This is a genomic window from Rhodococcus sp. RD6.2 (assembly GCF_001040705.1).
GTDB lineage: Bacteria > Actinomycetota > Actinomycetes > Mycobacteriales > Mycobacteriaceae > Rhodococcus_G.
The window spans coordinates 57,672-519,044 of sequence record NZ_CVQP01000001.1 but is presented as its reverse complement, the minus strand read 5'-3'; the positions used below and the strand labels follow the sequence as shown (position 1 = coordinate 519,044).

The window sequence follows — 461,373 nt, the reverse complement described above, 5'->3', positions numbered from 1 at the left end:
TGCTCGGCAACCGGATCACCGCCGCCACCGCCAAGTGACCACGCCCGATTCCCAGGCGGCTGCCCGGCCGTCGGCGCAGACGTCGAACTCCGCCGAGAACCCCTGGCCGGTCCGGTCGGTCTCGACAAAGGTGGCGGCGTGGATCGACCGGCTCGGCAGCATCTGGGTCGAGGGCCAGATCACCCAGATCAACGTCCGTCCCGGTACCCGAACCGCGTTCCTCGTCCTGCGTGACCCGTCGGCCGACATGTCGTTGTCGGTGACCTGTTCGCCGAACCTGATCCGTGACAGCCCGGTTCCGCTGACCGAGGGCAGCCGGGTCGTGATGTTCGGCAAGCTGTCGTTCTACACCGGCCGCGGATCCGTCTCGCTACGAGTCACCGAGATCCGCCCGGTGGGGATCGGCGAACTGCTCGCGCGAATCGAACGTCTTCGCGGACTTCTCGCCGCCGAAGGACTGTTCGATCCGCGGCTCAAGCGTCCGCTGCCGTTCCTGCCGCGTACCGTCGGGCTGGTCACCGGCAGGGCGAGCGCCGCGGAGCGCGACGTGCTCAGCGTCGCCGGGAAGCGTTGGCCCGCAGTGCAATTCGAGATCCGAAACACTGCGGTCCAGGGTTCGACCGCGACCGCGCAGATCGTTGCGGCGCTCGCGGAATTGGACGCCGACCCCCACGTCGAGGTCATCGTCCTGGCCCGCGGCGGCGGCAGCGTCGAAGACCTCCTTCCGTTCTCCGACGAGACACTGTGCCGGGCGATCGCGGCCTGCACGACCCCGGTCGTCAGCGCCATCGGTCACGAACCGGACAGCCCGCTCTGCGATCTCGTCGCCGATGTCCGGGCCGCGACTCCCACCGACGCCGCGAAAAGGGTCGTGCCCGACGCTGTCGCCGAGCAGGCACTGGTCGCCGAGTTCCGGGCCCGCGGAGCGGCCGCACTGCGGAACTGGGTGGCGCGGGAGGCACGGTCCCTGGCGGACCTGCGGAGCCGACCCGTTCTGGCCGACCCGTTGGCCACTGTGGACCGGCGGGCCGAGGACGTCACGAGACTGCGGGATGCGGCACGACGCGACATCCACCGCGTCGTCGACGTCCAGCGAACCACCCTGGAACACCTGTCGGCGCGGTTGACCACACTGGGACCGGCCGCCACCCTCGCCCGCGGCTACGCCGTCGTGCAGCGGATGGTCCCGGGTTCCGACCCGGAGGTGTTGCGGTCGGTGGACGACGCCCCGCCGGGAACGCAGGTGCGGGTGCGGGTCGCGGACGGCGCACTCGTCGCGGCGGTCATGGGCAAGGACAAGTCAGGAGAGCAGAAGTGAACGAACCGGTATCCGAACTCGGATACGAAGCGGCGCGCGACCAGCTGGCCGAGGTGGTCAAGCTCCTCGAACAGGGCGGGCTCGACCTCGACCACTCGCTGTCGTTGTGGGAACGGGGCGAGGCCCTTGCCAAGCGCTGCGAAGAGCACCTCGCGGGTGCGCGGGCCCGGGTCGAGAAGGCACTCGCCCACGCCGACGACGAGGACTGAGCGAACTCACTCGATCGGCTCGGCCTGCCCGATCGCGGTCGCGAGGGTGGTGAACTCCTCGGTGGAACCACTGCCGGTGACGAGGACCCGCACGTCTCCCAGGTCGGTGACCCAGATCGGCTCGCTGCCCTCCTCGTCGTACTGAACCCAGGAATTGCCCTCGTAGAGATCGGCCCCCGTCGACGCGCGCGGACCGCCGGCAACCCACGGGACCAACGTTTCCTCGGTCGCCGACGACTGGCTGAGCTGCAGGTAGCGGCCGGCGTCGGTGATGTAGCCGACGGTGCTGACGTCGCCGCCGTCGTCGCCGGGCGCGGTCCCACGACTGCCGGAGTTCGGCTGCCAGTTCTCGGGCACCGCCGGATTGCGGATCGGGAAGTCCAACTCTGCCGCATCGAAGGTCAGTGCCGCCTCGATGTCGAACTGGGGAACCGGACCCGCGGTCGGGCCGTCCGGACTGAACGAACACGACCTGGCGATTCCCGCGATGATCACGATGAAAAGCACGAGGGGAATCAACGACCAGATGATGTCGCGATGGTCCTGAAGATAACGGGGTTTGTCGCCGGCCACGATTCCCAGTATCCCAGTGCCGTCGACAGCGCCGACGCCCGGACCCGAGGTGAGTGCGCCGTCACACCCGAAAACATCGACGACGGGACCGCAGGCGTGAGCGGCTTCACCACGCGGACCGGTTGCATATCCTCGCAGGTGAGGATGCGACAATCACCCCGGCGAGATTCGTCTCTCCCCATCGACACATCCCACGGCGACTGCGGGTCGCCAGCGAGGAGGCACCGCCCATGACGGCCAGCACGAGTCACCGCGAAGCACCGGATCGCAACCTCGCCCTCGAATTGGTGCGTGTCACCGAGGCGGCCGCCATGGCCGCAGGCCGCTGGGTCGGCCGCGGCGACAAGGAGGGCGGCGACGGGGCTGCGGTCGACGCGATGCGCCACATGGTCAGCTCGGTCTCGATGCAGGGCGTCGTGGTCATCGGCGAGGGCGAGAAGGACGAAGCCCCGATGCTGTACAACGGCGAGGAGGTCGGCAACGGCGACGGTCCCCTCTGCGACGTCGCGGTCGATCCGATCGACGGCACCACGCTGATGAGCAAGGGCGCTCCCGGCTCGATCGCGGTGCTCGCGGTCGCCGAGCGCGGCGCCATGTTCGATCCGTCGGCCGTGTTCTACATGGACAAGATCGCCGTCGGCCCCGAGGCCGCGGACGTCATCGACCTCGGCGCCGGTGTCGCCGAGAACATCCGCCGCGTCGCGAAGGCGAAGAACCGCGCGGTGTCCGACACCACCGTCACGATCCTCGACCGGCCGCGGCACGCGGACATCATCCGTGAGATCCGCGAGACGGGTGCCCGTATCCGGCTGATCTCGGACGGCGACGTCGCGGGCGCGATCGCGACGGCCCGCCCCGAGTCAGGTGTCGACATGCTGCTCGGCATCGGCGGCACGCCCGAGGGCATCATCGCCGCGGCGGCGCTGCGCTGCATGGGCGGCGCGCTGCACGGCAAGCTCGCCCCCAAGGACGACGAAGAGCGCCAGAAGGCCATCGACGCCGGACACGACCTGGACCGCATCCTGACCACCGAGGAACTGGTCACGGGCGACAACATCTTCTTCTGCGCGACCGGCGTCACCGACGGCGACCTGCTCCAGGGTGTGCGCTACTACGGCGGCGGCGCGACGACGCAGTCGATCGTCATGCGCAGCAAGTCCGGGACCGTCCGCATGATCGAGGCGTACCACCGCCTGGAGAAGCTGCACGAGTTCTCGTCCATCAACTTCGACGGTGTCGACGGAGCCCAGCGCCCGCTGCCCTGAGACATGCGGCTCACCGCCCGTGCGTCCTTTCGCCCCGCCACCGGGCCGAAAGGACGCACGGGCGTTGTGGCTTCTGCGGTGGCAAGCTGAGTGCATGACCGAGAACAGCGAGCAGCAGTTCCGCATCGAGCACGACACGATGGGTGAGGTCCGGGTTCCGGTCGACGCCCTGTGGCGTGCGCAAACCCAGCGTGCCGTCGAGAACTTCCCGATCTCCGGTCGCGGCCTCGAACGGGCACAGATCCGCGCCCTCGGGCTTCTGAAAGCGGCATGCGCCCAGGTGAACCGGGATCTTGGCCTCCTCGACGCCGAGAAGGCCGACGCGATCGTCGCGGCCGCCACCGAGATAGCGGACGGCCGCCACGACGACCAGTTCCCGATCGACGTCTTCCAGACCGGGTCGGGCACGAGTTCGAACATGAACGCCAACGAGGTCATCGCGTCGATCGCGCAGGCGAACGGGGTCACCGTGCACCCCAACGACCACGTCAACATGTCGCAGTCGTCGAACGACACCTTCCCCACCGCGACGCATGTCGCGGCCACCGAGGCGGCGGTGAAGGATCTCGTCCCTGCGCTCGACCATCTGCGCCTGGCCCTGCTGGACAAGGCCACCGAATGGCGGACGGTCGTCAAGTCCGGACGCACCCACCTCATGGACGCCGTCCCGGTCACGCTCGGTCAGGAGTTCGGCGGCTACTCCCACCAGGTGGAGGCGGGCGTCGAACGTGTCATGGCCACCCTCCCCCGGCTCGGCGAGCTGGCAATCGGCGGGACCGCGGTCGGCACCGGACTGAACGCACCGGACGGGTTCGGACCGAAAGTTGTTGCTCGCCTTGTGGATTCGACTGGAATCGATGCACTTTCCGCGGCCCGCAACAGCTTCGAGGCACAGGCGGCGCGGGACGGTCTCGTCGAGTTGTCCGGCGCACTGCGCACGGTCGCGGTGTCGCTGACGAAGATCGCGAACGACATCCGGTGGATGGGGTCGGGGCCCCTGACCGGCCTCGGTGAACTCCACCTTCCGGACCTCCAGCCCGGCAGCTCGATCATGCCCGGCAAGGTGAATCCCGTTCTCCCCGAGGCCGTCACCCAGGTCGCGGCGCAGGTCATCGGCAACGACGCCACCGTTGCATGGGGCGGGGCCGCGGGCGCCTTCGAGCTGAACGTCTACATCCCGGTGATGGCACGCAACGTGCTCGAGTCGATCCGACTACTGGCGAACGTGACGCGCCTGTTCGCCGACCGCTGCGTCTCCGGCCTGGTCGCGAACGTCGAGCACCTGCGCACCCTGGCCGAGTCGTCCCCGTCGATCGTGACGCCGCTGAACTCTGCGATCGGATACGAGGAAGCCGCGGCCGTCGCGAAGGAAGCCCTCAAGGAGCGCAAGACGATTCGCCAGACCGTCGTGGATCGGGGCCTGATCGGCGACGCCCTGTCCGAGGAGGAACTCGACCGCCGGCTCGACGTGCTGGCGATGGCGAAGGTCGACGAATAGGGCGCCTGGTCGACTGGACCGTGCGTGCTGCTCTCAGCGGTCTGCACGTGGCTCAGGCTCCTTGCCACTCAGGGGACGTGCCCTAGTCGTGGCAGGCGTCCACGGGAACCCGAACGGCTGGGGGCGGCGTCGGCTCCGCCGCCTCCTGCCGCACTCGGGCGTCGACCATGTCGGCACCGCTGAGCACGCCGGACAGGCCGCGGTTTCCCCTGGTGAACGGCACCGATGCCACCACGACCCACAGCCACAGCACTGCCGCGAGCGGGTCCACGAGCACCAGCACCGCTCCCATCCCGGTGACGGTCAGCGCCCGCGCGGTCCTGGCCCCGACCGTCGGCTCGGTCGGCCACTGCGGCCGCAACCACACCACCCGCTGCCCCAGCGAGGCACCGGACCCGATCAGGCCGGGCCCGACGACCGCCGCGATCGCCGACAGCCGCGATCGCCCGGGCCGCGCCGGCATCGACGGAAATACCCACGACCTGCGCTCCCGCCTGGACCACGACGGCCGCCGTGACGAAGACGCCCACGAAGGCGGTCACGTCGACGGCCATGCCGACCCAGCGGCGCCAGACCGTGACCGGGCGCGGCACCGGCCGGCCCGCCGCGAGCAGGCCGCGGCTCGGCACGAGCTGCGGGGCGAGCCCGGCCAGCACCACCCCGACCACCGCGCCCGCCGAGTTGAGGAGCAGGTCGTTCACGTCCGCCACCCGGTAAGCGCAGGGGAACACGCCCCACACGCCGGTGTACTGGGTCAGCTCGATCAGCCCCGAGACGGCGACGGCTGCGGCGATCGTCGCGGCGCGGGAGCGCTCGAACAGCACCAGCCCGAACACCCCGAACGGCACGAACAGCGCCACATTGAGCACCACCTGCATGACCGCGGGACTCGTCAGCACCCCGACCGCGCTCATCCCGGCGGTGTCGCGGCGTATGTCGGAGACGAAGGCGAACGCGCGCAGCACCGGCTCGGTGACCGCGTACAGGTCGCACCACCGCGGGGTCAGCGACGGCAGCGGGAACATGGTGAAGGCGACGACCGCCGCGGCGTAGATCAGGGCCGCGACCACCACCGTCAGCCGGGCCGCCGACACCCGACCGTACTTGCGGTACTGCCAGACCATCAGCGGCAGCGCCAGCACCGCGGCAGCGGCCAGCCCGACGAGCACCGAATACACCACTTGCTCACGCATGCCTCCACTCCATCAGCGCACGGGTCGCGAGACATCCACTCGCCGGACGAAATCCGCGCGGGGCCGGGTCATACCCGGGGATGACCCCGACTCGGAGGCACTGCCATTCGCGAACGGCGAGTTGGGCGCCGTGATCTCGTGCGTGGGTGGATGTTCGCGCCCCATCACCAGGCGAGCGCGAACGAACCAGGCCTGTGCGCGAGTTCGGTGGCCGGCGCCACCGAACTCGCGCACAGTCGCGAAGCGCCTACGGGCTGTAGGCCCAGACGGAGACCCAGTCGACCAGCAGGTTTCCGTCGCTGCTTCCGTTGCCGTTCGTCTCCGTCTGCAATTGCCACCGCATCGGGGTGGACGGCACCCATGCCGTGCTGTCCAGGACCACGCGATCGTCGAGCAGGTAGCGAATCCGGCCGGGTGACCACTCGACGGTGTAGGTGTGCCACTCGGTGAACCGGGCGCCGATGTCCGTCGCGACGTCCTGGCATCCGCCCACACACGAACCCGCACCCGAGTAGTGGTGGAAGCCGCCCGCCGTCCCCGCGAGGCCCCCTTCGGGGAAGTCGAACTCGCCGTCCACCGGCCAGCGCTCGGACTGCGGCCACAGCAGCCAGGCGACGTAGTACTCATTCAGATTCGGTTTGTCCACCTTGAACCGCGCCGAATAGCGCCCGTACGTCTGGTACTGACTCTGTCCGTCGATCAATGGCGACGGATTGGCGCCGGCCGGCTGCCCGTCGACCTGGTGCAAATGGAAATTGAGAACGCCGTTGTCGACACTGAGAACACGATCCGGCCGATAGGGTCTTTTCTGATATGTGTCGAGATAGCAGCTCGGATAGGTGCGCCATTTCTGGCCTTCCGCGCCGGTGTAGACGATCCGATCCGGCTCGCAGGCGTTGGCCCAGGACCCGACCGGCGCGGTGGCCGTGAAGTCGTCGACGAAGATCTGACGCCAGCCCGGCAGGTTTCCGCGCGGGGCCGCGACCCCGGACGGCGACGCGGGCGCAGGGGCCGTGGTCGTGGGGGCGACCGTGGTCGTCGGGGGTACTGCCGCGTACGCCCACCGCTGGGCGGCGCTGCCGCTGCACCTCTGGACTACGACGGGGTTCTCGTTCGCCTCGCGCCCGCCCTTGTTCTCGATACACAGGCCGCTGGCCTGGGATATCACCGTTCCGTCCGCCCGTGCCGTCCACCGCTGTGCAACCGTTCCCGCGCAGCCGCCGGTGGTGAGGACGGTGCCGGCCCTGTTCGATCTCGCGGTCAGGCATCTGCCCTGCACCCGAATGGTGCCGTCGGCCTCGGCGCTCCAACTCTGACTGGGCATGCCGTTGCACTGGTACACCTGCACGGGATTGCCCTCGAAGGTGACGCCCCACTTGTTGTCCAGACACAGCCCACCCTGCGTCCTCACCGGACCGACGGTGGCTGCCGACGCGTGGGGGACGACGTCCCGGGGCGCCGCCACGACAGCCAATGCGACTGCCGCGACGACGAATACCGCACCGACTTCTCGAATGACGTCTCGCTGTAGGGGTTTTCTGCGCACACGAAAACGAACCATTTGGTACCTCGTTCTCGACAATGAGGGAAGAGGGTTCGCATGCGACAACCGAAAAACGAATTCGAAAATGAAGCTAGCACGCGGTTTTCCGGTATTCGCGGCGAAACACGTGCCCAGGAACGGAAATCCGCCAACCGCAGGTCGAACCCGAGTCACCCCGAGTACGACCTGCCCACACCGCGAACGGCGGCCAGCGCTTAGACTCCCGAACCATCACGTTTTGTTAGGGAAGGCATACCTTTGCGAGTGGTGGTCACCGGCGGTGCCGGATTCATCGGATCGACGCTCGTCGACCGACTGCGGGGCGACGGCCATCGCGTCCTCGTCGTGGACGACCTCAGTCGCGGCCGCGAGGACAACCTCACGGACGCCCTCGCCACGGGCGCGGTCGACCTGCAGACACTCGACGTCTGCCGGGACGACCTCACGCCGACCTTCGAGCTTTTCGGACCTGAGGTCGTGTTCCACCTGGCCGCGCAGATCGACGTCCGGAACAGCGTCACGGACCCGATGCACGACGCGGAGGTCAACATCCTCGGCACCATCCGCGTCGCGACGGCGGCGGCCGCGGCCGGAGCACGCAAGATCGTCTTCACCTCGTCCGGCGGGTCCATCTACGGCACCCCGGAGGAGCTGCCCGTCTCGGAGGCGACACCGGTCCGGCCGATGTCGCCGTACGCGTGTGGGAAGGTCGCGGGCGAGAACTACCTGGAGAGCTTTCGCCTCCTCCGTGGCCTGGACTGTTCGCACATCGCCCCGGCCAACGTGTACGGTCCCCGCCAGGATCCACATGGAGAGGCAGGCGTGGTCGCAATCTTCGCTCGCGAGATGCTGGCCGACCGGCCGACGACGCTGTTCGGCGATGGCGGCAACACCCGCGACTACGTCTTCGTCGACGATGTCGTCACCGCATTCGTCGCCGCATCGGGCACCGCTGGGTCGGGCATGCGCTTCAACATCGGGACGGGCACAGAGACGAGCGATATGGAACTGAATCGCCTTGTCGCCGAGGCCACGGGCGCGACCGCTGCGCCGATCTGGAAGCCCGAACGGCCCGGCGACGTGCGCCGTTCCGCACTCGACGCAGGACGTGCCCGCCGGGTCCTCGGCTGGCAGCCTGCCGTGGGCCTCGACGCGGGGGTCGCGCGCACCGTCGAGTACTTCCGTCGGTTCGAGTCGACCCTGCCGGCCGCTGGATGAGGTTCGCGTGACCGACCGCTCCACCGTCCGCGTCGCACATCTGGACGTGATGCACAGCCACGCCCGCGCCACCACGATCGTCGGCCCAGTCGACCTGCCGCCCGCCGACGTCGTCGCGGACCGCCTCGCTGCGATGACGGCTGCCGGGCCCGAAGCCCGCCTGGGGCTGCGACCGTCGACGCGAACGAACCGCTGGGCGTTCGACCCGGTGGCGAACCGGCCGGCCGTCACGACGATGGACGCGCCGGCGTCGCCGATGGATCTCCTCGACATCGACGTCGACTCGACCGGCGCGGCGGAGACGCGGCCGACGAGTGTCGTGCTGGCAGGCGACTACCTGCGCACCGACCACAATCACGGCCTCGGGGAGGTCGCGTTCACCCTGCTGTTGCACGGCGTGGTGCTGGGCACGATCGACCCGTCGGATCCGAACGTGTGGCGTCCTGCTCGGCGCCGAGGCACTGGGATCACGACCGCGGCGCTGCGCACCTTCGGGTCGGACCCGCGGCGACTCTGGGCGCTGCGGAGTTCTCTGTCACGCGCGGACGCAGCCGTCACTCGCAGACCGCCCGATGTGCCCGATCCCGTTGCGGCGCAGCAACCGTGGACACCCGATCGCACCGCTGTCTTCTCACCGATGCCGCCGGAGACGGTGGCGCGGCTGCGTGCCTGGCGCGACAACGACGCTCCGGGGACGTCGATGTTCGCTGTGGTCGCCGCGGCGCTGCATCGCGGACTCCGGTCCGCCGGACTGGACGTCGACGATGTGGCGACGGTGACGCTCGACGTCCGCAGGTACCTGGCGGCCGGACATGTCCCACTCGCCAACTTCGTGTCCGGACTGGAGTTCGACCTGGGCCCGCATCCGACTCCGCGGAGGATCCACGGAATGGTCGCCGCCGCGACGGCGGCGGGGCGACCGGTGGCAAATGTGGCACTCAATTCCGCGCGTACCCGGGTCGGCCTGCTCACCGGCAGGCCGACTGCTCCGGCGACCCGACCGCGCGTGCCTCGCGCTCGACTGCTGTTCTCGAGCCTCGGGAAGGTCCCGCGGCAGGGCGCGATCCCCTGGCGTGGGACGGCGGATCCGTTCTACATCGTTCACAACGACCCGACCGGTCCGGAGGGAATCACGGTGTCCTGGGGAATGATCGACGGCAGCATGTTCACCGCTGCCTCGTTTCACGGAAACGTGTTCGACCGCGCACAGGTGCAGCGCGGGCTCGATTCGGCGACCTCGGACCCCCTCCAGCTATTGCGGTGACCCGGTTCCCCGAACACCCGCCCGGCACCGTAGGATAGGCAAGCCTTCCCTATCCTGGGCCTGGCTGCACCTTGACGATCCCGGAGTTTCGCCTTGGCCTCGACGACCCGCCCCGACCCCGGGGTCGCCATCATCATCTGCTGCTACGCGCTCGACCGTCTCGGCATGCTGATCACGGGCATCGACGCGGCCCGCGACCAGCTCCGTGACGGCGACGAGCTGATCGTCGTCGTCGACCACAATGCGGAACTCGAGCGCGAACTCCGGACCCGGTTCCGCGACTCAGTCACCCTCGTCGCCAACGCGCACGACCGTGGACTGTCCGGCGCCCGCAACACCGGCGTCGCCGCCGCGACCGCGGAGATCGTGGTCTTCCTCGACGACGACGCCGCACTGCGGCCGGGCGCACTCGACGCGGCGCGGGCGTCATTCGCCGACAGCTCCGTCGTTGCGGTCGGCGGTGCGGTCGTCGCGAACTGGGCATCCGGTCGGCCGCCCGCGTGGTTCCCCGAGGAATTCGGGTGGGTCGTCGGCTGCGACTACCGCGGACTACCCGCCGACGGCGCCGAGATTCGCAACCCCATCGGTGCGGCCATGGCCGTACGCCGGGCCGAACTCCAGAAAGTCGGCGGCTTCTCCGACCGCCTCGGCCGGGTGGGTACCGTTCCCGCCGGGTGCGAGGAGACCCTGATGGGTATCGAACTGCGGCAACACTTTCCCGGGTCCCGAATCGTGCGGGTCACCGGGTTCGCCGTCGACCACGTCGTGCCGGACACCCGAGCAACACTGCGGTACTTCACGAGCCGCTGCCGACACGAGGGTCGATCCAAGGCCGTGCTGTCGGGCATGGTCGGCGCCGACGCGGGACTGGCCGCCGAACGCAGTTTCGTGGTGCGCACCCTGACAACCGGTGCGTTGCGCAATCTCGGACAGACGGTCACCGGGCAAGGCCTGGCCGCGCTGAGCCGGTTGGCGGTACTCGTGCTCGGGCTCCTGGTGACGGCGGGCGCGACCGCGGTCGGTGCCGTCCGCTTGCGCGCACGACGACCTGAATCCCCCACGCAGGCACCGGAGCTGGCTGCATCCGATACCGCGATCAGCGAGGACGAACTCGTGACGGTGGTGATCCCCACCGTCGGACGCGCGTCTCTCGTCGACACCGTCCACTCGATCCTCGCGCAGGACCACGGCAACATCGAACTGCTCGTGGTCGACAACCGTCCGCATCGCGGTGACGCCGCGCGCATCGTCGCAGGCATCGACGACCCCCGCATCCGGGTGCTCGACCAGCCGGTTCCCGGAGTGTCCGCGGCCCGCAATCTCGGGCACCGCGCCGCCGCCGGGCGCATCGTGGCGTTCACCGACGACGATGCGCTCGCCGACCCCACCTGGCTCTCCAGGGCGGTCGCCAGCTTCCGCGCGGATCCGGTCGGCATGGTCGGCGTGGTGACGGGCCGGGTCCTGGGAACCGAAACCACGAACCGGGTCCAGGAGTGGTTCGAGGAGGCGAAGGTCTTCGACAAGGGTGAGATTCCGACCGTGTGGACGCTGCACCCACACGCGATCGAGCCGGAACTCGGAGAGTTCGGTCCCCGCGGTCCGTTCTTCCCCTACACCGCGGGAGAATGCGGTTCGGGCAACAACATGGTGTTCCGGTCGTCCGCACTCGCCTCCATCGGCGGGTTCGACGAACGGCTCGGCACCGGTACCCCGACGCGGGGCGGCGAGGACCTCGACGCCTTCCGGTCCGCCATCCTGCGCGGCTGGTCGATTGCGTACAACCCGAATGCCGTTGTCCGCCATTACCACCGCGACAACATGGCCGAGCTTCGGGCGCAGAGCTACGGCTACGGCACCGGCATGGCGGCAGGCCTGACCAAATTCGTCGTCTCGGGTAACCCGGCGCCGATCCTGACGCGACTGCCCCGCGGCATCCACATGCTGCTGTCCCCGAACTCGACGAAGAACGCGGACTTCCCCAGCGACTGGCCCCTTCGGCTTCGCGCACTCGAGGCGTGGGGATATGTGACGGGCCCCGCGCTGTTCGTCCGCAGTCACCTCGTCACACGCCGATCGGGGGCGCGCCGATGACCGCCGACACCGCCGCCCCACAGGTGACGGGAACCTCGTCGCCCACCACGGCATTCGGGTGGAATCCGCGATCCGCGCTGCTTCTCGGCGGCGCCGTGTCGGCGGCAATGCTGGCACTGAACCTGCTCGTCGCGATCGGCGCATCGGACCTGATTCCGGAGCCGCTACGGCTCCTCGTCACACTCGCGGGTGCCGTCCTCGTGCCGGGCCTGCCCGTGGTCGTCGCGTTGCGGATCCCCGGTCGCGCGCTGTCCGCGTCACTGATCGTCTCCGTCTCGCTGGCCACCGTCATCCTTGCGGCGCAGTTCACGATCGTCGCGGAGTGGTGGAGCCCGCTGACGGTCCAGACCCTGGTCGCCATCGGATCACTCGTCGGCTGCGTGGTTGCCGAGCGGACGCTGCCGCGGCACTACACCGTCCCTCGCGGCGCGCTGCAGTATCTGCGCACCGTCAGTCGGGCCCGCGCACTCGCACTCGGGGCGCTCCTGGTCAGCGTGGCGCTGTTCGTTTTTGCCGCAAGGCAACTCGACTTTCTCGGTTCCGGGCACTACGGGATCATCACGCAGGTCGGAGTGGCGTTCTGGCTCGGATTCGCAGTCCTGTCCGCCACGATCGTCCACACGCTGACACGCAGCCATGTCGACCATGTGGTGATGGCGGCGTCGACTGTGGTCCTGCTCGCGTACACGACGATGCTGGTACCGGTCGCCAGCGGCGAGACCTCGGTTCCCACTGCCTTCGTGCACCGCGGGTTCATCACGAGCATCGCCGAATCCGGACACCTCCCGAACGGGATCGACGCGCGCTTCAGCTGGGCCGGATTCTTCTCGGCGGGCGCGCATCTGGTGACGGTGGCCGACGTGCAGGACGTCACCGTTCTCCTCGCGTGGTCGACGCTGTTCATGGGCGCGCTCCTCGCGTTCCCGCTGTACGCGATCGCCATCTCCGTCACCGGCCGGGCCCGACTCGCGTGGCTGTCGGTCGTGCTGTACCAACTGTTCAACTGGTATCAGCAGGACTATTTCGCTCCGCAGGCCGTCGCGCTGGTCTTCTACACGACGATCGTCGCAACGCTGCTGTGGCAGCTGCGACGCGCACCGCTCCCCCGGATCGAGCCCGGCTTCCTCCGGTTCGTTCTCGATGCGCCGCGTCGGACCCCCGGCCTGGTCCCCGGATTCGGCACCTCACGCACGCTCGCGATCGGCGCCGTGCTCCTGCTGTTGATCGTCGCGAACGTGGTGTCCCACCAGATCACACCGATCCTGGTCGTCATCGCCCTTGCCTTCTTCTCACTCTTCGGCGTCACCAGGTACCGAACGCTGTGGCTCGCCGCGGGACTCGTTTTCGCGGCCTGGTTCAGCTACGGCGCCACCGACTTCTGGTTCGGTCACCTGCAGTCGATCTTCGCCGAGATCGGGCAGGTGGGCTCGTCCGTGAACCGTGGCGTCGGCCAACGACTCTCCGGCGACCCGACCTATCAGCAGATGCAGTATCTGCGGATGGGCGCGTCGGGTCTGTTCGTGGCCGTCGCCTTCGTCGGCTGGCTCTTCGCTCGTGGACGCCGAACCTGGCTCGTGGCGGGCGCCATGTGCGGGGCACCGTTCGCCCTGGTCCTGCTGCAGAGCTACGGCGGCGAGATGATCATTCGTTGCTTCGTTCTCGCGTCCCCGGTACTCGCTCCGTTCGCGGCCGTTGCGGTCGCTCACGCGGTTCGGGCGGTACGGAAGCGCGCCGGCTCCCGGGCCGCCACTCCGGCCGGGGGCTGGGTGCCGGTCGTCGCGGGAGCGCTTGCGCTGGTGGCGCTGGGCGCGCTGCTGACCACGAACCGTGGCCTGAACACCTCGTTCGAGGCGTCGACGCGCGAACAGGTCGTCGTGTCCGACGAGTTCGTCGCCGCAGTCCCGGCCGGATCGACCGTCATGGCGTGGTCATACGCGCCGCACACCAACGGTGTCCGCCGCACCCTCGACTCCCGTGGGCCCAAGTTCTCGTTCATCGACAGCGACGAGTGCATGCGGGATCTCTCGACCTGTGCACTCGAACGCAGCCCGTCCTACCTCTACACGACCAGTCAGGGCACCGGCATGCTGCGACTGCAGTACGGCCTGTCCCCGGAGTATCTCGATGCCCAGGTGAGCGAGCTCGTCGCGTCCGGACGGTACGTGCCGATGGTCGACGGCGACAGCATCACCATCCTCCGCCGCTTCGATTCCGCCGCCATCGAATTCGAGACATCATGAGTAACCTGACCGTCCTGTTCTTCGTCCTGTCCGCCGTCCTGCTGCTCGTCAGTGTCGCCCTGCGCGAACGCGATGTGCCGGACACCGGCGCCATCGGCAGGAAGCCGTCCGCGCACATCGTCTCCGTCGCCCTCGCGGTGTGCGTGGCGACCGCGGCAGCCATGACCTTCGTTCGACTGATCGCCCTCGCCGGATGACGCGTCGCCCCCTGCGCGCACGCCGGACTGCGCGCGCCCTGGCCGCGGCGCTCGCCGCGGCCGCCTGCACGTCCTGCACGATCCCGACGAACAACCCGACCGGCCGACTGGGCGCCGCTCCCGCATCGGACGTCTGCGGTGAGAGTGAGATTCCCGGCGAGATCCCCGTTCCCGTCGGTGATCTGCCGGGGTGGACGCAGATCTTCACCGACGACTTCGACCGGTGCGAACTCGGCAGCAAGTGGAGTTCCTACAGCGGGCAGCCCGGTGGAAACCCGAACAGCTGGTGGGACGGGTCGATGGTCGAGGTGGCAGGCGGCGCACTCACGCTGAAGTCCGAACGCACGGCCGACGGGTGGGTCACCGGTGGGGTCTCCAACTATCCCGTGACGCAGGAGTACGGGCGGTGGGAGATCCGGATGCGCGCCGACCGCAGCGACGACATCTCGTATCACATGCTCCTGTGGCCGCAGCGCGAGAAGTGGCCACCGGAGATCGACTTCGCAGAGTCCGCGAGCGGGGAGCGCACGCAGATGGACGCGTTCGTGCACTGGGTCGACGCGAGTGGGGAGAACAGGAAATCCCATGGTTTCGTCACCGGCGACTTCTCGGACTGGCACACCGTCGGGGTCGAGTGGGGGCCGGGAATCATCCGCTATCTGCTCGACGGTGCGGTGTGGGCCGAGGTCCGTTCGGACGTCATGGTTCCGGACCAGCCGATGTGGCTAGGGCTGCAGGCCGAGGCCGGCGCCTGCGAGCGTCGTGCGGACTGGGGTATCACACCGTGCTCCGAGACGAGCCCGTTGCGTCCGGACAGTGTGGACGTGGAGATCGACTGGGTGGCGGTGTACGCGCCGGAGAAGTCACAGCTGGACGCGATGAGCAACCGCACGATCGCGCCGGCGCCGAATGCCGTTCAGATGACAGAGGCCGGCTGAACGCCCCGCGGTTCACTTCCGAGTGCACGTACTGCCCTGGTCAGCGGAACGATGAGCACCACTGCCGACACCGCCTCCGCGACGATGTAGGCCCAGCCCATCGCAGCCAGACCATGATCGTCGATGAGGGCGATGCTCAAGCCGAGGACCAGCGCCGCGTTGACGACCTGGACCACGATCGCCAGCCGTAGCCGCCGACGCACGCGGGCGACGGCGTTGTAGGCGAATCCCACTATCGCGGGGATCAGCGCGATCGCGGCGAGCCTGAGGAGCGGAGTTCCGGTGTCCGCGTAGTCGTCTCCGACGATGCGGAGCAGTACCGGCGCCACGACAGCGAACAGGACCACGCCCCCTGCCGTGACCACCGCGAGAACGATCAGGAATCGTCGGGTCAGCGCCTGGACCTGGTCGGGGTCGGCTGCGACGCCCGCAACGTACGGCCCCATCAGGACGGTCATCAGCACGAGGACGGCCGACACGAGCGACCATGCGATGGCGAAGTAGGCGTTGTGGTCGGCGCCCATCTCGGCGACCACGATCAGCGGAAGCATCAGGGGCGCGAGCGATCCCACAACATAGATCCCGTAGGAGCCGGCGAGGAAGGACCCCATCTCACGCCGATCCGGCAAGTGCGAGGGCGCTCCTGCGATCTCGGGACGACGCAGCCGCTGCGCGACCGCGACTCCGAGAACGGCTGCTCCGATCAGCGCGGGAATCGTCCAGCTCCAGATGACGGCGAGCCGGGACGCGGTGAATGCGAGGGCGATCGCGGCAACCAGTTTGACGACGGCATGCGTGACGTTCTTCGTAGCGGCCCAACCCGCTTCGCGCAGGCCGACCGAGGTGTGGTCGAGGAGCGCGAACGCCGAGAACACCAGCACGATCAGCGGGAAGGACGCCGCTTCGAGTGGACCGTCGAACATCTCGTCCGTCGGCCCCCACAGCAGGAACAGCGCGCCGAGGAAGAGCCCGCCGCAACCACCCACCAGGAAGCCGGAACGCACCAGCGCCGAGGCACGGCCTCCCGCGAGTGGCAGGAACCGCTCGAACAGCGCGCCGAGGCTGATGTTCCCGAACGCCGAGAGCATCGTGGCGGTGGTGATCACCGCCGATGCGGCCCCCACTTCTCGTGCGGGGTAGTGACGCCCGAGAAGCGCCCAGTATCCGAGACCGAGAACGCCGGTCAGCGCGGCGGACACCGTGAGCGCGAGACTGTTTCGCTCGAGACTCTTGGCCTGGATTCCCGAACCGGCCGTGCGCGTGCTCGGCGCGGCCCCTGTGGTCACGTCGTCAGTTCACGCACATCGGCGCGGGCCGATGCCTTGCGGATGTCCTTCGTGGCACGCCAGTGGTTCCATTCCTGCCCGATGGTGCGCAGCACGCGCATGCCGTCGCTGTAGGCGTTGAGGTTGCTACGCCCGTGCAGTCGCGGCCCCTCGAAGCTGCCGACCTCGACGATGTTGAGCCCACTGGTCGCGAGTCGAACGTTGATGACGGTCTCGATCTCGAAGCCGTCGCCCCACTGCGCACGCTGGTACTCGATCGGCGGCAGCTCGATCAGCGGAACGTGCTTGCGCCAGAACGCGTTGTAGCCGTAGCACAGGTCGGAGAACTGGGTCCGGAAGACCAGGTTCACCAGGCCGTTGAGTCCCTTGTTCCCGACGTTGCGCAGCGCGGTGATGTCGGAACTGCCACCGCGGCCTACGAAGCGACTTCCCTTGGCGAGGTCGGCGCCGCCGACGAGCGCCTCCACGAACAGCGGGATCTCGGCGGGATCGGTCGATCCGTCGGCGTCGATCATCACGATGATGTCGCAGGTCGCGGCGGCGAAGCCGCAGGCGAGGGCGTTGCCCTTGCCGCCTCGGGTCTGGGTGACGAAGGTGGCGGCAGGCCACAGCGAGCGCGCCACCGCGACGGTGTCGTCCACGGAATTGCCGTCCACGAACACGATTTCGTCGATGCCGTCCGGCATCCGAGAGGCGACGAAGGGGAGGTTCTTCGCCTCGTTCATGGCGGGGATGATGACCGAAACTGTGGGCCTGCCGCCACGACCGGCATTGCCGTCGGCGGGGGGTACGACGGTCGGGACTGCGGGGGTTCCCGGGCCGTCCGTCGGTGTTGGGATGCTCACGTCGATGGCTCCAATTTGTTCACATCAGGGCCGAATCGCACGAAAACCGGCTGCGCCGTTACTCGTTGGTCGATCGGGGGTCCCGCAGTTCGTCGAACCGCGAGTTATACAGTAGAAGGTAGGCAAGCCTAAGCAAAGCGCGTGGGCGCCCCCTGTGAGGACTGTCACACCGACGAAGGGAACCCTCGTGCACACCCAGGTAGCGATCATCGGAGCCGGACCCGCGGGCCTGACGCTCTCCCGAATGCTTCATCTCCAGGGTGTTTCCTCGATCGTGCTGGAGAACCGCGATCGGGAGTACATCGAGACCCGAACCCGGGCCGGCGTCCTCGAGCAGCCCACCGTCGCACTGATGCACGAACTCGGCGTAGGCGACCGCCTCAGCACGGAAGGCATGTCGCACAACGGCTTCTACCTCCGATTCGACCGCGCCACCCATCACCTCGACTTCCATCGCCTGGGCGGCGGCCACGCCACGGTGTACGCCCAACAGGAACTGGTCAAGGATCTGGTCGCAAATCGCCTGTCCACGGGCGGATCACTCCTCTTCGACGCCGAGGTGACCGCGATCGAGACAACCGCCGACGGTGCGCGCATCCTCGTCGACCACGCGGGCACACCCCTCGAGATCACCGCCGACTTCGTCGCGGGCTGCGACGGCTTCCACGGTGTCAGTCGTGCGCACATCCCGGCCGGTCGACTGCGCGAGCACAGTCGCACCTACCCGGTGGCGTGGCTCGGCATCCTGGCCCGGACCGCGCCGACGACCCCCGAGGGCATGTACTGCGCCCACGAGAACGGACTCTCGGTCCACAGCATGCGCGGACCGCGCATCACTCGCCAGTACCTGCAGGTTCCCGCGGACACCGACCTCGACGACTGGTCGGACGAGCGCATCTGGGACGAGCTGGCACTGCGCAGTGCGAGCGACGACCACCCCGAACTCGAACGCGGCGAGATCTTCGACCGGTCGGTGGCACCGTTGCGTTCGTATGTGTGCGAGACGATGCAGGACGGACGGCTCTTCCTGCTCGGCGATGCCGCACACATCGTGCCGCCGACCGGAGCGAAGGGCCTCAACCTGGCGGTCTCGGATGCAAGCACCCTCTCGCATGCACTCGGCGCGTACTTCGCCGCGGGCGATCGCTCGTTCCTCGACGCCTACTCCGAGACGTGCCTGCCGAGAATCTGGAAGGCACAACAGTTCTCGTGGACCCTCACCACGACCCTGCATGCACTGAGCGACGACCCCATGGACTGGCAACTGCGCCGCGCCCGCCTCGGCCGATGGGTGGAGTCCGAGGCCGAACAGGCCGCCCTCGGCGAGGTGTACCTGGGCCTGCCGTTCCCGACTCGATGGAACTTCACCGGGTGAGGCACTCGACGGCCCGCCCCGACGGTGTGGCGCAGATGCAGTCACCCCCCCTATGATCCAGCACGTAGCTTTGTGTAGCCTACCCTAATACTGCGGGACGCCAGCGCGTTCGACCCCGCATGCGCGACGTTCCGATTGGAGTCCGGCCGATGTTGAGTTTCCCCACGACCACACGCGCTCGAGCCATGAGCGGCAAGGGACTTCGACTCTCCCGCATCTCGGATCACGGCACCGGCCGGACCTTCATCGTGCCGATGGACCACTCCGTCACCACCGGCCCCCTCGGCGCCGCCGACCACGCCGACGCCACCGTCCGGACGCTCGCGGACGCGGGCGCCAACGCCGTGATCCTGCACCGAGGCCGCGTCCGCCACGTCGATCCCACAGTCTTCGCGCGCACCGGACTGATCGTCCACCTCTCCGCAGGCACCAACCGCAGCATGGACCTCAACGCGAAGATCCTGGTCACGAGCGTCGAAGACGCCCTGCGGATCGGCGCGGACGCCGTCAGCATCCACGTCAACGTCGGATCACCCACCGAACGCGAACAGCTCGCGGACTTCGGCGCTGTGTCCCGGGAGTGCGAACTGCTCGGCATGCCACTGCTCGCGATGATGTACGCCCGAGGACCACTGCGCGCCGACCTGCCGTCGGACTCCGGCGAACTCGCCCACCTCGCCGCCATCGCGACCGACCTCGGCGCCGACATCGTCAAGCTCGACTACTGCGGAGACCCGGACGAGATGCGGCGAGTCGTCGAGTCCTGCCCGATCCCGATCTGCGTCGCAGGCGGACCGAGCACACGCGATGGCGACGACCACGCGATCGCGCTCGGCGCGGAGATCCTCACGTCCGGTGTGGCCGGATTGAGTTTCGGCCGCAACGTGTTCGAGGCACGAGACCCGTTCGCAGTCGCATCCGCTCTGGCGCGGCTCGTCCATTCCCCTGCCCCCGCCATCGAGCTCGAAAGCGCCTGACGGCGCCCGATTCACCTCGCGTCATACATGAAGGGAACCCGTCCGAACATGGACAGCACCATCGTCACCGACCAGATCGTCCCCACCGCAGGCGCGGGCGCCGATTCCCGTCGCACCCCCGTCAGCCGCGAGGGTCACTTCGCATGGCTCGACGTGCGTGCGGTGGACGAGGATCTGCTGCCCGCCGTCGTGCAGGCGGCACTGCATCACCGCATCGACGGCATCCTGTCCGACGATGTCGCCACGTTCGAGGGCCTGCCGCCGACGGTGCGCCGCATCCTCGCCGTCGACGCACCCGTCGCGGAGGACTTCCCCTACGACGCCGTCGACCTCGTGATCCTGTCGAATCGCGGCGACGTGCACTCGAAGCACATCGGCCACACCCCGGATCGCGGGGTGCACGTGGTGGTCTCGGATGCCCCCACCCTTCAGGAGGCCTGCGAGGTGGTCCGTGAGGTTCCCTGGACCTTGCTGACCTTCACCGATCCCACCAAGATTCCGCTGGAGATCGTCATCGCGGCCGCCGAGAACTCGGGCGGCCGGACGATCACCACCGTCAACGACGTCGAGGACGCCGAAATCGTCAAGCTGGTGCTCGAGCACGGCTCCGACGGACTGCTGCTCGCACCGCGTACCGCGGACGACGTCGTCAAGCTGGCCCGGATCGTCGACCACAAGCTCGAGGGCATGGAGCTCTCCGAGCTCGTCGTCACGAAGGTCGAGCACATCGGCATGGGCGATCGCGCCTGCATCGACACCTGCTCGCTGCTCGAGCTGGACGAGGGCTGCCTGATCGGTTCCTTCTCCACAGGAATGTTCCTGTCCTGCAGCGAGACCCATCCGTTGCCGTACATGCCGACCCGTCCGTTCCGGTGGAACGCAGGCGCCGTGCACTCCTACGTGCTCGGTCCCGACAACCGGACCCGCTACGTCAGTGAACTGCAGGCGGGCTTCCCGATCCTCGCGGTCCGCACCGACGGCAGCGTCCGGGAGGTCCGCATCGGGCGCGTCAAGATCGAGAAGCGCCCGCTGATCTCGATCACCGCCGTCGCCCCCAATGGCAAGAACGTGAATGTCATCGCGCAGGACGACTGGCACGTGCGCCTCCTCGGCCCCGGCGGCTCGGTCAACAACGTCACCGAACTCACCCCCGGCGACGTCCTGCTCGGCTACGTCCCCACCGAGGCCCGCCACGTCGGACTGCCGATCACCGAGTTCTGCGACGAGCGCTGACCAACCATGCCCAGCACGCCCGACATCCTGTGGTACATCGGGGCGAACGACGGTGAGGTGCCGTGGGATCCGCGGCACCGCTTCGAGCCGTCCTTCGCCGCGCTGCGCGAGCAGGCCCGTACGTTGGACCGCCTCGGCTTCCACGGCGCCCTGACCACGGCGCGGGAGGCGATCTCGCTGGTGGCCGACACCGAACGGCTCCGGTTCGTGGTCCCCGAGTACCCGGGCGTGAAGCCGCCGGTGCTGCTGGCCGAGGAGGCACAGGTCTTCGACCAGTACTCCGGTGGCCGACTGATCTACAACCAGGTGAACGGCGCCGACCCGGTGCTCGCCCGCTACGGCAGCTTCCACTCCAAGGCCGAGCGATACGCGGTGTCGGAGGAGTACTGGAAGCTGGTCAGGCGGCTCTACCTCGACGAGACCGACGGCTACGAGGGCACGTATTTCGGCTACGGACCGCGCTACAAGCCCGCGATCGCCGGCCCGCGCCAGCCCGGTGGCGTCCCGGTCTGGGGCACGGGCGCGTCCCCCGAGGGCATCGCGCACGCCGCGCAGGTGCTCGACGCGTACCTGATGTTCATGAGCCCCGAATCGGCGATGGACGCACTGTTCACCAAGGTCCGCAAGGCATCTGCCGATGCCGGCCGCGAGATGAGGTTCGGCGTGCTCGCCAGCGTCGTCGTCCGCGAGACCGAGGACGCGGCGTGGGAACGCTTCGAATGGCAGCTGTCCCAGACGTCACCGGAGTCGGTGCTCGCGACGGCCGACCGCAATCTCACCAGCTTCGGCTTCCCACCACTCACAGATCTGATGTCGGAGGATCGTCAGGTGCAGGCCCGGATCGACGCGCTGCGCGCCGGCCGACTGCCCACCCGTGCCGAACTCGAGTACGCGCCCAACATGGCCGCCGGGCTGACCACGTGGACCGGCGCGGAGCCGCCGTTCGACGTGGCAGGCAAGGGCACGGGCAACTATCTGGTCGGCAGTGCGGACCAGGTTGCGGACCGCATCCTCCGCATGAGCGAGAATCTGGGCATCGACATCTGGATCCTGTCGGGGTGGCCACTGATCGACGAGGCGAAGTACGTCGCGGACCTGCTGTTCCCGCGTCTCGGTGTCACCGCGACACCCGACGTGTGAGGTTGCCGTGCCCGATTCCGCAGTGACGCCCCAGCACCCGGCGACGCCCCAGCTCGCACCGCCGCGCGGCCACGAGCCGTTTCCCGTTCCGTGGATGTCGATCCGCGACCGATTCGACGTGGTCGCGGACTGGCTGCCCGAACAGACCGCGGTCGTGTGCCAGGGCGAGCACATCACGTACTCCGAGTTGCGGGAGCGTGCGATCGGCGGGGCGCGGGCACTCGTCAAGTCACGCAAGGGTGTCCGCCGCCCGATCGCGATCGACACCGAGTGCACACTCGACTGCGTCGTCGCGATCGTGACGGTGCTGGTGTCCGGGTACCCACTCGTACTGCTCGACTCGCAACTGCCCGAGCAGCGCCGTACCGACATCCTCACCCGCAGCCACGCGGCGCGCGTCCGACCGTCCGAACTGGCCGCGCTGCCGCCCTCGCCCGACACGCCACTGCACTCGGGAGCCCCGACCGACACTGCCGTGCTGCTCTTCACGTCGGGATCGACCGGGAAGCCGAAAGCGGTGCGGCAGGGACAGCGTCTCTGGCTGAACCAGGCCGCCGATTTCCACACGACGCTCGGAACGGGCGCATCGGATCGAGTGGGGATGGCGCTGCCCATCAGCTTCGGCGGCGGACTCGACGTCGTGATGACCTCGCTGCTCAACGGCGCCACACTGCACTTTCTCGATCCGCGCGAGGTGGGCATCGATGCCGTGCCGCATTGGATTTCGAGTGAGCAGCTGACCACCCTGCACGCCACCCCGTCGCTGCTGCGAGCCGTGATGACGGCGTGCGCGGACACGCCGTCCCTGTCGGGCCTCCGCCTCGTCACCACCTGTGGGGAGGCCGTGCACGGCGCCGACGTGACCCGGTTGCGGGCACTGCTCGGCCCGGATGCCTCGTACTGCAACCTGTCCGGGTCGTCGGAGACCGGCAACCTCGCGTTCAACGCGTTCCCGCCCGGTCGCCCCGTTCCGGACGGTGTGTTGCCCGTGGGGGTGGTCGCCGCGAACAAGACCGTCCGCCTGCTCGGGCCGGACGACGCACCGGTCGGCCCGGGCGAGGTCGGCCAGATCGTCGTCGAGTCCGACTACCTCGCGGAGGGGTATTTCGTGGACGGGTTCGGGCCCGGTCCCCTCGACGACCGCTTCGGTACCACGGACCGTGGCGCTCGTTCCTTCCGCATGGGCGATCTGGGCCGCTTCGACGACGACGGATTCCTGCACCTGGTGGGACGCGGCGACGACGCCGTCAAGATCCGCGGGTATCTCGTCGAGCCGTCGGAGGTCGAGTCGGCATTGCGCAAGATTCCTGCCGTCGAGGACGCCGTCGTCGTCGCCAGGAAGTTGGACAACGGTTCCACGACGCTCGTCGGGTACGCGGCTCTCGCCCAGGGCGATCGGGCGCCGTCGGTGGCCGATCTCCGATGTGAGCTGCGGAGCCTGTTGCCGGACTGGATGGTTCCCACGAACATCGTCCTGATGCCGACCCTGCCCCGAAACGAGCGGGGCAAGGTGGACCGCACGGCACTGCCGGATCCCACGCCCCGGCCTCCGGTGGTCCTGCCGCGCAGCGACACCGAGACGACCGTCGCCGCGTTGTGGTCCCAGATCCTCGGAGTCGACCCGATCGGCAGGGACGACGACTTCGTCTCGCTCGGCGGGGATTCGCTGCAGACCCAGCAGATGCTCACCCAGGTCGAGGAACGTTTCGCCGTCCAGTTCTCGTCGGCGACGCTGGCCGGGTTCCCGACCCTTCGGCAGTTCTCGGCGCATCTCGACGGCACGAACTCGGGCGCAGTCGCCGCCACCTCGGTGCTCGTTCCGCTTCACCCGGACGGCATCGGCAGACCCGTGTTCGCGTTCGCCGGTGCGGGATCGACCGCGTTGGCGCTCCTGCCTCTGGCCCGCGAGCTGAGCAGGCCCGTCCACGGACTGCAGGCCCACGGCCTCGAGAGCCGGGGACTTCCGGACTGGACGGTTGCGGCGGCCGCGCGCCGATTCCTCCGGGAGATCCGCCGAGTCCAGCCGCACGGGCCGTACGCCTTCGTCGGCCATTCGCTCGGCGGCGTCATCGCCATGGAGGTCGCCCGACTGCTCGAAGCGGACGGGCACCACGTCCAGATCGTGATCTGCCTCGACACGATCCTCGGCGGGCCACTGTCGGAGGGCGGACCGGACCTGCCTCGCACCGCGGGCACCCGGCCCGCGGTCGACGGACCGGCGCCCAGCCGCGGCGCCCTGTGGCGCACCCGTTTCCGGCTCCTGACGGCGGGCATCGTGCCCCGTCCCGCCCAGAAGCAGTGGGACCTCTTCCACGAGCTGGGCAGGCGGGTGGCGCTACTGCACAAGCTCCAGCCGTGGCACGGACGGGTCGCGGTCGTGATGGCCGAGGACAACCCCGACGAGCCGTCGTGGTGGTCGATCATCGCGCCGAACGTCGTGTCGGTGGACCGGGTGTCGGGCGATCACGTCGGGATGCTGCGCGCACCCCATGTCGCGCGGACCGCAGCACTGGTCCGTACCGCCCTGGGGGACAAAACATGACGGACCGGCACGCGGTGCTGGTCCTCGCACATCACCAGCCACACGTGCTGGCGTCACTGCTCGAGTCGCTGCGCCACCCGGCGATCGACGTGTACGTCCACGTGGACGCGAAGTCGGACCTGACGCCCTTCCTCGCAGCGGCCCCGGAACGGGACGGACTGACGTACCTCCACCAACGACGCACCGTGTCCTGGGGCGGATTCAGCATTGTCGAGTCGACACTGGATCTCATTGCCGCAGCACAGGGTTCGGGGCACAACTACGCACGTTTCTCCCTGCTTTCGGGCGCCGACCTGCTGATCGCCCCGCTCGACGACGTGCTCGCTGCCTGGTCGACGGACACCGAGTTCCTGCGCGTCGACCATCGGCTCACGGGGCCGGGTTCGCAGCGCGGCCACGTCGTCGCGCGCCGGCACTTCGCGGACCGTTCCGGCCCCGTGTGGGCCCACCTGTCCGGGCGGCTGCCCCGACGGGTCGACGACACGATCCCACTGGTGCAGGGCTCGATGTGGTGGTCGCTCACTCCGGCCGCGATCGCGGAGGTCACCGGATTCCTCGCCGCGCACCCACAGTGGCTGCGATTCCACCGGCACACCCTGTGCCCCGACGAAGTCGTCTTCCAGTCGATCGTCGCGGCCTCGCCGCTCGCCGACCGCATCGCCCAGCATGTCGACCGCGAGCCCGACATCGCCGCCTACCTCGCGCATCCAGTGCACGGAATGCACCACATCGACTGGTCGGACCGTCAGGCCGTCAACCCCCGCACGTTCACCGCCACCGACGAGGCCGAGTTGCGTCGCTCCCCCGCGCTGTTCGCCCGCAAGGTCGACGACACGGGGCAGGCACTCATCGACGCATTCCGTTCAACCGAACCGGTGACGCCGTGATCCGCGTGCCGAAGCGTCTCGCCACGGCGAGCCTCGAATCCAATGCCGCGGCACTGATGGTGTCATCGGTCGCGACGGGTGCCCTCGGATTGGTGTACTGGGCTGTCGCGGAACGCTTCTTCGACACGTCGGAGGTGGGCCGAGCGTCCGCGGTGATCAGCACGGCGACCATGCTGGCGTCGGTGTCGTGCCTGTCCCTCGGCGGTGCGTACCAGCGGTTCCTGCCGCTGGCGGGGCGTTCCTCCACCCGGCTGATCGTGGGCGGCCTGACCCTGACCTCCACTGTTGCGCTGCTGCTCGGCACCCTGTTCCTGGCGGTGAATCCGTCGAACTCACGACTGTTCACGTCCACGACCGAGCTCGTGCTGTTCCCGCTGATCGTGGTGGCCTTCGCCGTGTACGCCCTGTCCGATCCGATCCTGACCGGCCTACGGCTCGCGAAAGCCGTGGCAGTCAAGAACATTGCGCTGTCGGTGCTGAAGATCGTGCCCATCGTCGTGCTGGCGGGGACGGGTTCGGCGCTGGCGCTGACGGGTTCGTGGGCGGTGCTGGCGTTCGTCGTCACCGCGGCGGCGGTCGTCCACATGCTGCGCACCGGGGTCCGTGGCCGCGAGAACACCGAGCCGCAGCTGCCGCCGACGCGGGAACTGTGGGCGTTCCAGGGTGTGTACTTCACGATGACGCTCGTCGTCACCGTGACGCCGCTGGTGCTTCCGCTGATCGTGGTCGCGCAGCTCGGCACCGAGCAGAACGCGTACTTCAACCTGGCGTGGACGATGTGCTCGGCGGTCGGCCTGCTCCGCAGCTCCGTCGGTTCGGCATTCATCGTCGAGGCGTCGGCACCGGACGCCGACCGGGCCGCCCTGCTCCGCCGCCTGGTGAAGATGCTCGGCGCGGTGGCCGTAGTCTCCGCTGCCGGGTTGGCGATCGGCGGGCCGCTGGTCCTGTACGTGGTGAGCCCGGACTACTTCCACGCCGCGGCCGGATTGGTGGTGGTGATGGCGGTGGAGTCGCTCGTCGGCACCGTCGTCATCCTGTACTTCCTCCTCGCCCAGATCCTGCGCCGGCTCCGGCTGATGTTGGCGATCCAGGTGGTCATCGTCGCCACCACCCTCACGGTGGCGCTTCTCCTCGTCCCCCGGGTCGGCCTGATCGGTGTCGGCCTCGGAGCGCTCACCGCGCAGATGGTTGCGCTCATGGTGCTGGCGTATCCGCTGCGCCGCGCGATCGCGGACCTGACTGCGCCGCGCACGGACGCGGGCACACCGGAGGCCGACACGCGCGAGCCTGCCGTCACCGGCTGAGCGCACCCGGGACCTGATGCACCTTCTCGAGGTGGGAGAAACAGGAATCGACGCCACTCTTGGTCGCATCAGTGCTGGTAGCAGGACGATTCGGACATTTCAGTCGACCTCGATATCGGCTCGGGTTACGTGCGCCGCAAGTGCTAGGTTCCCAGTAACAAAGGTTCGCCTAGCCTGACTCGGGTCCGGGCGACTCCGATCTCGGAATCGAGGGTTGCTGTGCTTGTACTCGCCGCCGACGCCACGGCGCCGGGGATCGCGACCCAACTGTTCGGCAGCGGCCTGATCGGCCTTCGAGAAGGCCTCGAAACCGGGATCGTCGTGATGATCCTCGTGGCGTTCCTGGTCAAGTCCGAGCGCCGCGACGCCCTGAAGTGGGTGTGGCTCGGCGTCGGTACCGCGATCGCGATGGTGGCCGTGATCTTCGGTGCCATCCACTTCGGTACCTCGACCGTCACCGGAACCGCAGCAGAGCTGATCAGCGGCATCGCTTCCCTCGTGGCGGTCGCGATCGTCACCGCGATGGTGCTGTGGATGCGTACCGCCGCGGCCACCATCTCGAGCGATCTGAAGGACAGTCTCGGCAAGGCACTCGCGATCGGCCCGCTGGCGGTCGCGGCGATGGCGTTCTTCGCGGTCGGCCGCGAGGGCGTCGAAACCGCTCTGCTCCTCGTCGGCTACGCCGAGAACGCGGGAAACAGCGTCTGGCCGCTGATCGGACTCCTGCTCGGCATCGCGGTCGCGGCGGTCCTGACGGTGCTGCTGTACTTCGGCGCGGTCCGGATCAACTTCGCGAAGTTCTTCAAGTACACCGGAGCGTTCCTCGTGGTCGTTGCCGCGGGAATCCTGGCCTACGGCGTCCGGGCTCTGCAGATCGCCGGGTGGCTGCCCGGCGGAACCAACTTCGCCTTCGACGCATCCTCCTGGTTCGACACGTCCAGCTGGTACGGAACGGTGCTGCAGGGGATCTTCAACTTCCGCCCCGACCCGACGGTCCTTCAGGTCGTCGCGTGGGTTGCCTACATCGCCATCGTGCTCCCGCTGTTCCTGCGTCCGGTCAGGAAGCCGACGGCGGCGCCGACGGCGGCCACCGAAACCTCCGACCTTCCCGCATAACCCGAAAGGCACCCTCCTGTGCGTCGATCCACTCCCGCTCTCGCCCTCCTGGCTCTGACGCCACTCGCGCTCGCCGCGTGCACGTCGAAGTCGGATTCCAGCGCGGACGCCATCGCTGTCACCGCCACCGACACCACCTGCGACGTCGCCTCGAGCACCGCGGAAACGGGCAACACCACCTTCTCGATCACCAACAACGGGTCGAAGGTCACCGAGTTCTACGTCTTCGGCGCGGGTGATCGCGTCATGGGTGAGGTCGAGAACGTCGGCCCCGGCCTGACCCGCCAGCTCATCGTCAACCTGACCGAGCCGGGGACGTACCACACCGCCTGCAAGCCGGGCATGGTCGGCGAGGGCATCCGAACGGAGTTCACCGTCACGGGCGAGGCCAAGGCCGCGACCGACGAGTCGGGCCAGCTCGCCGAGGCTGCCGCGGGCTACAAGCGGTACGTGAACAGCCAGGTGACCGCGCTGCAGGAGACGGCCGGAAACTTCGTCGCGGCGATCAAGGCCGGCGACGTCGAGGCTGCGAAGGCCCAGTTCCCGACCACCCGCACCTACTACGAGCGCATCGAGCCGATCGCCGAGTCGTTCCCCGACGACCTCGATCCTCGACTCGACCTGCGCGAGGTCGACGTCGAGCCCGGCTGGAACTGGACCGGCTTCCACCGCCTCGAGAAGGACCTCTGGGTCTCCGGGCTCCAGCCGGACACCAATGCGATGGCCGATCAGCTGATCGCGGACCTGCAGGAACTGGCCGACGGCATCGCCGCCGAGGACTTCGTCGTCGATCCGATCCAGGTCGCGGGCGGTGCACAGACCCTTCTCGACGAGGTCTCCCGGACGAAGATCACCGGCGAAGAGGACATCTTCAGCCACACCGACCTGTACGACTTCCAGGCCAACGTGGACGGGTCGCAGGCCGCGATTGCCTCGCTCCGCCCGATCATCGACGAGCGGAACCCCGAGCTGGGGCAGCGCATCGACCAGCGGTTCGCCGATCTCGATGCGGCTCTCGCGCAGTTCCGTGCCGGCGACGGCTTCGTCTCCTACGACACGGTCACCGAGCCGCAGCGGCAGGAACTGTCGCACAAGATCGACGCATTGTCCGCCGAAGTGAGCCAGGTGCAAGGTGTCGTCGCAGGAGACTGATCCGCAGGTGCCCCCCACACCGCCGTCCGGGAAGATCTCCCGCCGAGCGCTTTTCGGCACTGTCGGTGTCGGGGTCGTCGCCGCGGGAGCGGGTGTCGCCGTCGGGCGCCTCACCTCTCCCGAGGACACCTCCGCGCACGGAGACGTCGTCGAGTTCCGGGGCGTCCACCAGGCAGGCATCGTCACCCCCGCTCAGGACCGGATGCACTTCGTCGCCTTCGACGTGATCACCGACTCCCGGGACGAACTGGTCGAACTGCTCAAGACGTGGACGACGATGGCCGAGCGGATGACCGTGGGCGAGGAAGCAGCGCCCGACGGCGCGCTCGGGGCGGGCACCTACACGCCGCCGAGCGACACCGGCGAAGCCCTGGATCTGGAGGCCGGCCAGCTGACGCTCACCATCGGCTTCGGCCCCTCGCTGTTCGAGAAGGACGGGGTCGACCGCTTCGGCATCGCCGACAAGCGACCGGCCGCGCTCGTCGAACTGCCCAAGTTCACCGGTGATGCGCTCGAACCCGCCCGCAGCGGCGGCGACATCTGCATCCAGGCGTGCGCGAACGACCCCCAGGTGGCGGTGCACGCGGTCCGCAACCTCGCGCGGGTCGGGTTCGGGGTGGTCGCGGTCCGCTGGTCGCAGCTCGGCTTCGGGCGGACGTCGTCGACGTCGACGAGCCAGACGACGCCGCGAAACCTCTTCGGGTTCAGGGATGGAACCCGCAACATCAAGGCCGAGGAGGACGACGCCGTCAACCGGTTCGTCTGGGTGGACCCCGCCGACGATCAGGTGTGGATGGGCGGCGGCTCCTATCTCGTCGCCCGCCGCATCCGCATGCTGATCGAGTCGTGGGACCGCACGGTTCTGCACGAGCAGGAGCGGGTCATCGGACGCAGCAAGGGCACCGGAGCGCCGCTGGGACAGGACGAGGAGTTCGACGAACTCGATCTCGATTCCAAAGGCCCCGACGGCCACCTCGTCGACGTCGACGCACACGTGCGTCTGGCGTCGAGGGAGGAACTCGGCGGCATCGAGATCCTGCGGCGCGGATACAACTTCACGGACGGATCGGACGGGTTCGGGCACCTCGACGCCGGACTGTTCTTCATCGCGTACTGCCGCGACCCGCAGAAGCAGTTCGTGCCGATGCAGCAGAACCTGGCGCGGAACGACGCGATGAACGAGTACATCAAGCACGTCGGGTCGGCGGTGTTCGCCGTGCCGCCGGGCGTCGAGGACGGAACCTACTGGGGCTCGACCCTGTTCGGCGGAAGCAGAGAGTCCGCGGGGAACCCCTAGAGGCCTGCCCCTCACCACGAAAAACGGAGTGCGTCACCAGGTGACGCACTCCGTTCACGTTCTGTCCGCCGCGCGGACGAGCATCAGCTTCCGAAGATACCGAGCACGCTGCCGAGCAGGCCCTTCACGAACGCGCCCGGGTCACTCGATCCACCGGTCGACGGCGCGCCACCGGTGACGGTGACGCGCACCGAGGCGATCGGGTCCTGGTAGTCGGTGTCGCCCTCTTCCTTGCACTTCGTGCGCACCTGGTACTCGCCCTCCGGGAACACCGCGGACGTGCCGACACCGGACGCGTTGGTCAGGACCTGGCCCGCGACCATCGTGTCGCCGACGACGAGGTAGCTCTGGCCGACCTTCGTGGTCGAGTCCAGGACGGTGGCGTCGGCACGGTACACGGTGCCCTCGCACTTGACGAACGGCTTGGTGGTGTTCAGACCGGTGATCGAAGTGGTGATGGTGCCCGCGCCTGCGTTCGCTTGGACCGTCGCACCACCCGTGATCGCCGCCGACCCGATGGCCGGGTTGACGACGAGGGCGAGCGCCGAGAGGCCCGCGAGGGTTCCGGCCGCGGCCAGGCGGTGCGTGGTGCGAGTAGCCATGAAGTGTGTCCCTTCGATTGTCGCCGCGCCGACCGCCCCGAACGAGGCCGGCCGGTCCGCGAGGAGCAGCGCGCGGCATCCGTGATGCGTCGTCGTGACGCCGAGTCGATCATGGCAGGGCAATACTTAGGGGACCCTGAGCAGCGGTCGGGTCCGGGCCCTGTCAGTAGGCTGACCGACCATGACCACCACCTGCACGAGGTCACTGTCATGAGTTCGTCGGGCCGAGAACTGTCTCGCCGCGCGTTCGTCGGAGGAGTGTGCGCGGCCGGATGCCTCGCGGTCGCCGGCTGCGCCGGATCGTCCGAATCGGAGCCGAAGCGGTCGGGACCACTCCAGGTCCCGGTCGGAGACGTTCCCGTCGGCGGTGGCGTGGTCCTACGGGCCGATCAGGTGGTGGTGACGCAGCCCGAACCCGGTGTCTTCCATGCCTTCTCGGCCGTGTGCACCCACGACGGATGCCTGGTGTCCAGTATCGACAAGGGTCTGATCGTGTGCCGCTGCCACGGCAGCGCATTCTCCGTGGACGACGGTTCGGTGGTCCGCAGCCCAGCCCAGAAACCGCTGCCGACGCGCGTCGTCCAGCAGACCGGCGACACCCTCACGATCACCACCTGACTTCCGTCCTACGCGCGGGCCACCGCCTCGACCACCTTGCGTCCGGTGAAGCGGAGCGTCTCGAGTCCCGGCGCGCGGAGGACGGCCGACACCGCAGGTCCGGCGACCGCGGCGAACGCCTTCACCGCGGCGACCGGCCGCGGGCCCTCCGGCCTCGGCAACCACAGCAGGGCTTCGAGTGCATCGTCGGACAGTGGCCTGCTGCCGACGGCGTGCGCATGCTCGCGAGCGATGCGCAGGTGCGCCTGCCGCTGCTCGACTGAATACAGTGCACTGACCTGCGATTCGTGTATGCGGTACAGGTACCCGACCATCGGCAGGTTACCGAGCCGACCGTGCTCGGACAGTTCCGTCCACATCCGGTAGTCCTCCGCGTGGGCGAACTCGGTCCGGAAACGCAGCCCGGCGCGCTCGAGCGCCGACGCCCGGATCATGACCGACGCACCGCAGTGCGGGCTCGCCAGCAGCATCCGCTGCCTGCACGCCGCGTCGCCGACCGGCATCCGGACGCGTCCGGTGAGCGCGCCGAACAGTACGTAGTCAGTTCCGCAGACGATCAGCTCCGGATCGGCACGCATGGCGCGGATCTGGGCCGAGAGCCTGCCTGCGGGCATCGGGTCGTCGGCGTCCATTCGCGCGACGAACTCACCTCGGGCCTCGTCGAGTCCGCGGTTGAGGGCACCGACGAGGCCGGTGTTGTCCTGCCGCACGACTCGCAGTCGTGGATCGTCCACCGATGCGAGCAGGGCCGGGGTCTCGTCGGTGGATCCGTCGTCGACGACGAGCAGTTCGAAGTCCCGGAAGTCCTGCGCGAGGATCGACCCGATCGACTCACGCAGATACGGTGCGGCGTTGTAGGCGGGCACCAGGACGGTGACCGTGGGCGCGTTCATCGGTACCTCAGGATGGTCGAGTAGAGGCCGGGCGTGACGCCGACCATCGCGGCGAACACCGCCTCTCGGCGGTGTCCGGTGCGCAGGAGCGGGATCACATCGCGCATCGACACCCGGCTCCGGACGCGGGAGATCGCCTCGTCGTACAGGTCCGGACGGGACGCGGCCGCATGGTCGGCGCGCATCGCGACGTGTGCAACGGAGCGCAGGATCTCGCGGTACCGGAAGCCACGCATCTCGGACGCCCAGCGGTCGCCGAGACCCGCCTCGGACACGGCGATGTCGACGTCGCGTTCCACCGTGAACAGGTCGAAGGTGCGCCGGTTCAGCGAGGTGCTGATCGACCCCTCGCGGTACAGGTAGCGGTACAGCGGCTCGTCCACCAACGCGATCCGGTTGGACTCCAACGACATCCGCATCAGCGGCGCCATGTCCTCGTAGCCCTGGTCCTCGTCCCACGGACGGTCACCCAGCAGCTCGCGGCGGAAGAGCTTCGTGCAGGCATATGCCTTGGCCAGCCCGGTGACGAGCAGGTGCGCGAACACCTTCCCGGACACCACGATCGCCTCGTACGGCGCCTCGTCGATCTGCAGGACGCGTCCATGCTCGTCGACGCGCTGGGTGCGGGTGCACGCGAAGTCCGCGGACCCGTCCTCGAGAGCACCCGCGAGCAGTTCGACGAACCGCGGATCGGCTTCGTCGTCGCTGTCGAGGAACCAGATCAGATCGCCCGTGGCGGCCGAGAGCCCGGAGTTTCGGGCGCGGCCGAGCCCACGGTTGCGCTCGTGCACGACGCTGCGGAAGTCCACTCCACGCTCGCGCAGGAACCCCTCGGCGACGGCCATCGACTCGTCCCCGCCCCGGTCGTCGACGAGGACGATCTCGTCGACCGGACGAGTCTGGGCGAGCACCGACGCCAGGCATCCCTCGACGTACGGGAGGCAGCGGTACACGGGCACCACCACGGACACGCGGTTCACTGCGCTTCCTCGGTCTGCGTGAACTGCGGTGTGACAGTGGCGAAGATGCCGTAGTGGTCCGAGCCGGGCAGGTGCACGCGCTCGTACTCCCCCACGACCGCGTTCTTGAGCACGACGCGGTCGATCGCGATCACCGGCGGATACCAGCGATCCGCCGGATAGGTGGGCACCAGCCCCGCGCCCGCTTGCTCCCCGGCGTCGACGAAACCGTCGGTGAGGAGGTCGCGGTACCGGCTGTGCGAGTAGGTCGAGTTGAAGTCGCCGCTCACGACGACGGGATCGCCGTCGGCGGCCCGCTCGTGCAGCAGGTCGCGCAGCTTCTCCACCTCTGCCGCCCACATCCAGGACGGCGACGGGTACGGCGGCATCGGGTGCACGGCGGCGAGGGTCACGGTGCGGCCGCCACCCACATCCAGCGTGGTGACCAGGTTGGCCATCGAGAAGTCCCCGAGGCGCGCGGGGTCACGCAGCGGGAACCTGCTGTAGATGCCCGTGCCGCCCCCGCCGGATCCGTGGGGCACCAGGTACGTCTCGGGCAGGAGATCGTCGAGGCCAGAATCCCGAAGTCGGATCACAGCCGAATCCGTGAGTTCCTCCACCGTCAGGACGTCGACGGCCCGGGACCGCACCAACTCGACGAGGGCGTCCGTGTCCGCCTCGCCGAGTCGAATGTTGGCCTGCAGCACGCGGATCTCGTTGTCCCCCGCGACCACGTCCGGGGCGTCGCGCACGTACAGCGGCGCCTGCATCGACACGCCCGCGAGGACCACGACGACGGCGACCGCGAGCGTTCGCCACGCGCGCACGCACGCCAACGACACCAGACCGACGACCCCGACGACGAGCAGCAACGGCACGAACGACGCCAGGATGATCAGCGCGTTGCTCTCGGGCCCGACGACGTGCGCCACCGCCGCGAACGCCGCAACCGCGACCGCCGCGACCCCACACACGTACACCGCGCGGCGCACGGCGCCCCCCGGTGTCATCGGCGTCGCTCAGCTCGCAGGAGCGTCAACCCTCGTTGTTCAACTCGCACCCAGAACCTCGAACCACGCCCCGAGTTCCGGATCCGACGCCAGGTCGACGAAGTCGACGCTCACCCCTTCCGAGCGCCACCGCTCGACGAGCGACATCAACCGAACGGAGTCGAGGCCGAGATCGAGGAGATTCGCATCCTCGGTGAACTCGTCGACGGGCAGATCGAGCAGGGCCGCCAGGTCGGCCCGCATGCGGTCACGGGTCAGGGTCGAACTCATCGGTGGTGCCTTTCGAAATCGGTGACGTGTCGCGGCAGGGAACCCCAGGTCACGCCGACACGGCGGTGTCCTCGTCGAGCGTGGTTGTGGCGGTGGCGCGACGGAGCGTGCCGAGCACGACCAGTAGGACGAGCGCGACACCGCACAGGGTTGCGCTGTAGGCGACGATGGCGGCGGACGGCGCCACCAACCCGCCGACCGCACCCGCGACGAGCGCGCCGACGGACGCGCCCGCAACTTCCTGCGCCGCCCACAGTCCGTTCACCCGGCCCAGCATGTGCTCGGGTGTGTGGGTCTGGATCAGCGAGTAGCGCAGGACTTCCTGCACGGACGTGATCGCACCCGCGACGATCAGCAGGAGCATCGCCACGACCAGGACGCCCGCGAGCCCGACGACGGCCTGCGCGGCGAACCCCGCGGCTAGTGCGATCAGCAGGACGAGTCCCGGTCGGGTGAGCCTGCCCAGCCATCCACTGGTCACCGTCGCGATCACGGCGCCGACCGCGGTGGCGGCGTACAGGAGGCCGGCGGCGCGGGAGTCGTTGCCGAACCGCTCGTCGACGAACCCGGGGACGAGCACGAGCAGTCCGCTGCCGAGCATGGCGACGACGCCGGCGATCATGACACCGCCGATCACCCGATGCCCCGCGATGAACGCCAGCACGGAGACCTCCTCGGCGGGAAGCGGTTCCGTGGGGTCGTCGGATCCTCCGGCGGCGCGACCGGTTGGGGCGGGAAGCGGCGGCAACCCGGCGAGCAGCGCGATGGTGATCGCGGTACCGATCGCGGCAACCCAGTAGTTCCAGGACACGGAGAACGCGGCGATGACGACACCGCCGAGTGCCGGGGACACGACCGCGCCTGCCCGGGCGCTGAGCACGTTCAGGGCACCGACCCCGACCAACTGCTCGTGCGGAACGAGGGTCGGCACCACGGCGAACAGTGCGGCGATGCTGATGGATCCGATCAATCCGTTGATCAGCGACAGCACCAGGATCGCGATCCAGGACGGGTCGGCGAGCATCGCGTTGACCGCGAGCCCGACGAAGGTGATCCCGGACACGGTGCGCGCGAACAGGATCAGCTTCTTGCGGTCGTAGCGGTCGGCGAGGATGCCGCCCACCAGCATGCCGCCCATCGACGCGGCGCCCTCCACGGCGGCGACGAGACCGACCAGGAAGGACGACCCGGTGAGGGCGTACATCTGGATCGGAACGCCGACCATCAGCAATCCGATGCCGAAGATCGAGATGGTGCGGGCGATGAACACCCGCCGGAACGCTGCGCTCTCGCGCAGCGGCCGTACGTCGAGGAAGACGCCGCTCTCACTCATGTCAGCCCGCGTTGCTCTTGGCGACGGCGTCGACGATCAACGGCATCACCTGGTCGGTGGCCCAGGCGAGGGAGATCGCGGACGGGAAGCCGATGGCGTTCGGCAGTCCGGTGTTGCGGGCGAGGGACACCACGGCGCCCTTCTGCACGGCGGGCAGCGCGTTCCAGGCCTCGAACTTCGTCAGGTAGCCCATGTCGCCGGTCGGCGACACGACGAACTCGACGTCTGCGTTCATGTTGCCGATGTTCTCGTAGGAGAGGATGCCGCGGCCGTCGGCGTCGACGGGCAGGGACGTGGCGTACGGGCTCAGGACCAGGCCGAGCGAGGTGAGGAACTGGCCGATGCCACGCTCGTCGGAGGCGAGCACCGACAGCTGGCCACCCGTGTCACCGATGACCGCGTTGTACACCTTGCCCGCGATGGACGGGTTGGCGTCCTTCGCGGCCTGCAGGTTCTTCTCGGCGTCGGCGATCACCGACTCGGCCTTGTCGGGGATACCGAGAGCGGCCGCGACCTTGCGGGTCGAGTTCTGCCACGGCTCACCGTTGGCCTTGGTGTCGAAGTGGACGACCGGGGCCTGCGTGTTCAGCTGGTCGAAGTTGGACTGGTCGAGTCCCCAGAAGCCGGTGGAGACGATGATGTCGGGCTGCAGCACGGCGAGCTTCTCGGCGATCGAGTCGGCGCCGGTGTCCATGTCGAGGGTCTCGACGCTCTGGCCTCCCAACGCCTCCTTCTGCCAGGGCCAGATGCCGGTTCCGCCGGTGGCGGCGCGGTTCTGGGCGTCCACCGGGAAGGCGATCGGGGTGACACCGAGGGAGAGCAGGATGTCGGCGTCCTGCGGGGACAGCGGCACCGCGCGGGTCGGCTGCGCCTCGACGGTCGATTCGCCGAACTTGCCGGACACCGTCACCGGGAACTGCCCCACATCGGCGCTCGCCGACGCTCCGGCGGTGGTGTCGGTGCTGTCGGAGTCCGAGCCGCATGCGGCCACACCCACCATCACGGTCGCGGCGGCGACAGCGGCACCGATCCGTCTGGTCCATCGAGTGTTCATCTGTTCCCTTTCGTGCGGTTGAGGTGTGTCCCCGTGCGGTTGACGTGTGTCACGGACGAATTCCGGCGTCGTCGACGGCAGCGGCGAGATCACCGAGCGACCCGACTGCGAACACCTGCGCGCCGTCGACCTCGACGCCAAGGGCTCGAAGCCGGCTCAGCAATGCCATCACGCCGATACTGTCGCAGCCGAGTGCGAACAGGTCGTCGTCGAGTCCGACGCGATCGAGCCCGAACTGCTCGGCGACGGCCCCGCACAGCAGGGTCTCCGTTGCCGTGGTCGGCGCCCGGTACTCCCCTGCCGCTCGGAACTCCGGTCGCGGCAGGGCATCCCGATCGAGCTTGCCGTTCGGGAGCGTCGGCAGGGCGTCCAGGACGACGATCGCCGCGGGCACCATGTAGTCGGGCAGCACCGTCCGGATGCGGCGACGCAACGCGTCCGCGTCAACGGTTCCGGATGCAGCCACCACATAGCCCACCAGGTGAACGCCGCCGCCGGTGCCGCGGGCCTGCACGACCGCGTCGGCGACCGCGGTGTCGGCAAGCAGCGCCGCAGCGACCTCGGCGGGTTCGATGCGGTGACCACGCACCTTCACCTGGTCGTCGGACCGGCCGCGGTACTGGATCTGTCCGTCGCGGTTCCAGCGGGCCCGGTCCCCGGTGCGGTAGATGCGGGCGCCGGGCGCACCGAACGGGTCGGCGACGAAACGCTCCGCCGTTCTTCCCGGTTCGCCGCCGTAGCCGCGGGCGAGTCCGTCGCCCGCCAGGTACAGCTCGCCTTCGACACCGACCGGCGTCGGCCGCAGCCATTCGTCGAGGACGAATGCCCTGGTGTTGCCGACCGGGCGGCCGGTGACGGGGAGGTCGCTGTCGGAGGTGCGTGCCACGAGCGCGTCGACTGTGCTCTCGCTCGGCCCGTACAGGTTGTACGACTCGGTGCCGTCCTGCGCCCGCAGCCGTGCCCACAGGGGCGCCGCGACGGCCTCGCCGCCAAACCCGAGCGACGCGGGCACCCGGCCACCCTCGAGGAGTCCGGCGTCGATCAGTTGCGCGAGATGCGACGGCGTGACCTCGACGAAGTCCCATTCCTGGGTCTGCGCCTGGAGCACCATCTTTCGCGGATCGCGCTGGGTCTCCTCGTCGACCAGGCACAGCGCGTGCCCGTCGAGGAGCCAGAGCTGCGGCTGCCAGGACGCGTCGAAGGCGAAGGACCAGGCGTGACCGACCCGGAGGCGGTGCCTGCCCGCGCGTCGCTGCGTCGGCCGGTACAGGTCGGCGCGGTGACTGTGGAACAACGTCACCAGGCCCCGGTGCACCGCGACGACCGCCTTGGGGACACCGGTCGAGCCGGAGGTGTGGACCACGTACGCCGGGTGCTCGGGGCGCAGCGGGGCGACCCGGTCCCGGTCACCGACCGGGGCCGGGCTCAACTCCGTCAGGCGTGCCGTGACGGCCGGGTCGTCGAGTAGGACGACCGTGGCCTCGGTTGCCGGAAGCCGGTCGGCGAGGGCGCTGGTGGTGAGCACCAGCGCAGGCGTCGTCGTCGCGAACACGGCAGCCGTCCGGGCTGCGGGCGCGTGCGGGTCGCAGGCCACGTAGGCGCCGCCCGAGGCCAGTACCGCGAGGATCGACGTGATCGCGTCCGCGGTCCGCGGAAGCATCAGCGCCACCGGGACTTCCGGACCGACACCTTCGGCGATCAGCAGCCGGGCGACACGGTTGACGCGCGCCGCGAGGTCGCCGAACGTCCATTCCGTGTCCCCGTCGATCAGGGCGGGCTCGTCGCGGTACCGCTGCGCCGCGTCCGCGAACAGGGTCGGGACGGTCGTGTCGGGCACGTCGATCGGGTTGACGTTCCAGCTCCGTGTCAGATTCCGGCGATCCGCGGCGGGGATCGCATCCAGCGCCGACAGCCGGAGATCCGCGGGACCGGTCGCGATCTCGCGCAGCACCGTGGACAGTCCGGCGGCGAGCCGCTCGACCGTCTCGCGGTCGAACAGGTCGGAGCTGTACTCGATCATGCCGACGATGGTGTCGGTGCCCGCGTACTCGACGAAGTCGAAGGACAGGTCGAACTTCGCCGTCGTCGCCTCGATCGGCTCCGGCGTCATGCCCGCCACTCCCCCGAAGCCGTCGGTCGGGCTCGGCTCGGTGAGGTAGACGACCATCGTCTGGAACAGCGGATGCACCGATCGCGACCGGGCTCCCGCACCGGGACTGCTCGGGAACTCGGCGGGGTTGCGTGCGGCGTCGACGACCTGCTCGAACGGCAGGTCCTGGTTCTCGAAGGCGGCGAGGTCGCTGTCCCGGACCCGTGCCAGCAGGTCCGCGACGGTCGGGTCACCGGACAGGTCGGTGCGCAGCACCAGCGTGTTGAGGAAGAACCCGACGAGGTCCTCGAGCTGACGCTCCCCGCGTCCCGACACCGGTGTGCCGATCGGGATGTCCACGCCCGCACCGGACTTGTGCAGGAGAACGGCGACCGCGGTCTGCACGAGCATGAACATGCTGACGCCCTGTGCACGGGCGACCACGCGCATCCCGGCGACCACGTCGGCATCCACACCGAGGTACACGGCGCCACCGCGGTAGCTGAACCGGGCAGGCCGGGTGCGGTCGGTGGGCAGTGACAGTTCCTCCGGCAGGCCTGCGAGCGTCTCGCGCCAGTACCCCGCCTGCCGGGCCGCGAGGCTGCCGGAGTCGGACGGGTCCCCGAGCAGTTCCCGCTGCCACAACGTGAAGTCCGCGTACTGCACCGGCAGCGGCGTCCACTGCGGCGCCCGACCCGCCTGACGCAGGGCGTACGCGCCGAGGAGGTCGGTGAGCAGCGCACGGGTGGACCACTCGTCGGTGGCGATGTGATGGATCACCAGGACGACGACGGTGTCGGCGTCGGTCTCGAGCACCGTGACGCGCACCGGCGCCTCCGCCGCGAGGTCGAAGCGGTACCTGGCCGCGTCCGCCGTGGCCGCGGCGACGTCGTCGGGTCGCACGGCGCGGCGGTCGAGGTTCACCTCGACCCCGTCGGCGGGCAGGATCACCTGCTGCGGTGCACCGTCCACCTCGGGGAACACCGTGCGCAGCACTTCGTGACGAATCATCAGGTCCCGCACCGCTTCCGCGAGCGCGACGACGTCGACCGAGCCGTGGACGCGCCACGAGATCGGCACGTTGTACGCGCCGCCTTCTGCCCCCAGCCGATCCAGGATCCACATGCGCTGTTGCGCGAAGGACAGGGGCACCGCCCCGGGGCGGTCACCCGCGACGAGGTCGGGACGCGAGGCCCCCTGCGCTCGTAGTGCCAGCGGCGCGAGCCTGGCCACCGTCGGCGCCTCGAAGATGCTCCGCACCGCGACCTCGACACCGAGATCGGCGCGCAGCGCGTTGACGAGACGGATCGCGGTGAGCGAGTGCCCGCCGAGCGCGAAGAAGTCGTCGTCGATTCCGACGGACTCGACGCCGAGGGCTCCGGCGAACGCCGCACACAGTCGGGCCTCGAATTCGTCGCGGGGGCCCCGGGACTCCGTCGATGCACCGAAGTCGGGTCGCGGGAGCGCCTTCCGGTCGAGCTTGCCGTTGAAGTTGACGGGCACGGAGTCGATCGGAATGACGACGGCGGGAATCAGGTGGTCGGGGACCACGCCGGCGAGCCCGGATCGCACCGAGGCTGGATCGACCGGGGACGCTCCGACGACGTACCCAACGAGGACCGGCTCGCCCTCGGCGTTGCGTGCCACCGACGCAACGGCGCGGGACACCGACGGCAGCGCTTCGAGCGCCGACTCGACCTCACCGAGTTCGATACGCAGGCCTCGGATCTTCACCTGATCGTCGATGCGGCCGAGGAACTCGAGTTCGGGGGCCGACTCCGATCCGGAACATCCCCCGTCGCTGGGCTCGCCTCCGCCCCACCGCACCAGGTCGCCGGTGCGGTAGAGCCGCGCCCCGGCGTCGCCGTTCGGATCCGCGACGAAGCGCTGCGCGGTCAGTCCGGGCTTGCCGAGATAGCCGTCCGCCACCTGGACGCCGCCAAGGTACAGCTCGCCCGGCACCCCACCCGGGACCGGTCGCAATCGTGAATCGAACACGTAGAGGGCGACATTGGCTCCGGGTCCGCCGATGGGCGTGGCACCGGCGGCATCGGCGACCCGTGCCGTCAGGTCTGCGGCGAGGGTGACCTCGACGGCCGCTTCCGTCGGTCCGTACAGGTTCTCGATCGAGGCACCGGGAACGGCGGCGGCGAACCTGGCGACGGTCCGGAACTGCAGCGCCTCTCCGGAGCACACCACCCGGCGAAGGCGCGGAAGCTCGACCGTGTCGAGTGCGAGAACCTCCTCCAGCATCGACGGCACGAAGTGCGCGACGGTCACCTCTCCGACGCGGAGCAGTGTTTGCACAGCGATCGGGTCGCGGTGGTCGTCCGGTCCGGCGACGACCACGGCAGCGCCGTTGACGTGGGGCCAGAACAGTTCCCACACCGAGACGTCGAAGGTCGCGGGCGTCTTGAGTGCCACGCGGTCGTCGGCGGTCACCGGGATCCGGTCCTGCACCCAGTTCAGCCGGTTGACTACCGCACGGTGCGCGACCACGACACCCTTCGGGTTTCCCGTGGAACCGGAGGTGTAGATGACGTAGATCGGGTGTGCGGGCGTGAGCGACGCTCCCCGGTCTGCGTCCGTCACGGGCTGCGACGACTGCGCGGTCAGACGGTCCCGGACGGTCTGCGCATCCAGGTCCGTGCGCGGCACGTCGCCGGGCAGCGTCGTCGCCGTCGTGGATAGCACGCGGACGGGGCGGGCGTCGCCGAACAGGTACTCGATGCGCGCGGGCGGGAGTCCGGTGTCGATCGGCAGGTAGGCGGCACCGGACTTCACGACGGCGTGGATCGCGACGAGCTGGTCCACCGACCGGGGCACCGCCACCGCGACGAGGTCACCGGGGCCGGCCCCGTCCTCGATCAGCATGCGCGCCAGCGCGTTCGAGCGTCCGTCGAGCTCGGCGTACGTCAGGGTGTCCGCACCCGCCATGATGGCCGTGGCGGTCGGGGCCAGTACCGCACGCCGCGAGAGCATCTCGGCGACGGTGACGTCCTCGTACCGCGCGACGGGGCCGACGCCGACCGCGAGCTGCCGGGACCGCTCCCCCTCGTCGAGCAACGGGAGGTCACCGATCCGCGCCGACGGATCGGCGGCGACCTCGGCGGCGGCGCGGGTGAGCGACCCGAGGACGGTCTCGACCGCAGTCTGGTCGAAGATGTCGGCGGCGTACTCGGCGACGACGGTCACGTCCCCGGTGTCCGGAGCCTCGACGAAGGTGATGTTCAGGTCGAACTTCGCGCGGATGTTGGTCAACTGCTCCCAGCGGGTGGGCACGCCGAGCAGGTCGGGCAGCACCGCAGGACGCTGCAGGTAGCTGACCATCACCTGGAACAGCGGGTTGCGGCCCTCGACACGGGTGGGCGCCAACTCCTCGACGAGGCGCTGGAACGGCACGTCCTGGTGGGACATCGCCGCGAGGTCGGCTTCGCGAACCCGGTCCACGAGGTCCCCGAACGTCGGGTCGCCGGACAGGTCGGTGCGCAGGACTACCGTGCCGACGAAGAACCCGACCAGGTCGTCGAGGGCACTGTCGGATCGGCCGGACACCGGGCTGCCGACCACCACGTCGTCGCCGGCTCCGAGCCGGGACAGCACCGCGGTGGTGAGGGCGTGCAGCACCATGAACATGGTGCCGCCGCGGGCATCCGCGACCTCCCGCAGTCGCGCGGCCACGCCGGCGCCGATCACGGTCTGCGCGTTGCCCGCGCGGTACGTCGGTGTCACGGGCCGGGGGCGGGTGGCGGGAAGCGGCATCTCCTCCGGCAGGCCCGCGAGCGCGCCCCGCCAGTAGTCGAGTTGTCCGTCGATTCCCTTCTCGCCGAGAATGTCCCGCTGCCACAGCGCGTAGTCGGCGTACTGCACGGGCAGCGGCGTCCACTCCGGCTCGCGTCCGGCCACTCGGGACAGGTAGGCCCGCGTCAGGTCGCCCAGCAGGGGCGCGTCGGACCACTCGTCGGTCGCGATGTGGTGCAGCACCACCACCACGACGTGCCGGTCGGGCGCCTCCCGCAGCAGGCTGACGCGCAGTGGCACGTCGGTGCGCAGGTCGAAGTTCGCCATCAGTCGCTCGACGACCCGGGTCTCGGTGGTCCCGGCGTCGGTGTCGAGGACCTCGAGTTCGCCGCCCGTGGGCAGGATCACCTGGTAGGCCTCACCGTCCGCGGATTCGACCACGGTGCGCAGACTTTCGTGCCTGCCGGTGACGTCCCGGACGGCCGCGGCGAGGGCGTCGGCGTCGACGGGTCCGTCGAGGCGTGCGACGTGCGCGTAGTGGTAGCCAAGGGAATCGTCGGTCATCTCGGCGAGCAGCCACAGTCGTTCCTGCGCCGCGGACAGCGGGATCCGGTCGGGACGCGGAAGCGCGACGATCGCGGGCAGCGCACTCGCCGCCGACGGCAGCAGCCGCGCCAGCTCGGCCGGGGTCCGGGCGTCGAACAGGTCGCGGATCGTGAGCTGCACGTCGAACGCGGCGCGCACACGGCTGACGACCCGCATCGCGATCATCGAGTGACCGCCGAGTTCGAAGAAGTCGTCGTCGGCGCCGACGGCGTCGAGTCCGAGCAGGTCCGCGAACAGCTCGCACAGCACCCGCTCGGCTTCGGTGGCCGGTGCGCGGCTGCCCGCGCTCGCCCGCATCTCGGGCTCGGGCAAGGCCTTCGCATCGAGCTTGCCGTTGACGGTCATGGGGATCGCGTCGATGGTCTGCAAGCTGGACGGCACCATGTAGTCGGGCAGCTGCGCCCGCAGGTGGTCCAGAACGGCAACGACCTGGTCGCCCCCCGCGGTGTCGGCCGGGACCAGATACGCGGCAAGGCGTTTCATGCCGGGCACCAGCGGATCGTCGACGGCGATCACGGCGGCCGACGCCGCGGCCGGGTGCGCCTCGATGACGGATTCGATCTCGTGCAGCTCGACGCGGTAGCCGCGGATCTTGACCTGGTCGTCGATGCGGCCGAGGTAGTCGATGTTGCCGTCGGCGCGGGCACGGACGAAGTCGCCGGTGCGGTACATCCGCGTCCCGGGCTCGAACGGGTTCGCGACGAAGCGGTCGGCGGTGATGTCGACCCGGCCGAGGTACCCGCGCGCCAGGCCCGCGCCCGCGATGTACAGCTCGCCCGCGACACCGTCGACCACGGGTCGCAGCCACGGGTCGAGGATGTGCCCGCGGGTCGCCCGGATCGGCGTGCCGACGGTCGGGGTGTCGCTGTCGTCGGTGCCTGCGCCGAGGGTGTTGATGGTGTACTCGGTGGGCCCGTACAGGTTGTAGCCGAGGGTTCCGTCGGTGTCCCGCAGCCGGTTCCACACCGAGTCCGGGACCGCTTCGCCACCGAGGAGCACCAGGGGCGGCCGGTGCGCTGCGGTGCCGTCCGGCCCCGGACCCTCGTCGAGGAGCCCCTCCGCGAACAGTGCGGTCGCATAGGTGGGGGTGACGTTGACGACGTCGATGGCCATGCGGTCGCAGTACTGCACCAGCGCCTGCGCGTCGCGGCGCAGATCCTCGTCGCAGATGTGTACCTCGTGGCCCTCGACGAGCCAGAGCAGCTCCTCCCACGACATGTCGAACGCGAAGGACACGGTGTGCGCCACCCGCATCCGGCGTCCACCCGCCGCGGCGACGATCGGGTCGAAGATCTCGTCCTGGTGGTTGCGCTGCATGTTGGTCAGGCCCCGATAGGGCGTGACGACGCCCTTCGGCTTGCCCGTCGATCCGGATGTGTAGATCACGTAGGCGGGATGGTCGAGCCGGTCCACGGACCCGGGCGCGAACACTCCGAGAGCCGAGTCGTCGAGCGGCGACGAGTCCCAGTCGTGGGGTTCGTCGAGCCGGATCGACCGCTGCGGATCGAGATCCAGTCGCGCTTCGACCGCGGACGTGGTCACGGCGAGCACGGGCCGCGCGTCGTCCAGGATCACCTTGAGACGCTCGTCGGGCTGATCGAGTTCGAGCGGCAGGTAGGCGGCGCCCACACGCAGGACGGCGAACAGCGCGACGACCATGTCGACGGTACGCGGAAGCCCCAGCGCCACCACGGTTTCGGGCCCGGATCCGCGCTCGATCAGGTGGCGGGCGAGACCGTCGACGCGGGCCGCGAGGTCGCCGTACGTGACGCGCTCCTCGCCGAACACGAGCGCGATCTCGTCGGGGATCTCCGCGGCCTTCACGACGAGCATCTCGGCGATGGTCACGTCCTCCACCGCGGGGAGCGGCTGCGACCACTGCTCGCGGGCGGCCGCCAGTTCGGTGACGCTGCGCGCGGGGACCTGGCCCACCAACCGGTCGGCATCCCGAGCGATGGTGCCCAGCAGGTCCACGAACCGGTCGTGGAGGCCGTGGGCGCGGTCCGCCGCGACGAGATCGGCGCGGTAGTCGACCTTGACGTGCAGTTCCTCGCCCGGCGAGACGACCACGGCGAGGGGGTAGTGGGTGTGGTCGAGGCTGTCCTCCCCGACGATGTCGTGCTTCGCGGACTGCGCGGCCATCTCGGCTGCGTTCTTGAAGTTCTGCAGCACGAACAGGGTGTCGAACAGCTGGGTGTGGCCGGTGGCCCGCTGGATCTCGCCGAGCCCGAGGTACTCGTGTTCCATCCGCTCGACGTACTCGTCCTGCATGCGACGCAGCAGCGCTCCGACGGTCTCGGTCGGGTCGAGCGTCACTCGCACGGGCACCGTGTTGAGGAACATGCCGAGAACGCGGTCGAGGCCGACGATCTCGGTCGGCCGTCCCGCGACGGTGGAGCCGAACACCACGTCGGTGCGGCCGGACTCGGCGGACAGCAGCAGACCCATCGCCGCGTTCATCAACGCGTTCAACGTGACACCACTGGTCCGGGCTCGCTCGCGCAGTGCGGAGGTGAGCTCGGTGCCGACGTACGACTCGATACGTGTCGGCACGACGGGGACGCCGCCCTTGGTGGGCCCGGCGACGAGGGTGGGGGTCTCGAAACCGGCGTACGCGTCGCGCCAGGCGAGCGCCGCGGCCGCGGGGTCGCGGTCGGCGAGCCAGGACAGGTAGTCGGTGAAGCCTGCCTCGGGTGCGGCGACCGGGTCGCCCGCGTAGCGGGCGAGCAGCTGGTCGACGAACAGGGCACCGGACCAGCCGTCCCACAGGATGAACTCGCGATTGACCACGAGCCGGTCCACACCGCCACCGAGGTGCAGCAGCAGCATCCGCCACAGCGGCGGCGACGTGAGGTCGAACGGCTTGGCGCGATCGGCCGCCATCACTTCCTGGGCGCGGGCCTCCTGATCACCCTCGGGGAGCTCGGACAGGTCGATTTCCAGGAACGGGACCTCGAGTCCGCTGCCGATGAACTGCACCGGATCGGCCAGCCCGTCGTTGGTGAAACCGGCTCGCACCGTGGGGTTCTCGTCCAGCAGGGCGGCGGCCGCGGTGCGCAGCCGCACGATGTCGACGCGGTGCCCGAAGTCGAGGGAGAACTGGGCGGTGTAGATGTCACGGGAGTCGTCGAACACGGACTGGAAGAACAGCCCACGCTGGAGCGGGGAGAGCGGCCAGATGTCCTCGACCACCACCGGAGCGACGGCTTCGACGCGGTCGATCTCGTCCTGGGTCAGGTCGATGTGCCGGAGGTCGGACGGCGTCAGCCGCGCCGACCCGGACGCGGCGCCCGTGAGTTCCACCAGGTCGGCAAGCGCCCGCTGCCACAGCGCCGCGATCGCGCCCAGACCCTCGTCCCCCAGCCCGTGATCGGACTCGAAGCGCACCGTCGCGCCGCCGTGTCCGTCGGGTCGGACACACACGTCGAGGGCGCGACTCCCGATGCGGTCGCCGCCGGCTCGGACCGACACCTGCGGAGCCGGAAGCCCGGCGAGCGCGGGTCCTGCCTGCACGTTCGCGTACCGCAGCATCGGGAACCCGATTCCGCCCGCGGATCGGATTCGTTCCTTCGCGGAACGCAGCACGGATAGCGGGTCGGTGCCGAGGAGCAGCCGGGCGGGTGCCGACCAGTCCAGCGGGCCGACGGTGCGATCGAGCACACCTCCGTCCGATCCGTCCCACCCGGCGCGGCCGTCTCGCCACAAATCGACGACGAGTTCGGCTGCGGTGGCGTCGTTCTCGCGCCAGCGCGCGACGGCGAGCGCCGTCGCTGCGGCCCACACGTCACCGAGCTCGCCCTTGACGAGCGCAGGAACGGCGGCGGTCGTGGCGGCGTACTCGCTCGGCGACAGCGTCACCTCGATGGCGGCGGCAGGGCCCACCGGGTCCACACCGACACCGGGGGTGGCGAGTTCGGCGCCGGGTGCGAGCACCGACATCCACGTCACCAGCTCGGCGAGGCGGGCGGGCTGCGCGGCTTCGGCGGTGAACTGCTGGGCGTGCGCCTTGAGGGAGACGGGCACGGCGGGCAGCGACACGTCACGGCCACGACTCACCGCGCGCAGTGCGGTTGTGAAGTCCTCGGCGACGACCTGCCAGGACCGCTCGTCGACGAGGCCTGCGGGGGCGAGCAGGATCAGTTCCCCGGCTCCCCCGGTGGCCCACACCACGCTGAGCACACGCCCCGTCGCGGGGTCGGGCGACACCCCGTCCAGCGCGGCGAGTTCCGCGACGTCCGCACCGGATTCGACGGCCTGGACGTGCACCAGCGAGGACGCGTCGACGGTGTCGGGGACGGCGAGGAGCCACAGGATCGGGGCGGGCGCGGTCAGCGTGGCCCGGAGGGCGTGGTGGTGGGTGACGACGGCGTCGACGGCGTCGACGAGGTGAGCTCGTGTCAGACCGTCGGGAGCGGGAACTCGCAGGCTGCGGAGGGTGGCGTCGACGGGCAGTTGCGCGTCGCGGCGCGCGGCGAGCGCGGGCGGGACCGCGAGCGGTCCGCTACCGTCCTCGTCGTGGATCCGATGCGGATCCACCACGGTCGGCGCCGTGGCGGGCAGGGACCACACCGTCTCGTCCGTGTCGGCGAGGAACGCGTCGACGAAGTCGGCGAGGTCGTCGGCGATCTCGGCGCAGCGGTCCGCGTTGTCGGGGTGGCTGCGCAGCCCGATCTCGATCGGCTGCCCGGTCTTGTGGAGCAGCACGATGAACTCGAGTTCGCCGACCGGTCCCGACGCGAGCATGTGCGCATCCGACTCGCGGCCGATCAGCACGCGGGACGCGGACGAGGGCATGATGTTGATGCCGATCGCGGGTGGCCGCCAGTTCGGGTCACGGGCGGTGAGTTCCTGGCCGATCGCCTCGCCCCGGAACCGGCCGTGCTTGAGCAGCGTCCACATCTTCCTGTCGGCGGCGCCTGCCACGTCGGCGATGCGGGCGTCCGCGCCGACGTCGAAGCGCATCGGCAGCACGCTTGCGACCATGCCCGGCACCATCCGCAGTTCGCGGGTTCCGCGGGCGGTGGTCGGCAGGGCGAAAACGAGGTCGGTGGTCGCGGTGGCGCGCGCGATGTAGCTGCCGAGCAGGCCGATCATGAGGATCGGCAGCCGCAGTCCGTTCTCCTTGCCGTACGCCTCCAGGCGGCCCCGCTGATCCGCGTCGAGCGTGACGGTGGTGTGGGTGACGCCGGGAGCGGGTGGGTGATCGACGGGGATCAACCTCGGGACGGCAGGCAGGTCGGCGAGTTCGGTGAGCCAGTGGTCGCGGTCGGCCGCGATCTGCTCGCCACCGGTGTACTCGATGTCGGCGGCGACGAATCGGGCGAGTGACCATTCGGCCGACATGTCGGGAGCGTTGCCGTCCGCGTAGGCGCGCATCGCTTTCGTCAGGACCAGTGAGAAGCCGTAGCCGTCGTTCACGATGTGGTGATACTGCTGGTAGAGGCGCACCTTCTCGGCGCCGACGAGGTGCACCGCGAACGTGAACAGCAGGTCGGTGGCGAGGTCGACGCGGGCGCGCATCTTCTCGCGCATCCACTCCAGTGACGCGGCCTCGGGGTCGGGTTCGCCACGGAAGTCGAGGACGGGGATCTCGTAGTCGCGATCCCCGCGGAGGGTCTGCACGAGTTCGCCCGACGCGTCGACGTCGACGTTGACGTGCAGGGTCTCGGCCTGGTCGAGCACCGCCCTGCACGCCGCCACCATCCGGTCGACGTCCACGTCGCCGACGGTCTCGGTGTACATGCCGGTGTTGTACAGGTGACCGACCGGATCGAGCTGGTGACCGAAGTAGATGCTGCGCTGAGCAGCCGTCACCGGGAACGCCAACTGCACTGTGTTTCACTCCACGTCTCGGCCGCGCCGGGCGTCACGACCGGCTAGTTCTGGTTAGCCTAACCAAACTGCCCTGCGGTACTCAATCCCGCCGCATCGAACTGGGTCAACGCCCCGGCGACACCTTCCGCGATCGCACGTGCGTCCGCGGCCAGAACCTGCACCGCATCGTGCTCCACCCGGACCCGCGCGACACCGCCGCCGAACACGACGGTCACGTCGATCGGCCTCGGATCGACCACCGCCTGCTCCGGATCGCTCACGTCCGCAACGCGCACACTCACCTCGGGCCGGGCCAACGCCGCGAACACCGGCGCCGTCTGCGCTCCCAGGTAGCGGAGCATGCCGTAGCCCAGCGCCGACGGCGCCGCGGCGAGCGCCGCACGAGCCGTGTCGAGGTCACCGTCACCGACCCGCACCGGAACCCCGACCTCGAACGGTCCGACCGTGCGGGTGCCGTCGGGATCGCCGTCCACACCGCCCTGCGCGTCACGGCGAACCTCGACGACGAGGTCCGCAACGCTGCCGCGCCAGTGCGCCAGGGCCTCCGCGACCGCCGCCACGACGACGACCTCGCGTTCCATGCCATGGCCGCCGAACACCGCGTCGGCCGTGACGCTCCCGCGATCCGGCACGAGCGCGGGCAGCGCGGGCACCCCGACCCGAAGCGAGCCACCCGGCGCCAGCACCTGCGACCAATGCGTCAGTTCCGCCATCAGGGCAGGGTCCTGGGCGCGGTCGTTGAGTCGGTGCGCGAGCCCGTACGCGGTCGCGGCGGGACGCGTCGCTTTCCCGCCCCTCAGCAGTGCCCGCAGGTCGTCGGCGAGCACCGCCAGCGACCTGCTGTCCGCGGCGAACGGGTGCACCGCGACGACGAGTGCGCCCGGATGTTCGCCCCCGTCGATCCAGGTCGCGGCCACCACGAGACCGGCCTCGGGTTCGAGCGACGCGATGGCGCTGCACTCCGCATCGGAACACTGTTGCGCCAGTGCGCCGTTCGACTCGGTGCGCGACACCGGAACCGAGGACGCGGCGTGGGACTCCAGCGACCACAGCACCGACGCCACCCGCGTCAATCCCAGCCGTAGTGCATCGTGCGTCGCGACGAGCGTGTCGACCGCCGCCTGCATCTGCTCGAGGGTTGCGCCCGGCTCGGTCTCGACCGTCACGGCGGCACCGATCCCGGCGGGCTCCCGGCCCGACTCACGGGCCCGGTGCACCAGCGCGGTCAGCGGCAACGCACCCGATTCCGTGGGGTCCACCGGACCCGCATCGGAGTCCGCACCGGCATCAGCGAACTCGGCGACGCGCGCGAGTGCCGCCGGGGTACGCCACTGGAAGATCTCCCGCGGACCGAAGGTGATCCCACGGCGCGCAGCGGCATTGACCACCTGAATGGAGATGATGCTGTCGCCCCCGAGGAGGAAGAAGTCGTCATCGGCACCCACCTCGTCGACGCGCAACGCCTCCGCGTAGAGCTCGCACAGCGCCGCCTCTCGCGGTCCGTCCGGTGCCCGCCGCGTCGCCTCCGCCGGAGGAGCCGGTTCCGGCAACGCCTTTCGGTCCAGCTTTCCGTTGGCCGACAGCGGGAACGCACCCAGCACCACGACGGCGGTCGGCAGCATGTGCTCCGGCAGGGTCTGCGCCGCGAAGGCGAGCAGCTCCGGGGTCGCGATCGTCTGCCCCGGAGCGGGGACGACATAGGCGTCGATGCGTCCCGCGCGGACCAGCGCCGCGGACTGCGCGACATCGGGGTGCCCCGCCAGGACGGACTCGATCTCGCCGAGCTCGACGCGCTGACCGCGCAGCTTGACCTGACCGTCCGCGCGGCCGAGATAGTCGAGTGCGAGGCCCGGATCGGAACCCGAGCCCGTGCTGCGCCACCGCACGAGATCGCCGGTGCGGTAGAGCCGCTCGCCCGGAGCGCCGTACGGATCGGCCACGAACCGGTCCGCGGTCAATGCCGGGCGACCGTGGTAGCCGCGCGCCAGCTGGACGCCGCCGAGGTACAGCTCGCCGGTCACCCCCGGCGCCACCCGCCGCAGCCGCTCGTCGAGGACGAGCACCCGCGTGTTCCACACCGGCGAACCGATGGGCACCGACCCGGAGCCGTCGCCGACCCACTCGGCAACCGGCGTCGCGGTCACGTCGACCGCCGCCTCGGTGGGCCCGTACAGGTTGAACAGGGGCGCGTCCACCAGGGAGTGGAACCGGTCGCGGTGCTCCGTGGTCAGTGCCTCACCACTGCACAGGACTCGCGCCAGCGCCGGTCTCGCGCCGGCCGAGCCCGCATCGGCGAGTCCGTCGAGGAACGCCGCGAGCATCGACGGCACGAAGTGCGCCGTGGTGACGCCTCGTCGCGCGATGACCTCCCGCAGGTACTGCGGATCGCGATGACCGTCCGGACGCGCCACCACCAGCGTGGCACCGGTGATCAGGGGCCAGAAGAACTCCCACACCGACACGTCGAACCCGGACGGCGTCTTCTGCAACACGCGGTCGGCTGCTGTCAGTCCGTACTCGGCCTGCATCCAGGCCAGGCGGTTGACGATGGCGCGGTGGCTGACGACCACGCCCTTCGGGCGCCCGGTCGACCCGGAGGTGTAAAGCAGGTACGCGGCCGAATCGGGGAGGACGGGCACCGCCGAGGCCGGTTCCGCCGACGCGTCGAGAACAGCCCCGTCGGAATCGATCTCCATGACCCGAGCATCGGTGTCGATGCGCGCCACATCGGGACCGAGCAGGACCAGCGCCGGTCGCGCGTCGGCGACCATGTAGGACAACCGGTCCGCGGGATAGCTGTCGTCGAGCGGCAGGTATCCCGCTCCGGCCCGGTGGATCGCGAGCAGGGCGACCACGAGCGCCGCACTGCGTCGCACCGAGACGGCGACCACGCCGCCCGCTGCTCCCTTCAGGTGCGAGGCCAGCGCCGAGGCGGCCCGGTCGAGCTGCCCGTAGGTCCACTCCTGTCCGGTGTCGTCGACGACCAGGGCGAGCGCGTCGGGAGTCGCGGCGGCCTGGCCGGCGAACAGCTCGGGCAGGGTCGACTCCTCGACGCCCACGGTGCGTCCCGGCTCCGCGGCGGCGAGCGCAGCCCGGTCGGCGTAGGTCAACAGGTCGAGGCTCGACAGTGCCGACTCCGGGTGCGCCGCGATCTGTTCGAGCAACAGCGTCAGCCTGTCCGCGAACGACTGGACGGTCGCGTGGTCGAACAGGTCGCTTGCATACTCGATGCGGCCGCGGACTCCCCCGTCGTCCGCGGCGGCGAGCTCGAAGGTCAGGTCGAACTTCGACGTGCCCGTTTCCACGAACACCGGCGCCACGTCCAGTCCGGTCATCGTCACCGGGTCGATCGGGTCGCGGTACTGCACGAGCACCTGGAACAGGGGCTGACGCGACAGCGAGCGCGCCGGGGCCATCCGCTCGACCAGCACCTCGAACGGAACATCCTGGTGCGCATAGGCGTCCAGGTCCGCGTCGCGGACGCGGCGCAGCAGCTGCGCGAACGTGGGATCGCCACTCAGGTCGGTCCGCAGGACCAGCGTGTTGACGAAGAATCCGACCACCCGCTCCAATGCGACGTCGGCGCGGCCCGCGACCGGCGAGCCGACGACGATGTCGTCGCCGGCACCGAGTTCACGCAGCAACACCGCGACCGCGGCATGGGTGAGCATGAACATCGTGGCGCCGGAGTCCGCGGCGACCGCGGCCAGGGACCGTGCGATGTCGGAGTCGAGGGTGAACCCGACCGCCGATCCGCGGTAGCCGGCGACGGCGGGACGGGGCCGGTCCCGGGGCAGGGTCAGTTCCTCGGGTTGGCCTGCGAGGACCGCCGTCCAGTGGTCGAGCTGGGTTGCCACCGGGGAGCCGGCCTCCGTCGGATCGCCCAACACCTGCGGCTGCCACACACTGAAGTCGCGGTACTGCACCGGAAGCTGCTGCGGCAAAGCCACATCCGATCCCGAGAGGTGCGAGTACGCGGCCGCGAGGTCCGCGATCAGGGGGCGCGCCGACCATTCGTCGGCGGCGATGTGGTGCACCAGCAGCATCAGATGTGCGTCGTCGGGAGCGGTCCGCAGCAGCACGGCGCGCAGCGGCAGTTCGGCTGTGATGTCGAAGGCGTACGTGGTCGCGTCGACCAGCCGCGCATCGAGGTCGGCGGCGTCGACGTCGTCGACCGCGAGAGGAATCTCGCACTCGTCGATGTCGAGGACACGCTGGTACCCGATGTGTCCGTCGCCGGAGGCGAACACCGTGCGCAGGCTCTCGTGCACGGCGAGCAGATGCGCGAGGGCTCCGCGCAGGGCGTCCGCGTCGACCCTGCCGCGCAGCCGCATCGTGAACGGAATGTTGTAGGTGGGGCCGGCTCCTTCGAGTTGGAACAGGAACCACAGCCGACCCTGCGCCGCCGACATCGGAACGAGGTCGGCGTGTTCACCGCGCACCAGTGGAATTCGGGTGCTCGGCGCGGTCGCCGCGGCGGCCAGCCGCGCGGGCGTCCGCAGATCGAAGATCTCCCGGATGCCCACCTCTCGACCCAGCCGGGCCCGGATGGCGAAGGAGAGCCGCGTCGCGAGCAGTGAGTTGCCGCCGAGCGCGAAGAAATCCTCGTCGGGACCGACCGAACTCAGACCGAGGAGCTCCGCGACGGCGTCGCAGACGTCGCGCTCGGCGTCTGTGGCCGGTTCGCGGCGCGCCACGTCCCGGGACGGTGCGGGCAGCGCGTCACGGTCCACCTTCCCGTTGGGCAACGTCGGGAACTCGCCGAGCACCACGAACGCGGCGGGAATCATGTAGTCCGGCAGGCGGTCCCGCAGGTGCATCCGGAGGTCGTCGCCTGCGAGGTTCGCATCACCTGCCACGTAGCCGACGAGCTGGTCCGCACCGGATGCGCCCGCCCGAACCATCACCACTGCCCGTTCGACGTCGGGGTGCGCGGCCAGCGCCGCTTCCACCTCGCCCGGCTCGATGCGGAACCCGTGCAGGCTCATCTGGCTGTCGGCGCGGGAGACGAACGCGAGTTCGCCGGTGCGGGTGCGCCGGACGAGGTCGCCGGTGCGGAACAGGCGACCGCCCCCGAACGGGTTCGCGACGAACCGGGCGACGGTGAGCCCCGGCCTGCCGAGGTAGCCACGCGCGAGTTGCACTCCGCCCACGTGGAGTTCGCCGACCACACCGTCCGGGACGGGCTGCAGGCGGGTGTCGAGGACGTACTCCGTGACACCGGGAACGGCCGCGCCGATCAGTACCTGTGGGCCGTCCGCGGCCCACACGTTGACGTCGCCCGCGACCTCGGAGGAACCGTACGAGTTGTAGACCGACACTCGGGCGTTCACGTCGCCGGTGAGTGCGTCGATCACCCGAGGTTCGAGGGGTTCGCCGCTGAGGAACCAGGTGGGTACGTGGGCTCCCGCTTCGACGAGCGCGGCGGCCAGGCTGGGCACCGCGGTCACCTGGGTGACGCCGTGTGCCGCGACGAGGGCGGCCATCGCACCGGGATCCTTCGCGGCCGCGTCGTCGGCGAGGACCAGGCGCGTTCCCGAGAGCAGGCCTGCGAGCAGTTCGGTGGAACCGTCGATGAAGCTGAGCGACGACTTCGCGAGGCGAACGTCACCGGCGACGGGAAGATCGCGCTGCCACAGTATCCGATTCGTCAGTGCAGCAACGGTTCCCGGGACACCCTTCGGCACGCCCGTGGAACCCGAGGTGTACACCACGTACGCGAGGTTCGCTCCGTGCAGGGAGGTGATCCGCTCGGTGTCGTCGATCTCGGCGATCGACCGCTCGGCGGCGTCGGCTTCGAGGTCCGCGATCGTGACCACCGGCGACGTCGACACCAGCGGCGACACCGCCGCGGCGGCCTCCGCGTCGGTGAGAACCAGTGTGGGAACGGCGTCGGTGAGCATGTGCTCGATCCGAGTGGCCGGGTAGGACGGGTCCACCGGCAGGTACGCAGCGCCCGCCGCGATCACCGCACGCAGCGCGACCACCGTCGCGGCGGTGCGCGTCGCGGCGACCGCAACGATGGTGTCCGGTCCGACGCCGCGGTCGATGAGCCCACGTGCCAGCCGGTTCACGCGGGCCGAGAGGTCGGCGTAGGTGAACTCGGCGGCATCCGCGACCAACGCGACGCGGTCCGCGAACTCGCGGTCGGCCGCGGCGAGCACGTCCGGCAGCAATTGCATCGACACCGACGGCGTCGCCGGCCCCGACAGCGCGTCCCGCTCGGCGGGAAGCAGCACGTCCACCGCGTGCACGGCGGGGTCGCCGGAACCGGCGACCGCGTCGAGAACCGCGGTGAGTCGCTGCGCGATCGCTTCGACGGTGTCGCGGTCGAACAGGTCGAGCGCGTACTCGACCCGGACGTCGAGACCCTCCGGCAGTTCGACGAATTCGAAGGTGAGGTCGAACTTCGCGGTCCCCGTGGACAGGTACGACGGTTCGACATCGAGGCCCGCGAACGGCGGAGCGACATGCGGCGTGCGGTGCTGCACGAGGGTCTGGAACAGCGGGTGACGCGACAGCGACCGCGTCACTCCGGCCGCGTCCACGACGTCCTCGAACTGTGCGTCCTGATGCGCGAACGCGTCGAGGTCGGTGCGACGCACCCGGTCGAGGACTTCGGTGACGGTCGGGTCGCCGGACAGGTCGACGCGAAGCGCGAGGGTGTCGACGAACAGACCGACGACATCCTCGACACCAGCAGCGCCGCGGCCCGCGACGGGTGCGCCGAGCACGATGTCGTCTCCCCCACCGAGCCGCGCGAGCAGGAGCGCGACGGCAGCCTGCACCGTCATGAACATCGAGGTTCCAGTGCCGGCGGCGCGGGCGCGCAGTCCGTCGATCACGTCCGCACCCAGGTGGAGCCAGACGTCCGCGCCGCGCTGGGTCGAGGTGGCGGGCCGGGTGCGGTCACGCGGCAGCGCCAGCTCCTCGGGCACCCCCGCGAGCTCTCTGCGCCAGAAGCCCAGCGCAGCAGCCGGTTCCGGATTTCCGGCCTGCCAGGCGGCATAGTCGGCGTACTGGATGCGCCCGGCGTCGTCCGGCAGGTCGCCACCCGAATACGCCGTCGCCAGGTCCCGTAGCAGCGGACCCGCCGACCACTCGTCGCCGGCAAGGTGGTGGATCACCAGCAGCAGGACGGCGGCTTCGGGAGCGGTGCGCAGCAGATGCGCGCGAATCGGGATCTCGGTGGTGAGGTCGAACGGCGCACGGGCCGCGTCTCGCAGCACCGACTCCAGTTCTGTCTCGGTGACATCGGCAACGACGGTCGGCACCACCGTGGCCGGGGGCAGGATGCGGGCGACACCGACCCCTGCGGAATCCACGACGACCGAACGCAACACCTCGTGTCGCGCGACGACCGCGGCGAGTGCGCGATGCAGTGCGTCCACGTCGACGGTGCCCGAGATCCGCAGGACGAAGGGGACGTTGTAGGTCGCGGACGGACCGTGTGCCCGGTGCAGGAACCACAGTCGCTGCTGGGCCGCCGACAGCGGCATCTCCTCCGTGCGGGGCACGGGCGTCACAGCGGGAAGCGCCGGGGTCGCCGAGTCGACGACGGCCGCGAGACCGGCGACGGTCGGGGCGTCGAACACCTCGCGCAGCGACAGGCTCACACCGAGGGTGCCCGCGATCCTCGCCAGCAGTCGCGTCGCCGACAGCGACGTTCCGCCGAGTGTGAAGAAGTCGGCGTCGACACCCGGATCGCCGAGTCCGAGCAGTTCCGCGAACATCGCCGCCACAGCACGCTCGGAAGCCGTCCGCGCGCTCCGGCCCGTGTCGATGGCACCGAAATCGGGTTCCGGCAACGCCTTCCGGTCGATCTTGAGGTTCGGGGTGAGCGGGAACTCGTCCAGCACGACGAGCGCCGAGGGAACCATGTACTCCGGCAACGCAGCGGCGAGATGCGCCCGCAACGCGTCGGTGTCAACACTCGCGCCGTCGGCGGGCGTCACGTAGGCAGCGAGATGCAGCGCGCCCGTCGCGTCCGGCCGCGCCACCGCGACGGCCGCGGACACGGCGTCGAGCCCTGCCGCGACGGTCTCGATCTCGCCGAGTTCGATCCGATGCCCCCGCACCTTCACCTGGTCGTCGCCGCGGCCGAGGTACTCGAGAGCCCCGTCCCTGCTCCAGCGCACCAGGTCGCCGGTGCGGTAGAGGCGACCGCGACCGGCCGGGTCGGCGACGAACCGGGAGGCGGTGAGGTCCGGTCGGCCCCGGTATCCGCGGGCCAGTTGCGGCCCGGCGATGTACAACTCGCCGACGACGCCCGCCGGGACGGGTTGCAGGAACCGGTCGAGGACGACGGCGGCGGTTCCGGGGAAGGGCGAGCCGATGGAGCCGGACCATTCCCGGTCCGCGGGGACCGGCGCGGACGTGCACCACACCGTCGCCTCGGTCGGGCCGTACATGTTGGTGACGGTCCGCGCGCGAGCCGAGAGCCCCGCGGCGACCGGCATCGGCAGCGCCTCGCCGCCGACCAGGACCGCAACGGACGTCAGGTCCACCGCGGGATGTTCGAGCACCGCACCCCACAGCGACGGCGTCGCCTGCATCGCGGTGACGGATTCCGCCGCGATCAGGTGTGCGAGCGCGGAGGGATCGCGGGCGGAGTCCTCGTCGGCGAGCACGACCGCGCCGCCCACACTCAGCGGGACGAACAGTTCGAGCACGGCGATGTCGAAGGACAGGGTCGTCACCGCGAGAAGTCGTGTTGTGGAATCGATTCCGGCGAGGTCGGCGGCGGTGTCGACGAAGCGCGACAGTGCTCGACGGTCGAGGACGACGCCCTTCGGGTTTCCCGTGGAACCGGACGTGTAGATCACGTAGGCGGTGTTCTCCGGTGCTGCGGCAGCACGCCCGGAGGGCGCCGTCTCGGCGGATTCCACCCAGGACGCGAGCCCGCCGGTGACCGTCGCGACGACGGTCCCCGTGGGGACCGCCACCCGATCGGTGAATCCCGCGGTCGTCAGCAGGATCGCGGGACGCGCATCGGCGAGCATGTAGTCGAGCCGCGACGTCGGGAACTGCGGATCGAGCGGCACGTAGCCGGCACCGGTGCGCAGCACCGCGAGCAGGGCGACCACGACGTCGGCGGTGCGGGGCAGCGCCAGCGCAACCAGGGATTCCCGCACCGCTCCCCTGGCCGTCAGCTCGGCGGCGAGCGTGTCGACTCGGTCGGCGAGTTCCCGGTAGGTGAGCCGATCGTCGCCCGCGACGAGCGCGAGCGCATCGGGACGCGCCGCGACCTGCTCGTCGAATCGGGCCAGGACGTCGCGGCTGTCGTCGACGGCGACCGTGCCCGCCCACTCGGCCAGTTCTCGTTCCGACTCGACGTCGAGCAGCTGCACCCGAGCCAGCGCAGGCCCGTCGACGGTCGCAGCGTCGACCAGTCGCGTGAGTCCCGCGACGAGCCGATCGAGGTCGGCGTCGGTGTAGCGGTCGGCGTCGGCGTCGATCTGGATCTCGAGCGCACGAGTGTCGTCGAGGCGGCGCACCACGAAGGCGATGTCCCGGACCGGCCCGCGCGCCAGGGAGTGCACGGTCGCGGTGGCACCGGTGAAGCGCAGCGTGTCGCCGAACGGCTTGATGTTGACGGTCGGGCCGACCGGACCCGCCGCGGCAGCCGGGAGCCGGAGGGCGCGATGAATGTCCTCCGCGCGGCGCCGGGCGTGGAGGGCGGTGCGGGCGACGGCGGCCCGGACGGAGTCGGTCAGCGCCGCGATGCCTGCGCCCGGGTCGACGGACACGCGGAGCGGGACCACGTTCACCGCGGTCGTCAGCACCTTGGCCGCCGCGGTCCCCAGCCGGTTCATCGCCGGGAACCCCAGCGTCACATCGAGTTCCCCGGTGACCCGCGCCAGATACCCGGCGATGACGGCGGTCACCGCGTCGGCCCAGCCGCCGCCCGCGGCCCGGCCAACGGCGTCCAGGCGGTCGGCAGCCCCGGCATCGACGGTGACGGTCCGGCCGCGCAGCTCCCGCGCCACCGCCGACGCGGACGGCGGTGGCGTGAGCGCGGGACTGATCGAGTCCGGCGCGCCTCGCAGTTCCGCGACCCAGAAGTCGCGGTCCGCTTCGGCGACAGCGGATTCGGCATACTCGTCGCCCGCGGCGATCACCTTCGTGACGGGGTCGAACCGCGGTGCGGGCGGCTCGGCGCCTGCGGCGAGCGCGTTGTACACGGCGGCGATCCGGCGACCGAGCAGGCTGTATCCGTAGACGTCGAGAAGTACGTGATGGGCCCGGTGGAACAGCGCCAGGTGATCGGGTCCGAGCACGTGAACCGTCGCGCGGTAGCCCGGCTGCGCGGTGAGGTCGATCGGCTGCCTCAGCTGTGCCCGCATCTCGCCGAGCGCCACCTCGATGCCCGCGGACGTGACGACCGGCGTGGACGGCACCACCGCGCCGCCGGGAACCTGGACGACCTCCCCGTCGACGACGTCGATGCGCGTCCGCAACTCCGGAGACTGGGCCACCACCAGGTCGACGGCGCACGCGAGGGTCGCGGCGTCGACCGGGCCGACGATGTCGATGCACTGGCCGGTGACGAAGGCCGGATTCTCCGGATCGAGCTGCTGAGCGAACCACATCCCCGCCTGCGCGGCCGACAGGGCGTGCTTCATGCTCGACTCCACCGACGACTCCTCATCACACTCGACGCGCCCGCCTGTCCGCACACACGGCAGGCCAAAATAGTTAGGTTAGCCTATTCTATAGAGGCGTTGAGGCGTGCCGGTCGCTGGTACCCGCCCCCGGCTCAGTGGAGGATGCGATCGAGGAAGTCCCCGACCTCGGGCGCCGACTGCGCGAGACCGTCGACATGACCGGCGCCCGGGAGCCGGAGGGTCAACTGCTCGCCCGAGAGCGCGAGCTCGGCGGCGAACCACAGGGCCAGCGGCGGTGGCACCACCCGGTCCTGCGTGCCCTGAACCATCATCAACGGCTTGTCGAATCCCGTTGTCGGAACACCCAAGTACTCGGTGACCGCCTGCGGTAAGGGCGTTCCCGCCAGCGGCCGGGAGAACAGGTCACCGACGGGGGTCTGGTTCGCGCGGGGCTTGAACTGCGCGAGCGGCGTGCCGTCGGCGGCGTCGACGAGTTCGCGGCCGCGTGGGGTGAGATAGCTGTCGACGTCGAGGTCGGGCCTGGCCTGGCGCAGTCCCGCCGCGATGTACGTCAGATAGAGCGTGACACCGTCCAGCTTCACATCGGGAAAGTCCGGACCGGCGAGACCGACGAGCCGGTCGAGATTCGTCGGTGCCCCGCTGGCGAACGTGCCCCGGAAGTCCAGGTCCGGCGCGAGCACCTCCGCTCGTACGGTCGTCGCGAGCGCCGCGTGACCACCCTGCGACTGGCCGGCCACCGCCCAGCGCCGCGACGCGCTCGGGAAGAGTTCCCGGGCAGCGCGGACCGAGTCGACGATGTTGTTCGCGACGATGTCGGCGTTCAGGTACGGATGCGGACCCGGCGTGCCGAGTCCCGCGTAGTCGGTCGCGACGACCATCAATCCGCGACGCAGCCAGTCCTCGAACAGCGAGCGGTACAGGGGGTACACCACTCCGGACCGGGTGGGCGCGTCCTGATCGGCCATACCGACGGTGCCGTGCGCCCACGCCACGATCGGCCACCCTCCCTCGGGCGCGACCCCCTCCGGCACCAGCACCTGCCCAGTGGACAGTCCGTCCGCTCCCGCGGTTCGGTACGTGAAGGTGAGGTTGTCGGATGCCCCCTCGACATGGAGGAAGGCGTCCGCAGCATTGCTCGCGACGACGATGCCCGCGTCACCGACGTTCCCGGGCTGCGCATGAGCCGCCCCGCCGCCCGAGGCGGCAACGAGGGCGACTGCGGCGATTCCCGCGAACAATCCACTGACACGGCGCATTCGGTCGAGACCTTCCGTTGAGGTGGTGACGCTTTCGGGAGTCGACCCTAGTTTCTCCGGCACCCGATGTGGGGTGTGCCGATCGGCGGAGCCGGAGTCCCGCCACCACCCGCCGACCGTGCATCCTGCGGTGCCCCGGCACAGGACGGACGACACCCGTGAAGTTAGGATGACCTATCCCAGTTCTGGAAAGGACCAAGCGTATGCCGGTGACCACGCCGTCCCAGCGGCTCGACCTCCCCATCGTCCTGCGTGAGCTCCGGGTCATCCGCACCACCGAGGTAACCCCGCGGATGCGCCGGATCACCGTCGGTGGCGACCAGCTCGGCGCATTCCGCACCGGAGAATTCGACGTCACCCCGTTCCGAACCGAGGGCGCCGACGACTACGTGAAGGTGTTCCTGCCCGAGGAGGGCGAAACCGAGCCGGTCCTGCCCGAGCAGCACGACGGCCACCTGCACTGGCCGCGCAAGCCCGCACCCGTCGCCCGCGCGTACACGGTGCGCCGATTCGATGCCGTCACCGGCGAACTCGATCTGGACTTCGTCGTACACGGCCACGGCGTCGGGGGGAACTGGGCGCGTGACGCGAAGCCGGGCGACGTCCTGCACCTGGCCGGACCGAAGGTGTCGACCATTCCCCCGGTCGGGGCGGAATGGTGGCTGCTCGCAGGCGACGAGACGGCATTGCCCGCCATCGGCCGATACGTCGAGACCCACGACGACCCAGCGACGCTGCACGCGGTCGTCCTGGTCGACGGACCCGCCGAGGAACAGTCCGATCTGGCCGGGGTGACGTGGGTGCATCGGCAGGCCGGGGTGTCCGACGCCCAGGCCCTCGCGGACGCGGTGCGTCGTGTCGTCCCGCAGGCAGGAGACGGGTGGATGTGGATCGCGGGCGAGGCCGCGATCGTGCGGGAACTGCGCGCGGTGGCCAAGGAACGAGGCATCCCGAAGGCCCAACTCGACGCGTCCGGCTACTGGCGGGTCCCGGTCACCGGCGCCCTTGGACGCGTCCGCGCCCTGCGCGATCAGGCGGTGGAGTCGATGGAGCACCGCCGTCGCGAGCACCACTGACGGCCACCCGGTGACGGGTGGCCATCACGGTCAGCGGCTGGCGAACTGGTCCGTTGCGCCGGGCACCGGCTCGGCGGGGTCGATCCCGAGCTCGACGATCGTGTTGCTCGCATCGACGTGCACCACCCGCGGAACGAAGTCCGCGGCCTCACGGGTGTCGACATGCCGGTAGGCCATGATGATCACCAGATCACCGGGAGAGATCAGATGCGCTGCGGCACCGTTGATTCCGATCACTCCGGTGCCCCGAGCCCCGGCGATGGCATAGGTCTCGAGGCGGGCGCCGTTGTCGATGTCGACGATGTGCACCTGCTCGCCTTCGAGCAGATCCGCGGCGTCCATCAGGTCTTCGTCGATGGTCACCGATCCGACGTAGTGCAGGTCGGCCTGCGTGACAGTGGCACGGTGGATCTTCCCGGAGAGCATGATGCGATTCACGGTCAGTAGGTTAGCCTAAGCGAAGTAGAGTGCGACAGGGGTTGGCCCTCAGGACCACCCCGGCGAGGACACAGAATGACAACCGGCACGGCCACGAACGCGGCCACACCGCACGAGCCTTCCGGGCCCGCAGAGCCCCACTTCATCCTGTCCAGACCCCACGGCACGGTGACCGCCCGCGGTGTCACCCACGCGATCACCGATCCCGCGCACGCCGTCGCCCGACTGCGAGCAGGCGCGCCGATCGTCGGGGCACTTCCCTTCGATGTCCGCGAACCGGCCGCACTGACCGTCCCCGGGCGACTCGACGTCACCACCACGCCACTGCCGGTCCCCTCCCGCCCTGCCGTGCCCACCGTCACCGTCCGCAGGCACGTGCCCTCACCGGCCGAGCACACCCGCCGCGTCGCCGACACCGTTACGCGTCTGCGCGAAACATCGCTGCGCAAGGTCGTTCTCGCTCGCGCGCTCGAACTGGACGCCGCCGAGCCACTCGATCATCGCGCGATCCTGGACCGCCTCGTGGCCGCCGATCCGTCCGGGAACGGCTACTCCGTCGACCTCGGCCCGGCCGGAGACGACCACCGCGGTGTGCGACTCGTCGGCTCGAGCCCCGAGGTGCTGATCCGTCGACAGGGCACCACCGTCACCTGCCATCCCCTCGCCGGCTCCGCACCCCGCGACCCCGACCCCGACCGTGACGCCGCCCTCGGGCGCGCGCTCGCCGCGTCGACGAAGGACCTCACCGAGCACGCCTACGTCATCGAGTCACTCACGCAATCGCTTGCACCGCTGTGCACCGACATCGTCGTTCCCGACGGACCCGTGCTCACGACGACGCCGCAACTGTGGCACCTGGGCACTCCGCTGCGCGCGACCCTGCGCGATCCCGCCGTCACCGCGCTGGAGCTCGCCCTCGCCGTGCACCCGACGCCGGCCGTCTGCGGAACCCCGACCGACGAGGCGATGCGAACGATCCTCGAACTCGAGGGCAGCCGCGGCTTCTACGCGGGCGCTGTCGGCTGGTCCGACGCGTCCGGTGACGGCGAGTGGATGGTCACCCTTCGCGGCGCGCAGATCGCCGCAGACGGACTCCACGTCGTCGCACACGCGGGCGGCGGCATCGTCGCGGCGTCCGATCCGGAGACCGAACTCGACGAGACCACAACGAAATTCGGGACGATCATGGCCGCGCTGGGCGTTACCGCCTGACCGCGTACGGCAGGAGACTCACGCCGTTGTGTTCGCCTCCGCCGACGGGTCCGGCACGGTGGTGGTCGCGTCGATCGCCGCGACCACGTCTGCGGTCGTGGACACCACACCGGCACGCTTGGCGACGTAGTTCAACGCCATCAGGTGCTCGTCTCGGGTGAAGTCCGCGGTGGCGTCCACGAGCAGGAACGGCGCGACGTCGCTCATGAACGCCTCGGTCGCGCTGAGCATGCAGCCCATGTGCGCGTAGACGCCCGTGACGATCAGCTGGTCGCGGCCGAAGTGCCCGAGCAGCTGACGCAGATCGGTGCGCTGGAACGCCGAGTACCGCCACTTGGTGACCTGGATGTCCGATCCACGCGGGGCGAGTTCCTCAACGACCTCGGTGTCGCGGCCGGTCGTCATGCCGACACCCCAGAAGTCGGCGAGGATCCCGCGCCGCGACGGGTGCTGATCGCCCGGCTGCATCGTGTAGATGACCGGAATCCCGGCCCGCGTGCAGGCGTCACGGATGGCGGCGATGTTCGCGATCACCGAGGTGATCGGCTCGGTCCCCGGCTCGTACGCGTCGATGAAGTACTTCTGCATGTCGTGGATCAACAGTGCGCACCGAGACGAGTCCAAGGCCCAGTCGACACGGTCGGCGGGTACCTCGTCGCGGCTCGGCAGGTCGTACGGCGCGATGGGCGGGATGGCCATCCGGTGACTCCTTGTCGTCGTTGGGTGCGTGAGTTCTGATGTGGCGGTTCACATGTCGAGCGTTGCTCCGCCGTCGACCCGGAGGTCGTGCAGCGTGACGTGGCGGGCGGCGTCCGAGCACAGGAACAGCACGGTCTGCGCGATGTCCTCCGGCCGGGCGATGCGGCCTAGTGGGATGCCGAGCCGGAACGATGCCGCGTCACCCGCGATCACTGCCGGCGACTCGTCGTCACCCGACCACATTCCGCGCAGCATCGGGGTGTCCGTGGAGCCAGGCGACACCACGTTGCACCGGATGCCGTGCGGCGCGAGTTCCAACCCGAGGCTGCGCAGGTAGGCCGTCGCGGCCGCCTTCGACGCGCCGTAGGCGGCCATCGACGTCCGCGGGGTCGCGGCCGCGTTCGACGACACCCCCACGATCACCCCGGGCTGCGCGCCGGCCCTCACGGCCGCGATGAGGCGCCGCGCCGCCTCACCGGCGACGTTGCGGGTTCCGGTGGCGTTGACGGCCATGCAGGCGTCCCAATCGTCGCCCAGGTCCATTCCGGAGCCGGTGCGCAGGACGCCCGCGGCATGGACGAGGATCGCGATCGGCCCGACGGCCGCCTCGGTGGCGTCATAGGCGGCCACGACGGCGTCGATGTCGGTGACGTCGACGGCGAGCGCCTCGCCCGCATGCAGGTCGGCGTCCGCCTCACCGGCGAGGTCCCATCGCGCGACGGTGGCACCCACCGACTCGAGCAGCCGCGCGACGGCGGCACCGATGCCGCCCGCGGCACCGGTCACGAGTACGGAACGCCCGGTCACACCCTCCACAGCCATAAGCGTAGGCTACCCTTACGGATTTGGTGGTGACGCCGCAGGGCACACCCGAAGCGAAAGGGATGCGGTGCCCGAGCAGTCGAACGGACCTGTCGAGTTCACCCGGTGGCCGGAGACCGACGCAGCGCGCTACCGAAGCGAAGGCATCTGGGCGGGAACGACGTTCGACCGTATCCTGCGCGACACGGCGACCCGGCGCGCGGACACCGTCGCCGTGATCGACGCCGACACCTCGTGGACCTACGCCGAGCTCGATGCCCGAGTCCGCACCCTCGCCGCCGGGCTCCTCGATCTCGGCATCGAACCGCGGCAACGCGTGATGGTCCAGCTGCCGAACCGGGCCGAGTACGTCGCCACCGTCTTCGCACTGTTCCGCATCGACGCGCTACCGGTGTTCTGCCTGCCCGCGCACCGCTCCGCGGAGCTGACCGCGCTGGCCGCGGCCTCCGAGTCGGTCGCCATCGTCGTGGCACACCATCACGAGGGATTCGACCACGCCGCGCTCGCCGCCGACGTCGCAACGGCCGTGCCCTCGCTGCGCACGATCGTCTGCATCCCCGACGCGGGCGCCGTGGCCCCCGAGGGCACGGTCGCGTTCGATACGGTTCGCGGCCAGGACCGCGAGTTCCCCACAGCCGATCCCGGCGAGGTCGCGTTCCTGCAGCTCTCCGGCGGCAGCACCGGCGTACCCAAGCTCATTCCCCGCACGCACGACGACTACCTCTACAGCGTGGTCCGCAGCAACGAGGTGTGCGGCGTCACCGAGGAGACCGTCTACATGGCGACTCTTCCTGTGTCCCACAACTTTCCCATGAGCTCCCCGGGAATCCTCGGAGCCGTCGTCGCGGGTGGCACCATCGCGCTGACACCCTCCCCGGCCCCGTCGACCGCCTTCGCGATGATCGAACGAGCCGGCGTCACGATGACCGGGCTCGTGCCGCCCCTGGCCCGGTTGTGGACGGAATCCGCCGAGCGCGGACAACCCCACGACATCTCCACCCTCGCCACCGTCCAGGTCGGCGGGGCACGCTGCCCCGACGAGCTCGCCACCCGCATCGGCCCCGCACTCGGCGCCCGCCTGCAGCAGGTGTTCGGCATGGCCGAGGGCCTCGTCTGCTACACCCACCTCGACGACTCCGACGAGGTCGTCACCACCACCCAGGGGCGGCCGATGTCGCCGCTGGACCGGATCCGAGTCGTCGACGACAACGACGTCGACGTCCCGGCGGGCAGCGAGGGATCACTGATGACCCACGGCCCCTACACAATTCGCGGCTACTACCGGAATGCGGACGCCAATGCCCGCTCGTTCACCGACGACGGCTGGTACCGGACCGGCGACATCGTGCGCGTCGACGCGCGCGGCAACATCACCGTCTGCGGGCGCGCCGTCGACCGGATCAACCGGGGCGGCGAGAAGGTGTCCGCCGAGGAGGTCGAGGAACATCTCCTCGCTCATCCCTCGATCCGGGACGCGGTGGTCGTGGCGATCGCCGACGAGTACCTCGGCGAACGCACCTGCGCGTTCGTCCTCGCCGCAGACGAGGACAATCCACCCAGGACGAGCCAGATCCGGGCCTTCGTCCGGGACCGCGGCCTGGCCGCATGGAAGATCCCCGACAAGGTGCAGGTTCTGGACGCGTTCCCCGAAACCGGCGTCGGCAAGACCAGCCGCAAGGAGTTGCGCAGAGCGCTGACGGGTCGCTGACCGCCCGAGCCGGGTGGTGGTCGGTCAGCGCTCGATGGCAATGACCGCGCCGGGCTGCAACCACCGGATCAGCCACACCAGCGCCGCCTCGTCGATGGCGACGCACCCGAGAGTGGGCTCACCGTTGGTGACGTGAAGGAAGAACGCGCCGCCGTCGCCGGGCACCCGCGCCTTGTTGACGCCCATCGTCACCGCGTAGCGGTACTCGGGGATCTGCAGCTGTTCGGCGGCGTCCTCGTCGAACGCACACGATCCCGGCTCGCAGACCTGGTGGGTGTTGAACGTGGGGCTGTTCGGGTCGCCGTCCCACCAGTCGTCCGCTCCGACGGTCCGATAGGGCAGTCCACCACCGGGCGAGGGTGCGGTGCCGAACGCCTCGTCCAGGCTGAACACCCCGGTCGGGGTGGCCGGAACGCCGTCGCGGGCCTTCTCGGTGAAACCCGACTCGCCCACCAGAGCGGGAAGCGACGGGGACACGCGGTGCCAGCCGACCGGCGAACGCTGCCAGGCCTCGAGGGTCGCACCGGAACCGCTGGTGCCGTTGACGGCAACGACCTGGGTTGCGGCTCCGACCTCGCCGGCGAACCACGGCCCCTGAGCTGCGGCGAACGGCGCGCACAGCAGGGCGAGTACCGTCGCCACAACGGTCGAAAATATGACTGACATCACATTCCGCACACCACATCGTGACCGGTCGCGGCCCCGGGGTCAAACGCTGGCAGGATCGGCCCAACTCTGACCGCCCTACCCACGGAGGATCCATGACCTCGACCGACCTCGACGCAACCGCTTCCATCGCGGTGGTCGAACGCTTCCTGACCGCGCTCGCGCACTCCGACGTCGACGCCGCAGTGGCCCTCACCACCGACGACCTGGTGTGGCACAACGTGGGGGTGCCCCCGCTGCGTGGCGCCCGCGCCATTCGCACACTCCGCGGACTTGCACTCCCCTGGATGCGCTTCGACGTGATCCTGCACAACGTGGCCTCGGACGGGAGCGTGGTCCTGACCGAACGCACCGACCTGCTCGCCCTCGGCCCGGTCACCCTCGAGTTCTGGGTGTGCGGCACGTTCGAACTGCGCGACGGCAAGGTCGCCGTCTGGCGCGACTACTTCAGTATGCGGGACATGCTGCGCGGCTTGGCCGTTGGCGTCGGACGCCTGGTTCTCGGTCGTCGCGGCGGCCGCTCGTCCGGCTACCTGGGTGCGTGATGGACGGCGGCAATCGACGCGAACGAACGGGAGTGTGACATGGGCGTCTGGGGCTCGGGGAACTTCGACAGCGACACGGTCGCGGACGGGCTGGGAGAGCTGACCGGCAGGATTCTCGACGACATCACCACCGAGTTCGAGGACGACTCGAACCTGGAGCCGGACGAGTGGGGCGGGAACATGGTGCCTGCCTGGCTCGAGATCCTCACCGATATCGCCGAGACACAGCGAGTCGGTGTGACCTTTCCCTCGACGACCGTGCTGACCGACTGGCGGGACCGATACCTGCGCGTGTGGGACGGATACATCGACGGACTCGAGCCGGACCCTGACCACAAGGTCGCGCGCCGGTCCGTGCTCGTCCACACCTTCGACAGGGCCCTTGCCGTCGCCGCCGAACGGCAACAAGAGTAGGTGGGAACCCTTCGGATCATCAGCGGCGAAACCCTGGTTCGCGCACGTGATCCGAGATACGAAATGGGGTCATGAGCGCAGAACCGCGACGTGTGAGTCTCAACGCCTTCATCTACCCGACCGGACACCACGAGGCGGCCTGGCGGCACCCCGACAGCCGGCCGGAGAGCATCTACGACGTCCGCTACTTCCAGGACATCGGGCGCACCGCCGAGGCCGCGAAACTCGACGGCGTGTTCTTCGCCGACGGACCCGCCCTGCGCACCGACGTGCGCCACAACGTCACCTACGGACTCGAACCGATCACCCTGCTCACGGCCATCGCGTCGGTCACCACCCACCTCGGACTGATCGCGACCGCCTCGACCACCTACTACGAGCCCTACAACCTCGCGCGCCTGTTCTCCTCGCTCGATCACATCTCGGGAGGGCGGGCCGGCTGGAACATCGTCACCACCGGAACCGACAAGGCGGCAGCCAACTTCGGGCTCGACGCCCACCCCGACCACGCCGAGCGGTACGCACGAGCACACGAGTTCGTGGAGGCAGTCGTGAAGCTGTGGGACAGCTGGGAGGACGACGCACTGGTCGTCGACAAGCAGACCGGCGTGTACGCGGACCCGTCGAAGATCCACACGATCGACTACGCGGGCAACCACGTCAAGGTCCAGGGACCGTTCGGCGCGGCCCGGTCACCGCAGGGACACCCGGTGCTCGTCCAGGCCGGATCGTCCAACGACGGTCGCGCGTTCGCGGGCCGTCACGCGGAGGCGATCTTCACTGCCCACCAGCGCCTTTCGGACGCCCAGGTGTTCTACAAGGACATCAAGAACCGGGCGGCCGAGGTCGGCCGCAACCTGGATCACGTCAAGGTACTCCCCGGAATCAGCCCGTTCATCGGGGACACCGAGGAGGCGGCGAAGGCGCTCGAACGCGAGTTCAACGAACTCACCGTTCCCGAGTACGGCCTGGAGCAGCTCGAATCGCTCACGGGGAAGAGCGTGCGTCACATCGGACTCGACGAGCGGATTCCGCTCGAGGCCTTCTCCGGCGCCGGCGACGTCGCCGACAACTCGGCAAGCCGACTCCAGGTCCTGGCGGGGATCGTGGAGCGGGAACAGCCCACCGTGCGGCAGTTGCTGCACCGGCTGGCCGGTGCCCGTGGCCATCGCGTCGTCGCGGGCACCGCGGAACAGGTCGCGGACACCATCGAAGAATGGTTCACCCAGGGTGCCGCGGACGGGTTCAACGTCATGCCCCCGCAGTATCCGCAGGGGCTGGAGGTCTTCGCGACGCAGGTCGTGCCGATCCTGCAGGAGCGGGGGCTCTTCCGCACCGAGTACGAGGGTGTGACGCTGCGCGACCACTACGGTCTGCCTCGTCCCGTCAGTCAGTACGCGACGGTCTGAACCGCGAAAACACGTTCGGCAGGATCGGCCCCGCACAGCGAGGCCGATCCTGCCGAACTGCGTGCTATGCGGTGGGGCCGAACTCCTCGAGCATCTCCGTCACGAGAGCCGCGATCGGCGAACGCTCGCTACGGGTCAGCGTGATGTGCGCGAAAAGCGGGTGCCCCTTGAGTTTTTCGATCACCGCCGCGACACCGTCGTGCCGACCGACGCGCAGGTTGTCACGCTGGGCGACGTCATGGGTCAGCACGACACGCGACCCGCTGCCGAGTCGCGAGAGAACGGTCAGCAGCACGTTCCGTTCCAGGGACTGCGCCTCGTCCACGATCACGAACGAGTCGTGCAGCGAGCGACCGCGAATGTGAGTGAGCGGCAGCACTTCCAGCATCCCGCGGTTGATGACCTCGTCCATCACCTCGGGGCTGGCCAGACCGTCGAGGGTGTCGAACACGGCCTGCGCCCACGGCCCCATCTTCTCGCTCTCACTGCCCGGCAGATAGCCGAGCTCCTGCCCGCCGACCGCGTAGAGCGGCCGGAACACGACCACCTTGCGATGGGTGCGGCGCTCGAGCACCGCCTCGAGGCCCGCGGTGAGCGCGAGCGCCGACTTGCCGGTACCCGCCTTGCCGCCGAGCGAGACGATCCCGACGCTCTCGTCGAGGAGCAGGTCGAGGGCGACCCGCTGTTCGGCGGAGCGGCCGTGCAACCCGAACGCCTCCCGCTCCCCCCGCACCAACTGCACCCGCTTGTCGGGGGTGACTCGCCCCAGCGCGCTGGATCGGCCCCCCAGAAGTCGGATTCCCGTGTGACACGGAAGTTCCCGCGCCTCGTCGAGGTCGATCATGCCGTCGGCGAAGAGTCGGTCGATCTGCTCCGACGCGACATCGAGTTCCGTCATCCCGGTCCACCCGGACGTCACGACGTCCTGCGCGTGGTATTCGTCGGCGGGCAGTCCGACCGCGCCCGCCTTGACGCGAAGCGGGATGTCCTTGCTCACGAGGACCACGTCGTAGTCCTCGGCAGCCAGGTTGAGTGCGCACGCGAGAATGCGGGAATCGTTCGAATCGGTGCGGAAGCCCACGGGGAGCACGGCGGGGTCGGTATGGTTCAGCTCGACCTGCAGTGTGCCGCCCTCCGTGCCGATCGGCACCGGTTGATCGAGCCTGCCGTGTTCGAGTCTGAGGTCGTCCAACATCCGAAGCGCCTCTCGCGCAAACCATCCCAGCTCATGGTGGTGGCGCTTGCCCTCCAGTTCACTGATCACCACCAGTGGCAGAACAACCGAATGCTCGGCGAACCGGGTGACGGCCCACGGATCCGAGAGCAGAACGGAGGTGTCGAGGACGTAGGTGCGGACGGAGCGGTTTGCGGTCACGGTGGCTCCTACGCTGACGCGGCGCCCGCGCAAGCGGCGGTTCGCTGGGCCGATCGGTCCGGGTGGGGCGAAACCCACAGGGACCGGGCGCCGGTCCCCTCGCACTGCGCGAAGTCAGTCACGACTCGAACCTCCCGGACGGGCAACTTCCCCTGTCACCCGTTGGCCTGAACGCTACGTCCACTCCGCCCCACCGTGCGCGACCAACACGGTGAACGTTGGGTAAACCGACAACCCGGCCGAAGCAGCGAAATGGCCCGCCCCCATGCGGGTGCGGGCCATCTCGCGTGGTCGGGTCAGACGTTCTTGGAGAGCAGGCCCCAGTTCTCGAGCCCGTCGTAGAGCGGGAAGTCGAGGGCCAGCTTCGACACGCGTGCGCGGAGTGCGGGAACGTCGGCGTCGGTGCCGTTCGCGAGCGCCGTCGCGATGATGTCGGCGACCTCGGTGAACTCGGCCTCGCCGAATCCGCGGGTGGCGAGCGCGGGGGTGCCGATGCGCAGGCCGGACGGGTTCATCGGCGGACGGGGGTCGAACGGAACGGCGTTGCGGTTGACGGTGATTCCGATCTCGTGGAGCAGATCTTCACCCTGCTGACCGTCGAGCGCGGAGTTGCGCAGGTCGACCAGGACCAGGTGCACGTCGGTGCCGCCGGTGAGGACGGAGATTCCGTTGCCCGCGACATCGGATCCGCCGAGGCGCTCGGCGAGGATCTTCGATCCGGCGAGGGTGCGCTCCTGGCGCTCCTTGAACTCCGGGGTGCCCGCAATCTTCATGGCGACGGCCTTCGCGGCGATCGCGTGCATCAGCGGCCCGCCCTGCTGGCCGGGGAACACGGCGGAGTTCAGCTTCTTCGCCCACTCCTGCTTGGCGAGGATCATGCCGGAGCGCGGACCGCCGAGGGTCTTGTGGACGGTGGTGGACACGACGTCGGCGTGCGGAACCGGCGACGGGTGCAGGCCCGCGGCGACGAGACCGGCGAAGTGCGCCATGTCGACCCACAGCTTCGCGCCGATCTCGTCGGCGATCGACCGGAACGCGGCGAAGTCGAGGTGACGCGGGTAGGCGGACCAGCCGGCGATGAGCACCTGGGGACGCTCGGCGAGGGCGATCTCACGGACCTTGTCCATGTCGACGACGTGGGTGTCCTCCCGGACGCCGTAGGACGCGACCTCGTACAGCTTGCCGGAGAAGTTCAGCTTCATGCCGTGCGTGAGGTGCCCGCCGTGCGCGAGGTCCATGCCCATCAGCTTCTCGCCCGGGTTCATCAGCGCCATCAGCACCGCGGCGTTGGCCTGGGCGCCGGCGTGGGGCTGCACGTTCGCGAAGTCCGCGCCAAAGACGGCCTTGGCGCGTTCCTTGGCGAGGTTCTCGACGACGTCGACGTGCTCGCAGCCGCCGTAGTAGCGACGCCCGGGGTACCCCTCGGCGTACTTGTTGGTCAGGACGCTGCCCTGAGCCTGCAGGACGGCGCGCGGAACGAAGTTCTCCGACGCGATCATCTCGAGGGTGTCGCGCTGACGGGCCAGTTCGCCGTTCATTGCCGCGGCAACCTCGGGGTCGAGTTCGGCGAGCGAGGCATTGTTGACGTCGGTGCTGGGCACAGCGGTCATCGAGGGATCTCCAAGTGGAAGGCCGGGCAGGGGCAGCTCCATTCTAGGGCCAGGTCACCGGCACCCTGCCGCGGGTTCCCTGGAACGATGCCGCCGCCGTCCCGATCGCCGGGACAACGCCGCCGCAAGCGGCGGCGGACGCGCTTGGCTGTCCACCACGACGGAGTCCGCCACACCACCGGGAGCCACCGATGACCCTCGACGACCTGATCGCAGAACGCACGATCACCCGCGCCCTGACCCTGATCGCCCGGGCCATGGACGATCGCGACTGGGCGGCCCTCGACGACCTCACCGTCCCGGACATGACAGCGAACCTCGGCACCGGGGAACTGGGAAGCCGCGCCGAACTGGTTGCGAGCATCCGTTCGTTCCTCGACGCCTGCGGTCCGACGCAGCACCTGCTCGGCAACGTCGTCGTCGATGTCGACGGCGACACCGCCACCAGCCGCGCATACGTCTCCGACCTGCACCTCGGCACCGGTGACCGGTCGGGCGTCACGTTCCAGACCCTCGGCGACTACCACGACAGCTGGGTCCGGCACGGCGAGGCGTGGTTGCTGACGCGCCGCGTCAAGCACAACCGCGGGCACGTCGGCTCGTTCACTGCCCTCGGACCGGGCCCCGAGGGCTGGTCACCCCGCGACTGACCGCACCGTCGCACCCTTCGGCATCGGCCGGGTCGGCGAGGTTGAACAGGCTGTTCCGGCCGGGTTCGATCGGTACGGCGAGCGCATGCCGGCGTGAGCTCCAGCGGGCGAAACCGCCGGTACGACGCAATGCCGCCGCCACCCGGCGCGTGTCGTGATGCCAGCACTCCACCACGTCGTCGTGCGACTCCAGCCGGATCAGTCCGTCGCGCCGCACCGAGGCCAGCACGTCGACGGAGTCCCCGTTCTCCCAGCTCTTGCGTGCGTGAATGAAGTGCACCCGATGTCCCGGTCCGTAGCTGGTGCAGTGGCGGTCGACGACCGGGTTGTCGTGGGACAGGTGGCTCATGGGATCTCCCGAGTTCCTCGGGCCGCCCGGAAATCCGGGGGCGCTCGTGCCGACACCGGGTGGTGCCAGCCACTTCGTCACCCGAGCCACCCGCGAGCGTGGGGTTGGCGGCCGTCCAGTCGGGGCTTGGCGACGGCACTCGTGAAGCAGCACCCAGTGTAGGCGACGACCGACCGGGTCGGCGACGCCCGGGATCAGCGACGACCGGGATCAGCGCAGTGCGGACGGAATGAGGGGCTCGTCGAGGAGGCGCCCGAACAGGTCCGCACGTTCGATGCCGTCGCCCGCGCGGCCGAGCCAGGAGTCGAGCAACCGGTAGCCCTCGACGTACGTCGACGTGTAAGCACGCCAGAGCGGCGACGACAGGAACCGCAGCGACTGCCTGGACCGCTCCGGCGACGTCAGGTTCCACGTCTGCAGGAACTCCGCAACCTCGTCGTGGGAGCGTCCGCGGTCGTGCAGCAGCAGTGCCGCGTCCTGACGCACCCCGAGTAGTCCGGCCGACGCCGTCGACAGTGCCTCGGCGCGCTGACCGTCGAAGCGGAGACCGAGATCGGCATAGATCTCCTCCGCCCACTTCCCCCAGCCCTGCCCTGGGGTCGCTCCGCCGGCTCCGCCGCACTGCCCTGGGGTCGCTCCGCCGGCTCCGCCGCACTGCCCTGGGGTCGCTCCGCGGGCTCCGCCGCCCTGCCCTGGGGTCGCTCCGCGGGCTCCGCTCCCGGGCCCCACGATCGCACCCAGCGCATGATCCGCAAGGCCCTCCGCCATCAGGCACTGCGGGGTGTTGACCAGGAAAATCGTGTGCTCGATCTCGCCCGCGTCGACGAGGCCCGCCTCCTTGCGGCAGTGCTCGGTGTGATGACCCGGGTACGACTCGTGCGCGATCAGGTGTGGCAGGTGCGCCATGTGCTGCTTGAGGTCCGAGTTGATCGCGACCTTCGACCGGTAGTCGCCGAGGTAGTAGTTGAAACCCGACCAGGGCTTGTCACCGACCACTTCGTACTCGACGCGCTCGGTCTCGGGCAGCGGGTAGCGGGCGCGCACCAGGTCGCGAAGCGCCGACGAGAACGCGTCGACGCACTCCGCGAGGCGCTCGGGCGGAATCTCGTCTGCCGCGCGGTGCGCCTGCAACCGTTGCGCCAGCGGCGTGCTGCCGTCCCCTGGGAGCACCTCGTCCATCGCGCGATGCGCCGCACGGTAGTCGTCGACGGACCCCGGCTCGATCCGGACGTCGAAGTAGGCGTGCACCTCGTCGACGAAGCCGATCTCCTCGCCCGCGAACTTGCGTGCCGAGCATTCGAGGGCGCGCAGGTGCACATCCAGGAACTCGGCGCGACCCGCCGCGATCTCGACGTTGGACAGTTCGGACCGCAACTCCGCGGCACGACGGGCCAGCTGACGCGGCTCGGGGGGCGGCGCGTTCTCCACCCGCCGACGCAATTCGGGGTCGCCGGTGAAGGCGTCGACGAACCCGTCCTCGATTCGGTCGAAACCGAGCCCGAGCAGCAGATACTCGCGTACGAAGGTGGTGGCGTCCATACCTGTGCACCCTAGTGGCCGGACCCGACGCAGCATCGGACTGTGTGGGCGAGCACAATCCACCTATGCAGATCGAGGCGATGCAGATCGAGGCCGGGGCGCGCGAATGGCGAGGGTGAGCGAAAGCAGCCCGTACGTCGAGTTCGACCGGAAGCAGTGGAGGACACTGCGCAAGGCGACGCCGCTCGTGCTCACGGAGGAAGAACTCCAGGGCATGCGGGGCCTCGGCGAGCAGATCGATCTCGACGAGGTCGCCGAGGTGTACCTGCCGCTGTCGCGACTGATCCACCTGCAGGTCGCCGCACGGCAGCGCCTGTTCGCCGCGACCGCGACCTTCCTCGGGGAGAAGCACCCGGATCGTCAGGTGCCGTTCGTGATCGGTGTCGCGGGTTCCGTCGCCGTCGGTAAGTCCACGACCGCGCGTGTCCTCCAGGCGCTGCTCGCGCGGTGGGAACACCACCCGCGCGTCGACCTGGTGACGACCGACGGCTTCCTGTACTCGACCGCGGAGTTGACGCGCCGCGGCATCATGCACCGCAAGGGCTTTCCGGAAAGCTACGACCGTCGCAAGCTGCTCCGCTTCGTCACCGAGGTGAAGTCCGGCGCCGAAGAGGTTGCGGCACCGGTCTATTCACACCGGTCCTACGATGTCATCCCCGGCCAGTACCACCTGATCCGACAGCCCGACATCCTGATCCTCGAAGGCCTCAACGTCCTGCAGACGGGGCCTCGGCTCATGGTCTCCGACCTGTTCGACTTCTCGATCTACGTCGACGCGAAGGTCGAGGACATCGAGCGCTGGTACATCAAACGCTTCCTGGCACTGCGCAAGACGTCGTTCGCGGACCCGCAGGCCCACTTCCACCACTACTCGAACCTCTCGGACGAGCACGCCACGATCGCCGCCGAGGACATCTGGAATTCGATCAACCGCCCGAACCTGGTGGAGAACATCCTGCCGACTCGTCCGCGCGCAACCCTGGTGCTGCGCAAGGACGCCGACCACTCCATCAACCGACTGCGGCTGCGCAAGCTCTGAGGCAGCTCCGCCGCATGTGCGCGAGAGTGTGGTGGTCCCGGCCGCCCGGCTCACGCACATGGCGGATCAGCGCCTACGTGCCGAAACGGCGGTGCCGTGCCGCGTAGTCGCGCAGGGCACGGAGGAAGTCGACCCGCCGGAACTCCGGCCAGTACGCCTCCGTGAACCAGATCTCCGAGTACGCGCTCTGCCACAGCAGGAACCCGGACAACCGCTGCTCACCGGACGTGCGGATCACCAGATCCGGATCGGGTTGCCCGGACGTGTAGAGATGCCCGTCGATCGCCTCGACGGTGATCGCGTCGACCAGTTCGGGACCGTCCACGCCTTCGGCCTGCTTCTGCCGCACCAACGAGCGGACCGCGTCGGCGATCTCCTGGCGCCCGCCGTACCCGACCGCGACGTTGACGTGCGTGCCGGTGCGGCCCGCAGTGCTGTCGGCGGCTTCGCGCAGTCGGCGGGCGGAGTCCTCGGGCAGGAGATCGAGGGTGCCGACGATCTTCACGGACCAATTCTGATCAGGCCCGGAGATCTCCTCGACGACGTCGGTGATGATCTCGATGAGGGTGTCGAGTTCCTCGGGGTCGCGGCGCAGGTTCTCGGTGGAGAGCAGATAGATCGTCGCCATCTCGATGCCGGTCTCGTCACACCAGGTCAGCAGCTCGGCGATCTTGAGCGCACCCATCCGGTGACCGTGCGCGACGTCGGTGAACCCGTTCTCCCGCGCCCAGCGGCGGTTGCCGTCGCACATGACGGCGACGTGCCGGGGTCGCTGCATACCGTCGAGCTGCCCGGTGAGGCGCCGCTCGTAGAGGCTGTACAGCAGGTCGGAGGGCTTCACCTGGACATCACCACGGGAGGTCACATTACGCCCGGCCCTTGCCTCCGCGTCGCGCACCGGTGTTCTCGTGAGGAGCGTGACATTCGACGGCCCTGTCGGCCGACTTCGTGCGGGGTACAGTGGCCGGGATTCATAACCTACGGTTCCGTAGGTTATGGGCTTCGAGCGCTGGGAGAAGACCCCATGACCGTCCTGGACCAACCCCTCGCCCCGGTGAAACCCCGACTCCGTGGCTGGATCCACGCATGGGCGTTCGCGGTGGCCGTCGTGGCGGGCGTCGTACTCGTCGCGGCCGCGTTCACCGTGTCCACCCGCGCCGGTGTCGCCACCGCCGTCTACGCCACCACCGTGTGCGGCGTGTTCGGGGTCAGCGCCGCCTATCACCGCATCCACTGGCCGACGACCCGGTCGCGTACGTGGATGAAGCGCGCCGACCACTCGATGATCTTCCTGTTCATCGCGGGTAGCTACACCCCCTTCGCGACGTTGGCGCTCCCGGCGGGCACCGGCGGAACGCTCCTGGCTGTGGTGTGGTCCGGCGCCCTCGCCGGAGTCGCGTTGAAGATGTTGTGGCCCACCGCTCCCCGATGGGTCGGGGTTCCCCTGTACCTCCTGCTCGGATGGGCGATCGTGCCCGTCGCGGGCGACCTGGTCGAGCAGGTCGGCTGGCTCCCCCTGATCCTGTTGGCGGTTGGCGGTGTGCTCTACAGCCTCGGCGCGGTCCTCTACGCCACGAAATGGCCGAACCCGTGGCCCGACACCTTCGGGCACCACGAGTTCTTCCACGCAGGCACGGTCGTGGCCGCACTCTGTCACTACATCGCGGTGTGGCTGGTGCTTTTCGCCTGACGGTGCCGATCGACGCGGTCGACGAGCGCCGTGAGATGTTCACGAAGCTCGTCCACCGATACAGGAACCACCTCGACGACATCGCGGGTACGGACGATCAGGTAGCGGCCGTCCTCGACGTCGATCCACTGGAACACGCCACCGTCGTCGGTCGGGCGCCAGTCGACCGCGGGCCCGGGATGGACGCCGACCTCTCCGATGCCGTCGCGGCGTCGCGAGAGGAATCCCCGCACGTCGTCGGAGGTGCCGCGCTCGGAGACGGGCCGCATCACCGTGTTCCCGGTGTCCGGTCGGGCGACGAGCCGACGGCCCGCGCCGCGCGCGGCCGCCGGCACTGCCGAAGCGACCGTGGCAGCGACCCGGGTTCGCGGCACCACCGCGATTCGCACGTCGCCACCGCTTTCGGTGTCGGGCCCGGTCATCTGGGTGACGACAACGGCGGCGGCACCCCGAATGCCTGCGTGCACGCGGGTCATCGACGTCGGTCCTGCGCCCGCGAAACCGCACACCTCGACGCGGAGATCCGGTTCCAGTAGGACGGACAGCGCCGACTGCAACTCCCTGTCGATTTGCCGAACAAGAATGTGCGTTGCTTCCTGCCGCTGTCGCCGATCCTCGTCGACGGTCTCCGCGGCACTGCGGTAGGCCATCGGATACGGCAGTCGGTCACGTCCACAGAGGCGCCACAGGACATCGAATTCCAGTGCCGTGAAACGCCAACACTCGACACCCGCGACAGTCCCCCGCACCACATGCCCCCGCCCCCCGACAACAGTCCGCTCACCCTACTCAGACGCAACCGAGTCCCGATCGGTTCCCGCCTGTGTACGACGGATCGAATCCCGCAACCGACACCCTCGTGGCAGCGACGATGCACCCGTCACACCTGCAGAAACCACCTACAGTGAGCTGTATGGACGATCCAGTGGCAGACGCCCTCGGACAGCTGGCCGCCGAACGCGAGGGTGTGGTCCTGCAGATCCTGGAACTCGAAGGCAATCTCGACCGGGCCAAGCGCCGGGTCGCGGAGATCGACGGCGAAACTGCGTCACTGGAGCGCGTCCGCGACGAGTTGAAGCGTCGCCATCCCGAACCTCCGGGATAGGTGGCGACGCCACACAGGGGACGACCGAAAGCCGATCCCCCGCGCCGGCGCACTACCGGGCGAGCGCCTCGACCAGCGCATCGACATCGGTGACAGGCCGGTCGCACACGACCCCGCGGCACACGTACGCCGCGGACTCGCCGTCGACCAGCGGCCGATCCGCAAGCAGCGGAACCGAATCGGGCGTTCCGCCGACGACGACCACACCACCGGGCGCATGCCTGCGTGCCGCGTCGAGCAGATCCGACGCACCGTCCGTCGCGACAGCCACCTGGATCGGGCCACGAACAGCGGCCTCGGCGACCGCGAGCCAGTGCCCCGCGGAGCGTGGAACACGCTGGAGCAGAACAGTTCCCCGGTCGATCGTCGCGGAGGCCGCGGCGCCGTAGCGCCCTGCCGTGTCGGGCGCGGACAGCACTGATGCGAGGAGCAGCGCCTCCGCCATCGACGACGCGCCGGACGGGGTCGCCCCGTCGACGGGGTCGCGGGGCCGGGCGATCAGCGCCTCCGCGTCGTCCGCGGTGTCGAACCAGGATCCCGGCTCGGTGTCGTCCGAGAAGTGGTCGAGCGCCACGTCGAGAATCTGCTGTGCATTCGCCAGCCACTCGGCACCACCGGTCACCTGGTGCAGGGTGAGCAGTCCTGTCGCGAGCGCGGCGTGGTCGTCGAGAACTGCCGCCGCATCGCCGACGACCGACCCGAGCGATGCACGCCGGAGCCGTCCGTCCACCAGGTGCTCGTCCAGCAGCGAGCGAGCGCAGTGCTGCGCTGCATCGAGCCACTGCGTGCGCCCCAGTCCCGCACCGGCTTCGGCGAGCGCAGTGATCGCCAACCCGTTCCACGCGGTGACGACCTTGTCGTCGCGGGCGGGCTGCGGTCGCCTCGAGCGTGCGTCGAGCAGGGTTCGGCGCACCGATTCCCAGCGCACGGCATCGTCGGGATCGGCGGGCAGTTGCAGCACCGACGTCCCGGCTTCGAACGTTCCGACGGAACTGACCGCCAGCAGGCCGGCAGCCCACACCCCGTCCTCGAAGCCGAGCACCTCGATCAGCTGATCCGGGGTCCATGCGTACGTCAATCCCTCGACGCCGTCGGTGTCCGCATCGAGGGCGGACGCGAAACAGCCTGTCTCGGTGCGCAGGTCACGGAGCATGAACTCCGCTGTCTGCTCGGTGACACGCAAGGCCAGGTCCGAGCCGGTGCGACGGGCCAGGTGTGCATAGAAACGCAGCAGCTGGGCGTTGTCGTAGAGCATCTTCTCGAAATGGGGCACGATCCAGTCGGCATCGACCGAGTAGCGGGCGAAGCCTCCACCCAGCTGGTCGAACAGCCCGCCGCGCGCCATCGCCTCCGCGGTCCGGGTCACGGACTCGAGGACCATCGCCGAGCCGGTCCGCTCGTGACTGCGGAGCATCCCTTCCAGCAGCGCGGACGGCGGGAACTTCGGCGCCCCACCGAACCCGCCTCGCTCGACGTCCTCGTCGGAACGGATCGAGGCCACCGCCGCGTCGAGGAGCGCACCGTCGAGCGCCACGGCTCCCGCAGGAAGGGCACCGCCGGCGCGCCGCAGCTCCGCCGTGATCGACTCCGACGCCTTGAGCACGTCGTCACGGCGCGTCCGCCAGGTGTCGTCGATCGCCTCGAGCAGCTGCGTGAAGGACGGCATTCCGCCCCGCGGCGCAGGCGGAAAGTACGTGCCGCAATAGAACGGTTCGCCGTCCGGGGTGAGGAAGCAGGTCATCGGCCACCCGCCCTGCCCCGTCATCGCGACCGTCGCGTTCATGTAGATCGCGTCCAGATCGGGGCGTTCCTCACGGTCCACCTTGATGCACACGAAGTGTTCGTTCATCACGGCGGCGGTCGCCTCGTCCTCGAACGACTCGTGCGCCATCACGTGACACCAGTGGCAGGCCGCGTAACCGATGGACAACAGCACCGGCACGTCGCGTTCGCGCGCCCACTCCAATGCCTCGGTGCCCCACTGCTGCCAGTGCACGGGGTTGTCCGCGTGCTGGCGCAGGTACGGACTGGTCGCGTCGCCGAGGGTGTTGCGGGACAGCGCGCCCACGACTAACTCGACGTCTGTGTCGGCGGAGTGGACGGCTTCGCCGCAGACGTGTCGGACTCGTCCTGCGTCAGCGCCCCACCACGGTCGGTGCCCTCGTCTGCTGCCTGATCGGCTTCGGGATGCTCGGGCTCGAAGGTGTCCGGCAGCTTCCGCAGCTGCTTGTTCATCGACCGGATCAGGAACACTGTCCCGATCAGCAGAACGACGATGATCAGCAATCCGACCGGGGATGCCTTGCCGAACTCGGGTCCCGTCGGTGTGCCCTGGGTCTGCGCCAGCCACCCGACTGCCGCGCCTGCCAGATTCACTTCTCCTCCTCCTGATGTCCCGCGCCGACACCGACGTGATCGATCCCGGCGAACAGGTCCGTCTCGGGGATCGCGGTGGTCACACGGGTCTTGGCCAACTCGAACTCCTCGGTCGGCCAGATCTTCTGCTGAATGTCACGAGGGACCGCGAAGAACGACCCATTCGGGTCGATCTGCGTCGCGTGAGCGCGCAGGGCGTCGTCCCGCTGCGCGAAGTGGTCGCCACAGGTGATCTGCGTGGTGACGCGGGCCATGAGGTCGCCCTGCTCCGTCTTCCACTTCTTCAGCCAGTCCGCCATCGGGAATTCCTCGCCGCGACGGTCGTACTCCTCCTGGAACAGCTGCAGACGCTTCCGGATGAATCCGTGCGAGTAGTACAGCTTGAGCACCTCCCACGGCTCCCCCGCGTCGGGGAACCGATCGGGGTCGGCGGCAGCCTCGAACGCCTCCACCGACACCTCGTGGCAGCGAATGTGGTCGGGGTGCGGGTAGCCGCCGTTCTCGTCGTAGGTCGTCATCACGTGCGGACGGAACTCGCGGACCACCCGAACCAGCGCCTCGGCGGACTCCTCGAGCGGAACCAGCGCGAAGCATCCCTCCGGCAGCGGCGGCTTGGGGTCGCCCTCCGGCAGTCCGGAGTCGACGAACCCGAGCCACATCTGCTGGACGCCGAGGATGCGGGCGGCCTCCGCCATCTCCTCCTTGCGGACCTCGCTGATGCGGTCACGGATGCCCGGCACGTCCATCGCCGGGTTGAGGATGTCGCCGCGCTCGCCGCCGGTGAGGGTGACCACCAGCACCTCGTTGCCCTCGGCCGAGTAGCGGGCCATCGTCGCCGCGCCCTTGCTGGACTCGTCGTCGGGATGGGCGTGCACGGCCATGAGACGCAATCCGCTCACAGTCTTCCTTCACCTCAGCTTCGCTGGAACCTACGTGTGACTGTCGTCCACCCTGCCGCACCGACCGGGCGGGGGGCGTCCGTGTCCTTCCCCTATAGTTCCACCCGACACCTCCAGCGTCACCGTGACCCTGCTCGGATCACCGCCAGGAGGGCGCCCAGCCGGGCACCACGAGCTCGCCCGGACCGTTGCACGAGAGTCGAGCGAATGACCGAGACGATCCCCTCCGACCGCTACCCGATGCCGCAGGGCAGTGTCCGCGGGTCCCGGATCACCGCAATCGTCCTCACGATCGGCGTCATCCTCCTCGGCCTGGCCGTCGCATGGCTCGCGTACAACAAGTTCGAGGCGAAGGACATCAAGTCCGAGGTGCTGCAGTACTCCATCGTCGACGATTCGACGATCGCGCTGAGCTTCACCGTCACCCGCGAAGAACCGTCGGAAGCTGCCGTGTGCATCGTGCGATCCAGGTCACGGGACGGCTCCGAAACCGGTCGACGTGAGGTCGTCGTGCAACCGTCCGAACACGAAACCGTCCAGATCGACACCCAGATCACGACCACGCAACCGCCGGCCATCGCCGACATCTACGGCTGTGGCTCCACGATCCCGGCGTATCTCACCGTCGACTGACATTTCGGCGCGCCACGCCATGGCCGCGACCTGGACCTTCACGGGAAAATCCCAGCTCGTGCTAGACTCGCCCGATACACGGTTCCGCGTTGGAGCCGTGTATTGCTGCATTTGCATCTGGACGCGTGTGAGTACGCGCACCCGGACGCAAGCGGCCCGCTGCACACACGCGGCCGGGCGCGCGCTCACCGAGCGGTGAGCCGACCGGGGGATTCGCCATCCGGGGGACAACGCGCGTGGCCGCAGCCGACCACCGGAATCGGTGGTCCGTCCAGGGGACCGTGAGGGTTCCGACTACGAGGAGTGATCGAGCATGACCGAGACCCAGGTGACCTGGCTGACCCAGGAGTCCCACGACCGGCTCAAGAGCGAACTCGACCAGCTCATTGCCAACCGTCCGGTCATCGCGGCCGAGATCAACGAGCGCCGCGAAGAGGGTGACCTCAAGGAGAACGGCGGCTACCACGCCGCCCGCGAGGAGCAGGGCCAGCAGGAGTCGCGCATCCGACAGCTGCAGGAGCTGCTGAACAGCGCGAAGGTCGGCGAGGCCCCCACGCAGTCCGGCGTCGCCCTGCCCGGCTCGGTCGTCAAGGTGTACTACGACGGTGACGAATCCGACACCGAGACGTTCCTCATCGCCACCCGCGAAGAGGGCGCCCGCGGCAACAAGCTCGAGGTCTACTCGCCCAGCTCCCCGCTCGGCGGCGCACTCCTCGACGCCAAGGTCGGCGAGACCCGCGAGTACTTCCTGCCCAACGGCAAGACCATGAAGGTCACCCTGATCAGCGCAGAGCCGTACCACGCCTGATCCCCGCATACGCGACGAAACCCCGGTCCGACGCACGGACCGGGGTTTCGCGTATCCGGGCGGACCACACGATTGCCGGTCGGTGGGGCAGCCGCCCCCTGCCAGGCTGCCCCACCGACCTCGGTGAGCCGCGCACACCCGACCCCCCGAGCGTGTGCACTTCGACCCACATCAAGTCAGACGCGACGAACGCCGCGAAGGTTCCCACCAATTTCGGGGAAATTACTCGCCACCGACGACCCTCCCGCTGAGCACGTCGATCACGTCCTCGGGCTCGACCTCGTCAGCTGCGAGGACGGCGAGCACGGCCTCACGCCGGTCTGCGGCGACCGGTTCGTACCCGCCGAGGATCTGCGTCCGCTCCCCGGCGGGGACGACGCGGGCACAGACGAGCGACCCGACCTCGAGCGCCTCGTCGACGGCAACGTCGGCCGTCTCGTTCGTCACGAGGTCACGCAGGGTGACCGTGCTGTCCGCTGATGCGAGAACCTCATGCAGCGAGCGCCGGACCTCGAGCCAGCGCCCCGCGAGTTCGAGTTCGTCCGCAGGCAGCAGCGCCCCGCGACGCAGGACGAACAGCCCGAACAGTCCCCCCTCGAACAGCCCGACGTCGAGCACCAGCGGCTCCGCGAACGCCCGCGCCACGGACTCCTCGTCGTCCACGTCCTCCGCTCGCAGGTCGGCGAGCGCGAGCACCAGATCGAACAGGGTCGTCGACTGCGCGAACATCGCGGCCTTCTCGTACAGCCAGTGCGCGCGGTCGTCGAGGGTGGTGTCGGACTTGCCGAGGTGACACACCTTGTACTTGCGTCCCGACCCGCACCAGCACTTGTCGTTGCGTCCGAGCCCGGGGTGCTCGTGCGGCGCGAAACGCTGCAGCACCGCGTAGAGGTGTTCCTCCTCGCCTCCCTCGATGCGGCCGAGCAGTGACAGTGCGCGGGTGGCGTCACCGCGGTCGGACGCGAACCCGGCGAGTTCGAGCAGCGCGGGCGTCCACTCCTCGTCCAGGGCGACGGCCTCTTCCAGGTGCCGTTCGGCTTCGCGCACATCGCCCAGCAGGTCCGCCGCCATACCGGCGAGCCAGTGTCCGGATGCCCGCGACCGGCGCGGACCCTTCTCCGCGACCGCCAGCGCCGACAGGTACACGGCGGGCAGGTGGTCGTCGTCGAAACCGCTGACCACGTCCAGCGCGGCCGCGGAAGCCGACGGATCCTCCAGACCTCCAAAGGATTCCGGGTCGGACATGACCCTCTCGCGCGTCGCGACGAGATCCATGTCGCCCTCGCGGACGGCACCGACGAGGTCGACGAACGAGATCACGGCATCGACCTCGTCGGGATGCAGCTCCGCCTGCCGCGCCACCAGCGCGATGTGCCGAGCGAGATGGTGCGCGGCCACGTCGAACCCGCTGGCTGCGATGTAGTCGCCCTCACACACGTAGCCCGCGGACGAGATCAGTTCGCCGAGCGGAACCGTCGGCGTCGTGCACAGCCCGGGGTCGTCGGCGAGGAGCTGCCAACTGACGGTCTCGGAGTTGTCCGCGTTGTCCTCGCCGACAGTCCGCCCGAGGGCCTCGGTCAGATCGGCCGACACGAGGTCACCGACGACGCGTTCGACCTCCACGTCGCCGCCGCGTACCCGGACACCGATCACGTCACCGACCGAATACCCTTGCAGCGCAGCAGCTCCGAACAGCAGTCCGGCACCGTCCGGGAAGTCCTCGTACTCGAGCCCCAACTCTTCGAGGGCATCGCCGTCGTACTCCTCGAACAGCACCCGATCGTCGTCGGCGGCCATCGCGAGCAACACCACCGGCAGCAGGTCCGGTTCCGCATACAGCAGCCCGGAGCGAATCTCCGCCTCGGACAGTCGGTGCGTGAACACCCGGCCCTCGAGCAGGGCGTCCAGCGCGACGGTGCGGCCGTCGACGAGCCGTCCGAGCACGGGTTCGTCGAGCAGGTCCACGAACGGCAGCATCTCGTCGACCGAACCGTTGCCCGCATCGACGAGCAGTTCCGCCCAGTCCTCGGAGGTCAGAGGTCCGTGCGCGCGCAACACGTCCAACGCGGCGTCGACGAGCGGGTTCCGGGATTCAGGCTGCGAAGTCACCTCGTGATCGTAGGCGCCCCGCAGCGTCGATCACCGCCTCGACGCCAGGAAGTCACGCACCAACGCAGCGGGGACGCGTCCCCGATCGGACACGTCGATCCCCCGCTCGCCCGCCCAGCTGCGCACCTGCGCCGGAGACCTAGACGATCCGGCGGGCCTTCATGCCGTCGAAGACGGGCCCGACACGAACGACGTCGCCGGTCTGCGGTGCGTGCACCATCTGACCGTTGCCGATGTAGATCGCGACGTGGCCGGGGCCGCCGGACTGCCAGTTACCGAACAGCAGATCTCCGGGGCGAGCATCCGCCATGGCGATCTCGGTACCGATGTTCCATTGCGTCTCGGATGTCCGCGGGAGCACGAGGGTGTCACCGGTCGCGGTGTACATCGCGTACGAGGTGAGACCGGAGCAGTCGAACCCGCCGCCGGACGGGCCGTTGATGTTGCCGCCACCCCACACGTACGGCAGTCCCAGGAAGCCGAGTGCGGCCTCGACGACCTTGCTGCCGATGCTGCCGTCCGTCCCGGACAGCGGCGCGAGGATCGCCGCGAACACCGGCTCGGAGTCGCGGATCTTCTTCACGTACGGCTTGGTCTGGTGTTCGTAGTCGTAGGCGCCGTTCGGCATGCCGCCCGCGCGCCGGACCGCCTCGACTCCGGCGTTGTAGCCGGCGATCGTCAGGTCGAGGGTGTCTCCGGTGACGACGCCCTGCTTCTTCCACTCGTCGATCTGCCCGTACATGCTGCACAGCAGGTTGCCGGACGCCATCACCGGGTCGGCGACACCGAGGACGTCGACCTTGCCGTCGCCATCCGCGTCCTTGCCCCACTTCTCCCAGGTCCCGGGCATGAACTGGCCCGGCCCCTTCGCGCCGGTACGCGACACGGGTGCGGTCGGACCGTAACGGAAGCCGTTCTCGGCGTTGTACAGGGCTGCGAGGACGGGAGCCTTGATGCCGTCGCAGATCGCGCCCGCCTTGTTGAACCAGGGCACGAACACGGCGATCGACCCGATCGGCGCGATGTTGCCGCCCGGGAACGCCGCGTCGAGCGAGGTGACGGCCCGGGACAGATCGCCACCGAATGGGACATCGGCGACGTCATCGGCCCGGTCGTACGCCTGAGGGGGCGTGACGGGCACCGGCGCCGGTTCCGGGGCAGGTTCCGGCGCGGGTGGAGGCGGAGGAGGCGCGGGGAGGTACGGGTCGACGGCGTCGACCGCGGCCTTCGATGCGTCCGCAACGGCCTGCTGGGCCTGGTCCTGCATCTGTTCGGGCAGCAGGCCGATCACGTCGTTCACCTGCTGGCTCACCGCGGGTGATGTTGCTTCGAACGATTGGATTGCTTGTGTTGCTTGCTCTTTGACCGGTGCGGGCAGATCGGACCCCTGTACCAATCCACCCAGTGCCGTGGCAACGGCAACGATGACCGCTGTTGGGTCAACCGCCATGCGCATCCTCCTACGTCGACCGCGATGCGTCTGACGCCCGCCGCCCCCTGTGTGACTCGCATCACCGTATGACGGTTAACGCCAAAGTGCTCGCCTTTCCGGCGAACTCTTAGACAGCCTTCAGGTTGCGCGCAACTCGCGGTACCGCTAAGGCACCGTAGGCACGGTCGGGACGAAGTCGAGACGCGACGCGCCGCCCGCGCACCGTTTCAGCCAATGAACCGACGCGCGGACGACGTAGGGGAACTAGCCCAGCGCCTGCTCGATGTCGGCGAGCAGATCCGCCGCATCCTCGATGCCGACGGACAGCCGGACCAGGTTCTCGGGAACCTCGAGTTCCGATCCCGCGGTCGACGCATGGGTCATCGCACCCGGATGCTCGATCAGCGACTCCACGCCACCCAGCGACTCCGCGAGCGTGAAGATCTTCGTGCGTGAGCAGAAGTCGAGCGCGGCCTGCTTGCCCCCCTTGAGGCGCACCGACACCATGCCGCCGAACCGGCGCATCTGCCTCGACGCGACCGCGTGACCGGGATGCGAAGCGAGACCCGGGTAGATCACCTTCTCGACCGCGGCGTGACCGGTCAGCAGGTCGACGATCTTCTCGGCATTGTCGCTGTGCCGCTCCATCCGCAGCGCGAGCGTCTTGATGCCGCGCATCGTCAGGTATGCGTCGAACGGCCCGGGCACCGCGCCGGCGCCGTTCTGCAGGAACGCGAACTTGGTGTCGAGTTCCTCGTCGCTGGTCACCAGCGCGCCACCGACCACGTCGGAGTGCCCACCCAGGTATTTCGTCGTCGAATGCAGTGCGACGTCGGCGCCGAGCGCCAGCGGCTGCTGCAGATACGGCGACGCGAACGTGTTGTCCACGACGATCTTCGCGCCCGCATCGTGCGCGACCGCGGACAGCGCCTCGATGTCACCGATGTTCAGCAGCGGGTTCGTCGGCGTCTCCACCCACACCAGCTTGGTGGTCGGGCGGATCGCTGCGCGAACGGCGTCGACGTCGCCCATCGGCGCGGGCGTGTGCTCGACACCCCACTCCGAGAACACCTTGTCGATGAGCCGGAAGGTGCCGCCGTACGCGTCGTTCGGGATGACGAGGTGGTCGCCGGGGCGCAGCACGGACCGCAGCAGGCAGTCGGTGGCCGCCATGCCGGACGAGAAGGCACGCCCGAACGTGCCGCCCTCGATCGCGGCGAGATTGGCCTCGAGGGGACGCCGGGTGGGATTGCCGGTGCGGGCGTACTCGAAGCCGTTGCGCATGCCGCCGACGCCGTCCTGCGCGAACGTGGAGCTGGCGTAGATCGGCACGTTGACCGCGCCGGTCTGCGGATCCGGTTCGTAGCCCGCGTGGATGGCCCTGGTGGAAAAGCCGCTGAAGGTGCCCTGGTCAGTCATACCGATCAGCGTAGCGACCGGCTCACGACCTCATCGGGTCAGTGCGCGACCGCCGAACCGACGGCCTCCAGGACCTCGACGAGCTTCTCCTGAGACAGGTCTGCGGCGTCACCCGCGCTGGCGCTCACCATCAATCCCGGCATCACCAGTGCCAGATGCCCGATGCCGAGCGGGTCGGAAATGTACCCGTCCAGACCCGTTGCCACCGCCGACTCGATCATTTCCCCCGGCTTCGTGTCGGCGAGGTTCTCGCGCTGCCGGACGATCGCCTCGGCGGACAGCGGCAGCTTGCCGATCAACACCGCGACGTGATCGTCGGAGAACTCTCCACCCTTGAGGAAGAAGCAGGTCGACTGATCGCCGGTCGCCGGCGTCTGCGGCGACCGATCGAGGGTGTAGCCCCGGACGACACCGGTGACGGCCGAGTCGATGGCGTCACACGTCGGAACCGTCGCGGATCCGTTTCGGTCAGCCGCCTGACTCGGCCGCGCCGCGGCGCTCGTCGCACTCGGCTTCGGGTACCCACTCGATTTCGGGAACGTGCTCGGGCGCGCGGACGCAGTCTCGCCATCCTGCGCCACCGCCGTGCCCGTCACCGTCGACGCGCACGCCGACGCCGTCACAACCACCGCCGCCAGACATGCGACAGCCCCCGCTGCTCTCCCCCACTGCATGGCGGCCAGGGTACGACAGCGGAAACCGCCGCGCGCATCAGCCTCCGGCGCTGAGGAACCCGAGCAGATCCTGACGAGTGATGACCCCGACGGGCTTGCCGTCGTCGACGACCATCAGCGCGTCGGTGTCGCCGAGCGCCTTCGTCGCGGCGCTGACCGGTTCGCCCGAACCGATGAGCGGGAACGCCGCACTCATGTGCTTGGACACCGGGTCGGCGAGCTGCGCGCGGCCCTCGAACACCGCTGAGAGGAGCTCGCGTTCGGTGACGCTGCCCGCGACCTCGCCCGCCATGACCGGCGGCTCGGCGCCGACGACGGGCATCTGGGAGACACCGTATTCGCGCAGGATCTCGATGGCGTCGCGCAGCGTCTCCGTCGGGTGCGTGTGCACCAGGTCGGGGAGCTCGCCCGACTTGCCCCGCAGCACGTCCCCGACAGTCGGCTCAGCGGCCTTGCTGCCGTCGAGGGGGGTGCGCAGGAAGCCGTACGACGCCATCCACTTGTCGTTGAAGATCTTCGAGAGGTAGCCGCGACCACCGTCGGGGAGCAGCACCACGACCACCGCGTCCGGGTCGCGCTCCGCGACCCGGAGAGCCGCGACGACGGCCATGCCGCAGGAGCCGCCGACCAGCAGCCCCTCCTCGCGGGCGAGGCGTCGCGTCATGTCGAACGAGTCGGCGTCGGAGACGGCGATGATCTCGTCCGGGATGGACGGGTCGTAGGCGCTGGGCCAGAAGTCCTCGCCCACGCCCTCGACGAGGTAGGGGCGTCCGGTGCCGCCGGAGTACACCGATCCCTCGGGGTCGGCGCCGATGACCTTCACCTTTCCGCCCGAGACCTCCTTGAGGTAGCGGCCGGTGCCGGTGATCGTGCCGCCGGTACCGACGCCTGCGACGAAGTGCGTGACCTTGCCTTCCGTGTCACGCCAGATCTCGGGGCCGGTCGTCTCGTAGTGGCTGTCCGGGCCGCCGGGGTTGGAGTACTGGTCCGGCTTCCAGGCGCCCGGGATCTCTTTCACCAAACGGTCGGAGACGTTGTAGTAGCTGTCCGGGTGTTCCGGCGCGACAGCGGTCGGGCAGACGACGACCTCGGCGCCGTAGGCCTTCAGGACGTTGCGCTTGTCCTCGCTGACCTTGTCGGGGCATACGAAAACACACTTGTACCCGCGCTGCTGGGCGACGAGCGCGAGACCGATACCGGTGTTGCCGGACGTCGGTTCGACGATCGTGCCGCCGGGCTTCAGCTGACCGGATGCCTCGGCCGCGTCGACCATCTTGACGGCGATGCGGTCCTTCGAGCTGCCACCCGGGTTCAGGTACTCGATCTTCGCCGCAACCAGGCCGGAGCCTGATGCAACCACCGAGTTCAGCTTCACCAGGGGCGTGTTTCCGATGAGGTCGACGACGTGATCCGCGATGCGCATACCCCCATCGTCCCAGAGCCCACGTCGTCGGCAACACCTGGTTCCGATGGCCCGGCGACGGGTACGGATTCCGACTAGATTCGTCGGTGTCAGCTGCCACCTCGACCGGAAGGCGAGCGATGGGTACCACCAGGTGGCGAACGGCCGCGAAGGCCGGTGCAGCGGCGGCCGTCGCGGGGTCGTCCGCAGGCACGGCGTCGTGGTTTGCCTACACCTATCTGATGGGACAGGCGGGTGCCGCACGCGGGGTGATCGGCCGCAATGTGGCCAAACCACCGGAGGCGGACGGCATCCACGTCGCGGGCGCCGACGCGCCCGTTCCGTGGCGTCGCGGAGTCCCGTTCGACCTGCACCTGATGATCTTCGGCGACTCCACGGCTGCGGGCGTCGGCTGCGCCTCCGCAGATGAGGTGCCCGGCGTTCGGCTTGCACGCGGACTGGCCGAGGAGACCGGGAAGCGAATCAGGCTCAGCACCAAGGCAATCGGCGGTGCCACGTCGAAGGGGCTGGCGGGCCAGGTCGACGCGATGTTCGTGGCGGGTCCGCCGCCCGATGCGGCGGTGATCCTGATCGGCGCCAACGACGTCACCGCGAAGAACGGGATCTACCCGTCGGCACGGCGGCTCGGTGCCGCAGTCGCCCGGCTCCGCAGCGCGGGCGCCGTTGTGGTCGTCGGGACGTGCCCCGACCTGGGTGTGGTGACGGCGATCCCCCAACCCCTGCGGACCGTGGTCCGCGAATGGGGGCATCTGCTCGCCCGTGCCCAGACCTCGGCCGTGCTGTCGTCGGGCGGGCACCCGGTCCCCCTTGCCGATCTGCTCGCCCCCGAATTCCTCGCCGCCCCGGACACGATGTTCTCCCCCGACCAGTTCCACCCGTCGGCGGCCGGGTACGAGCTGGCGGCCCGGCAACTGCTGCCCGTACTCGCGGCCGCACTCGGCGAGTGGGACGGTGGCCCACTCCCGACACTTCCCACCGTGTCAGCGGTGGCCGAGTCCAGTCGCCTCACGTCGCGGATCAGCAGCGCCACAGCGCTGTTCCGGCGCAATCGGGACGGCGAACCGGCCGCCCACGACACCCCCGCGGGACGTACCGCGGAGAAGATGGCACCGCTGCGCCCGGGTGGATGAGCGACCGCATGCCGAGACCTGCGGCATCCCCACGTAACGTCACACCGGACCCCCGCTGTCACCTCTCACACACAGACAGCTCACAGAACGAAGGAGTACTCATGCCCGAGGCAGTCATCGTCTCCGCCGTGCGCTCGCCGATCGGCCGCGCAGGCAAGGGATCGCTCAAGGACATTCGCCCCGACGACCTGGCCGCCCAGATGGTCGCCGCAGCGCTCGCGAAGATCCCCGAGCTTGATCCCACCGAGATCGACGACCTGATGATGGGCTGTGGCCAGCCCGGCGGCCAGTCCGGCTACAACATCGCCAAGGTCGTCGCCACCACTCTCGGCTATGACTTCCTCCCCGGCGTGACGGTCAACCGTTACTGCTCCTCCTCGCTGCAGACCACCCGGATGGCCATGCACGCCATCCGCGCGGGCGAGGGCGACGTGTTCATCTCCGCGGGCGTCGAGTCCGTCTCGTCCTTCGCCACCGGCACCGCCGACGGCTGGCCGAACACCAAGAACGCCCTGTACGCCGACGCGCAGGCCCGCACCGAGCTGGCCGCACAGGGTGGCGTCGCGTGGCAGGACCCCCGCGAGGACGGCCTGACCCCCGACATCTACATCTCGATGGGCCAGACCGCGGAGAACGTCGCCTCGCTGACCGGCATCAGCCGCGAGGACCAGGACCACTGGGGCGTTCGCAGCCAGAACCGCGCGGAGGAGGCCATCAACCGCGGCTTCTTCGCCAACGAGATCACCCCGGTGACCCTCGCCGACGGCACCGTCGTGTCCACCGACGACGGCCCGCGCGCAGGCACCAGCTACGACAAGATCAGCCAGCTCAAGCCGGTCTTCCGTCCCGACGGCACCGTCACCGCCGGCAACGCCTGCCCGCTCAACGACGGCGCGGCCGCGCTCGTCATCATGAGCGACACCAAGGCGAAGGCCCTCGGCCTGACCCCGCTGGCGCGCGTCGTCGCCACCGCCGCGAGCGGCCTGTCTCCCGAGATCATGGGCCTGGGCCCGATCGAGGCCGTCAAGAAGGCCCTCGGCTACGCGAAGATGACCACCTCGGACATCGACCTGTACGAGATCAACGAGGCGTTCGCGGTGCAGGTGCTCGGCTCCGCCCGCGCGCTCGACCTCGACGAGGACAAGATCAACGTCTCCGGCGGCGCGATCGCCCTGGGTCACCCGTTCGGCATGACCGGCGCCCGCATCACCAACACGCTGATCAACAACCTGCGTGAGCAGGACAAGACCTTCGGCGTCGAGACCATGTGCGTCGGCGGCGGCCAGGGCATGGCGATGGTGCTGGAGCGTTTGAGCTGATCCAGCGCCTGAGCTGATCGTCTCCGTCGAACGGGCGGTTACCGGGCAGGCCACTCGGCCGATGCTCAGGTGACCGCCCGTTCGGCGATCATGCGCCCTATCGGCAGCGCCGATGTCGCGGCAGGCGAGGGCGCGTTGACGACGTGCACCATCCGATCCGTCGAGCGGATCAGGAAGTCGTGCACGAAGGTGCCGTCGCGGAGCACCGCCTGCGCGCGAATACCGGCGTGCCGGTCCTTCAGGTCGTCGAGTTCGAGTGACGGACAGTACTTCCGGCATTCGTCGAGGTAGCCGCGCTTGAAGATGGCGTTCCGCATCTCCCGCACCCCGGTGCGGACGTTGGCAGCTGCCACCCTGCGCAGCCCCGGGAACCGCAGCATCTCCGCGACGTCCCTGCGATCGAAGCCGAACGGCTCGTACTTCTCCCGCGCGAACCCGAGGACCGCGTTCGGCCCGACGGTGATGTCACCGCCGATGGTCGGGCTCAGGTGGACGCCGAGGAACGGCAGGTCGGGGTCGGGGATCGGGTAGATCAGGTGCCGCACGATCGAGGACTTCTCCGGTCGCAGCCGGTAGTACTCGCCGCGGAACGGCATGATCTGGAAGTCGACGGGCAGGCCGGCGAGCCGCGCGATCCGGTCGGCCTGCAGTCCGGCACAGGCGATCAGGGTGCGCGCCCGGACCGTGGTGTCGGGCGTCGTGACGGTGACACAGTCGTCGCGCTCGTCGACGCCGACGGCCTCCGAGCCGGTCCGCACCTCCGCGCCCACCTCCGTGATGTCCTGCGCGAGTGCCCGGCACACGAGCCGGTAGTCGACGATCCCGGTGTCCTTGACGAGCAGTGCGCCGACGCCGGACACGAGCGGTTCGCGGTCGCGGAGTTCGGCGGCACCCAGGCGTTCGTGGTCGATGCCGTTGATCCGGGCGCGATCGGTGAGCTTCTCCATCCGCGCGAGTTCGACGTCGTCGGTCGCGACGAGAAGCTTTCCGGTGACCCGATACTCGATCCCGTGCTCGTCGGCGAACCGTTTCGTCGCGGCGGCGCCCTGCTTGCAGAGGTCCGCCTTGAGGCTGCCCGGCTCGTAGTAGATGCCGGCGTGGATAACGCCGCTGTTGTGCCCGGTCTGATGCGCGGCGACGTCGGCTTCCTTCTCCAGCACGATCACCGTCGCACCCGGCTGCCGGTCGAGGATCGCTCGCGCCGTCGCCAGTCCGACGATGCCTGCCCCGATCACGCAATAGTCGTAGACCACGGCACGATGATGCCGCACCGAACGCCGAACGGGCGGTTACCGGAGCATCGCCCGAGGGCGCTGCACGGTAACCGCCCGTTCGGCGGAGTGCTGCTAGTCGTTGTTGAAGTAGCTCAGCAGTCGCAGGATCTCGACGTAGAGCCAGACCAGGGTGACGGTGAGGCCGAGGGCGACGCCCCACGCGGCCTTCTCCGGCGCCTGGGCGCGGATCAACTGGTCGGCGGCGTCGAAGTCCAGCAGGAAGCTGAACGCCGCGATACCGATGCAGACGAGGCTGAAGATGATCGCGAGGCCGCCACCGTCGCGGAGGCCGAGGCCGCCGTCGATGAAGAAGCTTGCGATCAGGTTGCCCAGCGAGAGCACGACGACACCGATGAGGGCGCCGATGATCATCCGGGTCAGGCGCGGGGTGACGCGGATCGCTCCGGTCTTGTAGACGACGAGCATGCCGAAGAACACGCCGAACGTGCCGAGGACGGCCTGCACGATCAGGGTCTCGGCGCTGACGCCCTGGATGTCGAACGTCATCAGGAACGACAGTGCACCGAGGAACACACCCTCCGCTGCCGCGTAGGCGAGCACGATCGCCGGGTTGTCCATCTTGTTGCCGAAGCTGGCGATCATCACGAGGACGAAGCCGATGAGTCCGCCTGCGATGACGAACGGTGCGGCGAGGTCGACGTTCTGGTTGACCAGGATGTACGAGACGATCGCCGTGACCGACAGGATTCCGAGCGTGATACCGGTCTTGGTGACGACGTCGTCGATCGTCATGGCCCGCGGTGCGGGTCCGGTGGTGTAGGGCTCGGCCTGCGTGTACTGCGGCTGACCGAACTGCTGGGTCATCTGCCCGGCGCCTGCCGCGGCAGAACCGAACGAGGCGTATCCGCCCTCCTGCTTGGGGAGGTTGCGGAACACCGGGTTGCTGGTGGTGCGCACCGTGCGTGTCCCTTCTTTCGTGGCCTGTGGCCGGTCGAGCCGACGGCCCGACTGGTGGGTTTCCCCGCCTTCTTGAACTTCCAACGAACGCCGTCCATACCGAGTTCCCCCGGTCGGACAATTCGGACTCTACCGGGTGGACCTCCACGCCAGCACTGTCACCAGCAGGTCACCGCAAGCGGCACGCGCGTATTGTGCCCGAGTTGCCCGAAGCGCGCCCGGCAGTCCTCAGCCGCGGGCGATCGAGCGAGTCACGGTGAACTTCGGGTTCCGGCCGACCTGTTCGGTGTCGCCGACCGTTGCCCGCAGGTCGGCGCGGTAGCCGAGATGCGAGTTGTACACCGTCCAGAGTTCTCCGCCCGGGCGCAGCACCCGTCCGGCGGCCCGGAACATCGACTCGGCGGCGCCGGTATGGACCGCCGCCCCGACGTGGAACGGCGGATTGCACACGATCAGGTCGACGCTGTCCGATGCGAGGCCGGACATCGCGTCGTCTCGCAGGACGGCGACCCGGTCGGCCACCCCGTTCGCGGCTGCGGTCGCCGACGCGGAGGCTACGGCTGCAGCCGACTGGTCAGTGGCGATCACCTCGACGTCCGGCCGGAGCCGCGCGAGGGAGACCGCGAGGATCCCGGTACCGCACCCCAGGTCGACGGCCGTGCGGGCACCGGGATCGGTGCGGGGCAGGAAGTCGAGGAGGTAGCGGGTGCCGATGTCGAGGGTGGCGCCTGCGAAGGCGGCGCCGTGGGCGACGACGTCGAGGTCCAGTTCCGCGAGGTGTTCGCGGTGGGGAAAACTCGGCGGCACGGGGGTGGGTTTCGCGGCGACGAGCACGCGCGACTTCTGCCTGCCCCGCGTGGCGTGGACATCAGCGAAGCACGTCGCGAGGACGTCGTTGAAGGCGTGGGTCAGGTACTTGTCTCGTCCACCCGCATACACGACGACCGACGGGTCCGCGTACCGCGCAACGGTTTCCGCGATCTCCGTCAGCGCCGCGAGGCTGCGCGGCAGTTGCACGAGCACCACCGTCGCTCCGGACAGCAGGCTCTCCCCGAGCGGACACTGCCGGTAAGTCCCTGCCAGCGCCGCCCTTTCGGCGTTGCCCGACAGCGCACGCTCGCCGGTGAGCGGATCCTGATGCGCCCGAACGTCACTCGCTCCGAAACCCGCGACCGCACCGAGGGTCAGGGCACCGTAATGGTCCCCGATCACCGCGACCTGTCCGGGCCCGGCGACGGTCAGCGCGGCGGCCGCCTCGTCGAGGACGAGGCGGTCGGCGCCGTCGACGGCGTACAGGTTGGGCGCCTCGACGTCGGGGTGGCGTCGCAGGGTGGCGAAGAGTTCCTCGGGGACCGGCACGCGTCCAGTCTGTCAGGTGGACTGCCGCGTCAGCGGGACACCCACGTGACGACGGAGTCGAGTTCGGCGCGGGTGGTACGAAACGCGTTCGCAGGGTGCGTGAGGTCCGGGTATCCGAATGAGATGGCGCAGAGCACGTCACGGTCGTCGGGGATCTCGAAGAAGTCCCGGACGTACGGCGCACACCCGGCGAGCGCGGCCTGCGGGACCGTCGCGACACCGAGGCTCTGCGCGGCGAGCAGGAAGGTGTTGACGTACAGACCGCAGTCGACGGCCGCATAGGTGCCGAGGGCCGCGTCGGTGGTGACGACGGCGACGTGCGGAGCGCCGAAGAGATCGAAGTTCTTCATCGTCTGCTCGGCGGAGGCCTGCCGGTCACCTGCGATACCGAGACTCGAGTAGAGCTGCATCGCGGTTTCCTTGCGCCGGTCCCGGTACACCCCGTGGTAGCCGGTCGGGAACGCGATGTCGGGGGCCTGTGGGACCGTCCGGATCGCGTCCGCGAGACCGACACGGAACCGCTCGGTGGCCTCGCCATCGGTGACCGCAACCTGCCACGGCTGGGTGTTGCACCACGACGGGGTGCGCTGCGCCATGGTGAGGATCTCGACGATCACGTCCTCGGGGACCTGGTCCGGGAGGAATGCCCGGCAACTGAACCGGGAGGAGAGCAGTGCGGCGAGCGTCGACGGCGCGACGGTGGTGTCGGTCACGAGATCAGATCCTAAGAAGATGCGGGTACGGCGCCGGAGCCGGAGGTACCCCTATACGTTCCGCCCGTTGTTGCCCCACGTCACGGACACGCCGTTGTCGCGCAGCCATGCGGAGGGGTCGGTCTTGTTGCCCTGCGGGTCCCACACCTCGAAGTGCAGGTGCGGTCCGGTGGACTGGCCACGGTTTCCGACGGTGGCGATCTGCTCGCCCGCGGACACCTTCTGTCCGACGCTGACCCGGTAGTCGTTGATGTGCCCGTAGACGGTGATGCTGCGATCCTCGTGCATGACGCGGACCCACAGGCCGAAGCCGGAGGCCTCACCGGCGGAGATGACGGTGCCGTCCTCGGCGGCCAGCACCGGCGTGCCGATCGGCGCGGCGATGTCGATACCGCCGTGGTGTGCGCCCCACCGGGACCCGTAGTCGGAGGTCAACGTTCCGTTCACCGGCTGCACGGTGCGTGCAGGCAGCGGGTTGGTGGAGCCGGTCGGCTGGTTCTCGAGCCACTGCTTGGCGGTGGCGAAGCCGGGAATCGCGTCGGCGGCGAAGTCGGGGACCTCCACTGTGGCCGGGACCTCGACGCCGACGGACTTCAGTCCGGCGGTGACGTCGGCGGGCAGTGCCGCGACGTCGATCGTGGCGGCAGACGCCGTGGCGGTGGCGAACTGGGCCCCGCCGACGAAGATCGCACCGGTGGCAGCGGCCAGGGTGGCCGCCTTGACCCCCGTTCCGTGACCTTGTGCCGGAGCCCGGTGTCGGCCACGTGCCGCGTCGGGATCGACGACGGCGAACGCGAGGGTTCGCGCTCCTGAACTGCGATGATCTGCCACGGTCGGTATCCCATCCGTTGTCTTCGGTCGGCGGCGCGCAGGTGGCTGCGCGCCGTTTGTCCGCGCCGAACATAACAAGATGGTCTCGACCCCGTCCACCGAACGGCCGGTCGATCTCGTTTCGATCACCTGCGGTCGGGGGCAGGTCGGCTCAGGAACCCCAGGTAGGAACGACTCCCCGCTGTCCGAGCCACGCATTCGGATCCATTCGGCTACCCGCCGCATCCCACACTTCGAAATGCAGGTGCGGTCCGGTGGACTGCCCGCGGTTGCCGACGGTCGCGATCTGCTGGCCCGCGGCGACGCGCTGACCCACGTGAACCGAGTAGGTCTCGATGTGGCCGTACACAGCGATCGTGCCGTCGTCGTGGCGGACACGGACCCACTGCCCGAAACCGGACGCAGGGCCCGCCGAGATGACCTCGCCGTCGGCCGCGGACTGGATCGGGGTTCCGATGGGGGCGGCGATGTCGATGCCGCCGTGGTGGGTACCCCAACGGGCACCGTATCGAGAGCTCAGGGTTCCGGACACCGGCTGGACCGTCCGCGGCCCGACACTGCCCGTGTTGAACTGCGCGAGGAATCCGTTGGCCAAGCCCGCAAGGCCAGCGTCGGGTACGTCGACGACGGGCGCCGCGGTGCCCGCGGGAAGGACGCCGGCCGGGATACGAACGGGTTCAGCGGCGGCGGTGCCCGCACCGAGCTGAATGCCCGCGACGGCGATCGCGCCGGTCACGGCGGCGGTTGCGGCGAGCTTGGCGCGGCGGGTGAGCGAGTGAGAACGAGTAACCGTCCTGTGGGTGTCGGCCACAGTTGTTTCCTTCAATCTTCTTCGTTGACTCGGCCGCACCCCCTCGGCGGTGCGGCCGCGGACCCTTACCCGAATGAAGGTAACGAGGCGATCTCGACACGTCGATCGTGACCAAATATTTATCAAACTTTGATCTTGATGTGCCTATCGCCGGAAACGCCATGCCCAGCACGTTCGTGTGGATTCGTACGGTGCACAGTGAGCTCGGTCACGTTTGCGCAGCTCAGAGGCATTTTGGCCCGAACCCGACCGCTCGAACCCGCCCGCATACGTACCCGAGTTGTCGAAACAGGCACCCCACCACGTAGATGTACGGGTCTGGTGAGCGGATGGCGTCCACGACACTGAACCCGAACCGCTCCGATCCACGACTTGGTGAGGCACAGATGACCGGAATCCTCGAAGAACTCTCGACAGAAGTCACCGACGAGTCGGCACCACTGCTCCTCAAGCGCTGCGCGGCGTGCGGGCACCTGCGCGCCCCCGTGGTGTCCCACTGCTCGGCCTGCCGCAGTGACCTCTTCGACCAGGTGCCTGCATCCGGCTTCGGCGTGATCGTGTCGTCGAAGGCCGTGGTCCGAACCTCGAACGAGGGCGGCTGGCGAGAGATGCCCGACAACGTCGCGATCGTCGCGACCGACGAGGGCCCGTGGCTGTACTCCCACATCGACGGCGACCTCCCCGCGCACACCGATCGCCGGGTTCGGGTCGCCCATGTCGCCCGGTCGGGCAGCAATCGACTGCCCGTGTTCACCATCCGCGACTGATCAGGAGGCGGCGCGGCCCCATTCGTCGAGTTGCTCGACCGCCGCGTCGACGAGCGCGACCGCCTCGCCCGTGTTGACGCGGGCGAGGAGCATCGCGCCTATCGAGACCGCCGTCAGCATGCGTGCGCGACGCTCCACAACGGCGCGCGCACTCGTCGGGTCGAGGGCGCGCAGCGCGTGCTCGAGCGCCGCGGCCAGTTCCGCCCGGTAAGCGTCGACGGCTGCGCGCTGGATCTCGTCGTGTGCCGCGAATCCCGCCGCACTGTTGAGTAGCAGGCAGCCGTTGGCGCTGAGCTCGTCGGGAATGTTCGACAGTTCGGCAGCAAGACCGCGGTAGTAATGCGCCGCCGCGTCGGAGGCCGTCGGCTCGTCGACGAGGACACGCATCCTGGGGCGGACGATGCGCTGGAGGTAGTCCTGGACCGCGGCATCGAACAGACCGCGCTTGCTTCCGAATGCGTTGTAGAGGCTCGATCGGTTCAACCCGGTAGCCTGCTCAAGGTCGGGCACCGACGTTGCCTCGAACCCCTTGTCCCAGAATATGTTCCGCGCGGCCAACACGACGGATTCGGTGTCGAACTCCTGCACCCGCGGCATGACAGACCTCACTCCCAGTTGTGAAACGACCGGTTCAGTATATATTGAAACGGTCAGTTCAGAATGAGAGGAGCGACCATGGTGACCGCAGGTCTGATCTTCGCCGCACTGGCGGCGGCGCTGCACGTGTACATCTTCGTGCTCGAATCGCTGCGCTGGACCGCGCCGCGCACCCGCGCGACGTTCGGGACGTCACAGGAGGAAGCGGTCGCCACGAAGGAGCTCGCGTTCAACCAGGGCTTCTACAACCTCTTCCTGGCGATCGTCACCGCGATCGGCGTCGTTGCCGTCGCGATCGACGAGGTCCCGGTCGGAGCCGCACTCACCTTCGCAGGCACCGGTTCGATGCTCGCCGCAGCCCTCGTCCTGCTCATCTCCTCACCCGGCAAAGCCCGCGCGGCGATCACCCAGGGCGTTCTGCCTCTCCTCGCCGTCGCACTCCTCGCACTCGGGCTGGCACTGTAAACACCGCACCACGAAAGAAGTACAGCTGTGCCCACCAGCACCCAGATCCAGTTGATCAGCCGCCCCGTCGGCTGGCCCACGCTCGACGACTTCCGCACAGTTGTCGTCGAGCTCCCGGACCTCGCCCCCAACCAGGTGCGTGTCGCCAACGAGTTCCTGTCCGTCGACCCGTACATGCGCGGCCGCATGAACGAGGGCGAGTCCTACATTCCGGCGTTCGAGCTCGGCGAGACGATGACCGGCGGCGCCGTGGGACGCGTCGTCGAGTCCACCTCTCCCGCGCACCCCGTCGGTGCCGTCGTCGTGCACGACCTCGGGTGGCGTGACATCGCGCAGGGTGACGCGGATGCCTTCCGGCGGGTGGAGGAGGTTCCGGGAGTTCCGAATTCGGCGTACCTGGGAATCCTCGGGCTGACCGGGCTCACCGCGTACGTCGGCCTCAAGTACGTCGCCCACCTACAGCCCGGTGAAACGGTGTTCGTCTCCGGTGCGGCTGGAGCCGTCGGGTCCGCCGTGGGACAGATCGCCCGACTCGAAGGCGCGTCCCGCGTCATCGGCTCTGCGGGGTCCCCTGACAAGGTCGCACTGCTCACCGACAGGTACGGGTACGACGCCGCGGTGGACTACAAGCAGGCCCCCATCCGCGAGCAACTCGCGGACATCGCGGGCGATGGTGTCGACGTCTACTTCGACAACGTCGGTGGGGATCACCTCGAGGCCGCGATCGACGTGATGAAGACGGGCGGGCGGGCCGCCCTCTGCGGCGCCATCGCCGGCTACAACACGACGGACACCGTCCCCGGACCTGACAACCTGGTCAAGATCATCTCCCGCGGACTGACCTTGCAGGGATTCACCCTGGGCAACTACACGCACCATTTCCCGGAGTTTGCCGCGAAAATGGGGCCGTGGCTCGCCTCGGGCGAGGTGGTCCACGACGAGACCGTCGTCGACGGCATCGACAACGCCGTGGACGCCTTCCTTCAGCTGATGCGCGGCGCCAACGTCGGCAAGATGCTCGTTCGCATCTGACAAGCGTCACTCGAGACAGTTCGGGCGCTCGGCCGGTTCACCCGGCCGAGCGCCCGAGAGTCTTTGTCAGGCGAGAGCCTTGGCCTTCAACTGGTCGAACTCGGCCTGGTCGATCGTGCCCGAGTCGAGCAGCGCCTTCGCCGATGCGATCGACTCTGCCGGGTTGCCCGAGGCCGCAACCTGCTTGATGTACGCGTCTGCAGCCTTCTGCGCGTCGGCGTGCGCAGCCAACGCACGCTCGGTCATGCCGCGGCCACGGAAGATCAGGTACGCGAACGCCGTCAGGTACGGCAACACGATGAGGAAGAAGATCCAGACGGCCTTCCACAGACCACTGAGCTTGTGGTCCCGGAACAGGTCGCCGATGATCTGGAACAGGATGATCAGGTACGCCACGAAGGCGAAGATCAGCAGGGTGTACCAGAGGAAATCCCAGAACGAGTCGAGCATGAGTTGCAACCACTTTCACGAGAAGGAGGACCCGCCCCCGATCCCGGGGACGGGGCAACGCACTACGAGGTGACACGCAACAACCCACGAAATCCGCATCCACCCCGAACCAGCGGTTCAGACCGCTGCGCAAGCTTCGCACATTGTGTTTGCCAATGTATTGCCAACGTTGCTCCGAACCGTGCGTGTGTGTCGTCACACCGGCACAGGAGCCCTCGCCTGGCGACCCGTCGGTGAATAATCGGCCGCATGGTCGACAACACGGGCACACGAGGAGATTCCGGCCAAGCGGCGCCCGAGCGGCAACGCTTCCGCCGGCTCGCGCAGGCCGCACTCAACGCCGACCTCACGGTGAGTCAGGTCGACACCATCCTCACCGACCTCGACGGCGCTCTCACCGGCATCGACGCCACCATGGGCGACATGAACGCGACCATCACGACACTCGACGGGGCGTTGAACCGGTTCGTGGAGTCCCTCGACAACGTCGACGCCATCGCGGAACGCATGGTCGCCGTCGTTGCGCGCCTCGAAACGGTCGTCGACCGGGTGGAGCGGCTCGTCGGAGTCGCCGAGATCGCGTTGAAACCGATCGGGATGATCGAGAGCGCAGGACGCGGGGTCGCCGACTTCATCGGGCTGCGCAGGTAGTCACCCGTACAGCAACGGTCTTCCGACTCGGTGGAACCGAGCACCTCCCGTCTGCGTCAAACCTCGTGAGCTCCGTTCCAAGGCGGGGCCGACGCATTCGCATCCAGCACCATCGAGGTGTGACGCGGAACGGCAGAGGGGATTTGCTGTGGGGGAACCGCTCGATGTCGACACCGACGCGTTGCGTTTGCTCGCTGCGTCGTTGACCAGCGAGGCCGATCGGATCTCGGACGTCGACCCTTCCACCGCGATCACCGCCGCCACCGCTGCGATGCAAGAATCCTCGATCGCAGCATCGGCAGCCCGTGCCGGGCACTCGCTGCTCCTGTCCTACAGCGCCACCGCCGAGCGCCTGCGCGACATGGCGTCGACAGCGGAAGGCAATGCGCGCGAATACGACGCCGCCGACGAGGCTTTCCGCCGCAACCTCGACGCCCCTCCCGGGGACGTCTAGATGGTCGCAGTGTCACGACTCCGCACATGGCAACCGGAGCTCCTCGACGCCGCGGCCACCGCGATCGTCGAATCGAACCGCACCTTCGGCGAGTCCGCGGACGCGGCCAGGGACCACGTCGCCAACACCGTGTGGCGCGGCACCGCAGGCAGGGCCGCGGGGGCACGCTCCGAAACGGAACACGACGAGGCCCGCCGCATCCGCGCAGCGGTGACCGCGCAGGCCGACGCGCTGACGAACGCCGCGGCCTCGATCGGCGCAGCCAGAACCACGGCCATCGGCATCGCCGACGAGGCACTCGCCTCCGGATTCGCTGTCGCCGACGATGGGCGGGTGACTGCGCCACCGCTGGTCACCGGCAACCCGGTCGCAGACCTACTCCTCCAAGCACAACTGGACGAACAGGCATCCGGTTTCCAGGCGCGGCTGATACCCGCCCTCGCCACGGTCGACGAACTCGACGCCAGAGCAGGCGCCGCCCTCGACGCCGCGACCGCCGAACTCGGCGATACCGGCGACAGCAGGGTGGGGACCGTTGCCGCAGGCGACCTGCCCGCACCGCCGGGCTCCGATGCGTCCGCGAGGGAGAACAAGCAGTATTGGGACTCGCTCACCGAGGAACAACGGCGTGGGATCGTCGACGAACATCCGGACTGGGTCGGCAACCGTGACGGCATTCCCTCGGCGGTGCGCCACGAGGCGAACGTCAGCCGATTCGACGACGAACGCGCCCGCCTCGAAGCCGAACGCGATCGCCACCGGGCCAACCTCGACGACAACGTCTTCGGCGGCACCTTCACGAACGAGGACGCCGCACTCTGGTACACCGAACAGAAACTCCGCGACCTCGACGAACTCGAGAACATCGTCGCCGACAACCCCGACGGCCGGCTGATGCTCCTCGACCTGCAGTCGGGTGAACGCGGCATGGCCGCCTTCGCCGTGGGCGATCCCGATACCGCCGACCACATCTCCGTCACCACCCCCGGACTGAACACCACGATCGACGGGTCCCTCGGCAGCATGGTCGACGAGACCACGGAACTTCGATCCGAAGCGAAGGATCAACTCATCCGCGCCGGGCGCGGCGACGAGACCGTCGCAGGCATCGCGTGGTTGGGATACGAACCACCGCAGGCGACCAGCGGCCCCTCGAACCCGGTCTCGGACGGCCTTCGCGGCTACGGCGACGTCGTCCAGACCGACCGGGCGAACGCGGGCGCCCCCAAGCTCGCATCCTTCTACGACGGCCTCGATGTCGCATCGACGCAACCTGACCCGCACCTCACCGCCCTCGGGCACTCCTACGGGTCCCTCACCACCGGCCTCGCCCTCCACGACCCCGGACCCGGGCAGCCCGTCGACGACGCCGTGTTCTACGGATCACCCGGCATCAATGCTGACGACGAATCCGACCTCGGCCTCCCCGATGGCCACGGCTACGTGATGGAAGCCGACGGCGACATCCTGATCCCCGAGGCAGGCAAGGGACACCTGTTCGGACCGGATCCCAGCACCTCCGACTTCGAACAACTCTCCACCGACGCGGGCACCAGCCCGGACGGCGTCGCCCGCGACGGCGTCGGCTCCCACAGCGAATATCCACAACTCGGCGACAACAAGGAGCTCCGAATGTCCGGATACAACATGGCCTCGATCGTGGCCGGACTCCCCGACCAGGTGGTGTACCGATGACCCGACGCGCCCTGCCACTGCTCGCCGCGCTCGCCGCCACCCTGACACTTCTGACCACCGCATGCGGAGACCTCATGGGCAACCCCTACAACCACACCGACGACGAGATCGCCGCAGCCGCAGCACAACTCCCCGCCCTTCCTACGCTCGAGGAGACCGAAGCCGAACTCACCGCCGTCGTCGTACAGATCGCCGACGCCGCGACGGCGATCGCACCGGAGCTGCGCTGGGAATGGCAGGACGAACGATCCCAGGGTGGATGTGGTGGCGCCTTTGCCAAGACCGACGGCCTCAAGATCTATCTGCAGAAACTCGTCACTCCCGTTCCGATCTCCGATGCGGCCTGGCCTCGCGTCCTTCAGTCCGCCCGTGACATCGCCGCTCCGCTCGGGATCACCGATCTCACCGTCCGCGTCGACAAGCCCGGCGACCACGACGTGGTCCTCACCAGTGACAGCGGCGATCGCATCATGCTCGGCTCCAAGGTGAACGCTCTCATCAGCGCCCACACCGGCTGCCGCCTGCCCGCCGCCCGCACGGACCCGACCCCGTAGCGATTCGCCTGCCGCCCGACGACTCCGAAAGCCACACATGACGACCAACGCGCCGTTCGCCGACCTCGCCGCGAAAGCACGACGCGTCCACGACGCGGTGACACTCGTCCGCGGACGCGCCCGGTCCGCCGACGGGCACGTCACCATCGAAGTCGACGCCGCCGGCCACATCACCGCGCTGACCATCACCGACTCCGCCCTCTCCGCCAACGGGGCGGCAGCACTGGCAGCGGCCGTCACCGACACCCACCGCGAAGCATGCGCCGAAGCCGCACACGAGGCACAAGCTCTTCGCGACGAACTCACGTCAGATCCGTTGGTGTCCAAGGTCATCGGAGAACTGGGCGCTGAAGCCACGACCGTGACCCGACCACCAGCAGAACCCGCACACGAGGACGAGGACTACTACCGAAGCGGGTTTCTCCACAGGGCCTGACCACACACGCACGTCCGGCAAGCGCACCGACCTGCGTCAACCTGGTGCCCCCCGGCCGGGCTCGAACCGACACTTGGCGGATTTTAGGTCCGCCCGTGGGGCGAAGCGAAGCGAGCCGACCAGCGCGTTTACGAAGGCGAGCGAAGCGGGCGACAGGGCGACAAAGCACGAGTAGTGACAAGTGTGTGACAACTCGTGCGCGCGGCGATTCAGGCCGACCGACGTCCGGCGAATCGCGAATCAGGTTGGTGGACAGCCGGTGCGCGCTGTGTCACGATCACCGCACCACAACAGAAAAGGACCCCGGCGAGCGCGCCAACGCTCCCGGGGCATGGCCGAACTAGTCAAGGAGTTCGACGTGTCAGAGAATACCCACATCTCGGGTGGGATTCAGCGCGGACCTCGTCGCGCGGATCACTTCACCGTACTCTCCAACGCAGTCCTCAACGACGCCCGTCTGAGCTTCCGCGCTCGCGGCATCTTGATGTGGCTGCTCTCGAAGCCTGCCGACTGGCGCACCCGCTCCGAATCCCTTGCTGCGCAGTCCCCCACCGAGGGCCACGACGCGGTCCGCACCGCCATGCGTGAGCTCGAGGAGCACGGCTACCTCGTCCGCGAGAAGGTCCAGGACGAGCGCGGGCGGTGGCACACCCTGTAGACGATCTTCGAGGAGCCGATCACCTCTGCCGATCCGGGGCCTGAGATTCCGCCTCGCGGTCGTGCCGACGTCGGTCGGTCCGGCGCTTTCACAAAGGATCGATCACGAAGGACTGAGACCAACAACAACCCCGCGCCCCGAGCACGCCGCCCGCGGCAGTGCACGACGAACCCTGCGACGTCGTTGTCGGAGAAGGTCCAGGAGATCCAGACCGCTGACGCGGCGAAGCTCGCCGACCTCGAGGCCGCCACCCTCGTCGCGGGCCTGCCCGCCAGCTACGCCCGCACGAAGGCAGCGCAGCGCGGCGAGATCCTCGCGAGGATCGACCTGCACGAGATCCCCGCGCTCGTCGACGCAGCGAAGCGCGCGCACCGGCCCGAGAACCCGACGATGCACGTGCACGGCTGGCTGCGTCTCTGGGAGGCGATGCCGTTGCCGCGCACCACCCGCCCCGCTGTGGCGCTGTGCGGCGAGTGTGTCGAGGGCTTGATCGAGGACGCCGAGACGGGCCTGCCTGTCCGACGGTGCTCCTGCCGCGCCGCGGCGGTAGCGCAGTGACGCACCTGCAGCTCGCCGTCGCCTACCGCGCCCGCTTCCCGCGCACCTCGCCCGAGTACGCCGCCGTCGGCGGACTGATCGACGCACTCATCGAGCACGCCACGTTCGACTACGCCACCCAGCATGGCGAAGGGGTGGCTCCTCGCCATCGACGGCCTCGCGGTCGTCGCGACGGCCGCCGTGATGCGACTGCGCTCGTCGCGTCGGTACGCATGGACACTGCTCGTTGCGTCAACCGTCGTGTCGATTGTCGCGGGCGCCGCGGCGCACCTCCTCCCGCCGGGCCCGCTCCCCGGCTGGGCTGGCGCAGTCGTCCCGCCGCTGTGCCTGCTCGTCGCACTGCACCTCGCCGTGCAACTCCACCGCGACACCACCGCCACGGCGCCAGCTGACGCCGCCGAGACGCCCGACGAAGGACGCGACGCTGAGACGCCAGCCCTCACCCTTGTTGTCTCACCTGAGCCGGTGTCGCACGGCGAATCTGGCGGCCAGGACCGACACACTGAGACGCAGGACGACAACGTCAGCGACGGACTCTTTGATGTCGTCGCACCGTCCACCTCGATTCCACAGGCGTCGTCTCGCGAGGAAAGCGACACAGGGCGCGACACCTGCTCGCCACCACGAGCATGTCGCTGCGCGACATCGCACGCGCGAGCGGGCTGTCGAAGGACGCGGTGCACCGCCTCGTCGGACCCGGCGGTCGCGACAGTCTCGTCGCAGCCCACGAATCGGCTCCGCTCGGCACGGTCAGCGCGACAGCATGACGCAGACCGGTCGCGTCCGCCGTTCGAATGACAGCGGCGAACGCGACCGGTAGGTCTGGTTGAATCCGCACATGAAACGGACCATCGCGACCAGTGCCGCAGCCATCGCGCTGCTGGCGGCGACCGCCTGCAGCAACGGCGACTCAAGTGACGTCGCGCCAACCATGACAGATCGCGAGTACACGTACGCGGTGGCATACGAGGTCTACGGCAAGAGCATGGCCGCGGCCGACGCGGCAGCAGATCAACCAGAGACAGTCGAAGCGACTGTCGCGGTGGCTGCCGCGGACTGCGGTGTGGTTCAAGGATTCGCAAAGTCGACCAGCGGGCCGTCAGTGACATCGTCAGGCGCCGCCGTGACAGCTGCGGACACCCTCGACCCGCTTGTAGCCAAGCAGGCTCAGGAATCCGGGCGAACCGAACAGCAAGTCCGGGCTCGGTATCTACTGAGCGCGCGATTCAAGTGCCCCGAGTACACCGCGATGCTCGAAGCCTACGACCGGGTCTCCCAAGCGCTGGGCAAGTAGGGAGTTGGGCCCAGGGGCCGACTCCGTGCGCACCTCGCAGCGGTCGGAGGCTGACGCGCCGGGCCGCGTCCGTCGCGTGAATGACAACGATGGACGCACGTCTGCGGTCTGGTTGAATCCGAACACCGGAAGGAGCACGCCATGAAGGGCATCGCGCCATGGATCCTCGGGTTCATCGCCCTCGGACTGATCCTCACCTACTGGAAGCTGCTGGTCGGCCTCGCCCTGTTCGCGCTGATCGTGTGGGGCAGCTACGTCGGCAGCATCGCCTGGTGGCAGAAGCGTCAGGACCGACTCAACGGCGAGAAGGCCGAACGGGTGCACCTCGCCGCGCGCGCAGACCACCAGCATCAGCAGTACCTCGCCGGTGAGGACCGCGGCCTGTACGGGGAGTTCAAGCCGGCGTCGCTGGACTGAGCTTGGCCGCATAACGCCCGTCGGCGCGGTAGGTAGCGCCTACGGCCACCGTTCGGCGTGTAGCTGCGCACTTGCTATTTGTTGGCCTACGATCAGCCGTGCTGCCTGCAGACCCCAAGCTCTTCGCAGGCGGCGGCCCGCCGGCTACTCCTCAGGCCTGGCGGGCCTTCTGCGTTCACTACTTGCCTAATATTTGCTGCGTCGGGGTTGTCTGATTCAATCCATGAGTGGATCGACACCGCTACCTAGCAGCAGCCGCATGGGCGGCAACCATCGCGGCGACGCTTGTCGCTGTCTCCGCCACTGGCATGGACGTCCTGGCGAGCATCGTGGTGTGGGGCACCGCCGCTGTAGGTGGGGTATTGGCGACCCTTGCCACGAGACGTCGAAGCGAGACGGAAACAAGCGCGGCAGCTACTCAGTTGCCTGGATAGTTACTCACAGCCTGTGAATCAATCGTCAGCCCGGTGCACGAAACCTGGCGAGCAGGTATCTCCCCTTGCATTCGACGGGCTTCGAGCCCCCGCTCGGTCGTAACGCGTACGGCGCACAAGGCCACGGCAGCAACGACTTCCGCAACTCGCAGGCAAAAGGCGTCCAGCCAGCAGCGTCACCCTCCACTGCACCAAGCGCCTGGTTGGTTTGGTACTCGCGAGTCACATGAGGCGGAAGCTATGTTCGCTGGCGCGTCGCCCTCTCTCCCGGGAGGGCGGCGTAGGCCCGCCGGCCTCCTCTGCCGGCGGGCCACCCTTCAACTTGGGAGACTCGAATGCGACTTCCGCTGTGGATCGGCGGCCCGATCGTGATCGGGCTCGCGGCTGCCGACGCCGCCATCGAACTGCAGGCCCGCACCATCAGGGTGCTCACCCGAGCCACGATCAGGGCGATGGATGACGACGTCGCTGTTGGTGGCGCTCTGGTGCCCACCGGTCCCGCTGCGGCTGAGCTCCGGAGCACGGCGGCCGGTAAGTAAGGCGCCGCACTCGCGGCAGTAGTGCGTCCGGTGCCCGTCGATACCTCGAGTGGCGATGCTGAATACCCGTTGAGGTCTCGGACGGAAACGCAGTCTCAGGAGCTGGACTGCATGGTCGTGAGGCTAGCGCCCGCACGGCTACTGAAGAGGTGGGTCCGGAGGAGGTCGAGTCCTCCGGACCCACCGCTCAGTTTCATCTGGCCCATGGAGCTCGATGAAGCGAGAATCCAACCCACCCGCACGTTCTCGGGGCATTCGCCATCTGTTTGTCGGCGCCAACGCCTTCAACGCCTTGACCTGTGCCCCCGGTCGGACTCGAACCGACACTTGGCGGATTTTAAGTCCGCTGCCTCTGCCAATTGGGCTACGGGGGCTTTCCTCCCGACGGTCGTCGGAAACGACTCTAGGGGCCGTCAGAGGATCGACAGGGCGATCCCGTCGAGGATGTCGTGTTCGCTGACGATCAGTTCGGTGATGCCTGCGCGCCGGGCCAGTTCCACTCCGAGGACGTCGGCCACGATGGCGCCGCCGCCGATGACGTCGACCCGTCCCGGGTGGATGACGGTGATCTCGGCGCGCTGGTCGTGTGTCTTGTTCAGCAGCGAATCGTTGACCTCGTGCAGCCGCTCCAACGACATCCGCGACAGGTGCACCTGCTCGGCGTCGTACTCGGGTAGTTCGAGGGACACCGCGGCGAGGGTGGTCATGGTGCCCGCGACCCCGACCCAGGTGTGTGCCTGTTCGACGGGCACACGGTCGAACGCCTCACCGAGTTTCTCCGCGGCGACCGCGCGGGCCTCCTCGACCTGGTCGGCAGTCGGCGGGTCGTCGTGCAGGCAGCGTTCGGTGAGCCGCACACAGCCGATGTTCGTCGAGTACGCCGCGTGGACGCCGGTCGAGTCGCCGAGGACGAGTTCCGTGGATCCGCCACCGAGATCGACGACCACGAAAGGCCCTGCCGCGGAATCGAGTTCGCCGACGGCGCCGGCAAAAGACAGCCGGGCCTCCTCGTCGCCGGTGATGACCTCGGCTTCGGCACCGGGGATCACCGCACCGAGGACCTCGCGGGTCATCGCGAAGAAGTCCTCGCGGTTGGCGGCGTCGCGGGTGGCGGACGTCGCGACCATGCGGACCTTCGTTGCACCCGTTTCGCGGATCATCCCCGCGTACTCCTCGAGCGCAACCCGGGTGCGTTCGATGGCCTCGGGCGCGAACCGACCGTTGGCGTCGACCCCCTGCCCGAGGCGGTTGACCCGCATCTCCCGCACGACGTCGGTCAGCGCACCGTTCTCGGCGTCGGCGACGAGCAGTCGAATCGAGTTGGTGCCGCAGTCGATGGCGGCGACGCGCGTCATTCGGTGTCCCCGGCCGCCTCGGGCGCGACGTACGCGGGCCAGTCGACGGGGATCGCCGTGCCGCGCAGGCCGTGGTCGGCCGCGAGAGCGATGGACTCGTCGCCGAGCAGATTGACACCCGGACCCTTCGCCAGCGAGTGCGCCATCAGGACGTGCAGGCACTTGACGCGGTCCGGCATCCCTCCCCCGGTGAAATCCGTTCCGAGGGACTCGATCTCGTTACGTTCGGCGAGGTACGACTCGTGCGCGCTGCGGTAGTTCGCGGCGAGTTCCGGGTCACGGGTGAGACGTTCGGTCATCTCCCGCATCACTCCCGCCGACTCCTGCCTGCTGGCCTCGGCGGTCAGCCGCGGGTCCGTCAGGTAGTACAGAGTCGGGAACGGGGTGCCGTCGGGCAGTCGCGGTGCCGTCTTGACGACGCCGGGGGTGCCGTCCGGTGCGCGGTACGCGATCGCGAGGACACCGCGCGGTTCGCGACCCAACTGAGCTGCCACCGCGTCCAGGTCGGCCTGTGGAATCTCGTGCTCGCTCACCGGGGGGTTCCTCCTTGATCGTCCGGAATGGTCATCGTCCCCGCGTCGTCCGGTGCGGGCGGAACCGTCGGTGCGAGCGCAGGCGCCTTGGTGGGCGTCGGCTGCGGCTCAGCGATCGGTCGCCACAGGTCGGTGTACCAAGGGTCGTTGTCGTGCTTGGGTTTTGTCAGGTCCTCGACCGGCGGCGCAGTCGCCCCCGGGAGCTGGACCTGATACGGGGTCTCCCCTGGCATCACGTACTGCAGGCGCTCACGCGCCTGCGCCCGCACATGGGCCGGGTCGTCCGCCTGCTCGTTCTCCCGAGTGAGCCGCGCGACGTCCTCTTCGAGTTGTGCGCGCTGCTCGGCCACCTGCTCTGCTTCGTTGCGCTGGCTGAGATAGGTACGCAGCGGCATCGCCAAAGTCAGGACCACCGCACACAGCACCATCGCGAGTACGACGGCACGAGCGGTGGACAACCCGAGGATGGTGCGTTCGGGTCCGGTCTGGGCTCTGCCGCGGCGATTCCCCCGGGCACCGACGGGCTTCTCCGTCGGCGACGGTGCCGTGTCCGAGGCGCCCTCGGCCCTGTTGCCGGGCGAGGCAGGTCCCGCCGGTCGGGTCCGCGTCGATCGACGCGGACCCGACCCGTCACGGGCGCGACGGGGGTCGCGGCCGACCGGGCTCCCGCTCGGTCGGGACCTGCCGCGCTGGCTCATGATCTGCTACGACCGGTCAGGCGCCGAACCGCGGGAAGGCGATCTCGCCTGCGTAGCGGGCGGCGTCACCGAGCGACTCCTCGATGCGCAGGAGCTGGTTGTACTTCGCAACACGCTCGGACCGAGCCGGGGCGCCGGTCTTGATCTGGCCGCTGCCGACGGCGACGGCGAGGTCGGCGATGGTGGTGTCCTCGGTCTCGCCGGACCGGTGGCTCATCATCGTCTTGTAGCCGTTGCGGTGCGCGAGATCGACGGCGTCGAGGGTCTCGGTCAGCGTGCCGATCTGGTTCACCTTCACCAGCAGCGCGTTCGCGGCACCCTTGACGATGCCGTCCTCGAGACGCTCCGGGTTGGTGACGAACAGGTCGTCACCGACGAGCTGGACCTTGTCGCCGATCGCTTCGGTGAGCGCGACCCAGCCGTCCCAGTCGTTCTCGTCGAGCGGATCCTCGATGGACACGAGCGGGTACGCGCCGACGAGCTCGGCGTAGAACGCCGACATCTGCTCGGCGGACCTGGTCTCACGCTCGAACGCGTAGCCGGTGCCTGCGGTGTAGAACTCGGTGGCCGCGACGTCGAGAGCCAGCGCGACGTCCTGGCCGGGCTTGAGGCCCACTTTCTCGATGGCCTCGAGGATGAGGTCGAGCGCGACCTTCGTGCCCGCGAGGTCGGGAGCGAAGCCACCCTCGTCGCCGAGACCGGTCGACAGGCCCTTGGCCTTGAGGACCGACTTGAGGGAGTGGTAGACCTCGGCGCCCCAGCGCAGGGACTCCTTGAACGTCGGCGCACCGATCGGCGCGATCATGAACTCCTGGACGTCGACGCCACTGTCCGCGTGCGCGCCGCCGTTGATGATGTTCATCATCGGGACCGGCAGGATGTGCGCGTTCGGGCCGCCGACGTAGCGGAACAGGTCCAGTCCGGACGACTCCGCTGCCGCCTTCGCGACCGCGAGGGACGCACCGAGCAGGGCGTTCGCGCCGAGACGGGACTTGTCGGGGGTGCCGTCCTCGTCGAGGAGAGCCTGGTCGACGGTGCGCTGCTCGGAGGCGTCGAGACCGATGATCGCGGGAGCGATGTCCCCGAGAACAGCCTCGACGGCCTTCTGGACACCCTTGCCCAGGTAACGCTCGTCGCCGTCACGCAGCTCCACAGCCTCGTGCTCGCCGGTCGACGCGCCCGACGGCACCGCGGCGCGTGCGAAGGTGCCGTCGTCCAGCAGCACCTCGACCTCGACCGTCGGATTTCCTCGGGAGTCGAGGATCTCGCGGGCTCCGACCTGCTCAATGATGGCCACGGATGGTTCTCCTTATCGGCGGCTGTACTCGTTCTGGGCGACGCCACCCGACGCGGTCACGTCGAGCGTTGGCATTTCGCAACATAGTGCCAGGTCCGAGGGTAACCAACCCAACCGGCTGTGACGCCGCCGCACACGCCGGGCAGGGAAGTCAGGGCATGCTCCGCACGGCATAGGTGTTGGCCCGGTCTCGGACGTCGACGAGGTACTCCCCGGACAGGTTGTAGGCCATCAGCGCCTGCCGCCAGCCTGCCTCCGCGGTGAGGTCGCCGCCGCGGGCACACAGGTAGCGCGCGGCGGTGAGGGCTGCGTCGTCGATGCTGTCGGCGTCGACGACACCGTCACCGTTGGCATCGACTCCCCACCTGCGCCAGGTTTCGGGAATGAACTGCAGCGGCCCCATCGCACGGTCGTGGACGGCGTCACCGTCGAGGACGCCGCCGTCGGTGTCCGGGATCTCGGCGACTCCGGGGCCGCCGTCGAGTGGGATGCCCCGGATCGGCGGGGTGACCGTGCCGTCGGCGGCGAGGGACGCCCCGCGGTGGGTGCCGTGCCTGCTCTCGACGCCCGCGATGCCGGCGATGGTCGTCCAGGTGATTCCGCAGTCGGGCCGGGACTGCGCCATCACCGCGGCCGCATAGCCGTATGCCTCGAGCGCGGTGGTCGAGACGCGGGTCTGGTCGGACACCGCTGCCGCCCACTCGGAGAGCTGGTCCGCGGTGCGGCCCGGTGCGTCGACGTCGATCGGCGGCAACGCGATTCCGGGGAGCGGCGGGATGTTCTGTGGGATCGGCTCCGGGACGTCCCGGACGCACCCGGCCAAGACGATGCCGAGCAGGAGTGCCGCACCGGCTCGCAGTGTCACGATTCGTCGGCTCACCGTGCCCATCATCCATGGACGGTGACCACAAAGGCGGTCCCGGCTGTTCAGGGCGATTCGACTGCTCAGTACGCGCCCTCGGCGCGGAACACGGCGGCGGCGGTCTTCCAGAGGATCATCAGGTCGAGGGTCATCGACCAGTTCTCGACGTACCGGAGGTCCATGCGCACCGATTCCTCCCACGAGAGATCGCTGCGGCCGCTGACCTGCCAGAGTCCCGTCAGTCCGGGTTTGACGAGCATCCGGCGCCGGACGCCGCCGTCGTCGTACTTCTCGACCTCGGCGATCAGCGGCGGCCGAGGGCCGACGAGCGACATGTGCCCGGCCACCACGTTGAACAGCTGCGGCAGCTCGTCGATGGAGTAGCGCCGGATGAAGTGGCCCACCCGGGTGACCCGCGGATCATCCTTGATCTTGAACAGGACACCCGCACCCTCGTCGGCGGACGACAACGCGGCCAGCCGGGTATCGGCGTCGCGCACCATGCTGCGGAACTTGATCATCTCGAAGGTGGTGCCTGCCCGTCCGACCCGCGTCTGACGGTAGAACGCGGGCCCCGGACTGGTCAGTCGAATCGCACCGCCGACCGCCAGCAGAAGTGGCAGCATCGCGATCAGCAACCCGAGCGCGAGAACCCGGTCGAGGACGGACTTGACCACCCACGCCGGTCCGGTGAACCGCGGCGCACTCAACTGGAGCAACGGTGTACCCGCCACCGGGCTGATGTGCAGCCGGGGCCCGACGATGTCCATGAGGGCGGGAGCGATGAGGAGGTCCGCCCCGGTGCCCTCGAGGTCCCAGGCGAGGCGCTGGGTCCGCGCCGGTGTCCAGCCGATCGACGGGAGCAGCGCCACCGCGGCGAAACCACGCAGCGCGACGATCCCGACAACGTCACGCTCGGTGCCGACGACAGGCACTCCGTCGATCTCCAGTGGCAGTTCCTGGGCCGGGTCGGAGCGAGAGAGGCAGATCGCTTCGACGTTCCAGCCCGTGTTGGTGGCCGCCCGGGTCCGGTGGATCAGCTCCCGCACCGACGCCTCGTCACCGGCCGCGACCACCGACCGCAGATACGCCCCTGACCTGCGGCGACGATGAAGCCATGTGCGCAGCAACTTGCGCCCGGCCAGGGACGCCGCCGCCGCGAGCGGCAGGGTCCCGAACACCCACGAATGCCCGCCTGCCATTGCGGCCGCGTAGCCGGCCACCGCCATCACGGCAATCACCGTCACGTAAGCCGACGCGACGCGACGGAACTCCTCGGGACCGCAACCCAGGATCCTCGGGTCCCAGGCGTGGTTGAGCGCGAGGGAAAGCAGTGCACAAATCGGAACGGCCAGCGCAACAGCAAGATTGGCGGGATGTTCGAGTACCTCCGGGTCGTGGTAGAAGACCGAGACGAACAGGTCGGCGGCCAGCAGGCTGAGGACGTCGACCCCGAGCGCCATCAGTCCGTAGCGGGACTCCCAACCCGGCCGCGGCGGGGGCGGCAACGGCAGCGGTAGCCGCCAGGCCCCGAACGGACGGGCGACTTCTGCGAAAGGCCGTCCACACACCGGACACACCAGAGCTGACGTGTCTCGCGTGTCTGCCTCGGCGCCCGCAACCGCGCTGCATTCGCACATCCGGAATATACCGCCCGATGATCGTCATTGACTCAACAAACCATCGCTAAAACATACTCCAAGTTGGTTATTCTACTCAAGCAATGTCGCCACCCTGTTTCAGGCCTGTGGACTAGACGTTGAGACGACGGGGTGTGCGCAGAGCCGGGTCCACCGGAATCCATCCGGCACGGAGCAACTCGCCGCAGCGCTCCACTGTCACTGGTGGACTGAGCAGGAAACCCTGGGCCCGGTTGCAGCCCAATCCGAGCAGTACCTCCGCAGCCGTGTCGTTCTCCACCCCCTCGGCAACCAGATCGAGGTCGAACGACCTGGCCAATCCCACGATGGACTTGACGATCGCAAGATCACCCGGAGAGTTGCCGAGGTCACGAACGAACTCGCGGTCGATCTTCAGCACGTCGAACCGCAGCTGTTTGAGTTGGGCCAGGGAGCTGTACCCCGTCCCGAAGTCGTCGATCGCCACCCGGACCCCGAGATCGGCCAGCCCCTGAAGTGCGACGCGGGTTCGGTCCAGGTCGCCGACCACTGCATTCTCGGTGATCTCGAGGCACAACCGATCACCGCGGACGGCGTGCTCGTCGAGGATCCGCGAGACGACCTCGAGGAACTCGAGACCCACCAGTTGCGCCGGTGACACGTTCACTCTCAGCGTGATGTCGAGGCCGGGAGTCGCCGCGCGCCACCGGGCATAGTCACTGCACGCCCGACGCAACACCCACGCACCCAGCTCACTCGCAAGATTCGTCGACTCGGCGACCGGGATGAACGACTGCGGCAACAGCAGTCCCAGCGCGGGGTGGACCCACCGCGCCAGCGCTTCGACCGCAAGGATCCGACCGGTCCGCAGATCGACCTCCGGCTGGTACAGGAGATGGAGCCGGTCTTCGTCGATCGACGACCGGAGGCTCAGTTCGACAATGCTCCGAACCTCGACCTCGGCGCGCATGCTCTCCGTGAACGCCGCTATAGCGTTGCCGCCCTGCGCCTTCGCCGCGATGACAGCCTGATCCGCCTGCCACAGCAGATCCACCGCCGTGCAGTCACCGGGCGTGCCGACCGCAATGCCGACACTCACACTTCGACTGAAGGACACGTTGCCGAGTATCACCGGCTCGTTGACGACCTCACTGATCCGTTCCGCTTCGCGGCACGCCGTGCCCACGTCCGCCTCCCCACCGAGAACGACAACGAACTCGTCCCCGCCGAGCCGTGCCACCAGGTCACCCGATGCACGCGAGTCCGCCAGACGGGAACCGATCTCGACGATGAACCGGTCGCCGGCGGTGTGCCCGAGGAAGTCGTTGAGAGTCTTGAGCCGATCCAGGTCGAGGAACATCAGGGCCACTGGACCCCGCTCGCCGGACGCCATCCGGCGCACGAGATGCTCGAGCAGCGAGCGGCGGTTGGCCAACCCGGTCAGCGCGTCGTTGTGCGCCCAGTAGAGCAGGAGGCTCTCGGCACGGACCCGTTCCTGTACCTGGGTGAGGAGGGCTGCAATGGCCTTGAGCACGTTGATCTCCGCAGAACTCCAATCCCGGTCCCCGAAACGAACGAAGCCGAGGGTCCCGGTTGTCACGTCGCCGGACAGCAGGGGTATCGCCGCCAGCGTCACCGCAGGTACACCCGATCCGGCAGTCACCCGATCCTGATAGCCGGTGGCGTCCCCTCCGGGCCGGACGATGCCGACCTCCTTGAGGTGCTCGGCCCTGGCGAATTCCGGATCGGCATCCTCGAAGTAGACGACCGCGAGGGGATCCGGATCAGGCACGTTCGTTCGGTGCGGCCACTCGGCCACGAGGATCGTGGCACGGACGTCGTGGTCGTTCCGCCGTAGGAAGCACGCGTCCAATTCGAAGTAGTCGACCAGGTCGTGCAGGACCTCCTCGGCACTGTCCACCCAGGTAAGGGCGGTGGTCGCGGTCAGACGCGAGGCGACGCCGGTGACGAGTTCCTCGAGTGTGTGCGCTGACATGGCGTGCCCCTCAGGACGTGAGTACCGGAGGATCGGTGGTCGGTGGTCGGCGACGGCTCCGGACCGACGCGGACGCGCAATGGCTCAGACGCAACACCAGCGCGAGGGCCTCGCTCCCACCGACTTGGAACAACTCGCGCCATGTGCCGCTCCCCACGGCGAGTTCCGCCTTGTATGCGGGGGCCAACGCCGCCAGTTCATCCTGCTCCAATCCGTAGAGGAACACCGGCGAAATCGGCTGTACCGCCATGCCGTGGTCCTCGGCCGTGATCCACACGGACTCCACCGCAGACCCGCCCCGAACGAAATCCGCCGGCTCCGTTCCGTTCACCACGACGGCCACCAATGCGCTGCTGGACCTGATCCGGTCACGGCTTGCGGCGCCCAGCGACTGTCCCAGCCCCCAGGCGGCCAGTGCATCCATCGCGTCGGCTCGGCACAGTACCCGCAAGGCCGAGAGATCCGCGTCGTCAAGTTCGAGCGATCGCACGTCTATGCCGGTTTCCAGGCGATCCACACCCGGCCAACGCAATTCACCGATCATTTCGGCGTGCAGGCGCGGATCGAGGAACCGGATCCGCTCGGCAGCGGCGAATACCATCGCTGCCGAGTCGATGGCAGACCGCTCGGTGACGATCGTCAGCCGCACACCTTCGGCTCTGGCGGCTCCTGCCAGCGCCTCACGTGCCGCAACCGGAAGCGGGCGGGGCGAGCCCGCCCTCCGATTGGTCCCTCGCCGAATCATTCCGTCGAACCGGTGGGCCAGCACCGGGTCCGTGCCGGAGCCGAACGCCATGGTCGCGACCAGCGCGGGCGTGGTGACGTCACCGAACAGGTCGACCCGTCCGAGGAGGCCCTGGGTGGCGGCGGCGACTCGGGCGTTGAAGAGCGCAGCGCCGATGGCCACGTGACTCCCGCGGTACCGCACATCCATCGCCGTCGTCCGGTCGGGGTCGAGATACAGCCGCAACTCGTCCGGCGTGGTCACCATTCGCCACGGCTGGGCATTGCCTCCGGACGGGGCAAGGCACGCGGCCCGCGCGACTGCGGCCCTCCCGTCAGTGGGCGGGGTCTCGGCAGGTGGCTCCAGGCCTGCGTGCCCGCCGGGCTCGGTGAGCGGCGCGCGCACGTCGTCGAGTCGTTCGTCGAGATCGATCCGGACCCGGCCCGAAGGAAGGGGACGCCCCAGACCGATCCGGCGGACGGCCGCGGCCACGCTGGCACCGCCGAGGAGGACGTCGCCGCCGAGCTGCGGCCAGGTGGAGATCGTGCTGCCGACCTCGACGAGGGACGCAACCATTCTGGTCGACAGATCAGCGGCGCCGAGAATGCGCAGGATGTGCGGGATCTTGTCACGCGCCGACAGCCTGGAGAGCTCCGCGCCGTCGCGTTCACCGAGCAGGCCGTGGAACAGTGCGCGATCCGGCTCCAGGTCGTACCGCTCGACATCGATCAGGCCCCGGTCACTGGTCTCCATCAGGACCGGCAGCCGACGTCGACGAGCCTCCTCCCGCACCGCCACCTTCACATCCAACGAATCGCATTCCTCGATGACGAGGTCGAGGCCTTCGAGGAAGGCACCGACGGTCTCCGCAGTGACACCGTCGCGCCAGACCGACACCTGCAGATACGGGTCGATCTCCGCAATCCGGCGCGCCGCCGCAATCGCCTTGTTCAGGCCCAGGTCGAACACTGTGGCCGGCACGCGGTTCAGATTGGACAATTCGAGGACGTCGAAGTCCGCGAGACGAATCGCTCCGACGGAGGACTCCAAGGTGAGGGCGAGGGCGACAGCGTGCCCGACGCTGAGCCCGACGATTCCAACCTGCAGCTCGGCCAGGCGCCGCTGCTCTTCGTCGGTGATCTTGTTCCTGTTCCGGTCCAGCCGCAACAACCGGTAGCCGGTCGGGCCGAGGATCCGTACCACTGCGCGGCGCCATGGGTAGTAGGCCCACCGCGCCGACTCTCGCAGAACCGACGGGTGCGGCGCCGGGACGAGTGCGCCCAGCGCAGCGCGCTGGGCCACGAGCTCGTCGTGACATCGCACCCCGACACCCTCCCGAATCGCCGCGATCTGCGGGGCGTCAGTAGGCGATTCCTCATCGAGAAGTGTTGCCGTGTAGTCATTGTCATGCACTGGCATCACGACCCTCGACGGCCTGACGCACCTGCCCCGACCGCCCCGGTTCGTTCTCCGCCCACAGGCGGGCGAACTGCTGCGCAACCGCTCGGATGCGGCGATCGTCGCGGTCCCACCACATCATCCGCGTCCGGTAGCGGTCGTCCGGGTATGCGGCCGGAGGAATCCTTGTGGCCACCACGCCGCCCGACGAGGCCCACAGATCCAGGACGTGGTCGGCGGCCGACGCCATCAGGAACTGGACGTCGAGCAATTCGAGTGCGCAGACGCCGACGGAGGCCAATGACTGGGTGAGTGCCCGCCGATTCGGCGCCCGATCGCGAACCCAGGCGGCCTTCATCTCCACCACACCGAACGGAATTCGGTCGGCGATCATCTCACGCGCAGCCGCCTCACCAACCTGGTTCGACCACTCCTCCATCACGTGGGATTGTTCCGGACGGTCGTACGGTCCCTGCGCCCGCAACCCGCCGTTGACGGTGCCATCCGCCGCAACCGCGACGAAGAACAGCGTGGTCGTACTCCCGTCACGGATCCGTTCGTACTCCAGAGCGTCGACCACACCGTGCTTCGAGTAACTCTCGAAGGCACCGGCGAGATATTCCGACCACAATCCGGGTTCCTCGTCCGGTCGTGCCGCGACGAATCGGCATTCCGATCTCGGATCCCACACACTCGTCTCTTCGAATATCTTCTCGGCCCCCCGGATTGCACAGGAAAGTGCACGGGCCATCACTGCCTCCAATTTCGGAGTGTTCGAGTTTCGGATTCGTACGGAAACCCGACCATCCGCGGAGCGTGCGCCTAGGTCAGCGAGATGAAGAGTTCGAACCCGTTCGGCGCGCGGGTGATCTCGATTTCCTCGGCGAAGGCACGGTCGATCATCCCTTCCTTTGCTGCGACCTCCACCTGGTTCCACACATCGGTCATCGGATCATCGACGGGTCCGTCCGGAACGAATCGCGCGAAGTAGCCGGCCGGGACCCGCACCATGACGTCGCCTTCGGCGAGGTGTTCCGCACCCTCGCACCGGTACCCGACAACCGCGATCGAATCGCCCTCCGCGTTCGGGGTGTACACCGTCACGATTTCCGCGACGCCCCGTTCACACATGCGTTCACGGGTGAATTCCATCAGCCCGCCCAACCGCTCCCCCGATGCCGGCTCCACATCCGGCAGGACCAATCCTCCGATGTCGACCACCCCGAGTTTGACGATCTCAAAGCTCATGACCGGATCTCCGAGGACTGGTCGTCGACCGCAATGTAGAGATCGATCCGGTACGCGTGCGGGTAGCACTCGTAAGCGCTGGTAGCGACCCGGTGGATCTGCCCCGCGTCCTCCGCCTCCCGAACCTGCTGCCACAGGTTGCTCACCACGTCGGGAAATTCGCCGGTCGACACGAACCGCGCGTAGCGCCCGCCAGGAACCCGCGCCATCACATGGCCACGCATCACGTCCTTGATCGACTCGCACCGGTAACCCACGACCTGGGTGTAGAAGGAACCGGCCTCTGCGGAATGATCCGTGTAGATAGAGGCGAGCGGGCCTGGGGGATTCTGTTTGAGCACCGCGGACCAGGCTCGCTCGAGGTTCGGATCGCGCAGCATCCCCAACGGACGCTTGGGACTTCGCACCGGGAGTCCCCCCACGAACGTCTGGCCGAGTTCGACGAACTCAATCTCCCCGGATCGCAATTCCACCACGCTCCCTCCCCGGAACGGGCTTCCCATTGCTCGCGACGACACCCGATCCGGTCACAGCAGATCCACCATAACCGCGAATTCGCGGCGTTGGGGAGACATGTCCAGATGGCGAAATTCCTATTCCCACCAGACCATTCGAATGCAAACTCGAAGACTAAGAAATCGGATATAAACCGACCTGAAGTACTTATAGACCCTTGAAAGCGTGTGCGGAGTGTGGTTAGTTGGACGCAGTCCAACTCTCAACGGTCCGGACGAGGAGAAGACGACCAATGCGGTGCAGACTGTGTGACTCGGACCGCCTCCTGAGCGTCCTCGACCTCGGTGCGACACCACCGTGCGAGCGATTCCTCACCCTCGCGCAGCTGGACACCCCGGAACCCACCTATCCCCTGCACCTCCGCTTGTGCGAGGACTGCATGCTGCTCCAGATCCCCGCACTGATCAGCCCGGAAGACACGTTCACCGAGTACGCGTACTTCGCGTCGTACTCTGACAGCTGGGTCGAACACGCCCAGCGATTCGTCGAAGAGTCCGTCCGTCGCCTCGGACTCGACACCCACTCCCGGGTCGTGGAGGTCGCGAGCAACGACGGCTACCTGCTCCAGCACGTCGTCCGCGCCGGCATCCCCTGCCTCGGAATCGAGCCGTCGGTCAACGTCGGCACTGCCGCCCGTGAGCGCGGCGTGCCCACCTACACCGACTTCCTCGACCCGACGACCGCGGCAACCGTGCGGAGTGAGTTCGGGACGGCCGACCTGGTCGTCGCCAACAACGTATACGCCCACGTTCCGGATCTGATCGGATTCACCCAGGCCCTGCGCACTCTCATGGCCGACACCGGATGGCTGACCATCGAGGTCCACCACGCGTTGAATCTCGTGACACTCGGCCAGTTCGACACGATCTACCACGAGCATTTCCAGTACTACACGGTGCTGTCCGCGGCGCGAGCCCTTTCCACCGCCGGCCTGGCAGTCGTCGACGTCGAGTCGCTGCCCACGCACGGCGGATCCCTCCGGATCTGGGCGCAGCCCGAATCCGCCGCGGGTCCGGCCAGCCAGCGCGTTCGCGACGTGCTTGCGATCGAGAAGCGTGCCGGACTCCACGACGTCGACGGGTATCTTCGGCTCGCCGAACAGGCCCGGTCGGTCCGCCACCAGCTGTTGCGTTTCCTCCTCGACCGTCGGGCGGAGGGCCGCTCGGTTGTCGGTTACGGTGCACCCGGCAAGGGCAACACCCTCCTGAACTACTGCGGCATTCGACCCGACCTCCTCGAGTACACGGTGGACCGGAACCCGTACAAGCACGGGCGGTTCACCCCGGGCACCCGAATCCCGATCCGCGAACCGGAACGGATCTCCAGGGATCGACCCGACGTGGTGCTCGGGCTGCCGTGGAACCTCGAGCCGGAACTCACCGAGCAACTCGACTACATCAAGGACTGGGGCGGCGAACTGGTGTTCCCGCTCCCCCGACTGCACAAGGCCGCGGCGTGATCGCCCGGGTCGGCACCAGAGAGGGGCGGACACCATGAAAGTCGTGCTGTTCTGCGGCGGATACGGGATGCGCATGAGAAGCACTCGTGACGACGAGATACCCAAGCCGATGCAGATGGTGGGTCCCAGACCGTTGTTGTGGCACATCATGCGCTACTACGCTCATTTCGGACACACCGAGTTCATCCTCTGCCTCGGATACGGGGCCGCCAAGATCAAGGACTACTTCCTCGACTACCACGAGGAGCAGTCCAACGATTTCGTGCTCCACGGCAACCGGGTCGAGTTGCTGCACACCGACATCAGCGACTGGTCGATCACCTTCGCCGACACCGGACTCGAGTCGTCGATCGGTGAGCGACTGCGCCGGGTACGCCGGTATCTGAACGGGGACAGGTGCTTCCTCGCCAACTACGCGGATGTCCTCACCGACGCCCCACTCGACCTCGTGATCGATCGATTCCACCAGTCGGGCGCGGTCGCCTCGCTCCTCGTGGTGCCGCCGCAGTCGTCGTTCCACTGCGTCGACGTGGCCGAGAACGGTGAGATCAAGCAGTTGACACCGATCGGCCAGTTCCCGATCTGGGAGAACGGCGGCTACTTCGTGCTCACCCAGGAGATCTTCGACTTCCTTCCCCCCGGAGGCGATCTCGTCGCGGACGTTTGCGGCGCCCTCGCGGGTGAGGGCCGCCTGTTCGGGTACCGGCACGAGGGTTTCTGGAAGCCCGCCGACACATTCAAGGAGCGGGCCGAGTTGGACGCCGGTTTCGCCCGCGGCGAGCATCCGTGGATGCTCTGGGCCGACACGGAAGCGATGCCGGTCCCATGATCGGACTCCGGGCACGCGTCGACGAGGTCGCCGCCCTCGGCGCGCACTGCGACGACATCGCCATCGGCGCGGGCGGCACCCTGCTCACCCTCGCCACCGCACGCCCGGGACTGCGGGTACGCGCCCTCGTACTCTCGGGAACCGACACCGGGCGTGAGATCGAGGAACGACACGCGCTCGCCGCGCTGTGCCCGGACGCCGATCTCGAGGTGACGGTGCTCGACGTGCCCGACGGGCACGCGCCCGCGTACTGGGACCCGATCAAGAATGCGCTCGCGGCGTTTCGCAGCACCGTCGCACCCGATGTGGTGTTCGCCCCCCAGCACGACGACGCGCACCAGGACCACCGACTGCTCGCCGAACTGGTTCCGACAGTGTTCCGAGATCACCTGGTACTCGGCTACGAGGTCCTCAAATGGGAGACCGACACCCCACGCCCCACGGTGTTTCACCCGATCACGAGCAAGGTCGCCGAGGAGAAGGCCCGGATCCTGCTCAAGCACTATCCCTCCCAGACGGACCACGACTGGTTCGACGAGCGCGCGTTTCTCGGCCTCTCACGACTGCGTGGAGTGCAGTGCCACCACCCGTACGCCGAGGCCTTCGTGATCGAAAAAGCGACTCTGACGTTCCAGGGGGTGTGACATGCGAGTCCTCGTAACCGGTCACCAGGGCTATCTCGGGACGGTCATGGTGCCGGTGCTCCGCGCCGCCGGGCACCACGTCGTCGGGCTCGACACCGGACTGTTCGCCGACTGCGTCCTCGGTCCGGCACCCGACGACCCTCCGACGATCGCCGTCGACCTTCGCGACGTGGCGGCCAACCAGCTGACCGGGTTCGATGCCGTCATCCATCTCGCAGCACTGTCGAACGATCCGCTCGGCTCACTCGACCCGGAAATCACCTACGACATCAATCACCACGCCTCGGTTCGGTTGGCCAGAATTGCGAAAGATGCAGGGGTAAAACGATTCCTGTACGCATCCACCTGTTCCGTGTACGGCGCGGCCGGCGACGAACTCGTCACCGAGCAGGCCTCGCTTCGCCCGCTGACTCCGTACGCCGAGAGCAAGGTCCGGGTCGAGGACGATGTGGCATCCCTCGCCGACTCCGGATTCTCACCGGTGTTCCTGCGCAACGCCACCGCCTTCGGTTTCTCGCCGCGACTGCGCGCCGACATCGTGCTCAACAACCTGGTGGGTCTCGCACTGCTGACCGGCGAGGTCCGCGTGCTGTCCGACGGCACGCCGTGGCGACCGCTCGTCCACGCTCGCGACATCGCCGCCGCCTTCGCGTGCGCACTCGACGCGCCGGTCGATCGGATCCACTGCTCCGCATTCAATGTCGGCACAGAAGAAAACAACCTCACCGTCGCAGAGATCGCCTCGGCCGTTGCCGAGGTGGTGCCGGGTTCGACCGTCACCATCACCGGAGAGTCCGGCGCGGACGCCCGTTCGTACCGAGTCGACTTCTCCTCCATCCGAACCGGGTTGGGTGGATTCGAGGCGAAGTGGACAATTGCCGACGGAGCCGTCGAGTTGTACCGGCAGTACCGCCGGTGGGGGCTGAGCGCGGTCGACTTCGATTCCAGGTTCACGCGGCTCACTCGGCTCGAGCGCCTGCGTTGGGACGGACGAGTCGACGACTCCCTGCGTCCACGGCCGATCGGCGTGCGAAATGCATGACCGCGGACCTTCAGAGGCGACTCACGAGGTCACCCCACGACCCGGCGTCGGCGTCACGCGCGCTGATCGCCGTCACCGGCAGCGGCCACGCGATACGGAGGTCCGGATCGTCGTGCGCCACAGCGATGTCCTCGGTCGGGTCGTGTTCCCGATCGATCCGATAGCAGACGTCGGCAACCGGGCTGATCGCCTGGAATCCGTGGAGGAACCCGGGCGGGACGTAGAGGGAGACGAAGTCGACGTCGTCGAGAGTGAAGGCCCGATGGACTCCGAAGGTCGGAGATCCGGGGCGAATGTCGACCAGCACATCGTGCACAGCACCGTGTGCACACCGAACCAACTTCGCCTCGCCGCGCCCCCGACGACCGTGCATACCCCGGATGACACCGAGCAGCGACCGGGACTGGGAGTCCTGGACGAAGTCTGCACCGCGGATCCCCACAAGCTCCGCGTCCCGGGCGTCGAACGTCCGAGTGAAGAGCCCGCGATCATCTCTGAAGGGCTCGGGCCGGAACACGAGAACATCTGCCAAGTCGGTGGCTTCGACGCGCATGGACTCATCCTCCACCGTTCCGGTCCCGGATTCCGCCGATTCGATCGACCCCGCGGTCGATGATGCGTTGCCGGGGCTGCGGATGCCATGACACCGACCGGGTCCTCGACCTCGGCCACGTCCCGGCGGCGGATCATTTTCCACTGGCCTCGACGCCGGTTTCACCCGACGAGGCCGGCCATCCGCTCGCGATGGAACTGTGTCGTGATTGCGGCCTGGCTCAGCTCGCCGAGGACGACACGACGGCCCAGGAGCCACGCGGAATCGAACCACAGGCACTGAGGGACCAAGCCGACGAAGCGGTTCGAATCCTCGATGGACAGGGTTGGCTGGTCGGCCACACCGTTGTCGAGTTCGGGAGCCCTCACGGCGGCAGCTGGCTCCCACTGCTCACCGACCGCGGCTTGCGCGCCCCTGGGCGTGGCACACCCGGCGACGTGGTCATCGACTGTTTCGGAATCATGCACGAGGCCGATCAGCACGGCGCATTCGAGGAGCGTGCCGCCGCGGTGGCGCCCGACGGCACGCTTCTCATCCAATTCCATTCGCTGCACACGATCGTGCGGCAAGAGCAGTGGAACGCCCTTCGGCACAAGCACTTCGCGTACTACTCCCTGACCGCACTGATCCGACTTCTGGCACAGGTCGGGATGCACGTCGTGGCCGCATGGGAGTTTCCGCTGTACGGCGGCACCGTCCTGGTCGTGGCCACCCGCTCGCCCGTCGAGGGCACATCGTCAACCGTCCGACGGATTCTGCGCACCGAAAGCGCCTTCCGGATCGACAGCATGACAGTCGTTGCGCAGCTTCAGGAGTCAGCGGACAGGCAGGCACGATCGCTGCGCGCCTGGCTCGAATCAGCGGCCGACGCCGGCGTGCGCGTGCATGCCTACGGCGCCTCGTCACGGGCGGTCGCACTCCTGCACCACGCCGACATCGACCGGCGCCTGATCGCTGCGGTCGCGGACGCGTCCGAGGCCAAACAGGGCCGACGCATGCCCGGCACGGATATCCCCGTCGTCTCGCCGGCGGAGCTGGTCGCAGCGCAGCCCGACCGAGTCCTGCTGACGCTGCCCGACCTCTTCCCGGAGGTCCGGCAGGCGCTTCCCGACCTGGAAGGCCGGTGGGTGCTCGACTGGGCGGACGACAGCCACCCGCGCCACCCACCGGACAATCACCCGCACCACCCACACGGACAGTCACCCGCACCACCCACCCGTGTTCAGCAGCCCGGATCGAGCGCGGCCCGCACGTAACCCGCCGACTGATACACGTACTGCCAGGCGATCCGAGGCAGCGTTCGACCGCCGGGATACGCCGCCATGACGAGGTCACCGGGGAAGCACCGCTCCACGATGAACCGTGCCCGCGACACGTGCGCGATGTTCGTGACGACGATGACGCTGTGCCAGCCGCGGGCACGTGCCAGTCGACCGAGCTCCTCCGCCTCGCCCCGGGTGGTGGCCGGTTGCGGAGCGAAACAGTCGACGGCGAAGGTGTCCTGCGTGCGGCACTGCTCGGCGATCCAGTCGTCCTCCCCCGCCGACGGATCCGACAGGACGACCGAGTCCGACAGGCCGCGCCGCGCCAGATCCAGCCCGTACGCGTACCGCTCGTAGCCCGGACCTCCGAGCACGAAGATCGCATCGACGGGCCGGAGGGCGTCGACACGCGGGTGGACGTACACCGGGACCCCGGCACCGACGACACCGGCCGCCAGCAGCACCAACACGAAGGCACACGGCAGCAGCCACCGCCGCCGGACCGTCCCCGCCTCCCGAACCATCTACGCGCCCCTCATCAGCCCGGCTCCAACCCCGGAGCGGAGGGCGCGGGCGGCGTCGCCGATCCGGGCCGCCGTCGCGGGGGCGATCACTCTCAGGGACAGCAGGTAGACGGCGAGCAGGCCGAGACTCTCCGCCGTGATCACGAACAGTCCGATCAGTGTCGACCGCTGATCGGCGTGCCCGACGAAGTGCTCCACCGGCACGATCACCAGCACGCCGACCAACGCGGCGACGAGCGGGGGAACCAGCACCCTCAGCATCTCCCGGCCCGACACACGGACGATGGGCCCGGCCGCGACGAGGCCGGTGACGCCGACGAGGATCGCCGACACGGACGCGGCGGTGCCGACGCCGGTCAGGCCGAACGGCAACAGCACGAGCAGCAGCGGAATGCCGGTCAGCAGCCCCACGCCGGTCATCCAGTTAAGCCGGCCCGACCGGCCCGCGCCCTTCAGCGCTTCGGAACTGACGGCGGTCATCGCGACCCCGAGCCCGAGGCCGGCCATCGCCGCCGCGGCCATCCCAGCGGAGCGCCATGGCTCGCCGAGGAGCAGGACCACCGCGGGTGTGCCGAGCGCCGCCATCACCGCGGCCGTCGGAGCCGCCGCCAGCCAGATCCAGGTCAGTGCCCGGACGAAGGCATCCCGCAAACGACGACTGTCGGACGCGATCCGGGAGAACGCCGGAAGCAGCACGTACGAACCGATCTGGACGACGGCCATGCCGGGGAGCAGGGCGATTCGCCGACCGAACCGGTAGCCGCCGAGCGCACTCTCGTCGAGCTCGCGACCGACGAGCGTCAACCCGACGGCCTCCTGCAGGCGGCCGGCCACCCCGTCCAGCAACAGCGGGAAGGAGAAGACCGCCATCTCCCGCCACAGCCCGACCGAGAACCGGCCGTGCCACGGAACCCAGTGCGCCAACCACCAACTCGCGACGATCCACACCACCAGCGAGAGGTAGGAACCGATCACCATGGACCACACCCCGAGGCCGAGCGCCGCAGGGACGATCGCGCCGACGGCGTAGGCGAGCCCGACCGCCGGGTCGACGACGACCCTGCGAGTGAATTGGAAACGCCTCTGCATCAATGCGTCCGGCACGGTCGTGACGGACATCAGCAGCATGCTTCCCGACATCACCGCGGCCACCGCCGCGACCTGGGTGTTGTGAAAGACGCGACCGAGGAGCGGGGCCGCGGCCAGCATGAGCAGCCCCATGCCGAGACCGGCGGCGGCGGACGCCCAGAACACGGTGACGGCGGCGTCCTCGACGTCGCGTCCGCGTTGAATCAGTGCCTGCGCGAGGGTGCCGTGGGTCAGGACCGCGAGCAGGGACGTCAATACCGTGCCCGCGGTGAACACGCCGACGGCCTGCGGGTCGAGCAGCCGCGCCAGAACGAGCGTCTGCACGAAGGCGATGATCTGCACGATCATGAGCCCGGACGCGGACAGCACGGCACCGCGCCGCAGGAGGGAGCCGAGCGGTCCGACGGGCCGCTCGTCGCTGTCGGGGGCGTGGTCGATCCTCACCGACGGCCGGCCCCGATCCCCTCGGCCACCACCCGATCCTCGCCGCGCCCGTGGTCCGGGGCCCCGGGGGACCGGACGAGGTCCACCACAGTGTGACGGGGCGTGGCCCGCGCGAGCGCCGCGACGACCGCGGGTTCGGCAGACCCGGCGATCAGGACGTCCGACTCGGCGAGGACGAGTTCCACGTCGTCGGTGAGGATCTCGCCGATGTGTGGCAGCAGTTCCTCCAGGTAGGCACGGTTGGCGCCGACCAGTCGCGACAGCGCGACGTGAGCATCGTAGATGCGCACGTCGTACCCTTTGCCGAGCAGCCGCTCCGCCAGCTCGACCATCGGGCTCTCCCGCAGGTCGTCGGTGCCGGACTTGAACGAGAGTCCGAAGATACCGATCCTGCGCCGCCTCGTCGCGATCACCGCGTCCAGCGCCCGGCGCAGATGTGTCTCGTTGGAGACCAGGACGTTCGCCAGGACCGGAACCTCGACGTCGTGCACCCGGGCCGTGTGCATCAGCGCCCGGATGTCCTTCGGGAGGCACGATCCGCCGAACGCGAAGCCCGGGCGCAGGTACGCGGTGCTGATGTTGAGCTTCGTGTCGGAGAGGAAGACGTCCATGACGGCGTGGGAGTCGACCCCCAGCGCCGCACATATCGCACCGATCTCGTTGCCGAAGTCCACCTTCAGTGCATGGAAGCTGTTGTCGACGTACTTGATCATCTCGGCGACCTCGACGGGCACCCGGAATCGCGGACCGCCCAGGCCCTCGTACAGATTCTCGACAGCGGCGGCGGCTCGCCCGTCGGACGCGCCGACCACGACCTTCGGCGGGTCGAAGAAGTCCGTCACGCTGCTGCCCTCCCGGAGGAACTCCGGGTTGACGCAGACTCCGAAATCCACTCCCACACGCTTGCCCGATACTCTTTCCAGGCGCGGAATCAGCTGTTCTGCACAGGTTCCCGGGATCATGGTGCTCCGATAGGCGACGGTGTGGTAGTCGTCCTTGACCGCGAGCGCGGCGCCGAGCTCGTCGGTCACCCGCTCGAGGTGGAGCGTCGACAGCCCACCGCCCGGTGCCGACGGAGTGCCGACGCAGACCAGGGTGACGTCCGTGCCGAGCACGGCGGCCCCGGCGTCGCCGACGGTGAGCAGTCCCGCGCGCACACCCTCGGCGACGAGATCCCCGATTCTCTCCTCGACAACCGGGGACTCTCCCCGCCGCAGGAACGCGGTCTTCGCCGGGTTCACGTCCACCCCGACGACGCGATGCCCCAACGCCGCCAGGCAGGCCACCGACACACAGCCGACGTACCCGAGACCGAACACGCTCACCGATGATCGGCGGGAGCCGATCGCGCCACCCGAATCGGTATCTGCCATCAGACTCACATCACTCCCAGACCGAGGGGCTGAAAAGTAAACCAATACTAAACTGTGTGGTCATTCAAATGCTTCCTTACATACTCTATCCCCGTTTTGGAGTTTCGAGAGACTTCCACCGCAGATCTCGTCGGATTCGCATCCGCTCGACGGTCGTCACCGCCAGGTCTCGCCCGTGACCTCTCCGAACCACGCGACCACCCGCGCCAGGCCGTGAGCGAGGTCGACCTGGGGCCGGTATCCGAGCGATGACAGGCGCCGGATGTCCACCACGAGCTTCTCCGGATCACCGGGGCGATTCACCCCGCTGTACTCGAACGTCGGACTGAGCGCGGTGATCTCGCAGAGCAGCCGCGCCAATTCGTCAATGCTGCACTGGGTTCCCGCGCCGACGTTGTACGCCTCCCCGCGGAGCGCACCGCAGGCCGCGACCATCATTGCCGATCGGGCTGCATCGGTGACGTACAGGAAGTCACGTACCTGAGTCCCGTCGCCGTGTATGAACAGGCGCTCGCGATCTCGGCTCATCTTGCTCAACAAGTCGAAGACCACCTGCTTGCGCTGCCGCGGCCCGTACGCGGAGAAGAACCGAAGAGAAGCGAGGTTCAGCCCGTACAGCCGGCTGTACACCGCCAGATAGCGTTCCGCGGCCAGCTTCCCGACGCCATACGGCGAGATGGGCACCGTCGGGTCCTCTTCGGTGATCGGACTGCGCAGCGCGTTTCCGTATACGGCCGCCGAGGAGGCGAAGACCATGCGGCCGGGCCAGCCCGTCCCCCGCAGCGCGTCGAGCAGACGGAACGTCGTCGCGAAGTTCAACTCACAGTCGTACGAAGGTGATTCGACCGACGGTGGCACGTATGCGTTCGCGGCCAGATGGAACAGGACGTCGCAGGGATGCGCGGTGAGGTAGTCGGCCCAGTCGACGGTGCGGACGTCCCGTTCGTCCAGTGCGACACGGTCGGCGACGGCCGCGAGGTTCGCCGGCGAACCGGAGGCCAGGTTGTCGAGGACAGTAACCTGCGCGCCCGCCCCGGCGAGCAGTTCGACCAGATGTGACCCGATGAACCCGGCACCCCCCGTCACCAGGACGGGCCTGCCGCGCCAGTCGAACGGCCGCGCTGCGCCGGTCACCACGATTCCCCCTGCGTACTGCGGCTCCCAGCCAGGGCCTGCCGGTACGCTTCGACGGTCCGGTCGGCGACGGCACCCGGCTCGAACCGATCGAGCGCGGCCGCGTGACCGGACTCGCCCATCCTCGAGCAGAGGTCCTGATCGGTCAGCAGCACGATCATGCGCTGCGCCAGCGCCGCCACGTCCCCCGGCTCCACCACGAAACCGCTGTCACCGTCACGCACCATCTCCGCGACGCCTCCGACGCGGGACGCGACAACCGGTGTGCTCGCGGCCATCGCCTGAGCGATGATCGTCGGTGCTGTTTCCTCCCACGAGAACAACACGACGGCCCGTGCCCGCGCCAGCTCGTGGCGCATCCGCTCGTCGTCCACCAGACCGGTGACGTCGACGGAGCCGGACACCCCCAGCCGGCGGGCGAGCTCCAAGACCTCGCGCGCGTAGTCGCGGTCCGGATGCGGCCCCATCAGGGTCAGGCGCGCCGCGGGAACCGCCCGACGGGCGAGCGCGAACGCCCGCAACATGCCCTCCGGGTTCTTACGCGGCGACAGCACCCCGGCGAACAGCAGTCTCGGCTCGGTCGGCCCAGACGCAGCCAGGTCGAAGAACTCGCGCGCGATCGGGTTGGGGATCCCGACACAGACCCCGCGGATCAGTCCCGCGAGTTCCCGCCGGTCGTACCCCGAGATGGAGATGACCACCCGGGCCCGGCGCAGCACCCGCGTGACCATGCGAGTGACGGGCCGCGTGCGGAGCCGGTCTCGAAACCGATGTCGAGCAGCGAGGCGGATCTCCACATGGGGGAGCCCGTGCACGGTCACCACGCTGCACGGGCCGCACCTGACCGCGACGTCGCCGAACCAGCCGATCTCCTGACCGTGCACGACGTCCGGCGCCAGCCGCGCGGCCAGTCGACGCGCCCTCCGCACGTCGAGGAACGAACCGGTGACGGTCCGCAGTCGTTTCTGCCCACGCAAGTGGTAGATCTCGACGGAGTCACCGTCGCTGCGGTAGGCCGCCGGGCCGCCGTCGTTGCGGAAGCACAGGACGGTCACACGGTCGACGGCCGAGTGCGCGCCCAACGCCGGTACGAGCGTGCTCGTCACCGATTCGATGCCGCCGACGACGACACCGGCCTCGCGGGGGTACGCCCCGATCATCAGCACACGAATCCCCATGACGTCTCCTCACCGCCGCCTGGCGCCGCCCGCTGAGCCGCGTACGCCCCGAATCCGGACGAAACGTGTTCTCTTCCATCTCTTCTCGTAGCGACGCATGGTGCGACCCACCCATGCGGACACCCGGGCCTTGACGGGGTGCATCCGCCGCAGACCGGCCGGGCACAGCCACACCCCAACGAAGACCGCGATCGCCCGAACCGTCGGGTGGCACCGCACTGCCACCGATGCCTCCGCCCGCGCGGTCGTGACGTCGGCACCCAGCAAAGCGGACCGTGCCCGGCCGAGCGCCTGTGTGTAGCGCAGCCGACGCAGCATCCCCGCCCACACCTGCGCGAGATCGACGCGGCCCGCCTCCTCCGCCACCGCGACGAACGAATGCTGCAACCGTTGTTCGAACGCCGCGACGGTCGACGGATCGTGCGACAGCGAGTCACCACGCACCCGGCACCGCGCCAGCCGGTCCGGGAGGAGTCGCACGTTCCCTCCCCCGGCGACGAGACGTAACCACAACACCACGTCGGGTTCCACACCGATCATCCCCGGCCGGTACCCGCGGTGAGCGGCCCACGCCTCGCGACGGATTGCGCCGCAGTAGAAGGGCACTCCCTCACGGAACATCTCGTCGAGGGTCACTCGCCGCGCCGGGTCCGGCCGGCGCCTGCGTCCGATCGAGTCGAAATAGCCCAGTGCCCGCTGCCCGTCGTCCGGATCGGGGAACAACTCGGCGTCGCAGCCCACCGCGTCGACACCGGGATCACCGTCGACGATCGCACCGATCCGCGCGCAGAACTCCGGCGCCACGAGGTCGTCGCTGTCGAGCACGCAGAAGTAGCGGCCTCGGGCATGCAGCGCTGCGGTCGACACGCCACCGCCGTAGCCGGCATTGTCCTGGCGTACCAAGGTGATCCGCGGATCTCGCGCCGCGTCCTCCACGATTCGTGCGATCTCGTCCGAACGACCGTTGTCCACAACGATCAATTCCCAGTCCCCCCTGGTCTGGTCGAGGACCGACCCGATCGACTCGCCGACATACCGTTCGGTGCGCCAGGCGGTGGTGAGGAAGCTGATCAGCGGTCGAGCATCGCTACGGGACATGCCTCACCCACCGATCCGCTCGGCGACGACCGCCCCGCCGCGCACGCAGTCGACAGTGACGCGGTGGCCGAAACCCGACTCCGACCAGCTCGCGACGAGCGACCCCGAATCGGACCACTCGATCCGCGCGGCGGTGACCGGGCGCGCAGCCGTGTCCCCGAGCGGGCGCAACAGTGTGAGGACGGCGACGGGCAGGCGCGCGGCACACTCCACCCCGACGAGCCACGACGGCGTCCAGCTCTCGAGCCGGTCCGACCACCAGCCGAGCCGCGACCGGTCGTCGCCGCACAGCTGCTGTGTGGTGAACGGCGCCGTCGCCGCGTACTCGACCTGCAGGACGGGAACCGCGCCCCGCGCCGCGGTGTGACCGCACCCGGTGACCGTCGCCGCCAGCGACGGGTGCAGCGGCCAGCCGACCCGGACCCGGTGCCGGGCCCGGCCGCGGATCAGGTCGACCACCGCGATCGTGCCGCCGTCACCCGGGGCGACGAGCCATCTGCGGTGGCGGACCGAATCGTCGAGACGGCGGTACCCGTCGTGCTCGGCGTCGACGATCCCGCGACCGAGATCCACCGCATGCACGGTGACGCGGGCATGCCGCGTCCACAGGAACGCACCACCCATGACGGACTGGTCGGAGTCGTCGACACAGACCGTCGGATGCGCAGCGGTGCCGCGGTGCGCCGAACGCTGGGCCGGGTCGCCGTAGTAGCTGCCAGTCCCGGGGTCGCCGATCAGCTCACGCCCGCCCGAAGCGAGCGTCACCGCCAGCGCGTCGGCGTGGCCGTGCGCAGCGGTCGTGAGGTATCCCAGCGGCCCGACGTCCATCGTCACCCGGCGCGCACCGGCACGGAGCACCACGAGGCCTCCGTCGCGGGCGTAGAAACCCGGCGCCGAGTGGCCGGCCGGCGGTCGGCGACCGGCCACACGGGCCTGCGCATCGGAGTCCGCGAGCGCGGCACCCAGCCAGGCCGACGACAGCGTGGCGCGACCGGCCCATCGCGCCTCGGGGCTGCCAGTGACGGCCGCGACGATTCCGAGGTGGTCACGCACCGTGCGTTCTGATTCCGCACCGAGCCGCAGGACGAACGACCCGTCGTCGTCGCCGTAGCGTGGTTGTGGGTCTCCGGCACCGACGACTGCCGCGAGGAACTGGGCGCTGCGGTCGATCGCCGCCGTGATCGGCGCGGGCACCGGGCGACGCCGGAGCGCGGTGACGGCAGCGACCAGCGTGAGCGCCTCCGCGGTGAAGATGTGATAGCAGACCGACTGTTCGGCGCCCATGCCGTCCGGCAGGATCTGCAGGTCCGCCTCGACCGACAAGGTGTGGATGGCCCGCTCGCACAGCGTGTCCGCGGCCCGAAGTTCGGGAAGCAGCGCCGTGACACACACGACCCCGGTCAGCTCGCCGATCACGTGATTGTTGGCGGAGGTGAACCGCGAACGGCCCCGCCAGCAGTAGCGGGCACTGGTGTCGAGCATCTCGACCACCCGCCGAAATCGGGCCGGGGACAGCGCCTTGCAGTCCCGCAGCCCCTGCAGGGCGACCGCGACGGAGACCGCCCGGAGACCGGACTCGAAAGCGCCCCGCCAGGCGATGCCGACACCGACGGGGTTCTGCTCGATCCAGGAGTCCAGATGCGCGAAGGCCGCTTCGGCGTACCGCTCGTCACCGGTGAACAGCCATGCCTGAGCCAGCCACGGCACATGCTGCAGGCGGTTCAGTTCCCAGATCCACTTCGGGTCTGCGGAGGCGGTGCGGTGGTCTATCCGGGTGGCCGCGATCGCCGGCCAGCGGCGACCGGTCAGCGGGTCGAGACTCCAGTCGATCGGGCTACCCAGGTGGGCCACCGGGTATCCGAAGTAGCGGACCTCACCCGCCAGGATGCGATCGGCCCGGTCCACCACGGCAGCCACCCCGTCCGGACACTGCGCGCCGATTCTCTCGGCACGCACCCGATCCAGCAGCACCGGGCGGCCGTCCCCCGCTCTGAAGCGCTGCAGGACGCCATCCCAGTCCTGCACGCCGGCATCGGGCCCACGGTCGCGCGCCCACCCGGCCACCCGGTCCGCCCTGACGAGGTCCCGCCCGGCCCGGCCGACACGCCAGACGATCTCGCGCGGAGTCATCGCGAGGGCTCGCCTCAGATACCAGTCCGTCCGGGTCACCCGCGTCCAGCTCCCTCCATCTCGTCGAATACCTGTCGGTAGAACCCGAGCAGCGCCCGCCGGGACTCCGTCCAGGAGAGTCCCTGCTCCACCCGGGCGCGGCCCGCCTGTCCCATCCGGGACCGCCGCTCCGGATCGTCGAGCAGTTCGTCGACCGCTGCAGCGAAGGCCGCCTCGTCGTTGGGTGCGGCGTACAGGGCCGCGTCGCCGGCCGACACCCGTGCCTCGACGAGGTCGAACGACACCACGGGACGTGCCATCGCCATGTACTCGACGACCTTGTTCATGGTGGAGACGTCGTTGAGCGGGTTGAGCGGGTCCGGGGACAGACACACGTCGGCGGTCGACAGGCACCGGACGACGTACTCGTCGGGCACCCGGCCCGGGAACTCGACCATGTCGGCGAGCCCGAGCTGTTCGCTCAGTGCCACCAGATCGTCGAAGGCGTCACCGGCGCCCATGAAGATCGCGTGCACGTCCTCGCGTCCGAGATCCGCCCGCAGTCGCTGCAGCGCGCGCAGAGCATGGTCGACACCGTCCTGCGGGCCCATCACCCCGAGATAGGCCACCAGGTACGGCTTTCCGCGACGCAATCCGGGATCGGCCGGACTGCGCACGAACCGGTTCAGGTCTGGCGCGCTGCGCACCACCGTCACCCGGTCCGGGGGCACACGGCCCCGGCCGATCGCCACGCGCCGATAGCTCTCGTTCGTGGCGATGACTGCGTCGGCCGCCGCGAAGGTCAGCCGCTCCAGCAGCAGGCTGAGCCGGTACAGCAGCATCCCGCGGCCGGCGAACCTCGACAGGAACAGCTCGGGAACCAGGTCGTGGTGGTCGAACACGAAACGCGTACCCCACGGCCGCAGTGCGAGCGCGATCAGGAACAGCAGGTCGGGAGGGTTGCACGCCTGGACGACGTCGACCCTCCCCTGTCGACGCACGCGGACCGCCAGTCGCAGTGAATGCCACAGCGCCAGGCCGTATTCGCGCAGGTATCCGGCGGGACCCCCGGCCGCTGCGCGCAGCGGGTATCGCAGGATGTGGACACCGTCGATCCACTCCTCGAAGGAGCCGTCCTGCGCGGTTCCGACGGGACAGATGACGGTGACTCGATACCCGGCGTCGACGAGCGCGCAGCTCTCCTGCCACACCCGCCTGTCGAACGGCACCGACAGATTCTCGACGAGTATCACGATGTGCCGATTCATCCACCGCCCCTCCCTGACTCGGCGACCAGTTCCGCAATCGCCTGCTCCGTCTGCGCGACACTGCGGTCCAGACCGAACAGTGACTCCGCCCGCGCACGCGCGGCTCCCCCCATCCGCTTCGCGGTGAGCGGGTCGGTCAGCAACGACACGACCTGCCCGGCAAGAGCTTCTGGGTCTCTGGTGGGAACCAGGTGGCCGGTGCGGCCGTCCGCCACCAGTTCCGGTACCCCGCCGACAGAGGTGCACACGGCGGGCCGGCCCGCCGCCATGGCCTCGAGCAGCGCGATCGGCAGGCACTCGACCGTCGCCGAGCTGAGTACGAAGACGTCGATCGCGCGCAGTACCCGGGCCACGTCGTCGCGGCTGCCGGTGAAGCGCACGTTCGGCCCCAGCCCGAGATCGGTGGTCAGCTGTTCGAGTCGTGGCCGCATCGGACCGTCGCCGACGATCAGGAACACGGTCGCGGGGATGCGATCGACCACCAGCCGCGCGGCCCGCAGCAGTGTCACGTGGTCCTTCTCCGGCCGCAGAGCCGCGAGCGTCCCGACCACCGGCGCGCTCGCATCGACTCCGAGCTCCGTCGCAGCGGTGCGGTCCGACGTCGCCGCGAAGGACGGCACGTCGACGCCGTTGTGGATGATCCGGATTCGCTCCGGCGGATATCGAAGGTCCGCGACCAGATACGGAAGCTGCGCCGCTGCCACCCCGAAGTACCGGTCGGTCCAGCGGCCGAGTACGCGGTCCGTCCACGCGCGGACGCGACCGCGGGGCGGGATGTCACCGATGTTGTGTACCCACATCACCACGCACGGCACGCCGGTGAGTCGGGCAGCGACCCGGCCGAGCACCTCCGCGCTGTATCCGCGCACGATGACGACATCGGGCCGCCACCGATGCATTTGCCCGATCAACAGCCACAGCGCCCGGCCCGCCTGACGCTTGGTGCAGTGCAGGGCGATCGCCGGGACACCGGCAGCGACCAGCGTGCCGAACAGTTTCCCCTCCTGGCCGATACACACTATGGCGGGCTCGAATCGCCGCGAATCCATCCGGGGTGCCAGCGTCGTCACATGCCGCTCCGCACCCCCGATCCGCAGGTCGGGAACCACGAAGAGCACTCGCACCGGCCCGTTCACCGCTGCACCTCCCGGTAGAGAGAGTCGATGCTGCGCCACACCACGTCGACGTCGAATGTGCGGGCGAACCGTTCCCGCGCTGCGTCGCCCAATCCGGCACGGGTGCGCTCGTCCTCGACAACCTTGCGGAGGGCGGTACTGAGCGCGTCCACGTCGTCGGCTGGCACCAGCACACCGCAACCGTCGCCGATCATGTCGGGGATGCCACCGACCGGTGCGGCCACGACACACATGCCGCGGGCCATCGCCTCGAGAATCGCCATCGGCTGCCCTTCGGTGCGCGAGGGAAGCACCAGGACCTGCGCATCGTCGAGCAACGCCGCCACCTCGCGCGCCGACAGCCACGGCCGGACGTCGACGGATGCACCGAGCCCGTGGTCGTCCACCCACCGGCGGGCCCGGTCGACCTCCCCGTCCCCCGCGACGGTCAGCACCGCCGCGCGAGCCGGCGCGGCGTCCGCGCGCATGCGTTCCCACGCAGCAAGCAACCGGAAGGTGCCCTTGCGTTCTCCCATCCTGCCGAGAAACACCACCCGCACCGGCTCACCGGGGCCGGGTTGCCGGACCCGATCTGCGGATCGGAGAGCGTTGGGAACAACCACGATTCGTGCCCCCGGAGCGATGCGGCGCAGCTGGAGCGACCACCCGTCGCCGAGCGCGACCACCGCCCGTGCACGACGCAGCGTCCCCCGGATCACCCACCGGACCGGTCGCGGAGACCCGTCGTGGAAGGCCACGAAGTCGGAGCCGTGCATGTGCATGACGACCGGGACCCGGGCCAGCCAGGAGGTCCAGAGCAGAATCGCCTTCCTGACGAAGCTCGCTCCCGCACTCGAGTGCAGATGGACGACGTCCGGCCGGTGCCTGATCAGTTCGACGACGAACCGGATCGCCCCCACGGCGAAGGTCTCGACCTTCGCAACGGCCGAACCGTCCCGGTGCGTGGTGACATGGTGAATGTGCCAGGTGTGCCACAGCGGGGTGTCCTGCATCGTCCGCACGTACGTTGCCACCCCGCCGCGGGTGGCGGGACTGGTCGAAGCCCAGAGCGCACGGCGCACAGTCGTCACCCCGTCTGCTGCGGATCGGGGACGGGCACCGCGTCGTCCGCCTGCTCGAGGCAGGGTCGCCGAGACCGCTGAGCTCGGCCCACCACGACCCCGACGAACAGAAACACCACCGCGCCCGGGAAGTCGATGAACCGCATGTCCACGGTGAACCCGGTCACGATCAGAAGGGCGAAGGCAATGATCGCCACGACCGCCAACGGTTTGCCGCACAGGTCGTCGATCGGCAACGTGCGGTAGGCATCGACCAACCGGTAGAGCGTGGCGCCGAGTACCGCGATCCACAACACGAGGCCGGTCAACCCCAGCTCGCTCAGGATTCCGAGTTCGTTCTGGTGCGCGACGATTCCATAACCTCGCACCCACGGCACATCGGGCGCCCATTGCTGGTGGTGGTAGGTGTTGACCGCCTGGAACCGCGCTATTCCCCACCCCGTCAGGGGCTCGTGTCGAGCAGCCCACAGCGCGGTCTGCGCGGCATTGAGGCGGTCCTCGACTTCGCCCACCGACCCAACTCCACCAGCGGCACGGTCGTTACTCGAGAACACCGACCAATTGAGGAGCACCGTCCCGGCGACGAGACCGCTCGACACCACGAACCCTGTCCGGAATCCCTTGGCGAGAACGACACCGAGCACCAGCACCACCGCGCCCCCGAGCCAGGCCGCCCTCGTGTGCGTCAGGTAGATGCCTGCACCGCAGCCCACGGCGACCGCGAGGAGCACGATTCGCCGCCACGGAGGCTGACGACGTTCGGCGATCAACAGCATGGTCACGGCGAAGCCGAGCGTCAGCACGAACCCGTTGACCACCGGCTGATTGAAGACACCGACGGCCCGTGTGGGCCAGTTGGGAGACTCCACGATGTAACGCGGCCACACGAGTCCGCTCGGGCCCGTGAACTGCAGCACGCTCACGAGAGCGGAGTAGCCGGCGAGCGCCACGATCACCCAGAGCAGGAGACGCGCCGCCGATCTGGCCTCGAAGGTGAACCGGCCGACGACGTACATGGAGAACGGGATCAGCGTTCCCGACAGGATGAACCGCCACACCGAGTAGGACGATCCCGTCAGCGGTGCTACCGCGGGGTAGGCGTGCGGTGCGATCATCGAATACACGTTCCACAGCAGGTACAACCCCATCAACCACTCGAGCGCCCCGACGCCACGGAGACGGTCGTCACTGCGCCGCATCCACAGCGCGGTCGAGGCGACCATTGCGGCGAACGCGACCAGGAAGACGTCGACCGGGAGGATCGGGGGAAGCGCGACGCGGAGAAACGTGGCGACGAGCAGGACGACGGCAGCGAACACCGGACTGCGCAGTGCCAGCAGCCCGATCACCGCACACGCCGCACCCAGAACGACGAGATGTGCGAAGTTCCCGCCGACGACGCGGCGCACGACTGCCGACGCGACCACTGCAACGGGAACCGATGCCCCGATCACCAGAGCCGGCAGGACCCGGGACGGTCGGCCCGGGTCACGTTCGTCGGGCGGTCGGCGCACCTGCACGCGCTCTCGCGGCGTCGTCATGGCCGTCCTTCAGCCGTGATCGTCGCCGGAACCCGGGGCGGCCGCGTCCACCGCCGACGCGCCGGGTGACCGGCGCTCACCCTCGTTGTGGGACCCTGCCGGATGCGCCGGGGTCGACTTCCGGGTCCGGCGCGTCCCGCTCGTCGTCGATCGAGGGCGCCGGCTGCGCGATTCCTCCACCAGGACCGCGCCGAGAACGGTGGCACCGGAGTCGGTCAGTGACCGGGTCGCCTCCTTCGTTTCGTCGGCCCGTGCAACGTTCTTCCGCAGGACCAGAATCACGCGATCCGATGCCGCGCACAGCAGGTTCGCCTCCGCCGAGTCGGTGGCCCGGGGGCTCTCGACGATCACGAGGTCGGCCAGTGCACGCAACTCCCGAAGAACCCGCTCGATCTTCGCGTGGGTCAGAACGTCGGGAAGCGCCGTCCGCGGTGTCCCGTAGGGCAGCAGTGTCACATTCGGAAGGCCGTCCTCCAGCAGTGCGGTCGCGACCGCGAGGCGATCGTCGAGGATCAGGTCCGCGAATCCGATGCGGTGTGACTCACCGGCTTCCCCGGCGTCGGACGCCCGGGCCTGCACGACGATCACCCGCTCGCCCCGCAACGCCGCGGCCTCGGCCAGGTCCCGGACCAGGATGTCCGCTGCGCCACCGCTGGCGGGGGCGGTGACAGCGACCACCGCGGGCCGAGGGAGGTCCGCTCTGCTGATCGTGTTGACAATCTGTCGAACTCCGTTCTCGTGCAGCCGGGTTCGTGAGTCCGATCCGCCGTGGGGTATCTCTGCGAGCGGTTCGATCCCGGCCTTCTCCCGGACGTCGTCGGCTGTCGCGAGCCGGGTGGACAGGGCGGCGACTCCGAGAGCGGCGAGCACCCCGAGCACCAGACCACCCGCTGTCGCGGCGAGCAGGTCGAAGGCGGTCTTCGGCGAACTCGCCACCACCCCTGCCTCGGCCTGCAGGTCCTGGAGCATGTTGGTGGTGTCGTACTGCGTGGTGTTGATCCGGTCCTGGAGTGCGGTGACAGCCGGGTCCGGCACGTTCCCCGGTTCCCGGGACCGCATGGCGTCGAGTTGTTCTGTCAGTGCCTTGACCGCTTCCTGATTGCCGGAGCTGCGTACGGCGTTGACGTCCTCACGAAGCGCCGCCGCCATCAGCGCTGCCGCCGACTGTGCATCGCCCGAATCGGGCGCGGTTGCTTCGATGATCAAGATCGGACTGGCAGCCGCGGCCCGAGCCTGGAAGGTGGCGTCCGCCGGGATGTTCGGGTCGGTGGCGCGCAGCCGCTGTTGCGTGGCCGGGTCGTTGAAGTAGGCGACGTATCCGCCGACCAGCACCGCATCCTGCTCGGGGTAGCGACCCGGCGAGGACACGATCATCGCCGACTTCCCGACGTAGGTGTTGCCAGCCCCGAGAGTGGAGACCAGGGCGCCCAGTACGGCGACCAGAGTGACGGCGAGGACCAACCACCATCGCTGTCGCACCTGCTCGATCCGGCGCTTCAGGGGCATGCCCTCCTCCTTCCGCGATTCGCCTCTCGGCTGCTCCGTCATGCCTTGAAGGCACTCACCTCGGGTCGGTCCGCCTCGACGAGTCGAAAAACCCTCTCGTAGCCCGCTCGACTCGCGGCAACCTGATCGCGCGCGCTCGCCCGCAGACCGTCACGAAGTCGGGGGGCCGCGTTCCACAACTCGGTGATCGCTCCCGCGAGAGCCGATTCCAGATCAGTACTGTCGACCCTGACGACCCGCATTCCGCCCTCGAAGAGCTGCGCGAGCCCGTGAAGCTTGTCGTCGTACAACCGTGATCCGGATAAGCCGACCACCGGAATACCTTGCGACAGCGCGAAAACAGCGGCATGATAGGCGCCGGTCACCACCAGCCGGCAACGTGACACCTGTACCGCGACATCGTGCGCGGTACCGAATCGTGGGACCGGTTCACGAGAGCGCGCGAACCCGTGCACCATCGGAAGCGTGGATCGGCGATCCTCCGCATCCTCCTCGGAGATGATCAGCGGCACCAGGGCTGCGTTCACCGAACCGGCGAAGTCCCGCACCGCCCGACCGACCGTGTCCGGCACCCCTTCTGCGACACCGGTATACGAGGCGACCCGCAGACAGACACCGATATCCGATCCGATCTCCTTTCCTGACAGTCGATATCCGAACTCGACGGCATCGTCACCTGTCACCAGCACCTTGTCCGAACCGACACCGAGCCGCTCCAGCAGCCCGACGCTCCTGCGGCGTTCCCGCACGCCGATGAAGCCGATCCGGGGAAGCACCTCGCCTGCCCTCGCCAGCAACGCCGGATCGTCCAGCGGACCGATCCCCTGCCCCACCATGGCTGTCGGGATACCCAGGGAATCGGCATGTTCCAGAAGATTCAACGTCCGGTACGCCTGGTAGGGGTCACCGTCCGTCAGATAGCCCCCACCCAGCGCCAGGACCAACGACGCACTCTGCACCGCGATCGGCACCCGGGTCGTGGGAGGCGTCGCGTCGGCCGCTGCGGTCGCGCCGCGGGCCTCCCGACGGCCGCTGTGCACACGTGCCCGAACCGCAGCACGAACGTCGTGCACGTGCCGACGCGGTCGTACCGTCACCCCGTGCCATCCCGCAGCCACGGGCCCGACGAGGCGCGGGCCTGCGACTTCCGGCACACGCAGCCTGTGTTCACGCGCCCACGATCCCGCCCGACCGGAGATCGGCTCCGCGGTCGGGAGGAGCGCCCGCAGCAGGGCGGGCCGGTAGGTCGGGATGCCGACACGCGCATGCGGCCAGCGGGCCCGCAGGCGCTCGACGGTCACGTCCATCATCGCGAGGTCGCCGCGGTTGTTCAACCAGTACTCGGCGTTCTCGACCAGAACCCGTACATCGGCGTGCGAGGCAGTGCCGGAACCGTTGTTCGCCATTGTGAACCCATCACGAGAGCCCGCCGGACATCGGCGACTCGTCACGCACGATCTGGTGCGAGCCGAATCAGCCAGTCCCGCCACCGGTCGGCCGCGAGGCCCGACTCCACTTGGAAAGATACCGCATCGCCACCGGTCCCGATCGCGGTTTTCCGCCCTGTCGGCCGAGTTCGCACGGCGTCGCCACATCATTCGACCCCGACTCCGCTGTCCACGCACGCAGGTCGACGTATGCTGACGGCACCAGTGGCTGCCGACAAACTCCACGGAAGACTCCCATGCCATCACCACCTGGGGATCCGATCTTTGCCCGCTCCAACGAGATTCAAGCACGGCTACACGAGTTGATTCCCGGAGGAGCGCATACCTACGCGCGCGGATCCGACCAGTACCCGGAACAGATGGCTCCGGTGCTCGAGCACGGTCACGGCTGCCACGTCTGGGACGTCGACGGTAACGAATACGTCGAGTACGGCATGGGGCTCCGGTCCGTCACCCTGGGCCACGGGTACCGACCCGTCGTCGACGCAGTGTCGCAAACCATCCGAGACGGAGTGAACTTCAGCCGCCCGACGATCATGGAGTTGCGAGCCGCCGAGGAGTTCCTTCGACTGGTCCCCGGCGCCGACATGGTGAAGTTCGCCAAGAACGGCTCCGACACCACCACCGCCGCGGTCCGACTGGCCCGCGCCGCTACGGGCCGTAGACGTGTCGCGGTATGCGACCAGCCGTTCTTCTCCGTCGACGATTGGTTCATCGGCGCAACACCGATGCGCAGCGGAATTCCGCTCCAGAGCTCGACTCTCACCGTGCGGTTCAGGTTCAACGACATCGGATCACTGGCCACCGTTCTGGGCGAGGGTGATGTCGCGTGCGTGATCCTGGAGGCCGCGACCACCACCGCGGAGCCCGAACCCGGCTTTCTCGAGGCGGTCCGGGACCTCTGCGACCAGCACGGAACGGTCCTGATCTTCGACGAGACGATCACCGGTTTCCGGTGGTCGGAGCATGGCGCGCAATTTCTTTACGGCGTACGGCCCGATCTGTCCTGCTGGGGCAAGGCCATGGGTAACGGCTTCCCGATCGCGGCACTCGCCGGCCGTCGAGAGCTGATGGAACTGGGAGGACTACGCACCGACCGGGAACGAGTGTTCCTGCTGTCCACCACCTTCGGTCCCGAATCCGGCTCGCTGGCAGCCTTTCTCGCGGTCGTGCGGGCCTACGAGACCGAAGACCCGATCGGGCGGATGGAGCGCGCCGGCCAACTGCTGGCCGCCGGTGTCACGGCCGCAGCCGTGGACGCGGATGTCGGCGAGTACCTGCGAGTCGTCGGGCGGCCCTCGTGCGCGGTGTTCGTCACCTGCGGCCCCGACGGACAGCCGTCGCAGGCGTACCGCACCCTGTTCCTCCAAGAACTGCTCAGACGCGGCATCCTCGGCCAGTCGTTCGTGATCTCGGCCGCCCACGCAGACTCCGACATCGCACGGACGATCGACGCCGTCCGCGATGCGCTCACGGTGTACCGCCGCGCCATCGACAGGGGTTCGGTCGAGGGCCTGCTGTCCGGACGCCCGGTTGCCCCCACGATCCGGCGGTTCACCGAACCGCGCCGAATCCTCGATCGATCGTGACCCCCCACGCGCATACCCGCGCGCCACAGCACCGGTGTGCCCTTCAGATGCGGTGGCCGATCGACCGACTGACCAGTTCGCGGTGCCACACCTCCAGGGACAGCAGGGTCCAGATGCGTACTTGCTCATTGCGCGCGCCCGACGCGTGGTCCGTCAGCAACCGGCGTATCCCGGTCCGGTCGAAGTGTGTGCCGACGAACGACGACGAGTCCGTGAGCAGATCGAACGCCATGTCGGCGAGCCCGCCGCGAAACCACACGTCCATCGGCACGGTGAAGCCCACTTTCCGACGGTCGACCACCTCCGGATCGACGTAGCGCCGGGCCACCTCCTTGACGACCCACTTCATGGTCGTCCCGCGAACCTTGACGTCGCTGGGCAGACCGAACGCCAGCTCGACCACCCGATGATCGAGGAACGGCGGGCGCAGTTCCAGCGACGCCGCCATCGACATCCGGTCACCCCGCTCCAGCAGGTTGTCCGCGAGATAGGTGTGGATGTCGGCGTAGAGCATTCGGCGCAGCGGGTCGCCCCGACCGTCTCGGTAGGGCGCCGGAGCCGACCGCGCGGCCGGACGACCGAGCAGTCGCTCGCGCTCGCTGGAGGTGAAGGGCGCGAACCAGCCCCGCATCCGTTCCGCGTACGTCGGTTCCGACAGCGCACGCACCGCGACGCCCAAGCGTGCGCCTCCCGGGGGCAGTGACCGTTCGATTCGCCGCAGCAGCGCGCCCGGCAGGACACCTGCCCACTTCGTTGCCCTGGCGTGACGGTATTTTGGGTAGCCGCCGAACAATTCGTCGCTCCCCTCGCCGGACAGGACAACCTTCACCTCCCGCCGCGCGAGAGCTGCCAGCCGGAACACCGCGACGTCGGCGGGCTCCGACAGGGGCCCGTCCCGGTGCCAACTCAGTCTCGACCAGGTGTCCAGAAAATCGTCGGGCGTCACCATCACCTCGTGGTGCTCGCTTCCGATTGCCCGCGCAACCCTGCGAGACCAGGGGGTCTCGTCTCTCGGATTGTCGGCGAACCCGGCCGCGAACGTGTGCATCCTGCCGCCGGAGTGCTCGCGTGCGGCCATCGCGGCGATCAGGCTGCTGTCGACACCACCCGAGAGGTAGCAGCCCACCGGCACATGTGCGACCAGCGCATCGTGCACCGCGTCCGTGAGTGTGTTGTCGAGAAGTCGTACGGCCTCGTCCGGTGCCACGATGCGCCGCGGTGCGTGGTTCTCCACATCCCAGTATCGACTCACCCGGACGGTGCCGTCGGCGCGCACGACCAGTCGGTGCCCCGCCGGCACCTTGCGCACTCGCTCGATGAACGTGTGCGGCGACGGCACGGTCCGGTGCGCGAGGTAGTCGTGCATGCTCGCCTCGTCGACCCTGGGCACACCCGTCACCGGGAACAACGCCTTGATCTCGGACGCAAACGCGAACACACGGTCATCGAGGTAGTAGTACAAAGGCAGGATGCCGAGGCGGTCCCGCACCACGTGTGTCTCGTCTGTCCGCGAATCGTGGAGGGCGTAGGCGAACTGTCCGCGAAGTTGTGTCACCCCACCCGCCCCGTACCGATCGTGAAGCGCGAGGAGAACCTCGGTGTCGCCGCGAGTGCGGAACGGATAGCGCAGACTCGCCCTCAGTTGCCTGTAGTTCAGGATCTCGCCGTTGAACACGAGGTGAGTACGTCCGTCGGAGCCTGCCATCGGCTGCGCAGACCCCGCGAGATCGATGATGGACAACCTCGTGTGGGCGAGCCCGACCGACCCCACCGACCAGGTTCCGCAAGCATCAGGGCCCCGGTGGTGCAGGCAACGTGACATCTCGGCGAGCAGTCGAGGTTCGATCGGTACACCGTCGAACCGTCGCACGCCCGCTATCCCGCACATCGGGTTCCCTCTGCCGTCCCCGGGTTCCACGTCCGAGCCGAGCCGAGCCGAACCCGGTTCCGATCGAAGCACAACCAGCGTAGCGTGAAACCACGGATGCGGCCGCACGTCCATGGAGGCCGAACTTGAACCGGAAGGGAATCGAGCCGGAGAAGCGCGTCGCGACGCGGTGCGCCAAATACCTGCGCCCGCTTGCAATGTCGTCTGCCGTTGCGGTGGCCATCCTGGTGTCTCTCGCCCCGTCGACCGCCGAGCCGAGCGCACTTTTCACCGGCGACTACGAGACGGGGAACCTCGATCAGTGGGAGATCTGCCAGTCGGTGGCGGTCAACGAGTCGTGTCGCGACTACGGCGGCTCGCACTACAGCCTTCAAGTCCAGAGCGAGGTCCGACGCCAAGGCATGTTCGCCGCACGCTTCGAGGTCCGCGACGGCGATGTGCCCACCACCGTCCCCGGTGGTGAGCGGGCCGAGGTGCAGGGCCCACCGGAGACCGGAGGCAACGAGGGCGACGACCGGTGGTACCAGTGGAGCACCGAGTTCAGCACGACTTTCCCCACCGATCACGCCAGCCAGGGTTGGGGACTGGTGGCGCAGTGGCACAGCGACGTCGACGGTTCGCCGCCGATCGGGATGTACGTCGACGTGGGCGACGGACAGTGGGGACTCCGGATCAACGCCCAGACGGCTCCGGGCCAGTTCATCGAGGACTATGCTCCGTGGACGACCGGGCTCGCGCAGGGCACCTGGCAGGACATCAAGGTCCACATCAAGTGGTCGACCGATGACCGGATCGGGTTCGTCGAACTGTGGCACGACGGAGTCCAGCAGACATTCACCGGGTCACCATGCCCCGGGCAAACCCGATGCTATGCGCGCACTTTGGTGCCGGGCGCCGGCCCCACCTATTTCAAGCAAGGCTACTACCGAGACCGCAACGTCACTGGAGCGGGAGTCGTGTACCACGACGGATTCACCGTCGCACGAACGGAATCGACTCTCGGAGGACTGTAGGCACCGCCGGTCGCCGTCAGCCCTCGCGCCAGACCCGATGCCAGTCACCGGACCCCATGTTCGCAACATCGGAACCTGCTGCCCGGCTGCGTGTTTCCGCCCTCCTGATCCGGGCGGCGAACGCCATCACGGCCTTGCGAAGGGAGTCCTCCGGGTTGTCACCCACGACGATCCGGACGACGCGAAGCTCGTCGGGAATCAACTCCACGGGAAAACCGGCCTTCGTCGCCCTCTCGATCACCTTCTCCGCCAACGCAAGCGCAGGCTGCGCCATGGCAATACCGTCCAGACAGGAGGCGCGCGCCTTCTCGGCCGCCTTCGCGACCTCCCAGGCCCGTTCCTGCTCGGCGACGTCGATCGGTCCGGTGTGGCCGTTGGTGAGGTGCGGGCTTCGCAGGGCGAGCTTGTCGACCAGGCCGCGCGCCACGTCGTCGACGGTGAACGGGTCGGTGGCCGACTCCTGCGCGATCCGGGAATGGAAGAGCACCTGCAGCAGCAGATCGCCGAGCTCCTCGCGCAGGCCGACCGGGTCGCCCTCCTCGATCGCGTCGAGCAGCTCGTACGTCTCCTCGAGGAGATACCGGCGCAGCGAGTCGTGCGTCTGGGTGACCTCCCAGCCTCCGTACGACCACAGTCGGTCCATCACCTCGGCGGCCTCGACGAGCCCGTCGCCGAGGCGACCCTCCTCTGTGTTCACGCGGGCGCCCCGACCGCCACCGACACGTCCACGGCCCCTGCGGCCTTGCCGTCCATTGCCAGCAGGAAGTCGGCGATGTACTGCAGCAACTGGACGTCACGCACCCGGTCGGAGCCGACACCGCCGGTGCGCGGCAGGGGCATCTGGATCATCCCGGTGGTCGCCCGGTACTGCGCGGCCGAGTACATCCGCTTGAGCCGCAGCTGTTTCGAGTCGGGCAGTTGCATCGGGGAGATCTTCAGTTGGGTGCCGGTGACGGCGACTTCCTCGATCCCGTAGGCACGGCACAGGAGCCGGAGCTTGGCGACCGACACCAGCCGGCCGACCTCCTCGGGCAGCGGACCGTAACGGTCGACGAGTTCCTCTACGACGGCGGTGATCTCGTCGTCGCCTCCGGCGGCGGCGAGCTTGCGGTACGCCTCGAGCCGGAGTCGATCGCTGGTGACGTAGTCGGGCGGGATGTGAGCGTCGACGGGCAGGTCGATCCGCACCTCCTTCGGCGCCTCGTCGGTGGTGATCGGCCTGCCGTCCGCCACGGCGCGGTACGCCTCGACGGCCTCACCGACGAGCCGCACGTACAGGTCGAAGCCGACGCCTGCGACGTGCCCGGACTGCTCCGCGCCCAACACGTTTCCGGCACCGCGGATCTCGAGGTCCTTCATCGCGACGGCCATGCCCGCGCCGAGGTCGGAGTTCTGCGAGATGGTCGCGAGCCGGTCGTACGCGGTTTCGGTGAGCGGCTTCTCCGGCGGGTACAGGAAGTAGGCGTAGCCGCGTTCGCGGCTGCGTCCGACACGACCGCGGAGCTGGTGCAGCTGGGACAGCCCGAGCGAGTCGGCGCGTTCCACGAGGAGTGTGTTCGCGTTGGAGATGTCGAGTCCGGTCTCGATGATGGTGGTACAGACGAGGACGTCGAACTCTCGTTCCCAGAAGCCCTGGACGGTCTTCTCCAGGGTCTCCTCGTTCATCTGACCGTGCGCGACCACGACGCGCGCCTCGGGCACCAGTTCACGAATTCGTTTGGCGGCCTTGTCGATCGAGCTCACCCGGTTGTGCACGTAGAACACCTGGCCGTCGCGCAGCAGTTCGCGACGAATGGCGGCGGCGACCTGCTTGTCGGCGTACGCGCCGACGTAGGTGAGGATCGGGTGCCGCTCCTCGGGCGGGGTCAGGATCGTCGACATCTCCCGGATGCCTGCCATGCTCATCTCCAGGGTGCGGGGAATCGGCGTGGCGGACATCGTGAGCACGTCGACGTGGGTGCGCAGAGCCTTGATGTGTTCCTTGTGTTCGACGCCGAAACGCTGCTCCTCGTCGACGATCACCAGGCCGAGGTCCTTCCAGCGCACACCGGTCTGCAGCAGCCGGTGGGTGCCGACGACGACGTCGATCTCACCGTCGGCGAGCTGCGCGATGATCTCCTTCGACTCGGCCGGATCGGTGAAGCGGGACAACCCCCGCACCTTCACCGGGAAGGACGCCATTCGTTCGGAGAAGGTCTGCAGATGCTGCTGCGCCAGCAGCGTGGTCGGGACGAGGACCGCGACCTGCTTACCGTCCTGGACTGCCTTGAACGCGGCGCGCACCGCGACCTCGGTCTTGCCGTAACCGACGTCGCCGATGACGACGCGGTCCATCGGGACCGGCTTCTCCATGTCGGCCTTGACCTCGTCGATCACGGTCAACTGGTCCTGCGTCTCGGTGAACGCGAACGCGTCCTCCATCTCCTTCTGCCACGGGGTGTCGGGGCCAAAGGCATGCCCCGGTGCGGCCTGCCGCGCCGCGTACAGCTGGACGAGCTCACCCGCGATCTCGCGAACCGCCTTGCGCGCCTTGCGTTTCGTGTTCTGCCAGTCCGATCCGCCGAGCTTGCTCAGTGCGGGCAGCTCACCGCCGACGTAGCGGGACAACTGGTCGAGGGACTCCATCGGCACGAACAGTCGATCACCCGGGTGGCCACGCTTGCTCGCCGCGTACTCGATGACGAGGTATTCGCGCCGGGCGCCGCCGACGGTCCGCTCGACCATCTCGACGAACCGGCCGATGCCGTGCTGATCGTGGACGACCATGTCGCCCGCGGTCAGCGCCAGCGGGTCGACCTGGTTGCGCCGCTTGGCGGGCAGGCGTTTCCCGTCCCCCGCCGCGGCGACGCGGTTGCCGGTCAGATCCGATTCGGACACCACGACGAGCCCGGCTTCCGGGCGGTGGGCGGGGAGGACGAGTCCGTTCTGCAGGCTGCCGCACAGCACCGAGACCTGACCGCGCGCCGGTTCGGCACCGGATGCCAGCATCACGGCGGGAACCTCGGCCTCCCACAAGCGTTCGATGACGCGCTGCGCGGTGCCCGCGCCTGCCACCACGACCGCAGCCCGTCCACCGGTGGTCACGTGAGCTCGCAGCATCACGAACAGTTCGGCGAGCAGCTCGTCGGACCCGCGGACCTCGGGCGCGGGCGTCACGTCGAGCACGAGCTCGTCGGCGCTCCCCGAGGCGAGGGGGCTGACCGTCCACCACGGCCGGTCCTGCGCGACCGCGGTCTCGTGCACCTGCCGCAGGGTCCGGTACGCCGACGCGGCGAGGTCGACCCCCGACACACCGACGCCGGAAGTGTCCAGGGTGGAGGTGTCGAGCGGGGCGGCGGCACCGATGGACGCCGCCGTCCACGACGCCTCGAGGAACTCCTGCCCGGTGCGGACCAGGTCGGTGGCGCGCGTCCGGATCTTCTCGGGGTCGCAGAGCAGCACATGGGCGCCCTCGGGCAGCACCTCGGTGAGGAGCACCAGCTCACCGCTCTGCAACACCGGGAGCAGTGCCTCCATGCCGTCGACGGGGATACCGGCGGACAACTTGTCGAGCATCTCGACGAGAGCCGCGTCGGCCTGGTTGTCGCGGGCGAGGGCGGCGGCGCGGTCGCGGACCCGTTCGGTCAGCATCAGCTCACGACACGGCGGAGCGATCAGGGTGGTGGCCGTCAGCTCCGGAATCGAGCGCTGGTCGGCGACCGAGAACGGCCGCAGTTCGGTGACCTCGTCCCCCCAGAACTCGACGCGCACCGGGTGATCTGCGGTCGGCGAGAAGACGTCGAGGATGCCGCCGCGGACCGCGAACTCGCCACGCTTGCCGACCATGTCGACGCGGGTGTACGCCATCTCGACGAGCCGCGTGATCAGCTCGTCGAACGGGACCTCGGTGCCGACCCGCAGCGTCACCGGCTCGATGTCGCCGAGGCCGGGCGCCATCGGCTGCACCAGCGACCGGACCGTCGTGACAACGACCCGCAGCGGCGGGCCGTAGTCGGCGTTGTCCGGGTGAGCGAGGCGACGGAGCACCTCGAGCCGCCGGCCGACGGTGTCGGCGCCGGGCGAGAGCCGCTCGTGCGGCAACGTCTCCCACGACGGGAACTGGGCGACGGCGTCCCCGAGCATCTCCCGCAGTTCCGTCGTCAGGTCGTCGGCCTCGCGTCCGGTCGCGGTGACCAGGAGCAGCTGACTGTGTTCGGAAATCGCCGTCGCGAGGAACGGCCGGACCGGATTGGGCGCGACGATCGCGAGCTCGCTGCGACCCAGCGCATCGCGGACACCGTCGAACGCCGGGTTCGCGAGCGCGATGCGGGCGATGCCTGAGAGCGGGAGATGCGCCTGCCCGGAACCCGGGTTGGCTGTGGACAGCGTCGATGGCATGTGGATGTGACCGCCCCTGAATCGCCGAACGAGGAGTGGCCGCCGTCCAGGACGGCCACGTCGATTCTAGGCCGGGTGTCCGACAGCCCCGATCCCGGCCGCTGCCGGTGGCGGCCTCGTGTCACCGCCGCGAGCGGCGTCGTGTCACCGCCGCGAGCGGCGCACGGCGAACTGCCGGAAGTAGTCGACCTTCGACGGGTCGACCAGGGCCGGAAGCATGAAGTGCCAGGCTCGCTCCAGCCGGGCGGGAAGTTCGTCGAGTGTTCCGGTGGCGTGCGCGACGACGCGGACCCCGAACAATGTCTCGAACACGAAGGTGCCGATGTCGACGGGATCGGCGTCAGCACCCAGGTCGCCTTCGGCCTGGCCCCGCTGGGTCAGGGCTATCTGGCGTTCCCGCCACGTGTCGACGACGTTCTTCCCGGTGCCTCGGTGGTCGCCGATCTCGTGGTGGAGCCGGAACATCGCTCCGACGATCGGATCCTCGGAGGCGATGTCGGTCACCAGGTAGGACAGCCCGATCATGACCTCGAGTGCCGGGTCACGCAGGTCGGTCAGCGGGGCGCACGCGACCTCCATGCGCCGGACTCCCTCGTCGATGACGCCGCGAGCGAGGTCTTCCTTCGATGCGAAGTGGAAGTACAGCGACCCTTTGGTGACACCGGACTTGTCGATGATGACGCCGAGGTTCGCGGCGGCATAGCCGTCCCGCGCGAAGATTTCCGCCGCCGCCGACAGCACCGCGTTCCGGGTCGCCTCGGCACGTTCCTGCCTGACCATGACCGCCTCTGGTGACCACGCCGCAGAGCATCCTGCTCCACGTCAGATGTGGACGAAACCTAACACGTGTCCGGAATTCCCGCCGTATTCGAACCTGGGACCTGGATCGGCATCGGTCCGGGACCGAAGAATGCAGCCGAGTCAGTAGTGGCGCACCTGAAGGGTCCGCGCCATCGAGGTCAGCAACTGCGGCAGTCGAACCAACGCCCGCTGTTCGAGGATCTGCTGGTCCATCGGCTTCGCGAGGGTGTCGCGCCACAGCTGCGGCCGGGTCTCCTTCAGGTTCCGGTACTTCGGCAGCATCTGCTCGGTGATGTACGCCCAGCGGGCGCCGCGATCCGACCAGTTGAAGGCGGGCAGCGGCGTCTGGAGGCGCCAGCGGGGTCCCGATTCCACGACCCCGGTGACGTCGCCCGCGGTCAGGGTCAGCGGACTCGCCTCCCGAGGGGGAACCACGCCCGGGATCGCGGGATCGGCGGCGAGGGTGCTCAGATACGTGAGTGCACGCCCGACCGCGCCGCGGTTCTCCCTGGCCAGGTCCCACTGGTCGCCGATCGACTGGTACTGCTCGCGGTGGAGCAGACGCGTGTTGCCCTCGACCACCCTGTCGGGATCACCGGTTGCGAGGTCCTGCCACGCCCGGTAGGCGTCGTCGTCGATCAGACCGGCCGCCCGGTACTCGTCGATCGCGCCCATCCCGCCGGCGAGGAACGCCTCGTGCTGCGGGATCAGGTCCATGAAGATGTGCTTGCTCATCGCGATCACCCGCACCTGGAAGTCCGCGATGTCGGCGGCGGTGATCGTCCGGCCCACCTCGAGGAGGGCCTGCAGGTCGTCGGGCAGGTGCGTGGTGGCCGGTGCCGCGGCGTCGTCGAGGGTGCCGACGATCCCCGCGACGACATCGGTGACGCCCCGCACCCCGAGCACGACGCGCCCGAGGTCGACGTCCATGATCCCGGCCGCGAAGGACGGTCCGGCCATGCCGCCCTGCCCGGTCCAGAGGAAGTTCGGGTTCTCGACCTGCAGCCGGTCGTAGTACCGGAACGTGTTCGCCAGGTTGTGCTCGTTCGCCGCCAGTCCGCGATTCGGGTCCCAGTCGGTCAGGTCGAGGCCTGCCTTGGTGGTGGCGGTCGTCAACCAGAACTGCTGCAGCAGTGCGGCGTAGCGAACCGGGGCGACGCCGGCCGCCCGTGCGCGGTCGAGTTCCACGCGTAGGACGTTCGGATCGGTGGGCAGGTCAGGGTTCACCCCGCCGCCCCGCTCGGCGTTCTCGTTGGTCCGCGGCAGGTCCAGCACGTCCGGATGTGCCGCCGTCGCAGTCCCGCCGAACCCGAGGACCATCGTCGTGACGACGGCAACGGCCGCCAGCATCCGTCTCACCGTCTCACCGGCCTGCCTCCTCGAATCGACCGACGAACCAGTCGACGTTCTGCATGCCGAGCAGTTCGGTGCCGACGCGGTACGGGTTCGTCAGGACGTCGGAGACGCCGCAGACACTGGGGGCGACGGTGACCTCGGTCCCACCGGCGCGATAGGCCGCGACGAGGCCCTCGACGTCGGAGTACGGCACGAGGAAGTCGTCGCGGCACGACGTCATCAGGACCGGCGCCTTCGGTGCCTTTTGCCCCATCCGATTCTCCGCGTATGCCCGGGCGAAGGCCGGGTTGTCGGCGGGTCGGCCATGCACGTACAGGGCGTTCAACGGAACGAAGGGCATATAGAGGTAGTTCTGCTGGCAGGTGCTGTTGAAGGCGTCCGCAACGAGTTTGCCGAGCGGCGTCAGTTCCCGGTCGAGGTCGATCTCCGGGTATTTCACCGCATAGCCGAGAGAGTTCGCGAACACGAAACCGGCACCGATGCCGCCGTCCGCCCTCCGTTCGAAGGTGGCGCTGTCGATGACCATCGCCTGCAGAACCGTTCCGACGACATTCAGTTCCGGTGCATACGCGTCCTGCTTCTCGGCCGCGAATCCGGCTGCAACGCCGCCACCCGCGATGCCGTACAACCCGATCGGGGTGTCGGCAGCGAATCCACCCTCGGGGAGGGCGAGGGCCGCGCGCAGTCCGTCGAGGGTCGCGGCACCGGAGAAGTTGCCGATCGAGAAGCCGTTGGGTGCGGTGTCGCCGTCGTTGGCGGTGTCGCTCATCATCACCGCCCAGCCGTGGCCGAACATCTGCGCGACCGGTCCGAGAGCGGAGAACAGGGACGGGTCGGCCTGGTTGCCTCCGGTCCACTGCGTGCTCGGCATGCAGTTCGGTCCGAGGCTGTCGTTGGCTTCCGCGTAGCCGATCAACTTGCGCTCGCCGGGCGGCGTGCCGTCCTCCGGGATGAGGAGGATGCCGGTGCTCACGGTCGCGGACCCGTCGAAGTCCGAGGTCACGTACATCAGTTGCCAAGCGGACACATGCCCTGGTTGCACGCCGTACACCTGCACCGTCGCAGGCCGGGCGCGAAGCAAGGTTCCGGGTGCGGCGTTGCCGATCGGTGGGGCGTCGTACCAGGGATCGTCGCTCGCGAGCCGCGGATACCACTGAGACGGTGGAGAGATGGAGGCGTCGGCGAACGTGCTCAGCACGAACGACCCGAAGACCTTGTCGAGTGGGACCGGGTCGGCGGCGGAGGCCGTGCCTGCCGGAAGTACGAGCACCATCGCGGCCAAGGCCGCGCCGAGGATCGATACCGCGCCGGTCCTACGTGTCGTGGTCACGATGCATGTGTCGACAGAGCACAGCTAACCGTTACGGGTGTGACACCTGGTGTTCACTCGCCCAGCTGCGGGTCGGCCTCGAGGTTCGTCAGTCCGTTCCAGCACAGGTTCACCAGGTGAGCGGCCACGACCTCCTTGGACGGGGTGCGCTCGTCCAGCCACCAGGTGGCCGTGGTGGCGACCATGCCGACGAGGGCCTGCGCGTAGAGCGTCGCGAGGCCGGCGTCGAACCCGCGCCGGGAGAAGTCGCCCGCGAGGATGTGTCCGACCTGGGAGACCGCCTCGTTGAGCAGACTCGAGTAGGTCCCCTCCTCGGCAGTCACCGGCGAGTCACGGACCAGGATGCGGAAACCCTCGGTGCGTTCCTCGACATAGGTGAGCAGTGCCAATGCGGCGCGCTCGACCCGCACCCGCGACCGGTTCTGCCGGAGGGAGTTGGTCACCATCTCGAGAAGTACCGACATCTCACGGTCCACGACGACCGCGTACAGGCCTTCCTTGCCGCCGAAGTGCTCGTAGACGACCGGCTTGGAGACGTTCGCCCGCGCCGAGATCTCCTCGACGGACGCCGCGTCGTAGCCGCGCTCGGCGAACACGCTGCGACCGATCTCGATGAGCTGCTCGCGGCGCTGCGTTCCGGTCATCCGGGTCCGGACCGGTTTGTCGGGCGAAGCCTGCGGAGGGCGGGACATGCCGACCAGCGTATCGGCCCACCTCGCCGGCAGGCGCGAGGCGTCGACCCCGTTTCGGGCGAGGCGGTTGGCACCCGAGCGGGTACTCGTGAGAGGATCGCGGGCGCACAGCGGACCACCGGAGCCGGGTTTCGATCCCTGGATGTCCTGCAAATCCGCAGGCAATCCGCCGTAGTGTAATGGCAGCACCTCTGATTTTGGTTCAGATAGTTCAGGTTCGAGTCCTGGCGGCGGAGCAAGCGGCAGATCACCATGTTCGATTCGAGGAGCTCCATGCCAACCGAGACCGCCGTGATCGTCCTCGCCGCCGGAGCGGGGACCCGGATGCGGTCCAAGACCCCCAAGGTGCTGCACCCCCTCGCCGGCCGGTCGATGCTCGCCCATGCCCTGCATGCGGCCGCGGAACTCGACCCCACCCACCTCGTGGTCGTCGTCGGCCACGAACGGGAGTCCGTCGGTGCAGCCGCTCTGGAAACTGCGTCCGGGCTCGATCGCGAGATCACCATCGCGGTCCAGGAGGAACAGAACGGGACCGGGCACGCCGTCGACTGCGGTCTGAGCGCGCTACCCACGGACTTCTCCGGGACCGTCGTCGTCACCTCCGCCGATGTCCCCCTGCTCGACGGCCACACCCTGCACGGACTGCTCGACGAACATCGCGCCGAGCCCACGCACGCAGGTGCGACCGTCCTGACGTTCGTACCTGCGGACCCCAACGGGTACGGCCGCATCGTGCGCGACGCCGACGGCGAGGTGGCGGAAATCGTCGAACATGCCGACGCCACCCCGGAACAGGTCGCGATCACGGAGGTCAACTCCGGCGTGTACGCGTTCGATGCGCAGGTTCTCCGGAACGCCTTGTCGCAGCTCGATTCGAGCAACGCCCAGCGTGAGTTCTATCTCACCGACGTGGTCAAGCTGGCCCGACAGTCGGGCCGGGACGTCTACGCCGCCCAGCTGTCCGACCCGGGCAAGGTTGCAGGCGCGAACGACCGCGTGCAGCTGTCCGAACTGGCGCGGGACCTGAACCGGCGGATCGTCGAGGCCCACATGCGTGCAGGCGTCACCGTCGTCGATCCGTCCTCGACGTGGATCGACGTAGACGTGACGATCGGGCGCGACGCGACGATCCGGCCGGGCGTACAGCTGCACGGCGCGACGTCGATCGGCGAGGACGCGGTCATCGGACCCGACACCACGCTCACCGACGTCACGGTCGGGGCGGGCGCTTCGGTGATCCGCACGCACGGCGACAGCTCTGTGATCGGCGCGGGCGCCACGGTCGGCCCGTTCACGTACCTGCGGCCCGGAACGGTGCTCGGCGAATCCGGAAAGCTCGGCGCGTTCGTCGAGGTGAAGAATTCCGACATCGGAGATCACACGAAGGTGCCGCATCTCACGTACGTCGGGGACGCGAGCATCGGTTCGCACACCAACATCGGGGCATCGAGCGTCTTCGTCAACTACGACGGCGTGAACAAGACCCGTACCGTGGTGGGGTCGCATGTGCGGACAGGGTCGGACACGATGTTCGTCGCCCCGGTCCGCGTGGGCGACGGCGCGTACACGGGCGCAGGCACCGTCCTGCGTGAGGACGTTCCGCCGGGGGCGCTAGCCGTCTCCGGAGGGAAACAGCGGAACATCGAAGGTTGGGTCGAGCGCAACAGGCCCGGGACGGCAGCCGCCGACGCGGCGGCATCAGCACAGCAGCACTACGAGAACTCAAGCAAGGACGGCGAAAAGCAGTGACCGCGAATTGGACCGACAACCAGAAGAACCTCATGCTCTTCTCCGGTCGCGCGCACCCGGAGCTGGCGGAGCAGGTCGCCAAGGAACTCGACATCCGGGTCACGCCGCAGACGGCGACCGACTTCGCGAACGGCGAGATCTTCGTCCGGTTCGAGGAGTCGGTGCGCGGCTCCGACGCGTTCGTGCTGCAGAGCCATCCGGCCCCGCTGAACACGTGGGTGATGGAGCAATTGATCATGATCGACGCGCTCAAGCGGGGCTCCGCCAAGCGCATCACCGCGGTCCTGCCGTTCTACCCGTACGCCCGCCAGGACAAGAAGCACCGCGGGCGTGAGCCCATCTCTGCGCGTCTGATCGCGGACCTCCTCAAGACCGCGGGCGCGGACCGCATCATCACCGTCGACCTGCACACCGATCAGATCCAGGGCTTCTTCGACGGGCCGGTCGACCACATGCACGCCCTCGGTCAGCTCGCCGGTTACGTGCGGGAGAACTACGGCACCGAGAACATCTGTGTCGTCTCCCCCGACGCCGGCCGCGTCAAGGTCGCCGAGAAATGGGCCGATGAACTCGACGGCGCACCGCTGGCGTTCGTGCACAAGACCCGCGACCCGCTGGTCCCGAACCAGGTGAAGTCGAACCGCGTCGTCGGTGACGTCAACGGCAGGACCTGTGTCCTGATCGACGACATGATCGACACCGGCGGCACCATCGCGGGCGCCGTGAAGGTCCTCAAGGACTCCGGTGCGGGCGACGTCATCATCGCGACCACGCACGGCGTGTTCTCCGACCCGGCCGCCGAGCGCCTCGCGAACTGCGGCGCGAAGGAGGTCATCGCGACCAACACACTGCCGATCCCCGAAGAGAAGCGTTTCCCGACGCTGACCGTCTTGTCGATCGCGCCGCTGCTCGCGCGCACGATCAAGGAGGTCTTCGAGAACGGCTCGGTGACCTCTCTCTTCAACGGCAGCGCGTAGCGCTTCGCGCCTGTGCGTGAGTTCGGCAACTCCAGCTGCCGAACTCACGCACAGGCGTAGAATTTTTGGGGTGTTCACCGGATTCCCCGTCACCGCGCTCGACTTCTACGAGGATCTCGAGTCGGACAACAGCAAGTCCTTCTGGGCCGCCCACAAGCCTGTCTACGACGAGTCGGTGCGTGCGCCGATGATCGCGCTCCTGGACGAACTGGAGCCGGAATTCGGTCCCGGTAAGGTCTTTCGCCCCCACCGCGATGTCCGCTTCTCGAAAGACAAGGCGCCCTACAAGACTCATCAGGGCGGATTCGTGGAAACGACCCCCGGCGCCGGTTTCTACGTCCAGGTGGACGCGCGTGGACTCTTCGTCGCGGGTGGCCACTACGCGCACTCCCCCGACCGCCTGGCGCGCTACCGCGCCGCCGTCGATGCCGAACTGCGCGGCAGCCAACTGGTGTCCGTCGTCGCCGGCCTCGAGGCGGCCGGGTTCGACATCGGCGGCGAGCAACTCAAGACCGCTCCCCGCGGGTTCGGCACCGACCATCCGCGGATCGAACTTCTGCGCCACAAGTCGCTGACCGCAGGCCGGTTGTTCACTTCTCCCGACTGGATCGACAGTCCTCGCACACTGACCGAGGTGCGCGATGCGTGGGTGGCGATGCGCCCGCTCGTCGACTGGTTTTCCGACGTCCTCGGGTGATCGGAACCTCTTGCGCGGCAAGAGGTTGCTGCTCACACACCCAACCCAAAGGAAATCGAGCATGAGATTCGTCACGACCGAACCTGGAACTCCAGGAAAGTACGGAGCCGGTGTGTCGTGCCGGGAACGTCTGCCCTATTGTCATGCGTCGTGATTGACGCGCAGACTCTCGATGCTCCGGCCGACACCACGAACACGCAGACGGACCGGCCGACATCGCGACGAGCCTGGGTTCCCGGGGCGTGCGTCTGGTGCGGCGACGACAATGCAGTCGACATGTACCGCAACGAACCGCGGTGCGGCACCTGCCGCGAGAACGAAGAGGTCATCGAGGGCGCACGCCGGTTCCTCGGGATGTACGGTCTCCGTCCGCTCGGCGGCACCCTCCAGTCCGATGACGAGGAAGAGCGCGAGTGGCGTGTCAATGCCCGCGACGCCCGGCAGACGCTGAACCAGATCAAGCTGGCGACCCCGCCCGATCCGGCGCTCGTGCGCAAGGCACTGCGGCCGCGCGCCGCGGCCGTTGTCGCCGAGTCCGCTTCCGCCGCTCCGCGTCCCGCTGCGACCACCGCCACCCGCACCAGCCGCAGCGCGGCGTCCGCGCCCGCCGCATCGCCGGTGCGCTCCGAGGCCGTCGATCTCGACGAGATCCAGTCGCGGGCACTGGCGTTGCTCGACCAGATGACTCAGGTCGACGCCCAGCTCGCGCAGGTCGCGGACCAGGCCGGCCTCGCGGCCCGCGCCCGCCGCAGTGACCTGGAGAAGCAGAAGGCGACGATCATGCGCACCCTGGGGGCGCTCGAGAAGGCCCGCCTCAGCGCCCAGCGGTAGCACCAGATCGGACCAGCGGTAGCACCGGATCAACACAGCGGTAGCGCCGGATCAACACAGCGGCGGCACCGGGTCTGGGGCACCATGGAGTGGTGACCATCGAGATCCGTGACGCCCGCGACGAGGACCTGCCCGGCATCCTCGAGATCCACAACGAGGCGGTCCGGAACACGACCGCCATCTGGGACGAGGAGACCGTCGACGTCGACGATCGCCGCGCCTGGCTCCACGACCGCCGTACCCAGGGCTTCCCGGTCCTCGTCGCGGTGGCCGGGGGCAGGGTCGCCGGGCATGCCTCGTACGGTGTGTGGCGGGCCAAGAGCGGCTACCGCCACACCGTCGAGAACTCCGTGTACGTGCACCCCGACCACCACGGTCGGGGTATCGCGACGGCGTTGATGACCGAGTTGATCTCCCGGGCCCGTGCGGGCCGCGTCCACGTCATGGTTGCGAGCATCGAGTCCGGCAACACCGTGTCCATTGCCCTGCACGAGCGCTTCGGCTTCCGGGTGGTCGGCGTCATGTCCGAGGTCGGCACCAAGTTCGGGCAGTGGCTGGACATGACGTACATGCAACTGACCCTCTGACCCGAACGGTCACCGGCGGACGCGGCCGCGATCGAACTCCATCCCACCCCACACGCCGGACTGCCCGGTCGAGACTGCGAAGTGCGTGCACTGCAGTCGGATCGGGCAACCGTTGCACACGTCGCGAGCGTGAGTGAAGTCGTCCGACGGGAACGGGAACCACCTTTCCGGGTTCGGATCGTCGCGGCAGGCCGCGTCCCGCCAGCGAGTCGGGTCGTCCACGAAGGTCGACGTCGTCATGTCCGGTCTCCTCTCCGGTTCTGCGCTCAGATCGCGGCGAGCCGCCGCCAGATCCGATGCTGGGCCTTCTCGATGTGGTTGGGCACCTTCGGTTCCCACAGCAGGGCCATCCCGGCTTCTTGAGGTGTCCGGTCGGCCTTCCGTTGGTTGCACGGCCGGCAGCACGCGACGAGGTTGGCCCAGCTGTTCGTGCCGCCTCGACTGCGGGGCACCACGTGGTCGATAGTGGTCGCGGCCTGGTCGGCGCAGTACGCACAACTGTGCCGGTCCCGCCGGAACACTCCCGCGTACGTGGCCCGACTGGTGTCGGTGACCGTCGCGGTGTGCGGCACGTAGACGTACTCGAACAGCCGGATCGTGACCGGCAGCGGGATCTCGAGGTGTTGCGCCCGAATCGGAACCCGCGGTTCGTGGTCCGCGACGGATTCGGCGGCGCCGATCGCCACGAGGGTGACGGCACGTTCCGCTGGGACCTCGCACAGCGCCTGGAAGGTCGCGTTGAGGACCAGCACGCGACTGCGCTGCCAGTTCCTGCTGTGGACGGTGACAGGTGGAGTGCGCATCGGATTCCTCGTTCTCGGGTGCGTGGTGGCGCCGAGAACCGTGCGGAACGAGGCGCGTCAGGTGGTGAGTGGGTGAATCGACCGGGAGCCGGCGTAGCGGTGTCCCCACGTCGAGCTCGGCAGCAGCGTCATGTGGGCGAGCTGGGATCGCGCAGGTTCCTGGAGGGAAGCAGGCCGGAGCTTCGACCACGAGATGACGGTTGTCGGTACCTGTGCTCGCATCGGCTGACTCCTCTCCTGGTTCGGGTGTGCGATCGGGACGCTCATGGTGACACCGACAGCCGGGTCGGTGCACCCGAATTACCGCGCGACTCGTGCTCGCCCCCGCTGCCGATGGTGATGCCACTCGACGCACACGAGGCGAGCGCGGCACCGGCGCGACGACGAACGTCACGGAAATCAACCGGTTCTGATCCGAAGGGGACGACACAAGCGCTACTAGCGAGTACGGTCCCACTGACCGAGATCAGCGACAATCGCGGATCAAAAGTCCGGTACCGCACCGTAATTCAAGTAACCGTAACTTTCGTTCAACCCTTCCACGCTGGCCTTTCTCATATATTGATACGCATAGTTGTGAAGTCTTTCGCTTGTGGTACGAATATTCCTGTCGCTGAGACATGCGTCACCATCCCCCACGAAAACAGGAGACCTCACAATGGGTTCGACCGCAGATGATCTGAAGACCGCCGCAGACCTCCAGAAGGTCATCACGGCCGCGGGTGGCGTCATCGTCGGCGTCGGCGCCGCAGTCGGCCTCGGCCTCGCGCTGATGCCGTTCCTCGCTGCCTGATTCGGCGCGGTCTCGGACCGGCCCCGTCACCGACCCTCAGTCGGCGACGGGGCCGGTCCGGATTCCGGCGGTCTCGAGATCACGGCGACCTCACTCGCCGTGATCTCTCACCGCACCACGGCGTACCGGAAATACAGGACCTTTCCGACGGTGCGGTTCTCGAGGAGATCGAGGTCCACCCTGCGCTCGTCGCGCGCGAAGAACGGGATACCGCCGCCGACGAGCACCGGGAAGACCCGGATCTTGTACTCGTCGATCAGGCTCGCCGCGCCCGCGGCGAGGCCCGCGCCACCGATCGCGATCTCGCCGTCCCCCGGCTCGGCTCGCAGCCGCTCGATCTCCTCGACGAGGCCTCCGGGCAGCAGGCGGGCATTGCCCTGCACCTCCGTCAAGGTCGTGGAGAAGACCACTTTGGGAAGGGCGTTCCACAGCACGGTCCATTCCCGCTCGGCGCCGCTCAGTGTCGGATCCTGGTCGGCAGTCTCCCAGTACAGCATCGTCTCGTACAGGCGTCGCCCCATCAGGTGCACGTCGACGTCGTGGATCTCGTCCATGGAGAGCTGGAAGACGTCGTCGTCGAAGCCCGGCCAGTCGAATCCGCCGTCCGGTCCGACGATGAAGCCGTCCAGCGACATGCTCATCGAATAGGTCACCTTGCGCATCGGATGCCCTCCCCTTTCGTGTTCACTCGCGTCCCGTCCGGTCGGCGAGGATGAGTGCGAACCGGTCCAGCGGATCCGTCCACACCCGGTCGCTGCCGAAACCCGCTGCGGCAAGCTCCTTGCAGATTCCCTCGACCCGGAACTTCGCGGAGATCTCCGTCCGCATCTGCTCCCCCTCGTCGAACACGACGTCCAGGTCGATCGCAGGCACACGCACCGTCATCGGCCGCAGCGCCTGCACTCGCATCTCGATCCACTCGTTGCGCGAATCCCACAGTGCCACATGACGGAATCCCGACAGGTCGAAGTTCGCCCCCAGCCGCGTGTTCAACACGTTGAGCACGTTGAGGTTGAACTGCGCCGTCACACCCGCGGCGTCGTCGTAGGCGGGAACCATCACCTCCGGATCGGTCACCAGCCCGACTCCGAGCAACAACTGCTCCCCGTCCTCGAGTACCTCCGCGACCGAGGACAGGAACTCCGCGCGCTCGTCCGGGACGAGGTTCCCCAACGTTCCGCCGAGAAACGCGATCATCCTGCGACCCCCGCGAGGCAGGTTGTGCAGGGTGTCGGTGAAGTCACTGACGATGCCGTGCACGACCAGGCGCGGATACCTGCGGGCCAGGTCGTGCACCGACGAATCCAACGCCGCCACCGACACGTCCTGCGGGACGTAGCGTTCGAGCGACCCGTGCGCGGTCATGGCGTCCAGCAGGAGCTTCGTCTTCTCCGACGACCCGGACCCCAGTTCGACGAGGATCTGCGCCGACGTCGCCTCCGCCACGTGCTCGGCGCTCGCCCGCAGGAGCTCCCGTTCGGTGCGCGTCGGGTAGTACTCGGGGAGCCGGGTGATCTCCTCGAACAGCTCGCTGCCGTGCGCATCGTAGAACCACTTGGGGGGAAGCGATTTCGGCACCGCCGTCAGGCCGAGCCGGGCGTCCACCCGTAGACTCTCGTCCAGATCCTCCGGCGCCAAGTGAATCTCGATCGTCGGCTCGGTCATGCCCGTCCCTCCCGGTACGCGTTCCGTGTCGGCAATTCGGTGATGTCCAGGTGGCCGGGTCGCGCCTCGACCGCATGCCCGTCCGGCACCGGAACCCAGCCGTCCCGGTCGTCGACGGGCTCGGACGCGACCAGCGCGCTCGCCTCGTCGACCCGCACCGACAGCGCATGATCGACCGCGGTCGCCCACACGGTGGTCCCGTCACCGAGCATCATGTTCAGTCGCGACCGCGGCGCGGCATCGAGCACCTCGGTGACCACGTCGCGCAGTACCACGCCGGGCGGCGAGACCCCCAGCCTGCGCCGCACCAAGGTCCACAACAGCGCCGAATCGGTCAGGGCAGGCATCGTCAGCAGTTCCACCGCGGGCAACCACTCGGCCAGTGCCGCAACCGAACCGGGCCACCCGTCGATCCGGCCGTTGTGACTGAACGCCCATCGCCCATCCGTGAACGGCGCACAGGCCTCTGCCGTGATCGGCATCCCCTCCGTCGCGGACCGAACCGCCCCCATGACGCCCGTCGACCGGACCTGGGTGAGGACACCGACAACCGCCGGGTCGGCCCAGATCGGGCGGGCGTTCCGGTACGCGGTGGCACCCTCGCCACCTTCCGGCCACCACGCGACTCCGAAACCGTCGGCGTTGATCGTGCCACCACCGCGCATGTCGGCCGGCGCCCACGACTGCGTAACCAGGTTGTGTGGGCCGTCGGTCACCACACTCGCCACGGACCGCGGCGGACCCACGTACGCGAGGTGCCTACACATCCGACTCCACGTCCCGCGCGCAGCGGAATCCCGCAAAGATCTGCCTACGGATCGGGTGATCCCAGTTCCGGAACGTCCCGCGGCACGCCACCGGGTCCGTCCCGAACGACCCGCCACGGAGGACCTTGTAGTCACCGCCGTGGAACACCTCCGAGTACTCCCGGTAGGGGAATGCCGAAAAGCCAGGGTAGGGAAGGAAATCGGAGGAGGTCCACTCCCACACGTCCCCGATGAGCTGATGGACACCGAGCGGCGACGCCCCGACGGGGTATGCCCCGACCTCGGCCGGCTCCAGGTGACGCTGGCCCAGGTTCGCACGTTCCGGAGTCGGTTCCTCGTCCCCCCACGGGAATCGCCGCGACCGGCCCGACACCGGATCCCATCGCGCGGCACGTTCCCACTCCGTCTCCGTCGGCAAGCGGCGTCCGGCCCACCGCGCGTACGCCTGCGCCTCGAACCAGCTGACGTGCACCACCGGCTGGTGTTCACGCATCGGCTCCATCGTCCCGAACGCCCGCCGCCACCACGCGCCCGCGCCGTCGTCCACCCAGAACTGCGGCGCGTCGAGTTCGGCGGCGACGCGGTGCGCCCAACCGCGTTCGCTCCACAGCTCGGGCCTGCGGTACCCGCCGTCGGCCATGAACTCCAGGTACCGCCCGTTCGTGACCGGCGCCGCGTCGATCGCGAACGCCCGCACGGTGACGCGGTGTGCGGGGCGTTCGTTGTCGAGGGCCCACGGATCGGTGGAGGTGCCCATCTCGAACTCGCCGCCGGGCACGACGACCTCACCGCGAGGAACCGCCGCCGTCCGCGGGGCGGCCTGAGCCGCCAGAACGGCCGAGCCGCGACGGAGCTGGTGGGTGGCCAGCATGGTCTCGTCGTGCTGCTGCTCGTGCTGGGCGATCATCGCGAACGCGAACCCGTCCTCCTCGAGCCTGCGGCCCCGCAGCGGCGACCGGTCGAGCACGTCCCAGGACTTGTCGCGGACCTGATCGACGTACTGCCGCGCCTCGGACGGATTCAGCAGTGGCAGTGACGGTCTCGTTGCGCGAGGGTGAGCGAAGGCATCGTACAGTTCGTCGATGTCGCGGCGTACCGGTTCGCGTCCCCCGATGTCGCGGACCAGCCACAGTTCTTCCTGGTTCCCGATATGCGCGAGATCCCACACGAGCGGGCTCATCAGCGGCGAATGCTGGGTCGTGAGGTCGACGTCGTCCACGCAGTCGGTCAGTGCACGGCTGCGGTCCCGCGCCCGGGTCAGTTCTGCGACCAGTCGGGTGCGGACGTCCTCGGGTGTGGTCATCGGTCGGCCACCTTCGTCACGATGCTGTCTCCTCGGTCACGGTGCCGACACCCCTGTCACGGTGCGTCCACGGCGACATCGCTCCGCCGCGGCGGCCAGGTCGGGCGCGAACGTCGCCGAGCGGGACGCGGCCAGTTCCAGGAGATCGACGGCAGCGGTACGTAATTCGGGTTCGATCAGTCCCAGTTCGGCGGCGCAGCGCCATCGGTCCGCGGTCGGTGCTGCGATCGCGGTTGCCTCCTCGACGGTCACCGGATCGCCGACCAGCGCGGAAAGCGCGGCCACCGGGATTCGCCACCCGTCACCCGGCTGTGCGTCGAGGTAGCGCACCTCGAAATGCCCGGCCGCCCGCACGGGAGGGAACAACGTCGTGAGGTGATAGTTCAGATCCGACACGTTCGGACTCCGACCGATCACCGAATCCAGCTCACCGGCAACCCAATCCGAGAATCTGGCGTCACCGGGAACCGACCAGTCGTCGGCGCTGTCCCCGCAGCCGCCGCGCACACACAGCAGCGGAGCGTCGACTGCCCAGCTCGCGTAGTCGCGGATCGGGTCGGACAGTCGCGGCGGGTCGGTGCGTCCGGGGTCGAGTTCGAACCAGGTGCGCATCCGCTGCGAGGCCCACCGACCACCGGGAACCCCGCGGAGCCGCGGTGAGCAGGCGAACGCCGCCAGCAGGGCCGGGCCGATCGCGTAGAGCGCACGCCAACGGGCCGAGACCTCGGCTGCGTCGGCACCTGCGTCGACACTGATCTGGGTGGCGGTCGTGTTGCACATCATCAACCGCCCGAACGGACCGATCCGGTCGAAGCGGTGCTGCATCGCGCGGTATCGGGGAGCGGGGAGGATGCGATCCGCGATTCGATCGGGGTCCGCCGCCCCCGATCGCATCGCGATGCCCGCGCCGGCGAGCAGGTGCTCCAGCCGGGTGGAGTCGGAGGCGAGCGCCGCGCACAATTCCTCGGCAGAGGACATCGGGGCGCTGGAGAGTTCGATCTGACCGCCCGGCTCGAGGGTGACGACACTGCCACCGGGAAGTGCCCGCGCGGGGGAATCGGCGACGATCGAGGTCGGAGCATGCGGTCCGAGAGCAGCGGCAAAATCGGTGGGTCGGGGACGCGCACCGTCACGAGCAGCCGTCAACCATTCCAGTTCGGCACCGATCAGCCGCGGCGGGCCGAGTTTGAAACAGACCCCACCGACGTACGCCTCCGCCGCGGCCCTGGTGGTCAGCCGCGCGGACCCCGTTCGTGTTGCCATGGTCATCGCCGTGCTCCGATCCTCGGACGGCATGTACGGATCACAGAACGTGACCGAGGGTAGACCGGAATCGCGGTCGCTGTCATCACCCGCACAGCGAGCCGCACGGGTAGCGTCGACCGCAGACGTCGACCGATTCTGGAGGCCCGATGCTCGATCTAGGCCGCGTCCGCGCCGACACACCCGGGTGCGCGGGACGCGTGTTCCTGGACAGCGCCGGATCGTCCCTCCCGCCGAATCCCGTTCTCGACGAAATGATCGGTCACCTGCGGCGCGAGGCGGAGATCGGCGGCTACCGGGCGGCAGCGGAACGCGCCGACGACCTCGCCGACGTCAAGGGGTCGCTCGCGCAATTGCTCGGCGCCCAGCCCGCCGACCTGGCACTCGTGGAGAGCGCCTCACGGGCATGGGCCGACTTCTTCTACTCCGTTCCGCTCGCGTCCGGCGACCGCATCCTCATCACCGAGGTGGAGTACGCCAGCAACGCGATAGCGGCGTTCCAGCGCGCCCGATCGAGCGGTGCGAGCGTCGAGGTGGTGCCGTCGACCCCGATCGGCGAGATCGACCTCGACGCCCTGCACCGAATGCTCGACGAGCGGGTCCGCCTGGTCTCGCTGGTCCACGCCCCGACCAACGGCGGCCTCATCAATCCGGTCCGAGAAGTCGTCGACCTCGCCCACGGCGTCGGTGCACTGGTGCTGCTCGACGCCTGCCAGTCCGTCGGTCAGGTGCCGGTCGACGTCCGTGAACTCGGCGTGGACGCCCTGTCGGCGACGGGACGCAAGTGGCTCCGAGGACCTCGCGGCACCGGCTTCCTGTACCTGCGCCCCGAGCTCGCACGGAGCATGGAACCCGCGGCCCTCGACCTGCACGGAGCGCAGTGGGCGGAGGAGACCGGGTACCGGCTCGCACCCGACGCATCCCGGTTCGAGTTCTGGGAGTGTTCGGTCGCAGGCAGGCTCGGTCTCGGTGCCGCGATCCGATACCTGCTCGACCTCGGCATCGACGAGGTGGCGTCGGCGGTCTCGGCGCGAGCGGAATTCGCCCGCACCGAGCTCGCCGCGCTCCCCGGTGTCACCGTCCGCGACCTCGGTGGCCACCGCAGCGGCATCGTCTCGTTCACCGTCGAGGGTGTCGACCCCAATTCCGCCCGGGAGGTGCTGGCGGACAGCGACGTCACCGTCACCGTGAGCGGTCGCGGATCAACCTGGGTCGACATGACGCGTCGCGGACTCGACGGTGTCCTACGCGCGTCGCCGCACTACTTCAACACCTTCGAGGATCTGGACCGTCTGGTCGCCGCCGTCGCGGAACTGTGAACGGGTCTCGCCGGACCCGCTCGCGCCGCATCGGCACCCGGGCCCACTCCGCGAGCCCCTCCCATCTCGACGGGAGGGGCTTGCGAAGCGAACGACTCAGCTCAGGTGGTGCACCTCCTGCATCCCGTACACCGGAGTCGAGATGCCCTCGTACCGAGCCTTGAGCTGCAGAGCCAGGTACAGCGAGTAGTGCCGCGACTGATGCAGGTTGCCGCCGTGGAACCACAGCGCCTCCTGCTGGGTCGGCTTCCACATGTTGCGCTGCTCGCCCTCCCACGGCCCGGGATCCTTCGTGGTGTCCGAGCCCAGACCCCAGCACTTGCCGACCCGATCGGCGATCTCCTGCCCCATCAGGTCCGCGGCCCACCCGTTCATCGACCCGTACCCGGTTGCGTAGACCACGACGTCGGCCTCGAGTTCGGTGCCGTCGTCGAGGATCACCGAGTTCTCGGTGAGCTCACGAATGTTCCCGTGTGCCAGAGCGATGTCACCGTTCGCGACGAGTTCGGCGGCGCCGACATCGATGTAGTAGCCCGATCCGCGGCGCAGGTACTTCATGAACAGCCCCGAACCGTCGTCACCGAAGTCGTGCTGGAACCCGACACTTTCCAGCCTGTCGTAGAAGTCGGCGTCGCGGGCGCGGATCTTCTCGTAGATCGGGATCTGGAACTCGTGCATGATCCGGTACGGCAGCGATGCGAACGTGAGATCCGCTTTGTGTGTTGTCATTCCGGCTTCGAGTGCCCGCTCGGAGTACAGGTCGCCGAGGCCGAGGTCCATGAGCGAATCCGACTTCACGATGTGCGTCGACGAGCGCTGCACCATCGTCACGTCAGCGCCGTGCTCCCACAGCGCGCCGCAGATGTCGTGGGCGGAATTGTTCGCGCCGATCACCACGGCCTTCTTGCCCGCGTAGGCGTCGGGACCGGGATGCGCGCTGGAGTGGTGCTGATCGCCTCGGAACTTCTCCATGCCGGGGAACGACGGGACGTTCGCCTTGCCCGACATGCCGGTGGCGAGCACCAGTTGCCTGGGGCGCAACGTGATCGGCTCTCCGTCGCGGACCACCTCGACGGTCCACGTGCCGAGCTTCTCGTCGTAGGACGCGGACGTGCATGTCGTCTTCGACCAGTACGGCACCTCCATCACCTTCGTGTACATCTCCAGCCAGTCGCCGATCTTGTCCTTCGGCGCGAACACCGGCCAGTTGTCGGGAAAAGGCATGTACGGCAGATGGTCGTACCAGACCGGGTCGTGCAGGCACAGCGACTTGTAGCGGCCCCGCCACTGGTCACCGGGGCGGTCGTGCTTGTCGAGCACCAGGGCGGGCACTCCGAGCTGACGCATCCGCGCACCCAGCGCGATGCCACCCTGCCCGCCGCCGACGATCACCACGTACGGCTGCGCCGAGTACCCCAGTTCACGCTCCTCGAGGTCCCGCTGCTCCGACCAGGTGACGCGGTTCGGATCCGCGCCGTGCTCGGCGCCCATCGGGCGGCGCGTGCCCTTCCCCTCCTCGTGTCCCTTGAGTTCCTGCAGCGTGGTCAGCAGGGTCCACGCGCGGTCGCGACCGTCCTCGTCTCCACGCAGCCGCAGGTGACCCTCGCCGCGCCCGGTTGCCGTCTCGAACGCGACCCAGGCGGAGACCACACCGTCCGCCTCGGTGGGTTCCTCGGTGGCGCGGAAGCCGGAGGGATCGGTGTCGTCGAGACGCTCGCCGAGCATGTCCGCGACGCCGTCACGACCCTCGACCGTCTTGAGGTTCCAGGTGAACGAGACGAGGTCGCGCCAGAAGCCGTCGACGGCGAACAGGCCGGCCGCAGCATCGACGTCCCGGGTCGCGAGCGCGGCCTCGAATTCCGTCAGCCAGGCGTCGACCCGTTCCCTCGGCGATCCGGTGGCGGAGCGAGCCGCGGGGTCGAGTGTCTGTGTCATGGCGCCAATCCCTTCGTTGTCGTGTGACACAGAGCACACTCTCGGTAGATACGCGCGACAAGCGTTGCAGCGCGTTGCACGACACCCGCACCACTCATCGCGTGTGACACCCGACACATCGCGGACATATGCTCGCGGGACCAGCGAGCAGAGGCGGAGACCGTGGGCGATGTCCGTGCCACCGGATACGGGGCCATCGAGCCGGGCACCGACCTGTCCCGGCACGCCCGCGACCTCGTCCGGATGCACGACGCCCTGATCGGCGGCGGACGCTCGCCGATCAGGCCCCGCGCCGTCGTGCAGCGGTCGTGGGCTCGGGTCCTGCAGTCCGGACTCGCCCCCGACGGCACCAATGCACGGGCGTTGCTCGCCGTCGACGAGATCGAACGACGCCGCAGGCGGTCCGCGCTGGCCGACGTGATCGTCGATCTCGACCAGGTGATCTCCGCTGTCGCCGACGCCTCGCACCTGCTGATGGTGGTGACCGACGAGGACGGCGTCATCCTGTGGCGCTCGGGCTCCGCACGCGTGCGCGCCCGGGCGGACTCGCTCGGATTCCGCGAAGGCGCCACCTGGACCGAGGACGTCGTCGGAACCAACGCCATCGGCACCGCGATTGCGGAAGGCTCCCCGGTGCAACTCTTTTCGGGTGAGCACTTCGAGCAGACGCAGCATCCCTGGTATTGCACGGCCGCCCCCGTCCACGACCCCCGCACCGGCGAGCTTCTCGGCGTCGTCGACGTCAGCGGACCGGCGCTCACCCTGCACCCCACCGTCACCGCACTCGTCGAGACCGCCGTCCGGCTCGCGCAGGCCCAACTGTGGCGGCACCACGAGTCGCGGCTCGAACGCCTTCGCCTGACCGCCGCACCGATGCTGGCGTCCAGCACCGGTCCGATCCTCCTGGTCGACGACAACGGCTGGGTCGCGCACGCCTCCGGCGTCGCGGCCACCAAGCGCGTCGCGGCACCGCGGGACGACCGGACGCTGACGGTGCCGGGACTCGGCCCGTGCTCACCGGAACGGGTCGCAGGAGGCTGGGTGATCCGCCCCCATGACCAGGGCGCTCGGATCGAGATGCGACTGGACCTGTCAGGGTCGCCGGTCGTCGTGGTGTCCGGCGCCGACAACTCCTGGCGCGCTCCCCTGTCGGGTCGGCACGCAGAGATCCTGCTCCTGCTGCACCGCGCGGGGCCGCGCGGCCTGTCCGTCGCCGACCTGAGTTCCGGCCTCTACGGCGACCCCGATCACGCCGTCGCGATTCGGGCCGAGATCTCCCGTCTGCGGCGCATCCTCGGTTCCGTGATCGACGGCAGGCCGTACCGGCTCGCCGAGTCCGTCCACCTGGACGTGGACCTCGGTGACACCGACCTGCTCGCCGAATGCGCGTTCGTCCGACGGTCCACGAGCCCGGCTGTCCGCGCCCTCGCCTGCGATTAGCCGTGGACGCCGCGTTCCGGTAGGCTGTCCTGCGTTGTCTCGGCGAGGGCGAACCCACTGATACGGGTTCACCGTGATCGACGCGGCCACGGTTACTCCAGCGAGCATTGCTCCGGGGCCGTGCGCGTCCGTCGCCCCCCGTAGAGCCGACACCAAAGCAATCACCGAGTACCCGTAAACACTGATGTGAGCCGTAGGAGCTGTTTCCCCATGTCGACCGACGTCAACAATCTCAACGCCGCCGTCCGCACCGAGTTCGGCAAGGGTGCCGCCCGCCGCGCCCGCCGCGACGGCAACGTGCCCGCCGTTCTGTACGGCCACGGAACCGACCCGCAGCACCTGAGCGTCAACGCCCGTGAGTTCGCCGCGATCCTCCGCGCCCACGGCACCAACGTCGTCATCAACCTCAACATCGACGGCACCGAGCAGCTCGCGCTGACGAAGTCCGTCGTCGTGCACCCGATCCGTCGCCACATCGAGCACGCCGATCTGCTCGTCGTGAAGAAGGGCGAGAAGGTCACCATCGAGGTTCCCGTCGTCCTCACCGGCGATGCAGGATCGGGCACCCTGGTGACCCAGGACGTCACCACCGTCAAGGTCGAGGCCGACGCCCTGAACATCCCCGAGCAGGTCGAGATCTCCATCGAGGGCGCCGAGGCCGGCACCCAGATCCTCGCCGGCAGCGTCACCCTGCCCTCCGGCGTCACGCTGCAGGACGACGCCGAGCTGCTGCTCGTCAACATCGTCGAGGCGCCGTCCGCCGAGTCGCTCGAGGGCGCGGGCGAAGAGGCCGCCGAGGCCCCCGAGGCAGCCGAGGGCGAAGAGGCCTGATCCGCTTCCGCGGACCACATCAGTTGACGTCGACGACGCGTCGCCCCACCGCGGGCGGCGCGTCGTCGCGCTTCGTCAGGACAGGACAACCACGTTGAGCGACTCGAACGACACCGCACTCGTCGTCGGCCTCGGCAATCCCGGACCGCAGTACGAGAAGACCCGGCACAACGTCGGATTCATGGTCGTCGACGCCCTCGCCGCCCGCGAACGGGCACGGTTCAGCGTGCACAAGAAGTCCGGCGCCGATGCCGTCACCATCCGACTCGCCGGACGTCAGGTGATTCTCGCGAAGCCGCGGACGTACATGAACCTGTCCGGCAAACCCGTTGCCGCACTTGCTCGATTCTTTTCCGTCGACCCCGGCAACCTCGTCGTGGTGCACGACGAGCTCGACCTCGACTACGGCACCCTCCGTCTGAAGATGGGCGGCGGCGAAGGCGGCCACAACGGTTTGCGTTCCATCTCGCAGGCCCTCGGCACGAAGGACTACCTGCGCACCAGGGTCGGCATCGGCCGCCCGCCGGGCCGTATGGATCCCGCCGACTACGTGCTCAAGCCGTTCTCGACGGTGGAACGCAAGGAGCTCGACCTCGTGTGCGAGGAGGCGGCGGATGCGGTCGAACTGCTGCTGCGCGTCGGCCTGGAGGCAGCTCAGAACCAGCTGCACTGAGTCACCGGGAATGGGCTCCCGGCACTCTCAGCCACGCAGCTTGCGTCGCAACAACTTCCCGGTCGCGGACCGAGGAAGGGCTCCGACCAATTCGACCTCTCGCGGATACTTGTAGGCCGCCAAACGCTCACGGCAGTGGTCGACCAGTTCGGCTTCGGTGGCCGTACTTCCAGGTCGCGTCACCACGAATGCCTTGGCCGACTCGCCCCGGTAGTCGTCGGGGATACCGACGACCGCGGCCTCCACGACGTCGGGATGCTCGGCGAGCACGAGTTCGACCTCGTGCGGCCAGATCTTGTAGCCGGCCGCGTTGATGACGTCGTTGCTTCGGTCGACGACGTAGAACCAGCCGTCGGCGTCCATGAATCCGATGTCACCGGTACGCAGCTCACCACCGGTCAGCGCCGCAGCGGTCGCCTCCGGGTCGTCCCAGTAGGAGCCGATGACCTGTGGGCCGCTAGTCACCAGCTCGCCGATCTCGCCGACGGGGAGGTCGCGGCCGACATCATCGACAACCCGGACCATGGTGTTCGACACCGGCACGCCAACCGACAGCACTCCGGTCTCCGCGTCGACAGGTGCGCGCACCTCCGGCGGCACGATGTGCGTCGGCGAAGTCGTCTCGGTCTGGCCGTAGACGTTGCGAATGTAGCCACCGAGCGCAACCTCGAGCCGGTCCGCGACCCCGGGATCGACCGGCGCACCGCCGGAGTAGCGCAACCGGAGCGGCGCGATCTCGGCGGGGGTGATGTCGGATTCGTCAGCGAGCGCGATATAGGCGGTGACGGCTGCCACGGCGAACGCGGGGCGATGCTCGCGGATCGCGTCGGCGATCACCCCCGGATGGATGCGATGGGTCAACACGACAGGCGATTTCGACAGCATTGCCAGCGTGACCGCGCCCACGAGACCGGTTACGTGGAACACCGGCGCCAGTGCCAGGATCGGCTCGCCGGGGAGGACTCCCGGCCAGTCGCGGTACAGCTGAGTGCTGAAGGTCAGGTTCGCGTGACTGATCCGCGCACCCTTCGGGAACCCCGTCGTTCCCGACGTGCCCAGCAGAACGGCTGCATCGCCGGGACCGACCGGACGCCGTCGAACCACCGGGCCGTCATACCCTGCGATCAGCGCGGCGAGATCTATCGTGTCGGGCGGCCGGAGCCGCTCGACCCCCGCGAACACCCGCACGTCGGTGCGGGACTGGCCGTCCAACCCGGACACGGTCACCACCACCGGCACGGCGAGACCCGGATCCGCTGCCAGGACGGGACGGGCCACCTCGACGTACAGGTCGTCGAGCGCCAACAGTGCCGACGGACGATATCGGCGCAGGAACCACTCGAACTCGTCGGCCTTGCTCATCGGGCTGATCGCGGCCGGAACACCGCCGACCTTCCAGGCAGCGACCAACCCGATCACGAACGCCGGATCGTTCTGCACGTACAGCGCGCACCGGTCCCCGGGCACGAATCCACGCGACGCGAGCAACGCGGCGAGCGCATCCGATGCCCGATCCAGTTCGGCCCACGAGAGCACGCCGTCGAAGTACCGCACCGCAGGGTCGTCCGGGGCCGCCACGACCGCGGCGTCGAACATGTCCATCGCTGTACCGAATTCCACACGCATGTGTGCCGGCCGATCGCCGTAATGCGCGAGCCACGGCCGCTCGTCGTACGCGCTCACCCGACCTCCATTCCGCTGCTCGCCCGACCGGGCGGGCATCACCGGTCGCTGGTCCACAGCGCGGGCCAACCCACGCTACCGTGTTCAGTATGGCTGAACAGAACTCGACCGGGCCCGCCGTCCGTCAGGCCCGGCAGCAGTCCGGGATGTCCCTGCGCGCCCTCGCCTCGGCGATCGACGTCAGCGTCGGGACAATGAGTGCGATCGAGAACGGGAAGGTGGCGCTGACAATCGACCGGCTGCATGCGATCGCCCGACACCTCGACGTCCCGCCCGCCCGCCTGCTCAGCCCCCCGCCCGACCGCGCACCTGTCGACACACCGGCGGCATCCGGGGACACGGACTGGCGCCGCTTCTTCGAACTCGACCTCGACCCGGCCCTCCGGGCAGCGGTCGAGGTGTTCACCGATCTCGGATACCACGGCGCGACGATGCGCCTGGTCGCGACCGCCGCCGACAGCAGCGTGGCAGGCATCTACCACTATCACCGCAGCAAGCAGCACCTTCTGGCCACCTTGATGACGCGGACGATGGAGGACATCGAGTGGCGTGTCGCGGCCGCGGACGCCGAAGGTGACCGGCCTGCCGAGAGGTTCGCCCTCATGGTCGAGGCGCTGGCACTGGGTCACACCGTCCGCCGGGACCTCGCCTTCATCACCGCCACCGAGATGCGGAGTCTCGAGGAGCCCGACCGCCGAACCGTTGCCGACGCGCGCCGGCGCCTGCAGGCACGGCTCGACGCGGCGGCGGTGGCTGCGGCCGCCGACGGAACCTTCACGACACCCGACCCGCGCGGCACGGCGCGAGCCGTGACGACCATGTGCATGGCCCTGACCTACTGGTTCTCCCCCACCGGGCCGCTCAGCCCGGACGAGGTCGCCCGGGACTACGCCGGCCACGCACTGGCGATGATGCAGGTTCAGTCTCGCTGAACATCGAGAATGACTGACCCCCAGGCACTTTCGCCTTCGCTGCACACTTGACGGCCGCGTCGATTCCTGTGATGCTGATCTCACTGAACCGTCCGAACGATCGCTCGGACCGTTCAATTTCAGTCAGATCAACTCATTGGAGAGCCGATGACCACGCCCGATCTCACCGAATTGCTCGCAGACTCCCCGTCCAACTGGGGCAAGTGGGGCACCGACGACGAGGTCGGCAGCCTCAACTACCTGACGCCCGAACAGGTCCTCGGCGGCGTCGGCCTGATCAGGAAGGGCGCCCTGTTCACCCTCCAGCGCCTCATCGGCGACCCGGCAGGCGACCCGGTGTGGCCCGGCCGCAGCCCGGCGACCCGCGAGATGATCCTCGACGAATCCCACTGGGACGAGGGCGGCGACGGACCCGCCTTCCCCGGCGGCCTGCACTACGCCGACGACAAGATCAACGCGTTCCTGCAGGGCAGCACGCAGTACGACGCGCTCGGTCACGTCTGGTACGACGGCCAGATCTACAACGGCTACGACGCCCGCACCACCGTCGGCGGCCTGGACAAGGCCAGCGTCGAGCCGATCGCCCAGCGCGGTGTCGCCGGACGTGCGGTGCTGCTCGACATGGCTCGCTTCCGGGACGTGAACCACCTGGCGGCGGGCGAGACTTTCGACCACACCGACCTCGAGAAGTGCGCTGCCGCACAGGGAATCGAGATCAAGCCGCGTGACATCCTGCTGATCCGCACCAACCACCTCGCGCTGTTCTTCCAGGACTCGGAGGGCTTCTACGGCGACTTCTGCGAGCCCGGCCTGGTCTACTCGCCCGAGCTGGTGCAGTGGTTCCAGAACATGGAGATCCCGAACCTCGTCACCGACACCATCGCCAACGAGATCACCACCGACCCGCACAACGGCGTCGCGCTCGTGCTGCACAACGCACTCATGCGCAACCTGGGTATCGCGTTCACCGAGATCTGCGACCTGGAGAAGCTCGCCGAGGACTGCGCCACCGACGGCGTGTACGAGTTCTTCTACGTCGCGGCGCCGTTGAAGATCCACCGCGCCAGCGGTTCCCCGGTGAACCCGGTGGTGATCAAGTGAGCTACACCGACCGGCCGTGGTTGGCCCTCTACCCGGAGGGCACCCCCTCCGACATCGAGGCCGAACACGCCACCGCACTCGAGGTCTTCGACGCGGCGGTGGCGTCGGACCCTGCTCGCCCGTTCCTGCACTACTTCGACGCGACACTGACCTTCGCTGACGTCGACCGGGCTGCGAATGCGCTCGCCGCCGCGTTGGTCGCGGACGGCTTCGCCGCCGGTGAGCGACTCGCGGTGTACACGCAGAACAACCCCTCGTACGTGATCGGGCTGGTCGCGGCCTGGAAGGCGGGCGGGGTCGCGGTCGCGATCAACCCCATGAACCGCCGGCGGGAACTGACGTACATGCTCGTCGATTCCGGCGCGATAGCTCTGCTCACCCTCGACGACCTGTACCGCGACGTCGCCGCCGAGGTGATCGGTACCGGGAAGACGTCGGTGCGGACGGTGGTCACGACGTCGGCGCTCGACTTCCAGACCCGGAACGATCCGCGCCTGTTCGACGGGGCCGAACGGCACCGCGCCGAGGAAGCCCTCGACCTCGCCGAGATCATCGCGGCCTACGACGGCACCCCGCCGCCCGCGCCGACGCTCACCTCCGACGACGTCGCGGTCCTCACCTACACCTCGGGGACGACCGGAGAACCCAAGGGCGCCATGAACACCCACGGCAACCTGACGTTCAACGCGCAGACCTACCGGGACTGGACGGGCCTGACCGCCGGCGAGGGCGTGCTCGGCATCGCCCCGCTGTTCCACATCACCGGGCTCGTCGGACACGTCATGGTGGCGATGCTGGCGCGGGCACCGCTGACGCTCACCCACCGGTTCGCTCCGGACGTGGCGCTCGACGCGATCCGCGAATGGAAGCCGGTGTTCACCGTCGCGGCGATCACCGCGTACAACGCCCTCTCCACTGCACCCGGCGCCACACCGGAGGACTTCCAGAGCCTGCGCGTGCTGTACTCGGGCGGCGCCCCGATCGCGCCCGCGATGGCGGATCGACTCGAGAAGGTGTTCGGCGCCTACATCCACAACATCTACGGCCTCACCGAGACGTCGTCGCCGTCCCACGGTGTCCCGCTCGGGGTCCGCGCCCCCGTCGACCCGACCTCGGGTGCCCTGTCCGTCGGTGTCCCCGTCTTCAACACCGTCGTGCGGGTCGTCGGCGAGGACGGCGAGGACGTCCCGGTCGGCGGGGTCGGCGAGTTCGTCACCTCCGGGCCCCAGGTGGTGAAGGGGTACTGGAACAAGCCCGACAAGACCGCCGAGTCGATCCCGGACGGCGAGCTGAAGACCGGCGACGTCGGGTTCATGGACGCCGACGGCTGGTACTACGTCGTCGACCGCAAGAAGGACATGATCAACGCCTCGGGCTACAAGGTGTGGCCACGGGAGGTCGAGGACGTGCTCTACGCCCATCCCGCCGTGCGAGAGGCGGCCGTTGTCGGTGTGCCCGACGAATACCGCGGCGAGACGGTCAAGGCGTATGTCTCCCTCCAGCCCGGCGCGTCAGTGGAACCCGACGAGATCGTCGCGTACTGCAAGGAACAGATGGCCGCCTACAAGTATCCGCGTCAGGTGGAGTTCGTCGGCGAACTGCCGAAGACCGTCACCGGAAAGATCCTGCGACGGGAACTGCGGGACGTGCGCTGATCCTGGTGCGGCAGGTGTGGGGTGCGCTCTGACAGGCGCACCCCACACCGTTCCCGGACTTCGGCCGAGCCCGGTGTCCGCGTCATCCTCGCGCAGGGACGACACCGTGACGCGCCAGTGCGGCAAGGAACCCGTCGTGGTCGTCCAGGTGGATGACGTGCCCGGAGTCGGGAACGACGTCGACGACGAAGCCACGTGCGGCCAGTGCGTCCGCGAACGGCGACGGAATCAGTCTGCTCGGGTCCGCGAGCACCAGCACGGAGGGAACGACCGGGGCGTCGACCGGAGCGGACGTGAAGGCGCCGAGGTGGTCGACGATCGTCGGGTCCCACGCCGTGAGCGCGCCGAGCTTGTGGCGCCTGCTGGTGTCGTCCCAGCGCGGATGCTCACGTTCGAGGTCGTCGATTCGCCACGCCTTCTGCGCTCGGAAACCCTCTGCCACAATCGGATCCGAGGATACAACGAACGCGGGGTCCTCGTACACGGCGATACCGGGACGCAGCTCCGCGACCGCATGGGCGAGAACGAGTCCGCCGAGCGAGTGGCCGATCGCAAGCGCCGGATTACGCGGCACGGACGCGACGACGGACGACGCGAGCGCCTCGGCGCTGTAGGCGGCGAGAGGTTCGCTCTTCCCGTGTCCGGGGAGGTCGACGGCGACGACTCGGTATCCGTTGTCCGCAAGGGCCGGGCCCACTCTCCACCACGAGTCGCTCGAGTTGCCGAGTCCGTGGATCAGGACGGCCACCCGGTCGCCGGCGCCCCACTCCTGTACGTGCAGTGCCATGCCGACGCTCACCTTTCTCTCGACTCGATGTGACCGATCACGGCCACGGGTCACTGCGACCTCAGCCAACGGAACCTGCTGCGGTGAAACACGATCGGTTCCACGTCGGACTGTAGCCGCACCTCGTTGACGTGGAGGATCACGATCGCGTGATCACCGGCCGGAACCTGCTGCGAGACCGACGTGTCCAGCCACACCGATGCCCCACCCACGAACACCGCGCCGCCGTCGGTCGTCTCGGTGGACAGACCCTCGAATCGGTTTCCCGTCTTGGCGGCGAGGCTCCGAGCGGCGCCATCGTGCGACTCACCCAGCACACTGATGCCGATGTGCGCGGCACTTTCGAGCCGCGGCCACGTGGTCGACGTGTTCTGCACGCAGAATGCAACCAGCGGCGGGTCGAGCGACACCGGAACGAACGTGCTCGCGGCAAGCCCGACGCGCTCCCCGTCGACCTCCGCGCACACCGCGACGACGCCACTGGGGACATGTCCGAAGACCTCGCGCAGTGAGGCCTGGTCCAGCGAGGCGAAGGTGGTGCTCATGGGATCTCCGTTCGGGTCGACGCGGCGGTGACGCACATCGAGCACCCACCATAGAACGAGATCGACAGGGAGTCGAATCTGGTTGCGGCACAGCACCTGTCAACCGTCAGTACTTCGAATCAGGACGAGTCAATCCCTTCCCCCGACGGGCAGTCCGGCGTAGCGTTCCGGACCCCTGACCGCCGGGCGGCACCGCGTGCATGCAATCGGAGTTGTCGTGCTCGGCGACACCGGACACATGATCGCGTAGTCGACTACTCGTGTGCCGCGCCCCGGCGGTCCGGACGATGAATTCCTCCCCCGAGACTCGGGAACCCCCGAGAACCGGGACACCCTTTCCGAGGAAGGACTCGTCATGAAACTCATCGCACCACTCGTGATCGGGGCGGTCCTCGTACTGCCCCAGGTTGGAGCCGCTTCGGGCGCGGCCCAGAACTGGGCTTCCGACGCTCCCGCGATCTGGCTGACGACATATCGGCAGTCCATCGTCTGCGACGGCGGCGTCTGCGCCCCGGTGGGCGACGGCGTCGCCCGGGTGAGGATCAACGGGGACCACTTCACCGTCGGCAGTCCCGTCGATCTCACGGTCAGGCGGTCGGACGGCACGATCTCCACCTTCACCACGACGGCTCGGAACCTACCGGGATTCGTCGCCGGCGCGTTCAGCTACGAGTCTCCGGAACCCGGAGACTGCGACGGCACAGCCGACGCCTCCGTCCGAGCACGCGACGTCGGGTCCAACCGATGGTCTGCGGAGGTTCCCGTCAGCGACGCCTGCTCCACCGCGTAGCGACCGGTTCGCACTCAGTCGCCGCCCACGAGGATCGCCGAATGGGTGCGCCGGAGCTTGCCCGACGAGGTCTTCGGGATGCTGCCCGGCCCGAGGACGGCGACGGTGCGGGGCCGGACCCCGACCTCGGAGACCACCGCGTGCACCACGTCGTGTTCTATTCGCCGCACCTCGCCGGGGTCGTCGATCGCGTTGGTCTCGACGGCGACGGCGAACGATTCCCGCTTCTGCCCCGCGTCCAGGCGCACCGCGACCGCGTTGCCCGGGCGCACGCCCCGCACGGTCAGGGCGGCCCGCTCGATGTCGGTCGGGTACACATTGCGGCCACCCATGATGATGACGTCCTTGACGCGTCCACAGACCACCACGAGCCCGTCCCCCGTGAAGTAGCCGACGTCGCCGGTGTCTAGCCAGCCGTCCGCGTCCTGCGCGGCCCTCGGCCCCTCGGCAGTGAGGTAGCCGGGAGTGACGGACGGTCCGCGGACCTCGAGTACGCCGACGCAGCGGGCGGGCAGCTCGTGGCGGTCCTCGTCGACGACCCGACCCTCGAGATCGGAGACGAGCTTGCCGAGGGTGACCATCTTGCGGGCATTGCTGCGCGTCGACGGCACCGCGTGGTGCATCGCGCCGAGCAGGTCCGGATCCACCAGGTCGAGCACCATGCCCTGTCCCGGCGACGGCAGCGACACCGCGAGCGTCACCTCCGCCATCCCGTACGTGGGCGCGAGCGCCGCCGGGTCGAGGCCGAACCGTTCGCCCGCAGCGGCCAGCGCGAGCACGGTGTCGGCGTCGACGGGTTCCGCCCCGTTGAGCAGGCAGCGCACCGACGACAGGTCGACTGCGCCGTCCGGCGCCTGAGCGAGTCGGCGTGCCAGCATCGAGTACGCGAAATTCGGTGCGGCACTGATCGTTCCTCGATACTTGCTCATCAGGTCCGCCCACAGCAGTGGCGCACGGAGGAAGTCGAGCGGGGTGACGCTGACGATCTCGGCACCGAACTGCATCGGGAGTGTCAGAAAACCGACCATGCCCATGTCGTGGAACAGCGGCAGCCAACTGATCATCACGTCGCTCTGCGCGTCGAACTTGATCCGGTCCAGCATCGCGTTCGCGTTCGTGTAGAAGTTCGCGTGCGTGATCCGTACCGCCTTCGGTGATCCGGTAGACCCGGACGTCAACTGCTGCAACGCGATATCGGATTCCGCCGCGTCCAGCGGATCGACGGGGTGGGCGCCGCGGAGGCCGTCGACCGTGACGACGGGAATGCCGTGCGCGGCGAGCACCGGCTCCGCCGCTTCGAAGGGCGATCCGAGGACGACGGCGTGGGCGCCGATCATCCGCACGACGACCTCGGTGTCGTGGGCCCACACCTCGAGGTCGGTGCGCGGGGTCGGCTGATGCAACATGGTCACCGCAGCACGGCGCATCCAGACCGCCTGACAGGTCGGCGCGATGTCGACGGATTCACCGGCGAGCACCGCGACCGAATCACCCGCCCCCACGCCCGCCGCACCGAGCCCACCTGCGATGTGCCGCGCGGCGGCGTGGATCTGCCCCCAGGTCCGACGCGAAGGGCTGTCCGGCTCGCCGATGACGAGGCCTGCGCTGCTGGTCGCGGCGGTCTCGTACATCTCGTCGGTGAATCTGCTCATGGCGTGACTCCTCACCGGGTCGCTACAAGGTATTTCCCCTAGACACCACCGTTGTGTTACACGTCACATTCCCGGTGTGGGTTCACGCTGCCCCGAACGCCCACGACCGACATGGCGAATCGGGCCACCACAGGGCGGGTAACCTGGACTACCGGCCGTTCGCCACGGCACCCCCGTGCGCGACCCGACTCCGTCAAGCAAAGGAAACTCCCCGGTGACCACCGAGCCCGCGTCGACGACACCTGCACCCGAGTCCGAGGCCGTCGCCGGATCCGAGGCCGCGACGACTGCCACCGGCACGATCGACCGGTCCGCGCGCGCACTGTCCGCCGAGGCGGGCCGCCGCCGCACCTTCGCCGTCATCTCGCACCCCGACGCGGGCAAGTCGACGCTCACCGAGGCCCTCGCCCTGCACGCGAAGATGATCGCCGAGGCGGGCGCCGTCCACGGCAAGGCCGGCCGCAAGTCGACCGTCTCCGACTGGATGGAGATGGAGAAGGCCCGCGGCATCTCGGTCAGCTCCACTGCACTGCAGTTCAACTACAAGTCCCCCGAGACGGACCCCGACGAGGAACCGAACGTCGTCAACCTCGTCGACACCCCCGGCCACTCCGACTTCTCCGAGGACACCTACCGGGTGCTCACGGCGGTCGACGCCGCCGTCATGCTGATCGACGCGGCCAAGGGTCTCGAACCGCAGACGCTGAAGCTGTTCCAGGTGTGCCGGCACCGCGGCATCCCGGTCGTCACCGTCATCAACAAGTGGGACCGCCCCGGCCAGTCCCCTCTCGAACTGCTCGACGAGATCCAGGAGCGCATCGGCCTCACGCCGACGCCGCTGTACTGGCCCGTCGGCATCGCAGGCGACTTCCGCGGGCTGCTGCGCCGCGGCGAAGAGGGTGCTCCCCGCGAGTACATCCGATTCACCCGCACCGCGGGTGGCGCGAAGATCGCCCCCGAGGAGATCCTCGACGCCGACGCTGCCGCGACTCGGGACGGCAGCGAGTGGGACACCGCCGTCGAGGAGAGTGAGCTGCTGTCGGCGTCCGGCCAGGACCACGATCAGGAACTGTTCATCGCCGGACAGACGTCGCCGGTGATCTTCGCGTCCGCGATGCTCAACTTCGGCGTTCGGCAGATCCTCGACACCCTCGTCGAACTGGCGCCCGCTCCGGGCCCCCGCGCCGACCTCGCGGGCAAGGAGCGGGAGGTCACCGACCCGTTCAGTGCGGTCGTGTTCAAGGTGCAGGCGGGCATGGACACCGCGCACCGTGACCGGCTCGCGTTCATGCGCGTCGTCTCCGGGGTGTTCGAGCGCGGCATGGTCGTCACCCATGCGCAGACCGGCAAGCCGTTCGCGACCAAGTACGCACAGACGGTGTTCGGCCGCGAGCGTTCCACTGTCGACAGCGCCTACCCGGGCGACGTCGTCGGTCTCGTCAACGCGACCGCACTCGCCCCCGGGCACACCCTGTTCACCGACAAGAAGGTCGAGTTCCCGCCGATCCCGTCGTTCGCGCCGGAACACTTCTCGACGCTGCGCGCCGAGAGTGCGGGCAAGTACAAGCAGTTCCGCCGCGCCGTCGACCAGCTCGATTCCGAGGGCGTCGTGCAGATCCTGCGCAACGACATCCGCGGCGACGCGTCCCCGGTGATGGCGGCCGTCGGTCCCATGCAGTTCGAGGTCGTCGCGGCCCGGATGAAGGCGGAGTTCAACGTCGAGGCGCGAATGGAGGGTCTGCCGTACCAGCTGGCGCGGCGCACCGACGCCGAGTCCGCCGTCGAGCTCGGCCGCCAGCGCGGAGTCGAGGTCTTCACCCGCTCCGACGGCGTCCTCCTCGCCCTCGTCAGCGACAAGTGGCGTCTGCAGTACATCCAGAAGGAACTCCCCGAGCTCACGCTCGAGCCGCTCGTCGCGACCGCCGACTGACTCCGTGAACCCGCTGCTCACCCTGTTCGATGCGGAGCTGCACGTAGGCGGGGCCACGATCCTGTGGCGCGAGATCCTCGGCAACACATTCGGTATCGCGTCGGCAATCGGCGGGATGAAGCGCGTGGTGTGGGCGTGGCCGGTCGGCATCGCCGGAAATGCGTTGCTGTTCACCGTGTTCATGGGCGCGTTGTTCCACACGCCGCAGGAACTGAACCTGTACGGCCAGGCCGGCCGCCAGCTGATGTTCATCACCGTGAGCGTGTACGGCTGGACTCAATGGCTGCGCTCGCGGCACGAGTCGGGCCAGGCCGTCCTCCCGCGGTGGGCGCCGCCGCGGGACCGGCTACTGCTGCTCCTCGCGATGGCCGTCGGCACCGTGGCGTTCGCGCAGATCTTCGGACGTCTGGGGTCGTACGGACCGTGGGCCGAGGCGTGGATCTTCATGGGCTCGATGCTGGCCACCTACGGCATGGCACGCGGCTGGACCGAGTTCTGGCTGATCTGGATCGGCGTCGACGTTGTCGGGGTGCCACTGCTGCTCAAGGCCGGGTACTACCCGTCCGCGATCCTGTACCTGGTGTACGCCGGGTTCGTGGTGTGGGGCTTCGCGGTGTGGCTGCGGATCCAGCGCCGGACGACACCGATGCGGGTCTAATGAACCCCTAATGATTCGCTAACTGGCGCCGAGTTTTTCGTCCATAACTTGGGTCCCGTCGAAGCCACCGGGGCTGCGACACGACCCAAGGAGTTCCCATGCGCAAGTCCCTCGATGCCGGCACCTTCCGCACCCGAGCAGGGATCGTCGCGGCCGCCGCGGTTGCCACCGCCGCGGTGGCGCTCCCCGGCGTCGCGTGGGCCGACAACGCCATCCCTCAGGGCGGCCCCGTCGTCGTCCGGGGGGCCGCGCCCGTCGGCGAGGCGTCCGGGCCCGCGGTCCTCGGTGCCGCGCTGGACGCGGCGACCTGTGCGGGGTTGCCCACCGATCTGATCCCGGCGGAACTGCAGAAGTTGATCGCGGAGGGCACCGCGGTGCCGGCTGTCGAGTCCACGCCCGCCATTCCCGTCGACGAGGTGGAGGTTCTGACCGAGGAAGAGGTGCAGCGGATGATCGCCGACGGCACCATCACCCTCGCCGTCCCCGCCGACGAGGTGACCGCTGAGGCACCGCAGATGCTGACGATCCAGATGGACGAGAACGCCCCGGCCGGCACCCTGGCCGTGACCCGCGTCTGCTAGGACACCCTGCGCATCCTGGCACCATGGATCGGGTGACCGACACCGCTCGAATCCTCGTCGTGGACGACGACGCCAAGGTCCTGGCCTCGCTGGAGCGGGGGCTCCGTCTGTCCGGGTTTCACACCGACACAGCGACGGACGGCGCCTCCGCCCTGCGGGCCGTGTCCGCCGAATGCCCCGCCGCGATCGTCCTGGACGTGAACATGCCTGGCCTCGACGGCGTTGGCGTGGTCACCGCGCTGCGGGCAATGGGCAACGACGTACCGATCTGCGTGCTCAGCGCCCGCAGCTCGGTGGGCGACCGGATCGCGGGACTCGAGGCCGGCGCGGACGACTACCTGACCAAGCCGTTCGAGCTCGGCGAACTGGTCGCCAGGCTCCGGGCGCTGCTGCGGCGGGCGCCCCGGGCCGCCGCGCCCGCAGGCACCGTCGCGATCGGGGCCCTGGAGGTGGACCTGCCGGGACGGCGCGCCCACGTCGCGGGCCGCAGGCTGGACCTCACCAAGCGCGAGTTCGACCTGCTCGGCGCGCTGGCCGAGAACGCGGGCGTCGTGCTCAGCCGCCCCCAGCTGCTGCGGCTGGTGTGGGGCTACGACTTCGACGCCGACACCAACGTGGTGGACGTCTTCGTCACCTATCTACGCAAGAAGCTGGAGGCGAACTCGATGCCGCGAGTCCTGCACACCGTCCGAGGAGTCGGATTCGTCCTGCGGGCCCAGCCATGAGGCGGTCATTGTCGCTGCGGGCGCGGGTCGCCATCGTGTCGGCGTTGTCGGCGGCCGTCGTCATCGTCGCGATCGGCGCCGCCATCGCGGTGTTCCTGAGAGTGAACGGGTCCGAGCAGATCGACCGGACCCTCGACTCCGTGACGTTGGCTTTCCCGGCCGAATTGGCCCCGGCCGACACGGCCATGGCACCGGTGCTCCCGCTGCCCTCGGTCGTGGCCGATGGGTCCACGGACCCCGTTGAGGCCCTGGCGACCGAGGATGCGACTCGAACGGAGTTGATGGCAGGCACTGCGGTCCGCGTCCGCGACGTCGCGGTACCTGGAGAATCGGGAGCCGTCCTGGCGTTGACCGTCCCGGAGGACCCGCTGACCCAGGCCATCCGGCAGCAGCAGGTGGCTGTGGCCATCGCAGCCGTGGTGGCGATCGCGGCGGCGGGCGGCCTCGGCTGGTTGCTGGCCGGCCGGGCCGTGCGGCCGCTGCGGCTGCTCGCCAACGCCACCCACGAGATCGGGGACGATCCCGGCGCACCGCGCCCGAACGTGCGCGGGGCGAGGGAGGCCGAGGACCTGTCGGAAGCGATGGGCCACATGCTCGACCGGATCGCGATGGCACAGCGGCGGACCGAGGAGGCGTTGGGGTCGGCCAGGGACTTCGCGGCGGTGTCCGCACACGAGCTGCGGACCCCGCTGACCTCGATGCGCACCGACCTGGAAGTGCTCGCGACAATGCGGCTCACCGGTGAGCAGCGCACCGAGATCCTCGACGATCTGCTCGACACCCAGCGACAGGTCGAGACCACCCTCACCGGCCTCGAGCGGCTCGCCCTCGGAGAGCTGGCGGACGCCTCCGATCACGAGGACGTCGACCTCGTCGACCTCGTGGACCGCTGCGTCCAGGAATCCGCACGTACCCACCGGGACGTCGACATCGACTTCGCGGCGCCGGAGCGCGCGGTGGTGATCTGCGGCGTTCCCACCGGTCTGCGACTCGTCCTCGACAACGCCATCACCAACGCGGTCCGGCACGGTGGCGCACACCGGATCCAGGTCACCATCGGCTGCGATCCGGGCGGCGAGGTCGTCCTCACCGTGGACGACGACGGGAGCGGTGTTCCCGAGGCCGAACGCGTCGTGGTTTTCGATCGGTTCGTGCGTGGCAGAGGCGCTGGTGCCGACGGCTCCGGACTCGGGCTCGCACTGGTGACGCAACAGGCCGCGCTGCACGGCGGGACCGTCGAACTCGAGGACAGCCCGCTGGGCGGCGCGAGGCTGGCGCTCCGACTGCCGCCGGGCGCGGAGCTTGGCAGGTCTCCCGAACTCTAGATGCCTGCGCGGCGAACGAGGGAGTTCGCGACTCCCGGTGCCACCGCGCCGAGGTATCGCAGCAACTCGGCGTACGCCGGTGCGATCTCGACCGGACGCGTCCGCACCGCGTCCACCAGCCAGCCCGCCGCCTGCTCCGCCGTCAACGCGGGCATCCGGTCGTAGTCCTGCGTCGGCGCGATCATCGGTGTCCGGATCAACGGAAAGTGGACGGTCGTCACCGCGACACCGCTGCCGTCGACCTCCGCGCCGAGGTCACGGCCGAATGCACTGATCGCCGCCTTCGACGCGTGGTAAGCCCCGAACCGCGGCATCACGCCACCCGGAACGCCCCAAGTCGCGACGTTGACGACATGGCCGTGTCCGCGATCGAGCATCCCGGGCAACAGCGCCAATGTCAGCCGCACGGGACCGAAGTAGTTGAGCGCCATCGTCCGCTCGTAGTCGTGGAACCGGTCGAGCGATTCGGTGACGGTGCGGCGGATCGACCGACCGGCATTGTTGACCAGCACATCGACGGGTCCGAGATCGGAGTTCACCCGCGCCGCCAGCGCCTCGACGTCGTCCTGGGTCGTCAGGTCGCAGGGCACGCTGTGCGCGACGCCGCCTGCCGCCGCGATCCGGTCCCGCACTACGGCCAGGTCGTCGGCTCCCCGCGCCACCAGGATCACGGCCGCGCCGCGCTCCGCGAACGCGGTCGCAGCAGCTTCGCCGACGCCGGACGAGGCGCCGGTGACGAGGATCGTCCGCCCGGCGATGCGGTCGGGTCCGGGACGCACACGGGCCGTCAGCGAACGAACGGAAGGCAGCGGGTTGAGCAGTGCACCGATCATGCGACGAGTGTGCGCCTGCCGGCGCGGTTCCACGTGAAGCTCGACGAGATGGACATGCTCGGCGGGGCGCTCACTCGGTGACCGCCTGCCGCGGCGGCACCGAATTCATCGCCATCGCCCACCGGTTCGAGGTCAACTGCAGGCTCGGCAGGTCGGACAACGCGATCACCAACTCGAACGTCCGCTCGTAGCCGGTGTGCGCGATCCGCCACTCCCCGGTCTCGTTGCGGGCATACCGATCGTGATAGAAAGCCGCGCCGCGCAACATCATTCCGTCCTCGGGGATGATCACGACGTCCTGCAGGAACCACGTCCCGGTCGCGACGTCCCCCGTGACGTCGATCTCCGGCTGCGCGCACAGGTGCTCGGACAACACGTGCGGCCCAAGCGTGATCTCCATGAACGAGACCAGCGCATCACGATCCTCGAACCGGAGGTGCTCGCCATAGGTGGCGGTGGCGTCCGGCAGCAGGGTCTCCCGGAACAGCGCCCAGTCCTTCGTGTCCAGGGCGCGCGAATAGCGGTGCTTGAGCCTGGTGATCTCGGCTAGAGCCTCCAGATCCATGACGCACGCCTTTCATGACGGGACCATGAACGACAAGAACGACTTGAGCCGAAGCCTAGTCGCCTTGCGGCGTACTCGGGGGGTGAACACTCGGGCATGCCCGAACGACGCCGCCGCCCGTGTCGTTCAGTCGAGTTCCGCCGCGAGCTCCATCCACCGCTCTTCTGCGGACTCCTTCTCCGCCACGACCGCCCGCAGTTCGGTGTCGAGCTTCTGCAGTTCCGCGACGTCGGTCGACGCGGCAGCCAACGCCTCGTGCAGTGTGTTCTCCCGCTCGGACAGCTTCGCCACCTGACGTTCGATGCGGCTCAGCTCCTTCCGCGCGGCGCGCTCGGCAGCACCGTCGCGGACCACCGCCGGCCCCTCGGTCGACGGCGACGCGACCCGCACCGGCGCGGGGCCGGGTGCGGCGGCTGTGGCCACTGCCGCGCGGCGCCGAAGATACTCCTCGATTCCGCCGGGGAGGTTCGTCAGCTTGCCGTCCCCGAACAGCGCCCAGGTGCTGTCACAGATGCGTTCGATCAGGTAGCGGTCGTGGGAGATGACCACCATCGTGCCTGCCCAGCCGTCGAGAATGTCCTCGAGTTGCTGCAAGGTGTCGATGTCGAGATCGTTGGTCGGCTCGTCGAGCAGCAGCACGTTCGGCTCGCTCATCAGGACACGCGTCAGCTGCAGCCGTCGCCGCTCGCCACCGGAGAGGTCGCCGACGGGCGTCCGCTGACGCGCAGGCGTGAACCCGAGCCGCTCGGCCAGCTGCCCCGCGGAAATCTCCTTGTCACCCAGCATGATTCGCTCGGCAACGTCCTTGACGGCCTCGAGCACCCGCATGTCGACGGGCAGATCGTCGAGTTCCTGACGCAGCCACCCGATCTTGACGGTCTGCCCCTGGATCCGCTTGCCCGACGCCGGCTGCAGTTCGCCTGCGAGCGTGCGCAGCAGCGTCGTCTTGCCGGAGCCGTTGACGCCGACCAGACCGACACGCTCGCCCGGCGCGAGTCGCCACGTCAGGTCGTGGACCAGCTCGCGGCCGTCCGGAGTTGCCAGCGTCGCGTCCTCGAGTTCGATGACGACGCGGCCGAGCCTGCTCTTGGCGAATGACGCCAGCGCGACGGCGTCCCGCGGGGGCGGAACGTTCGCGATCAGCGCCTCCGCTGCCTCGACGCGATACTTGGGCTTCGAGGTGCGGGCCTGCGGTCCGCGCCGCAGCCACGCCAGTTCCTTCCGGGCCAGGTTCCGGCGACGTTCCTCCGCGGCGTCGGCCTGCCGGGCCCGCTCGGCGCGCGCGAAGATCCAGTCGTTGTAGCCGCCCTCGTAGGTCTCGACCTTGCCGCCGACGACCTCCCAGGTCCGCGACGCGACGGTGTCGAGGAACCAGCGGTCGTGGGTGACGACGACGAGCGCGCTGCGACGCGTCAACAGGTGTTCGGCGAGCCACTGCACGCCCTCGACGTCGAGGTGGTTGGTCGGCTCGTCGAGCACCAGCAGGTCGAGGTCTCGCACGAGGGCCGCGGCCAACGCGACCCGGCGTCGCTCGCCGCCGGAGAGCCCCTCCACGGACCGGTCGAGACCGAGCGAATCGATGCCGATCCCGGCCAGGATCGACCGGATCCGGGCGTCACCTGCCCATTCGTGCTCCGCGAGTCCGAGTGGCGCGAGGACGACGTCCGCGACGCTCGCCCCCTCGGGCAACACACCGCGCTGGGTGACGACGGCCATCCGCAGTCCGCCGACCCGGCTGACCCGGCCGGAATCGGGCTCCTCGACACCGGCCAGCACCTCGAGCATCGTGGTCTTGCCGCCGCCGTTGAGGCCGACGACACCGATGCGCTCGCCCTCCTGCACGCCGAGGGACACGGAGTCGAGCAACGGCTTGACGCCATACGACTTCGAGACCTGCTCCAGGTTGATCAGATTGGCCATCAGAATTCCGTTCCGGGGTGTTCGTTGTCGTCGCCGAGGACGCGGGCGCCCGGGACCGGCCCCTGCGCGACGCGGATGGTCCGGCACACGCCTGCTCCGGCAAGTTCGGCGCCGACCTCGACGGCCGTGCCCTCGTCGGCGCACAGGAAGGCACAGGTGGGTCCCGATCCGGAGACGATGCCTGCGAGGGCTCCGGCGGTGACGCCCGCGCGCAGCGTGCGTCGCAGCTCGGGTTTGAGGGACAGCGCCGCGGGCTGCAGATCGTTCCCGAGCAAGGGTGCCAGGGCGGCGGCGTCGCCGGACGCGAGCGCCTGCATCAGGTCGTCCGGTCCGCCGATGCGGGGCGGGTTGCCCTCGGCGCGCAACCGATCGAGCTCACGGAACACCGTCGGGGTGCTCAATCCCCCCTTCGCGAGGGCGAGGACCCAATGAAAACTGTTGCGGGACAGGACGGGAAGCAGCTTCTCGCCGCGGCCGGTTCCCAACGCCGTCAGGCCGTGCAGGGTGAACGGCACGTCGCTACCCAGCTCGGCACCGAGCTCGAACAGTTCGGCCCGCCCCAACCCGAGGTGCCAGAGCTCGTTCAGTCCGACCAACGTGGCGGCGGCATCAGCGCTGCCGCCTGCCATACCGCCTGCAACCGGGACGCCCTTGACGATGGTGATGGCGACGTCGGCAGACCGGCCCGCACGCGCGGCCAGCAGTTCCGCGGCCCGCCACACCAGGTTCGACCGGTCCGTCGGCACCGACTCGGCGTCCACTCCCTGCACGCGCACGGACAGGGTGTCGGATTCGGTGAGGTGCACGTCGTCGCTGAGGGAGAGCGCCTGGAACACCGAGGTCAGCTCGTGATAGCCGTCCTCGCGCAGGTCGCCGACACCCAGGTGGAGGTTCACCTTGGACGGTGCCCGGACGATCACCGGGCGAGGAACGACTGACAGCACATCGAGACAGCCTAGTGGAGGCGTCGGGCCGCCCGCCCCCTCGCACCCGCCCTCAGGCGACTGTCATCGAGTCCGACTGCAGCACAGCCCTTCTCGCCTACTCAGATCAGGAAGCCCGCGACAGCCACGGCGAGGACCGTTCCGAGGGCGATGAGCAGGGCAAGCGGAACCGAACCGCTGACGACCACCGTGGGCATCGCCGCCGCGACCGCGGACGTCAACGCGATGACGGTGGCGGACCGCATCCGTAGTGCGTCGGCGTTCTCGGGCAGCCGGTGCCGACCGTGGTGGGCGGTCACAGTCCGACCGCCCGTTCGAGCAGGGCGAGTTCGTCGTCGAGATGGGTGACCATGGGAGCGAGGTCGGGAAGGCTCCGGCAGGCGGTGAGCCCGAACGAGATCTCCTCGTCGGTGCTGGTGCAGGTGATGTTGAGTGCCTGTCCGTCGACGGGGATGGACAGTGGATACAGGGCGGTCATGCGAGCTCCGTTCCAGTAGAGGGGGACATCCGGTCCCGGCACATTCGAGATCATCACGTTCGCCGGCCGGATCGGGAGGCTCCGGCCGAGCAGCATTCCCAGTGCGAGCGGCGCGACCCCGAGCGCGCTCATCGCCCTGATCTGGGTGGCGCTGCGGGTGCGCATGGTCTCCTTTCCCTCACGCATCGACGACCTGACGGCAGCGAGGCGATCTGCGGCCTCGGCATGATGGGTGCCGAGATTACAAGTGAGAACACCGATTTCGTTTCCACCCTCGGATCGACCCTCGCTCCGGAGGGACACCGGCACCAGCGCCAACAGCGGGTCCCCCGGCAGTGCGTCGGCCCCCGCCAGGAAGGTGCGCAGCGCCCCCGACGACATCGCGAGCACCACGTCGTTGACGGTCGCGTCCGCGCATTTGGCAACCAGCCGCAGTCGCTCGAGGGACCACGACCCGGCCGCGAACCGTCGCGCGCCACCGATCGGCACGTTCAGCAGCGACGAGGGCGCGGCCAGGGTCAGCGCGCCGCCGCGGCCGTGCAGCGCGCGGTCGACGGTGTCGACCAGCGCCGGCACCAGCCCGGCGACCTCGCCGACCGATTCCCGGACGACACGGACCGCCGCCTCGGCGAAGTCCACGGTGCCCGTCACCGGCGAGGCCACCTCCAGCCGGGGCGCACCCGGTTCCCACGGAGCGCGCAGGTTGCGGGCGTCCGCGTCGGTGCTGAGCGCCCGCCGCAGCATCCGCATCACCGAGATTCCGTCCGCGAGTGCGTGATGGACCTTCATGTACACCGCGAAACGACCGTCGGCGAGTCCCTCGATGAGGTGCATCTCCCACAACGGCCGGCTCCGGTCGAGTAGACCCGCGTGCAGGCGGGAAACCAGTGCCATGAGCTCGCGCATACCGCCGGGCTGCGGGAGTGCGTCGTGCTGGACATGATGGGCCAGGTCCACGTCAGTGACGGTCTCCCACCCCCACTGCCCGAGCGTGCCCAGCGATCGCCGCGCCCGGCGACGCAGCTGGGGTGCGACCCAGTCGCGCGCGAGCGCGGTGTCGAGCATGTCGCGGATGTCGCTCGCGTCGCCGCCCTCCGGCGGCTCGAACAGCACGAGGCCGCCCACATGCATCGGGCACTCGCGCGACTCACCGATCAGGAACATCGAGTCGGTCGGCGACATCGGAAGGAGCATGTTCAGGCGTCCCATCTCGGGTGATGTATGTCACCAAAGATCACAAGTAAATGTGATAATGGTCACGATTTCGTTGTGACCTAGGTTTTGTACCGCATTAGGACACCCAGCACCACATGGGCAAACGTCCAGATAGCGTCACTATCCGGTAACGAAACCCCCACCCCGGCTGTGCCGCGGCCCACCCGGCGCCCCACGCACGGCGCCCACCAGCACCGACTCGACGCATCTCGCCTCGGTCGGTACCACGCGTCACAGGCAGCCGTGCGGGAGAAATTCATCTCCGGAAAGTACCTACTCGCGAGTACGCGAAAAGCTACTCGAAAGTAGCCATCGAAACCGGACGGAATGTCACGAACAGCGGTCCAATTTCGTTGCAGCAAAACGATGTTGAGCGACCCTGTAACGACATGACACCACCGCCGAAATAATGCATGCTGGCATTCCGGTAGCGCCGATCACGCGCCGGAGGTCGGCCGGGAAATCCCGGCCGAAACGGTCATCGTCGACCCCTCCGTCCGCACGGCGCCCGGCATCCGGCGACCATCCCCGACACCCGGGGCAGTGGAGGTCGCAGGCAGTCGAGGGCCCCGGCTCGCACATGTTCGACGCGGCTGCCGCCTGTCCGCACCGAGTGCCCTCGGCGCACGGGGCGGACAACACAAGTGAGAAATCGATGCACGAGGGAATGGTGGCCAACCAGATGTTCAGACGAATCGCAGTCGTCAACCGGGGCGAGGCGGCAGTGCGCCTGATCCGCGCCGTCCGGGAACTCAACGCCGAGAACTCCTCGGGCGAAGCGTCCGGCAACTCTGCTTCCAACCACGACATCACCGTCATCGCCCTGCACACCGAGGCCGAACGACGCGCCATGTTCGTCAGGCAGGCCGACGAAGGCGTCACGCTGCGCCCGTCCACCACTGCCGCAACCCCCTACCTCGACCACGTCGAACTCGAGCGCGCACTCCTCGAGGCCCGCGCCGACGCCGTGTGGGTCGGCTGGGGCTTCGTCGCCGAGGACCCCGGCTTCGCCGACGTCTGCGCCCGACTCGGCATCACGTTCATCGGCCCGTCCGCGGACGCCATGCGTCTTCTCGGCGACAAGGTCGAGGCCAAGCTGCTCGCCGAGAAGGTCGGCGTCCCCGTCGCACCGTGGTCCGGCGGCCCCGTCACGACCCGTGCCGACGCCCGGCGTCATGCCCAGGCCATCGGCTACCCGCTGATCATCAAGGCCCGCTCCGGCGGCGGCGGCCGCGGCATCCGCAAGGTGTACTCCGAGGACGAGCTCGAACTCGCTCTCGAGCGCACCCAGGGCGAGGCCGAGCGCTCCTTCGGCGACCCCGTCGTGTTCATCGAGCGCCTCGTCACCGAGGCACGCCACGTCGAGGTCCAGGTCATCGCCGACGCACACGGCAACGTGTGGGCACCCGGCGTCCGTGACTGCTCGATCCAGCGCAAGAACCAGAAGGTCATCGAGGAGTCCGCGTCCCCGCTGCTCACGGCCGATCAGTCCGCCGAGCTTCGGAAGGTGTCCGCGGAACTCGTCAAGGCCGCCGGCTACTGCGGCGCCGCGACCGTCGAGTACCTGTACCAGCCGTCGCAGCAGGTGTTCACGTTCCTCGAGGTCAACACCCGTCTCCAGGTCGAGCACCCGATCACCGAGTTCACCACCGGCCTCGACCTGGTCAAGCTGCAGATCCACGTCGCGGGCGGCAACCCCCTCGTCGGTGACTGCCCGACGGAGTTCGGCCACGCCGTCGAGGCCCGTCTGAACGCCGAGGACGCCGACAACGGCTTCGCCCCGGCGCCCGGCACCGTGCAGCTCCTCAAGTTCCCGCTCGGTTCCGGCCTCCGCGTCGACACGGGCATCGCCCAGGGCGACGTCATCCCGCCCGACTACGACTCGATGGTCGCGAAGGTGATCGCCTGGGGCCGAGACCGGTCCGAGGCCTTCGCACGACTGCGCACCGCACTCCGGGAAACCACGGTCGTCCTCGACGGCGGCACCACCACGAAGTCCTTCCTCCTCGATCTGCTCGACCGCGACGAGGTCGTCAGCGCATCCGCCGACACCGGATGGCTCGACCGCACGGGCGCGGGCACCGACAACGGCCCGACCCCCGCGGCCGCGATCGCGCTGCTCGCCACGGCCATCGGCGTCTACGACGCCGAGGAGGCCCGCGAGCGGTCCGCGTTCCTCACCTCCGCGCGCGGTGGACGCCCCCGCACCAAGAAGGCACTCGGCCGCAGCGTGGAGCTCAGCTACCAGGGCCAGGCGTACCAGTTCGAGGTCGGCCAGGTCGGCCCGCACCGCTACCTCGTCGACGGTGACAGCGGTGAGGTCGAGGTCGACGTCGATCGGCTCGGCGAGTTCGAGCGCAGGCTCACCGTCGGCGGCCGCCGCTCCCACGTCGTCTCCGTGACCGGTCCCGCGCACCACCTGGTCGAGGTCGACGGCGTCAGCCACCAGATCAGCCAGGACGAGGCCGGCGTGGTCCGCGCTCCGTCGCCCGCCGTTGTCGTCGCGCTGCCCGTCGCCGTCGGCGACGAGGTCGAGGCGGGTGACCCCCTTGTCGTCCTCGAGGCGATGAAGATGGAAACCGCCATCCGCGCTCCCTACGCGGGCACCGTCCGTGAGGTCCTGGCGATCGTGAACGGCCAGGTCGACGCGGGTGCTCCGCTGCTGCGCGTCGATCAGGTCTCCGAGGAGACGGTGACCGCGACGGCTCCGCGCGTCGAGTTCGCGATGCCCGAGACCCACGACAGCGACGACCTCACCGAGGCACTCGCGCGGCTCGATTCGCTCACCGCGATGATCACCGGCTTCGACGTCGACGACACCCGTGCGGTGGCGCTGCTCGCCGAGTACGAGTCCCTGCGCGACCGCCTGCCCGAGTCCGACCCCACCCTGGTGCGGGCCGAACTGGCACTGCTGACCACGTTCGCGGACCTGTGCGAACTGTCCCGGAACCGGCCGGCCGGTGTCGACACCGAGGATCGGGTGCACTCCCCGCGCGAGCACTTCCACTCGTTCCTCCGCTCGCTCGACGTCGAACTCGAAGGACTCCCGGAGTCGTTCCGCGCGCGGCTGTCCCGCTCGCTCCTGCACTACGACATCGTCGAGCTCGACCGCACCCCGGAGCTCGAGGAAGCCGTGTTCCGGCTGTTCGTCGCGTTGCAGCGCCTCGAGCACCAGGTGCCGGTCGTCGCCGGACTCCTGTCGCACTGGCTGCGCGAGTTCCCGATCGGGGACGCGCTGTCCGCCGAGGTGGGCGAGGTGCTCGACCGTCTGGTCGTCGCCACCCAGCTGCGCTACCCGCTGATCGGTGACATGGCCCGCGGCCTGCACTTCCGGATCTTCGACGAGCCCGTCGTGCGACGTGCCCGCGAGCAGATCTACGACGGCGTCCGGGGCAGCCTGCAGTACCTGACCGAGCGGCCCGGTGCCACCGACCGTGCCGCGCGGATCGATGCCATGGTCGACACCCCCGAACCGCTCGTCGGACTCCTCGCGGAGCCCTGGTCCGCTCCGGCCGACCTTCTCGAGGTCGTCACGCGGCAGTACTACAAGATCCGCGGACTGTCGGACGTCAAGTCCGTCGATGGACACGGACTTCCCTGCGTCACAGGAATTTTCGAGCTCTCCGGCGAACACCTGAACCTGGTGTCGGTGGTGGCCGAGAAGTCGCGCCTGTCCGATGCACTCGCCGTGGCGGATTCGGTGGCCGGACCCGCGCCGGTCAACCTCGTCGCAGATCTGTACCTGACCTGGCCGGATGCGCCCGCGGACGACGATGTGCTCGCCGACACGCTGCGCTCGGAACTGCTGGCGCACAACGGATCCGCTCAGTGGCGACGGGTCACGGTGACCGTCACGGTGCCGGGTGCGATGACCACCCAGCGCCAGGTCACGTTCCGTCCCGCGGCGGACGGCGGCCTTGCCGAGGACCGCATCATCCGCGGCATGCACCCGCTGACCGCACAGCGCCTCGACATGTGGCGCCTGAAGAACTTCGACGGCACCCGACTCCCCGCGCCCGCCGACACGTACGTGTATCACCTCGCGGCCAAGGACAACCCGTCCGACGAGCGCCTGATCGCGATGGCCCAGGTTCGCGACCTCACCTTGCAGTTCGACGAGGCGGGCGAGATCGAAGCGGCACCCGCCATCGAACGGGCCGTCGCGTCCTGCCTCGCCGGCATTCGTAACGCCCAGGCCGCACGCGGACGCAAGCGTCTCGACAACAACCGCGTCGTGCTCTACGTGTGGCCGCGCCTCGACATCGCCGTGGACCGGATCGCGTCGATCGCGGGCCACGTCGCACCGTTGACCGTGGGTGCGGGCATCGAGCAGATCACCCTGATCTGCCGAATCCAGGAGGCGCCCAACGCAACCCCGCGCCAGGTCGCGATCCGGTTCTCGTACCGGTCCGGCGCGGGTCTGCAGGTCGCGGTCACCGAGCCGCCGACGCAGCCCCTCAAGCCGCTCGACGAGTACACGCAGAAGGTGCAGCGCTCGAAGGCCCGCGGGACCGTCTACCCCTACGAGCTGATCCCGGCGCTCAGCGCGGGCGGCAGCTTCGTCGAGTACGACCTCGACGACACCGGAGCCCTGCTTCCCGTCGACCGGCCGTACGGGCGCAACAAGGCGGGCATCATCGTCGGCGTCGTCAAGACCGCCACCGAGCGCCATCCCGAGGGCATGACCCGCGTGGCACTGTTCGGCGACCCGACGCGGGCGCTCGGCACCGTCGCCGAGGCCGAATGCTCCCGCATCGTCGCCGCCATCGACCTCGCCGAATCCCTCGGTGTGCCGGTCGAATGGTTCGCCCTCTCCTCCGGCGCCACCATCTCCATGGAGTCCGGCACCGAGAACATGGACTGGGTGTCCCGCGGCCTCCGCCGGATCATCACGTTCACCCAGAACGGCGGCGAGATCAACGTGATCGTCGCGGGTATCAACGTCGGCGCGCAGCCGTACTGGAACGCCGAAGCGACCATGCTCATGCACACCAAGGGCATCCTCGTGATGACCCCGGAGTCGGCGATGGTGCTCACCGGAAAGCAGTCGCTCGACTACTCCGGCGGCGTCTCCGCCGAGGACAACTTCGGCATCGGCGGCTACGACCGCGTCATGGGCCCCAACGGCCAGGCCCAGTACTGGGCACCCGACCTGACGGCTGCGATCGGCGTCCTGTTCGCGCACTACGAGCACTCGTACCTCGCGGCCGGGGAACGCTTCCCGCGCAAGGCCGAGTCGACCGACCCGATCGACCGCGACGTGCGCTGCTTCCCGCACGTTCATCCGTCCAGCGAGTTCACCACGGTCGGCGAGATCTTCTCCGCGGAGACCAACCCGGACCGCAAGAAGCCGTTCGACATTCGCACCGTGATGCACGCCGTCGTCGACCAGGACCACGCCGTCCTCGAACGCTGGGCGGACATGGCGGACGCCGACACCTCGGTGGTGTTCGACGCGCACCTCGGAGGCAATGCCGTCACCGTCGTCGGCATCGAGTCCCGCGCCATCGCCCGCAAGGGCTGGTTCCCGACCGACGGCCCCGACCAGTGGACGTCGGGCACCCTGTTCCCGCGCTCGTCGAAGAAGACGGCCCGCGCGATCAACGCAGCGTCCGGCAACCGTCCGGTCGTGGTGCTGGCGAACCTGTCCGGCTTCGACGGCTCCCCGGAGTCGCTACGGAACCTGCAGCTCGAGTACGGCGCCGAGATCGGCCGGGCCATCGTCAACTTCGACGGCCCGATCGTGTTCGTCGTCATCTCCCGCTACCACGGCGGCGCGTTCGTCGTGTTCTCCGGAGCGCTGAACGAGAACATGGAGGTGCTGGCGGTCGAGGGATCGTTCGCGTCCGTCCTTGGTGGCGCGCCCGCCGCGGCCGTCGTCTTCACCAGGGACGTCAACGCCCGCACCGCTGCGGACCCCGAGGTCAAGGAACTCGAGGCCAAGCTCGCCGCCACCGACGACGATGCCAAGCGCGCCGAACTGCGCGTCGAGCTCGCCACCACGAAGACCGCGGTCCGCAACGCCAAGCTCGGCGAGGTGGCCGCGGAATTCGAGGCGATCCACAACATCGAGCGCGCCAAGGAGGTCGGATCCGTGCACGACATCGTGCCGGCCGCAGACCTGCGCCCGCGTCTCGTCTCCGCCGTCGAGCGCGGCATGGGCAAGGTCCTGAACTCCCAGTAGTCACCGACCACCAACAGCAGTGGGCGCCGCCGGACATGGTCCGGAGGCGCCCACTGCCGTTAGGTCACCGGCACGACGTCACCCAATCGGGCCGGGCGGAAAGATGCAGTAGTTCTCGCCCGACTGGAGATACCGCACGGCAGCGCAGACGGAGATGAACACCGGACCGACCACATCGACGACCGGGGCCACGATCGTGCTGAGTGCTTTCACCGGATCGGCCCCTTCCAGGAGCACCGACCCCGCCTCGGACCCCGCGCTGGGGGTCTCGGTCCAGTCGAGCGAGCCTGCCATGGCCGAACCACCACCGCCCACCAGTGCGCCTCCCAGGGCAGTGGCGACGACGACCGTCGACAGCGTGCGACGGGCTGAACGTGACGACATGAAATACCCCCGTGATCGACAGCGACGGTGCAGCACCGATCGACCATCGACCGGCACAACCAGACAACACCGCCCCGACGGCATGCTACGCAGCCGCCCCCGAGTTCGGGTGCAACTTCGAACAACCTGTGCCGCAACAGCATTCGCTTAACACTGCTCAAATCCGACACCGGCGAGCCCACCACGGGATCGCCAACGCGAAATTTCTTCGATTCACGCCTTGCGGAAGGTACCCCCCGGGGGTATGTTCATCCGTGTCGATACCCCTACCCCGTATATGCATAAGGAGTCCGCAATGACCACCACCGCCACCTACACCGTCACCGGGATGACCTGCGGCCACTGCGCGACGTCGGTCCGCGAAGAGGTCGGCAAGCTCGACGGGGTCACCGACATCGCGGTCGACGTCCCCACCGGCCTCGTGACGATCACGAGCACCGCCCCCGTCGACGAAGGCGCGGTCCGATCCGCCGTCGACGAGGCCGGCTACACCGTCCAGTCATGAACACCGCCACAAAGTTGACCGCCTACACCGGGGGGCTCGCCGCGATCTTCGCGGCGGCCCTCGGTGTCGGGGCGGCCGTCGGGAGCCCGATCGACATGTCCACCACCACACACGAGACCCACGCCGCAACGTCGACGGAATCCGCGACACCCGCGGGCCTCCAGATCTCCGACCAGGGCTACACCCTGACCGAGATCACCGCCCCTGCCGCCGCGGACACACCCGGCACGCTCGACTTCAGGATCACCGAACCGTCCGGCGCTGCGGTCACCGAGTTCACCGAGCAGCACGACAAGGCGCTGCACCTCATCGTCGTCCGTACCGACACCACCGAGTTCCGGCACGTCCACCCGACGATGTCCTCCGACGGGACCTGGTCGATCGACTGGTCCTGGCCGACCGGTGGCACCTACCGGGTGTTCGCGGACTTCCAGCCGTCCGGCGGACCCGCCCTCACTCTGGGACGCAACGTCGACGTCGCGGGCGACTACTCCCCCGTCCCGACTCCGTCGCCGTCGCGGGTCGCCGAGGTCGACGGGTACCGCGTCGAGTTGGCCGGGGACCTGTCCACGTCCGGCGGTCCCCTCACCCTCACGGTGAGCCGCGGCGGACAGCCGGTGACCGACCTGCAGCCCTACCTCGGCGCCTACGGCCACCTGGTCGCGCTGCGCACCGGCGACCTCGCCTACCTGCACGTGCACCCGCAGGGCGAACCCGGCGACGGCGTCACCGCACCCGGCCCCGACATCGTGTTCCACGCTCAGGCCCCGAGTTCGGGGACCTACCGACTGTTCCTTGACTTCCGGCACGAGAACACGGTCCGCACAGCAGAATTCACCCTCATCGCCGACGAAGCCGCCCCCACCACCACCGCACCCGTCGAGCCTGCCGGCCACGGGCACTGACAGATCACACGAGAGGAGTCACGATGAACCCCGTCGCACAGGCGCCGACCACGGGACAGGTCGAACTGCTGATCGGTGGCATGACGTGCGCGTCGTGCGCAAACCGCATCGAGCGCAAGCTCAACAAGCTCGACGGGGTCACCGCCACCGTCAACTACGCCACCGAGAAGGCTCGGGTCGACTACACCGGCGACGTCACCGCCGACGACCTCGTCGACGCCGTCGAGCAGGCCGGCTACACGGCGACGCTTCCCACACCCGCGGCCCCGTCGCCGGAGGCCGACGCCCCGGCCGAGGAGGACCCGACCGCCGCGCTGCGCCGACGACTGCTCGTCTCGCTCGTCCTCAGCGTGCCGGTGATCGCAATGGCGATGGTGCCGGCTCTGCAGTTCACCAACTGGCAGTGGCTCTCACTCACCCTGGCCGCACCGGTCGTGGTGTGGGGCGCGCTGCCGTTCCACAAGGCCGCATGGACCAACCTGCGGCATGGCACCGCCACGATGGACACGCTGGTGTCCATCGGCACCCTCGCCGCACTCGGCTGGTCCTTGTACGCCCTGTTCTGGGGTACCGCAGGGGTCGCCGGGATGACGCACCCCTTCGAGCTGACCATCTCGCGCTCCGACGGCGCGGGCAACATCTACCTCGAAGCCGCCGCCGGGGTCACCACCTTCATCCTCGCCGGCCGCTATTTCGAGGCCCGCGCCAAGCGCCGCTCCGGGGCCGCCCTGCGCGCACTGCTGGAAATGGGCGCCAAGGAGGTGTCAGTGCTGCGCGGCGGCGGCGAACAGCGCATCCCCGTCGACCAACTCGCCGTCGGAGACGAGTTCATCGTTCGTCCCGGAGAGAAGATCGCGACCGACGGCGTCGTCACCGACGGCTCGTCCGCCGTCGACGCGTCGATGCTCACCGGCGAGTCGGTGCCCGTCGAGGTCGGTCCGGGCGACGCTGTAGTCGGCGCAACCGTGAACGTGGGCGGCCGGATCGTGGTGCGCGCCAGCCGGATCGGATCGGACACCCAGCTCGCCCAGATGGCGCGGCTCGTCGAGGACGCGCAGACCGGCAAGGCCAAGGCGCAGCGTCTCGCCGACCGGATCTCCGGGATCTTCGTCCCCATCGTGATCGCGCTGTCGGTGGCGACGCTCGGCTACTGGATCGGCACCGGGGGTTCCGTGGCCGCGGCGTTCACCGCGGCCGTCGCGGTCCTGATCATCGCCTGCCCCTGCGCCCTAGGCCTCGCCACGCCCACGGCCCTGATGGTCGGCACCGGCCGCGGCGCGCAGCTCGGCATCCTCATCAAGGGCCCCGAGGTCCTCGAATCGACCCGCCGCATCGACACCATCGTCCTCGACAAGACCGGTACCGTCACCACCGGAACCATGACCCTGCAGGGCGTCCATGCGGCGCAGGGCGAGTCGACCGACGAGGTGCTCCGGCTCGCGGGCGCACTAGAGGACTCCTCCGAGCATCCGATCGCGAAGGCGATCGCGACCGCAGCATCCGGGGTCGGGCCCCTGCCCGCCGTCGAGGAGTTCGCCAACATCGAGGGCCTCGGCGTACAGGGAGTCGTCGACGGACACGCGGTGATCGTCGGACGGGCACGCCTGCTGGCCGACTGGGCGCAGCCACTCACCCCCGAACTCGACAGCGCCATGCGTGTGGCCGAATCCGAGGGCAGGACCGCGGTCGCGGTCGGCTGGGACGGCCAGGCACGCGGCGTGCTCGTCGTGGCGGATGCCGTCAAGCCCACCTCCGCGGAGGCCATCACCCAACTGAAGGCACTCGGTCTGACGCCGATCATGCTGACCGGCGACAACGCGGCCGCTGCCCGCACGGTGGCCGATGAGGTCGGCATCGACGAGGTGATCGCCGAGGTGCTGCCGCAGGACAAGGTCGCGGTCGTCGAGCGACTGCAGGCGGAGGGAAAGGTGGTCGCGATGGTCGGGGACGGCGTCAACGACGCGGCAGCACTGGCGCAGGCGGACCTCGGCCTGTCGATGGGCACCGGAACCGACGTGGCCATCGAGGCCAGCGACCTGACATTGGTGCGCGGAGATCTGCGGGCCGCGGCGGATGCGATTCGCCTGTCGCGGAAGACCCTGCGCACCATCAAGGGAAATCTGTTCTGGGCGTTCGCCTACAACGTCGCCGCCCTGCCGCTGGCCGCAGCCGGCCTGCTCAACCCGATGCTCGCCGGCGCCGCGATGGCGTTCTCATCCGTTTTCGTGGTCAGCAACAGCCTTCGGCTCCGCCGATTCAGGTAGGCGCCCGCGTCACCTGTGCGCCTTTCCGGTAGTTCAGCTACCGGAAAGGCGCACAAGCATTTACGCCTGGCTCCCGAGATTGTCGATCGCCGTCGACCCGCCCACCAGGATCACCATGATCGTCAGCATCGGATTGTCGATCGCGATCTCGGCGAGGTCACTCCCTACATCCACCGAGCCGACCGGGGCGTAGAGCAGGTTCCCGAGCACCGCGCTCCCGGTCTCGATCGGATCTTGCGCCGATGCGGTGCCCGCGCCGGCAGCGAGAGCACCGGTCAACAGCGTCGCCGCAGCCGCTGTTGACGCGACACGACGCCTGATGGATCGAGCCATACCATCCCCAATCACCGTAGGAACCGACCCCGCGGGATGCGGTCGTCGGCCGCGCTGTGCCAGCGCTCGCCGGACCCTACCCGCAGCGTGCACCCGGCGTGGCGGGTTCAATCGGCTTTCACCGCAGCATGATCGGTGGGTTGCCACCACCGCGTCACTTCGCAAACAGTGCTGCGGCCTTGGGTGACAGTCGAGCCTCGCCTCTGCGACGGAACAGCTCGGCGGGCCGACCGGCACCGGTGGCCACCAACTCGTCGGTCGGCTCGAGCGCCGCGATCACGTGCCGCCGGAACGAGTCCTTCTGCAGTCTTTCCAACCCGAAGACCACACGGTAGAGCTCGTTGAGCTGGAGTACCGTGAACTGCTCCCCCAGAAGACGATCCGGATCCACCCGCTCCGCGTAGCGGTCCCGCAGGTCCTTGACGGCGAGCCGCACCATGTCTGCGTGATCGAAGAGCAGGCCCTCGGTGGTGTAACCGTCCGTCACCGGAACCAGTGCGGCATCGACGGGTAGGGCCGACGCCGGCAGCACAGCGGTGTGCGCCATCGAAATTACCCAACCGCGGTCGTCGCGCTGCGGGTCGTCGAACATTGCCAGCTGCCGGAATCCGGTACCGGTCAGCCCCGCCTTGTCGCGCAGCGCCCGCTCCGCGGCGTCGGCCAGGCGCTCCCCCGAGTGCAGAAACGTTCCCGGCAGGGCTCGGCCCCCGAGCTTCTCGTGCTCGACCACCAGAACCCGGAGTGCACCATCGCGGTACGTCAGAACCGCGACATCGACAGCGACCGACGGGCGGTCGTAGTCCGAGAAGGTCTTGCCCGTCGAGTCCCCGCTGCGAGTCACCCGGGCATTTTAGCTCAGTCGCGATCTATTCATGCCCGAAGCCGGCCATGCCCCAGCGAATCCGTGCGTCGCAGCAGGCCAACGCAGGGCGATAGCCGCACTCCAACCTGCCCTACGACAAGGGTTCGCAATAGGGAGGAATCGATACTGGCGAACTGCCACAGAAGTCTCCGAGTCCCAACACATCTCGCAATGCCGATCCCACATCCGACCAACCCTGGACGATGACGCTCTCCAGCCAGAACGCATCGGCCACTGAGCCCACCGATTCGAAGGATTCGAAGGATCCGACGAGCTTCGGCGACTCCGCACCCGAGGATCCGGCGGCCGACGCGCTTCCGGCGCCGGCTGCGAGACCACCGGCCAATACGGCCGCGGTGACAACAGCAGACGCGATACGACGTCCCATGAAACGAGACATGACGAAACCCCTTCGACAGTGACACCCGGCAGCGCTTCTCATTCACTTGCCGGTGGCGTCGACCCGACGCAGAACGTGACCGTACGGCAGCAGACCGAACCCGGAGGTGAATTCGCATCTCTCACCGGAGGCTCCGGACCGGCTGATGCGACGTCGCCGCTCCGATCCGCCCTACGAGTCGGATGAGGAGCAGCCTGGCACAACTGCCGGCCCTGCGCATTCGAGACCCAACTCGTCCGCCAGGGCCGCCCAGAGAATAATCACGGGAGCCGCTACCTGTACCGCCGGATTCCCTGCCAGTGCAAGCCAATCGGCGGGTGTGTATGAGGCCAACACATCGCCAATCGAGCCCACCCCGTCGTCGGATGAGTTGCCCGTCGCGTCATCCAACGATGATCCGCTCTGGAGGAAAGAACGCTATACCCTTGCAGCACTTGATGATTCGTCTAACAGTGACGAACCGAGGCAACCAGTCGACGTTAGCCAATCACACGAACGTGGCCGCGTCGAGGACCTTGCCGCGGACGGAGGGTTCGATACGCTCGGTGATCTCGCACGTCTGAATCATCGCGCGACGGGTCAGTGATCCCAACACACCCCAATACAAGGCTCAACCGATCCGAAAACAACTAGAAGCGCCTCGGCGACGTTCGAGCAAGAGGAGATCACACAGTCCGTGGATCCTCCGGATCGGTCGATCGAATCGGCGGCGGCGGTGCCCGGGCCAGCGACAAGGCAGCCCGCCAGACCGACCGAGACGAGAACCGTGGCCGCGAGACGTCGCAGCGCGGGACGAGACATGGACGGACTCCGTTCAGTTGTGACCGATGTGTCGCGCGCCGACGCACACCCCAGGCCAAGCACGCTGCGCGTCAGGCTACTGACAACCAAAGCTGGACGTACATGGTTCCGAAAATGGTGCAGAAACCAGGTCCTGGTGGCGATCCCCACGGAGTGGACCACTTCCGAGATCGCGAACGACTCGCGCTGACCGAGTCAACCGCCGAGAAACGCGGCCGCCGCGTTCTCGCGAAGATGGGGCCCGCGAACACATCCCGGTGATCTTCGCCTACGACGCGGGGGCGGTCACGCCGCGGCACTGAGCTCTCAGGAGGACGGGTCGACGTTCGCCAACCTCACGAACGCGGCGGCGTCGAGGACCTCACCGCGGGCGGAGGGTTCGACACCGGCGGCGACCAAGCGACGCTCGGCCTCGGCGGGCGAGCCCGCCCAGGTCGCCAATGCGGCGCGCAGGGTCTTGCGGCGCTGCGCGAATGCGGCATCAACGACCGCGAACACCCGCTTGCGATGCTCGGCGTCCAGCGACCACGGCGCATCCTCGTACCGATCGATGCGCACCAGACCGGACTCGATCTTCGGCTCCGGCCAGAACACCTGCCGCCCAACGGAACCCGCGCGTCGAACCCGTCCGAAGAAGCACGCCTTCACACTGGGGACGCCGTAGATCTTGTTGCCGGGCTGCGCGGCGAGCCGATCCGCGACCTCTGCCTGCACCATCACCAACGCGGTGCGGAGCGACGGGAACTCGGCGAACAGGTGCAGCAGCACCGGCACCGCGACGTTGTACGGCAGGTTCGCGACCAGTGCAGTCGGCTGGGCGGGCACCTGCGACGGCATCACCCGCATGGCGTCCTCGAGGACCACGTCCAGTCTGCTCGACAGCTCCGGGGCACGTTCGGCGACAGTCGTGGGCAGCCGGGCCGCCAACTTCGGGTCGATCTCGACGGCGACGACCTTCTCGACCACGTCGAGGAGCGCCAAAGTCAGCGAGCCGAGACCGGGGCCCACCTCGAGAACGACGTCGTCGCGGGTGACACCGGACACCGCCACGATCTTGCGGACGGTGTTTCCGTCGTGGACGAAGTTCTGACCGAGCTGCTTGGTCGGCCTGATGTCGAACTCGGCCGCCAGTGCCCGCACCTCGGCTGGACCGAGCAGTGCCGCCTGTCCCCGCGGAGCGGATTCGGGCAGGTCGGAAGGGGCGGCGGATTCGTCTGACACCTGGTGAATCTAGCGCAGCGCGGTCAGCGCATGCCTAGTCGGCTCGTGCAGGACGGCCACGCACCCCAGCCCTGCGTCTGCTGCGTCTTCGACGCGATCGCGATCTGCTCCTCGCGGGTCGCGAGGTCCGCGCGGGGCGCGTACTTGAGTCCGCCCTGGCGTTCCCAGGTGCTCTGGTCGAACTGCACGCCGCCGTAGTAGCCGTTGCCGGAATTGATGTTCCAGTTGCCGGTTGCCTCGCACTGCGCGAGCGCATCCCAGGTCGCGCCATTGGTCACCGGCGGCACCTCGGTGCCGGGCTTCGCACCGACGCGCACGGTCTTCGGCGTCGCAGGCGTGGTCACCGTCTCGGAGAGTTCGGCGCGACCGGTCTCGACGCCGTTGACGGTGGTCACCGCAAAGGTCACGTCCCGCACGCCCGGCGTGCCCGGGTGCTCCTCGATGGTGCGGCTCATGTTCATGGTCGGATCCTCGATCCGCTCCTCGGGCGGTGCGACCGGAAGCGTCTCGACCTTGTTCTCCGTGCGAACCCGGGTGACCGTCACATCCAGCCCCTCGGTGACCGGGGTGTCGGCGGCGGGCTCGACGGTGTCCTGCTCCTCGAGCGGTGCACCCTTGGCCGCGAGCAGTTCACCGACGGTCGGGGCAGCGAGCCGCACATCGACGGGGGCGCTGCCACCGTCGGACAGGCGAACCACCTTGGGATTGATGACCTCGAGGTCAGCGCCCTCGAGCGGCAAACGCTCCGAGCGGGAGGCCGAGACGTGAACGTCCCCCGCGAGCCGTTCCTGCGAGAGCGCCTCGTTGACGGTCAGTGCGGTGGTCCACAGGGTCCGAGGCGTTCCGTCGACGGTCAGCGTCAACTCACGCGCCCGGCGCAACACAACTGTGTCGCCATCGGACACCGAGCTGCCACCGGCAGGGGCGACGACGTCGTGCTCACCGATCGAGTAGCCCGCGTCTTCGAGGACGGCATCGACGTCGGTGGACATCGTGTTGAGCGCGACGGTCTCGCCGTCGACGTCGACGAGAACGGTCTTGTGCCTGCTCACCGCCATTGCTCCGCCCGCGATCAGGGTCAGCAGCAGTGCGCCGACCACGAGTCGCAGCAGGGGTGAACTGGCGTTGTTGATTCGAGTGAGAGGTGACACGAGAACGTCCTGAGCTATGGGTTACCGGGATGTGATCCCGGACTTGAGCGATCACGGTACGGTAACGAATAGGCAGAGCTCCGGCAACCACACGGGGTGTGACCAGCAGAAATGGGACGAGGCTCACTAACGTCGTCAAGCGTCACGACCGGGTACGACGAGCACGAAAGCTGGGTTGCATGAGCATGCCGAGGATCAGTTGGCGCGGCGGGCACGGCCGCACACGATCAGCCGTCGTCATCACCCTGACCGGGGTACTCGCACTGCTCGGCGCCTTGGTCGGCACGGGCTCCGCCGCGGCGCAGTCCGATCGCACGTATGTCATCGCCACCGACGTCACGTTCGCCCCGTTCGAGTTCCAGAACGAGCAGGGCGACTTCGTCGGAATCGACATGGACCTGCTCGCGGCCATCGCCGAGGACCAGGGTTTCGACTACCAGGTCAAACCGCTCGGATTCAACGCCGCCGTGCAGGCACTGCAGTCACGGCAGGTCGACGGCGTCATCGCGGGCATGTCGATCACCGACGAACGCAAACTCGTCTTCGACTTCTCCGACCCGTACTTCGAGTCCGGGGTGCAGATGGCGGTGTCGACGGACAACGACGACATCACCTCCTACGAGGATCTGCGGGGCCAGCGGGTCGCGGTCAAGACCGGCACCGAGGGTGCGGCGTTCGCGGACTCGATCAAGAACCAGTACGGCTTCACCACCGTCACCTTCGACGATTCCGCCAGCATGTACGACGACGTCAAAACCGGGAACTCCGTCGCCGTCTTCGACGACTACCCCGTCCTGCTGTACGGCATCGCTCAGGGCAACGGCCTGAAGACCGTCACGGAGAAAGAGGCAGGCGCCTCGTATGGCTTCGCCGTGTCGAAGGGCCAGAACGCCGAGTTGCTCAGCATGTTCAACGCCGGCCTCGCGAACGTGAAGGCTAGCGGCCAGTACGACCAGATCATCGACACCTACCTCGGCGAAGGCGCCCAGACAGCACAGGGCGACAACACGTTCTTCTCCCTGCTGCGCGACAGCTTCCCGCTGCTCATGGAAGGACTCTGGCTCACCATCGTCCTGACCGTGGTGTCGTTGGCGATCGCGGTGGTCCTCGGGTTGATCTTCGGCTTCTTCCGGGTCTCTACCAGTCGCATCCTGCGCGGCATCGGCGTCACCTATGTCGACATCTTCCGCGGCACCCCGCTGATCGTGCAGGCGTTCTTCATCTACTTCGGCATTCCCGCGGCCCTGGACTTCAAGATGCCCGCCATGACCGCGGGCATCATCACCCTGAGCCTGAACGCGGGCGCGTACATCACCGAGATCATCCGGGGCGGCATCCTGTCCGTCGACAAGGGGCAGATGGAAGCGGCGCGCAGCCTTGGCATGGGATACCTGCCCGCCATGCGCAAAGTCGTCCTGCCACAAGCTTTCCGGACGATGATGCCGTCCTTCGTCAACCAGACCGTCATCACATTGAAGGACACGTCGATCCTGTCCGTGATCGGCATCGCCGAACTCACCCAGACAGGGAAGATCATCATCGCCAGGAACTTCGAGTCCTTCAACATGTGGCTGATCGTCGGCATCTTCTACTTCGTCATCATCATGGCCCTGACCAAACTGTCCGACCGGCTCGAGAAGAGGATCAATCAGTGAGCGACACCGTCACCGCACCCAAGATCCGGGTCGCCGGGCTGAAGAAGTCGTACGGGGACAACGAGGTGCTCAAGGGCATCGACATCGACATCGCGGCGGGCGAGGTCGTCTGCGTGATCGGGCCGTCCGGCTCCGGCAAGAGCACCTTCCTGCGCTGCCTGAACCGGCTCGAGGACATCACCGGCGGATCCGTCGTCGTCGACGGTGTCGACCTCACCGAGAAGAAGGTCGACATCGACAAGGTGCGCCAGCACATCGGGATGGTGTTCCAGCACTTCAATCTGTTCCCCCACATGACGGCGCTCGAGAACGTCATGCTCGCGCCGGTGCAGACGAAGCGGGCCACCAAGGAGGAGGCACGGGAGAACGGCATCCGGTTGCTCGGGCAGGTCGGGCTCGCGGAGAAGAAGGACGCCAAACCCGCCAGCCTGTCCGGTGGCCAGAAGCAGCGCGTCGCGATCGCTCGCGCCCTCGCGATGAACCCCGACGTCATGCTGTTCGACGAGGCCACCAGCGCCCTCGACCCCGAGATGGTCGGTGAGGTGCTGCAGGTGCTGCGTGATCTCGCCGCCCAGGGGATGACGATGGTCGTCGTCACCCACGAGATGGGCTTCGCCCGCGAGGTGTCCGACCGCGTCATCTTCATGGCGGACGGTTACATCGTCGAGGAGGGCACCCCAGAGGAGGTGTTCGGCAACCCGCAGCAGCCCCGCACCCAGGACTTCCTGCGGAAGGTGCTCTAGCCGGTCAGGCCCTCGTCGACCGGATCGACCGACTCCCGTGCGGCAAGTTCCCTGGTCACCGTCGGCTCGACCTGCACGCCGTGAGTGAAGAACCGGTGTATCGCCCTGGTGGGCGCTCGGCGGACGGTCAGAGGCGGTAGACGCGTTCGGCGTTGGCGGTCGCGGTGGCGGCGAGCTCGAACGGGTCCTGTCCGCGGGTCTCGGCGAGGGACCGGACCGTGTACGGGAGGCAGTACGGCTCGTTGGGGGCGCCGCGGAACGGGTGCGGCGTCAGATACGGTGCGTCCGTCTCCACCAGGAGCTGGCCATCCGGCACCAGCTTTGCCGCCTCGTGCAGCTCACGGGCGTTGCGGAAGCTGACGGTTCCCGAGAAGCTGAGTACGTACCCGGCCTCGACGCAGGCCAGCGCCATCGTCGCGTCCGACGAGAAGCAGTGGAAGATCACCGTCTCCGGCGCGCCCTCGTCGAGCAGCACGGTCAACAGGTCGTGGTCGGCCTCACGGTTGTGGATCATCAGCGGCTTGCGGAGCCGCTTCGCGAGGTCGATGTGCCAGCGGAAGCCCTCGACCTGATCCTCGACGGACGCACAGCCCTCGAGCTTGCCGGGCCAGTAGTAGTCGAGGCCGGTCTCCCCCACCGCGACGGTGCGCGGGTCGGCAGCGAGGCGTTCGATCTCGGCCTTCGTCGTGTCGTCGAGGACGTTCGCGCGGGTGGGGTGGATCGCGACGGCGGCGTACACCCGCGGGTCCCAGTGCGCGGCGTCGACGGCGAAACGGGCTGCGGCGAGGTCGTCGGCGACCGTCACGACGCGCCCGACACCGGCCTTCTCCGCGCGATCGACAATCGCAGCGACCGAGGTCGCGTCGTGCGCACCGCACGAATCGAGGTGCGTGTGAGCGTCCACGAGCGGAGAGAGGGGCTCGGGCAGGTCCGGGGCCGGACGATCCTTGGGCACACCGATACGATAGGCCCACCATGACTGCACCCAGCCGGCCCCCGTTCTTCATGACCACCGCGATCGCGTACCCCAACGGCGCCCCGCACATCGGGCACGCCTACGAGTACATCGCCTCGGACGCCCTCGCGCGCTTCAAGCGGCTGGACGGGTTCGACGTGTTCTTCATGACGGGGACGGACGAGCACGGCCTGAAGATGCAGCAGACCGCGGCGAAGGAAGGCATCGACGTCCGCGAACTCGCAGCCAGGAACTCGGACGTGTTCCAGGCCATGGACAAGGTGCTGAACATCTCCTACGACCGGTTCATCCGGACGACCGACGCCGACCACGAACTGGCGTGCAAGGCGATCTGGGAGCGCATGGTCGCGTCCGGGGACATCTACCTCGACACCTACGCGGGCTGGTACTCCGTCCGCGACGAGGCCTACTACACCGAGGCCGAGACGACGCTGCAGGAGGATGGCAGCCGCATTTCCACCGACACCGGCACCCCGGTGGAGTGGACCGAGGAGTCCACCTACTTCTTCAAGCTGTCCGAATATCAGGACAAGCTGCTCGCCCTCTACGAGGAGCACCCCGAGTTCATCGCGCCCGCGACTCGCCGCAACGAGATCGTCAGCTTCGTCTCCGGCGGCCTCAAGGACCTGTCGGTGTCGCGCACCACCTTCGACTGGGGCGTGCCCGTTCCGGGCGACCCCTCGCACGTCATGTACGTCTGGGTGGATGCGCTCACGAACTACCTCACCGGCGTCGGGTTCCCCGACACCGACTCCGAGGCGTACGGCAAGTTCTGGCCGGCGAACCTGCACATCATCGGCAAGGACATCAGCCGCTTCCACACCGTGTACTGGCCCGCGTTCCTCATGTCGGCGGGCCTGGAGTTGCCGAAGCGGGTGTTCGTCCACGGCTTCCTCTACAACAAGGGCGAGAAGATGTCGAAGTCGGTCGGCAACGTCGTCGACCCACTCGAGATGGTCGAGGAGTACGGCCTCGACGCCGTCCGGTACTTCCTGCTCCGAGAGATCTCCTTCGGCCAGGACGGCAGCTACAGCCACGAGGCCATCGTCGCCCGGATGAACGCGGATCTGTCGAACGAACTCGGCAACCTGGCCCAGCGGTCGCTGTCGATGGTCGCGAAGAACTGCAACGGTGCGGTGCCGACTCCCGGCGAGTTCACCGACGCCGACGTCGCGCTGCTCACACAGGCCGACGCGCTGCTCGAGAAGGTGCGCGCCGAGTTCGACGTCCAGGCCGTCCACCTCGGACTCGAGGCGATCTGGCACGTCCTTGCAGAGACGAACCGCTACTTCAGCGCCCAGGAGCCGTGGGTGCTGCGCAAGACCGACACCGCGCGAATGGAGACGGTCCTCTACGTGACGCTCGAGGTCGTGCGGATCGTCGGCATCCTCGTACAGCCTGTGATGCCGGACGCCGCGGACAAGATCCTCTCGATCCTCGGCCAGCGGCCCGAGTCGCGGCAGTTCGCCGACATCGCGACACGGATCGTGGCGGGCACAGCCCTCCCCGCACCGGCTCCGGTGTTCCCCCGGTACGTCGAGCCGGAAGAAGCCTGACGACCGGGGACCACTGAAAACGGCCCCGCCTGGGCCGACGGAACCTGTCGTACCCCTGGGGCACACTGCCCACATGGGGAGAAATCGAACAGACATTCGAGATGAGCGCTCCGGCGACGACGACGCGTCCCTGCTGCGTCACGCCTACGAGATCGGCTGGCAACCGGGCGACGTCCTGCACGTCGCCCGGCGGGGCCTCGCCGCGGTCGAGCTGGCATCGATCGCCCTCCTGATCCAGCGGGAGGCCCACCGGAGCGGCGCCTGGGCGCGGGCGCCGCTGCACTGGGTCGATCAGCTCAAGGCGATCGCGGACGCCTATCCGCGGCGACACGACGAGCCACACCTGGCGCCGACAGCGGCCCGACTGCTCGGCCAGCTGACACCGCTGCGCCGCTTGTGCCCACCACCGTCGCAGTGGCCCGACATGCGCTCCGACGACGCGGTCGCGGGAACGGACGCGAAGGTGCTGGGACGGATCCGCGGACTGCTCGCCAAGGCCGAGAGCACCGAGTTCACCGAGGAGGCCGAAACCCTCACGGCCAAGGCCCAGGAACTGATGACCCGGCACTCCGTGACAACGGCACTGCTCGACGCCTCCGCACCCGAGCACACGGTCCCGGTGCACGCCAGGAGAATTCACCTCGACCGGCCCTACAGCAAGCAGAAGGGCCTCCTGCTCACCACGGTGGGCGATGCCAATCACGTCCGCACGCTGTTCAATCCGGTGGATGCGATCGCGACCGTGGTCGGGACCCCGGCCGATCTCGAACAGGTCGATCTCCTGTTCACCTCGCTGCTCGTCCAGGCCACCCGCGCGATGCACACCGCAGGCTCGAACGGCGCGAGTTCGGCCGCCTTCCGGCGCGCCTTCCTCTACGGCTTCGCGGTACGGATCGGCCAACGCCTCACCGAGGCCGAGAAGTCCGCCACCGCCGAGGCGGTGATCGAAGCGGGTGTCACGTTCGGGGACCTGCTTCCCCTGCTCGCCCGCCGATCCGATGCGGTGCAGACCGAGGTCGACCGACTGTTCGGACCGGCGCTGCGCTCGTGGGGGTTCACGGTCAGTGATCGCGCCGGAATCGCGGCCGGACGAAGCGCAGCCGACGCCGCACATCTTGCGCCCGACCGACGGGCCGTGACTGGCTGACGGGACGCGGACGTGCTGCTGGGCACGCTCGCACCTGCCGTTTTCGTCCTCGCGCCCCGCCGTGAAACCCTTTCCCGGTGCGAGTCGAACGGTTGGGTGGGGGCGGAACCCCGGCGGCGGTGCTTCGCGCCCTGGCACGGGTCAGCACCAATCGGGGCGTCCCACTGCCCGCCGCGCTGATCGGCGACTGGTTCGGGTCGCGTGCGGTGATCGCTCCCAGCGTCACCACGGGGCCGGTTACCCCCGGCGCCGCCTTCGACATCACACCGTGGGCGACCCGCGACGCCACCGACGACGCAGATGCCACCGCACCGGTCGTCGGGGGCGGATGGATCGGCTTCCGGAGCTACCCCGACCTACCCACGTCCGGCCGGACGCCGGCGTTACCGGAGTCCGCGGGCGGCTGGACCGACTCCGTCCTGCGCCTCGATGCCGACAACTGTTGGTGGTACGAGTCGCTCACCAACACGTCGTGCCCCGAGCACTGGGTGACCGCCGTGACCGCACCCGACGCGGACCGCGCACCGTGGCACGTCGAATGGACCCCGCCGGACCGCGCGGCGCACCGCGCAGGCGTCCGGCAGTGCCTCGACGCGATCGCGGAGGGCGAGGTGTACCAGGCGTGCGTGTGTGGACAGTTCACCGGCGCCTTCGACGGCGACCCACTGCACTTCTTCGCCGACGCGGCGGACGCAACGCAACCGGCGCGCGCCGCGTTCGTTCACGGTGAATGGGGTGCGGTCGCGTCCCTGTCACCCGAGTTGTTTCTCGCTCGGCACGGAAACCAGGTGACGTCCAGCCCGATCAAGGGAACGCTGTCGATCGACGCCGACCCGAACGAACTCCGCGCCTCCGTCAAGGACGTCGCCGAGAACGTGATGATCGTCGACCTGGTCCGCAACGACCTCGGGCATCTCGCCGTCCCGGGGACGGTGACGGTCACCGATCTGCTCGGCGTGCACCCCGCCCCCGGCGTGTGGCACCTCGTGTCCACGGTCACCGCAACCGTGCCGCCGGAAACGGGGACACCCGCACTCTTCGACGCCAGCTTCCCGCCGGCATCGGTCACCGGATGCCCGAAACATCGAGCCCGACAACTCCTTTCGATGTGGGAGCCCAACCCGCGCGGGGTGTACTGCGGAACCGTCGGATTCGCCTCACCTCTGGCCGGCACCGAACTGAACGTCGCGATCCGCACCGTCGAGTTCGACTCACGGGGCAACGCGACACTCGGTGTCGGCGGCGGAATCACCATCGACTCCGATCCCGACGCCGAATGGCAGGAGTGCCTCGACAAGGCGTCGAGCATCCTGGCTCTGCGGAGTGCACCGAGGCACTGACGTCCCCGATGGGCGAACCGGGCACCGACTACTCCGAACACTCCCCCCGAGCCGACCCGGTCAGCTCGTAGTCGGCTTCCTGCTGGGCGCTGAGCGGCGACGACGACGAACAGATCCGGGCGATGATCGCATCGACGTCGAGACGCGACGCCCGCAGCACTCCGTCACCGTCCGCGGCCACCACGGTGTTCGAGTTCGGCAGGAACTCGACCTGCTGCCGTCCGGACCCGTCGACGAGAATCGGGCCGCCGACCTCACGCATGTCAGCGGGGTCGGCGACGTCCCACAGCCGGACCGTCCCGTCGTCGCTCCCCGACGCGACGTACCGGCCCGTCGAGTCGAAGGAGACCGAATAGACGGTGCCGCTGTGGCCACGCAGCTCCGGCACGCGCACCGTCATCGATCCGTCCTCGGCCCGATCCCACAGCACGACCGTCTGATCGTCGGTCCCGGTCGCGAGCGTCCGGCCGTCCGAAGAGAACGACAGGGAGTTGATGCCGGAACTTCCACCTGCGCCGACCGTCAATACCTCCGGCTCGGACGGATCGGTGACCCGCCACGCGAACAGTCCACCGTCGGCGTCCACGGCGACCAACGACGAACCGTCGGGACTGAACACAGCCGACCGCACGAGGTTGGTCGGCCCGTCGAGTCGCCCACCCCACGGCACAGGGTTCGCCGGATCGGCCAGGTTCCACAGCCGCACACTGGAGTCGTCGTCGCCCGCGGCGAGCGTGCGACTGTCCGGCCCGAACGCCAGCTCCCAGGTGAATCGGGTGTCGGTCAGGATCGGCGGACCCAGGGCGACGGGACGTTCCGGGTTCCGGACGTCCCAGATCTGCACCTGCCCACCCGTCGTGGGCGCCGTCGCCATCAACGTTCCGTCCGGAGCCAACTCGACCACATGTGCACCGCCGAAGGGGCGGGGCAACTCCACCGATCCCGACAGTTCGGTACGCCCGTTGGAGTCCACTCGCCAGAGCCGGATCACCGAGTCGTACCCGCCTGTCGCCATCAACTTTCCGTCGCGGCTGATCGACGGGAGCGTGAGCGCGGCATCCGACGCCGCGACCGCGGTGTGCGGCAGCGTCCACGCCCGGACGCGCGAATCCTGACCGCCGGTGAACACCGTCGCCCCGTCCGGAGACAGCGCCAACGCGGGTACACCTCCACCGTTTCCCGTCATCGGCGGCTGCAGCTGCCGCATGGTGCCGCGTCCCGCACCCACCGACCACCGCTTGACCGACCCATCCCAGGACGCGCTGACGAGCGTGGCGCCGTCGGGTGCGAATGCGATCGTCCAGATCGCGCCGGTGTGCGCCTGGACGGGGGCGCCGACCTCCCGCACCGCGCGCACGTCCGTGGTGTCGAACAACCGGATGATGCCGTCGTCGCTGCTCGCCGCCAAACTACGTCCGTCCGGTGCGAACGCAACGGAATGCACGACGTCGCCGAACTCGGCGGGAACGGGCGGCAGCGGAACCGGCGCACTGCGGTTCGACACGTCCCACAACCGGACACTGCGATCGTCGCTCGATGTCGCCATCACGGCCGAATCGCCACGGAACGAGACGGTCCGGACACCCGCAGGATGCGCGTTCAGGACCGTCGCCGGATACGGGCCGGGCGCAGGGGTTGCCGCCAGTGCACTCGACGTGTCGAACAGGGTAACGGTGCCGTCGTCGTTCGGCACGGCCAGCGTCCGACCGTCGGGGCTGAAGCGGATGTTGTGCACCGCCTCGGTGCCCACTCGGGCGTCGTCGAGCAGCAGTCGCGGCGCGGCCGGGTTCGTGACATCCCACATGTGCACGGTGCCGTCACCGGCCCCCGCGGCCAGCACCGCCCCCGACGGGGAGAACGACACCGACGCCATGTACTTCTCCGACCCGATGAGCGGGGGTCCGACCGGCGTCGGCTCCGCACCGCCACCGAGCTGCCACAGCCGTACCGTGCGATCGTCGCTGGCCGATGCCATCAACGTGCCACTGCTGTTGACCGCCACCCCGTACACCGGTCCGGTGTGACCTTCCAGGGCCCGGCCGATCGGCGTCGCCTCGGTCGCGATCAATCTCGAGTAGGCGTCCTCGGAATCCGGTCGCATCTGCCACGCTGCCAGGGAAAGCCGCGCCGACGTCGTGGGGTCGGTCGTCCGCAGGGAATCAGCGAGCGCGATGACCTGCCGGAACTGGGCGGCAGTGCTCTCGGACTCGGCGCGGTTCTTCGCCGACCACGCCGTCGACACCGCTACCAGTGCGACCACCGTCGACAGCACGAGAGCCGCCATCACCGTGCGCGCAACCCAGGTGCTTCGGCGTGCATGACGCGTCGACGCCGCGAGGAACTGCGACGCCGACGGCGTCAGCGACGTCGCGACCAGACCGGAACCGCCGCCCCTCGCTGCGCTGTACCCGACGCCGGCGTATCCCTCGGCGGCGAACTGCGATGCCTCGTTCACGATGTCGAGGCGGCCCCGCTGGTACAGGAGGCTGGAGTCGCGACCGGAGTCTTCCCACCGCGCCGCGTCCTCCTCGATCTGCTGCCGCAGCGCCGAATAGGACCGGTTCTCCTGGATCCAGGCCTTCAATCGCGGCCAAGCCTCGATCACGGCATCGTGGATCAACTCGACGCTGTCGGCGTCGGCGACGAGGACACGCGCTGCAATGAAACGATCGACGACCTGCTGGACCTCGGTGGGCTGATCGGTCAGTGCGAGCAGTTCCGGGCGGGTGCGCCGCATCTTGACGTCGGCTCCGGTCTGCGTCACGTACACCAGGTGCACCATGATCGCCCGAGCCAATGCCTGGCCTCGCTCGTCGAGGCCCTCCCAGGTGCGCTCCGCGGTCGCGGTCACCGATCCGCGGACACCACCGGTCGCCCGATAGCCCGCCACGGTCAACTGGCCGCCGCGTCGGCGCTCCCACATCGTGTCGAGTAGGTGCGACAGCAGGGGCAGTACGGTACTGCCACCGTCGTCTGCGGTGAGAACCCCAAGGTCGTGCAGGATCAGATCGACCAGTCCGGACTCGAGTTTGAGTCCGATCATCTGGGCGGGCCGGGTGATGACCTCGACCATGTCGGCTCGTGTCAGCGGCGACACCGCGCGGCTGCGCCGCTCGAGGGCGTCGGCGAGAACCGGATGAGCCAACGCCTGCGCGTAGAAGTCCGATCGCATCGTCGCGACGACGACCGGGGCCGCATCGGGCGTCTCGTCGGCCGCCAACGCCGATGCGGCGTCATCCAGCAGCTCGAGGAATCGGTCGCGGGCGTGCGCGTCGTCGCACTGGGTGAACAGTTCCTCGATCTGATCGACGATCACGACGAGCTGGGAGACGCCGAGGCGGATCGTCGCCGCACGGACCGCGCGCCGCACGTCCTCTCGTCCGAAGCCGGCGGGTAGGTCACCGAACTCGGGAATCGCGGCGGCGAGCGCTCGCACCGGGTCGGGCCCCGGGGTGACGACGATCGCGGTCACGGTCGCGGTGTCGGACGCCGGATCGGATCGCAACTGCCCGGTACCGAGGAGTTCGGGGACGAGGCCGGCCTGGACGAGCGACGACTTCCCGACGCCGGATGCGCCGGTGACGATGGCGATGCCGTGTCCCTGTGCGGCGGTCACCACGTCGACGAGACGCTGCAGGGTTTCCGTGCGCCCGAAGAACAGGCGCGCGTCCTCGGCCCGATACGGCTCGAGACCGCGGTAGGGCCGGACCCCGGACATCGGGGCGGCGGCGGGCTTGTCGGACTCGACGCTGCCGCGGGCGGCGCCACCGCCGTCGCGGGCACTCTCCCACCACGTGTGCCACTGCTTGAGCGAATACAACCCCGGCGACGGCGGCTGGCTTCCGTGTAGCGACTGGGCCGTGCGGACGAGGGAAACGAGTACCGGTCTCAGGGAGTCGAAGCTCGCGGGCACCCGCTTACCGGAGCGCCAGTCACTGAGGCGCTGGATCGACACCGGCTTCTCCGCGCCGATCGCGCGGCCGAGTGCGGCTGCCTCGGACACCACCGTCTTCAGGGGAGGCCCGCCCGCTGTTGCGAACAGCAGGCGCAACTGGTCGGCGAAATGCAACCTCGCGTCGTGCTCGTCGGTCATCCTGCTGCCCGTCTCCACCTGTTCCCAGCCGCGGAAAATCCGCTGCGGAATAGTTCCTCACCACATGTGAACTGGGAGAATACCGGACTGATGACACAGACCTATTGGTCAGGTTCGATCGGGGCGGCACAGTTGTGAGCACCGCAGGCAACGCCCTGCGTACGTCGCAGCACCGGCGGGGACTAAGAGTTCGAGGGGTAGTTCCCGCCGGGCAGCGCACATCCATGGTCGTGACGTGAGGAGTCGACGGTGAGTCGAATCGCCATCAGGATCGTTCGGAGTGTTCCGCCGACCCTGTCCGCCGCACTCGTCATCGCGGCATCCGTCGCGCTGATCGTCATCCTCGCGGGCATTCCCACCTGACCCTGCCGCACTCGGTTTGTCAGGATCTGCGCGCCGCGAGTACCGCTTCGTACACCTCACGCTTCGACACGCCCGCGGTCGCCACATCGGCGCACGCATCCTTGAGCCTCGCGCCGTCGGCGACCAACTGCTCGACGACGGCCACCAGATCCTCGGGCCGGGCGGCCACCGGACGGGCACCCTCGAGGACGACCGTGATCTCGCCCCGTACACCGTCGGCGGCCCACTCCGCCAACTCGGCGAGCGTTCCCCGTCGGACCTCTTCGTAGGTCTTCGTCAGCTCCCGGCACACGGCCCCCCGGCGTTCTCCACCCAGGACATCCACCGCATCCTCGAGGCAGTCCGCCAACCGGTGCGGGGCCTCGAAGAACACACAGGCCCTCGACTCGGTGCGCAGTGTCTCCAGCCATGCCCGACGCGGGCCCTGCTTGCGAGGCGGAAATCCGTCGAAACAGAACCGCTCGACCGGGACACCGGACAGCGCCAATGCCGTCGTCACCGCGGACGGGCCGGGCAGACACGTCACCGGCAGGTCCCGCTCGACGCAGGCCGCGACGAGCCGGTATCCGGGATCGCTCACCGACGGCATGCCGGCGTCGGTCACCAGCAGCACGGTGCGACCCTCGGCCACGTCCTCGACGAGCGCGGGCAGCCGGGTCGTCTCGACCTGGTCGTAGAAGCTGACGACACGGCCCGTGATGGTGACGCCGAGCGCCGACGCCAGGTGCCGGGTGCGGCGGGTGTCCTCGGCAGCGACGACGTCCGCCGTCCCGAGTGCGGACCGCAACCGTTCCGAGGCATCGCCGACATCACCCATCGGGGTCGCAGCCAGGACGAGACAACCGTTCATGTCCGACAGCCTACGATCGTTCGGTGACCCAGTTGACCGACGAGCGCTGGGCGGCGGACGACCGGGTGCTGATCAGCCCGGGGCCCGCCGCGCCGGTACCGGATCCGCCGCCCGCCGATCGGCTTCGCGGCTGGGTGGTCACGCTGTTCCTCACCGCGGTCGCCGCGATCACCCGGTTCACGATGCTCGGCTACCCGACCGATGCGGGTACGCCCGTCTTCGACGAGAAGCACTACGCGCCGCAGGGCTGGCAGGTGCTCACCGGAGGCGGCGTCGAGGACAACCCGGGATACGGATTGGTCGTCCATCCGCCGGTCGGCAAGCAGCTGATCGCGCTCGGCGAGGCTGTGTTCGGATACAACGGCTGGGGCTGGCGGTTCGCGGCGGCCGTGGCGGGCACGATTCTCGTGCTGCTGGTGATCCGCATCGTGCGGAGGATGACGCGATCGACACTCGTCGGGGCGATCGCGGGCATCCTGATGATCGCGGACGGCGTCATGTTCGTCTCGTCGCGGATCGGGATGCTCGACATCTTCATGGCACTGTTCGTGGTCGCCGCGTTCGGCTGTCTCGTCGTCGACCGCGACCAGGTGCGGGCGCGGATGGCGGTGGCATTCGCGGAGGGCCGGATCGGAGTCTCCGAATACGGACCTCGGCTCGGGGTGCGGTGGTGGCGTTTCGGCGCAGGCGTCATGCTCGGGCTCGCGTGCGGCACGAAGTGGTCGGGCATGTACTTCATCGCGTTCTTCGGGCTGATGTGTGTCGCCTTCGACGTCGCGGCGCGCCGGTACCACGGGGTGCGCCGACCGTGGGTCGGCACCGCGCTGCGTGACATCGGTCCGGGGTTGTACGCACTCGTCCTGGTCCCGCTCGGCGTCTACCTGGCGAGCTACTGGGCATGGTTTGCCTCGGAGACCGGGGTGAACCGGCACGCGGTCGGCGACGAGGTGGGGTTCGGCGGCAGCTTCTCGTTCGTCCCGGACGCGCTACGTTCGCTCTGGTACTACAGCGGCAACGTCCTCGAGTTCCACTCCGGACTGACCAATTCTGCCGGGAACCATCACCCGTGGGAGTCGAAGCCGTGGACGTGGCCGATGGGACTGCGGCCGATGCTGTACTACTTCGCCGAGGGCGACCAGGTCTCGGGTTGCGGCGCGCAGAGCTGCGTGAAGGCGATCATGCTGATCGGCACGCCTGCGATGTGGTGGCTGGCGTTGCCGATGTTGGCGTGGGCGCTGTGGCGGTCGGTTGTCGGGCGCGACTGGCGGTACGCCGCGGTGCTCGTCGGCTACGCGGCCGCCTGGCTGCCGTGGTTCGTCACGATGGATCGGCAGATGTACTACTTCTACGCGGTCGCCCTCGCGCCGTTCCTGGTGATGGGTCTGGCGTTGGTGTGCGGCGAGGTGATCGGCTCGGCTCGGGGGCGGTTGGGTGCGACGCGCGCGGCGACCGACGAACGTCGCGGAACCGGACTGCTGGCCGTCGCCCTGTACCTGGGGTTGGTCGTCGCGAACTTCGTCTGGTTGTGGCCGATCCTGACAGCGCTGCCGATCACTCCGGAAATGTGGCAGCAGCAGCTGTGGCTACCGAGCTGGCGGTGACCCTACTCGGACACGGGTTGGTGGCGTTTGCGCAGCGGCAGCGGGAGTCTGCGTCTTTCCGGTGGGCGCAGAATCATCGGGTCGTGGCAGAGGTCCCGGTACAGCGAGATACACAGGCCGATCATCACCACGACGAACGGCGCCGCCGCGATGATCGTCATCGTCTGCAGCGCGTTCAGAGCGTCCTCCCCGCCCGTCCACAACATCAACGCGGCGACACCACCGGTCAACATTCCCCAGAACACGACGACCCAGCGGGACGGTGCCAGGGTTCCGCGTTGGGACAGCGTTCCCATCACCATCGAGGCCGCATCGGCACCGGAGACGAAGAAGATCGCGACGAGCAGCATCACCAGCACCGCCGAGATCCCGAACAACGGGAGATTCTCGAGCATCCCGAACAGCTGCGACTCCGAGGAGCCGCGCGCAGCCAGGTCGATGCCTTCACGTTGTTCGTCGATGCCCGCGCCGCCGAAGATGCAGAACCAGAACAGGCTTACCGTGCTCGGAACCACGATTACACCGATCACGAACTCTCGGATGGTGCGCCCACGACTGATGCGGGCGAGGAACATCCCGACGAACGGGGTCCAGGAAATCCACCAGGCCCAGTAGAAGATCGTCCACGACGACAGCCATTCGGCGGTCTCCGGATTACTGGACGCGGCGGTGCGCGCGGACATTTCCGCGAGCTCGCTCACGTAGGCACCGATGGTTGTGGGCACCAGGTTGAGAATCAGGACCGTGGGTCCGAGCACGAACACGAACACCGCGAGCAGCAGCGCGAGCACCATGTTGATGTTCGACAACCACTGAATCCCCTTGGAGACACCGGAAACCGCGGACGCGACGAATGCCAGGGTGAGCACCGCGACGATCGCGACGAGCAGCATCACGCCCGCCTCTTCGAGCCATCCGACAACCTCGATGCCGGAGCCGATCTGCAGTGCCCCGAGACCCAGCGAGGCGGCCGTGCCGAACATCGTCGCGAAGATGGCGAGGATGTCGATGACCTTGCCGATCGGTCCCTCTGCACGTCGTCCGAGGAGCGCGATGAACGCCGAACTGAAAAGCTGCTTGCGTCCCCGCCGGTAGGTGCCGTACGCGATGGCGAGCCCGACGACGGCGTACGTGGACCAGGGATGCAGGCTCCAGTGGAACATCGTGGTCGCCATGGCGGTGCCGATGCCGCCATCGGTGCCGGGTGGAGGCGTCACGAAGTGGGCGAGAGGTTCGGCGACACCGAAGAACATCAGTCCGATGCCCATACCCGCGCTGAACATCATCGCGATCCAACTGACGGTGCGGAATTCGGGCTTCTCACCGTCCTTGCCGAGCGGAATGCGGCCGAACCGACTGAACGCCAGCCACAGCGAGAAGATGACGAACCCGCTGGCCGCGAGGATGAACAGCCAGCCGATGTTGACGACGAGCCAGTCGAGCACTGCGGTGGTGACACTGTTGAGGCTGTCGGAGCTGACGAGACCCCAGATCAGGATCGCGGCGACGACGGCGGCCGTGACCCCGAAAACGATGCGGTCCGTTCGCGGACCGGCACCGCGGGTACCACCCGGATCTCCGTCGTCCGGGCCGAAATCCTGCGCCCCCTCGCCGGGATTCTGGGCCTCGGGACCCGAGTTCCGCGGCGGAGGGTCGGTCTTCGCAACCATGAATGTCTACGTTGCGTGGCCTGGGGCACAAATGCAAGCCGACGCGACGCCGGGCGTGGCGTCGCGTCGGCCGGTTCGCGTCGCTAGGCGACGCTTGGCGTGCTCGACCTGCCGCGGAACAGGGCGTCGACGCTGAGCCGTCCGGCACCGGTCGCAGCGATCAACAGCGACGAGACACCGAGCGCGAGAACCAGTTCGTAGCCGCCCTCGGACACGAAGATCCCCTTGTCGACGTGGACGATGAAGAACGCGCCGAGCATGTCGAGGAACAGCAGGATGCCGAAAATCGGCGTCGCGACGCCGGCAATGAGGGCGAATCCGCCGACGAGTTCGATGGTCGCGGCGGCGATCGCCGACAGGTCGGGCAGTGGGGCGCCCATCCCGTCGAACGCCTTCTGCGTCGCGTCGATGCCGTTGGTGAAGAACTTCTGCCAGCCGTGGGCGACGAAGATGATGCCGATGCCGATGCGGGCGATCAGGAGGGCCAGGTCGCGGAAAGCGCTGGATTTCATGAGTGTTGTCGTCCTTTGCGATTCGGGGCGCGGGTCGGCGTTCCGATTGCGGAACACGCCCACTGTCGCACGATTTAAGTTGAAGCGTCAACCAAGCGGGTGTGATGCGACCGCCTGGCGTACCCCACCCACGACCCGACGACGACAGCGATCACCAGCAGTCGAACCAGATTCACGGCCTCGACCGGATAGACGACACCTGTCAGGTAATGGGCGATGAAACCCGCGGAAGGCAACGCCGACCGGCCTCCCGACAGCCTCGCCCAGTTCTCGAGCCACGTCAGCGGGCACTCGTATCCCACCAGCACCGAGCCGACACCCCACACGACGGCGATCACGTGCAGCGGGAGTGTGCGGGGCCAGCGCCACGCCAGGAAGCCACCGAACACCAGGTATCCGATGAACGCGAAGTGCAACGCGACCGCGAGCACCTCGACGACGCGGTAGAGCATCACCACCTCCGTCACGCGCACACTGCTCCGCGACGTTCCCACCCCGAGTTCGAGCGTAGCCCCTACGCCCCCCGGATCGCCGCCTCGACCAGCGACCGGGCCACATCGTCGGACAGACCGAGGCCGCGCACGGTCGCGACGTAGTCCGTGGCCGCACGCGCCGCGACACCGGCCGACGCGTCACCCATCGATGCAACGAAGGATCCGAGCCGGCCGCGGGTCTCGATCGCCCCGAGCGCCTCGAGTTCCCGGTACGACTTCGCGACCGTGTTCGCCGCCAACCCCAACTGTTCGGCGAGCGCCCGCACGGTCGGCAGCTTCGTGCCCGCGATCAACCGACCGTCCCGCACTTGGTCGAGGACCTGCAGCTTCACCTGCTCGAACGGTGCCGTCGACGACTCCGGATCGATGTCGATGCGCATGTCGCGAGGCTAGCCCTGCGGAGCGCCGACGGCACGCCGACCCGCACTAGTCAGGACAATCGGTCCAACCCGTCGAACCACGCCGACTCCTCGTACAGCTTGCGACTACGCCAGCCGTCCTCGGTTCGAACCAATTCGTGGTTGTACCAGCCCCCGCAGAAGAACTGCTTCGCCGGAGCACCGTCCTGCGCCTCGGCGAGAATCATCGGGTTGAAGAACATCGCCCGGACGCTCGCCTCGTCCCCGGCCAGGTCGACCGAGATGTTGGAGACGAAGTGCTGCGTGCGGGCGAAGAGGTCGAGCATCGGGGTGAGTTGGGTGACGACCTCCTCGAGAGACCCGGCGGGCCCGCCCGTCGTCGAGTAGTCGATCGCCGCGTCGGGAGTGAACACCGTTCGGTACAACACCCAGTCCTTGGTGTCGACGGCATGCGCGTAGCGCGTCAGCAGGTCCGTGATCTCGATGCGGTCGGCGATCGTCCGAAGGTCCATCACGACATGAAACCGCACCGGCGTCGCCGTTGTCCCGGAATCCGGCGGCCGGGGCAGAATGTCCGTCATGGCAACCACTTCCCCCGCGACCAGGGCGACGATCTACCACAACCAGCGCTGCTCGACGTCCCGCAAGGTGCTCGCGTTGATCGAGGAGGCGGGCATCGTCCCGACGATCGTCAAGTACCTCGACACCCCGCCGTCGCGGGACGGACTGCGCAAGCTCCTCGACGACGCGGGGCTCGAACCGAGCCAGGCGATCCGCACCAAGGAAGCCGTGTACAAGGAGCTCGGCCTCGCAGACGCGAGCGAGGACGAACTGATCGACGCGATGGTCGAGAATCCGATCCTCATCGAGCGCCCGCTGGTCGTCACCGACCGCGGCACCGTCCTCGCCCGCCCCGTCGAGAAGGTCACCTCGATCCTCTAGACGCCTCTCGCGTGTGCGCCTTGTCGATAGCTCCACCTACCAAGAGGCGCACGAGCGGTGCGCCGCCTACTCCCGCCAGATCGGGCAGGACATGCAGCGCGGGCCACCTCGACCGGAACCGAGTTCGGAGCCCGCAATGCGCAGGACCTCGATGCCCGAGGCCTCCAGCCGGGCATTGGTTTCGACGTTGCGTTCGTAGGCGACGACGACACCGGGCGCGAGCGCGAGAGTGTTGTTGCCGTCGTCCCACTGCTCGCGCTCGGCGGTGACGTGGTCGAGCCCGGTGTCGATGACCCGAAGCTTGTCGATACCCATCGCCGCTGCCGCCGCATCGAGAAAGGGTTCGGCGCCGCGGATCGTGACCCCATCGCCCTCGAACCGCAGCGTGAAGGACGAAAGCGTGTCCGCCACAGCCGGATACATGACAATAGCGTCGACGTCGACCATGGTGCACACGGTGTCCAGGTGCATCGAGGCCCGACGTTGCTCGATGGGGACGACGAGCACCGTATGCGCGAGTCCGTCCTCGAACACGCTCCGCGCCAACGCTTCCGCCCCTGCCGGCGTGGTCCGCTCCCCCACCCCGACCGCGATCACGCCCGGCGCGAGCAGCAGCACATCACCCCCTTCGACCGGCGCAGTGTGCGACTCGTACGCGCGTCGCACACCGAGGAATCGTGGATGGTGCGCGTAGATCAGATCCGTCAACGACGCCTCCCGGACCCTGGCCGGCAGGGCAAGCGCGGTGATCGCGACCCGGTCGGCGATCCAGAACGACGAGTCCCGGGTGAACAGGAGATTCGGGAGCGGCTCGATGACGAAGTCGCCGCCGTGGTGCATCCGCCGCACCAATGACGACCCACTGGGTCCGATCGGCAGTTCGTCGAACGTCATTCCTGCGGTCAACACCGTGGACAGCGCCGCCGGGTCGACGGTGCGCAGGTGCGCCGCGAGCTCCTGCGCCAACGGGTGCCCGAGTCGACGTGGGTCGACGGCCGCCGCGATGCCCTGGATGCGGGCCGCTCCACTGACCGTCAGCGCCTCCGTCAACACGTCAGACAGCAGGAGCACCTCCACACCACGTGACCGCAGCAGGTCCGCGAACGCGTCGTGCTCGTCCTGCGCTCGATCGACCCAGGGCAGTCCGTCGAAGAGCAGTTGGTCGTTGTTGCGCGGCGTCAGACGCTTGAGCTCGTCTCCGGGCCGGTGCAGCAGCACCGTCCGCAGACGCCCCACTTCGGAATCGACCCTGGGGGCCGGGTTCTCGCTCGTCATGAGTAGACGGTAGTGCGCACCGCCGGCGTCGGCGACTCATCGGCGACACGTGGCGCGCGGGTTCGTCAGCGGATCAGCCCCCGGTCGCGTGCCACCGCGACCGCGGCGGTGCGGCTGTCGACGGACAGTTTCGAGAACACGTGCACCAGGTGCGATTTCACGGTCGCCTCGGTGACGAACAGTTCCCGTGCGATCGCCCGGTTCGACATTCCACGGGCGACGAGTGTGACGATCTCGATCTCGCGGGCGCTGAGGTCCTCGTGCGGTGCCCGGATGCGGCGATAGAGCCGCTGCGCCACACCGGGATCGAGCACGGTCTCGCCCCGCGCCGCGGCCCGGATCGCGTCGATCAGCTTTTCCGGATCACTGTCCTTGAGCAGGTACCCCGACGCCCCCGCCTCGACGGCACGGAGAATGTCGGCGTCGGTGTCATAGGTGGTGAGGACGACGACTTTCGGTGGCCGCTCCCCCGCGATGATCGCGCCCGTCGCCTCCGCGCCGTCCATTCCCGACCCCAGGCGCAGGTCCATCAGGACGACGTCGGGGTGCTGGGTGCGGATCACGTCCAGCGCCTCCTCCCCCGACGACGCCTCACCGACGACCTCCAGACCGTCGACCGACGACAGCAGGGCCCGCATCCCGGCACGCACGACGGGATGGTCGTCCACCAGGACGATCCGCAGAGCCCCGCCTGCGCCCGGTGCCGTCACGACGGCACCGGCAGGGTCGCGGCCAGAGCGGTCCCGTCGCCCGGCGCCGATTCGACCACCAGCGACCCGCCCAGCGAGTCGAGGCGCTCGCGCATCGACCGGATCCCGAACGACCGCCCTCGCGGCGCGTCGGGGTCGAAGCCGACTCCGTCGTCGACGACGTCGAGACGCACCTCGTCCTCGGCGTAGCTCAACGTGACCCGGACGCGTTCTGCCGCGGAGTGCAGTCGGACGTTCGCCAGCGCGCCCTGCGCCACCCGTAGCAGCGCGACGTCGTACTCCATCGGCACCGGGACAGGTGCTCCGTCGACGACGACGGTGGCATCGATGCCGGTGTGGTCGCGCAACTGCGCGGTCACCCGGTCGAGTGCGGACACCAGCGACGCGCCGTCCATGACGGCGGGCGTCAACGCCCCGACGACTCTTCTGGCCTCGTCGAGGCCGCCACTTGCCGTCTCCTCGATCTGGCCGAGCACCGCAACCGGGTCACCGCGCTGTCCGGCGCGAGCGAGCAGCACGATCGACGAGAACCCCTGCGCCAGGGTGTCGTGGATGTCCCTGGCCAGCCGCGCCCGCTCCTCGGCCGCACCGGCCTCACGCTGAAGCGCCGCGAGTTCGTCCTGGGCACTGAGCAGTTCGTTGTGCGCGATCGACAGTTCCTCGTAGAGCTTGCCGCGCTGCCGCGCGTTCTCGAGCAACTGCTGGTAGACCAGCGCCATCCCCGCCGACGCCGCCGCACCGAAGATCGGGCCGAGAACCGAGGCCACCGGATTCGACGCGCCGTGCCACAGGGAGCCGCCGATCGCGGCCGCCGTGATCCCCACCGTCGCGGCCAGAGCGGCCCGGGTGGACAACAGGTGGAAACACAGGAAGTACAGGGGGAACGCCACCCACACGAACGACGGGTCGAGCGCCACCAGGAGCAGCCAACCGGCCACCAGGATCGCGAGCCAGAACCGACCCCACGACGAATCCCCGGTAGGGTCCGCCTTCCTGGCGAACCACATTCCCGAGCCGTACCACCCGAGCAGCGCGACAGCCACCGCAGTCGTCACGACCGGTGACGACCCGTCCGCCACCACCCGGGCGACGCCGAGGCCGAGCAGCAGGACGAACAGTGCATGCGCGCCTACCGTCATGACGCGCAGCATGGGAGCGGACGTGGGCTGCATTTCGTCCACGCTAACACTCGGGTGCACCCTGATCCGCCTCCGACCTGCGGGTTCCAACTTTCGATTGATCGCCGAACCCACCCGTTGCGCGATGCCAACCTCCTCGCCTGAGAAGAGGCTGGAGTCATGTTCCTCGCACTGCGTGACCTCCGATTCGCCAAAGGCCGCTTCGCACTGACCGTCGCCGCCGGATTTCTCGTCTCGTTGATGGTGGTCCTGCTGTCAGGCCTGACCGCCGGACTCGGCCACGAGTCGATCTCCGCGGTCCAGAGCATCGGCGCCGACCACTACGCGTTCGAGGACTCCGGGCAGGACCGGCCGCTGTCGTTCTCCGACTCCCGCGTCACCGAAACGCAGCACGACGAACTCGCCGCGCAGCCCGGTGTCGACGAAGTCGCAGTCGTCGGGGTCGCCCCGGCTCGGGTAGCGGTCGGCGGGTACGAAGCCGCTGTCAGCGCATTCGGGGTCGACGGTACGTCCTTCGCGGCACCGGTCCCGTTGTCGCCCGGCCAGGTCGCGATGAACCGCACCTTCGCCGAGGACAACGGGGTGACCTCAGGCGAGCAGGTCGACATCGGGGGTCACACCGTCACGGTGACCGCCCTCGTCGACGACTCGTCTCACAGTCATCAGCCCGTGGTCTGGCTGGATCTCGGCGACTGGCAGGCACTTCCGACCGCGGCGGGCAGCTACGGCACCGTCCTGGCACTGAAGACGTCGACTGGCTTCGACGCGGGCGCGGCAGCGACCGCCTCCGGCACCTCGATCACCGATGAGTCCGGCGCGTTCGGCGCGATCGGCGGCTACAGCTCCGAACGCGGATCACTGCTGCTGATCCAGGCCATGCTGGTGGCGGTCGGCTCTCTGGTGGTGGGCATGTTCTTCACCGTGTGGACGATTCAACGCGGGCAGGATCTCGCGGTCCTCAAGGCGATCGGCGCGTCCACCGGATACCTGATCCGGGACGCCCTCGGCCAGGCACTCGCGGTCCTCACTCTGGGCACCGCCCTCGGTACGGCCGCCGCCGTCGGGTTGGGATCCCTTGCTGCCCAGTCCGTTCCATTCAGCCTGACGGTGGCCGGCGTCGCACTCCCCTTCGTCGCCCTTATCGCACTCGGCATGGTTGGCGCCGCTGCTGCCCTCACCCGGATCGTCACCGTCGATCCACTCACCGCGCTCAGCGCGGCGCGCTGACACCCGCGCCTCACTCGGAGAACCAGGAGAACAACCATGGGAATCACCCTTCGCGACGTCGTGTTGACGTATCCCGACGGCGACGACCGGATCCGAGCACTCGACGATGTCGACTTCACCGCCGAACGCGGTCGACTGAGCGCCGTGACCGGACCGTCCGGCTCAGGCAAGTCGAGTCTGCTCGCCGTCGCGGGCCTGCTGACCGTCCCGGACTCGGGCCGTGTCGAACTGGACGGCGACGACCTCACCGGGGCATCCCGCGCCGAGCGGACGGCACTACGACGCGAACGGCTCGGATTCGTATTCCAGCAGTCGAACCTGCTGCCGTCACTGACCGCAACGGAACAACTGCTCGCCATCACCCATCTGCGCGGACGTCGCATCCGCGCCGACCGGGACCGGGCGCGCGGTCTGCTGACCGAACTGGGTCTCGGCACGCACCTCGACCGGCGTCCACACCAACTGTCCGGCGGGCAGCGGCAGCGGGTCGCGATTGCCCGCGGTCTGATGAACGAACCGTCGGTGTTGCTGGTCGACGAACCGACGTCCGCGCTCGACGAGGACCGGAGCAGGCAGGTCGTGGCGCTGCTCGCCGACCTGGCCCACGACCGGAACGTCGCCGTCGTGATGGTCACGCACGACCTCGGCACATTGGATCTCGTCGACGAGGTCCACGAGATGCACAGCGGACGGCTGACTTCCGGATCCCGCGTCAACGTATCCGAGTGAACGAAAACGGCGCCCCGTCCCGAAACCGGGACGGGGCGCCGTGACGCGAGCGTTCGCGACTACTGGCCGAACAGGCTGCCCATGTCGACGCTTCCGCCGCCGCCACCGGGGTTGGGCACCGGCTCGTCGGTGACGGTGACCGTCGTCGTGGACTCGGAACCGAGGAAGCCGGGTCCACCGCTGTAGACGGCGCGGACGTCGAAGATTCCGCTGGCGTTGAAGACGTAGCTCTGCTGCGCCAAACCGTTCTTGACGTTCACGGGGTTACCGAGGGGCTCGGCGCCGCTGAAGAACTGCACCGTTCCGGTGGTGGCCGCGGGCGCCACCGTCGCGCGCAGGAACACGTAGACACCCTTCTGCGCCAAGGTCGGGATGTTCAGCGTCAGCGTGGTCGCCACGTCGGTCGCGCCCGGCTCGCTGACCTTGATCGTCTGAGCCGCGGACGTCGATGCGTTGAACCCGGGCGCGCCGTTGAACACGGCGGTGAGCACCTTGTCACCGACGACGTTGAAGTTCTGCACCACGCTTGCCTTGCCCGTGGCGGGGTCGACATCGGCGGTGCCGAGGACCGTCGCACCGTTCTTGAAGGTGACGGTTCCGGCGCCCGGAGAGGGCTCGACCTGGGCTTCGAGAACGACGTCCGTGTTGATCAGCGAGGTCGCCGGAACGATGAGCGTCGTCTGCGTGCTCTGGTTGCCCGCTTCGATGGTCACGGTCTGGGCAGCAGAGACGGACTCCAGCGCATACCCGGTGCCGAGGAACTTCGCGGTGATGTCGAACGTGCCTGCGTCGACGTTCGACGGGGTCCAGTCGAAGGTCGCCGCACCGGTGGCGTTCAGCGTTCCGGTGCCGACCTCGTCCACGCCGCGGTAGAACTTGACCAGGTCACCGGCGCGACCGCCGAGAACGTTCGCGGTCAGCGTCGACTTGATGCCGCCCTTGAGCGCGCCGACCGGCTTGAGCTCGGTGGTGGTGACGTTCTTCGCGACGTTGAGGGCGGGGCCCTGTCCGCGGAACTCGCCAGCGGTGGTGCCGCCGTACGCAACGCCGGTGTTCTGGGCGGCCTCACGGACGCAGTTGGCTCCGACGGAGTACTGGAACTCGAAGGTCTGGGTGGCAGTGGCGTCCCAGGAACCCGCCACACGGACCAGGCCCGCGCCGATGCTGGACACCGGGACGGGCAAGCCGTTGACCTTGGCGGTGTTCTGCAGGTAGGTCAGGCAGGTGGGTCGGACGTCCTCGACCCAGCTGACGGTGCTGCCCGCACCGGTGATCGTGGTGGTGGCGGTGAGGATCTCGCCCTCGTTGGGCGTCACGTTGCTCACCGTGCGGGTGAGCGCGTCGCCACCGTTGGTCCACGAGATGGTTCCCGGTGCGGCCGACGCGACGCCGGTGGACACCACCGCCACGAATCCCGCGGCAACCCCGACCGCGCTCGCAAGGGCGACCGCCCTGCGTCCAGACATCCCCGACATGCCATTCCTTCCGAATGCGGCCCCCACGAAAGGCCCCAGTGGTGTGGTCACGAACCGCCGATAGAGGCGGATCGGATTGAGATCGGGGTGCAGTAGATCACGGTTCGATCACTTGCAGAGCCAGTTTCGGCGAACTGGTCGAACGTTCGTCCAGACGTCAGGAAACGGTCGCCGCAGAGCGTGTCAGCGCAGATATTTCGAGAACTGGCGGTTCGCCTGACGCATCACGAACTCGTAGGGCCACGCGAACTTCCGGGCCCACCAGTATCCGAATCGGATGTCCGGCGAGGTGTAGACGAGGAACCGTTCCTTCTCGATTCCCCGCACGATGCACTGCGCGACCTTCTCCGGGGTCACGGCGCGCCTCTCGAACAGGTGGACGGCCTTCTGAACCTTCGGGTCGTTCCGGTCGACACCGGCGATCTCGACCGTCCCGACCAACGGAGTCTGGACCGCTCCGGGAACCACGAGAGAGACACCGATCCCGTGCTGCTCCAGGTCGAACCGCAGCACCTCCGACACGCCGCGCAGCCCGAACTTACTTGCGCTGTACGCCGCGTGCCACGGCAGTGCCAGCAATCCGGCGGCCGAGGACACATTCACCAGGTGCCCACCCCGGCCCGCACGAACCATGGGCGGCACGAAGTTCTCGATGACGTGGATCGGGCCCATCAGGTTGACGTCGACCATCGACTTCCAGTGCCGGTGCTCGAGATTCTCGACAGTCCCCCACGCGGAGATCCCGGCGACGTTCATCACGACGTCGAGTGAACCGTGGTCGCCGTGGACCTGCACCGCCCACTCGGTGACGGCGTCGTAGTCAGCGATGTCGAGGGCACGAGATTCCACAATGTCACCGCCGCGCGCGGTGATGGTCGCGACGGTCTCGGCAAGGCCCACTTCGTTGATGTCGGTGAGGAACAGTTGTGCGCCCTCGGCCGCGCAGGCCAGCGCGGTGGCGCGACCGATTCCACTTCCGGCACCGGTGATCAGACACTTCTTGCCGCCGAGATTCCTCACGAGACCCCCTGCCGTCCGTACGCGGGTGCGCACTCGATTCACGGCGGGAGTCTACGGCGGCAGCGGTGACGCGACCGCCCACCAGCGCACGGCGAGCCGATATAGGCCGCCGTCGCCCGGTCGCGCACGACCTACAGTCGCGTGGCCATCTCGTCCTGGTAGCCGCGGATGGTTCGCTCGATCTCCTCGGCCGCGGCCGCATCCTCGTGGCCACGGGCGTAGTCGGCGCGCTCCCGCAACTTCCGGATCGCCCTGCGCAACTCGTCATCCGACATTCTGTGATCCATATCACTCAGTGTGCTCCGATTCGGGCGCACGGCCAACCGCCCAGAATGCCGGACGCCGCGGGGCTATCCTGGTAGGTGACGTGGGTCACATCGCTGCCCTGGGTGGCCCCGGTCCGCCAGTCAAGGAGGATCCACGATGAGCCTCGACACCCTCTGCGCCGCATTCCAGGACACCGTCGCCCGCCATCCTGACAAGATCGCACTGCGCACCCCCGCCGACAGTGTGGCCATCACCTGGCACGAGTACGGCGAGCGCGTTCGATCCATCGCCGCCGGGCTCGCCAATCTCGGTGTCCGACACGGCGACACGGTCGGGATCATGCTGACGAACCGCCCCGAGTTCAACCTCGTCGACACCGCGGCTCTGCACGCGGGAGCCACCCCGTTCTCGGTGTACAACACCCTCGCCGCCGAGCAGTTACGGCACGTACTGACCAACGCGCGCAACCGGGTCATGGTGTGCGAGAGCCAGTTCCTTCCGGCGATCCGCGAGGCGATCCCAGGAACCTCGGTCGAACACGTCGTCTGCGTCGACGGAGCCTCTGACGGAGCCGTCGACCTCGCCGACCTCGAGGCGAATCCCGACCCGGCCTTCGACTTCGACGCGAGTTGGCGGGACGTGCGCCCCGACGACCTCGTCACGATCATCTACACGTCCGGCACGACGGGGCCTCCCAAGGGCGTGGAGCTCACCCACTCGAACATTTTCGCCTACCGCGACGCCGCCGTCGACCTCGCGCACCCCACGTCCGACGATCGAGGCGTGTCGTACCTGCCCGATGCACACATCGCGAACCGGGCCGTCGCCCACTACCTCCCGATCTTCTTTGCGGCGGAGATCACGACCCTCGCTGACATGAAGCAGGCGACAACCGTGCTGCCACAGGTTCACCCCACGCTCTTCCTCGCCGTCCCCCAGGTCTGGTACAAGGTGAAGGCCGGGATCGAAGCTGCGATCGACGCCGAGAGTGGGACCAAGGAGAAGCTGGCTCGCTGGGCCGTCGACGTGGGAATGCGCGTCGCCCGAATGCGGTCGGCGGGCGTCCCCGTTCCGCACCGGCTGGAACTGCAGCACGCAGCCGCGGACCGTCTGGTCCTTGCCTCGATCCGCCGCAAGCTCGGCATGGACGAGGTCCGCATCGCCTTCACCGGCGCCGCGCCGATCTCACCCGACGTGCTGACCTTCATCCTCGGCCTCGGCATACCGTGTTGCGAGGTGTGGGGTATGTCGGAAACGACCGCCATGGGAACCGCGAACCGGCCCGGGTCGATCCGCATCGGGTCGGTCGGCGAGGCGGTGACCGGCATGACACTCAAGCTCGCCGACGACGGCGAACTGCTCGTCTCCGGGCCCGGCGTCATGCGGGGCTACCGCGGCGAGCCGGAGAAGACCGCCGACACACTCGACGCCGACGGCTGGCTGCACACCGGCGACATCGCGACCATCGACGCCGACGGCTACGTGACGATCGTCGACCGCAAGAAGGAACTGATCGTCACCACCGGCGGCAAGAACATCTCCCCGGCGGCCATCGAGGACGCACTGCACGCGGCGAGCCCGCTGATCGCAGGCGCCGTCGCGATCGGAGACGCCCGCCCCTACGTGACGGCGCTCCTCACCCTCGATCAGGACGTCGCGGCCGCCTTCGCGGGATCCGGCCGCTCCCCGGGTGAACTCACGGACAGCCCCGAGGTGCGAGCGGAGATCGACCGCGCCGTCGCCGCCGCGAACAGCCAGCTGTCACACGTCGAACAGGTCAAGAAGTTCGCGCTGCTCCCCGACGTCTGGGAACCCGGCGGCGAGGAGTTCACGCCGACGTTGAAACTGCGCCGCAAGCCGATCGCGGACAAGTACGCACCGCAGATCGAGGATCTGTACGCGGGCTGACGACACCCACTACCGGAAACGACGGATCCCCGTCACCGCATGCGGTGACGGGGATCCGTTGACCGGGTCTAGCTGGAGCCGAACAACGAGCTGCCGTTGCCGCCGTCACCGCCGCCGGGGGCGGCCGCGACCTGGACGGACTCCGAGTCGGCGGACGCATTCACGTTGCCCGCGCCCGAGTACTCGGCCTTGATGACGCGCTGACCGGCAGTCGCCGGAGTCCACGCGAGGCCGGCATTGCCGTTGGCATCCACCTGGGCGGTACCGATGACCGTGTCGCCGTCCTTGAACGTGACCGAGCCACCCGCGTTTCCGGGCGAAACCTGAGCCGAGAGCATGTTCGATGCGCCAACCGTCGGGTTGCCACCGATGGCGAGCGCCGTGGTCGACGAGACGTTGCCTGCCGGCGCCTCGGCCACGGTGATGGTCGCGTTCGCAGTCGAAGCGGTCACACCGGCCCGGCCGGAGAAGGCCGCGCTGATCGCGTGGGCGCCCGACGTGGACGGCACCCAGGTGTAGGTGGCCTCACCGTTCGCGGGGACCGGAACCTCGGCGAGCACCGCGGCGCCGTCCTTGAACGTGACCGTGCCGCCGGCACCGGCCGGGGAGACCGTCGCCTTCAGCACCGAGGGGCGTCCGACCTGTGCATTGCCGACCGGCGCGAGCACGGTCGACGAGTTGGCGTCCGCGTCGGTGATCTGCACGCTCTGCGCACCCGACTCGGAGGCGTTCGCCTTCGCCGTGGCGGGGAACTTCGCGACCAGGGTGTGCGAGCCGCGGTTGCCCGGGGTCCACGAGTAGGTCGCGACACCGTTGTTCAGCGCGCCCGAACCGATCTTGGTGCCACCGTCGTAGAAGTCGACGGTGTCACCGTTGGCGCCGCCGGTGACGGTGGCCGACAGGGTCACGGCCTGCCCGACCTGAGCACCCGTCACCGCGGCGAGGGTGGTGGTCGAGGCGTTCTTGCCGACCGTGATCGCCGGGCCCTTGTTGTCGTAGGTTCCCGAACCGAGCGAGCCGCTGTAGTGCATGCCCGACTGCAGCGCAGTGTCCCGAGCGCAATCCGGCCCGACCTTGTAGGAGAACTCGAACGTGTGGGACTTCGGGTCGATGTTCGGGTACACCGTCCAGCTGCCGGCGACCTTCGCGAAGTCCGCCCCCTGGCTGTCCAGACCACGCGGCGAGCCGTCGACCTTCGCGGACCCCTCGACGTACGTCAGGCAGGGCGCATGCACGTCCTTGACGCCGTAGAGAATCTCGAGCGTGGTCCATGCCTTGCGCTCGAACTTGGTGGAGACCGTGACCACGTCTCCCTCAGCGGGCGTCGTGTTGCTCACTGTCCGGGTGAAGTGGCTGTTCCCGTCCCACCAGTCGACCGTCCCGGACGCCGCTTGGGCGACACCCGATCCGGTGACCACGGCGAAGCCTGCCGCGATCGCAAAAGCGCTGACCCCGCCAACCACGCGGCGAATGCTGTGTTCTGACATGCATTTCCTCCACAGCGGCCCGAAAACACTGGGGTTGTTCGATCCGCCGTACTCGTGTTCTCGGTGCGCCAGTTACCTCGGCATGTCGCCTCGCGGGCACAAAGTCGCAGAGGATTAGACCACATCAGACATCAGGTCAAGAGCGTTTTCGCGACGAAAGATGGACGGACGTCCAATTCGACTAGATGCTAAGCAATCAGTCAGCAACACGCAGTCGGGCCACGTCGCACAAATGCACAGAGGGCGCTCCCGCCGATCGCGGGAGCGCCCTCTGTGTCGAACTGGTGGAGCTGAGGGGAATCGAACCCCTGACCTCTTCGATGCGAACGAAGCGCGCTACCAACTGCGCCACAGCCCCAGTCCTCACACCCCTTCAAGGAGTGCTCGGCAACTCTAACAGGCACATCCTGGAACAGGAAAATCGGCTGGTCGCAGGAGCTTTTCGGGCTATTGACCGACGACGCGGCGCACTTCGTCGGTGCCGTCACCCTCGTCGAAATGGATGTCGTGGTGAGCCAGGTGGTCGAAGACGGGATCCTCGTCGTCGATCTCGAGAACCACCGCGCCCGGCCGGCGCAGCCGCGACGGCACGAGACGCAGTTCGGCATCGTCGCGGGACTCCACACCGAGCCGAGACCGGCTCAGCCGAGCCAGGCGCCGGTGCCGGATCTCGTGCTCGATCTGCACCTGTCGACGCAGGTACGCGAGGTACCCTCCGAGCGTCGCCACCACGGCGGCACACAACCACCACATGGTCGACGAGATGATCAACGCGAGCGCTGCGGCCATGATCGCGGCGAGCACGAGGCCGAGGACCGTCCGCTGCCGAAACCCGTACCGCGCAGCGCGAGCGATCGCGTCCGCCTCGGGATCGAAGCCGCCGCGTCCGCGGCGATAGGTCGCACGTTCACGCGACTTCGGAGCCGCCTCGTGCTCCTCGCGGTCGCGCACGTCGTAGTCGTCGTATTCGTCGTACTCGCCGTGCGTGTCGACTTCGTCGTAGCCCTGGTCGTGGTCCGCGTCCGTTCTGGCTTGCGATTCCATCCAGTCCTCCGCATGCATCGGCCGATTCGGATCCGGGCTCCAGTGCGGGTCGCTCCGGTGCCCGGTCGCCGGGCCGCGGCGATGTTGCCGCGCGTGCTGATCACGGTCGAGGACTCTGGTCGCCAGCGCCGCGTCCGTGGTTTGCCGGATTCGCGGACGACGCTTGGCCTGCATCGGAAGCAGCACGAACAGCCACATCGCGACCAGCGCGACAACCACCAGTGAGTTCGGCATGTCGGCGACCTCCCTCCCTGTCGTCTGCCAGCGCAGCACTCACCTGCGTATTTGACCCGGTAGGCCTACTCAGGCTAGTTGTCTCGACTCGCTGTTCCCCGCAGACGCGCCGACTCACCTTTCCCACATGCCACATTAGTCACTACTGCCGCATCGATGCACGCTCGGTAGCGGAAATGTAACCAGGGCCTCAGCCCCACGCGGCGCGACCGGCACGCACCAGCCGATCGGCGGCCGTGGCCTCGAGTTCCTCGGCGGTGAGGCCGACCAGCAGGTGGTCACGGAACCGCCCGTCGACGTCGAGATACCGCTCGAGCAGACCTTCCTCCCGGAAACCGACGTGCTGCAGCACCGCCCGGCTCGCGAGGTTCTCGGGGCGCACCGTCGCCTCGATCCGGTGCAGCCCGACGGGCCCGAAGCCGTGATCGAGCCCGAGCGCGAGCGCGGCCGTCGCGACACCCCGACCACCGTCCGCCTGCGACACCCAGTACCCGATCCACGCAGATCGAAGCGCACCGCGCACCACGTTTCCGATCGTCAACTGACCGCAGAACCTGCCGTCCAGCTCGATCACCATCGGCAGCATCCGCCCCCGACGTGCCTCCGCCCTCAGTGACGAACACAGCCCTGGCCAGTTTCCGATGTGATGCCGCGCATCCCACGGTCCCTCGCCCGTGGGCTCCCAGGGGCGCAGGTGATCCTCGTCGCGGATTCGCAGCCTGCTCCAGGTCGCGGCGTCCCGCAGCCGGATCGGGCGCAACGTCACCCGACCGGCAGGCACCACCAGTGGACCCAGGCGTGCCGGCCAACCCGGGTGCACCGTGTAGCGGCGCAGCGACGACGTACTCACGCGGTCAGCCCCGCTGGGCGAGGAACGCGACGTCGACGCGGTCACCCGTGCGGATGTCCGTCACTTCCGGGTCCACCAGGACCAGGCAGTTCGCCTCGGCAAGTGTCGCCAGCAGATGGGACGAGGATCCGGGCGCCCCGCCAAGTGCCTGAACGAGGTACTCCCCGGTCGACTCGTCGCGCATCAACTGCCCGCGGAGGAAACCCTTGCGGTCCTCGATCGAGGTGATCGGCGCGACGGTCCGCGCCGAGACGATTCGACGCATCGGTTGCCTACGGCCGAGCGCGATCCGGATCAGCGGCCTCACCATCACCTCGAACACGACGAGGGCACTGACCGGATTCGACGGCAGAAGGAAGGTCGGAACCTCGTCCCGGCCGAGCTGACCGAAGCCCTGCACCGACCCCGGATGCATGGCGACCCGCTCGACCTCCAGGTCACCGAGCTCGCGCAGCGCTTCGCGGACCTGGTCGGACGCTCCCCCGCCGACGGCACCGGCGATGACCACGATCTCCGAGCGAATCAGCTGCCCCTCGACGACCTCACGCAGGCGTCGCAGGTCCGTGCCCGCGATGCCGACCCGGTTCACGTCGGCGCCCGCGTCCCGGGCCGCGGCGGCGAGCGCATAGGAGTTCACGTCGTACACCTGACCCGGTCCGGGCGTGCGGTCCACGTCGACGAGTTCGCCGCCGACGCTGATCACCGACAGGCGTGGACGCGGATGCACCAGCACCTTGTCGCGGCCGACCGCGGCGAGCAGGCCGACCTGCGCCGCTCCGATGATGGTGCCCGCGCGGACGGCGACATCGCCCGGCTGGACGTCGTCGCCGACGCGACGGACGTAGTCGCCGGAGCGAACGGAGCTCAGCACCCGGACACGGTTGCGTCCCCCGTCGGTGCGATCGAGGGGCAGGACGGCGTCGGCGAGAGTCGGCATGGGAGCGCCTGTGTCGACTCGGACGGCCTGACGAGGCTGCAACCGGGTGGCCTGACGCGACCCCGCTGCGACCTCACCGACCACCGGAAGCACGACGTCGACGGGCGCGCCGTCGTCACCGACCTGGCGGCCACCCGCACCCGCGACGTCGACACTGCGGACGGCGTAACCGTCGATCGCGGCCTGATCGAAACCGGGAAGTGGACGCTCGGTGACCACCTCCTCCGCGCAGAGCAGGCCCTGGGCCTCGGAGATCGCGACCCGGACAGGTCTGGGGGCGACGGCGGCAGCGGTCACCCTGGCCTGCTGCTCCTCAACCGAGCGCATGTGGATGCTGCCTCCCGACCCCACTTACCGCTCCGTCTGCTCGAGTCTCTCGACGAGCCACTCACGCAGGGACGGACCGTACTCTTCACTGGCAAGCGCAAAGTCAACCGCAGCACGCAGGTAGCCGCCGGGATTTCCGAGGTCGTGTCTCCCACCCCGATGCACCACCACGTGCACGGGATGGCCCTCCGCGATCAACAGCGCGATCGCATCGGTCAACTGCAACTCGCCACCCGCGCCGGGTTCGATGCGGCGCAACGCGTCGAACACCGCCCGGTCCAGCAGGTACCGACCCGCCGCCGCGAACGTCGACGGTGCCTCCTCGACCTTCGGCTTCTCCACCATCCCGACGACCTTGAGGACGTCCGGGTTCACCGTGTCCGGCACTTCCTCGACGTCGAACACGCCGTAGGCGCTGACCTGGTCCTTCGGCACGTCGATCGCGCACAGGACGCTGCCACCACGCTTGGCACGCACCCGCGCCATCGTCTCCAGGACACCCCGCGGCATCACGAGGTCGTCCGGCAGCAGCACCGCGATCGCGTCCTCGTCGCTGTCGAGGACCGCCTCCGCGCACGCCACCGCATGCCCGAGACCACGCGGCTCGTCCTGCACCACCGACTCGACCTTCAGCAGGCCCTGCGCCTTCCGAACCTTCTCCAGCAAGTGCGACTTGCCGCTCGCCTCGAGCTTGCTCTCCAGGACGAGGTCCTCGACGAAATGCGCGACCACGCCGTCCTTGCCCTCGGACGTGACGATCACCAGTCGCGTCGCCCCCGAATCCGCGGCCTCCCCGGCCACCAGCTCGATACCCGGCGTGTCGACAACGGGCAGCAGTTCCTTCGGCACGGTCTTCGTCGCGGGAAGGAACCGGGTACCCAGTCCTGCCGCGGGGACCACCGCCGTGCGGAATGCCCTGTTGTCGTTGGAACCGGTGTCTGTCATGGGCCACACCCTAGCCGCCCTGCCGGTGAGACCGAGATTCTAGGGTTGCCGGTATGAGCAGAACGGCAGGGGGCCGATGACGTCGCGGACCAAGTCCCAGTGGCGCACCGCGATCCTCGCGTCGCGGCGGAAGACGGACGCCGACACCCGGGCGGTCGAGGCGGACGCCCTCGCAGCGGCCGCACGCGAGATCGGCATGACGCTGGGCGCGGACGCCACCGTGTGCGCGTACGTTCCGGTGGGCCGTGAGCCCGGGTCGGTGGCCATGCTCGACGCGCTCGCAGGGGTGGTCGGGCGGGTGTTGCTTCCGGTCGCCCGTGAGCCCGGGCCGCTGGAGTGGGCGCCGTACCGGGGGGCTGATTCGCTGGTATCGGCCCCGTTCGGGTTGAAGGAGCCGGAGCCGCCGTTCCTGCCTCCCGACGTCGTCGCGGAGGCCGCACTGCTACTGGTCCCGGCATTGGCCGTGGACCGCCGCGGTGTGCGTCTGGGCCGGGGAGCCGGGTTCTACGACCGCACCCTCGCATTGGCGTCGGGGCCTCGACTGGTGGCGGTGGTGCGCGACGCCGAATTCGTCGACGAACTGCCCGAGGACCCCCACGATGTCCGGATGCGTGAGGTGCTCACTCCCCGCGGTGGCCTGCGCACCCTGGAATAGCAGGCAAATTGGCAGCGTTGGCACTCTTGACTGTAAAGTGCCAGTGCCTGTCGTATCACCTACCCAGGCCTCGAGTACCCGTGCGGAGGAACCTGCAGTGCCCACCTACTCCTATGCCTGCACCGAATGCGACAACCGTTTCGACATCGTGCAGTCGTTCACGGACGACACCCTGACCGTCTGCTCCGAATGCAACGGGAAGCTGCGCAAGCTGTTCAACTCGGTGGGCATCGTGTTCAAGGGCAGCGGCTTCTACCGCACCGACAACCGCGGCGGCGGCAGCAGTACCGCCAGCGAACCCGCCGCGAAGTCCTCCGACTCCTCGTCCTCGACGAAGTCGGAATCGTCCGCTCCCGCGAGCACGCCCGCGCCCGCTGCCAGCTGAAACAGCGTTGTCCACAGCCCCCTGATTCATCCACAGGGCAGGCCTGCACGACCCGTCGAGTGACGATGCCGTCCCTAACGTGAGGGCATGGCACGTGATGTCGGGCGCCTCCGCGACGCCCTCTCCCCGACCACGCTCGACCGCGTCTCCCGGCTGACCCGGCCCGACTGGAGCCGCACGACGACCGGTCGCCGGATCGCTGCGGCGGCACTCGCCGTGATCGCGTTGGTACTGGCGATCCGCGGCGACCAGGGAAACGATCGGGTCGATGTCGTGACGGTCGCGCGCGACGTCCCTCCCGGCACCGTCCTCGGCGAGGCGGATCTTCGGCTGATCCCACTCCCTGTCGATGCCGTTCCCGACGGTGCAGTGCACAGCACGGAGGGCGTGATCGGGCACACCCTCGCCGGTCCCGCCCGTTCGGGTGAGACGCTGACGGACGTCCGCCTGCTGGGTTCCCGACTGGCGGAAGCCGCCGCCGGACCGGACGCCCGCGTCGTGCCCCTGCGAATCGACGATGCCCAGGTGGCCGGGCTCCTGCGCGCAGGCGATGTCGTGGACATCCTCACCGCCGATGCGGAGGGATCGGGGACGCCGCGAGTGCTCGCCACGAACGCCACGGTGGTGCTCGCCGCGGCCCGCGACAGCGGACGGGCGGCGTCCGATCCCGCGGTGCTCGTGGCATTACCAGAGGTGAGCGCTACTGCGGTGGCCGCCGCGACCATGACGGGGACGATCACGGTGACGCTGCACTGAGCGTGTCGAAGGGCGCGACCCGATCGTTTTTTTGGCATCCTGAGTGTCCGGCACACCCGCCAGCCGATCGAGCGAAACGAGGACCGGGCCATGCTCAAGGGCTTCAAGGATTTCCTGCTGAAGGGCAACGTGATCGACCTGGCCGTTGCGGTCGTCGTCGGCGCCGCCTTCACGGCGATCGTCACCGCCTTCAGTGACAACATCATCGATCCCCTGGTCGCGGCCGCCGGCGGTTCCGACGAGATGGGCTTCGGCTTCCAGATCACCGACAACCCCGAGACGTTCGTCAACATCGGAGCGGTCATCACCGCGGGCATCAACTTCGTCATCATTGCCGCGGTCGTGTACTTCGTGCTGATCATGCCGTACAACCACGCGAAGGAACGGTTCGGCGGACCGAAGAAGGGCCCCGAAGCCACCGAGACCGAACTCCTCGCGGAGATCCGCGACCTGCTCGCCGACCGGTCCGCATCGCAGGACTGACTGCGCCCGATTCAGCCGTGGTGCGGCGGAACCTGACGTCGCAGCCAGTCGTCCGAGGAGGAGTCGCGGGCGTCCTCGGGGGACCGCTCGTCGCCGGTCGTCTCCGGTAGTACGTCACCGAATATGCGCGCCAGCCGGGCCCGAGTCTTCGGGTCCCGGCTGGGGTGTGCGCGTGGCGCGTCGTCGGTGATGGTCACTCCTCGATACGGGACACCTCACCGATCACCTGACTGGCGAGCGGTGTCAAGGTGGCCATGCCGTCGCGCACCGCAGCGCGGGACGATGCCAGATTCACCACCAGGGTACTTCCCGAGACGCCCGCGACCCCGCGCGAGAGTCCCGCATCGAGCGATCCTGCGGCAAGGCCCGACGAGCGCAGCGCCTCGCTGATTCCGGGGATCTCGCGGTCCAGGACCGCGGCAGTCGCGTCGGGGGTGACGTCGCGCGGCGACACACCCGTTCCGCCGACCGAGATCACGAGATCGACGCCACCGATGACGGCGGTGTTGAGGGCGTTACGGATCTCCACCTCGTCGGCAGAGACGGCGACGACGGCGTCGACGAGAAAGCCTGCCTCGTTGAGCAGTTCGGTGACGAGCGGTCCCGTCGAGTCCACTTCGTCTCCGTGCGCGGTGCGGTCGTCGACGATCACCACGAGTGCGCGGCCGGCCAGCGGGGCTTCGATGTCCATGGTCCCTACGGTAGTGGTACCGCCGGGGCCCGGTCCGGTGTGGAGGCGAAACGACACCGGGCGTGGCGGCATCAGCGACCACCCTGAGTGGGAGCCGTCCCGAGGGTGACCTCGACGGTCGCGCCGTTCTTGCCGTTGGCGTCGGTGTAGGTGACCTCGACCTTGTCGCCTGGTGCGTGCGAGCGGATCGCGGCGATCAGCGAGTCGCCACTGTCGACGACCCGGTCGTCGACCCGGGTGATGACCGAGCCCTTCGGAATGCCCGCCTTGTCGGCAGGCCCGCCTGCCGTCACGTCCATGACGCCTGCGCCGTGCGAGGTGTCCCGGGACGACACGGAGACACCGATGATCGCCTGGGTCGCCTTGCCGGTCTTGACGAGTTCGTTCGCGATGCGGCTTGCCTGGTCGACCGGAATGGCGAAGCCGAGCCCGATCGAACCGCCCTGCTGGCCTCCCGCCGCCTCACCGCCGAGTGTTGCGATGGCGGTGTTGATGCCGATCAACTTGCCGTCCATGTTCACCAGGGCGCCACCGGAGTTGCCGGGGTTGATGGCGGCGTCGGTCTGGATGGCGTCGATGACGGTGTTCTGGTTGCCGGACTCGCCGCTCGTCGACACCGGCCGGTTGAGCGCGGACACGATTCCGCTCGTGACGGTGCCCGCGAGACCGAGCGGGGATCCGATGGCCACGACGGGCTGACCGACCTGTACGTCTGCGGACGTGCCCAGCTCGATCGGCGTGAGGTCGGTGCGGCCCTCGACCTTGATGACGGCGATGTCGGACATCGGGTCGGCGCCGACGAGGGTCGCGGACGCCGTCGTTCCGTCCGAGAACGCAACGGTGATCTTGCCGTTGGCGCCCGCTCCGGCCGCCACGTGATTGTTCGTCAGGATCAGCCCGTCGGACGACAGGACGACACCCGATCCCTCACCTTCGGCCTGCGCGCCCGCCACCTGGATCTGCACGACGCTGGGCAGCACCTTCTGGGCTACTGCCTGCACGGTGCCCGCCGGGGCGTTCGCGGTCTGCGTTGCGTTGGTGCGCGGGGCGTCGAGCGCGTTCGTGACGGCTCCGGAGGACGAGCCGCTCTGCGTCCAGGCTCCGACGGCGCCGCCGATTCCGCCGCTGACGAGTGCGAGCGCCACCGCGCCCGCGACGATCGCCGTGCGCGCCGGCTTCGGCTTCGTGGCGGTCGCGGTCGCGTACTGGCCCGGAGCCTGATGGGTTGCGCGAGGGTCGGTCGGTTGCTGCGCGTCGTGCGACGAGTAACCGGCGTACGGCGCCTGACCGTAGGTCGACTGCTGGTAGGTCGGGTACTGGGCCGTCGGCTGGTCACCCGTCGGGTACTGCGCCGTCGGCTGATCCGCCGGGTACTGCGCACCGGGCTGGTTCGGGGTCGCCGACTGCTGTGGCTGCGGGTTTGCCGGCTGGTTCGGCGCCCAGGGCGAACCAGCCGGTCCGGCCTCGCCACCCTGTCCTGCGCCGCGCCCGTCGCTGTAATCGTCGGTCATGCGTGTGATCCGTTCTCCCCTGCGCACCAGGTCGGTGCGCTGTAGTCCTTCTCGTTACCCCCAAGCCTGCCTGTCCGGACTTAGAGAGTCCTGAGACGCGGCTTTCAGTTTGCCGAGATCCTGCTGTCGACCTCGTCGTCCGCAGGTGCCGTCGCCGAGCCCGGCAACACGATCGTGAGCAGTGCCCCTCCGCGCGCGGATGCACCCGCGGTGACGGTGCCTCCGTGCTTCACGACGACCTGACGGACGATCGCCAGTCCGAGCCCGGAACCGGGCATCGAGCGCGCCTCCGTGGAACGGTAGAAACGCTCGAACACCAGATCCCGGTCCTCCTCGGGGATTCCGGGTCCCGCATCGTCGACGACGAGGGCCAGATGTCCCGCGTCGAGTTGACGCATCCGCACCCGGACCTGCTCGCCGGGTGGACTCCACTTGGCCGCATTGTCGAGGACGTTCAGGACGGCCCTGGCCAGCCCCGCTCCGTCCCCGTGGACGAACCAGGGCACGGTCTCTGCGTCGAAGTCCACCTCGTTGCGGCGCCTGCGCACCCGTTCGAGTGACCGTTCGACGGTGTCCGCCAGGTCGATTCGCTCGTGCACCGTCTCCGGCGCGTCCTCGCGCGCGAGGTCGACGAGGTCGCCGACGAGGGTCGAGAGCTCCTCGATCTGAGCGATGACGTCGGCGCGCAGCTCCGCCATGTCCTCGTCGGGGATGTGCGGCGCACCGGGCCTGCCCGCCGCCATCAGCAACTCCGTGTTCGTCCGCAGCGACGTCAACGGCGTGCGCAGTTCGTGCCCCGCGTCCGCGACGAGACGCGACTGCCTGTCACGGGATTCGGCGAGTGCGCGGAGCATCGTGTTGAACGAGACCGTCAGCCGGGCGAGTTCGTCGTTCCCCGTCACCGGGATCGGGCTCAGTTCGTCGGTACGCGCGATCCGTTCGGTCGCGGCGGTGAGCCTGCTGATGGGCCGTAACCCGGTGCGCCCCACGGCCATCCCGGCGAGCGCAGCCAACGCCACGCCGCACCCGCCGACGATGAACAGCACCCAGGCGAGCCGCTCGAGCACCTCCTCCGTCGGTTCCAGCCGCTGCGCGATGACCAGTGTCGAACCGAGGTTCGTGCGTTGCGCGAACACGCGCTGCCCGGCGAGCGTCCGCAGTGTCGACTCGTGTTCGCCACGCGCGACGGACATCTCGGCATCGCCGATCGGCGTGTTCGACCCCGGCGGCATGTAGACCGTCAGGTCCGGGAACACCAGGGCGACACTGATGTCGTTGGAGTACACCGTCGCCAGCGAGATCGTCCGGATGTCGAGGGCGTCGAAGTTGTTGGCGATCAGCGTCGTCGATCTGTTGCGCAACTGGGAGTCGACGTCGTTGTAGAGGGCACGCGAGACGACGGCGTACGCGGCGATCGCCATGACGGCGACCGCGATCGCCACCACCGATGCCGCGAGCAACGTGACCCGCCACCGCAAGGACACGGATCGGGTCAGCGGCATCGGGGGACGCATCTCGGGAATCGTGCTGGGCGACGACGGGTCGGAGGGCGAACGTCCGAACGGAGCAACCATCACGGAGGAGTCTCCCGCAGCACGTAACCGACACCGCGGACGGTGTGGATCAGGCGGGGCTCGCCGTCGGCCTCGGTCTTGCGCCGCAGGTACCCGACGTACACCTCGAGGGCGTTGCCGGAGGTTGGGAAGTCGTAGCCCCACACCTCCTCGAGGATGCGGCTGCGCGAGAGCACCCGCCTCGGGTTCGACATCAGCATCTCCAGCAGGGAGAACTCGGTGCGGGTCAGGCTGATCGACCGGCCCTTCCTGGTGACCTCCCGGGTGACCGGGTCGAGGGTCAGGTCCTCGAACGCGAGGACCTCGGAGTCGGCATCGGGGTCGGGAACCGCGCGGCGGAGCAACGCCCGGAGCCGGGCCAGCAGTTCCTCGAGCGCGAACGGCTTCGGCAGGTAGTCGTCGGCGCCCGCGTCGAGTCCCGCGACCCGTTCGGACACGGAGTCGCGGGCGGTGAGCACCAGGATCGGCAGGTCCTCGCCCGCACTGCGCAACCGGCGGCACACCTCGAGGCCGTCCAGTCGCGGCATCATGACATCGAGGACGACGGCGTCGGGCCGGGACTCGGCCACCTTCTCCAGTGCGTTCAACCCGTCGACGGCGAGGTCGACGGTGTATCCGTTGAAGGTGAGTGAACGGCGGAGGGACTCCCGCACGGCTCGGTCGTCGTCGACCACCAGGATGCGCATCCTCATAGTTTCCCCCCAGCGACTGAGATCGTGCTGAGAGGTCGCTTAACCGTGTCGGTCAGTCCACGTGCCGCGGGCCCGGCAGGTTCCACTTGCGCCACAGTGCGAGCAGTCGGAGCAGCGACGCCGATGCCGTCCCGACCACGAGTCCGACGTTCGAGCCGAGGCCCGCCGCCGCGCACGCCACGACGACGCTCGACCCGATCAGCGCGGGAATCGCGTACAGGTCGCGGTGCAGGAGCAGGGGCACCTCGTTGACGAGGATGTCGCGAAGCACGCCGCCGCCGATCGCGGCGGTCGCGCCGATCAGCATTGCGGCCTGGTTGCTCGCGCCGACGTCGAGCGCGATCGTCGCACCACTGCTCGCGAACAGGCCCATGCCGAGGGCGTCGAGGGCGAGGATCTCGCGGCGCAGTCGACGGATCGCGGCGTGGGCGTAGAAGACCACCACCGACGTCACGAGTGCGGTGGTGAAGTACTTCCAGGTGGTCAGCGAGGTCGGCGGGGTGATGCCGAGCAGGACGTCGCGCAGCACACCGCCGCCGATGGCGGTGAACACCCCGATCAGGCTCACTCCGAAGAGGTCGAGCCGTTTGGTGACGCCGACCAGCGCGCCGGACGCCGCGAACGCGACCACGCCGACCAGTTCGAGCACCGTCAGCAGCACTGCTCACCTCCATGGACCGCCATGATCGGTTCGGTCGACCGGATCGAGTGAATGATCCATTCGCGCCGCGGAGTCGCGGCGGAGGCAGGCGTCAGCGGTCGACCGTGTCGCCGTTTCGGGTGGCGTCGAACGCCGCGGCGCGGGCCATCTGCACCGGACGTCGCCGGATGACCGCCCACACGACGCCGAGGATCACGAACCAGACCGGCGTCACCAGCAGCGCCTGCAGGGTGTCGGACTTCTGTGTGAACGCCCAGACCAGGAACCCGAAGAACGCCAGCACGACGTAGCACATCGCGACGCCGCCGGGCATCGGGAAGGTGGACTGCTCGTGCAGGTCGGGGCGCCTGCGCCGGTAGACGATGTAGCTGATCAGGATCATCGACCAGACGAACATGAAGCACAGTGACGAGATGGTCGTGACGATGGTGAACGCCTCGATGAGCGAGTCGCCGACGACGACCATCACCACACCGGACAGGAGGAACACGCCGGACAGGTAGAGGGCGTTGGCAGGCACCCGCCGCTTCGTCAGCCGCGCGAACGCGCCGGGTGCGTCGCCGTCCTGGGCGAGGCCGTAGACCATGCGTGACGTCGAGTAGATACCGGAGTTCGCCGACGACGCCGCCGAGGTGAGCACGACGAAGTTGACCACCGATGCGGCGATGCCGATGCCGGCGAGCGCGAACATCGCCACGAACGGGCTGCGGTCACCGCTGATCTCGCGCCACGGGGTGACGGACATGATCACGGCCAGCGCGACGACGTAGAACAGCATCACGCGGATCGGGATCGAGTTGATCGCCTTGGGCAGGTTCTTCTGTGGATCCTTGGTCTCCGCGGCGGCGGTGCCGACCAGTTCGATTCCGACGAAAGCGAAGGTGGCGATCTGGAATCCGGCGACGAAGCCCATCGGTCCGGTGGGGAAGAATCCGCCGTCGTTCCACAGGTTCGCGAATGCGGATTCGGATCCGTTGGGCGCGACGAAGTGGGTGAAGACCATGGCGAGCCCGACGACGATGAGCGTGACGATGGCGACGATCTTGATGAGAGCGAACCAGAACTCGGTTTCACCGAAGGCCTTCACCGTCGGGAGGTTGAGCGCGATCAGGAGTACGACGGCGGCGAGCGCCGGGATCCACAGGGGCAGCGAACCCCACCAGTAGGACACGTAGCCGGAGATCGCGATGACGTCGGCGATGCCGGTGACGATCCAGCAGAACCAGTACGTCCAGCCGGTGAAGAAGCCGGCCCACGGTCCGAGGTAGTCGCCTGCGAAGTCGGCGAAGGACCGGTACCCGGTGTTCGACAGCAGCAGTTCGCCCATCGCCCGCATGACGAAGAACAGCATCGTGCCGATGATCATGTAGACGAACAGCACCGAGGGCCCGGCCAGGGAGATGGTCTTGCCCGAGCCCATGAACAGGCCGGTGCCGATGGCACCGCCGATCGCCATGAGCTGGATGTGCCGGTTGGTCAGCTGCCGGGACAGGCCGGGTTCTCGATCCTGGGCCGCGACGATCTGGGTGTCTTCGGACACTGGGTTCTCCTCGCCCACGGCAGGGCCGTGGTCTACGCATCGGACGTCGGTGGACGTCGGGACCGAGCGCGCCGATGGGCGCAAGGCGATCGTTATTCTAGCGAACGAGCAGGTCGCGCCCGGTCCCGACGTCGCAGATCACCGTCCCGTCGGGTCGTAGAGGCCCCGCTCGACCGCCCTGACCAGGCGTCTCGGAACCCGATGTGTGACACCCCCGACAGTCACGTCGACCAGGTCGGGGACCGTCGCCTTCCACTGTGACCGTCGACTGCGGGTGTTCGAGCGCGACATTCGGCGCTTCGGGACTGCCATGGCGTGTTCCTTCCTTCTCTGCTGGTCAGCGGCCCTGCGGACGCCGCGTTCCGTAGCGGCGTTCGAACTTCTCGACGCGTCCCGCGGTGTCGACGACCCTGGACGCGCCCGTCCAGAACGGGTGCGAGTCGGCGGTCACGTCGACGACCACCAGCGGATACGTGTTGCCGTCGTCCCACACGACCGACTGGCTGCTGGTGACGGTCGACCGGGTCAGGAACTGGTTTCCGGTGCCGCCGTCCCGGAAGACGACGGGGTGGTACGGGGGATGAATCGACTTCTTCACGATCGGTCCTCTCGGTAGGTCTCCAGGTATTCGGATGGGAGGTCCTGCTCACCGCAGGGGTCTTCGTGCCATTCGGCGAAGGGGTCGGACCATGCGCGCCAGGCCGCGACGTCCTGGAGTTCGTCGTCCGTGACCAGCGCCCACTGCAGCGCGCGGTCGATCTCGGTGGGGTCTGCGCCGCAGGCCAACACGACGAGCGAGGTGTGGCGGTCGCCGTGGCGCTCGTCCCAGGAAAGTGCGGCGAGCGCACGCCGCGTCGCCGATTCCGTTTCCTGTTCGTCGGGTGTCATCGCCGCCAGCCACCGACCGGCCCGTCCGATACGCAGCCCTCCCCCCGCCGACTCGAGCCACAGCACGTTGCCGGGTTGGGTGGCCACCCACAGTCGCCCTCGTGCCGTGACGACTCCGTCCAGGAGCGTGTCGACGGCACTGTGCAGGCGTTCCGGGTGGAAGGGCCGCGTGGCGACGAACTCGACAAGGGTGACGCCGCAGTCGGACGAGAGCGGCGGCTGCCCGCGGAGCAGTGATGCGTGCACGTCGGAGGCGGACCCGCGGCGGGCGTCAGCCGGGACGCGGGCCAACAGGCCGCCCGCGTCGGGGGGAAGGTCGTCGCCGATCCAGTCGATCGGGGCGGTGGGCGCGAGGCGCGTCAGCGCAGCGTGCAGCCTGGCCTGGCTCCAGCCATCGGGTCCCCTTCCTGCGACGACGATGGCGTCGGCGATCGCGACCTGACCGACGACGACCTGGGCGACGGTGCGCTCGTCGTCCGCGACCACGGCGAGGCCACGCTCGGCGAGGTCGTCGTCGCCGGTGGCGTCGTCGAGCCAGGTGGCGGCGTCGACGCAGGTGAGGACCGCCTCGATCCGCACGTCCCGGGAGGCCGGTCCGTCGAGCTGCCCGACCACGCCCGCGACCACGACCTGCTCGACGGCGAGGCACACCACCTCGGGCTCGAGGGTGCGATCGAGCAGCAGTGCGATACGGCGGACGGAGTCGCGGCGGTGCAGTCGTCGCAGCAGTGGCAGCAGGTCCTCCCGGAGGGTGCAGCTCACGCAGCCGTGGGCGAGCTCGAGGACGGTCGTGTCGACGCGGCGGTCGGGGTGGGTGATCGTGCGCCGGACCACACCTTCACCGAGGTGACCGAGGTCGTGGTGCACGAGGACCGTGCCCTCCGTCAGGAGGGTGTCCGCGATGCGTGCGGTGTGGTGCCAGCCCGAGACGAGGACGACTGGTGTCCGGGTCACTGCCGCTCCTTTCGATAACGATTGTCATTTACCGAACGTGGACGCTACAGTGCGATCACTCGTTTGTCGAAAACCGTTTTCACTTTCACAATGATGAGGAGGTCCCATGCCCGCCCACTGCCAGGTCACAGGACGCGCCCCCGGATTCGGGAAGTCCGTCTCGCATTCCCACGTCCGGACGAGCCGCCGCTGGAATCCGAACATCCAGCGCAAGGCGTACTACCTGCCCAGCGAGAGACGACGAATCACGCTCACCGTCTCGACGAAGGGCATCAAGACCATCGACCGGGACGGCATCGAGGCCGTCGTCGCCCGAATCCGCGCTCGGGGGGTACGCATCTGATGGCGAGGAGCACCGACATCCGGCCGATCGTGAAGCTCAAGTCCACCGCGGGAACCGGATACACCTACGTCACCCGCAAGAACCGCCGTAACGACCCGGACCGCCTGGTCCTGCGCAAGTACGACCCGGTCGTCCGACGACACGTCGACTTCCGCGAAGAGAAGTAGGCACCGGGATGGCAAAGAAGTCGAAGATCGCCCGCAACCAGCAGCGAGCAGCGGTGGTGGCGCGGTACGCCGAGCGCCGCGCGGCCCTCAAGGAGATCGTCCGACGACCGTCGAGCACCGACGACGAGCGGGCCGCGGCCCAACAGGCCTTGCAGCGTCTGCCGCGTGACGCGAGTCCGGTACGATTGCGTAATCGTGACGCTGCGGACGGTCGTCCGCGCGGTCACCTGCGAAAATTCGGGCTGTCCCGCGTGCGCGTGCGCGAGTTGGCTCATCGTGGGGAGCTGCCCGGCGTGCGCAAGTCCAGCTGGTAGAACTCGAGAGGGAAGCAATGGCAGTCAAGAGGGGCCCGTCCAAGAAGTCCCGCGGCGCCGACACCGGCCGCAAGCCCAAGAAGAACCCGCTTTTCGCGGCGAAGATCGAGCACGTCGACTACAAGGACGTCAACCTGCTCCGCACCTTCATCTCGGACCGCGGCAAGATCCGCAGCCGTCGCGTCACCGGCCTGACCCCGCAGCAGCAGCGTCAGGTTGCCGTCGCGGTGAAGAACGCCCGCGAGATGGCCCTGCTGCCGTTCACCAGCCGGTAGTCGGAGTTTCCGAAAGGCCGCACAGTCCACGACTGTGCGGCCTTTCGCATTTCCGGGGCCGCTTGCGTCCGGGCGGTCAGCTGGAGACGACGCCGACCATCGCGGGCGCCATCACGTCCTGCAACCGATCCCACGGCGCGGTCACCTCGACCAACCCGACGGCATGCGGGCCCACCTGATAGTCGGAGAAGTGGATCTCCATCCCCTCCGGCGTGGCCAGCCAGTTCGAGAAGTTCTGCCGTGTGGGCTCGATGCCCGATCGCTCGAACTCGGCCCCCGCCGCCGTCCCGGGCAGCAGGCGCGCCGACTCCTCGGACAGCCGATCCAGACCCGCCTGCAAGTCGGGGAACAGAGTGTTCAGAGTGATCGGCCGACCGTTGTCCGTGTCGACGACGACCGTCGCGACCAACGGAGTCGGGTGCGCCCCCGGCGGGTCGGCGTTCCACGACGTGACCAGGAGTCCGCTCAGCACCCGCGACCCGATGTGCGCGACACCGGACTCGGTGCGGGAATCGAGGGTGAACCGCTCCCCCGACGCCCCGTCGATCTGGTCCTGGAGGGCCGCACGCATCGACTCGTTGAACTCCGCCGCGACCGCGGGATCCCCGCCCTCGACCTGCGGCACCGTCACGTCGTAACGGACCCGTCCGGTGTCGCCCGTGACCTGGGTGGAGGTCGCGGAGTAGCCGGCTTCGGGGTCCTCCCGGACGGTAGGCGACACCGACATCACACGTGCAGTCGTGGTGACGTCGGGCGTCGAGGCAGCGTCGTCGGGGTCGTCCGAGCAGGCACTCCCGCCGACGAGAACTGCCGCCGCCAACGGCACGGCGAGGATCCGGAAAATCGACATCCGCCCATCCTGGCGAGCGGCGCCGACGCGGACAAGGCGACGCGCGGGGTGAACGGCCTACGTCGACTTCGGATTCTCGCCGCGCGTAACCGTTGACCGGCGGGCGACGCGCCACGATAGTCACCGCTGACCTTCCTCGGCGCACGTGGTCGAGGCGATGACGTCGCGAGGTGCCATGTCGGCTTCGGAAAGCCAGTCACGTTCGGGTTCACGCGCAGTCGAGCGCGCTGTTGCCGTGCTCGGCTGTTTCGACGACGGCGCGACCGAATTGACGGTCAGTTCGCTGGCTGCGCGGACGGGACTGCCGGTGAGTAGCGCGCACCGTATCGCGCAAGCACTCGTGCGCGGCGGACTGCTCGAACGCGCACCCGACGGATACCGCATCGGATCGGGCTTGATCGCCCTGGCCGTGCCGCCGCTGGTCCGGCTCGGGGCGGACGCGTGTGCGCCGCAGTTGTACGCGCTGGCCGCGGGCATCGGCATCACCGCGAGCCTCGCCGTCGTTCGCGGCGACGACGCGTTGACGGTGTTCTCGGCGCGTCCACCGGATCGGTTCTGCGACATTCAGATTCCGCGCGCGCGGCAATCCGTCGACACGAGCGTGATGGGCCGGGCGGTGCTCGCGTTCGAGCAGCTCGGGGGAAGGCGGCCGAGCCGGGAGTCGGCTGTGGACCTGGATCGAATCCGTCGACAGGGGTTCGCCGTCGATGTCGACGTTTGCGACCCGACGGTGCTCGCCGTCGCGGTGCCGGTGTTCGACAACGGCAATCGGCCGTGGGGCGCGGTCGGAGTGCAAGCGCGACGGCGCCGCCTGAACGAGCCGACACTGCGGAGGATCGTGCCTGCGATGCAGCACACCGCAGCCCTCATCGCGCGGTACACCGAATCGCCCGCCGTCCGCGTCGAGATAGATTCACGCTGAGTGTTTTTCGCATGGTGGAAACACCCTTTCCCCGAATGCCGACCGAGTACATCGTGGGTGTCGACGGCCGAATGGAGGCCGAGAACCACACAGCCCGAGGGGATTTCCACATGACCATTGCACCGGAACTGTCCACCGCCACCGATCTGCAGGTCCGTCCCGTCGCCGGACACATCGGCGCCGACGTCACGGGAATCGACATCCGGGAGCCGCTCTCGGACCACGACGCCGAGAAGATCCGCCGGAAGCTGCACAAGTACAAGGTGCTGTTCTTCCACGACCAGCACATCGACCACGCCCAGCAGATCGAGTTCTCGCGGATCTTCGGGACGGTCACGCCGTCGCACCCCTACGACGACGAGGCGCCGGAGGGCTTCCCCGAGATCCTCGCCGTCGACAGCGCCAAGTACGAGCGGCGCTTCGGACGCAAGAAGTACAGCTACGACAGTCAATGGCACACCGACGTGACCGCCGCCGTCAATCCGCCCGCCGTGACGCTGCTGCGCGCCCACGAGGTGCCGGAACGTGGGGGCGACACCAGTTGGACGAACCTCGTCGCCGCCTACGAGGGCCTGCCGGAGCCGCTACAGCAGTTCGTCCTGGGGCTACGTGCCGAGCACCGCTTCGGCGGACGCAGGCCGCTGTGGGGTGCGGACAGCGAGTACGGCCGGAAGGTGCAGGAGAACCCGTTCGTCACCGAGCATCCGGTGGTCCGGGTGCATCCGGTGACCGGTGAGAAGGCGCTCTTCGTTCAGCCCGGCTTCACCGCGCGCATCGTCGGCCTGTCGCCGTCGCAGAGCGACCGCGTGCTCGACCTGTTGTTCGAGGAGGTCACCAACCCGGCGTACACGGTTCGGTTCCGTTGGCGTCCCGGCACTCTGGCGGTGTGGGACAACCGCGCGACGGCGCACCTCGCACCGACCGACCTCGATCATCTCGACGTCACGCGGGTGCTGTACCGCACCACCATCGAGGGCGAGGTTCCGGTCGGCCCGGACGGCCGCGAGTCGGTGTCACTCTCCGGTGCCGCGTTCCGCGGGGAGAAGTGAACCCGACGGCAGGCGCACCCGCGCGGTAGCGAGCAGTTCACCGGGCCCCGCCGGACCGATACCCGGTCCCCCGGGGCCCGGTGCATGCGCTGCGGTCGTTAGGTCGGCTACCCACTAGACTCGTCGGGGTTGTTCGCCCTAGGAGGTCCCGGTGTCTGGTGTACTCGCCGGCTTCACCGTCATCTTCGTGGTCATCGCGATCGGCTATGCGCTGGGCCGGTCGAGAGTCCTCGGCGAGCACGGTGAGTTCGTGCTCAGCCGTCTGGTCTTCTTCGTCGCGACACCGGCGCTCCTGTTCGACACCCTGGCGAAATCGGACCTGTCGGTCATCTTCTCCCCCACCCTCGCGGTCGCCTCGGCGACGGCGTTCGCCATCGGCATCGCGTACTTCGTCATCACCCGCACCGTCATGAGCAGGCCCGTACCCGAGGCGACCATCGGAGCCCTCGCCTCGTCCTACGTGAACTCCGCCAACCTCGGCATCCCGATCGCGGTGTTCGTGCTCGGGGACGCCTCGTTCGTGGCGCCGCTGCTGCTGTTCCAGATCGTCGTCTACTCGCCGATCGCCCTGACGATGCTGGACCTGACCACCGGCACCCGCAGCGGGTCGTGGGTGGAGACGGTGACGACGCCGTTCAAGAATCCGATCGTGCTCGCGGGCGTCGCGGGACTCGCAGTGTCGATCTCCGGGTGGGTGCCACCGACGGCGCTGACCGAACCGTTCCGCCTCGTCGGCGGCGCGTCCGTGCCCGGCGCCCTGCTCGCCTTCGGCATCTCGCTGTACGGCGTGCGCGTACTGCAGCGCGGCCTGGCTCCGCGCAGGGAGATCGCCCTGGCATCGGTGCTGAAGATCGTCGTCCAGCCGGTTCTCGCGTACCTGATGGGACGTTTCGCGCTCGGACTCGAGGGGCACGACCTGTTCGCCGTCGTCGTGGTCTCCGCGCTGCCGACCGCGCAGAACGTCTTCGTCTATGCCAGCCGGTACGGCCGAGGCGTCGTCCTCGCCCGCGACACCGCCCTGGTCACGACACTCGCGTCCATTCCCGCGATCGGCCTCGTCGCAGCACTGTTGGCCTGACGGACGCGTCCCTCACCTGCTGTCGCGTTTTGCCTGACGCTTCGCACCTGCGGCGATGTCCGAGGCCTCCCGCTTCTTGCGCCCGGCCGACTTCTGCTTCGACTTGGCCTTCCCACCAGGGATGCGGGCGGCCGCCGGGTCGTCGGCACCGGCCCCGGCGAACGACGGTGCGTCCGACCGGGCAGCATCGAGCCGCGCCTGTTTCAACGCCGCCGCATTCTGTTTGGCGACGGTGCCGAGCCGCCGACTGACCCGGGCGAGCGCAGTCTCGAGCGCCTCGACCCGAGCGGCATTGCCGCGAGTCGTGCGGCGAGCAGCCCCCCGCGCTGCCTTGTCGCTGACGGCAGCAGCCGCCTCGCGTCGATACACGGTCATGTGCTTGTTCCGCGCATTTCGAACCCGGGCGTGCAGGTCGATCAGTTCGTCTTCGTCGAGCTCACGAAGCCGGTCCCGCTTCGTTTGCCGGTAAAGGCGGAAGTCTTTCTCCGACAGCGATTTCAGCAGCTTCTTCATGGACGCTTCCCGTCTCTCGGCGCTGACTTCCCCTCAGCCTATGACGCGACCACCGTCGCCGCACGGCACGGCACGCAGGTCATCGGCGCCGCAGCCGCATGAAATTGCTGACCACCGCCGCCCCGAGGCCATCGAGGTCCGGCGCGACGACGCGGCCGCCTACGCGCTGCGCCATCCGATCCACCACCCGCGCCAGACCGGGATCGTCACCGAGCCGGAAGATCGTCACCTGTGCGCCGAGCTTCGCCAGATGGTCGAGCTCACGGACCGTCAGCCCCAGCGTCTTCGGATGCGGCGGGTAGTCGAAGAACGCGCGGCCGTCCGGCTCCAGATGCGCCGTCGGCTCGCCGTCGGTGACGATCAGGACCACCGGTTGCGCGTTGGGGTTGCGACGCAGGTGCCGTCCCGCGAGGAGCAGCGCGTGATGCAGGTTCGTGCCCTGGTCCCAGGCGCCGTCGAGTCCGGCGAGTTCCTCCGGAGTGACGGTCCTGGCCTGCCTGCCGAACGCGATCAGCTGGAGGTCGTCGCCGCGGAACCGGGTGCGCACCAGATGGTTCAACGCCAACGCGGTCCGCTTCATCGGAACCCAGCGACCGTCCATCACCATCGAGAACGAGGTGTCGACGAGCAGGGCCACCGCGGCGCGGGTCCGCTGCTCGGTCTCGGCGATCTCGACGTCGGTCACCTGCAATCGCACCGGCACGTTCGGCCTGCCCGACGACGCCTCCCGCAGCACCGCGTTCGTCACCGTCCTGGTCACGTCCCACGGCTCGGTGTCGCCGAACTCCCACTGCCTGCTGGCACCCGTCGGTTCGCCCATCGCGCCGGCCCGCCGGGTGTCGCGGGCACCGCCGCGCCCCGAGAGCCGCTTCGCCACGTCCTGCAGCGCCGACTGCCCGAGCTTGCGCATTGCCTTCGGCGAGAGCCGCCACTGCCCGTCCGCTCCCCGGTCGAGGAAACCCTGCTGCTGCAGCGCCTTCTCCAGGTCCGCGAGTGTGCGGGCGTCGGCGGCGGCCTCGGGGCCCAGTTGGCGCAGCAGGGCCTCCGGATCGATGTCGTCGAGCTGCGCACCCGCGTACTCCTGCGACAATTGCTCGCCGAGCTGCTCGAGTTCGGCGATGTCCGCGAGCGCCGACGTGCCCTCGCCGAGCCCCATCCCGTCGTCGCCACGGAACCGGGAACTGCCGTTCCAGTCCTCGCCGGGACGAGCCGAGCGCAGATTCGAATCCAGCCGGTCCAGCTGCTGCATCAGACTCGGACTTCCGAATGCCTGCTGCGCCAGGGCATCCAGCTCGGCGCGTTGCTCGGGGGTCAGCGAGTTCCGGAGTCGCTGCGCCGCCGCCGCCCGCCTGGCCAGCGTGTCGATCAGCTCTTCGACGTCCCGCGGGTTCTCGGGGAAGAACTCGCCGTGCTCGGCCATGAACCGCTCGAAGTCCTCCGGCGTGTCCTCGCCGCGAGAGTGCTTGTCCAGCAGTTCGTTCAGATCGGTGAGCATGGCGTCGACGCGTTGCCGGTCTTCGTCGGTCGCGTTCTCGAGTGCCTGCTTCATGCCTTCGAACCGCTGATCGAGCATCTCCCGACCCAGCAGGTCCCGGATCTTCTCGTAGTCCTCGCGTGCCTGCGCATCCCGCCACTGGTACTCGGACAGGTCCTGGACGGCCCGCGCCGTCGACGGCGGCAGTTCCGCCAACTGCATCTCAGCGAACCGGGCCTCGTCGTCGAGGGAACGCGCCAACTCCTTGCGCTCGGCGAGAACCGCGCGATCGAGCAACTCTCGCACCTCGTCGAGGGTTCCGCCGAGGTTGTTGTGGTTCAACATTTCCCGGCGACGACGGTTCGCCTGCGCGGCCAGCCGGTCCAGCCCTCGCATCGACGACGTCCCGCGGCGCAGCAGTTCCCGCAACGCCCGCCGCGGCGAGGAGCCCTCGAGGACGTCGTTGCCGATCGCCTCCAGCGCCTCGCGCAGATCCACCGGCGGGGCCAGTGGATCCGGTCCCCCGTGATAGCGGCCGTAGCGCTGGTACATCAGCTGTACACCAACTGCCCGTCGTCGTCCGCGTCCTTGGCGATCCGCCGCGCCAAATACATTCCCTCGAGCGCCAACTCGACCGCCGCCGCCCGCGCGCCCAGCGTCTGCGCACCGAGACGCTGCGCGAGTTCGTCGACGACGTCGAGATCGGGCAGCTCCCCGAGCAGGTCCTTCGCGGTCACGCGGTCTCCCGTCACCACCGGTGTTCCGTCCTCGATCACCGCGACCAACGGCGCGAAGTCGATGCCGCCGAGCAGGTCGCGCACGGTGTCGGCGGTGGCCCGCCGCAGCAGGTGCTCGAGAACCTCGATCTCCCGGCCCTCCTCGCCGGACTCGAACTCGATCTTGCCGCGCAGGACGTCGATGACACTGCCGAGATCCACGACGCGCGCGGCCGGCTCGGACTCACCGAGGATCGTCCCGCGATGCAGTGCCGCCGCGCCCACCGTCTCCGCCGCGGCGACTGCGAATCGCGCCGACACACCGGAACGCTGGTCGACGGACGGCGACTCGCGGAGCAGCCGCGTGAACCGGGCCAGGATCTCCAGCAGATGCGGGGGCACCTCGGCGCGCAGCTGCGCCTCCTGCTCGACGACGGCTACCTCGTCCTCGATCGCGAGCGGGTAGTGGGTGCGGATCTCGGCGCCGAACCTGTCCTTGAGCGGAGTGATGATGCGACCGCGGTTCGTGTAGTCCTCCGGGTTCGCGCTCGCCACCAGCAGCACGTCCAGCGGTAGCCGCAGCGTGTAGCCGCGCACCTGGATGTCGCGTTCCTCCATCACGTTCAGCAGCGACACCTGAATACGCTCGGCGAGGTCCGGCAGTTCGTTGACCGCGACGATCCCGCGGTGGGCGCGCGGCACCAGACCGAAGTGGATGGTCTCCGGGTCGCCGAGACTGCGACCCTCCGCGACCTTGACCGGATCGACGTCGCCAACCAGGTCGGCGACCGAGGTGTCGGGGGTCGCGAGCTTCTCCGAGTACCGCTCGTCGCGGTGCCGCCACTCGATGGGCAGGTCGTCGCCCAGTTCGGCGGCCCGTCGGATCGACGCGGGGGTGATCGGTTCGTACGGGTGCTCGCCGAGCTCGGAGCCTGCGATCACGGGCGTCCACTCGTCGAGGAGCAGCGGCAGCGTCCGCAACAGCCGCGTCTTGCCCTGACCACGCTCACCGAGCAGCACGACGTCGTGGCCGGCAATGAGGGCCCGTTCGAGCTGCGGAAGCACGGTGTCCTCGAAACCGACGATCCCCGGCCAGGGGTCACGGCCGTCGCGCAGGGCGGCGAGCAGGTTGTCTCGGAGCTCGTCCTTGACGGGACGCTGGACGTGGCCGGTCGCGCGCAGTGCGCCCACCGTCGCGACGGTGGGGCGCGGGGACCGGGTATCGGGTGTGGGCGCAGTCACCACTCCACGCTACGAGGGTTCGGTCGATTCGGCATCCGTGTCGGGTGATTCGAGACGACGTGGTTCGTACACTCCACTCATGGACACCTGGGTGCTGTCGCTGTTCCTCGGCCTCGGCCTCGCGGCGGCAACGGGACTGCGTACGTTCCTGCCGTTGCTGATGCTCAGCGCCGCCGCGCACTTCGGGCTGTTCGGCATCTCTCTCGGCGAGTCGTTCGCCTGGGTCGGGTCGACGGCGGCGCTCGTGACGCTGGCCGTCGCGACCGCGGTCGAACTGCTCGCCGACCTCGTCCCGGTCGTCGACAACCTGCTCGGCGCGATAGGCACCGTCACCCGGCCGATCGCCGCCGCCATCGCCGCGGGCGCCGTGTTCACCGGACTCGACCCGTCCGCCGCAGTGATCGCGGGAATCATCGTCGGCGCCCCGACCGCGCTCGCGTTCAGCACCGCCCAAACCGGGACGCGGGCGGTGAGCACCGCGTCGACGGCCGGTCTCGCGAACCCGGTGGTGTCGGTGGTCGAGGACGTCGTCTCGTTCGTGCTCGTCCTGATCGCGTTCGTCCTGCCCCTGCTGGTTCCGGTCGCGCTCGCGTTCCTCCTGTGGTTCGCGTGGAAGGGCGTGCGTCGACTGCGGCGGCCGCGTCCCGTCACCGGCTGAGGCAGCGCACCTGACAGACTGGCAAGCATGGCGGATTCCGAGATCACCTTCAGCAGCGGCGACGTCACGGTTCACGGCACCCTCCGGCTTCCGGACGGCGTGACGCAGCCGGTGCCCGCGGCGCTGCTGCTCGCCGGCAGCGGCCCCACCGACCGCAACGGCGACAGCGCGGTGCTTCCCGGTCCGATCGGCACCCTGCGGTTCCTCGCCGACACCCTCTCCGAAGCAGGCATCGCCAGCCTGCGTTACGACAAACTCGGCAGTGGTGTGACCGGACTCGGACCGTACGACGTGGACGACGTTGCCGGGCTTGGCTTCTCGGTGTTCGTCGACGCCGCGGCCGACGCCCTGCGCAACCTCGGCGCCCAACCCGACATCGACGCCGACCGGCTGCTCGTGATCGGCCACAGCGAGGGCGCGCTGGTCGCCATGGCGCTCGCGGTCCGCGACGACACTCCCGCACTGATCGGTCTCGGTCTGCTCGAACCGCTCGCAGTCCGGCTGCTCGACCTGCTGACCCGGCAGATCACCGGCCAGGTCGACGCCGCCGTCGCGGGCGGTCAGCTGCCGCTGGATCTGGCCGATCAGCTGCGCACCGGTCTCGCCGACGCGGTCGAATCGCTGCGCACCGACGGCACGGTGCCGGACGACCTGCCCGAGCCGCTGCGTCTGGCCGGGCTGGTGTCCGTCAACGCGAAGACCCTGGCCGAGGAGGATGCACTCGATCCGCGCGCCCTGGCCGCGCAGTTGCCTGCCGGGCTCCCGGTCCTGACCAGTTGTTCGGCCCGCGACATCCAGGTGGACTGCGACGACGTCGACGCCCTCGACATCGCGTTGGCGGCGACCGCGGTGACACCGGTCCGGATGACGACCGCGAACCACGTGCTCAAGGAGATCGGGCAGCGCCCGTCGACCGGCGCCGACTACATCGAGGACCTGCCGTTCTCGCACGAGTTCAGCGCCGCGTTCGACGCCTGGCTGGCCGCCCTCCCCCGCTGACCCAGCACCCGGTCGCGGGGGGCAACGCGGCGGCGTGTGCCCCTCGCGCCGATCCCCGGCGTGGAAACCGAGGTGCGCGCGACCCCGACGATGCTGTAGCGTCCTCGGCTAACAAGTCGCCGAGCGAGAAAGGAACCGCACGAAATGTTCGCGCACGCCGTAGTCGTACCCGCAGCAGCCATGTGGCAGTTCCACATTTTCGCCAAGCGCATACGCCGAGAATCGTCCTGACGACGCAGATCGACTTCTCGGCACCCACGGCCATCCGGCCGGGGTGCCTTTTCTTTTTCCCGGACGTTTTCCCGAACCGTCGTCATCACGAAACCTGCCGAACACACGACGCCGACACACTCGTCGTGCAGGCACCGAGCCAAGGAGCTCCGACATGAAACTTCGATTCAACCAGTTGTCCCAGACGCGGCCACTCGCCGAGTTGCCCGCGGACCTGACCGGTCACGCGATCACACTCGACCTCTCGCACACCGACGCCGATCAGCGCGCCGCCGCCACCGACCTGGCCCGCGAACTGCTCGACCGCGGTGCTGCGCGCATCGTCATCTCCGGTTCCGCCGCCTGACCCTCGCGCGAGCGTTCGTCCTCCCCGCCGAGAAACGACGGAAGGTGCACACTCGACGCGAAGCCGAGGGTGCACCTCCCGGAGGTACTGATCGTCAGTGCGCGAAGTGGCGCGCCCCGGTCAGGTACATCGTGACGCCTGCCTCACGTGCCGCCTCGATCACCTCGTTGTCGCGAACCGATCCGCCCGGCTGCACGACCGCCTTGACGCCCGCCGTCGCGAGAACCTGGAAGCCGTCGGGGAACGGGAAGAACGCGTCGGACGCCGCGACCGACCCGACCACGCGCTCACCGGCCCGGTTCACCGCGAGGTGCGCGGAGTCGACCCGGTTGACCTGACCCATACCGACACCGACCGAGGCGCCGTCCGAGGCCAGCAGGATCGCGTTCGACTTGACCGAACGGCAAGCCCGCCAAGCGAATTCGAGGTCCTTGAGGGTCTGCTCGTCCGCCGGCTCCCCGACCGCGAGGGTCCAGTTCGCGGGGTTGTCGCCCTCGGCGTCGAGAACGTCGCGTTCCTGCAGCAGCGCACCGCCCGAGATGGGACGCAGTTCGATGCCGGTCTCCGTCGGCGCGACGGCCTCGAGCACGCGCACGTTCTTCTTGCGCGCGAGAACCTCGACGGCACCGGCCGCGTACGACGGCGCGATGATGACCTCGGTGAAGATCTCCGCGACCTGCTCCGCCATCTCGACGGTGATCTCGCGGTTCGCGGCGATGACGCCACCGAATGCGCTGACCGGATCGCACGCGTGGGCCTTGCGGTGCGCCTCGGCGATGTCCGCGCCGACCGCGATACCGCACGGGTTGGCGTGCTTGATGATCGCGACGGCGGGCTCGGCGAAGTCGTACGCGGCACGCCAGGCGGCGTCACCGTCGGTGTAGTTGTTGTACGACATCTCCTTGCCGTGCAGCTGCTTCGCCTGTGCGAGGCCCGCGGGCGCGGCCGGGTTCACGTACAGGGCAGCCGCCTGGTGCGGGTTCTCCCCGTAGCGGAGCACCGCGGAACGGTCCCAGCTGGCACCGGCCCACTCCGGGAACTGCACGTCGCTCTCGACGAGAGTGGACGTCATCCACGACGCGACCGCGACGTCGTACGACGCGGTGTGCTGGAACGCCTGCGCGGCGAGCGCGGTGCGCTCGGCGAGGGTGAACCCGCCTGCCGCGACAGCGGCGAGCACGTTGGTGTACTTCGCGGGGTCGACGACGACGGCGACCGACGGGTGGTTCTTCGCGGCGGCACGCACCATCGACGGGCCGCCGATGTCGATCTGCTCGACGCACTCGTCGGGCGAGGCGCCCGAGGCGACGGTCTGCGTGAACGGGTACAGGTTCACCACGACCAGCTGGAACGCCTCGATGCCGAGCTCCTCGAGCTGGGCGAGGTGGTCGGGCTTGCGGGTGTCGGCGAGGACGCCGGCGTGCACGCGCGGGTGCAGCGTCTTGACGCGACCCTCGAGGCATTCCGGGAATCCGGTCAGCGACTCGACGGGCGTCACGGGGATGCCCGCCTCGGCGATCTTCGCGGCGGTCGATCCGGTGGAGACCAGTTCGACACCGGCCTCGTGCAGGCCGGTGGCGAGTTCCACCAGACCGGTCTTGTCGTACACGCTCACCAGTGCGCGGCGCAGTGCCTTACGTTCGGTCACTTCGGGATCACGGCCTTTCGTCCATCGGATACAACTCCTCGGGTGGCGACGGCGGCGAGAACTTCCACCAGCAGTCGCCGTTCCACTGTCTTGATGCGCTCGTGCAGCGTCGCCTCGTCGTCGTCGTCGAGGACGGCGACCGGTTCCTGCGCGAGCACGGGCCCGGTGTCGACGCCCGCGTCGACGAGGTGCACGGTCGACCCCGTGACCTTGACGCCGTAGGCGAGGGCGTCCCGGACGGCGTGCGCGCCGGGGAACGACGGCAGCAGCGCGGGGTGGGTGTTGACGATGCGGCCGCCGAATCGCGTCATGAACTCCGGTCCGAGGATCTTCATGAAGCCGGCGGACACGATCAGGTCGGGGTCGTGGGCGGCGACGGCTGCGGTCAGCGCACCGTCCCACGCGGCGCGGTCGGGGTGGGCGCCCAACGCCACGGTGAAGGCGGGAATCCCGGCGGACTCGGCATGCTCGATCGCGGCGCAGTCGCGGTCGACACCGACGGCGACGATCCGTGCCGGGTAGTCGTTCACGGCAGCGGCGATCAGGGACTGCAGGAGGCTTCCGGTACCGGAAGCGAGGACCACTACCCGGGCCGGGCTGTTTGTGGCGGGCCGGAACACGTGCGGGGCAGTCAGCGCTCTACTCCTCGTAGGCATCGGCCGGGCGACTCCGACCGGGGGACCTTCGGCGCCGCCGAGCTGGACACACCTTCGGCGCCACCGACGGCAGCAGCAGTCGGCACGCGACAAGACTAGTCGCTGCTGGTCCGACGACCGTCGGGCAGGTCGGGCTGACCTGTCGACTCCGTGACCTGCGCCACTGCGTCGTCCCCCGCGTCTGCGTCGTCGACGATCTCGGCATCGACGACGACAGCGGTGGGTTCGGCGTCGCCACCGGGCAGAGCCTTGGCTCCGTCGTCGAGCAGTTCTGCGTCGATCACGGTCGACGCGTCACCGCGTTCGGTTCGCGGGGGCGAGTTCGGACCCGAGGGCAGGGCCGGGCTCGCCGTTGCAGCAGCGGAAGCCGCCGCGGGCGCACGCCGCGGCTCCCCGGCCGCGGCAGGTGGCGTCCGCCACCGGGACAGCGCCGCCGCGGCGGAGCCGAAGACCGCGAGCCACCCGAAGGTGGCCCCGACGAACGTGAGCAGGTCGATGCCGACCGAGCCGAACGAGCCGATCGCGCCGCCCGACACGAAACCGAGCAGCGCGAAGACGAGAGCGACTCCGGCCGACCCCACGAGCGCCGTCTGCACAGCCGACAGTGGCGAGGGGGCGCGGCGTGCGCATTCGCGGCCGAACATGATGCCGATCGCGGCGGGTACCACCAGTCCGACGAGCCAGCCGTCGCCGCCTGCCTGTTCGGGCAGCGCGCCGAGGACGGGCAGCGCGGGCACCGGTCCGCCGACGACGTCGAAGAGGCTGACGGACGCCGATCCGACGTGAATCGCGGATCCGACCAGCACCGCCGTGGCCCCGACAACGACATTCGGCAGGTACAGGATCGACAGGACGGTCAATCCGAGTCCGCCCATGAATCCGTCGCCTGCCTCGACGAGCATTCCCACTGTCGACCACGAGGCGAGCAGCGACGCCACGGTGATCGCGGCGCCCGTGGCGAGCAGGGCCATACCCGACCGCGTTGCGGGCCTGGCGGCCGCGAGGACCCAGTCCGGCACGCCGAGCAGGGTGACGACGGGACGCCACAGGCGCACGCCGATTCCGATACCCGCACCGATCAGGTGAACGGCGATCACCCAGACCAGCGCAGCGAGGGTGTTCGGTGAGGACAGCGGGATGACGGACGACGCGTCGGCCACGACGGCGAGCGCGATCGCGGTCACGACAACCGGGCCCGCGACCGCGGCACCGAGCACCCACCAGCACTCGTGGCGGGGCGTCGACGCGGTGACGACACGGGAGCAGCCGCGGGCGACCGCCGCGACCATCACCAATGTCGGCAGCAATGGCAGCACGCCCAGGGAGGCTCCACCGATGGTGAGCGGAACCTGATGCAGCGCAAGCCATCCCGCAGCGATGGCGCCGCTGGTTCCGGTCAGGTCACTGTTGGCTGCGACGAGAGTGAGAACCATGCACGTCGCGATGACGACCAAGGCGAGCAGCGCAGGACGCAACGCGACATTGAGCAGCGCGCGCACCTGCTCCGGGGTGGGGCTCGGCCGGCTTCGGCTGGGCATCCGGCCTTCCGGCGTACGCGTGGTGCGCCGCCCTCCGTCCGAGCGCGCGCCGCCGCGGCTGAGCACGGAGTTCATCGCCGCGGCATCAGTCGTCGGACTTCTCGGGCTTGTCGACGCCGAATGCCTGCGTCGGTGCGGCGGGCGTGGATCCGGTGGCCGAATCCGGCGTGGCCGAGGGCGGCGTCGCGCCCTGAGCATGCTGCGACTGCCCGTACTGCTGAGGCTCGCCGTACTGCTGAGGCTCGCCGTACTGCGGGGCCTGCCCGTACTGCTGGGGCTGGCCGTACTGCGGCGCCTGTCCGGGCTGGGGAGCCTGTCCGAACTGAGGGGCCTGCCCGAACTGCTGCGGAGGCGCGTACGGCTGCTGCGGGGCCGAGTAGGGGTTGGGAGCCGCATATCCGGCCTGCGGCTGACCGTAACCGGTCTGGCCTGCCTGCGGCGGTGCCTGACCGTAACCGGGCGCGTATCCGGGCTGCGCGCCATATCCCGGCGCCCCGAACGGCTGCGTCTGATAGCCGGCGCTGCGCGGGGTGGGCGGCTGGACGATACCGACCGTGAACAGCAGCAGCGCGACGGCGAGAGCCGCCTGCACGAAGGCGATGACAAGGCCGAGGATGCCTCCCCACGCCAGGCTGACACCGTCGGACAGGTTGAACACGAAGAAGAGTCCGACGACGAATCCGACGAGCGAAGTCACCGCCGCAGCCGCCGGCTGGGACTGCCCCGGCAGCAGCGACACGCCGGCGAGCAGGCCGCCGATCAGCAGCAGTGCGAGCCCGATGACGGGGTAGCCGCCCTCGAAGGAGTTCTGGGAGACGGCGGCGGCACTGAAGGCGGTGACCTTCATGTACGGCGCAAATCCGAAGAGGAAGCCCGCGATGCCGAGAACGAGGACGGCGATCGAGAACAGGTACGGCAACGGCTTGGAGGTCAGGCTCCCGCCGCCGGGTGCCGAAGCGGACGGCGGCTGACCCGGGCCCGCTTGGCCCGAGGACGGGTAACCGGGTCCGGTGGGCGGGTACGTCATCTCGGCTCCTCGATGTGTGGGCGCTGAATTCGGCGTCTGCGCCGCCGCAGGGCTGTTCGTCACACGGGCGGTGCCTCACAACGCTAGCGCACGCCGCCGCGCCGAGCCGGTGGCGCGTGGTGCTGGAGTGGCGCCACTGTCTCGGACGCGCAAACGCCGACGGGCACCTGCAATTGCAGGTGCCCGTCGGCGTCGAGTGGGTGTGTTACGCGCCCACGGTGAGGGTCTGGAGGATCTCACGCGCGAGAGCCGCGGTCTCGGACGGCGTCTTGCCGACCTTGACGCCGGCTGCCTCGAGTGCATCCTTCTTCGCCTGCGCGGTGCCCGAGGAACCGGAGACGATGGCGCCTGCGTGGCCCATGGTCTTGCCCTCGGGGGCGGTGAAGCCCGCGACGTAGCCGACGACCGGCTTGGTGACGTTGGCCTTGATGTAATCGGCCGCACGCTCCTCGGCGTCGCCGCCGATCTCGCCGATCATGACGATGAGCTTGGTCTCCGGGTCGTTCTCGAACGCCTCGATGGCGTCGATGTGCGTGGTGCCGATGACCGGGTCGCCGCCGATGCCGATGGCGGTCGAGAAGCCGTACTCGCGCAGCTCGAACATCATCTGGTAGGTCAGGGTGCCGGACTTCGAGACCAGGCCGACGGGGCCCTTGCCCGCGATGTTGGCCGGGGTGATGCCGACCAGCGCCTCGCCGGGGGTGATGATGCCGGGGCAGTTGGGGCCGATGATCCGGGTCTTGTTGCCCTTCTCGACGTTGTAGGCCCACGCGTACGCGGAGTCCTGCACCGGGATGCCCTCGGTGATGACCACGAGGAGCGGGATCTCGGCGTCGATGGCCTCGACGATGGCGTCCTTGGAGAACGCCGGGGGAACGAACGCGATGGACACGTCCGCGCCGGTCTTCTCCATCGCCTCGGCGACGGAAGCGAAGACGGGCAGCTCGACGGGGTTGCCGTCCTTGTCCGTGTGCGAAACGGTGGTGCCGGCCTTGCGGGCGTTGACGCCGCCGACGACCTGGGTGCCGGCCTTGAGCATCAGTGCGGTGTGCTTGGTGCCCTCGCCGCCGGTGATGCCCTGGACGATGACCTTGGAGTCCTTGGTCAGGAAGATAGCCATTGTTCTGTGTCCCTTACTTCGCTGCGAACGCGAGTTCGGCGGCCTTGTCGGCGGCCTCGTCCATGGTGGCGACGACCGTGACCAGCGGGTGGTTGGCCTCGGCGAGAATGCGGCGACCCTCCTCGACGTTGTTGCCGTCGAGACGGACGACGAGCGGCTTGTTGGCCTCGTCACCCAGGGTCTCCAGGGCGCCGACGATGCCGTTGGCGACCGCGTCACAGGCGGTGATGCCGCCGAAGACGTTGACGAACACGCTCTTGACCTGGACGTCGTTCAGGATGACGTCGAGACCGGCGGCCATGACGGCTGCGGAGGCGCCGCCACCGATGTCGAGGAAGTTGGCGGGCTTGACGCCGCCGTGCTTCTCACCTGCGTAGGCGACGACGTCGAGGGTCGACATGACCAGGCCCGCGCCGTTGCCGATGATGCCGACCTCGCCGTCGAGCTTGACGTAGTTGAGGTCGTTCTCCTTGGCCTTGAGCTCGAGCGGATCGGTCGCGTCCTTGTCCTCGAACTCGGCGTGGCCGGCCTGACGGAAGTCGGCGTTCGCGTCCAGGGTGACCTTGCCGTCGAGGGCGAGGATCTGGTCGTCGGGCGTACGGACGAGCGGGTTGACCTCGACGAGGAGAGCGTCTTCCTTGATGAAGACCTCCCACAGCTTCTGGATCGTGTTGGCCGCGGCGTCGAGCACCTCTGCGGGCAGCTTTCCTGCCTCGGCGATGCTGCGCGCGAACGCGAGGTCGACACCCTTGACGGCGTCAACGGGGATCTTCGCGAGGGCGTCGGGGTTCTCCTCGGCGGTGACCTCGATCTCGACGCCACCCTCGACCGAGCACATGGCCAGGTAGGTGCGGTTGGTGCGGTCGAGCAGGAAGGAGATGTAGTACTCCTCGGCGATGTCACTCGCCTCTGCGACCAGCAGCTTCTTGACGACGTGGCCCTTGATGTCGAGGCCGAGGATCGCCTCGGCGTTCGCCTGCGCGGCGTCCGCGTCGGGCGAGTACTTGACGCCACCGGCCTTGCCGCGGCCGCCGACCTTGACCTGCGCCTTGACCATCACGGGCTTGCCGATTTCCTCGGCGATCTCGCGGGCTCCGGCGACAGTGTCGGTAACACGGCCGGCCGACGTCGGCACATCGTGCTTGGCGAAGAGTTCCTTCGCCTGGTATTCGAAGAGATCCATCTGCTCACCGTCTCGTCTGCGTTGACGCCCGCTCGAGGGGTAGGAGCGGGTCCGTCCGGGACAATATCTAGTTGATTCCGTGACGCAGCCCTCGCCTTGGTGCTATGTGGCATATGTCACGGAGTCCGATGTGGCGCGCTGCAGGTCACGGCCGTCTAGGCCGAACCGCCACGACGGCGGTCGCCACGAACAGCACCACACCCATGATCGCAGCCCAGGTTCCCGGTCCGATAGCCGCCTCGGCGATCCGACTGTTGGTCAAGGGCCACCCAGTCAGGTATACGCCCATCGACAATGCGGCCCCAACCGCCCCCACCCCTGCGCGCGCCGGGCGGGCCCGTGCCGCTGTCAGGACGGTGACCACGAGAGTCACCACCAGTACTCCCTTGCCCCACGTGTCCCATCCCCACGGCCAGTCGGTCACCGCGTCGGGCGCGTAGCCGGGGCCGGTATAGAGGGGAAGGGCCAGCGCGATCGTCGAGACGACGACCGCGGGAACCCCGACCAGGAGGACCCCACGCCGCCACGGGGTTCCGACGGAATGATCTACCGCGTCACGTTCGACGGAACCCGCATGCCAGCACAGCGCTCCCGTCGCGACGGCCCCGAGCGCGGACGCTCCGAGCAGGACGGTTCCGGCGCCGATACCGACACCGGGGACGTCGATGGCGACGACGACAGCCTGCAACACCGCAGCTACGGCGGCGAACTGAGCGGCCCACACGACAGCGACGGCAGGCCGGATGACGGGCGCGAATCCGGGAAGCAGCAGTGCCGTCGAGGAGACGAGCAGGATCGCGCCTGCGACGAGTGCAACTCGGGCGACGAGGACGTGGGGACGGTCGACGCCGTCCGGCACCGTCAACACGGGAAGCAGCGACCCGACCACGGCGAGCGCGCCCGACACGACGCCTGCCGCTCCTGCGACAGCGTGCCGGCGCGCCTGACGAGCGCGGTGGGCCATTGCGCGGGAGGTGCTCGACACCCGGACATCGGTGGCGGACCGGGCACGAACCCGAGCCGCCGCAGGCATGGTCGCCCCCGCTGCGATCAGCACGAGCGCGGCGAGCGTGCACACCACCGATCCGGCCGCGACGGACACTCCGCCGCCGGCCGCGACACCCGCCGCAACACGAGAACCGAACAGTCCGAGTGCGCCGAGTCCGGCACCGACGACCGCGGCCGCAGCGACGTCGGTCGACTCCGAGGCGAGGGCGGCCGCCACCACGACCAGGACGGCAAGCACCACGAGCGCGACACCGATCGCCGTCGGAGCGTTCGAGCCGAGCAGCGGATGCACGACCAGCACGGGGTCGGTGGTTGCCCAGGGCACGCCGAACGATCCTGCGCCGAGCAGCAGCGCGGCACCGACCGCGACGACGCCCGACAGGGGCCCGATGCGGCGGGCGACGGGCGCACCGTCGAGCGCGGGATCCGCGCCGAGCCCGTATCCGTCGACCTGTGCGGCGCTGGTGACGGCGACGAGTCCGAGGATCCCCGCGACGACTGCGAGGGCATGGCCGACCAGGAGGGCGATGGCGCCCGCGCCCGCATGCAGGTGCGCTGCGGTCAGCGGCCGGAACAGGTCGAGGCGGTTGGCGTCGATCGGGTCGCTCCACAGGGCGGCGTCGAGCACGACGATTCCGAGGGTGACGCCGCCCGAGCCCGCGAGCAGGGCACCGGCCGCGGCGACTGCGCCTCGGGCGAGCGCGACAACGGCGAGAAGTGGTGGAAGGAGAGCGCAGGCGAGCGCCACCGCGGCGGCGGCGCCCACTGCAGGCCCTGTGTTCGGACCGACCACACCGAGAACGGGCGCCGCGACCAGCAGCACCGCGCCGAGGAGAGCTGCGGCGGTGGCGGCGACGGCAGGCCGGGTGGGATTCGGCGCCGGGTCGCTGCCGGAGGTCGGTGCGAGGACCGGACGCGATGTGGTGGACACGGCGCCCGACGCTAGCGGGGAACTCCTCGAGTGGCGGACGACGAGACGACCTCGGGATTCGTCCGTGATGCATTTGTGATGCATCTCACATTGTTGGGTCACGTGTACGCAGAGGTTGCGGCTGTTGCGGCCGTTTCGTTACCGTCGCTGAGGCAAAGTCACAGACGGGTCACGAATGGAGGACGGCAGGTTGTCCAGACACCGCGCGCCCTCCACAACCCACAGTTACGGCACCGTCCCAGTACCGGACTTCTCCTATGCCGACAACATCGCAGCTCAGACCGTCATGCCGCAGCAGGCCCCGACGCCGGACCCGAGTAGACGCAGGGACTGGATGGCGGGAGACGACGCGAGCACGTATTCACATCCGCAGTACTCGGCTCCGCGTTACACCGGGTCATCACGTCTCGAGACCCACGGCTCCATGAACTACCGCACCACGACGCCTCACCCCAGTACCGAGCATGACGAGGTCGACGACGGACCCACCGCGATCGTCCCGGCTCTGCACGAGTTCCCCCCGCTCACGAACAGCACGGACCGACCCGCGTCCGATCATGCGAATGTCGCAGCTCCCGCTCGCCGCGGTGGAGCGCACCGCATCCCCACTCCGCCCACCGCCCTCAAGGGCCGCGCCGCAGTCGTGGCCGTCGCCGCAGGCGCAGTCGTCGCCGCAGGGCAGGCCGCGGGCGACGGACCGGAAGCCTCTCCCGACTTCACGCTCGCCGCCGCTGACGACGCCTCCACCATCGCGTCGACCGCTGAGCCGCAGGCCGCACAATTCGCCGCCGACACCGCGAGCTCGTCGCAGGCGCCGCAGGTGCTCAACGTCGCCGATCCCGCCGACCTGAGCCAGTTCTCCAACCTCCTCGCGAAGGGCGAGCGACTCGGTGCCGAGCGCGCCGCCCGCGACCTCGCCGCCCGTCGCCCACTGTTCGCACTCCCCGCGCTCGGCGCCTACACCTCCGGCTATGGCGCCCGATGGGGCGAGCTGCATGCAGGTGTCGACATCGCCAACGCCATCGGAACCCCGATCTACGCCGTTGCCGACGGCGTCGTCATCGACTCCGGCCCGGCCTCCGGCTTCGGCATGTGGGTACGCCTGCAGCACGCCGACGGCACAGTCACCGTCTACGGACACATCGACTCGTCCCTGGTGTCGGTCGGCCAGCAGGTCATGGCGGGCGACCAGATCGCACGCATGGGCAACCGCGGTTTCTCCACCGGCCCGCACCTGCACTTCGAGGTGCATCTCGGTGGCTACAACAAGATCGACCCGCTCCCCTGGCTCGCCACCCGCGGCATCAGCCTCGGCGTCGAGCGCGACTGAACTCCGCGCACCACACCCACACATCATCGAGGGCCGTCTTCCCCGCTCGGGGAGGCGGCCCGAGTCGTCGGCGCCCATCCTGACAACTACTAACGATTTGGCGACCACGCCCGTTCACCGAGCGATTCCGGGCCGACGCGACTAGCGTCGGCGACGACGAAGCGCACAACGACGGTTTACTGATCGACGACCGAACGACCATGCGATTACGGTGCTGTGTCCGCGAAGGATGTGCCCGTCTCGTTGACCCTGCGCCGCCATCCGAGTCGTCGCGCTGTACAGCTCACCGGCGATCAACGGCACGAGGAGGCATCATGGCGCCCGCGGATCCCTCGAAGACCACAGCAACCCGAGCACCCGTAGGCAAGATCAGCATCTTCGCGCTCGCGATCATGAACATCGTTGCCGTGGTGAGCCTCCGAGGCCTGCCCGCGGAGGCCGAGTACGGCCTCTCATCGATCTTCTACTACCTGTTCGCGGCGCTCTTCTTCCTCGTCCCCGTCTCCCTCGTCGCGGCAGAGCTGGCCACCGGCTGGCCGGAAAAAGGTGGCGTATTCCGTTGGGTAGGTGAGGCTTTCGGAGCCAAATGGGCGTTTCTCGCGATGTTCATGCTGTTCGTGGAGGTCAGCGTCTGGTTCCCCACCGCCCTCACATTCGCGGCCGTCTCACTGGCCTACACCGACCGAGATCTGAGCTTCGCCGAGCAGCTGTCGTCGAACAAGATCTTCGTTCTCGTCATCGTGCTCGCGGTGTACTGGCTGGCGACATTCATCGCCTTTCGGGGCGTGAACTCCTTTGCCCGCGTCGCCAAATGGGGCGGCATTGTCGGCACCATCGTCCCTGCCGCGATCCTGATCGTGCTCGGCTTCTCGTACGTCCTCGCAGGCAACAAGTCGCATGTCGACCTGGAGTGGGGAGAGCTGATCCCCAACTTCAACAACTTCAGCAACGTTGTCCTGGCCGCGAGCATCTTCCTCTTCTACGCGGGTATGGAAATGAATGCGATTCACGTCAAGGATGTCAAGAACCCGACGAGAAACTATCCGATCGCGGTGGGCATCGCGGCGCTCGGCACCGTGGTCATCTTCGTCCTGGGCACGCTCGCCATCGCTTTCGTCGTCCCCCGGACCGACATCAACCTGACCCAGTCCCTGCTCACCGCGTACGTCGACATGTTCAGGTGGGCCGGGATCTCCTGGGCGGCACCGATCATGGCCGCAGCCCTCGCAATCGGCGTACTCGCGGGCGTCGTCACCTGGGTGGCGGGACCGTCCTCCGGCCTGCTGCAGGTCGCGAAGGCCGGATACCTGCCCCGGTTCTTCCAGGCGACCAACAGGCACGGCATGGCGACACACATCATGCTCATCCAGGCTCTCGCGGTCACGATGCTCTCGATCCTGTTCGTGGTGCTGCCCTCCGTGCAGGCGGCCTACCAGATCCTCAGCCAGCTCACCGTGATCCTCTACCTAGTGATGTACCTGCTGATGTTCGCGGCAGCGATCTACCTCCGGTTCAGTCAGCCGAACCGGCCTCGCCCGTACCGGATCCCCGGCGGAGTCGCCGGCATGTGGATCGTGGCCGGCGCCGGGTTCACCGGCGCACTGCTTGCCTTCGTATTCAGCTTCATCCCCCCCGATCAGATCGCCGTCGGCAGCCCGGTCGTGTTCGTGGTGATCCTGCTGGCACTCACCGCCTTCTTCGTGTCCCTGCCGTTCTTCATCTACCGCGCGCGCAAGCCACACTGGGTGGACCCGGGCAACGACTTCGCCCCGTTCACGTGGCAGGCGGAGGGCAGCCATCCGGGGGTGGTCAGCACCTCGGCGACCGACACCAGCACGGCCGTCACGGGGGAGACCGCGTGAGCCCCGCCGTCGCGCCCGCGGCCGTCGAGACCGCCGTCGCCGACGCCCACCGGGACTGCGTCGGGGTGACCGGCGGCAAGAACGCGAGCTACATTCCGTACCTCGCCTCCGTGGACCCGTCACTGTTCGGCGTCGCTGTGGCCACCGTGGACGGTCAGGTGTTCGAGGCAGGCGACAGCAGGTTCGAGTTCGCGCTGGAGTCGATCTCCAAGGTGTTCACCATGGCCGTCGCGCTGGAGGACCTCGGCGCGGAAGAGTTCCACCGCAGGATCGGCGCGGATCCGACCGGGTTGCCGTTCAACTCGGTGATGGCGCTCGAACTCAACGACGACATGCCCCTGACACCGCTGGTGAACGCGGGCGCGATGTCGGCAACCAGCGCGGTGCAGGCCGACGACAAGGAGCACCGCTGGCGACGGATCCTCGGCGCGCAGTCCAGGTTCGCCGGTCGGCAGATCACCCTGAGCGACGCGGTCAACACCTCCGAGCAGACCACCAACACGCACAATCGGGCGATCGCGTGGCTGCTGCAGTGCGGCGGGGCGATGTACTCGGATCCGATGGAGGCCTGCGAGATCTACACGCGGCAGTGCTCCACCCTGGTCAACACCGTCGACCTGGCGGTGATGGGGGCGACACTTGCCGCGGGCGGAGTCAACCCGGTCACCGGCGACCGGGTGGTCAGCGCCGTGAACGTGCCACACATGCTCGCGGAGATGACCATGGAGGGTCTGTACACCCGCTCGGGCGACTGGGCCTACACCGTCGGTCTTCCCGGAAAGAGCGGCGTCGGCGGTGGACTGATCGCGGTCTCACCGGGAAAGCTCGCCATCGCAGGATTCTCGCCGCCGCTCGATTCCGCAGGCAACAGCGTGCGCGCTCAGGCGGCTGTCGGCAAGGTCGCGACGGCACTGAAACTGGGCCTGTTCCGGGTCCCGGGCCTGCCCTGAATTCCGACGGACGGCCGCTCACTCCACGGCAACCGCCTCCACGATCGTGCGCCGCGACGCCCGCACGGCCGGCGCGACCGCGCCCACCATCGCGAGAGCTGTTGCGACACAGGTGGACACGAGCAGCGTCGGTCCGGTGGCGAAGGCCACGTCGACTCCGAGCACGCTGCTCATCGCGAACGACGTCACGTATTGACTCGCAGCCCCGAACGCCGCTCCGAGCACCCCGCCGACGACGCCGATCGCCGCCGCCTCCGCGAGTACCGACCGGGAGACGAAACGACGTGACGCCCCCATCGCGCGCAGCACACCGAGTTCCCGACGGCGTTCGAGCACCGACAGCGTGAGGGTGTTCAGCAGTGCAACGGCAGCGACGCCGACGACGATCCAGGCCATCGCGGCGACCAGCACCGTCCCTCCGCGCACCGACTCGGCAACGGCCCGGACGCTCTCGGCGCCCGAGTACACGTTGATGCCCTCCGGGAGCGCGGCGCGCAGCGCGCCCATGACGGTCTCGGGGTCGGCGCCCGGCTCGAACAGGACACCGAGGATCGTCGCTCCCGGCCGCTCGAACCACGCGCGCAGCTGCGTCATGCTCAGCGCCACGACACCTCCTGACGCGGCGAAGAACGGGACGACCTGCAACACCTCGACCGAGTGCACGCCGGTCGGGGTGGGGAGGTCGACGACGTCGCCCGCGTCGACGTCGAGGGCCGCGGCGACGTCGCGGGACACGGCGACCCCCTCGCCGTCGATCAGGCGCTCGCGCGTCTCGTCCGTCAGCGCATCCGCGGGCGGTGCGGTACTGCCCGGTGCAAGTCCGGTGAGCATGACCCTGCTGTCCCCGACGGTCGTGTACGCCATCTGCCCCTCACCGACCCCCGCGACGCCCGGGGTCGCCGCGACCGCGGCCTCCACGGACGACGGGAGGATCGGTGCGGTGGGGAACACGCCGGGATCGGCGCTGCCGACGTACGCGTCGACCTCTCCGAGTGACGCGAAACTCGCTGTTGCCGAGTCGATCACGTTGGTGTTGGAGCCGGTCGTCGACATGGTCATCGACACTCCGACGACGACGGTCATCAGGGTCGTCCAGACGCGAAGGGGTGCACGTTCGAGCGTGGTGGCAGCCAGGACGCCGGGCGTACCCAGCGTCCGGGCGACCGAGGCCGTCGCGCGCACCAGATAGGGGCCCGCCGCGAAGCACAGCAGGACCTGCGCTGCGGACGTCAACGCGATGGCGGTGACCGCGACCCGTCCCGTTGCCTGGGTCGCGACACCGACCGCGCAGGCCGCCACGAACACCCCGGCGACGAGTGCGAGGACACGCGTGCTCCGCGTGGCGGTGTCGATGCTGGACGCCCCGACCGGGACCAGCGCCTCCACGGGGGCGACGGCGTACACCTGCCGTGCCGCCAGCGCGGCAGCGGCGACCGCCGCCAACAGACAGGCCGCGACGGCGGCCGGGATCGCGTACGGCGGCAGTATGTACTCGATGTCGGCTTCGACCCCCTGCAACAGTGCGGGTGGAATCCGTCCGATGACGGCGCGGCCGACGAGCACCCCCGCGGCGGCGCCGACCACACCGCCGACGATCCCCAGGACCGCCGCCTCGCCGAGGAGGTCGGCCACGATCACCCGGCGACGCCCGCCGATCGCGCGCAGCAGCGAGATCGTCGGGCGGCGTGAGGCGACGGCCATGCTGGTCACGTTGTAGACGAGGAAGGCCGCGACCACCAGTGCACCGGACGCGGCGGACAGCGTCAGCGCCTGCATCAGTGAGATGCCGCCGCTGGACTGGAGCGCCCGCAGGTTCGGCGTCGCGACGAGGGCTCGGCCGCCGATCGCGGCGTCGATGTCGTCGCGCACTCGCGCGGTGTCGGCGCCGGGGTCGGTGGCGACGAGGACGGAGTCGATCCGTCCGGGTCTGCCGGTGAGATTCTGGGCAGTGGTCAGTGGCGCGACGACGAACCGCCCACCGGACAGGTCGCGGGCGTCGCCGCCGAGTACCGCGGCGACCGTCGCCGTTCCCGCACCCAGATCAACCGAATCCCCTACTGCCAGTCCGGTGTCCGGGCCGACCGCGACACCGTTCGGAGTCGTCGCCAACGCCACGGCCACCGGCGCAACCAGCCGACCCAGATCGCTGCCGAGCGAGGCGCCACGCGGGTCGGCTCCGAGAACCAGCAGACGGTCGGGGCCTGCCTGCATCCGGAGCATCGGCGCCGCCACGGCGACCGACGGAACGGCGGCGACCAACCCGGCCAGGCCCTCGTCGAAGCCACTGTCCGTGACGCCGGAGACCTCCAGGTCCGCCGCGCCACCGACCCCGTCGACGAGCCGCTCGGCAGACCCGGTGACCGACCCGGAGATGCCGAAGACGGCGACCAGCAGGCACGCGGCGACCGCGACGACCCCTGCCGAGGTGACGGTGCGTCCGGGATGGACCCGCAGTTCACGCAGGTTCAGGGCGCGGATTCGGGACAGTCCGGAGCCGATCATCCACCGCTCCCGACACGGACCGTGGCCGGCCGGTCCGATCCGACCCGACCGTCTCGAATGGTGACGACGCGGTCGGTCGACTCCGCCGCGTCCAGGTTGTGGGTCACCATCACCACGGTGCGGTCGCGTCCGGGTTCGTGTGCGACGTCGGCGAGCAGCTCCATGACGGCAGCACCGGTGACGGAGTCGAGGTTGCCGGTCGGTTCGTCGGCGAGGATCAGAGTGGGATCCATGATCAGTGCGCGGGCGAGGGCGACGCGCTGCATCTGGCCGCCCGACATCTCCGACGGCCGGTGGTCGGCGCGGTCCCCCAACCCGACCCGGTCGAGGAGCGCGATCGCGTCGGCCTTCGCCCGGCCGAGCCGGACACCGGCGAGCAGTCTCGGCACGGCGACGTTCTCCCACGCCGACATCGTCGGGATCAGGTTGAAGAACTGGAAGACGAAGCCGACGCGGCGAAGCCGGAAATCCGACTGCTGACCGTCGTCGAGGGTCCCGATCTCCTTACCCTGGAACCTGATCGAGCCGGAGTCCGGGCTGTCGAGCGCTCCGAGCAGATGCAGCAGGGTGCTCTTGCCCGCACCCGACGGTCCGACGACGGAGACGAACTCCCCTGCGCCGAGCGTCAGGGACACGCCGTCCAATGCCCGGACGAGGCCGCCGCCGATGCGGTATTCGCGGACCACGTCGGACAGTTCGACCGTCACCTCTCGCGGGCCGGTCACGCCGACGCTGCCGAGACACCGGTCGCCATGGCGTCGACCATCCCCTGCTCGCCACGCTGTTCTCGGCGCAGCGCGGCGGAGATGGTCGCGCCCTCGTCCAGCACGGCGCGGAGCACCGGCTGCTCGGACGCCAACCGCAGCCACGCCTGCTGTGGCGTCGACCCGTCCTCCAGCGCCTGGTCGAGGAGCGCCGCCAGGTGGCCGCTCCAGCGGTGCTGCAGCGCCAGCAGGATTTCGTCGGGCGACCGGAAATGCTCACGAGCGCTCGGTATCTCGCCGAGCCTGCGCACGATCGTCGGGTCCATCGCGGCCCGGGTCAGGACGTCCTCGAGCACTCGGCGACGTTCTCGGAATTCGGTCCAGGACATCTCTCGGCCCCCTAGCCGTGGTGACGTGACTGCATCGTGGAACCAAACCTAGGAAAACCGACGCGTCCCGTCGCCGTGCCGGAGTCGGGATCTCGTCTCCTACCGCAGTAGGAGATGCAGGTCCGGTCATGGGTGGATGCGCCGCCGCCTACCCCCGTTTACGCTGACCCTGTGCCGGTAACGGAGTTCTTCCGCCAGCGGCTGGCGGCGAGCGGATACGACTATCCCGTCGGGGTGCCCGTCTTCGAGCACGTCGCGACGTGCGTCATTGCCGTCGTCGCGGTCGCGCAGCGGGACGCGTTCGTCCCGCCTGGCTGGCCGCTTCTGCTCGGGGTGATCGCCTCGGTCGCCCCGATGATCGCCGACATGGTCCGCACCGGCGCACTGGTCCCGCGGCCGGTGCTGGCCGCGGTCGTGATCGCGGCGACGTCGCTGCTGATGCTGGATCCTCCTGCGACCCAGTTCGACTTCGCCCCGCTCCTGCTGGTGATGATGGTGGGCGAGGTCGCGGCGACGTCCGGCCTCGCGGTGAGCCTGACGACCCTGGCCGCGTCCCTGGCGGTGCCGCTGGCCTTCGCCGCACTGGGGCCGCTCGGTGGCGCCGCCTGGCTGTACGCCCTGATCATCGCGCTCGGCTGGATCATCGGCAGGCTCATGCAGGTCCAGCTGCGCCTCCTGCACCAGGAGCGGGCGGCCCGGGCCACTGCGGCGGAGCAGTCCGCGACGGAGGAGCGGCAGCGGATCGCGCGCGAAGTCCACGACGTGATCGCGCACTCGCTGAGCATCACCCTGCTCCACACGACGGCGGCGCGGCGCGCGCTCGAACAGGACCGCGACGTCGACGAGGCCGTCGACGCGCTCACCGACGCCGAACGGCTCGGCAGGCAGGCGATGGCGGACATCCGCCGGACGGTGGGACTGCTCGGTTCCGGACCGTCCGCGCACCGACCGGAGCCCGGCATCGCCGACGTCCCGGAGCTGATCGACGACTTCCGCCGGGTCGGCCTGCCCGTCGACTTCGAGATGACCGGTGACCTCGATTCCGTGAGCCCGGCGACCGGTCTCGGCGTCTACCGGATCTCGCAGGAGTCGCTGGCGAATGTCGTCAAGCATTCGCCTGGAACGGCAGCAGCGGTCCGGGTTGCGATCGCGCCGGATGCCGTCACCGTCGAGGTCCGCAACCGCCTGGCCACGACTCCGGGGCGCACGAAGGGGCCACCGGGGACGGGACTGCGGGGCATGCGCGAGCGCGCCGCGTTGCTCGGCGGCGACCTCCGGGCGGGCCCCGACCGTGACGGCTGGTCGGTGCGAGCCCGGGTTCCGTTGCCGGGCGGATCGTGTCGGCCGGCGTTCCTGCGCATCCTCCCGGGTATGTCGTGACGGCGCCCGACGTGCGGGTACTGCTCGTCGACGACCAGGAGCTGGTGCGGTCGGGACTGCGCCGGATCTTGCGCCGCAAGGATGGCTTCTCGATCGTCGCCGAGTGTTCCGACGGCGACGAGGTGCCCACAGCCGTCGACGAGCACCGCCCCGACGTGGTGCTGATGGATCTGCGGATGAAGCGGGTCGACGGGATCACCGCAACGCGCAACCTGGCGTCCCGGGGCGACCATCCGCCCGTGTTGGTGCTCACGACCTTCGACGACGACGAACTACTCTCGGGGTCGCTGCGTGCCGGGGCGGCGGGTTTCGTCCTGAAGGACTCGGCTGCCGAGGACCTGATTCGCGCGGTCCGCACCGTGGCGGCCGGAGGATCGTGCCTCGACCCGGCGGTGACGGGACGCGTGCTCACCGCCTACCGGTCCGCGGCGACCCCCCGGCGCGAGGCACCGGGCGAGTTGACCGCGCGGGAGGCCGACGTGCTCGTCCGGATCGCCCGCGGTCTCACGAACCGTGAGATCGCACTCGACCTGGGGATTTCCGAGGTGACGGTGAAGTCGCACGTCGGCCACATCTTCGTCAAACTCGACCTGCGCGACCGCGCCGCCGCCATCGTGTACGCGTTCGACCACGGCATCGTGACCCCCGGCGCTCCCACACCCTGAGGGTGGGTCGTCAGAGCTTGACCCGACGGCAAGCCGTCAGAGTTTGACCATCGGTACGCCGCCGATGAGCATCAGGCGCACCTTGCCCGCGGACCCGAAGTCCACGGTCACCGTTGCCGTCGGGCCTGCGCCCTTCGTCTCCAGGACGGTGCCGAGGCCGTACTTGTCGTGACTGACCCGGTCGCCGACCGCGAGCACGAGGTGGTTGTTGCGCGGCCGTGCTGCGCCGAAACTCGGTGCCGCTTCTGCCTTCTCCCGGCCCCCGTAGCCGCCGCCACCGAAACCACCGCCGCCGCCGTAGCCGCCGCCGTAGCCCTGTCCGCCGCGGAACCGGCCGCCGCCGATCGCACCGCCCATACCCGGTCCGGGGTCCTCCCGACGCCAGTCGATGAGGTGCTGCGGAATCTCCTGCAGGAATCGTGATTCCGGATTGGTGATCGGCTGCCCCCACGCTGAGCGGAGCACGGCACGCGAGACGTACAGCCGCTGCCGTGCCCGGGTGATGCCGACGTACGCGAGGCGTCGCTCCTCGGACAACTCCGCGGGATCGCCGAGGGCCCGCATGTGCGGGAACTGACCGTCCTCCCAGCCGGTGACGAAGACGACGGGGAATTCGAGGCCCTTCGCGGTGTGCAGCGTCATCATCGTGACCACGCCGTCGCCGTTGTCGGGAAGTTGGTCGGAGTCCGCGACCAGCGACACCCGTTCGAGGAACGCGGCCAGCGAACCCGGATCGGGTTCGCCGTCACCGAGCGCGGGATCGTCCTCGCCCGCCGCCGCGAGCGCCCCTTCGAGTGCCTCGTCGATCTCGGACTCGATACCGGCGGCGTTCCGGGCGTCGGAGCTGAATTCGCGTGCGACGCTGACCAGTTCGTTGAGGTTGTCGAGCCGGGCGCCGTCCTGCGGGTCGCTGCTGGCCTCGAGCTCCGCCCGGTAGCGGGTCTTGTCGAGTACCGACTCGACGACGTCACCGATGTCGATCAGTCCGGCGTCGTCGGGCTGCATGCCGTCCCGGATCTCGTCCATCATCTCGACGAACGCGACGATCGCCTTCTGCGAGCGGGTGTTCAGCAGCGGAACGGTGCCCGCGGCGGCGTCACGCAGGGCCGCGGCGAAACCGATGCCCCGCCGCTCGGCGTGCACGGACACGCACGCCTCCGCGCGGTCACCGATGCCGCGGCGCGGGGTGTTGAGGATGCGGCGCAGGCTGACCGTGTCGTCGGGGTTCTCCAGCACCCGCAGGTACGCGACGACGTCACGTACCTCCTTGCGCTCGTAGAACCGGACCCCGCCGACCACTTTGTACGGCAACCCGAGGCGGATGAACACCTCTTCCAGCGCGCGGGAGGAGTTGTTCGTCCGGTAGAAGACGGCGACGTCCCCGAACTTCGCGTCCCCGGCGTCGACGAGCCGGTCGATCTCGGACGCCACGAACGACGCCTCGTCGTGCTCGTTGTCGGCGACGTACCCGATGATCAGTTCGCCCTCGCCGGAGTCCGTCCACAGTTTCTTGTCGCGGCGTCCGGTGTTGCGGGAGATGACGGCGTTGGCGGCCGTCAGGATGTTCTGGGTGGAGCGGTAGTTCTGTTCGAGGAGGATCGTCCGCGCCTGCGGGTAGTCGCGCTCGAACTCCTCGATGTTGCGGATGGTCGCACCGCGGAACGCGTAGATCGACTGGTCCGCGTCACCGACGACACACAGCTCCGATGGCGGCACATGGCCTGCTCCCTCCTCTCCGACGAGGGTGCGCACGAGCACGTACTGGGCGTGGTTGGTGTCCTGGTATTCGTCGACGAGGACGTGCCGGAAGCGGCGCCGGTAGTACTCGGCGACCTGCGGGTGCCGCTGCAGGACCGCGACGGTCTCGCCGATCAGGTCGTCGAAGTCGAGGGCGTTCGCTGCCCGCAGTCGCGCCTGATAGTGCCCGTACACCCGCGCGACCAGCCGAACCACCTCGTTGGTGTCGCGGTCGGCGTCCTCGGCCGCCTGCTCCGGGCCGATCAGCTCGTTCTTCAGGTTCGAGATGTGCGTGGCCAGCAGCCGAGCCGAGTACTTCTTCTGGTCGATCTCGAGGTCCTTCGAGATCATCGTCAGCAGCCGGCGCGAGTCGTCCGCGTCGTAGATGGTGAAGTTCGAGTTCAGGCCGGGCAGCAACGCCGCCTGCATGCGCAGGATTCGCACACACGTCGAGTGGAACGTCGCCACCCACATGTTCCCGCCGCGCGGACCGACCAGCTGGGAGACGCGTTCACGCATCTCCGCGGCCGCCTTGTTCGTGAACGTGATCGCCAGGATCTGACTCGGCGTGGCATCTCGTTCGGCGAGCAGGTAGGCGATGCGGCGGGTTAGGACGGCGGTCTTGCCCGACCCGGCGCCCGCCACGATCAGCAGCGGCGACCCCGTGTGGACGACAGCCTCCCGCTGTTGCGGGTTCAGTCCGTCGAGGAGATCCGCGGTGGATGTGCGGTGGCCGGCCTGGGCTGCAGCGGAGAATGTGTTCATTGCCCGTCCACGCTACCGCCGGGCGCCGACATCGGGGTCCGCCGCCCGCACCCCAACCGGGCGCACCCCCTCACGCATGGCAAAATGGGGCCATGCTCAGCGCCTTCGATCGCCACCACTGGCGATTTTTCTACGGGTACCGGACTCCGGTGCCCGTGGCCTGAACACCCCCACGAGCCCCGCGGTCCGCTAAAGCGATCCGGGGCTTTTTCGTGAAACGCCTGGATCGGGTAACGACCGGCGGGGCCGACGACGATCCAGTGTGTGACACGAGGAGAAAACATGAACGCGGCGAACGACGCAGGTTCGAACGGCGACGTCCCCACCACCGAGATCCCGACCACCGAGGCCGAGATCGACGCACTCCGCAAGGAGATCGACCGGCTCGACGCCGAGATCCTCGCGGCGATCAAGCGCCGCAGCGAGGTGTCACAGATCATCGGCCGCACCCGCATGGCGTCCGGCGGCCCCCGCCTCGTGCACAGCCGGGAGATGAAGGTCCTCGAGCGTTTCGGCGAGCTCGGCCAGGAGGGTCATACCCTCGCGATGCTGCTGCTGCGCCTCGGCCGCGGCCCGCTCGGTCGCTGAGCCGGGACCGGCAGACCCACAATCCGGGCGGAGCCGGTGGATCTACTTTGCCGCGGCCTCGAGTGCCCCTCGGCGTCCCGGCCTACCCTTTCCCACCGACAACGGCTGCACCGACGACGTGTCGTCGTGACTTCGTTCGGGTGATCGGCGTCCGAGGGGACCGAGGAACCCGAGGTGGCCGCATTCCCTGGCACAGCCCCTCCGGCCGCCCGATCAGGTGCTGATACCGTCGTCGGTGTTCTGACACGGGGTGCTCCGCGAACGCGGGGCTGAGATGAGACCCGAGAACCTGTCCAGGTAATGCTGACGAAGGGATGTCATGGTTTTGCGCGCGCCTGTCACCGAATCGGGAGGCTTCACCGAGTACCTCTGGGATCGGACGAAGACCCTGCGGGTCGCGATCGACGACCTCGAGTTTCTGCGCCGTCTCGGCGACGGCACGCTGCCGCTCGAGGTGTTCCGCACCTACGTCGAGCAGGATTCGCTGTACCTCGCCGGATACTCGAAGGCCTTGGCCATCCTCGCGTCGAAGTCGCCTGACCCGCAGACCGCGGCGTTCTGGGCGAACTCGTCCGCGGCTGCGGCCACCGTGGAAACGGCCCTGCACGCGGATCTGCTCGACGGGGGCCTGCTGCCGCCGCGCGCCGGTGAGCCGGAACCGTCGCAGGCGTGCCTCGGCTACGTGTCGTACCTGATCGCAACCGCGGCCACGCAGCCGTACGCGGTCGGCGCGGCGGCGGCGCTGCCGTGTTTCTGGATCTACGCCGACGTGGGACGTGGTCTGGCCGCGAGCGCCGCGGAGGTGCTCGCGGCAGATCCGGGGCACCCGTACGCCCAGTGGGTCACGACCTATGACGCCGAGGAGTTCCAGCAGTCCGCGGCGACCGCGCGGTCGCTGGTCGACGCCGCGGCCGAGGTCGCCGGCGAGGCGGAGCGGGAGGCGATGGTCACCGCGTTCACTGTCGCGACGCGGTACGAGCTCCTGTTCTGGGACACCGCCCTGAACACCCAGCCCTGGCCGGCGTCGTGAGCGGCCGCATGAGGCGCGCCCTCACCGGGATTGCCGCCGCCGCACTGGCTTTGACGACGCTGACCGCCTGCGGTCAGGACAGCGGGTCCGACGAGACCATCCGGTTTGCGCTGGACTGGACGCCGAACACCAACCACACCGGGTTCTTCGTGGCGCAGCAGCGCGGCTACTTCGCCGACGCGGGTCTCGACGTCGAGGTACTGCCGTACAACAACACGTCCGTCGACACCGTCGTCGACGCAGGCAACGCCGAATTCGGTATCAGTACCCATAATTCGTCGACGTTCTCCCGTGCGTCCGGTGCGCACACACTGTCCGTGCTCGCACCGTTGCAGCACTGGGCTACGGGGATCGGCGTGAAGGCGGACCGCACCGACATCACCCGCCCGAAGGATCTGGACGGCAAGACCTACGCCGGCTTCGGTGATCCCGGCGAGGAGGAAGCCCTCCAGCAGGTGATCCGGAACGACGGCGGCACAGGCGAGTTCACGTCCGTCACGCTCGGAACGTCGGCGTACGAGGCCGTCTACTCCGGCAAGGCGGACTTCACGGTCTCGTACCTCGCGTGGGAGGGCATCGAGGCGGAGCACCACGGCACACCGATGACGTACTTCCGCTACACCGACTACGGTTTCCCGGACGCCTACGCCATCGTCGTCGATGCCAACGAGGACTGGCTGGGCGCCAACCCGGAACGGGCGGCGAAGTTCGTGCAGGCACTTCAGCGCGGCTACCAGTTCGCCGCGGACAATCCGGACCAGGCGGCGCAGGACCTCATCAACGCCAACCCCGGCGCCTTCAACGACGAGGCGCTGGTGGTCGAGAGCCAGCGGATGCTCGCCGCCGAGTTCATGAAGGACGCCGACGGCAAAGTGGGCACCCAGACCGCGGAGCAGTGGGCCGCGAACTCCGGCTTCCTCTACCGAAGCGGGCTCCTCACCGGCCCCGACGGCGCAGCGTTGACCGAGGAACCCGACTGGTCGGCGTACTTCACCAATGACTACCTCACCGGCCCGTAGCGGCTCCCTGCGCGGTTCCCCGCTCCGCTGGGCGGTGCCGTCCGTCGTCATGGTCGCGGTACTCGTCGCGGTGTGGCAGATCTACGTGGACGTCAGCGGGATCCGCCCACAACTGCTGCCGTCTCCACTGCGAGTCCTCCAGCAGGGGTGGTCGCACCGGAACGAGATCGGCGTCCACGCCGCGGCGACCCTTCAGGTGACGCTGATCGGTTTCGCGGTGTCGCTCACGCTGGCCTGGGCGCTCGCGATCGTGGTCGACTTCTCCCCCTGGCTGCGGCGCGCCTTCGTGCCGCTGTTCGTCGTGTCCCAGACACTGCCGATCATCGCGATCGCACCGCTGATGATCATCTGGTTCGGATTCGGACTGCTGCCGAAGGTCCTCGTCATCGCACTCGTCACCTTCTTCCCCATGGCGATCGGTCTGATCGAGGGGTTCGCCGCCACCGACCGCGACGCGGGCGCTCTGCTGCGGAGCATGGGCGCGTCACGCGCACAGGTGTTCCGCTACGCGCGACTGCCCTCCGCGCTCCCCCGCTTCTTCACCGCACTCCGGATCGGCATCACGTACGCCGTCGTCGGCGCCGTGTTCGCCGAATACGTCGGCGCCAGCGAGGGACTCGGCATCTACATGAGCCTGCAGAAGAACTCGTTCCGCACCGACCTCGTCCTCGCGGCGGTCCTCGTGACCGCACTCGTCAGCATCACGCTGTACCTGCTGACCTTCGCGATCGAGCGTCTGGTCGCGCCGTGGGGACGCACGAGCGTAGAGGGGTCGACGTGACCGGCACCCACGACAACCGCCTCGTCGTCGACGCGCTCACGAAGTCGTTCCCGCAGCCCGGACGCAATCGCCCCGACCTACCGGTGCTCGGCGGTGTGTCGTTCACCGCGGAGCCGGGCGAGTTCGTCTCCGTCATCGGCCCCAGCGGATGCGGCAAGAGCACCGTCTTCGCGATGCTCGCCGGGCTCGACCACCCCGACTCCGGCAGCGTCCGGGTCGGCGCCGACACCGCCGGGCACTGCGCCTACATGCCGCAGAAGGACCTGTTGTTCCCCTGGCGCACCGTGCTCGACAACACGGTCCTGGGACTTCAGGTGCAGGGAGTGCCGAAGGCACAGGCCCGCGAGCGTGCTCGCGCACTGTTCCCGGTGTTCGGACTGTCCGGTTTCGAGGACGCGCGCCCGGCCGAGTTGTCGGGCGGCATGCGCCAACGCGCGGCCCTGCTGCGCACCGTCGTGCAGGATCGCGAGCTATTGCTCCTGGACGAGCCGTTCGGTGCCCTCGACGCGCTGACCCGCACCGAGATGCAGACGTGGCTGCAGGAGGTGTGGCAGCGATACCGCTGGATGGTGCTGATGATCACCCACGACATCCGCGAAGCCGTCTACCTGTCCGACCGAGTGGTCGTGCTGTCGGCTCGGCCCGCGACCGTGCGGCACGAGGTGCGCGTCGACCTGCCCCGGCCGAGGGAACTGTCCATGATGACGTCTCCCGAGTTCGTCGCTCTGGAAGCAGAACTGGTCTCGGTCCTGCACGAGGAGGCGCGGCGAGCCCTCGACGAACAGCGTCGTGGACGCTGACGCCGCCGTCGGCCAGAATCTGCGTTCGGCATTCTCCACCGACCTCACCGTCGCACAGTGGACGAGAGTACGTCCGTGGGCGGCTCTCGGATCGACTGAAAGTCGGAGCGGGTTTTGTCATCGTCGGGGCAACCTTGAGCCGGTCGTCGCTGACGCGCCCGTGGACGGCACACCGGTCATCCGCAGCGTCGGCAAGGTGTAGAGGTGCGATAGGTTCGTGCCATGGCACGGGACTTCGCCGGATCGGTGCGGGGAATCACCCTTCAGCAGTTGCGGTACTTCGTGGAGGTGGCCGCCGAAGGATCCATCAGTGCCGCGGCGGACCTCCTTTACGTTGCGCAACCGACCCTGTCGGCCGCGCTGAAAGACCTCGAAAGTCGCGTGGGGCGTACGCTCTTCGTTCGCTCGACCCGTGGGGTGACGCTCACCGAAGACGGGGCTGAGTTTCTCGGCTATGCGCGCCAGGTGGTCGAGCAAGCGGAACTCCTGGAACAGCGGTATCTCGGCCGCGGGCCCTCACGCCGGCTCCTGGCCGTGTCAACTCAGCACTACTCGTTCGTCGTCGACGCCTTCGCCCGCATGGTGAAAGCGTCAGAAGCCGCGGAGTATTCGTTCAGTCTTCGAGAGACCCGCACGTGGGACATCATCGAGGACGTTCGCATGCTGCGAAGCGAACTCGGTGTGCTCTATCGCAACGAGTTCAACGCAAACGTGATCAACAAGCTGATTCGCGAAGCGGGGTTGGTCTTCACGCCGCTGTTCCTGGCGTCGCCGCACATCTTCATCGCCCGCACGAACCCCCTCGCAGGGCGAAAGAGTGTGACGCTGAAGGATCTCGAAGACTTGCCCCGGCTCACATTCGACCAGGGCGTGAACAACTCCTTCTACCTCGCCGAAGAGATCCTCTCCACCCGGTCGTCGAAGCAGGACATTCGGGTGAGCGACCGAGCGACCATCTTCAACCTCATGATCGGTCTGGGCGGGTACACCATCTCTACGGGCATCGTCTCGGACGATCTCGATCCGTCCATCGTCGCTGTGCCGCTCGACGTGGACGAGCGCATCGAGATCGGTTGGATCGGTCATGCCTCGGTGTCCTTGACCGCGCAGGCTCAGCGATTCGTGGCGGAGATGCGCGACGTCGTTTCGGAGTTCGGAGTCGATCTGCTGACATAGGCGGAAGCTATGCCCAGCCATCGAATTTGGTAATTAGCCTATGTCTGCGGGGCTACTTACACTGACTTCCACGCCACTTCGGATAGTCGCCTCCCAGGTGTTCTCGGCCTGAAAGTTCGGCCCTGGACCATCGGGTATTCGGTTGAAGTGCTGCGAAATCTCAGGCAGTGAACCGTGCAATGACGCGCTTGTCGCTGCTCTCACCGCACATGATTGGGGCAACGGGTCAGCATGACGAACGAATGTGTTTTCAGCATCGACACTACGCGCTTCAACGAGGACTACACCCCGTCGACCAACTCGCGCAGCACGACGAACTTCGCGAATCTCGCACGCGGCGAGAATCGTCGGCAGAATCTGCGCAACGCTGTGACGATGATGAACACCCGTGTCAACGAGTTGGTGCACTGGGACAATCCGCGTGGTGACCGCTACGCACTCCAACTCGACATCGTCTCGGTTGACCTGCATCTCGCGTCGGTCGGGGATGACGCGGCGTTTCCGGTGATCGAGGTGCTCGACGTCGGCATCGTCGACACCACCACGGGCGCCCGCACGGAGGGCATCGTCGGAAACAACTTCTCCTCGTACATTCGCGACTACGATTTCAGTGTTCGACTCCCGGGGCATCAAGCGACGGGAATCCCCAGCGACTTCGGCGATCTGCACGGGCAGGTCTTTCAGCGTTTCGTCGAATCGGACGAGTATCGCGAACGCTTCTCGCAGCCACCGGTCATCTGCATCAGTGTTTCGACGTCCAGGACGTACCACCGGCTCACGAATTTCCACCCGATTCTCGGGGCGGAGTACGTGGCGGATGAGAAGTCGCTCACCGATCAGTACTTCGGGAAGATGGGGCTCAGGGTTCGGTACTTCATGCCTCAGGGGTCCGTCGCTCCGTTGGCCTTCTACCACCGCGGTGACTTGCTCAACGACTATTCGTTCCTCGCTCTCGCGGGAACGATCGCGACGATGGAGACGTTTCAGAAGATCTATCGTCCCGAGATCTACAACGCGAACGCTGCGGCGTCGGAGGTGTACCAGCCGAGTCTCGACAATGGCAACTATTCACTTCCGCAAGTGAGCTACGACCGTGTCGAGCGCACCCACCTCGCGACCACACAGGGAAAGTTCACCGAGGTGAACCTCATGAAACCGTATGGCGCTGTTCTTGAACAGTGGGCTACCAAGCAATCCGCCTGACCGTTCGAGACCGAAAGGTTCCAGAGATGAACGCACTCCTGCCCACCTCCATCGTCGGTAGCCTGCCCAAGCCCTCGTGGCTTTCGGAGCCGGAGAAGCTCTGGTCGCCGTGGAAGTTGCGAGACGACGAACTGCGCGAAGGGAAACTCGACGCCCAGACACTCGCGGCACACGATCAGCGTCGTGCCGGGCTCGACATCATCAGTGACGGTGAACAGACGCGTCAGCACTTCGTGACCACGTTCATCGAGCACCTCAGTGGTGTCGACTTCGACCGGCGCGAGACCGTGCGCATTCGCGACCGCTACGACGCGAGCGTCCCCACGGTTGTCGGCGCGGTGAGCCGCGAGAAGTCTGTGTTCGCAGCCGATGCGGCTCGTCTTCGAGCAGCGACGGACCAGCCGATCAAATGGGCCCTGCCCGGCCCCATGACGATGATCGACACGCTCTACGACGACCACTACAAGAGTCGCGAAAAGCTCGCATGGGAGTTCGCAACCATCCTGAACCAAGAAGCAAAGGACTTGGAAGCAGTCGGCGTCGACATCATCCAGATCGACGAGCCCGCGTTCAACGTGTTCTTCGACGAACTGAAGGACTGGGGCGTAGCGGCGCTCGAGCGTGCGACCGAAGGGCTGAGCTGCGAGACTGCCGTTCACATCTGCTACGGCTACGGCATCAAGGCCAACACCGACTGGAAGGCAACGCTCGGGGCCGAGTGGCGCCAATACGAAGAGTCCTTTCCACTGCTGCAACAGTCGTCGATCGACATCGTGTCGCTGGAGAGTCACAATTCGCGGGTACCTGTCGACCTGATCGAATTGCTTCGAGGCAAGAAGGTCATGCTAGGAGCGATCGATGTGGCGAGCGACGCCATCGAGACGTCCGAAGAGGTCGCCGCAACCCTTCGTCGCGCCCTCCCGTTCGTTGACGCGGACAAGCTCTACCCGAGTACCAATTGCGGTATGGCGCCACTCAATCGACGCGTCGCACGAGACAAGATGGTCGCGCTCGCCGCTGGGGCCGAACTTCTGCGCAGTGAGTTGTCCTAGCGACTCCGACACTGCCTGCGCTTCATCACCCTGAACTTCGCGCGGGGGACCCGTGAGGTGCTCACCGATCCCGGGTACGCCGCCAAATGACATGCCGGAGAGGGGCCGGCATTGGCCAGCCGACCACGGCTTCGCCGAGTGGTGTGGCCCCCTCGAACCACGAGGCCGCTGAGACGAGGCTCAGACCATGCCGTGCCTCGCATCCAGACCGAGTGCGAGAATCACAGTCGAACAGCTCTGCTTCCCAATATGTTTCATCGACCACTCGGTCCGCGGGCCCCCAGTTCCGGGGATCCTGCCGAACTGGCGCCGACAGAGCGGCAGATGGGTTCTACAACGACATGACCGACATCCGTCACTGTGTGCGCATCACGAAGCCGCGTTTCACGCAGGACCGCAGCGAGTTCGTCGGTAGTGACACCGACCTCCCTGTGCCAGGCGGGACAGACGTCGGTGTGCTGGAACAGACGCAGGATCAACGCCGCAACTCCATGCGACGGGGCCGAGCGCACAACGGCGTGCGCGATCAGATTCCTACGGTCCCTCACGGTGAGCGCCGACCTGGTCCACAGGTGGTCGTCGATGTATCTCGCGGCCGCAGTGATCACCTCGACCAGAGGGTCGCTCGATCCTGCATCGACGCGCCGCCCGGCGCTCAGGCGCCCACCGCGCGCTGAGGCACGCCGGTGTACTCGCTGAGCGGCCGGATGAGCGCGTTCGACTCACCCTGTTCGATGATGTGGGCCGTCCATCCGGTGATGCGGCTCATCACGAAGATCGGAGTGAACACCTCGATGTCGAAGCCCATCAGGTAGTAGGCCGGGCCCGTGGGGAAGTCGAGGTTCGGCTTGATTCCGGTGGCGTCGTTCATGGTGCGCTCGAGGATCTCGTACATCTCGACCCACTTGTCTCCGCCGGTGTGCTCGGCGACGTCGAGGAACGCCTTGCGCATCGTCGGAACGCGGGAGTCACCGCTGCGGTAGACGCGGTGACCGAAGCCCATCACCTTCTCCTTGCGGGCAAGCTTGCCGTGCATCCACTCCTCGGCGTTCTCGGGCTCGCCGATCTCGATCATGTCGTGCATGACCGCCTCGTTCGCGCCACCGTGCAGTGGGCCCTTGAGGGTGCCGATGGCTGCCGTGACGGCGCTGTAGATGTCCGAGAGGGTGGACGTGACGACGCGCGCCGCGAACGTGGACGCGTTGAAGCTGTGCTCCGCGTACAGGATCAGCGAGACCTCGAAGGCCTTGACGATCTCCTTGTCCGGCACCTTCCCGAAGCACATGTTGAGGAAGTTCTCGGCGAAGCCCAGGTGGCTGTGCGGCGCGACGGGCTCGAGGCCGTGGCGGCGGCGATGGTCGGCCGCGACGATGGTCGGCAGCACCGCCATCATGCGAAGCGACTTGGCCCGCAATGCCTTCGGGTCGTTGTCCCATTCCTCCGGGTCCTCGGCACCGAGGTAGCTGATGGCCGTCCGGACCACGTCCATCGGATGGCAGTTCTCCGGCAGCTTCGCCACGAGCTGCAGCAGCGACCGGTCGGCGCGACGGTTGGCCCGCTCACGCTGGACGAACTGCTCGAGCTGGGCGTCGGTGGGGAGCTCGCCGTTCCAGAGCAGGTAGGCGACCTGCTCGAAGCTGCAGTGCTCGGCGAGGTCCTGCACCGCGTAGCCGCGGTAGGTCAGCGAGTTGGTCTCGGGTACCACCTTCGAGATGGCGGTGGTGTCGACGACAACGCCGGCCAGACCCTTGTAGATCGTGGGGGTTGCGGTCTCGGTCATTACTGGCTCCTGCTGAGGGTGAAGTTGAAGACTCCGGAATCGAATTCGTTGTAGCGCTCGTACTCGAGCAGTTCGTACAGCCGCGATCGGGTCTGCATCTGATCGACGAGACCTTCCTGCGTGCCCTTCGCGTGGATTTCGCGCAGCCCGGCTTCGATCGCCCCCATCGCGAGACGGAGGGTGGTGACCGGGTAGATCACGGCGTTGTAGCCGATGTTCTGCAGCGTCTGTGCCGGAATGAGCTGCGACTTGCCGAATTCCGTCATGTTCGCGAGCAGCGGGATGTCCACAGCAGCGCGGAACTTCTCGAAGTCGGCCTCGGTGTGCAACGCCTCCGTGAAGATCATGTCGGCGCCGGCGTCGGCGTACGCCTTCGCCCGTTCGATGGCCGCGTCGATGCCCCTCTTGCCGGAGGCGGTCGTGTCGCTGATCCCAGCGGCGTCGGTGCGAGCGCAGATCACGAAGTTCGGGTCGCGACGCGCAGTCACGGCGGCCCGCAGCCGACGCACCATCTCGTCGGTCGGCACGATCGCCTTGCCGTCGAGATGGCCGCACCGCTTCGGGTTGACCTGATCCTCGAGATGCAGACCCGCGATGCCCGCGTCCTCGAAGGCGAGGACGGTGCGGGCCGCGGACATCGGCTCACCGAATCCGGTGTCGGCGTCGACCAGGACGGGAAGGTCGGTGACGCCGGCGATCTGGGCGCTGTGCGCCGTGACCTCGGTGAGGGTGGTGAGTCCGATGTCGGGCAGACCGAGGCCGGCGGAGAAGGCGCCGCCGGAGACGTAGACGCCCTCGAAGCCGATCTCCTGGATGAGCTTCGCCGTCAGCGGGTTGATCGCGCCCGGCAGCCGGGTGATGCCCTCCGACGTCAGGCTCGCACGGAAGGCGGCGCGCTTCTCGGCTCCGGAGGTCGCGGCGGCGATGAGTCCGGTCATCAGAAGAGGCCCTTGGGCGAGCGCGGCGAGCGGCCGAGCACCTCGTCCGAGACGGTGAAGGTGAGCTGGTTCAGCTCGCCGGCCTTCAGCTCGGGGGTGCGCTGCGCGGCATCGAGGAAGCGGTCCTGCTCGGCCGGTGCGATGACGCCCTCGGCGAGGGTGCGGAACTTCGCGATGTACTGGTCGCGGGCGAACGGGCGAGCGCCGAGCGGGTGCGCGTCGGCGACGGCGAGTTCGTCGACGATGACCTCACCACTCTTGAGGGTGACCTCGGCGCGGGCACCGAAGGCCTTCTCGTTCGGGTCGGTGGAGTGGTAGCGACGGGTCCACTCCGGGTCCTCGGCGGTGGAGATCTTCTGCCACAGCTCGATGGTGTCGGGACGCTGCGCCCGATCCGGAGCGTAGGACCGCTCGTGGTGCCAGGTGCCGTCCTGCAGCGCGACCGCGAAGATGTACATGATCGAGTGGTCGAGGGTCTCGCGCGACGCCTTGGGGTCGAACTTCTGCGGATCGTTCGAGCCGGTGCCGATCACGTAGTGGGTGTGGTGGCTGGTGTGCAGGACGATCGACGCGATCTGGCTCAGGTCGCCGACCCGCTCGCGCAGGCGGAACGCCAGGTCGATCGGGGCCTGGCTCTGGTACTCGGCCGAGTGCTCCTTGGTGTAGGTGTCGAGGATGCCGCGCTTCGCCTCGCCCGGGCCGGGCAGCGGCACGTTGTACTCCGCCTTCGGGCCGCCGAGCAGCCACGCGATGACGCCGTCCTCGCCCTCCCAGATCGGGGACGGGGCGCCCTCGCCGCGCATCGCGCGGTCCACGGCCTCGACGGCCATCTTGCCGGCGAACGCCGGGGCGTATGCCTTCCAGCTGGAGATCTCGCCCTTGCGCGACTGACGGGTCGCGGTGGTGGTGTGCAGCGCCTGACCGATCGCCTGGTAGACGGTCTCGGTGTCGAGTCCGAGCAGGGTGCCGATACCTGCGGCCGCGGAGGGGCCGAGGTGCGCGACGTGGTCGATCTTGTGCTCGTGCAGGCAGATGGCGCGGACCAGGTCGACCTGGATCTCGTAGCCGGTGGCGAGGCCGCGGATCAGGTCGTTGCCGGTGCGGCCGGCGTGCTGAGCGACGGCGAGGATCGACGGGATGTTGTCGCCCGGGTGCGAGTACTCGGCGGCAAGGAAGGTGTCGTGGAAGTCGAGCTCACGCACCGCGACACCGTTGGCCCACGCCGCCCATTCCGGCGAGAACGTGCCATCGACACCGAACACAGTCGATCCGTGCGACTCCGACGATGACCGGCTGTACGGATGCGACTGCGCCTGCGCCCGCGCGTTGGCGACCGGGCGGCGGGTCACGGACGCCGCGGCGACGGCGGCGTTGTCGATGATCCGGTTGACGATCATCTCGGCGACGTCCGCGGACACCTCGACGGGATCGGTCGCGACCTCGGCGATCTTCCACGCGAGGTGCTCACTGCGCGGGAAGTCCTCGGCGGAGCGGTAGGTGCGAACGGGATGCGTCTTCAAGATGATGTCCTCCGATTGTGTCGGCGCCTGGTACTGGAACTCGGCCGGGAAGCGACCGATCGACGCGGCGATGTTCGCAGCGTATGGAGGACGCGACGCGACGGGAAGAGACTGAACCTGCGTAATTCGGTGGTGTGTGTCGGCGAATTCTGCGAATGCTGCGAACCCGCCCGATCCGCCCCCACACACTGTGCAGAACAGGCGAGTTCGCAGATCCGGGGTCTCCTCCGACGATCCGAGACCTCTAGAATCGACGGTGCAGTTGGTTCGCCGCCTCGACCGCGAGGAGTCCCGAAGGTCGCGGCGGCGTCGAAGTGCCCGAGGGCACGAGAGGGAATCCGGTGTGAGTCCGGAACTGTCCCGCAGCGGTATGCAGGAACGACCGCCGTCACCAGCACTGGACGCGAGTCCGGGAAGCGACGGCCAGTAGGTTCGCCTCACACGCGAGCGCCTGTGAGTCCGAAGACCTGCCCGCTGCGCCGGGTACGCCGTGCCCGGCGGTGTGCCGCCTCGTGGACTGGGTGTGCGTGCCCGATCCAGGTGTCGTCGTGCCCGCGTACCGGGTGGGGCGATGGGCCTGGTCGGACGTGCGCATTCGCGGGCGGCTTCTGGACTCGACCCCGAAGGATCGCAGGATGCAGAAGATCTACGGCGGACCACGGCTGCGACGACTGCGAGAGGAGCGCGGGCTGACCCAGCTGGAACTGGCCCGGACGCTCGACCTCTCGGCGAGTTACGTCAACCAGTTGGAGAACGACCAGCGTCCGCTGACAGTGCCGGTCCTGCTGAAACTGAACGCGACCTTCGATCTCGATCCGCAGTTCTTCGCGGCCGACCAGGACGCGAGGCTGGCGGCAGATCTCCATGACGTCCTCCGCGCGATCGGCGCGGCGGCGCCCAGCCCGGCGATGGTGGACGAACTGGTCGCCAGGATGCCGGAGATCGGAACAGCGCTCGTCGGAGTCCACCGCCGACTGCTGGCAGCGACCGAACGGCTGGAGCAGTACAGCGTCCATCTGTCCGCGCCGTCGGAGGCGACCTCGGAGCCTTCGATGCCGATGCCGTTCGAGGAAGTTCGAGACTTCTTCTACGACAGGCACAATCACATCGCCGAACTCGACGACGCCGCCGAGCGATTGTTCACGGAGAGCGGCCTACGGCCCGGCTCTCTGGACAACCAGCTGACGGCACTCCTCGAATCGGAACACGACATCGTCGTCCGGTTGCGCACCGATCCGCCCGACCGGCCGGGACCGAAACGCTCGTACGACGAGGCGAACCGCATCCTTACCCTGTCCCGGCACCTGACACCCGGACAGCGGGCGTTCCAGATCGCAACCCAGCTCGCCTTCCTCACCCAGTCGGCCACGATCGACGCGCTCGTCGAGTCCGCCACCGGTCTCGGAGAGGGCTCCCGAGAGCTGGCGAAGATCGGACTCGCAAACTACTTCGCCGGGGCACTGCTGTTGCCGTACAACTCGTTCCTGGACGCGACGGAACGCCTGCACTACGACATCGAGATGCTGGCACTGCAGTTCGAGGTCGGCTTCGAAACGGTGTGCCACCGGCTCTCGACCATGCAGCGCCCGACCCGGCGCGGCATCCCGTTCTTCTTCGTCCGCACCGACCGCGCCGGGAACATATCGAAGCGACAGTCCGCCACCGCGTTCCACTTCTCCCGAATCGGTGGTAGCTGCCCGTTGTGGGTGGTGCACGACGCGTTCGGGACGCCCGGGCGGATTCTCACTCAGGTCGCGCAGATGCCCGACGGCCGGACGTACCTGTGGATCGCCCGCACCACCGACGACGACCCCCGTCCCTACGGAACGGCTCAACGTAGCTTCGCGATCGGGCTGGGCTGCGACATCACCCACGCAGACCGGCTCGTGTACTCCCGTGGCCTGCGACTCGACGAGCAGATGTCACCGGATCCGATCGGCGCCGGCTGCAAGATCTGCGAGCGCACCGACTGTGCGCAGCGGGCGTTCCCCCAGATCGGGCGGCCCGTTCGGGTCGACCTGAATCTCAGCGCACGCCAGCCTTATCCGTCGTAGGCACTGCGTGCCTGTGGGCGCTCTCAGCAGCCGGGGCCACCGAGAGCGCGCACGAGCAGCGGAGCCGCCTCAGTCGCGGGTGGTCAGGAGCGCGAACACGCGCCGCACCTCGTCGATGGTCGGATCGGGCAGGTGGTCGCGGGCGTGCAGGAAGCCGACACCCGCGTAGACGAGGACGCCGCTGCGCAGGCGCGCCTCCTCGGCGTCGAACCCGAGGTCGAGGAGGGTGCTCTGCACGACGTCGAACACCTGGTTGTCGAGTCGTGCAACGGAATCCGCGACCTGACTATCGGAACGCGCCCAGTCGCGGACCGCGACCTCGACCGCCCAGCCGCGCTGCGACATGAGCTGCGCCGCCATCGCCTCGAGTCGTTGGTCGCCGGGAATCGAGGTCGTCTCCTTGAGCGCCAGGAGGGTCTCGTTCTGGATGGCGCACCAGCGATCCGCGACGGCCTTCATCAGATGGTCGATGTCGGGAAAGTGCCAGTAGAAGCTGCCCTTGGTGACGCCCAACTCCTCGCACAGGCGGGTGATCTTCACGCCCGTCACACCCTCGCGGACGAGGAGGTCGAAGGCGGCCTCGATCCAGTCGTCCACGGACAGCCTCGGAGCCCGCTGCCGCGTTCCGGCACCCGAACCACGGGCCGTGCGAGCGCTCTGGGACGCGTCTCTCCTCGCCGTCATGACGCTCTCCTCGCCTTCGCAGAAGTGACCTGTACCAGCATCATTCCAGACGCTTGACCATACCATACGGTGTGGTACGGTCACCGCCGTTGCCGAGGACTGGAGATGCACCGTGACCGAGCGATCCATGGACAGGCGGACGCTGCTGCGCGCACTCGGCGTGGGCGGCGCGGCGACCGCGGGCATGGGCTGGTCGGCCACCGTGGGATTCGGGGCCGGACAGGGATTCGCGCGGGAGCCCGTGCGGGTCACGAGCATCGACAACCCACTCCTCTTTCACTCCCCTCCGATGGCGCCGTTCCGGTCCACCGTCGAACGCCCAGCGACCGTCTCGGGCACCCGGCTGTCCATGTCGGCGGTCAATGCACGCCATCGCTTCCACCCCGACCACGCGGCGGCGGACACCTTCGCGTACCACTTCGGCAACGCGGCACCGACCTACCTGGGACCGACGATCGAGGCGTATGCCGACGAGACCACCACGCTGACCGTGACCAACCGCCTCACCTCGCATCCGTTCGCCCGGGACATCGACACGACCCTGCACGGCGCGGACGAGGCCTACCGGACCACGCCCCCGATCGTGGTGCACCTGCACGGCGGCGAGACGCCCCCCGACAGCGACGGCCACGCGGAACAACTCGTCCATCGGAACGAATCGATTACATACCGATTTCCGAATCGGCAGCAGGCGGGGCACTTCTGGTACCACGATCATGCGATGGGGATCACCCGAGCGAACGTGTACGCCGGGCTGGCGGGCACCTACCTGTTGCGTGACCGCTTCGACACCGGCACCCCCGACAACCCCCTCGGTCTGCCGGCCGGCGAGTTCGAGATGCCACTGATCCTGCAGGAGAAGATCTTCGGCGAGGACGGTGCGATGAGCCTGCGGTCCACCCCGGTGGTGCCGGAAGGATCGTGGGAGGGTGGCGCGGTCGGGGACGTCGGTCTCGTCAACGGCGCCGTGTGGCCGGACATCCCGGTCGCGCGGGGCCTGTACCGGTTCCGGGCGATCAACGCCACCTCCTACAGCGTGTGGAACCTGCACTTCAGCAACCACATGCAGTTCTGGGTCGTCGGCAACGACGGCGGACTGCTCGACGCCCCCGTCCCGACCAACGCCATCCGGATGTCACCGGGTGAGCGCTACGACCTGCTCGTCGACTTCTCCAGCGTCGACGGTTCGGTCCTGCTGTGCAACGACGAGGCCCCGCCGTTCCAGGCGGCCATGCTCGGCGCGGTCGCCATGCCGCTGTTCTGCCGATTCACGGTCGGCTCCGCCCGCGGATTCACCGGCCCCGTCCCGACGACGCTGCGGGCGGGCGGGCGCACCCCCGACCCCCTGCCCCCGCTGCCGACCCCGACCCGGACACGCACCGTGTCGGTGAGCCAGCCCTACGCCCTGCGGGTTCCGCCCGCATACATGGCGTTGAACAATCTCCGCTACACGGACCCGGACATCGAGATGCCGAAAGCGGGGACGGTGGAGCGGTGGGACATCGTCAACGTCACCGACGATCCGCATCCGATCCACCTGCACCTGGTGATGTTCCGCATCCTCGGCAGGCAGCCGCTGCGGACGGTGGAACTGCAGGCCACACACATCCAGCCGCCGCTCGGGGTGAAGTGGACACCCGATCCTGAGCCCTTCCTCGCCGGCCCCCTGCTGCCGCCCGCACCGTGGGAGGCCGGCTGGAAGGACACCGTGCGCGCGGACCGCGGCACCGTCACCCGGATCCTCGTCCGTTTCCCCACCGCCGACGAACTCGGGTTCGATCCCGACGCCCCGTTCCAGCGCCCTTCGGTCCCACCGTCGGTGGCCGCCCGGACCTCCCACGGCCACGCCACCGGAGCCGCGACCGATCTGCAGGGCTACATGTGGCACTGTCACATCCTCGACCACGAGGACCACGAGATGATGCTGCGGTACCGGGTGGTCTCGTGAGCGCGCCCGTCGCATCGCGAGCCTTTCGCGGTGCCGTCGGCACGGTCGGTGAGTTCTACGCACTGACCCTGGACACCGTTGCGGCGTTGCGACGCAGACCGTTCCAGTGGGCGGAGTTCCTCGACCAGTGCTGGGCCACGATCCGCGTCGCCCTGCTGCCGACGATCGTGATGTCGATTCCCTTCACCGTTCTCGTCGTGTTCACCCTGAACTCACTGCTCGGCGAGATCGGCGCGAGCGACCTGTCGGGGGCGGGCGCCGGACTGGGAACGATCACCCAGATCGGCCCGCTGGTGACGGTTCTCGTCGTCGCGGGTGCCGCGGCAACAGCGATCACCGCGGATCTCGGATCACGGTCCATCCGTGAGGAGATCGATGCGATGGAGGTGCTCGGCATCGATCCGGTGCACCGACTGGTGGTGCCGCGGGTGCTCGCCGCGACGGTGGTCGCGACGCTGCTCAACGGTGCGGTCTGCGCGATCGGACTCGTCGGCGGATTCTTCTTCTCGGTGTATCTGCAGGACGTGAATCCGGGCGCCTACGTTCAGGGCCTGACCCTGTTGGTCGGGCTGCCGGAACTTCTTCTCTCGCAGGCGAAGGCCGCCGTCTTCGGTGCCGTCGCGGGGTTGATCGCGTGCTACCGGGGACTGTCGGTGACCGGCGGGCCGAAGAGCGTCGGTCAGGCCGTCAACGAGACGGTCGTTTTCGCGTTCATCGCACTGTTCCTGGTGAACATGCTGCTGACGTCGATCGGACTTGCTCTCGCTGCTGCCTGACGACGTCCGATCTAGTCCCGGCGCGATAGCGATGCAGGAGATCTGGAGGAGGGTTACATGGCGAGTGTCCTGACCGGACGCGCGGCGCACGGCATCACGCGCGGCTACCGATCGACCCTGCGCGCGGTCGACGAGTTCGGACGTCGCGCCCTCTTCTTCGGCTCCGCGATCGCGTCGACCGGGAAGGCGCTGCGCAGATATCGCGCCGAGACGCTGCGTTCGATCGCCGAGGTCGGGCTGGGGACCGGACTGCTCGCCGCGGTCGGCGGCAGCGTCGTCATCATCGGCTTCATCACCCTGTTCGCGGGCGCGACGGTCGCGGTGCAGGGCCACAGCTCACTCGGCGACATCGGGATCGAGTCCCTCACCGGATTCCTGTCCGCCTATCTGAACGTTCGGGTCGTGTGCCCCGTGACCGTCGGAATCGGCTTGGCCGCGACGATCGGCGCGGGCACCACCGCGCAGCTCGGTGCCATGCGGATCAGCGAGGAGATCGACGCACTGGAGGTGATGGCGATCCGGTCCGTCCCCTACCTCGTCGGTACCCGACTACTTGCCGGGATGGCCACCGTCATTCCGCTGTACGCGGTCGCGCTGGTCACCTCCTTCGTGGCGAGCAGACTGACCACGGTCCTGGTCCTCGGGCAGTCCAGTGGGGTGTACGACCACTATTTCTCGACGTTCCTCGTCCCGTCCGACCTCCTCTGGTCGTTCGTGCAGGTGATCGCGATGGCGTTCGTGGTCATGCTGATCCACACGTACTACGGCTACAACGCGACGGGAGGTCCGGCAGGTGTCGGAATCGCAACCGGCCGCGCAGTTCGTCTGTCGCTGATCGCCGTGGTGACCGTGACGCTCGCCGTCGCGTTGGCCCTGTACGGCAGCGCCCGAGCCGTCCACCTCGCCGCATGATCGCCACAAGGGTCGCCGCGTTCGTGATGGCCGCGCTGCTGGCCGGGCTGGCCATGTTGACGTACCTGGCGTACTCGGGGCAGTTGAGCGGGAACGTCATTCGGGTCAGGGTCGAGGCGGACCGCGCCGGCCTGCTGCTGCAGACCGGGTCGTTGGTGAAGTACCACGGCGTCGAGGTCGGCCGAGTGGCCGACGTCGCGAGCGACAACGATCTGGCGGTGATTCACGTGGAACTGTCCGAGGACGCCGCGGGCGGCGTGCCCTCCGATGTGGGCGCCGCCATCGCCGCGACCACCGTGTTCGGCTCCAAACAGGTGACGCTCACTGATCCACCGGCGCCCGCGGCAACCATGACACCGATCGCCGACGGGACGGTCATCCCCGCGACTTCGGTGTCCACCGAGACCAATTCGATCCTCGACCGACTCAATCGAATCCTGACGGTCGTGCAGCCGGATCAGCTCCAGGCAACGCTCACCGCGACGGCGACCGCGCTGCGAGGGCAGGGCGAGTCGATCGGGCACGCCCTCGACGATCTCGACGTGGTGCTCGGCGCGCTCGAACCGACACTGGGTGCGCTCTCCGCCGACCTGAGATCGGGTGCGCCGGTCGCCGAGACACTCGGCGCCGCGACACCCGAACTCCTCGCCGCGGCCCGGTCACTGACCACCACCGCCGACACTGTGGTGGCGCAGCGGGATTCACTGGACGCCCTACTCGTCGCGGCGACCGGTCTCGCCGACGTCGGGACTCCCGTGCTGTCGGACAACACCGCTGCGCTCACCGAGTCCCTGTCGCGGCTCCGTCCCACAACGGAACTGTTCGAGGAGTATTCACCGGGACTGACCTGCTTCATCCAGGGTGCCGACGTCGCCCGGATCGCGGCCGAGAAGATCTCCGGCGGCAACAGACGAACGATGCTCCTCAACAGCACCATCGTGTGGGGCGTCGACGCCTACACCTATCCGGATGACCTCCCCGAGGTCCGTGCCACCGGAGGGCCGCGCTGCGGCGCGCTGCCCGAATTGACGATGGCGGACGTGCCCGCGCCGTACGTCGCGGCGGACACCGGTGCGGACGTCTTCGCCCACAATCGGGCATCGCCGACGATCGACCCGGACACTCTCTTCGCCATTCTCATGCCGCCACCGACGTCGCAGCCGCCGGTAGGTGGGCGATGAAGGGCCGCACCGTGGGTGTCGCCCTGTTCACCGTGGTGATGCTCGCGGTGACGGCGGGGCTGGTGATCGTGTTCGGCGAGTTCCGGTTCCAGCCGACGACGGGGTACCGGGCGCTGTTCACCGATGCGTCGGGCCTGCACTCGGGTGATGCCGTCCGCATCTCCGGTGTCGAGTCGGGACGTGTCGGAGACGTCTCGATCACCCCGGAGGGAACCGCCCTCGTGGAGTTCACGGTGGACAGTTCCGTACCGCTCACCGACGACACTGCCGCCGCCGTCCGCTACCAGAACCTCGTCGGCGACCGGTATCTCGACGTCGACCCCGGAACGAGCGGGCTGCTGCTGAGCGACGACGCGACCCTCCCCCTCGACCGGACGTCCCCGGCCCTCGACCTCGACGAACTGCTCGGCGGATTCAAGCCGCTGTTCGGGGTGCTGGCACCCAAGGAGGTCAATGCCCTGTCCGCGGAGCTGATCGCGCTTCTGCAGGGTCAGGACGCAACCGTCGAATCCGTGCTCGCGCGCACCGCCTCGATCGCCGCGACGCTCGCGGACCGGGACGTGGTGATCGGCCGGGTGATCGACAACCTCGACGCCACCGTCGCGACCCTCGCCGATCGTCGCGACACCCTCGCCGTCGCGCTCGATCGCGCCGCGGACCTGTCCCGCGGTCTCGCCGAGGAACGGCAGACGTGGGGCAACGCGCTCGACCACATCGACACGGCCGCCGCGGACGTCGCCGCCCTGTTCGAGGAGGCCCGGACCCCGTTGCAGGGGACCGTCACCGAACTCGGCCGCACGGCAGCGCAACTCGACAGCGGCCGCGGCACGCTCGACAGCGTGCTGAGCCGGCTGCCGGAGACGTATGCGGCGCTGAGCAGGCTCGGGGTGTACGGCAACTTCTTCAACTACTACCTCTGCGCGTTGAAGGTGAAGTTCACGGGCCCTGACGGCGCGGACGTCACCACTCCCCTGTTCGGGCAGCCGACGGGAAGGTGCGCCCCCAGATGATGGAACGCTACTCACGCCGAAACGTGTTCCGGCTCGGCATCGTCGGCACCGTGGTGGTTCTCGCGGTCGTCCTCGCGGCGCTGCAGGTACGGTCGTTGCCGTTCGTCTCCTCGGCCGCGGGCTACCGCGCCCTGTTCCTCGACGCGGGCGGCCTCCAGGTGGGGGCGACGGTCCGCGTCGCCGGTGTCGATGCCGGATACGTCACGGGGATCGACATCGACGGCGCCGCCGTCGCCGTGTCGTTCACCGTGGACGCTCCGATTCGGCTCGGCGAACGCACCCGCGTCGACATAGCCACCGCAACGGTTCTCGGCGCACGGAATCTTCGCGTCACGCCGGCCGGTGACGGGCAGCTGCGGCCCGGCACCACGATCGGAACCGACTCGACCACCTCGCCGTACCAGCTGACCGAGGCACTCGGCGATCTCACGGACCGATCGGAACGCATCGACTCCGAGCAGCTCGCCGAGTCGATGCGGGTGCTCACGTCCACGCTGCGCCGCGTCCCCGACGACGTGGCGGCAGCGGTGGACGGCGTGGGACGTCTGTCGGCGGTGATCGCGGAGCGGGACGACTCCCTGCGCGATCTCCTCGGCTCGGCAGAGACCGTCACGGCCCTGCTCGCCGAACGCAGCGGGCAGATCGACGGCCTGCTGACCGACGCGAACTCGGTGCTCGGTGAGTTGCAGGATCGCCGGGCGGTTCTCGACGCGCTGTTCGACAACGTCACCGCTCTGTCGCGACACCTGGACGGCGTGGTCACCGACAACGAGGCCCAGCTCGCGCCGACGTTGGCCTCCCTGCAGTCGGTCCTGACGGTGGTGCAGTCCAATCGGGATTCGATCACGTCCGCCATCGACCGGCTCGGTCCGTACATCACCGAGCTCGGCGAGGCAGTGTCGAGCGGCCCGTTCTTCAACTCGTACATCCAGAACCTGATCCCCGGTCAGATCATCGCCCCGTTCGTCCGCGCGGCGCTCGGCATGGGGCCTGCCCCCGGCGACAACAGCACCGTCAATCCCCTCTCCGCCCTGAACGGAACACCCCCGTGAACGGAGTGCCTGTGCGCAAGTCCAGCACCGACGACCCCGGTCGCCGCGTCCGCCGAACGTGGCTCGTGATCGGTGCCGGCCTCGCGGCGCTGCTCGCGATCTCCTATGCCGTCGTGCCACGCGTGACGTCGATCGTCGTGGAGGCCGAGTTCACCAGCACGACCGGCCTGTATCCCGGCGACGACGTCCGGGTCATGGGTGTCACCGTCGGCCGGGTGGAGTCCATCGAGCCCGGACCGGAGGCCAATCGGGTACGGATGCGGGTCGAACGCTCGCAACCGATCCCCGCCGACGCGGACGCGATCATCGTTTCGCAGAGCCTCGTCGCGGCCCGCTTCGTGCAGCTCGCCCCCGCCTATACCGGAGGCGACACCCTCTCCGACGGGGCACTGATCTCGCTCTCGCACACCGCGGTACCGGTCGAGTGGGACCAGATGACCGAGCAGTTGGACCGGCTCGCCGCGGCACTGGGGCCGGAGGACACGGGTCCGGACGGCGAGAACGCCGGACCTGCAGGCGAACTCGTCGATGCGCTCGACGCCACCCTCGACGGACAGGGGGACGACCTGCACTCCACCCTGATCCAGCTTTCCGATGCCATGCGAATCCTCTCCGACGGCCGTACCGACCTGTTCGCGACGGTCCGCAACCTACAGGTCTTCGTCGCGGCCCTCGCACGTAGCGACCAGCAGATCGTGGAGTTCAACACCAGGATGGCCACCGTGTCGGAGGTCCTCGATTCCAACACCGATACCATCGGGTCGGCGATCACCACCCTCGACACCGCGGTCGGGGAGGTGACACGGTTCGTCCGGGACAATCGCGACGCGGTCGGCACGACGGCCGAGCAGTTGTCGGACGTGCTCGCGAACCTGGCCGCGCAGCGGGACGGCATCACACAGATCCTGCACGTCGCGCCGACCGCGCTCGCGAACATGAGCAACATCTATCAGCCGGCGCAGAACGCCGTCGTCTCGGCGTTGGCGCCGAACAACTTCGCCAACCCGGTCGACTTCATCTGCTCGGCGCTCGCCGCCGCCGAGCAGGTGGGCGCGGAGCGGGGTGCGGAACTGTGCGTCCAGTACCTCGGCCCCGTGTTGACGACGCTGGCCGTGGACTATCTTCCCCTGCAGGCGAATCCGATGCGTGGTGTCACCGCCCTGCCGGGCCAGGTCGTCCAGAGCGGGGCACCCCGATGAAGGTGGGCGCGGTGGGCGTGCTGCTCGCGGTGGGCGTCGCGACGACCGGGTGCGGGTGGCGCGGCGTCGAGTCGTTGCCGCTGCCCGCGACGGAGGGTCGCGGAGACGACGCGGTGACGGTTTCGATCGAACTCCCGGACGTCTCGACGATCACCCCCAATTCGCGGGTGATGGTCGACGACGTGACCGTCGGCTCGGTCACCGACATCCGACTCGGCGCCGGGTACGCGCTCCTCACCGTGGGCCTGAACGCCGACGTGGTCCTGCCCGCCAACGCCACCGCGCGGATCGGGCAGACGAGCCTGCTCGGCGCGATGCACGTCGAACTGTCTGCGCCCGCTGACGAACCGCCGACCGGTCGGCTCGCCGACGGCGACCGCATCACGCTCGACCGAGCGAGCGCCTATCCGACCACCGAGGAAACCCTGTCGTCGCTGGCCATGGTGCTCGGCGGCAGCGGACTCGCGCAGGTGCAGGAGATCATGACCGAGCTCGACGCGGCCCTCGGTGGACGCGAGGACACCGTGCGGCGCCTGCTCACCCGGCTCGACACGATGCTCGCCACCCTCGACGACCAGAAGTCCGACATCACCAGAACGATCGACGGGCTGGACGCGCTCGCCGCCGACGTCGCCGCACACCGCGACGACGTCACCCGCGCGGTCGACAGTGTCGCGCCTGCACTCGACACGATCGCGACGAGGCGCCAGGACCTGGTTCGCGCCCTCGATTCGCTCGGCCGTCTCGGCGACGCGGCGAGTTCCGTCGTGACGAGTACCGGCGCCGATCTGACCGCGAATCTGCGTTCGCTGCAACCGGTCCTGCGGGCACTGGCCGATTCCGGTCCGTCACTCACCGAGTCGCTGCGGTACCTGCTCACGTATCCGTTCCCCATCGACACCTACCGGAATGCGGTGCGCGGCGACTACGCCAACGGCGAGGTGACCCTCGACCTGCGGAGCGCCACCCTCGACAAGGCGCTGCTTCTCGGCACACCGCTGCAGGGCCGGCTGGCGGGACCGGAGGGTGTCATCGGCGCGCTCGCACCGGAGTCGGCCACGGCCGTCACCCTCCCCGAACTCGGTCGACTGTTCTTTCCCGCCCCAACCCCCGGAGGCACGCCGTGACCCGGTCACTTCGATGGCGCCTGACGGCATTCGGACTCGTCGGACTGCTCGCGGTCGCGTTCGTGGCGGTGCGCTACGCGCAACTCCCTCAGCAGGCGGGCGTCGGACGGTACGAGGTGACGTTGCTGCTTCCGGACGGCGCTGGGCTGTACCCGCAGGCGAACGTCTCCTATCGCGGCACCGAGATCGGGCGGGTCGTCGACCTCGACGCCACCCCCGAGGGTGCGCGCGCCGTGCTGTCGCTGGACTCCGATGTCCCGGTACCCGCGGATGTCGACGCCGAGGCGCACAGCATGTCGGCGATCGGCGAGCAGTTCGTCGACCTGATCCCCGCGTCGTCGGACGAACCCTTCCTGGAGGAGGGGTCGGTGATCCCGCGGGATCGGGCGTCGGTGCCGCCGCGCATCGGCCCGACCCTCGACCGGCTGTACGCGGCACTGTCCTCGGTCGACCCGGAGGCGCTGCGGCGGGTCCTGGACGAATCCTTCACCGCCGTGGAGGGTTCCGGTCCCGCGCTCGCCGACCTGGTGACGTCGACGAACCTGCTGGCAGAGGCCGCGGCGACGGACCGTGATCCGCTCGCCACTCTGGTCGCCGACTCCGCACCCGTACTGAACGCGCTTGCCGCGAGCAGCGACCCGATCCGGTCGTGGGCCTCCTCGCTGGCCGCAGTCACCGGCGAGGTCGCGGCCGTCGACCCGTCGGTACGGTCGCTGCTGACCACGGGTGCACCCGCGGCTGATGAGACCAGGGCACTCATCGAGCGACTGCGTCCGACACTGCCTGTGCTGCTCGCGAATCTGACGAGCGTCGCCCAGGTGGCGCAGGTGTACAACCCCGCGATCGAGCAACTGCTCGTGCTGTATCCACCGATCATCGCGTCCACCCAGAGCGCCGGGCTCGTGAACGCGGACGACCCGGGCCAGAACACTTTCTTCCTCGCGCAGGTCAACGACCCCCCGCCGTGCACGACGGGGTTCCTGCCTGCATCGGAGCGACGTCCGCCGACCGAACAGGACACCGTCCCGACGCCACCGGGTCTGTATTGCAGTGTTGCGCCGAATGATCCGAGCGCGGTGCGGGGAGCACGCAATCTCCCGTGTCTGGAGTATCCGGGCCTGCGGGCGGCGACCGTGCAGATGTGCCGGGAGGCTGCCGGGGTCGCGCCGCGCTGACGCGGTCGCATTCGTACCCCTTTTCCTTGGTCCACACCGCCCTTGTGCGTGCAGCACCTGTGTGCACGCGCCGGAACCTGTGTGGACGCGTCGCACCGAAACCCCCCTCCATACCATCGAGTACGGTACGGTTCCCTTGTCAGCGTGCCACCCACCGTGAACAACCATCCATCCGGAAGGCGTGACCGTGATCGTCGACCAGTTCCAGCGCATCCCCTACGAGCCGGCCCGCGACGGCCGCGTGGAGATGCATTCCGGCCTGTCCCGCCACTACCCGACCCTGCACGCGAACCTCGTGGCTCCTCGCGAGCACGACCGGTCCATCGGGATCGTGATGGCCCATCCGGCGTCGGACTTCCTGTCCCACTTCCTGCTTCGCGGATTCGCCGAGGCCGGAATCCCCTCGCTCGGCGTCAACACCCGCTACACGTCCAACGAGCCCGCGCTCATCATGGAACGCGCAGCCCTCGACGTCGGCGCTGCCGTGCGCTGGATGAAGGACCGTCTCGGCTTCGAGCGCGTCCTCCTGCTCGGTTTCAGCGGCGGCGGCTCACTCGCCGCCTTCTATCAGGACCAGGCCGAGAACCGCGGCGTCACACACACTCCCGCGGGCGATCCGACGGGGTTCGCGGACGCGGACCTCCCGCCCGCCGATGGACTGATGCTCATCGGCGCCCATCCCGGTCGGGCGCACGTGCTGCGGCACTGGATCGACCCGACGCCGATGAGCGAATCCGAACCACTCGAACTCGACCCCCGCCTCGACCTCTACGCACCGGTGCGCGCAACGCCGCTCGACCGCGCTTGGGTTCTCGAGTACCGCCAGGCCCAGCTCGACCGCATGCGCCGCATCGATGCCATGGCGTTCGAGCGGCTCGCCGAACTGGAGCGCACCGGCGACTCCGACCGCGGCTTCGTCGTCCACCGCACGGTCGCGGACCCGCGCTTCGTCGACGTCACCCTCGACCCGAGCGACCGCGCACCGGGCAGCATGTACGGCGATCCGGCCCGCGCCAACACGGCCGCCGGCGGTCTGGCCCGGTTCGTGACTGTCCGCAGCTGGCTCAGCACGTGGAGCATCGACCACACCAACGCCGACGCCCTGCGCAACCTCCCCGGCGTCACCTGCCCGACGCTGGTGATGCCACTGCTCGGCGACCAGGCCGCCTTCGCATCCGAATCACGGGCGATGCACGCCGCGCTCACCAATGCACCCGCGACTCTCGTCGAGGTACCCAAACTGAACCACTACCTGGTCGACCAGCCGCACGGCGTCTCGCACGTCACCGGTGAGGTCCGCACCTGGCTGACGGGCCACGCGCTCGCCGCATGAGAGCACCCGATTCGACAGTCCGTTCCCAACCATCCTGGGAGAACAGCACCATGGCCATCCATCCCGACGTCGAGCCCGAGGACGCCACCAGCGTCGAACCCACCGGAGAACTGCGCTGCCCGAGCGGATTCCGATACTGGGAGACCAAGGAACGGCCTGGCGCGAAGCGGACCGAGCGTCTGCTGCGTTCAGGACTCGGCTTCGAGCTGTTCCCACCGGACGCCGTGGCGGAACGCTTCTGTGAGAGCCTCTTCCACGGCGACCCGCTCGCCGAACACTTCGTCGACGAGGTGTACAAGAACGATCCCAAGACCGGCCGCGCACTCCTCGACCAGGCACTGACCCATGGCCTCGGCTCGATCGACAACCCGGCACCGAGCATGCATGCGCTGTTCGACGAGTTCGAGACGGTTCCCGATTGGGTGGATCCCGAACTCGTCGAACGGGGCGCCGCGGTGTGGCGGCGTTGGGGCACCATGCTGTTCGCGGTCGCTGGGGGCATCACCCTGGAGATGTACACGGAGGCGGCGGTCGCGACTCCCCTGTCTCTCGCGGGCGGTTACGCGGGCGACAACGCGCTGCGCCGGTACCTCGAGACGTCCCGGTTCTGGATCGACGTCTCCGAGCCAGGCGCACTGTTGACGCCGGGGTCCGCGGGCCGCGCCACGGCGATGCGGGTGCGCGTGATGCACGTGGCGGTGCGCCGCAAGGTCGACGGGCACCCCGAATGGGACACCGCGCGATGGGGTTACCCGATCAGCCAGGGCTACCAGATGCTCACCCTGCTCGGCGGCAGCACCGTGCCGGCGCTGGCGCTGCGCCTCGTCGGCATCCACACCAGCAGGTCGGACATGAACGCGCTGCTGCACTTCCAGAAGTACATGGGGTATCTGCTCGGCGTCGACATCTCACTGTTCCCGGAGACGATCGCCGACTCGATGCGCCTGAACGCGATGGTGGTGTGCTCACGCAGCTACGACGCGGGCGATCCCGGCCGCGAACTGATCGAGTCGTTCCCGGCCGCGTTCGCACCCCGCCCGGACCAGCGCGGCCTCGAACGCCTGCGTGCCCGCTACACCCATGCCATGTACGCCGCGTACACCACGCTGTTCATGAGCCCGGCGACACGCGCCAAGCACGACATGCCCTCCCCGTTCCCCGGCATCCTCGTGGTGGTCCTGAGGTGGCCGCTGCTCACGGTCGCGGAGTATCTCCGCCGCGCGTCACCCCGGGTCAATCGGCTGTGGGAGCGAATCACCACCCGGCACCGCGAAAGTTGGTACCGAGCCCAGATGGCGGGCAGGGAAGCGGAGTTCAACGCGCACGGGGGCTTGCGCCGATGACCGCGACGACACTGACGTACCTGCACGGCTTCGGGAACGAGCACCACAGCGAGGCGATTCCGGGCACCCTGCCGTGGGGTCAGAACGGTCCACAACACGCACCGCACGGCCTGTACGCGGAACAGTTGTCGGCCACGGCGTTCACCGAGTCCCGTGTCCACAACCGACGCACCTGGGTGTACCGGATCCTACCCTCGGCCCGGCACGGGGCATTCCGCCGCATCGACAACGGCCACCTGCGGTCCGCTCCGCTCACCGACGGAATCCTCGACGTCAACCGACTGCGGTGGAATCCGATGCCGGCACCAACGGCCGACACCGACTTCGTGGACGGTCTCTACACCCTTGCTGCGAACGGCTCCGTCGTCGAGCAGTCGGGCATCGCGATCCACACCTACCACTGCAACCGGTCGATGGACGCGCGCTACTTCTTCGACTTCGACGGCGAACTGCTGATCGTCCCGCAGTCGGGGGCACTCCGAATCCACACCGAGGTGGGGATTGTCGACGTCGCCCCGCGCGAGATCGCCGTCATCGGCCGCGCGATCGGTTTCCGCGTGGAACTGCTCGACGGCGATGCACGGGGTTACGTCCTCGAGAACTACGGCGCCCACCTGGAGCTCCCCGAACTGGGCCCCATCGGCGCCAACGGCCTTGCCCACCCCCGCGACTTCCAGTATCCCGTTGCTGCATACGAGGATCGGGAGGAGACGGTCGAGGTGATCCGGAAGTTCGGTGGCCAACTGTGGGCAGCGGAGCTGGACCACTCGCCGCTCGACGTCGTCGCGTGGCACGGCACGCACGGTGCCTACAAGTACGACACCGCCCGATTCCACGTGATGAGTTCGGTGACCTGGGATCACCCGGACCCGTCGATCTTCACACTGCTCACCTCGCCGTCCGAACGACCCGGTGTCGCGAACGTCGACGTGGTGGTGTTCCCGCCCCGGTGGAACGTGATCGAGCACTCGTTCCGCCCACCGTATTTCCACAGGAACACGATGACCGAGTTCATGGGCCTCGTCACCGGCGTCCACGACGCGAAGGCCGAGGGCTTCGTGCCCGGCGGCGCAAGCCTGCACAACATGTGGGCACCGCACGGACCCGACGCCGAGACGTACGAGAACGCGGTCGCCGCGGACCTCGCCCCACAGAGGCTCGACGGGTCCCTGCCGTTCATGTTCGAGACGAGACGGCCGCTGCACGTCACCGATTTCGCGCATGCAGCCGAACACCGTCAGTCCCGATACGACGATTCATGGCACGGCCTGCGCAGGCATTTCTCCTGAATCACCCGGCACCACAGTTCGTCTCCCCCATCCCGCTCGACACGAACGAGAGGACGATCCATGACCACAACCGTGCGCAACATTCCCGAGTTCACCCTTCCCGATCCGGTGCACCGGATCGGTGGTCGCGGGACCACAGGCGCGGGCACCGAGACCTTCGCCTCCACCGACCCCACCACCGGCCGGTCCGTCGCCGACCTGCCTGCGGGATCCGCCCAGGACATCGACAACGCCGTCGTCGCGGCGCGAGCCCAGTTCGAGGACGGCGAATGGTCGACGATGCCCGCCGCCGAGCGCGGCAAGATCCTGTACCGCGCCGCGGATCTCATCGAGCGTGATGCCGAAACCCTCGCCGCGCTCGAGGCACTCGAGATGGGCAAGCTGTACCGGGACTCCGTCGCCGGGGACATTCCGGCGACCGCCGCGGTGTTCCGGCACTTCGCCGGCTGGTCGGACAAGCTGACGGGGCAGTCGGCATCCCTCTGCGACATCGGCGACCAGAAGCGGTTCGGGTTCACGATGCGCCAGCCGCTCGGTGTCGTCGCGGCGATCACGCCGTGGAACAACCCGGCCGTCATCGCCGCCTGGAAGCTGGCGCCCGCCCTGGCAGCCGGCTGCACCGCGGTCGTCAAGCCGGCCGAGGACGCGTCGCTGTCCACCCTGCGTCTTGCCGACCTGCTCACCGAGGCCGGACTGCCGGACGGCGTCGTCAACGTCGTCACCGGCCTCGGCCCCGTCGCGGGTGCAGCGCTCGCCGGGCACCCCGGCGTCGACAAGGTGTCGTTCACCGGCAGCGCCGCCGTCGGCCGCGGCATCCACAGCTATGCGGGCAGCACGTTCCGGAAGGTGACGCTCGAACTGGGCGGCAAGTCACCGCAGTTGATCTTCCCGGATGCCGACCTGGACTCGGCACTGCCGTGGATCGCGATGGGCAACTTCTACCATCAGGGACAGGTCTGCGCCGCGGGCACGCGGGTCATCGTGCACGAGTCGATCGCCGACAAGGTCGTGGACGGCCTCGTCGCCTTCGCCGAGCAAGCCGTCATGGGCGACCCGTTCGACGAGTCGAGCACGATGGGGACGATCGTCAACGAGAAGCAGATGAACCGGATCATGGGCTACATCGAGAAGGGACGTAGCGAGGGCGCCGACCTCGTAACAGGTGGAGGCCGCCTCGACGGACCGGGATTGTTCGTGCAGCCCACAGTCTTCCGCGGCCACAACGACCTGACCATTGCGCGCGAGGAGATCTTCGGACCCGTCGCGACGGTGATGACCTTCAGCACCCCGGAGGAGGCGGTGGCGCTCGCGAATGCCACCGATTTCGGACTCAACGCGATGGTCTACTCGTCCGACATCTCCCGCATCCACTCCGTCGTCGAGAAGCTGCGCGTCGGGATGGTGTGGGTGAACGGGTGGGGCGTTCCGGACCCGGCACTCCCCTGGGGTGGACGAGGCGGCAGCGGTATCGGTCGCGAACTAGGGCGGTCCGGCATCGAGGCCGACACCGAAGAGAAGACCGTCCACATCGGATACACGGGCCTGTGACGCGATGACGACTACCGAAAGGCGCAGTGTGACAGATACGCTCGAGATCGCCGAGGCGTGGAACGGACTCGACCGTGAGGACGACGTCCTCACCACCGTCCTTCCCCGACACAACGCTGCGCACCCCGTTCCCCGGAACCTGTCGTTCGAGCACTGGTACTTCGACGCGACCCTCGAATCGGGGCACACCGTGATCGCGTTCCTGAACCTGCGCCGACCCGAGGAGCCGGCACCGATCGCGAAGCCGAACATCGAGATCCTGGTGTACGCCCCGGACGGCACCCGCAGGCAGGTCCGCAAGCGGTATCCACGGTCCCGGGCGGCGGCATCGATCCTCAAGTGCGATGTACGGATCGGCGACAACCACGCCCACGCGGAGTTCCCCGAGGGCGGACTCCCGGTGCACCACGTGTACGTGTCCGAGGACGGCATCACGCTCGACCTGACCTTCGTCAACGAACTCCCGAGCTGGATGCCGGGCGGTGGGGAAACCCGGTTCGGCAACACCGAGGTGTTCGGGTGGTGTGTCGGGGCGCCGCGCGCATCGGTGTCGGGGACCGTCACCATCGACGGCGTCGCCTCCGAGGTCACCGGACGCGGCTACGCCGACCACAACTGGGGCTTCGGCGACATGACGAAGGTGATCGACCACTGGCACTGGGGCCGCCTCTACGACGACGACTACTCGCTGCTGTTCGCCTCCGTCCTCACCCAGGAACGGCGGGGCAGGCACCGCAGCCAGCCCCTGATGCTCGCCCACCAGGGCGAGGTGATCCTCAGCACCGGCAAGGTCGAACTCACCGAGGGACCGCCTGTCTTCGACGAGCGAGCCGGACGCACCCGACCCGAGTGGATCGGCCTGGAGGTGCCGGACCGGCTGTCACTGCGTCTGGACATCGAGGAGGTCGTGCATGCCCACGACCTTCTCGACGACGTTCCGGTGGCGGGAAGCCGCCTGGTGCGGCCCCTCGCCCACCGGTTCATCGGGCATCCCGGCTACTTCCGGTTCCTGTCGTCGTTCGAGCTGACCGTTCACCGCTCGGGCACCACCGACGTCCGTAGTGGTCGGACCCTGCACGAGCTGGTGGCACTCAACTGAACGATCGATCAACAAGGTCAGCGGCACCCCAGCGGTCGTTGTCGGCTGGGATTAGGGTCGACGCATGAGCTTCGACATCACCGCAACCTCCGCCTGGCAGAAGCTGCGCGCCCACCACGACGTGGTGGGCGCGCGGCACCTGCGAGACCTGTTCTCCGAAGACCCGGAACGCGGACGCGAGCTCACCCTCACCGCAGGTGACCTGTACATCGACTACAGCAAGCATCGGGTGGACCGGGAGACGATGCGACTCCTGGTCGATGTGGCGCGGGTCGCGGGGGTCGAAGAACGCCGCGACGCGATGCTGCGCGGCGACCACGTCAACACGTCCGAGAACCGGGCTGCGCTGCACACCGCGCTCCGGTTGCCGCGCGATGCGAGTCTGACCGTCGACGGGCAGGACGTCGTCGCGGATGTGCACGAGGTGCTGGACCGGATGGGCGACTTCACGGACCGGCTCCGGTCCGGCCAGTGGCGTGGTGCGACCGGCGAACGCATCACCACCGTCCTCAACATCGGGATCGGTGGATCCGACCTCGGCCCGGTGATGGCGTTCCGCGCGTTGCGCCACTACGTGGACAGCGCAGTCACCGCCCGGTTCGTGTCGAACATCGACCCCGCCGACCTGGTCGGCAAGCTCGCCGGCCTCGACCCGGCGACGACACTGTTCATCGTGGCGTCGAAGACCTTCTCCACGCTGGAAACACTCACCAACGCCACCGCGGCACGCCGATGGCTGGTGGACGCTCTCGGTGAGGATGCCGTCGCGAAGCACTTCGTCGCGGTGTCCACGAACGAGGAGCGGGTTGCCGCGTTCGGCATCGACACGGCGAACATGTTCGGCTTCTGGGACTGGGTCGGCGGACGCTACTCCGTCGACTCGGCGATCGGGCTGTCGCTGATGTGCGTGATCGGCCGTGAGGGGTTCGGCGAGTTCCTCTCCGGTTTCCACACCATCGACCGGCATTTCGCGGAACAGCCCCTTGAATCGAACGCACCGGTGCTCCTCGGCATGATCGGCCTGTGGTACTCGAGCTTCTTCGAGTCGGATTCCCGTGCGGTGCTGCCGTATTCGAACGACCTCGGCCGCTTCGCGGCATACCTGCAGCAGTTGACGATGGAGTCGAACGGGAAGTCGGTGCGCGCCGACGGGACACCGGTCACCACTCCGACGGGTGAGATCTTCTGGGGCGAGCCCGGCACCAACGGCCAGCACGCCTTCTACCAACTGCTCCACCAGGGCACCCGGTTGGTTCCCGCCGACTTCATCGGCTTCGCCGAGCCCACCGACGATCTCGCGACGATCGACGGCGAGGGATCCATGCACGACGTGCTGATGAGCAACCTGTTCGCGCAGACGAAGGTCCTCGCGTTCGGCAAGACCGCCGAGGAGATCGCCGCCGAGGGGACCGCTCCGGAGTTGGTACCGCACAAGGTGATGCCGGGGAACCGGCCGTCGACGACGATCCTCGCACCGAAGATCACCCCGTCGGTGCTCGGCCAACTGATCGCACTGTACGAACACCAGGTGTTCGTGGAGGGCATGGTGTTCGGGATCGACTCGTTCGACCAGTGGGGTGTCGAACTCGGCAAGGTACAGGCACTCGAACTCGAACCCGTCCTCACCGATCCGGAAGCCCCGGCGCAGCAGGGCGATTCGTCGACCGACACCCTGGTCCGGTGGTACCGCAGCCGCAGGGGCCGCGCGGTCTGAGCACCGGACCGGTCGTTCACGCAATTATCTGGCGAATCCCGTCTCACACGGCAGTCGATGCCGTACGGTGATCCGACATCATGGCCGGACTGGACGCATGTTCAGCTCACGGTCGAGGCATCCTGAGAAAGGGTTCTGCCGTGTCGAGAAACAACAACTTGCGACGACTCGCGGCCGGTGCGGGCACCGCGGTGATGGCCGTGGGATTCGCCGCAGCATTCGGCGTCACCGAAGCGGCCGCCGCACCGGTGAGCCAGTCCACCAACTCCGGCCAGTGGACGTTCAACCGGACGATCAGCAACGGCACCCCCGCCCCGGGCGAAACGATCACCGTCACCAACAACATCCGCTGGAACGGCGGCCTCGCCCCCACCATCAGCGCCCTCAAGGACATCCACCCCGCCTGCCTGGCCTACGTCCCCAACTCCTCGCGAGTCAACGGCAACGGCGTCGGAACAACCACCCCCGATGCGACCACCGTGAGCATGAACGGATCCTGGATCCGCAGCGCCGTCGACCGCAACATCAGCTACACGGTCCAGTACACCGTCGGCGCCGACTGCGCCCGCGACACCGCACTGACCACCGGCGCCGGAGTGAACGCCAACCAGGGCCTCGGCTCGACCAACAACAACACCGGACCCAACGTGTCGGTGACCAAGGACGCCACCCAGACCACCCTCGCCATCGGCCCCGCGCCGCAGGCAACCAAGGTCTCGACGCTGACGGCGACCGTCACGACCGGCGCGACCGGCGCCGTGGAGTTCTCCAACAACGGGACCGTGCTCGGCACCGCCACCGTCGCGAACAACACCGCCGCCTACTCGTGGACACCCGCCGCAGGCGAAGCGGGACAACCGTTCTCGATCACAGCCAAGTACCTCGGCGACGCCACCCGCGCGGCATCGACCTCCGCCGCACACACCGGCACCGTCACCGCCGCACCGACGGCTCCCGCGGCCCCGGCAGGACTGACCGCCAACCCGGCCACCGTCACCGCAGGCGACATCGTCACCATCTCCGGCACCGCCGAAATCGCCTCCAGCGTCACGGTCACCGCAGGTGACAAGACCTGCACCGCCACCGCCGACCAGGCCGGCGTCTTCAGCTGTGACATCACCACCACCGCCGCAGGCACCCTGACCGTCACCGCCGTCGCCACCAACGGCATCGGCGCATCCCCCGCCTCCGCACCGATCACCGTCACCGTCGCCGCCCGACCTGCGCCCGACGCCCCCACCGGACTGACCGCCAACCCGGCCACCGTCACCGCAGGCGACATCGTCACCGTCTCCGGCACCGCCGAAGCCGGCTCCAGCGTCACGGTCACCGCAGGTGACAAGACCTGCACCGCCACCGCCGACCAGGCCGGCGTCTTCAGCTGTGACATCTCCGCCACCGCCGCAGGCACCCTGACAATCACCGCCGTCGCCACCAACAGCGTCGGCGCATCCCCCGCCTCCGCACCGATCACCGTCACCGTCACCGCCCCGCCTGCGGGCACTGCGGTGATCGCCCTGACCCCGATCTCCCCGCGCGCAGGTACCTCGGTGATCATCTCGGTCATCGGAGCCGACGCCAACTCCCCGGTCGTCGTCAAGAACGGCGCCGACACCCTGTGCACCGCGACCGCCAATGCCGGTGGAACCGCGACCTGCACCTGGACGCCCACCGAGGGCACCCACACGCTGACCGCCGAGGTCACCGTCGACGGCACCGCGAGCACGGTGACCAAGACCGTCACCGTGAGCGCGGCCACCGACCCGGGCAATGAGGGCAACGGCTCGCTGGCCGGACTGTTCGGATCCAGCTAGTCGAACGCGTGAAGATCGAGCCCCCAACGGAAATCCGTTGGGGGCTCGATTTCTATCGCTGAGGCCTGTCGTCACGCCGCGTAGTCGTGCGGAGGCAGGTGCAGCCAGGCGTCGGTGGTCCGGACGTTGCCGCGCCGATAGGTGACGCGGGCCGCGAGGTCGCGTTCCGTGAGCCACCGCAGCGCCGCGACTCCCTGCCCGAGCGCTGCGGCCGCAGCGGCGTACGCCCAGAGTCCGTCGTCCGCCGCGACGGTGACGGCGTCCAGTCCCGACTCCGCACCTCCCGCAGGGGCCCGCACCGTCGCCAGCGCGCCATGCGCGCGGACCTCCACCTCTTCTCGTCCCGCGGCCGGAAGTCCGTCGAGGGTCACCTGCCAGCCTCCGATCGGGCAGTGACCCCAGGTGGCGACGACGTCGTCCACCCGCACACACACGCCGCATTCGAGGGTGTCTGCGGCACGTCGGGCGGCGCGGTGCGCCACGACGGACTTGGCGGTGGCCGTGAGGTCGAGGTACGCGCCGAACGGGGCGAACACGGTGTCTCCGTCGATCCGGATGTCGCCGAAGTCGGGTTCGGCGTGCGACACCACTTCCGCGATGGCCGCTTCCGCGATCGGGGGCGCACCATCGGACCGATCGGTTCGTTCGGGGTCTTCGACAGCGAGCGGGGACACCGCACCCCCCGTGATCCGCGCGGCCCACAGGGCGGCACGGATCAGACCGCCGAGTTCGGGACTGACCCGAACCGGTGTGCCCTGCGCCTGATTGACCGCGTGAATCTCGGCGTCACCTCGGCCGAGGTCGCACACGTCCCGCGCCCGTTCCAGTGCCGCATGCACGATGGCGGCAGCCTCACCGAGTGCCGCCCACTCGGTGACGCGCACCTCGATCTCGCTCCCCCACGTGGTCCACTGTGTGCTCGGGGTCATGACGACTCTCCACGACGAACTCGAACGCCGACTTCGCTGGTCAGCGGCTCTTGAGTCTCAATTATGCGCCCGTTTCCTGTGGACCGTCTGAGGGTTTTGTCCGAGTACGGACAGACCGGGGCATGCCGCCCGAGACCCCGCGGCCGCACCGTACGCCGTCTTGTACAGTCGCTCACGACACGCCGTGAGCATCGCGCCCAAGCGACGGATGCGTCGTCGCGGACGACCGATCGGCCGAGACATCCGAGGAGAGTCCAAAAGCATGAGCGAGCACAGGATTCGTGTCGACATCGACGAGGCAGGCGTCGCCACCGTCGCGCTGGACCGGGCCGAGAAGCACAACGCACTCGATCGGGCGATGTTCGACGCGATCGTCGACGTCGCGGCGCAGCTCGCAGAGGACCGGACCGTCCGCGCCGTCGTCCTGCACGGCGAGGGAAAGAGCTTCTGCTCCGGCCTCGACATCACCAGCCTCATGCAGAGCGACGGCGGCCCGAGCGACCTGCTCGCGAGGGAGGAGGGCGCGCTCGCCAACCTCGCGCAGCGCGTCTCCGTCGACTGGAGCCGCGTTCCCGCACCGGTGATCGCCGCGATCACCGGCAACTGTTTCGGCGGTGGTCTCCAGATCGCACTCGGTGCCGACATCCGCTACGCGACCCCGGACGCGAAACTGTCGGTCATGGAGGTCAAGTGGGGTCTGGTCCCCGACATGGGGATCACGCAGAGCCTGCCGCGACTCGTCGGCATCGACGTCGCGAAGGAACTGACCTTCACCGGACGCATCCTGTCCGGAACCGAAGCGCACTCGCTCGGACTGGTGACGCGCACCGTCGACGATCCGCTCGCCGCGGCGCTCGAACTGGCACACGAGATCGCAGGGAAGTCGCCGCACGCGGTCCGGGCGGCGAAGCGGCTCTACGACGAGACGTGGAGCGGCGGCGACCCCGCGGGGGCACTGCTGCTCGAGAGCGAACTGCAGGTGTCTCTGATGGGCTCACCGAACCAGTTGGAAGCCGTCACCGCGGGCATGACGAAACGCGCCGCCAATTTCGCCGACCCGGACTGACCGGGAGCCTGCCGTGCGCCGTCCCCGCGCGCAGCGCCTGAGCGTGGTCGACGAGATGTTCCTGCGCACCCACCTCGGCTACGGAACTCCCGTCGTGATGCAGGGTCTGTGGCGCGGCGGCGACGTCGACGCGTCCGAACTTCAGCGGGTGCACGACGCCCTCGCGCGAGGCCCCCTGTCCCACACCGTTGTTCGTCCTCGAGTACCGGGCGCCCGGCCGCGCAGGCAACACGGCACCGCCCCCTGGCCGATCGAGTGGGCTACGCAGCCGATCGCCCGTGAGTCGGTCGTGGTGTGGGCGGACGAGGTGGCACAGCGGCCCGTCGACCCAACCACGGGTGCGGGCTGGCGAATGGCGGCGGCGCCACTGCGCGGCGGCGGAACCGTGGTGTCCCTGGTGTGTTCGCACGTCGTCGCCGACGCCCGCGGGCTGGCCGCAGCCATCGCTGCGGCGATGGTGGGAGAATCGATGCCCGTCCCACCCGATCCGGACCATCCGGCCCGCGACGACCTCGCCGACGCCGCCCGCATGCTCTCCGTTGTCGGCGCCCACACGCTCCGCGCCGTCGCGGGCCTCGTCCGGCACCCGTCCCGGCGAGCCGAGCTGCGATCCGCACCCGTGCGCCTGTCCGACAGCTCCGACCACCATGGCGGCACACATGCGCCGGAGGCGCTGATCGTCGACGTGGATGCCGCGCGGTGGGACGCCGAAGCCGCCCGCACCGGCGGAACCCCCAACTCCCTGCTGGTCGCGGTGGCCGCCGCGATTGCCGGCACCGACGACACCGCACTGCAGGTCAGCGTGCCCGTGAGCCGCCGCACCGATGCCGACTCCGTGTCGAACGCAATCGACATGACGGAGGTAACGGTGCACCCTTCCGACTCCCCTGCCACGGTGCGGGCACTGCTCCGACGCACCTACCTGCAGCCCCCGATGTCCAGTCCGGCCGGCTTTCCCGCCGAACTTCTCCAACTCGTCCCGGACCGGATCGCGTACCGACTCGCTCCCGACCCCGGCGAGCGCGACGTGCTCTGCTCGAACATCGGGCCGATCCCCGTCGCGTTGAGCTCTCTGGGCGGTGCCAACGCCGAGGCGATCGCGACGCGGGCCGTGCACCCCGGTATCGATTCCCGGCAGCTCGCGGCATCCGCGAATCGGCTGTCCGTGTACCTGTGCCGACTCGGCGAGACCTACACGTTGTCACTGGTGTCCAAGGACCCCGGCCTCCGTGACCGGACCGCCGCCGCACTCGCCGCACACGGTTTGACCGCGCACCACTGGGACGACCCGGCATAGGGTGGAACCGTCCGACCCCGACACGAGTGGAGTCCACCGATGAGCGAACAGGACATTCTCGCCCGCATCCGCGAACTCGTCGACACGGAGCACGCCCTGCGCGCGAAAACCGAATCCGGCGACCTCGACCCCGCCACAGAGCAAGCCCAGCTCGATGCACTCGAGAAGACCCTCGACCAGTGCTGGGACCTCCTGCGGCAACGCCGCGCCCGCACCGACGCCGGGTTGCCCGCCGACGAGGTCCCGGTCAGCCCCGCCTCGCAGGTCGAGGGCTACCTGCAATAACGGCGCGCGAGCACCGACCGTTCTACGGTGGTCCCATGCCTCCTCTCAGCACCCCGGCAGCGGATCGTGAGTACGACGTCGTCGTCATCGGCGGCGGCCCGGCGGGAGAGATCGCGGCGCAGTACGCGATCGCCGGCTCCGATCGCACCGCAGTGATCGTCGAGCACGAACTGCTCGGCGGCGAATGTTCGTACTGGGCCTGCATGCCCAGCAAGGCATTGTTGCGGCCGGGCAGCGTCCTCGGCGCGGCTCGTGCGATGCCCGGAGCGCGAGAAGCCGTGGGCGAGAGCACCCTCGACGTCGCCGCGGTCCTGCAGCGGCGCGACACGTTCACCTCCCACCGCGACGATGCCGGTCAGGTGCAGTGGGCGTCCGGAGCCGGAATCGACGTGGTGCGCGGATCGGGCAGACTCGCCGGGGAGCGCATCGTCGAGGTCACCGGTGCCGACGGAACCCAGATGTTGCGGGCCCGGCACGCGGTGGTGCTGGCGACCGGGTCGCAGGCGACGATCCCCGCGACTCCCGGACTCCGCGACGCACTGCCGTGGACCTCCCGCGATGCGACGAACCTGCGGGAAGTCCCCGGCCGCATCGCGATCGTCGGTGGTGGGGTCGTCGCCTGCGAGGCCGCGACCTGGCTCCTCGACCTCGGTGCGGAGGTGACCCTGCTCGTTCGCGGGTCCGGACTGCTCGCGTCCGCGGAACCGTTCGCGGGCGACGCCGTCGCGGCGGCCCTGCGCGAACGAGGCGCGACGGTACTGACGAACACCACCGTGAACGCCGTCCGGCGGGACTCGCCGCAGGACACGGGAATCGGGCGCGTCCACGGCGGTGCCGTCACGGTGTCACTCGACGGCGGTGCCGTCACCGCGTCATTCGACGGTGGCGAGGTGACGGTCGACGAACTGCTCGTCGCCGCGGGACGCCGGCCCGCCACGGGTGCACTGGGCCTGGACAGCATCGGCCTGAGCGAGGTGCGCACCGACGACCAGCTCACCGTCACCGGAGTGCCGGGTGGCTGGCTCTACGCCGTCGGCGACGTCAGCGGCCGTACCCCGCTGACGCACATGGGCAAGTACCACGGCCGGGTGTGCGGGGACGTGATCGCGGCCCGAGCCGAGTCCCGGGCGCTCGACGCGGCCCGCGACATCGCGATCGCCGACCGGTCCGCCGTGCCGCAGGTAGTGTTCACGACCCCCGAGGTCGCATCGGTCGGACGCACCGAGAAGACCGCGCGTGCTGACGGATTCGACGTCGACACCGTCGAGATCGACATCGCGGTCGCCGGGTCGTCGCTGTCGCGCGACGACTTCACCGGCCGAGCGAAACTCGTGATCGACCGCGGCGACGACGTCCTGCTCGGAGCCACCTTCGTCGGCACCGAGGTCGCGGAACTGGTGCACGCCGCCACGGTCGCGGTGGCAGGTGCGGTGCCACTGAGCACCCTGTGGCACGCGGTCCCCGCCTACCCGACGGTGTCCGAGGTGTGGCTGCGACTGCTGGAGGCCAGGCGTGGCTGATCCGCTGGTGGTCCACACCGCGGACGGCGCGGTCCTGGGCCGGGAACTGCACGGGCTGCGCACCTGGCGCGGAATCCCCTACGCGACGCCACCCGTCGGCGACCTGCGATTGCGCGCTCCCCATCCCACCACGCCGTGGTCGGGGGTACGTGACGCAACCCGGTTCGGCTGCGTCGCACCGCAGTCCGGTCTGGAGACCCGCCGGATGCGGATGGGCGAGGACTGCCTGACGCTCAACGTCGTCACCCCGGCAACGCGCAGTGCGACGCCGCGCCCGGTGATGGTGTTCATCCACGGTGGCGGCTACAGCGGCGGATCACCGACGACGCCGCTGTACCGCGGCGACGGCCTGGTCCGGCGCGGCGACATCGTGTACGTGTCGATCAACTACCGACTCGGCGCACTCGGGTACCTCGACTTCACGGACCACTCCACCGGCGACCGCACGTTCGACTCCAATCTCGGTCCGCGGGACCAGATCGCCGCCCTGCAGTGGGTCCAGCGCAACATCGCGGCTTTCGGCGGTGATCCCGACAACGTGACACTGTTCGGCGAGTCGGCCGGCGGGAACGCGGTCACCACCCTGCTGTGCATTCCCGCCGCGGCCGGCCTGTTCCGACAGGCGATCGCCGAAAGTCCTCCCGCGGCATCGGCGTACGGCCGCGACCGCGCCCGGGTGTGGGCGGAGGAGTTCCTCGAGATGCTGGGCGAACCCGACCCGGTGCGGGCACTCGGAGGAGCGACGGTGGACGAGTTGGTCCGCGTCGGCGATGCACTCGTCGCCCGCGGCGCCGACGAGGCACCGGGAACCCGCGCTTTCGCCCCGGTCGTCGACGGCGACCTCTTGCCCAGGCACCCGCTGGACACGTTCGCCGCGGGACTCGCGCACCCCGTCCCGCTCATCATCGGTACCAACGCCAAGGAGGGCACGATCTTTCCGCGCTTCCTGGACATCATCCCGACCGATCCGGTCCGGATCGAGAAGATGTTCGCCGAGACGGACCCCGTCGTGAAGTCCCGGATCCTCGCTGCGTACCCGCGCTATCCCGACCGGCACGCCGCCGTCCAACTCGGTGGCGACGTCAGCTTCTGGGAACCGTCCGTACTCGTCGCACAGGGCCACACCCGCGCCGCACCCACCTATGCCTACAGGTACGATTTCGCACCGAATCTGCTGCGCTGGACCGGATTCGGCGCCACGCACGCCACCGAGCTCTTCGCGGTGTTCGGGTCGGTCGACAGTCCACTCGGAAAGGCTGCGACCGCCCTCGGCGGGCGCTCCGGGTTGCGCGCCGCCACCAACCTCGTCCAGTCCCACTGGCTGCACTTCGCCCGTCACGGTCGCCCGAGGGAAACGTGGCCCGCCTACAGCCTCGAGCGCCGTGAAACCCTCGTCGTCGACACCGTCGCCCGAGTGGTGAACGACCCCGACGGAGACAAGCGGCGGGCGTGGGTGGGCTACCAGCACCGCCGCTGACGCCACTGGGAAGCGCTACTTGAGAAGTTTCGACATCCGGCGGTCGGCGAGGATCTTTCCACCCGTCTGGCAGGTCGGGCAGTACTGGAACGACCGGTCGGCGAAGGACACCTCGCGGACGGTGTCACCGCAGACGGGGCACGGCAGTCCGCTCCGCGCGTGCACTCGCATCCCCGACCGCTTCTCCCCCTTCAACCTGGCGGCGTCCTGCCCGGCCGACCTGTCGACGGCATCGGCGAGAACCGAGCGCATCACCACACGCAGCTCCGAAACCTGTTCGGGTGTCAGCTTGTTCGCGGTCGCAAAGGGAGAGAGCTTCGCCGTGTGCAGTATCTCGTCGGAGTACGCGTTGCCGACTCCCGCGAGTACCGACTGATCGGTGAGCGCGTTCTTGATGCGGGCCGACGACTTCGCGAGCAGCTCCGCGAACGCCGGTTCGGTGACGTCGAGGGCGTCGGGGCCCAATTTCGCGATGCCCGGGACCTCGGCGGGCATCCGCACCAGCCACACCGCGAGTCGCTTCTGGGTGCCTGCCTCCGTCAGGTCGATGGCCGGCGTGGTTCCGTCGGGCGCGAACAGGTGCATCCGCAGCGCCAGCGGGCCCTTTCCCGGCTTGGGGGGCGTCTGGCTCGGGTTGTCCTGCCAACGCAGCCACCCCGCCCGGGACAGGTGGGTGATCAGCCAGAGACCGTCCTCCTGACCGCACCGAAGCCCGAGGTGCTTGCCGAATCGGGCGGCGCCGGTGATGTCACGGCCGGCGAGGACGTCGATCGGAGGGTCGAACGTCTTGAGCACGCTCAACGCCGCCACGTCCACCCGCCCGATGACCGCGCCGACCGCATGGTCGCGCAGGAACTGGGCCAGGGCCTCCACCTCGGGCAGTTCGGGCATGCCAACAGCGTAGGCCGCTCCGCGGTTCGTGCGCGGTTGAAGCGTCGAGGGACCGCCGAACGCGCACGAGTGGGTCAGCGCCTCCGGACCAGGTAGGTGTCCATGATCCAGCCCTTGCGCTCACGCAGCTCGGCGCGTGTGCGGACAATCTCGTCGGAGACGGAGTGCAGGTCACCCTCGATCAGGGTCTCGTCGGGGGTGCCGAGGTATGCGCCCCACCAGATGTCCCAGTCGCCGTCCAGGGTGGTGAAGCTGTTCTCGGCGTCGAGCATCACGACCGCGTCCCGAACGCCGTCGGGCAGGCCATCATCGCGGAGCCGCCGCCCCGTCGTGGTGAGCACCGGCTCGCCGATCCGGTTGAGCACGATCCGATGCTGCGCTGCCAGCGACGACACACTGGTCACTCCGGGGATCACGGTGTGGTCGAAGTGAACGACGCCGCGCCGCAGGACCCGCTCGACGATCCGCAGGGTGCTGTCGTACAGCGACGGGTCACCCCAGACCAGGATGGCGCCGACGCCGTCGACGGCCGCGAACGCCTCCTCGAACACCTGGGCGCGGCGGTCGTGCCAGTCGTCGACGACGCCCTCGTAGTTGCTCGGGGTCCGATCGCGGGGCGGATCGACAATGTCGACGATCCGGTAGTCGCCGCGCATGTGCTCGTCGAGGAGGCCGGTGCGCAGGTCCACGAGGTCCTGTTTCTGTTCGCCCTTGCCGATGACGAAGAACACCTCGGCCCGGTTCATGGCCTTGACTGCCTGGATCGTCACCTGGTCGGGGTCACCGGCGCCGACGCCGATCACGAGGAGTTCACGCATGCCGCGAGGCTATCGCCCGAGGGACTCGGCCTAGACTGGCGGCCGTGACTTCCCCGACGCCCGCTCCCGTGCACACCCCGTACGAGGACCTGCTGCGGCTGGTCATGGAGACCGGGACCCCGAAGGCGGACCGCACAGGCACCGGCACCCGCAGTGTGTTCGGCCACCAGATGCGCTTCGACCTGCGCGAGGGCTTCCCGCTGATCACCACCAAGAAGGTGCACCTCAAGTCGATCGTGTACGAGTTGCTCTGGTTCCTGCGCGGCGACTCCAACGTCGAGTGGCTGCGTGAGCACGGCGTGACGATCTGGGACGAGTGGGCAGACGCCGACGGCGAGCTCGGACCGGTGTACGGAGTGCAGTGGCGCTCGTGGCCGACGCCCGACGGCGAGCACATCGACCAGGTCACGAAGGTGATCGAGACGCTGAAGACCAACCCCGATTCGCGCCGCATGATCGTCTCGGCGTGGAACGTCGCCGAACTCGACGCGATGGCGCTGCAGCCGTGCCATGCGTTCTTCCAGTTCTACGTCGCGGACGGCAGACTCAGCTGCCAGCTGTACCAGCGCAGCGCCGACCTGTTCCTCGGCGTGCCATTCAACATCGCCAGCTACGCACTGCTCACGCACATGGTGGCGCAGCAGACGGGCCTCGAGGTCGGCGAGTTCATCTGGACGGGCGGCGACTGCCACGTCTACGACAACCACGTCGACCAGGTCACCGAGCAGCTGTCGCGGGAGCCGTACCCGTATCCGACGCTGACGCTGCACAAGCGGGACTCGATCTTCGACTACACCTTCGAGGACGTCGAGATCTCCGGCTACCGCCACCACCCCCCGATCAAGGCGCCGGTAGCCGTCTGATGCTCGGCCTGATCTGGGCCCAGGCCTCGAATGGGGTCATCGGCCGCGACAACGCGATCCCGTGGCGCATCCCGGAGGACATGGCGCACTTCAAGGACCTCACGTCCGGCCACCCCGTGGTGATGGGCCGCCGGACGTGGGAGTCGCTGCCGCCGCGGTTCCGGCCGCTGACGGATCGCCGGAACATCGTCGTCACCCGCGACCGTGACTGGTCTGCGGACGGCGCCGAGGTAGCGCACTCGATCGACGACGCTCTCGCACTCGCCGGCGACGGGGAGACCTGGGTGATGGGCGGCGGCGAGATCTACGCGGCCACGCTCGGCCGGGCCGATCGTCTGATCGTCACCGAGGTGGATCTGGACGTCGACGGTGACGCCTACGCACCGGAGCTGGGCCCCGAGTGGGTTGCGGCGGCCACCGGCGACTGGCTGACGTCGAGCCGTGACGGCGTGCGCTTCCGGTTCGTCACCTACGCGCGTCGCTGAAACAGGTCACCGGCACAGCCCGCCGACACCCCGAGAATGATCTGAATACGCACGTCCTCAGATGCAGTCCGCTGCTAATCTGACAACAGGCGTTTTCACAATCAGTTCCAGGGGGAACCATGAGCCGCACCACCGCTGCGCCGCCCGAGACCAGCGGCGACACCACTGCGTCGGCCGTCCCGCCGTGGCATCCCGGCCAACCCCACCACGAGCTCGCCGCCGACGTCCGATGGTGGATGGGCATGCCGCTCGCCTTCGGCCTGTACGGCAGGCTCGCCCTCGACCAGGTGGCCTACCGCGAGGTCGCCGCGGCCGTCGACGCGAGCGGACGCTTCGCCGAGAACTTCACGAACCGCGGCATCCGCAGCTACATGTGGGGTCCGCTGATGCTGTTCGGCGACGATGGCGACCGCCGCGCGACCGCGACGCGCCTCAAGAACCTGCACGGTCAGGTACGCGGCCGAGGCAAGGGAGAGTTCGAGGGCGAGAGGTACAGCGCACTCAACCCCGCGCTGTGGAAGTGGGTAGGAACGAGCAGCCTGCTCGTCTTCTACACCGGCTACGTGTCCACCTACGCGAAACAGCTCGACGCCGAGCAGCGCGAGGTCGTCTACCGGACCATCCTGGCGATGAGCGACTACGACCTGAACAGTGACCAGGCCGCCGTACCCGCCACCGTCGCCGAGGCGGAGGAGTACTACAACTCCGTCGCCGCGACCGAACTCGCCGACAACGACTTCCTCCAGTGGGCGAACGCGAGTTTCGATGCGATGCCCGTCCCGACGCTGTTCGGTCCACACTTGCTGCACGTCCTCATCACCCCGCTGTGGCGGGTCGCGACGCCGCTGCTCTCCCGGCCCGCACGGATCTGCGCGGAGGCAGCCGCCCATCCCCGCATGCGCGAACTCCTCGGCGTCGAATGGAACTCGCGGCGCGCCTGGGAGTTCCGCGTCTACACCGGGCTGATCCGTACCGCACGCAAGCACCTGCCGAAATGGGCCCTTCTCGAACCTTTGGCCTACAACCGCTACCGCTACGAGCGGTTGCGTACGGCGTACGCCGCTCCGCAGCTCGATTCCTTCGCCACGCCACCCGGGCAGCAGTAGGCGACCTCGACACGGCGCCGGGCAAGCGGGTTCGGCAAGTGCGGCGCCGGGGCGCGCCGAGTGGGCCATACTGCAGGGGCACGACGTGAAGATCCGGTCTGGCCCAGCGAGAGGCACGCCCATGGACAAGAAGTCGCTGACCGCAGTTGCGCGGCAACAACTCAAGCTGGCGAACACCGCGTCCAGCGGTCGCAGTTCGCAGACGATCTACGGCGGCCACCAGCGCAGCCTGCGTCAGACGGTGGTGGCGTTGACCGCGGGCGAGGAACTCGCGGAGCACGATTCGCCGGGCGAGGCGACGCTGCTGGTCCTCAGCGGCACGTTGACCCTCATCGCGGGCGAGGACTCGTGGAAGGGATCGGCCGGAGATCTTCTCGTGATCCCGTCGGCACGGCACCGCGTCGAGGCCGTCGAGGACGTCGCGTTCCTGCTGACCGTCGCGAAGTGACAGTCGCGCCAAAAAACATGTGAACTTTGGTTACACACACCTATTGACCCGGCGTGCCGGCGGCCTTACGTTCCTCGTGTCACGGAAACATCCGACACCACGGAGGGCCGCCGCATGCCGCGCACCACCGAACACACCGATCGCCCCGCCCCCACACCTGCCGACCGCGAGGTGGTCGCGGGGCGCCTGCTCGCCGGGTCGGTCAAGCGCTCCTACAATCCCGTCGTCGACCTCGACTGGGACGCCCCACTGGTCGAGGGGCGGTACTTCCTGCCCCCGGCCGTCCTGTCCCTGTACGGCACCCCGATGTGGGAGTCGATGACACAGACGCAGCGGATCGAGCTGTCCCGGCAGGAAGCCGCGAACATCCTCAGCGTCGGGGCCTGGTTCGAGAACATCCTGTTGCAGGCACTCCTTCGGAACCTGATGCACCAGGACCCGACCTCGCTGCACACCCGGTACGTCCTCACCGAGATGGGCGACGAGTGCAGGCACATGACGATGTTCGGACGCGCGGTGGCGGCCATGGGCGCCAAGCCGTTTCAGTTGCGATGGCATCAAGCCGTGGTGGTCAACCTGCTGCCGAAGACCTTTCGCGGCACCATGCTGTGGGTCGCGGCGCTCATCGGCGAGGAGATCTTCGATGCCACGCAGCGTCGCGTCATGGACGATCCGGAGCTGCAACCGATGATGTCGCGGTTGATGCGCATCCATGTCACCGAAGAGGCCCGCCACATCAAGTTCGCCCGCGAGGGGGTGCGCAGGCGCGTCGCAGGCAGCCGCAGGATCGAGACGTGGTGGGTCGGCACCATCCAGGGTGTCGGCGGTCCACTGCTGCAACGCCTCTTCACCAATCCCGCGATGTACGCGCGTGCGGGACTGGACCCGAAAGAGGCACGGCGGCAGGCATTGTCGAATCCCTACTTCCGTGAGATGCAGCGCCGCGGATTCGGGGACCTCGCGGCGTTCCTCGAGGAGACCGGACTGATGCGGTCGCCGTCACGGGCGATGTGGCGGCGGGCAGGGTTCCTGTGATCCGCCGCAGGCGCAGACGCGCGACCGAACCGTCGATCGACCCCGCGATGCTCGAACCGGACGTCGCGTACGCCGGGGCTGCAGTGCTCACCACCGGGTCCGCCGCACTGGACACCGTCGTTCACCTGAACGGGCACTTCGAACCTCTCGACGGACGCTTCCACTGGTACGGGCGTATCGACGGCCCCGACCTCGGCGCACTCACCGGCCGCGACCGCGCATCACTGACGTTGACGATCGCCGACGGTGACGCGTGTCCGGCGACGCTCGGTGAGCAGGATCCATGGGGTCACCTGCGGATCAGCGGTATCGGCGCGCCGCCGTTCCCCCTCGACGAGGTCGAAGTGGACGTGCCCGTCCCGTAGGTTTCAGGGTATGAGCGAGCTGTTCGAACGCGACGGCGTGGTCGGCGACCTGTACCGGCCGGACGGCGATCCGGTCGCCGCACTCGTACTGACACACGGCGCGGGCGGCAACCGGGATGCGCCCCTGCTGCGCCGCGTGGCGGCCGAGTTCGCGGCGGCAGGTGCGCTTGTGCTGCGGTTCGACCTGCCGTTCCGGCAGCGCAGACCGAAAGGCCCCCCGAGCCCGTCAACGGCAGCGCAGGATCGCGACGGAATCGTGTCGGCGGTGACAGCGGTCCGTGAATTGTCCTCCGCACCGGTGATTCTCGGCGGGCATTCGTACGGCGGACGTCAGGCGTCGATGCTCGCGGCGGAACGCCCCGACATCTGCGGCGGGCTCCTGTCGTTCTCGTACCCGCTGCATCCGCCCGGCAAGCCGGAGAAGGCGCGCACCGCGCACCTTCCGGACCTGCGCTGCCCCTGCGTGTTCGTCCACGGCACCCGCGACCCGTTCGGCACGCCCGACGAGATGCGCGCGGCACTCACCCTGATCTCGGCACCCCACACTCTCGTCCTCGTCGACGGCAGGGGCCACGATCTCGCTCCCGACAAGAGCGACGCCGTTCCCGCCGCGGTCGACGCCGCCACCACCACATTCGGCTGGCACTGACCCTCCGGCACCCCGACCCCCGACCCGGGTTTGCCACTATGGGGTGATGGGTGCCAATCTGCTGATCGTCGAGGACGACGACCGTGTCCGCGCCGCACTCCGAATGGCTTTGGAGGACGAGGGCTACGACGTCGACGAGGCTCCGGATGCGGAAACCGCCCTCGATCACCTCAAACGCAACGGTCCGCCCGACGTGATGATCGTGGACCTCGTGCTCGGCGACATGGACGGTTTCACCTGCATCCGCCAGGTTCGGCGCCATCACGACGTGCCGATCATCGTGGTCAGTGCGCGCGACGACACGCACGATGTGGTCGCAGCCCTCGAAGCCGGGGCCGACGACTACGTGACGAAGCCGTTCGAGGTCAAGGAGATCACCGCGCGCATGCGGGCACTGCGGCGACGGGCCGGCGCCGCGGGCGAACCGAACCTGCCCGCCGACATCCTCCTGGACGACGATCGGGACACCCCACTGGTTCTCTCACCGGCCGGCGGGGTGGCCCGACGCGGCGACGACCCGGTGCATCTGACGCTCACCGAGTTCAGGCTGCTGTGCGAACTCGCACAGTCGCCCGGTATGGTCCTCAGCCGCAGCGTCCTGCTGGAAAGAGTGTGGGATCGCGGATTCTTCGGCGACGAGCGGATCGTGGACGTGCACGTGCGGCGACTCCGCACGAAGATCGAGCAGGACTCGTCCGACCCACGAATCGTCGTCACGGTCCGCGGGCTCGGGTACCGATTCGATGCGCCCCGCTAGCGGGCCCGCCCTGCTGTCGCTGCGCGGCCGCCTCGGGTTGCGCGGCCGGGTGATCCTGACGTTCGCGCTCGGCGCCGCACTGCTGTCCCTCGTCCTGTCCGTGGCGGTGTTCGCCACCAGCAGCGAGTACCTCACGGGACAGCGGGAGCGTTCGGCGGAGCGCCAGACGGCGAGCCACGCCGACTTCGTCCGAAGCGTGCTGTACTCCTCCGACGCGTCACCCGCCCTCGTGCTGCAGTCCGTCGACCTGCCTGCCGGATCGGTCCTCTTCCTGGAACAGGCTGGTACGTGGTCCACCTCGGACCCGGACGGGCCGCCACTACCGGACGAGATGCTGCCCTCGGAGCCCGATGCGGGGAACGCAACCGTGTACGTCACCGTCGCGGGCCAGTCGTACATCGGTGTGCGGATGGTTCTCAACGATGCAGGCGACCACCTGTACGAGTTGTCGCCTGTCATCGAACTGCAATCGACATTGCAGATCCTGCGCATCACTCTCGCTTCGTCCGCGCTGGTGACGACCGCGGCGGGTGCTGCGATGGGGTTCTGGGCAAGCCGTCGAGTGCTCAGGCCACTGCGTGACATGGCAGGCGCTGCCGCCCGGATCTCGGGCGGCGACCTCGACACCCGACTCGTGCGTTCGCGCGACCGCGACCTCGACACCATCACGACCTCGTTCAATGCCATGGTCGATTCACTGCAACGCCGGATCGAGCACGAGCGCCGGTTCTTCGGCGACGTCAGCCACGAGCTTCGGACACCGTTGACCACACTGGTGACGAGTGTGTCCGTCCTGGATCGCCAGCGACTGGACCTGCCCGAACGCTCCGGGCGGGCACTCGACCTGATCAGCGCGGAACTCGATCATCTGCGCAGACTCCTCGACGACCTGCTCGCCCTGGCGCGGTCCGAGGCGGGCCTGCATCCCGGCGACCTCGAACCGGTGTCGGTTCGCACCCTCCTCACACACACCCTGATCCGATCGAAGCGTTCCGTGGACCTGCTCACCGTGAGCACCGACGACCGGGTCGCCGCGCGGAAGCTGTCGCTCGAACGGGCACTGGTGAACCTGATGGACAATGCGGATCGCCACGGGCGCGGGCTCGTGGCGGTGACGGTCCGCCGGGACGGCGCGTACACCGCGATCGACGTCGACGACACGGGCCCCGGTGTGGCCCCCTCGGATCGGGAACGAATCTTCGAGCGCTTCACCACGGGCCGCCTCGGTCGCCGAACCGCGGGTGGTTCCGGCACCGGACTCGGGCTGGCGCTCGTCACGGAAACGGTCGCGGCGCACGGCGGCACGATCGGATACAGCGATCGCCCCGGCGGCGGCGCACGGTTCACGATGCGCCTTCCGCGGCTTCTCGACTGACCGTCACGGTCGTAACACGATCGCAAACCAGTCGGCAGGACCAGCTCAATGTCGCTCGGGCAGGGTGGGTGTCCCAGCCGCCGGGGGGACGGATCACCGCTCCGTGCCCGGACCAGCCGAAGGAGCTTCCCGTGCCCGAGCTCGTCGACCGCCCTGCCCACCACACGAACCCGTACCGGGACGACACCGCGTTCCTCCGTCGTCCGCGCCTCTCCGATGCGGGTCACATGTGGCGGATCGCGAAGGGCACCGGCGTCCTCGACGTCAACTCCAGCTACGCGTACCTGTTGTGGTGCCGCGACTTCCGCGAAACGTCGATCGTCGCCGAGATCGACTCGGAGATAATCGGTTTCGTCACCGGGTTCGTGCGGCCCGAAGCCCCGGACACACTTTTCGTCTGGCAGGTCGCCGTAGACGAGTCGGCACGCGGCCGCGGGGTCGGGGTCGCGATGCTGGACCGCGTGCTCGGCCAGGCAACGTCATTCGGAGTCCGGTTCCTCGAAACGACCGTCACCGGGGACAACGCGGCCTCGCAGTCGATGTTCAGGACCCTCGCCGACCGCCGCGGCGCCGGCATCTACGCACGGCCACTGTTCACTCCGGACCACTTCCCGGACGGGCACACCGCCGAAGACCTGTACACCATAGGACCGATTCACGAGAACGGACACCGATGAGCGCAGTCACCACGGACTCCCCCGACATCACGATCTTCGAGACGCGGGAGTCGGAGGTTCGCAGTTACAGCAGGTCCTGGCCCACCGTCTTCACCTCCGCCAAAGGATCCTGGCTCCGCACCGAAGACGGACGCGACTACCTCGACTTCTTCGCAGGCGCAGGCGCACTCAACTACGGACACAACAACCCCGTCCTCAAACGCGCCCTCCTCGACTACCTCGACAGCGACGGCATCACCCACAGCCTCGACATGCACACCGTCGCCAAACGCCGNTTCCTCGAAACCTTCGACGCCCTCGTCCTCGCACCCCGAAACCTCCCCTACAAAGTCCANTTCCCCGGACCCACCGGCACCAACGCCGTCGAAGCCGCACTCAAACTCGCCCGCAAGGTCACCGGACGCGAATCGATCGTCAACTTCACCAACGCCTTCCACGGCATGACCCTCGGCTCCCTCTCCGTCACCGGCAACTCCATGAAACGNGCAGGCGCAGGCATCCCCCTCGTCCACTCCACCCCCATGCCGTTCGACAACTACTTCGACGGCGAAACCCCCGACTTCCACTGGTTCGAACGCGTCCTCGACGACTCCGGCAGCGGCCTCAACAAACCCGCCGCCGTCATCGTCGAAACCGTCCAGGGCGAAGGCGGCGTCAACGTCGCCCGCCCCGAATGGCTCCGCGCCCTCGCCGACCTCTGCCACACCCGCGACATCCTCCTCATCGTCGACGACGTCCAAATGGGCTGCGGCCGCACCGGACCCTTCTTCTCNTTCGAGGTCGCAGGCATCACCCCCGACATCGTCACCCTCTCCAANTCCATCGGCGGCTACGGCCTCCCCATGGCCCTGACGCTGTTCAAACCCGAACTCGACGTCTGGTCCCCCGGCGAACACAACGGCACCTTCCGCGGCAACAACCCCGCCTTCGTCACCGCCACCGCCGCACTCGAGCAGTACTGGACCGACGATCTGCTGCAACTGTCCACCTTGTCGAAGGGCAAGCGCATCGCGGAGATCTTCGCGAACCTGTCCGACTCGTTCGACGGTGTCAGCACCAGGGGCCGCGGCATGGTGCAGGGACTCGTGTTCGACGATCCGGGCCGTGCCGTGAAGGTGTGCGGACTCGCCTACGACGAGGGTCTGCTCGCCGAGACGTCCGGGCCCTCGGACGAGGTCGTGAAACTGCTTCCGCCCCTCACCATGACGAACGACGAGCTGGACCACGGCTTGAGCATTCTCGCCGAGGCAACCGCCAAAGTGTGTGCCTGAGAAGGAGTATCGACGATGATCGTCCGCACCACCGACGAGATCACCGACACCGACCGCGACATCACCAGCGCCGACGGCAACTGGCGATCCAAGCGCATCGTCCTCGCGGGCGACGGCGTCGGATTCTCGTTCCACGAAACCACCATCGCCGCGGGCTCGGTCAACGAGTTCCACTACGCCAACCACGTCGAAGCGGTCTGGCTGATCGAAGGCGACGGCATCCTCACCGACCTCGACAACGGGNAGGTGCACCAGTTGCGGCCCGGCACCATGTACCTGCTCGACGGCCACGAACGGCACCGCGTCGAACCCGTCACCGAGATGCGGATGCTGTGCGTCTTCAACCCGCCCGTCACCGGCCGGGAGGTGCACGACGAGAATGGGGTGTACCCGCTCGTCGAAGTCGCCAACTGACCACGTCAGGAGTTCACAGATGACGCCTGTGCCCGTCGCCCTCGGGCCGCACACGACTCCCCTGCTGGAGGAGGCCGTCATCCGCGGCGGCGCGGTCGTGTCGCCGCTCGAGGGCGCGCGGGCACTGGTGTGGAACGCGGGGCCGGACCAGTTCCCCGACTCGCTTCCCGATGGGGTGCGCTGGGTCCAACTGTTCTCGGCAGGCGTCGAGGAGTGGTTCGACTCGGGCATCATCGCGCGTCATTCCGACGTGGAATGGACCTCCGCGGCAGGAGCTTTCGCCGCGACGGTCGCCGAACACGCACTCACCCTGCTGCTCGCAGGCGTGCGGTCGCTGTCCGACCAGGTCACCGCGACGACGTGGCGCCAGGAGGAGTTCTTCGGCCGGGTCGGCACCCTGCGCGGGGCACGGGTCGGCATCCTCGGAGCGGGCGGCATCGGGCGGGCCCTCATCCCGATGCTCACCGCCGTTGGCGCCGCGGTTGTCGCGGTGAATCGTTCGGGCACGGAGATTCCCGGTGCGGACATGACCCTGCCCGCTCATCGCACGGACGAGATGTGGAGCCTCGTGGACCACGTCGTGATCGCGGCCCCCGCGACCGCCGACACCAGGCATCTCGTCGGCGCCGACGAACTGCGACGGTTGGGCCCGCGGTCCTGGGTGGTCAACGTGGCCCGCGGTTCACTCGTCGACACCGATGCGCTCGTCGCCGCGCTCCGCGACGGAACCATCGGCGGCGCCGGACTCGACGTCACCGAACCGGAGCCGCTGCCGGACGGCCACCCGCTCTGGACCTTGCCGAATGCGATTGTCACACCGCACTGTTCGAATCCGCCGGCGGTCCGTCCTCAGGCCTTTGCCGACCACGTCGCCGCCAACGTCTCCCGGTTTGTCGCTGGCGAACAGCTCCTCGCGCGAATCGATCCACTCGCCGGCTACTGATCACACTGTCCGCCCGCACCGGGTGGTCACGAAGAAAACGCCCGCATCGGGCAGAAGAGGAACACATGCGTCAGGGAGTCGGTGCGACGTCCGCACGGGTCGTGGCAACAGCAGTAGCACTGACTGCCGTAGCGGCCATCGCCACCACCATGGTCGCGGTGCTCGGTGTTCTCGACGTGCAACAACGAAATCCGTACCGTCCGCCGCAGACCTTGGAGTGAGATCGCCGCGCTCGCGTCCACCCGGGCTACTCTGGATCGGTGACCATCGCGACCACTCTGCCCGCGGAGTCGGACCTGGCGGCGCTGGTGTCCAGGCGCTCCGTGGTCGCGCTCACCGGCGCGGGCATGTCGACCGATTCCGGAATCCCCGACTACCGCGGTCCCGATTCACCACCGCGCAACCCGATGACGTATCAGCAGTTCATGGGCGATGCCGATTTCCGGCGGCACTACTGGGCCCGTAACCACCTCGGCTGGCGGCACATGGATGCCACCCGGCCCAATGCCGGGCACCGGGCGCTGGCCGCCCTCGAACGATCCGGGACGGTGCGCGGCGTCCTCACCCAGAACGTCGACCTGCTGCACACCAAGGCGGGTAGCCGGGCGGTCATCGACCTGCACGGCAGCTACCTCCAGGTTCGGTGCATGGGCTGCGAGCGTCGGACGTCTCGGATCGCGCTGGCCGAACGTCTGGAAGCGGCGAATCCCGGATTCGCCGAATCCGTTGCTGCCGCAACGGGCGTCGAGATCGCCCCGGATGCCGATGCCGTCATCGAGGACACGGCTCATTTCCGTGTGGTCGACTGCGAGGACTGCGGCGGCATCCTCAAACCGGACATCGTGTACTTCGGCGAATCGGTTCCCCGTGACCGCGTCGACGCCGCGTTCGCAATGGTCGAATCCGCCGATGTCCTGCTGGTGCTCGGCTCGTCGCTGACCGTGATGTCAGGGCTGCGCTTCGTCCGCCGCGCCGCGAAACTGGGAATCCCCGTCGCCGTCGTCAACCGCGGCGCGACCCGCGGAGACGACTACGCGACCCTGAAACTGGACGCCGGCTGCTCGGAAGTCCTTCTCGACGTCGTCCGGTCACTCGGTCACCAGGCATTGCGCACGGACGCTGGCTAGGCTCGAGACATGTCGAAACTCACGGAGAAGGCGAAATCACTCTTCCGCCGACGCCGCCCGGTTACGAAGGAGGACGCCGCCGAGATCGCGGACTGGCTCAACGAGGGAGGCGCACCACACCCGGACGGGCCACCGCCCGTCGCGGACTCGACCGACGACACCTCGCCACCGCGCACCTGACGGGCATCCCCGTCACAGACGCACCAGATCGTCGGCGTGGACGACGGGACGCTGCATGTCGGACGGCAGTTCCGTCGTGGACCGGCCCAGCATCTCCTCGAGTTCCGAGGCGTCGTAGGCCACGACTCCGCGCGCCACGGGAACTCCGTCGGGTCCGGACAGGGACACCACGTCGCCGCCGTGGAACCGGCCGCTGGTCGCGGTGATGCCCGCGGGCAGCAGTGACCGTCGCCGATCGACAACGGCGCGCACCGCGCCGCTGTCGAGGTGCAGTTCGCCCTGGGTGTCGGCGGCGTGCCGGACCCAGAACTTGCGTGCCGAAAGCCGCGTCGGCCGGGCGGCGAACGCGGTGCCCACGTCGGCACGGGACAGCGCCCGGGCCGCGTCACTCGCCGCCGCCAGCAGCACCGGCACCCCCGAGTCGGCGGCCAGACGCGCCGCGGACAGTTTCGACGCCATACCGCCGGTGCCGAGCGCGCCACCGGACCCGGCAACGACTCCGTCGAGGTCCTCGGGACTCGTGACCTCGGGGATCAGCGTCGCCGCACCCTTGCGCGGATCGCCGTCATAGAGCCCGTCGACGTCGGACAGCAGGATCAGCGCGTCGGCGCTGACGAGATGCGCGACCATCGCAGCGAGCCGATCGTTGTCGCCGAACCGCAGTTCCGCGGTCGCGACGGTGTCGTTCTCGTTGACGACGGCGACGGCGTGGAGCGCGCGCAGCCGGTCGAGGGTGCGCTGGGCATTGCGGTACTGGGTGCGGCGGGCGATGTCGTCGGCGGTGAGCAACACCTGACCGACGGTCCTGCCGTACCGGTGGAACGACGTGCCCCAGGCGTGCGCCAGCGCCAGCTGCCCGACGCTGGCGGCCGCCTGCTTGGTCGCGAGGTCGCGCGGCCTCTTCGACAGCCCGAGAGGGGCGATGCCCGCGCCGACGGCACCGGACGACACCACGACGACGTCGGTCCCGGCCCGCATCCGCGCCTCGATGGCATCGGCGAGCGCGTCGAGCTTCCCGCGGTCCAGTCCGGCATGAAGGCTGGTGAGCGCCGAGGAACCGATCTTGACGACGATGCTGCGAGCGGTCGCGATCTCGGTGCGGGTCACGGACTCCGTCACTGGTTCTCGGGGTCTTCTGCCTCGAGTCCGCGGCGAACCCGGTGTGCATGCTTGCGCTCGGAGGCGCCGATCCGCTCGACCTGATCGAGTCGGGCGTCGGTGCCGCGTCCGGTGCGTGTGAGGTCGACGCCGGCCGGGGTCTGCGGCTCCCATTCGAAGCTGACATCGCCGATGGTCACCGAGCAACCCGGTTCGGCGCCCATCTTGACCAGCTTGTCCTCGACGCCAAGCCGAGCGAGGCGGTCCGCGAGATAGCCGACGGCCTCGTCGTTGTCGAACGCGGTCTGGCGGATCCAGCGTTCGGGCCGGGTGCCGCGGACGATGAACCCGCCGGGGGTCTCCGGGTCGGCGATGATGCTGAACCCGGTCTCGTCGACGGCGATGGGCCGGATGACCTGACGCTTCGGCGCGGCGGGCGGATGCGCGGTCCGGTTCTCCTCGACCATCTTCGCCAGCGCGAAGGTCAAGGGACGCAAGCCTTCCCGGCTCACCGCCGAGATCGTGAACACGGGCCAGCCGCGGGACTCGAACTCCGGCGTCACCATCTCGGCGAGTTCGGCGGCGTCGGGGACGTCGGCCTTGTTCAGGATGACGATGCGCGGCCGGTCGGCCAGGTCGCCGAGGCTCACGTCACCCGACAGTGCAGGCTTGTAGGCGGCCAGCTCCGCTTCGAGCGCGTCGACGTCGGAAACGGGGTCGCGGTCGGATTCGAGGGTCGCGCAGTCGACGACGTGCGCGAGCACCGCGCACCGTTCGAGGTGACGCAGGAAGTCCAGACCGAGTCCGCGGCCTGCGCTGGCTCCGGGAATCAGGCCGGGCACGTCGGCGACGGTGAAGGTGGTGTCACCGCTGGAGACGACGCCGAGGTTCGGCTGCAGCGTCGTGAAGGGGTAGTCGGCGATCTTCGGCTTCGCTGCCGAGAGGACGGACACGAGCGACGACTTGCCCGCGGACGGAAATCCGACGAGGCCGACATCGGCGACCGACTTGAGTTCGAGAACCAGGTCTCGCTCGACGCCCTCCTCGCCGAGGAGCGCGAAGCCCGGTGCCTTGCGCGCCTTCGACGACAGTGCGGCGTTGCCGAGGCCGCCGCGGCCACCCTGGGCGGCGATGTACTGGGTTCCGGTGCCGATCATGTCGGCGAGGATCTGGCCGTCCTTGTCGAGCACGACGGTGCCGTCGGGGACGCGCAGGATCAGGTCGGACCCGTTGGCGCCCTCCCGGTTGCCGCCCTCACCCTGCCTGCCACTGGTGGCCTTGGCGCGGGGATGGAAGTGGAAATCCAGCAAGGTGTGCACGTTCGAGTCGACGACGAGGACGACGTCACCGCCGCGACCTCCGTTGCCGCCGTCCGGTCCACCGAGTGGCTTGAACTTCTCGCGATGCACGGAGGCGCAGCCGTTGCCGCCCTTGCCTGCGCTGACGTGCAGCACCACACGATCGATGAACCGAGACATGACTGCCGGATTCCTTCCTGTCAGTCGGTGAAAAGCAAAAGGGGCGAGCCGGGTGTGTGACCCTGGCCCGCCCCCTCTGGAAGCGCGTTGCGCAGCAGACTCAGGCCTCTGCGGCAGCCGGAACGATGTTCACGGTCTTGCGTCCACGCTTGGTGCCGAATTCGACGGCACCGGCAGCGAGGGCGAACAGCGTGTCGTCGCCGCCACGGCCGACGTTGACGCCGGGGTGGAAGTGCGTGCCGCGCTGACGGACCAGGATCTCGCCTGCGCTGACGGCCTGACCGCCGAAGCGCTTGACGCCGAGTCGCTGGGCATTCGAATCGCGACCGTTGCGCGAGCTGGATGCACCCTTCTTATGTGCCATGACGGACCCTCCTCAGGGTTTCTAAAGCTCGGTTCTACGAAGTGTTCTCGAAGAGATCGAGTTACTTGATGCCGGTGACCTTGAGGACCGTCAGCTTCTGACGGTGGCCCTGCCGCTTGTGGTAGCCGGTCTTGTTCTTGAACTTGTGGATGCGGATCTTCGGGCCCTTGGTGTGCTCGACGACCTCACCGGTGACCTCAACCTTGGCCAGCTTGTCGGCGTCGGTGGTCAGCTCGGATCCGTCGACGACGAGGACCGGGGTCAGCGAGACAGCAGCGCCGGGCTCACCCTCGATCTTCTCGACCTTGACAAGGTCACCAACAGCGACCTTGTACTGCTTTCCGCCGGTCTTGACGATCGCGTACGTTGCCATCGGACGGCTACCCCTTGCTACTTCGAACGTGCTCGCGCGGATGTCGCGCGACTGGTCTTGTGTACTTTGCTTCCTCGGCCCCTCCGGCGCCCTCGCGGGCGCAGCAGAGCTTTGTCGCCGAGTAGCGACCGGTCAAGATTACGGGATAGCGATTGGCAGGGTCAAACCGCCCCGGCCACGTCACATCCCGGCACCTCGACCGGTCGACCGATCAGCCTTCGATCGGAGGTCCCGCGGGCCTGCCCGCGGCACGCCTACGCGGACGCCGTTTCGGTGCAACCGACTGCGCTTCCGCATCACCGGCACCGTCGCCGGCCACGACGACCGGTTCCGGCGCCGAGGCGGCCGCAGGCTCGGGCACGGTCACGTCGTCCGACTTCGCAACCACTACGACGGTGCCCTCGTCCGCGCCCTCCACGTGCTCGGGTGCGGCCGTTGCTCGCGACGCCCGACGGGAACGCCTGCGTCCCCGTGCCGGCGCAGCGGCAGGCTCCGGCTCGGGTTCGGCCGCGACGACCTCGACGCTGTCCCCGGCCTCGCCTGGCTCGGCGGGTGCCGCGTCGGCGACGTGTGCCTCCGCTTCGGCAGGTGTCGCCTCGTCCACGTCGACTGCGGCCTCGGTCTCGACCACAGCAGCCGCTTCGGCGGCAGGCTCGGCGTCGACGTCAGCGGTCACGGACGTGACCGCGTCGGCCTGCTCGTGTGCTTCGTCCTCGTGGAGATGAGCGGCCATGGCGAGCGCGACAGGATGCGCGCGCTTGGCGCTCGCGTCGACCTCCGCGTGACCGTTCTTCTCCGCAGGGGGCTGCTGCTGCGGCTGCGCCTGCTCGGGCTGGGTCGACTTGTCGCGGCCACGCTTGCGCCTGCTGCCGGATTCCCCCTTGCCCTGTGTCCGTGCAGCGCCGTCGTCGCCGCCGCGAACCTCGACCGGGTCGGCGTGGACGATGATGCCGCGGCCGTGGCAGTGCTCACACGTGGTGGAGAACGCCTCGACCAGACCGGTTCCGAGCTTCTTCCGGGTCATCTGGACCAGGCCGAGGGAGGTGACCTCGGAGACCTGGTGTCGCGTACGGTCCCGGCCGAGCGACTCCGTGAGCCGGCGCAGCACGAGATCCCGGTTCGATTCGAGGACCATGTCGATGAAGTCGACGACGATCATTCCGCCGATGTCACGCAGACGCATCTGGCGGACGATCTCCTCGGCGGCCTCGAGGTTGTTACGGGTGACCGTCTCCTCGAGGTTGCCGCCCGCACCGGTGAACTTGCCGGTGTTGACGTCGACGACCGTCATGGCCTCGGTCCGGTCGATGACGAGGGTGCCGCCGGACGGCAGCCACACCTTGCGGTCCAGCGCCTTGGACAGCTGCTCGTCGATCCGCCGGACGGCGAACACGTCGGGTCCGCCTGCCTGCGGTTCGTAGCGCTCGACACGCGGCAGCAGGTCCGGAGCAACGGTCCGAATGTAGTTCTCCACCGTCGACCAGGACTTCTCGCCCTCGATGACGATCTTGGAGAAGTCCTCGTTGAACAGGTCGCGGACGACCTTCACGAGCAGGTCCGGCTCCTCGTACAGGGCCTTCGGGTTGCCCGACTTGCCCTTGTCCGCGGCTGCCGCGTGCTCTTCGATCTCCGCCCACTGCGACTGCAGACGCTGCACGTCGCGAGCGAGTTCCTCCTCGCTGACGCCCTCGGCTGCCGTGCGGATGATGACGCCGGCCTCCGGCGGCACGACATCGCGCAGGATCTCCTTGAGCCGCTTGCGCTCGGTGTCGGGCAGCTTGCGGCTGATGCCGGTGGACGTACCGCCCGGCACGTACACCAGGAAGCGGCCGGCCAACGAGATCTGCGTGGTCAGGCGGGCACCCTTGTGGCCGACCGGGTCCTTCGACACCTGCACGAGCACCTGGTCGCCGGGCTTGAGCGCCTGTTCGATCTTGCGGCTGTTGCCGCCGAGGCCCGCTGCCTCCCAGTTGACCTCACCGGCGTAGAGGACGCCGTTACGGCCACGGCCGATGTCGATGAACGCGGCCTCCATCGACGGGAGCACGTTCTGCACGCGGCCGAGGTAGACATTGCCGACCATCGATGCAGACGCCGACGTGGTGACGAAGTGCTCGACGAGGATGTCGTCCTCGAGGACCGCGACCTGGGTCAGTCCGTCGGGATGGGCCTGACCGCTCTTCTCGCGGACCACCATGACGCGGTCGACGGCCTCGCGGCGCGCGAGGAACTCGGATTCGGTGAGGATCGGCGGACGACGACGCCCCGCGTCACGGCCGTCGCGGCGCCGCTGCCTCTTGGCCTCGAGCCGTGTCGACCCGGAGATGCCCTGCACCTCGTCCTTGACTGCGCGAGCCTTGGTGCGGGGTTCGCGTTCGTGCACGACGGTGGTGACGCCGTCGTCCTCGGTGCTGTCGGTGGCGTCGCTGCCCTTGCGGCGGCGACGGCGACGACGGCGACGGCTGGTTCCGCCCTCCGAGTCCTCGGTGTCGTCTGTGTCCTTGCCCTCGGCGCCACCGGCCTCGGTGTCGCCTTCCTCGGCGGTCGTACCCGCGGCGGAGCCGGCGTCGGTCGACGTCTTCTCGGCCGGTTCTGCACCGCTCTCGGACTCCGGCGCCTGCTTCTCGGATGCCTGTTCGTCGGAGGTCTCGGTGGCCTCGCCCGTGGACTCGGATTCCCCGCGTCCACGTCCGCGGCCGCGGCGCCCGCGACGGCGACGCCGGCCCTGGCCCTCCGACTCGTCGTCGGCGTGGTCGGCAGCCTCGCCGCCGGTGGTCGTGTCCTCGGCGGCCTTCTCCGCGGTCTGTTCGCGGTCGGCGGTCTCCTCGCCGGTGGGCGCCGCGGGACCGGTGGTCACCTCGATGGGGGCGTCCTCGTCGGGTGCGGCGGCCTCGCGGCGGGCACGCCTGCGACGCTGCGGCGCCTCCGTCGTCTCGGGCTGCAGGAACAGGGGCGCCTGGAACACCGGCACCTCGGCCGGTGCTGCGGCAGCCTCCTGCGATTCCGCGTGGGTGAACAGTCCACCCTGCTCCGGGATCTGCGCTTCGGCGATCAGATCCGCCGGCGCGTGGAGGGACTCCGGCGCCGCCTCTGCGGCGGGTGCAGCTGCGGGTGCTTCGTCACCAGGAGCCGAAGCGGACTCGTCCGACGTGGCGGGCCCGTGCAGTGCCGAGTGGACGCGCTCTGCGAGAGCGCGATCGATGCTGGACTGCGCGCTCCGCAGTTCGATTCCGAAGTCGGCGACCTGCGCAAGAACCTGCTTGCTGGTCAGCCCCAAGATCTTCGCGAGCGCGTGGACTCGCATCTTCTCCGGAAACGCCGGAGTGGTGGACTGTGAAGTTTCGTGCGGCGCTTGATCGGCCACGTAAGTCTCCTCGGGCCCCCGGGCGCGTCCACCTGTCGGAGTGCGCGGCCACTCGAGGGCACTGTCTGTGTGTGCTCACACCGGGGTGTGAGTCCGTCTGGTCTCGCCCCGCGCCGTTCTCGGTGATCACATCGGTCACGTCGAACTCGTGTGGGGCCTGGCAGGCTGAACTCCGCGTCCCGTGCGCCTGATCATCCAGCGTGCGGCCCGGGAGGGATTTCCTCCACCTGGCAGCAGCGATGCGGACATCGAGCCGTGGTGTCATCCGGTCTGACCGCACCCGATCGTCGGTGCCGCCCGAACTGTTCCGGCGGGCAGGGACGAACCGTGTGCGGGTTGACCAGTGTCAGTATCCCATACGCGCCGGGCACACTGCGCCAACGCCGCACCGCACCCCCACCGAGTCCGGTGGGGGTGCGGTGCGGTGCGGGATGGAAGGGGCTGAATCAGGAGTGTGCGAGGTTCGGGAACCAGAGCGCGATCTCGCGCTCGGCCGATTCCGTGGAGTCGGATCCGTGCACCAGATTCTGCTGACCGTCGAGGGCGAAGTCGCCGCGGATCGTGCCGGGGACGGCCTTCTCCACGGGATCCGTTCCGCCTGCGATCTGACGGAAGGCCGCGATCGCGCGGTGACCCTCGACCACCGCGGCGACCAGCGGTCCCGAGGTGATGAACTCGAGCAGTCCTGGGTAGAAAGGGCGTTCGGCGTGTTCGGCGTAGTGCTTGCCTGCAACGTCTGCGTCGGCGATCCTCATTTCCAGTGCGGCGACGGTCAGACCCTTGCGCTCGACTCGCGCGAGAATGTCTCCGATGAGGTTGCGGGCAACGCCGTCGGGCTTGATCAGTACCAGGGTGCGCTCAGTCACGGGCGGACAGCCTATCGGGTCGGTCTCGCCTGCCCTGCAAACGGGTCAGTCGCGCTGACCGCGTAGCAGTCCCCGCTCGATGCGTGCCTCGATGTCCTTACGGAGATACAGCAGGTACGCCCAGACCGCGGCGAACAGCAGGCCGAGTGCACCGATTGCAGGGTGGATGACCCAGGCGGCGATCATCCCGACCTGCAGTGCGAGATTCAGGCCCATTCCCCACGGCTTCGACTGGACGCCGCACGCGAGAATCATCACCACGCCGAGTGCGGTCAGGTACAGGATCTCGACCGTGCTGATTCCCGTGCCGAGCTTCGCAACGGCGGGAATGCCGAGGAAGACGACGATCGCCTCGAGAATCAGGGTGCCGGAGCAGACTCCGCGGAAGCCCTTCCACGGGTCGACGGTCGGCGGCTTGAACTGGGCGGGTTGGTCGGGCGTGGTCACGCGGGGTCCTTTCCGAACAGGGTGCGGGCCTCTCCCGCGGTGACGACGGATCCGGTGACCACGACGCCTGCGCCGGAGATGGCCTCCCCCGGCTCGCCGACCTCCTCGGCCAGCGCGATCGCGGTCTCGATCGCGTCGGGCAGCGTCTGCGCGACCACGACCCGTTCGTCGCCAAACCTGGCGACTGCGGCGTCGGCGAGCTGCTCGACGTCCATCGCGCGCGGCGATCCGTTGGTGGTCACGACGATCTCGTCGAAGACGGGTTCGAGTGCCGTGAGGATGCCGTCAGCGTCCTTGTCACTCAGCACCGCAACGACACCGACGAGCTTGCGGAAGTCGAACTCCGCGGCGAGTGCGGCGGCGAGTGCGCGGGCGCCGTCGGGATTGTGGGCGGCGTCGAGGAACACCGTCGGCGCGCTGCGGACGCGTTCGAGCCTGCCCGGGTTGGTGAGCGACGCGAATGCGCCTCGGACGGCGTCGACATCGAGCTGCTTGTCCGGGCCGGCCCCGAAGAACGCCTCGACCGCTGCGAGCGCGAGAGAGGCGTTGCGCGCCTGGTGTTCCCCGTGCAGCGGCAGGAAGATGTCGGTGTACACCCCACCGAGACCCTGCAGTTCGAGCTGCTGGCCACCGACGGCGATCTGCCGTGCGAGAACCGTGAACTCGAAACCCTCGCGCGCGACCGCGGCGTCCGCGTCGACAGCGCGCCGCAGCAGGACGTCCATCACCTCGGGCTCCTGCTGCGCGATGATCGCCACGGTGTCCCGCGGGACCAGGGAATCGGGTGCCTTCTTGATGATTCCGGCCTTCTCGGCGGCGATCGCAGCGAGGTCCGTGCCGAGGTATTCGGCGTGGTCGAGGCTGATCGGGGTGATGACCGCGACCTGACCGTCGACGACGTTCGTTGCGTCCCAACGGCCTCCGAGCCCGACCTCGATGACGCCGACGTCGACGGGCGCCTCCGCGAACGCGGCGAACGCCATCGCGGTGAGCACCTCGAACTTGCTCATCGCCGGACCGCCCGCGGCCTGCGACTGCGTGTCCACCATCTGGATGTAGGGCGCGAGCTCGTTGTAGGTGTCGACGTAGGTGCGCGGCGAGATCGGGGCACCGTCGATGCTGATCCGCTCGGTCGCGAGCTGCAGGTGCGGGCTGGTGGTCCGGCCCACCCGACGGTGCAGCCGGGAGAGAAGCGCATCGATCATCCGCGTCACGGACGTCTTGCCATTGGTGCCCGCCACGTGGATCGCCGGATACGCCTGCTGCGGCGAGCCGAGCAGATCCATCAGGGCCGCGATCCGGGTGAGGGACGGCTCGATCTTCGTCTCGGGCCAGCGCTTGTCGAGCTCTGCCTCGACGAGCGCGAGTTCGGCGAGATCGACCGGGGAGGGAACCCCAGGCCGCTCCGCGTGCTCCTCGCTCACGCCTGCCCCAGTTCGCCGAGTCGTGCCGTGATGCGGGTGATCTCTTCCTGCGCCACCTGCAGACGACCCTTGATCTTGTCGACGACCGCGTCGGGGGCCTTGGCGAGGAACGCCTCGTTGCCGAGCTTCGCGGTGGTACCGGCGAGTTCCTTCTCCGCGGCCGCGAGATCCTTCTCGAGACGCTTGCGCTCTGCGGCGACGTCGACGGTGCCGGACGTGTCGAGTTCGACCGTCACGGTGGCGCGGCTCAGTCGCACCTCGATCGACGCGGTGGCGGCGAAGTCGGCGTCGGGCTCGGTGAGCTTCGCCAGCGACGTCGCTGCCCCGACCTGGGCCTGCACGTCGGCGGCATCGATTCCAGCGAGCCGTGCAGCCACCTTCTGAGAGGGCTTGAGGCCCTGGTCGCTGCGGAAGCGGCGGATCTCGGTGACCAGCTTCTGCAGGTCCGCGATGCGGCGGGCGGAGTCGGTGTCGGTGGGCACTCCGGTCGCGGTGGGCCAGGACGCGATCACGACGGACTCACCGCCGGTGAGCACCTTCCACAGCGTCTCGGTGACGAACGGGATCACCGGGTGCAGCAGGCGCAGGAGTGCGTCGAGGACGGTGCCGAGGACGGCCTTGGTCCCGTCGGCGTGCACGCTGCCTTCGGCGAGCTGCGGCTTCGCGAGCTCGAGGTACCAGTCGCACACCTCGTCCCACGCGAAGTGGTACAGCGCCTCGCACGCCTTGGAAAACTCGTAGCGGTCGAAGGCGTCGTCGACCTCGGCGCGGACCTGCTCGAGGCGGTCCAGGATCCAGCGGTCGGCGTCGGTGAGCTGCGCGCGATCGGGCAGGTCCGCAACGACGGCGCCGTTCATCAGCGCGAACTTGGTCGCGTTGAACAGCTTGTTCGCGAAATTGCGGGACGACTGCGCATGGTCCTCACCGACGGCGAGGTCACTGCCCGGGTTGGCGCCGCGCGCGAGGGTGAAGCGAAGCGCGTCGGCGCCGAAGCGATCCACCCAGTCGAGGGGGTCGATGCCGTTTCCGCGCGACTTCGACATCTTCTTGCCGAACTGGTCGCGGACCAGGCCGTGCAGGAACAGGTCCGTGAACGGGACAGGCCCGAGGCCGGCGTCCTGGGACACGTAGGTGCCGAACATCATCATCCGCGCGACCCAGAAGAACAGGATGTCGTAGCCGGTGACGAGAACGCTTGTGGGGTAGAACTTCTCGAGTTCGGGCGTCTTCTCGGGCCAGCCCATCGTCGAGAACGGCCACAGGCCGGACGAGAACCAGGTGTCGAGGACGTCGGGGTCCTGCTCCCAGCCCTCCGGCGCGGTCTCGTCGGGACCGAAGCACTGGACCTCGCCGTTCGGGCCGTACCAGATCGGGATGCGGTGACCCCACCACAGCTGCCGGGAGATGCACCAGTCGTGCATGTGGTCCACCCACGCGAACCAGCGCGGTTCCTGACTGGCCGGGTGAATGGTGGTCTCCCCGTTGCGGATCGCGTCACCTGCGGCCTTCGCGAGACCGTCGACCTTGACCCACCACTGCATCGACAGCCGCGGCTCGATGGTCTCGCCGGAGCGCTCGGAGTGACCGACGCTGTGCAGGTACGGGCGCTTCTCTGCGACGACGCGCCCCTGTTCGGCGAGTGCCTCACGCACCTTCACGCGGGCTTCGAAACGGTCCATGCCGTCGAATTGCGTTCCGGTGTCGGCGATCTTGCCGGTCTTGTCCATGATGGTCGGCATGGGCAGGCTGTGCCGCAGACCCATCTCGAAGTCGTTGGGGTCGTGGGCAGGCGTGATCTTCACGGCGCCGGTGCCGAACTCGGGGTCGACGTAGTCATCGGCGATGATCGGGATCGCGCGGCCGGTGAACGGGTGCTCGAGGGTGGTGCCGACGAGGTGCTTGTAACGCTCGTCCTCGGGGTGGACGGCGACGGCGGTGTCGCCCAGCATCGTCTCGACTCGGGTGGTGGCGACGATGACGTGCGGTTCGTCGTCGTTGAGCGAGCCGTAGCGCAGCGAGACGAGCTCGCCCTCGACCTCCTCGAACTTGACCTCGATGTCGGAGATCGCGGTCTGCAGGACGGGCGACCAGTTGACGAGGCGCTCGGCGCGGTAGATCAGGCCGTCGTCGTACATCCGCTTGAAGATGGTCTGGACGGCCCGCGACAGGCCCTCGTCCATGGTGAACCGGTCGCGGGACCAGTCGACGCCGTCGCCGATGCGTCGCATCTGGCCCTGGATGGTGCCGCCCGACTCACGCTTCCAGTCCCAGACGCGCTCGATGAACGCCTCCCGCCCGAGGTCGGCCTTCGCGACACCGTCGGCCGCGACCTTCTTCTCGACGATCGTCTGGGTCGCGATGCCCGCATGGTCCATGCCGGGCAGCCACAGCACCTCGAAGCCCTGCATCCGCTTGCGGCGGGTCAGCGCGTCCATGAGGGTGTGGTCGAGTGCGTGCCCCATGTGGAGGCTGCCGGTGACGTTCGGCGGCGGAAGCACGATCGAGTATCCGGGCTTGTCGCTGGTTGCGTCCGCCTCGAAGTACCCGGCCGCTACCCAGCCCTCGTACAGCTGCTCCTCGACGGAACTGGGATCCCAGCTCTTCGGGAGGGCGTCGGCGGGGTTGCTGGATTCTTGCGGCGCGGCACTGGTCACCTGGGTAATTCTAGAGAACGAAATTCACTGTGCTTCGCGCCACATGGCCCAGAGCGTCGGACCGCCGTTCGGGATGACGATCTCCCCGGTCACCTCAAAGCCGAACCGCTGGTAGTACGGCACGTTCTCCTCCTTGCTCGACTCCAGGTACGCGGGCGCGTGCTCGATGTCACAGCGTTCCAACCGGGACCGCATCAGCACCTGCCCGTGACCGGCGCCACGCGCGTCGGGGTCGGTTCCGATCGTGCTGAGGTACCAGTGCGGCTCCTCCGGGTGCGCCGCCTCCATCGTCTCCCCCACCTGACGCCCGACGCCTGCGCGACGACCGAACACCCGGAGGATCGACGGCATCATCCGCGCCTGCGTCCACCCGGATTGCCGCCACCGTCCGGGCGGATCCCACAACGCCGCACCCACCGCCCGCGCACCGTCGTGGGCCAACTCCACTCCCCCGCCGTCCAGGTGGTGATGGCGGGTGAACGCCGCGAACATGCGGGGCAGGCCGTGCCGACGCGCTGCCGGATTGGGCCACATCCACTCCATCACCGGATCATCCTCGAACGCCCGGCCTAGCACCGCGGCCAGTGCAGGGACGTCGGACCGGGTGGCTTCGCGCACAGTGGCCATGTGGCGACGCTAGCCCTTCGACGCCGTGACCGGCTGGCGAAGGATGGTCCGCAGCTTCTCGGGAGCCGCCCGGCGCGGGTCCGAGAGGTAGATCTCGTGATGCCTGCCGGTCATCCGGAGCCCGCTGTCCGGAATGAAACCGTGGTGCAACTCGTCGAGGACGGGCGCCTCGTCGTCGTAGGGGCCGACATGGAGTGTCTGCACGCACAGGCCCTCGTCCAACGTTTCCAGCCGCAACGCGCCCAGCACCGGTGCCGTGCCCTTGAGGGCCACCGACTCCCGCGCCGACTCGACGTGCGCGCCGGTGATCCAGTCCGGAGTCATGATCATCAGCGTCCAGTTCCACTGCGACTTGTCGCGGGCGGTGGTGAAGGAATCCATGTCCTCCGCGGACCAGAGCGCTTCGAGCGGCATCACGGCGTAGTCCCGGTCCAACTCCCGTTTGCTGGCGAACTTGAGCGCGTACGCTACGGGATAGATCGTCTCCAGTGCGTCGCGGTACTCCTGCGCCGTGTTCGGGTCGCCGTGGCCGTCGATCATCAGGAACTGCATCGCGGGGACCGTCACGAGCGAGAACCTGCCCTTCCGGGCGCTGTACGTCTCGATCTCTTTCCGGAAATCGACTTTCACCACGATTGCACCTCACGGTCCCGAGATGGCGGTTGTCACGTTCGGCGTGAGCATCCCACGGTGCCCCGACATCGAGGCGGATAAGTTGGCCTGATGACGACGGCGTGGATCTTCCTGACGGTCGCGATCTGCGCGGAAGTGCTGGGCACGAGCCTGCTTCCGCGCACCGACGGGTTCCGGCGGCTCGCGCCGACAGTCGCGGTTCTCGCGCTGTACTCGGCTGCGCTGTACTGCCTTTCCCAGGCGTTGCGTTCCCTCGACGTCGGGGTCGCATACGCGGTGTGGGCGGGCGTCGGGACGGCGGTGATCGCCGCGATCGGGATGCTGGTGCTGCACGAACCGCGGTCCGCGTCCAAAATTCTCGGTATCGCGCTGGTCGTCGCCGGCGTCGTCGCTCTCAACCTCGGCGGTGCCGAATGAGCCCGCAACTGAGGCGCGCGTGGGCGTTCCTCGCGGTCGCGATCGCATCCGAGATCACCGCGACGGTCCTCCTCGACAGCACCGAACAGTTCACCAAGCCCCTGCCGTCGATCGTCGTGATCGCCGGATACGTCACCTCGTTCGCGTGCCTGGCACAAGCGTTGCGGGCGCTGCCGGTGAGCCTGGCGTACGCACTGTGGTCCGGTATCGGGACCGCCACGGTCGCGGTGATCGGCGTCCTGCTGCTCGGGGAGACACTGTCGGTCGCGAAGGTGATCGGTCTGGCACTGATCGTCGCCGGTGTGGTGATCCTCAACTTGCAGCACGATGGTGACACTTCCGAAACTGCCCAACCGGTCCCGGCACTCGACGACAGGGAGCGCGCCGACCCCTAATCCCTCTCGGCCGCGGGCCGGGCGACGGTGTCGAACCAGCCACCCGGCTCCAGGTCGAGCGGAAGGACGCGACTGTCCGAACCGCCGCTCGACGGCTCGGACTCCGGGATTGCGGGCCACAGCGTCTCGACCGCCGTTGCCGCATCGGCCAGCACCTGGCCGTCCACCTCGACGACCTGCTCCGGCACCGAGAACCACGGCCACGCGGTGACGATCCGGACCGGTCCACGCGCCGGCAACGGATGCTGGAAGTACGAAACCCACCCTGATCCCGCCTGGCTCGCGCTGCCGTTGTGCTCCAAGCCGGTGGAGAAGCGTTCGCAAGGCAGGTTGGAGGTTACGGTTCCGTCCGCATACTCGATCCCCACGAGCAGCGGCGCGCTGGAACCGTCCCACGAGGGATATCCGAACCCGTACATGTCCAGGACCACCGCACCCACCCGTTCGCGGGCGCAAACTGTGAACACGAATCCGGTCGAGTACACGTACACACCGGACATCCACAGGATCAGGTCGTCGGTGCGGTTGAGCACGAGGTCGAGTGGAACGCGCACAGGAATCTCGTTCGTCGGTGGCTCGCACTCGAACACGGCGTGGCGCCTACAGACCGTGCCTACGGGCGACGATCTTCTCGACGATCCCGCGCGGCGCGATCCGGCGGAGCGCGAACACCAGCGGCGCGTTGCTGCCGACGGCATACAGCTGCTTCGGCCGATCCGCGTCGATCGCCTTGAGGACCGTCGCCGCGACGGTGTCCGCGGTGATGCCGGAGCGTTCGTTGGCGTCGAGGTGCTCGATCATCGTGCGGTAGTCGTCCGTGTACGGCGACCCGTCGGCGAGGTAGTGCGTGCGCCGTTCACCGATACCGGTGCTGATGGAGCCCGGCTCGACCGTCGTGATCCCGATGCCGAAGGGCGCGACCTCGCGGCGTGCCGCGGTCGCGAAGCCCTTGATCGCGGCCTTCGTCGCCACATACGAGGACCGGTGTGCCAGTGGGAAACTCGCCAGCATCGACCCGACCATCACCACCCTGCCGTAGCGGCGTGACCGCATACCCGGCAGAACCAGCTGGGTCAGCCGCACCGCACCGAACACGTTGGTCTGGAACAGTCGCTCGACCGCCTCCATCGGGAGCTCCTCGAGCGGCCCACTCTGGCTCTCACCCGCGTTGTTCACCAACACGTCCACCGCGCCGACCGCCTCGGCGCACCGGACGATGCTCGCCTCGTCGGTCAGATCCAGCGCAAGGTACTCGACCCCCGGGACCGGATGCGCGATTCGCGACGGATTCCGGCTGGTGCCGTACACCCTCCAACCGCGACCCGCGAGCGCCCGCGCCACCGCCTCACCGATCCCCGACGATGCACCCGTCACCAGCGCCGTTCGCGTAACAACCACGTTCCGTCCTTCCGTTCCCACTGTTCTGCGCACCGTACCGTCGCACCGACCCCGCGGTCACCGCTTCGGAATCAGGGCGACGCCCTCAACTGCCCAGGAACGGGAGGGTGCCCCTACTGCCCCGGAACGGGAGGGTGCCCCTACTGCCCCGGAACGGGAGGGTGCCCCTACTGCCCCGGAACGGGAGGGTGCCCCTCCGAGGCCTGGACGACGACGAAACCTTTTCCAGTCAGGCACAACTGGTACGCCTCCCCCGAACCGCGACCGATGACTGCACCTAGCTTCGCGGTCTTGCGGATGGTGGACTGCAGTCCGGTCGACCACATGACGGCGCTTTGCATGTCGACGTAGGTCGGGGCATCGACATCGAGGACGACGGGGGTGCCGTAAGCCGTGATCGCGAGGACGCCGTGCCCGGTGAACGTCGTGTTGAACAGTCCGCCACTCGCCATCGACGCACCCTCGACCCGCTTGATGTCCCACTGCACGGAACTCTCGAACGCGAGCACGTTCGCCCCGCTGACGGTCACCGACTCACCCTCGAGTTCGAACAGGAAGATCTCGTCGGCGTCGGCCGCGAGGAAGACGTCGCCGCTGCCCGACACCTTCATCAGCGACATGCCCTCACCGGTCAGCGCCTTCTTGAAGAACTTTCCGATGCCCCCGCTGCCCTGGTAGTTGAAGTCGACGTCGCCCTGGTAGGCGACCATGGAGCCCTGACGTGCCAGGAACTCTCCACCGGTTCCCCGCAGGTCCACCTTGAGCATGCGGGAGTTCTGCAGCATGAATCGTCCGGGCTGCCCCGATCGTTCGGTGTTGGCGAACAGTTCGCTGCGCATGGGTCTCCTTCGGTCGGGGTCGTCGGATCCATCCAACCCGACCCGGACCCGACGTGCCGCGGCAGGGCTTCCGCGTGCGCCGCTATCCGTTCAGCAACGGCGCGATGCGCGGGGGAATCTGCTCCAGCGCGTAGGGCAGGGACAACACCGTGCTCCAGGCCATCGCGTCGGCGGCGGCGTCGTCGAGGATGACGACGCGGCCCTCCTTGACGGCCGAAAGTTGGCCGTAGACAGACGTGCCGGCAAGTTCGGCCCGCAGCTTGTCACCGAACCCGCCGCCCGCGTACCAGACGAGCAGGTCCGCGTCGGCGAGGCCGAGCTGTTCGGTGCTGATCGGCGCGAAGTTGGTGCCGGTGATCTGCTGAGTGACGGGCGGGTTCACGAAGCCGAGTTCGGTGAAGAACCGCACCTTCGGGTCCTCGGGTCCGAACACACCGAACTGGCCGGCACCCTTGAGCGCCCCGACGATCACCGTCCTGCCCCTGAACACCGGGTTCGCGTCGGCGACGGCGGTGAACCGCCGCTGCACCGTCGACACCAGGCCGTCGGCCTGCGGGGACCGCCCAACAGCCTTGCCGATGGTGCGGGTCTGAATCTGCCAGGGCACACCGAAGTCCGCGTACTCCGCGGGCTGGGCGACGGTCGGCGCTATCGCGGAGAGCTTGTCGTGCTCGCTCTGCGTCACGCCCGAGTACGTGCCGATGATCAGATCGGGGTCTACGGACACGACCGCTTCGGTGTCGATACCGGACCCAGCGGTGCCGACGATCGCCGGTGTCGCCCCGTCCAGTAGGTCGTGGGCCCACGGCCAGGTCGCGTCGGGCTGATCTCCGTACCAGTCGAACACGCCGACGGGAACAACACCGAGCGCGAGAAGTGCGTCGTGGTCGTTGTGGCCGACACTCACGACTCGGCGAGGATCTGCGGGCACGACGGTGGCGCCGAACTCGTCGCGCACAGTGGGCCCCGACGTGGACCCGGGCCCGCCGTTGTCGCCACTACAGGCCGCCGCGGCGAGGGTGAGCGCCGCGCCCGACGTCCCGATCAGGAATCCCCGTCGTGACAATCGACCCGGCATCGAACCTCCTCGCACGGCAAACGCCAGGTAAGGCTACCGAAGCACCCGACGCGTCCGGACCATCTGTGTACGACCGATGCCGGCACAGTCCAGTATGTAGGCATGACACGCAGAGGACCGGCGCCCGATATCGACGAGTCGCAGGTCGTCGTCGGCTCGCCGGGGAACCACGCCGCCGGCGTGATGGCTGTCGCGGTGTCCCTCCAGCGATCCGTCGAACAGATGGGTGCGGTCCGCACCGCGCAGACGCTGACCCGGCTGAACCAGCGCCACGGCTTCGACTGCCCCGGCTGCGCATGGCCGGAGACGCCCGGACACCGCAGACCCGCCGAATTCTGCGAGAACGGCGCCAAGGCAGTCGCCGAGGAAGCCACCCGCCGGACGGTGACGCCCGAGTTCTTCGCCGCACACTCGGTCGCGGCACTGTCCGGGAAGACGGACTACTGGCTCGGCCAGCAGGGCAGGCTCACCCACCCCATGGTGCTGCGCGACGGTGCGAGCCACTACACGCCGATCGGATGGGACGAGGCATTCCGGCTGATCGCCGACGAACTTCGCGCACTCCCCGATCCGGATCGCGCCGTCTTCTACACGTCGGGCCGCACGAGCAACGAGGCCGCGTTCCTGTACCAGTTGATGATTCGGAGCTTCGGCACCAACAACATGCCCGACTGCTCCAACATGTGCCACGAGTCGTCGGGCACTGCACTGTCCGAGTCGATCGGCATCGGCAAGGGGTCGGTGACGGTGCCGGACCTCGAGTTCGCGGACCTGATCCTGATCGCCGGACAGAACCCCGGCACCAATCATCCACGCATGCTGTCGACGCTGCGGGCCGCGAAGCGGAACGGCGCGAAGGTCATCGCCGTCAACCCGCTGCCCGAGGCGGGTCTGCTGCGATTCAAGGACCCACAGACCGTGGACGGGGTGGTCGGGGACGGCGTCGAGATCGCCGACGAGTTCCTGCAGATCCGACTCGGCGGCGACATGGCCCTGTTCCGCGGAGTCGCGCGGCTGCTGTTCGAGGCGGACGACGCGGCGCCGGGCACGGTCGTCGACCGGACGTTCGTCGCGGAGCACTGCGCCGGTTTCGACGAGTTCGAGAAGGCCGCTCGTGCGATCGATTTCGCCACCGTCCTCGAGGCCACCGGCCTGACCATGACCCAGGTGCGGGAGACCGCAGACGCGATGATCGCGTCCGATCGCACCATCGCCTGCTGGGCGATGGGGCTGACGCAACAGACCCACGGCGTCGCCACGATCCAGGAACTGACGAACCTGCTGCTGATGCGCGGCATGATGGGCAAGCCCGGAGCGGGCGTGTGCCCGGTGCGGGGCCACTCGAACGTGCAGGGCGACCGGACGATGGGCATCTGGGAGAAGATGCCCGAGACGTTCCTCGCCGCCCTCGATCGCGAGTTCGGGATCACCAGCCCCCGCAGGCACGGGTTCGACACCGTCGGCGCGATCCGCGCGATGCGCGCCGGTGACGCATCGGTGTTCATGGCGATGGGCGGCAACTTCATTCGGGCCACCCCGGACACCGCCGCGACTGAGGAGGCGTTGCGGCGGTGCAGCCTGACTGTGCAGGTCTCGACGAAGCTGAACCGCTCGCACGTGGTGGCCGGACGGACCGCACTGATCCTGCCGACGCTCGGACGCACCGACAAGGACGTGCAGGCGTCCGGAAAACAGCTCGTCTCCGTCGAGGATTCGATGTCGATGGTGCACCTGTCCCGCGGCAGCCTCACCCCCGCGAGCGAGCACCTACGCAGTGAGGTCGCGATCGTCTGCGATCTCGCGCACGAGTTGTTCGGCGCCGGGCACACCGTGCCGTGGGCGACACTGGCCGCAGATTACGACCGGATCCGGGACGCCATCTCCCGTGTCGTTCCCGGTTGCGAGAACTACAACGAACGGGTCCGGCAACCCGACGGCTTCCAACTCCCCCACCCGCCGCGTGATCGCCGCGAGTTCCCGACGCGCACCGGCAAGGCGAACTTCGTCACCGGCGAACTACGGTGGGTTCGGACTCCCCCCGGCCGACTGATCCTGCAGACCATGCGCAGCCACGACCAGTACAACACCACGATCTACGGCCTCGACGACCGCTACCGCGGCGTCAAGGGCGGCCGCCGGGTGATCTTCGTGTCGGCCGCCGATCTCGTCGAGCAGGGCTTGAGCGACGGCGCCCGGGTCGATGTGGTGTCCGAGTGGACCGCCGCCGACGGCAGCGTCGAGGAACGTCGCGTCCACGACTTCCGCGTCGTCGAGTACTCGACACCGAAGGGGAACGCGGCGGCGTACTACCCCGAGACCAACCCGCTGGTCCCGCTGGACCACGTTGCGGCGAAGTCGAACACGCCGGTGTCGAAGGCGGTCGTCGTGCGACTGGAGCCGGTCGGAGGCCACTGAGATGGGACGCGTCACGGTACGAAGGCAGGTGCTGCGCATCGGCCCGAACGGGACGGTGCGTCGCCCCGACAGCCTCGCGGTCGAGGAGCCGCTCGAGATCAGAATGGGCGGACGGTCACTGACCGTCACGATGCGTACACCCGGCCACGACGTCGACCTCGTGCACGGGTTCCTGCTGGGCGAGGGCATCATCCGGACCGCGGAGGACATCGCCGTCGTGCGCTACTGCGACGGTGTCGACGAGGACGGTGCCAACACCTACAACGTCCTCGACGTCGCACTCGCACAGGGGGTACCCGAACCCGTTGTCGCAGAGCGCAACTTCCTGAGCACGTCGGCGTGCGGGGTGTGCGGGAAGGCGTCACTCGACTCGGTTCGGGTGCGGGCCCCGTACGACCTCGACGCCTCACACCCGACCGTTCCGGCCTCGGTACTCGCGACGCTTCCGGAGACGATGCGGTCCCGGCAGCGTGTCTTCGACTCGACCGGCGGGTTGCACGCGGCAGGGCTGTTCACCGCGGACGGCACCCTGTTAGCGCTGCGCGAGGACGTCGGCAGGCACAACGCCGTCGACAAGGTCCTCGGGTGGGCCGTCACCGAGCGCCGCGTCCCACTCTCGGACTCGATCCTCGCCGTCAGCAGCCGCGCGTCGTTCGAGTTGGTGCAAAAGGCCGTCGTCGCGGGCGTGCCGATGCTGACGGCGGTGTCCGCGCCGTCGTCGCTCGCCGTCGACCTCGCCGCAGAGTCCGGCCTGACCCTCGTCGGCTTCCTACGCGGCGAGACGATGAACGTGTACACCGGCGCGGAGCGCATCAAGGTGTCGTAACGTCCGCACAGGTTCTCACCTGTCCGCAGGGGTTCTGGACGCCGAAAAGGGGTGTGCACACTCCAGAAGGGCTGCGCACACCCCTTCTCAGGATCAGTTGCCGCGCTTGATCCACTCTTCGAGGTGCGGCGACTCGGTGCCGATCGTGGTGCCGTCACCGTGACCGGTGTGCACCTTCGTCTCGGCGGGCAGCGCGAACAGCTTGTCGCGGATCGACCCGATGATCGTCGGGAAGTCCGAGAACGACCGTCCCGTCGCGCCCGGACCACCGGAGAACAGGGTGTCGCCGGTGAACAACTCCCCCGCCTCCGGCAGGTACAGGCACGTCGAGCCCGGCGAGTGACCGGGGGTCGCAATGGCCTGGACGTCGGTGCCGCCCACGGCGATCCGCTGGCCGTCCTCCAGCGACCCGTGCGCGACGCCGGGGTGCGTCATCTCCCACAGCATGTTGTCCGCGGGATTCAGCAGAATCGGCGCGTCCAAACGCTCGGCCAGTTCGGGGGCGACGGTGATGTGGTCGTTGTGGCCGTGCGTGCACACGATCGCGACGACCTTGCGACCACCGACGGCGTCGATGATCGGCTGCGCGGTGTGCGCCGCGTCCACGATCACGACCTCGGAGTCGTCACCGATCAGCCAGATGTTGTTGTCGACGTCCCACTCGCCGCCGTCGAGCGCGAAGGTGCCGCTGGTGACGACCCGGTCGATCCGCAGGCTCACAGGACCACGACCGAACGCAGGACCTCGCCGCGGTGCATCGACTCGAATGCCTCCTCGACCTGGTCGAGGGCGATGCGCTCGGTGACGAACTTCTCCAGCGGCAGCCGGCCCTGCTGGTACAGGTCGACGAGCATCGGGAAGTCGCGCTCGGGCAGGCAGTCGCCGTACCAGGACGACTTGAGCGAGCCACCGCGGGAGAAGAAGTCGACGAGCGGCATCTCGAGGGTCATGTCCGGCGTCGGGACACCGACGAGGACGACGGTGCCCGCGAGGTCGCGGGCGTAGAACGCCTGCTTCCACGTCTCGGGGCGTCCGACGGCGTCGATGACCACGTCCGCGCCGAAGCCTCCGGTGAGATCCTGCACGGCCTCCACGACGTCGAACTCGGTGGCGTTGATGGTGTGGGTCGCGCCGAGGTCGCGCGCCCAGTCGAGCTTCTTGTTGTCGCGGTCGACCGCGATGATCCTGTTCGCGCCTGCGAGGCGGGCACCCACGATGGCGGCATCGCCGACACCGCCGCAGCCGATGACCGCGACCGAATCACCGCGACCGACGTTGCCGGTGTTCATCGCCGCGCCCATGCCAGCCATGACGCCACACCCGAGCAGGCCGACGACTGCCGGGTCGGCGGACGGGTCGACCTTGGTGCACTGTCCGGCGTGGACGAGGGTCTTGTCGGCGAACGCCCCGATACCCAGAGCGGGCGAGAGTTCGGTGCCGTCCTCGAGGGTCATCTTCTGGGTGGCGTTGAAGGTGTCGAAGCAGTACTGCGGGCGCCCCCGCTTGCAAGCTCGACACTGGCCACACACGGCGCGCCAGTTCAGCACGACGAAGTCGCCGACCTCGACGGATTCGACGCCCTCACCGACACTTTCGACGACACCCGCGGCCTCGTGCCCGAGCAGGAAGGGGTACTCGTCGTTGATCCCGCCCTCGCGGTAGGTCAGGTCGGTGTGGCAGACGCCGCACGCGGCGATCGCGACGACGACCTCTCCCGGCCCGGGGTCGGGGATGATGATCGGGACGATCTCCACCGGGGCGCCCTTCGAGCGCGCGATCACACCTCGTACCTGCTGCGGCATGGCCTGGTCTCCTCCTGGTCGACGATGCGGGTACGCGCGTTGCAATACCCGCATGTGCGACGGTAGTCCCCCGCCGACTCCGCGCGGCCTACCCGAAAGGATGGTTCGACCTAGTCGAACAGCCAGCCCGCTACTGCGTCCCGAGCACCGCATCGATCTTGAACGCCACCTCTGCTGCACACCCGGACAGCGCGAGGAGCAGCGGAGGACGTCAGAGTGCGGCCTTGACCCCAGCCTCGGACGCGAGGGCCGCAGCCTCTCCTCGGGTGCCGACCTCGAGTTTCCGCAGCACCGCGGCCACGTGGAACTTCACGGTGCTCTCACTGACCTGGAGTCGCTCGGCGATCACCCGGTTGCGTCTGCCCGCGACGAGATGTTCGAGAACCTCGACCTCGCGGGGACCGAGCACCGACAGCGCGTGCCGTCCTTCACCAGCCTCGGTGTGATCGAGCGGCAGCGTCGCCGACAGTCTCGATCCCCAACCGGGAGTCGACTCGGATTCGTATGTACCGCCGAGAGTTTCGATCCGCGGACGCACCTGCCTGTCGAGTTCGCCGAGGTCGACGGCGCCGCGGCCGTCGTCCCGGACGTCGATCAGCAGATTCGCGCCGTCGCAGTCCCACGCGACCCGCACCCGGCGCAGGTCGGGCTGCACCACGAGCCCGAGGACCGCGCCCCGGACCACGGCCCGTGCCGCGTGCGCGACCTCGCCGGGCAGACCTCGCCCACCGACCGGTGGATCGACGAACTCGACGACGACACCCGTCGGCACCAACGCGCGCAGCTCACCACGCAGTCGGGCGAAGGCGGTGGTCACGGCCTCTTCCGCCATCTCGCGGTGCAGGTCGACGGCGGTCCGGAGTCCGATCAGCGCCGATGTCGCCGACTCCCGCGCGGTGATCCTGGCCCGGGTGTCGTCGAGGTCGGGTGACCGGAGCGTCGCGAGGATCGTCTCGAGGGTCGCGGCATGCGCCTCGGTGAGCTCGGCGACGGTGCGCGCGCGTTCCGCCGACGCGGCACGTGATTCGGCAAGGTACGCGGGACTCGCGTGCCGTACCTGCAGTTGGATCCCGAGCGCGACGATCGCGAACTGGTCCGCCAACAACTCGGCGTCGACATCGCTCTTGCCTCGTGGCACGAGGACGAGGAGGGTGTCGGTGCGGTCGAGGATCGCGTGGACAGGGTGCTCACGACCGCCGAGGACCGCGGTGCCGCGGAACCTGATCGACGAATCCGCCCGTGCGGGACCGAGATCGGTCCGCAGCCGGTCGAGTTCCGCGACCGTCACCTTCTCCACGATTCGCACGTCGCCCGCGACCTTGCGGGGACGGCCGGTGCACTCACGTGTGAAGATCACCAGCGCCGAGTGCGGCACGGCCTGCCCCACCAGGGCGGAGAACCGGCGGCCGATATCCGGCAGAGGACCGACCAGCACCCCGCGGAGCGCGTCGAGACGGTCTTGCTCGGCGCGATCTGGCATGCCGCCACCCTAGTGAAGTGCCGCGGGCCCGGGTCAGCCGACCGCGACGGCGTCGTCGAGGAGCTCCGCTCCGGTCGCGGCACGAACCTCCTCGACGGTGACCCCGGGCGCGGTCTCGACCAGACGCAAGCCGTCGCCGGTGACGTCGAGAACACAGAGGTCGGTGATGATGCGGTTGACGCACCGTTCACCGGTCAGTGGCAGCGTGCACTCCGCGACGATCTTCGGTTCCCCCGACTTGCTGCAATGGTCGGTTAGGACGATGACTCGGCGCGCTCCGTGGACCAGGTCCATCGCGCCTCCCATGCCCTTGACCATGGCGCCGGGAATCATCCAGTTGGCGAGGTCACCGGTTTCGCTGACCTGCATCGCGCCGAGGACCGCAATGTCGACCTGACCGCCGCGGATCATCCCGAACGACTGCGCCGAGTCGAAGAAGGATGCGCCGGGCAGGACCGTGATCGTCTCCTTGCCCGCATTGATCAGGTCCGCGTCCACCTCGTCCTCGTACGGATACGGCCCGACTCCGAGGACGCCGTTCTCCGAGTGCAGCACGACCTCGACACCGTCAGGGATGTGGTTCGGGATCAGTGTTGGCATACCGATACCGAGGTTGACGTACTGGCCGTCCTCGAGTTCCCGCGCGGCGCGGGCTGCCATCTCGTCCCTGGTCCAGCTCACTTCCGTACCGTCCTGTTCTCGATCGGTTTATCTCCCACCGCCGGAACGTGCACGACGCGCTGCACGTGAATTCCGGGGGTGTGTACGTCGTCCGGATCGATCTCGCCGGGTTCTACGAGGTTCTCGACCTCGGCGATGGTGATTCGACCGGCCGCGGCGGCGGGCGGATTGAAGTTGCGACCGCTCTTGCGGTACACCAGGTTTCCGTGTCGGTCGCCCTTCCAGGCGTGCACGAGTGCGTAGTCGGTGACGATGGCCCGTTCCATCACGTAGGTGACGCCGTCGAACTCGCGGGTCTCTTTCGGCGGGCTGGCGATCGCGACACCGCCGGTGCCGTCGTACTTCCGTGGAAGACCGCCGGTGGCCACCTGGGTGCCGACCCCTGCAGGAGTGAAGAACGCGGGGATCCCGGCGCCACCCGCGCGCATCCGCTCGGCCAGCGATCCCTGCGGCGTCAGCTCCACCTCGAGCTCACCAGCCAGGTACTGCCGCGCGAACTCCTTGTTCTGCCCGACATAGGAGCTGATGGTGCGGCGGATGCGGCGCGATGCGAGGAGGACACCCAACCCGAACCCGTCGGTGCCGAGATTGTTGGTGACGGTCTCGAGGCCGGTCGCACCCTGCTCGTGCAGTGCCGCGATGAGCGCCTCCGGCACTCCGACCAACCCGAATCCGCCGACCGCGAGGGAGGCGCCGTTCGGGATGTCGGCCACCGCCTCGGCTGCTGTGGGAATGACTTTGTCCATCACGCCGATCACGATAGCCCCAGCGGTCCGCATTGTGAACATCTATCCGCATTGCGAACACCACTGGGGGCGCTCGTTGCCCACGCCATGCCGGAGGCATATGCTCGTTCGTATAGCGGCGCGATGTGCACCATGCGAACACGGTGATGGTCCTGCAGCCGCCCTACGGTTCCCTTCGACGAAAAGGTCCGAGCATGCTCCACCTGCCCCCGCGCTACCGCGGCAGAGACGAGGCCGAGGAAGCGCCACTCGACTTCGCCGACTACCGCACGACGTCCCTGCGCAGCCCGAGGCAACCTCTGACTCTGCTGCCCCAGCGCCTGACCGAACTCACCGGACCGGTTCTCGGTGAGGACCGGGTGACTGCGGCGGACGCCGACCTCACCCTCGCCAACGGCGGCGAAGCCGGCGGCCAGCGCATCGTCGTCCACGGACAAGTCCTCGACAGCGACCGCAAGCCCGTGCCGAACACCCTGATCGAGGTGTGGCAGGCCAACGCCGCCGGTCGCTACCGACACCAGGGCGACCAGTGGCCCGCCCCGCTCGACCCTCATTTCAACGGCGTCGGCCGAGCGCTGACCGACGAGACCGGTCACTACTCGTTCACCACGATCAAGCCGGGTGCCTACCCGTGGGGCAACCACCACAACGCCTGGCGCCCCGCGCACATCCACTTCTCACTGTTCGGCCGCGCCTTCACCCAGCGCCTCGTCACCCAGATGTACTTTCCGGACGACCCGATGTTCTTCCAGGACCCCATCTACAACTCGGTGCCGGACGGCGCGCGCCAGCGGATGATCAGCGTGTTCGACTACGAGACCACCACCGACAACTGGGCGCTCGGATTCCGCTTCGACATCGTGCTGCGCGGCCACGACGCCACCCCCTTCGAGGAGGACGACCACGATGACTGAGTTCGCACCGCGCTACCCAGTGGTCCCGGGCGACTTCACCACCGTCAAGTTCGGGCCGACACCGTCGCAGACCGTCGGCCCCTACCTGCACATCGGACTGCCGTGGGCGGACGGCGCCGACGTGGTCGCCCCCGGCACCCCGAGCGCGATCGAGATCACGGTGACGGTGGTCGACGGCAACCGAGATCCGATCGCCGACGCCATGGTCGAAACCTGGCAGGCCGACGCCGAGGGCCGGTTCGACCACCCGGACGATCCGCGCGGCGCGCAGGGCTGCACCTTCCGTGGCTTCGGCCGGGCGCCCGCCGACTCGACGGGCACCGTGGCGATCACCACCGTCAAGCCCGGCGCCCTGCCCGCCGAGAACGGCCTGCGGGAAGCCCCGCACATCGACGTGTCGGTGTTCGCACGCGGAATGCTCGACCGCGCGATCACCCGCATCTACTTCCCCGACGAGGCAGCAGCGAATGCCGCCGACCCGGTACTGTCGGCTCTGCCGGAAGCCCAGCGCGCCAAGCTCATTGCCCGTGCAACCGCGGCCGGTTACCACTTCGACATCGTGCTCCAGGATGCCGATCCGAACGGCGCCGAAACGCCGTTCTTCCGCTTCTAGGGGGCTCGTGTGACTCGGGGTGAACTGTTCGATCCGGTGTTCGGTGCGGAGCGGCTGAGTCCGGCACTCTCGGACCGCGCGTGGCTGTCGGCAATGCTCGAGGTCGAGGGCGCGCTCGCGCACGCGGCCGCCGACTCCGGCGTGATCACCGCCGACCAGGCCGTGGCCATCGCATCGGCCGCTCGAGACCTGTCGGGCACCCTCGACCCGGCACTGCTCGGCGTCGAGGGCGCAGCCGGCGGCAATCCCGTGATCCCCCTGGTCCGACACCTCCGTGCGGCGTGCGCACGCGCCGGTGTGCCCGACTCGGCGGTGCACACCGGCGCGACCAGTCAAGACGTGATCGACACCGCCCTGATGCTGCTCGCCCTCCGCGCCGGCGCGGTGGTCGCCGACTATCTGTCCGCGGCGGCCGACGCCGCCGCGGACCTGGCCGCCCGGTACCGGGACACCCCGATGGCGGGACGCACCCTCGGTCAGCAGGCTCTTCCCACCACGTTCGGCGCGCTCGCCGCCGGATGGTGCGCGGGTCTCGACCGCGCACACCAGGTACTCGGGCGAGCGCTCGTAGCGCTTCCGGTCCAGTTCGGTGGGGCCGCAGGCACTCTCGCCGCCCTGTATCCGCACGGCCTCGACGTCGCGGATCGGCTGGCCGACGAACTCGGCCTGGCCAGGCAGACGGTTCCGTGGCACACCGACCGGATGCGTATCGGTGAGCTCGCCGCCGCACTCGGTGTCGCCGCCGGGGCGATCTCCAAGGTGGCGACCGACATCATGGTGATGGCCGCGACCGAGGTCGACGAGGTCGCCGAGGAGTCCCCCGGCGGCTCGTCCGCGATGCCGCACAAGAGAAATCCCGTCGCCGCCGTGACTGCGCGTGGTGCCACGCTCCGGGTCCCTGGGCTGGTGTCCACCGTGCTCGGCGCGATGGCCCAGGAGTTCCAGCGGGCCGCTGGTGCATGGCACGCGGAATGGGAAACCGTCACCGATCTGCTCCGACTCACCGGCGGCGCCGCACACCGCATCGCGGCCTCGCTCGGCGGACTACAGGTGAACGCGACCGCGATGCGCGACAACCTCGACGCGACCGGCGGCATGCTGCTCGCCGAACGCGTCACCGGCGCCCTGGCCGCGCACACGGACTCCGCGCGCGACCTCGTCACCGCCGCCTGCGCCGCGGGACGCTCGCTCGACAGCGATCCGTCCATCCTCGCCCACCTCGACGCCGACACGGTCCGCGAACTGCTCGATCCCGCACGCTATCTCGGCCACGCAGGCGATCTCGTCGACCGCGTCCTGGCCTCCCGATCCACCACCAAGGAGTCGTCCCGGTGACGGTCAACCTCGCCCACCACCTCATCGGACCCGGACCCGGCGCCCCAACAGTCGTCCTGCTCGGTTCTCTCGGGTCCGACCGGTCCATGTGGGACCCACAGGTCCGGACACTGTCCGAACAGTTCAACGTCCTCGCCGTCGACCTGCGCGGGCACGGCGGGTCCCCCGTTCCCCCCGGTCCGTACACCGTCGCCGAGCTCGGTGGTGACGTGCTCACCCTGCTCGACACCCTTGCCCTGCCCGCTGCACACGTGGTCGGCCTCTCACTCGGCGGCGCGGTGGCGCAGTGGCTCGCCACCCACTCGCCCGCGCGGGTGCAGACCCTGACCCTGCTGTGCACGTCCGCCAAGTTCGGCGAACCCACGGGGTGGTTCGACCGCGCGGCCGCGGTCCGCTCCGGAGGCACCGGATCCATCGCCGAGGCCGTCGTCGAGCGCTGGTACACAAGCGAACTCGCCTCGCGCGATCCCGAGCTGGTCGCGTCGTCACGGGCCATGGTCGCGGCCACTTCCAACGAGGGCTACGCCGCGTGCTGTGAGGCGCTGTCGGAGTGGGACGGCCGCGCGGATCTGGCACGCATCGCCGCACCGACCCTGGTAATCGCCGGCCGTCAGGATCCGTCGACGACGCCCGCCGATCTGGGTTTCATCGCCGAGGGCATCGCGAGATCGGCTCTGCACGTGCTCGACCCCGCCGCGCACCTGGCGAACGTCGAGCAGGCCGGCCGGGTCACAGCCCTGATCGCCGCGCACGTGACGGGACGCGCTCAGCGTAGTGAGGCCTACGAGGCCGGGATGCTGGTGCGGCGCGCAGTACTCGGCGACGCACACGTCGCCCGCTCGGTCGCGGAAACCACCGAGTTCACTGCCCCGTTCCAGGATTTCATCACCCGCACCGCGTGGGGCGACGTCTGGTCCCGGACCGGACTGGATCATCACACCCGACGCCTGCTCACTCTCGCGATCCTCACGGCGGTTGGTAACGAGCACGAACTCGACATGCACATCCGCGCGGCCCTGCGCGACGACGTCACGCCGGACGAACTCGTCGAGGTGTTTCTGCACACCGCGATCTACGCGGGTGTACCGAACAGCAACCGGGCCTTCGCGCTCGGCAAGAATGCTCTGGCGGAGCATGCCCGGTCGGCCGGCACGGCTCCCGGCGCCGACACCCTCGGCGCTCCCGCCGAGATAGAGGAGCAGTCCGGACCATGACCGAACCGTCACCCGACTACGTGCAGTCCCTGGCCCGGGGGTTGTCCGTCATCCGCGCATTCGACGCCACGCACCCGCGGCAAACCCTCAGTGAGGTCGCGAAGGCCACCGACCTGACCCGCGCCACGGCTCGCCGGTTCCTGCTCACCCTCGCCGAGCTGGGGTACGTCCGCACGGACGGATCGGTGTTCTGGCTGACACCGCGGGTCCTCGAACTCGGCTACAGCTACCTGTCTAGCCTGACGCTGCCGGAAGTCGCGGTCCCGCACCTCGAGTCGTTGACGAAGAAGGTCCGTGAGTCGGCGTCGGTATCGATCCTCGACGGCAGCGACGTCGTGTACGTGGCGCGCGTCCCCGTCAGCCGGATCATGACGGTCGCGATCACCATCGGGACCCGGTTCCCCGCGTACGCCACATCGATGGGCCGGGTGCTGCTGGCCGGACTCCCGGAAGCCGAGTTCGACGAGTACCTGCGCACGGTGACCCTCACCCCACTCACCGGCCACACCATCGTCACCCCCGACGCCCTGCGCGACGAGGTCGCGCGCGTCCGCGCGGACGGCTTCTGCATCGTCGACCAGGAACTCGAGGAGGGGTTGCGCTCGCTCGCCGCTCCCATCCGAGACGGCAACGGCGCGGTCGTCGCGGCCGCCAACATCTCCACCCAATCCGCGCGCTACTCCTCGGACGCGGTCCGCACCGACCTGTTGCCCGATCTACTGGGCACAGTCGAGGCGATCGGCCTGGACCTCGTTCGCTTGCAGTCGACCCCGTGAACGAGATGCGAGGGTACTCAACCTCGACGCCAACCTGTCCGATGCAGCCGCCGAACCCAATTCGCCTGCAGCACAAACACTCCAGGGAAGCGGTGAATCCCGCCGAGTGCGCGATACAGATCCCACCGAGCGGAGGCCCTACAACGCCTCGGCGACGAAACTATCCCTGACCGCAGAGGTACTCGACGGCCAATCCGTATCCCGCGATGCCAAGTCCTGCGATCACACCCGTCGCGACAGGCGACACATAGGAGTGCTTGCGGAACTCCTCCCGCGCATGCACGTTGCTGATGTGCACCTCGACGAGCGGAACCTCCAAGGTGACCAGCGCGTCGCGCAACGCGACTGAGGTGTGCGTGTAGCCGGCGGGGTTGATCACGACACCGGACGCCGCAGTCCGCGCCTCCTGCACCCAATCGATGAGGACGCCTTCATGATTGGACTGCCGCACCTCGACGGTCCGGCCGTGACGCCCCGCGACCTCCTCGCACAGAGCGACAACGTCGTCAAGGGTGTCGTCGCCGTAGATCTCGGGCTGGCGCAGGCCGAGCAGGTTCAGGTTCGGCCCATTCAGGACATAGATCGGTCCCGGTGTCGTCACGCCAAGCCTCCTAGGAACCGCGAGTCCCGCATCGAACTCCGCGGCGAGCACGAATCAGTGTGGTAGTTGGTACCCAGGATAGCGAGGGGACCACGTCATCCCGGTAGGCGCCGATCACGCGGACTTGTCGCGACGCTCCCGCTCCGGCTTGCGCGGGACGATGGTCGGCAGCACGTTGTCGTTGACGGTCTCCGCCGTCACGACGACCTTGGCGACGTCGTCGCGGCTCGGGATGTCGTACATCACCGGAAGCAGTACCTCTTCCATGATGGCGCGCAGTCCACGGGCACCGGTACCGCGCAGGATCGCCTGGTCCGCGATTGCTTCGAGCGCATCCGAACTGAACTCCAGTTCAACACTGTCCATGTCGAAGAGCCGGGTGTACTGCTTGACCAACGCGTTCTTCGGCTCGGACAGAATCTGCACCAGCGATTCCTTGTCCAGGTTCGTCACCGACGCGACGACGGGCAGGCGGCCGATGAACTCGGGGATCAAACCGAACTTGATCAGATCCTCCGGCATGACCTCGGCGAAGTGGTCCTGCGTATCGATTTCCGCCTTCGAGCGCACCTCGGCACCGAAGCCGATGCCACGCTTGCCGACCCGGTCCGAGACGATCTTCTCCAGCCCCGCGAACGCACCCGCGACGATGAACAACACGTTGGTGGTGTCGATCTGGATGAACTCCTGATGGGGGTGCTTACGTCCACCCTGCGGCGGCACGCTCGCCTGCGTCCCCTCGAGGATCTTCAGCAGCGCCTGCTGCACACCCTCGCCTGAGACGTCGCGAGTAATCGACGGGTTCTCCGACTTACGGGCGATCTTGTCGACCTCGTCGATGTAGATGATGCCGGTTTCGGCACGCTTGACGTCGTAGTCCGCCGCCTGAATCAGCTTGAGCAGAATGTTCTCGACATCCTCACCGACGTAACCGGCCTCGGTGAGCGCGGTCGCGTCGGCGATGGCGAACGGCACGTTCAGCATCTTCGCGAGCGTCTGCGCCAGGTACGTCTTGCCACAGCCCGTCGGGCCGAGCATCAAGATGTTGGATTTCGCGAGTTCGACCGTTTCGCCGCGAACGTCGCGCCCCTTGTCGCCGGCCTGGATGCGCTTGTAGTGGTTGTAGACCGCGACGGCGAGCGTCCGCTTGGCGTCGTCCTGACCGATCACATAGTTCTCGAGGAAGTCGCGGATCTCGACGGGCTTTGGCAACTCGTCGAGCTTGACCTCGCTGGACTCCGCGAGCTCTTCCTCGATGATCTCGTTGCAGAGGTCGATGCACTCGTCGCAGATGTACACACCCGGCCCCGCGATGAGCTTCTTCACCTGCTTCTGACTCTTGCCGCAGAACGAGCACTTCAGCAGGTCTCCGCCGTCACCGATGCGTGCCATCTCGTCAGGTCCTACTTCCTTCTCAGCTGCACTCGCTACTCGTGCTGATCGTTCCGCGTGGTCCTGGCGTCAAGGACGCCGTGGTGTCACTGACACCGTGTGGTCGTGGCGCCCCTGACGCCGTGGTCCCGATCGTGGACATCGCCCCCATTGCGGACGAAACCCCTGAGAGTGACCGTACCCGCACTTCCGGAACGAGGTCGACTGGTTGACCGTGTTTCGCGTGCCCCGCCCGGACCGTTACGCCCGGGCGGGACGACACCAGTGCTGCCGCCGGGCGACAGCGCGAACGACTACTTCTGGGCGGAGAGCTTCCGGTACTCCAGGACGCTGTCGATGATCCCGTAGTCCTTGGCCTCCTCGGCCGTGAGGATCTTGTCGCGATCGGTGTCCTTGCGGATCACGTCCGGATCCTTGCCGGTGTGGCGACCGAGGGTCTCCTCCATCAGCCTGCGCATACGCTCGATCTCCCTGGCCTGGATCTCGAGGTCCGAGACCTGACCCTGGATGCCGCCGGTCGCGGGCTGATGAATCAGCACACGCGCGTTCGGGAGCGCCAGACGCTTGCCCGGGGTGCCGGCCGCGAGCAGGACTGCCGCCGCCGACGCCGCCTGGCCGAGGCACACGGTGGTGATGTCGGCGCGGACGTACTGCATGGTGTCGTAGATCGCCATCAGCGCGGTGAACGAACCACCGGGCGAGTTGATGTACATGGTGATGTCGCGATCCGGATCCTGCGACTCCAGCACGAGCAGCTGCGCCATCAGGTCGTTCGCGGACACGTCGTCGACCTGGTTGCCCAGGAAGATGATCCGCTCCTCGAACAGCTTGTTGTACGGGTCGGACGTCTTGACGCCGTAGCTGGTCTGCTCGGTGAACTGAGGCAGGATGTAGCGCGCGCTGGGGGCAGCGGGGGCGGCGCCTGCCAGTCCGCGGGGATCGAAGAGGTTTGCCATCTGTTTCTCCAAGGTGAGTTGTGGGCGGTGAGGCGCGACCGGCTCAGTTGCCGGTGCCGCCTGCCTGCCGCGCGCGGGAGATGACGTGGTCGACGAAGCCGTAGTCCTTGGCCTCGGTCGCGGTGAACCAGCGGTCGCGGTCGGAGTCCGCCGTGATCTGCTCGACCGTCTGTCCGGTGTGCTCGGCGATCAGTTCGGCCATCTCACGCTTCGTGTGCGCGAACTGCTCGGCCATGATCGCGATGTCGGACGCGGTACCGCCGATGCCTGCGGACGGCTGGTGCATCATGATCCGCGCGTGCGGGAGGGCGTACCGCTTGCCCGGGGTGCCTGCAGAGAGCAGGAACTGGCCCATCGAGGCCGCGAGGCCCATACCGAAGGTCGCGACGTCGCACTCCGCGAACTGCATGGTGTCGAAGATGGCCATACCCGCGGTCACCGAGCCGCCGGGCGAGTTGATGTACAGCGAGATGTCGCGCGTCGGGTCCTCCGCCGCCAGCAACAGGATCTGTGCGCAGAGCTTGTTGGCGATGTCGTCGTCGACCTGGGTACCGAGGAAGATGATGCGCTCACGGAGCAGCCGCTCGTACACCGAGTCGCTCAGGTTCAGACCGGACGTGGCCGAAGTCATGGCGGGGCCCTGCGAAGCCGCCGGGTTGTGTGAAATCACGGTACCTGCCTTCTCGATCGCTGAAGTTTCTCGATCACCGAATCGTTGGTTCTCGACACAGACACTAACGAACAGGGGCGGCCCCGGAGTCCCGGTGCCGCCCCTGTTCGCTTATGGCGTGAAATCTAGCTCTCGTCGGAGGCTTCCGCGTCGGCCGCGTCCTCGTCGGGGCTGCCGAACAGCTCCTTGGTGTCGACGGTCGCACCGGCGGTGTCGGTGACGGCGAACTGCTCCACGACGCCGGCCAGTGCCTTGCCGCGACGAACATCCGCGAACACGGCGCCGAGCTGGTTGGCCTGCTGGATCTGCTGAATGAACTGATCCGGGGACATGCCGTACTGCTGAGCCTGGAAGAGGATCCGCTCGGTCAGCTCCTGCTGGCCGACGCTCGTGCCTGCGGCCTCCGCGATCGCGTCGAGCAGCAGCTGGGTCTTCACCGACTTCTCGGCGGCATCCTTCGCGTCCTTGTCGAACTCCTCACGCGACGAGCCCTGAGCCTCGAGTAGCTCGGCGAGCTTGGCCTCGTCGTGGTCGAGTCCGTGGATCGCGTCGTGCACAGCAGCATCGACCTCGGCCTTGACGACGGCCTCGGGCAGCGGAACCTCGACGGCCTCGAGCAGCTTCTCGAGGACCTTGTCGCGGATCTGGCCGGCCTGCTCGACCTTCTTCACACGCTCGACCCGCTCGCGCAGGTCCGCGTTCAGCTCCTCGAGGGTGTCGAACTCGCTGGCCATCTGGGCGAACTCGTCGTCGGCCTCGGGCAGCTCACGCTTCTTGACGGTGTCGACCTTGACGGTCACAACCGCTTCCTTGTTCGCGTGCTCGCCTGCGACCAGGTTGGTCGTGAACTCCTTCGACTCGCCTGCCTTCAGGCCGACGATCGCCTCGTCGAGGCCCTCGATCAGCTGGCCGGAGCCGACCTCGTGGGACAGGCCCGTGGTGGAGGCCTCAGGCACGTCCTCGCCGTCGACGGTGGCGGACAGGTCGATGGAGACGAAGTCGCCTTCCTCGACAGCGCGGTCGACACCGACGAGGGTGCCGAAGCGCTGACGCAGCGACAGCAGCTGTGCGTCGACGTCCTCGTCGGAGATCTCGATCGGATCGACCTCGACGGCGAGGGTGGAGAAGTCAGGCAGGGTGATCTCGGGGCGGACATCCACCTCGGCGGTGAATGCGAGCTCTTCGCCGTCCTCGATCTTGGTGATCTCGATCTCGGGCTGGCCGATGACCTTGATCTCACCGGAGACGACGGCCTCCTCGTAGCGGCCGGGCAGTGCGTCGTTGACGACCTGCTCCAGGACTGCGCCGCGGCCGACACGGGCCTCGAGCAGCTTGGCCGGCGCCTTGCCCGGACGGAAGCCGGGGAGACGGATCTGCTGCGCGAGGGCCTTGTATGCCTTGTCGAAGTCGGGCTTGAGCTCCTCGAAGGGCACCTCGACGTTGATACGGACCCGCGTCGGGCTCAGCTGCTCGACGGTGCTCTTCACGGACATTGCTCCTTCGTGGTGGTCTTTCTGGTCGCGGGCACCTGACTCTCAGGTGCCCGCCGTTCTTCGTGTTGTCCCTGGTCGGGGTGACAGGATTTGAACCTGCGACCCTCCGCTCCCAAAGCGGATGCGCTACCAAGCTGCGCCACACCCCGTCCGTTCCACTGCACCGAAGCACCGTGAGATCCCCACAGTATCGGCACCGAGTGAGAATCCTACGACCACCCGATTAGCGAATTCAAAGCGAGGTTATGTACAGTCTCCAACGCAGACGGCAGTCATGGCGATCCCATGAGTCGTGTGCACCGGGGATGTAGCTCAATGGTAGAGCCCTAGTCTTCCAAACTAGCTACGCGGGTTCGATTCCCGTCATCCCCTCAAAGGCAGAGATGCCCGATGAGCAGGAACGAAAGCCCGCCACCGCCGAGGTGGCGGGCTTTCGTCGTTTCGTGACCGTTCTCATCGAGTGGCATCCCACACGTCGGGCACGATCGACCGGACCCGGCGTCCTCCCGCGTCCAGCACGTGTCCGAGCAACTTGTGCAGGCGCAGGACCACCGACCGGTCCCGGATCTCGAGGTCGGGGTAGCCGTCGGCGAGCCGCTGCTCGAACGCGCCGAGGTCTCCGACGGACCGCAGCCAGGTCTGGACGACAAGGTTGTTCGGACCGTGGACGGCGAAGCAGTTCCGGGTCTCCGGCTCGCGACTGAGCCTGCGCCCGGCGTCCTCCACCAGGGAAGGAGCCACCCGCCCCCAGAAGGTGGCGAGCACCGCGTACCCGGCGAGCGGCCTGGCGAACTCGCATCGCATGGTGACCAGTTCCAGCTGCAGCAATCGGTCCAGGCGGCGCCGGGCGCTCGGCGCACTCATGCCCAGCGCTGCCCCGAGGTCCGTCAGCGACATCCGTCCGTCCGTCGACAGGACCCGCAGCAGGGCACGATCCTCGACGGACAGCGCCGGCGCGCCCCCGAACGTGCCCGGTGCGCGCGGCGCGGGCAGCGTGGACCGCTCCCCCGGCGCGAGTGCGTTCAGGCGCCAGCGACTGCCCTCCGTGAACCATTGCGTGATCAGCCGGGTACGGACCGATTCGACGCCGTCGACGGTCGCGACGACGTCGAGGGCGAACCGCGACATCGAGGCCAGGTCGGGCGCGCCCGCGGTCACGAGCAGGTCGGCGTCGCCGCTCGCACGCTCGACGGTGACGGCGAAGGTGTGCTCGAGCAGCGCAGCGGCCACCGCTTCACCGCGCTCGGGTCGGCACCGGATCTCGAGGAATGCCGTACAGACCTGACGGAAGACGCTCGTCGACGGCGACACGGTGATCCAGGCGCTGCCCGAGTCGCTCAATCGGGCCCATCGGCGAGCCAGGGTGACGGGGTCCAGTTCCAGCGCGTCGGCCAGCCGAGTCCACGAGGCGCGGGGCGCGAGCTGAAGCGCGTTGACGAGACGGAGGTCCACCTCATCGATGCCTTTGTCGTTTTCCTGCGTCATGACCAATTATTCTCACCTTTTCCTGCGATCTACGGCACCACGGGTGGCCGAGGAGACGATTCGGAGACCGCCGGGACCACCAGCCCGGCCTCTGCAGGAAGGCCGGGTGACCATGTCCGCACCCTCGTCGGCGAGCTCCGCCGACCGTTACGCGTTGATCGGAGCGGGCCCGTCCGGTCTCGCCGGCGCCCGCAACCTGTCGCGGCTCGGCATCCCGTTCGACGGATTCGAGGCACACACCCAGGTCGGCGGTCTGTGGAACATCGACAACCCTCGCAGCACCGTCTACCGGTCGGCGCACCTGATCTCGTCGAAGACCACCACCCAGTTCGCCGAGTTCCCGATGCCCTCCGGGACACCGGACTACCCCGGCCACCGCGAGCTCCGGGAGTACTTCGAGGCGTACGCCCAGCGCTTCGACCTGCACCGGCACTTCCGATTCGGCACGTCCGTCGTGCGGGTCGAACCGGACGGCGACGAGTGGGTCGTCGTGACCGACACCGACGGCACCCGGACCACTGCCCGCTATCGCGGCGTCATCATCGCCAACGGCACCCTGTCCGAACCGAACATGCCGTCCTTCTCGGGCGCGTTCACCGGCGACCTCCTGCACACCAGCCGCTACCGCGACCCGAGAATCTTCGACGGCAAACGGGTTCTGATCGTCGGCGCGGGCAACAGTGGCTGCGACATCGCGGTCGACGCCGTCCACCACGCGCGGTCCGTCGACATCAGCGTCCGCCGCGGCTACCACTTCGTACCGAAGTACGTGCTCGGACGTCCGGCGGACACGGTCGGCGGGCGACTCCCCCTGCCGCCGTGGCTCAAGCAGCGCATCGACACCCGCCTGCTCAAACTGTTCACCGGCGACCCCGTCCGGTTCGGGTTCCCGGTGCCCGACCACCGAATGTACGAGTCGCACCCGATCGTGAACTCGCTGATCCTGCACCATGCAGGCCACGGTGATGTGACCGTTCGCGCGGATGTCGAGCGGTTCAACGGGAACCTCGTGCACTTCGCCGACGGCTACGCGGGCGACTACGACCTCGTGATGTGCGCGACCGGGTATCGCCTGCACTACCCGTTCATCGATCGCGAGCACCTCGACTGGACGGGTCGCGCGCCGTCGCTGTACCTGAACATCGCGTCCCGCAGACACCCGAACCTGTTCGTCCTCGGCATGGTCGAGGCGTCCGGCATCGGCTGGCAGGGACGACACGAGCAGGCCGAACTCGTCGCCAAAGTGATTCGCGCACGGGACGAGTCGTCGACGGCGGCTACCGAGTTCGCGACGCGCGTGGCCGGACCCGCACCGGATCTGAGCGGCGGCTACCGCTACCTGGATCTCGACCGGATGTCGTACTACGTGAACAGGGACGCGTACCGACGCGCGGTCACCGAGCACATCACCCGACTCGATGCCCCGCACGCAGCGCGACCGGCCGCCACCGCACCGACGCCGAAGGACGCCCATGCCCATCGATGACGTCGTGCTCGGTTTCGATTCGAGTTCGCTGACGCTGCTGAACATCGTCCTGGCCTGCATCATGTTCGGAATCGCCCTGGACACGTCGGTCGACGACTTCCGCGCAGCGCTGCGGATGCCGAAGGCGATGGCGGTCGGGATCGCCGCCCAGTTCCTGCTGCTGCCCGCGGTGACGTACCTGCTGACCCTCGTCCTGAATCCGGCGCCGTCGGTCGCGCTCGGCATGATCCTGGTCGCGTGCTGTCCGCCGGGCAACATCTCCAACGTGCTGACGCATCGCGCGAAAGGCAATGTGGCGCTGTCGGTGTCGATGACGGCGGTCTCGAATGTGCTCGCGATCTTCCTGATGCCCCTGAACATCGCATTCTGGGGCAGCAGGCAAGCCGAGACGAACGCGCTGTTGCAGTCCGTGTCGTTGAACCCCGCGGAGATGCTCGCCGACATAGCGCTGATCATCGGATTGCCGTTCGCCCTCGGGCTGCTGCTGGCCCGCGCGCGCCCACGGTGGGCGGCGACCGCGGAACCGTGGGTCAAGAACCTGTCCCTGCTCGCCCTGGTCGGATTCATCGCCGCGGCGCTCGCGGGCAACTTCTCGGTGTTCCTCGGTCACATCGGGGTCGTGCTGCTCGCGGTGTTCCTGCACGACGCCGTCGCCCTCGCACTCGGGTACGGGTGCGCGGTGGCAACCGGACTCGACGAGCGCAGCCGGCGGGCCGTCACGTTCGAGGTCGGGATGCGCAACGCCGGCCTTGGTCTCGGCCTGGTGTTCACCTTCTTCGACGGGCTCGGCGGCATGGCGATCGTCGCAGGCTGGTGGGGGATCTGGGACATCATCGCCGGGCTGGTGCTGGCGGGGATGTGGGCCAGAAGGCGCACCGAGACCACGACGAAGACCTCCACTGAAGGGATACCGGCATGACGGTGATGGTGACGGGCGGAAGCGGCTTCCTCGGCCGCTCCGTGGTGCGCGGACTGCGCGACGCGAACCGGCAGGTCGTCAGCGTCGACCTGCGAGCGCCCGAGGACCTGCTCGACGGCGTCGTGTACGCCATCGGCGACGTCTGCGATCCCGCGTCGATCGCCGCAGTGCTCTCGACGAACGCCGTCGACACGGTCGTGCACCTGGCGTCGATCGTCAACCCCGGAAAGTCGACGACTCCGGAGCAGGAGTACCGCGTCGACGTCGACGGGTCGCGCACGGTGCTCGACGCGTGCGTGGCGCACGGCGTCCGCCGCATCGTCGTCTCGTCGAGCGGCGCGGCGTACGGATACCACGCCGACAATCCTGCGTGGATCGGCGAGGACACCCCGCTGCGCGGAAACGACAGCTTCCCGTACTCACGGCACAAACGCCTCGTCGAGGAGATGCTGGCCGAGTACCGACGCACGCATCCCGCACTGGAACAGACGATCTTCCGGATCGGCACCATCCTCGGCGCCGACGTCGACAACCAGATCACCGCCCTCTTCGAGAAGAAGCGCCTCCTGAAGATCCGGGGCAGCGAGAGCCCGTTCGTCTTCGTCTGGGACCAGGACGTGACGGCCGCGATGGTCCAGGCGGTCGTCGGCTCACGGACCGGGATCTTCAACGTCGCGGGTGATGGCGCGATGACCGTGGACGAGATCGCGGACGCACTGGGCAAGAGCACGCTTGCCGTCCCTGCCGGGCTGGTCAGAGCGGGCCTGCGAATCGGGAACGCACTGAACCTGACAGTGCACGGCCCGGAGCAGACGAAGTTCCTTCAGTACCGCCCCGTCCTCAAGAACGATCGGCTCAAGTGCGTGTTCGGGTACACCCCCCGCTACACGACGCGGGAGGCCTTCGCGGCGTGGCGGGCCGCACGGGTGAGGTCGGCGACGGATTCATCTGTTCGATCGAACGCATAGCAACCCCTATCCAGAGGCACCCCACCTAGGGTAGAACGTGTTGCAGTCTGCCACCTGCCTCATCCAAGGAGCGCCCATGCACACCCCGCTTTGCGACGACCTCGGCATCGAGTTCCCGATCTTCGCGTTCACCCATTGCCGCGATGTTGTCGTCGCCGTCAGCAAGGCCGGCGGCTTCGGTGTCCTCGGTGCGGTCGGGTTCACCCCCGAGGAGCTCGAGATCGAGCTGAAGTGGATCGACGAGCACATCGGCGATCACCCGTACGGCGTCGACATCGTCATCCCCAACAAGTACGAGGGTATGGACTCGAACCTGTCCGGCGAAGAGCTGACGACGATGCTGCAGAACATGGTCCCCAAGGAGACCCTCGAGTTCGGCCGTAAGATCCTCACCGACCACGGCGTACCGCTGGCCGACGACGGCAGCGAGAACGCGTTGCAGCTTCTCGGTTGGACCGAGGCCACCGCCACTCCGCAGGTCGAGGTCGCGTTGCAGCACCCGAAGGTCACCCTGATCGCGAACGCCCTCGGCACACCGCCCGCCGACATGATCGACCACATCCACAAGGCCGGGCGCAAGGTCGCGGCGTTGTGCGGTTCGCCGTACCAGGCTCGCAAGCACGCCGACGCGGGTGTCGACATCATCATCGCGCAGGGCGGCGAGGGCGGCGGCCACTGCGGCGAGGTCGGGTCGATCGTCCTGTGGCCGCAGGTCGTCAAGGAGGTTGCTCCGGTTCCCGTGCTCGCGGCAGGCGGTATCGGCAGCGGTCAGCAGATCGCCGCGGCCCTTGCCCTCGGCGCGCAGGGCGCATGGTCCGGCTCGCAGTGGCTGATGGTCGAGGAGGCGGAGAACACCACCGTCCAGCAGCAGGCGTACATCGACGCGTCGAGCCGCGACACCGTCCGCAGCCGCTCGTTCACCGGCAAGCCGTGCCGCATGCTCCGCAACGACTGGACCGAGGCCTGGGAGACCGAGGGCAACCCCGAGCCCCTCGGAATGCCGCTGCAGTACATGGTTTCCGGCATGGCCGTCGCCGCCACGCACAAGTACCCCGACGAGACCGTCGACGTCGCGTTCAACCCGGTCGGCCAGGTCGTCGGTCAGTTCACGAAGGTCGAGAAGACCTCCGCCGTGATCGAGCGCTGGGTGCAGGAGTACCTGGAGGCGACCGGAACGCTGGAGCAGCTGAACGCGGCCGCCGAGGTCTGAGGCGGGTCGATCCTGCCCGGTGGACGACATCAACTGTCGGGCAGGATCGGGACGCTGACGCCGCGGTCGCGACCCAGCATGGCGGCGCGGGTGACCGCGACCGCACCGAAGCGGTCACGTACCGAATCCAGCGCCGAGTCGAGGGCCGTGACATCAGGTGAGTTCGCGGTGCGCACACCCCCGGACACCGGCACCGGTCCGGGTGCGCCGAGGTCGAGCGGTAACGCGAGCTGCTCGGCGCCCTCGCGGTCGAGGTTGGTCAGCGCGACTCCGACGAGAGTCAGGCCCTGATCGAGGATCAGCGGCCTGGCCTCGAGGAGCAGGGCGCGCACCGCGGACAGGATGGTCTCGGTCCGCGCCGTCGCCTGCCCGACCGTGCAGGATCGGGTGGCGCGGGTGAAATCCGCGAACCTCATGCGCAGCACCACGGTGCGGCACACCCGGCCCGCGCGGCGCAGCCGCCGGGTCACCCGATCCACCAGCGACGCCGCAATCGCGTCGATCTCCTCGACAGACCGCTGCCCTCGCCCGAGCGCGTGCTGGGCGCCGATCGACCGACGCCGCGTGCCCGTCTGCACCCGGCGCGGATCACGCGCCCACGACAACGCGTGAAGGTGTCGGCCCGCTCCCTGCCCGACCACGGCCATCAGTTCCCGCTCAGGGAGCACGGCCATCTGCCCGACGGTGTCGATGCCGTACGCGCGGAGCTTTCCCGAGGTAACGGCGCCGACGCCCCACAGCCGCTCCACCGGGAGCGGGTGCAGGAACTCCAGTTCACGATCCGGCGGCACGAGCAGAAGACCGTCGGGCTTGCCCACCGCGCTGGCCACCTTCGCCAGGAACTTCGTGCGGGCGATGCCGACCGTGATCGGCAACCCGACCTTCTCGCGGACGTCACGCCGCAGCTTGGTCGCGATGTCGAGCGGCGTCCCCGAGACCCGCGCGAGCCCACCGACATCGAGGAAGGCCTCGTCGATCGAGATGCCCTCGACCAGCGGGGTGGTGTCCCGGAACACCTCGAACACCGCTTTGCTCGCCTCGGCGTATGCGGAGAATCGCGGGCGCACCACGACGGCCTGCGGGCACAGGCGCAGCGCCTGACCCGCATTGCTCGGCGTCCGGACGCCGAACGCCTTCGCTTCGTAACTCGCGGCGAGCACCACGCCGCCGCCGACGATCACCGGCCTGCCTCGCAACGACGGGTCGTCGCGCTGCTCGACCGACGCGTAGAACGAGTCCAGGTCGGCATGCAGGATCGATGCAGTCGACGACGGCGCTGACTCGAAATCGGACACGAACATATGTTCGCATCCGCCACCGACACGTTTCGCGAACGGCGAACGGCGGCCTCCCCGCAATCCCCGGTATCCTGTGGTTGTCCGATTTGTCCCTGTGTGCGAGCCGCTGCCGGTCCCCCGGATTCAAGGCCCGGTTCGTCTGGAAGGTCTCGCGTGGAACTCCTCCTGATCGTCGTTGTCATCGGCGCGGTCGTATTCCTGGTCTCCAAGAGCCAGAAGAACAAGACCGCCGGCCACTCGGCCAACCAACTCGAGGACGCCAAGGCCGACGCCCGGCAGTCGATCGAACGTCTCGGCGGCCAGGTGTACAACCTGACCGGCACCGACGACGCGTCCAAGCAGGCACTGGCCGACGCGTCCGAGCGCTACACCGCGTCCGGCTCGCAGATCGACCAGGCCAAGACCCCGGTTCAGGCGCGACTGGCCAAGCAGACCGCGCTGGAGGGCCTCTACTACATCCGCGCAGCCCGGACCGCGATGGGCATGGACCCCGGACCCGAGGTGCCCAGCATCGACGGCCAGAAGGCTGCGGGCCAAGTCACCGAGGACCGCGAGGTCGAGTTCGAGGGCCGTCAGGTCGCCGCGTCACCTAACCCGTCGCAGCGCACCCCGAACTACTACCCCGGCGGACGCGTCGCGGGCCGGCCCGTCCCGGCCGGCTGGTACTCCGAGCCCTGGTGGAAGCCGGCGCTCGTCGCCGGAGCATGGGGCGTCGGCTCGATGCTGCTGTTCTCCGCCATGTTCAGCGGGATGGCCGGAGTCGCCTACGGAGCGCAGGACTTCGAGAGCGGCGCCGGTGACGGCAGCGACGCGGGCGGCGACGCCGGTGGCGATGGCGGCGACGCCGGTGGCGATGCAGGCGGCGGCGAGGACTTCGGCGGCGGCGGTGAAGATTTCGGCGGCGGCGGAGACTTCGGCGGCGGCGGAGACTTCGGCGGCGGGGATTTCGGGGGCGGGGACTTCGGCGGCTTCGACTTCTAGAACATGAACGCGGCAGCGGCCCGGGTCGATCGACCCGGGCCGCTCTGCGTCGTCAGGCGGGTTGACAGCTCGGACACCAGAAGAGATTGCGTCCCTTCATGACCGAGTGCACGACCGGCGTCGCGCACACCCGGCACGCCTCCCCCGCGCGGCGGTACACGTACGTCCGCGGCCGATCCTCCGCGTACGACGGTGCACCGGTGTCGTGCTCGGGACGCACCACGTGCATGACACCCGCATCGACGCCGACGGCCATCAACGCCACGAGATCCGTCCAGATCGCATCCCACTCGTCGCGCCGCACTGCCCGACCCGGCCGGTCGGGATGGATGCCATGCCGGAACAGCACCTCGGCGCGGTACACGTTTCCCACGCCCGCGAGCACCGCCTGATCCATCAGAAGCGCACCGATCGCGGTCTGCGACTTCCCGATTCGACGCCACGCACGGTCCGGATCTGCGTCGGACCGCAACGGGTCCGGGCCCAGCCGCGCCGTCAGCGCCGCCACCTGAGTCTCGTCATAGATCTCACAAGCCGTCGGACCGCGCAGGTCGGTCCCGACGTCGACGCCCACCATCCGCATCCGCACCTGCCCCACGGGTTCACCCATCGGCAGCGGCAGTTCGGTGAACTTTCCGTACAGCCCGAGGTGCACGTGCACGATCCGGCCGCCCTCGTAGCGGTGCAGCAGGTGCTTTCCGAACGCCTCCGCGTCCTCGAGTACCCGTCCGTCCACGGACGCCGCACCGACGTCGAACCGACCCTGCGGGCTGGACACACGAACGGGAGCACCGGCGAAGGATCGCTGGTGCTCCCGTGCGAGTCGATGAAGGGTGTGACCTTCGGGCACTCAGGCGCCCGGAACGGCCGGGGCGTCGCCGGTGCGCTCGTACTCGGAGAGGATGTCGATGCGGCGCTGGTGACGGTCCTCCCCCGACCACGGGGTCGCGAGGAACGCGTCGACGATTGCGAGCGCCTCCTCGACGGAGTGCATCCGGCCACCGAGACCGATCAGTTGCGCCTTGTTGTGCTGGCGAGCGAGCTGCGCCGTCTCGACGCTCCACGCGAGAGCGCAGCGGGCGCCGGGCACCTTGTTCGCGGCGATCTGCTCGCCGTTGCCGCTGCCTCCGAGGACGATGCCGAGGCTGCCCTCGTCCTCGACGACACGGCGTGCTGCCTCGATGCAGAAGGCCGGGTAGTCGTCGAGTGCGTCGTACTCGTGGGCTCCGCAGTCGATGGCCTCGTGCCCGTTGGCGATGAGATGGTCCTTGATCGTGTTCTTGAGCTCGAAGCCGGCGTGGTCGGCACCCAGGTATACGCGCATGGGGTCGATGATAGGGACCGTCGACGAAGTCACCGTCACGGACCACGGAATTTGAGCGAACGCTAGTGTTGCCGCCATGGAACTCAACGGAACCAGTTCAGTCGTCACCGGCGGCGCGTCGGGCATCGGCGCGGCCACCGCGCGTCAGCTTGCCGCCCGCGGCTCGAAGGTCGTCATCGCCGACCTCAACGCGGACGTCGGAAACGCCCTCGCGAAGGAGATCGGCGGCCTGTTCGTGCAGGTCGACGTCACGAACACCGAACAGATCATCGAGGCGGTCGACGCGGCCTCCGAGCTCGGCCCGCTGCGTGCGGCCGTCAACTCGGCCGGTATCGGTTCCGCTTCGCGGACCATCGGCCGTGACGGCGCGTACGAGTCGGCGTTCAACCTGGACGTCTACAAGAAGGTCATCGAGATCAACCTGATCGGCACCTTCGACGTCACCCGTATCGCCGCGACGGCGATGAGCCGCCTCGAGCTCACCGAGTCCGGTGAGCGCGGCGCGATCGTCAACATGGCGTCCGTCGCCGCGTTCGACGGTCAGATCGGTCAGGCGGCCTACTCCTCGTCCAAGGGCGGCGTCGTCGGCATGACGCTCCCCGTGGCACGCGATCTCGCTGCGGCGGGCATCCGCCTCAACACGGTCGCCCCCGGCCTCATCGACACCCCGATCTACGGCACGGGCCCGCAGTCCGACGCGTTCAAGGCCAAGCTCGGCGAGAGCGTCCTGTTCCCGAACCGTCTCGGTGTGCCGGACGAGCTCGCGAGCATGGTTCTCGAACTGCTCACCAACTCGTACATGAACGCGGAGGTCGTCCGAGTCGACGGCGGCATCCGGATGCCCCCGAAGTGACGTCACACCCGATGTGATCCCTGGACGCACGACGACCCCCCACGCGCTCGCGTGGGGGGTCGTCGTGTGTCCATCGCCTTACGCTCAGTCGAAGCTCGGGTCCTCGGTGCGGGTGCGCTTGAGCTCGAAGAAGTGCGGGTAGCCGGCGAGTGCGACGACGCCGTCCCAGACCTTCCCCGCGTCTTCGCCACGCGGGATGCGGGAGAGCACCGGGCCGAAGAACGCGACACCGTTGACGTGGATGGTGGGAGTGCCGACGTCGTCGCCGACGGCGTCCATTCCGGCCTTGTGGCTGGCGCGCAGGGCCTCGTCGTGGATGTCGGTGTCTGCGGCGGACGCCAGCTCGGCGGGCAACCCGACCTCGGCGAGTGCCTCTGCGATCACCACACCGAAGTCCTTGTTGCCCTGGTCGTGGATGCGGGTGCCCATCGCGGTGTACAGCGGCAACAGGACCTCGTCACCGTGTTCCTGCGCGGCGGCGATGGCGACGCGGACCGGACCCCACGCCTTCTCCATCATCGCCCGGTACTCCTCGGGGAGATCGCGGCCCTCGTTGAGGACGGCCAGGCTCATGACGTGGAAGTTCGCGTCGATGTCGCGCACCTTCTCGACCTCGAGAATCCACCGTGAGGTGATCCAGCACCACGGACACAGCGGGTCGAACCAGAAGTCGGCACTGTCCCTCTTCGCGGCATTTCCATCCGCGGGCACGGTCTCACTCACTCGCTTCTCCATCACTCGTGGCGTGTGGGGCGCTCGCCCCCTCGGCACAACACATGTCAGCTGCGATTGCTTCCCGCGGCCAGTACCGTCGAGATACGGATGCACACCCGACTCGCGGAGGGCCAACGATGTCCACAACCCGCACGTTCGTCGTCGTCGGCGGAGGACTCGCCGGAGCGAAGACCGCAGAAGCTCTGCGCGTCAAGGATTTCGACGGGAAGGTGATCCTCTTCTGCGCGGAGGAACACCTCCCCTACGAGCGTCCACCGCTCTCGAAGGACCACCTGATCGGGGGGAAGCCACTCACCGAATTCACCGTGCATCCCGCGGACTGGTATCGCGACGAGCACATCGACGTACACCTCGGCACCACCGTCACCGCACTCGATCCCGTCGCCCACACCGTGACCCTGCCGGACGGCAGCACCATCCACTACGACAAAGCCGCGCTGGCAACCGGGTCGCGGTCGCGTCGGCCGCCGATTCCGGGCTCCGACGCCGACGGGGTGCACTACCTGCGCACCGTCGACGAGTCCGACTCGCTCCTCGCGACGCTCAAGCGCGGCACGCGTCTCGTCATCGTCGGGGCCGGGTGGATCGGCATGGAGATCGCGGCCGCGGCACGGGGGCACGGCGTCATCGTGACCGTTGTCGAGTCCGCGCCACTGCCCTTGCTCGGCGCGCTCGGCCCAGAGATGGGCACGGTGTTCGCCGAACTGCACCGCGAGCACGGCGTCGACCTACGTCTGGAAACCTCGGTCGAGTCGATCGTCACGACGGATGGGCGCGCGACCGGCGTTCGTCTCGGCACCGGCGAGGTCGTCGACGCGGACACCGTGCTCGTCGCCGTGGGGGCGCAACCGAACGTCGAGCTGGCGCAGGATGCGGGCCTGGCCGTGGACGGCGGTGTCCTCGTCGACTCGTCGTTGACCACTAGCGACCCCGACATCGTCGCGGTCGGCGACATCGCCGCACAGGAGCACCCGGTGCTCGGCAGCCGGATCCGCGTCGAGCACTGGGCGAACGCACTCAACCAGCCCGACGTCGCGGCAGCGACGATGCTCGGGCAGCCCGCCCAGTACGCCAAACTGCCGTATTTCTTCACGGACCAGTACGAACTCGGGATGGAGTACGTCGGGCACGCCGCACGAGACTCGCGGGTGGTCGTCCGCGGCGACGCGCCACGCCACAAGTTCGTCGCGTTCTGGCTCGACGCGGGCGATCGCGTGCTCGCGGGGATGAACGTCAACATCTGGGACGTCACCGACGACGTCAAGGCGCTGATCGCGTCGGGGCGACCGGTGGACGTGACTCGTCTCGCCGATCCCGACGTGCCGCTTGGCAACGTGTAGGCGTGAGCAAGTCGGTCGTGCGTGATGGGATAGGGGCGATCTCGAACCGAATCCGACCGACTAGGAGTGTCGAAACGTGGCCCCACCGAACCTGACCCGTGAGCAGGCTGCCCAGCGAGCGGCGTTGCTCACCGTGGACAACTACGCCATCGAACTGGACCTGACCGACGGCGCCGGGTCCCCGGGCGAGGGCATCTTCCGTTCCCGCACGACCGTCACCTTCGATTCCGTCGACGGCGCCGAGACGTTCGTCGACCTGATCGCGAAGACGGTGCACTCGGCCACCCTCAACGGCTCCCCCGTCGATCTCTCCGGCTACAGCGAGGAGGCCGGCATCGCACTCACCAGGCTCGCCGCCCGTAACGAGCTGGTCGTCGACGCGGACTGCCTGTACACCAACACCGGCGAGGGCCTGCACCGGTTCGTCGACCCCACCGACGGGTCCGTCTACCTGTATTCGCAGTTCGAGACGGCCGACGCAAAACGCATGTTCGCCTGCTTCGACCAGCCGGATCTCAAAGCCACCTTCACGATCTCGGTCAACGCTCCGAAGGACTGGAAGGTCATCTCGAACTCCGCGGTCGTCGAGACACTGGTCGCGACTCCCGGCGAGCACCGCTTCCGCACCACCCCGCGGATGAGCACCTACCTCGTCGCGTTGATCGCGGGCCCGTACGCGGAGTGGAACGACTCGTACACCGACGAGCACGGGCACATCCCGCTCGGAATCTTCTGCCGTGCCTCACTCGCCGAGCACATGGACGCCGACCGGCTCTTCACCGAAACGAAGCAGGGTTTCGCGTTCTACCACCGCAACTTCGGGGTTCCGTATGCGTTCGGCAAGTACGACCAGCTGTTCGTGCCCGAGTTCAATGCGGGTGCAATGGAGAACGCGGGCGCGGTGACGTTCCTCGAGGACTACGTCTTCCGGTCCAAGGTCACCCGCTACTCGTACGAGCGGCGCGCCGAGACGGTGCTGCACGAGATGGCCCACATGTGGTTCGGCGACCTCGTCACCATGCGCTGGTGGGACGACCTGTGGCTCAACGAGTCGTTCGCGACGTTCGCGTCGGTGCTCTGCCAGTCCGAGGCCACCGAGTACACCAACGCGTGGACCACCTTCGCGAACGTCGAGAAGTCGTGGGCGTACCGGCAGGACCAGTTGCCTTCGACGCATCCGATCGCCGCCGACATCCCGGATCTCGCGGCCGTCGAGGTCAACTTCGACGGCATCACCTACGCGAAGGGCGCGTCGGTGCTCAAGCAACTCGTCGCGTATGTGGGCGTCGAGCCGTTCCTCGCAGGCCTGCGCGCGTACTTCACCGAGCACGCCTACGGCAACGCCACGTTCGACGACCTCCTCGCCGCGCTGGAGAAGGCATCCGGACGCGACCTGTCCGACTGGGGAGCGCAGTGGCTCAAGACCACCGGCCTGAACATTCTGCGCCCCGAGTTCGAGGTGGACGCCGACGGCAACTTCACCTCGTTCGCGGTCCTGCAGGACGGCGCCGCTCCGGGCGCGGGCGAGACCAGGGTGCACCGGCTCGCGGTCGGCATCTACGACGACGAGGACGGCAAGCTGGTCCGGACCCGGCGCGTCGAACTCGATGTCGAGGGCGCGCGCACCGAGGTCCCCGAGCTGGTCGGCGTCGCGCGCGGCAAGCTGATCCTCGTCAACGACGACGACCTCACCTACTGCTCGGTCCGCCTCGACCCGGAGTCGCTGGCGACCGCGATCGACCGGATCGGCGACATCGTCGAACCGCTGCCGCGCACCCTGCTGTGGTCGGCGGCGTGGGAGATGACACGGCAGGCCGAACTGAAGGCCCGTGACTTCGTGGCACTTGTCCAGCGCGGCATCGGCGCCGAATCCGAGGTCGGGGTCGCTTCGCGACTGCTGCTTCAGGCGAACACCGCCCTGTCCAGCTATGCCGACCCGACGTGGGCCGCCGAGTCCGGCTGGCCCGACTTCGCGAACCGGCTGCTGGAGCTCGCCCGCGAAGCCGAAGCCGGTTCCGATCACCAGCTCGCGTTCGTCAACGCGCTCGCGGCGGCGCAGCTCTCGCCCTGGCACACCGAGGTTCTCGTGGAACTGCTCGACGGCGCGCCTGAGAAGGTGGGGCTGCCCGGTCTGGTCGTGGACACCGACCTGCGGTGGCGTCTGGTGACCGCGCTCGCCGCGGCAGGCGAGGTCGACGCCGAGGGACTCGAATCACCGTTCATCGACGCCGAATCGGACCGCGACCCGACCGCCGCCGGTGCCCGAGCAGCCGCGGCGGCACGCGTCGCCAGGCCGCAGGCAGCGGTGAAGGAACAGGCGTGGGCAACGGTCATCGGGGACGACTCCGTTGCGAACACGACCGCCCGATCCATCGTCGGCGGGTTCGCGGGGATCGGCCACAGCGCGTTGCTCGAACCGTTCGTGGCGCGCTACTTCGCCGACATCCCGGGTGTCTGGGAGCGGCGCTCCAGTGAAGTCGCGCAGACGGTGGTCGTCGGGCTGTACCCGCACTGGTCGATCAGCGCGGCGTCCGTCGCGGCAGCCGACGCGTTCCTCGAGGGCGACCACCCGCCGGCCCTGCGCCGTCTCGTCGTCGAGGGCAAGGCCGGTATCGTGCGGTCCCTCGCCGCGCGCGAGTTCGACGCGAGCTGACCTCCCCTTAACCCCGAATGGCGCATTCGGTCACGTTGAGTGACCGAATGCGCCATTCGGGAGCAGCTGGAGTGGTGCTTACGGCTGCGCGATCGCCGCGCTCATCACGCGGATCGCGGAGATCAGGCCGTCGATCAGGTCGGCCTCGGCGAACGACGACACCGCGGCCGTGACGCCGAGCTGCGCGACACGGTCGGTGACGCGGTCGGCGACCGCCTTGCCCGAGCGGACCTCGATGACCCGCTGGTTGGGCGACACCGCGATCAGCACGGACCGCTCGGCCTCGGGGGTGGTCGGGAACAGTGCGGCGACACCGGCTGCCGGGTCTTCGCCGAGCGCACCGACGTAGAGATTGAAGCGAACCTTCGTGGCCCGCGTCGCGTCGGTCAGTGCGTCGTCGAGGGCGACGAGCTCGTCGACCGTGAACGGAAGGTCGTCGACGAACGGCTCGCCAATGCGGTGCACGCCCGAGACGCGACCGCTGGGGGTGACGGCGTAACCGACGGGGAGGTCGGCTTCGACGACTGCGGGGAACTTGCTACCACCGGCCACTTGCGGAACCTCCGATCAGATCTGCCGAACCCTCGATCTCCGCGTGACCACTGTGGTGGCCGGGGCGGGTCGTCACCTCGTCGACGGCGGACCACAGCACCGGCTTGTGGTTCCACTCCTTGTCGAGCGAGTAGTGGGCGGGGGTCTCACCGGCGGTTCGCGGAGCCAGGTAGCTCAGCCCCGCCAGGATGGCCGTGATGACGACGGGAATCCCGACGAAAATCAGCGTTGTCTCGAGAATGCTCACCCGCCAAAGGTAGCCCAGGGGCGGCGGATTTGTGCCGCTGGGGCACAGGAATTTCCTACGCCGCGCCCTCGCCCAGATATCGGAGCCACAGCGGATCGAGTTCCTTCGTCGCGGCAAGCAGGCGCCAGTGCTGACCCTTCGGAGGAACGAGGGCTGCGCGGAGCGTCCATCCGAGCTCGCTGAGAAGTTTGTCCGCTTTTCGATGGTTGCAGGGGGCACAGCAGGCGACGCAATTCTCCCACGAGTGCTCGCCTCCGCGACTGCGTGGGATGACGTGGTCGACGGTCTCGGCCTTGTCGCCGCAGTAGGCGCAGCGAAAGCGGTCGCGGTGCATGAGTGCGGCCCTGGTCATCGGAATTCGGGCGCGGTACGGCACACGCACATAGGTTCGGAGCCGGATCACTGATGGAACCTGGATCGAACAACCGGCGGAGTGGATGACCTGTCCGAGCGGATCCTCGTGGACAGAATCGGCCTTGTCACAGACCAGGAGGACGACTGCGCGGCGGACAGGGAGGGCGGTGAGCGGTTCGTAAGTGGCGTTGAGCAGCAGCACCCGGCGCTTCACCCAGGCGGGAACCGCATCATCGCCTGGGTGGGAGGGTTTGTTGCCCTCGTCGATCGCATAGAGCGGGGAAGCCCCCGAGCCCGGTGGGTGACGGGCGTCGGCGGGCTCGAGTTGTCGGTGCGCTCGGGCGCTGTGTCGGTGCTTCATGCGACCTCCGGAGGACGACCTGTCCCAGTTGACCACGGATTACGCGTCGACGCACGTGCATTTTCCCGACGGTTTGCGGGCAGGAAGGTGAACGGGAGGCAACCGCGACTCTCACGCCCATCGACACCGCGCCTCCGGCGCCCATCGACACCGCGCCTCCGGCGCCCATCGACGCAGCGCCCTGGCGCACGTCGACGCGGCGCCGACCTGAGGGCACAATGGTGGCGCCATGAGTGATTCCGAAGTGAGTTTCTACGAAGCGATCGGCGGAGCCGAGACGTTCCGCAAACTGATCTCCCGTTTCTACGAGGAGGTCGCGAAGGACGAGATCGTGCGTCCGCTCTATCCCGAGGAGGATCTGGGTCCCGCTGAGCGCAGGATGCGGATGTTCCTCGAGCAGTACTGGGGTGGGCCGCGGACCTATTCGGAGGAGCGTGGCCATCCGCGCCTGCGGATGAGGCACAACCCGTTCAAGATCGGTCCGCTGGAACGGGACGCGTGGCTGCGGTGCATGCACATCGCGATCGACTCGATCGACGAGCAGACACTCGACGCCGAACATCGCCGCACGCTCGTCGACTACATCGACATGGCCGCGAACTCACTCGTCAATTCGCCCATCTGATCGACAGGACCTGCGGTCGGCGCCGCCACGAGTCGTGACCGTCGTCGGCGTGTGGCACTGTGGCGGGCGTGAGCAGCGTGGAGAGCCCGCAGGGGGTTGCGGGGCAGGCGGAGTCCGACCGGTGGTGGACGAACGGGGTGTTCTACCAGATCTACCCGCGCTCGTTCTCCGACGGCAACGGGGACGGTGTCGGTGATCTCGGTGGGGTCCGGGAGCGTCTCGGTTACCTGGAGCTGCTCGGGATCGACGCGATCTGGCTGAGCCCGGTGATGCGCTCCCCGATGGCGGACCACGGGTACGACGTGTCCGATCCGCGTGACATCGATCCCCTGTTCGGTGATCTCGCAACGATGGACGCGTTGATCGAGGAGGCGCACGCACGCCGCATCAAGGTGACGATGGACCTGGTCCCGAACCACACCAGCGATCAGCACGAGTGGTTCGTCGCGGCGTTGGCCGCGGCGCCCGGCAGCCCCGAGCGGTCCCGATACATCTTTCGTGACGGCAAGGGCGAGAACGGCGACGAGCCGCCGAACAACTGGCCGTCCATCTTCGGCGGTCCTGCGTGGACGCGGATCACCGAGGCGGACGGCACGCCAGGACAGTGGTACCTGCACATCTTCGCGCGTGAGCAGCCCGACCTGAACTGGGAGAACCCGGAGGTCGCGGAGGATCTGTACACGACGCTGCGGTTCTGGCTCAGTCGCGGCGTGGACGGGTTCCGGATCGACGTCGCGCACGGGATGGCGAAGCCGGAGGGCCTCCCGGACCACGACTGGGATCTCAACGAATTGATGCGCAACGACGACGACGATCCGCGGTTCAACAATCCGGGCGTGCACGAGATCCACCGCGGTATCCGCAAGGTGATGAACGAGTTCCCCGGCACGATGGCGGTCGGCGAGATCTGGGTCCGCGACAACGAGCGGTTCGGGGAGTACATCCGGCCGGACGAGCTGCATCTGGGTTTCAACTTCCGGCTCGCCGAGGCGAAGTTCAGCGCCGAGCAGGTGCGGGCCGCGGTCGACAACTCGCTCGCCGCAGTCGCGGCGGTGGGTGGCACGCCGACGTGGACGCTGTCGAACCACGACGTGGAGCGGGAGGTGACGCGGTACGGCGGCGGCGCCCTCGGTTGGGCGCGGGCGCGGGCGATGACGCTCGTCGAGTTCGCCCTGCCCGGGGCCGTCTTCGTCTACAACGGCGCCGAGCTGGGGTTGCCGAACGTCGACGATCTGCCCGAGGACGCGCTTCAGGATCCGGTGTGGGAGCGTTCCGGTCACACCGAGCGCGGCCGCGACGGCTGCCGCGTGCCGCTGCCGTGGCAAGGTACCGAGCCGCCGTTCGGGTTCACCACCGCCGAGTCGACGTGGCTGCCGATGCCTGCGGACTGGGCTCCGCTGACGGTCGAGGCACAGCTCGAGGACGTCCGGTCGATGCTGTCGCTGTACCGCACCGCGATCGAACTGCGCTCGCAGCGCCCGGAGTTCTCGGGCGACGGCCTCGACTGGTACGGCAGTCCTCCCGGCTGCCTGGCGTTCCGCCGGCGCGGTGGGCTCATCTGTGCGCTCAACGCCACCGACGGCCCGATCCCCCTGCCTCCGGGACAGCTGCTGCTCGCGAGCGCCCCGCTCGTCGACGGCGCGCTTCCTTCCAACGCGGCGGCCTGGCTGATCTGACCCGTCGTCACCGTGGCGGGACCGGGTACCGAACCCCGCTGCCCCAGCCGATCTCCCAGCCGGCGGAAGGGCTGAAATACTCCGCGTACGCCACAGGCAGTTGGTGCTCCGGTTCGACGAGAGCCAGGAGCCCCGCCAACCAAGCGCCGTAACCGGGTTCGTCCGCCGTCGATGTCAGAGTCGCGATCGCTCGCAGGATCAGGTCCGCAACGACGGTCGGTGGCGTCATCGCATCCACGACGCCATCCGCGAACTCGGAGCCGGCGCCAGACGTGTACCAGACCTTGGCATCGGGCTCGGCGGCGTCCCACAGCGCGATCCGCCAGTGCATCCCGCTGGGTGCGATGCCGGGGTGCATCCGCAGGCGGTGGTAGCCACGGCGATGTAGTTCCCGCACACCCTGCAGGATGCGTACAGACGTCGCCATCGCCAGCGTCGACGAGACCTCTCGGTAGGTTTCCTCGTCGCGGGCGACGAGGCGCACCTCGTCGACGACCGTCGGGGTGGTGGCTATCGTGTCGATCGCCGCGACGATCGCCTCCCGCTGCGGCCATCCGTACGAGCCGGCGCTGATGAGCGGGAAGGCAACGCTGCGCGCACCCACCTCGTCGGCCACCGCGAGTGACCGCCGGTAGCAGGACTCCAGCAGCGCCCGGTCGCGCTGGCCTGCGCGATAGTCAGGACCAGCAGTGTGGACGATCCAGCGCGCGTCCAACGCGCCTGCGGGAGTCCACCCTGCGGCGCCGGTTGCGAGCCCGTGTGGAAACCGTGCGATGCACTCCCTCAGGATCTCGGGGCCGCCAGCGCGATGGATCGCACCGTCCACTCCACCTCCTCCGCGCATCGCGTTGTTGGCGGCGTTGACTATGGCGTCGGTGGTTTGGGTGGTGATATCGCCGTGAATGGCGACGAGGGTGGTCATGAACCCATTCTGCCGAGCTAGTGGCTCGTCACGGATCGTTGACCGGGTAAATCCCAGAGTCTTGTGAACTGCGCCGCAGACTGTCTCCGAGCCGGAAATAGAGGTGGTCGTGGCACGCCTGCTGCTCGCGAGCGCCCCGCTCGTCGACGGCGCGCTTCCTTCCAACGCGGCGGCCTGGCTGATCTGACGCGCTACTCGGTCGCTGCGGCGAACTCCTCGACTGCGGGCCGGTCCGGCTCGCCGAGGAAGAGCGCAGAGGCCGCGAAGAAGCACAACGCACCTACGAAGGTTCCTCCGATCGCCAGGACGTCGTCCATCACTGTGCCGTTCCGGGTGATGAAAGCTCCCACAGCGGAGACCCCGAAAGCGATCGACCCCAGCAGGTTCAGCCACACGCTCTGCCAGACCTTCGACCCGGGTTCCCAGATCTGGTTGGCCCGCACGAGCATCAGGACGGCCAAGGCGCTGCTGAGCAGGAAGGCGACGGATCCCTCGGCGTTGGGATTCCACACGAGGTGCATCTCACCCTCGACCGTGTGTGCGTGCAGGGCAGCACCCGTGCTGATGTTGAACAGTATCGTTCCGAGGAACTGGATCGCGGCGGAAAGCCATTCGGCCCGAATCGCCGGCTTGCCCTGGTCGGTGGTGGTCGCTGCCCCGCTCAGCACCAGTTGGATGAACGCAGCAGCGGTGAAGAACCACGAGCCGACGAAGAAGGATGTGTTGGCGGCGGCCGCACCCATGGCCGTGGAGATCCAGGGGGCGGATCCGAGCGCGAACAGCAGTGAGCCGATGACAAAACCCCACGACTGCATTCGTAGAGTCGGGTGAATCAGCATGATGCACAGCCCAATCGAGAGAAGGGAGGATTGTCCGACCTCCCGCCCACGGAAGTCGCGATGTTGTGCGGCACCGATATCGGGCGCCATCGGGTACCACCAGCGGCGCAGGTGTGTAGCCACACCTGCGCCGCTGGTGGCCGCCAAACCAGGTAGTGCCACTCGATCCCCGACTCGGTGCACGAAAGCCGGACTGGGAGACCAGTGTCAATGCGCGAAGCCACTCGCAGTGTGCCCGGCACCGGACTTCAGTCGCGCCACCACGTCCTTCATCGCCAGCACGAGCTTGTATGCCATGTCACGACTGAAGCCCTCCCGCAACACGATTCGCAGGACGGCCACGTCCTCCGCATCCGCGGGCATGGTGTAGGCGGGCACCTGGAAGCCGCGGGCCCGCAGCTCGTGCGAGATGTCGAACACCGTGTACCCGGGATCGCCGACCACCTCGAACGACAGCACCGGAATCGCGGTGCCGTCCGTGATGACGTGCATGTCCTGCATCGCCGACAGTTCCGAGGAGATCATCAGCGCGGTGTCCCGCAACGACTCCATGATCTGGGTGTACCCCGCGACACCCAGCCTGATGAAGTTGTAGTACTGACCCACCACCTGATTGCCCGGTCGGGAGAAGTTCAATGTGAAGGTGGGCATGTCCCCGCCCAGATAGTTGACGCGGAAGACGAGGTCCTCGGGCAGGTACTCCTTCGACCGCCACACGACGAATCCGATACCCGGATAGGTCATGCCGTACTTGTGGCCGCTGACGTTGATGGACACGACACGCGGGAGACGGAAGTCCCACTTCAGCTCGGGATGCAGGAAGGGCACCACGAAGCCGCCGCTCGCCGCGTCGACGTGCAGCGGGACGTCCGGTCCACCCTGCGCCGCGATCTCGTCGAGAACGTCGGAGATCTCGGCGACCGGCTCGAGCTCACCGGTGAACGTGGTCCCGAGAATCGCGACCACACCGATGGTGTTCTCGTCCACGGCCTCTCGAACCTGCTCCGGGGTGATGACGTAGCGCCCCTTCGCCATCGGGAGGTACTTCGGTTCGACGTCGAAGTAGCGACAGAACTTCTCCCACACGACCTGGACGTTGCTGCCGAGGATCAGGTTCGGGCGTGTGTTGTCCTTTCCGGCCGCCTCCCGCGCCGCCCGCCAGCGCCACTTGAGGGCGAGTCCGGCGAGCATCACCGCCTCCGAGGAGCCGACGGTGGACACCCCCGTGGCGGACGACGGATCGGACTCGTCGAGCCCGTCCGCATTGAACAGGGCCGCAACCATGTTCACGCAGCGGGTCTCGATCTCCGCGGTCTGCGGGTACTCGTCCTTGTCGATCATGTTCTTGTCGAACGTCTCGGCCATCAACCGGTCCGCCTGCGGGTCCATCCACGTGGTGACGAAGGTCGCCAGGTTCAACCGGGAACTTCCGTCGAGCATCAGTTCGTCGTGGATGAACCGGTAGGCGGCCTCCGGGTCGGTCTCGGACTTCGGCAGCCGGAGTGCCGGCACCGCATCGGTTCCGAGTCGTCCGGTGTAGGCCGGGGCAAGGGTTTCGGTGGGCACTGCAAAGGAATCAGACATCTTCTCTCCAATACTCGTTTCCGACACTCGGTGGATGTTCGTGGAGCGAAATCTGTTGTGCGGTGAACCGTCACACTTCGATGGGCGGGTAGAGCCGTTCCATCGTGTACTGCCGGTTGCGGCGCACGGACAACGCGCTGACGCTCAGGCTCACCAGCAGGATGCCGATGAGTACCGCGATGGCGATCCACAGCCGCGAGTCGACCTGTTCGCCGATGGTGAGCTGCCGCAGCCCGTTGACGGTGTACGTCATCGGGTCGAACGGATGGATGTACTGAAACGGCTTGGCGGTGGTGGGGACCGGGTAGATTCCGCCGGCAGAGACCAGTTGAAGCATCAGGAAGGCGAGCGTCACCACGCGCCCGACCGCTACCCCGAACAGCGCATTGAACGCCTGGATCATCGCAAGGTAGGTGGCGGAGACCAGTATCAGGAACGCGATCGTGCCCAGCACGTGCTTCACATCGAGCCCGACACCGAAGTGCACGACGGTGTACATGACGGCCACCTGGAGAATCCCCACCAGCAGTGCCGGCCAGTACGACGCCAGCACCGTGCGATAGAGGCCGACACCGCCGATCGTCGGCCGGGACTGCAAGGGGGTCAGCAGCATCCACGTGATGATGCCGCCGACGAACAGTGCCAGCGAGAGGAAGAACGGCGCGAATCCGGTGCCGAACGTGGAAGCCACGTTCGTGTAGTCCTGCTTGAGGGCGACCGGAGTCGACAACGTGTCCGCCGTCGCGGTCTTCTGCTCGTCGGACCAGCTCGGCACCTGCCCGGCGCCCTGCTCGAGGGCACCGGCGAGTTCGTGAGAGCCGGTCTGCAGTTCGACCATCCCGGACGCGAGCTGCCCGGCACCCCCGGCGAGCTGCCGGCTGCCGTCGGTCAACTGAACCAAACCGGAGTTGAGCGCGCTTGCGCCACTACTGAGTTCGTCGGCGCCGCTGCGCAACTGCTGGAGATCCGACGCGATCCCCCCGTTCTGCAGCACCGCGAGACCCGATTGCAGGGGGCTGCCCGGGTCCGTCAGTTGGTACTCGACCGCGCGGGCGTCACCGCTGAGTCGCCCGATCTCCGCCTGCAACTGTGCGGCGTCGCCACTCACCTGCTGGGCGGCGAGCGGCGACAGCACCGCCACGGCCCGCTCGACCAGGGGATCGTTGCTCTGACCGAGGATTTCGAGGGCTCGTGAAACTGCGGTGACCGGCGGTGGCGTCCCCTCGGGAATTCTGCTCCCCAAGGCCTCCAGAGACCGTCGGAGTTCGGACACCTGACCGCCGATGTTCGGGACTGCGCCGCTGCCCAGCGCGTTGATCAGCGGCGTGGTGGCACCGTCGATCGCAGTCGCGAGTTGATCTGCACCGCTGGCCAGTTGCGCCGAACCGGCCTCAGCGGTGACCATGTTCGTCGCCAACTCGTTCGCGCCCGAGCTGAGCTGGTCTGCGCCGGCCTTGGCGGTGTCGATCCCGGCGGCGAGTTGGTCGGCGCCGTCGGCAGCCTGTTTCAGGCCGGCGCCGGCGCTCTGCAGCCCGGTGAGCACCTGCCCGACGCCCTGCGCACCGATGGTCGTGTTGACCTGGTTGATGACCTGTTCGGAGGCGTCCTGCCCGATGATGGTCGCGAGGTAGTTGTTGGCATCGTTGAAGGTGAAGATCAACTCCGCCTTCTGCGGGTCGTCGCCGTTCGGCGATTCGACTGCGGCGCTGAAGTTCTCCGGCAGGGTGATCGTGTAGTAGTACTTTCCCGACGAAAGTCCCTGAGCGGCCTCGTCCGCAGACACCTCGGCCAGGTCCAGCTGGCCGGAGGCGACGAGCGACTTGACCACCTGCTCACCGGCATCGAGCTGCTGCCCGGTGGCGGTGCGGCCGGTGTCGCTGTTGACGATCGCGGCCGGGATCTTGTCGACCGCGCCGAACGGGTTCCAGAACGCCCACAGGTACATCGCCCCGTAGAGCAGTGGCATGAGGATGATCGTGATGATCGCGATCCGCGGCATGGTGCCGCGGAAGTAGCGCTTCGAATCGCTGCCGAGAGACACTCCTGCCAGCACGAGTCATCTCCCCTCTGTCAGCACACCGACGTCGCCGGCACCGAGTTCGAGTTCGACGACCGCACGGACCCCGCTGTCCGGCGGGAGGGGGTTCACGTCGGCAGTGATCACCGACTGCTTCTCCCCCAATGCCACCAGGCGGTCGAGGAGGATACGTCGCTCGTCGTCGTCGGCGACCTTGTCCAGCCGCCCGACGACGAGCAGCGGGGGCCGGTGCGTGTTGGCCACCGCGATCCGGAGCAGCATCTGCTGGATCTCGGGGAGGTCGTCGACGAAGCCGTTCAACGGCGGCAGTGGAATGTCGCCGAAGACCTCCGCGCACATCCGTTCCACGCCATCCTCGTGGACGCGGGGCACGAACTTGAACCACGCTGAGTCCCAGCGTAATTGTTCGGTGACGATGTCCCGGACGGTGACCGACGGGCTGACGCCGTCGAGTTCGTTCATGCAGGCGACCGCAGACTGCGCGAACACCTTCTGTGGTCGGTTCGTCTTGCCCAGCACGGTCAGGGTGCCGCCCGACAGGCGCATCCTGCCGCACAAGGCCATGAGCAAGGCGGTCCGGGCCGCACCGGATTGCGCCGCCAGTACCGTCACCCCACCCTCGTCGATGTCGAGGTCGAGGGGGCCGAACACGTGGCCCCACGGCCCGTGGAGTTCTATTGCCATCGCGGATACCAGGGAACCAGGGACCGGCTCCCAGAATTTCTCTGGTTCCGCCGTGGTGACTTCGACCAAATCACACCTCTCATCCCGCGCCGACCGGCGGCGCGTGCCTTCGACAGTGTTTGGTGTTCGGTGGAGAACTCGGCGAGCGGTGTCAGAGACCGTTCTTGACGATCTCGCCGTTCTTCACGATGACCGACAGGTTCTTCCCCGGGTCCGCCAGAAGGTTCAGGTCCTCGAGAGGGTTGCCGTCGACGAGCAGGACGTCGGCCCAGGCGCCCTCGGCGACGACACCGAACGGTGCCTGCCGGTAGGGGTCACGGTCGCCCGAGAGCCGGAACAGCTCCGCGTTGCCGGAGGTCAGCATCCGCAGTGCGTCGAGGTTGCTGTAGTGATCGCCCAGGCGGGCCGCCATTTCGCTCTGGCGGGCGGCGAGCTGCGGTTCGAGGAGTAGATCGGTGCCCCACGCCACTTTCACCCCGTGCTTCGTCGCCCACTCGTACACCTGGTCGGTGCCGGTGCAGATTTCGCGGTCCTTCCCCGCGCGGTCGGGGTCGGGGTAGTGGTGGTCGCCGAGCGCGAACGGCTGCATCGAAAGCCAGACACCGCGCTCCGCCAGCATCGCGATGGTCTCTTCGTCGGCGAGATGTCCGTGCTCGATCGACTTCACACCTGCCTCGACCGCCCGGCGAATGCCGGTGACGTTGTAGACGTGCGTGGCTACGTAGGTGCCGTAGTCGGTGGCCGCGTCCACCGCTGCCCGCAACTCCGCATCCGTGAACTGCACCGTGTACAGCGGGTCGTACATCGACGCGGCACCACCGCCGACCATCACCTTGATCTGGGAGGCACCCTTCTTCAACTGCTCGCGCACCGAGGCAAGGACTTGCGCCTCACCGTTCGCGACTCGCATGAATCCGATCTGCTCGGCCCGGGACTGCGCCCCGCCCAACGCGGTCGGCGTCTCGTAGACGAAACCGAAGTCGCCGTGTCCGCTGGTCTGCGAAATCGCCGCCTGGGACGGGTAGATGCGGGGGCCGGGGAACAGTCCGCGGTCGATGACCGACTTGAGACTGCCGGTGTCACCGGCCATGTCCCGCACGGCGGTGAAGCCGCGCAACAACATGTTGCCCGCCTCTGCGAGGCCGTTGAGAGCGATATGGCTTTCCGAGCCGGCCACCATGTCGACCATCGTGTTGGCGTTACCCACCAGGTGCACGTGTGCGTCGCTCATGCCCGGCATGAGAACGCGCCCACCGCCGTCGACGGCGACCGTCTCGCGGCCGGGCTCGTCCCCGACCGGGGACTCGGACACCCCGACGATCCGGTCACCGTCGATCAGGACGTCCCCGGAAACGAGGTTGTCGGACACACCGTCGAAAATCCGAACATCACGAAAAACAACGCGCTGCTTTGCTTTCGAAGAAGTCGCCATGCCAGCGAATGTTAAGCAAAGTTCACAGAACTCTCTCACCGTACTTGGACAGCTGTTCGGAACGTTAGGTTATCGATATAGAGCACAAGGAAGCTGCGAAAATGTTTCCTACCCGAACATAATGCCGAGATACGAGTTCCACACAGCTTCCCGATCCGCCCCTCACCATGCAGCTATTTCGGCGCAGTACTCGCGAATTCACGAGGTCAGCGGGCGGCGTGGGCAGGTTCGACTCACCACCCGCCGCCGTGCCCGCCGCTGCCGCCTACACCACAGACAGCGGGATGTCCCCGCCGCGGCGAGCGAAGACCGACCCGTAACGCGCGTCGAGTCGCAGCCAGGTGCGTGTCGCCCTGACCCGAACCAGTTCGGCCGGGTCGACGGTCGCGCCCTCGACGTCGCCTCCGGGAACGAATCCCATTGCAGCCAATGCGAACACGGTCCGCATGGTGACTGCGACCGCGTCGCCTCCGCCGTCGACGGCGAGCACCTCCTGGTCGAGCAGCGAGGCCGGCGGGCCGTGACCGCCGTGCTCGGCGGCCACCTGGGTGCCCTGCCGGGCGAGGTCGATCAGCACACCCGCCGGAACGTCGTCGACGTGCACCCAACCCGGATCGGGTGGAAGCGCGCCGCGCCACGCCGAGTCCATCGCGAAGCCGGGATCGATCTCGCCGCCGGCGACGTCTGCACCGAGTGCGTGGAGAAGGCTGTCGGCAGCGGCCGTCAGGTCGTCCGGACGTACACGTCCGGCGACCACGCGCGCCGCCAGCGCGTCGAACCCGGTCGGGGCCCACACGACGAGATGGTCGTCGTCGCGGCGCCTCAACCGAACGACGGCGGCCTCGTCTAGTCGGACCACACGGCCGAGGAAGGCCGCGAGATTCGCCCGCTCCCCCGGCCCGGACAGGACCAGTGCGCGATCAGCCACGCTGCCAGCGCTCCAAGTACTCGCGCTCGGCCGCGGTGAGCCTGCGCAGGCGCTGCGTGTCGATGTCGAACGCCGCGATCTGGGTGGACGCGACGATCGACGGCGCGGACGCCGGGTCGGCGCCGCCTGCACGCACCTCGTAGCCGATGGTGAAGTCGACGGCCCGGATCTGGTCGATCCACATCAACACGTCGAGCGGTCCGTCGTCGTGCCGGAGCTGACCCCGGTAGCGGACGTGCAGGTCCGCGATGACGGCACCGTCACGCAGCGTCACCGTCGGGACACCGTCCTCGAACAGCCACGGGATGCGGGCCTCCTCGAGGAGCGTCACCATCCGGGCGTGGTTGATGTGCTGGAAGACGTCCATGTCGGACCAGCGGACCCCGACCTTGGTGTGGAACCCCACCTGGCTCCCCTGCTGGGCCGTCTCTGCAAGAACCCCGCTCACCGTGCTCCTTCTGCTCGGGTGCCCGCTCCGCGCACCATGCTCCGTACCTGACGCGCCGCCACGGACAGCGTCGCGAGGTCAAGCGTTCCAGACTCCCCGATCTCGGTGAGCGCCGCCCGCGCCCTCGCGAGCCGGGAGGCGTTCGTCGACTCCCAGTCCTCGATCTTCTCGGACGGACTCTCGTCGGGTTCACCGCCGAACAGGACGTCCATCGTGAGCGACCGCAGCGACCCGTACAGGTCCTCGCGCAGCGCCAGGCGGGCCAGCGAATGCCACCGGTCGCCGCGCTCGAGTCCCGAGATGGCGGTGAGGAATTCGTCGATCCCGAGGTGCGCGTCGAGAGTGTAGTAGAGCGGCCCGACCTCGTCGTGGTCGCGTTCGGTGATGTCCGCGATGTCGATGATGTCGAGGACCGGGAACGCGTCGAGCAGCCCGTACACCCGCAGCGCCAGGTCGCGCGGGCAGCCACGCGAGGTGACCGACGCCGTCCGCGATTCCAGTTCGGTCAGGTGGTGACCCCGCAGCCAGCCGTGGACCCGCGGCATCAGTGCGCGGACCCGACCTGCGTAACGGTTGATCTCGGCGCCGACGGCGATCGGCTGCGGTCGGTTGGTCAGCAGCCAGCGCGACACCCGGTCCAGCATCCGCCGCGACTCCAGGACCAGGTCGTCCGCGACGGACGCGGGCACGGCGGCGCTGCCGATGTCGGACCACAGCTGCCGCAGGTCGAAGATCTCGGTGGCAGCGGTGAACGCGCGAATCGCGTCGGTGCTGCTGGCCCCTGCCTCCTCAGCGAGGCGGTACGGGTAGCTGATGCCGCCGAAGTCGACGGCCTCGTTGGCGAGCATCGTCGCGACGATCTGCCTGCGCAGACGGTGCCCGCCGATCTGCGGCGCGAACCGCTCGCGCAGCGGCCGCGGAAAGTAGTGCGGCAGCCGGACCGCGTAGGTGGGGCTGTCGGGTAGTTCACTGGCGAGCAGGTCGTCCTTGACGGACAGCTTCACGTGCGCGAGCAGGGTCGCGAGCTCGGGCGAGGTGAAGCCGCGTCCGATCTCCTGACGTCGCACGATCTCCTCGTCGGTGGGCAGTGCCTCGAGCGCACGGTCGAGCCCGTGTGACGTCTCGAGGTCGGCGAGCAGCCGGGTGTGCACGCCGAGCATTCCCACGGCATCGGCCCGGGAGGTGCCCATCAGGGTGTTCTGATCGATGTTGTCGCGCAGCACGAGTCTGGCGACCTCGTCCGTCATCGACGCGAGGAGGCCGTTGCGTTCGGCGGGGGCAAGCGCTCCGCTCCCGACTGCCGTGTCGAGCAGGATCTTGATGTTGACCTCGTGGTCGGAGCAGTCCACGCCTGCCGAGTTGTCGAGAGCATCGGTGTTGATCCGGCCGCCCGAGAGGTCGTACTCGACGCGTCCGCGCGGGGTGACACCGAGGTTCCCGCCCTCGCCGATCACCTTGGCCCGGACCTCGTTACCGTTCACCCGGACCAGGTCGTTCGCCTTGTCCCCGACATCGGCCTGAGATTCGGTCGACGCCTTCACGTAGGTGCCGATGCCGCCGTTCCACAGCAGGTCGACCGGTGCGCGCAGGATCGCGCGGACCAGTTCGGGCGGTGACAGCTCGGACACCGAGGCGTCCAGGCCGAGCGCTGTGCGCGCCTGGTCGCTCAGCGGCACCGACTTGACCGAGCGATCCCACACGCCGCCGCCCGCACTGATCAGGGCGGTGTCGTAGTCCGCCCACGACGACCGCGACATGCGGAACAGGCGCTCGCGCTCCGCGAACGACCGCGTGGCGTCCGGGTTCGGATCGAGGAAGACGTGCCGGTGGTCGAAGGCGGCGACGAGGCGGAGGTGTCTGCTGAGCAGCATGCCGTTGCCGAAGACGTCGCCGCTCATGTCTCCGACACCGGCGGCCGTGAAGTCCTGTTCCTGCACGTCGACACCGAGTTCCCGGAAGTGCCGCTTCACCGATTCCCACGCACCGCGGGCGGTGATACCCATGGCCTTGTGGTCGTAGCCGACCGATCCGCCGGACGCGAAGGCGTCGCCGAGCCAGTAATCGTATTCGGCAGCAACCTCGTTCGCGAGATCAGAGAAGGTGGCGGTGCCCTTGTCCGCTGCCACGACGAGGTAGGTGTCGTCGCCGTCGCGCCGGACCACCCGGGCCGGGGGCAGCACCGCGCCGGTTGCCGGGTCGACGTTGTCGGTGACATCGAGGAGCCCGGCGATGAACAGGCGGTAGCAGGCGCGGCCTTCGGCGAGTGTCGCCTGCCGGTCGGATGCCGCGTCACCCGTCGGAGCAGGAGTCCGCTTCACGACGAAGCCGCCCTTCGCCCCGACCGGCACGATGACGGCGTTCTTGACGGCCTGCGCCTTCACCAGGCCCAGGATCTCGGTGCGGAAGTCCTCCCGGCGATCCGACCAGCGCAGCCCACCTCGGGCAACCGGTCCGAATCGCAGATGCACGCCCTCCACCCGCGGCGAGTAGGCGAACACCTCGAAACGCGGCCGCGGCCTGGGCAGTTCGGTGACCTGCTCGGCGTCGAGTTTGAACACGAGCACGTCCCGCCGCTCGCCACCCGGACCGCGCACGTAGGCGTTGGTGCGCAGGGTCGCGAGTATGAGGGAGAGCATCGCCCGCAGGATCCGGTCGGCGTCGAGGCTGACCACCTCGGTGATTCGGCGTCGCACCTCGACGACGAGTCGTTCGGCGCGCGACGAATCCGCCGCGTCCGGATCGAACATCGCCGCAAACAGGTCGACGAGCAGACGGGTGGTGTCCGCGTGCTCGAGCAGCACCGACTCGATGCGGAACTGACTGTACGGAAAACCGGCCTGCCGCAGGTACTTCGCGTACGCACGCAGCATCGCGGCCTCGCGCCACTCCAGGTGGGCGCGGAGCACGAACTCGTTGAACTTGTCGGGTTCGGACAACCCGAGCCAGACCGCGGTGAACGCCTCGGTGAAGCGGCGCTGGAGGTCGCGAGCGGCGGGTAGCCGCTCACCCAGTTCGGATTCCAGATTCTCCTCCACCGCGGCATCGACGAGTTCCGGCGCCGCCGAAAGACCGAAATCGTAGATCCAGCACAGGGTTCCGTCGGGCCGCGTGACGTCGTACGGACGCTCGTCCACCACCTCGACCCCGAGCGACTGCAGCACCGGCAGCACCTGGCTCAGTGAGACGCCTTCCCCCGTGATGTACAGGGTGAAGCGCCAACGCCCGGGCGGTGTGCCGCGCCTGCGATACAACTGCAGGTCGATCCCGTCGACACCGAGAGCCTCGAGCCTGGCGACGTCGCGGACAGCGCGCGCGGCACCGAAGTCCTCCTTGTAGCTCTCCGGGAACGCCGACGCGTAGCGCTGCGCGGTCAGCGACGTCACGTCCTGATCCCCGACGACCGCATCGGCCAGGTCGTCGTCCCAGGAGCGGGTCGCCGCAGCGAGCAACGTCTCGATCCGCTCGCGATTCGCCGCGGAGGTGTCCACGTTCGGCGCCGGGTCCGTCGCCGAGGTCCGGATCGTGAAATGAACCATCGCCAAGTCGGATTCGGTGACCCGGGCGCTGTAGTCGAGGGTGCCGCCACCGAGCTCGCGGAGCAGGATCGACTGCATCGCCAGGCGCGCCCGGGTGTTGTAGCGGTCCCGCGGCAGATACACCAGCGCGGACACGAATCGACCGTCGTGGTCGTCGCGCAGGAACAGCCGAGCCTGCCTGCGGACCCCGATCGCGACGACCGCCGAGACCGTGTCGAACAGTTCGGCGGTGCCGATCGAGAACAGTTCGGTACGCGGCAACGACTGGATGACCTCCAGCATCGCTTGACCGGAGAACGAGTGCAGGTCGCAGCCCGACCGGGCGATAACGGCCCGAGCCCTGGCCGCGACGACGGGGATGTCGAGGATGTTCTCGTGGACGCCGGTCACGGTGAGCACGCCGAGGAATCGATGCTCACCGACGGCCGCACCGGTGTCGTCGAGATCCAGCACACGCACGAACGACGGGTACACGGAACGGTGGACGGTCGCGGGCAGCGGCCCCTGCGCGAACGTCAGCAGTGGTCCGTCGGCGTCGAATTGCGGTGCAGGCAGGTCTATCCGGTGGTCGGTGCGGATCTCGGCGCCGAGCACCCCGAGTCCGCTGCCGGGAACGATTCGAGCGACCGCCCCATCGCGCGCGGCCGCATCGCCGAACTCGTACCGGCGGTAGCCGAGAAGCGCGAAGTTGCCCCCGGCGAACCAGCGCAGCAGGGACGCGGTGTCCCGAATCTCGTGTTCGGGGTAGCCGATCGGTCCGCCGTCGGCGAGGACGTCCAGGCGATCCGCGAGATCCCGCTGCACCGCCCGCATCGTGTCGGTGTCGGCGATGACCTGCCGGACGTCGTCGAGGACATCGCCGACCGCGGAGGCGAGGGGGTCGAACAGCGCGGGATCCGTGGCCGAATGCAGTCGCAGGTGCATCCACGATTCGGTGTGCGTCGACTTCTCGTGGTGCGCACCGTCGACCAGCACGTCGGCCAGGCGGCCGGCGGAGTCCCGGCGCACCCTCAGCACGGGGTGCACGATCTCGACGACGGTGACACCGAACCGCGCCAGCAGCGCCGTCACCGACTCGACGAGCATCGGCATGTCGTCGGTGACCACCTGGACCGCGGGAGCTCCGTCGGTGGGGACGACGACGCGGGCAGCCGACCGCCCCGGCTCGCGGACGGATGCGAACTCGATGTGCGCGCGGAACGCCGCCATCGCCTCGTCGGTGACGACCCCGTCCGTCGTGTCGGCGTCGGTTCCTCGGAAATAGGCGCCGATCACCTCGGGGAGATGCTCGGAGACGGCGGATGGCAGGCCCGCCGTCCACTCCGAGCCGAATCGATCTGCAGACACGGTCACCTCGCGGTCACCCCCTGATCTCACGGACAGGTGTGCACCGCTGAGCCTAGCCGGGTTTACCGCGCGGGAGCCGACACCTCGACAGGCGCGTACTCCTTCAACAGTTCGCGCGTCCGCTCGGGCAGCGGAACCGACTTCTCGGTTTCCGGGTCGAATCCGACCATCACGCCCTCTGCGCGGACACACACCTCGCCGTTGCGGTCACGCATCAACTGATGCACCACGAACGACGACGTACCGACGTGCGGGATCACGATCTCGACCGTGATCGGAGCGGTCTCGTCCGTCACGGGCCGCAGGTAGTCGAACGTCATCTTCCGCACCACCATCGGGGTGGGCAACGCGCCCGCCCCGATGATGCAGTCACGGAAGAACTGCACGCGAGCCTCCTGCGCGTACTCCGCGTACAGGACGTTGTTCACGTGGCCGAGGCGATCGGAATCGCCCCAGCGCACGTGAACCTCGCATGTGTAGAGCTTCGTCAACGCACTCGCACCTAGTCGCGGGTCAGCTTGCGATGGGTGACGCGATGCGGGCGAGCCGCGTCGGCGCCGAGGCGCGCGACCTTGTTCTCCTCGTAGGCCTCGAAGTTGCCCTCGAACCAGTACCAGGCCGCCTCGTTGTCGCCGAATGCGCCTTCCCACGCCAGGATGTGCGTGCAGGTCCGGTCCAGGAACCAGCGGTCGTGGGAGATCACGACGGCGCAACCGGGGAATTCCTGCAGTGCGTTCTCCAACGAGCTGAGGGTCTCGACGTCGAGGTCGTTGGTCGGCTCGTCGAGGAGGATCAGGTTGCCGCCCTCCTTGAGGGTCAGCGCCAGGTTGAGACGGTTGCGCTCACCACCGGAGAGCACTCCCGACGGCTTCTGCTGGTCCGGGCCCTTGAACCCGAACGCGCTGACGTACGCGCGCGAGGGCATCTCGTTCTGGCCGACCTCGATGTAGTCGAGTCCGTCGGAGACGACCTCCCACACCGTCTTGGCCGGGTCGATGTTGGCGCGGTTCTGGTCGACGTAGCTGAGCTTGACGGTCTCGCCGACCTTGACGGTGCCGGAATCCGGCTCCTCGAGGCCGACGATCGTCTTGAACAGCGTGGTCTTGCCGACACCGTTGGGGCCGATGACGCCGACGATGCCGTTGCGGGGCAGCGTGAACGACAGGTCCTTGATGAGCATGCGGCCGTCGAAGCCCTTGTCGAGGTTCTCGACCTCGACAACCACGTTGCCGAGGCGCGGCGGGGTCGGGATCTGAATCTCTTCGAAATCGAGCTTGCGGTGCTTCTCGGCCTCCGCGACCATCTCGTCGTAGCGGTCCAGACGCGCCTTGTTCTTCGACTGGCGGGCCTTGGCACCGGAGCGGACCCAGGCGAGCTCCTCCTTGAGGCGCTTCTGCAGCTTCTGGTCCTTCTTGCCCTGCACCTCGAGGCGGGCGGCCTTCTGCTCCAGGTACGTGGAGTAGTTGCCCTCGTACGGGTAGAGGCGGCCGCGGTCGACCTCACAGATCCACTGCGCGACGTGGTCGAGGAAGTACCGGTCGTGGGTGACCGCGAGGATGGCGCCGGGGTAGGCGGCGAGGTGCTGCTCGAGCCACAGGACCGACTCGGCGTCGAGGTGGTTGGTGGGCTCGTCGAGGAGCAGCAGGTCGGGCTTGCTCAGCAGGAGCTTGCACAGCGCGACGCGGCGCTTCTCACCACCGGAGAGGTGGGTGACGGGCTCGTCGGCCGGGGGGCAGCGCAGCGCGTCCATGGCCTGCTCGATCTGGGAGTCGATCTCCCAGGCATCGGCGTGGTCGAGCTTCTCCTGAAGCTCGCCCATCTCCTCCATGAGCTCGTCGGAGTAGTCGGTGGCCATCAGCTCGGCGATCTCGTTGTAGCGCTTGAGTTGCACCATGGTCTCGCCGAGGCCCTCCTCGACGTTCTCGCGAGCGGTCTTGGTCTCGTCCAGGTGCGGCTCCTGCATGAGGATGCCGACGGAGGCGCCGGGGGCGAGGAACGCCTCACCGTTTCCGGGCTGGTCGAGCCCGGCCATGATCTTGAGGATGGAGGATTTACCCGCGCCGTTCGGGCCGACGACGCCGATCTTCGCGCCCGGGTAGAAGCTCATCGTGACGTCATCGAGGATGACCTTGTCGCCGTGCGCCTTGCGCACCTTCTTCATCGTGTAAATGAACTCCGCCATGTGCACCAGGGTATCGGCAGCGCAGACGCCGCCCCAATCCACACGGGTCGAGGACCCGATCCTCACCGACCTGCGCCGGGCGCACCGCCCGACGCAGGTCGGAGTGAAGGGTCAGCGGGTCTCGAACAGCGACCGGACGAAGGCGGTCGTGTCGGGGAGCGAGGCCTCGATCGAGGAACCGTGGAAGGCGTCGTACGTCCGGAAGGTCACGGGTTCGCCTGCCGCCTCCATGTCGAGTGCGAGCTTCGTGGCGAGCGGGAACGGCACCGTCTGGTCGCGCAGTCCCTGGCCGATGAAAACGGGCCTGTCGTAGCCGGTGGTGGGGACCGCGAGATAGTCACGCAGAGCATCCCTGATCCGGGGCTCGTTCAGCGGCCGGCTGAACATCTCGCCGACGCCGATGGCGCCCGCACGATCGCGCAGCTCCGTGTAGCACAGCGACTCGGAATCCTTGACGAGTGCAGCTCCGACCGGTGTCAGGTAGTCGGCGATCGGAAGGTCGGGTCGGGCAACCTCCAGACCGTTGATGATGTAGGCGGCGAACATGGTCAGTCCGTTGAGCCCGAGGTTCGGGAATCCGGGTCCGCCGAACGGCAGGAGCAACTCCAGATTCGCCGGTGTGCCGGTGGCAACGGCGCCGCGGTAGTCGAGCTCGGGTGCGTAGTCCGTGGCCTGGTGGGCGGCGAGCATCGCCGCGTGCCCGCCCTGCGAGTGGCCGACCACAGCCCATGTGCGAGACAGCTCCGGGGTCACGGAGGTCGCCGCCCGGACCATGTCGATCACGGCCCGGCCCTCACTGCGTCCGTGCAGGTACGCATGGGTTCCCTCGGTGCCCAGTCCCACGTAGTCCGTGGCAACCACCGCGTAGCCCTGCGCCAGCCACGCCGACAGGTAGTCCCGAGTGAGCCAGGTGGTGTCGTACCCGTGCGCGGGCGCACACGAGTCACCGACACCTGTGGTGCCGTGCGCCGACGAGATCACCGGCCACCCACCGGCCGGCGGGGTGCCACTCGGAAGGTAGACGGCGCCCGTGCTGAGTGCGGGGGCGCCCGTCGGCCCCTCGGTCCAGTACGTGATCCGGCTCTGCGACGCGGCCACGGGAAGCTGCGCCATCGGCGGCAGCGCGTCCGTTCCGATCACGGTGCCGGGAGCAGGCGGTGCTGCGGTCGCGGTCGCGGGCCCCAGCAGCCCTGCGCCCGTCGCCAGGGTTACCGCAGCTGCAGCCACCCGTGCCAGCACAGTTCGTGTCGGGAGAATTCGCTGCCTCCGTCCCGCCACCTCGTTGAAAAAATCAAACCCCCAGGTATGTCCCATACGATGTGAATACCGCATTCGGCCCGTGTCCGGAACGAATCGGCAATTGTTCACCGCGGGCGGCTCACCGCGTCACCGCGTCGACGAACCGAGCGGAGTCGTCGAACGCCGCCGCGAGAGTGCCGATGTGGTCGGCGGTCGGATACACCCGGAAGTCCACACCGGTCCGCGACGCGGCCAGTTGGCCGGCGAACACGACAGTCAACGGCAATGGGACGACCCGGTCGACTGCTCCCTGCCCGAGGAGTAGCGGGCGGTCATATCCCGACGTCGGCACGCCGAGGTAGTCCGTCAACGCCGGGCGAAGGTCGTGGAGGGGCCTGACGAACAGGTCGCCCACGGATGCACCGCCGACGTACTTGTCGACCTCGCGCGTGCACACCTGCGTCGAGATCCGGACGAGTTCGAGACCTCGCGTCGACAGATACGAGTCGATGTTCAGGTCGGGCCGCGCTGCGCGCAGGCCCGCCATCGTGAACAGGGTGAACTTGGTCAGGCCCGCGAGTCCGAAGTTCGGGATCCCTGGCATGCCGAGCGCGAACACCTGGTCGAGGTTGGTCGGTGGACCCAGTGCGACGGCTCCGCGGTAGTCGAGTTCCGGTGCGTATGTGGTCGCCAGGCGCGCGGTGTGCAGCGCCGCGTGCCCGCCCTGCGACAGTCCGGCGACCACCCACCGCGACGAGAGCTCCGGCACCGCCGAACGCCCGGCTCGGACCATGTCGACGACATCGTGGCCGGCCGCGACGCCGTCCAGGTAGGCGAGTTCCCCCGGAGTGCCGAGGCCCGCGTAGTCGGTGGCGACGACCGCGTAGCCCTTCCGCAGCCACCGGTCCATGTACGTCGCTTCCTGGCCCAGTCCACCGACCGTCGACGGTTCGCACCCGTCGGCGAGGCCAATGGTGCCGTGCGCGTACGACACCACCGGCCAGCCACCCGCGGGCGCCTCGCCCGGTGGCACGTACACGGCACCGGAGCTCAGACGCCCGGCGCCATGATGGTCGGTGGTGCGATAGACGACCCGATATCCGTCGGCGGCACCGGGCAGTGCTGCCGCGGCGGAGATCGGTTCGACCTGGACGACCGAGCCCGGTGGACCCTCCGCCGCGCCGGCGACGCCGGGTGTCCCGGCGACACCCGCCGCGATCGTGACGAGCACTGTCGACAGAACCGTCGTCCACCTCATCAGCGCCTCCCAGATCCGCTACAGACGTGATCGTGCGAGCGAGTTCACCGTATGCGCTCTCGCCTGGGGGACACCGCATTTCGTCACTCCTGTGACCGGACACCATCGAGATGTGATGTGCGCGTTACCCGGTCGCGACCGTCTCGAGTTCGGCACCTGTCACATCGCTCTCGCAATCGGAGGCTGCACTGCCGTCGAGTATGTCCGACGCGCTCGAACTCTTCTGTCCGCGTTCGAGCTTCGCGACACATCGGGCGAGGTCGGGCCCGACCGCGGTGGCACGCATCTCCAGGTCCGACCGCGAGGCGCCGTCCCTGGTGGTGTACTCGCTGGTCCGCAACTGTCCGTACGCAACGATCGGATCACCCTTCATCAGGGACGCGGCGACGCCGTCGACGAGTCGGCGCCAGCAGCTGACGGTCAGGTAGAGAGTGCCGCTGTCCGTCCACTCCCCTGCCGCCTGGTCGAACCTTCGGGCGTTGCTGGCCATTCGGAAGCTGATGACTTCCTCGCCACCGACGGTCGATCGTTTGACCGGGTTGGTGATGACGGTGCCGACCACGGCCGTGTGGGTTTCGTACATGTCTGCGAACTCCTCGTCCGACGCCGGTCGGCGTCACACCCCGATCGTGTCCGGTCCACGGAGGCGACGGGAGTACCCGCACACGATCTGTGGACGGTTCGTGAAACCGTCCACAGGGTGGGCGAATTCAGCGCCCGGGATCCGACCGGTGTCTACGGCGCGTGCTAGTCGGATCGGCGATGAGGCCTGCAAGGGAAGCCGCGTAGTTGGCAAGCCGATCACTGGTGTAGCGGTCGGGATCGCTGACGGCCAGGCGTCCGAGCATCTCGGCGAAGGACAGCATCGTGTGGGCGAGCAGTTCCGCATCGAGTTCCGCCAGCGCCGGCTCCAGAGCGATGCCCGCATGCGCAAGCTCCACGGCGCGGGCGAGCACCGCGGAGCGGGCCGACCGCAGGTGGTCGCGATACTCCCCCGGCGCACTGTCGGGTGCGGTGAGAATGAGTCGCCATCGAGTCGGGTTGTCGAGGACGGCACCGACGAATCCGGTGACGGTGGCCGTGTACGCCACGGTGGGTCCGGAAGCGGCGAGGTCGGTTGGCATCGTCGCCAGCACCTGCGCGACGGCACGTCCGTGCTCGCGTTCGAGCAGCGCCGCCACCAGGTCGGCTCGGGTGCGAAACACCGTGTACAGCACGGGTTTTCCCACACCGGCCTCGGTCGCGACCGCTTCCATGCTCAAGTCGTGGAGGCCGTGTCGCCTGGTGACCTCGAACGCCGCGTCGAGCAGTTGCTCACGCCGCTGCTCGGGCGGCAGTCGCGGCGCGTACTTGCGTCGCGGCCGTTCGGCGTCGGCTCTCGTCATGTGGTCGCCACCTCCTCCGGCTCACCCTACGGTCACCAATCCTACGCAACCGTTGTATTCGCCCTTACACATTGCTACGGTCGCGTTGTATTCATGGACGCAGGACACCGACAGGGGCACACGATGACCGACTCCCGCATGATGGCGACCCGCACCTGGCCGTTCGACCCGACACTCCCCCGGCGCGACAACGGGTTCTTCGGCCCGGGCTCCCCGACGTGGAAGGTGTGGACGCATCCGACCGCCCTCATCGGATTCCAGCGCGCCGTCACGCTGGAGCACTTCGACCCCATGCTCGCGGCCGCCGTCGCAGACGCCGACGGGATCTATACCGACCCGCGCGGCCGCCTCGACGGCACCCTCTCATACTTCCTCGTCATCGCGGTCGGCGACAGCCGCACCGCCATCGAGACGTCGGAGTTGCTTATGCGGGTCCACGCCCGCATTACCGGAATCGAGCCCGTCTCGGGCAAGCGCTACGCGGCCAACAACCCGGACAGCCAGCTGTGGATCCACGTCACCGGCTGGCACTCGGTGCTCAAGGCATACGAGATGTTCGGGCCGGGACCGCTCACGCCCGAGGACGAGGACCGGTACTGGGCCGACTGCGTCGTCGCCGCCGAACTGCAGACCTGCGCGACATCCGACGTCCCGGCGTCACGGGCGGCGGTCCGCGAGTATTTCGCCGAGGTCCGACCTCGTCTGTGCACGTCCGAACGGGCGCAGCGCGGCATGCACTATCTGCTGCGCACCGAGGGCGGCGCGGGACGGTGGCCACTGTGGGCGTCGAGTCGGCTGATCGCGCCCGCCGCCATCGCGACCCTCCCGAAGTGGATGCGCGTCCTCGGCGACTTCGACCAGCCCGCGGCTCTCGACCGCGCCGTCGCACCCGCTGCCAGGGCGGCGGTGCGTGCCACCCGGTCACCCGCGGCGATGCAGGCCGTCCTCCGTGGCACCCTGCCGGTGACGCGATCGGTCCTGAAATGGCACTTCGCCAATCCCGTCGCGGAGAACCCCGAGACCGTCACCCCGGCCGAGGCCCGGGATCGGCTGCGCCAGGCCGGTTAGTTCCAGCCTTCCTTGTCGCGGCGCGCGAGCTCGGCGAACATCGCGTTGTGCCTGGCGAGCTCCGCGTCGTCGTCGCGGTCGGCGGCACGGTCGATGCGCTTGGCGGTCTTCTGGTCGGACCGCGACCACTGCACCAGTAGGGCGAGCATCACCAGCACGAGGGGGATCTCGCCGGTCGCCCAGGCGATGCCGCCACCGACCTTCTGGTCGTTGAACAGGTCGTCGTTCCAGCCGAGTCCCAGCGACCGGTAGTACCAGCCGCCGATGACCTCCATGGTGCTCATGAGGGCAATGCCGAAGAAAGCGTGGAACGGCAGTGATCCGAACACCATCGCCAGCTTCGTCACGGGCTGGATCTGACGCGGCGCGGGGTCGATGCCGATGACCACCCAGTAGAAAAGGTAACCGCTGAGGATGAAGTGCACGTTCATCAGCAGGTGCGCGCCGTGCGAATCGAGGGTCGCACCGAAGATGCCGCCGAGGTACAGGGCGTAGAAGCCGCCGACGAACAGGAACGACGCCACCAGCGGATGCGTGATGAACCGCGAGTACCTGCTGTGCAGTGCGGCGAGCAGCCACTCGCGCGGCCCGGGCGCGCCGTCGGGGCCCGCGGGCTTGAGTGCGCGCAGTGCCAGCGTCATCGGTCCGCCGAGGACGAGCAGCACGGGCGCGAGCATCGACAACGCCATGTGCGCGCCCATGTGGACGCTGAACACGGCCGGCGAGTATCGGCCGAGACCCGACGAGGTGCCGATCAGCAGGGTCGCGCAGCCGAGGAGCCAGGCGATGGTCCGGCCGATGGGCCAGCTGTCGCCACGTCGCCGCAGTCGCCGCACCCCGATGACGTACCAGACGGCGGCGATGATCGCGGCGGTGCCGAAGATCAGGTCGAAGCGCCAGTCGAACATCAGGCGTGCCAGGGTCGGCGGGCCGTCGAGGTTGTAGCCGAGCTGCACCTCGGCGGGCGTCGGGCGAATGTCCGTGGGCGGCGGCGGCGTGCGTCCGAGTCCAACCGCCAGTCCGATCGTCGCCGCGAAGATAATCGCCTCTCCGCCCGCGAAACGGATCAAAGCACCACGCGACGTCGGGTCCGCTTCGAGCGCGGGCAGCGCCTGCCTGCGCTGCAGGAAACCGAACACGCCGAGGATCACGAGTGCGACCGTCTTCGAGACCAGCAGCCAGCCGTAGGTGCTGGAGAACAGGTCGCTCAGCGGCAGCCGGACGAGGCCGTTGATGACGCCGGAGATCGCCATGATGACGAACGCTGCGGTCGCGACCTTCGAGAAGCGGCGCGCGGCGAGGTCCGTGTGGGCGCCGCCGCGGCGGGCGTGGACGAAGAGCGCGAACAGGCCACCGGCCCACAGGGACGCCGCGACCAGGTGCCACAGGAGGCTGTTGGTCGCCATGTCGTGGGATCCGCCCGCCGACGAGTGGCCGGTGAGCGCGAGCGGGATCAACGTCACGACGCCGAGCCCGAGCACCACCGGCGTCCAGTTCCAGCGCAGCAGCATCCGCGAGCAGATCGCGAGGATCATCGCCAGGATCGCCGTGTTCCGCCACGCCTCCGCGAGCTCGATCTGCGGGATCGCCCGCCACAGGTTCTCCGGTTGCAGCGCCTCACCGAACGGCTGCCCCGACGTGTCGGACACCGTCAGCGGGACGAGCACCAGCGCGCACGCAGCCCACACGATCGCCGCGTTCGACGCCGTCCGCACCGCCCGGTATCCGTCGACGTCGAGGACGCCGCTCTTCTGCGGCGGCACCAGGAACGACGCGAGCAGCAGCGACCCGATGGAGATGATCGCCGCGACCTCACCGATCGCCTTGACCGCGGGCAGCCCGTACGTGGTGAGCGGGCCGGGGTCGGGGATGCCGAGTCGCACCAGCGCCTCGGACGCCGACAGTCCCACAACCAACGCTGCGACCAGTCCGGCGATCAGACCGAGGGCGACGAAGACGGGAACCACGCTGCTGCGTGCCGTCCGGGTCGGCGGCGTGTCGGCGTGGGCGAGCTCGGGTGATGCCATGCCACCAGGGTAGGAGGCGGGCGCGTGTGAGCCACGCCCAGGTACTACGCAGCGTCGTCGCGCAGCCTGGCGTGACGCGCGAACCCGAGCCGGTAGACTCCTGACCCGATCCCGACAGGGGTCACGCCTCCGTAGCTCAGTTGGATAGAGCAAGAGCCTTCTAATCTCTAGGTCGCAGGTTCGATTCCTGCCGGGGGCACGGTAGTTTTAGCAGCTCAACAGGGCAGTTTGCCGAAAACGCGAGACAGCCGTTCCCTCAAGATTCCCTCCAACTAAGAGATCCGACACCGCGGAGAGTGTCTCGCCCGAGGTACGGAACCCGTCGCTCACTCAGCGAGGCGCAGGCATTCCACCCTGACTCAGCCATCGGAGCGTCGCGATCAAAGCTGGCAGCAGGACATCCACTGGACGCCTTCGACGTCAGTGTGTCACCACGACGCACGCGGATCATCTCGCGAAATTGGCGTTCCGCAACGTTAAATCTCAACACACCCGATAGCACCACCAATTGCGTCGTTCACCTATCTGTACCTCTAGGTCGACATGCGCGGCCAACCCGGCTCGACGCGCCTCCACCGCCGCCTGTATGGACTGGGAACCGGGAAGTGGTTCGCCAAGCCTGCGGCCCTAATCACCCGACGGAACGTCCGCCCGCCCGGCACGAGCAGCGTCGCCACCCCCATGCGGTCGGCGCGATGTGCGCCTCCGCCAGGGCCTGGACACCCGACATGCGCACGAAGTCCACGCGGGCCACGTCGACGATCAATGTTCGAGGGGCTTCGTCGATAGCCGCGTTGACGGCCGCCTCGAAATCCACGATCGCCGGGCGGCCCACCCCGAAATCAAGTCCCGAGCGCGGGCACACCGCCTGCCCCATCTCGTCCCCCGGTCCGGGATGGATGGGTTCTGATCTGAGCAGGCAGCCCGGTATAGGGGGAGAGCGGAGGATGGTCGCCGGTAGCGTCATCGAGCATGTTGACAGCGACCGAAATCGAGCAGCACATTGCAGACATCGGACACGAGACTCGCAGTGTCGAGTTCAAGGGTCCCGGCAGCGCGACGAATAAATACTACTTCGCGAAGATTGTCCGAGCAGCGTTGAGCATGGCAAATCTGCGCGACGGCGGATATGTCGTGCTCGGCGTCGGCGAGGTGAACGACACGCTAATCCTCCGGGGGCTCACGGAAGATCAGGTTTCCGAGTGGACCAACTTCGACGACCTGTCGAGCAAATTTGCGACCTACGCCGATCCACCGTTGAGCTTCGATGTCGCTGCTGTGGAGCTGACCAGCGGCGCGCATGTAACGGTGCTCCAACTCCACAGCTTTACCGACCTGCCGCACCTTTGTGCAAAGGCGTACAACGAAGGCAAGGAAGAAGTATTGCGAAAAGGTGCTCTATACGTTCGCAATCGCAGCAAGCCGGAGACCAGCGAAGTGGCCTCCCATGTGGAGATGCGCGAAGTCCTCACAATCGCCACCCAGAACGCGCTTCGTGAGTTCGTGGCGACAGCACAAAGCGCCGGACTCCAGCTGCAGCCCATAGACGCGGCCACGCGCTCCACCGAAGCCTACGATCGCGAGTCCGAGAGTTGGTTGGCCGTAAACGAGTACGCCCGGCGCCAGCTCGGCCATTGGGACATCGTCATTCGACCGCAGCCATACGAGGCAGACCGCCTCGACCGCGACGCGCTCGAAACTGTGTTGGCACAATCGACAGTGCGCCTGCGCGGATGGCCAGTCCCCTACATCGGCCACGCGGAGATGCTCAACGGACAGTCATATATCGGCTGCGACATCCCGGTGAGGAACACACCGCACGAGGAGCAATGGCGGCTCTTTACCTCCGGTCAGTTTCTGCACCGCCGCGTGCTGACATATGACCTTATCGGGAAGCCTGATCAGATCCCTGTCTGGGAGATCCTGTTCTACTTGACCGAGGTCGTCGAACTCGCAGCACGCTTGTCTCAGTCGATGATCACCCCGATGGGGATGACCGTGCAGGCCACCTTGCGCGGCGCTGCCGGCCGCCTCCTCGTATCCGACGATCCCAAACGCCACCTCCACGACGATTACCGAACCAGCGACTCCACCCTCACCACCTTGATAGATCTTCCGGTATCGGAGTTGCTCACCGATCCAGGCGCACTCGCCGTGCGAATGGCAAAGACGCTCCTCCAAGGATTCGGCTTCATGGCCACCGACGAGGTACTCAGCGACTATCAGCATAAGGAATTGCTGAGCTGACGAGCCTGAACGCTAGGTGTCATTCGGAGACGGCGGGCTGATCAACCGAACATTGGTAAGTCCACCCTGGTTGATGCAATCCTCGGCAAGATCGTGGACCTGTTGGTAGTAGTCGAGGCTGTCGGCGTCCGCGCGGACTGTCACCACCACCGGGTTGTATCGTGCGAGAGGAAGGGACGTCCCGTCGTAAACGTACCCGGAGTTGTCGACCGTCTGGATGATCATGGGCGCCCCGCCGGTCCACTCAATCCCGATTCTCACGTCGTACTCGTTCGTGCCTCGTCGTTCGCTCACCGCACGGATCAAGCCCATGAGGTCGGCAATGGCGCACTCGATCGCCGAGGAGTCGATGCGTTCCCCGGGATTGTTTTGGTTTGGCCCCGATGGATGCCCGCCAACGGCGGTAGCAAGGGTGACAGCCCCGTCGTGATGACAGCTCGCCCACGACTCTTTCCATCGAGAGTGTTGCGATTCTGCAGTGTTCGCTGCGACCCAACGGCGCAGTCCGGGTCGTGGATTGAGGCGATCTACTGCCTCAAGCGGATGGATCCCGCCTCGGCCGGCGAAGTAGACGCCGTGGACGAGTGCCGCCTCGAAAATCTCGCCAGCCTGGCCACGCGGTGGACGAACGGGCTGGGAGGCAGGCAGACGTGGGGACGCCACAGCGATGAACCAGGCGCGCTGGTTGGTGTCTCTGCCAGAGGCCGCGTCGCGGTAGAGATTCGCGAGCGCTTCTGCCTCGTGGCGGCGCTCGTCAAACCGTGCCCGATACATGGCTTCGATCTGACGCTCTTTCATCCACACGGTGTCTGCGTCGTTGCGGATCGGTGCCCCGAAGTACTCGTTCCTGTAGATGAGGTGAGGACCGTCTGCACTCGCCGGGACCAAAACGGCTACCGCTCTTCTTCCGGGGTTACCAACCTCACGAATACCCAGTCCAAAGATCGGCGGACTGATCGCTGTCACGGCTGCACTTCGCAGCGCCCGTTCGTGGGTTTCGGTGAGCTCCCCGACGTCGAGTCGCTTGATTGCCGCCTTCTGCGACTCCTCGATCCCGTAGATGATCGTGCCACCACCACTGTTGGCCATCGCGGCAATGTCCTTCGGATAGTCCGTGGACTGCAGCGCTTTGGCCGGTGGGAGTTCGGACTTCCAGTCCAGGTCGTCGGTTTCCTTGACTCCGTTCTCGACGGCGGCGTCGAGCAACTCGTCGGTGATGGGTCCTGGTTCCCGACCGAGCAGGCGGTGGATCGCGGTGAAGTCCATGGGATCACTCTCTACCATCGACAGCACAACGAGGGGTTTAGGGGCTGCGTACCGGCACGCGCCCTACCGGTGCAACGATTCGGGCGCGGCGGCGGCGATCCGAATCACCTGACCGAGCGCTTCGCGCCGATCGCAGACCACCTATCCCGGTACCGGTTTGGCTCCTCGCCGTCGACGCGTTGGTATCCACCGCTTCGACTCACCTTGATCCGCACTGATGTGACGCCGAACGAGACTGAGCAACCACGCCCTGGACAATTGGAACATCACCAACGGGCCGTTCTTCGCTGACCTGTTCCCGCCGACCGAACCACGGAAAGCGATCGTGTCGGCCCGGACCTGCGCACCGCAATCGAGAATGCGCTGATGTCGTACACCCGCCCAGGCTCGCCCCATCAGGTAGCAGGACGGCCGTGCGCCGGTGATTCGTTCCACAGCAGTCCGCGCCTGCCAGTCCGGTCGCGACGACTGGCGAAACTGGGCGAAGCTTCCATCGGCGGCGCCTCGGTCATCCCGATGAACCGTTGCACGTACTCGTCAAACCCTGACATTGCGGCATCCGCCCCCTTGGTTCAATTTTCAACCAGGGAGAGAAGCGGCCTACACTGGGTGGGCCACCGCACTCCAGCCGTTCGGACGCGCCCCTCCCCCCACCCTCAAGCCGTCCGATGGCCAACACGCAGCCACCCGCAGGGATCGTTCAAATGAACGCCCTAAACGGAGCAAGCTATGGCCGCCACGAACCTGAGACTGATTGAAGGTTGCGTTCGCATCGTCGTTCTTTCAGTTGGACGAGAGCGCCGCCTCGCGGTCATGTCCCTGCCGTCGGGCATCATTTGCGATTATGACCGTCACCGTGAACCCTTTGGATTTCGAGCTGATCTGGCCACGCGAGCTGCTCAGATCTGAACTTTCTGCACTAATAAATGCTGACGTTGGAAGTCAGGAATGGGCACAACGCGTTGAATTGCTTCTCGAGGATGCCTTCGCCGACTTCGCAGCACGTGATCACTTCGCTTCGATCTCCAGCGAAAGCTGGCACAGATCTGGTGGCGCCAGAGTAGATCAGCGAAGGCAGTTCATGGCGGAAATCCTCCGACACCTCGACTCATTTCCGGAGCCGAGAGAGCGGCCGGCGTACTGGTCTGAACGCAACGCTGGCGTCGTACCCCGTGCGCTGACGATCGAGGCAACCACGCGTGAGTTCGGTCGACTGATCGACGAACTCGACCGAAAGGGATACTTCGAGCATGCATTCACGAAGGACTGTGTCGACGATCCGGCAACCGTTGATCCGTCTGGTCTGATTGAGACGCACATCGGTATTCCGGATATGTGGCCGATCGACCCGAAACGGCTCGCTGCGGACACCGACAGGTTCTTCGACCTGATCGAAGTTCTGCACGACCTGGTCGCCAGGCCACGCAACCGCGACCTTCACCCTTACTCGGGCTGCGGCTGGCATTACAGCGAGTTCTCCCGATCGGCCGGTCGACAACTGTACATCTGGCGCGTCAACCGACTCCTCGACCGCAGCAGTATCGATCTCCGGCTCGCCGACAACGGCGAAGACACGGGCAGGCTTGTTGAGGTGACCGACGACGCACGGACGGACCTGGTCACTGACATGCTCACCCGGGATGATCCGCGGACCGGAGGCCGGATACGGCATGCCATCACCTTGTTCCGCGCTCGCGGAGCGACCGATCACGACAAGCGTTCGGCGGCGAATGCCCTGGCCCTCGTGCTCGAAGAGCGACGGCAACTGTTGAAAGCAGAGCTGCTCAAAGACGACGAGTCGGCCCTGTTCCACATTGCGAACAAGTTCGCGGTCAGGCATGAAGACGGTAAGCAGCAAGGTGACTACGATCCTGCCTTCCGCGACTGGCTCTTCTGGTGGTACCTCGCAACAGTGGAGTTGACGGATCGGATCCTTGACCGACAGGAGGAGAAGCGTGCCCCGAATCGATTGACGGCGACCGACACAAGTTCCGCATTGAACGACCTGACGGGCATATCAGGCGCACCCTAACTGCCCATCGGCAGGAAGGACAGTAGTGTCACCCCGGTATCGGTTGCTGCTGCGGAGGTTGGCCAAGTCATGGGTTCTGTTCACGAGGTCATCGAGGCGTTCCGGCAGGCACCGTCGAACTCGGAACGGGGCACCAAGTTCGAGCAGCTGATGGTCCGCTACTTCCAACTGGACCCGATGCTCGCGCAGCAGTACGACCAGGTGTGGCGGTGGACGGACTGGCCCGGCCGCGACGGGAAGCCGGACACTGGCATCGACCTCGTCGCTCGCGAACGCGACACCGGCGCCTATACCGCGATCCAGTGCAAGTTCTACGAGCCGACCCACACCCTCGCCAAGGGCGACATCGACTCGTTCTTCACCGCGTCGGGGAAGAAGCCGTTCACGAACCGGGTGATCATCTCCACTACCGACCGGTGGGGGAAGAACGCCGAGGACGCCCTCGATGGGCAGTCGATCCCGGTGCAGCGGATCGGGCTCGCGGAGATCGCGGAGTCGCCGATCGACTGGGACATCGCCTGGCCGGCCGGCGAACTACAGGTCGACCTGTCGGAGGCGAAGCGGCACGAGCCGCGCACCCATCAGCAGGACGCGATCGACGCGGTGTTCGCCGGGTTTGAGGCCGGCAACGACCGCGGCAAGCTGATCATGGCGTGCGGCACCGGCAAGACGTTCACCGCCATGAAGATCGCCGAGCGCACCGCCGCCGAGAACGGCGGGAGCGCGAAGGTCCTGTTCGCGGTGCCGTCCATCTCGTTGCTGTCGCAGACGCTGCGGGAGTGGACCGCGCAAACCCAGCTCGAGCTGCGGGCGTTCGCGGTCTGCTCGGACACCAAAGTCTCCCGCTCGGCGGAGGACGTCGCGGTCCACGACGTCGCCATCCCCGTCACCACCGATGCCGCGACCCTGGTCGCCGAGATGGGTCACCGCAAACGCGCCAAAGGGTTGACGGTGGTATTCACCACCTACCAGTCGCTCCCGGTCGTCGCGGCGGCGCAGACACAGGGTGTGGACCCGTTCGACATCGTGATCTGCGACGAAGCACACCGCACCACCGGTGTCACTCTGTTCGGCGACGACGAGTCGAACTTCGTCCGCGTCCACGACGCCGACTACCTCAAATCCGAACGCCGCCTCTACATGACGGCGACCCCGCGGATCTTCGACGAGACGGTCAAGGACAAGGCCGACGAGCATTCGGCGGAACTGTCGTCGATGGACGACGAAACCATCTACGGTCCCGAGTTTCATCGCCTGTCGTTCGGGGACGCGGTCGAGCGTGGTCTGCTCACCGACTACAAGGTGATCGTGCTGACCGTCGACGAGGACCTCGTCGCCTCCCCGCTGCAGCAGCAGTTGGCGGGCGAGTTCTCCGAGCTGCGGCTCGATGATGCGTCGAAGATCGTCGGCTGCTGGAACGGCCTGGCCAAGCGCGCCGGTCGCACCCCCGACGGCACCGGCTTCGCTCCCGGTGAGGCACCGATGCGGCGGGCAGTGGTGTTCGCGAAGGACATCGCCGCCTCCAAGCAGGTAGCCGAGGTGTTCCCCTCCGTGGTGGACGCCTACCGTGACCTGCTCGCGGAGAACGAGAACGACGGGCACGCGGTGTCGTCGACGAACCTTGATCTCGCGTGCTCTGTCCACCATGTCGACGGCACCTTCAACGCTCTGCAGCGCAACGCCGAACTCGCCTGGCTCAAAGCGCCGGTCCCGGAGGGGGAGTGCCGGATCCTGACCAACGCCCGCTGCCTGTCCGAAGGCGTGGACGTGCCGGCTCTGGATGCGGTGATGTTCCTCAACCCCCGCAATTCCGTGGTCGACGTCGTGCAGTCGGTGGGCCGGGTGATGCGCAAGGCCGACGGCAAGGACTACGGCTACATCATCCTGCCGGTCGCCGTCCCGGCTGGTATCTCACCGTCGCAGGCACTCTCGGACAACCGCCGGTTCAAGGTGGTCTGGCAGGTCCTCAACGCCCTGCGCGCGCATGACGACCGGTTCAACGCGATGGTCAATTCCATCGCCCTCAACGCCAAGTCCGATATGAAGGCAGGCAAGGGAACCGACCGGCTCCTCGGCGACCACATCGGCCCGGTCACGAATTCCGACGAAACCTTCAGCGACGGCACATCCAGCACATCCAGCACCTCACCCGAAACTGCCGAGTCTGCACCGGATTCCGGTGGGCACATGGCGCAACAGATGGCGCTGTTTTCCCTGTCGGAGTGGCAGGAAGCGATCGTCGCGAAGATCGTCGACAAGGTCGGCACCCGCAAGTACTGGGAAGACTGGGCCACTGACGTCGCCGACATCGCCAATGCTCAAATCACCCGCATCCGCGCTCTCCTCGCCGGCTCGACCCCCGAGGTCGCGACGGCGTTCGAGCAGTTCCATCAGGGCCTGAAGGACAACCTGAACGACTCCATCACCCGAGATGATGCGATCAGCATGTTGTCGCAGCATCTGATCACCAAGCCGGTGTTCGACGCTCTGTTCGTCGAACACGACTTCGCCTCCCACAACCCGATCTCTCAGGTCATGCAGGCGATGGTCGACACACTCGGGGACTCAGGCCTCGAAGCCGAAACAGCGAAGCTCGACGGCTTCTACGCATCCGTGCGCGTGCGGGCCGCAGAGGTCACCACTGCTGGCGGCAAGCAGAAGGTGATCGCCGAGCTGTATGAGAAGTTCTTCCACATCGGATTTAAGAAGCAGTCCGAGGCCCTCGGCATCGTCTACACCCCCGTCGAGATCGTCGACTTCATCCTCCACGCTGCCGACCAGGCGTCCCGGGATGCGTTCGGCCGCGGCCTGACCGACGAAGGCGTCCACATCCTCGATCCGTTCACCGGCACCGGCACGTTCATGACCCGGCTGCTGCAGTCCGGGCTCATCCAGCCGGCCGACTTGGCCCGGAAATATGCGGGCGAGTTGCACGCCAACGAGATCATGCTCCTGGCCTACTACATCGCGGCGGTGAACATCGAATCCACCTACCACGCGATCATCGGCAGCGAAGGCGAAGCTGAATACAGCCCTTTCGAGGGGATCGTGCTCGCCGACACCTTCCAGATCACCGAGGACGGCGACAGCCTCGACGCGGTGATGTTCCCCCAGAACAACGACCGTATCGTCCGCCAGAACTCGATCCCGATCAACATCGTCATCGGCAACCCGCCCTACAGCGTCGGCCAAACCTCCGCGAACGATCTCAACGCGAACGTCTCCTACCCGACCCTGGACAAGCGGATCGCCGACACCTACGCCAAACGCTCCACCGCGCAACTTAAGAACAGCCTCTACGACTCCTATCTACGCGCCTTCAGGTGGGCCACCGACCGGATCGGCGACAACGGGATCGTCGCCTTCGTGACCAACGGCGGCTGGATCGATGGCAACACCGCCGACGGCATCCGCCTCTCCCTCGCCGACGAATGCTCCCGCATCTACATCTACAACCTCCGCGGCAACGGACGTATCGCAGGCGAGCTCGGCCGCAAGGAAGGCAGACCGATCTTCGAATTCGGCGGGTGGGGCCCTGACGGCAACGAGATCAAGAGCACTAAAGGCGGCTCCCGCGCCACCATCGCAATCACACTGCTTGTCAAGAATTCGAAAGAGTCCAAACCGGGCACCATTCATTACGCACAGGTCGGCGACTACCTGTCCGCGGGCCAGAAGATCCGCGCCATCACGGACGCTGGCAGCTTCAACGGGCTACAGCTGCGCCACATCGTGCCAAATGAGCACGGCGACTGGACCAACCAACGCAACGACGAATTTAGGCAGTGGCCTGCGATCGGGGACAAGAAGTCGAGCACCGGTCGATACGCCATGTTCAGTACCTATTCCGGTGGGCTGAAGACAAACCGCGATGCGTGGTGCTACAACTTCTCGCGCACCGGGCTCGAAAACAACATCGGCCGTGCGGTTGACTTCTATAACTCTGAGGTTGATCGCATCGATTCCATCCGGGCCTCGACCACCGCCCTTCCTCCAGTTGACTCACTCATCTCCACCAACCCCAAGCTGTTCAGCTGGGACAGAATCAACAAGAGGCAAGTCGCCCAAAGCATTCGGCTCGTCACGCAGCAGGCGGGATTCCGCTTCAGCACCTACAGGCCATTCACCAAACAACACGCCTACTTCGATGAAAGGCAGCAACTCAACAACTGCACCTACCAGCTCCCCGTGATGTTCCCCACGCCGCACCACCGGAACCTCGGGATCGTGCTGACAGCGCCGGCGTCTCATTTTGAGTTCACGCCGTTCATCACCGATCTGCTGCCGAACCTGCACCTGCTCGATACCGGCCAGTTCTTCCCCCGCTGGATCTATCTCAAGTCTGAATCGGCCGAGGGTGAGTTGGACTTCGCATCGAGTGATTCGGACGAGATTGACAAGTACGGCTACCGCCGTGTGGACAACATCACCGACGGCATCCTCGCGCTGTACCGCAGCGCGCTCGGCGAGCAGGTCAGCAAGGACGACATCTTCTACTACGTGTACGGCCTGCTCCACGACTCCGCCTATCGCGAAACCTACGCGGCGGATCTGAAGAAGATGCTCCCGCACATCCCCACACCAGAGACATGGGAACGTTTCGAGCAGCTCGCTGCCGCTGGCCGGAAGTTGGCGGACCTGCACGTGAACTACGAGGCAGTCGAGCCGTACGGCCTCGACGTGCAGTTGAAGAAGGGCGCTTCCGCGGAGGATCGTGAGACGTGGCGGCTGTCGAAGCTCAAGTGGGGCAAGAAGAAGGACCCGGACACCGGTAAGAATGTCGACGACCGCACCACGATCGTTTACAACCCGAAGGTCACCATCGCCGGTATCCCCGAGAATGCCGAACGCTACATGCTCGGGCCCCGCTCAGCGTTGGCGTGGATCATCGACCGCTACCAGGTCAAGACCGACAAGGCGTCAGAGATCATCAATGACCCTAACGACTGGTGCGACGAACACGACGACCCCACCTATATCGTCGACCTCATCAAACGTGTCACCACGGTGGCCGTTGAGACGATGAAGATCGTCGACTCGCTGTGAATTCAGAAAGTACTCGATACCGAGCGCAGGGTGAGGTGCCTCGATAGACAGCCAGCGGGTGCGCTTTCACCCGTGAAGTGCAAGCACCTTTTGCGCCTTCACCAACCGTCGAGGTGTCGAGCGTCTCGACACTTGCGAGAGATCCATCTTCTCGTGAGTCACCCCCGAAAATACCGTGACCTGCATAAATGAATGAATCTGTGTCTTCATGTACGCGAGAGACCGCGCAGGCAACTGTCGAGCGCTCGACACCTCGACAGTTGCCTGCCCCAGCGGCCTTCACTCCACCAACCGGTACACCGCCTTGCCGGATCGGTTACGGGAAACCGCCGCGAGCACCTCGCGGCCCACCATGTCGACGAGCACGCCCGGGATCGCGGAGCGATGAGCCTTCCCGGTGGCGGAGCTGTCGAACAGCCTTGCCACGTCGCGATGGGTGAACTCCTTCCCGCCGTCGAACACCTTCCGCAGCTTCGCCTCAACCTGGTTGGCGGAGTGGCGTTCGAGGTGCTCGGCTCGCGCCAGGTCCCGCTCTGCCTCGGCCTTCCCCCGGCTGGCGTTGTCCCGTCCGGCTTTCGAGCCGATCGCCGCCTGCACCTCGGCACGCACGGAGTCCGAGTGACGCATCACCACACCCGCCAGTTCCCAGTCCTCGGCGGTGACGTCGAACAATTCGGCATGGTTGTCCGGTCGGCCCGCGTACTCCAACGGGTTCGCCAGCACGTGGAACACCCGCAACAGCGCCGCCACCTTCATCCGCGTTGCCGTCGAGTGCCCGTCCAGCCCCTGCGCCCCGTACCGGCGGATGCTGAGCTGCTCGGCGCGGATCTCGGCCACGATCTGACTGGGAAACCGAAACACGCCGGCGTACACCGTTTCCGGCCAGGCGAGATCGAACGCCGGTACCGGATCGGCAAGGTCGGGGATCGTCGGGTCGATGACCTTGAAGAAGAGCACACGCTGCGGCAGGCCCCCGTCCTCATCGTCCATGACCCACCCGAGATTGGTTGGCTGCGCGCACATGACACCCGCGAACCGGTAGGTGCCGTCACCACACCCGTTGCGCTTTGCGGGGTCCGCGTACTCGACCTTCAGACTCCCTCCGGTGACGGCCGTCCGCAGTACGTCGACCACGGTGTTGCCGCTACGCGCGCTCACGGTCTTCAACTGTGTGACCTCGTCGACCCAGAACAGGCTGGCGTGGTTCGGATTCCGCCACACCCACCCCATCCCGACCACAGTAGACCCCTCCTTGACCTTCTCCATGTGGCCGTACGAGCGTGTGATGCCCTCACCCGAGCCGGGTCCGCCGGTCTCCTCGACAAGCGTGGTGTTGAGCGGGATCATCTCCTTCGCGACCTTGCCTGCAACGCCCTTGCCTTCGCCGGGCCTGCCGACCAGCGCGACGAGCAGGTTGGTCTGCATCGGCCCGCCCGAGATCGCTGGCAGCTCGACGGTGATCGGGATCAGCGCCGCGACCCGGCACAGTGCGACACCGAGCACCGCCCACGGAGCGGCCACCCTCGCGTGGGCCTGCCGTTGGATGCGTTCCAGTTCCGGCCTGGCGGTCCAGAATCGGGCCTCGGTGGGAAGCACCGTCACGTCGTCGTCCGCCAGCCGCAGCAGGTCGGCTGTCTCGGCTGCCGGATCGGCGGACGGCGTGGAGGCGAGGAGGTCGTGCCCGCGTTGCCCACACACCATGCGGTTCCACTCCGCTTGTGCGGCCTCGACGCCCCGGATCGGCCCCATCACCTGCATCCACTCCAGGCTGAGCGCCGTGAGAGCAGCTGGGACGCCGGGAGCGCCCTGTTCCGCGAGCCGGAACAACGCCAGCACGTGCCTGAGGGTCGAATCATGTCGGGAGCCCGCCCGCCCACGGAGATCCCGCATCGCCTCGTCGAGCCGCCCCCGCACCTTCGCACTCGGTTCGCCGCCCGGCAGTCCGGCCAGGATGTCCGGCACGTCCGCGACCGACGTTGTCACCGATGACCTGGCACCTGCCCGCAAGCCCTCGACCCACGTGTCCGGGAGCATCGGCAGAGACTCGACACTCGGCGGACCGTCGACCACCTTGCCGTCCGCGTCGATCCACTGGTACACACCACCGCTGGGGTGAGCCGACGGCGACACGACCATGTACCGGTGGAACCACTGGATGATCTCGATGTGACCGAGCCCCAGTTCCCGAAAGGCGAGCACCGTCACGAACCCGACCCCCGCCGGTACCCTGTACAACCTGATGCCGCTCGGGTTCCCGGTTCCCCGGCTTGTGCTCCGCACCGTAGGCGGCAGTGCGCCCCAGACCTTCTCGGCGTGAGCGAGGGTCACCGCACCGCTCTTGTCGCCGTAGTGGTCGACGTCGATGCCGATGACTGCGTACTCGTCACCGGGCACACCCGGAAGCCGCACCGCCACGTTGCCGTCCGGGTATCCCTCGATCCACGCCTCGCAGTCCGCACGCGACGGCACCGCACCCCCGTAGCCGGTGTAGCCCTTCGGTGGCGAGGACTTCGAGCCCTTCGGCAGCGGCATGACGTGGCAGTAGCCTGCGCGCCAGTACCGGTCGATCACCTCCGTGCTGTAACTCACTTCGTCATCACCGCCACGAGGTGATCGTTGGCGCTGGCGGTCTCGACTTCGGTGCGGCAGCGGTCGCACACGAGCGAGTAGATGAGCAGGTGCATCCCACGCAGTCGGGCGTGCATGCACTCGACTGTCCATAGTTCGCCGAAGCGCGGACGCCAGTCACAGCGCGAGCACCTGCGGGCAGCGTCGTTGTTCATCAACGCGGCCGCCGCCACCTCGTATGCCTTCTTGAGTTCTCGTTCAGTGGGTGCGCTGGCGGACAAGCCCACAACGGTGCTCGATGTCGTCCTTGGAGTCGTCCCCTTGTTGTTGCTCATGCCAGTTCGCCGCCTTCGACGCGCTCGGTGACGGCTTTGATTGTCCCGCGGCGAGTACAGGTGACCGGCTCGAACATCCCGTCGAGATCGGCCTGATCGACCCGGATGAGTCGCGGCCCGCAACGGAACGCGGGCAGAGTGCCGTCTGCGATCCGGCGGCGGAGAGTCCGCTCGTGCAGTCCGGTGTAGTCAGTGGCTTGTGCCAGGGACAGATAACGCTTGGGCATGAAGCCTCCACAGTATTGAGCTACTACTGTGGCGCGGCTCCGAAGATGCGTTGGCCGTCCTGACTCCGACCGTTCGTCTCCGTGATGCGCCGGGATGCCTTCACAATTCCTGGCTCTACGTTCCCTCCCCGTCGTCGGTGACAGGACAGCACCTCGGGGAGCAACATCCTCACTCTACAGGCCCCAGCGCGTGTCACGCCCCGACGCGTTGCGACATCGCACGCCGTGGCCACCTACTCCCCCGCCAGCGCACTCAGTCGCTTTGCGATCTCGGCATCACGGCCAGCCGCGACGTGCTGGTATTTCATCGCCATATTCGGCGTGGTGTGACCGAGCCTCAACATCAACTCAGCGGTCGACGCACCAGACTGGGCCGCAAGAACGGCGCCAACGTGGCGCAGGCTATGCGGCGTCAGCTCAGGCTTGCCGATCGCACCCGCGGCACGCTTGAACGGATTGCGCAGCTCCCAGTCGGACAGGTGCCCGCCGCTCTTACCGGGGAACAGCAGCGCCTCGCCCTCCTTGCCGACCGCGCCAAGGTGCCTGTTCAACACCGGCACGATGTGTGGCGGTATCGCGATCCTGCGCTTGCCGGCCCTCGTCTTCGGGGTGTCGACCAGATACACGCCGCTGCGGTACGTGACCGAGCGCTCTACCCTGATCGTCTCGCCCCTCGGCCCCACATCCTTGCGGCGCAACTCCTTGAGCTCACCCGAGCGCAGACCGCACCACGCGGTTAGCAGCACTGCGACGCGGAGATTCTCGGGCATCTCGTCCGCGAGCGCGACCAATTCAGCCGGAGTCACGAGTTCTATCTCTTTCGCACGCGACGTCTGCATTGCGGACCTGATCCGGCATGGGTTCGCGTCGAGCACTTCGTCCGAGACCGCGGTCGCACAGATCGCGTGCAGTAGCGAATAGGAGTGTGACGTCCGGGTAGGGCCTGTCTCCAGCCTTGCGTACCAGGCTCGTACGATCGCCGGGGTAATCGCCGAGACCGCAAGGTCACCCAGCACGGGCAAGATGTGCAGTCGCAGCAGATCGGCGTACAGGCCCCGCGTGCGCGCTTTCAAGGTCCGTTGCTCAAGCCAACTCGACGCGTACGCGCGCAGGGTCAGGCTGCGCTCATGTCGCGTGCCGGGCGGGCGCCAGGTGTCGAGGTCAATCTTGCGCTTTTCGGTTGCCAGCCAGCCCTCCGCATCGACCTTGGCCGCGAAGGTGCGGGGGGCCGCGTATTGCCGTCCATCCGGCCCGATGTAGGTCGCCCGGTAGTTCTTGGACTTCAACTGCTTGCAGGTGCCCCACGATCGCCGCTTGGTGGCCATGATCGAACTACTTCCGTGTTCCCTCTGCGTTCCCTTCAAGGCTACGCGCGTGACCAACTGTGTCCGCTTGCGTCACTGAGCCGAAGGGACGACCAGGCAGGTCATGCCACTTGACTAGCGACGACGCTCGTCCACCGGGGAGGTTCGATTCCTGCCGGGGTTTTCCTGGACAGCCAGGCCAGCTCGAACGACGCCGTCAGCGTATGACCCCGATCTCGATCAGCCATCTCACTGTCTCGCGGATGATCGAACCGAGTACCGGACCGACGAACGTCTCCAGGTCGAGCATCGCGACACCTCCGGTCCGGACGACAACTCGCCACTCGTTTCAAGGTGGAAGCGCGAGCTGAGTTGTTCGCAGATACGCCGGGCCGCCATCCGCGACTTCCGCTACGAAACCCGCATCCACCTCGAGTGTGGTGTGAAACACTATCGTTGCGGGCGCCGATACACGGGGTTGAGGTGAGTCCAATGCCCGAACTCCACATCGACCGCTGCGGTCGGCACATTCTCGAGAACTCCCCGACCGCACCCTGCCGGTCGCCTCCCCCATGACGATCGTCCCCGACCAGGTGGCGAGGACCGGACGCACTGCGCACGCAGTCCGGTGCGTCCAGTCCGTCGCCCCACGCTCCACTTGTCCCGACAGTGAAGGTGTACGGCCATGGAATTCTTGAGCGAACTCGTAACGGTGCTCGGCGACCTCCTTGAAGTCATGGAGAAGATGCAGGGCGGTCAAGGCGGAGGCGGAGGCGGAATGGGCGGCCTCGGCAGCCTTGGAAGCCTCGGCGGCTCCTGAGCCCCAACCAACGAAGCGGGTCCCGGTCACGTCGTGACCGGGACCCGCTTCGTCTCAGGGCACCTTCACAATCCCCGATGCCCGGGCGCGATTCGCCTGCACCGCACCACTGTGCGGAGTAAAGTCAGTCCCTGTCTTCGCCCGACCCTCACGAGGGTCACCTACCGTCCCAGCGCGTTTCGCGGTTCGTGGACAATCGCGCAGCGCGGATCACCGTCGTGTCAGCGAGAGCCCTCTCGAGAACCGTCCGACCGTGGGAGTCGCCATGAAGATGGCCAAGACCCTTGTTCTGCCCGTGCTCGTCACCGCCGCCCTCGCCGCAGGTGCGGGTCCCGCCGTAGCCCAGTTGCCGGCACCGCCACCGCTCCCCGCGCTGCCGACGGTCCCCCCGCCGCCACCGGTCGCGGCGATGTTCGCCGAGCAGACGTGGCCCGGCAACGAAACCAAGCAGGACGCGTTCAACAACATGACCGACGAGATCAACACCGGCTGGGTCAACGGAGGCCAGCAGCGGATGATGATCGGGTCCTTCGTGGGACTGGCCATCGGATGCGTGTCGATCTTCCCGAACTTCATGGCCGGCTGCATGCTCGGCAACGTCATCGGCGCAGGCGTCGGCGCGGTCGTCGGAATCGACGAGGGCAATCCGAATGCACGGCCTGCGGTGGAGAAGTTCTTCGCGACGCCGTGACACGCCCGCTGGGCCGTCACCGCGGTCCTGCCCCGCCCATTCGCCTGTGCAACAACGCCTGATCACATGGGGATCTCCATGAATATGGCCAAGACCCTTGTCATGCCCGCGCTCGTCGTCGCGACGATCGTCTCCGGCACCGGAACGGCTGCAGCACAATTGCCGGCGCCACCGCCGCTGCCCGAGCTACCCGCCCTCCCGCCGCTGCCGTCGATCCCACTTCCGGAACTGCCACCGCTGTCGCTGCCGGAGCCGGCCGCGGTCCAATTGCCGAACACGGAGCTGCCGAACCTCGAGCTCCCCGCCGTGACCGTGCCCGAGCCGATGTCGGTCCCGCTGCCGACGATGACTCTGCCCGCGCCGGTTCAGGTGGATCTACCGGCACTTCCCTCGCCGCCACAGGTCCCCACCCTCGATGAGGTGGCGCGCATGCTGGGACTGCCGCCACCACCGTCGGAACCACCCGCCGTGCTGTTCGCCAACCAGGTCTGGCCGAGCAATCAGGTAAAACGGGACGCCTTCATCGACATGTCGAACGAGGTCGTCGTCGGATGGAACAACGGCGGCCAGCAGAGAATGGTGCTGGGTTCGTTCGTCGGCCTCGCGATCGGTTGCGTGTCGATCTTCCCGAACTTCATGGCCGGCTGCATCCTCGGCAACCTCATAGGTGCGGGTGTCGGCGCCGTGGCAGGCATCGACGAGGGCAACCCGAAGGCCCGCCCTTCACTGGAGAAGTTCCTGGCGACACCCTGGTGACGCTGCGGCGCACGGCTCGTGCGCCGTCGCCCGATCGTTCAGTTGGTGGAGCCGCCCGATCGTTCAGCGGCACCGCCGCCGCGATCGGTCAGGCGGCACCGCCGCCGCGCCGCACCACCGTCAGTTTCGACACGCGTGAGGAGATTCGCCTGTCCTCGCCGTCGCGGAGCAGCGCGATTCCGGATCGGATCTCCTCGACCACCCAGGTCCCCGCCGTGTCCGAAATATGGACGAGGTCGCCCGCGTGTACCGCCTCACTCATCGTCGTCTCCACTTCCGCGTCGTCACGAGCCGCCTGGACGCCGGTCGCATGCACACAATTATCACGCGCCGACACCTGCACGCCCGGGGTCGGGTCCAGTTCACGCGGGCAATGTCAGGTGCGCACGATCGGTCACGCTGACGGTGACGGCTGCGACGAGGATTCCGATGACCACACCGACGGCGGTGTCGAGCACGCGGCTGACACCGATCTCGGGGCCGACGGTGGATCCGAGGCCGACGATGAGCAACGCCATCGGGGTCACGAAAAGGGTGCACAGACCGTAGTTGCGCGCAGCCGTCACCTCCGCGCCGATCTGCAGGACGGCGATGACGATCGCCGTCTGCCAGAAGCCGAGCGACAGTGCGATCAGCGCCGCCGCGACGACTGCTCCCGCAACGTTGCCGAGCAGTCGTTGGATTCCGCGTTCGACGGTGTGCGTGTAGCTGATTCCCTGCATGGCCGCCATCGCACCCATCGACGCCCACAGCGGGTGGTCGAGTCCGATACCGGCGGCGAGCCATCCTGCGACCGCGGCGGCGAGCACGACGCGTCCGGCATAGATCGCGACGGCCCGCGCCCCCAGTGCCGCGACACCCGATGCCAGGAAGGACGCGGGCCGGGGCAGTGCAGCAGCTTCGATGCCGGGACCGAGAATTGGACTGTGCCGCTTCGTCTTACGGAGCTCACTTTCGTGACCGACCACCGCATCGAGTCGACTGGTGTCGCCGTCGTGGAGCCAGCGGTCGAGTGCCACGTCCGCCTCGGCGAGCAGCGCGGCGAGATCGTGGTCGCGGGCGGCCGACCCGGCCGTCAGTGCGAGGTTCTCGCGCGCCGTGACGATCGCAGCTCTCGCCTCGGCGACGTCGCCGCCGCGCGGGACCCGGCCGAGCGCGCTCAACGCGCGGGCGGTGGCCAGGCGCGCAGGACCCCAGGGCAACACGGCGAACGGCATGAGCGCCACACCCAACCCGACGGCGGCGCCGAGAGCAGCAGCGCCCACCGCGACGCCGAGTTGCGTCCCGGTTCCCGTGAACCCGACGGCCGCGGTCGCGGCGAAGACGAGGATCACGGGTCCCGGTCCGCCGACACGGAAGGCATGCAGGAGGGCTGCGGCGACCCCCGACCCGAGAGCCATGACGCCGATCTGCGCCCACATCGGGATTCCACTCAGCGCGATGAGTCCACCGGCGAGAACCGACGCGACCACGGCCACTCCGACGAAGCCGACCTTCTGCGCGGTCCGGCGCAGCGGCTCGTGACGGGAGAAGGCCGTCGACAGCGCACCGAGAAGCGCGAATCCGGCGATCGAGGCGTGCCCGGCAAGCCCGAACGCGACCAGGACGACCGTTGCCGCGAGGCCGACCCGCAGCGACACCGCGAGGGTGGCATCGGCCGACCTGACCCGAAACGAGCGCCGCCACACGGCTGCGGACACCGAGTGCGCGAGGGCGCCGCGGGCATGACTGAGCCGGCTCGGGTCGGCAGCGAGTGTGGGCATGCCGTCGACCATATCAATATTTCACTAGTAAAATACATACGAAACTGATGTGAACCATGCCGCTACCATGTGCAGATGCCGCCGACAGCCAGCAGCGAGCCGGGCGAGAACGCCACGGGCGACTTCATCGACCACGTCCGCCGGCAGTGGCACGACACCCGCCCCGACCTCGACACCGACCCGATCGACGTGCTCGGGCGAATCACCCGGATCAGCTCACTCGCCCTGCACCAACTGGACCGCGCCCTCGCGGGAAGTGGCGTTTCCCGGGCCGAGTTCGAGTTCCTGTGCGCACTCGCGCGGAGCGACCGGCCACTGCGGGCGTCGGAGGTCACCACTGCGACGATGACCAGCGGGGCGTCGACGACCAAGCATGCCGACCGGCTCACCCGCGCGGGGTTCCTCGAACGCCTGCCGTTCGAGCGCGACGGACGGGTCGTCCTGCTGCAGCTGACAGACGCTGGTCGTGCGATCGTCGACGCGGAATTTCCGGCCCGAGTCGAGCGCGACCGGCGGATGCTCGACGGGCTCGACGACGGCGAGCGCGCCACGCTGACGGCACTGCTCCGCCGCGTCGCAGGCAACGTCGAGGCCTCCACGTGGTGACCGATCGGACGCGGCGTCGCGTCCGCGCGACCGATCGCCTCGGTCGTGCTGCACTAGGGTGTCCGCACTTTCACCGAAGGAGACGTCGTTGAGTGACCATGAAGTGAAGATGATCATCCTGTCGACCGACAATCTGGACGAGTCGATCGCGTTCTACACCGAAACCCTCGGCCTGCCGCTCAAGTTCCGCGACGGTGCGCATTTCGCCGCCGTCGACGGAGGCGCGGTGACCATCGCCCTCGCGACTGCGGTCGATCACCCCATCCACGGCCAGGTCGTCGTCGGCATCAAGACCCCCGATGTCGATGCGGCGGCCAAGGCCGTCGAGGAGGCGGGCGGAGGCATCGTGACGGGACCGTACGACGACGCCCACGAGCGCCGCGCCGTCGTGTACGACAACAAGGGCAACGGACTCGTCTTCTACAGCCCGCTCAAGCGCTGATCCGATTCCCGCCTCGTGAACGGAAAACGCGAGGCGGGAACGACGGACGGCGTAGCGGTGTGTCCGTCGGCGGCTCCCCTAGGCCTCGAAGGGCACCGCGTTGCCGGCCGCGTCACGAACGCCGATGCCGGCCTCGATCGCGGCCGCCAGGTCGGCGACCGTCTCCCACGTCGCCGGCGGCGCGTCCTCGAGGTTGCCGATGGTCAGCCACGTCTCGGTGCCGCGGTAGCGGACGAGTCCACGCCCCGCGGACGTCACCGTGACATCGAGGGATCCGGACAGGGTTCCCTCTTCGACAGTCATCACCGCTGCCGCGGAAGAGATCTCGACCACCTCGTCCATGCCAGCCCTCCTCTGCCGGAGCCCTGCACTGTCATGTGCGCCCACCCAGTGTGCGCCTACCCCAGCCCACTCGGGTCGACGCAGGCGGCGACCGCGGTTCGCAGCGCAGTCTGCTCCGCGGGATCGACGGTCAGTCCGTACGCCACCTTCACCCGGAGGTAGCGATCGAGGTACGTGCAACGAAACTTCCCCGGCGGCAGGTAGTTCGCCGCATCCTGGTCGCCTTTGGACCTGTTGGCCGACGGATCCGATGCCACCAGGTTGACGGCATCGTTGGCGATGCGCCGGCGCGTGTCCTCGTCCGCATCGGCTGCGCCCGACCGCCATGCCTCGGCCAGCGCGACAATGTGCTCGGCGTCGACGGCCGACGAGTCCGTCATCCACTTGTACGGCTTCAACTCGCCGGTCTCACGATCGAGGAAGCCGTACTCGTCCTGCCAACCGCCGTTCGACCCCACCGACAGATCGCAGGTCTTCGGATCGAGCCGTACCGAGCCGACAGCGTCCCGCAGCAACATCACCTCACGAGTGGTGCACCGACCGTACTGCGCGAACTCGGCACCGAAGCCGTACTCGGGCCGGTTCGGTTCCCAGTGCGGGAACTCCTCCCTGCTGTAGCCGGTCATCGGCAGTTCGGGTGCGACCTGCACCTGCGCGAGCAGTTCGGCCAGTTCGCCTGCGACGACGCCGCCCGGCGCCGAATCGGGCTTGGTCCATTCCTCGAGCACGACATAGCCGACGGCGATGATCGCGGTGAGGAGGATCGCCGCGCACACCCCGAGAAGCCGGCGCGCGGAACGAGCCACGCGCGATGTCCGCCGCGTCACCGCGATGTTCCGCCGAACTCGTCACGAGCGGGGCCGAACACCAATGGGACACTCAACGGACAACTCCTCAGTCGCGGGCAAGGCGGCCGTATTATGGCCCGCCCGACCGCCCGCGACCGCACACCACGCCGACGACATCCGCCGTGGTGACGCAGATTACGTCAGCTCGGCAGTGTGCCGCCGTGGTGTGGAGACCTACCTGTCCGTCGCGTCCTCGGGTGCGTCCGGGACGGACTCCGGCGGCGGCGACTTCCGCTCCTCGTCCTCGCGCGCCTTGCGGGAGGCCTCCCGCATCTCGAATCCGTCGCTGATCCAGTCGCCGATCTCTCGGGTGACGTCGCGGACGGCTCCGGCGATGATCATCGCGATCCGGCCGACGTGCGTGGCACCGGACTCCGTCAGTTCCTGCACGGTGTCCTTGCGCCGCTCGAACTTGCCCACCATCGTGCCTCGCTCTCAGGCCGGAACTCGGGAACGGTCGACGATAACACTTGCGGGCGGTGTCGACCGGGCCAGGAACGGCGGTAACGCCAGGGAGAAGATCTTCCCCCACACCGATCCGACCTGGCGGAAGAAGCCGCCGGAGTTGTAGGGCAGTCCGTGCTTGGCGCACAGGGCACGGACCTCCGGGGCGATCTCCGGGTACCGGTTCGCAGGGAGATCCGGGAACAGGTGGTGCTCGATCTGATGGGACAGGTTGCCCGACATGATGTGGAACAGCCTGCCGCCCTCGATGTTCGCGCTGCCGAGCATCTGTCGCACGTACCACTCCCCCCGTGTCTCGTCGGCCGTCTCCTCCTGCGTGAAACTCTGCACACCCGAAGGGAAGTGACCACAGAAGATGATCGAGTACGCCCAGACGTTGCGGACCAGGTTCGCTGTCGCATTGCCGAGCAGGGTCGAGACGAACAGCGGTCCGGTCAGCGCGGGGAAGATCACGTAGTCCTTGAGCACCTGGCGGCCCGCCTTGCGCCACATGCCCGCCAGGAGCGGTTTGACGTCGTACCAGGACCGTTTGCGCGCCATGATGTTCTCGACCTCGAGGTCGTGCAGCATCACGCCCCACTGGAACAGGAGCATCAGCGCGGTCGCGTACACCGGGTTCCCCAGGTAGTACGGCCGCCACGGCTGCGCCTCGTCCATGCGGAGGATGCCGTACCCGATGTCGCGATCGAGGTCGACGATGTTCGTGTACGTGTGGTGCATGTAGTTGTGCGAGTGCCGCCACTGGTCCGCCGGGCACACGGTGTCCCATTCGAACTCCCGCGAGTTCAGGCCCGGTTCACGCATCCAGTCGTACTGGCCGTGCATCACGTTGTGGCCGATCTCCATGTTGTCGAGGATCTTCGAGATCGACAGCGCCCCGACGGCGGCGAGCCAGAACGGGGGCAGGAACCCGAGGTACATCAGGCCGCGGCCTGCCACCTCGAACCCTCTCTGCGCCTTGATGATCGAGTAGATGTACTCGCGGTCCCGGGCGCCGAGGTCGGCGACGACGCGGTCGCGCAGTGCGTCGAGTTCGCGGCCGATGTCCTCGACCTGCTCGTGGCCGAGGACGACCGGCTCGGGGACTCCGGTGTCTGAGCGGCCGCCGAGCAGGGAGGGAAGAGTGAAGGACATTCCGAACATGGTGTGCTCCTTCTGGTGACGAATGTCAGAGGTCGAGGGTGACGTCGCCGACCGCCGCGTTGACGCAGAGCTGGATCGGCTTGTCTGGATCGTTGTCGAGCTCGCCGGTGCGCAAGTTGCGGGTGCAACCCGACGTCTTGACCGTGGTGCAGGTGAAGCAGATCCCCATCCGGCATCCGTAGTCCGGTGTCAGTCCGGACGATTCGGCCTCCTCGAGCAGGCTCCTACCCGAGTGGGATGCAGTTGTGCCGGATGCGGCGAACGTGACGGTGCCGTCGGCGTCCTCGGCGGGGGGCGCGAGCGTCGGGGTGAACTCCTCGGCGTGCAGGCGATCGCCGAGTCCGCGGCGCTCGTACAGGTCACGCACCGATGCCATCAGCGTCGCCGGGCCGCACAGGTAGGTCTGCGCCTGCGCATGCCAGGGCGCGGCCACGTCGAGATGTTCGGCACCGAACCGTCCGGCCAGGTCGCCGTCGTCCGAATGCGTGTATGCGAGAACAACCTTCACATCGGCGTTGTCTTCCGCCAGCGCGCGGAGTTCGGCGAGGTAGGGCACCGCCTCGGCGCTGTCCGCGTAGTGCAGCAACGTCACCTCACCGGCGTATCGCTCGGCAACCAGCGTGCGAAGCATGGACATCACCGGCGTGATGCCGCTGCCGCCACTGATCAGTACCACGATCGGCGGACGCGGCGTCGGCAGGGCGAACTCGCCGTCCGCCTGGGACAGAGACACCACCAGGCCCACTTCGGCATGCCTGTGGAGGTACCCGGACACCAGTCCACCCTCGTGTGCCTTGACTGTCAGCTCGATCGTCGAGCCCCCCTCGACACCGGCAGGCGAGAAGCACCGGGTGTGCCGCACGCCGTCGATCACGACGCCGATCTGCACGAACTGGCCCGCACGGTGGCCTGTCCATTGCCGGGTGGGTCGCAACGTCAGCGTGACGCTGCCCGACGCCGAGTGTCGTACCGCGACGACCTCGGCGCGCAGGTCGCGCACGGTCGCCATGGGGTCGACGAGCTCGAGATAGCGGTCGATCGAGTGCGGGGTGGCCATCGCCTCGAACAGCGACAGCATGCGGGATCGGTTCCTGGTCGGCACGGGCTAGCTCCCTCAGCGCGGTTTCAGTGAACAGTTGTACACTAATTAGTGTGACAGAAAGTCCCAGGCAGTTGTCAAGGGCAGGAGCGCTGTGACGGCCACAACAGTGATCCGCGGTGACTTCCGGTGCACAGGCATACACTCGTTCGGTGACCGCAACCGAGAGTCGAGCCGAGCGCAAGGAAAGAACCCGGGCAGCGCTGCTCGACGGCGCCCTCGGCCTGCTCGCCGATCGCAGCCTCTCCGCACTGAGCCTGCGTGAGGTGGCCCGCAGCGCGGGCATCGTCCCGACGGCCTTCTACCGGCACTTCGCGTCGATGGACGAACTCGGGGTCGCGCTCGTCGAGGACGGCATGCGGATGCTGCGGCGCATGCTGCGCGAGGCGCGCCGTGACCCGGCGCCGCGTGACGCCCGCACCTCGCTGGACATCCTGGTCCGGCAGGTCCGGGCGAACGAGGGGCAGTTCCGGTTTCTCAGCCGGGAGCGTTACGGCGGGGTCACCGAGGTTCGGCAGGCGATCGCCTCCGAATTGCGTTTGTTCTCCAGTGAACTCAGCACCGATCTCGGACGCAACCCGGCCCTGGCGGGATGGCCGCGGAGCGACCTGGACATGGCGGCGGACCTCATCGTCGGCGTGATGATGACGACCGTCATCGATCTGCTCGAGGTCACGGGCGCCGGCGAGGAAGACGTGATCGGCCGCGCCGAACGCCAGCTGCGCCTGATCATCATCGGCATGGGCGGCTGGCGTCCGGCGGCATCGTGAATCGGTGGATCAGCAGGTGGCGAGTTGCGCGGCGATGGCGTCCTTCTCTGCCTGGGTGACCCACAAGCCGTAGGCCGACTTCACCTCGACCTGCTTGGTCACGTAGGTGCACCGGTAGGACTTGTTGGGCGGCAACCATGTTGCCGCGTCACCATCGGACTTGCTGCCGTTGGTCGGGCCGTCCACGGCGAGCAGGTTACGGGGATCGTTGGCGAGGTCGCGGCGGGTGGCGTCGTCGAGTTGCTGGGCGCCCTTCTGCCAGGCGTCGGACAGGGCGACGACGTGATCGATCTGCACCGCCGTCGACGTGGTCTGCCCGCGAACGAAGTCGATCCGCCTGGCGGTGTACGGGTCGTCGAGAGTCCCGGTCGCGACGACGCAGTCCCGCGTGCCGGGCTTGAAGGTCTCGTCGACGAGGTCGCGGGCCAGGATGTCGTTGCGGGTGTCGCAGCCGTTGTGGCCGCCCGCGACCCGGACGTCGTCCGTCCAAGGGGGGCCGAATCGGTCGCGGTCGTAACCGGTCTTCGGCGCCCGACCCTTGACCGGGATCGTGTCGAGGGTCGCCAGGGCGGCTGCCGCGGCGGGCTGCGGGCCGCCGGAACTGCCGACGTCGGCGCTACCGAAGGAATCGGCATCGGCCGTCACGGACGAACAGCCGGTCAGGGTCACCACAGCCAAGGTGGCGACGATCGCCGCGGCCTTCCGGCGCGCGACAGGGTGAAAACTCAAGGGATGACTCCTCGCTCGTAAACGTACGAAGAGGAGTATCAATCGCATGTTTGTGTCAGCAGTGTGAGCCACGCGGCCACCACGTCGACCGTGACCGAGATAACGGGCGTGGCCCGCGCTCAGCCGGCCGCGGCGTACCCGGGGACCGCGATCCGGGCGACGACGCCGCGATGGTCGGCCCCCGGTAGATCGACGGCGTCGACCGCAGTCGCGGTTGCGCCGGAGACGAGGATCCGGTCGATCGACAGCAGTGGGGGCGTCGACCGGTCCGTGGGATAGGTACGCAGAACGCCGGCTCCGGCCTGTTCGGCAGCATCCCGCACCCCGTCGCCGAGCAGTGCCCGGAACTGGGCGTGGTCCCACGTCGCGTTGAAGTCCGCGGCCATGAGAACCGTGTCGGATTCGGACCGCAGCGAGTCGAGAACGCCGTGCAGACGGGACAGTTCGTCCGCCCAGATCGGGGTCTGATGGCGCGGCCACGGTGGCAGGGGGTGAGCAGCGAACATCGTCAGTGATCGGTCGCCCGGCAGCATCACCCGCGCGGACAGCGCCACCATCACGAAGTCCGGGTACTCGACCTGCTCGACAAGGGGGAACCGACTCCACATCCCGGTGCCGTCGGCACCGGAGGCAGCGGGCCGCACATAGCGGTGCGGCAGCAGGTCGTCGAGACCGGCGGCGGCAAGCGCCTCAACCGCGTCCACCGTCAGCTCGTCGACCGCGAGAAGGTCGACCTCACGCGAACGAACCTGGGCGACAACGGCATCCGGATCACCCTTGCCGAACTCGATGTTCGCCTGCATGACGACGATCTCGTCGCCCTCCGCGGCGCCGCCACCGACGTACAGCGGCACCTGGGTCGACGCCGCTGCCACCGCCACCACCGTCGCGACGGCCAACCCGGCCCAGTGTCGGACCGCGAGAAACACCAGCAGCGCCACCACCGCCCCAACCATGAGGTACGGCGCCGCCGACGCGGCCACGACCACCAGCGGGGAGGTCGCGGCGATCCAGTGTGCAGCCACCCCCACCGCTGCACCCGCAAGTGCAGTCCACCCGACCGCCACTGCCCCGCGGCGGCCCCAGCGGCGCGCGGTGTCCGAACCCGTGCGGCGGGCCTCGTCGATCGCCACGGTCACCCGACCGAGCGCAGTGCCACCAGCGCCGCACCGATGTACGGCAGGTCCGCGGGATCCGTGGGGTTCAGACCCGTCAGCTCCAGCACCCGACGCATCCGGTAGTCGACTGTGTTCGCATGCACGGCCAACGACGCGGCCGTGGCCCGCCGATTGAGCCCGGACGCGATGTATGCCTCCAACGTCTGCATGAGTTCCGGCTTGCCGCCGAGCGGACCGAGGAGCGCGGCCAGTTCACGCTGCGCGGCACTCGGGCGACTCAGCTGGTAGTCCAGCAGGACATCCACGAGGCGGTACAGGCCCGGAGCCCGGTTCGATCTCGTGACCAGTGCGAGGATGTCGGTGGTCTGCTCCACTGCGGCCGGAACGTCCGCGGGCTGGGCGACCGCCCCGGCCGCGTGGAGTTGCGCACCGAGTGCCCGCTCGAGGCGGTCCACCACGGCACGCAACTGCTCCCAATCGGGTGCACTCGACGGGCACGGCACCAACGCCAACCCCCCGCTGCTGTCGATGACGGTCAGTGCCGGCTCCCCGGTGATCCGGTCCAGTTCGCCCTGCAGACGCCGAAGCTTGCGACGCGCGGCGACCGTACCGTTCACACCGAGCCTGCGTTCGTCGTCGTTCTCGCCGATCGCGAGGCTCAGGACCAGGTACTTCGGAGCGAGGCGCAGACCGGTGCGGGTCACGACCGCATCGAGGTCCTCGCCCGCGACGAGTGCCGACATCAGGGAGCGCCGACCCGAGTTCTTCTGGCTCTCCATGATCTGTCGTTCGTCGAAGTACGCCGAGCTGACGGCGATCGACAGGCGACGGAGGAAATCGAGCACCATCGCGTTCACGACAAGCACGTCGTCGATGTCCTCCGGTCGCGCACCCCCGGACAGCGAGGCCGTCGCCATCTCCACCCCGATGTGGTAGGCGTGCAGGACCGCCTCCAGCGGGACACCCTCTTCCGCGCGCCGGGCGGCGGTGTTACGAGGTTCGGCGAGCTCGGAGTCCCGCGCCGGTCGGCGCTCGGCGAGCAGCGTGGTGAACAGTTCGATGCAGCGGAACGCGATCGCCTCGATCTCCCGCTGGGGCAGCGCCCGATAGATCGGCATCTCGTCGGCCAGCCGGGCGGCCACCGCCGAGGCCAGGTCATCGATGGAGGCGGTCAGCGACCGCGCGACATCGCGACCCGCGATCCTCAGGGGCGGGTGAGCGCCGTTGTCCACCGTCACGATCGTCCTCCCGCCAACTCGGCAACACCTGAAGCCACTGTCCTCGCCCGACGCCGCGCCGTCGAGCACAGCGCCCCACTTCTCGGACACCACATCGTCGGCACGTCCGAATCCCAAACTGCCTCTACGGCGGTAGTGTTCCGACCACCAAGTGCCGCACACCGCGATGCGGCCACGGACAGCGGGAGACGCATGGAACCGGCAGTCACGTCAGCCATCACGTTGGGCGAGCACACCTTCGACGTTCTGACCGCGGGACCATCCGGCGGAGTCCCCGTGATCCTGCTCCACGGGTTCCCGGAAACCGCAGCATGCTGGCGTCCGCTGCTTCCGCGGCTCGCAGAGTACCGGGTGATCGCGCCAACGCAGCGAGGGTACTCCCCCGGAGCCCGTCCGGTCGGCGTGGAGCACTACACCGTCGACCGCCTCGGGTCGGATGTCGTCGCACTTCTCGACCATTTCGACCTACCGTCCGCCCACCTGGTCGGACACGACTGGGGCGCCGCGGTCGCGTGGTGGACGGCGGCCAACCATGCCGACCGCGTGGGGTCGCTGACGGCGGTGTCGGTTCCGCATTCGTCTGCGTTCTCGTGGGCGCTCCGCGAGGACGCGGATCAGCAGGCCCGGTCGCGCTACATCAGCATCTTCCGGCACGGCGACTCCGCCGAACGCGCCCTGCTCGCCGACGACGGTGAGCGCCTGCGCGCGATCTACGGCGACGTCGATCCGGCGCTGGTCGACGAGCACATGCGGGTCCTGACCGAACCGGGGGCGCTCACCGCGGCACTGTCCTGGTACCGGGCGATGGGCCGCGAGTTCACCGACGTACCGCCGGTTCGGGTGCCGACGACCTTCGTCTGGTCCACCGCCGACGACGCCATCGGCCGCGCTGCCGCCGAGAAGTGCGCCGAGTTCGTCACCGGCCCGTACCGGTTCGTCGAACTCGACGGAGTGAGCCACTGGGTGCCCGAAGAGGCGCCCGACGCCTTGGCCGACGAGATCGTCGCCCGCGTGGAAGGAGCCCGAGTGTGAGCGGAATTGCGATCCTGCTGATCGGTGCACTGCTGTGTTTCTACGGCATCCGGTCGATGCACCTGGCGGTGCTCGCCGCCGGATTCGGAGTCGGCTGGCTCGTCTCCGACCTCTTCAACGCGTCCCTCGCGACGCTGTTCCTGTTCGGGCTGATCGGCGCCGTCACCGCGTGGGTCGTCACCACGCTGGTCTTCAAGTTCTCGGCGTATTTCATCGGCGGCCTAACCGGTGCGATGGTGGGCGCCAAGGTCGCCGACGTGCTCCAACCCGGCGACAACAACTGGGCACTGAGCGCGATCGTGATCGTCGCGGTCGCGGTCGCGGCGGCGTTCCTCGCCGACAAGTTCCGCGCGCGGGCACTGCTGTGGCTGACGTCGATCGGTGGCGCGAGCATGATGCTCACCGGTCTCGCCGGACTGAACGGTGCGCTGGAGTTCCTTCGACATCCGGAGGCCGGCTGGCAGCAGATCACCTCGACTCTCGCGTGGATCGCACTCTCCGTCGCGGGCTGGATCGTCCAGCGTCGACTGTTCCCGGAGAAGCTGGGAATTCAGCGCGCACCCGCGCGATAGGACGTGTCGATGGGCGGGCGCACCGCGAGGAGCGCCGCCAACCCGGCAGCGAGTACGACGAGCAGGCCCATGATGCCGGCACGGTCGCTGGAGAACATCCACGCGAACAGGCCGAAGAGGGTCGGCGACAGGAACGAGACGGCGCGTCCGGTGGTTGCATAGAGGCCGAACATCTGTCCCTCCCGTCCCGCTGGGCTCAGGCGTGCCATGAAGGTGCGCGAGGCCGACTGCGCGGGCCCGACGAACAGACACAGCAGCAGTCCGAGGATCCAGAACCCGACCGGACCGGACACCGCCATCAGCAGTGCCCCGGTCGCCAGCATCGACGAGAGCGACCACACGATCACCGTCTTCGGCCCGAGCCGGTCGTCGAGGCGGCCCGCGGCGAGCGCACCGAGCGCGGCCACGACGTTCGCTGCGACACCGAACAGGAGCACGTCCCCGGACGCGATGCCGTAGACGTTGACCGCGAGCACCGCCCCGAACGTGAACACACCGGCGAGCCCGTCGCGGAACAGTGCGCTGGCCACCAGGTACCCGAGGGTGTTGCGGTCCGCGGTCCACAGCGCACGCAGGTCGTTCCACAGCACGCGGTACGACGCGAAGAATCCGGGGCCGTCGGCGGCCTGCTGGACGGGCGGCAGTTCGGGGACCGCGAACAGCACCGGCACCGCGAACACGGCGAACCAGACCGCAGCCAGGACGACCACGGCGCGGATGTTCACTCCACCGTCCGTGCTCACCCCGAACAGTCCGCGGGTGTCGCCGTCTCCGACGATGAACCCGAAATAGCAGATCAGAAGCAGGACGATTCCGCCGAAATAGCCCATCGCCCAACCGAACCCGGATACCCGCCCGATGTTGTCCGGGCGGGAGACCTGCCGCAGCATCGCGAAGTACGGGACCTGCGCGAGTTCGAACACCACCGAACCGACGCCGAGGAGCAGCAGGCCGAGCCACAGGAAGTGGTGGTCGTCCTCGACGAAGTACATCGCGAGCATGCAACCGACCACGATCGTCGTGAGCAGTGCCAGTGACCGCTTGCGGTGACCGGTCGCGTCGGCCCGCTGCCCGGTGACCGGTGCGAGGAGCGCGATCGCCAGGCCCGCCGCGCCGAGAGACCAGCCCAGCCAGCTGCTCGCCGAGACCGACCCCGGCAGATCGTCGCCCACCGCGTCCGTGAGGTAGACGGAGAAGACGAACGTCACGATCACGGCATTGAACGCCGCGGATCCCCAGTCCCACAGTCCCCACGCGAACACCTGACTCCGCGTGGCCACCCCACCGCCGCCGTCGACCGCTGTGCTCATGGCGCGAGCCTAGGCCAGGAAACGGGGTGCGCGAACGGTTCGCGGGTCCGGTGTCGAGCACCAGCGATATGCACACAGGAGACTATGCACCGAGTTGCATATTGGCCGGGGCTCGTCGAGACTGATCCCGTGGCCCTCGAACACGCACTGCTCGTCTCGCTCTCGGAACAGTCCGGCTCCGGATACGAGCTGGCCCGCCGCTTCGACCGCTCGATCGGGTTCTTCTGGAGCGCCAGCCACCAGCAGATCTACCGCGTCCTCAAACGAATGGACGAGTCCGGCTGGATCTCCGGCGAGACCGTCGGCCAGCAAGGCAGGCCCGACAAGCGGGTCTACCGGGTCTCCGACGCCGGACGAGTCGAGCTCGCTCGATGGATCGCCGAACCCACCGACGCCGGACATCTGCGCAACGAGCTCGCCGTGAAGATCCGCGCCGCCGCCTACGGCGACCTGGATGCCCTGCGCGCCGAGGTGGCCCGCCACCGCGACGCCCACGCCGGACGCCTCGAGGTCTATCGCCTGATCGAGAAGCGTGATTTTCCCGCGCCCGACCGACTGTCCGGACCCGACCTGCACCAGTACCTCGTCCTCCGCGGCGGCATCCGCGTCGAGGAGGGGTTCACCGAGTGGTGCCAAGAGGTCCTCGACGCCCTGTAGCCCTGACAGCCCTGCAGCCCACTGCCGCACGGACAGCCCCCGTCGGCAGCACCAACCGGAAAGGCATGCGCGAGTGAACAATCCGTATCCCCACCTGATGTCCCCCCTCGATCTCGGGTTCACCACCCTGCGTAACCGCGTGGTGATGGGCTCGATGCACACCGGCCTCGAGGACCGCACCAAGGACGTGCCGAAACTCGCCGCGTACTTCGCCGAGCGCGCCCGCGGCGGTGTCGGCTTGATCGTCACCGGAGGCTACGCGCCGAACCGCACCGGATGGCTGCTGCCGCTCGGGGCGGACCTGATCACCCGCAGGCAGGCGTCCCGCCACCGCGAGATCACCGACGCCGTGCACGCGGAGGGCGGCAAGATCGCGCTGCAGATCCTGCACGCGGGCCGCTACTCGTACCAGCCGCTCAGCGTGTCGGCCTCGTCGATCAAGGCACCGATCAACCCGTTCCGGCCGCGTGCACTGACGCGCCGCGGCATCGAATCCACCATCGACGACTACGTCCGCTGCGCCCGCCTCGCGCAGGAAGCCGGCTACGACGGCGTCGAGATCATGGGTGGCGAGGGCTACTTCCTCAACCAGTTCCTCGCCGAGCGCACCAACAGGCGCACCGACGAGTGGGGCGGCTCTGCCGAGAACCGTCGGCGGATCGCGGTGGAGATCGTGCGCCGCACCCGCGCCGCCGTCGGCGAGAACTTCATCATCCTGTTCCGGCTGTCGATGGCCGATCTCGTCGAGAAGGGTCAGACCTGGTCCGAGATCGTCGACCTGGCACGCGAACTCGAAGCCGCGGGCACCACCATCCTGAACACGGACATCGGCTGGCACGAGGCGCGCGTCCCCACCATCGTCACCTCGGTGCCCCGCGCCGCGTTCGCGTCGTTCACCGAACGCCTCGCCCGCGAGGTGAGCATCCCGGTGTGCGCCTCGAACCGGATCAACATGCCCGAGACGGCCGAGGAGATCCTCTCCCGCGGTGACGCGCAACTGATCTCTGCGGCCCGGCCACTGCTGGCCGACCCCGAGTGGGTCGCCAAGGCCGCCGCCGATCGCAGCGACGAGATCAACACGTGCATCGCCTGCAACCAGGCCTGCCTGGACCACGCGTTCGCCAACAAGCACGTCTCCTGTCTGCTCAACCCGCGGGCGGGACGCGAAACCGAACTGGTGCTCTCCCCCACCCGCCGCCGCAAGTCGATCGCCGTCGTCGGCGCCGGACCGGCCGGATTGTCCGCCGCGCTGAACCTCGCCCAGCGTGGACACGAGGTGAACCTCTTCGAGGGAGGCAGCGAGATCGGCGGCCAGTTCGCCATCGCCCGCCGGATCCCCGGCAAGGAGGAGTTCGCCGAGACCATCCGATACTTCACCCGCAGCCTCGAAACCGCGGGCGTGAAGGTGCACCTGAACACCCGGGTGGATGCGCAGACCCTCGTCGACGGCGGCTACGACGAGGTCGTCCTCGCGACGGGCGTCACGCCGCGTGTCCCCGCGATCCCCGGAGTCGACCACCCGAGCGTTCTGTCCTACGCCGAACTCGTCCGCGACGGCCGACCTGCAGGCGAGCGGGTCGCGGTGATCGGCGCGGGCGGCATCGGCGTCGACGTCTCCGAGTTCCTCACCCACGACCACTCCCCCGCCCTCGACCTGGCCGAATGGAACCGGGAGTGGGGCGTCACCGAGGACGAGTCCGCACCCGGCGCGTTGACCGAACCGGTGATCACCCCGTCGCCGCGGCAGGTGTATCTGCTGCAGCGCAAGACGACGCCCATCGGAGCCGGGCTCGGCAAGACCTCCGGGTGGGTGCACCGGGCAGCGCTGAAGAAGAAGGGCGTCGAGCAGATCTCGGGAGTCAACTACGAGCGCATCGACGACGACGGCCTGCACATCACGTTCGGCGAGAAGCGTGAGCGCCCGCGGACCATCGCCGTCGACACCGTCGTGATCTGCGCCGGCCAGGAGTCGGTGCGCGACCTCGAAGCCGGGCTTACGGACGCGGGCGTCGCGGTGCACGTGATCGGCGGCGCCGACGTCGCAGGCGAGTTGGACGCGAAGCGCGCCATCGAGCAGGGCACCCGCCTCGCGGCCGTCCTCTAGGCAGCTCCGCCGCTCGTGCGCGGTTCCTCGGGTGCAGGGACCCCCACACCGCGCACGAGCGCGCAGCGCCTAGCCTGAACGCCGTGAGCCTGCCTACCCCCACCGCCGATGCCCGCGCCGTCGTCACCGGCGCCTCCTCCGGAATCGGAGAGGCGCTCGCCACCGAACTCGCCGCCCGCGGTCACTCGCTGATTCTCGTCGCCCGCCGCAAGGACCTGCTCGACGCGCTGGCCGAGAAGCTGTCCGCGGCGCACGGCGTCACCGTCGAGGTACGCGCCGTCGACCTGTCCGACCGGGACAAGCGGGCACCGCTCGTCGAGGAACTGACTGCACGCGAGATCTCGATCCTCTGCAACAACGCCGGGATCGCGACGTTCGGTCCCGTCTCCGAACTCGACCCCTCGTACGAGCGCGCGCAGGTGGAGCTGAACTCCGTTGCGGTGCACGATCTCACGCTCGCAGTTCTGCCCGGGATGATCGCGCGCGACTCCGGTGGCATCCTCATGGTGGGGTCCGCGGCAGGCAACATGCCGATCCCCAACAACGCCACCTACGCGGCCACGAAGGCGTTCGTGAACACCTTCTCCGAATCGCTGCGCGGCGAGTTGAAGGGGTCGGGAGTGCACGTCACGCTGCTCGCCCCGGGCCCCGTGCGCACCGAGGTCCCCGACCCCGCCGAGGCGTCGATCGTCGACAAGCTGGTCCCGGACTTCCTGTGGATCTCCAGCGAGTACACCGCGAAGCTGTCGTTGGACGGGCTGGCGAACAACAAGATGCGCGTCGTCCCCGGCATCCTGAGCAAGGGCATGTCCGTCGCCGGCGGCTACAGCCCCCGCGCCGTCATCGCCCCGATCGTCGGGACGTTCTACAAGAAGCTGGGCGGCTAAGGAACAAGCGCGCACGTCTGGTACACGTCAATCCTGAACCGGGCCGCGTCAAGACCCCGTCAGGGACGCGGACACGGCGTCGGGCGACGGGTACTCCGGAAGGTGTAATCCACCTTCAGGAGACCACCGTGACCCTGCTCGACATCCTGCCCTCGCTACGCGCGGCGATGATTCCGCGGCTGGACCCGGCCCTGTGGCCGATGACCACCCACGTCGACGAACTCGGCCGGATCACCGTCGGCGGCGTGGCACTCGCGGACGTCGCCGACCAGTTCGGCACGCCGACCTACGTGCTCGACGAACGCGACGTCCGGCACCGCTGCCGCACCTACCGCGAGCTCTTCCCGGAAGCCGAGATCGCGTACGCAGGCAAGGCGCTGCTGACCCGGGCGGTCGCGACCTGGGTCGCGGGCGAAGGACTGTCGCTCGACGTCTGTTCGGCGGGCGAGCTCGCCGTCGCGCTGTCCGCAGGGGTCGACCCGCGCCGAATCATCCTGCACGGCAACGTCAAGACGTCCGCCGACCTGACGGCTTCCCGCGCGGCAGGCGTGGGGCGGATCGTGATCGACTCTCCCACCGAGATCCCGATGCTGGCGGCGTCCTGCGCCCACCGTCAGAACGTTCTCCTGCGGGTGACGCCCGAGGTCGACGCTCGCACCCACCGTGCGGTCACGACCGGCGTGGCCGATCAGAAGTTCGGTGTCCCCCTCGCCCACGGACATGCCGCGGACGCAGCTGCGCGCATCCTCTCGCAGCCACGCCTGAACCTGATCGGCCTGCACTGCCACCTCGGCTCGCAGATCACCGACCCGACCCACTTCGCAACGGCGATCGACCGCATCATCGCTGCGATGGCGGACATCCGGCACGACCGCGGCACGATCCTCACAGAACTGAACATCGGTGGCGGCCACGGCATCCCGTACCTGGCAGGTGATGCCTGCCTCGACCCGACCGCGCTGGCGGCGGCGATCGAGGACGGCCTGGACGACGCCTGCGCCCGGCACCGGTTCCCCCGTCCCCGGATCACCCTCGAGCCGGGTCGGGCGATCGTCGGGCGCGCCGGGGTCACGCTCTACCGCGTCGCAAGCGTCAAGCGGATCCCCGGTGAACGGGTGTTCGTGGGAGTCGACGGCGGTATGAGCGACAACCCCCGGATCGCCCTGTACGGCGCGCGGTACAGCGTCGCCCTCGCCAGCCGTCACTCGATCGCCCCCGTCGAGCGGGTGACCGTCGCGGGTCGGCACTGCGAGGCCGGCGACGAACTGGCGGTCGACGTTCCGCTACCGAGGGACGTGCGTCCCGGCGACGTGCTCGCGGTGCCGGTGACCGGCGCCTACCACCACAGCATGGCGGCGCCGTACAACGCGGTCGGCCGCCCACCCGTCGTCGCGGTCGCCGACGGTGCGGCTCGCGAACTGATTCGTCGCGAGACCGTCGCCGACCTGATGGGGCGCGAGGTCGGCGTCTGAGTCGTTCCCCCTGGCGTGCGTCCTTACCGGCAAGTAAGTTGTCCGTGTCGCCGCTCACAACCAGGAGGACCACCCGCATGCCGCGTATTTCCGTAGCAACCGACCTGATCAAGGGCCTCGTTCCGATCACCAGGGCCGGGATCATCGGACCGCTCGGACCGCGCGCACTCACCGGCGTCGCCACGGCCTGGTTCCAATGGGATTTCACCGCGGGCGGTCTGCTCGCCGTCGCCGCCCGCCGCGACGGCGACCGCATCGCCGTGATCGACGAATGGGGCCCGGTCACCTACCGCGACCTCGACGCCGACGCCGAAGCGCTCGCGATCGCCCTGTACGACCGCGGGCTACGCGAACGCGGACGCATCGGCGTCCTGGCCCGCAACCACCGCGGGTTCCTCACCGCGATGGGGGCCTCCAGCAGGCTCGGCACCGACCTCGTCCTCCTCAACACCGGCGCTCCCGCGCCGCAGCTCGCGGAGATCCTCGCCGAGCAGAAGATCGACTGGCTCCTCGTCGATCCCGAGTTCACGCCGCTGCTCCCCGACTCCGACCTGCGGGTCGCGGTGTTCGACGATCCGAACGATCCCACCGGCGGCGGTGCCGACGCGGCAGGCTGGGCCCGCGTCGACGGCCTCCTCGAGGACGGGCGCGGGGGCCGCAGTCTCGTGCTCGCGCGTCGGCCCCGGCGCGGGCGCCTGATCGTCCTCACCTCCGGAACGACGGGTACCCCGAAGGGCGCGTCCCGGCCGGAGCCGCGCAGCTGGATGCCCGCGGCCGCCGTCCTGTCGCGGCTGCCGCTGCGCAGCCGCGGAACCACCGTCGTCGCGTCGCCGATCTTCCACACATGGGCCCTGGCAGGCACCCAGATCGCACTTGCGTTGCGCTCCACGCTGATCCTCAACCGCCGCTTCGACGCCGCCGCCACCGTCGAATCCGTTGCGCGCCACGGTGCCGACACACTGTGGCTGGTGCCGACGATGCTGCAGCGCATCACCGATCTCCCCAAGGACGAACGCGATGTCGACCTGTCGTCGCTGCGCGTCATCGCGGCAAGCGGATCCGCGATCCCCACCGGAGTCGTCCACAAGACGTTCGACGCGTTCGGCGACGTCCTCTACAACTTCTACGGGTCGACCGAGGTCAGCTGGGCGTCGATCGCGCAGCCCGCCGAGCTGCGCGTCCACCCGACCACCGCGGGCAGACCCCCGCTCGGCACGGTCGTCAAGATCCTCGACGACGACGGAAACCCGGTTCCCGCGGGCACCGTCGGCCGCGTCTTCGTCGGGAACGGGATGCTCTTCGAGGGCTACACGCGCAGCGGCAGCGAGAAGGAGGTCGTCGACGGAATGATGTCAACCGGCGACGTCGGCCACTTCGACGACACGGGCCTGCTGTTCCTCGACGGTCGCAGCGACGACATGATCGTCTCGGGCGGCGAGAACGTCTACCCCCGCGAGGTCGAGAACCTGCTGTCCGAACTTTCCGGCGTCCTCGAAGTCGCGGTCATCGGGGTCGACGACGCGGAGTTCGCTTCCCGACTCGCCGCGTGGGTGGTCCGCACCGACGACGAGGACGGCGCCGCGCTGACCGTCGACAGCGTCCGCGACCACGTCCGAAGTCGCCTGGCCCGGTTCTGCGTCCCGCGCGACGTCACGTTCCTCGACGAACTGCCCCGCAACGCGACCGGCAAGGTCGTCCCCCGCCTGCTGCGCTGACGCGCTGTGCGCCTTACCGGTGGTACGCGTGACCGGAAAGGCGCACGAGCACGTCAGCGCCTCTTGCGCCCCGTACCGAAGATCGAGCGGGAGATCTCCCGGCCCGCCACCGTTGCCGCCGACCGCAGGAAGCTCTTGACCGCGGAGTTCTGCATGATCTTCTCCACCGCGGTCGGCTCGTCCGGTGCGGGCGGCGGGAGGTCGGGCAGATCCGGCAGCGCGGGCGGCAGATCCGGAAGGTCTGGGGCCGAGGGAGGCGCGAGTCGTGCCGTGAGCATCTCGTACGCCGAGTCCCGGTCCACGGTCGCGCCGTACTTCCCGTGCAGCGCACTCGCCGTCGCTGCCGCCCTGATCGCGTCCTCACCGATCGTGTCCATCAGCGACCGCGGCGGCGGAATCTTCGCCCACGCGACCGGTGTCGGGGCGCCCTTCTCCGACAGCACCGTCACGATCGCCTCACCGGTCCCGAGCGAGGTGAGCGCCTTCTCCAGGTCGTAGTGCTCGGTCTTCGGGTACGTGCGAACCGTCTTGTTCAGCGCCTTCTGGTCGTCCGGAGTGAAGGCGCGCAGTGCGTGCTGGATCCGCGCGCCCAGTTGCGAGAGAACCGAATTCGGCACATCCGTGGGCAACTGCGTGCAGAAGAAGACGCCGACACCCTTGGACCGGATCAGTTTCACGGTCTGTTCGACCTGCTGGAGGAACGCCTTCGACGCGTCCGCGAAGAGCAGGTGGGCCTCGTCGAACACGAAGACCAGCTTCGGCTTGTCGACGTCGCCGACCTCGGGCAGCGTCTGGAAAAGGTCCGCGAGCACCCACATCAGGAACGTCGAGAACATCACCGGCCGCGACGCCTGTGCTCCCAGCTCGAACAGCGTCACCACACCGCGCCCGTCCGCCGCGACGCGCAGCAGGTCCGCGGTGTCGAATTCCGGTTCACCGAAGAAGGTGTCGCCGCCGTCGGCTTCGAGGTTGACGAGCGCCCGCAAGATGACGCCCGCGGTCGCGGACGACACGCCCCCGATGCCCTTGAGGTCGGCCTTGCCCTCGTCCGACGTCAGGTGCGTGATGACCGACCTCAGATCCTTGAGGTCGAGCAGCGCGAGTCCCTGTGTGTCGGCCCAGTGGAAGATCAGTCCCAGCGTCGATTCCTGGGTGGCGTTGAGCCCCAAAACCTTACTGAGCAGGATCGGACCGAAGCTGGTGATCGTTGCCCGAATCGGCACCCCGATGCCCTCGGTGCCGAGGGAGACGAACTCGGTGGGAAACGCGGTCGGCGCCCAGTCCACGATTCCTGTCTCCCGTGCGCGCGCTGCCATCTTCTCGCTCGCCTCGCCCGGCGCCGACAACCCCGACACGTCGCCCTTCACGTCGGCCATCACGACCGGCACGCCCGCCGCGGACAACTGCTCGCAGATTCCCTGCAGCGTCTTCGTCTTTCCCGTTCCCGTGGCGCCCGCGACGAGCCCGTGCCTGTTCAACGTCGCGAGCGGAATCCGGACGCGAGCCGACGAGTCCACGATGCCGTCGACGATCACCGTGCCCAACTCCAGCGCGCCGCCGGCCAAGGCGTAGCCGGCGGCGATCTCCTGTGCAGCAGGTGGTGCCTGCTGCGCAGGCGGCGAGGTCGCCTCGGCGGCAGCGGCAGCGGCTTCCTCGGCCGCCCGCGCGGCTTCCTCGGCTACGCGGGCCGCCTCCTGCGCCGCAGCCCTCGCCGCGGCAGCCTTGTCGGCGAGCTCCGCCGCATCCGATCCAGGATCAACCGACATTCGTGCCTCCCTCGATGCGAAACGCCCCGACTTCGACTCCTCCGCGAACCCTAGCCGAGTGAGCGCTGGCTACTGTGGAACCTCGTGCAGGACAAACTTGTGTGGATCGATTGCGAAATGACCGGGCTGCGGCTCGGCTCCGACAAGCTGATCGAGGTGGCCGCGCTGGTCACCGACAGCGAACTGAACATCCTCGGCGAGGGCGTGGACATCGTCATCCACGCCGACGACGCGGCTCTGGCCGCCATGCCCGACGTCGTGCAGGAGA

At 68.4% G+C, this 461,373-nt stretch carries 408 protein-coding genes, 6 tRNA genes, 1 pseudogene and 3 riboswitches (2 of these 418 running past the window's edge); of the genes and pseudogenes, 195 read left to right on the top strand and 220 right to left on the bottom strand.

Annotation, left to right across the window (positions count from 1 at the left end; genetic code table 11):
- The 3 genes in view from RHCRD62_RS02280 to RHCRD62_RS02270 are tightly spaced (each overlapping or abutting the next) and all read left to right on the top strand, a layout consistent with a single transcriptional unit that may run on beyond the window.
- Positions 1-38, top strand: the final stretch of a protein-coding gene (locus RHCRD62_RS02280) for a lipid droplet-associated protein (RefSeq protein WP_050063019.1). Its footprint begins 553 nt before the window's first position; only the last 38 of its 591 coding nucleotides appear in the window; its start codon lies off the left edge, out of view; it ends in the stop codon at positions 36-38.
- Positions 35-1,318, top strand: coding sequence for an exodeoxyribonuclease VII large subunit (xseA, locus tag RHCRD62_RS02275; RefSeq protein WP_050063018.1), 1,284 nt, complete (start codon positions 35-37; stop codon positions 1,316-1,318). Before RHCRD62_RS02280 ends, xseA begins: the two co-directional genes overlap by 4 nt.
- Positions 1,315-1,527, top strand: a complete 213-nt coding sequence (locus RHCRD62_RS02270) for an exodeoxyribonuclease VII small subunit (RefSeq protein ID WP_050063017.1) — start codon at positions 1,315-1,317, stop codon at positions 1,525-1,527. The genes xseA and RHCRD62_RS02270 overlap by 4 nt, the downstream gene beginning before the upstream one ends.
- Before the next feature lie 6 nt (positions 1,528-1,533).
- Here RHCRD62_RS02270 and RHCRD62_RS02265 read toward each other — a convergent pair whose 3' ends face one another.
- Complete coding sequence (locus RHCRD62_RS02265) at positions 1,534-2,100, bottom strand: DUF4245 domain-containing protein (RefSeq protein WP_050063016.1); 567 nt, start codon at positions 2,098-2,100, stop codon at positions 1,534-1,536.
- A gap of 230 nt (positions 2,101-2,330) precedes the next feature.
- Here RHCRD62_RS02265 and glpX point away from each other — a divergent pair, with 230 nt between their 5' ends.
- Entirely contained in the window at positions 2,331-3,365 is a 1,035-nt protein-coding gene (gene glpX / locus RHCRD62_RS02260; RefSeq protein ID WP_050063015.1) for a class II fructose-bisphosphatase, read from the top strand.
- 94 nt (positions 3,366-3,459) lie between these two features.
- Positions 3,460-4,863 (top strand): class II fumarate hydratase, encoded by a 1,404-nt coding sequence (locus RHCRD62_RS02255; protein ID WP_050063014.1) that lies wholly within the window; start codon positions 3,460-3,462, stop codon positions 4,861-4,863.
- A gap of 68 nt (positions 4,864-4,931) precedes the next feature.
- Here the strand turns inward: RHCRD62_RS02255 and RHCRD62_RS02250 are convergent, their stop codons facing one another.
- The gene (locus tag RHCRD62_RS02250) at positions 4,932-6,056 is read right to left on the bottom strand and encodes a VanZ family protein (protein WP_084734024.1); all 1,125 of its coding nucleotides are present in this window, start codon (positions 6,054-6,056) and stop codon (positions 4,932-4,934) included.
- A gap of 247 nt (positions 6,057-6,303) precedes the next feature.
- The gene (locus RHCRD62_RS02245) at positions 6,304-7,467 is read right to left on the bottom strand and encodes a ricin-type beta-trefoil lectin domain protein (RefSeq protein ID WP_253277158.1); all 1,164 of its coding nucleotides are present in this window, start codon (positions 7,465-7,467) and stop codon (positions 6,304-6,306) included.
- A gap of 390 nt (positions 7,468-7,857) precedes the next feature.
- Between RHCRD62_RS02245 and RHCRD62_RS02240 the strand changes: the two genes are divergently transcribed.
- From RHCRD62_RS02240 to RHCRD62_RS02215, 6 genes are all read left to right on the top strand, one after another.
- Positions 7,858-8,817 (top strand): NAD-dependent epimerase/dehydratase family protein, encoded by a 960-nt coding sequence (locus RHCRD62_RS02240; RefSeq protein ID WP_050063011.1) that lies wholly within the window; start codon positions 7,858-7,860, stop codon positions 8,815-8,817.
- Between the two features lie 7 nt (positions 8,818-8,824).
- Positions 8,825-10,081: a hypothetical protein gene (locus RHCRD62_RS02235; protein WP_050063010.1), complete on the top strand. Its 1,257-nt coding sequence runs from the start codon at positions 8,825-8,827 to the stop codon at positions 10,079-10,081.
- A gap of 93 nt (positions 10,082-10,174) precedes the next feature.
- Positions 10,175-12,172, top strand: a complete 1,998-nt coding sequence (locus RHCRD62_RS02230; RefSeq protein WP_050063009.1) for a glycosyltransferase family 2 protein — start codon at positions 10,175-10,177, stop codon at positions 12,170-12,172.
- On the top strand, positions 12,169-14,412 hold the full coding sequence (locus RHCRD62_RS02225) for a hypothetical protein (RefSeq protein ID WP_050063008.1): 2,244 nt from the start codon (positions 12,169-12,171) through the stop codon (positions 14,410-14,412). The genes RHCRD62_RS02230 and RHCRD62_RS02225 overlap by 4 nt, the downstream gene beginning before the upstream one ends.
- A complete protein-coding gene (locus RHCRD62_RS02220; RefSeq protein ID WP_050063007.1) occupies positions 14,409-14,609 on the top strand; it encodes a hypothetical protein in 201 nt (66 codons plus the stop codon). The genes RHCRD62_RS02225 and RHCRD62_RS02220 overlap by 4 nt, the downstream gene beginning before the upstream one ends.
- Complete coding sequence (locus RHCRD62_RS02215) at positions 14,606-15,547, top strand: glycoside hydrolase family 16 protein (RefSeq protein ID WP_050063006.1); 942 nt, start codon at positions 14,606-14,608, stop codon at positions 15,545-15,547. Before RHCRD62_RS02220 ends, RHCRD62_RS02215 begins: the two co-directional genes overlap by 4 nt.
- Here the strand turns inward: RHCRD62_RS02215 and RHCRD62_RS02210 are convergent.
- Both RHCRD62_RS02210 and RHCRD62_RS02205 read right to left on the bottom strand, forming a co-directional pair.
- The gene (locus RHCRD62_RS02210) at positions 15,526-16,833 is read right to left on the bottom strand and encodes a lipopolysaccharide biosynthesis protein (RefSeq protein ID WP_084734023.1); all 1,308 of its coding nucleotides are present in this window, start codon (positions 16,831-16,833) and stop codon (positions 15,526-15,528) included. The two genes, RHCRD62_RS02215 and RHCRD62_RS02210, sit on opposite strands and share 22 nt — an antisense overlap.
- Positions 16,830-17,678: a glycosyltransferase family 2 protein gene (locus RHCRD62_RS02205; RefSeq protein WP_050063005.1), complete on the bottom strand. Its 849-nt coding sequence runs from the start codon at positions 17,676-17,678 to the stop codon at positions 16,830-16,832. Before RHCRD62_RS02205 ends, RHCRD62_RS02210 begins: the two co-directional genes overlap by 4 nt.
- Before the next feature lie 187 nt (positions 17,679-17,865).
- Here RHCRD62_RS02205 and RHCRD62_RS02200 point away from each other — a divergent pair, with 187 nt between their 5' ends.
- The 10 genes from RHCRD62_RS02200 (at position 17,866) to efeB (ending at position 30,701) form a co-directional block, all read left to right on the top strand.
- A complete protein-coding gene (locus RHCRD62_RS02200) occupies positions 17,866-19,053 on the top strand; it encodes a 4-hydroxybenzoate 3-monooxygenase (protein ID WP_084734022.1) in 1,188 nt (395 codons plus the stop codon).
- A gap of 185 nt (positions 19,054-19,238) precedes the next feature.
- Complete coding sequence (locus tag RHCRD62_RS02195; protein ID WP_253277157.1) at positions 19,239-20,030, top strand: 2-amino-3,7-dideoxy-D-threo-hept-6-ulosonate synthase; 792 nt, start codon at positions 19,239-19,241, stop codon at positions 20,028-20,030.
- Positions 20,031-20,078: 48 nt separating this feature from the next.
- Positions 20,079-21,263, top strand: coding sequence for a 3-dehydroquinate synthase II family protein (locus tag RHCRD62_RS02190; RefSeq protein WP_050063424.1), 1,185 nt, complete (start codon positions 20,079-20,081; stop codon positions 21,261-21,263).
- Between the two features lie 6 nt (positions 21,264-21,269).
- Positions 21,270-22,403 (top strand): LLM class flavin-dependent oxidoreductase, encoded by a 1,134-nt coding sequence (locus tag RHCRD62_RS02185; protein WP_050063004.1) that lies wholly within the window; start codon positions 21,270-21,272, stop codon positions 22,401-22,403.
- A 7-nt stretch (positions 22,404-22,410) separates the two neighbouring features.
- Positions 22,411-24,945: an AMP-binding protein gene (locus RHCRD62_RS02180; protein WP_157050776.1), complete on the top strand. Its 2,535-nt coding sequence runs from the start codon at positions 22,411-22,413 to the stop codon at positions 24,943-24,945.
- The gene (locus RHCRD62_RS02175) at positions 24,942-25,832 is read left to right on the top strand and encodes a beta-1,6-N-acetylglucosaminyltransferase (protein ID WP_050063002.1); all 891 of its coding nucleotides are present in this window, start codon (positions 24,942-24,944) and stop codon (positions 25,830-25,832) included. Before RHCRD62_RS02180 ends, RHCRD62_RS02175 begins: the two co-directional genes overlap by 4 nt.
- The gene (locus RHCRD62_RS02170; protein WP_253277156.1) at positions 25,829-27,136 is read left to right on the top strand and encodes a lipopolysaccharide biosynthesis protein; all 1,308 of its coding nucleotides are present in this window, start codon (positions 25,829-25,831) and stop codon (positions 27,134-27,136) included. The genes RHCRD62_RS02175 and RHCRD62_RS02170 overlap by 4 nt, the downstream gene beginning before the upstream one ends.
- Before the next feature lie 219 nt (positions 27,137-27,355).
- Complete coding sequence (efeU, locus tag RHCRD62_RS02165; RefSeq protein WP_050063001.1) at positions 27,356-28,252, top strand: iron uptake transporter permease EfeU; 897 nt, start codon at positions 27,356-27,358, stop codon at positions 28,250-28,252.
- Positions 28,253-28,270: 18 nt separating this feature from the next.
- Positions 28,271-29,404, top strand: coding sequence for an iron uptake system protein EfeO (gene efeO / locus RHCRD62_RS02160; protein WP_050063000.1), 1,134 nt, complete (start codon positions 28,271-28,273; stop codon positions 29,402-29,404).
- A gap of 7 nt (positions 29,405-29,411) precedes the next feature.
- The gene (gene efeB / locus RHCRD62_RS02155; RefSeq protein WP_253277155.1) at positions 29,412-30,701 is read left to right on the top strand and encodes an iron uptake transporter deferrochelatase/peroxidase subunit; all 1,290 of its coding nucleotides are present in this window, start codon (positions 29,412-29,414) and stop codon (positions 30,699-30,701) included.
- 83 nt (positions 30,702-30,784) lie between these two features.
- On the opposite strand, the gene RHCRD62_RS02150 is transcribed toward efeB, so the two are convergent.
- On the bottom strand, positions 30,785-31,303 hold the full coding sequence (locus RHCRD62_RS02150) for a hypothetical protein (RefSeq protein ID WP_157050775.1): 519 nt from the start codon (positions 31,301-31,303) through the stop codon (positions 30,785-30,787).
- 210 nt (positions 31,304-31,513) lie between these two features.
- Here RHCRD62_RS02150 and RHCRD62_RS02145 point away from each other — a divergent pair, with 210 nt between their 5' ends.
- Positions 31,514-31,921: a Rieske (2Fe-2S) protein gene (locus tag RHCRD62_RS02145; RefSeq protein WP_050062997.1), complete on the top strand. Its 408-nt coding sequence runs from the start codon at positions 31,514-31,516 to the stop codon at positions 31,919-31,921.
- Positions 31,922-31,929: 8 nt separating this feature from the next.
- Here RHCRD62_RS02145 and RHCRD62_RS02140 read toward each other — a convergent pair whose 3' ends face one another.
- From RHCRD62_RS02140 to RHCRD62_RS02100, 9 genes are all read right to left on the bottom strand, one after another.
- Complete coding sequence (locus tag RHCRD62_RS02140; protein ID WP_050062996.1) at positions 31,930-32,814, bottom strand: glycosyltransferase family 2 protein; 885 nt, start codon at positions 32,812-32,814, stop codon at positions 31,930-31,932.
- Positions 32,811-33,794, bottom strand: a complete 984-nt coding sequence (locus RHCRD62_RS02135; protein ID WP_050062995.1) for a glycosyltransferase family 2 protein — start codon at positions 33,792-33,794, stop codon at positions 32,811-32,813. Before RHCRD62_RS02135 ends, RHCRD62_RS02140 begins: the two co-directional genes overlap by 4 nt.
- Positions 33,791-34,783 (bottom strand): endonuclease/exonuclease/phosphatase family protein, encoded by a 993-nt coding sequence (locus tag RHCRD62_RS02130; protein WP_050062994.1) that lies wholly within the window; start codon positions 34,781-34,783, stop codon positions 33,791-33,793. The genes RHCRD62_RS02135 and RHCRD62_RS02130 overlap by 4 nt, the downstream gene beginning before the upstream one ends.
- 39 nt (positions 34,784-34,822) lie before the next feature.
- Complete coding sequence (locus tag RHCRD62_RS02125; protein ID WP_050062993.1) at positions 34,823-35,053, bottom strand: phosphopantetheine-binding protein; 231 nt, start codon at positions 35,051-35,053, stop codon at positions 34,823-34,825.
- 49 nt (positions 35,054-35,102) lie between these two features.
- Entirely contained in the window at positions 35,103-36,386 is a 1,284-nt protein-coding gene (gene entS, locus RHCRD62_RS02120; RefSeq protein ID WP_050062992.1) for an enterobactin transporter EntS, read from the bottom strand.
- 1 nt (position 36,387) lies between these two features.
- A complete protein-coding gene (locus RHCRD62_RS02115) occupies positions 36,388-37,440 on the bottom strand; it encodes an ABC transporter substrate-binding protein (protein ID WP_050062991.1) in 1,053 nt (350 codons plus the stop codon).
- A 49-nt stretch (positions 37,441-37,489) separates the two neighbouring features.
- Positions 37,490-49,708, bottom strand: coding sequence for a non-ribosomal peptide synthetase (locus RHCRD62_RS02110; protein WP_050062990.1), 12,219 nt, complete (start codon positions 49,706-49,708; stop codon positions 37,490-37,492).
- Between the two features lie 59 nt (positions 49,709-49,767).
- Positions 49,768-60,336: a non-ribosomal peptide synthetase gene (locus RHCRD62_RS02105; protein ID WP_157050774.1), complete on the bottom strand. Its 10,569-nt coding sequence runs from the start codon at positions 60,334-60,336 to the stop codon at positions 49,768-49,770.
- 134 nt (positions 60,337-60,470) lie between these two features.
- Positions 60,471-61,595, bottom strand: a complete 1,125-nt coding sequence (locus tag RHCRD62_RS02100; protein WP_050062988.1) for an alpha/beta hydrolase family protein — start codon at positions 61,593-61,595, stop codon at positions 60,471-60,473.
- 203 nt (positions 61,596-61,798) lie between these two features.
- On the opposite strand from RHCRD62_RS02100, the gene RHCRD62_RS02095 reads away from it, so the two are divergent.
- Complete coding sequence (locus tag RHCRD62_RS02095; protein ID WP_050062987.1) at positions 61,799-62,671, top strand: siderophore-interacting protein; 873 nt, start codon at positions 61,799-61,801, stop codon at positions 62,669-62,671.
- Positions 62,672-62,701: 30 nt separating this feature from the next.
- Here RHCRD62_RS02095 and panD read toward each other — a convergent pair whose 3' ends face one another.
- Positions 62,702-63,109 carry an aspartate 1-decarboxylase gene (panD, locus tag RHCRD62_RS02090; protein WP_050062986.1) on the bottom strand — a complete coding sequence of 136 codons (408 nt, stop codon included), beginning with the start codon at positions 63,107-63,109 and terminating at the stop codon, positions 62,702-62,704.
- 75 nt (positions 63,110-63,184) lie between these two features.
- Here panD and RHCRD62_RS02085 point away from each other — a divergent pair, with 75 nt between their 5' ends.
- The gene (locus RHCRD62_RS02085; protein WP_050062985.1) at positions 63,185-64,321 is read left to right on the top strand and encodes an isochorismate synthase; all 1,137 of its coding nucleotides are present in this window, start codon (positions 63,185-63,187) and stop codon (positions 64,319-64,321) included.
- Positions 64,322-64,339: 18 nt separating this feature from the next.
- Here RHCRD62_RS02085 and RHCRD62_RS02080 read toward each other — a convergent pair whose 3' ends face one another.
- Together RHCRD62_RS02080 and RHCRD62_RS02075 are read right to left on the bottom strand one after the other, a co-directional pair.
- A complete protein-coding gene (locus RHCRD62_RS02080; RefSeq protein WP_050062984.1) occupies positions 64,340-65,020 on the bottom strand; it encodes an isochorismatase family protein in 681 nt (226 codons plus the stop codon).
- 48 nt (positions 65,021-65,068) lie between these two features.
- Positions 65,069-65,842 carry a 2,3-dihydro-2,3-dihydroxybenzoate dehydrogenase gene (locus RHCRD62_RS02075; protein ID WP_050062983.1) on the bottom strand — a complete coding sequence of 258 codons (774 nt, stop codon included), beginning with the start codon at positions 65,840-65,842 and terminating at the stop codon, positions 65,069-65,071.
- 67 nt (positions 65,843-65,909) lie between these two features.
- Between RHCRD62_RS02075 and RHCRD62_RS02070 the strand changes: the two genes are divergently transcribed.
- Entirely contained in the window at positions 65,910-67,550 is a 1,641-nt protein-coding gene (locus tag RHCRD62_RS02070) for a (2,3-dihydroxybenzoyl)adenylate synthase (protein ID WP_050062982.1), read from the top strand.
- Between the two features lie 24 nt (positions 67,551-67,574).
- Here RHCRD62_RS02070 and RHCRD62_RS02065 read toward each other — a convergent pair whose 3' ends face one another.
- On the bottom strand, positions 67,575-68,228 hold the full coding sequence (locus RHCRD62_RS02065; protein WP_172670986.1) for a L,D-transpeptidase family protein: 654 nt from the start codon (positions 68,226-68,228) through the stop codon (positions 67,575-67,577).
- Positions 68,229-68,311: 83 nt separating this feature from the next.
- Here RHCRD62_RS02065 and RHCRD62_RS02060 point away from each other — a divergent pair, with 83 nt between their 5' ends.
- From RHCRD62_RS02060 to RHCRD62_RS02050, 3 genes are all read left to right on the top strand, one after another.
- On the top strand, positions 68,312-68,761 hold the full coding sequence (locus RHCRD62_RS02060) for a limonene-1,2-epoxide hydrolase family protein (protein WP_050062980.1): 450 nt from the start codon (positions 68,312-68,314) through the stop codon (positions 68,759-68,761).
- Between the two features lie 39 nt (positions 68,762-68,800).
- The gene (locus RHCRD62_RS02055; RefSeq protein WP_050062979.1) at positions 68,801-69,175 is read left to right on the top strand and encodes a hypothetical protein; all 375 of its coding nucleotides are present in this window, start codon (positions 68,801-68,803) and stop codon (positions 69,173-69,175) included.
- 71 nt (positions 69,176-69,246) lie between these two features.
- On the top strand, positions 69,247-70,584 hold the full coding sequence (locus tag RHCRD62_RS02050; protein WP_050062978.1) for an LLM class flavin-dependent oxidoreductase: 1,338 nt from the start codon (positions 69,247-69,249) through the stop codon (positions 70,582-70,584).
- 64 nt (positions 70,585-70,648) lie between these two features.
- Here RHCRD62_RS02050 and RHCRD62_RS02045 read toward each other — a convergent pair whose 3' ends face one another.
- Positions 70,649-71,959 (bottom strand): RNA 5'-3' helicase PhoH2, encoded by a 1,311-nt coding sequence (locus RHCRD62_RS02045; RefSeq protein ID WP_050062977.1) that lies wholly within the window; start codon positions 71,957-71,959, stop codon positions 70,649-70,651.
- A gap of 296 nt (positions 71,960-72,255) precedes the next feature.
- A complete protein-coding gene (gene glyA / locus RHCRD62_RS02040) occupies positions 72,256-73,569 on the bottom strand; it encodes a serine hydroxymethyltransferase (protein WP_050062976.1) in 1,314 nt (437 codons plus the stop codon).
- A 191-nt stretch (positions 73,570-73,760) separates the two neighbouring features.
- On the opposite strand from glyA, the gene RHCRD62_RS02035 reads away from it, so the two are divergent.
- Positions 73,761-74,219 (top strand): nuclear transport factor 2 family protein, encoded by a 459-nt coding sequence (locus tag RHCRD62_RS02035; RefSeq protein WP_050062975.1) that lies wholly within the window; start codon positions 73,761-73,763, stop codon positions 74,217-74,219.
- Here the strand turns inward: RHCRD62_RS02035 and RHCRD62_RS02030 are convergent.
- Together RHCRD62_RS02030 and RHCRD62_RS26275 are read right to left on the bottom strand one after the other, a co-directional pair.
- Complete coding sequence (locus RHCRD62_RS02030) at positions 74,173-74,568, bottom strand: hypothetical protein (RefSeq protein WP_050062974.1); 396 nt, start codon at positions 74,566-74,568, stop codon at positions 74,173-74,175. The two genes, RHCRD62_RS02035 and RHCRD62_RS02030, sit on opposite strands and share 47 nt — an antisense overlap.
- A gap of 37 nt (positions 74,569-74,605) precedes the next feature.
- A riboswitch (SAM riboswitch) is annotated at positions 74,606-74,715 on the bottom strand.
- Between the two features lie 63 nt (positions 74,716-74,778).
- Entirely contained in the window at positions 74,779-76,107 is a 1,329-nt protein-coding gene (locus RHCRD62_RS26275; RefSeq protein WP_050062973.1) for a hypothetical protein, read from the bottom strand.
- A gap of 106 nt (positions 76,108-76,213) precedes the next feature.
- Here RHCRD62_RS26275 and coaA point away from each other — a divergent pair, with 106 nt between their 5' ends.
- Positions 76,214-77,146 carry a type I pantothenate kinase gene (gene coaA, locus RHCRD62_RS02020; RefSeq protein WP_050062972.1) on the top strand — a complete coding sequence of 311 codons (933 nt, stop codon included), beginning with the start codon at positions 76,214-76,216 and terminating at the stop codon, positions 77,144-77,146.
- 73 nt (positions 77,147-77,219) lie between these two features.
- Here the strand turns inward: coaA and RHCRD62_RS02015 are convergent, their stop codons facing one another.
- Complete coding sequence (locus tag RHCRD62_RS02015) at positions 77,220-77,987, bottom strand: isoprenyl transferase (protein ID WP_050062971.1); 768 nt, start codon at positions 77,985-77,987, stop codon at positions 77,220-77,222.
- 183 nt (positions 77,988-78,170) lie between these two features.
- Here RHCRD62_RS02015 and RHCRD62_RS02010 point away from each other — a divergent pair, with 183 nt between their 5' ends.
- Entirely contained in the window at positions 78,171-78,836 is a 666-nt protein-coding gene (locus RHCRD62_RS02010; protein ID WP_050062970.1) for a PAQR family membrane homeostasis protein TrhA, read from the top strand.
- Here RHCRD62_RS02010 and RHCRD62_RS02005 read toward each other — a convergent pair.
- Complete coding sequence (locus RHCRD62_RS02005) at positions 78,803-79,585, bottom strand: ESX secretion-associated protein EspG (RefSeq protein WP_301280710.1); 783 nt, start codon at positions 79,583-79,585, stop codon at positions 78,803-78,805. The genes RHCRD62_RS02010 and RHCRD62_RS02005 overlap by 34 nt on opposite strands.
- 164 nt (positions 79,586-79,749) lie before the next feature.
- Here RHCRD62_RS02005 and RHCRD62_RS02000 point away from each other — a divergent pair, with 164 nt between their 5' ends.
- Positions 79,750-79,941 (top strand): hypothetical protein, encoded by a 192-nt coding sequence (locus RHCRD62_RS02000; protein ID WP_157050773.1) that lies wholly within the window; start codon positions 79,750-79,752, stop codon positions 79,939-79,941.
- Positions 79,942-79,993: 52 nt separating this feature from the next.
- On the opposite strand, the gene RHCRD62_RS01995 is transcribed toward RHCRD62_RS02000, so the two are convergent.
- The 3 genes from RHCRD62_RS01995 to mca are packed head-to-tail and all read right to left on the bottom strand — an operon-like array spanning position 79,994 to position 83,216.
- The gene (locus tag RHCRD62_RS01995) at positions 79,994-82,009 is read right to left on the bottom strand and encodes a thioredoxin domain-containing protein (RefSeq protein WP_050062967.1); all 2,016 of its coding nucleotides are present in this window, start codon (positions 82,007-82,009) and stop codon (positions 79,994-79,996) included.
- A 2-nt stretch (positions 82,010-82,011) separates the two neighbouring features.
- Positions 82,012-82,317, bottom strand: a complete 306-nt coding sequence (locus tag RHCRD62_RS01990) for a hypothetical protein (protein WP_050062966.1) — start codon at positions 82,315-82,317, stop codon at positions 82,012-82,014.
- Positions 82,314-83,216: a mycothiol conjugate amidase Mca gene (gene mca, locus RHCRD62_RS01985; protein ID WP_050062965.1), complete on the bottom strand. Its 903-nt coding sequence runs from the start codon at positions 83,214-83,216 to the stop codon at positions 82,314-82,316. Before mca ends, RHCRD62_RS01990 begins: the two co-directional genes overlap by 4 nt.
- Before the next feature lie 207 nt (positions 83,217-83,423).
- On the opposite strand from mca, the gene RHCRD62_RS01980 reads away from it, so the two are divergent.
- Complete coding sequence (locus RHCRD62_RS01980; RefSeq protein WP_050062964.1) at positions 83,424-83,849, top strand: DUF4307 domain-containing protein; 426 nt, start codon at positions 83,424-83,426, stop codon at positions 83,847-83,849.
- A gap of 313 nt (positions 83,850-84,162) precedes the next feature.
- Positions 84,163-84,657 carry a transcription elongation factor GreA gene (greA, locus tag RHCRD62_RS01975; RefSeq protein ID WP_050062963.1) on the top strand — a complete coding sequence of 165 codons (495 nt, stop codon included), beginning with the start codon at positions 84,163-84,165 and terminating at the stop codon, positions 84,655-84,657.
- Between the two features lie 222 nt (positions 84,658-84,879).
- Here the strand turns inward: greA and RHCRD62_RS01970 are convergent, their stop codons facing one another.
- From RHCRD62_RS01970 to RHCRD62_RS01950, 6 genes are all read right to left on the bottom strand, one after another.
- Positions 84,880-86,766 (bottom strand): SEC-C metal-binding domain-containing protein, encoded by a 1,887-nt coding sequence (locus RHCRD62_RS01970; RefSeq protein ID WP_050062962.1) that lies wholly within the window; start codon positions 86,764-86,766, stop codon positions 84,880-84,882.
- Between the two features lie 30 nt (positions 86,767-86,796).
- Positions 86,797-86,892, bottom strand: a complete 96-nt coding sequence (locus RHCRD62_RS26700; RefSeq protein ID WP_084734021.1) for an Lsr2 family DNA-binding protein — start codon at positions 86,890-86,892, stop codon at positions 86,797-86,799.
- A 13-nt stretch (positions 86,893-86,905) separates the two neighbouring features.
- Complete coding sequence (locus RHCRD62_RS01965) at positions 86,906-88,216, bottom strand: C40 family peptidase (protein ID WP_050062961.1); 1,311 nt, start codon at positions 88,214-88,216, stop codon at positions 86,906-86,908.
- A gap of 246 nt (positions 88,217-88,462) precedes the next feature.
- Positions 88,463-89,617: a cystathionine gamma-synthase gene (locus tag RHCRD62_RS01960; RefSeq protein ID WP_050062960.1), complete on the bottom strand. Its 1,155-nt coding sequence runs from the start codon at positions 89,615-89,617 to the stop codon at positions 88,463-88,465.
- A 38-nt stretch (positions 89,618-89,655) separates the two neighbouring features.
- Positions 89,656-90,291: a hypothetical protein gene (locus tag RHCRD62_RS01955; RefSeq protein WP_157050772.1), complete on the bottom strand. Its 636-nt coding sequence runs from the start codon at positions 90,289-90,291 to the stop codon at positions 89,656-89,658.
- Between the two features lie 37 nt (positions 90,292-90,328).
- Positions 90,329-91,714, bottom strand: a complete 1,386-nt coding sequence (locus RHCRD62_RS01950; protein WP_050062958.1) for a cystathionine beta-synthase — start codon at positions 91,712-91,714, stop codon at positions 90,329-90,331.
- Between the two features lie 119 nt (positions 91,715-91,833).
- Between RHCRD62_RS01950 and RHCRD62_RS01945 the strand changes: the two genes are divergently transcribed.
- Both RHCRD62_RS01945 and RHCRD62_RS01940 read left to right on the top strand, forming a co-directional pair.
- Positions 91,834-92,844: an SGNH/GDSL hydrolase family protein gene (locus RHCRD62_RS01945; RefSeq protein WP_050062957.1), complete on the top strand. Its 1,011-nt coding sequence runs from the start codon at positions 91,834-91,836 to the stop codon at positions 92,842-92,844.
- Between the two features lie 101 nt (positions 92,845-92,945).
- Positions 92,946-94,163, top strand: a complete 1,218-nt coding sequence (locus tag RHCRD62_RS01940) for an acetyl-CoA C-acetyltransferase (RefSeq protein ID WP_050062956.1) — start codon at positions 92,946-92,948, stop codon at positions 94,161-94,163.
- Positions 94,164-94,228: 65 nt separating this feature from the next.
- On the opposite strand, the gene lhgO is transcribed toward RHCRD62_RS01940, so the two are convergent.
- The 6 genes from lhgO to RHCRD62_RS01910 form a co-directional block, all read right to left on the bottom strand.
- Positions 94,229-95,416, bottom strand: coding sequence for an L-2-hydroxyglutarate oxidase (lhgO, locus tag RHCRD62_RS01935; protein WP_050062955.1), 1,188 nt, complete (start codon positions 95,414-95,416; stop codon positions 94,229-94,231).
- 93 nt (positions 95,417-95,509) lie between these two features.
- Complete coding sequence (locus tag RHCRD62_RS01930) at positions 95,510-96,355, bottom strand: Bax inhibitor-1/YccA family protein (protein WP_050062954.1); 846 nt, start codon at positions 96,353-96,355, stop codon at positions 95,510-95,512.
- Positions 96,356-96,583: 228 nt separating this feature from the next.
- Positions 96,584-97,714, bottom strand: coding sequence for a class I SAM-dependent methyltransferase (locus tag RHCRD62_RS01925; protein WP_050062953.1), 1,131 nt, complete (start codon positions 97,712-97,714; stop codon positions 96,584-96,586).
- Between the two features lie 29 nt (positions 97,715-97,743).
- Positions 97,744-98,427 carry a nitroreductase gene (locus tag RHCRD62_RS01920; RefSeq protein ID WP_050062952.1) on the bottom strand — a complete coding sequence of 228 codons (684 nt, stop codon included), beginning with the start codon at positions 98,425-98,427 and terminating at the stop codon, positions 97,744-97,746.
- A 51-nt stretch (positions 98,428-98,478) separates the two neighbouring features.
- Positions 98,479-99,258 carry a M23 family metallopeptidase gene (locus tag RHCRD62_RS01915; protein ID WP_050062951.1) on the bottom strand — a complete coding sequence of 260 codons (780 nt, stop codon included), beginning with the start codon at positions 99,256-99,258 and terminating at the stop codon, positions 98,479-98,481.
- Positions 99,259-99,409: 151 nt separating this feature from the next.
- Complete coding sequence (locus RHCRD62_RS01910; RefSeq protein ID WP_050062950.1) at positions 99,410-100,069, bottom strand: M23 family metallopeptidase; 660 nt, start codon at positions 100,067-100,069, stop codon at positions 99,410-99,412.
- Between the two features lie 329 nt (positions 100,070-100,398).
- Between RHCRD62_RS01910 and RHCRD62_RS01905 the strand changes: the two genes are divergently transcribed.
- On the top strand, positions 100,399-100,836 hold the full coding sequence (locus RHCRD62_RS01905) for a Zn-ribbon domain-containing OB-fold protein (RefSeq protein ID WP_157050771.1): 438 nt from the start codon (positions 100,399-100,401) through the stop codon (positions 100,834-100,836).
- On the opposite strand, the gene RHCRD62_RS01900 is transcribed toward RHCRD62_RS01905, so the two are convergent.
- Positions 100,837-101,433 carry a TetR/AcrR family transcriptional regulator gene (locus tag RHCRD62_RS01900; protein WP_050062949.1) on the bottom strand — a complete coding sequence of 199 codons (597 nt, stop codon included), beginning with the start codon at positions 101,431-101,433 and terminating at the stop codon, positions 100,837-100,839.
- Positions 101,434-101,511: 78 nt separating this feature from the next.
- Here RHCRD62_RS01900 and RHCRD62_RS01895 point away from each other — a divergent pair, with 78 nt between their 5' ends.
- Positions 101,512-101,898 (top strand): DUF1304 domain-containing protein, encoded by a 387-nt coding sequence (locus RHCRD62_RS01895; protein WP_050062948.1) that lies wholly within the window; start codon positions 101,512-101,514, stop codon positions 101,896-101,898.
- Positions 101,899-101,925: 27 nt separating this feature from the next.
- Positions 101,926-102,930 (top strand): NADP-dependent oxidoreductase, encoded by a 1,005-nt coding sequence (locus tag RHCRD62_RS01890; protein ID WP_050062947.1) that lies wholly within the window; start codon positions 101,926-101,928, stop codon positions 102,928-102,930.
- A gap of 66 nt (positions 102,931-102,996) precedes the next feature.
- Here the strand turns inward: RHCRD62_RS01890 and RHCRD62_RS01885 are convergent, their stop codons facing one another.
- Complete coding sequence (locus RHCRD62_RS01885; RefSeq protein WP_050062946.1) at positions 102,997-103,380, bottom strand: SHOCT domain-containing protein; 384 nt, start codon at positions 103,378-103,380, stop codon at positions 102,997-102,999.
- Positions 103,381-103,629: 249 nt separating this feature from the next.
- On the opposite strand from RHCRD62_RS01885, the gene RHCRD62_RS01880 reads away from it, so the two are divergent.
- From RHCRD62_RS01880 to RHCRD62_RS01835, 11 genes are all read left to right on the top strand, one after another.
- Complete coding sequence (locus RHCRD62_RS01880) at positions 103,630-104,031, top strand: hypothetical protein (protein ID WP_050062945.1); 402 nt, start codon at positions 103,630-103,632, stop codon at positions 104,029-104,031.
- A 148-nt stretch (positions 104,032-104,179) separates the two neighbouring features.
- Positions 104,180-104,485, top strand: a complete 306-nt coding sequence (locus RHCRD62_RS01875) for a type VII secretion target (RefSeq protein WP_050062944.1) — start codon at positions 104,180-104,182, stop codon at positions 104,483-104,485.
- Complete coding sequence (locus RHCRD62_RS01870) at positions 104,486-106,180, top strand: alpha/beta hydrolase (protein WP_050062943.1); 1,695 nt, start codon at positions 104,486-104,488, stop codon at positions 106,178-106,180.
- Positions 106,177-106,734 carry an LppA family lipoprotein gene (locus tag RHCRD62_RS01865; protein WP_050062942.1) on the top strand — a complete coding sequence of 186 codons (558 nt, stop codon included), beginning with the start codon at positions 106,177-106,179 and terminating at the stop codon, positions 106,732-106,734. The genes RHCRD62_RS01870 and RHCRD62_RS01865 overlap by 4 nt, the downstream gene beginning before the upstream one ends.
- A gap of 37 nt (positions 106,735-106,771) precedes the next feature.
- Entirely contained in the window at positions 106,772-107,170 is a 399-nt protein-coding gene (locus tag RHCRD62_RS01860) for a YbaB/EbfC family nucleoid-associated protein (protein ID WP_050062941.1), read from the top strand.
- A 358-nt stretch (positions 107,171-107,528) separates the two neighbouring features.
- Positions 107,529-107,828 carry a hypothetical protein gene (locus tag RHCRD62_RS26270; RefSeq protein ID WP_253277153.1) on the top strand — a complete coding sequence of 100 codons (300 nt, stop codon included), beginning with the start codon at positions 107,529-107,531 and terminating at the stop codon, positions 107,826-107,828.
- A gap of 183 nt (positions 107,829-108,011) precedes the next feature.
- Entirely contained in the window at positions 108,012-108,386 is a 375-nt protein-coding gene (locus tag RHCRD62_RS26265) for a hypothetical protein (protein ID WP_253277152.1), read from the top strand.
- A gap of 629 nt (positions 108,387-109,015) precedes the next feature.
- Positions 109,016-109,153, top strand: a complete 138-nt coding sequence (locus RHCRD62_RS25700; protein ID WP_157050770.1) for a hypothetical protein — start codon at positions 109,016-109,018, stop codon at positions 109,151-109,153.
- A 71-nt stretch (positions 109,154-109,224) separates the two neighbouring features.
- On the top strand, positions 109,225-109,680 hold the full coding sequence (locus RHCRD62_RS01845; protein WP_050062939.1) for a hypothetical protein: 456 nt from the start codon (positions 109,225-109,227) through the stop codon (positions 109,678-109,680).
- A gap of 141 nt (positions 109,681-109,821) precedes the next feature.
- Entirely contained in the window at positions 109,822-110,097 is a 276-nt protein-coding gene (locus tag RHCRD62_RS01840; protein ID WP_050062938.1) for a hypothetical protein, read from the top strand.
- Between the two features lie 769 nt (positions 110,098-110,866).
- Positions 110,867-111,070 (top strand): hypothetical protein, encoded by a 204-nt coding sequence (locus RHCRD62_RS01835; RefSeq protein ID WP_050062937.1) that lies wholly within the window; start codon positions 110,867-110,869, stop codon positions 111,068-111,070.
- Between the two features lie 300 nt (positions 111,071-111,370).
- Here RHCRD62_RS01835 and RHCRD62_RS01830 read toward each other — a convergent pair.
- The 12 genes from RHCRD62_RS01830 to RHCRD62_RS01775 form a co-directional block, all read right to left on the bottom strand.
- A tRNA-Leu gene (locus RHCRD62_RS01830) sits at positions 111,371-111,444 on the bottom strand.
- A gap of 39 nt (positions 111,445-111,483) precedes the next feature.
- Entirely contained in the window at positions 111,484-112,425 is a 942-nt protein-coding gene (locus RHCRD62_RS01825; protein ID WP_050062936.1) for a Ppx/GppA phosphatase family protein, read from the bottom strand.
- Positions 112,422-112,958: a DUF501 domain-containing protein gene (locus RHCRD62_RS01820; RefSeq protein WP_050062935.1), complete on the bottom strand. Its 537-nt coding sequence runs from the start codon at positions 112,956-112,958 to the stop codon at positions 112,422-112,424. The genes RHCRD62_RS01825 and RHCRD62_RS01820 overlap by 4 nt, the downstream gene beginning before the upstream one ends.
- Entirely contained in the window at positions 112,955-113,416 is a 462-nt protein-coding gene (locus RHCRD62_RS01815) for an FtsB family cell division protein (RefSeq protein WP_253277151.1), read from the bottom strand. Before RHCRD62_RS01815 ends, RHCRD62_RS01820 begins: the two co-directional genes overlap by 4 nt.
- Positions 113,417-113,672: 256 nt before the next feature.
- On the bottom strand, positions 113,673-114,953 hold the full coding sequence (eno, locus tag RHCRD62_RS01810; RefSeq protein ID WP_050062934.1) for a phosphopyruvate hydratase: 1,281 nt from the start codon (positions 114,951-114,953) through the stop codon (positions 113,673-113,675).
- Positions 114,954-115,104: 151 nt separating this feature from the next.
- Entirely contained in the window at positions 115,105-115,842 is a 738-nt protein-coding gene (locus RHCRD62_RS01805; protein ID WP_253277186.1) for a lytic transglycosylase domain-containing protein, read from the bottom strand.
- A 56-nt stretch (positions 115,843-115,898) separates the two neighbouring features.
- The gene (locus tag RHCRD62_RS01800) at positions 115,899-117,386 is read right to left on the bottom strand and encodes a sugar transferase (protein ID WP_253277150.1); all 1,488 of its coding nucleotides are present in this window, start codon (positions 117,384-117,386) and stop codon (positions 115,899-115,901) included.
- A 181-nt stretch (positions 117,387-117,567) separates the two neighbouring features.
- A complete protein-coding gene (locus tag RHCRD62_RS01795) occupies positions 117,568-119,430 on the bottom strand; it encodes a putative bifunctional diguanylate cyclase/phosphodiesterase (RefSeq protein ID WP_050062932.1) in 1,863 nt (620 codons plus the stop codon).
- A 10-nt stretch (positions 119,431-119,440) separates the two neighbouring features.
- Entirely contained in the window at positions 119,441-121,567 is a 2,127-nt protein-coding gene (locus RHCRD62_RS01790) for an Rv1355c family protein (protein WP_253277149.1), read from the bottom strand.
- Positions 121,560-122,183 (bottom strand): hypothetical protein, encoded by a 624-nt coding sequence (locus tag RHCRD62_RS01785; protein ID WP_157050769.1) that lies wholly within the window; start codon positions 122,181-122,183, stop codon positions 121,560-121,562. Before RHCRD62_RS01785 ends, RHCRD62_RS01790 begins: the two co-directional genes overlap by 8 nt.
- Before the next feature lie 191 nt (positions 122,184-122,374).
- Positions 122,375-122,800 carry a hypothetical protein gene (locus tag RHCRD62_RS01780; RefSeq protein ID WP_050062929.1) on the bottom strand — a complete coding sequence of 142 codons (426 nt, stop codon included), beginning with the start codon at positions 122,798-122,800 and terminating at the stop codon, positions 122,375-122,377.
- Positions 122,797-123,303: a GyrI-like domain-containing protein gene (locus RHCRD62_RS01775; RefSeq protein WP_050062928.1), complete on the bottom strand. Its 507-nt coding sequence runs from the start codon at positions 123,301-123,303 to the stop codon at positions 122,797-122,799. The genes RHCRD62_RS01780 and RHCRD62_RS01775 overlap by 4 nt, the downstream gene beginning before the upstream one ends.
- 245 nt (positions 123,304-123,548) lie before the next feature.
- On the opposite strand from RHCRD62_RS01775, the gene RHCRD62_RS01770 reads away from it, so the two are divergent.
- The 4 genes from RHCRD62_RS01770 to RHCRD62_RS01755 are packed head-to-tail and all read left to right on the top strand — an operon-like array spanning position 123,549 to position 127,290.
- Positions 123,549-124,775 (top strand): class I SAM-dependent methyltransferase, encoded by a 1,227-nt coding sequence (locus RHCRD62_RS01770; protein WP_050062927.1) that lies wholly within the window; start codon positions 123,549-123,551, stop codon positions 124,773-124,775.
- Positions 124,776-124,809: 34 nt separating this feature from the next.
- Positions 124,810-125,604 (top strand): glycosyltransferase family protein, encoded by a 795-nt coding sequence (locus tag RHCRD62_RS01765; RefSeq protein WP_050062926.1) that lies wholly within the window; start codon positions 124,810-124,812, stop codon positions 125,602-125,604.
- On the top strand, positions 125,601-126,248 hold the full coding sequence (locus RHCRD62_RS01760; protein ID WP_050062925.1) for a PIG-L deacetylase family protein: 648 nt from the start codon (positions 125,601-125,603) through the stop codon (positions 126,246-126,248). The genes RHCRD62_RS01765 and RHCRD62_RS01760 overlap by 4 nt, the downstream gene beginning before the upstream one ends.
- Before the next feature lies 1 nt (position 126,249).
- Positions 126,250-127,290: an NAD-dependent epimerase/dehydratase family protein gene (locus tag RHCRD62_RS01755; RefSeq protein WP_050062924.1), complete on the top strand. Its 1,041-nt coding sequence runs from the start codon at positions 126,250-126,252 to the stop codon at positions 127,288-127,290.
- A gap of 10 nt (positions 127,291-127,300) precedes the next feature.
- Here the strand turns inward: RHCRD62_RS01755 and RHCRD62_RS01750 are convergent, their stop codons facing one another.
- The gene (locus RHCRD62_RS01750) at positions 127,301-127,843 is read right to left on the bottom strand and encodes a dTDP-4-dehydrorhamnose 3,5-epimerase family protein (RefSeq protein ID WP_050063419.1); all 543 of its coding nucleotides are present in this window, start codon (positions 127,841-127,843) and stop codon (positions 127,301-127,303) included.
- 59 nt (positions 127,844-127,902) lie between these two features.
- On the opposite strand from RHCRD62_RS01750, the pseudogene RHCRD62_RS26695 reads away from it, so the two are divergent.
- Positions 127,903-128,016, top strand: a pseudogene (locus tag RHCRD62_RS26695) (transferase); the annotation flags it as partial.
- On the opposite strand, the gene RHCRD62_RS26690 reads toward RHCRD62_RS26695, so the two are convergent.
- Positions 128,005-128,325, bottom strand: a complete 321-nt coding sequence (locus tag RHCRD62_RS26690; protein ID WP_367379633.1) for a hypothetical protein — start codon at positions 128,323-128,325, stop codon at positions 128,005-128,007. The pseudogene RHCRD62_RS26695 and the gene RHCRD62_RS26690 overlap by 12 nt on opposite strands.
- Between RHCRD62_RS26690 and RHCRD62_RS01745 the strand changes: the two genes are divergently transcribed.
- Positions 128,305-129,099 carry an NAD(P)-binding class I SAM-dependent methyltransferase gene (locus RHCRD62_RS01745; protein WP_367379632.1) on the top strand — a complete coding sequence of 265 codons (795 nt, stop codon included), beginning with the start codon at positions 128,305-128,307 and terminating at the stop codon, positions 129,097-129,099. The two genes, RHCRD62_RS26690 and RHCRD62_RS01745, sit on opposite strands and share 21 nt — an antisense overlap.
- Here RHCRD62_RS01745 and RHCRD62_RS01740 read toward each other — a convergent pair.
- From RHCRD62_RS01740 to RHCRD62_RS01680, 13 genes are all read right to left on the bottom strand, one after another.
- Complete coding sequence (locus RHCRD62_RS01740; RefSeq protein WP_253277148.1) at positions 129,066-129,629, bottom strand: YdcF family protein; 564 nt, start codon at positions 129,627-129,629, stop codon at positions 129,066-129,068. The genes RHCRD62_RS01745 and RHCRD62_RS01740 overlap by 34 nt on opposite strands.
- Positions 129,630-131,162: an oligosaccharide flippase family protein gene (locus tag RHCRD62_RS01735; protein WP_253277147.1), complete on the bottom strand. Its 1,533-nt coding sequence runs from the start codon at positions 131,160-131,162 to the stop codon at positions 129,630-129,632.
- Complete coding sequence (locus RHCRD62_RS01730) at positions 131,159-132,535, bottom strand: nucleotide sugar dehydrogenase (protein ID WP_050063416.1); 1,377 nt, start codon at positions 132,533-132,535, stop codon at positions 131,159-131,161. Before RHCRD62_RS01730 ends, RHCRD62_RS01735 begins: the two co-directional genes overlap by 4 nt.
- A 156-nt stretch (positions 132,536-132,691) precedes the next feature.
- Positions 132,692-133,669, bottom strand: a complete 978-nt coding sequence (locus RHCRD62_RS01725) for an NAD-dependent epimerase/dehydratase family protein (RefSeq protein WP_050062923.1) — start codon at positions 133,667-133,669, stop codon at positions 132,692-132,694.
- Positions 133,666-134,847 (bottom strand): glycosyltransferase family 4 protein, encoded by a 1,182-nt coding sequence (locus tag RHCRD62_RS01720; protein WP_050062922.1) that lies wholly within the window; start codon positions 134,845-134,847, stop codon positions 133,666-133,668. Before RHCRD62_RS01720 ends, RHCRD62_RS01725 begins: the two co-directional genes overlap by 4 nt.
- A gap of 9 nt (positions 134,848-134,856) precedes the next feature.
- The gene (locus RHCRD62_RS01715; protein WP_084734012.1) at positions 134,857-135,945 is read right to left on the bottom strand and encodes a glycosyltransferase family 2 protein; all 1,089 of its coding nucleotides are present in this window, start codon (positions 135,943-135,945) and stop codon (positions 134,857-134,859) included.
- A gap of 3 nt (positions 135,946-135,948) precedes the next feature.
- Positions 135,949-138,114 carry an alginate lyase family protein gene (locus RHCRD62_RS01710; RefSeq protein ID WP_157050768.1) on the bottom strand — a complete coding sequence of 722 codons (2,166 nt, stop codon included), beginning with the start codon at positions 138,112-138,114 and terminating at the stop codon, positions 135,949-135,951.
- Complete coding sequence (locus tag RHCRD62_RS01705) at positions 138,111-139,322, bottom strand: glycosyltransferase family 4 protein (protein WP_050062921.1); 1,212 nt, start codon at positions 139,320-139,322, stop codon at positions 138,111-138,113. The genes RHCRD62_RS01710 and RHCRD62_RS01705 overlap by 4 nt, the downstream gene beginning before the upstream one ends.
- Positions 139,319-140,458: a glycosyltransferase gene (locus RHCRD62_RS01700; RefSeq protein ID WP_084734011.1), complete on the bottom strand. Its 1,140-nt coding sequence runs from the start codon at positions 140,456-140,458 to the stop codon at positions 139,319-139,321. The genes RHCRD62_RS01705 and RHCRD62_RS01700 overlap by 4 nt, the downstream gene beginning before the upstream one ends.
- Positions 140,455-141,528: a glycosyltransferase family 4 protein gene (locus tag RHCRD62_RS01695; protein ID WP_050062920.1), complete on the bottom strand. Its 1,074-nt coding sequence runs from the start codon at positions 141,526-141,528 to the stop codon at positions 140,455-140,457. The genes RHCRD62_RS01700 and RHCRD62_RS01695 overlap by 4 nt, the downstream gene beginning before the upstream one ends.
- Positions 141,525-143,060 (bottom strand): O-antigen ligase family protein, encoded by a 1,536-nt coding sequence (locus RHCRD62_RS26015; RefSeq protein ID WP_050062919.1) that lies wholly within the window; start codon positions 143,058-143,060, stop codon positions 141,525-141,527. Before RHCRD62_RS26015 ends, RHCRD62_RS01695 begins: the two co-directional genes overlap by 4 nt.
- Before the next feature lie 9 nt (positions 143,061-143,069).
- Positions 143,070-144,566, bottom strand: a complete 1,497-nt coding sequence (locus tag RHCRD62_RS01685) for a P-loop NTPase family protein (protein WP_157050766.1) — start codon at positions 144,564-144,566, stop codon at positions 143,070-143,072.
- Positions 144,567-144,604: 38 nt separating this feature from the next.
- Positions 144,605-145,972, bottom strand: a complete 1,368-nt coding sequence (locus tag RHCRD62_RS01680) for a polysaccharide pyruvyl transferase family protein (protein WP_050062917.1) — start codon at positions 145,970-145,972, stop codon at positions 144,605-144,607.
- Between the two features lie 278 nt (positions 145,973-146,250).
- Here RHCRD62_RS01680 and RHCRD62_RS01675 point away from each other — a divergent pair, with 278 nt between their 5' ends.
- On the top strand, positions 146,251-147,603 hold the full coding sequence (locus tag RHCRD62_RS01675) for a glutamate-1-semialdehyde 2,1-aminomutase (protein ID WP_050062916.1): 1,353 nt from the start codon (positions 146,251-146,253) through the stop codon (positions 147,601-147,603).
- Positions 147,604-147,646: 43 nt separating this feature from the next.
- Here RHCRD62_RS01675 and asnB read toward each other — a convergent pair whose 3' ends face one another.
- Entirely contained in the window at positions 147,647-149,491 is a 1,845-nt protein-coding gene (asnB, locus tag RHCRD62_RS01670) for an asparagine synthase (glutamine-hydrolyzing) (RefSeq protein WP_050062915.1), read from the bottom strand.
- A 125-nt stretch (positions 149,492-149,616) separates the two neighbouring features.
- On the opposite strand from asnB, the gene RHCRD62_RS01665 reads away from it, so the two are divergent.
- Positions 149,617-150,504, top strand: a complete 888-nt coding sequence (locus tag RHCRD62_RS01665; RefSeq protein WP_050062914.1) for a polysaccharide lyase family 20 protein — start codon at positions 149,617-149,619, stop codon at positions 150,502-150,504.
- A 16-nt stretch (positions 150,505-150,520) separates the two neighbouring features.
- Here the strand turns inward: RHCRD62_RS01665 and RHCRD62_RS01660 are convergent, their stop codons facing one another.
- From RHCRD62_RS01660 to RHCRD62_RS01635, 6 genes are all read right to left on the bottom strand, one after another.
- Entirely contained in the window at positions 150,521-151,147 is a 627-nt protein-coding gene (locus RHCRD62_RS01660; RefSeq protein WP_084734068.1) for a nucleoside triphosphate pyrophosphohydrolase, read from the bottom strand.
- A 50-nt stretch (positions 151,148-151,197) separates the two neighbouring features.
- On the bottom strand, positions 151,198-154,881 hold the full coding sequence (gene mfd / locus RHCRD62_RS01655) for a transcription-repair coupling factor (RefSeq protein WP_050062912.1): 3,684 nt from the start codon (positions 154,879-154,881) through the stop codon (positions 151,198-151,200).
- A 144-nt stretch (positions 154,882-155,025) separates the two neighbouring features.
- Entirely contained in the window at positions 155,026-155,661 is a 636-nt protein-coding gene (locus RHCRD62_RS01650) for a ScbR family autoregulator-binding transcription factor (protein ID WP_050062911.1), read from the bottom strand.
- Between the two features lie 141 nt (positions 155,662-155,802).
- Positions 155,803-157,032 (bottom strand): Tat pathway signal protein, encoded by a 1,230-nt coding sequence (locus RHCRD62_RS01645; protein ID WP_253277146.1) that lies wholly within the window; start codon positions 157,030-157,032, stop codon positions 155,803-155,805.
- Between the two features lie 13 nt (positions 157,033-157,045).
- Positions 157,046-158,368 carry a lipase family protein gene (locus RHCRD62_RS01640; RefSeq protein ID WP_253277145.1) on the bottom strand — a complete coding sequence of 441 codons (1,323 nt, stop codon included), beginning with the start codon at positions 158,366-158,368 and terminating at the stop codon, positions 157,046-157,048.
- Between the two features lie 53 nt (positions 158,369-158,421).
- Entirely contained in the window at positions 158,422-159,012 is a 591-nt protein-coding gene (locus tag RHCRD62_RS01635) for a TetR/AcrR family transcriptional regulator (protein WP_050063413.1), read from the bottom strand.
- Between the two features lie 213 nt (positions 159,013-159,225).
- On the opposite strand from RHCRD62_RS01635, the gene RHCRD62_RS01630 reads away from it, so the two are divergent.
- The 6 genes from RHCRD62_RS01630 to RHCRD62_RS01605 all read left to right on the top strand — a co-directional run bounded on the left by RHCRD62_RS01630 (position 159,226) and on the right by RHCRD62_RS01605 (position 163,901).
- Positions 159,226-159,296 (top strand) — tRNA-Gln (locus RHCRD62_RS01630).
- 37 nt (positions 159,297-159,333) lie between these two features.
- The gene (glmU, locus tag RHCRD62_RS01625; RefSeq protein WP_050063412.1) at positions 159,334-160,809 is read left to right on the top strand and encodes a bifunctional UDP-N-acetylglucosamine diphosphorylase/glucosamine-1-phosphate N-acetyltransferase GlmU; all 1,476 of its coding nucleotides are present in this window, start codon (positions 159,334-159,336) and stop codon (positions 160,807-160,809) included.
- Positions 160,806-161,786 carry a ribose-phosphate diphosphokinase gene (locus tag RHCRD62_RS01620; RefSeq protein ID WP_050062908.1) on the top strand — a complete coding sequence of 327 codons (981 nt, stop codon included), beginning with the start codon at positions 160,806-160,808 and terminating at the stop codon, positions 161,784-161,786. The genes glmU and RHCRD62_RS01620 overlap by 4 nt, the downstream gene beginning before the upstream one ends.
- Before the next feature lie 70 nt (positions 161,787-161,856).
- Positions 161,857-162,483: a DUF2461 domain-containing protein gene (locus RHCRD62_RS01615; protein WP_050062907.1), complete on the top strand. Its 627-nt coding sequence runs from the start codon at positions 161,857-161,859 to the stop codon at positions 162,481-162,483.
- 150 nt (positions 162,484-162,633) lie between these two features.
- On the top strand, positions 162,634-163,314 hold the full coding sequence (locus RHCRD62_RS01610) for a hypothetical protein (RefSeq protein WP_050062906.1): 681 nt from the start codon (positions 162,634-162,636) through the stop codon (positions 163,312-163,314).
- Positions 163,315-163,412: 98 nt separating this feature from the next.
- Entirely contained in the window at positions 163,413-163,901 is a 489-nt protein-coding gene (locus RHCRD62_RS01605) for a GNAT family N-acetyltransferase (RefSeq protein WP_050063411.1), read from the top strand.
- 9 nt (positions 163,902-163,910) lie between these two features.
- Here the strand turns inward: RHCRD62_RS01605 and RHCRD62_RS01600 are convergent, their stop codons facing one another.
- Genes RHCRD62_RS01600 through RHCRD62_RS25695 form a run of 3 tightly spaced genes read right to left on the bottom strand, consistent with a single transcriptional unit; the run spans position 163,911 to position 164,926 of the window.
- On the bottom strand, positions 163,911-164,141 hold the full coding sequence (locus tag RHCRD62_RS01600) for a WhiB family transcriptional regulator (protein ID WP_050062905.1): 231 nt from the start codon (positions 164,139-164,141) through the stop codon (positions 163,911-163,913).
- 26 nt (positions 164,142-164,167) lie between these two features.
- Positions 164,168-164,704, bottom strand: coding sequence for an HNH endonuclease (locus RHCRD62_RS01595; protein WP_050062904.1), 537 nt, complete (start codon positions 164,702-164,704; stop codon positions 164,168-164,170).
- 57 nt (positions 164,705-164,761) lie between these two features.
- Positions 164,762-164,926: a hypothetical protein gene (locus tag RHCRD62_RS25695; RefSeq protein WP_157050765.1), complete on the bottom strand. Its 165-nt coding sequence runs from the start codon at positions 164,924-164,926 to the stop codon at positions 164,762-164,764.
- A 436-nt stretch (positions 164,927-165,362) separates the two neighbouring features.
- On the opposite strand from RHCRD62_RS25695, the gene RHCRD62_RS26580 reads away from it, so the two are divergent.
- Positions 165,363-165,497 carry a hypothetical protein gene (locus RHCRD62_RS26580; protein ID WP_283235411.1) on the top strand — a complete coding sequence of 45 codons (135 nt, stop codon included), beginning with the start codon at positions 165,363-165,365 and terminating at the stop codon, positions 165,495-165,497.
- Between the two features lie 107 nt (positions 165,498-165,604).
- On the opposite strand, the gene RHCRD62_RS01590 is transcribed toward RHCRD62_RS26580, so the two are convergent.
- The 5 genes from RHCRD62_RS01590 to egtA are packed head-to-tail and all read right to left on the bottom strand — an operon-like array spanning position 165,605 to position 170,501.
- Positions 165,605-166,159: a dihydrofolate reductase family protein gene (locus RHCRD62_RS01590; RefSeq protein ID WP_050062903.1), complete on the bottom strand. Its 555-nt coding sequence runs from the start codon at positions 166,157-166,159 to the stop codon at positions 165,605-165,607.
- Positions 166,160-166,181: 22 nt separating this feature from the next.
- The gene (gene egtD / locus RHCRD62_RS01585) at positions 166,182-167,162 is read right to left on the bottom strand and encodes an L-histidine N(alpha)-methyltransferase (protein WP_050062902.1); all 981 of its coding nucleotides are present in this window, start codon (positions 167,160-167,162) and stop codon (positions 166,182-166,184) included.
- The gene (egtC, locus tag RHCRD62_RS01580) at positions 167,159-167,929 is read right to left on the bottom strand and encodes an ergothioneine biosynthesis protein EgtC (protein WP_050062901.1); all 771 of its coding nucleotides are present in this window, start codon (positions 167,927-167,929) and stop codon (positions 167,159-167,161) included. The genes egtD and egtC overlap by 4 nt, the downstream gene beginning before the upstream one ends.
- Positions 167,922-169,232, bottom strand: a complete 1,311-nt coding sequence (gene egtB / locus RHCRD62_RS01575) for an ergothioneine biosynthesis protein EgtB (protein ID WP_050062900.1) — start codon at positions 169,230-169,232, stop codon at positions 167,922-167,924. The genes egtC and egtB overlap by 8 nt, the downstream gene beginning before the upstream one ends.
- A gap of 36 nt (positions 169,233-169,268) precedes the next feature.
- Positions 169,269-170,501, bottom strand: coding sequence for an ergothioneine biosynthesis glutamate--cysteine ligase EgtA (gene egtA / locus RHCRD62_RS01570; protein ID WP_157050764.1), 1,233 nt, complete (start codon positions 170,499-170,501; stop codon positions 169,269-169,271).
- Positions 170,502-170,644: 143 nt separating this feature from the next.
- On the opposite strand from egtA, the gene RHCRD62_RS01565 reads away from it, so the two are divergent.
- Positions 170,645-171,814, top strand: a complete 1,170-nt coding sequence (locus RHCRD62_RS01565; RefSeq protein ID WP_050062899.1) for an aminotransferase class V-fold PLP-dependent enzyme — start codon at positions 170,645-170,647, stop codon at positions 171,812-171,814.
- A gap of 96 nt (positions 171,815-171,910) precedes the next feature.
- On the opposite strand, the gene RHCRD62_RS01560 is transcribed toward RHCRD62_RS01565, so the two are convergent.
- A complete protein-coding gene (locus tag RHCRD62_RS01560) occupies positions 171,911-173,749 on the bottom strand; it encodes an NAD(P)-binding domain-containing protein (RefSeq protein WP_050062898.1) in 1,839 nt (612 codons plus the stop codon).
- 162 nt (positions 173,750-173,911) lie between these two features.
- Between RHCRD62_RS01560 and RHCRD62_RS01555 the strand changes: the two genes are divergently transcribed.
- The 3 genes from RHCRD62_RS01555 to pth all read left to right on the top strand — a co-directional run bounded on the left by RHCRD62_RS01555 (position 173,912) and on the right by pth (position 176,693).
- Positions 173,912-175,189 carry a helix-turn-helix domain-containing protein gene (locus tag RHCRD62_RS01555; RefSeq protein WP_050062897.1) on the top strand — a complete coding sequence of 426 codons (1,278 nt, stop codon included), beginning with the start codon at positions 173,912-173,914 and terminating at the stop codon, positions 175,187-175,189.
- 210 nt (positions 175,190-175,399) lie between these two features.
- Positions 175,400-176,020 (top strand): 50S ribosomal protein L25/general stress protein Ctc, encoded by a 621-nt coding sequence (locus tag RHCRD62_RS01550; RefSeq protein ID WP_050062896.1) that lies wholly within the window; start codon positions 175,400-175,402, stop codon positions 176,018-176,020.
- Positions 176,021-176,114: 94 nt separating this feature from the next.
- On the top strand, positions 176,115-176,693 hold the full coding sequence (pth, locus tag RHCRD62_RS01545) for an aminoacyl-tRNA hydrolase (protein WP_050062895.1): 579 nt from the start codon (positions 176,115-176,117) through the stop codon (positions 176,691-176,693).
- Positions 176,694-176,720: 27 nt separating this feature from the next.
- Here pth and RHCRD62_RS01540 read toward each other — a convergent pair whose 3' ends face one another.
- Positions 176,721-178,376, bottom strand: a complete 1,656-nt coding sequence (locus RHCRD62_RS01540; protein WP_050062894.1) for a class I adenylate-forming enzyme family protein — start codon at positions 178,374-178,376, stop codon at positions 176,721-176,723.
- 89 nt (positions 178,377-178,465) lie between these two features.
- On the opposite strand from RHCRD62_RS01540, the gene RHCRD62_RS01535 reads away from it, so the two are divergent.
- The 3 genes from RHCRD62_RS01535 to RHCRD62_RS01525 all read left to right on the top strand — a co-directional run bounded on the left by RHCRD62_RS01535 (position 178,466) and on the right by RHCRD62_RS01525 (position 182,064).
- Entirely contained in the window at positions 178,466-179,308 is an 843-nt protein-coding gene (locus RHCRD62_RS01535) for a TetR-type transcription factor C-terminal domain-containing protein (RefSeq protein WP_084734010.1), read from the top strand.
- 147 nt (positions 179,309-179,455) lie between these two features.
- Positions 179,456-180,409, top strand: a complete 954-nt coding sequence (locus RHCRD62_RS01530; RefSeq protein WP_050062893.1) for a cyclase family protein — start codon at positions 179,456-179,458, stop codon at positions 180,407-180,409.
- The gene (locus RHCRD62_RS01525; RefSeq protein WP_050062892.1) at positions 180,406-182,064 is read left to right on the top strand and encodes an AMP-binding protein; all 1,659 of its coding nucleotides are present in this window, start codon (positions 180,406-180,408) and stop codon (positions 182,062-182,064) included. Before RHCRD62_RS01530 ends, RHCRD62_RS01525 begins: the two co-directional genes overlap by 4 nt.
- A gap of 82 nt (positions 182,065-182,146) precedes the next feature.
- Here the strand turns inward: RHCRD62_RS01525 and RHCRD62_RS01520 are convergent, their stop codons facing one another.
- The gene (locus tag RHCRD62_RS01520; protein WP_050062891.1) at positions 182,147-182,851 is read right to left on the bottom strand and encodes an alpha/beta fold hydrolase; all 705 of its coding nucleotides are present in this window, start codon (positions 182,849-182,851) and stop codon (positions 182,147-182,149) included.
- Between the two features lie 50 nt (positions 182,852-182,901).
- On the bottom strand, positions 182,902-183,396 hold the full coding sequence (locus tag RHCRD62_RS01515) for a flavin reductase family protein (protein ID WP_050063408.1): 495 nt from the start codon (positions 183,394-183,396) through the stop codon (positions 182,902-182,904).
- Positions 183,397-183,751: 355 nt separating this feature from the next.
- On the opposite strand from RHCRD62_RS01515, the gene RHCRD62_RS01510 reads away from it, so the two are divergent.
- Complete coding sequence (locus tag RHCRD62_RS01510; protein WP_157050763.1) at positions 183,752-184,186, top strand: hypothetical protein; 435 nt, start codon at positions 183,752-183,754, stop codon at positions 184,184-184,186.
- A 14-nt stretch (positions 184,187-184,200) separates the two neighbouring features.
- On the opposite strand, the gene RHCRD62_RS01505 is transcribed toward RHCRD62_RS01510, so the two are convergent.
- Complete coding sequence (locus tag RHCRD62_RS01505; RefSeq protein ID WP_050062889.1) at positions 184,201-185,838, bottom strand: fatty acyl-AMP ligase; 1,638 nt, start codon at positions 185,836-185,838, stop codon at positions 184,201-184,203.
- A 214-nt stretch (positions 185,839-186,052) separates the two neighbouring features.
- On the opposite strand from RHCRD62_RS01505, the gene RHCRD62_RS01500 reads away from it, so the two are divergent.
- The 5 genes from RHCRD62_RS01500 (at position 186,053) to RHCRD62_RS01480 (ending at position 191,057) form a co-directional block, all read left to right on the top strand.
- Positions 186,053-187,768 (top strand): peptide chain release factor 3, encoded by a 1,716-nt coding sequence (locus RHCRD62_RS01500; RefSeq protein WP_050062888.1) that lies wholly within the window; start codon positions 186,053-186,055, stop codon positions 187,766-187,768.
- A gap of 4 nt (positions 187,769-187,772) precedes the next feature.
- Positions 187,773-188,426 carry a nicotinamide riboside transporter PnuC gene (gene pnuC, locus RHCRD62_RS01495; protein WP_050062887.1) on the top strand — a complete coding sequence of 218 codons (654 nt, stop codon included), beginning with the start codon at positions 187,773-187,775 and terminating at the stop codon, positions 188,424-188,426.
- A 98-nt stretch (positions 188,427-188,524) separates the two neighbouring features.
- Positions 188,525-189,007, top strand: coding sequence for a hypothetical protein (locus RHCRD62_RS01490; protein WP_050062886.1), 483 nt, complete (start codon positions 188,525-188,527; stop codon positions 189,005-189,007).
- A 23-nt stretch (positions 189,008-189,030) separates the two neighbouring features.
- Positions 189,031-189,732, top strand: coding sequence for a response regulator transcription factor (locus RHCRD62_RS01485; RefSeq protein ID WP_050062885.1), 702 nt, complete (start codon positions 189,031-189,033; stop codon positions 189,730-189,732).
- Positions 189,729-191,057, top strand: coding sequence for a HAMP domain-containing sensor histidine kinase (locus RHCRD62_RS01480; protein WP_050062884.1), 1,329 nt, complete (start codon positions 189,729-189,731; stop codon positions 191,055-191,057). The genes RHCRD62_RS01485 and RHCRD62_RS01480 overlap by 4 nt, the downstream gene beginning before the upstream one ends.
- Here RHCRD62_RS01480 and RHCRD62_RS01475 read toward each other — a convergent pair.
- The 6 genes from RHCRD62_RS01475 to RHCRD62_RS01450 all read right to left on the bottom strand — a co-directional run bounded on the left by RHCRD62_RS01475 (position 191,054) and on the right by RHCRD62_RS01450 (position 196,991).
- Positions 191,054-191,890: an SDR family oxidoreductase gene (locus RHCRD62_RS01475; RefSeq protein WP_050063407.1), complete on the bottom strand. Its 837-nt coding sequence runs from the start codon at positions 191,888-191,890 to the stop codon at positions 191,054-191,056. The genes RHCRD62_RS01480 and RHCRD62_RS01475 overlap by 4 nt on opposite strands.
- Before the next feature lie 70 nt (positions 191,891-191,960).
- On the bottom strand, positions 191,961-192,455 hold the full coding sequence (locus tag RHCRD62_RS01470) for a nuclear transport factor 2 family protein (RefSeq protein ID WP_050062883.1): 495 nt from the start codon (positions 192,453-192,455) through the stop codon (positions 191,961-191,963).
- A gap of 126 nt (positions 192,456-192,581) precedes the next feature.
- Positions 192,582-194,375 carry an ABC-F family ATP-binding cassette domain-containing protein gene (locus RHCRD62_RS01465; RefSeq protein WP_050062882.1) on the bottom strand — a complete coding sequence of 598 codons (1,794 nt, stop codon included), beginning with the start codon at positions 194,373-194,375 and terminating at the stop codon, positions 192,582-192,584.
- A complete protein-coding gene (locus RHCRD62_RS01460; protein WP_050062881.1) occupies positions 194,375-195,319 on the bottom strand; it encodes a 4-(cytidine 5'-diphospho)-2-C-methyl-D-erythritol kinase in 945 nt (314 codons plus the stop codon). The genes RHCRD62_RS01465 and RHCRD62_RS01460 overlap by 1 nt, the downstream gene beginning before the upstream one ends.
- A 101-nt stretch (positions 195,320-195,420) precedes the next feature.
- A complete protein-coding gene (locus RHCRD62_RS01455; RefSeq protein WP_050062880.1) occupies positions 195,421-195,618 on the bottom strand; it encodes a hypothetical protein in 198 nt (65 codons plus the stop codon).
- On the bottom strand, positions 195,615-196,991 hold the full coding sequence (locus RHCRD62_RS01450; protein WP_050063406.1) for a WS/DGAT/MGAT family O-acyltransferase: 1,377 nt from the start codon (positions 196,989-196,991) through the stop codon (positions 195,615-195,617). Before RHCRD62_RS01450 ends, RHCRD62_RS01455 begins: the two co-directional genes overlap by 4 nt.
- 703 nt (positions 196,992-197,694) lie before the next feature.
- Here RHCRD62_RS01450 and RHCRD62_RS01445 point away from each other — a divergent pair.
- A complete protein-coding gene (locus RHCRD62_RS01445; protein WP_050063405.1) occupies positions 197,695-203,196 on the top strand; it encodes an ATP-binding protein in 5,502 nt (1,833 codons plus the stop codon).
- 78 nt (positions 203,197-203,274) lie between these two features.
- On the opposite strand, the gene RHCRD62_RS01440 is transcribed toward RHCRD62_RS01445, so the two are convergent.
- Entirely contained in the window at positions 203,275-203,580 is a 306-nt protein-coding gene (locus RHCRD62_RS01440) for a hypothetical protein (RefSeq protein ID WP_050062879.1), read from the bottom strand.
- 295 nt (positions 203,581-203,875) lie between these two features.
- Here RHCRD62_RS01440 and RHCRD62_RS01435 point away from each other — a divergent pair, with 295 nt between their 5' ends.
- Genes RHCRD62_RS01435 through RHCRD62_RS01425 form a run of 3 tightly spaced genes read left to right on the top strand, consistent with a single transcriptional unit; the run spans position 203,876 to position 207,254 of the window.
- Positions 203,876-204,085 carry a heavy-metal-associated domain-containing protein gene (locus RHCRD62_RS01435; RefSeq protein ID WP_050062878.1) on the top strand — a complete coding sequence of 70 codons (210 nt, stop codon included), beginning with the start codon at positions 203,876-203,878 and terminating at the stop codon, positions 204,083-204,085.
- Positions 204,082-204,990, top strand: coding sequence for a hypothetical protein (locus tag RHCRD62_RS01430; protein WP_050062877.1), 909 nt, complete (start codon positions 204,082-204,084; stop codon positions 204,988-204,990). Before RHCRD62_RS01435 ends, RHCRD62_RS01430 begins: the two co-directional genes overlap by 4 nt.
- A 23-nt stretch (positions 204,991-205,013) precedes the next feature.
- On the top strand, positions 205,014-207,254 hold the full coding sequence (locus RHCRD62_RS01425; RefSeq protein ID WP_050062876.1) for a heavy metal translocating P-type ATPase: 2,241 nt from the start codon (positions 205,014-205,016) through the stop codon (positions 207,252-207,254).
- A gap of 60 nt (positions 207,255-207,314) precedes the next feature.
- Here the strand turns inward: RHCRD62_RS01425 and RHCRD62_RS01420 are convergent, their stop codons facing one another.
- The 4 genes from RHCRD62_RS01420 to RHCRD62_RS01405 all read right to left on the bottom strand — a co-directional run bounded on the left by RHCRD62_RS01420 (position 207,315) and on the right by RHCRD62_RS01405 (position 212,022).
- A complete protein-coding gene (locus RHCRD62_RS01420) occupies positions 207,315-207,587 on the bottom strand; it encodes a hypothetical protein (RefSeq protein ID WP_157050762.1) in 273 nt (90 codons plus the stop codon).
- A gap of 154 nt (positions 207,588-207,741) precedes the next feature.
- The gene (locus RHCRD62_RS01415) at positions 207,742-208,428 is read right to left on the bottom strand and encodes an NUDIX hydrolase (protein ID WP_050062874.1); all 687 of its coding nucleotides are present in this window, start codon (positions 208,426-208,428) and stop codon (positions 207,742-207,744) included.
- A gap of 1,528 nt (positions 208,429-209,956) precedes the next feature.
- A complete protein-coding gene (rsmA, locus tag RHCRD62_RS01410) occupies positions 209,957-210,871 on the bottom strand; it encodes a 16S rRNA (adenine(1518)-N(6)/adenine(1519)-N(6))-dimethyltransferase RsmA (protein WP_050062873.1) in 915 nt (304 codons plus the stop codon).
- A 23-nt stretch (positions 210,872-210,894) separates the two neighbouring features.
- Positions 210,895-212,022, bottom strand: coding sequence for a resuscitation-promoting factor (locus tag RHCRD62_RS01405; protein WP_050062872.1), 1,128 nt, complete (start codon positions 212,020-212,022; stop codon positions 210,895-210,897).
- A 185-nt stretch (positions 212,023-212,207) separates the two neighbouring features.
- On the opposite strand from RHCRD62_RS01405, the gene RHCRD62_RS01400 reads away from it, so the two are divergent.
- Positions 212,208-213,677, top strand: coding sequence for an amino acid ABC transporter substrate-binding protein/permease (locus RHCRD62_RS01400; protein WP_050063404.1), 1,470 nt, complete (start codon positions 212,208-212,210; stop codon positions 213,675-213,677).
- On the top strand, positions 213,674-214,420 hold the full coding sequence (locus tag RHCRD62_RS01395) for an amino acid ABC transporter ATP-binding protein (protein ID WP_050062871.1): 747 nt from the start codon (positions 213,674-213,676) through the stop codon (positions 214,418-214,420). Before RHCRD62_RS01400 ends, RHCRD62_RS01395 begins: the two co-directional genes overlap by 4 nt.
- Before the next feature lie 127 nt (positions 214,421-214,547).
- Here the strand turns inward: RHCRD62_RS01395 and RHCRD62_RS01390 are convergent, their stop codons facing one another.
- The gene (locus RHCRD62_RS01390; protein WP_050062870.1) at positions 214,548-215,375 is read right to left on the bottom strand and encodes a TatD family hydrolase; all 828 of its coding nucleotides are present in this window, start codon (positions 215,373-215,375) and stop codon (positions 214,548-214,550) included.
- 20 nt (positions 215,376-215,395) lie between these two features.
- On the opposite strand from RHCRD62_RS01390, the gene metG reads away from it, so the two are divergent.
- The 3 genes from metG to RHCRD62_RS01375 all read left to right on the top strand — a co-directional run bounded on the left by metG (position 215,396) and on the right by RHCRD62_RS01375 (position 219,439).
- The gene (gene metG / locus RHCRD62_RS01385) at positions 215,396-216,952 is read left to right on the top strand and encodes a methionine--tRNA ligase (protein ID WP_050062869.1); all 1,557 of its coding nucleotides are present in this window, start codon (positions 215,396-215,398) and stop codon (positions 216,950-216,952) included.
- Between the two features lie 73 nt (positions 216,953-217,025).
- Positions 217,026-218,099, top strand: coding sequence for a DUF2786 domain-containing protein (locus RHCRD62_RS01380; protein WP_050062868.1), 1,074 nt, complete (start codon positions 217,026-217,028; stop codon positions 218,097-218,099).
- A gap of 77 nt (positions 218,100-218,176) precedes the next feature.
- Positions 218,177-219,439: an aminodeoxychorismate synthase component I gene (locus tag RHCRD62_RS01375; RefSeq protein ID WP_050062867.1), complete on the top strand. Its 1,263-nt coding sequence runs from the start codon at positions 218,177-218,179 to the stop codon at positions 219,437-219,439.
- Positions 219,440-219,467: 28 nt separating this feature from the next.
- Here RHCRD62_RS01375 and RHCRD62_RS01370 read toward each other — a convergent pair whose 3' ends face one another.
- Positions 219,468-223,532, bottom strand: a complete 4,065-nt coding sequence (locus RHCRD62_RS01370; RefSeq protein WP_050062866.1) for an nSTAND1 domain-containing NTPase — start codon at positions 223,530-223,532, stop codon at positions 219,468-219,470.
- Positions 223,533-223,914: 382 nt separating this feature from the next.
- A complete protein-coding gene (gene rsmI, locus RHCRD62_RS01365; RefSeq protein ID WP_050062865.1) occupies positions 223,915-224,745 on the bottom strand; it encodes a 16S rRNA (cytidine(1402)-2'-O)-methyltransferase in 831 nt (276 codons plus the stop codon).
- A 68-nt stretch (positions 224,746-224,813) separates the two neighbouring features.
- Here rsmI and RHCRD62_RS01360 point away from each other — a divergent pair, with 68 nt between their 5' ends.
- Entirely contained in the window at positions 224,814-226,346 is a 1,533-nt protein-coding gene (locus tag RHCRD62_RS01360; RefSeq protein ID WP_157050794.1) for a dolichyl-phosphate-mannose--protein mannosyltransferase, read from the top strand.
- 2 nt (positions 226,347-226,348) lie between these two features.
- On the opposite strand, the gene RHCRD62_RS01355 is transcribed toward RHCRD62_RS01360, so the two are convergent.
- The 5 genes from RHCRD62_RS01355 to RHCRD62_RS01335 form a co-directional block, all read right to left on the bottom strand.
- Positions 226,349-228,016, bottom strand: coding sequence for a BCCT family transporter (locus RHCRD62_RS01355; RefSeq protein ID WP_050062863.1), 1,668 nt, complete (start codon positions 228,014-228,016; stop codon positions 226,349-226,351).
- Positions 228,017-228,099: 83 nt separating this feature from the next.
- On the bottom strand, positions 228,100-228,528 hold the full coding sequence (locus RHCRD62_RS01350) for a DoxX family protein (protein WP_050062862.1): 429 nt from the start codon (positions 228,526-228,528) through the stop codon (positions 228,100-228,102).
- A 74-nt stretch (positions 228,529-228,602) separates the two neighbouring features.
- Complete coding sequence (locus tag RHCRD62_RS01345; protein WP_050063403.1) at positions 228,603-228,980, bottom strand: DUF2784 domain-containing protein; 378 nt, start codon at positions 228,978-228,980, stop codon at positions 228,603-228,605.
- Positions 228,981-229,042: 62 nt separating this feature from the next.
- Positions 229,043-229,402, bottom strand: coding sequence for a GntR family transcriptional regulator (locus tag RHCRD62_RS01340; protein WP_050062861.1), 360 nt, complete (start codon positions 229,400-229,402; stop codon positions 229,043-229,045).
- A 50-nt stretch (positions 229,403-229,452) separates the two neighbouring features.
- A complete protein-coding gene (locus RHCRD62_RS01335) occupies positions 229,453-229,893 on the bottom strand; it encodes a nuclear transport factor 2 family protein (RefSeq protein WP_050062860.1) in 441 nt (146 codons plus the stop codon).
- A 58-nt stretch (positions 229,894-229,951) separates the two neighbouring features.
- Here RHCRD62_RS01335 and arsC point away from each other — a divergent pair, with 58 nt between their 5' ends.
- On the top strand, positions 229,952-230,323 hold the full coding sequence (gene arsC, locus RHCRD62_RS01330; protein WP_157050761.1) for an arsenate reductase (glutaredoxin): 372 nt from the start codon (positions 229,952-229,954) through the stop codon (positions 230,321-230,323).
- Positions 230,324-230,389: 66 nt separating this feature from the next.
- Here the strand turns inward: arsC and RHCRD62_RS01325 are convergent, their stop codons facing one another.
- The 3 genes from RHCRD62_RS01325 to RHCRD62_RS01315 all read right to left on the bottom strand — a co-directional run bounded on the left by RHCRD62_RS01325 (position 230,390) and on the right by RHCRD62_RS01315 (position 233,480).
- Positions 230,390-231,598 (bottom strand): arginine deiminase, encoded by a 1,209-nt coding sequence (locus RHCRD62_RS01325; protein ID WP_050062859.1) that lies wholly within the window; start codon positions 231,596-231,598, stop codon positions 230,390-230,392.
- A 65-nt stretch (positions 231,599-231,663) separates the two neighbouring features.
- Positions 231,664-232,281, bottom strand: coding sequence for a response regulator (locus tag RHCRD62_RS01320; protein WP_084734066.1), 618 nt, complete (start codon positions 232,279-232,281; stop codon positions 231,664-231,666).
- Between the two features lie 23 nt (positions 232,282-232,304).
- Entirely contained in the window at positions 232,305-233,480 is a 1,176-nt protein-coding gene (locus RHCRD62_RS01315; RefSeq protein ID WP_084734009.1) for a sensor histidine kinase, read from the bottom strand.
- A gap of 126 nt (positions 233,481-233,606) precedes the next feature.
- Between RHCRD62_RS01315 and RHCRD62_RS01310 the strand changes: the two genes are divergently transcribed.
- Positions 233,607-234,674, top strand: a complete 1,068-nt coding sequence (locus RHCRD62_RS01310) for an ABC transporter permease (protein ID WP_050062857.1) — start codon at positions 233,607-233,609, stop codon at positions 234,672-234,674.
- Positions 234,675-234,710: 36 nt separating this feature from the next.
- Entirely contained in the window at positions 234,711-235,403 is a 693-nt protein-coding gene (locus tag RHCRD62_RS01305) for an ABC transporter ATP-binding protein (protein WP_050062856.1), read from the top strand.
- A 59-nt stretch (positions 235,404-235,462) separates the two neighbouring features.
- Here the strand turns inward: RHCRD62_RS01305 and RHCRD62_RS01300 are convergent, their stop codons facing one another.
- From RHCRD62_RS01300 to RHCRD62_RS26010, 3 genes are all read right to left on the bottom strand, one after another.
- Positions 235,463-236,878, bottom strand: a complete 1,416-nt coding sequence (locus tag RHCRD62_RS01300) for an Ig-like domain-containing protein (RefSeq protein WP_050062855.1) — start codon at positions 236,876-236,878, stop codon at positions 235,463-235,465.
- A 183-nt stretch (positions 236,879-237,061) separates the two neighbouring features.
- Positions 237,062-237,931 carry an SDR family oxidoreductase gene (locus RHCRD62_RS01295; RefSeq protein WP_253277185.1) on the bottom strand — a complete coding sequence of 290 codons (870 nt, stop codon included), beginning with the start codon at positions 237,929-237,931 and terminating at the stop codon, positions 237,062-237,064.
- Positions 237,932-238,029: 98 nt separating this feature from the next.
- Positions 238,030-238,173: a hypothetical protein gene (locus RHCRD62_RS26010; RefSeq protein ID WP_171018763.1), complete on the bottom strand. Its 144-nt coding sequence runs from the start codon at positions 238,171-238,173 to the stop codon at positions 238,030-238,032.
- Between the two features lie 148 nt (positions 238,174-238,321).
- Between RHCRD62_RS26010 and RHCRD62_RS01290 the strand changes: the two genes are divergently transcribed.
- Complete coding sequence (locus RHCRD62_RS01290; RefSeq protein WP_050062853.1) at positions 238,322-240,073, top strand: AMP-dependent synthetase/ligase; 1,752 nt, start codon at positions 238,322-238,324, stop codon at positions 240,071-240,073.
- A 68-nt stretch (positions 240,074-240,141) separates the two neighbouring features.
- Here RHCRD62_RS01290 and RHCRD62_RS01285 read toward each other — a convergent pair whose 3' ends face one another.
- The 6 genes from RHCRD62_RS01285 to RHCRD62_RS01260 all read right to left on the bottom strand — a co-directional run bounded on the left by RHCRD62_RS01285 (position 240,142) and on the right by RHCRD62_RS01260 (position 245,897).
- Positions 240,142-241,560, bottom strand: coding sequence for an Ig-like domain-containing protein (locus RHCRD62_RS01285; RefSeq protein WP_050062852.1), 1,419 nt, complete (start codon positions 241,558-241,560; stop codon positions 240,142-240,144).
- Between the two features lie 282 nt (positions 241,561-241,842).
- Positions 241,843-241,918 (bottom strand) — tRNA-Ala (locus tag RHCRD62_RS01280).
- A gap of 89 nt (positions 241,919-242,007) precedes the next feature.
- Positions 242,008-242,838: a divisome protein SepX/GlpR gene (gene glpR / locus RHCRD62_RS01275; RefSeq protein WP_050062851.1), complete on the bottom strand. Its 831-nt coding sequence runs from the start codon at positions 242,836-242,838 to the stop codon at positions 242,008-242,010.
- Positions 242,839-243,028: 190 nt separating this feature from the next.
- Positions 243,029-243,688: a GNAT family N-acetyltransferase gene (locus tag RHCRD62_RS01270; RefSeq protein ID WP_172670985.1), complete on the bottom strand. Its 660-nt coding sequence runs from the start codon at positions 243,686-243,688 to the stop codon at positions 243,029-243,031.
- Positions 243,689-243,692: 4 nt separating this feature from the next.
- Positions 243,693-244,952: a molybdotransferase-like divisome protein Glp gene (glp, locus tag RHCRD62_RS01265; protein WP_050063399.1), complete on the bottom strand. Its 1,260-nt coding sequence runs from the start codon at positions 244,950-244,952 to the stop codon at positions 243,693-243,695.
- A gap of 24 nt (positions 244,953-244,976) precedes the next feature.
- The gene (locus RHCRD62_RS01260; RefSeq protein ID WP_050062850.1) at positions 244,977-245,897 is read right to left on the bottom strand and encodes a UTP--glucose-1-phosphate uridylyltransferase; all 921 of its coding nucleotides are present in this window, start codon (positions 245,895-245,897) and stop codon (positions 244,977-244,979) included.
- Between the two features lie 76 nt (positions 245,898-245,973).
- Here RHCRD62_RS01260 and RHCRD62_RS01255 point away from each other — a divergent pair, with 76 nt between their 5' ends.
- From RHCRD62_RS01255 to mscL, 4 genes are all read left to right on the top strand, one after another.
- Positions 245,974-246,552: a 5-formyltetrahydrofolate cyclo-ligase gene (locus tag RHCRD62_RS01255; protein ID WP_050062849.1), complete on the top strand. Its 579-nt coding sequence runs from the start codon at positions 245,974-245,976 to the stop codon at positions 246,550-246,552.
- Between the two features lie 97 nt (positions 246,553-246,649).
- Entirely contained in the window at positions 246,650-246,937 is a 288-nt protein-coding gene (locus tag RHCRD62_RS01250; RefSeq protein WP_050062848.1) for an FmdB family zinc ribbon protein, read from the top strand.
- Between the two features lie 87 nt (positions 246,938-247,024).
- On the top strand, positions 247,025-247,693 hold the full coding sequence (locus RHCRD62_RS01245) for an SAF domain-containing protein (protein WP_050062847.1): 669 nt from the start codon (positions 247,025-247,027) through the stop codon (positions 247,691-247,693).
- A 90-nt stretch (positions 247,694-247,783) separates the two neighbouring features.
- The gene (gene mscL, locus RHCRD62_RS01240) at positions 247,784-248,176 is read left to right on the top strand and encodes a large conductance mechanosensitive channel protein MscL (RefSeq protein WP_050062846.1); all 393 of its coding nucleotides are present in this window, start codon (positions 247,784-247,786) and stop codon (positions 248,174-248,176) included.
- An 11-nt stretch (positions 248,177-248,187) separates the two neighbouring features.
- Here mscL and RHCRD62_RS01235 read toward each other — a convergent pair whose 3' ends face one another.
- The 10 genes from RHCRD62_RS01235 to RHCRD62_RS01190 all read right to left on the bottom strand — a co-directional run bounded on the left by RHCRD62_RS01235 (position 248,188) and on the right by RHCRD62_RS01190 (position 256,687).
- Positions 248,188-248,367 carry a hypothetical protein gene (locus RHCRD62_RS01235; protein WP_253277184.1) on the bottom strand — a complete coding sequence of 60 codons (180 nt, stop codon included), beginning with the start codon at positions 248,365-248,367 and terminating at the stop codon, positions 248,188-248,190.
- A 2-nt stretch (positions 248,368-248,369) separates the two neighbouring features.
- Positions 248,370-248,867, bottom strand: a complete 498-nt coding sequence (locus RHCRD62_RS01230; protein WP_216596604.1) for a MogA/MoaB family molybdenum cofactor biosynthesis protein — start codon at positions 248,865-248,867, stop codon at positions 248,370-248,372.
- 71 nt (positions 248,868-248,938) lie between these two features.
- On the bottom strand, positions 248,939-250,378 hold the full coding sequence (locus RHCRD62_RS01225; protein ID WP_084734008.1) for a S1C family serine protease: 1,440 nt from the start codon (positions 250,376-250,378) through the stop codon (positions 248,939-248,941).
- 104 nt (positions 250,379-250,482) lie between these two features.
- The gene (locus RHCRD62_RS01220; protein WP_050062843.1) at positions 250,483-251,952 is read right to left on the bottom strand and encodes a sensor histidine kinase; all 1,470 of its coding nucleotides are present in this window, start codon (positions 251,950-251,952) and stop codon (positions 250,483-250,485) included.
- Positions 251,952-252,638, bottom strand: coding sequence for a response regulator transcription factor (locus RHCRD62_RS01215; protein WP_050062842.1), 687 nt, complete (start codon positions 252,636-252,638; stop codon positions 251,952-251,954). The genes RHCRD62_RS01220 and RHCRD62_RS01215 overlap by 1 nt, the downstream gene beginning before the upstream one ends.
- Positions 252,639-252,696: 58 nt before the next feature.
- Positions 252,697-253,305 carry a trimeric intracellular cation channel family protein gene (locus tag RHCRD62_RS01210; protein ID WP_050062841.1) on the bottom strand — a complete coding sequence of 203 codons (609 nt, stop codon included), beginning with the start codon at positions 253,303-253,305 and terminating at the stop codon, positions 252,697-252,699.
- A 91-nt stretch (positions 253,306-253,396) separates the two neighbouring features.
- Positions 253,397-254,845, bottom strand: coding sequence for a D-serine/D-alanine/glycine transporter (gene cycA / locus RHCRD62_RS01205; protein WP_050063397.1), 1,449 nt, complete (start codon positions 254,843-254,845; stop codon positions 253,397-253,399).
- A gap of 138 nt (positions 254,846-254,983) precedes the next feature.
- Positions 254,984-255,157, bottom strand: coding sequence for a 50S ribosomal protein L32 (gene rpmF, locus RHCRD62_RS01200; protein WP_050062840.1), 174 nt, complete (start codon positions 255,155-255,157; stop codon positions 254,984-254,986).
- Between the two features lie 25 nt (positions 255,158-255,182).
- Positions 255,183-255,443 (bottom strand): type B 50S ribosomal protein L31, encoded by a 261-nt coding sequence (locus RHCRD62_RS01195; protein ID WP_050062839.1) that lies wholly within the window; start codon positions 255,441-255,443, stop codon positions 255,183-255,185.
- Complete coding sequence (locus RHCRD62_RS01190; RefSeq protein WP_050062838.1) at positions 255,440-256,687, bottom strand: ribosome hibernation factor-recruiting GTPase MRF; 1,248 nt, start codon at positions 256,685-256,687, stop codon at positions 255,440-255,442. Before RHCRD62_RS01190 ends, RHCRD62_RS01195 begins: the two co-directional genes overlap by 4 nt.
- Positions 256,688-256,793: 106 nt before the next feature.
- On the opposite strand from RHCRD62_RS01190, the gene rpmB reads away from it, so the two are divergent.
- The 4 genes from rpmB to rpsR are packed head-to-tail and all read left to right on the top strand — an operon-like array spanning position 256,794 to position 257,786.
- Positions 256,794-257,030, top strand: coding sequence for a 50S ribosomal protein L28 (rpmB, locus tag RHCRD62_RS01185; RefSeq protein WP_050062837.1), 237 nt, complete (start codon positions 256,794-256,796; stop codon positions 257,028-257,030).
- On the top strand, positions 257,027-257,197 hold the full coding sequence (gene rpmG, locus RHCRD62_RS01180; protein WP_171018727.1) for a 50S ribosomal protein L33: 171 nt from the start codon (positions 257,027-257,029) through the stop codon (positions 257,195-257,197). The genes rpmB and rpmG overlap by 4 nt, the downstream gene beginning before the upstream one ends.
- Positions 257,198-257,205: 8 nt before the next feature.
- Complete coding sequence (gene rpsN / locus RHCRD62_RS01175; protein WP_050062835.1) at positions 257,206-257,511, top strand: 30S ribosomal protein S14; 306 nt, start codon at positions 257,206-257,208, stop codon at positions 257,509-257,511.
- Positions 257,512-257,528: 17 nt separating this feature from the next.
- On the top strand, positions 257,529-257,786 hold the full coding sequence (gene rpsR, locus RHCRD62_RS01170) for a 30S ribosomal protein S18 (protein ID WP_050062834.1): 258 nt from the start codon (positions 257,529-257,531) through the stop codon (positions 257,784-257,786).
- 76 nt (positions 257,787-257,862) lie between these two features.
- Here the strand turns inward: rpsR and RHCRD62_RS01165 are convergent, their stop codons facing one another.
- Positions 257,863-258,636 carry an RsiV family protein gene (locus RHCRD62_RS01165; protein ID WP_050062833.1) on the bottom strand — a complete coding sequence of 258 codons (774 nt, stop codon included), beginning with the start codon at positions 258,634-258,636 and terminating at the stop codon, positions 257,863-257,865.
- Positions 258,637-258,811: 175 nt separating this feature from the next.
- Between RHCRD62_RS01165 and RHCRD62_RS01160 the strand changes: the two genes are divergently transcribed.
- The 3 genes from RHCRD62_RS01160 to RHCRD62_RS01150 all read left to right on the top strand — a co-directional run bounded on the left by RHCRD62_RS01160 (position 258,812) and on the right by RHCRD62_RS01150 (position 261,685).
- Entirely contained in the window at positions 258,812-259,558 is a 747-nt protein-coding gene (locus RHCRD62_RS01160) for an IclR family transcriptional regulator (protein ID WP_050063396.1), read from the top strand.
- 110 nt (positions 259,559-259,668) lie between these two features.
- Positions 259,669-260,607, top strand: coding sequence for a TauD/TfdA dioxygenase family protein (locus tag RHCRD62_RS01155; protein WP_050063395.1), 939 nt, complete (start codon positions 259,669-259,671; stop codon positions 260,605-260,607).
- Between the two features lie 151 nt (positions 260,608-260,758).
- The gene (locus RHCRD62_RS01150) at positions 260,759-261,685 is read left to right on the top strand and encodes an AEC family transporter (protein WP_050062832.1); all 927 of its coding nucleotides are present in this window, start codon (positions 260,759-260,761) and stop codon (positions 261,683-261,685) included.
- A gap of 12 nt (positions 261,686-261,697) precedes the next feature.
- On the opposite strand, the gene RHCRD62_RS01145 is transcribed toward RHCRD62_RS01150, so the two are convergent.
- From RHCRD62_RS01145 to RHCRD62_RS01135, 3 genes are all read right to left on the bottom strand, one after another.
- Positions 261,698-262,198, bottom strand: a complete 501-nt coding sequence (locus RHCRD62_RS01145; RefSeq protein WP_050062831.1) for a hypothetical protein — start codon at positions 262,196-262,198, stop codon at positions 261,698-261,700.
- 79 nt (positions 262,199-262,277) lie between these two features.
- On the bottom strand, positions 262,278-264,224 hold the full coding sequence (locus RHCRD62_RS01140; RefSeq protein ID WP_050062830.1) for a vWA domain-containing protein: 1,947 nt from the start codon (positions 264,222-264,224) through the stop codon (positions 262,278-262,280).
- Positions 264,224-265,633: a sigma 54-interacting transcriptional regulator gene (locus RHCRD62_RS01135; protein ID WP_216596603.1), complete on the bottom strand. Its 1,410-nt coding sequence runs from the start codon at positions 265,631-265,633 to the stop codon at positions 264,224-264,226. The genes RHCRD62_RS01140 and RHCRD62_RS01135 overlap by 1 nt, the downstream gene beginning before the upstream one ends.
- 76 nt (positions 265,634-265,709) lie before the next feature.
- On the opposite strand from RHCRD62_RS01135, the gene RHCRD62_RS01130 reads away from it, so the two are divergent.
- From RHCRD62_RS01130 to RHCRD62_RS01120, 3 genes are all read left to right on the top strand, one after another.
- Complete coding sequence (locus tag RHCRD62_RS01130; protein ID WP_050062829.1) at positions 265,710-266,288, top strand: DUF4126 domain-containing protein; 579 nt, start codon at positions 265,710-265,712, stop codon at positions 266,286-266,288.
- Positions 266,289-266,315: 27 nt separating this feature from the next.
- Positions 266,316-267,287 carry an alpha/beta hydrolase family protein gene (locus RHCRD62_RS01125; RefSeq protein ID WP_050062828.1) on the top strand — a complete coding sequence of 324 codons (972 nt, stop codon included), beginning with the start codon at positions 266,316-266,318 and terminating at the stop codon, positions 267,285-267,287.
- A 385-nt stretch (positions 267,288-267,672) separates the two neighbouring features.
- The gene (locus RHCRD62_RS01120; protein ID WP_050062827.1) at positions 267,673-267,864 is read left to right on the top strand and encodes a hypothetical protein; all 192 of its coding nucleotides are present in this window, start codon (positions 267,673-267,675) and stop codon (positions 267,862-267,864) included.
- Positions 267,865-267,958: 94 nt separating this feature from the next.
- On the opposite strand, the gene purH is transcribed toward RHCRD62_RS01120, so the two are convergent.
- The 7 genes from purH to RHCRD62_RS01085 all read right to left on the bottom strand — a co-directional run bounded on the left by purH (position 267,959) and on the right by RHCRD62_RS01085 (position 276,975).
- The gene (purH, locus tag RHCRD62_RS01115; protein WP_050062826.1) at positions 267,959-269,512 is read right to left on the bottom strand and encodes a bifunctional phosphoribosylaminoimidazolecarboxamide formyltransferase/IMP cyclohydrolase; all 1,554 of its coding nucleotides are present in this window, start codon (positions 269,510-269,512) and stop codon (positions 267,959-267,961) included.
- Positions 269,509-270,168, bottom strand: coding sequence for a phosphoribosylglycinamide formyltransferase (purN, locus tag RHCRD62_RS01110; RefSeq protein ID WP_050062825.1), 660 nt, complete (start codon positions 270,166-270,168; stop codon positions 269,509-269,511). Before purN ends, purH begins: the two co-directional genes overlap by 4 nt.
- Before the next feature lie 95 nt (positions 270,169-270,263).
- Complete coding sequence (locus tag RHCRD62_RS01105) at positions 270,264-271,706, bottom strand: cell division protein PerM (RefSeq protein WP_084734065.1); 1,443 nt, start codon at positions 271,704-271,706, stop codon at positions 270,264-270,266.
- An 85-nt stretch (positions 271,707-271,791) separates the two neighbouring features.
- Positions 271,792-272,733, bottom strand: a complete 942-nt coding sequence (locus RHCRD62_RS26575; RefSeq protein ID WP_050062823.1) for a DUF5336 domain-containing protein — start codon at positions 272,731-272,733, stop codon at positions 271,792-271,794.
- A 205-nt stretch (positions 272,734-272,938) separates the two neighbouring features.
- Positions 272,939-273,853: a succinate--CoA ligase subunit alpha gene (sucD, locus tag RHCRD62_RS01095; protein ID WP_050062822.1), complete on the bottom strand. Its 915-nt coding sequence runs from the start codon at positions 273,851-273,853 to the stop codon at positions 272,939-272,941.
- Between the two features lie 13 nt (positions 273,854-273,866).
- Positions 273,867-275,036 (bottom strand): ADP-forming succinate--CoA ligase subunit beta, encoded by a 1,170-nt coding sequence (gene sucC, locus RHCRD62_RS01090; RefSeq protein ID WP_050062821.1) that lies wholly within the window; start codon positions 275,034-275,036, stop codon positions 273,867-273,869.
- A gap of 145 nt (positions 275,037-275,181) precedes the next feature.
- A complete protein-coding gene (locus RHCRD62_RS01085; RefSeq protein WP_050062820.1) occupies positions 275,182-276,975 on the bottom strand; it encodes a hypothetical protein in 1,794 nt (597 codons plus the stop codon).
- A gap of 424 nt (positions 276,976-277,399) precedes the next feature.
- Between RHCRD62_RS01085 and RHCRD62_RS01080 the strand changes: the two genes are divergently transcribed.
- The 3 genes from RHCRD62_RS01080 (at position 277,400) to glsA (ending at position 281,117) form a co-directional block, all read left to right on the top strand.
- A complete protein-coding gene (locus tag RHCRD62_RS01080; protein ID WP_084734007.1) occupies positions 277,400-278,305 on the top strand; it encodes a M23 family metallopeptidase in 906 nt (301 codons plus the stop codon).
- Between the two features lie 314 nt (positions 278,306-278,619).
- On the top strand, positions 278,620-280,167 hold the full coding sequence (gene gadC, locus RHCRD62_RS25690; protein WP_050062819.1) for a glutamine/gamma-aminobutyrate antiporter GadC: 1,548 nt from the start codon (positions 278,620-278,622) through the stop codon (positions 280,165-280,167).
- Complete coding sequence (gene glsA, locus RHCRD62_RS25685) at positions 280,164-281,117, top strand: glutaminase A (RefSeq protein ID WP_050062818.1); 954 nt, start codon at positions 280,164-280,166, stop codon at positions 281,115-281,117. The genes gadC and glsA overlap by 4 nt, the downstream gene beginning before the upstream one ends.
- Before the next feature lie 18 nt (positions 281,118-281,135).
- Here the strand turns inward: glsA and RHCRD62_RS01065 are convergent, their stop codons facing one another.
- The 3 genes from RHCRD62_RS01065 to RHCRD62_RS01055 are packed head-to-tail and all read right to left on the bottom strand — an operon-like array spanning position 281,136 to position 284,712.
- Positions 281,136-283,619: an ABC transporter permease gene (locus RHCRD62_RS01065; protein ID WP_050062817.1), complete on the bottom strand. Its 2,484-nt coding sequence runs from the start codon at positions 283,617-283,619 to the stop codon at positions 281,136-281,138.
- Positions 283,616-284,326 (bottom strand): ABC transporter ATP-binding protein, encoded by a 711-nt coding sequence (locus RHCRD62_RS01060; protein ID WP_050063392.1) that lies wholly within the window; start codon positions 284,324-284,326, stop codon positions 283,616-283,618. The genes RHCRD62_RS01065 and RHCRD62_RS01060 overlap by 4 nt, the downstream gene beginning before the upstream one ends.
- A 14-nt stretch (positions 284,327-284,340) precedes the next feature.
- Complete coding sequence (locus tag RHCRD62_RS01055) at positions 284,341-284,712, bottom strand: hypothetical protein (protein WP_050062816.1); 372 nt, start codon at positions 284,710-284,712, stop codon at positions 284,341-284,343.
- Between the two features lie 171 nt (positions 284,713-284,883).
- On the opposite strand from RHCRD62_RS01055, the gene RHCRD62_RS01050 reads away from it, so the two are divergent.
- On the top strand, positions 284,884-286,092 hold the full coding sequence (locus RHCRD62_RS01050) for a sensor histidine kinase (protein ID WP_050062815.1): 1,209 nt from the start codon (positions 284,884-284,886) through the stop codon (positions 286,090-286,092).
- Entirely contained in the window at positions 286,089-286,757 is a 669-nt protein-coding gene (locus RHCRD62_RS01045; protein WP_050063391.1) for a response regulator, read from the top strand. Before RHCRD62_RS01050 ends, RHCRD62_RS01045 begins: the two co-directional genes overlap by 4 nt.
- A gap of 36 nt (positions 286,758-286,793) precedes the next feature.
- Here RHCRD62_RS01045 and pcrA read toward each other — a convergent pair whose 3' ends face one another.
- Positions 286,794-289,259, bottom strand: coding sequence for a DNA helicase PcrA (gene pcrA / locus RHCRD62_RS01040; protein ID WP_050062814.1), 2,466 nt, complete (start codon positions 289,257-289,259; stop codon positions 286,794-286,796).
- A gap of 282 nt (positions 289,260-289,541) precedes the next feature.
- On the opposite strand from pcrA, the gene RHCRD62_RS01035 reads away from it, so the two are divergent.
- From RHCRD62_RS01035 to RHCRD62_RS01000, 8 genes are all read left to right on the top strand, one after another.
- Complete coding sequence (locus RHCRD62_RS01035) at positions 289,542-289,847, top strand: chorismate mutase (protein WP_050062813.1); 306 nt, start codon at positions 289,542-289,544, stop codon at positions 289,845-289,847.
- A 236-nt stretch (positions 289,848-290,083) separates the two neighbouring features.
- A riboswitch (TPP riboswitch) is annotated at positions 290,084-290,179 on the top strand.
- Complete coding sequence (locus RHCRD62_RS01030; protein WP_050062812.1) at positions 290,167-290,877, top strand: TenA family protein; 711 nt, start codon at positions 290,167-290,169, stop codon at positions 290,875-290,877. (Overlaps the previous riboswitch by 13 nt.)
- 8 nt (positions 290,878-290,885) lie before the next feature.
- Complete coding sequence (locus RHCRD62_RS01025) at positions 290,886-291,896, top strand: ABC transporter substrate-binding protein (protein WP_253277144.1); 1,011 nt, start codon at positions 290,886-290,888, stop codon at positions 291,894-291,896.
- Positions 291,874-292,677: an ABC transporter permease gene (locus tag RHCRD62_RS01020; protein WP_050062810.1), complete on the top strand. Its 804-nt coding sequence runs from the start codon at positions 291,874-291,876 to the stop codon at positions 292,675-292,677. The genes RHCRD62_RS01025 and RHCRD62_RS01020 overlap by 23 nt, the downstream gene beginning before the upstream one ends.
- A gap of 83 nt (positions 292,678-292,760) precedes the next feature.
- Positions 292,761-293,477, top strand: a complete 717-nt coding sequence (locus tag RHCRD62_RS01015) for an ABC transporter ATP-binding protein (protein ID WP_253277183.1) — start codon at positions 292,761-292,763, stop codon at positions 293,475-293,477.
- Positions 293,478-293,699: 222 nt separating this feature from the next.
- Positions 293,700-294,653, top strand: coding sequence for a LysR family transcriptional regulator (locus tag RHCRD62_RS01010; protein ID WP_050062808.1), 954 nt, complete (start codon positions 293,700-293,702; stop codon positions 294,651-294,653).
- A gap of 231 nt (positions 294,654-294,884) precedes the next feature.
- On the top strand, positions 294,885-295,856 hold the full coding sequence (locus tag RHCRD62_RS01005) for a putative oxygenase MesX (RefSeq protein ID WP_050062807.1): 972 nt from the start codon (positions 294,885-294,887) through the stop codon (positions 295,854-295,856).
- 26 nt (positions 295,857-295,882) lie between these two features.
- Positions 295,883-296,908 carry a methionine synthase gene (locus RHCRD62_RS01000; RefSeq protein WP_050062806.1) on the top strand — a complete coding sequence of 342 codons (1,026 nt, stop codon included), beginning with the start codon at positions 295,883-295,885 and terminating at the stop codon, positions 296,906-296,908.
- A 655-nt stretch (positions 296,909-297,563) separates the two neighbouring features.
- Here RHCRD62_RS01000 and RHCRD62_RS00990 read toward each other — a convergent pair.
- From RHCRD62_RS00990 to prpD, 3 genes are read right to left on the bottom strand one after another with little or no spacing between them, the layout of a single operon-like run.
- Positions 297,564-298,688, bottom strand: a complete 1,125-nt coding sequence (locus tag RHCRD62_RS00990; protein ID WP_050062804.1) for a bifunctional 2-methylcitrate synthase/citrate synthase — start codon at positions 298,686-298,688, stop codon at positions 297,564-297,566.
- The gene (prpB, locus tag RHCRD62_RS00985) at positions 298,688-299,626 is read right to left on the bottom strand and encodes a methylisocitrate lyase (protein WP_050062803.1); all 939 of its coding nucleotides are present in this window, start codon (positions 299,624-299,626) and stop codon (positions 298,688-298,690) included. The genes RHCRD62_RS00990 and prpB overlap by 1 nt, the downstream gene beginning before the upstream one ends.
- Positions 299,626-301,146, bottom strand: a complete 1,521-nt coding sequence (gene prpD / locus RHCRD62_RS00980) for a 2-methylcitrate dehydratase PrpD (protein WP_050063390.1) — start codon at positions 301,144-301,146, stop codon at positions 299,626-299,628. The genes prpB and prpD overlap by 1 nt, the downstream gene beginning before the upstream one ends.
- Before the next feature lie 287 nt (positions 301,147-301,433).
- A riboswitch (cobalamin riboswitch) is annotated at positions 301,434-301,636 on the top strand.
- 145 nt (positions 301,637-301,781) lie between these two features.
- On the opposite strand from prpD, the gene RHCRD62_RS00975 reads away from it, so the two are divergent.
- Positions 301,782-303,200, top strand: coding sequence for a short-chain fatty acyl-CoA regulator family protein (locus RHCRD62_RS00975; RefSeq protein WP_050063389.1), 1,419 nt, complete (start codon positions 301,782-301,784; stop codon positions 303,198-303,200).
- A gap of 69 nt (positions 303,201-303,269) precedes the next feature.
- Here the strand turns inward: RHCRD62_RS00975 and RHCRD62_RS00970 are convergent, their stop codons facing one another.
- Positions 303,270-303,884, bottom strand: coding sequence for a TetR/AcrR family transcriptional regulator (locus tag RHCRD62_RS00970; protein ID WP_050062802.1), 615 nt, complete (start codon positions 303,882-303,884; stop codon positions 303,270-303,272).
- Positions 303,885-304,011: 127 nt separating this feature from the next.
- Between RHCRD62_RS00970 and RHCRD62_RS00965 the strand changes: the two genes are divergently transcribed.
- The 16 genes from RHCRD62_RS00965 (at position 304,012) to RHCRD62_RS26570 (ending at position 324,404) form a co-directional block, all read left to right on the top strand.
- Entirely contained in the window at positions 304,012-305,832 is a 1,821-nt protein-coding gene (locus tag RHCRD62_RS00965; RefSeq protein ID WP_050062801.1) for a multicopper oxidase family protein, read from the top strand.
- Positions 305,829-306,608 carry an MlaE family ABC transporter permease gene (locus RHCRD62_RS00960; protein ID WP_050062800.1) on the top strand — a complete coding sequence of 260 codons (780 nt, stop codon included), beginning with the start codon at positions 305,829-305,831 and terminating at the stop codon, positions 306,606-306,608. Before RHCRD62_RS00965 ends, RHCRD62_RS00960 begins: the two co-directional genes overlap by 4 nt.
- Positions 306,609-306,665: 57 nt before the next feature.
- Positions 306,666-307,520, top strand: coding sequence for an MlaE family ABC transporter permease (locus RHCRD62_RS00955; RefSeq protein ID WP_050062799.1), 855 nt, complete (start codon positions 306,666-306,668; stop codon positions 307,518-307,520).
- Positions 307,517-308,701, top strand: a complete 1,185-nt coding sequence (locus RHCRD62_RS00950; RefSeq protein ID WP_050062798.1) for an MCE family protein — start codon at positions 307,517-307,519, stop codon at positions 308,699-308,701. The genes RHCRD62_RS00955 and RHCRD62_RS00950 overlap by 4 nt, the downstream gene beginning before the upstream one ends.
- Complete coding sequence (locus RHCRD62_RS00945; protein ID WP_050062797.1) at positions 308,698-309,711, top strand: MCE family protein; 1,014 nt, start codon at positions 308,698-308,700, stop codon at positions 309,709-309,711. Before RHCRD62_RS00950 ends, RHCRD62_RS00945 begins: the two co-directional genes overlap by 4 nt.
- Positions 309,708-310,763 carry an MCE family protein gene (locus RHCRD62_RS00940; RefSeq protein WP_050063388.1) on the top strand — a complete coding sequence of 352 codons (1,056 nt, stop codon included), beginning with the start codon at positions 309,708-309,710 and terminating at the stop codon, positions 310,761-310,763. Before RHCRD62_RS00945 ends, RHCRD62_RS00940 begins: the two co-directional genes overlap by 4 nt.
- Before the next feature lie 11 nt (positions 310,764-310,774).
- Complete coding sequence (locus RHCRD62_RS00935) at positions 310,775-311,962, top strand: MCE family protein (RefSeq protein WP_050063387.1); 1,188 nt, start codon at positions 310,775-310,777, stop codon at positions 311,960-311,962.
- Between the two features lie 11 nt (positions 311,963-311,973).
- The gene (locus tag RHCRD62_RS00930) at positions 311,974-313,089 is read left to right on the top strand and encodes an MCE family protein (RefSeq protein WP_253277143.1); all 1,116 of its coding nucleotides are present in this window, start codon (positions 311,974-311,976) and stop codon (positions 313,087-313,089) included.
- Positions 313,086-314,264: an MCE family protein gene (locus RHCRD62_RS00925; RefSeq protein ID WP_050062796.1), complete on the top strand. Its 1,179-nt coding sequence runs from the start codon at positions 313,086-313,088 to the stop codon at positions 314,262-314,264. Before RHCRD62_RS00930 ends, RHCRD62_RS00925 begins: the two co-directional genes overlap by 4 nt.
- Positions 314,265-314,445: 181 nt before the next feature.
- The gene (locus RHCRD62_RS00920) at positions 314,446-315,597 is read left to right on the top strand and encodes an alpha/beta hydrolase family protein (protein ID WP_253277142.1); all 1,152 of its coding nucleotides are present in this window, start codon (positions 314,446-314,448) and stop codon (positions 315,595-315,597) included.
- 50 nt (positions 315,598-315,647) lie between these two features.
- Complete coding sequence (locus tag RHCRD62_RS00915) at positions 315,648-316,940, top strand: oxygenase MpaB family protein (RefSeq protein WP_050062795.1); 1,293 nt, start codon at positions 315,648-315,650, stop codon at positions 316,938-316,940.
- Positions 316,937-318,229 carry a homogentisate 1,2-dioxygenase gene (gene hmgA / locus RHCRD62_RS00910; RefSeq protein ID WP_050062794.1) on the top strand — a complete coding sequence of 431 codons (1,293 nt, stop codon included), beginning with the start codon at positions 316,937-316,939 and terminating at the stop codon, positions 318,227-318,229. Before RHCRD62_RS00915 ends, hmgA begins: the two co-directional genes overlap by 4 nt.
- Before the next feature lie 60 nt (positions 318,230-318,289).
- Entirely contained in the window at positions 318,290-319,777 is a 1,488-nt protein-coding gene (locus RHCRD62_RS00905) for an aldehyde dehydrogenase family protein (protein WP_050062793.1), read from the top strand.
- A 28-nt stretch (positions 319,778-319,805) separates the two neighbouring features.
- Entirely contained in the window at positions 319,806-320,876 is a 1,071-nt protein-coding gene (locus RHCRD62_RS00900) for a lipocalin-like domain-containing protein (protein WP_253277141.1), read from the top strand.
- A 64-nt stretch (positions 320,877-320,940) separates the two neighbouring features.
- Positions 320,941-322,590: a glucose-6-phosphate isomerase gene (gene pgi / locus RHCRD62_RS00895; protein WP_050062791.1), complete on the top strand. Its 1,650-nt coding sequence runs from the start codon at positions 320,941-320,943 to the stop codon at positions 322,588-322,590.
- 140 nt (positions 322,591-322,730) lie between these two features.
- Entirely contained in the window at positions 322,731-324,404 is a 1,674-nt protein-coding gene (locus RHCRD62_RS26570) for an Ig-like domain repeat protein (RefSeq protein WP_050062790.1), read from the top strand.
- Between the two features lie 71 nt (positions 324,405-324,475).
- On the opposite strand, the gene RHCRD62_RS00885 is transcribed toward RHCRD62_RS26570, so the two are convergent.
- The gene (locus RHCRD62_RS00885; RefSeq protein WP_050062789.1) at positions 324,476-325,333 is read right to left on the bottom strand and encodes an FAD:protein FMN transferase; all 858 of its coding nucleotides are present in this window, start codon (positions 325,331-325,333) and stop codon (positions 324,476-324,478) included.
- A 262-nt stretch (positions 325,334-325,595) separates the two neighbouring features.
- Here RHCRD62_RS00885 and RHCRD62_RS00880 point away from each other — a divergent pair, with 262 nt between their 5' ends.
- From RHCRD62_RS00880 to RHCRD62_RS00860, 5 genes are read left to right on the top strand one after another with little or no spacing between them, the layout of a single operon-like run.
- Positions 325,596-326,399 carry a crotonase/enoyl-CoA hydratase family protein gene (locus RHCRD62_RS00880; protein ID WP_050062788.1) on the top strand — a complete coding sequence of 268 codons (804 nt, stop codon included), beginning with the start codon at positions 325,596-325,598 and terminating at the stop codon, positions 326,397-326,399.
- 13 nt (positions 326,400-326,412) lie between these two features.
- Complete coding sequence (locus tag RHCRD62_RS00875) at positions 326,413-327,696, top strand: hypothetical protein (protein ID WP_253277140.1); 1,284 nt, start codon at positions 326,413-326,415, stop codon at positions 327,694-327,696.
- A gap of 39 nt (positions 327,697-327,735) precedes the next feature.
- The gene (locus RHCRD62_RS00870) at positions 327,736-327,981 is read left to right on the top strand and encodes a DUF2630 family protein (protein ID WP_050062787.1); all 246 of its coding nucleotides are present in this window, start codon (positions 327,736-327,738) and stop codon (positions 327,979-327,981) included.
- Between the two features lie 35 nt (positions 327,982-328,016).
- On the top strand, positions 328,017-329,501 hold the full coding sequence (locus tag RHCRD62_RS00865; protein ID WP_050062786.1) for a dihydrolipoyl dehydrogenase family protein: 1,485 nt from the start codon (positions 328,017-328,019) through the stop codon (positions 329,499-329,501).
- Positions 329,494-330,978, top strand: coding sequence for a carboxylesterase/lipase family protein (locus RHCRD62_RS00860; protein ID WP_050062785.1), 1,485 nt, complete (start codon positions 329,494-329,496; stop codon positions 330,976-330,978). The genes RHCRD62_RS00865 and RHCRD62_RS00860 overlap by 8 nt, the downstream gene beginning before the upstream one ends.
- A gap of 15 nt (positions 330,979-330,993) precedes the next feature.
- Here RHCRD62_RS00860 and RHCRD62_RS00855 read toward each other — a convergent pair whose 3' ends face one another.
- Entirely contained in the window at positions 330,994-331,869 is an 876-nt protein-coding gene (locus tag RHCRD62_RS00855; RefSeq protein ID WP_050062784.1) for an Fpg/Nei family DNA glycosylase, read from the bottom strand.
- A gap of 74 nt (positions 331,870-331,943) precedes the next feature.
- Complete coding sequence (gene cobF, locus RHCRD62_RS00850) at positions 331,944-332,687, bottom strand: precorrin-6A synthase (deacetylating) (RefSeq protein ID WP_050062783.1); 744 nt, start codon at positions 332,685-332,687, stop codon at positions 331,944-331,946.
- 104 nt (positions 332,688-332,791) lie between these two features.
- On the opposite strand from cobF, the gene RHCRD62_RS00845 reads away from it, so the two are divergent.
- The 15 genes from RHCRD62_RS00845 to RHCRD62_RS25680 all read left to right on the top strand — a co-directional run bounded on the left by RHCRD62_RS00845 (position 332,792) and on the right by RHCRD62_RS25680 (position 344,382).
- Complete coding sequence (locus tag RHCRD62_RS00845; RefSeq protein WP_050063383.1) at positions 332,792-333,550, top strand: thymidylate synthase; 759 nt, start codon at positions 332,792-332,794, stop codon at positions 333,548-333,550.
- Positions 333,550-334,035: a dihydrofolate reductase gene (locus tag RHCRD62_RS00840; RefSeq protein WP_050062782.1), complete on the top strand. Its 486-nt coding sequence runs from the start codon at positions 333,550-333,552 to the stop codon at positions 334,033-334,035. Before RHCRD62_RS00845 ends, RHCRD62_RS00840 begins: the two co-directional genes overlap by 1 nt.
- Positions 334,036-334,154: 119 nt before the next feature.
- On the top strand, positions 334,155-335,141 hold the full coding sequence (locus RHCRD62_RS00835; RefSeq protein ID WP_050062781.1) for an oxygenase MpaB family protein: 987 nt from the start codon (positions 334,155-334,157) through the stop codon (positions 335,139-335,141).
- 121 nt (positions 335,142-335,262) lie between these two features.
- Entirely contained in the window at positions 335,263-335,589 is a 327-nt protein-coding gene (locus RHCRD62_RS00830) for a cupin domain-containing protein (protein ID WP_050062780.1), read from the top strand.
- A gap of 114 nt (positions 335,590-335,703) precedes the next feature.
- Positions 335,704-336,624 carry an AurF N-oxygenase family protein gene (locus RHCRD62_RS00825; RefSeq protein ID WP_050062779.1) on the top strand — a complete coding sequence of 307 codons (921 nt, stop codon included), beginning with the start codon at positions 335,704-335,706 and terminating at the stop codon, positions 336,622-336,624.
- A 47-nt stretch (positions 336,625-336,671) separates the two neighbouring features.
- Positions 336,672-336,989 (top strand): DUF4873 domain-containing protein, encoded by a 318-nt coding sequence (locus RHCRD62_RS00820; RefSeq protein ID WP_157050759.1) that lies wholly within the window; start codon positions 336,672-336,674, stop codon positions 336,987-336,989.
- A gap of 10 nt (positions 336,990-336,999) precedes the next feature.
- Positions 337,000-337,638 (top strand): alpha/beta hydrolase family protein, encoded by a 639-nt coding sequence (locus RHCRD62_RS00815; RefSeq protein ID WP_050062777.1) that lies wholly within the window; start codon positions 337,000-337,002, stop codon positions 337,636-337,638.
- Positions 337,639-337,684: 46 nt separating this feature from the next.
- A complete protein-coding gene (locus RHCRD62_RS00810) occupies positions 337,685-338,395 on the top strand; it encodes a response regulator transcription factor (RefSeq protein WP_050062776.1) in 711 nt (236 codons plus the stop codon).
- On the top strand, positions 338,382-339,770 hold the full coding sequence (locus tag RHCRD62_RS00805) for a HAMP domain-containing sensor histidine kinase (RefSeq protein ID WP_050062775.1): 1,389 nt from the start codon (positions 338,382-338,384) through the stop codon (positions 339,768-339,770). The genes RHCRD62_RS00810 and RHCRD62_RS00805 overlap by 14 nt, the downstream gene beginning before the upstream one ends.
- 227 nt (positions 339,771-339,997) lie before the next feature.
- Positions 339,998-340,447 (top strand): diaminobutyrate acetyltransferase, encoded by a 450-nt coding sequence (gene ectA / locus RHCRD62_RS00800; RefSeq protein WP_050063382.1) that lies wholly within the window; start codon positions 339,998-340,000, stop codon positions 340,445-340,447.
- Positions 340,444-341,718 (top strand): diaminobutyrate--2-oxoglutarate transaminase, encoded by a 1,275-nt coding sequence (gene ectB / locus RHCRD62_RS00795; RefSeq protein ID WP_050062774.1) that lies wholly within the window; start codon positions 340,444-340,446, stop codon positions 341,716-341,718. The genes ectA and ectB overlap by 4 nt, the downstream gene beginning before the upstream one ends.
- 15 nt (positions 341,719-341,733) lie before the next feature.
- Positions 341,734-342,132: an ectoine synthase gene (locus tag RHCRD62_RS00790; protein ID WP_050062773.1), complete on the top strand. Its 399-nt coding sequence runs from the start codon at positions 341,734-341,736 to the stop codon at positions 342,130-342,132.
- Between the two features lie 19 nt (positions 342,133-342,151).
- The gene (locus RHCRD62_RS00785; protein ID WP_050062772.1) at positions 342,152-343,075 is read left to right on the top strand and encodes a D-isomer specific 2-hydroxyacid dehydrogenase family protein; all 924 of its coding nucleotides are present in this window, start codon (positions 342,152-342,154) and stop codon (positions 343,073-343,075) included.
- A 296-nt stretch (positions 343,076-343,371) separates the two neighbouring features.
- The gene (locus RHCRD62_RS00780) at positions 343,372-344,202 is read left to right on the top strand and encodes an NAD-dependent protein deacetylase (RefSeq protein ID WP_157050792.1); all 831 of its coding nucleotides are present in this window, start codon (positions 343,372-343,374) and stop codon (positions 344,200-344,202) included.
- Positions 344,203-344,211: 9 nt separating this feature from the next.
- Positions 344,212-344,382 (top strand): hypothetical protein, encoded by a 171-nt coding sequence (locus RHCRD62_RS25680; protein WP_157050758.1) that lies wholly within the window; start codon positions 344,212-344,214, stop codon positions 344,380-344,382.
- A 12-nt stretch (positions 344,383-344,394) separates the two neighbouring features.
- On the opposite strand, the gene proB is transcribed toward RHCRD62_RS25680, so the two are convergent.
- From proB to RHCRD62_RS00725, 11 genes are all read right to left on the bottom strand, one after another.
- Positions 344,395-345,501, bottom strand: coding sequence for a glutamate 5-kinase (gene proB / locus RHCRD62_RS00775; protein WP_050062771.1), 1,107 nt, complete (start codon positions 345,499-345,501; stop codon positions 344,395-344,397).
- Positions 345,498-346,958, bottom strand: coding sequence for a GTPase ObgE (gene obgE / locus RHCRD62_RS00770; RefSeq protein ID WP_050062770.1), 1,461 nt, complete (start codon positions 346,956-346,958; stop codon positions 345,498-345,500). The genes proB and obgE overlap by 4 nt, the downstream gene beginning before the upstream one ends.
- Positions 346,959-347,058: 100 nt before the next feature.
- Positions 347,059-347,322, bottom strand: a complete 264-nt coding sequence (rpmA, locus tag RHCRD62_RS00765; protein ID WP_007532011.1) for a 50S ribosomal protein L27 — start codon at positions 347,320-347,322, stop codon at positions 347,059-347,061.
- A 61-nt stretch (positions 347,323-347,383) separates the two neighbouring features.
- A complete protein-coding gene (gene rplU / locus RHCRD62_RS00760; RefSeq protein WP_007532013.1) occupies positions 347,384-347,695 on the bottom strand; it encodes a 50S ribosomal protein L21 in 312 nt (103 codons plus the stop codon).
- A gap of 211 nt (positions 347,696-347,906) precedes the next feature.
- Complete coding sequence (locus RHCRD62_RS00755) at positions 347,907-351,059, bottom strand: translation initiation factor IF-2 N-terminal domain-containing protein (protein WP_050062769.1); 3,153 nt, start codon at positions 351,057-351,059, stop codon at positions 347,907-347,909.
- Positions 351,060-351,505: 446 nt separating this feature from the next.
- Complete coding sequence (gene ndk, locus RHCRD62_RS00750; protein WP_050062768.1) at positions 351,506-351,925, bottom strand: nucleoside-diphosphate kinase; 420 nt, start codon at positions 351,923-351,925, stop codon at positions 351,506-351,508.
- A 45-nt stretch (positions 351,926-351,970) separates the two neighbouring features.
- Positions 351,971-352,372, bottom strand: a complete 402-nt coding sequence (locus RHCRD62_RS00745) for a DUF4233 domain-containing protein (protein WP_050062767.1) — start codon at positions 352,370-352,372, stop codon at positions 351,971-351,973.
- Entirely contained in the window at positions 352,369-353,796 is a 1,428-nt protein-coding gene (locus RHCRD62_RS00740; RefSeq protein ID WP_050062766.1) for a bifunctional tetrahydrofolate synthase/dihydrofolate synthase, read from the bottom strand. Before RHCRD62_RS00740 ends, RHCRD62_RS00745 begins: the two co-directional genes overlap by 4 nt.
- A complete protein-coding gene (locus tag RHCRD62_RS00735; RefSeq protein ID WP_050062765.1) occupies positions 353,793-356,450 on the bottom strand; it encodes a valine--tRNA ligase in 2,658 nt (885 codons plus the stop codon). The genes RHCRD62_RS00740 and RHCRD62_RS00735 overlap by 4 nt, the downstream gene beginning before the upstream one ends.
- Positions 356,451-356,474: 24 nt before the next feature.
- Complete coding sequence (locus RHCRD62_RS00730) at positions 356,475-357,077, bottom strand: GNAT family N-acetyltransferase (protein WP_050062764.1); 603 nt, start codon at positions 357,075-357,077, stop codon at positions 356,475-356,477.
- 9 nt (positions 357,078-357,086) lie between these two features.
- On the bottom strand, positions 357,087-357,707 hold the full coding sequence (locus RHCRD62_RS00725) for a GyrI-like domain-containing protein (RefSeq protein WP_050062763.1): 621 nt from the start codon (positions 357,705-357,707) through the stop codon (positions 357,087-357,089).
- Between the two features lie 93 nt (positions 357,708-357,800).
- Here RHCRD62_RS00725 and RHCRD62_RS00720 point away from each other — a divergent pair, with 93 nt between their 5' ends.
- Positions 357,801-358,127 (top strand): DMT family transporter, encoded by a 327-nt coding sequence (locus RHCRD62_RS00720; protein ID WP_050062762.1) that lies wholly within the window; start codon positions 357,801-357,803, stop codon positions 358,125-358,127.
- Positions 358,124-358,522, top strand: coding sequence for a DMT family transporter (locus tag RHCRD62_RS00715; RefSeq protein WP_050062761.1), 399 nt, complete (start codon positions 358,124-358,126; stop codon positions 358,520-358,522). The genes RHCRD62_RS00720 and RHCRD62_RS00715 overlap by 4 nt, the downstream gene beginning before the upstream one ends.
- On the opposite strand, the gene RHCRD62_RS00710 is transcribed toward RHCRD62_RS00715, so the two are convergent.
- The 4 genes from RHCRD62_RS00710 to RHCRD62_RS00695 form a co-directional block, all read right to left on the bottom strand.
- Positions 358,519-359,076 carry a hypothetical protein gene (locus tag RHCRD62_RS00710; protein ID WP_157050757.1) on the bottom strand — a complete coding sequence of 186 codons (558 nt, stop codon included), beginning with the start codon at positions 359,074-359,076 and terminating at the stop codon, positions 358,519-358,521. The two genes, RHCRD62_RS00715 and RHCRD62_RS00710, sit on opposite strands and share 4 nt — an antisense overlap.
- Positions 359,077-359,122: 46 nt before the next feature.
- Entirely contained in the window at positions 359,123-359,920 is a 798-nt protein-coding gene (locus tag RHCRD62_RS00705; RefSeq protein WP_050062759.1) for an SDR family oxidoreductase, read from the bottom strand.
- A 167-nt stretch (positions 359,921-360,087) separates the two neighbouring features.
- Complete coding sequence (locus RHCRD62_RS00700; RefSeq protein ID WP_050062758.1) at positions 360,088-360,759, bottom strand: AIM24 family protein; 672 nt, start codon at positions 360,757-360,759, stop codon at positions 360,088-360,090.
- An 82-nt stretch (positions 360,760-360,841) separates the two neighbouring features.
- Positions 360,842-361,837, bottom strand: a complete 996-nt coding sequence (locus RHCRD62_RS00695; RefSeq protein WP_050062757.1) for an iron-siderophore ABC transporter substrate-binding protein — start codon at positions 361,835-361,837, stop codon at positions 360,842-360,844.
- Positions 361,838-361,939: 102 nt separating this feature from the next.
- Here RHCRD62_RS00695 and RHCRD62_RS00690 point away from each other — a divergent pair, with 102 nt between their 5' ends.
- Both RHCRD62_RS00690 and fdhD read left to right on the top strand, forming a co-directional pair.
- Positions 361,940-364,252, top strand: a complete 2,313-nt coding sequence (locus tag RHCRD62_RS00690; RefSeq protein ID WP_157050756.1) for an FdhF/YdeP family oxidoreductase — start codon at positions 361,940-361,942, stop codon at positions 364,250-364,252.
- 1 nt (position 364,253) lies between these two features.
- Positions 364,254-365,078, top strand: a complete 825-nt coding sequence (gene fdhD, locus RHCRD62_RS00685) for a formate dehydrogenase accessory sulfurtransferase FdhD (protein WP_050062756.1) — start codon at positions 364,254-364,256, stop codon at positions 365,076-365,078.
- A gap of 93 nt (positions 365,079-365,171) precedes the next feature.
- Here the strand turns inward: fdhD and RHCRD62_RS00680 are convergent, their stop codons facing one another.
- The 5 genes from RHCRD62_RS00680 to RHCRD62_RS00660 all read right to left on the bottom strand — a co-directional run bounded on the left by RHCRD62_RS00680 (position 365,172) and on the right by RHCRD62_RS00660 (position 369,787).
- Entirely contained in the window at positions 365,172-365,798 is a 627-nt protein-coding gene (locus RHCRD62_RS00680) for an MBL fold metallo-hydrolase (RefSeq protein ID WP_050062755.1), read from the bottom strand.
- Entirely contained in the window at positions 365,795-366,880 is a 1,086-nt protein-coding gene (locus tag RHCRD62_RS00675; RefSeq protein WP_050062754.1) for an S-(hydroxymethyl)mycothiol dehydrogenase, read from the bottom strand. The genes RHCRD62_RS00680 and RHCRD62_RS00675 overlap by 4 nt, the downstream gene beginning before the upstream one ends.
- Before the next feature lie 211 nt (positions 366,881-367,091).
- The gene (locus tag RHCRD62_RS00670; protein ID WP_050062753.1) at positions 367,092-368,360 is read right to left on the bottom strand and encodes a helix-turn-helix transcriptional regulator; all 1,269 of its coding nucleotides are present in this window, start codon (positions 368,358-368,360) and stop codon (positions 367,092-367,094) included.
- A 33-nt stretch (positions 368,361-368,393) separates the two neighbouring features.
- The gene (locus tag RHCRD62_RS00665) at positions 368,394-369,041 is read right to left on the bottom strand and encodes a CoA transferase subunit B (protein WP_216596602.1); all 648 of its coding nucleotides are present in this window, start codon (positions 369,039-369,041) and stop codon (positions 368,394-368,396) included.
- Positions 369,038-369,787 (bottom strand): CoA transferase subunit A, encoded by a 750-nt coding sequence (locus tag RHCRD62_RS00660; RefSeq protein ID WP_050063378.1) that lies wholly within the window; start codon positions 369,785-369,787, stop codon positions 369,038-369,040. Before RHCRD62_RS00660 ends, RHCRD62_RS00665 begins: the two co-directional genes overlap by 4 nt.
- 194 nt (positions 369,788-369,981) lie before the next feature.
- Here RHCRD62_RS00660 and pcaH point away from each other — a divergent pair, with 194 nt between their 5' ends.
- Genes pcaH through RHCRD62_RS00635 form a run of 5 tightly spaced genes read left to right on the top strand, consistent with a single transcriptional unit; the run spans position 369,982 to position 374,639 of the window.
- Positions 369,982-370,701 carry a protocatechuate 3,4-dioxygenase subunit beta gene (gene pcaH, locus RHCRD62_RS00655; RefSeq protein ID WP_050062752.1) on the top strand — a complete coding sequence of 240 codons (720 nt, stop codon included), beginning with the start codon at positions 369,982-369,984 and terminating at the stop codon, positions 370,699-370,701.
- Entirely contained in the window at positions 370,694-371,314 is a 621-nt protein-coding gene (gene pcaG, locus RHCRD62_RS00650; protein WP_050062751.1) for a protocatechuate 3,4-dioxygenase subunit alpha, read from the top strand. Before pcaH ends, pcaG begins: the two co-directional genes overlap by 8 nt.
- 9 nt (positions 371,315-371,323) lie before the next feature.
- Entirely contained in the window at positions 371,324-372,649 is a 1,326-nt protein-coding gene (gene pcaB, locus RHCRD62_RS00645; RefSeq protein WP_050062750.1) for a 3-carboxy-cis,cis-muconate cycloisomerase, read from the top strand.
- Positions 372,646-373,863: a bifunctional 3-oxoadipate enol-lactonase/4-carboxymuconolactone decarboxylase PcaDC gene (gene pcaD, locus RHCRD62_RS00640; RefSeq protein WP_050062749.1), complete on the top strand. Its 1,218-nt coding sequence runs from the start codon at positions 372,646-372,648 to the stop codon at positions 373,861-373,863. Before pcaB ends, pcaD begins: the two co-directional genes overlap by 4 nt.
- Positions 373,860-374,639: an IclR family transcriptional regulator gene (locus RHCRD62_RS00635; RefSeq protein ID WP_050062748.1), complete on the top strand. Its 780-nt coding sequence runs from the start codon at positions 373,860-373,862 to the stop codon at positions 374,637-374,639. The genes pcaD and RHCRD62_RS00635 overlap by 4 nt, the downstream gene beginning before the upstream one ends.
- A 160-nt stretch (positions 374,640-374,799) precedes the next feature.
- Here RHCRD62_RS00635 and aroQ read toward each other — a convergent pair whose 3' ends face one another.
- From aroQ to RHCRD62_RS00605, 6 genes are all read right to left on the bottom strand, one after another.
- Complete coding sequence (aroQ, locus tag RHCRD62_RS00630; RefSeq protein ID WP_050062747.1) at positions 374,800-375,240, bottom strand: type II 3-dehydroquinate dehydratase; 441 nt, start codon at positions 375,238-375,240, stop codon at positions 374,800-374,802.
- 114 nt (positions 375,241-375,354) lie between these two features.
- Positions 375,355-376,632 (bottom strand): ATP-dependent Clp protease ATP-binding subunit ClpX, encoded by a 1,278-nt coding sequence (clpX, locus tag RHCRD62_RS00625; RefSeq protein WP_050062746.1) that lies wholly within the window; start codon positions 376,630-376,632, stop codon positions 375,355-375,357.
- 293 nt (positions 376,633-376,925) lie between these two features.
- Complete coding sequence (locus RHCRD62_RS00620) at positions 376,926-377,588, bottom strand: ATP-dependent Clp protease proteolytic subunit (RefSeq protein WP_050062745.1); 663 nt, start codon at positions 377,586-377,588, stop codon at positions 376,926-376,928.
- 43 nt (positions 377,589-377,631) lie between these two features.
- Positions 377,632-378,219, bottom strand: coding sequence for an ATP-dependent Clp protease proteolytic subunit (locus RHCRD62_RS00615; RefSeq protein WP_050063377.1), 588 nt, complete (start codon positions 378,217-378,219; stop codon positions 377,632-377,634).
- 164 nt (positions 378,220-378,383) lie between these two features.
- Positions 378,384-379,745 carry a trigger factor gene (gene tig / locus RHCRD62_RS00610; RefSeq protein WP_050063376.1) on the bottom strand — a complete coding sequence of 454 codons (1,362 nt, stop codon included), beginning with the start codon at positions 379,743-379,745 and terminating at the stop codon, positions 378,384-378,386.
- A 78-nt stretch (positions 379,746-379,823) separates the two neighbouring features.
- Positions 379,824-379,900: transfer RNA gene (locus RHCRD62_RS00605), tRNA-Pro, on the bottom strand.
- Between the two features lie 152 nt (positions 379,901-380,052).
- Between RHCRD62_RS00605 and RHCRD62_RS00600 the strand changes: the two genes are divergently transcribed.
- Positions 380,053-380,123 (top strand) — tRNA-Gly (locus RHCRD62_RS00600).
- 81 nt (positions 380,124-380,204) lie between these two features.
- On the opposite strand, the gene RHCRD62_RS00595 is transcribed toward RHCRD62_RS00600, so the two are convergent.
- Positions 380,205-381,236, bottom strand: coding sequence for an Lrp/AsnC family transcriptional regulator (locus tag RHCRD62_RS00595; RefSeq protein WP_050062744.1), 1,032 nt, complete (start codon positions 381,234-381,236; stop codon positions 380,205-380,207).
- 112 nt (positions 381,237-381,348) lie between these two features.
- Here RHCRD62_RS00595 and RHCRD62_RS00590 point away from each other — a divergent pair, with 112 nt between their 5' ends.
- The 4 genes from RHCRD62_RS00590 to RHCRD62_RS00575 all read left to right on the top strand — a co-directional run bounded on the left by RHCRD62_RS00590 (position 381,349) and on the right by RHCRD62_RS00575 (position 385,819).
- Positions 381,349-382,722, top strand: coding sequence for a flavin-containing monooxygenase (locus tag RHCRD62_RS00590; protein WP_050063375.1), 1,374 nt, complete (start codon positions 381,349-381,351; stop codon positions 382,720-382,722).
- Positions 382,709-383,641 carry a bile acid:sodium symporter family protein gene (locus RHCRD62_RS00585; RefSeq protein WP_050062743.1) on the top strand — a complete coding sequence of 311 codons (933 nt, stop codon included), beginning with the start codon at positions 382,709-382,711 and terminating at the stop codon, positions 383,639-383,641. The genes RHCRD62_RS00590 and RHCRD62_RS00585 overlap by 14 nt, the downstream gene beginning before the upstream one ends.
- Positions 383,638-384,609, top strand: coding sequence for an SDR family oxidoreductase (locus RHCRD62_RS00580; protein WP_050062742.1), 972 nt, complete (start codon positions 383,638-383,640; stop codon positions 384,607-384,609). The genes RHCRD62_RS00585 and RHCRD62_RS00580 overlap by 4 nt, the downstream gene beginning before the upstream one ends.
- A gap of 76 nt (positions 384,610-384,685) precedes the next feature.
- Positions 384,686-385,819 carry a nitronate monooxygenase gene (locus tag RHCRD62_RS00575; protein WP_050062741.1) on the top strand — a complete coding sequence of 378 codons (1,134 nt, stop codon included), beginning with the start codon at positions 384,686-384,688 and terminating at the stop codon, positions 385,817-385,819.
- Positions 385,820-385,848: 29 nt separating this feature from the next.
- Here RHCRD62_RS00575 and dinB read toward each other — a convergent pair whose 3' ends face one another.
- Positions 385,849-387,120, bottom strand: coding sequence for a DNA polymerase IV (gene dinB, locus RHCRD62_RS00570; RefSeq protein WP_050062740.1), 1,272 nt, complete (start codon positions 387,118-387,120; stop codon positions 385,849-385,851).
- A gap of 150 nt (positions 387,121-387,270) precedes the next feature.
- Between dinB and RHCRD62_RS00565 the strand changes: the two genes are divergently transcribed.
- Positions 387,271-388,098, top strand: a complete 828-nt coding sequence (locus RHCRD62_RS00565) for a GA module-containing protein (protein ID WP_050062739.1) — start codon at positions 387,271-387,273, stop codon at positions 388,096-388,098.
- A gap of 52 nt (positions 388,099-388,150) precedes the next feature.
- Here the strand turns inward: RHCRD62_RS00565 and RHCRD62_RS00560 are convergent, their stop codons facing one another.
- Together RHCRD62_RS00560 and RHCRD62_RS00555 are read right to left on the bottom strand one after the other, a co-directional pair.
- A complete protein-coding gene (locus tag RHCRD62_RS00560; RefSeq protein ID WP_050062738.1) occupies positions 388,151-388,948 on the bottom strand; it encodes an Fpg/Nei family DNA glycosylase in 798 nt (265 codons plus the stop codon).
- On the bottom strand, positions 388,949-389,422 hold the full coding sequence (locus RHCRD62_RS00555; protein ID WP_050062737.1) for a ribose-5-phosphate isomerase: 474 nt from the start codon (positions 389,420-389,422) through the stop codon (positions 388,949-388,951).
- 76 nt (positions 389,423-389,498) lie between these two features.
- On the opposite strand from RHCRD62_RS00555, the gene RHCRD62_RS00550 reads away from it, so the two are divergent.
- Positions 389,499-390,275 (top strand): SDR family NAD(P)-dependent oxidoreductase, encoded by a 777-nt coding sequence (locus tag RHCRD62_RS00550; protein WP_050062736.1) that lies wholly within the window; start codon positions 389,499-389,501, stop codon positions 390,273-390,275.
- Positions 390,276-390,359: 84 nt separating this feature from the next.
- On the opposite strand, the gene RHCRD62_RS00545 is transcribed toward RHCRD62_RS00550, so the two are convergent.
- Complete coding sequence (locus tag RHCRD62_RS00545) at positions 390,360-390,998, bottom strand: DsbA family oxidoreductase (protein WP_301280709.1); 639 nt, start codon at positions 390,996-390,998, stop codon at positions 390,360-390,362.
- Between the two features lie 128 nt (positions 390,999-391,126).
- Between RHCRD62_RS00545 and RHCRD62_RS00540 the strand changes: the two genes are divergently transcribed.
- Positions 391,127-392,350 carry an NAD(P)/FAD-dependent oxidoreductase gene (locus RHCRD62_RS00540; RefSeq protein WP_050062734.1) on the top strand — a complete coding sequence of 408 codons (1,224 nt, stop codon included), beginning with the start codon at positions 391,127-391,129 and terminating at the stop codon, positions 392,348-392,350.
- Between the two features lie 76 nt (positions 392,351-392,426).
- Positions 392,427-395,003: an aminopeptidase N gene (gene pepN / locus RHCRD62_RS00535; protein WP_050062733.1), complete on the top strand. Its 2,577-nt coding sequence runs from the start codon at positions 392,427-392,429 to the stop codon at positions 395,001-395,003.
- Positions 395,004-395,081: 78 nt separating this feature from the next.
- Here the strand turns inward: pepN and RHCRD62_RS00530 are convergent, their stop codons facing one another.
- The 3 genes from RHCRD62_RS00530 to RHCRD62_RS00520 are packed head-to-tail and all read right to left on the bottom strand — an operon-like array spanning position 395,082 to position 396,517.
- Complete coding sequence (locus tag RHCRD62_RS00530) at positions 395,082-395,555, bottom strand: DUF5130 domain-containing protein (protein WP_050062732.1); 474 nt, start codon at positions 395,553-395,555, stop codon at positions 395,082-395,084.
- On the bottom strand, positions 395,542-395,802 hold the full coding sequence (locus tag RHCRD62_RS00525) for an aa3-type cytochrome oxidase subunit CtaJ (RefSeq protein WP_050062731.1): 261 nt from the start codon (positions 395,800-395,802) through the stop codon (positions 395,542-395,544). The genes RHCRD62_RS00530 and RHCRD62_RS00525 overlap by 14 nt, the downstream gene beginning before the upstream one ends.
- A 55-nt stretch (positions 395,803-395,857) precedes the next feature.
- The gene (locus RHCRD62_RS00520) at positions 395,858-396,517 is read right to left on the bottom strand and encodes an HNH endonuclease (protein ID WP_172670979.1); all 660 of its coding nucleotides are present in this window, start codon (positions 396,515-396,517) and stop codon (positions 395,858-395,860) included.
- A gap of 229 nt (positions 396,518-396,746) precedes the next feature.
- On the opposite strand from RHCRD62_RS00520, the gene RHCRD62_RS00515 reads away from it, so the two are divergent.
- Positions 396,747-397,142: a globin gene (locus RHCRD62_RS00515; RefSeq protein ID WP_050062730.1), complete on the top strand. Its 396-nt coding sequence runs from the start codon at positions 396,747-396,749 to the stop codon at positions 397,140-397,142.
- 77 nt (positions 397,143-397,219) lie between these two features.
- Positions 397,220-398,818 carry a glycoside hydrolase family 13 protein gene (locus RHCRD62_RS00510; RefSeq protein WP_050063373.1) on the top strand — a complete coding sequence of 533 codons (1,599 nt, stop codon included), beginning with the start codon at positions 397,220-397,222 and terminating at the stop codon, positions 398,816-398,818.
- A gap of 7 nt (positions 398,819-398,825) precedes the next feature.
- Here RHCRD62_RS00510 and RHCRD62_RS26685 read toward each other — a convergent pair whose 3' ends face one another.
- The 15 genes from RHCRD62_RS26685 to RHCRD62_RS00435 form a co-directional block, all read right to left on the bottom strand.
- Complete coding sequence (locus RHCRD62_RS26685; RefSeq protein WP_084734004.1) at positions 398,826-399,740, bottom strand: macro domain-containing protein; 915 nt, start codon at positions 399,738-399,740, stop codon at positions 398,826-398,828.
- A gap of 191 nt (positions 399,741-399,931) precedes the next feature.
- A complete protein-coding gene (locus tag RHCRD62_RS00500; protein ID WP_050062729.1) occupies positions 399,932-400,579 on the bottom strand; it encodes a hypothetical protein in 648 nt (215 codons plus the stop codon).
- 207 nt (positions 400,580-400,786) lie between these two features.
- On the bottom strand, positions 400,787-402,163 hold the full coding sequence (locus tag RHCRD62_RS00495; RefSeq protein ID WP_050062728.1) for a glutamate decarboxylase: 1,377 nt from the start codon (positions 402,161-402,163) through the stop codon (positions 400,787-400,789).
- Positions 402,164-402,233: 70 nt separating this feature from the next.
- Positions 402,234-404,216, bottom strand: coding sequence for a YhgE/Pip domain-containing protein (locus RHCRD62_RS00490; protein WP_050062727.1), 1,983 nt, complete (start codon positions 404,214-404,216; stop codon positions 402,234-402,236).
- A gap of 3 nt (positions 404,217-404,219) precedes the next feature.
- The gene (locus RHCRD62_RS00485; RefSeq protein WP_253277139.1) at positions 404,220-404,885 is read right to left on the bottom strand and encodes a P-loop NTPase family protein; all 666 of its coding nucleotides are present in this window, start codon (positions 404,883-404,885) and stop codon (positions 404,220-404,222) included.
- A gap of 151 nt (positions 404,886-405,036) precedes the next feature.
- A complete protein-coding gene (locus RHCRD62_RS00480) occupies positions 405,037-406,317 on the bottom strand; it encodes a metal-dependent hydrolase family protein (RefSeq protein ID WP_050062725.1) in 1,281 nt (426 codons plus the stop codon).
- Between the two features lie 265 nt (positions 406,318-406,582).
- Complete coding sequence (locus tag RHCRD62_RS00475) at positions 406,583-407,245, bottom strand: DUF8010 domain-containing protein (protein ID WP_050062724.1); 663 nt, start codon at positions 407,243-407,245, stop codon at positions 406,583-406,585.
- Positions 407,238-407,693, bottom strand: a complete 456-nt coding sequence (locus RHCRD62_RS00470) for an acyl-CoA thioesterase (RefSeq protein ID WP_301280708.1) — start codon at positions 407,691-407,693, stop codon at positions 407,238-407,240. The genes RHCRD62_RS00475 and RHCRD62_RS00470 overlap by 8 nt, the downstream gene beginning before the upstream one ends.
- The gene (locus RHCRD62_RS00465; RefSeq protein ID WP_050062723.1) at positions 407,690-412,582 is read right to left on the bottom strand and encodes an NAD-glutamate dehydrogenase; all 4,893 of its coding nucleotides are present in this window, start codon (positions 412,580-412,582) and stop codon (positions 407,690-407,692) included. The genes RHCRD62_RS00470 and RHCRD62_RS00465 overlap by 4 nt, the downstream gene beginning before the upstream one ends.
- Positions 412,583-412,638: 56 nt before the next feature.
- Entirely contained in the window at positions 412,639-413,067 is a 429-nt protein-coding gene (locus RHCRD62_RS00460) for an acyl-CoA thioesterase (protein WP_050062722.1), read from the bottom strand.
- Between the two features lie 11 nt (positions 413,068-413,078).
- Positions 413,079-414,758, bottom strand: a complete 1,680-nt coding sequence (gene ettA / locus RHCRD62_RS00455) for an energy-dependent translational throttle protein EttA (protein WP_050062721.1) — start codon at positions 414,756-414,758, stop codon at positions 413,079-413,081.
- Between the two features lie 111 nt (positions 414,759-414,869).
- Positions 414,870-415,985 (bottom strand): lipase family protein, encoded by a 1,116-nt coding sequence (locus RHCRD62_RS00450; RefSeq protein WP_253277138.1) that lies wholly within the window; start codon positions 415,983-415,985, stop codon positions 414,870-414,872.
- Between the two features lie 151 nt (positions 415,986-416,136).
- Positions 416,137-417,255, bottom strand: coding sequence for a lipase family protein (locus RHCRD62_RS00445; RefSeq protein ID WP_050062720.1), 1,119 nt, complete (start codon positions 417,253-417,255; stop codon positions 416,137-416,139).
- Between the two features lie 124 nt (positions 417,256-417,379).
- Positions 417,380-417,838, bottom strand: a complete 459-nt coding sequence (ssb, locus tag RHCRD62_RS00440; RefSeq protein ID WP_050062719.1) for a single-stranded DNA-binding protein — start codon at positions 417,836-417,838, stop codon at positions 417,380-417,382.
- 127 nt (positions 417,839-417,965) lie between these two features.
- A complete protein-coding gene (locus RHCRD62_RS00435) occupies positions 417,966-418,640 on the bottom strand; it encodes a TetR/AcrR family transcriptional regulator (RefSeq protein WP_050062718.1) in 675 nt (224 codons plus the stop codon).
- Between the two features lie 123 nt (positions 418,641-418,763).
- Here RHCRD62_RS00435 and RHCRD62_RS00430 point away from each other — a divergent pair, with 123 nt between their 5' ends.
- The gene (locus tag RHCRD62_RS00430) at positions 418,764-419,708 is read left to right on the top strand and encodes an oxygenase MpaB family protein (RefSeq protein WP_050062717.1); all 945 of its coding nucleotides are present in this window, start codon (positions 418,764-418,766) and stop codon (positions 419,706-419,708) included.
- Here RHCRD62_RS00430 and RHCRD62_RS00425 read toward each other — a convergent pair.
- Positions 419,705-421,735: a bifunctional copper resistance protein CopD/cytochrome c oxidase assembly protein gene (locus tag RHCRD62_RS00425; protein ID WP_050062716.1), complete on the bottom strand. Its 2,031-nt coding sequence runs from the start codon at positions 421,733-421,735 to the stop codon at positions 419,705-419,707. The two genes, RHCRD62_RS00430 and RHCRD62_RS00425, sit on opposite strands and share 4 nt — an antisense overlap.
- A gap of 125 nt (positions 421,736-421,860) precedes the next feature.
- On the opposite strand from RHCRD62_RS00425, the gene RHCRD62_RS00420 reads away from it, so the two are divergent.
- Positions 421,861-421,934, top strand: a tRNA-Arg gene (locus tag RHCRD62_RS00420).
- A gap of 432 nt (positions 421,935-422,366) precedes the next feature.
- Here the strand turns inward: RHCRD62_RS00420 and RHCRD62_RS00415 are convergent.
- Positions 422,367-422,612: an STAS domain-containing protein gene (locus tag RHCRD62_RS00415; RefSeq protein ID WP_157050755.1), complete on the bottom strand. Its 246-nt coding sequence runs from the start codon at positions 422,610-422,612 to the stop codon at positions 422,367-422,369.
- A 95-nt stretch (positions 422,613-422,707) separates the two neighbouring features.
- On the opposite strand from RHCRD62_RS00415, the gene RHCRD62_RS00410 reads away from it, so the two are divergent.
- Positions 422,708-423,982 (top strand): ATP-binding protein, encoded by a 1,275-nt coding sequence (locus tag RHCRD62_RS00410; RefSeq protein ID WP_050062714.1) that lies wholly within the window; start codon positions 422,708-422,710, stop codon positions 423,980-423,982.
- 12 nt (positions 423,983-423,994) lie between these two features.
- On the opposite strand, the gene RHCRD62_RS00405 is transcribed toward RHCRD62_RS00410, so the two are convergent.
- Positions 423,995-425,248: an AlbA family DNA-binding domain-containing protein gene (locus tag RHCRD62_RS00405; protein ID WP_050062713.1), complete on the bottom strand. Its 1,254-nt coding sequence runs from the start codon at positions 425,246-425,248 to the stop codon at positions 423,995-423,997.
- A gap of 844 nt (positions 425,249-426,092) precedes the next feature.
- Here RHCRD62_RS00405 and RHCRD62_RS00400 point away from each other — a divergent pair.
- Together RHCRD62_RS00400 and RHCRD62_RS00395 are read left to right on the top strand one after the other, a co-directional pair.
- Complete coding sequence (locus RHCRD62_RS00400) at positions 426,093-427,280, top strand: hypothetical protein (RefSeq protein WP_216596601.1); 1,188 nt, start codon at positions 426,093-426,095, stop codon at positions 427,278-427,280.
- Between the two features lie 69 nt (positions 427,281-427,349).
- Positions 427,350-432,326: a DEAD/DEAH box helicase gene (locus RHCRD62_RS00395; RefSeq protein ID WP_050062711.1), complete on the top strand. Its 4,977-nt coding sequence runs from the start codon at positions 427,350-427,352 to the stop codon at positions 432,324-432,326.
- A gap of 279 nt (positions 432,327-432,605) precedes the next feature.
- Here the strand turns inward: RHCRD62_RS00395 and RHCRD62_RS00390 are convergent, their stop codons facing one another.
- The 4 genes from RHCRD62_RS00390 to RHCRD62_RS00375 form a co-directional block, all read right to left on the bottom strand.
- Complete coding sequence (locus RHCRD62_RS00390) at positions 432,606-434,915, bottom strand: bifunctional DNA primase/polymerase (RefSeq protein WP_050062710.1); 2,310 nt, start codon at positions 434,913-434,915, stop codon at positions 432,606-432,608.
- Positions 434,912-435,175 (bottom strand): hypothetical protein, encoded by a 264-nt coding sequence (locus tag RHCRD62_RS26005; protein ID WP_172670978.1) that lies wholly within the window; start codon positions 435,173-435,175, stop codon positions 434,912-434,914. The genes RHCRD62_RS00390 and RHCRD62_RS26005 overlap by 4 nt, the downstream gene beginning before the upstream one ends.
- A gap of 50 nt (positions 435,176-435,225) precedes the next feature.
- Complete coding sequence (locus tag RHCRD62_RS00380) at positions 435,226-435,456, bottom strand: helix-turn-helix transcriptional regulator (protein WP_050062708.1); 231 nt, start codon at positions 435,454-435,456, stop codon at positions 435,226-435,228.
- A gap of 233 nt (positions 435,457-435,689) precedes the next feature.
- A complete protein-coding gene (locus RHCRD62_RS00375) occupies positions 435,690-436,781 on the bottom strand; it encodes a tyrosine-type recombinase/integrase (RefSeq protein ID WP_050062707.1) in 1,092 nt (363 codons plus the stop codon).
- 664 nt (positions 436,782-437,445) lie between these two features.
- Here RHCRD62_RS00375 and RHCRD62_RS26565 point away from each other — a divergent pair.
- From RHCRD62_RS26565 to RHCRD62_RS00365, 3 genes are all read left to right on the top strand, one after another.
- A complete protein-coding gene (locus tag RHCRD62_RS26565) occupies positions 437,446-437,580 on the top strand; it encodes a hypothetical protein (protein ID WP_301280707.1) in 135 nt (44 codons plus the stop codon).
- A gap of 265 nt (positions 437,581-437,845) precedes the next feature.
- Positions 437,846-438,271: a hypothetical protein gene (locus RHCRD62_RS00370; RefSeq protein ID WP_050062706.1), complete on the top strand. Its 426-nt coding sequence runs from the start codon at positions 437,846-437,848 to the stop codon at positions 438,269-438,271.
- An 84-nt stretch (positions 438,272-438,355) separates the two neighbouring features.
- Entirely contained in the window at positions 438,356-439,027 is a 672-nt protein-coding gene (locus tag RHCRD62_RS00365; protein ID WP_050062705.1) for a hypothetical protein, read from the top strand.
- Between the two features lie 88 nt (positions 439,028-439,115).
- On the opposite strand, the gene RHCRD62_RS00360 is transcribed toward RHCRD62_RS00365, so the two are convergent.
- Both RHCRD62_RS00360 and RHCRD62_RS00355 read right to left on the bottom strand, forming a co-directional pair.
- On the bottom strand, positions 439,116-439,289 hold the full coding sequence (locus RHCRD62_RS00360; RefSeq protein WP_157050754.1) for a hypothetical protein: 174 nt from the start codon (positions 439,287-439,289) through the stop codon (positions 439,116-439,118).
- A gap of 100 nt (positions 439,290-439,389) precedes the next feature.
- Complete coding sequence (locus RHCRD62_RS00355; protein WP_050063370.1) at positions 439,390-440,790, bottom strand: FUSC family protein; 1,401 nt, start codon at positions 440,788-440,790, stop codon at positions 439,390-439,392.
- A 75-nt stretch (positions 440,791-440,865) separates the two neighbouring features.
- On the opposite strand from RHCRD62_RS00355, the gene RHCRD62_RS00350 reads away from it, so the two are divergent.
- Positions 440,866-441,396, top strand: coding sequence for a MarR family winged helix-turn-helix transcriptional regulator (locus RHCRD62_RS00350; protein ID WP_050063369.1), 531 nt, complete (start codon positions 440,866-440,868; stop codon positions 441,394-441,396).
- 88 nt (positions 441,397-441,484) lie between these two features.
- A complete protein-coding gene (locus tag RHCRD62_RS00345; protein ID WP_050063368.1) occupies positions 441,485-441,838 on the top strand; it encodes a VOC family protein in 354 nt (117 codons plus the stop codon).
- A 78-nt stretch (positions 441,839-441,916) separates the two neighbouring features.
- On the opposite strand, the gene RHCRD62_RS00340 is transcribed toward RHCRD62_RS00345, so the two are convergent.
- The 5 genes from RHCRD62_RS00340 to RHCRD62_RS00320 form a co-directional block, all read right to left on the bottom strand.
- Positions 441,917-442,180 (bottom strand): hypothetical protein, encoded by a 264-nt coding sequence (locus RHCRD62_RS00340; protein WP_050062703.1) that lies wholly within the window; start codon positions 442,178-442,180, stop codon positions 441,917-441,919.
- A gap of 56 nt (positions 442,181-442,236) precedes the next feature.
- The gene (locus tag RHCRD62_RS00335) at positions 442,237-442,986 is read right to left on the bottom strand and encodes an HNH endonuclease family protein (protein WP_253277137.1); all 750 of its coding nucleotides are present in this window, start codon (positions 442,984-442,986) and stop codon (positions 442,237-442,239) included.
- 216 nt (positions 442,987-443,202) lie between these two features.
- Complete coding sequence (locus tag RHCRD62_RS00330) at positions 443,203-443,451, bottom strand: hypothetical protein (RefSeq protein ID WP_050062701.1); 249 nt, start codon at positions 443,449-443,451, stop codon at positions 443,203-443,205.
- Between the two features lie 12 nt (positions 443,452-443,463).
- Positions 443,464-444,627: a fatty acid desaturase family protein gene (locus RHCRD62_RS00325; protein ID WP_253277180.1), complete on the bottom strand. Its 1,164-nt coding sequence runs from the start codon at positions 444,625-444,627 to the stop codon at positions 443,464-443,466.
- A gap of 34 nt (positions 444,628-444,661) precedes the next feature.
- Entirely contained in the window at positions 444,662-445,714 is a 1,053-nt protein-coding gene (locus RHCRD62_RS00320; protein WP_050062699.1) for a ferredoxin reductase, read from the bottom strand.
- A gap of 173 nt (positions 445,715-445,887) precedes the next feature.
- Here RHCRD62_RS00320 and RHCRD62_RS00315 point away from each other — a divergent pair, with 173 nt between their 5' ends.
- The gene (locus RHCRD62_RS00315) at positions 445,888-446,505 is read left to right on the top strand and encodes a TetR family transcriptional regulator (RefSeq protein WP_050062698.1); all 618 of its coding nucleotides are present in this window, start codon (positions 445,888-445,890) and stop codon (positions 446,503-446,505) included.
- Between the two features lie 9 nt (positions 446,506-446,514).
- On the opposite strand, the gene RHCRD62_RS00310 is transcribed toward RHCRD62_RS00315, so the two are convergent.
- From RHCRD62_RS00310 to RHCRD62_RS00300, 3 genes are all read right to left on the bottom strand, one after another.
- On the bottom strand, positions 446,515-447,234 hold the full coding sequence (locus tag RHCRD62_RS00310; RefSeq protein WP_050062697.1) for an HNH endonuclease family protein: 720 nt from the start codon (positions 447,232-447,234) through the stop codon (positions 446,515-446,517).
- Positions 447,235-447,353: 119 nt separating this feature from the next.
- On the bottom strand, positions 447,354-448,373 hold the full coding sequence (locus RHCRD62_RS00305) for an endonuclease/exonuclease/phosphatase family protein (protein ID WP_301280706.1): 1,020 nt from the start codon (positions 448,371-448,373) through the stop codon (positions 447,354-447,356).
- On the bottom strand, positions 448,370-449,590 hold the full coding sequence (locus RHCRD62_RS00300; protein WP_216596600.1) for a PucR family transcriptional regulator: 1,221 nt from the start codon (positions 449,588-449,590) through the stop codon (positions 448,370-448,372). The genes RHCRD62_RS00305 and RHCRD62_RS00300 overlap by 4 nt, the downstream gene beginning before the upstream one ends.
- Before the next feature lie 192 nt (positions 449,591-449,782).
- Here RHCRD62_RS00300 and RHCRD62_RS00295 point away from each other — a divergent pair, with 192 nt between their 5' ends.
- Together RHCRD62_RS00295 and RHCRD62_RS00290 are read left to right on the top strand one after the other, a co-directional pair.
- Positions 449,783-450,622, top strand: coding sequence for an alpha/beta fold hydrolase (locus tag RHCRD62_RS00295; protein WP_050062695.1), 840 nt, complete (start codon positions 449,783-449,785; stop codon positions 450,620-450,622).
- Positions 450,619-451,194, top strand: a complete 576-nt coding sequence (locus RHCRD62_RS00290) for a hypothetical protein (RefSeq protein WP_050062694.1) — start codon at positions 450,619-450,621, stop codon at positions 451,192-451,194. Before RHCRD62_RS00295 ends, RHCRD62_RS00290 begins: the two co-directional genes overlap by 4 nt.
- Here RHCRD62_RS00290 and RHCRD62_RS00285 read toward each other — a convergent pair.
- Positions 451,173-452,504, bottom strand: a complete 1,332-nt coding sequence (locus RHCRD62_RS00285; protein ID WP_050062693.1) for an MFS transporter — start codon at positions 452,502-452,504, stop codon at positions 451,173-451,175. The two genes, RHCRD62_RS00290 and RHCRD62_RS00285, sit on opposite strands and share 22 nt — an antisense overlap.
- Positions 452,505-452,633: 129 nt before the next feature.
- Between RHCRD62_RS00285 and RHCRD62_RS00280 the strand changes: the two genes are divergently transcribed.
- From RHCRD62_RS00280 to RHCRD62_RS00260, 5 genes are all read left to right on the top strand, one after another.
- The gene (locus RHCRD62_RS00280) at positions 452,634-453,161 is read left to right on the top strand and encodes a PadR family transcriptional regulator (RefSeq protein ID WP_050062692.1); all 528 of its coding nucleotides are present in this window, start codon (positions 452,634-452,636) and stop codon (positions 453,159-453,161) included.
- Positions 453,162-453,258: 97 nt separating this feature from the next.
- Positions 453,259-455,265: an NADPH-dependent 2,4-dienoyl-CoA reductase gene (locus RHCRD62_RS00275; protein WP_172670977.1), complete on the top strand. Its 2,007-nt coding sequence runs from the start codon at positions 453,259-453,261 to the stop codon at positions 455,263-455,265.
- An 83-nt stretch (positions 455,266-455,348) separates the two neighbouring features.
- Positions 455,349-456,152: a mycolate reductase gene (gene cmrA, locus RHCRD62_RS00270; protein WP_050062690.1), complete on the top strand. Its 804-nt coding sequence runs from the start codon at positions 455,349-455,351 to the stop codon at positions 456,150-456,152.
- Positions 456,153-456,280: 128 nt separating this feature from the next.
- On the top strand, positions 456,281-457,624 hold the full coding sequence (lysA, locus tag RHCRD62_RS00265) for a diaminopimelate decarboxylase (protein WP_050062689.1): 1,344 nt from the start codon (positions 456,281-456,283) through the stop codon (positions 457,622-457,624).
- Positions 457,625-457,701: 77 nt separating this feature from the next.
- A complete protein-coding gene (locus tag RHCRD62_RS00260; protein ID WP_050062688.1) occupies positions 457,702-459,339 on the top strand; it encodes an AMP-binding protein in 1,638 nt (545 codons plus the stop codon).
- 53 nt (positions 459,340-459,392) lie between these two features.
- On the opposite strand, the gene RHCRD62_RS00255 is transcribed toward RHCRD62_RS00260, so the two are convergent.
- Positions 459,393-461,105, bottom strand: a complete 1,713-nt coding sequence (locus RHCRD62_RS00255; protein ID WP_050062687.1) for a helicase HerA-like domain-containing protein — start codon at positions 461,103-461,105, stop codon at positions 459,393-459,395.
- A gap of 84 nt (positions 461,106-461,189) precedes the next feature.
- Here RHCRD62_RS00255 and orn point away from each other — a divergent pair, with 84 nt between their 5' ends.
- Positions 461,190-461,373 carry the start of an oligoribonuclease gene (gene orn, locus RHCRD62_RS00250; RefSeq protein WP_050062686.1) on the top strand. The gene runs 416 nt beyond the window's last position, so the window shows 184 of its 600 coding nt (coding positions 1-184); it begins with the start codon at positions 461,190-461,192; its stop codon lies beyond the right edge, outside the window.

What these genes read in the sequence shown, in the direction of transcription:
- glpX (WP_050063015.1), top strand. Translation starts at nt 2,331, where the DNA reads ATGACGGCCAGCACGAGTCACCGCGAAGCACCGGATCGCAACCTCGCC.
- RHCRD62_RS02255 (WP_050063014.1), top strand. Translation starts at nt 3,460, where the DNA reads ATGACCGAGAACAGCGAGCAGCAGTTCCGCATCGAGCACGACACGATG.
- RHCRD62_RS02250 (WP_084734024.1), bottom strand. Translation starts at nt 6,056, where the DNA reads ATGCGTGAGCAAGTGGTGTATTCGGTGCTCGTCGGGCTGGCCGCTGCC.
- RHCRD62_RS02225 (WP_050063008.1), top strand. Translation starts at nt 12,169, where the DNA reads ATGACCGCCGACACCGCCGCCCCACAGGTGACGGGAACCTCGTCGCCC.
- RHCRD62_RS02220 (WP_050063007.1), top strand. Translation starts at nt 14,409, where the DNA reads ATGAGTAACCTGACCGTCCTGTTCTTCGTCCTGTCCGCCGTCCTGCTG.
- RHCRD62_RS02215 (WP_050063006.1), top strand. Translation starts at nt 14,606, where the DNA reads ATGACGCGTCGCCCCCTGCGCGCACGCCGGACTGCGCGCGCCCTGGCC.
- RHCRD62_RS02195 (WP_253277157.1), top strand. Translation starts at nt 19,239, where the DNA reads ATGAGCGGCAAGGGACTTCGACTCTCCCGCATCTCGGATCACGGCACC.
- RHCRD62_RS02190 (WP_050063424.1), top strand. Translation starts at nt 20,079, where the DNA reads ATGGACAGCACCATCGTCACCGACCAGATCGTCCCCACCGCAGGCGCG.
- RHCRD62_RS02185 (WP_050063004.1), top strand. Translation starts at nt 21,270, where the DNA reads ATGCCCAGCACGCCCGACATCCTGTGGTACATCGGGGCGAACGACGGT.
- RHCRD62_RS02175 (WP_050063002.1), top strand. Translation starts at nt 24,942, where the DNA reads ATGACGGACCGGCACGCGGTGCTGGTCCTCGCACATCACCAGCCACAC.
- RHCRD62_RS02150 (WP_157050775.1), bottom strand. Translation starts at nt 31,303, where the DNA reads ATGGCTACTCGCACCACGCACCGCCTGGCCGCGGCCGGAACCCTCGCG.
- RHCRD62_RS02145 (WP_050062997.1), top strand. Translation starts at nt 31,514, where the DNA reads ATGAGTTCGTCGGGCCGAGAACTGTCTCGCCGCGCGTTCGTCGGAGGA.
- RHCRD62_RS02140 (WP_050062996.1), bottom strand. Translation starts at nt 32,814, where the DNA reads ATGAACGCGCCCACGGTCACCGTCCTGGTGCCCGCCTACAACGCCGCA.
- RHCRD62_RS02130 (WP_050062994.1), bottom strand. Translation starts at nt 34,783, where the DNA reads ATGACACCGGGGGGCGCCGTGCGCCGCGCGGTGTACGTGTGTGGGGTC.
- RHCRD62_RS02125 (WP_050062993.1), bottom strand. Translation starts at nt 35,053, where the DNA reads ATGAGTTCGACCCTGACCCGTGACCGCATGCGGGCCGACCTGGCGGCC.
- entS (WP_050062992.1), bottom strand. Translation starts at nt 36,386, where the DNA reads ATGAGTGAGAGCGGCGTCTTCCTCGACGTACGGCCGCTGCGCGAGAGC.
- RHCRD62_RS02115 (WP_050062991.1), bottom strand. Translation starts at nt 37,440, where the DNA reads ATGAACACTCGATGGACCAGACGGATCGGTGCCGCTGTCGCCGCCGCG.
- RHCRD62_RS02105 (WP_157050774.1), bottom strand. Translation starts at nt 60,336, where the DNA reads ATGAAGCACGCCCTGTCGGCCGCGCAGGCGGGGATGTGGTTCGCTCAG.
- RHCRD62_RS02100 (WP_050062988.1), bottom strand. Translation starts at nt 61,595, where the DNA reads ATGCGCCGTGTCAGTGGATTGTTCGCGGGAATCGCCGCAGTCGCCCTC.
- RHCRD62_RS02095 (WP_050062987.1), top strand. Translation starts at nt 61,799, where the DNA reads ATGCCGGTGACCACGCCGTCCCAGCGGCTCGACCTCCCCATCGTCCTG.
- RHCRD62_RS02085 (WP_050062985.1), top strand. Translation starts at nt 63,185, where the DNA reads ATGACAACCGGCACGGCCACGAACGCGGCCACACCGCACGAGCCTTCC.
- RHCRD62_RS02080 (WP_050062984.1), bottom strand. Translation starts at nt 65,020, where the DNA reads ATGGCCATCCCGCCCATCGCGCCGTACGACCTGCCGAGCCGCGACGAG.
- RHCRD62_RS02075 (WP_050062983.1), bottom strand. Translation starts at nt 65,842, where the DNA reads ATGGCTGTGGAGGGTGTGACCGGGCGTTCCGTACTCGTGACCGGTGCC.
- RHCRD62_RS02060 (WP_050062980.1), top strand. Translation starts at nt 68,312, where the DNA reads ATGACCTCGACCGACCTCGACGCAACCGCTTCCATCGCGGTGGTCGAA.
- RHCRD62_RS02055 (WP_050062979.1), top strand. Translation starts at nt 68,801, where the DNA reads ATGGGCGTCTGGGGCTCGGGGAACTTCGACAGCGACACGGTCGCGGAC.
- RHCRD62_RS02050 (WP_050062978.1), top strand. Translation starts at nt 69,247, where the DNA reads ATGAGCGCAGAACCGCGACGTGTGAGTCTCAACGCCTTCATCTACCCG.
- glyA (WP_050062976.1), bottom strand. Translation starts at nt 73,569, where the DNA reads ATGACCGCTGTGCCCAGCACCGACGTCAACAATGCCTCGCTCGCCGAA.
- RHCRD62_RS02035 (WP_050062975.1), top strand. Translation starts at nt 73,761, where the DNA reads ATGACCCTCGACGACCTGATCGCAGAACGCACGATCACCCGCGCCCTG.
- RHCRD62_RS02030 (WP_050062974.1), bottom strand. Translation starts at nt 74,568, where the DNA reads ATGAGCCACCTGTCCCACGACAACCCGGTCGTCGACCGCCACTGCACC.
- RHCRD62_RS26275 (WP_050062973.1), bottom strand. Translation starts at nt 76,107, where the DNA reads ATGGACGCCACCACCTTCGTACGCGAGTATCTGCTGCTCGGGCTCGGT.
- coaA (WP_050062972.1), top strand. Translation starts at nt 76,214, where the DNA reads ATGGCGAGGGTGAGCGAAAGCAGCCCGTACGTCGAGTTCGACCGGAAG.
- RHCRD62_RS02010 (WP_050062970.1), top strand. Translation starts at nt 78,171, where the DNA reads ATGACCGTCCTGGACCAACCCCTCGCCCCGGTGAAACCCCGACTCCGT.
- RHCRD62_RS02000 (WP_157050773.1), top strand. Translation starts at nt 79,750, where the DNA reads ATGGACGATCCAGTGGCAGACGCCCTCGGACAGCTGGCCGCCGAACGC.
- RHCRD62_RS01980 (WP_050062964.1), top strand. Translation starts at nt 83,424, where the DNA reads ATGACCGAGACGATCCCCTCCGACCGCTACCCGATGCCGCAGGGCAGT.
- greA (WP_050062963.1), top strand. Translation starts at nt 84,163, where the DNA reads ATGACCGAGACCCAGGTGACCTGGCTGACCCAGGAGTCCCACGACCGG.
- RHCRD62_RS01965 (WP_050062961.1), bottom strand. Translation starts at nt 88,216, where the DNA reads ATGGCGGTTGACCCAACAGCGGTCATCGTTGCCGTTGCCACGGCACTG.
- RHCRD62_RS01960 (WP_050062960.1), bottom strand. Translation starts at nt 89,617, where the DNA reads ATGACTGACCAGGGCACCTTCAGCGGCTTTTCCACCAGGGCCATCCAC.
- RHCRD62_RS01955 (WP_157050772.1), bottom strand. Translation starts at nt 90,291, where the DNA reads ATGCAGTGGGGGAGAGCAGCGGGGGCTGTCGCATGTCTGGCGGCGGTG.
- RHCRD62_RS01950 (WP_050062958.1), bottom strand. Translation starts at nt 91,714, where the DNA reads ATGCGCATCGCGGATCACGTCGTCGACCTCATCGGAAACACGCCCCTG.
- RHCRD62_RS01945 (WP_050062957.1), top strand. Translation starts at nt 91,834, where the DNA reads ATGGGTACCACCAGGTGGCGAACGGCCGCGAAGGCCGGTGCAGCGGCG.
- RHCRD62_RS01940 (WP_050062956.1), top strand. Translation starts at nt 92,946, where the DNA reads ATGCCCGAGGCAGTCATCGTCTCCGCCGTGCGCTCGCCGATCGGCCGC.
- RHCRD62_RS01905 (WP_157050771.1), top strand. Translation starts at nt 100,399, where the DNA reads ATGGCGTCCACGACACTGAACCCGAACCGCTCCGATCCACGACTTGGT.
- RHCRD62_RS01900 (WP_050062949.1), bottom strand. Translation starts at nt 101,433, where the DNA reads ATGCCGCGGGTGCAGGAGTTCGACACCGAATCCGTCGTGTTGGCCGCG.
- RHCRD62_RS01895 (WP_050062948.1), top strand. Translation starts at nt 101,512, where the DNA reads ATGGTGACCGCAGGTCTGATCTTCGCCGCACTGGCGGCGGCGCTGCAC.
- RHCRD62_RS01885 (WP_050062946.1), bottom strand. Translation starts at nt 103,380, where the DNA reads ATGCTCGACTCGTTCTGGGATTTCCTCTGGTACACCCTGCTGATCTTC.
- RHCRD62_RS01880 (WP_050062945.1), top strand. Translation starts at nt 103,630, where the DNA reads ATGGTCGACAACACGGGCACACGAGGAGATTCCGGCCAAGCGGCGCCC.
- RHCRD62_RS01870 (WP_050062943.1), top strand. Translation starts at nt 104,486, where the DNA reads ATGGTCGCAGTGTCACGACTCCGCACATGGCAACCGGAGCTCCTCGAC.
- RHCRD62_RS01865 (WP_050062942.1), top strand. Translation starts at nt 106,177, where the DNA reads ATGACCCGACGCGCCCTGCCACTGCTCGCCGCGCTCGCCGCCACCCTG.
- RHCRD62_RS01860 (WP_050062941.1), top strand. Translation starts at nt 106,772, where the DNA reads ATGACGACCAACGCGCCGTTCGCCGACCTCGCCGCGAAAGCACGACGC.
- RHCRD62_RS25700 (WP_157050770.1), top strand. Translation starts at nt 109,016, where the DNA reads ATGTCGCTGCGCGACATCGCACGCGCGAGCGGGCTGTCGAAGGACGCG.
- RHCRD62_RS01845 (WP_050062939.1), top strand. Translation starts at nt 109,225, where the DNA reads ATGAAACGGACCATCGCGACCAGTGCCGCAGCCATCGCGCTGCTGGCG.
- RHCRD62_RS01840 (WP_050062938.1), top strand. Translation starts at nt 109,822, where the DNA reads ATGAAGGGCATCGCGCCATGGATCCTCGGGTTCATCGCCCTCGGACTG.
- RHCRD62_RS01835 (WP_050062937.1), top strand. Translation starts at nt 110,867, where the DNA reads ATGCGACTTCCGCTGTGGATCGGCGGCCCGATCGTGATCGGGCTCGCG.
- RHCRD62_RS01825 (WP_050062936.1), bottom strand. Translation starts at nt 112,425, where the DNA reads ATGACGCGCGTCGCCGCCATCGACTGCGGCACCAACTCGATTCGACTG.
- RHCRD62_RS01805 (WP_253277186.1), bottom strand. Translation starts at nt 115,842, where the DNA reads ATGGGCACGGTGAGCCGACGAATCGTGACACTGCGAGCCGGTGCGGCA.
- RHCRD62_RS01795 (WP_050062932.1), bottom strand. Translation starts at nt 119,430, where the DNA reads ATGTCAGCGCACACACTCGAGGAACTCGTCACCGGCGTCGCCTCGCGT.
- RHCRD62_RS01780 (WP_050062929.1), bottom strand. Translation starts at nt 122,800, where the DNA reads ATGAGCTTTGAGATCGTCAAACTCGGGGTGGTCGACATCGGAGGATTG.
- RHCRD62_RS01775 (WP_050062928.1), bottom strand. Translation starts at nt 123,303, where the DNA reads ATGGGAAGCCCGTTCCGGGGAGGGAGCGTGGTGGAATTGCGATCCGGG.
- RHCRD62_RS01770 (WP_050062927.1), top strand. Translation starts at nt 123,549, where the DNA reads ATGCGGTGCAGACTGTGTGACTCGGACCGCCTCCTGAGCGTCCTCGAC.
- RHCRD62_RS01765 (WP_050062926.1), top strand. Translation starts at nt 124,810, where the DNA reads ATGAAAGTCGTGCTGTTCTGCGGCGGATACGGGATGCGCATGAGAAGC.
- RHCRD62_RS01760 (WP_050062925.1), top strand. Translation starts at nt 125,601, where the DNA reads ATGATCGGACTCCGGGCACGCGTCGACGAGGTCGCCGCCCTCGGCGCG.
- RHCRD62_RS01755 (WP_050062924.1), top strand. Translation starts at nt 126,250, where the DNA reads ATGCGAGTCCTCGTAACCGGTCACCAGGGCTATCTCGGGACGGTCATG.
- RHCRD62_RS01750 (WP_050063419.1), bottom strand. Translation starts at nt 127,843, where the DNA reads ATGCGCGTCGAAGCCACCGACTTGGCAGATGTTCTCGTGTTCCGGCCC.
- RHCRD62_RS01745 (WP_367379632.1), top strand. Translation starts at nt 128,305, where the DNA reads ATGCACGAGGCCGATCAGCACGGCGCATTCGAGGAGCGTGCCGCCGCG.
- RHCRD62_RS01740 (WP_253277148.1), bottom strand. Translation starts at nt 129,629, where the DNA reads ATGGTTCGGGAGGCGGGGACGGTCCGGCGGCGGTGGCTGCTGCCGTGT.
- RHCRD62_RS01730 (WP_050063416.1), bottom strand. Translation starts at nt 132,535, where the DNA reads ATGGCAGATACCGATTCGGGTGGCGCGATCGGCTCCCGCCGATCATCG.
- RHCRD62_RS01720 (WP_050062922.1), bottom strand. Translation starts at nt 134,847, where the DNA reads ATGGGGATTCGTGTGCTGATGATCGGGGCGTACCCCCGCGAGGCCGGT.
- RHCRD62_RS01715 (WP_084734012.1), bottom strand. Translation starts at nt 135,945, where the DNA reads ATGTCCCGTAGCGATGCTCGACCGCTGATCAGCTTCCTCACCACCGCC.
- RHCRD62_RS01705 (WP_050062921.1), bottom strand. Translation starts at nt 139,322, where the DNA reads ATGAATCGGCACATCGTGATACTCGTCGAGAATCTGTCGGTGCCGTTC.
- RHCRD62_RS26015 (WP_050062919.1), bottom strand. Translation starts at nt 143,060, where the DNA reads ATGACGACGCCGCGAGAGCGCGTGCAGGTGCGCCGACCGCCCGACGAA.
- RHCRD62_RS01685 (WP_157050766.1), bottom strand. Translation starts at nt 144,566, where the DNA reads ATGCCCCTGAAGCGCCGGATCGAGCAGGTGCGACAGCGATGGTGGTTG.
- RHCRD62_RS01680 (WP_050062917.1), bottom strand. Translation starts at nt 145,972, where the DNA reads ATGGCGAACAACGGTTCCGGCACTGCCTCGCACGCCGATGTACGGGTT.
- RHCRD62_RS01675 (WP_050062916.1), top strand. Translation starts at nt 146,251, where the DNA reads ATGCCATCACCACCTGGGGATCCGATCTTTGCCCGCTCCAACGAGATT.
- asnB (WP_050062915.1), bottom strand. Translation starts at nt 149,491, where the DNA reads ATGTGCGGGATAGCGGGCGTGCGACGGTTCGACGGTGTACCGATCGAA.
- RHCRD62_RS01660 (WP_084734068.1), bottom strand. Translation starts at nt 151,147, where the DNA reads ATGGACCGACTGTGGTCGTACGGAGGCTGGGAGGTCACCCAGACGCAC.
- mfd (WP_050062912.1), bottom strand. Translation starts at nt 154,881, where the DNA reads ATGCCATCGACGCTGTCCACAGCCAACCCGGGTTCCGGGCAGGCGCAT.
- RHCRD62_RS01650 (WP_050062911.1), bottom strand. Translation starts at nt 155,661, where the DNA reads ATGGTCAGGCAGGAACGTGCCGAGGCGACCCGGAACGCGGTGCTGTCG.
- RHCRD62_RS01645 (WP_253277146.1), bottom strand. Translation starts at nt 157,032, where the DNA reads ATGCTGGCGGCCGTTGCCGTCGTCACGACGATGGTCCTCGGGTTCGGC.
- RHCRD62_RS01635 (WP_050063413.1), bottom strand. Translation starts at nt 159,012, where the DNA reads ATGACCGGAACGCAGCGCCGCGAGCAGCTCATCGAGATCGGTCGCAGC.
- glmU (WP_050063412.1), top strand. Translation starts at nt 159,334, where the DNA reads ATGCCAACCGAGACCGCCGTGATCGTCCTCGCCGCCGGAGCGGGGACC.
- RHCRD62_RS01600 (WP_050062905.1), bottom strand. Translation starts at nt 164,141, where the DNA reads ATGACGACGTCGACCTTCGTGGACGACCCGACTCGCTGGCGGGACGCG.
- RHCRD62_RS01595 (WP_050062904.1), bottom strand. Translation starts at nt 164,704, where the DNA reads ATGCGCACTCCACCTGTCACCGTCCACAGCAGGAACTGGCAGCGCAGT.
- RHCRD62_RS25695 (WP_157050765.1), bottom strand. Translation starts at nt 164,926, where the DNA reads ATGCGAGCACAGGTACCGACAACCGTCATCTCGTGGTCGAAGCTCCGG.
- RHCRD62_RS26580 (WP_283235411.1), top strand. Translation starts at nt 165,363, where the DNA reads ATGGGTTCGACCGCAGATGATCTGAAGACCGCCGCAGACCTCCAGAAG.
- RHCRD62_RS01590 (WP_050062903.1), bottom strand. Translation starts at nt 166,159, where the DNA reads ATGCGCAAGGTGACCTATTCGATGAGCATGTCGCTGGACGGCTTCATC.
- egtD (WP_050062902.1), bottom strand. Translation starts at nt 167,162, where the DNA reads ATGACCGAGCCGACGATCGAGATTCACTTGGCGCCGGAGGATCTGGAC.
- egtC (WP_050062901.1), bottom strand. Translation starts at nt 167,929, where the DNA reads ATGTGTAGGCACCTCGCGTACGTGGGTCCGCCGCGGTCCGTGGCGAGT.
- egtB (WP_050062900.1), bottom strand. Translation starts at nt 169,232, where the DNA reads ATGACCACACCCGAGGACGTCCGCACCCGACTGGTCGCAGAACTGACC.
- egtA (WP_157050764.1), bottom strand. Translation starts at nt 170,501, where the DNA reads ATGACCATGGCAACACGAACGGGGTCCGCGCGGCTGACCACCAGGGCC.
- RHCRD62_RS01565 (WP_050062899.1), top strand. Translation starts at nt 170,645, where the DNA reads ATGCTCGATCTAGGCCGCGTCCGCGCCGACACACCCGGGTGCGCGGGA.
- RHCRD62_RS01560 (WP_050062898.1), bottom strand. Translation starts at nt 173,749, where the DNA reads ATGACACAGACACTCGACCCCGCGGCTCGCTCCGCCACCGGATCGCCG.
- RHCRD62_RS01550 (WP_050062896.1), top strand. Translation starts at nt 175,400, where the DNA reads ATGTCGACCGACGTCAACAATCTCAACGCCGCCGTCCGCACCGAGTTC.
- RHCRD62_RS01535 (WP_084734010.1), top strand. Translation starts at nt 178,466, where the DNA reads ATGGCTGAACAGAACTCGACCGGGCCCGCCGTCCGTCAGGCCCGGCAG.
- RHCRD62_RS01530 (WP_050062893.1), top strand. Translation starts at nt 179,456, where the DNA reads ATGACCACGCCCGATCTCACCGAATTGCTCGCAGACTCCCCGTCCAAC.
- RHCRD62_RS01520 (WP_050062891.1), bottom strand. Translation starts at nt 182,851, where the DNA reads ATGGCACTGCACGTACAGGAGTGGGGCGCCGGCGACCGGGTGGCCGTC.
- RHCRD62_RS01515 (WP_050063408.1), bottom strand. Translation starts at nt 183,396, where the DNA reads ATGAGCACCACCTTCGCCTCGCTGGACCAGGCCTCACTGCGCGAGGTC.
- RHCRD62_RS01510 (WP_157050763.1), top strand. Translation starts at nt 183,752, where the DNA reads ATGAAACTCATCGCACCACTCGTGATCGGGGCGGTCCTCGTACTGCCC.
- RHCRD62_RS01505 (WP_050062889.1), bottom strand. Translation starts at nt 185,838, where the DNA reads ATGAGCAGATTCACCGACGAGATGTACGAGACCGCCGCGACCAGCAGC.
- RHCRD62_RS01490 (WP_050062886.1), top strand. Translation starts at nt 188,525, where the DNA reads ATGCGCAAGTCCCTCGATGCCGGCACCTTCCGCACCCGAGCAGGGATC.
- RHCRD62_RS01485 (WP_050062885.1), top strand. Translation starts at nt 189,031, where the DNA reads ATGGATCGGGTGACCGACACCGCTCGAATCCTCGTCGTGGACGACGAC.
- RHCRD62_RS01480 (WP_050062884.1), top strand. Translation starts at nt 189,729, where the DNA reads ATGAGGCGGTCATTGTCGCTGCGGGCGCGGGTCGCCATCGTGTCGGCG.
- RHCRD62_RS01475 (WP_050063407.1), bottom strand. Translation starts at nt 191,890, where the DNA reads ATGATCGGTGCACTGCTCAACCCGCTGCCTTCCGTTCGTTCGCTGACG.
- RHCRD62_RS01470 (WP_050062883.1), bottom strand. Translation starts at nt 192,455, where the DNA reads ATGGATCTGGAGGCTCTAGCCGAGATCACCAGGCTCAAGCACCGCTAT.
- RHCRD62_RS01465 (WP_050062882.1), bottom strand. Translation starts at nt 194,375, where the DNA reads ATGGCCAATCTGATCAACCTGGAGCAGGTCTCGAAGTCGTATGGCGTC.
- RHCRD62_RS01450 (WP_050063406.1), bottom strand. Translation starts at nt 196,991, where the DNA reads ATGCTCCTTCCGATGTCGCCGACCGACTCGATGTTCCTGATCGGTGAG.
- RHCRD62_RS01445 (WP_050063405.1), top strand. Translation starts at nt 197,695, where the DNA reads ATGTTCAGACGAATCGCAGTCGTCAACCGGGGCGAGGCGGCAGTGCGC.
- RHCRD62_RS01440 (WP_050062879.1), bottom strand. Translation starts at nt 203,580, where the DNA reads ATGTCGTCACGTTCAGCCCGTCGCACGCTGTCGACGGTCGTCGTCGCC.
- RHCRD62_RS01435 (WP_050062878.1), top strand. Translation starts at nt 203,876, where the DNA reads ATGACCACCACCGCCACCTACACCGTCACCGGGATGACCTGCGGCCAC.
- RHCRD62_RS01430 (WP_050062877.1), top strand. Translation starts at nt 204,082, where the DNA reads ATGAACACCGCCACAAAGTTGACCGCCTACACCGGGGGGCTCGCCGCG.
- RHCRD62_RS01425 (WP_050062876.1), top strand. Translation starts at nt 205,014, where the DNA reads ATGAACCCCGTCGCACAGGCGCCGACCACGGGACAGGTCGAACTGCTG.
- RHCRD62_RS01420 (WP_157050762.1), bottom strand. Translation starts at nt 207,587, where the DNA reads ATGGCTCGATCCATCAGGCGTCGTGTCGCGTCAACAGCGGCTGCGGCG.
- RHCRD62_RS01400 (WP_050063404.1), top strand. Translation starts at nt 212,208, where the DNA reads ATGCCGAGGATCAGTTGGCGCGGCGGGCACGGCCGCACACGATCAGCC.
- metG (WP_050062869.1), top strand. Translation starts at nt 215,396, where the DNA reads ATGACTGCACCCAGCCGGCCCCCGTTCTTCATGACCACCGCGATCGCG.
- RHCRD62_RS01380 (WP_050062868.1), top strand. Translation starts at nt 217,026, where the DNA reads ATGGGGAGAAATCGAACAGACATTCGAGATGAGCGCTCCGGCGACGAC.
- RHCRD62_RS01370 (WP_050062866.1), bottom strand. Translation starts at nt 223,532, where the DNA reads ATGACCGACGAGCACGACGCGAGGTTGCATTTCGCCGACCAGTTGCGC.
- rsmI (WP_050062865.1), bottom strand. Translation starts at nt 224,745, where the DNA reads ATGAACGGTTGTCTCGTCCTGGCTGCGACCCCGATGGGTGATGTCGGC.
- RHCRD62_RS01355 (WP_050062863.1), bottom strand. Translation starts at nt 228,016, where the DNA reads ATGGTTGCGAAGACCGACCCTCCGCCGCGGAACTCGGGTCCCGAGGCC.
- RHCRD62_RS01350 (WP_050062862.1), bottom strand. Translation starts at nt 228,528, where the DNA reads ATGAAATCCAGCGCTTTCCGCGACCTGGCCCTCCTGATCGCCCGCATC.
- RHCRD62_RS01345 (WP_050063403.1), bottom strand. Translation starts at nt 228,980, where the DNA reads ATGCTCTACCGCGTCGTCGAGGTGCTCGCGGTCGCGTTGCACTTCGCG.
- RHCRD62_RS01340 (WP_050062861.1), bottom strand. Translation starts at nt 229,402, where the DNA reads ATGCGCATCGACATCGATCCGGAGTCGTCGACGGCACCGTTCGAGCAG.
- RHCRD62_RS01335 (WP_050062860.1), bottom strand. Translation starts at nt 229,893, where the DNA reads ATGGACCTTCGGACGATCGCCGACCGCATCGAGATCACGGACCTGCTG.
- arsC (WP_157050761.1), top strand. Translation starts at nt 229,952, where the DNA reads ATGTCCGTCATGGCAACCACTTCCCCCGCGACCAGGGCGACGATCTAC.
- RHCRD62_RS01325 (WP_050062859.1), bottom strand. Translation starts at nt 231,598, where the DNA reads ATGACGAGCGAGAACCCGGCCCCCAGGGTCGATTCCGAAGTGGGGCGT.
- RHCRD62_RS01315 (WP_084734009.1), bottom strand. Translation starts at nt 233,480, where the DNA reads ATGCAGCCCACGTCCGCTCCCATGCTGCGCGTCATGACGGTAGGCGCG.
- RHCRD62_RS01310 (WP_050062857.1), top strand. Translation starts at nt 233,607, where the DNA reads ATGTTCCTCGCACTGCGTGACCTCCGATTCGCCAAAGGCCGCTTCGCA.
- RHCRD62_RS01305 (WP_050062856.1), top strand. Translation starts at nt 234,711, where the DNA reads ATGGGAATCACCCTTCGCGACGTCGTGTTGACGTATCCCGACGGCGAC.
- RHCRD62_RS01300 (WP_050062855.1), bottom strand. Translation starts at nt 236,878, where the DNA reads ATGTCGGGGATGTCTGGACGCAGGGCGGTCGCCCTTGCGAGCGCGGTC.
- RHCRD62_RS26010 (WP_171018763.1), bottom strand. Translation starts at nt 238,173, where the DNA reads ATGTCGGATGACGAGTTGCGCAGGGCGATCCGGAAGTTGCGGGAGCGC.
- RHCRD62_RS01290 (WP_050062853.1), top strand. Translation starts at nt 238,322, where the DNA reads ATGAGCCTCGACACCCTCTGCGCCGCATTCCAGGACACCGTCGCCCGC.
- RHCRD62_RS01285 (WP_050062852.1), bottom strand. Translation starts at nt 241,560, where the DNA reads ATGTCAGAACACAGCATTCGCCGCGTGGTTGGCGGGGTCAGCGCTTTT.
- glpR (WP_050062851.1), bottom strand. Translation starts at nt 242,838, where the DNA reads ATGCCGAACTCACTGGTGGTTGTCGCGCTGGTCGCGATGTGGCTGTTC.
- glp (WP_050063399.1), bottom strand. Translation starts at nt 244,952, where the DNA reads ATGCGCTCGGTTGAGGAGCAGCAGGCCAGGGTGACCGCTGCCGCCGTC.
- RHCRD62_RS01260 (WP_050062850.1), bottom strand. Translation starts at nt 245,897, where the DNA reads ATGACAGACACCGGTTCCAACGACAACAGGGCATTCCGCACGGCGGTG.
- RHCRD62_RS01255 (WP_050062849.1), top strand. Translation starts at nt 245,974, where the DNA reads ATGACGTCGCGGACCAAGTCCCAGTGGCGCACCGCGATCCTCGCGTCG.
- RHCRD62_RS01245 (WP_050062847.1), top strand. Translation starts at nt 247,025, where the DNA reads ATGGCACGTGATGTCGGGCGCCTCCGCGACGCCCTCTCCCCGACCACG.
- mscL (WP_050062846.1), top strand. Translation starts at nt 247,784, where the DNA reads ATGCTCAAGGGCTTCAAGGATTTCCTGCTGAAGGGCAACGTGATCGAC.
- RHCRD62_RS01230 (WP_216596604.1), bottom strand. Translation starts at nt 248,867, where the DNA reads ATGGACATCGAAGCCCCGCTGGCCGGCCGCGCACTCGTGGTGATCGTC.
- RHCRD62_RS01225 (WP_084734008.1), bottom strand. Translation starts at nt 250,378, where the DNA reads ATGACCGACGATTACAGCGACGGGCGCGGCGCAGGACAGGGTGGCGAG.
- RHCRD62_RS01220 (WP_050062843.1), bottom strand. Translation starts at nt 251,952, where the DNA reads ATGGTTGCTCCGTTCGGACGTTCGCCCTCCGACCCGTCGTCGCCCAGC.
- RHCRD62_RS01215 (WP_050062842.1), bottom strand. Translation starts at nt 252,638, where the DNA reads ATGCGCATCCTGGTGGTCGACGACGACCGAGCCGTGCGGGAGTCCCTC.
- rpmF (WP_050062840.1), bottom strand. Translation starts at nt 255,157, where the DNA reads ATGGCAGTCCCGAAGCGCCGAATGTCGCGCTCGAACACCCGCAGTCGA.
- rpmB (WP_050062837.1), top strand. Translation starts at nt 256,794, where the DNA reads ATGCCCGCCCACTGCCAGGTCACAGGACGCGCCCCCGGATTCGGGAAG.
- rpsN (WP_050062835.1), top strand. Translation starts at nt 257,206, where the DNA reads ATGGCAAAGAAGTCGAAGATCGCCCGCAACCAGCAGCGAGCAGCGGTG.
- rpsR (WP_050062834.1), top strand. Translation starts at nt 257,529, where the DNA reads ATGGCAGTCAAGAGGGGCCCGTCCAAGAAGTCCCGCGGCGCCGACACC.
- RHCRD62_RS01165 (WP_050062833.1), bottom strand. Translation starts at nt 258,636, where the DNA reads ATGTCGATTTTCCGGATCCTCGCCGTGCCGTTGGCGGCGGCAGTTCTC.
- RHCRD62_RS01160 (WP_050063396.1), top strand. Translation starts at nt 258,812, where the DNA reads ATGTCGGCTTCGGAAAGCCAGTCACGTTCGGGTTCACGCGCAGTCGAG.
- RHCRD62_RS01155 (WP_050063395.1), top strand. Translation starts at nt 259,669, where the DNA reads ATGACCATTGCACCGGAACTGTCCACCGCCACCGATCTGCAGGTCCGT.
- RHCRD62_RS01145 (WP_050062831.1), bottom strand. Translation starts at nt 262,198, where the DNA reads ATGAAGAAGCTGCTGAAATCGCTGTCGGAGAAAGACTTCCGCCTTTAC.
- RHCRD62_RS01140 (WP_050062830.1), bottom strand. Translation starts at nt 264,224, where the DNA reads ATGTACCAGCGCTACGGCCGCTATCACGGGGGACCGGATCCACTGGCC.
- RHCRD62_RS01130 (WP_050062829.1), top strand. Translation starts at nt 265,710, where the DNA reads ATGGACACCTGGGTGCTGTCGCTGTTCCTCGGCCTCGGCCTCGCGGCG.
- RHCRD62_RS01125 (WP_050062828.1), top strand. Translation starts at nt 266,316, where the DNA reads ATGGCGGATTCCGAGATCACCTTCAGCAGCGGCGACGTCACGGTTCAC.
- RHCRD62_RS01120 (WP_050062827.1), top strand. Translation starts at nt 267,673, where the DNA reads ATGAAACTTCGATTCAACCAGTTGTCCCAGACGCGGCCACTCGCCGAG.
- purN (WP_050062825.1), bottom strand. Translation starts at nt 270,168, where the DNA reads ATGCCTACGAGGAGTAGAGCGCTGACTGCCCCGCACGTGTTCCGGCCC.
- RHCRD62_RS01105 (WP_084734065.1), bottom strand. Translation starts at nt 271,706, where the DNA reads ATGCCCAGCCGAAGCCGGCCGAGCCCCACCCCGGAGCAGGTGCGCGCG.
- RHCRD62_RS26575 (WP_050062823.1), bottom strand. Translation starts at nt 272,733, where the DNA reads ATGACGTACCCGCCCACCGGACCCGGTTACCCGTCCTCGGGCCAAGCG.
- sucD (WP_050062822.1), bottom strand. Translation starts at nt 273,853, where the DNA reads ATGGCTATCTTCCTGACCAAGGACTCCAAGGTCATCGTCCAGGGCATC.
- sucC (WP_050062821.1), bottom strand. Translation starts at nt 275,036, where the DNA reads ATGGATCTCTTCGAATACCAGGCGAAGGAACTCTTCGCCAAGCACGAT.
- RHCRD62_RS01080 (WP_084734007.1), top strand. Translation starts at nt 277,400, where the DNA reads ATGAACTACCGCACCACGACGCCTCACCCCAGTACCGAGCATGACGAG.
- gadC (WP_050062819.1), top strand. Translation starts at nt 278,620, where the DNA reads ATGGCGCCCGCGGATCCCTCGAAGACCACAGCAACCCGAGCACCCGTA.
- RHCRD62_RS01065 (WP_050062817.1), bottom strand. Translation starts at nt 283,619, where the DNA reads ATGATCGGCTCCGGACTGTCCCGAATCCGCGCCCTGAACCTGCGTGAA.
- RHCRD62_RS01055 (WP_050062816.1), bottom strand. Translation starts at nt 284,712, where the DNA reads ATGTCCTGGACCGAATTCCGAGAACGTCGCCGAGTGCTCGAGGACGTC.
- pcrA (WP_050062814.1), bottom strand. Translation starts at nt 289,259, where the DNA reads ATGAACACATTCTCCGCTGCAGCCCAGGCCGGCCACCGCACATCCACC.
- RHCRD62_RS01035 (WP_050062813.1), top strand. Translation starts at nt 289,542, where the DNA reads ATGAACGCGGCGAACGACGCAGGTTCGAACGGCGACGTCCCCACCACC.
- RHCRD62_RS01030 (WP_050062812.1), top strand. Translation starts at nt 290,167, where the DNA reads ATGGTTTTGCGCGCGCCTGTCACCGAATCGGGAGGCTTCACCGAGTAC.
- RHCRD62_RS01025 (WP_253277144.1), top strand. Translation starts at nt 290,886, where the DNA reads ATGAGGCGCGCCCTCACCGGGATTGCCGCCGCCGCACTGGCTTTGACG.
- RHCRD62_RS01020 (WP_050062810.1), top strand. Translation starts at nt 291,874, where the DNA reads ATGACTACCTCACCGGCCCGTAGCGGCTCCCTGCGCGGTTCCCCGCTC.
- RHCRD62_RS01010 (WP_050062808.1), top strand. Translation starts at nt 293,700, where the DNA reads ATGGCACGGGACTTCGCCGGATCGGTGCGGGGAATCACCCTTCAGCAG.
- RHCRD62_RS01005 (WP_050062807.1), top strand. Translation starts at nt 294,885, where the DNA reads ATGACGAACGAATGTGTTTTCAGCATCGACACTACGCGCTTCAACGAG.
- RHCRD62_RS01000 (WP_050062806.1), top strand. Translation starts at nt 295,883, where the DNA reads ATGAACGCACTCCTGCCCACCTCCATCGTCGGTAGCCTGCCCAAGCCC.
- RHCRD62_RS00990 (WP_050062804.1), bottom strand. Translation starts at nt 298,688, where the DNA reads ATGACCGAGACCGCAACCCCCACGATCTACAAGGGTCTGGCCGGCGTT.
- prpB (WP_050062803.1), bottom strand. Translation starts at nt 299,626, where the DNA reads ATGACCGGACTCATCGCCGCCGCGACCTCCGGAGCCGAGAAGCGCGCC.
- RHCRD62_RS00975 (WP_050063389.1), top strand. Translation starts at nt 301,782, where the DNA reads ATGCAGAAGATCTACGGCGGACCACGGCTGCGACGACTGCGAGAGGAG.
- RHCRD62_RS00970 (WP_050062802.1), bottom strand. Translation starts at nt 303,884, where the DNA reads ATGACGGCGAGGAGAGACGCGTCCCAGAGCGCTCGCACGGCCCGTGGT.
- RHCRD62_RS00965 (WP_050062801.1), top strand. Translation starts at nt 304,012, where the DNA reads ATGGACAGGCGGACGCTGCTGCGCGCACTCGGCGTGGGCGGCGCGGCG.
- RHCRD62_RS00955 (WP_050062799.1), top strand. Translation starts at nt 306,666, where the DNA reads ATGGCGAGTGTCCTGACCGGACGCGCGGCGCACGGCATCACGCGCGGC.
- RHCRD62_RS00950 (WP_050062798.1), top strand. Translation starts at nt 307,517, where the DNA reads ATGATCGCCACAAGGGTCGCCGCGTTCGTGATGGCCGCGCTGCTGGCC.
- RHCRD62_RS00945 (WP_050062797.1), top strand. Translation starts at nt 308,698, where the DNA reads ATGAAGGGCCGCACCGTGGGTGTCGCCCTGTTCACCGTGGTGATGCTC.
- RHCRD62_RS00940 (WP_050063388.1), top strand. Translation starts at nt 309,708, where the DNA reads ATGATGGAACGCTACTCACGCCGAAACGTGTTCCGGCTCGGCATCGTC.
- RHCRD62_RS00915 (WP_050062795.1), top strand. Translation starts at nt 315,648, where the DNA reads ATGGCCATCCATCCCGACGTCGAGCCCGAGGACGCCACCAGCGTCGAA.
- hmgA (WP_050062794.1), top strand. Translation starts at nt 316,937, where the DNA reads ATGACCGCGACGACACTGACGTACCTGCACGGCTTCGGGAACGAGCAC.
- RHCRD62_RS00905 (WP_050062793.1), top strand. Translation starts at nt 318,290, where the DNA reads ATGACCACAACCGTGCGCAACATTCCCGAGTTCACCCTTCCCGATCCG.
- pgi (WP_050062791.1), top strand. Translation starts at nt 320,941, where the DNA reads ATGAGCTTCGACATCACCGCAACCTCCGCCTGGCAGAAGCTGCGCGCC.
- RHCRD62_RS00885 (WP_050062789.1), bottom strand. Translation starts at nt 325,333, where the DNA reads ATGACCCCGAGCACACAGTGGACCACGTGGGGGAGCGAGATCGAGGTG.
- RHCRD62_RS00880 (WP_050062788.1), top strand. Translation starts at nt 325,596, where the DNA reads ATGAGCGAGCACAGGATTCGTGTCGACATCGACGAGGCAGGCGTCGCC.
- RHCRD62_RS00870 (WP_050062787.1), top strand. Translation starts at nt 327,736, where the DNA reads ATGAGCGAACAGGACATTCTCGCCCGCATCCGCGAACTCGTCGACACG.
- RHCRD62_RS00865 (WP_050062786.1), top strand. Translation starts at nt 328,017, where the DNA reads ATGCCTCCTCTCAGCACCCCGGCAGCGGATCGTGAGTACGACGTCGTC.
- RHCRD62_RS00855 (WP_050062784.1), bottom strand. Translation starts at nt 331,869, where the DNA reads ATGCCCGAACTGCCCGAGGTGGAGGCCCTGGCCCAGTTCCTGCGCGAC.
- cobF (WP_050062783.1), bottom strand. Translation starts at nt 332,687, where the DNA reads ATGCGTGAACTCCTCGTGATCGGCGTCGGCGCCGGTGACCCCGACCAG.
- RHCRD62_RS00845 (WP_050063383.1), top strand. Translation starts at nt 332,792, where the DNA reads ATGGAGACCGGGACCCCGAAGGCGGACCGCACAGGCACCGGCACCCGC.
- RHCRD62_RS00840 (WP_050062782.1), top strand. Translation starts at nt 333,550, where the DNA reads ATGCTCGGCCTGATCTGGGCCCAGGCCTCGAATGGGGTCATCGGCCGC.
- RHCRD62_RS00835 (WP_050062781.1), top strand. Translation starts at nt 334,155, where the DNA reads ATGAGCCGCACCACCGCTGCGCCGCCCGAGACCAGCGGCGACACCACT.
- RHCRD62_RS00830 (WP_050062780.1), top strand. Translation starts at nt 335,263, where the DNA reads ATGGACAAGAAGTCGCTGACCGCAGTTGCGCGGCAACAACTCAAGCTG.
- RHCRD62_RS00825 (WP_050062779.1), top strand. Translation starts at nt 335,704, where the DNA reads ATGCCGCGCACCACCGAACACACCGATCGCCCCGCCCCCACACCTGCC.
- RHCRD62_RS00820 (WP_157050759.1), top strand. Translation starts at nt 336,672, where the DNA reads ATGCTCGAACCGGACGTCGCGTACGCCGGGGCTGCAGTGCTCACCACC.
- RHCRD62_RS00815 (WP_050062777.1), top strand. Translation starts at nt 337,000, where the DNA reads ATGAGCGAGCTGTTCGAACGCGACGGCGTGGTCGGCGACCTGTACCGG.
- RHCRD62_RS00810 (WP_050062776.1), top strand. Translation starts at nt 337,685, where the DNA reads ATGGGTGCCAATCTGCTGATCGTCGAGGACGACGACCGTGTCCGCGCC.
- RHCRD62_RS00805 (WP_050062775.1), top strand. Translation starts at nt 338,382, where the DNA reads ATGCGCCCCGCTAGCGGGCCCGCCCTGCTGTCGCTGCGCGGCCGCCTC.
- ectA (WP_050063382.1), top strand. Translation starts at nt 339,998, where the DNA reads ATGTGGCGGATCGCGAAGGGCACCGGCGTCCTCGACGTCAACTCCAGC.
- RHCRD62_RS00785 (WP_050062772.1), top strand. Translation starts at nt 342,152, where the DNA reads ATGACGCCTGTGCCCGTCGCCCTCGGGCCGCACACGACTCCCCTGCTG.
- RHCRD62_RS25680 (WP_157050758.1), top strand. Translation starts at nt 344,212, where the DNA reads ATGTCGAAACTCACGGAGAAGGCGAAATCACTCTTCCGCCGACGCCGC.
- obgE (WP_050062770.1), bottom strand. Translation starts at nt 346,958, where the DNA reads ATGTCTCGGTTCATCGATCGTGTGGTGCTGCACGTCAGCGCAGGCAAG.
- rpmA (WP_007532011.1), bottom strand. Translation starts at nt 347,322, where the DNA reads ATGGCACATAAGAAGGGTGCATCCAGCTCGCGCAACGGTCGCGATTCG.
- rplU (WP_007532013.1), bottom strand. Translation starts at nt 347,695, where the DNA reads ATGGCAACGTACGCGATCGTCAAGACCGGCGGAAAGCAGTACAAGGTC.
- RHCRD62_RS00730 (WP_050062764.1), bottom strand. Translation starts at nt 357,077, where the DNA reads ATGGCCACTGTGCGCGAAGCCACCCGGTCCGACGTCCCTGCACTGGCC.
- RHCRD62_RS00720 (WP_050062762.1), top strand. Translation starts at nt 357,801, where the DNA reads ATGACGACGGCGTGGATCTTCCTGACGGTCGCGATCTGCGCGGAAGTG.
- RHCRD62_RS00715 (WP_050062761.1), top strand. Translation starts at nt 358,124, where the DNA reads ATGAGCCCGCAACTGAGGCGCGCGTGGGCGTTCCTCGCGGTCGCGATC.
- RHCRD62_RS00700 (WP_050062758.1), bottom strand. Translation starts at nt 360,759, where the DNA reads ATGCGCAGCGAACTGTTCGCCAACACCGAACGATCGGGGCAGCCCGGA.
- RHCRD62_RS00695 (WP_050062757.1), bottom strand. Translation starts at nt 361,837, where the DNA reads ATGCCGGGTCGATTGTCACGACGGGGATTCCTGATCGGGACGTCGGGC.
- RHCRD62_RS00690 (WP_157050756.1), top strand. Translation starts at nt 361,940, where the DNA reads ATGACACGCAGAGGACCGGCGCCCGATATCGACGAGTCGCAGGTCGTC.
- fdhD (WP_050062756.1), top strand. Translation starts at nt 364,254, where the DNA reads ATGGGACGCGTCACGGTACGAAGGCAGGTGCTGCGCATCGGCCCGAAC.
- RHCRD62_RS00675 (WP_050062754.1), bottom strand. Translation starts at nt 366,880, where the DNA reads ATGCCGCAGCAGGTACGAGGTGTGATCGCGCGCTCGAAGGGCGCCCCG.
- RHCRD62_RS00670 (WP_050062753.1), bottom strand. Translation starts at nt 368,360, where the DNA reads ATGCCAGATCGCGCCGAGCAAGACCGTCTCGACGCGCTCCGCGGGGTG.
- RHCRD62_RS00660 (WP_050063378.1), bottom strand. Translation starts at nt 369,787, where the DNA reads ATGGACAAAGTCATTCCCACAGCAGCCGAGGCGGTGGCCGACATCCCG.
- pcaH (WP_050062752.1), top strand. Translation starts at nt 369,982, where the DNA reads ATGCTCCACCTGCCCCCGCGCTACCGCGGCAGAGACGAGGCCGAGGAA.
- pcaG (WP_050062751.1), top strand. Translation starts at nt 370,694, where the DNA reads ATGACTGAGTTCGCACCGCGCTACCCAGTGGTCCCGGGCGACTTCACC.
- RHCRD62_RS00635 (WP_050062748.1), top strand. Translation starts at nt 373,860, where the DNA reads ATGACCGAACCGTCACCCGACTACGTGCAGTCCCTGGCCCGGGGGTTG.
- clpX (WP_050062746.1), bottom strand. Translation starts at nt 376,632, where the DNA reads ATGGCACGCATCGGTGACGGCGGAGACCTGCTGAAGTGCTCGTTCTGC.
- RHCRD62_RS00620 (WP_050062745.1), bottom strand. Translation starts at nt 377,588, where the DNA reads ATGGCAAACCTCTTCGATCCCCGCGGACTGGCAGGCGCCGCCCCCGCT.
- RHCRD62_RS00615 (WP_050063377.1), bottom strand. Translation starts at nt 378,219, where the DNA reads ATGACTTCGGCCACGTCCGGTCTGAACCTGAGCGACTCGGTGTACGAG.
- RHCRD62_RS00595 (WP_050062744.1), bottom strand. Translation starts at nt 381,236, where the DNA reads ATGACGCAGGAAAACGACAAAGGCATCGATGAGGTGGACCTCCGTCTC.
- RHCRD62_RS00590 (WP_050063375.1), top strand. Translation starts at nt 381,349, where the DNA reads ATGTCCGCACCCTCGTCGGCGAGCTCCGCCGACCGTTACGCGTTGATC.
- RHCRD62_RS00585 (WP_050062743.1), top strand. Translation starts at nt 382,709, where the DNA reads ATGCCCATCGATGACGTCGTGCTCGGTTTCGATTCGAGTTCGCTGACG.
- RHCRD62_RS00580 (WP_050062742.1), top strand. Translation starts at nt 383,638, where the DNA reads ATGACGGTGATGGTGACGGGCGGAAGCGGCTTCCTCGGCCGCTCCGTG.
- RHCRD62_RS00575 (WP_050062741.1), top strand. Translation starts at nt 384,686, where the DNA reads ATGCACACCCCGCTTTGCGACGACCTCGGCATCGAGTTCCCGATCTTC.
- dinB (WP_050062740.1), bottom strand. Translation starts at nt 387,120, where the DNA reads ATGTTCGTGTCCGATTTCGAGTCAGCGCCGTCGTCGACTGCATCGATC.
- RHCRD62_RS00555 (WP_050062737.1), bottom strand. Translation starts at nt 389,422, where the DNA reads ATGCGCGTATACCTGGGTGCCGACCACGCCGGCTTCGAGCTCAAGAAC.
- RHCRD62_RS00550 (WP_050062736.1), top strand. Translation starts at nt 389,499, where the DNA reads ATGGAACTCAACGGAACCAGTTCAGTCGTCACCGGCGGCGCGTCGGGC.
- RHCRD62_RS00540 (WP_050062734.1), top strand. Translation starts at nt 391,127, where the DNA reads ATGTCCACAACCCGCACGTTCGTCGTCGTCGGCGGAGGACTCGCCGGA.
- RHCRD62_RS00520 (WP_172670979.1), bottom strand. Translation starts at nt 396,517, where the DNA reads ATGAAGCACCGACACAGCGCCCGAGCGCACCGACAACTCGAGCCCGCC.
- RHCRD62_RS00515 (WP_050062730.1), top strand. Translation starts at nt 396,747, where the DNA reads ATGAGTGATTCCGAAGTGAGTTTCTACGAAGCGATCGGCGGAGCCGAG.
- RHCRD62_RS26685 (WP_084734004.1), bottom strand. Translation starts at nt 399,740, where the DNA reads ATGACCACCCTCGTCGCCATTCACGGCGATATCACCACCCAAACCACC.
- RHCRD62_RS00500 (WP_050062729.1), bottom strand. Translation starts at nt 400,579, where the DNA reads ATGCTGATTCACCCGACTCTACGAATGCAGTCGTGGGGTTTTGTCATC.
- RHCRD62_RS00495 (WP_050062728.1), bottom strand. Translation starts at nt 402,163, where the DNA reads ATGTCTGATTCCTTTGCAGTGCCCACCGAAACCCTTGCCCCGGCCTAC.
- RHCRD62_RS00485 (WP_253277139.1), bottom strand. Translation starts at nt 404,885, where the DNA reads ATGGCAATAGAACTCCACGGGCCGTGGGGCCACGTGTTCGGCCCCCTC.
- RHCRD62_RS00480 (WP_050062725.1), bottom strand. Translation starts at nt 406,317, where the DNA reads ATGGCGACTTCTTCGAAAGCAAAGCAGCGCGTTGTTTTTCGTGATGTT.
- ettA (WP_050062721.1), bottom strand. Translation starts at nt 414,758, where the DNA reads ATGGCGGAGTTCATTTACACGATGAAGAAGGTGCGCAAGGCGCACGGC.
- RHCRD62_RS00445 (WP_050062720.1), bottom strand. Translation starts at nt 417,255, where the DNA reads ATGAGGTGGACGACGGTTCTGTCGACAGTGCTCGTCACGATCGCGGCG.
- ssb (WP_050062719.1), bottom strand. Translation starts at nt 417,838, where the DNA reads ATGTACGAAACCCACACGGCCGTGGTCGGCACCGTCATCACCAACCCG.
- RHCRD62_RS00435 (WP_050062718.1), bottom strand. Translation starts at nt 418,640, where the DNA reads ATGACGAGAGCCGACGCCGAACGGCCGCGACGCAAGTACGCGCCGCGA.
- RHCRD62_RS00430 (WP_050062717.1), top strand. Translation starts at nt 418,764, where the DNA reads ATGACCGACTCCCGCATGATGGCGACCCGCACCTGGCCGTTCGACCCG.
- RHCRD62_RS00425 (WP_050062716.1), bottom strand. Translation starts at nt 421,735, where the DNA reads ATGGCATCACCCGAGCTCGCCCACGCCGACACGCCGCCGACCCGGACG.
- RHCRD62_RS00415 (WP_157050755.1), bottom strand. Translation starts at nt 422,612, where the DNA reads ATGGGGCAGGCGGTGTGCCCGCGCTCGGGACTTGATTTCGGGGTGGGC.
- RHCRD62_RS00410 (WP_050062714.1), top strand. Translation starts at nt 422,708, where the DNA reads ATGTTGACAGCGACCGAAATCGAGCAGCACATTGCAGACATCGGACAC.
- RHCRD62_RS00405 (WP_050062713.1), bottom strand. Translation starts at nt 425,248, where the DNA reads ATGGACTTCACCGCGATCCACCGCCTGCTCGGTCGGGAACCAGGACCC.
- RHCRD62_RS00400 (WP_216596601.1), top strand. Translation starts at nt 426,093, where the DNA reads ATGACCGTCACCGTGAACCCTTTGGATTTCGAGCTGATCTGGCCACGC.
- RHCRD62_RS00395 (WP_050062711.1), top strand. Translation starts at nt 427,350, where the DNA reads ATGGGTTCTGTTCACGAGGTCATCGAGGCGTTCCGGCAGGCACCGTCG.
- RHCRD62_RS00380 (WP_050062708.1), bottom strand. Translation starts at nt 435,456, where the DNA reads ATGCCCAAGCGTTATCTGTCCCTGGCACAAGCCACTGACTACACCGGA.
- RHCRD62_RS00375 (WP_050062707.1), bottom strand. Translation starts at nt 436,781, where the DNA reads ATGGCCACCAAGCGGCGATCGTGGGGCACCTGCAAGCAGTTGAAGTCC.
- RHCRD62_RS26565 (WP_301280707.1), top strand. Translation starts at nt 437,446, where the DNA reads ATGGAATTCTTGAGCGAACTCGTAACGGTGCTCGGCGACCTCCTTGAA.
- RHCRD62_RS00370 (WP_050062706.1), top strand. Translation starts at nt 437,846, where the DNA reads ATGAAGATGGCCAAGACCCTTGTTCTGCCCGTGCTCGTCACCGCCGCC.
- RHCRD62_RS00365 (WP_050062705.1), top strand. Translation starts at nt 438,356, where the DNA reads ATGGCCAAGACCCTTGTCATGCCCGCGCTCGTCGTCGCGACGATCGTC.
- RHCRD62_RS00360 (WP_157050754.1), bottom strand. Translation starts at nt 439,289, where the DNA reads ATGAGTGAGGCGGTACACGCGGGCGACCTCGTCCATATTTCGGACACG.
- RHCRD62_RS00355 (WP_050063370.1), bottom strand. Translation starts at nt 440,790, where the DNA reads ATGCCCACACTCGCTGCCGACCCGAGCCGGCTCAGTCATGCCCGCGGC.
- RHCRD62_RS00350 (WP_050063369.1), top strand. Translation starts at nt 440,866, where the DNA reads ATGCCGCCGACAGCCAGCAGCGAGCCGGGCGAGAACGCCACGGGCGAC.
- RHCRD62_RS00340 (WP_050062703.1), bottom strand. Translation starts at nt 442,180, where the DNA reads ATGGACGAGGTGGTCGAGATCTCTTCCGCGGCAGCGGTGATGACTGTC.
- RHCRD62_RS00330 (WP_050062701.1), bottom strand. Translation starts at nt 443,451, where the DNA reads ATGGTGGGCAAGTTCGAGCGGCGCAAGGACACCGTGCAGGAACTGACG.
- RHCRD62_RS00325 (WP_253277180.1), bottom strand. Translation starts at nt 444,627, where the DNA reads ATGTCCTTCACTCTTCCCTCCCTGCTCGGCGGCCGCTCAGACACCGGA.
- RHCRD62_RS00320 (WP_050062699.1), bottom strand. Translation starts at nt 445,714, where the DNA reads ATGCTGTCGCTGTTCGAGGCGATGGCCACCCCGCACTCGATCGACCGC.
- RHCRD62_RS00295 (WP_050062695.1), top strand. Translation starts at nt 449,783, where the DNA reads ATGGAACCGGCAGTCACGTCAGCCATCACGTTGGGCGAGCACACCTTC.
- RHCRD62_RS00285 (WP_050062693.1), bottom strand. Translation starts at nt 452,504, where the DNA reads ATGAGCACAGCGGTCGACGGCGGCGGTGGGGTGGCCACGCGGAGTCAG.
- RHCRD62_RS00275 (WP_172670977.1), top strand. Translation starts at nt 453,259, where the DNA reads ATGTCCCCCCTCGATCTCGGGTTCACCACCCTGCGTAACCGCGTGGTG.
- RHCRD62_RS00260 (WP_050062688.1), top strand. Translation starts at nt 457,702, where the DNA reads ATGCCGCGTATTTCCGTAGCAACCGACCTGATCAAGGGCCTCGTTCCG.
- RHCRD62_RS00255 (WP_050062687.1), bottom strand. Translation starts at nt 461,105, where the DNA reads ATGTCGGTTGATCCTGGATCGGATGCGGCGGAGCTCGCCGACAAGGCT.